Below are 461,373 nucleotides of genomic sequence, written 5' to 3'. Positions count from 1 at the left end.
CGCCCGCCATGCACAGATACTCGGCACCAGTAAGCCTTTTTGCTTCCCTAGCCATGCGGATTACAGCTTCTTCAGTAATATTCTGAATTGCCAGCCCAAGGTTACAATGCATGGATTCAAGTGCATCGTCCGGCTTTCTGGCTATGAATCCAAAAAGTGCTTCCCATTTATGCTCATTAACCATTTTTAAGCCTGTTGCATAATCAAAATATTCCTGATTAAGCCAAACGGAACCGTCTTCTTTCAACTCGATCAGCTCGTTGAGTATTATCTGTTCATATTTTTGGATATCCGGCGAAGAAGGATTCCCATAAGGCGCCAGACCCATTAATTTGTATTCGCCCGAATTCACCCGAAAACCTAGAAAATAGGTAAAAGCCGAATAGAGAAGACCCAGAGAATGCGGAAATCGCAATTCTTTCAAGATGCTGATATCTTTTCCATTACCCATGCAGATAGAAGCAGTGGCCCATTCACCAACGCCGTCAACGGTTAAAATAGCCGATTTCTCAAATTGAGATGGATAATATGCACTTGCTGCATGCGAAAGATGATGTTCAGGAAAAAGAAGCTTTACTTTCCTGTTTTTATCGTAGCCAAGTTTTACGAGCTCCTCATTAATGAGGCGTTTCAAAAACATTTTTTCCTTGATCCACACCGGCATGGCAGTCAGGAAAGATCTAATTCCTTTTGGTGCAAACGCATAATAAGTTTCAAGCAGCCTTTCAAATTTAAGCAGCGGCTTGTCATAAAATACAATGGCATCCAGCTCATTGATTGATAATCCGCCATATTCAAGACAAAATGCAACTGCATTCGAAGGAAAACCCGGATCATGTTTTTTGCGGGTAAAGCGCTCTTCCTGTGCCGCGGCAATAATTTCTCCATGATCAACAAGTGCAGCTGCCGAATCATGATAGAACGCTGAAATACCTAAAATCTTCATAGTAAACAATTATAAATCCTGACTTTAATGGGATGCATAGCGAACTGGATCTGTATAAATCTTTTTTCCCGTCGTTAACAAATATTTATTGCCCTCATCAATGACGCCAAGAATTACTTCATATTCTTCATTCGTAGCAAGGTATTGATTCAATAAAGGATAAGAAGTGGCATGACCCTGATAAAACTGGCCAGTCATGAAGAATCCAGGTAATGAACTTTGCTGGTTTTGAGCTGGAAGTACATGCGTATTCTTTCTTGATTTAAGAATGACATACGCACCATCATCAAATCCGGATTTTCTTTTGAATTCAGGAATCGTCACCGAAATAAATGGCCCGTTGTCTATTTCAACATTTGCAAATCCTTTCACTGGAATTTTACTCAGGTTCGTAAAAGGCATTTCAGGAAACTTGTACGTGCCCTGATTCAAACTATTTTCATACATCGGATCCACAACAGATTTCACCGAAACATATATCGGAGCAGAGGGAACCACGCGGTTTTTAGACCATCCGTAGGCATCCGCTAATATGATTTTACGAAAAAAGTCCAGCTCACCCCATACCTGAAAATAACCGTTCACAAAAAACAGAATGGATAAGCCCAGGCATATAAAACCAGCTTTTTTGTAACTGCCCCTGATCCAGGATGTTTTAAGAAATAATAAATAATTCAGAACGCCCCAGAACAAAAACATATGCTTGTAGCGGTTCAATAAAATGGATTTTGTTCCCTCAGCGGCACGTCCGAATGCAAAAGCGGTAAATGTGAGCAGAAGAAAAACAATGCAGCCCCAGATCCAGATTTCATTGGATGAAATTTCATACTTTCCATACAGAACCTTCTTTACCAAAAGAATAAACTCGTATGAGATAAAACCCAGGATAATCAGTCCTGACATTAACGCAAGCCATATACGTTTATCGTCAGGAAGTTTTGGAAATACATCTGCCATCATGCCAGGCATTGCAATGACGATAGCAATCATGCTATCCACATGGGACAGATTATCAGACATAGACGGCCTGAAATCTGGAACGACCAGGTTATGAAAATAAAGGATTACCGTAGGTGCAATTAAAATAACCCAGATCAGAAATTTGAGCTTTTCCCGTTGTACAACCAAAGTGAGTGCTCCGACAACCAGTATAAGTACTCCGGTTACATCCGAAAAGACAGATAGCAATCCAAATAATATTCCGAAAGAAAAATGAGAAGTAGTGCGTCTGCTAAGGCACCATATCGAAGCGAAAGCCCAGACGTAAACAGCAATGTGCTGCAATGGAACCATGGACTGGTATAAAGCTCCAAAATTAACTTGTGTAAAAATGATAAAGGGAACTGGCAAAAAAAGATAAAATGGCACCTTATTTTCTTCTTTGAACCACTTGAAAATAAGTAATAAAAAGACCAGGTATGTTGCAATTCCTAAAAATGCGACAACCCGAAAATCAAGAAAGCCAAGAATACTGTAAGAAATGATCGCCATTAATCTTACCATGATAATGCGGCGTTCATCATCCTGTGTAGTAAGAATTTCCCATAACTGCACAGGGCCCTTCACTCCTGCTGCCCACTGGCCGACAGGGCCTAAAATGGCATCGACATCATCCTGAAAAGGGACATTGACAGACATCCGAAACCATACTGCGAAAAAAAACAAAATGGGAAAGGCAATACAGAGCACATAAAAGACTTGACGAAAAACCTCTTTTTGTCGACAATAAGGCCAATTCTTATGCAGCATGGATCCGGAGAAAATTAACATTTCGCCAAATCTATTTTGTCTGCAGAAAAGAAAATTTTGAAATTACCCTCCGGTCAAGTTCAGAGGATGAAATACAGAATTTTTAACGAACGGTCAGTTACAGGCTAAAAAAGGATTGTCAAAACAGCCTGCATTTTGAAGTTTGCTAATGCCATTTCCAGTTCAACTTTCTGACCAATTATTAAAATGAGCTTTCCTGACCATGGAGCGTAATCAGGAAAGCTCATCCGCTTTGCATTGAGAAAGTCAGGCTATTGCAAGACGATTTTTACCGGCTTGTGATCCTCGTCCAGCGCTACAAAGGTAAAAATCCCGGTAACAGCTTTTTCCCGGCCTTCTTCGTACATTTTTTCCACAAAAATATCCACGCGGACTTTCATACTTGTATTTCCTACTGTCTCCACCCGCCCGACCAATTCTATGATGGTTCCAGCCGGAATCGGGTGTGTAAAATCGATTCTGTCGGAGGATACCGTTACGCAGCGGAGACGCGAGAAGCGTGTGGCTGCAATAAATGCAACTTCATCCATCATGGACAATGCCGTTCCGCCAAACAACGTATCGTAATGATTGGTATTATTGGGAAAAACAGTTTTGAAAACGCGTGTTTCCGAGGCAAGTATTTTTTCTTCGAGTGTCAAAACGTTGGACCTTTATAGTAAAAACATATTTATCAACAGCAGCTTTGCCGTAGCCTAAGCATCAAACAAATGTCAGGAATCGGGACGTATAAAAGATTTATATGCCTTGATTCCTGACAAATTTAGTACTATTCAATCAATACGCAGCCGCGACGGATTTCCGCAGCGAATTTGCCGCTGCAATCATATTCCGCAAAGCAGCTTCTGTCTCCGGCCATTTTCTGGTTTTCAAACCGCAGTCGGGATTGACCCACAGGTTTCTTGCCGGAATGACTTTCAACGCTTTTTCCATCAGCTGCACCATTTCTTCAACCGTCGGCACGCGCGGAGAATGAATGTCGTAAACACCGGGTCCGATTTCGTTCGGGTATTCAAATTCGGCAAATACATCCAGCAATTCCATCTGCGAACGCGAGGTCTCAATCGTGATTACGTCCGCATCCAGTGCAGCGATGGATGCAATGATGTCGTTGAATTCGGAATAGCACATATGCGTATGGATCTGTGTCTGATCGGCGACTGCCGCAGCGCTCAGCCTGAAAGCATCAACGGCCCATTGCAGGTAATTGTTCCAGTCCTTGTTCCGCAATGGCAACCCTTCCCGGATGGCCGGCTCGTCAATCTGTATGACTTTAATGCCTGCTTGTTCAAGGTCTGAAACTTCATCCCGGATGGCCAGCGCAATCTGGAAAGCGGTTTCTTTTCTCGGCTGATCGTCCCGGACAAAAGACCATTGCAAAATCGTCACCGGCCCGGTCAGCATTCCTTTTACGAGTTTATCAGAATTGGCCTGCGCAAAGGAAGACCATTTTACCGTCATGGCTTGCGGCCTTTCCACATCGCCGTAAATGACCGGCGGCTTCACGCACCGGCTGCCGTAACTCTGCACCCAGCCATTTTGTGTAAATGCAAAGCCGGAAAGGTTTTCACCAAAATATTCCACCATATCGTTCCGCTCGAATTCGCCGTGCACAAGTACGTCAATTCCCAGTTCTTCCTGCCAGCGCAGTGAACTGACAATTTCTTCCTTGATCCGGTTTTCGTATTCCTGAACGGTCAGAATGCCTTTTTTCAGATTGGCCCTCAGTTGACGGACTTCATTCGTTTGCGGGAAAGAGCCGATTGTCGTGGAAGGGAAAAGCGGCAGTTTCAGTTTTTCCTGCTGCACCGTCTGCCGGATCAAAAACGGGCTTTGCCGTTCAAAATCATTTGCATTTACGTTTCTTACCCGGTTTTTCACTTCCGGCTTATGGATCAATGCCGAATTTTTTCTGTTTTCAATAGACTTCTGGTTTGTTTTGAATGCTTCATCCTTCTGAAAATCTGAGCCGGACAAACGCGCGAGTGCCGAAACTTCATGCAGTTTTTGCTTTGCAAATGCCATCCAGTCCTTGATTTCCGGCGTCAGGATTTCCTCATTTTTTTCGAGTTCCAGATCATACGGGCTATGCAGCAGCGAAGAAGAAGGTGCGATCATCAGCCGGTTTTCACCCAAAACTTCTTTGGCTACATTGATGTATGCAAGCGATTTCCGGTAATCATTTTTCCAGATATTGCGTCCGTCCACAACGCCAAGCGAAAGCATTCTGGAAGAATTCACAAAGTCTTCATTTTCCAGAATTCCGGACAGGCTTTCCGAACCGCGCGTTACATCGATATGCAATGCATCCGCCGGCAATGCAGCGGCAACAGACAAATTATCTTCCAGTGCGCCGAAATAAGTGGCAATCAGGATCTTCAGTTCCGGAACCGCTTTTCTGATCTCGGTATAAGCATACTGAAAGGCCTGCTTTTCTTTTTCGTTCAGGTCCAGCACCAGGCCCGGCTCGTCAAGCTGTACCCATGCGGCACCGCGTGCGGAAAGTTCTTTCAAAATGGAGATGTAAACGGGCAGCAGGTTTTGCAGCAGATCAATTCTGTGAAAACCTTTTTCTTTTTCCTTGCCCAGAAGCAGGTAAGTAACCGGCCCGACCAATACCGGTTTTGTAAGTATACCTTTTTGACGCGCATCTTCAAACTCGATGATTACTTTGTCGGAATAGCGGCTGAATTCCTGATTGACAACAAATTCCGGAACCAGAAAATGATAGTTTGTATCAAACCATTTAGTCATTTCCATGGCTTTTATATCAATTCCTTCGCGCTGAACGCCTCTGGCCATGGCAAAATACAGATCCAGCTCGCGGTTGGACTTTCCATCGATCAGCTGATGATAACGCTCCGGAATGGCGCCGACCATTAATGTCGTATCCAGAACCTGATCGTAAAGGGAAAAATCATTGGAAGGAATGAGGTCAATGCCTGCATTCTTTTGTGTTTCCCAGTTCTGATGACGCACCGAACGCGCCGCTTTGAGCAATGCATCCCTGTCGATTTTTCCTGCCCAGAACTGTTCGTTGGCTTTTTTGAGTTCCCGCTGGCTTCCTACGCGCGGGTAACCGAGATTGTGTGATAACATAAAACTGCTTTTAAAGAGTTAATAAAAACCCTTTGAAAACACCCCCGTCCCGATCCGTCGGATTGCATTTGTTCCGTGATGATCTGTACGTGTTACAAGGCAGGAATCCGGTTTTATACGGTAAAACATAAAAGTCCGCTTCCGTAAGAATCAATCCTGCTGAAGATCGGAATCCTGAAAATGTAACTGTAAAATCAATGCTTAACTGCCTTCTTTTCGTGAGTTGACAGCTATTGAGCGTAGCGGCAAGTCTCCTGGCTTGTATTATTTTTCACCATCCTTCTCGCTGCGCCGGCTTGTAAAACCTTCAACAACAATGGAATGCAAGGGTAAAAAACTGATCTGCACTTTACAGAACGAATACTTACAGTAGCACGACTGCCCGTGAATTGCACACGGTTCCTTTTTAATTTCTGCTATTCCGGATGAGGGCTCCGGAAGCGAAAACCACTACCCCGATTGACGGGCGTTCACAAAGAACAGGGCAAATTTAGGCTGAAATCAGCTCGCTCAAAAACAAGCCCTTGTTTTAAGTGAACAGCGCCGGAATTTCTAAATGGAACGCGATAAATTATCTTTTTTTCAAAAAAACAAACAGCCTGAAAAGTGAAATCTGTTTATACTTCCCGCAAGCATGGACATGAAAAATGCTTTGTTCAAAGCTTTAATCAGATATTTTCAGAAGTCCAGTCGATCAGACTTCCTGCCTCCCTGTCCAGCAGGAATTCCGCGTTCAGATGATTCTGCAGTACGGTTGCCGGAAAAGCCGGGGTAACGGGAAATGAAAGCGCACGCTGTATAACCTTTGCTTTTTGATTTCCGTTGGCAAGCAGAATGGCCGTTTTTGCTTCCAGTATATGCCGGATTCCCATTGTAATGCCTTTTTCAAGAACAGCCGTTTTGCTGAAATATTTCTGCCCGGTAACTTTTGTAACTTCATCCAGCTCCACAACATGCGCATAAGTATTCCACGCAGTTCCGGGTTCGTTCAGGGCAAGATGGCCGTTCAGCCCGACGCCAAGCACGATCAGGTCCAGACCGCCAAGTTCAGAAACGATTTTATTGATCCTTTCACATTCCAGATACGGATCCCTTGCTTTTCCGTCAAAGAAAATAACCTGATTGTCTTTCAGCCCGACGGATTTCAGAAAATCCCTGTTAATCATATAACGGCCGCTTCCTTCGTCATCACCGCCCAGCCCGACCCACTCATCGAGCCCTACAAAAATGCAGCGTGAAAAATCCGCGTTCCCTTTCTGACTGGCGGAAACAAGTTCCCGGAACATACCGACCGGCGTACTGCCTGAAGGCAGACAAATGACAGCATCCGGCTTATGGTTCAACAAGGCAATGACACGATCAGCAGCTGCCAGGCTCATTGCTTCGTAATCAGGATAAATGCTGATTTTCGGAATCATACTTTTACAGAAATCATAATTTGTACCGGACAATCTAAACATTCTTTTTTAGCCGCTAAACATTTATCTGTAAAAAACACCAAAAACTGCAAGCTCAATCCTAACTTTACCCCGTTGACGCATTATTCATTTACAATATTCATCCTACATATAAAATGGAATACCGCATAGAAAAAGATACCATGGGCGAAGTTCAGGTGCCTGCTCATGTATACTGGGGCGCTCAGACACAGCGTTCCATTCAAAATTTTCCAATTGCTCAGGACATCAATAAAATGCCGAAGGAAATCATCAAAGCCTTTGCATATCTGAAAAAAGCAGCCGCCATTACCAACTTTGAAGCGGGTGTTCTGCCAAAGGAAAAAAGTGATCTGATCGGTAAGGTCTGTGATGAAATCCTTGCCGAAAAACTGGACGACCAGTTTCCGCTTGTTGTATGGCAAACCGGTTCCGGAACGCAGTCCAACATGAACTGTAACGAAGTCATCGCATACCGCGGGCATGTTCTGCAAGGCGGAGACCTGGCCGATAAAACCAAATTCCTTCACCCGAACGATGATGTAAACAAGTCGCAGTCATCCAACGATACGTATCCGACGGCCATGCACATTGCCGCTTACAAAATCCTTGTGGACGTTACGATTCCAGGCATTACAAAACTCCGCGATACACTCAAAGCAAAAGCCGAAGCTTTCAAGAATGTGGTTAAAATCGGCCGTACGCACTTTATGGATGCCACGCCGCTTACGCTCGGACAGGAATTTTCGGGCTATGCATCGCAGCTGGATCATGCTTTGCGTGCTATTTCCAACACGCTTGCGCATCTTTCGGAACTTGCACTGGGCGGAACTGCCGTAGGGACCGGAATCAATACGCCGGAAGGCTACTCGGAGAATGTCGCCAGACATATTGCAGAACTTACCGGGCTTCCTTTCATTACTGCCGAAAACAAGTTTGAAGCACTGGCCGCACACGACGCCATTGTGGAAGCGCACGGCGCACTGAAAACAACTGCAGTAAGTCTGATGAAAATCGGAAATGACATCCGCATGCTTTCTTCCGGCCCGCGCTCCGGCATCGGCGAAATCCATATTCCGGACAACGAGCCCGGAAGTTCCATTATGCCCGGAAAAGTGAATCCGACGCAGTGTGAAGCCATAACCATGGTGGCGGCACAAGTGATGGGGAACGACGTTGCAATCGGTATCGGCGGATCAAACGGCCATTTCGAGCTGAATGTTTTCAAACCTTTGATGGCGTACAATTTCCTTCATTCCGCAAGGCTGATCGGCGATGCCTGTGTTTCGTTCAATGACAACTGCGCAATCGGCATTGAGCCTTTGCATGAGAATATCAAAAAACATGTGAATAATTCACTGATGCTTGTAACGGCACTCAATACCAAAATCGGTTATTACAAAGCAGCGGAAATCGCGCAGACGGCGCACAAGAACGGCTCCACGCTGAAAGAAACGGCTGTTGCGCTCGGATATGTAACGCCCGATGAATTTGACGCCTGGGTAAAACCCGAAGATATGGTCGGTAAAATCCAGTAAAAATGTGATTGTAACGGATCATCATGCCAAGTGCTCCGCCTGAAAAACGGAGCACTTGTTTTTCATTTCAAAAAGTGGTTCGCATTTTGGCTTTAACGTGTAAAAAATTCTTTATCCCGCATGTATGGACATTGAAAAAACACTTCTGGCCGATCCGGCACAATCCCGGCAACTGGCCATGCGCGTGGCGGATTACGCCTGTACGGATGAAGAAACTTTCAGTGAACTGATGCATTGCTTTTTCAGCGAACATTACCGGCTTGCGCAGCGGGCCGCATACAGTGCCGGCATTGCCGCCGAGAAAAGACCGGATCTGGTCCGGCCGTACATCGGAGAACTTGCCGCCTGTCTGACACGCAAAGATGTGCACGATGCTGTGATCCGAAACAGTGTCAGGATTCTGGGAAATGTTGCCATTCCCGAAGCATTTCACGCCGGAGTAATGAACGCATGCTTTGAACGGGCCGCCGACCGGATGGTTCCGGTTGCCATACGCGCTTTTTCCCTCACCGTTCTGTACAGACTTTCACTGATTTACCCGGAGATTAAAAAAGAATTGCAGATTATCATTGAGGAAGGCATGGAATTTGAAAAAGCTGCATTCCGTTCGAGAGGAAAGAAAATACTGGCGCTGATCCGGTGATCTGAACAGTCATAAACGGACATAAAAACACAAGACCGTGTAAAAACAGGTAAAAGGTTTTAATTTGCTTCTTTTAAACTAAACTATTAAATGGTTATTTACTGTCATTCCATGCTTGATGAATCGCTGAGGAACAAACTCGGCGAAGCCTTGTCTCCGCAGCATACCATTCATTTCCGTACAGAGTCAACGGCTGACGAAGAAGCGAAATCTGAATTTCAGCATGCTGAATACATCCTCGGCAATCCGCCCGCAGATTGGTTTGATGCTTGTTCGGAGCGTCTTAAATTCTGGCAGCTGGACTCGGCAGGATTTGATCAGTATGCTTCCATTCCGATACGCAGTGAAGTGAAAGTAGCCAATATGGGCGACTGGTTTGCACATCCCTGCGCCGAATCCATTATAGGCGGCGTGCTGGCGCTTTACCGCGGAATCGACAAACTGACGCTTCTTAAACAAAAACCGGAATGGGTCGGGGCAAAGTTGCGCTCGGAACTGAAAATCCTTCATCAGCAGAATGTGATCATTTTGGGTGCCGGTACAATCGGCATGGCCGTGAACACAATTCTGAAAGGCTTCGGCTGCTTCACGCATCTGATGGCCAGAACCTCGCCGGAAGCGGACCTTCACAGCCGTGAGGATCTGTTCAACGAACTTCCCCATGCGGATCTGGTTATCAATACGCTGCCGGGAACTGCGACTCATTTTGCCGATGCCGATTTTTTTGCAGCCATGAAGGATCAAAGCGTGTACGCAAGCGTGGGAAGAGGAAGTACGACGGACGAAAATGCGTTGATTGAAGCACTGAATTCGGGCAAACTGGAAGGCGCCGTGCTCGATGTTACCGAAATGGAGCCGTTACCTCAGGAAAGCCCGCTCTGGAAAATGAATAACGTGATCCTTACGCAGCATACCGGAGGCGGCCACCGCAATGAACACATGGGGAAAGTGGATTTGTTTCTGAACAACATTTTCGCGCTTGAAAACGGCAGCAATATTGTGAATGAAGTAAGCCTTGTAAAAGGATATTAAGTAAAATTTCAGTGTATGTTATTTGCAGAAGAAACAGAAATTCTAGACAGAATAAAGGAAAGATACATCCTTGAATTTGGCAATGCGGACAATGCCCGGGTATTCCGTTCGCCGGGCAGGATCAACCTGATCGGCGAGCATACCGATTACAACAACGGCTTTGTACTGCCTGCCAGCGTGGATAAAGCCGTATATTTTGTGATTGAGCCGAGAAACGACGATCATGTTCTGCTGATTGCGGCCGATCTGGATGAATCGTACTCGTTTGCACTGAACGATCTTTCCAAACCGGAACAGTCGTGGCCGCATTACCAGCTGGGCATTGTGGAGCAGATTTATAAAAAAGGTTTGAAAATCGGAGGTTTCCAGGCCGTGTTCGGCGGAAACGTTCCGGTCGGAGCCGGCCTGTCGTCTTCGGCTGCGCTGGAATGCTGTCTTTTGTTTGGACTGAACGAGATCTTTCAGCTTGGGCTTGACCGATTCACGATTGTAAAAATGTCGCAGAAAGCAGAAAACGAGTACGTCGGCGTGCAATGCGGCATTATGGATCAGTTTGCGTCTGCTTTCGGGAAAGAAGAATCTGTCATCCGTCTGGATTGCCGTTCGCTCGAATACGAGTATTTCCCGTTCCCGATGCATGATTATCTGATTGTACTTTGCGATACAAACGTCAAGCATTCACTGGCCAGTTCGGAATACAATACCCGCAGGCTGGAATGTGAAAAAGGCATTGCGATCCTGAAACAGCATTATCCCGAAGTAGAAAGCCTGCGTGATGCAACGCCCGAAATGGTGAACAGGCATAAAGATGAGCTGGGCGATGTCGTTTACCGCCGCTGCAAATACATTACGGAAGAGATTCAGCGCGTGCAGGATGCATGCGATTTTCTGGTGCAAAGAAATCTGGAAGATTTTGGAAAGAAAATGTATGAAACGCATTACGGCCTGCAGCACGAATACGAAGTAAGCTGTCCGGAACTGGATTTTCTGGTGGAACAGACCGTAAACAATCCCGCGGTACTCGGCGCCCGGATGATGGGCGGAGGATTTGGCGGCTGCACGATCAATCTTGTACAAAAAGAGGCTGTTCCCGAATTTGAAAATAAAATGAAGGAATCCTATAAAGAAAAGTATGAAATAGATCTTCCTTGTTATAAAGTAAAAATTACAGCGGGAACCGACGAAGTAACCCAGTTGTAATAAACACCCGAACGACCAACAACAAACCGTACATGAAAAAGATCCCTTTTTTACTCACTGCGCTGATTGGCTTTTGTATTTTCAGCTGCTCCAAAACCAACCAAGAAGAAAAAATGATCAGTACCATTTCCAAAGAAACATTCGGTGAACTTCCAGACGGCCAGAAAGCGGAACTTTACACGCTTACAAACGGCAATGGCATGACCGTCAACATAACCAATTATGGCGGGATAATTACCAAACTTACAGCACCGGATAAAAGTGGCGCCTGGACGGATGTTGTGCTCGGATTTGATTCGCTTGCACCTTATCTGAAAGAAAACCCGTTTTTTGGCGCTTTGGTCGGACGTTACGGAAACCGGATTGCAAAGGGAAAGTTCAAGCTGAACGGTCAGGAATATTCACTGGCTATAAACAACGGCCCGAATTCACTGCACGGCGGTAAAAAGGGTTTTGACAAAGTTTTATGGAAAGCAACCGAGATCAAACAGGATTCTGTTGTTGGCCTTCAGCTCGAATATCTGAGCAAGGATATGGAAGAAGGCTATCCGGGCAACCTGACCGTAAAAGTTACTTACACGCTGGATAATGACAACGCTTTGTCCATAAACTACCATGCGACAACGGATAAGCCAACGGTTATAAACCTTACAAACCATTCCTATTTCAATCTTACGGGTTTGAAGCGCGACATTCTGAACCATGAAGTGACGCTCGTTTCGGACAGCATCGTGCCTGTTGACAAAAACCTGATCCCGACCGGAAAGCTGCGCGCTGTGGAAGGAACGCCGTTTGATTTCAGGAAATCGGTCAAAATAAGCGACGGCATCAGCAAAACGGACGAACAGCTTGAAAATGCAGGCGGATTTGACCATTGCTGGGTCATTAAAAGAACAGAACCCGGACTGATGCTTTTTGCGACGGTGAAAGAGCCGGAAAGCGGAAGGAAAATGGAAGTGTTCACAACGGAACCTGCCGTTCAGTTTTACACGGGAAACTTTCTGGACGGAAGCCTGAAAGGAAAAAATGTTACTTACGTAAAACGTTTCGGTTTTTGCCTGGAAACAGAACATTATCCCGATTCTCCGAACCAGCCGCAGTTTCCGTCAACGGTACTGAACCCCGGAGACACTTACAATACAACCACAAAATACAGGTTTTCAGCAAACTGATTATTTTAAAATACTTGTTTCCAAAAGGCAGGACTTAACGGTTCCTGCCTTTTTTGCGTTAGCATCATAACAAACTTTCCAGATCAGGGAATGCTGGAACACTGCTTTTCAAACGGCCTGAAATCTTGCTATGGTTTGCTTTTTCCGGCGTATAAACCGAAAATAAAATTGGAAACGATTACCTTTATTGAACAATCAATAATCGCGTATGTTAAGCAGAACAGTAAAAGTAAGCAACGTTACAAACTTGTCCGATGCCCGTTATTGCGCAGGAATGGGCGTAGAAATGCTTGGTTTTTCAATAGATGAAGATTCTCCCAATTACATCTCCCCAAAGAAATTTGAAGACATCTGTTCATGGCTGGCCGGCGTAAATCTGGTGGCGGAAACCGCGCAGACCGACCCGCAGGCAATTATAAATGCATTGAGCAGTTATCCGGTACATTCCGTTCAGGTAGAAACGCCGGGAATGCTTCACTATTTACGCAGCGAGCTGAACCTGCCGCTGATTTTAAGGATCAGTGCCGATTTGTACGATGCCGATGAAATCGATTCCATATGCAGCCGTTACGATGGAGAAGTTTCCTATTTTTTGCTGGAAAGCGATAATGAAACAACCCTTACCGAAGCATGGATGCAGGTGCTGGAAAATCTGACAGCGGAATATCCTGTTCTCGTCGGCTTCGGACTGGACAATGAAACCATGGTGAGCGAACTGACCGAACGCTTTCCGAATGTCGGGATTGCCTTGCGCGGCAGCGAAGAAATACGTCCGGGCTACAAGGATTTCGGCAGCATGATGGATATTCTGGAAGCATTGGAAGAACAGTAAGGTTTTTTGATGGGTTATAGTTAAATAAAATCACTTTTAAACAACAGAAATAGTGCTCTTTGCAGCTCCTGACCGGTTTTGCAAAATAGGCTCTCCTCAAATAAATCCGCTTAACACGGCATTCAGCCGATAATAATGATTCGGTTTACAGTATCTTGCATTACCTACTACCTTTGATTACAAATAAACGTTTAACTAATCATGGAAAAGAAATTGCACCGCATACCTGATCAGGCTGTTTTTGGAGGAGTTGCGTCCGGAATTGCCCAATACTTGCAAATAGATGTTGTTATTGTCCGGATTTTATTTGTTGTCATGCTGCTTCTGCCCATTCCGCCGAGCTTCGGCTGGACCGGCATTATCTATATCATCCTCTGGGCGGTGCTGCCGACCGGCCCGGCGGCAGATGTTTACACTACAAATTTTGAAAGCAATGCTTCCAGAACTTCCGATCCCGTCTGGGATAAAAAGCGGTCGGACCAGACGGTGATGATACTGGGCGGCGTGCTGATATTTTTCGGCGCTGTGATGCTTGTCGATGATTTTCCGATCTGGTACCAGTTCAAGCAGTATTTCTGGCCGTTAATTCTGATTGCCATCGGCGCATTCCTGATCCTTCGCCAGCGGGACAAAGATCAGGAAAGCAATACGACCGTTTATCCTACGACGCCTCCGCCGGTTGATCCTGTAACGCCCGATCCTGAGCCGCAGCCTTATACGCCGTTTTCGCCGGCTTCCACAACTTCTGCTTCGCACTTTCCGGAGGATCCGCAAAACAAGAAGCGGGACGATGATGAAGACGATCAGATTATAAAAGTCAACTGAGGAAAAAGCATTTCCAGTTACAGTAACATTCCCAATCTCACATTTAACTTTTCAGCCATGAACTTTAGAAACATTTTCTGGGGCGTAATCCTGATCATTACAGGTTCCCTTTTTCTGATAGAAGAACTTACATCATTTGATTTCGGCCGTTTTTTCTGGCCGATTATCATGATCACAACGGGTGGGCTGCTGCTTTTACGCAACTTCCTGAATTCTGATATTTCCAACAGATCAAACATATAAAATCATGAAAAACTCGCGCGGACTGGTCTGGGGCGGACTGCTGATCATTTTTGGAATGCTCTGGCTGCTACGAAATCTGAACCTGCTGGATATCCATTGGGATGAAATACTTCCTTACTGGCCGGTTTTACTTATTATTGCCGGAGCCGTCCTGCTTGCAACGGGACGGGAACATAACACTTCCGGCGCATCGGGCGGACTGGTCGGGCTGCTGGTTACACTTGCTGTTTTCGGAGGGATCATCAATCGGACAGACAGGGCTTTTGACCGCCACAAGGATAAATGGAACTTCAACTGGAATGACGATGATGATGACAACCATGATGACGAAGACAGTTATCACGATGACCGCAACGACGATGAAGACAAGGACAGAGACTATGAGCATGATCGCCGCAGAAAAAATGATAGCAGGCCGGTAAACGGTTTTTACAAGTATGAAATGGAAGATTTTATACAGAAAGCCAATTTTCATCTTGAAGGCGGCGCAGGATCCTTTTCAATGGACGGAAATACAGCAAAGCTTTTTGAAGCCAATACAAAAAGCTCCATAGTAAAATTCCTGGCCAACACTTCCATCAATAAACTGGACAAATCGGCAACGGTGAACCTGAAAATGGAAGACGGAAATATCAAAATAAAAAAAGGCGAACTTTCCAATCACGCCAGAATACAGCTTAATGAAAAACCGATCTGGAACATTGATCTCGGCATCGGGGCCGGGAACGGCAATTTTGATTTCAGTAACTACAAAGTGGAAAAGCTGAAAGTAAGTACCGGCGTTGCGGACATGAAAATCCGGATGGGAAGCAAACTTGCAGAATCCAATGTTGAAATTGAAGCCGGCGTTGCATCCGTTACGCTCGAAATACCAAAAACAGTCGGCTGCGAAATGCATATGGACGGCGCGCTGAATGCAAAAAACATGGACGACATGGATAAGGTAAGTAACGGATTGTACCGTTCACCGGATTTTGAACAGTCTGCAAATAAAATTATCGTTCACTTCGAAGGCGGGCTTACGAGCATCAATATCAAAAGATACTGATTCCGGCGGTTCTGAACCGGGAAAGTATACCATCGGGAAATGAATATCTTTGCAGCAGTTCGCAACAGATATTCATTTTTTTATGCCTCAGAAAGTTTTCTTTTTCAGTTTAATCCATTGCCTTTTTTATTTCAGCAGTTATAGTCAAAAAGATGTAAACAAGCGTGCAATTCCGGCTATTGAGCAGAAAATGATAGAACAGGGACTGGTCAATATTCAGACCATTGACCCGGACATCAAGGTTGAGCTGAAATATTCCACGACGGATAATTTCATTGGAAAAGACGTTTACGGGAATCTTGAAAATGCGTATTTACAGCCGGAAATGGCCAGAAGACTGAAACAGGCAAACACACTTCTGAAACAATCGCACCCCGGCTACAGACTGCTTGTATACGATGCAGCCCGGCCCAATTCGGTACAATACGACCTCTGGAATGCCCTGGACCATTTAAAAATCCCTCAAAAAAGCAAAACGCAGTATGTAGCTGATCCGAAAATAGGCTCGAATCATAATTTTGGCTGTGCGGTGGATCTGACGGTTGCAGATGAAAAAGGCATTCCGCTGGATATGGGCACCAAATTCGACTTTTTCGGTCCGCTTGCTTACCCGCGCTCCGAGCCGGAAATGCTGAAAAAAGGCAAGTTGTCCCAAAAGCAGATTGATAACCGAAAAATCCTGCGACTCGTGATGACACAAGCCGGCTTCAAAACCAATACAACCGAATGGTGGCATTTCGACGGCATGTCCAAAAGTGCTGCCCGTGCAAAATATGGAATGATCAAATGACAAAATAATGGCCGGCATTCCTGAAAATACCGGCCATCAAGAAGCTTGTTTATCTATTAAAATCCGATCCTTTTTCTTCCGTTCTGCATGGAACTGCCTTCTGCATAGGCACGCAATTCTGCCAGTTCGGTTTCAAATCCTCCTGAAAGAATCGGGAAACGGCACCACGTTCTCGGATCAAGGTTCAGATCGTCCAGATGGAAAGACGGCGCATAGCGTTCCCTTTTCCACTGATTCCGGCTCCATAACTTGAAGAAACGTTCTGTCCAGGCAAGAATCTGCTCGCTGGCATAAATTCCTTTATAACCGACCTGAAGATTGCGGTAACATTCCAGCGGCGATTTTTTATCCCGGATGGCGTGTTTTTCCAGTACATTCAGGAATTCGTATGGCATCAGATCCGCTTCGTCCGTCTGCGTATTGGCAAGCGGGCGCAGTTCCGCGGTTGGCTGCAGGCTGTTTACTTTTTTCAGACCTTCAATTTTAATGTGTTTGCCTTTCACCTCGCATCCGGCCGTTTCCAGCCAGCGGAGCCATTGCCGCAGATAATGCTTGTCAATGCCGGCCAGCGGACTGATGCTTCCCGCCGTATCGCCGTCCATCGTGGCATATCCGACGGCTACTTCCGAGCGGTTGGAAGTGGAAAGCAGCAAATGATTGGACAAGTTCGTCAGCAGCCACACGCCCGGGGCACGAACACGCGCCTGAATATTCTGCAGTGCAATATCGTCCTGTTCCCACGTCAGTTTCCGGCCGATCTGTTCTTCGATCAGGCCTTTGTACGTTTCGACAAGCCCGTTGATATTGACATTGTAAAAAGTGGAACCGATGGATTCCGCCAGGGACTGCGCGGATTCGAGCGTGTCCGTGGAGCTGTTTTCTGTTCCCTGATAAATATTGTGGATCAATGCCAGCGCAAGATCTTCTTCGGTTTCCGCATGCTGGATTTCCTGTATATAGGAAAGCTTCTGTTTGAATTTTTCCATTCCGATGCTTTCATCGGCAAGCCGGATCATCAGCCCGCACAAGGCGGTACATGCACAGGAGTCCGCTCCGCCGGAAAGCGAAATGGTAAAACCTCTGGATTTGCTTTTTCTTAAATAATCAAACATGGCCAGACAGACTGCGCGGGCAAATTCCTCTTCTTTCAGCGCGCCTCCTTTTTCAAACGGCTCAATATCCGGAACCTGCTGCGGAACCGGATCAATCACCGGAAAATCAAACCGGCCCTGTACCCGCCACGTCCTGTCTTTTGTCGGAACGGTGATTTTGCTCTGAACCTGGCTTAATCTGGTAATTTCCGTATCGATAACCGCTGTCGTAATCAGATAATCCTCGTAACTGAAACGCGGGCTTGAAGCCAGCAGATCGCCGTTGGATGCGATCATGGAATCGCCGTCATAAACCGCGCGTCCCGCTTCATTACCCAGTAAATTGGTATAAATATAACTGCACGAAAATGCCCTGGAAGCATCCACAACCAGCTTTTCACGCGTCATGAACTTGTTGAATGCAAAATGGCTTGCGCTCGGATTCAGGATAATATCCACGCCGCGCTCGTAATGACGTCTGGCCGGACGATTGGCAACCCAGCCGTCTTCACAGATTTCAAAGGCAATTTTCACGCCATTTGATCCGCCCTGAATAGGCCCGTTAACGATATCAAACACGACATCGCCGATCGGGTACAGCATTTGGTTTATTTCAATGCTTTCCACAATGCCCGGCTGCCACGGGCGAAACCAGCGCGCTTCATAATGAATGCCGTTGTTAGCCAGAAACTGTTTACAGTAAAAACCCACGATCTGTTTGTTGGAAATCAGGCAGGCAGCATTGTAAATGCTCGTGTTATGCCTTACCGGCAACCCGACTGCCACCACCATTCCGGCCGTTTCCTGCACAATCTCGAGCAGGCAGCGCTGCGCCTGTTCAACAAGATCGGGAGCAAAAAAGTAATCGTCGCAACCATAACCCGAAATGCACAGTTCCGGCAGGCACAACAAAGTCACCTGTTGTTTTCTGGCTTCTTCTATGGCATTTATAATATTCCTTGTGTTGGATTCCCACGCCATCGGCGTTTGATTGACTACTCCGGAAGCCGCTTTGATCAAAGGCATAGAATTAGTATCTGATTAATGAATAAAGATTCTGTTATGCATAAAAACTGTATGCCGGCAACTTAATAAAATTTGCTTTTTCATACGGGCAAACTTTTTCCCTATTTTTGCTGAACATAAAATTAACTGATTCCTCTTGCAATTTCCCTCTTTCATTGCCAAACGCATTCGTCATAACGAAGCAGGCTCATTTTCGGCCACAGTTTCAAGAATAGGCGTTGCCAGCATTGCTGTTGGAGTTGCCGTCGGAATCATTGCATTTGCCGTCCTGCTCGGCTTCAAGCAAACAATCCAGCAAAAAATATTCCTTTTCGGGGCGCATATCAACATCAGTTCCTTTTCAATCGGCAACACGTATGAAGAAGGCCCGATCCCGCTCAAAAACGCTGTTTCGGATGCATTGCCCAAAATCCCTGAAATAAAACGCTGGCAAACCGTCGCGCATAAATCGGGAATCCTGAAAACACCGGAGGAAATAAAAGGGATTATTCTGAAAGGCGTCGGCGAGGATTATGACTGGGATGCTTTCAAAAGCAGCCTTAAGGATGGAAATCTGATCAGCAGAAAAGACTCTTCGTCCATCAAATACGGCTATTCGTCTGAGATACTGATCAGCAGGAAAGTTGCCGCGCAACTCCGGCTGAAAACGGGCGACGATGTAATTCTGTATACCCTGCAGAATCCGCCACGTCCCAGAAAACTGAACATTTCGGGCATTTACGACACGCAGATGGAGGAATTTGACAACAATCTCGTCATCGGCGACCTCGCGCTTGTTCAGCGGCTGAATGGCTGGGGACCGGATTCCATCGGGACTTATGAAGTTTACTTAAAAGATTTTGAGAAACTCGATGAAGTTTCCGATCGTTTGAAAATGATCCTTCCGCCTTCGGTTTATCTGCAGAAAGTAACCAGCAGCTTTCCGCAAATTTTTGACTGGCTTATTTTACTGGACCGCAATACGGCTGTTTTCCTCACGCTCATTCTTTTTGTTGCCTGTTTCAACATGATCTCCATTTTGCTGGTCATGATCATGGAACGCACGCCTTTGATCGGGTTACTGAAAACGCTTGGAAGCCCGAACAAACAGATCAGACGGGTTTTTCTGAGAGTCGGGCTTTACATGGTCCGGCGCGGACTGATCATCGGCAATGCGGTCGGCCTGCTTTTCTGCTGGATTCAGTACCATTTCAAACTCATTTCCCTCGACCCTGTCAATTATTACATGGACACGGTCCCCATCGTGTTTGACTGGCCGATATTTCTGATGGTGAATATTATTACCATTGTTATTTCGGGACTTATCCTGCTGATTCCTACGCTGATCATTACCAAAATCCAGCCGATAAGGGCTTTGCTTTTCAAGAAATAACGGCGGCTGATTTTTTCGACTTTATTCCGGGACAAGTAACATCATAAGCTGAAAACGGACGGGCTGTTCAGAAAAATCAATTCCAGACAAACCGGTAAAGCTGCTCGGCGGCACGGAGCAAGGTATCGTCATTTTTTGCAAAACAAAACCGGAGTACCTTGTAATCCACATCTTTGGAATAGAAAGAAGAAACCGGAATGGAAGCCACACCCGCCTCTGCCGTCAGCCTCTCGGCCACGGCAACATCTTTATCATCAGACAAATTCTGATACGATACATTCTGAAAAAAACTTCCCTGCGAAGGCCTGAAAATAAATCCGGTACCCGCAATGGCCTCGTTGAAAAGGTCGCGCTTGTTCTGGTAAAATGCGGACAAAGCGGTATAATGCTCCGGTTTTTGCAAATACTCGGCAATGGCGTATTGAAAAGGCGTTGCAACACTGAAAACGAGGTATTGGTGTATTTTCCGGAATTCTGCGGTCATTGCTGCCGGCGCCATGCAGTAACCTGTTTTCCAGCCGGTAATGTGAAAAGTTTTACCAAATGAGCCGCACAGGAACGTGCGTTCTGCAAGCGCAGGAATGGAAGCGGTAGAAATATGAATACGCCCGTCAAAAATGATATGCTCGTAAACTTCATCGCTGATAACAGTCAGGTCATGTTTTTCCGCAAGCAGCGCCAGTTGCTGCATATCCGCCTGCATCCATACGTTTCCCGTAGGATTATGCGGCGTATTGATGATAATTGCTTTGGTTTTGGAAGTGATTTTCGACCTGACTTCATTCCAGTCAACAGATTGATACTGCGGATCAAGTGTAATGAAAACCGGGATTCCGCCATTCAGTTCAATAGCGGGAACATAGCTGTCGTAAGCTGGTTCAAATACAATTACTTCATCGCCCGGGCGCACTGAAGCCGTTATGGCGGTGTAAAGTGCTTCCGTTGCACCGCTTGTAATGGTTATTTCGGTTTCCGGATGATATTGCCTGTAATAACTTTTCAGTACCTTTTCTGAAATTGCTTCCCGCAGCGGCATGATGCCGGCCATGGGTGCATACTGGTTTTTACCCGAACTCATGGAATTTTCCACCATACGTTTCAGTTCCGGCGTACAGTCAAATTCCGGAAAGCCCTGTGCAAGATTAATGGCCTGATGCTCTTCCGCCAGCCTGGACATTCTTGTAAAAATGGTCGTTCCTACATTGGGAAGCTTGGAATCGCTTCGTTTCTCAGCAGACATAGGTTAAAGATGATTTCTTCAGCATGATATTAAAAACCTGCATAACGCAGCAAATCCAAATATAACGGTTGTAACCAATTTGATACCGTTGCCGGTCTGTAAACAACATTATTCCTTTTCTTTCGGTCGGATCATGCTGACGAATAGTATAAAATCCTGATAAAGGCTTCTATTCTTTGATCGCTTATCTCGCTTTTTCATATGAGCAACTTTCCACGCAGCATCTTTTGTCTTTTACTCTGCATTCCTTCGCTCCTCTTTGCGCAAAGTATGGAATGGAACGAAATACATCCCGGAATCTGGAAAGGCATAGCCGGAAAACCGGACTCCTACGATCTTCTGAAAGCCGCCGGTGCCATCCCTTCGCCGGCTTTGGAAAAACTGGAAAATGCCCCCTTTCCATTAAACAAGGCAGACATTGATGCCAGGGTAATAAACGGCAAAACATACCTCCGGTTTCCGCTTGAGAAAAAAGAACAGCTGTTCGGGTTTGGCCTGAATTTCCAGCACATTCACCAGCGCGGACAGATTCTTCAGCTGCATGCCGATCATTACGGAAAATCCGACAACGGCCGTACGCATGCGCCGGTTCCGTTTTATGTTTCTTCACTGGGTTACGGAATTTTTGTAAATGCTGCCAGATACATAGATGTTTACGCAGGTTCCGGCGTACGGAAAGACAGTAAGAACCCGCCCGAAGTACAGGATCGCAACACGGATGAAAACTGGAGTGCAAGGCCGTATTCCGATGCGGTTGAGATGCTTGTTCCGGCCGAAGGTGTGGAAATTTATGTTTTTGCAGGACCAAAACCGGTGAACGTCATCGAACGCTTCAACCTTTTGAGCGGAGGCGGCTGCCTTCCTCCGCGCTGGGGGCTCGGGTTTACGCAGCGTGTAAACCGCCTTTACACGTCGGAACAGGTCAGGCAGGAAGCAAAAGCATTTGAACAAAAAGGATTTCCACTGGATTTCATCGGCCTGGAACCCGGCTGGCAGAGCAAATCCTATCCATGCACGTTCGAATGGGACAAAACGCGCTTTCCCGATCCTTCCGGATTTATCCGCGAAATGGACTCATTAAAAATCAAGATCAATCTCTGGACAAACCCCTATGTTTCTCCGGACGCATCCATTTACAAAAAAATAGAACCTTACACCGGTACACATACGGTCTGGAACGGAACCGTGCCGGATTTGTCCATGCCCGAAGCCTCGAAAATACTGTTTGATCTTTTCGAAAAAGAACATGTCAAAATCGGCGTAAGCGGATATAAAATCGATGAAGTGGACGGTTATGACTCCTATTTATGGCCCGATGTCGCCACTTTTCCTTCCGGACATACTTCGGAACAGCTCCGCCAGACTTACGGCCTGCTCGTTCAGAAATACAGTTATGACATGTTCAGAAGAAACGGTTCGCGTACTTACGGGCTTGTGCGTGCTTCCAATGCCGGCGGTGCTTCCTTTCCGTATGTCATTTACAACGATAATTACAGTCACGAGGATTTCATTACGGCGCTCATCAACAGCGGCTATGCAGGCGTACTCTGGACGCCGGAAGTGCGGGCTTCCAAAACGGCGGAAGAATGGCTGAGGCGGTTTCAGACGGTTTGTTTTTCCCCGATGGCCATGATCAATGCGTGGTCGAGTAGCATGCAGCCCTGGACTTTCCCGGAAGTGGAGCCGCAGATTAGAGCCGTTGCGGAATTGCGCATGCAGATGATGCCTTACTGGTATTCAGAATTTGCAAAATATCATTACAACGGCACGCCGCCTTTCCGTGGAATGAGTCTGGAGGAAGGTTTCGGCTCTGGTCTGAAAAAAGAAAAAACGGTGCGCAACCTGGAAGAAAACCCGTATGAAGAAGCCGTGGCGAACGAAGTAAAAGACCAGTACATGGCAGGCGAATTTTTACTGGTGGCACCGCTTTTTACCGGCCAGACTTTCCGGAAAGTGATTCTTCCAAAAGGGAAATGGTACGATTTCTATACGGGCAAGCTGGCGGGCGAAGCCGAAGTGATCACCATTTCACCCGGACTGGACCGGATACCGGTTTTTGTAAAAGACGGCGGAATAATCCCGATGATGCCGGCTATGCTGCATGCGCCCGGATCCGGCCAGAAAGTAGATCTGGAAATCCGGCATTACGGAGTAAAAAATGGCAGTTATAAATTATACGACGACGACAGTGAATCGTTTGATTATGAAAAAGGGCTTTTCTCGTGGCGGGAAATCAAAGTGGAACGGCAGAAAAACGGGTTGCTGAAAGGCCGTATTTCAAAGGCTGAAATCGGCAAACCCAATACGGTCGGAACGGTGACGTGGCGTTACATGACCAAATAGATTACAACCCGTCCAGATCGGTGAAACCGGATGTAAAATGACCCGTTTCAAGCGGATTCTGAGCCAGTGCAGCGGCAAGAAACTCCGGATAAATCTTAATGGAGTGCAGACTTTCCGCATCCAGCCATTTGAAAAGCAGTTCTTCCTGGCCTTCACTTCCTGAAAAATCCGTCTGGTCCTTTAAGTCAGGAATTTCCATTTCAAAATAAAAGCCGATTTCATGATGTCTGATGCCGTTATAGCGAAAGAAGTTTTCCGAAATCCAGAGCATTTTACCGACTTGCACCAGCATTCCCGTTTCCTCCTGCATTTCCCTTCGCAGCGTATCCTGTGAAAACTCGAACAGTTCCGCACGGCCGCCCGGCAGGCTCCAGAAATGATCCGACGGCGTTTTATGCATAAGCACTTTTCCGTTCAGAATGGCAACGCCAGCCACGCGGTAATTGAAAAGAGAATCCTGAACGGGAAGACTGATCATTTCAACAGAAATTAACTTTAATTACAATTTATTCAGCGAAGCTGCGAATTTAGGCAGGAAATCGAAAATACCTGCGTCGCATTCCGATCAGTAGGAGAAATCCTGAACCGGCTTTTAACAGCAAAGGCATGGCAGATTTTATATTTGCAACCATTGCTTAAACTTGTATTCTGTTCAAATTCCATAATTATTGTAAAAATGAAAATAAAAAAAACGTTGTTACTCGCTGTTTTCCTGCTACTTGGAAATATAATTGCATTTGCACAAGGCAAAGATGAAAAAGCAGTTGCAGATGCCGTGGAAAAACTGCGGGTTGCCATTGTAGATGCCAATGAAGAAGCCCTGAACAAACTTACTTCGCCCATGCTTACATACGGCCATTCCAACGGATTGCTGGAAGATAAAAAAGAATTCATCCGGGCTTTGACCAGTGAAGAATCTAATTTTACTAAAATCGAGCTTTCCGACCAGACCATTTCCATTTCCGGCGACGTGGCGCTTGTACGGCACAAACTGGCGGGCGAAACGCATAACAAAGGCAAAGATCCGGCTTCAGTCAAACTGGGCATTTTAATGGTTATGCAAAAAACCAAAGGCGAATGGGTGCTGCTGGCACGTCAGGCTTTCAAGCTATGAACGTACTTCTTGCCTTAACGTTTGCCTTGCTGTCATTTACACACACTTTTGCCCAATCCCGCAAGACGGAGAATCTGGTTGTCATTGTACTGGACGGCATGCGCTGGCAGGAAGTTTTTGAAGGCGCAGATTCCGTACTGATCAACAAACCGCAGTTTACCAGGAACAAAGACCGGATAAAAAGCCGGTACTGGAATGATGCTATTAACAAGCGCCGTGAAAAACTGATGCCCTTTTTCTGGAATACAGTTGTTTCCAAAGGCGTAGCGTACGGCAACAGGAATTTCGGAAATACGGCGGATGTTACCAATCCTTTCCGGCTTACTTATCCCGGCTTCAGTGAAATGCTGACCGGCTTTGCTGATCCTGCGATAAGTTCCAACCGGCTTGTTACAAGCAAATCGCAGAATGTGCTGGAATTCATTAACAGGCAAAATGCATATCAAGGAAAAGTGGCCGTCTTTGCTACTTCAGATCTTTTTCCTTTTCTGCTCGACCGCGCAAACAGCAACCTGTACATCAATGCCGACAGCGATTCGCTTGCATTTCTATCAAAAGAATTTCAGCTTCTCAATGAAATGCAGCGCCTGAGCAACAAGCCTACAACCGAACGCCCCGACTTGCTCACTTACTTTGCTGCCAGGGAATATGTAAAGGCCTACAAGCCCAAAGTATTGTATCTCGCACTGGGCGAAACGGACGCATTTGCGCATCAGGGCAATTATGAACAATACCTTGAAACGGCAAAGGCGGAAGATCAGATGATTTCGGAGCTGTGGACATTGCTGCAGTCCATGCCGCAGTACAAGGACAAAACGACTCTGATTGTAACCTGCGATCACGGACGCGGCAACCAGATCAAAGAACAGTGGATCGGGCACGGCGCACTGATCAAAGATTCCGGAGAGATCTGGATTGCGGCAATGGGCCCGGACATCAAAGCATCCGGTGAAGCAAAAAACAAGGGCCAATTGTATCAGGCTCAGCTTGCAGCCACCATGGCCGCCATACTGGGTTTTGATTTCAAACCGGAAACGCACAAGGCCATGGAACCGATCCGTTCCTTGATTTTAAAGTAGATGGCTGTTGGCTGTTAGCTATTGGCTGTTAGCTGTTGGCTATTGGCTTTTAGCTTTTAAAAAGATAAATATTTAATCATAAGTAAATGGTAATTGTTAAAAAACCTTAGCCGGCTTATAACAATTGATTTATCAAGATTAACAGCCTTAATTCGTTGGCCTTACCGGAACCGGAGCCGATGCGTGATAATCTTTCTGAATGATCTCTGCATAACGATCCATTAATTCGATGACCTTTTCCCGCGACTTGGAACGGACAACCAAACCGACATGATGCGGTTCGTTCATGCGCCAGACAATTTCAGGATCGTTGAAAACAGAAACATCAGGCCATTCCTGGCGGGTAAGAGAAATAATAATTCCTGCGTAATCCTTTCTGACCGGCGGCAGTTTGTAGCTTTCGCCTTTTGCCTCGGCCGTTTCCATCCTTGCCCATTCTTTCCAGAGATTTATTCCCGAAGAGGCTTCCACCATTTCGGATAAATTGGCGCCGCCTACACGGGAAGAAGTTTCCAGAAAATAATACTTTCCGTCGTCATGGCAACGGATTACTTCAGTATGCGACGCGCTGTGTTTCAAGCCGAAAGCTTTGAGCAGATCCACGGCAAGTGTTTCCAGTGCATGGTCTTCCGCCGAATCGAACGGAACGGTAACCGACCTGAAAATGCCGCCTCCGTGCGCCACATCAAAAGGCGGCGCGAGGTATTTGCTGTTCCATGAAAAAATCACGATGCCGTTATAGGAAATGGAATCCACATGATAAACATCGCCCGGCTTGTATTGTTCCACCAGGTATGCATGCCTTTTGTCGCCGAGGTCGTGAATCGTCTGCCATAATTCTTCGGCGCTGTGCATTTTTTTGATACCCGTTGCGGATGCCTCCGACCGGGGTTTGATCATCCACGGACCCGGATATTTTTCTATAAACCGGTTGATATCGTCGTCATTGAACAAAGAAGAAAATCCCGGAACCAGAATGCCGGATTCCGCCGCTTTGGTACGCATGGCCAGTTTGTCACGAAAGTATCTTCCGGTCGTTTGTCCCATGCCCGGGATCCGGAAATATTCGCGGATATGCGCTGCTTTTTCAACATCAAAATCGTCCAGCGCCACTACGCGGTCAATGGGCCGGCTGCGCATGACATAAGCCAGGCCATTGATGATGTCGTTCATATTATATGCCCCGTTCTCGTTTTCTTCTACATAAAAGAATTCATCAACGGCTTCCCTGGCCCACGGTTTGTTTTCCAGCTTTTTTGCCGTCAGCAAATAGACTTTATTACCGGCTTCTTTACAAGCTTTCATAAAATCATTTCCCTTGAAGAATGTTGATATACAAAGAAAAGTTAAGGTCCGGGTCATATAAAAATGCTTTGGTGAATAATAGCAATGATCAATCCTGAAAGGATCACAACCATACTTACATGCTCAAATCTAGCAAATAGAACCAGTTCTGCAAGAAAATGCAGCTAATTTATATTATAATTATTCCGGCCCGGATCCTGAATTATTCCGGCATTAAACCCCTGATTTGGAAAGGTATGCACATAGCAAACGGATTCCGTAAGCCGTTCCGCAGCGGCCTGAGGCAAATTCAATATCCCCGAAAGCCGTTCCTGCAATGTCCAGATGCGCCCATTGCGGATGCTGATCCGTAAAAACTTCCAGGAATTTGGCAGCCACGATTGCCCCGGCCAACGGCTTTCCATGATAATTTTTGACGTCGGCAATATCGGATGAAATCTCTTCTTTGTATTCGTCCCAGACCGGCAGGCGCCACAAGCGTTCACCCGTGTAATCGCCCGCCTCAATCAGTTCTTCTGCAAGCGAATCGCTGGGTGTAAAAAGTCCGGCGGCTTCGTAGCCAAGGGTTTGAATAACGCTTCCCGTCAGCGTGGCCAGATCAATGATCACGTCCGGGTTAAACTGTTTTGCTGCGTAACTCAGCCCATCGGCAAGGATCAGCCTGCCTTCGGCATCCGTATCAATGACTTCAATCGTTTTTCCGGAATAGGAACCGATCACATCGCCGGGCTTTGTAGCGGAGCCGTCCACGCAGTTTTCCGTTGAAGGAATGATGCCGATAACCCGGACGGGCAGTTTCAGCTGCGCCACAAGTTCCAAAGTTCCAAGTACCGCTGCCGCGCCGCCCATGTCGCTTTTCATCAGGTGCATATTGGCCGAAGGTTTGATGGAAATACCGCCGGTATCGAATGTCACGCCTTTTCCGACGAGTGCAATCGTCTTCTGATAATTTTCAGGTTCATATTCGCTGATGATCATGACCGGGGGAGCATCGCTGCCTTTGCTCACCGACAACAAAGCATGCATTCTCAGTTCCTGCAATTTTTCTTTTTCAAAAACAGTGACCTTATACCCGTTTTGCTCACCCGAATTCTTTGCCCATTCTGCAAGCGTTTGCGGCGTTTTGTAATTTCCCGGCGCATTCATCAGATCCATGATCCGCATTTGTACCATGGCAGTCTGCTGTGCAGCATGAATGCTGTTCTGTACTTCTTCTGAATCCGAATAGGTTAAAATCTGCAAGGTACCTTTTTCAAAAAAGCGGCTGAAAGGCTTCGGCTCTGTTTTATAAAGCTGAATATTGTAGCCGCCCAGAATAATTCCGTTTACGGCATTTCCGATCCATTCCGGCGAATAACCTTTTGCATCCAGCACGATCTGTTCCGGCCAGCGGTCTTTCCGCTTGAAGAAAAACGATCTAAAAATCCGGATAACGGCCGAGAGCTTTGGAGATTTCCCAAGGCCCAGCCAGACTTCATGGGATGAATACCACCATATTTCACCTTTTTCAGCCCTGAACATGGATTGGTTTTCCGGTTCGGAGCCTTCTTCAAACGGACGGATCAGAAGTATGTTCTCGTCAGTTTGTACGGTCTGGTTTATTTGCATGGTTTTGTGGTTAAGGTTATTGGTGTTTGGCTGTTAGCGGTTTAGCTTTTGGCTTTTACAATTTGCTTACTCTGGACATAAGTTTCCTGACTGTTTATTCTAATTGCCAAAAACCGCCAGCATTGAAATTCAACTTTGCATACATACATCAATTAACAATCCATGATAAAAATGCCCCTCGATAAAAATTACCAATCCATAACAAAAAATGACAATCCATAACAAAAAATGTCTCTTTACAAAAATCACCAATCCATGACAAAAAATGCCCTTTGGACAAAAAATGACTGCTTGAAAGAATTGTCAATCCAGCCCGCCTCTCCGAATCGGCTTTCTTTGTTCCGGCCATGCGCCCGGCTTGCCTTCTGCATTCAATGGCAGTACACTTTTTTCACGCGAGGTTTTTACAGGATCTTCGCTGGCCTGATAAGCCATGATGGCGGCGAGTATGGCATTGCTGCGCACATCGTCGAACACGATTTTATCATACGTATCGCGGTTTGTATGCCACGTGTAAGTTCCGTAAGACCAGTTTAGCGAACTCAGCGAAAAAGCGGGCGCACCCGCAGCTACAAAAGAAGCAAAGTCGGAACCGCCTGCGCCGGGCGCGCCGGGAAAACGGGTTTCAACCGGAGATTTAATGGATTCCGGCACTTTCGATAACCAGCGTCCGATGTAGTCGTATGCATTCAAAAATCCCTGTCCGGATATGTTTATGACTCTCCCCGTTCCGTTATCCTGATTAAAAACAGCCTGAATATTTTTAACGATTTCCGGATGATCTTCCACAAAAGCCCGAGAGCCGTTCAGCCCCTGTTCTTCACTTCCCCAATGTCCGACCAGTATCGTTCTTTTTGGATTCGGATAAACTTTTTTCAGGATACGCATGGCTTCCATCATCACAATGGTGCCCGTTCCGTTGTCAGTTGCGCCCGTTCCTCCGTCCCAGGAATCAAAATGAGCGGACAGCATGACGTATTCATCCGGTTTTTCCGTTCCTCTGATTTCACCGATGGTATTGAAAGTGGTGCTGACACCTGTTTCCCTGGCATCCGCACGCACGCTGATTTTCGGCGTATGGCCCGATTCCGAAAGACGGTAAAGCAGGCCGTAGTCTTCCAGCGAAATATCTACAGTCGGGATTGTTTTGGTATATGCACCGAAAATCTTGTTTGCTCCGAAGCCTTTTGACCAGTAAGACATTACGATACCGGCAGCGCCGGCCTTTTCCAGTGCAACGGGCAAGGTGCGCGTGCTGTAACCCGTTTTTTTCAGCCGGGTTGCCCATGCTTCTGTTTGTGCATCACGGTCTTTTTTCATTTTTTCAAACGATTCCTTGGTAGCAAATTCCTGCCAGTTGTAATCCGGGCGGCCTGTCGGCTGATTCATGCTGATCATGATAAACTTGCCTTTTGCGGACGGCAACCATTTCTGGAAAGCCACAGAATCCGCCACATCCGGAAGGATCATGACTTCGGCCGTAACCGTTTTTCCGCCGGTTCCCGGGCTCCACGCAAGCTGCATTCCTTCCAGTGATTTTACGCGCGGCGCAATCATGTCGATATGCGAAGCGCCCCGCTCCCATCCGCGCCATTCGCCCCATTTTTCATTTTTGGCCGTAATATTCCAGCCTTTGTACTTGGCAACGGCCCATTCATGCGCCTGCATCATTTGCGGAGAACCCACGAGCCTCGGGCCAATGACATCCATCAGCTCATGCGCCAGCTTTTCCAGCTGTGAATTTTCAGTAGCTTCCTTAACGATGTTTTCGACAACGGGATCTTTTGCCTGGCCGAATCCCGGCTGCACAAGAAGTAAAAAAAGAAGAAGAAACAGCGGAGTTATTTTTTTCATGAAAGGTTAAAGTTTAAGAAGTTTCTGTTTCCGAATGTATGAAATACGGATGAAGCTTTCCATGCCAACTTGAAACATTCCAAATTCATATGCTTATTGCCACATAATTTCAGAATCAGGAATTGTAAAATAAATAACTGCATTTGTTTACGGTTTACAAGGCACTGGTTTTGCATATTGCAGGCACGCGTTCATTGTATGGGAAACAAAATTGTGTCATTTGTCTTTTTTGCCAATTATTTCGTCGGACTGCTTGCAGTAGCATTGTCCGTGGAAACTGCTTTCCAGCTGAACCTTCCGCTCAATTCTGCGGCATACTATATCCTTTTATTCAGCGCAACAGTTGTTTATTATACCTGGGCCTATTCCGGTCCGGTCAGTACAAAAGCTTCCGTAAACCCGCGAACGGAATGGTACCGGCTTCATCACCGTTTTGTAATCGTCAGCCAGTATGTGCTGGCTATACTTTGCATCGGCCTTGGATTGTGGCTGTTGATCAAAGATTTCAGCAAAATTTCCGCTTTGCCTTTTTATTACTGGCTGCTGCTTTCCGTTGTTCCGGTGGCCGCCATTTTATATTACGGCCTTTTGCCTGAAACATTCATTTCCCTGAATTTAAGAAGGACCGGCTGGCTCAAAGCATTTGTCATCGGTTTTGTATGGGCGGGCTGCGTCAATCTTTTTCCCGTGACAATGCTCCGCATCGAACATGGCATTTCCATTCACGAACCGTTTCTGATGCTCTGGCTTTTTATGAAAAACTGGATGTTCTGTACGGTAAATGCCATTATGTTCGACATGAAAGATTACGAAGACGACGCCAATATCGAGCTGAAAACCTTTGCCGTAAGAATGGGGCTGACAAATACGATTTACTATATTCTTGTTCCGTTGCTGCTCATCGGACTGGTGTCGTTCCTTACTTTTGCAGTTTACAGGCATTTCAGCCTTATAACTATTTTGCTGAACCTTGTTCCGTTTGTCTGTCTTCTGGCCGTTGCTTTTTCATTACAGAAACCGCGGAAGATTCTTTTTTACCTGATCGTTATTGACGGACTTTTGCTCGTAAAAGCCATTTGCGGCATTGCAGGCACTTTCTTTTCACAAAACTATCCATTTCATGGTTAAGAACGGATGATAACTAATAACTACGACGATATTGCCGGAAATTACGATGCGATCAGCCGGCTGGTTTTCCGGAAATCCATTGTGCGTTCGCAGCAGGTTCTTTTGCCGCATGTAAAAACGCCTTCTCGGATTCTGATCGTCGGCGGCGGTACCGGATGGATTCTGGAAGAACTCTCCAGAATCCATCCGCGCGGGCTTTCCATTACGTATGTTGAAATTTCCCGGAACATGATCGCACTGGCCGAAAAGAGAAACTGGCAGCAAAACCGGGTTTCGTTCGTGCATACTGCTATTGAAGATTATGATACCGAAATAAAATTTGATGTAATCATGACGCCGTTTCTCTTCGATAATTTCAGAACGGAAAGAGCAGAAACTGTTTTCAGGTTGCTCGACAAGCTTGTTTTACCGGGCGGATTGTGGCTTTTCACAGACTTTCATGTAGAAAAAAATGCCAGAGGAATCTGGCAGTTGGTTTTACTGAAAATCATGTACTGGTTTTTCCGGAAAATAGCTCATGTGGAAGCCGGTGAATTACCCAACCTTGACGCACAATTTCTGGCTGCGCGTTACGCATGCATTTACAAAAGTTTCCATTTCAGCAGATTTATACAATCGCTGGTTTTCAGAAAGCTGATTTAGAGTTCGGTATCCGGCAGAAAATAAATCATACAAGTACAGCCCTTTTCCTGCCGAAAATGAATCTTTCATTGAAGACAACAATGGAAATCAGGATAATGGAGTAAGCAACAATCTGGATAAAATTAATGGGCTCGTGAAAGTAAAACAGCGCAGTTACGAAATTCATAAGCGGATTGATATACAGCAAAATTCCCATGGTAGAAGAAGTTACGCCCTGCAAAGCATACAGGTTCATGTAAAGCGGTATGATCGTAAATACGACGGCGATAACGGCAATCAATGCATAAAATGAGAACTCCGTCGGGATGCCGGCGCTGTAAACGGGATAAAACGGCAGCAATATCAATGCGGAAAAAAGGATTTGAACGGTCAGTACCAGAAACTTGTCCATACCCGTATTCTTTCTCTGGCTAACTAAATAAAATGCATAGGAAGCCGCTACAATAAGGCTGTAAGCAATATCGGCAATGTTATTGAACGACAGCAGAATACAACTTGCAACACTCATCGAAACCGCCGTCCACTGCCATTTGCTGAGCTTTTCGTTCAGTACAAAAAACGCAATAACGGTCGTCATGATCGGACAAACGAGATAGGCAAACGATGCGGCTTTTACACTGATATGATTCATCACGTAAATGAAGAAAAACCAGTTGGCCGTCAGCAGAACTCCTCCGCTCAAAGTCAGCGCAGTTACGGTTTTTCTTTGCATGGCCGGCATTTGTTTAAAGATGCGGATGTTGTCAGCGAGCACTTTTCTTCTTATAAACAAACTGGTGACGGACATGATCACAGCGCAGAAAAACACCCTGTAAAATAAAATATCAAGCGAAGGATAATCTTTAAGCGGCTTTAAGGCAAGACTGAAGAATCCCCATATCACAAAGGATACAAAGGCGGACAAGTAGTATTTGGAAAATTTCATTACAAACAGAAAATGCGTTTATTTGAAGCTGCGGGCTTGTTTTTACCCAACAGAAAAAGATGCACGCCGGTTCGGAACAACACGGAAACTGTCTGAACGGCATGAAAAGAATGTTGCGTGAAACCTTGGCACGGTAATGGAATCAATAAGGCAAACTTAAACAAATCGTATGAATTTTTCGGATATAAGGATGGTGGCGACGGATATGGACGGAACGCTTTTAAACTCAAAACATGAACTGCATGAATCTTTTTACCCTGTTTTCCAAAAGCTGAAAGCGCATGGAATCCTGTTCGTGGCTGCAAGCGGCCGGCAGTATTTCAATCTGCTGAAAACGCTTCATACCATTAAAGATGAAGTCATTTTTGCCGCAGAAAACGGAAGTTATGTTGTTTTTCAGGATGAAGAAATCCATATTCAGGATATGGACGGGCAAATTGTCAAAGAGCTGGTGCTGCTTTCCAGATCAATTCCGGATACGTATGCAGTCATCTGCGGCAAGAAAAAAGCGTATGTTGAAAGCGACGAACCTGAATTCATCAATCATCTGAAACTGTATTTTGAACGCTACGAAGTCGTTGAGGACCTGACGAAAGTGGACGACGACCAGTTTCTGAAATTTACATTATGTGATCTTGCCGGTTCTGAAACAAACAGTTACCCGCATTTCAAACATTATGCAGATCATCTTCAGGTAAAAATCTCGGGGCAAATCTGGCTGGATATTTCCGATAAAAACGCGAATAAAGGCAAAGCCATGGAAGTGCTTCAAAAGATGTACGGAATTTCACCGGAACAAACAATGGCATTCGGAGATTATCTGAACGACCTTGAAATGCTGCAAAAAGCACATTTTTCGTATGCAATGGCCAATGCACATCCGGATATAAAAAAAGCAGCCCGTTCTCTCGCTAAAAGTAACGATGAAAACGGGGTTGTAGAAGTGCTTTCGGAACTGACCGATTAATCAAAAGCGGCTATTCGGTGTATTTCTTGAAAATGGAAGTCGCCGTATGGCCGCCAAATCCGAAGGTGTTGTTAAGCGCATAATTCACAGTCTTTCTGATCGACTCGCCGAGTATGATGTTCATGCCTTCCGGAACATGTTCGTCCAGATTTACCGTATTGATGGTGCCAGGAATGATGTCTTCTTTAACGGCCATTACACTCACAATGCTTTCAATAGCGCCGGCTGCGCCCAAAAGGTGGCCGGTCATGGATTTTGTAGCACTGATCGCAACGGGATGATCGCCAAATACCTGCTTCATTCCGTTCAGCTCACTCATATCGCCCAATCCGGTCGAAGTGGCATGTGCATTGACGTAATCGATCTTATCGGCTGAAATGCCCGCTTCTTTCAATGCTTTGTTCATGCCCAGCGCAGCGCCCATTCCGTCCGGCGGTGTGCCGGTCAGGTGATAAGCATCGGCTGCCATGCCGCCGCCAACGATTTCTGCATAGATTTTTGCGCCGCGAGCCACGGCATATTCCAGGTCTTCCAGAATCAGGGCAGCTGCGCCTTCGCCCATTACAAAACCGTCCCGGTCTTTGTCAAAAGGACGCGAAGCTGTTTCGGGTGAGTCGTTCCTTTTGGAAAGTGCCTGTGCTGCGCCGAATCCGCCAAGAGCCGAATAAATAATGGCTGCTTCCGAACCGCCGGCAACCATCAGTTTCGCTTTTCCCAGTCTGATTGTATCAAATGCGCTGATCACCGCCGTATTGGAAGATGCACAGGCAGAAACCGTACAGTAATTGGGGCCATGCAGTTTATGCCGGATCGAAATAACGCCTGCGGCAATGTCAACGATCATTTTAGGAATAAAGAAAGGACTGAAACGCGGAACACCGCCCGACGCATGGAATTCAAGAAGCTGATCTTCAAATGTGCCCATACCGCCGTTTCCCGTAGCCCAGATCACGCCCATATCATGGCGCTCCGAAACATCTATCGTGCTGAAATCCAGACCTGCATCTTTTATAGCATCGTCCGAAGCTGCAATGGCGTACTGCGTATGCAGATCAAACTTTTTCAATTCCTTTTTTTCAATGTAAGCTTCCGGATTAAAGTCTTTCACTTCGCATCCAAACTGGGTTTTAAATTTGGAAACGTCCATTTTGGTAATCGTGGCGGCGCCGCTTTTACCATTGACTATATTTTTCCAGAACTCGCCAACCGTATTGCCCAATGGAGATATTACTCCCAAACCTGTAACTACTACTCTTTTCATAAAATGTTGAATTGTTTCTAAGACACCGGGCATTACGAATCATACTGCCGGGTCACTGCCTCTTTGAACATGGAATTTACCAGTTTTTGTACAATCGGTCCTACCAGTAAAATCACCGGAATGACTGCTATATAGGCCATGCTCCAAGATTTCAGCCAAATCACTAAAAAATTGCTAACAAATCCAATATTAATGGAAATCAAAGTAAAGGAAATTATGCCCGTAGTAATAATTCCCATAATCATGGCAAATGCAATTCTGTGTTTCATTGTGTTGTATGTACTGAAAAGAATATTTCAACCAATTTTTGTAACAAACGGTTACGAATTCATGGCCAGCAGCGCACCGGCAGGATCGTGCTGAAAAAGCTGATAAAGTTGCGCAGTCCGGCCGACATGAATTTCATAAGTATCATCTTCAAAAGCATTCATCAGATCTTCGGCAACCTGCCTGGGCGGAATGCCGTTTGTACCGCCTATTTCCTGTGAAAAATCCGTGTTGACCAGCGGCGGCATCAGTTCAAAAACTTTGATGTTCGTAGCATTTCCAAGCGTGAAGCGCAGCGACTGCGAATAAGAATGCAGCGCGGCTTTACTGGCGGCATACGTAGGCAGCACATGGTTCGGAACAAAAGCAACAATACTGGAAACATGGACAATAGCGGCTTGTGCCACGTTTTTCAGCAGCGGAAGCAACTTCTGATTGAGCCGGATAACAGACAAATAATTCGTAAGCATTTCCTCTTCCGCATTTGCAAACGCGTTGTCATCGCCGTCCAGTTTATAGTAAGATGCTTTTCCGGCGTTGTTGATGATTACATTGAGATCCGGAAAATTCTTTTTCAGATAATCAGCCAGCTTGTCTACATCGTCCGGAACGGTTACGTCACAAACAAAGGGCGTTACGTTCTTCAGCTTTGCAGCGGCCATGCGCAGCCGTATTTCATTTCTGCCAGTTATAATCACTTGATTGTTCTGCTCCGAAAAAATACGCGCAATTTCAAAACCGATCCCGGCACTTCCGCCGGTTATCAGAATCACGTTTCCAGTTGTTTTCATTTTTGTTTTTGTTTAATCCGAAATTATATACCGATCGGTATATTCTACTGTAAAATTTTTTAACCTAAATCATCGATCATTTTTTTAATGGACTTCATAACTGCATTTCTGTAGTTCAATTTGCCTGTGACCTTCGCCATCATGATTCCGCCTTCAATCATGGCAATAATGGTCAGGGCCATTTGCTCCGGATCCGTATCTGCATGAAATTCCCGGTTATCCATGCCTTTTTTAATCAATGCCTGTAGATTGTTTTTCCATTGCATGATGGCATCGGCCGCTTTTTGCCGGAGTTCGGGGTGCGTATCGTCGGCTTCCGTGGAGGTATTCAGGATCGGACATCCGCCGTCCGGAAAAGGAAATTCGAGAAAGTTGTTGTACACATGCACATACACCAGAAGTCTCTCTTTAACAGAATCCTTGCTGTCCATTTCATGCCTGATTACTTTATGAACCATTTTGAGGTTGTGGTCAAAAGCAGCCAGCGCAACGTCATCCTTGTTTCTGAAATTTCCGTAAATACTTCCTTTTGTAAGGCCCGTCGCCTGAATCATATCATTGATGGACGTTCCTGCAAATCCCTTTACATTAAAGATCGGAGCCGTCTTTTCAATGATAAATTGCCTGGTTTTTTCTGCCTTGTTCATCCTACTGAAATAATCACCTCACAAAAATATACCAATCGGTATATTTATACAAACATTCCGTGATTTATATTTTCAATTCCACAAAAAAAGGTACATCGCCTAAGCAAAATACCTTTTATAATATAGTCACGCAGAGCAATTCAAATTACCAAAAGCCATTTTAAACTATAAATGACTTTATTGACAATACATAAATACAAATGACTTATAACAATACATGACAACAAATGACAATTCTGCTTTCTCCATCCTACTTCCCAGCTGTGACCCGCCAGATCGTATCTCCCGAATCATCATTTACAAGCAATGATCCGTCTTCCATGACCGTAACACCAACCGGACGACCAAATACTTTGTCTTCGGTGTCTATAAACCCTGTCAGGAAATCTTCCTGTTTTCCGGTAGGCTTTCCATTTTCAAAAGGAATAAAAATGACTTTATAACCGGAAAGTCTGGAACGGTTCCATGAGCCGTGCTGACCAACAAAAGCACCTTTATAATACTTGGCCGGAAACTGGTTTTTATCATAGAAAGCAAATCCAAGCGAGGCGGTATGCGCTCCGACAGCCACATCCGGAACGATGGCCTTGGCTACAAGTTCAGGATTTTCACCTTTGCGGCGCGGGTCCACGTTCGGGCCAAAGTAAGAATAAGGCCAGCCGTAAAAACCGCCTTCCTTCACGCTGGTGACATAATCCGGGACCAGTTCATCACCCAGTTCGTCCCTCTCGTTTACTGCAGTCCACAATACGTTGGTACCCGGTTCCCAATCCATTCCGACCGGATTTCTCAATCCACTTGCATAAATTTTCTCACCTGTTCCGTCCGGATTGATCTGCAGAATATTGGCACGGCGCTTTTCCTTGTCCATGCCGTTATCGCCGACATTACTTCCGGAACCCACAGAAACGTAAATTTTGGAGCCGTCCGCATTGGCCAGCAGATTTCTGGTCCAGTGATTATTGTATCCGCCGGCAGGCAGTTCCAGTATTTTTTCACCTTTGCCCGTCATTTTGGTTTCGCCTGCTTTATAAGGATACCGGTAAAGTCCGTCGGTATTGGCTACATAAAAGAAATTTTTAAGCACCAGCATACCGAATGGCTTGTTCAGCTTTTCAAGGAAAATTTCCCGCAGTTCCGGCTTGCCGTCTTTGTTCACATCCCTCAAAAGCGTTATTCGGTCAGCACTTTTTTTCGTGTTCGATTCGGCCACGAAAATATCGCCGTTCGGTGCGATGTACGTCCATCTTGGGCTGTCCAGTTTATCTGCAAACTTGGTTACCGTAAATCCAACGGGCGCTTTCGGCATTTTTCCTTCCGGCCAGCCAGCTTCATCCGGACGTTTTTCTGCGGATTCGGTCGCAAAAGGCGGCGGCAAAGTCAGTTTTTCAGCTTCGGTTTTTACCGTGTCCGGGCCGCTTTTGGCAGCTTCCTCCTTTTCTTTTTCTTTACTGTTGCATCCGATCATTGTAGTAACGGCAAGGATGTATGCCACGGTAAGGCGGGTAATTCTGATCATAATCATATCGGGTTTGTTAAAAAACAAAAAAGCAGATTGCAGGTTTTTACAACCTTCATCTGCTTTTTAACAATAATGATGCCAGTTTGCTTTTGACAGGAAACCTGAGAAAACAGGACCATGCAGTTATGTGCAATCCTGATGAACAAAAACGTACGCGGTTATACGGCTATGATGCCTTTTTCAGGGTCAGAACCCAAGCTGGAATGTTTCAGGTTCTAGAAAGTGACCGGAACTTCAACAACGGTTGTTTCCCAGCCCAGGAACATTTTTGCTGCATTATCTGATGATTTTTCAAAAACAATGGAAAAGTTTTCAATCGGAGCATCTGCTTTTTTTACCGGAGCCGTTACGCGCAATACGTCATTGCCTTCCTTGTATTTGTAAGCGCCCCAGTAATCCAGGTCGGAGCTCAGGATAATGGTCCATTCTTTTTCACCGGGAATTGTAAACAGCGAGTACGTTCCGGCTTTTACAGGTTTGCCCGCAATTTTGGCATCCTGATAAAACTTGATCTCGGTGGATTCATCCGCACCCGTTCTCCATACTTTTCCATAAGGTTCCAGCTTCCCGAAAGCTTCTCTTCCTTTCAGATACGGACGGCTGTAGGAAACTTTGATCAAAGGTTTTTCACCATCTTTCCGGTCGTGTGCAAAATGGTCGGGGAAGTAGGCAATGTCGCGCGGGCTTTTATCCAACGGCCTGAATTTCTGCGCTTTTGCTGCAAATGAAAAAAGGCTAAGCAACAGAAAAATGGAAATGTTCTTTTTCATAAATGAATGCTGTAATGGTTAGAAGTTATTACCTGAAATAAGTTGAACTAATCATTTTCAATCGACCGCGTATCAGAAATTATATCCCAACAGCTAAAAGCCAATAGCTAACAGCTAATAAAAACCTGCTATGCAATCTGTTTTCCGGTCAGAACAGGCCGTGGATCTTTTGAATTGTTGAGCACCGCAAGGCTCTTCTTAAACTCAACCTGAACATTATTTTCCTCAAACACACATCTGACCTTTTCATAATGCGCGGTTTCTACAAATCTCCACGTCATTTCAAACGTATTCTCGTCGATCCATGCGCCGTTGGCTGCTATTTTGGTCATTTTTTCGCCCGGCACCGGTGTGGGAACAAGCTTTAACGGGATTGTGGAAAGGCTTGTTTCACCGCTTTTCCATTTGCCGATGCCGCAACTGATCCGGTGCTCGCCCTGATTGTCTTTCATTTTAAACGTACACGAATCTTTTGCAAACAAAAGCGCAACATTGCTTACGTTCAGGGAATTTTCACTGATGCTGTAAGCTCTGTTATTGATCTTTGAAACGATCGGTGACTGCGGCTTGCCCGTTTCAAGCGGCAGTGCAAGCGAAGTCAGTTTCCGTTGCAGCTGCTCCTGGATATTTTTACCGACAGAAGCATCTTCCGATTTGACAGCCGGCAGAATGTTGTTCCATACCTCATCCAGAATGGCCTGCATGTTGCTCGTTTCGCTTGTAATCGCAATCACCATTTCTTCCTTCGGCATCACAATGCAATATTGTCCGTAAGCGCCGTCACCGCGGTAAGCATCGTTACGGCACCGCCAGAACTGATAACCGTAACCTTGCAGCCAGTCATTTTCCTCTTTCTTCCGCGATCCGCCTTTGGACTGGATGTGCGAACGGGTCGCTTCATTTACCCATGATTCCGGAAGAAGCTGTTTTCCGTTCCACATGCCTTTCTGCAGGTACAATTGCCCGAATTTTGCAATGTCTTCTGTTTTCACACGTAATCCCCAGCCGCCGGTGTTGATTCCGTTCGGGTCCGTTTCCCAGTCCGCACCTTCAATGCCGAGCGGCTGAAACAGTCTGGGCCCAAGAAATTCAAGCAATGTTTTTCCGCTGCGTTTCTGTACAATCGCCGAAAGCATGTAAGTAGCCGCACTATTGTAAACAAAGAACGTTCCGGGCGTATGTTCCACGGGCTGGGCAAGAAATGACTTGATCCAGTTTTTGTCCGAAGATTCGCGAACGGCCGGCGTTGCATCTTTGTCATGGCCTGTGGACATCGTCAGCAAGTCCTGAACGCGCATGGCAGCCAGGTTGGGACTTACATCGGCAGGTTTTTCGTCCGGGAAAATGGAAATTACTTTATCCTCGACAGACAGCTTTCCGTCAGCGACGAGCATGCCGATGGCTGTGGAAGTAAAACTTTTGCTGAGCGAGTAAAGCGTATGCTTCAGTTCCGGCGCGTACGGCGCCCACCAGCCTTCCGCTACTACTTTCCCTTTTCGCAGAATCATCAGGCTGTGCAGATGAAGCGTTTCGGATTCAACGGCATTTACAAAATCCAGAATTCCTTTTGAAGATACCCCCTGCGACTCGGGGCTGCTCCTTGGCAACTGCACAGACCGGAACGATGATGCTGATGATGCCCATAAAGAAGTCGGAACGGCGCTGATCAAACCCAGCTGAAGTGCGCCCGAGCCAAGTTGCTGTAAAAATTCTCTGCGGTTATAGGACATATTTATGCTGTAAAGTATTGATTGTTATCCGTAGGTTTCGGGTTCCGGCTGTGCAAATTGAAAGGTTATTTTCCCGGGTAATGGTATCTTTGTACACATCAGCAAGTTTTATCCGACCAACTGCAAGCAGAACCGTATGTCTTTCAAATCCCTTGGCTTATCAGAATCCTTATTAAAAACCATTGAAGAACAGAATTATACTCAACCTTTCCCGATTCAGCAGGAAGCGATCCCGGCTATCCTGAAAGGGCATGATGTGCTGGGTATTGCCAAAACGGGTTCCGGAAAAACAGCCAGTTTTGTTCTGCCGATTCTTGAACTGTTTCAAAACAAACCGGCAGCAAAAAACAGGCATATTACTGCGCTGGTACTGGTACCGACAAGGGAACTGGCCGTACAGATTGCAGTTGTTTTCCAGACTTTCGGTGAAAGGCTTCCGAGAAAAGTAAAAACGCTGGCTGTATACGGAGGTGTTTCCATTAATCCGCAGATGATTTCCTTGCAAGGCGTAGAAATCCTCGTTGCCACGCCGGGAAGGTTACTGGATCTGCTTTCGTACAAGGCGCTCAGTCTTTCGGAAACGCAGATGCTTGTGCTGGATGAAGCGGACAAAATCCTGAATCTTGGCTTTGCCGAGGAAATGAAAGATATTTTTTTCCTGCTGCCAAAAAAACGCCAGAGCATTCTTTTTTCAGCAACGCTCGGCGAAGAAGTGGACAACATCAATAAAGAACAGCTCAGAAACCCCGTCCGCATCGAAATTGCTGAAGAAGAACAAAACCTGGATCTGATCAAACAAACGGGTTATTTCGTTGATCCGGATCGAAAAGGACCTTTGCTTCGGTATCTGATCAAAACAGGAAACATGAAACAGGTTCTGGTATTTGTTTCGGCTACGCGCACGGCGGATAATCTGGTTGAAAAGCTGAACAAAAACGGCATTCAGGCGATGGCGATGCACAGCAAAAAAAGCCAGGGTGCCAGAACAGAGGCATTAAACAAGTTTAAATCCGGAAAACTGACAGTACTGGTCGCTACGGATCTGGCTTCCCGCGGAATCGACATCCAGTTTCTGCCGCATGTGATCAATTTCGAACTGCCGCGCTCACCCAAGGATTATGTTCACCGGATAGGCCGGACCGGCCGCGCAGAAGCTTCCGGCGAGGCTATATCGCTGATTGTCCCGGAAGATGTGCATCATTTTCAGATCATTCAGAAAAAAATGGGCAAGCGCGTCGAAATGAAAGAATCGTACGATCTGGAACTGAAAGGCTACTGAAAGCCGGTCAGTTCTTTTTCTTTTCCTTTGCGGCCAGTTCCACAATATCCTTTTTGCTTCCTGTCCAGAACGCGACATTGCGCCGGTTGTAAGTATAAGTTACGGCTACGGAATCGCCCCAGCTGATGATGGCAGGATAGGAATATTCATCGTCTTTTTTACCGGTTGCAATGTCAATCCGGTCCGTCCAGTTCTGTCCGTTGTCGTACGATAACCCAAGTGAAAGCGGCGAACGCGATCCCCAGTCCTTGTCGTTTGGATTGTAGGCAAGTACGAGCGTGCCGTCGGGTATTTTTGCAAGATCAATTCCGCTGTTCGGGTTTGGCAAACTGGTTTTTTTGATTTCAGACCATGTTTTTCCATTGTCATTTGAGTCGCTCCGGCCGATTACGCCGCCGGTTGTACGTACGAGCATATGCACGTTTCCGGGTTTGGATTCCCATAATGTCGGCTGAATGGCTCCTTTTCCTTTGATTTCGGTTGTATCAATTTTAAAATACGGGCTTGCTGTCCAGGTTTTTCCCTTATCGGTGCTTCTGTCCACAAAAACTTCCCAGCGGTTTTCTTCATTGGACGAGCCGGCCAGCCAGTCGCCGTTTGAGAGTTCGATCAGTTTGTTTTTTACAGGCCCTCTTCCGCCTTTGTCGCCTTTTACCAGTTCATAAGCGTCGGACCAGGTTTCGCCGTTGTCGTCCGAAGATTTTACCCATGTTTCCCACTGCGGTATTTCCTTGCCTACTTTGAAATACAAATGGATTTTACCATCCGAAGTTCTTTGTAAAACAGGATTCCAGTGCGCATCTTCCCTTATTTTGGCAATTTCCTTTGGTGCGCTCCATTTTCCGGGACGTCCTTTCGAAAGCCAGATGCCTACATCCGGGTTCTTTTCTTCCGTGCCTCCAAACCATGCGATCAGAAACTGACCGTCGTTCAGGCGGACGAGCGTTGAAGCATGGCACTGTGCAAACGGGCGGTCATCTCCGAATACAAATTCCTTTTTGTTAGCTAGTGAATCCGTTTTTACATCTTCAGCAGTTTCTGTTTTTTTTGAATTGCATGATGCGGCGGCAATCAGCATAAAGCAAATTCCTGTTAAGAAGCAGTTGTTCGGAAGTTTGATACTCATGTTGGGATCCGGGGTTAAGGTGACTATTTTCAGAAGAAATGAATTCGATTATTTCATTAATTTTTTCAGATCGTCCATAACTTGCGCCGGCGCATGCTCTTCGTAGAGAATCCTGAAAACGGCATTTGTTATCGGCAGATTTACATTGTGAATTTTATTCAGTTCATGAATGCTTTTCGTTGCGTAATAGCCTTCTGCGATCATTTTCATTTCCAGCTGCGCCGCTTTTACGCTGTAACCGCGGCCGATCATGTTTCCGAATAGCCGGTTACGGCTGAACTGGGAATAAGCCGTCACAAGCAAATCACCCAGATACGCCGATGAACTGATGTTGCGCTCGCGTGCATCCAGTGCGGTCACAAAACTGCCGATCTCCTGCATGGCGTTGGAAACCAGCACGGCCTGAAAATTATCGCCATAGCCAAGCCCGTGCGTAATGCCGCAAGCCAGCGCAATGATGTTTTTCATCACAGCTGAATATTCCACGCCGTACAAGTCATCGAGCGGATTGGCGGTTACGTAGCGGCATGTCATCAGTTTTGCAAAATCTTCCGGAGCCGGGCATTCCGTGGAAGCAATGGAAAGGTAAGACTGTTTTTCAAGTGCGACTTCTTCGGCATGGCACGGACCGGCAATCACGCAGGTTTCGCTGAGTTCGATCTCGTATTCGTTTGCGATCCAGTCGGTAATCAGCATGTTTCTGTCGGGCAGCATGCCTTTTATTGCCGAAACAATGCGCCTGCCTTTCAGATGCTTTGCTGATAATGGCTGCAACGATTCCTGAATAAAAGCGGCTGGAACGGCCAGAATCACATAATCGGCGCCTTTTACCGCATCCTGGATTTTCTCAAAAACCTTTATTTTTTTAGGAGAAAGTACAACATCGCTGAGGTAACTCGGATTATGGTGAAATTTCCGGATATGCGCAATGTCATTCTGATTACGCAGCCACCAGCGTATCTGAACATGATTCTGTTCACACAATATCTTGATCAGTGCAGTGGCCCAGCTTCCGCCTCCGATGACAGCTATTTTTGTATTATTGTTCAAACTCATTCCTGAAATACCATTAACATCTTCAAAGGCGGTCTGCCGATCTTTCCGTTTGTGACGGGTTTCAAAAATGAGAAGATTTTAACAGAAATGTATGACTAGCGGGGTAATAAATAAAAAATCCTTGCAGCAAAGCCGCAAGGATTTTCCTTTTTAACCTAAACTAAATCGAACTTATTACTTTTTTAAAACGTATCAGTTCCCGTTTTCATTTGATTTTTTATCGTCTTTTTTCACATCTTCTTTCTTTTTTTCAATCAGGTCGCCGTTATTGAGGTTTTTGGAAACGGCAATGTACGGTCCTGAAATGATCGTGTCGCCCGGTTTGAGCCCGGATAATACTTCGATATTTTCAAAATCGCTGATGCCCGTCTTTACTTCTTTCATCACAGCCTTTCCATTCACGTCCATGAAAACCACTTCCTTGACGGCTTCTTCCTTTTTCGGCTTTTTATCAGTTCCCTCCGTATTTTCATCTGTGTTTGGCTGATTGTTCCCTGGATTGGCGGCATTGTTGCTTCTGGTCGTTACGGCTGCAATCGGCACGGACACAACGCCGTTCTTTCTTTCCGTGATAATTTCGACCGAAGCCGTCATGCCCGGCTTGAACGGATATGATTTTTTGGTTTTGGAAACCAGCAGATCTTCAAAGGATTCATTCAGAATTTTCACCTTTACTTCAAACTCGGTCACTGCATCGGCTGAAATGCTGGAAGAAGCCGCGCTTCCGGTTGCGGAAGATGCAAGTCCGGCGGCCGTATTTGCAATTTCCTTTACAATACCTCTGAATTTCCTTCCCGAAGCACTGTATGCATCCACGTCTATTTCCGCAGTGTCTCCGAGCGCTACGCGCACAATATCGTTTTCATTGACATTCACGCGTACTTCCATGTTGCTGAGGTTTGCAATGCGCATCATTTCCGTTCCGGCCATCTGTGAAGTTCCGACCACACGTTCGCCGGCTTCCACGTTCAGCAAGGAAACAATTCCGCTTACCGGCGCAAATATGCTCGTTTTACGAAGGTTTTCGGCTGCATCCTTTAATCCCGCCTCGGCACTTTTAATATTATAAAGAGCCGCTGAAACATTGGCCTTCGACGATTCCAGATCCTGCTGCGCAACGCCGTAAGAAGACAAAAACTGCTCGTAATCGGCAGCGGAAATGACTTTGTCGTTGTACAACTTTTTATTTCTTTCAAAATTGGCCTTTGCCTGTAAAAGCCGTGCTTCCGCCTGCGCCACCATCGCCTTGGTCTGCTCGTAATTGGCCTTGCTGGAATTCACCGTAGCCTGCGCACGCGCCAGTAAAGACTCATAATTATCGGGACGGATTTTCAGCAGTAGTTGCCCTTTCACTACCGAATCGCCTTCTGCTACGTTCAGGCTGATTATTTCTCCCGAAACGTCCGGGCTCAGCTTCACTTCCACTTCCGGCTGCACTTTTCCCGACGCACTCACACGTTCTATAATGTCGGCGCGTTTGACCGTTGTATATTCCACTTCGGTCGTTTTCGGCTTGCCGATGTATCCGGCTTGTTTGGCCCCGAATAAACCGGCAACAAGAAGTATCAGAATGCCTGCTGTAATCCACCAGATTCGTGTCGAAGATTTACGTGCCATATAATTACGGTTACATTTTTTGATTTTAATTGATAAGAAACTTTTCCGGCCGGATTTTAGAAATCGGACAGCGGACGGCCCATGTAGAAATCAAGGATTTTTGTACGGAATACATAATCGTATTTCGCCTGCACCAGATTTCCGTTGGCCCTGTCGAGATTGGCTTTTGCAATGTTGTATTCAACAGAATTCACGGCGCCCACGTCAAATTTTGCCTGAGAAACACGGAATGCTTCTGTCAGTGCACGAACCTGATTGGCTGTTGCCGAATATCTTTTTGCCGCATTGTTCATATCAATATAGGCCTGTTCCACATTTTTACGGATCGTCAGCTGCACTTGCTGCGCCTGATATTCATACGTTTTCTGCTGGATCTTGGCATTGGCGACGTTATATTTTACTCTGAAGTTGGTAAAAATAGGAATTGTCAGATTCAGGTTAATGGCCGAGTTCCGGTTGAAATTCAACTGATCAAAATAGCCGAAATAACGCAGGGAACCATTGGGCGTGGACACTTTCTGGACTATCGGAAGCTGCTCGTTGTTGTAAACAATGTAATCTGTCGCGGACGTTACTTCCACCATCGTCGCCCCGGAACCGTCCGAAACAAAACGTTCTTTTGGCGCGGCGCTCGAAAAAGCCGTGTAAACGCCGCCGTTGAGCGTGAGCGAAGGCATTCCTGCTCCTTTTGCCAGATCCACATTGGTTTTTGCTGCCTCTATGCGGAGATTTGCTGCTTTCATCTGCGGAAGATTGTTGACTGCTGCTTCGTAAATCTGCTGAATCGTCGCGTCATATGCCTGAAGTGTCGGATCGGCAACCGGTATTTCAACGACATTGATCGGATCGCTTCCCGGCATGTTCATGTATTGTTTAAGGTTCAGTTTGGCGGTTTCCAGATTGTTTTCTGCGTTAACCAAAGTCAGCTCGTCATTGGCAAGCTGCGCCTTCAGATCCAGCAGATTGCTTTCTGCAAGCGTTCCGGCCTCCACAAGCCGCGCGGTTCTTTCCACCTGAAGGGAAGAAGCATCCACTTGCCGCTGCGCCACTTCAATCAGTTCCTGATTGGTAATGACCTGAAGATAAGACAACGCCACGTTCAGCATGATGTCGTTCCGGGTCGCATCCAGGTCTTTTGCGCTTGCCTGCAGATTGATATCACTTCTCCGGATTGTATTTTTGATCTGAAATCCATTGAAAAGCGTAACCTGGCCGCCAAGCTGATAATTGTTGGAACTGATGTTCTGCTGTACAAACTGGTTGGTAAACGGATCGATATTCCGGCCGAAACTGAAACCCTGGCCGGCACTGAAACTCACACTCGGAAACCGCTGCCATTTGGACTGCTGGTAAATGTTGTTGTCCGACTGAACCTGAAGTTCCGCCTGTTTTACCTGCGGATTGGTTTCAAGCGCAATCCGGATGCAATCTTCAAGCGAGTACGTATTGGCCGGCTGGTTTATATTGGTTTGCGCAAAGGCTGCCGGCAGAAACATCATTCTGAAAATCAGAAAGGGAACAAGCAGGAATCTGGAGAAATGTTTCAGCATAAACTGTCCGTAGTTAGATAATCAATATTACGCCTTACATTAAAAAACAGCCATCCATTTTGTACGGACGGTTACTTCCAAGGGTAAAACGGTAACTGGAACGGAGCAGGAAATGTCAGTGGAAAAACAGGTAACCCAGCCATATTCCGGCCAGAACGCCAATCAGATCGGCAATTAACCCCGCTACAATGGCATATCGTGTGTTTTTGATTCCGACAGAACCAAAATAAAGCGCTACAATGTAAAGTGTCGTATCTGCCGAGCCGTTGAAAATACAAACCAGGCGCCCGATGAAGGAATCCGGCCCGAATTCTTTCATGGCATCGATCATCAGCGCTCTTGCCCCGCTCCCGCTCAGCGGCTTCATGAGCGCAACCGGCAGGGCATCCGCAAAGTCCGTATTCAGTCCTGAAAGTGAAAAAAGCCATTTCAATCCTTCAATCAGATAATCCATAGCACCGCAGTTCCGGAACGCGCTGATGGCAACGAGCAATCCGACGAGGTAAGGAATAATGGTCACGGAAGTTGTGAAACCGCCTTTTGCGCCTTCAATAAAGGTTTCAAATACATTTACTTTTTTATACATGCCCCAAAACAGAAATCCGGCCACGATAAACAGCAGTATGGAATTTCCTGTCAACACGGAGATCAGTTCGATCTGCTCTTTGGGCAGGCCGGAAAGATACCAAAGTGCAAGTCCGATGAATGCCGTGACGCTTCCGAGCCCGAGCATGACGGTCCGGTTGAATAAATTGATTTTTTGCCATGTTGCCGTAATGATCATGCTCACAACCGTTGTGACATAAGTCCCGACTACGCAAGGAATAAATACGTCGGACGGACTTGCAGCGCCCAGGATTGCCCTTTGCGCAATAATGGATAACGGAATAATCTGCAGACCGGAAGTATGCAGCACCAGAAACATGATCTGCGCATTGGAAGCGGTGTCTTTACTCGGATTGAGTTCCTGAAGACTTTGCATGGCTTTGAGCCCGAACGGCGTCGCGGCATTGTCCAGACCAAGCATATTGGCCGAAAAATTCATGATCATTTGTCCGTTTGCAGGATGATCTTTCGGGACTTCGGGAAAAAGTTTGTTAAAGAAAGGGCCTATAAATCTGGCAAGCACATTAATAATTCCGGCTTTTTCACCTACGTTCAGTATACCCAGAAAAAACGTCATCACGCCGGTCAGCGGCAAGGCAATATCCATGACGGCAACTTTGGCCATTTCCAGCATTCCTTCCGTAATTGCTTTGAAAGTCTGAACATCGCCGGTCAGGATAAATTTTAAAGTGGCTAACAGAAAGGCAATTACAAAGAATGCAACAAAAATATAGTTCAATGCCATGGTTTAAGTAAAAGATAAGAGGCGGGAATATCGGCGCTTGGTTTGAAATGTAACTCGTAAAATATTTTATTTAATGCAAATAACAAAGGTATATTGCAAAACAGTGACGACCTTGAACCAAATGATCCTTGCCATGAAATATTACAGCTTCTTCATTTTACTGGCCGTGCTTGCCTGTAACCAACAGAATAATCAGGATAACCAGGAAGAACCGTCCATGAAGGTTGTCAATGACACAATCAATCTGGAAAGGACGTCTGTAAATTCCGCGCCTGTGGCGAGTTACTCCGAAAAGGTAAAAGATCCGCTGAATGACTGGAAATTTGCCGTTGATGTGTATGAAACAAAAGCAACTTTCGATTTTCTGGTAAAAATGAAATACAAGGAACTGGAAGCTGAAGATTCGATAACGATTCCGAATTTCGGCATTGAACCTAAAGTGGAAATCCGGAAAGGCGACAAGGAACAATCGTGCATTATCGGTTTTCTGGATAAAAACAAGGAATTCAAATCCTACAAACTGGTACAGATCACTAACAAGCAACTGAAAATTTCAACTTTGCGGCATTATGCAAGAACGCGTTACAAGGTAAAATGAACGTTTCTCCAAAGCGCTATAAAGCAAAAGAGCCTGAAATTTCAGGCTCTTTTGCTTTGGTAAAATAATATGATCACGCTTTAAAAACTTCGTCCATTTTCTCACGGATCGTCAGCAGCCGTTTCCGGTCTCCGCCTGCCACTTCCGCAGAAGCCCAGCCGGAATACCCGATTTTCTGAAGCGCCTTGTTTACATCGGACCAGTTGCAGTCGCCTTCCATAAACTCAACGTCAAAGCCTTTCCAGAGGCCAAGCTCGTTTTGTTTCTTAAAGCTGAATTCTTTCAGATCCAGTTTCAGGATGCGCTTGTCCAGTGCTTCAATCCAGGAAGCAGGCCAGCTGTAACGCAGAACATTTCCTACATCGAAATACCAGCCGACCATTGGATGATTGAACTCGTCGACATAACGCGCGGCTTCCAGTGGGCTCAGCAAAAATTGGTTCCAGACATTTTCAAAAGCGATTTTAACGCCTGTTTCTTCTGCAACCGGCAACAGCTTGCGGATTTCCGCCTGCGAACGCTCGTATGCCTCCTTGTAACTCACGCTTGCATTAACGACACCCGGCACAACCAGAACCGTTGTTCCGCCATATTGCTTGGTATCGCGCAATGCCTTTTCAATGGATTTCACGCATTCTTCCCTTTTCTTCGGATCAGGATCGGATAGCGGCAGTTTCCAGTGCATCGAATTGACAGTTCCCGGCAGTTCCAGACCTGTTTTATCCCTTGCTGCCAACACTTCTTTCATGTCCAGATTATCCGGTGAATCCAGTTCGACGCCGTCATAACCCAGATCTTTCAGGAGCTTGAACTTGTCCATAATGGAAAGTTCTTCTTTGACCATTCCCCATTTCAGACTTTTTTTGATCATCGGTCTGGCCAGCGGGGCGGCCATGGCGTCGGAAACAAGCGTAGTTCCCACTGCTGCGGCCGTAGCCGCCAATGCAGTGTTTTTCAGAAATTCCCTTCTTTGCATATATTACGAGAAAGCAGTGATACCAGGTTTGGCAACTTCAACAACCGGCGGCTTCATATCGAAGCTGTATGTGTCCGGTCCGAGTTTTTCCGTCGAGTTCATTGCTTCATTCCAGGTAATGCGCTTTCCGGTGTAAGCAGCCATTCTTCCCATAATGGCAAGAAGTGTGCTTTGCGCCATGAATTCGCCGTCATTCACATGCTTTCCGCTTCGGATGGAAGCAAACAGTTCGTTATGTTCTGTCTGGTACATATCGTTTTGTGCACCTTCGTATTTCCATGGATTCTGTCCGTAGATTTCGTGTACGTTACGCGCACAGTTCACCATTGCACGGCCTTTTGTTCCGATCGTTTCCACCAGATAGCTGTTTTCGCAGTTGGCCTGCTGTCTGGAATGATGGAATCCTTTTACGCCGTTTTCGTATTCATACGTTACGGCAAAATGGTCAAAGATATTTCCGAACAATGCATCCGTACGAACTTGTCTTCCGCCGGTCCCAACGCATGACAAAGGCAGCTTTCCACCCATTGCCCACGACATCATGTCGATACTGTGAACGGCCTGTTCCACGATATGATCTCCTGCCAGCCAGGTATAGTAAGTCCAGTTACGCAATACATATTCGGCATCTGTCCAGCCGGCTACGCGCGGGAACGACCAGAGTGTTCCGGTATCATACGTGTTGTAAACAGCAGAAATATCGCCTACTGCGCCGTCCAGGATTTTTCCGAAGCTGGCACGTTTCGGCTCATGGTATCTCCAGCAAAAGCCGGACATCAAGGATACATTTTTTTGTTTGGCAAGCTTTGCCGCGTCAAGGACTTTACGAACGCCGGGAGCGTCAACCGCAACTGGTTTTTCACAGAATACGTGTTTTCCAGCATTGATTGCAGCAGTAAGGTGCTCGGGGCGGAAATGCGGCGGAGTAGCCAGAATCACCACATCAACGCCGGAATCCAGCACTTTTTTGAATGCATCAAACCCGATGAACTTGTGGCCTTCGTCTACCTTTACTTTTGCGCCATGCACTTTGGTCAGGTTTTCAAGCGACGAATCCATTTTGTCCTTGAAAATATCGCCCATTGCATGCAGTACAACGTTTGGATCAGCTTTCAGGGCCTGGTTTGCAGCACCGGAACCGCGTCCGCCGCAACCGATCAAACCAACTTTCAGCGTTTCGCTGTTCACACCGGCGAATGCGCGGTTCGGATTAAGAATGGTGACAGCAGGCATTGCGCTGCCGGCAAGTGCGAGTCCTGCCATTTTCAGAACGTCTCTTCTGGATGTACTCATTATTATCAGGGATTAGGTAAATAGTTTTGAACAATTGCGCCTGAATTTTTAATTACCAACTCAAATTCAGGGGTTTTACGAGATATAAAGATAACGAATATGTTATTTTTTTCTGCTAATATAAGTCTAAATTCCTTTTGCGTGTTCGATCACACACAAAAGTTTATAATGCCGGTTTGTATTTTTGCAGTTTATATATTCGGCAACTGTTAGTCCGGCGGATTTAACCATTTCAGCACCTGCTTCGAAAAAGCTGTTTGATAAAGCGTTAAGGATATAAAAAGCTGCAATTCCAAAAGCATGCATTAACAAACCGGGAACTTCGTCAATTCCACTGCACTTCCACAACCGAATCTTTCAGATCAATGGTTGTAAATCGTTCGCCGTTCTGGCGTTTGAGTGAAATCCTGCCGTTCTGTATTTTTCCAACCTGCTGCGATAAAACGTCCTTATCATTCTTTTTCCGGTAAATCGCAACCAGCGAATCCGGACTGACGACTTCTATTTCACACGTACGGCCGCTTGCCGTAACAAGCCTTGAATTGTTGGGCAGATAAGGTGCTTTTGCCAGTGCAAGCGCACGGGAAGCCAGCGGTACGCCGTAGCCGACGTAATTATTTCCGTACGGATACAAATGCGCCGACTTTTCGATCAGCGAAAGCAGTTCCTTGTTGGTCAGGTTTGGATTGGCCTGTAAAAGGCAGGCTGCGAAACCCGTAATGACCGGCGCGGAAAGCGAGGTTCCGTATAGTGAAAAACAGGAAACATTAGGCTTTACATAAGGTAAAAATTCTGGTCCGGTGCTGCTGTAACCAATGCGGTTCCACAACTTCCCGTTTGTTGCACCCACAGCCAGAACGCCCTGCGCATCGGCCGGCGCGGATATGATTTCCCAGCTTTTATCCTCGCCTTCATTGCCTGCGGAAACGATCAGCATAATCCCTTTCTTGTCTGAAGCAATCTGTGCGGCACGCGTTATAGCACTTGTTTTTCCGTCCATTTGCGAAGGAACATAATTTTCTTTCGGGTCTGAAAAGCCTTTTGCATAGCCAAGCGAAGTATTGATCAGGCGCACGCCCAGACTGTCCATCCATTCCATGGCGGCAATCCAGTTATCCTCTTCGCCTCTGTATTCGCGGAGCGAGTAATCGGTCCGGGCCAGATAAAATTTTGCGTTGATCGCCATTCCGTACTGCATCTGATCCTTGTAATCCATTCCGGAAATCGCAGCCAGCACTTCCGTTCCGTGCATGTCTGAAAATGATTCCGCCGTACTGAACAGCAGATTTCCCGGGCGGCCGGGTTTTACATAATCGCGTATGCCCAGAATTCTGTTATTTGAAAAAATTTTAGTCAGCGACATGGAAGAATCCGCCCCGTAAAAGCCCGCATCAATCACACCAATCGTTACGTCTTTTGCCGTAATGCCTTCTTTCAGGAATACATTGGCCTGAACCTGCGACATAACGGGCGCCATCTGCGCTTTTTCAACCGGCTGCATACGGGCAATATAAAATCCCGGATCAATCGGAACGACTTCCTGTACAAAATCCAGCTGGCGCACTTTCATGGCCTGCTCGCTTGTAAGTGTCGCGGAGACGGCATTCAGCCATCTGGAACGGTTTATGATTTTTACGGATTCATTCTGAAGAGCAACTTCATACTCCCGTTTTACCGGCAGATCGGTTTCATCAGCACTGACAAGCCCGAGTTTTTGTCTGTTTTCCATAGTAAGCATGGAAACGGCCGGCGCAGCATTCTGATCTTTATTTTTGAGATAAATCCAGTATTTGGGACTTGCAGATAATATACAAGGAAGGAAAGTGAAAGCAAGTAAAAGAAATTTTTTCATGGAGCTGGATGTATAGTTGGTTTTTCCCGGCTAAATAAAAATAAAAAATCGGGCAGCGGCAAAATTTGTCAATGAAGAATATTAAGTCTGTCCATTCTGATAATTCCGAACAAGATAAACGTAATTTTACAAAATAAATTACCAGTTACAAAAAATACACAACATGCGTTACTTCCCTGTTGACAAATCCCTGTTTATCGAAAACCGCCGGCGTCTTTCCGAATTGCTGAAACCCAAGTCTTTGGTTGTACTGAATTCCAATGACATCATGCCGACGAGTGCGGACGGTTCCATGGGCTTCAAGCAAAACCCGGATTTATTTTACTTGACAGGCGTTGATCAGGAAGAAACGGTTCTGGTTATTTCTCCGGATCATCCCGATGAAAAGTTCAGGGAAGTGCTTTTTGTGAGAGAAACCAATGAACTGATCGCGGTTTGGGAAGGCGAAAAACTGACGAAGGAACAAGCGCGTGAAGTATCGGGAATCCAATCGGTTTACTGGACGCATCAATATGAAACCATTTTTCAGGGAATCGTTTTCGAGGCCGAAAACGTGTATCTGAACACCAACGAGCATACGCGCAACGACTCTCCCGTACAAACGCGGGAAGCGCGTTTTGTCCGTGAATTCAGGGAAAAATACCCGGTTCATAATCTTGTGCGCCTTGCTCCGATCATGCATCACCTGCGTGCCATCAAACAGCCTGCTGAAATCGGGTTACTGCAGAAAGCGTGTGAAATTACAGGAAAGGGTTTTGAACGATTACTGGGATTTGTAAAGCCGGGCGTTCAGGAATTTGAAGTGGAAGCCGAGCTGCTGCATGAATTTGTGCGTAGCCGTTCCAAAGGATTTTCGTATCAGCCGATCATCGCTTCCGGCGCAAATGCATGCATTTTGCATTACATTCAAAATAACCAGCCCTGCAAGGACGGCGATATATTATTACTGGATGTGGCTGCCGAATATGCCAATTACGGTGCCGATCTGACCAGAAGCATTCCGGTAAACGGACGTTTCAGCAAACGCCAGCGCGAGGTTTATGACGCTGTTCTGCGTGTGTTCAAGGCATCAAAAAGTATGCTTGTAACGGGTAATATCTGGGACGAATATCACAAAGAAGTAGGAAAAATCATGGAAAGTGAGCTGTTCGGACTGGGTTTGCTGACCAAGGAAGCCATTGAAAAACAGGACCCCGACTGGCCGGCCTATAAAAAATATTTCCCGCACGGCACTTCGCATTTTCTCGGTCTGGATATCCATGATGTCGGAAACAAATACCGCCGTTTTGAACCCGGAATGGTTTTCACCTGCGAGCCGGGCATTTACATCAGGGAAGAAGGACTAGGAATCCGTCTGGAAAACGATATTCTGATCACGGAAGACGGCAATCTGGATCTGATGAGCTTTATTCCGATTGAAGCGGATGAAATTGAAGATATGATGAACCGCTAAGGATTTCTTGTGGACAGAAACAATGGAAACTGTTGTACAAATGCAGAAATATCTTTTCGGAACGGAAATCCTGAAACCAGGTTCTTAAAGCAGCAATGACATTAGATTTTCATTAAAACTGGCAACAATCATGCTTTTAAATGAGTCTTCCGAAAGACAAAAGCGTTATAATAGCAGTAACGTAAACTTATAGAAGCAATAAGTTTTTAATTTTTAAACAACACACAACAGCAGACGGATTACATGATCAATTTCGGTAATCCGGTATCCGTTTCATACGTTATGTCTGATTTTATAAAACAAAAACTCTGGGAAATAATTATCCTGAACACCTCGGCTCAGGAAGCCGAATGGCTGCGGCAAAAAAGCACTTCCAGCCCGATGGAACTGATGACGGGATTTGTAGCCGTCCCGCGCTCCGTCTCCAAAAAAATCATCAGCATCCCCGCACAGGTTCAGGCGGAACTGAATGCAGAGCTTAAAGGCTTTTCCGTTGAAAACTGGTCACTTGCGAGGCTGAGCCGCGTATGGCTGCTGACACAAATAGACGCTTCGGACAAGGAAGCATATGTCAAAAATATCGAGACGCTTTTTGATACGGCTGAAATGAATGAACTCGTGGCACTTTACTCCGCATTGCCGTTGCTTTCGTTTCCGGAACAATGGCTTTTCCGGGCAACGGATGCCGTTCGTTCCAATATGGGCTTTGTTTTTGATGCCATTGCCTTGCGTAACCCGTATCCGGAAAAATACTTCTCCGAACTTGCCTGGAACCAGCTCGTACTGAAAACGATCTTTAACGACAAGCCTGTGCACCTGATCGAAGGACTTGAAAACCGGGCCAATGAAAAACTGGCTGCAACACTTTCCGACTTCGCGCATGAACGCTGGGCGGCCGGACGTAGCGTTGGTCCGCAGGTATGGCGGCTGGTCGGAAAATACATCAATGAAACCTTGCTGTCGGATATGGAACATCTGTTTCAGTCGAATGATCCTGCTGACCGGAAAGCTGCGGCACTGGCCTGTGCAGAATCGGATTTTCCTGCTGCAAAAGATTTACTAGCCCGTAACCATGAGCTTGAAAATGCTGTGAAATCCGGATCGCTGAACTGGGCGGAACTTGAATACTGATCATTAATATACTATGTGCCTGAATCATAACGAAAATACACAAAACCCTTCTCACTTTGAAGAAAGTGAGGAAGCCAATGTCTCGCCCGCACACCGCGAAATTGCCTGGAACGAATACAAGGACCTGATCAAAGGAATGCAGTTTTTCGATCCGCATATTCACATGGTTTCGCGTACGACAGACGATTACGAAGCCATGCGTCAGGCGGGAATCATTGCACTCATCGAGCCCGCATTCTGGGTAGGGCAACCGCGTACAGGACTTTCCAGTTTCAAGGATTATTACAGCAGTCTGGTCGGTTGGGAACGGTTCCGTTCTTCGCAGTTCGGGATCAAGCATTACTGTACGATGGGCCTGAATTCCCGGGAAGCAAACAATGAACCGCTTGCTGAACAGGTCATGGAAATCCTGCCGCTTTACATTTACAAGGAAGGCGTCGTCGGAGTCGGCGAAATCGGTTTTGATGACCAGACGCCTGCCGAGGAAAAATATTACCGTCTCCAGCTTGAACTGGCCAAAGAGGCAAAACTTCCTGTTCAGATCCATACGCCGCATCGTGACAAAAAGAAGGGAACGATACGCAGCATGGAAATTGCTTTGGAACACGGAATCGATCCGTCGTGGGTAATTATTGATCATAACAATGAAGAAACGGTAAAAAGTGTGCTGGATAACGGATTCTGGGCGGCTTTCACGATTTATCCGTTTACCAAAATGGGAAATGAGCGAATGGTGAAAGTGGTGGAACAATACGGACCTGAACGCATTATGGTCAACTCGGCGGCCGACTGGGGTATTTCCGATCCGCTCGCCATTCCTAAAACGGCTGCTTTAATGAAAATGAGAGGAATTCCGGACGAAACAATCAGACTTGTAACGTATCAGAATGCCATCGATGCCTTTGGTAAAAGCGGACAAATAGACGTTACTGATTTTGAGGCCGGGCATGCAGTGGATCAGTCAGCCAAATTTCACGGAAACAGTATTTTGAGAGGCGGTCAGCAGCCGGCTTCTGCCAAAGATTCTTTAGTTATTCGATAAAGTGAGCAGTTTAAAACCTTATATTCAATTAACAAGGCCGGCTAATCTGGTCACTGCAGTTGCGGACATACTGGCCGGAATGGCCATTGCACAGTTTACTTTCGCTGATCTTCCGGCAGGATTGCTGGTCATTTCCACTTTGGGATTGTACAGCGGCGGCGTTGTGATGAATGATGTTTTTGATGCCAAGCTGGACAGCATCGAACGTCCGGAGCGACCGATTCCCAGCGGGAAAGTTCCGCTGAGATCTGCAACGCTGATGGGCATCAGCCTTTTGTTCCTTGGCATACTGGCGGCAGCCATGTTCAGCTTCACAAGCGGAATGATTGCGCTCGTTGTGGCGGTGCTGACGATTATATACAACCGGTTTGCCAAGCATTCCGTTTTTCTCGGGCCCTTGTTTATGGGTTTGTGCCGCGGCGGAAACCTGCTTCTGGGCATGAGCGTGGTACCGGAATCTTTTGATAAATGGGGCTGGATTGCATTGCTGCCCATTGCCTACATCGGCGCCATTACGCTGATCAGCCAGGATGAAGTACACGGCGGAAAACGCCGGACGCTTTACATAGCCGCATTTCTTTATCTGATCGTACTGGTTTCCCAGCTGGCAATTGCACGCAGTCAGGGCAATATTCTTTTAACACTCCCTTTTGTACTGCTGCATGCATGGCTCATCGGGCGTCCGTTATGGAATGCAGTTCAAAACCCGGTTGGGCCGATGATCGGGAAAGCAGTGAAAGCGGGTGTGATTTACCTTATTGTCATGAATGCATCATGGTGCGTGGCATTCGGGTTATGGCCGGTTGCGCTTGCGGTTATGGCTTTGCTGCCGTTGTCCATCTGGCTGGCGAAAGCGTTTGCCGTAACCTGATTTTTCACCCCTGAATAATGGTTTTTTATCCCAAATGAGTCATTATTAAACAAGTTGAGAATTAAATTTGATCAGGCATCGTTTAGGTAAAAATGCCTTTATTCAACGTTTAGTTAGTACAGCCCTTTTAATTTCAATTAGTACCGAGAGCGGAATGCAAACCATACAACAAAGTTTTAAAGTCGAATACAGTTACGCTGTATTTTTCACACATTATCTGTTTGACCAGAAAAACCCGTTACTGAAAAATTTCTTCAATGATTATTCCGAACAGGGTTTTCAGCGCAAGGCACTGGTTATAGCGGATGAAGGATTTCTGCATCATCATCCTGAAATTCCGGGTCAGATCAGTTCCTATTTCAGTGAATCCGTTCCGCAGGTACAGCTGGCTTCGGAAATCATATCGGTTCCGGGCGGAGAAACGGCAAAAAATGATATCAATACTTTTAACCGGCTTGTAGAAGCGGTGGATATGTACGGCATTGACAGGCATTCTTTTATTATTGCCATTGGCGGAGGCGCCGTTCTTGACCTTGTGGGCTATGCAGCAGCCGTTTCGCACCGCGGTATCAAGCTGATCCGCATACCGACAACCGTACTTTCACAGAATGACTCGGGCGTTGGCGTAAAAAACAGCATCAACTTTCACGGCAAGAAGAATTTTCTCGGAACATTCGCACCGCCCGTCGCCGTATTCAATGACCTTACTTTCCTGAAAAGCCTCGACGACCGTGACTGGCGCTCAGGCATTGCGGAAGCCATTAAAGTTGCACTTATTAAAGATGCTGCTTTTTTCGAATGGATGGAAGAACATGTCGTTGCACTTGCGCACCGCGATACGGAATCCATGGCTTATCTGATTCACCGCTGCGCCGAAATGCACACGGACCATATTGCAGGCGGCGATCCTTTTGAATTCGGTTCTTCGCGGCCGCTGGATTTCGGGCACTGGGCTGCACACAAGCTGGAATACCTGACCAACTTTGAAATCCGTCATGGCGAAGCTGTTGCCATCGGTATTGCACTGGACTGCGTATATGCGGCCAAAGCCGGCAGATTGGCGGAAGCAGACCTTAACCGTATTCTGGAGGTAATGCACAAGCTGGGTTTTGAATTATATCATCCGAAACTTTCGGAAAACGACAAAATCAATCTGCGAAACGGCCTGCAGGAATTCCGCGAACATCTTGGCGGACAGTTGACGATCATGCTGCTGGATAAAATCGGAAAAGGAACAGAAGTGCATGAACTGGATACCGGAATTATTTCGGATGCCGTGGATTTCCTGTCTGCGTTTCAGTCTCAATTAACCGAATCAAAGGTACTGGAATAATTATTAGTGCGCCAGAAGCTGAAACCCATTGAACTATGAACACTCCGTACGGACATTTAACCTATTGCAGCAACATTCATCCGGGCGAAAAATGGGCCGACCATTTCCGATCCCTGCGTGAAAATATTCCTTACATTCGTGAGCAGCTTGCCGGAAATGAGCCGTTCGGACTTGGTTTGCGCATTGCAAACGATGCTTCCGTTGAGCTCAGCAAACCGGAAGTACTGGCTGAATTCAAAAGCTGGCTGCAGGAAAACAACGTTTATGTTTTTGTGATCAACGGTTTTCCTTATGGCGGTTTTCATAACACGGTTGTAAAAGACGATGTGCATACGCCGGACTGGACTACAACCGACCGGCTTGTGTATACAATCCGGCTTTTCAATATTCTTGCGGCATTGCTTCCGGAAGGAATGCACGGCGGTGTTTCCACGCCGCCTTTGTCGTACCGGCTCTGGTGGCAAACGGAGGAAGAAAAACACGGAGCTGTAGAAACGGCAACGAGTCATATTCTTCATTTGCTTGACAAGCTGATCATTCTGGAAAATGAAACCGGAAAGTCTCTTCATCTGGACATTGAACCCGAACCGGACGGCATGCTGGACAACACAACCGATTTTATAAACTGGTACCGCAATGTTCTTTTGCCAAAAGGCATTGCGCATCTGGAAAAGACAAACGGACTTTCCGCTTCAGAAGCCAGAGAAACGATCTTAAAACATATTCAGCTCTGCTACGATATCTGTCATGCAGCCGTAGGTTACGAACAACCGGAAGAAATCCTGCAATCGCTTGCTGAAACGGGCATTCAGGTCGGACGGATTCAGGTGAGCTCGGCATTGAAGGTGAATTTTTCAAATGAAAAGGAAATCAAACTGAAAGCAATCGAAAACTTCAACGAGCCTGTTTATCTGCATCAGGTTGTTGCAAGAAATTCTGATAACAGTAAAAAACATTACCCCGATCTTGACAAAGCGCTTTCCGACTGGAATGAAAGTCAGGAAGAATGGCGTGTACATTTTCATGTTCCGCTGTTTATAAATACGTACGGCGTTCTGGAATCCACGCAGGACGACATTATAAAAACACTCGCGCTTCATCGTGAAAAGCCTTTTTCTTCCTTCCTTGAGGTTGAAACTTATACTTGGGGCGTGTTGCCCGAAGACATGCAGAAACCGATCGGCGAATCCATCGTCAGGGAAATTGAATGGGTGAAGAAAATACTCCGTTATGAATAAAACAGTCGTAATTGACATTGTAGGACTCAGTTCCAGCGTAATCGGCGAACATACGCCTTTCTTGAAAAGCTATCTTGAAAAACATCACCTCACGCGGATCAAGCCGCTGCTTCCGGCACTAACGACCACTTCGCAAAGTACTTATGTAACAGGCAAATGGCCTTCCGAAAACGGGATCGTGGCAAATGGCTGGTATGATCGCGAAGATTCCGAAGTGAAGTTCTGGAAACAATCCAACAAACTGGTAAAAGGGGAAAAAATATGGGAAGCGGCCAAAAAGCTGGACACGGATTTCACCTGCGCAAAAATGTTCTGGTGGTATAATATGTATTCGAGCGCCGATTTTTCGGTAACACCGCGTCCTCAGTATCATGCCGACGGCGTAAAAGCGCCCGACTGCTACTCCAACCCGCCCGAACTGCGCGATGAACTGCAGAAAGATCTTGGCCAGTTTCCATTGTTCAATTTTTGGGGGCCGAATGCCAATATCAAAGCAACAAAATGGATTGCGGATTCTTCCATGTGGGTCGAAAAAAAGCACAATCCGACATTGACATTAATATATCTTCCTCATCTTGATTATTGTCTGCAGAAGTTCGGGCCTGATTTTTCAAAGATCACCAAAGAACTGAACGAAATTGACAATACAGTGGAAGAACTGGTCAAATTCTACGAAGCTAGAAATGCAAAAGTAATTCTGCTTTCCGAGTACGGTATCAATCCAGTAAACAACCCGATCCATATCAACCGGCTTTTAAGAGAGGCAGGGCTTGTTTCCGTTCGAACAGAGCGTTGGTACGAACTGCTGGATGCAGGCGTTTCCAAAGCATTTTCTGTTTCCGATCATCAGATTGCACACATTTATCTGAACGACGAAACGGTGAAAGAACAGGTTTTGAATATTCTCAGAAAAACACCGGGCATTGATCTTGTTCTGAACAAAGAAGCTCAGAAACAATATCATATTGACCACGAACGCTCCGGAGACATTGTGGTGCTGGCCAAGCCCGACAGCTGGTTTACTTATTATTACTGGCTCGACGATGCAAAAGCACCGGATTACGCGCATCTTGTAGACATTCACCGCAAGCCCGGTTACGATCCTGTTGAAATGTTTATGGACCCGAAAAACCCGCTGATCAAATTGCGCGCGGGGTACAAGCTGGGCCGTAAGCTGCTCGGTTTCCGTTATCTGATGGATGTCATTCCGCTGGATGCGACGCTGATCAAAGGTTCTCACGGCGGCATCAATGTTTCCAAAGAATATTATCCCGTTTGCATTACGGAAAATGCGCTTGAAAAAGAGGAAATTGAAGCTATTGACGTTTACGATGTAATCTGGAAACATCTGGTTTAGAAAGCGTTCCCGGCTTTTTATCATTCTATCGTATTGCTGCATTAACCGGCTTCTTTGATCTTCTGAAAAGAAGGGTTTAAATTCTTTGTCCGCGAAAATTGAAAAGTTAGCCGGCCATTCTATATTTGCCGGTAGTTTAAAACAGACTTGCCGTTGTAAAACCAGGCAGTCCGTCAGGTAATTAAAATATATATTATGTCCAAGGTTCTAATTATTGGTGCAGGAGGCGTTGGCAGTGTGGTTGCACATAAATGTGCGCTTAACAGTCAGGTTTTCACAGAAATTATGCTGGCAAGCCGTACCAAAGCCAAATGCGATAAAATAGCAGCCGAGATTCTCGAAATGCACGGCGTAAGTATCGAAACTGCTCAGGTGGATGCTGATATTGTTTCTGAAACCGTGTTGCTGATCAAACGCTTTCAGCCAAAAGTACTCATTAACGTGGCATTGCCTTATCAGGATCTGACCATTATGGAAGCTTGCCTGGCGACCGGCGTTCATTATCTGGATACGGCCAATTACGAGCCGAAAGATGTGGCCAAGTTTGAATACAGCTGGCAATGGGCTTATCAGGAACGATTCAGGGAAGCCGGGTTAATGGCTGTACTCGGCTGTGGTTTTGATCCCGGCGTGACGCAGGTTTATACCGCATATGCCAACAAACATCATTTTGACGAGATGCATTATCTGGACATCATCGACTGCAATGCCGGTGATCACGGAAAAGCATTTGCAACGAACTTTAACCCGGAAATTAATATCCGGGAAATTACGCAGCCCGGCCGTTACTGGGAAAACGGCGAATGGGTTGAAATTCCGGCCATGTCCATCCACAAACCGATTGACTATCCGGGAATCGGGCCGAAAGAAAGTTATGTGCTGTATCATGAAGAGCTGGAATCGCTTGTGAAAAATTTTCCTACGCTGAAAAGGGCACGTTTCTGGATGACGTTCGGCCAGGCTTACATTACGCATTTGAATGTGCTCGAAAATGTCGGCATGACCAGCATACATCCGATCAAGTTCAAAGGCATTGACATTGTTCCGCTGGAATTTTTGAAAGCAGTACTTCCGGCTCCGGATTCGCTGGGTGAAAATTATTCCGGCCAGACTTCAATCGGCTGCCAGATCAAAGGCATTCAGAACGGCGAAGAAAAAACGTATTATGTGTGGAACAACTGCGACCATGCAAAGTGCTATGAAGAAGTAAGAGCGCAGGCCGTAAGTTATACAACCGGAGTTCCCGCCATGATCGGCGCCATGCTGATGCTTACGAATGAAGAATGGATGAAACCGGGTGTTTATAATGTAGAGGAACTGAATCCCGATCCGTTTATGGATTTACTGAATCAGCACGGCCTTCCCTGGAATGAACTCATCAATGTTGCACTCCCGCATGAGTACTGATTTGTTATGCTGAGCGAAGTCGAGGCGTAGTCATGGATTGTTATTTTTAGTCATGGATTGTCAGTTGTAGTCATGGGGTTGTCATTTTTAGTCATGGGGTTGTCATTTTTAGTCATGAATGGTCATTTATTGTTAGTGTTTACAATTCATGACCATTCATAACGATATGTGACAATCCATGACAACACTTGACAATCCATGACAACAAATGACCATTAATAACAACATCTGACCATCCATGACAACCCTTTACAAAAATGACAAAACTTCTCTGCACGTAACAAAATCCTGCCCTAGCCTTCCATCGTAATGACTGCGCGCGTACATACGCCTCCAACCGGCGGGTTAAATTTGGAAACTCTTACGGTAATATTGGAAATCAGCGGGTAATGCTCACGGATTCTTTCTATTACGGTAAACCCAATGTGTTCCAGTAATTTGGCAGGTTCCTGCATGACTTTGGACGCAATCTGGTAAATGGTTTCGTAATTTACCGTTTCGCTAAGTTTGTCATACTGTGCCGCTCTTATGAAATCGGTTGTAATGATAATATCCAGCGCGTATTTGTTGCCGATTCTCTGCTCTTCAGGATAATAACCGTGATATGCAAAAAATTCCAGTCCTTCCAGGCTTATTGTTCCCAATGTAAATCAGATTTGATCAAAAAATGAACCGCCTGTTTTCTTCGGCTGATTGCTTTCCGGCGTTCTGGGCCTGTTAATACCCGGTGAGGTGTCTCTTGCCCTTTCCGCCGCACGATGCATTTCAGCCAGTGCTTCGCTGGCTTCATCTGCTGCGCTCCTTTTAGGTTCTTCCTGCACGCGGTATTGTATTTCGGCTAATTCCGGTTCGGCTATGGCAACCGGTTCCGGCTCTGGCTCCGGCTGTGAAGCGGTAATTTCCGGTTCTGCTTCTTCCTGCGGCGCCGTTTCCATTTCGGCAGTCACATTTTCCAGATCGCTGACATCAAAAATAATATCCGGTCTTTCGTCCTGCAAAATGATGTTTACATCCTCAGCTTCCTCCACTTCCTCTCCGGTTTCTTCCGCTTCCGGCAATGCAACCGGTTTTTTCGGAATTTCTATTTCATTGATATGAAGCCTGATTTCTTCCATTTTATTTAAAATAGATTCCTTATCAAATTTCTGCTCAAATCGTTCAACCGTTTCAACTGTTGAATTGGCCAGAGATGAAAGCTGCACGATCAGATTGTCCCGGAAATTTTCAATGGCTTTGAAATCCCGTTCCTGCAGTCTGATTTCAGTAGCGAATTCTTCTTTAAGCTGTCTGAGGCGGTCTTCGGTTTCGGAAATAATCCGGCTTGTACGGTTTTCCGCTTCGGCAACAAGGTCATCCGCAACCGAACGGGATTCTTCAATCCGTTTTTCGGCCATTTCATTTGCTTCCTTTTCGATCAGCCTGCTCGTGTCCTCAGCAGCTTTTAAAGTGCGGAAAAGCGTGGATTCAATGTCCTTTAATTTACTAAGTTCCTTTTCGGCATAATCAAGCTGCATTTTCAGCAAATTGTTTTCGCTTGCAAAACGCTCCCATTCCTGAGACAGCGAGTTAAGAAAAGCGTCTACTTCATCCGGATCGTAACCTCTGAAAATCTTTTCAAAAGTGTGCTTGCGTATGTCTATAGCGGAAATTTTCATAATGCACTTTATGCTTTGGTACTTGGTTAAAAACGGCCTTGTAAGTTAAAGATATATGAAGCATTTATCAAAGTATTTGCCAATAATACCATATTATAAGTATTGCATCAGGCGATCTTCCATACTGAAATCATGCGGTCGTCGCTGCACGAAACAAGCTGATTTTCAAAGGTTGTCCAGAGCAGTTTGTTAACCGACGTTCCGTGCCCGGCGTGTCTTGCACGGTCAATGATCTTCTTAAGTTTAAAAGTAGCTGTTTCCCAAACTTTTACCGATTTGTCCATACTGCATGTTGCAAAATACTGGCCGTCAGGGCTGAATACAATATCATTGATCGCGTACAGATGCGCCGGAATGTCGGCGATCATTTCATAACCGGCGGCAACATTCCAGATTTTGAGATGCGCGTCGCGGCCCGTGGTAAAAAGATATTGGCCGTCCGGTGAATAGGTAACGGAAAAAACGGAATTCGAATGTGACCGGATCGTTTTCTTTAATTTAAAACCGTCCAGATCGAAAATATGAACATTGCATTCGCTGTCGCCGGAAGCAAACTCGTTCGTAGCCGGATTAACTGAAATGGAACGGATGCTTTTGCCGGAAATCTTTATATGCTTCTGAACGGCAAAGCTGGAAACATCCATGACAATCATAACACCGTCGCCCATGGCGAGCAACGCTTTGTTGTCAGAAATATGAATATCGAAAATGGCTGCGGACGTGATTTTGGAAGTTTTTTCAATCTTGTTATTAACCGTATCCAGTACCTGTATGCCTTCGTAATTTTGTCCGATCCAGAGTGAATGGCTTTTTTTGTCGAGTGCCAGCGCGTAAACAGAACTTCCTGCACGTGCAACCAGATTTCCGAGATCCGGCTTGTTCAGATCCCAGTGAATCACAAAACCGTCACCGCCAGCCGAATAAAAACCATGATCCGTATAATCAGAAATAATTGTGTAAACACTGTCTCTGTGACCGGAAAAAGTATCTACTTTGTGAATATTCATTCTATTTATTTTGCGATAGAAATTCAGTTTTTCAAATCCGCGCAAATGTATGCCGGCCGGTTAAGGAACTGAAATAAAAATTGTAAACAGAATTATCATGCCGCTCGTTCATTCCGAAAAGATAGATAAAACCAGTACATTACTACTTTGGGAACTTACCGAAACCGAAGCCGAACTCAGGAAAATGCTTGGAAATGCATACAATTCAGAAGATCTGCTGAAAATAACGCATCTCCAAAAACAGCGGGAATGGCTCGCAAGCCGTTTGCTGATCCAGCAACTAGCAGAACAGTTTGGCATTACTTACAACGGAACACACAAAGACGAGCATGGAAAAGCATATCTGGTCAACAACAATTCACATATATCCATTACGCATACATTTGAATACGTGGCCGTTGTCATAAACCCGGAATCCGCTGTCGGAATTGATATGGAAAAAACGGATGCGAAGCTGCAGAGAACTTCCAGAAAGTATCTTTCCGGACCGGAATTTGAACATGCAGGAAACGAACTTGCTATACTTTGTACTTACTGGTGCGCAAAGGAAGCACTTTACAAGCTTTACGGAAAAAAGAAAATCAGCTTTAAAAATTCCATTTACATCCAGCCTTTCGACGCGGAAATGCCGGTGCTTACAGGAATCCTTACCGATGAAGACCGCGTCATAACTTCCAGCATTTACCTGCGCTGGTTCAACGGTCATTGTCTGGCCATTGCACTGTCGCGCTAGTTTTCGCCCATATCGTCCAGCGTAGACTTCAGTATTTTTTCAATCTCCCTGATTTTATCCTGTTCGCTGGTTTTTTCGTAGGATAAAATAAGGTTACGCAGCACGCGCTGTACAATTTCCAGATTGGTGCATGGCTGGTAAAAAATATCCTTCGGCTTGATGTTCAGCTGTGCGATATAATGGTCAATATCGGTTTTCGAAAAGATGATCCCGCGGTTGAACACATTGATGTAAAACTGCGTTTTTTCACTTTTATACGTAAGCACAAAAAGATTCGGCAGATTGACGCCATAAACCGGCATGCCGAGCTTTCTGGCAATAAGCAGATAAATAACGCAAAGTGTAATGGGGTTGCCTCTTTTACTTTCCAGCACCACATTGATCATGGAATTGGACGGGGAATGAAAATTCTTGGTATTGGCAGCAAAATTCATTACGCCGAAAAAAATGCTGTTGATCCGCTTGATCTGATCCACAGGGTTCATTACTTCCTGGAACTGGATCCAAATATCGTAATATAGCTGTTCAACGGTCGTCTTCAGCTTTTCCATCGAAAGGTCCGGATAATGATACGTTGCAATGATCCACAAACCTTCCAGCAGATCCAGGCCGCCGCCATTTTTCCATGCCTGCAGCCGGTCAATCATGATGCTCAGCTGAAGCTCGTGAATCAGTTCCTCGATTTTACGCTGAACGATCGGATTAAAGCTCTCGCCCCATTCTGTCTCCAGAAACGGAATAACATTACCGCCCAAAGACAGGATTTTTCCTTCAACATGCTGGCTTACTTCATGATCTTCATCATCAAGCAAGGATATCAATGCTTTAATTTCGTTCTGGTTCATTTTCCTCAAATCTTCGTTTAACAACCAATGGATAAATAAAAACAATTTTTTTATATAGACATTTAATTTTCTACTTTCGGCCGAAAAAAAATGCATTTCTAAAATAAGGGCATTGTTTGTAAATGTGCCAAAAATTCCGTTTCATTGTACGTTTTGTCCAGTTTTCAGTTAAAATCTATTCTACAACAAATTTTAAATCAAGATCAGACCGTATGAAAATTCTCGTTACCGGAGGAGCTGGATTTATAGGTTCACACACCGTTGTTGCCTTACATGAAGCAGGATTCGAGCCAGTCATTATCGACAATCTTTACAACAGCAATCTGAATGTTCTTGACGGAATCAGGCAGATTACGGGTAAGGATTTTCCGTTTTATGAAATTGACTGCAATGATCCGGAAAAAGTAAGAGCATTGTTTGAAAAGGAAAAGTTCGACGGCGTTATTCATTTTGCCGCGTACAAGGCAGTGGGCGAATCGGTACAGAAACCGCTGAACTATTACGAAAACAATCTGATTTCCCTGATGGTGCTTTTGCGTGCCATGAAAGAATTCGACGTACATAATTTTGTATTTTCTTCTTCCTGCACCGTTTACGGCCAGCCCGAGAAATTGCCGGTAACAGAAAGTACACCCCGCCAGCCGGCTACATCGCCATACGGAAATACCAAAGCCATTGCGGAGGATATTATCAGAGACCACGTTTATTCGGCTCCGGGCCTGAAAGCGCTTTCATTGCGCTACTTCAATCCGATCGGGGCGCATGAGTCGGCACTCATCGGCGAGCTTCCGAATGGCGTTCCGAGCAATCTGGTTCCTTTTATTACGCAAACTGCCGCCGGACTTCGTCCGTCCCTGACCGTATTCGGCAGCGATTACGACACACCGGACGGTACTTGCATCCGCGATTTTATCCATGTTGTGGATCTGGCCAATGCACACGTAAAAGCACTTGACCTGCTGAAAGAGAAGACGGAAGCCGATCATTATGATGTTTTCAATGTAGGAACAGGCGAAGGTTACACCGTTCTGCAGCTCATCAATACATTTGAAGAAGTAAACGGCGTAAAACTGAACTATACCGTCGGGCCGCGGCGTGAAGGCGATGTGGAGAAAATATACGCACAGGCTGATAAAGTAAATCATGTAATGAAATGGCATGCTGAAAAAACAATGGCGGACGCCCTTCGTGATGCATGGAACTGGCAACTAAAAATAACTCCTCAAAAATGAAGAAAATTTTGATAACAGGCGGTGCCGGTTTTATCGGTTCACACGTCGTTCGCCGTTTTGTCAACTTCCATCCTGAATATCATATTTACAATCTGGATGCACTTACCTACGCCGGCAATCTTGAAAATTTGCGGGATATAGAAAATGCTTCCAACTATACGTTCGTAAAAGGCGATATTGTTGATGCGGAATTTATAGACAAACTCATCGGCGAGAATGATTTTTACGGCATTGTTCACCTGGCGGCAGAAAGCCATGTGGACCGATCCATTTCCGATCCGATGTCTTTTGTGATGACCAACGTAGTCGGAACGGTCAATTTGCTGAACGCTGCCCGAAAAGCCTGGAAAGACGATCTGCAGGAGCACCGTTTTTATCATGTTTCCACCGATGAAGTTTACGGCGAACTGCACGATCCCGGAACATTTTTTACCGAAACGACAAAATACGATCCGCGCTCGCCTTATTCGGCTTCCAAAGCATCATCCGACCATTTTGTAAGAGCTTATCAAAATACCTACAAATTACCCGTTGTCATTTCCAACTGCTCCAATAATTACGGCCCGAACCATTTCCCTGAAAAACTCATCCCGCTGATGATTCACAACATCATTCAGCAAAAACCGCTTCCGGTTTACGGAAAAGGGGAAAATATCCGGGACTGGCTTTTTGTGGAAGACCATGCCATTGCCATTGATGTTATTTTTCACAATGGCGCAAACGGGGAAACATACAACATCGGCGGCCATAACGAATGGAAAAACCTGGATCTTGTATTGTTGCTTTGCAGCATTATGGACCGCAAGCTGGGCCGAGAACAGGGTGAAAATGCAAAACTGATCACTTACGTTACAGACCGTGCAGGGCATGACCTTCGCTATGCAATCGATGCAACGAAATTGTCCGAAGAACTGGGCTGGAAGCCGTCCTTGCAATTTGAAGAAGGACTGGAAAGAACGGTCGACTGGTATCTGAATAATCAGGAATGGCTGAATAACGTCACTTCCGGAAATTATCAGAAATATTATCACGAGATGTATCAGGACCGATAATTCCATTTTAAAACTCCAACTCAATTTATGAAAGGAATTATTCTTGCCGGTGGTTCCGGAACAAGGCTGCATCCACTGACACTGGCAGTAAGCAAACAGCTTATGCCCGTTTATGACAAGCCAATGATCTATTACCCGCTTTCCATTCTTATGCTGGCGGGAATACGTGAAATCCTAATTATTTCCACGCCGCACGATTTGCCGCATTTTGAAAAACTGCTTGGAGACGGAAGTCGTCTGGGCTGTACTTTCAGCTATGCCGTTCAGCCAAGTCCGGACGGGCTTGCCCAGGCATTTATTATCGGCGAGGAATTTATTGGTAAGGACAAAGTTGCGCTGATTCTGGGTGATAATATTTTCTATGGCTCAGGATTGTCAGGACTGCTGCAATCCAACAATGATCCGGACGGCGGCGTCATTTTTGCCTATCAGGTTCATGATCCTGAAAGATACGGCGTTGTGGAATTTGACAAGCAGAACAATGTTATTTCAATTGAAGAAAAACCGGAAAAGCCAAAATCCAATTATGCTGTTCCGGGCTTGTATTTTTATGACAATGACGTAGTTGAAATTGCCAAAACCATCCCGCCTTCTCACCGCGGTGAGCTTGAAATTACGGATGTAAACCGGGTGTACCTGGAACGCGGCAAACTGAAAGTCGGCGTGCTGAACCGCGGAACGGCATGGCTGGATACGGGCACATTTCAGTCGCTGATGCAGGCCGGCCAGTTTGTACAAGTTATCGAAGAAAGACAAGGTTTGAAAGTAGGCTGTATAGAGGAAATTGCGTACAGAATGAACTTTATCACAGCAGCACAATTGCGGGAAATTGCAAAACCGCTAGTAAAAAGCGGATATGGTACCTATCTTGAGCGCATCGTAGCCAATGTCTGACATTTTCCGGCTGCGCTGCATTTAGTTTAGATTACAATTACAATGATGTTTCTGGCCGAGGAAATTGAAGCATATTCCGTCTTGCATACGGAAGAAGAAAGTGAGTTGCTGAAGTCTTTGAATCGTGAGACTCATGCCAACGTTCTTAGTCCCAGAATGTTGTCCGGACATCTTCAGGGAAGATTATTATCCATGATTTCAAGAATGATCCGTCCGGAACGGATTCTTGAAATCGGTACCTACACCGGTTACTCGGCCTTGTGTCTGTGTGAAGGGCTTGCCCCGCAGGGAAAACTGATCACGCTGGACATCAATGAAGAGCTGGAAAATTTCACCCGCCGTTTCTTTGATAAATCTTCTTTTGTCAATCATATTGATTACCGGATTGGCAATGCTATTGATATCATTCCTACCTTAGACGACTCTTTTGATCTCGTTTTTATTGATGCAGACAAAATTAATTACAAGGCTTATTACGACCTTTGTCTTGAAAAGGTACGGAGAGGTGGTTTTTTGATTGCTGACAACGTATTGTGGAGCGGAAAAATTATTATACAGGAAAATACGAAAATAGATAAAGACACGCAGGCGTTATTAGATTTCAACCGGGCAGTTCACGAGGACAAGCGTGTTTCCAACATTTTGTTGCCGGTCCGCGACGGTCTGATGATTCTTCAGAAATTATAATTAACCTATTCCCCAGCCAAGCTTAACATTATATGGCCAGAACGATTATTGAAAACTTCAAAAAAATCACATTTGCATGTCTTTTGCTGCTTGCTGTCTTCAGCAATGCCAATGCTCAGAATTATCCTGACATTCCGTCAAGCGTTTCATTCGGAGGAATTACAGTAAAATTTGACAGAAGTGCACAGGGAATTATTGAAGAGGATATCAGAAACCTGATGTCCAACAAAAAGTTCTGGGAAGAAAAAATGGACCGGGCCATTCTTCACTTTCCTATTGTCGAAGGCATATTGATGGATGAAGAAGTCCCGATTGATTTCAAATATCTGGCTGTACAGGAAAGTTCGTTCCGGCCTGATGTCATTTCCACATCCAATGCGGTTGGTTACTGGCAGTTCAAGCCGGAAACGGCGCGCGAGCTGAATCTGCGTGTTGACAATGATGTGGATGAAAGAAAAAATATCAGTTCTTCGACACATGCAGCGGCTTGGTATCTGAAAAGAAACAATCAGCAATTCAATAACTGGGTTACAACACTTTATTCCTATTATCAGGGCGCAGGCGGTGTAAAAAAAGTGATTCCTGCAAGCTGGGCCTATGCGCGGGAAGTTACCCTGTCCGGCAAGACAGACCGGTATGTGCTTCGTTTTTTTGCGCATAAAATAGCGTTGGAAGCAGGCATTGAAAGATACAAATCCAGCAATCCGCTTATTCTGATAGAAGCAGTTTACGGAAAGGGGCAATCGCTGGACCAGATTGCGTCTACGCTGGGAATTTCTGCCGTGGAACTTAAAAATTACAATCGCTGGCTGAATGAAGATAAAATTCCCGGCGACAAGGAATACATGGTTACGATTCCTGTACCCGCTACTCAGATGGCAGCAGTGCGTGAGAAACTTTCTTTGCCGCCGCAGCAGACTGCCGTAGCTTCTGTTTATGAAGATTCCGGCTATCCGGTTCTGAAAAAATCCGCTTCCCGCTCGTCGGATCCGAATGCGCCCGAAAGGTATGAAATCAACGGACTACCGGGTATAAAAGCACGTCCCGGCGACAAGCCGAAAACCCTTGCACAGGCAGGCGACATCCGAATGCCCAAGTTCATGCGCTATAACGATATGGTTGCTGAAATGCCCCTGATCCCTGGCAAAGTATATTATCTGGCAAGAAAGAATAAAAAAGCATCCACACCGTTCCATACGGCACGTCCGGGTGATACATGGCACAGCGTTTCGCAGCAATATGGCGTAAGGTTGGTAAATCTTTTGAAATACAACCGTACAACCAGCCGCAATTATCCGATTGAAACCGGACAGGTTTTGTATCTGACCAAAAAGAGACCGAAGAAGCAGCCGGTTGAAATCATAGCTCCGCCACAACCATCAGCTGTTACAAAAGATTCCGCTATTGCAGCGAGCGTTAAACCGACGACGTCTACATCCATTGCATCTTCCGGGACTATTCCCGACAATCCTTCCGGCAGAAAGAAATATACACCGGTACTGGTTGAAAAAAATGAAAGCGGCGTACCGGTCAAAAGCAGTGAACCTGCTGCTGCATCTACTGCCAAACCGGCAACAGCATCCACGGCTGCCAAACCGATAGTAAGTAATCCGGGTGAAAATGACAGGGTTGTAATCATTACACAGGATAATGCTGATGCTTCCTTTAAATCGGCAGACGAGGAAAAGCCGGAAGCCAAGTCAACAACTCCGACCAAGGTAATTACGCCGAATGATACACGAACAACCACTACTTCTGTTTACCTGAGACAAAGGGCAGCAGCCGAAGCCCGCGAAAAAGCGGCGAGAGAGGCTCAGACAAAGGATATTGCAGGAACCAAAGAAGTTACTGAAACAAAAGTTGCCTCAGAAGAGAAACCAGCCTATCATACAGTTCAGGCCGGCGAAACCTATTTTAGTATTGCCAAAAAGTACGATCTTTCCATGAAAGAGCTTATGGAAATGAATGGCGGTTCAGGTCAGAGAAGTCTGGCCAGAGGTCAGAAACTGCTTGTCGGTAAAAACGGAAATGTAACTACGGCTTCTGCACGCAATGAAATTGCCGATAAAGAAAATACATCTGAAAAAGTGGTTGTCAACCGTCCGGAAACTTCTGCTGCGTTCAAGACACCGGAAGAAGTAAAAGAAGACAACAGGTCGGCTGCAGGCAGCGGAAGTGAATTCCATACAGTACAGGTTGGCCAGACCTATTACAGTATTTCCAAAACATATGGCCTTACAATCAAGGAATTGCTTGCATTGAATGATCTGGAAGATTATGACCGTCTGAAAACCGGACAACGTCTGCGTGTCAGAAAAGACGGCAGCAGTGAAGTCAGAAAAACACAATCGTCTTATCAGAACACAACGTCTGCAGGAACCCAGATCCATACCGTTGCAGCAGGTGAATCGCTGTTCCGCATTGCCCAGACTTACCGGACCAGTGTGGAAGACATAAAAAAATTAAACAATATGTCCGGAAACAGTGTTATGGTAGGACAAAAACTAAAGATACCTCAGCAATAGGTATAACTATTTATGATACTGATTGAAAATACCTGCATAAGTGATGATGTAGAAGACCAGTTTTTTGTCTGTAACCTGGACAAATGCAAAGGTGCGTGCTGTGTGGAAGGAGATTCGGGTGCACCGCTGGATGAAGTGGAACTTGCTATTCTGGATCAGATTTATCCGCATGTTGAACCTTACCTTTCCGAAGCCGGCAAAGAAGTAATTGCAAAAGAAGGCACTTACACCACGGATTGGGAAGGAGATTATGTAACGCCCGTAATCAACGGAAGAGAATGTGCGTATGCCATTTATGACAAAAGAGGCATTCTTAAATGCGGCATTGAAGAAGCATACAATGACGGAAAAATAGATTATAAAAAGCCGATTTCCTGTCACCTTTATCCGATCCGGGTAACCAAATACGAGCAATATCATGCGCTGAATTATGACCGGTGGGAAATCTGCAGTCCGGCATGCGGGCTTGGAAAAGAGTTAGGCGTTCCGGTATACAAGTTTTTGAAAGAGCCGCTGATCAGGGCGTACGGAACGGATTGGTACGATCAATTAACCCAGGAAATTCATGAACGCCAGGAAGCAAGAGGCAAAGAGCAGCAAAGTTGAAAATCCTTTTTTCAGTGACGTTTATGACGTAGTACGTCAGGTTCCGAAAGGACGCGCAACGTCGTACGTCGCCATTGCAGCTTATCTTGGTAATAAAAGAGGCGCACGAATGGTGGGTTGGGCAATGAGCAGAACTTATGGAAGACCGGACGTTCCTGCACACCGCGTCGTTAACAAGGAAGGCGAATTAACAGCAAGAGACCTTTTTGAAACGCCAACTACAATGCAGGAAAGGCTTGAAAGTGAAGGTCTGGAAATCATGAATAACAAGATCCAGAACTGGGAAGAGCGATTCTGGGACCCGGAAAAGGAATTACATTAACGAAAAAGATCTTTATCAGCTGATAAAGATCTTTTTCGTTTTACAAACCTTAATTCAGTGAAATGTACTTGTCGTTTTTACTCTGGATCTCGATCGTTTTAACTACTTTTTGCTTGTTGTAAAACAACTCGAAAGTATACTTCCCGTCATTCATGTCATTGAGGTCAAAAACACGGCGGTATCTGGAATCATCCTCATTGTACACTTCGGTGTAATACAAACGGCCCGTTTTGTCTTTCAGCGTAATTTTAAGTTTGTCACCTGTACTTTTATCAACGGAAAGCTTCACTTTATTAGAATCGGAAAGTTTATACAGGGAAGCCTGAATGGTTGCCCGGCTGGCCGTTTCTTTTTCTTCACTGTTTTTCTTTTTGTCCGTTGTAAATGAAGCAAGAGACAAAGTAAGCGCGGCTGCGCAAAAAAGGTTTGAAATAATGGAAGTTTTCATGGCTAATTTGATTGGAATGTTCATACCGTACAACTGCACGGCTGAACTATAAATAAAAAGAGATGTGCCAGAATCCAGTTCCATACAAACCAGCCTGGCACATTCAAATTACAATCATTTGATATACAATAACTTAATTATTAATTTCTGCTATTTCGGAATTCGCAACCGGTATCCGATGCTGTTCAGAAGCGAACGTTTGTATTTAAAACCGAACGGTTTGATACATGACATACAACTCAGATTTTACCTCTGCTTTCATTGGCGATCTTTTTGATCATGGGCAGCTTGCTGGCGGGAATCAGGTGCTTGTAGTCCCAAAATGCAGATACGCATACAATTTTCCATTCACCGTTTATTTTTTCCATTACCCGGACCTCTTTGCTGTGATGAAAATTCTTTTCCATTTTATCACTATTAAACTGGTCCCAGGTCAAATAGGCTACATTATCATCAAAAAACTTGAACTTCATGTTCTTTCTTTCGACGATCGGGTGGCTGGATACGGGTTCGGGATTGTCTGAAATGTACTTTCCGATTTGCTTGTTGATATCTTCCCAGCCTACGTTGGAATCGAAGGTACCGTCATTGTTGCTCCATGCCTGAAACGCATAATCGGTTTGTGCGTAATTGGATTTCCACGCATTGTAATCTCTGGCGAAGAATGATTTTGTTTCGTTTTCAATTACTGCAGTAATGGCTTTCTTTTCTTTTTCCAGATCGGCTTCGCGGACAGCTCCCTCTTCCTTGGCCTTGTCTTTACAGGACGTGCAAAGAAGTATTCCCAATAAAATGACTGACAATGTTTTCATTTTGTAAAAGTTTAGTTTGTTAAATAATTAACTCAACTTAATCTTTTAATGAACATCCATCATTGGGCGTGAAATCACGTCTTATTTATCAGAAAGTTAAGATTTTTCTGTATAAATACAAGAAATATTACTTGGACGGAGTAACCGTTTCGGGCAAAAATATAATTTAAAATACAGGCATAAACCTATTTTACGGGCGAGTGCGGAACATATCTCTTGGAGCTTGGATCGTGCAGGATCCACAAACCGATAAAAGTAATCAATCCGTTGATGATCAGACGTTCGAAACCGAATTTGTAACCGTTAAACCATTCGGCGGAATGATCGTTGATAACGTAAGTAAGAATTGGTGCAATCACGCAAACCAATGGGACCCAGCGATCTTTTACGGGTCTTTTCAGAAATGCGCCGAAAGAAAACAAGCCAAGCAACGGGCCGTAAGTATAGCCCGCCAGATCGAACACAGCCGTGATTACTTCCTTGCTGTTCAATCGGTTAAAAATCAGTATAACAAGGTAGAAAACAACGGAGAATCCTACATGAACCCAGAATTTGATCGTTGAACGCTTTTCTTCCGGCCTTTTTTCAATCTGCATAAAATCAATGCAGAAAGCAGTTGTCAGTGCCGTAAGTGCCGAATCGGAACTGGCGTAAGTTGCTGCCGTGATTCCAAGCAGAAAGGTAATGCCCACGACAAGCCCCAAATGATTCAGCGCCAGCATCGGATAGAAATCATCCGTTTTAGCAGTAACCGGAATACCTTGCGCTTCGGCATATACGTAAAGCAATGCGCCCAACGATAAGAACAGAAAATTCACAATCACCAGAACGACTGTAAACCAGAACATATTCTTCTGCGCTTCACCGATGTTTTTACATGTCAGGTTTTTCTGCATCAGGTCCTGATCAAGACCGGTCATCACGATTGCAATAAAAACACCTGCGAAAAACTGCTTGAAAAAGTTCTTCGGATCGTTGAGATCCCAGTAAAATATCTTTGAATAGCCGCTGGTCTGGACTGCGTCCCATATTCCGCCGAAACCATCCAGATGAAGTTCATTGGAAACAAGAACAATCGTCAGAATGACAGCGGTGATCAGAAAAAATGTCTGAAGCGTGTCTGTCACAATAATGGTCTTTACACCGCCTTTAAAAGTATAAATCCAAATCAGGAATATCGTAATGGCCACGGCAACTTCAAAAGGAATGCCCAGCGGCCTGAACAAAGCCAGCTGAAGAACCTGCGCAGCCACATAAAGCCGCACCGCCGAGCCAATTGTACGTGACAGAAGGAAAAAGGCAGAGCCGGTTTTGTATGACCAGAACCCAAAACGCTGTTCGAGATACGAATAAATGGAAATCAGATTAAGCCGGTAATAAAGCGGCATCAGCACCGTCCCAATCACCAGATAACCCAGAATATACCCGATCACAACCTGAAAATAGGAAAACTGGATATTGGCAACTGCTCCGGGAACGGACACAAACGTGACGCCCGACAAAGAAGTACCAATCATCCCGAATGCCACCAGGTACCATGGAGACTGCCTGTTCGCTGTAAAAAAAGTATTGGTATCAGCACCTTTTGATGTGTATATAGAAACAGTAATCAGCATCCCGAAGTAAACAACAAGGATGATCAGCGATACGTATGGATTCATTAAAGCGGGTATTTATGTACAGTACAGGCGGATTAAAAGACACTTAAAACTAGCGAAAATCGCCGTTTTTAATTAGATTTGCTAATCAAACAGAAATTTGGTTGTTATGCAAGCGCTTACAGAAACAGAAGTAGAAATTCTGGATAAAACAGTTGATACTGAAATAAAAAGGCTCGTAATATACAATGACGACGTAAATACTTTTGACTGGGTTATAGATACTTTGATAGAAGTTTGCGGTCATACCAATGAACAGGCCGAGCAGTGCACCCTCATTATCCATCACAAAGGCAAATGTTCCGTAAAAGAAGGCGCATTTGAAGAACTGACAGGAATGCGTAACGAAATCTGCCGGAGAGGCATTTCGGCAGAAATCCATTAGCTTTTCATACCCGGCAATCACTGGTTTTATCAGATATAAAAGGCAGTGATTCAGAACTTACACTTATATCAACACTCTGAACTTTTCACATGAATTATCCCTCACGTCTTATTGAGGATGCCGTAAGTGAAATTTCCCGTCTTCCGGGAATAGGAAAAAAAACAGCTCTGCGCCTGGCGCTGCATTTGCTGAAAAGAGAAGAAGAACAAACCATAGCTCTTTCGGAAGCGTTGCTGAATATGCGTATAAAAACGACGTATTGCGCCAAGTGTCACAACATTGCGGACGACGCACTTTGCAATATCTGCAGTAATCCAAAGCGCGATCATTCGATTATCTGCGTTGTTGTTGACACCAGAGACGTCCTGGCCATTGAATCCACCAATCAGTATAAAGGGCTTTACCATGTTCTGGGCGGGATCATTTCTCCGCTGGAAGGCATCGGGCCCAGTGATCTGCATATTGATTCCCTGATCAGCCGTATTGAACATCCGGAGGAAAATGAGCCTGTGAAGGAAGTTATTCTGGCATTAAGTCCTACCATGGAAGGCGATACGACGGCATTCTATCTACAGAAAAAACTAAAACCGGCCGGGATCAAAATGAGTACCATTGCCCGGGGCATTCCTATCGGGGGCGATCTCGAATATGCGGACGAAATCACGCTCGGACGTAGCATCGTAAGCCGGGTGGCTTACGATTGATTACCAACAATTAACTAATTGCATGATTATGAACAGAACAGATTTTTTGCGTACACTGGCTGGCAGTACTTTTGCAGCCGGAGCACTGGCAAATCAGGTTTTCGCAGATTCAACTGCATCCATACAGGCAGAAACGGCTCCGTTCAAACAAGCTCCGCTACCTTATGATTTTGGAGCACTGGAACCAAGTATTGATAAAATGACCATGGAAATCCACTACGGAAAACATCATGCAACTTATGTCAAGAACTTGAACGATGCCGTAAAAGGAACCGAATTCGAGAAAAAATCACTGGACGAAATTCTAAAGACAGTCAGCAAGGCGCCGGCTGCCATCCGCAATAACGGCGGCGGTCACTGGAACCATACTTTTTTCTGGGAAGTAATGGGGCCTAAGAAAAGCGCTGCACCTTCCGGTGCGGTTGCGGATGCCATCAACGGACAATTTGGCTCAATGGACAAGTTCAAGGAAGAGTTTGCAAAAGCGGCAACAACGCGTTTCGGCTCGGGTTGGGCATGGCTTGTTGCCAAAGACGGAAAACTGGCAATCGGTTCAACGCCTAATCAGGATAACCCGTTAATGGACGTTTCGGATATCAAAGGAACACCTTTACTGGGCCTTGACGTTTGGGAACATGCCTATTACCTGCATTATCAGAACAAAAGACCGGATTATATCAAAGCGTTCTGGGAAGTAGTAAACTGGGACAAAGTGGCTGAGAATATGAAGAAGGCTTAAGAGAAGGGAAAAAGGAGGAAAGGGAGAAGGGATAAAAGGACAAAGGGAAATGGATGAAGGATTATTGACGATCCCTTTGTCCATTTCCCTTTTCTCCTTCAATCCTTCCTCCCTACTCCCATCTTCCCTCCTCCTTTCTCCCTTTCAGTTACAATAACTCCCGATTACTTTGTAAGCTTGCTGATAACCGAGTTCGCCGGCTTTGCTGAGATCCAGGCAGCCATCGTTGATTTCTCCAAGACTGTTTTTCAGTATTCCGCGCAGGTAATAAGCTTCCGGAAAATCAGAACGTAATTTAATAGAACTTGTAAAGTCCAGTACGGCACCCATTTGGTCTCCGCTTGCGGAACGGATCATAGCGCGTGAAAAGTAAGCGGAAGAATACGTCGGGTTGAGTTCCACTGCCTTGGTCAGATCCTCGATTGCACCTTTTGCATCTCCTACTTTGGATTTATTAACACCCCGTACAAAGTACGCTTCCGAGCGTTCATTCGTCAGGTTTTCCATTTTAATATTTTCCTGAACCTGCTCACGCAATGCATCCAGTGCTTCAGGGGTCAGTTTACCGGTGTAAGTGTTTTTTTTCGGATCGCCTGCAAATGCATTTTTCAGTTCAATCGCTTTGGTCAGATCCATAATGGCGCCACGATGGTCATTTAACTTGCCTTTGGAAAAACCTCTTCCGTAGTAAGCCTGATAATTGTCCGGGTTCAACTGAATTGTTTTATCAAAATCAATAATGGCGCCCTGAAAATCAGCAATCCTGTTTTTGGCAAGTCCGCGGTTGTTATAATATTCACTATCGTTCGGACTCAGTTCAATGGCGCGGGTAAAGTCGGCAATGGCACCCTGATTATCCCCGAGTTCAAGTTTCGCAAGTCCGCGTCCGGCATAAGCGCCGATACGCTTTGGACTTAATTCAATTACTCTGGTAAAATCGGCCAGACTGCCTGCATATTCCTGCAGATCCTGCTTGCAGTTTCCTCTTGCATACAATGCGGCAAGTTCGTCCGGATTCAGTGAAAGCGCATGATCCAGATCGATGAGGGCATTTCTGTGTTTCTTAAGCTTGGCATAACTGACGCCGCGATTGTAGTATGCTTTCGGATCTTCCGGATTCAGGTCAATGGCTTTGGAATAATCATCGACAGCGGAGCGATAATCATCCTGCAGACTTTTGCTCACGCCGCGGCTCTGGTAATAAAGCGCCATTTTAGGATTCAGTTCAATGGCTCGGTCGTAATCCTGAACGGCTCCGCGATGGTCTTTCAGATTTGCCTTGGCAAGCCCCCGGTTAAAATAACTCGGCGCATGGTCCGGATTCATGGAAATAACCGTTGAATATGCCTGCATGGCGCCGTTAAAATCGCCGGTTCCGGCTTTTGTATTTCCTTCTTCAAAATACTCGGCTGCCGAACGCTGGGCAAACAATGAAAAGGGCAAGAGAAATGCACTGAGAGAAATAATGCCGAAAAATAGAACTTTCATGTATGTAAACCTTTTCCTCAAATCACGGATGTTCATATTAATTCTATAAAAGTATTCAAATTCCTATTCAGCATCAAAAAAACAAAAGAGCTATTTTTTGAAAGGATTTTATAAATCTGTTTAGCCGGAATATGGTTACTTTTACCGGATAATAGAATGATTTACCGATTTTCAACATTCGTTACACTGCATGATGACTTCTGCCTCGAAAAAAATGGTTATTGCCTTATCCGTAATCCTTGCCTTCGGGGCAATTTATTATGTCTTTTTAAAACCGGTCGACAAAGCAGCTGATCCCGCCGCTTCTGATGCACAGCAAGCCGAAGAACTTTCATCAGTCTATCTTTCCGGATTGAAAACGCTGGAAGGCGAAACAGTGGAAATGGATGAGAACAAGCTGATTTTTCTGAATGTATGGGCAACGTGGTGCGGGCCGTGCAACATGGAAATGCCGGGCATACAGAAGTTGTATGACAAATACAAAACGCATGAAAAAGTGGCCTTTTATATTATTTCAGATGAAAATGCAGAAACGGTTAATCCGTTTATCGAAAGGAAAGGTTACAAACTTCCGTTTTACCAGTATGCCGGCGCTTATCCGCCTTCACTGAACGGCAATGCAATTCCGCGAACGTACATTATTCACAAGGGAAAAATTCTTGCGCAGGAAATAGGCGCTTCGCAGTGGGACCGGCCGGAAATCACAGACCTTATCGACAGGCACCTTGCTGATATTTAATCTATTCTGCATAAAAAAATGCGCTGATCGTTCACCAGCGCATTTTTTTATGTAGTATTTTCAGACTATTCCACAATGAAGCTGCCTTTCATCAAAGCATAATGTCCGGGAAAGCTGCAGATGAAAGTGTAAGTTCCTTTTTTAGGAGCAGTAAACTCAACCGTATCGCTTTCGCCGCCGCCAACAAGTTTGGTATGTGCAACGATGCTTGCTTCTTCAGACTTCGGAATGTATTCCGTTTCTCTTGCAGCCGCAGCTTTTGAACCAAATGCAGCTACATCAACGCCGGGCTTAAGAAGCACCCAGTTATGTCCCATGGCTGTTTTGGCGAGTTTACCGGCATGCACCAAAGTAAGTTTTACTTTTTGTCCTGCTTTCACTTTGATCTCTTTCAGGTCGAACTGCATTGCATCCGTTCCTTTTATAACGATGGCTTTTGTTTGCTTCACATCGCTCACTTCTGTTTTAGCTGAAGGAATTTTAGCATCCACAGGGTTAATTGCAGCTGCTCCGAAAGCCAATACCGAGGCAAGAAGCATTACGCCATACTTGGTCCTTTTCATATTCTGAGTATTAATAAACTTGTTTGTTTTAAATTAACTGGTGCAAGTTAATACACGGCATTTTAAAAAAACAATCCATTAACAAATGTTTGAAAACTTATATTTCAGAATAGAATTTTATATTGGTCTCTTACCGCTCTTCCAACACAGATTACGGATAAAACCATCATATAATGATTGATATCCACCGGGTCCATCGGAATCGGCAATTTTCCGGATTTGGTGGAAAGTGCAAGCAGCATCATTGAAAAAACCACCCACAAAGCACTTTTCTGGCGGCTCGCCAGCCCGACGCACGAAATCAGCAAAGTCACCAGAATACAGAAAGATTTGATGATCAGACCGACATATTCCACCCGGAACCAGGTAATGCAGTAAAAAAGCAGCAAGCCAAGACCGATTGTGGAGCCAAACAGAAAATTTCCAGCTTTATATCTCATGATCAGGCACCAGGACGCCGATACAAGACAAAATGCACCCAAAGTCATTTCGCCGGCAATAATAAAGTCGTGTGCCGTTTCAAAACGCTCGAAGCCTGCATAAACCAGAAGATCCGTCATTGCGCCAAGCGCAATGCAAAGCAGGAATATGCCCCATAGCCACTTGCTGGTTGCCGGCTGGCTCTTGAAATACCTAGAGAAAATAAATAAACTGGTAAAACTTAAAACTAGGTTGGAAAATATATGGGGATTGCTGAGTATCTGCATAAATAGGCGTAATAATATCAAAAAAGCAATTTACAAATTCTGGCTACATTTTGCTACTTCGTCCTTTTCGTTCTACTTTTACCAAAAAAACTGATTTACCAACATGAGCGTTTTAGTTAATAAAAATTCTAAGATTATAGTTCAGGGATTTACCGGTTCTGAGGGTTCTTTTCACGCCCAGCAAATGATCGAATACGGTACCAATGTCGTAGGCGGCGTCACTCCGGGCAAAGGCGGGCTTTCTCATTTGGAAAGACCTGTGTTTAACACTGTTGACCTTGCTGTACGTGCAACCGGTGCAGATGTATCCATCATATTTGTTCCGCCGGCATTTGCTGCTGATGCTATTATGGAATCCGCTGATGCTGGAATAGGCGTTATTGTTTGTATCACTGAAGGTATTCCGACCAAGGACATGATGCAGGCAAAAGAATATATCAAGAACAAGAACTGCCGCCTGATCGGCCCGAACTGTCCGGGTGTAATTACTGCTGAAGAATGTAAAGTAGGTATCATGCCTGGTTTTATTTTCAAAAAAGGAACGGTTGGGCTTGTTTCAAAATCGGGAACATTGACTTACGAAGCGGTGGATCAGTTAACGCGTGCCGGACTGGGACAAACTACGGCAATCGGAATCGGTGGTGACCCGATTATTGGTACAACGACCAAGGAAGCCGTTGAATTGCTGATGAACGATCCTGAAACCGAAGCGATTGTTATGATTGGCGAAATCGGTGGAAGCATGGAAGCAGAAGCAGCCAGTTACATCAAATCAACAGGAAATAAAAAACCGGTTGTAGGCTTTATTGCCGGCCAGACTGCACCAAAAGGGCGCAGAATGGGCCATGCCGGAGCAATTATCGGCGGAGCGGATGATACTGCAGAAGCGAAAATCAGGATTATGAAAGAGTCCGGAATATTTGTGGCGGAATCGCCTGCACTGATCGGCGAAACCATGCTGGTCGCTCTTGGAAAGAAATAATATCCTGCTTACATATAACTTTATTAGAGGGCTGGGGAAACCCGGTCTTTTTTTATACCGATGAAGTCCATTTTCTCCTTATCTTTTTGGGCTTTCCTGGCGATATTTTCCCTTTGCGGAACAAATGTCCGAAGTGCAGCGAAAGAAATGCCGCCTTCACAGTACTTTCCTATCTATAATTTCCAGAATGACTGGCTGGTTTATAACAGCCACTATAAAAACTATGTCCCTTTCTCACAGGAAATAGACGAAGGCACCCGCTTTGTAAGCTTGTATATCGATCTTGTCAAAAACAGGAAATATGCACTGCTGCTTAAAACAGAAAGTGAAAGTTACCTTTTTCTGGAAGGTGCACTGCAGAACAAAATAACGGCAAATCAATGGCAAAAAATCAGCATTGACAGCCTTTACAAAATATACAAAAAAGACGAACTATTACTTACTGTTTACGGATCGCCCGGCATTACGGACAAAAGCCTGCTGCTTTGTAACGAAAAAAGAACCAGTGAAGCCGGTGTTATCGAAAATACACGTTCCAGTTTTATCAATATCAAACCGATCTCATTTACGCCGTTTGGTAATTTTGCTGCCATTTCGCTGCTGATCATCCTGATTCTGAATGCGTGGATCTTTAATCTCAATCCACTGTCTTTTTTGCGCCTGATCAATCCGTTTGAATTTTTCAATAACGATCCGAGAGACCAGCTTTCCAAGGTAAACAAGGCTTACAGCAATACGATCATCTTTTTTGTAGTCATCATAGCAATGCTGATGAGTTTCGTTATGATTTACTTTTCGGCAAGCAGCCTCAATATATTTTCGCTCAGCATGATTCTGTCAGAAAAATCAAATACGGTTCAGATCATGCGTGATTTTTTCATCCTGTCTGTCCTGTTTTTTGTGCTGATCTATTTCAAATATATTTGCATGGTTTTAGCCGGAAATATGCTAAACCTTGACAAACAGGTAGATATAATTTTTGTCAAGCTAATACAATCGTCCTATTTGTTTTATGTACTCATTTTTTTGCTCGTTCTGATGATGAGCACCAACCACATTAATCTGACTGCCGAAACAAGACCGTACGCATTGCTTCCGTTTGTTTTTTTCTATTTGGCCCGGTTTATCGCCCTGTATGTTGTTACCAAGCCGCCGGGCTCGTTGATTAATCTGTATTTATTTTCGTACCTTTGCGTGATAGAAATAATCCCGCTTATTGTCAGTGCCAAGTTTGCTTTATAAGCCGGTGACCATAGAGCGGGAATTAAACTAATGAGGATTATACATGAGTGATACCATCAATTTTGATCAGGAAAGACTAAAAAAAGTAACAAGCCTTTTGGTAAGTCAATCCAGGCCAGCCGACGAGAATTCACCTTATTATGAATTAGCCAAGAAGTATAATATCAAAGTAGATTTTCGGCCATTCATACAAATCGACGGCATTTCCTACAAAGACTTTCGTAAGCAAAAGATTAACATACTGGATCATACGGCTGTCATTTTCACAAGCCGGAATGCCATTGATCATTTCTTCCGCATTTGCAACGAAGGCAGGATTGAAGTTCCGGCTACAATGAAGTATTTCTGTATTTCGGAACAAACGGCTAATTACCTGCAGAAATATATAGTAATCCGGAAAAGAAAAATTTTTACCGGCACCAAAACTGCTACTGAACTGATTGAGCTGATGCGCAAGCATAAAAAGGAAAAATTCCTGTATCCATGTTCAGATGTACGGAAAAACGACATTCCGGAGTTTGCCGATACTGAAGAATTTCACTTTGTGGAAGCAACCATGTACCAGACAATTTCTTCTGACTTGTCTGATCTGGAAGATGTTTATTATGACATTATCGCCTTTTTCAGTCCCTCCGGTATCAAATCCCTTTTTGATAATTTTCCTGATTTCAAACAGAACTCTACCCGAATTGCTGCTTTCGGCCCTACAACGGCAAAAGCAGTGGAAGATGCAGGATTATTCCTTGATATACAGGCACCGTTGCCCAATGCGCCTTCCATGACCGGAGCGCTGGATCTTTACATTCGAAAAGCGAATAATATCTGACCGTAAAATCACAAAAAAGCCCCGGAAATTTTCCGGGGCTTTTTTGTGATTTTATCAATTTTTTTAAGCAATATGCGTTATAAATGAAATCCGAAAACTACCGGCGTGTTCTTAAACCAATCTCACAGGCATGACTTTGACGTCTATTATTCGAAGTACCAAATATAACCTGCTGCTTGCAATATTACTTTTTACAATGCCATGTGCAATGGCACAGAAAGATGCCCAGTTCAGTTTGTTTTCCTTAAACCAGCTTTATCTGAACCCCGCTGCTGCCGGAGCCGGTAATCTGACCCAGTTTCAGCTGACGCACAGAACACAATACGCAGGATATCAGGGAACCAATACGAATGATGACGGCGGTGCACTTTCCACGCAATTGTTTTCGTTCAGTATGCCGATTAAAAATTTCAGTATCGGATTTTATGCATTAAACGATAAAAGCGGACCTCGGACTGATCAGGATTTCAAGATTTCGGCAGCATACCATTTTCCTCTGGCCGGCGGCAACTTTCAGGTTGGAGCCAGTGCTGGTTTGTTCCGACAGTCTATTGATTATGGCAAGCTGAGAGCCCGGGACGAGGATGATCCGCTGATCCAGACCGGCGTTATTTCCGAAATCAACCCTGATTTTGCAGTCGGAGCACGTTATGAAAGTGATGCTTTTTATGCCGGTGTTTCTTTAAACCATCTTTTGAAACCAAAATATCAGATCGGTTCTGAAACAGCAACAAACCCGCTTCCAAGAACGCTATACTTTAATGCAGGTGTAAATATTGGATTGGGTTATCTGCTCGATATTCAACCGATTGTGCTTGTAAAATCCGATATCAGCACTGTTTCGGCAGAAGGCGGTGCAACGGTCACTTACAACAAACGTTACTGGGTTGGCGCAACATACAGGCAACAAGATACTTATGCCATTCTGATGGGCGGTTTGTATTTGCTTCCGGACCAGTCACTCCGATTATCCGGCGCATATGACTTTGTAATCGGAGGAAACAAGGTAAAATCCCCGTCGTCTTTTGAAGTAATGCTGTCTTACGCATTGCAACCGCCAAAAATGGGTAAAAAGACCATCATCAGAACGCCGCGTTTCAGGTTTTAGGCATAGAAAATTGTATCCATAATATATTGAGTTTATATACGGGCGGGAGCAAAAAAATAAGTTTTAATTGATTAAACATTATTTTTTATAACCCACTTGGTAATTATGGAGAATCAGTTTGACAAACTTAATTTATATTTGTAAAGTAAACCAGTGTATACCAATTGCAATTTTCTTACGTTAACTCGTTTAATGTCTGATTAAGCAGGATTAAGGAAAGCTTCTTCCACTTGTTCCGGCTTGCGAATTCTTGATTAGGATTGTTACTTTTTGTTTTATTTCCAGTATACTATATATCATTGGTCGACGTTTTTAGGCTAACATTTTATTATTTAAATTTTACAAAACCACTATGAATGTGAAAGTGTTCTATCGGAATGGAGTCAAAAGTCTGCTTTTGATAGCCGCTCTTATGCTCATGCAAAGTTGCGGATTTATCAAGAGTAAATTTGGCAAGGGAGGAAAGGAAGAAAGCGGGATTTCAAATGGAGAAATTACAGCAACTGCACGTAAAGGTTACAAACAAACGACGCCTGCAGGAATGGTTGTGGTTCCATCCGGTTCTTTCGTAATGGGCCAAGCAGACGAAGACATTGCTTCTTCAATGAACAACATGAACCGTCGTGTAACAATCAGTTCATTCTTTATGGATGACACTGAAATCACCAATAACGAATATCGTCAGTTCGTCAATGCATTGCTTGTTGATTCGGTTTCGGTGCTTGGCGAAGAAGAAATCATGGCGAAATACTATCCTGATACAACAGTCTGGAAAAAAGATTTTGCCTACTCCAACGGTGATCCGTTTGTGGAATATTACTATCAGCATCCGGGCTTTGATACTTACCCTGTTGTGGGCGTAAGCTGGACCGGTGCAGAATATTTTTCCAAATGGCGTACCAATCTTTTGCATGATTTTCAGAATAAAGAAGGCCAGTTCAACTCCACAGGATTTCGCCTTCCTACAGAAGCGGAATGGGAATGGGCTGCCCGCGGAGGACGTGCCGTTGCCAAGTATCCTTGGGGAAATCCGTATACAATGAATGCAAAAGGATGCTTTCTGGCCAATTTCAAACCGCAAAGAGGGAATTACGATGCAGACGGCTATCCTTATACTGCACCGGCCAATGCCTATAACCCGAATGACTTCGGATTGTATAACATGGCGGGAAACGTAGCGGAATGGACTTCCGACGCATATACTGACAATGCAACTGCAATTGTATGGGATATGAACCCGCAGTACAACAATCCGGACGAACCGCGTAAGGTTGTTAAAGGCGGATCATGGAAAGACATTGCTTATTATCTTCAGACCGGTACGCGTACATTCGAATATGAAACGGAACGTCGTGCTTTTATAGGCTTTCGCTGTGTAATGGATAATGTAAACGATCGTGGTGGTGCGGGAGCACGTCGTCGCTAAACTTACTTTTCTTAAAAAAGAAGCAGTGTTCTTGTACTCTGCTTCTTTTTTACGGGCTTTTCAAATCAATTCTTTTCTTTATCAATTTCTATTTATTCACAATAACTGATTTTATTTCGTATGGCTAAGAATAGCGGACCTAGTTTTTTTTGGGATAAACTGGTACCAACCATATATAGCGCGGGTGCTGCCGTTGTTATTTTAGGAGCTTTATTTAAAATACAGCACTGGGACGGAGGAGGCCCGATGTTGACCCTTGGTTTGGGAACTGAGGTTTTAATCTTTTTACTTTATGCAATTCAGACATTAACCCAGTCTGCTGACAGAGATCCGGATTGGACTCGTGTGTATCCTGAACTTGCTGATGATTACAGTGGGCCGGCAGTTAGCCGTCTTTCAACAACCGGCGGAAGTGGCGTTACTACCAAGCTTGACAACATGCTGGACAATGCAAAGATTTCACCTGAGATTTTTGACAGCCTGGGCAAAGGTTTTAAAAATTTGTCGGATACAGTAGGCAAAATTACTGACCTGACGGATGCTACGGTTGCAACCAACGATTATGCCAAGAATGTAAAGAATGCATCTACTGCAATCAACGATATGAACAAGTCATACGGAGTTGCTATCAATGCCATGACTTCTATGGCTGACGCAACCAAAGATGCACAATCCTACCGGGAACAGTTTCAGCAGATCACCAAGAATATGGGTGCTTTGAATGCAGTTTATGAACTTGAACTGCAGGATACAACCAAACACCTTAAAGCAATGAACGCATTTTACGGTAACCTGACAGCAGCAATGGCGAATATGGCTGACGCTACCAAGGAATCTCAAGTGTTCAAAAACGAAATGTCTAAACTGACAACCAATATTTCGTCGCTGAACAGCATTTATGGCAATATGCTGACTGCCATGCGCGGAAATGCGTAAAAAAAGGGTAACAGACTACTTGTAAGTTACCATTGGGAATTACAGCGGCTTGTTATAAAATAAATTATTTAATCACTGATAACTGATTACTGAACAATATGGCAGGTGGAAAAGAAACACCCCGTCAAAAGATGATTGGCATGATGTATCTGGTACTCACCGCAATGCTTGCATTACAGGTAAGTTCAGCCATTATAGAAAAATTCATTCTTCTGAACAATTCTTTGGAACTATCCTCCGGAGCAGCTAATAGAATAAACCAGGAAACTGTATTAAAAATAAAAGCAGCAGTTGAAAAATCGGGAAACCGTGCTGCTGACGTAGCAGTCATAAAGCAGGCTGATCAGGTTCGCAAGTATTCTTCTGATATTATTAACGATATCAATGCTTTAAAGGAAGAAATAACTGCAAAGGCAGGTGGCGGGCTTAATGAAGAAGGAGCTATCAAAAATCCTGAAGAAGCAAGTAAAGTTGCGGAATTGATGGTAGGAGGCAGAAAAAACGGCAAAGCATACCAATTGAAAAAAACGTTGAATGACTATACCGCAGAATTAAACTCCATGATTCCGACCAAATTTCAGCCGCTTGCTTTGGACGGAAAAGAAGATCCTGTTGCAAAGGGCAACAAAGATCAGAGAAACAAGGACTTTGCTGAATTGAATTTTGAAGAAACACCCGTAGCAGCTGCTCTGGCCGTTTTAAGTCAGAAACAAACGGATATCCGCCGTATGGAGGGTGAAGTTCTGAACTATCTTGCAAGTAAAGTTGGTGCTGCAGATATCAAATTTGATCGTGTACTTGCTATGGTAAGTGCAGATGCCAAAACGGTTGTTGCTGGTACCAAATTCAAAGGACAAATGTTTATTGCCGCTTCCGCATCCGGAATTACGCCTCGCATGAGCCTTAACGGTAATGCTGTAAGAGTAGAAAATGGCGTGGGTCTGATCGAATTTACAGCTCAGGGCGGCGGCTATAACGCAGAAGGAATTGCCCGCAAAGAACTTCAGGGAAGGATTACAATTCCTACCGCATCCGGAAGAGATACTACATATGTGATGAGACAGGAATACTTTGTAGTTAAACCTTCTTATCAGATTGAAACCGGAACGTTGCCTCCTTTGTATTTGGGATGTGCTAATAAACTGAGCATTCAAAGTCCGGCTTTGGGTGCACTTTGGGCACCAAACTTTTCAACGGATGGCGGAGAAATCATTCCAAGTGGCCAAAAAGGTAAATTTACAATTGTACCGAACAGAGCTCAGCTGAATATTACGGTAAGCAATGCAGGGAATGTTCTTGGATCAGAGCCTTTCCGAGTGAACCGTGTGCCAAAGCCATCTCTTGAAATCCGGGTAAACGGAGCTGCATTTGATGAACGCAAAGGTGCACCGGCATCCGGCGCAAGAAGTATTCAGGTTGTTGCCGTGGCTGATGAAAGTTTCAGAAACTTCTCTCCTGAGGATGCTAAATTCAGAGTTTCACAAGTGGAAATTTCTCTTGCCCGTGGTGCCCGCCGTATCAATGGCGTAACCCTGAATGGCGGAGGAGGTTCAATTTCATCTCTGGCACAACAGGCACAACCCGGCGACCGTTATGTAGTTTCTATCTTAAAAGTAGAACGTCAGAACTTCAAAGGCGCTGTCAGCGAAGTTGAAATGGGAAATCAAACTCGTACTGTTCCCTTATACTAATTTTTCTAGTTGTGCGTTGCTTAGACAATACAACCTTATGTATGATATGAGAAGAATGAACGGAAAAACGATTGCATGGTCATTGCTGTCTTTATCTCTGGGAACCAGTGCTGCTTTTGCTCAGGAGAAAGTAGATTCTACTGCAAACCAGTTTTCTGCCCGCCCGATCGAAAACGGGGATGTAATGATGAAGAAAACGTTGTGGAGAAGAGTTGATCTTAAAGAAAAACAGAACATTTCCATGTTCTCAAAAAATAACGAGATTACACGCTATCTTCTGGATGCTGCCAAAGCGGGATTGATTGATGCTTATACCAATGACTCCTGTACAACCAAAATTACTCCGGAGGAACTGCACAAGCGCATTCTGATTCCTAATCAGACCGCAGGATTATCTGCTGAAGAACTCGCAGCAGGGTTTGGCGAACCAGCCAAAACAGATGACAGCTGGGGTGCTGCTCCCAAAGCAGATGCTACCAAGCAGGCTCCCGCCGCAACGGATGATGGCTGGGGAAACACTGCTAAAAAAGATGCTCAGAAGGAAGAAGCTGTAGACGATGGCTGGGGACCTCCAAAGAAAAAATCTACCAAGAAAAATGCTAAAAAGACCGAAGTTGCCAAAGAGGAACTGCCGGCTCCGGAAGCACCGAAAGTAGATACTTTCCAAACGCAGGTTGCTGCAACCGAAGAAGAATACTTTCCTGATCAATTGACGATTCTGGAGATTAAGGAAGACTGGACTTTTGATAAAAAAAGATCACGTTTGTACAATGATATTCAGTCATTGTCCATCGTTCTTCCGTCAGAACAAACTTCCACAGGTTTGGAGCTTCCCGTAGCTTCTTTCCGTTACAAAGATGTTGAAAGACTGTTCAGAAGTGATCCTAAAAAGTATATCTGGTATAACACGCACAATACTGCACAGAACAAAAACCTTGCAGATGCTTTTGACCTTCGCCTTTTCTACGGACGTATTACCAAGTTTTCAAATGCCAATGACAAAGCATTTCTTGACATTTACAATGGTGAAAAAGAAGCGCTTATCAAATCCCTTAACTACGAACAGGAGTTAATGGAATTGGAACACGGTCTTTGGGAATACTAAGATGGCATTCAGTAACGTAAGTTCATAAAAAGCAAAAGGCTCCAAATGGAGCCTTTTGCTTTTTAGCAGTATATGAAAGTATTTAATCCTGTAATTTCATTACTTCTTTACTAGCTTAATCTTCTTGCCAAATTTGGTATCCTTGTCGGTTAACCCAAGTGCAGCAATGGTTTCTTCGTAACTTTTCAGATTAATCTGCCCGTTCATCCTGCCCAGTATGGTTCCAGGAATAATAACAACACGAACATCTTCAAAATCACGTTCCGGAGCATTTTCCAATTCTTGCTCTGACCAGTTCGTCTGAATAAGCTGAACGAAAAAGGTGCTCTCTTCAATACCGTGAATAAAAGTGAAATTACTTACAGTATTGTTGCCAAAGCTGACAACGCCCGGAAGCGGCCAATATACGCCTTGTGCCTTGATATAAACAAGCACTGCAGACGATTGTAACAAACTGTCGTCAGCTGCAGTCAGCTCAGATATTCCGGTGATGTAACCACCCGTAGAATCCGTTGCATCCGCGCCAGAAGAAATAATCAATGCGCCGCCGCCGGAAGTTCCGTCTTCTCCGGCAGGGCCTGCAGGTCCGGCTGCTCCGGTATCTCCCTTTTCCCCTTGCGGGCCAACTTCTCCTTGCGGACCTTTACAGCTGACCATGAATACCATCAAACCAACCCAGGCAATCAGTAATAATCTTTTGAACATAATGTTAAGGTTTATAAGTGAATTAAATTAAAGGTGAAATTGTAAAAATTGTTACGCAGGAAAATTGGATCGTGACGAGAAAAAGCCAGTTTCAGCCATAAATTATGTAAAAAAAACTACTTATCCTTCTCGGTTTTTAAAAAATCAATTTCGGCTTCTGTTATCCGGTAACTTGCATACTCTTCCAGCATGATTCTGTTACTTTCCGAAAGCTGAAGTTCTATTTTCCAGTTCATGCTTGCTGCAAGCTGAAAAATCATTAGCTGCACCTGATTTCCTGCAATCCTGGGCAGATCGCTTTGCATGGCCTTGTCATTCATGGTCTGCTTGGCTTCATTCAGAATAGCCGTATAGTCATCACTCTGAAACCGGTTCAGCCAGCCTTGTTCAATGTCGTAAAACTTGTAATCCGTATCGATTGAAAGAATTTCCGGCTTTGGAAAGAAATCAATTATAATCCGGCGTTCACCTTCTACAGGATGAAATTTCAGTTTTGAGAAATCATAACCGACAAGCACTTTTGCTTTGGCTATAATCAGCGCTTTTTTCCTGTCATTGATCAGGTTCCAGATATTTTTATCATTTTCATAATTGTAAATTTCAGTAAAGTACCCTTCGGCCATTACGACCTTGAACACTTTTTCAATCCGCTCAATCAGAACAGTTGCTTCGTGGCTGGAAATGGATTTACCAGCTTTACGATTCAGGAAAAAGGAATAAACCGCCGCCCCTCCTACTCCGCCCACAAGGAGTGTAATAATTAAAAAAAGTAATGTATTGGAATCCATGATATTTAATTTTACAGCAATAAATTCAGATAAAAACAGCACAATGCCAAATACCTCCAAGAAATACCTGATTACAATTGCCGGGCCAACGGCTGCTGGAAAAACTGCATTAGCTGTAAAACTTGCAAAAGCACTCGAAACACAAATTATCTCGGCAGATTCACGGCAGTTTTTTCGTGAACTGAACATCGGAACGGCCAAACCTTCATCGGAAGAACTGGAAGAGGTAAAGCACTATTTCATCAACACACATTCAATTTCAGAATCTTACAGCGCCGGCGATTTTGAACGGGACGTACTGAAACTCCTGGAAACTTTGTTTGAAAAATATGATTACGTAATTATGACGGGCGGTTCCGGATTGTATATAAAGGCCGTTCTGGAAGGTCTTGACAATTTGCCCGCACCTTTGCCCGGCCTGCGCGAGGCACTTGCAAAAAGGCTTTCCGACGAAGGATTGGAAACTTTACAGAACGAAATCAGGCAAATTGATTCCGTGTTTTCGCAAACAAAGGAAATTGCCAATCCGCAAAGAGTCCTGAGGGCATTGGAAGTTTTTCACACTTCCGGAATCCCGATCAGCCAGTATTATATCAAAGATTACAGCAAACGCCCGTTTGAGCAAATCCTGATTGCCGTAGACCGTGAGCGTACGGAACTTTACAACCGCATCGACACACGGATGGATGTGATGCTGAAAGAAGGATTGATTGAAGAAGCAAAGGAACTGATTGCTTACAGATCACATCATGCGCTACAAACAGTGGGTTACAAAGAAGTTTACGGCTTTCTGGACGGCCAGTATGACAAAGAAGAAATGATCAGATTACTGAAACAGAATTCCAGAAGATATGCAAAACGCCAGTTAACCTGGTTTCGTCACCAGGGTAATTTCAAATGGTTTCATGCTGATGAATATCAACTGATTCTGAAATACATTCAGCACTGCATGCCATGAAGAATGATTAAAAATGGGGAGTTCGGAAAAACATGCCTGAACTCCCGACAATGATTATTCCTGTTCGCGGTATGCAAGTATTCCGCCTACGACATTCCTGACATTTGAAAAGCCTTGTGATTCCAGAAATCTGGCCGCCTTTCCGCTCCTTGCCCCGGAACGGCAGTGAATAATAATTTCCTCGTCTTTCAAAGGTTCCAGCTCATTCAGATGGTCGGGCAAATCACCGAGTGGTATCAACACCGCGCCCAGGTTATCTTCCTCGTATTCATGCTCTTCACGAACATCATAGAAATTCAGACTTTCTCCTTTTTCAAGACGTTCTTTTAATTCTTCCACTGTAATGTCCATACCTGATATCTTTTTGTTAGAATAAGCTATTTTACTATTAACACCTTTTGAACCGATGATCGTTTCCCGTCCGATGCTTTTATAAGGTAAATTCCTTCTGTCAAAGTACCGACATTTGCCGACTGCATGCTATTTTCCGGGATAATGGTCTGAAGCAGTTTTCCCTGGACAGAAAGTATTTCTATCCTTTTCAGCGATTTATGATTCCAGTTCAGCGTGCCTTTGTTCGGATTTGGGAAGAAAGAAAAGCTGTTATCCAGCGCCGGTTCGTTTCCGGTAACTACGCCGGTTGCTTTTTTCCCGAGGTAAGGCCGGATCATAATGCTGCCGTTCAGCCCGGTTTCTTTCACCCATTCTGTTCCAAGGTTATAATAAACGTGATCTTTACCCAATAAGGAATTCCGGTCAAATCCTACAGTAACGGGCTGCTCATTGATCTGCAGCCAGCCTACGTAAAATGTGTCGGGCACTGCAACCGGACTGGCGAATGCGTAATCGATAAAACCATTGCGTGCACCAGCATAACGGACTCCAACGGATCGCTGCGCAATCATCTGATCGGGACGGCCGTTTCTGTTGCTGAAAATCTGAATGGTAAAACCTTGTCCTGCAATATCCTTGTTGAAAGCGACCATCGCCATTCTGACGCCGCCGATTGTATCCGGCCTGGAAAGCATATACCGTACGGCCACGCGGCTCAGTTTCTGATTGATCTGAACGCCGTATTCCGCACTGCCGTCGTCAAATGCGTAGTAATCACTTAAATCAACTCTGGAAGTGATCGTGTCGTTACTTTTCAGATTGACATTCGGGATCGTATCCGTTGTCGTTACAAAATATTTCAAAAGCAGTTTCACACTGTCAACATTTGCAGCGGGCGTCACTGGCGTCAGTTTTGTCTGCAGGATTTTCGGTTTCAGTGATTCCACATAAATGGACCTTTGCACATTCCGGAAATACTCAGTGCCTTTGGACTGATCCGTAATGGTGAAAGTGCCGGTCAGGATATTGAAGTTGTTGAAATGATTGACAATGTCCGTCCCGACCGAATCGGAAACTGCAGACTTCGGATCCACCCGGTATTGCCGGAGCGGCATGGACGTATATTTTTTCAGATAGGACGTAAGCGGCTTTCTTAAAGCAACATCAAAGATATACGGTTGTTTTGAGGATCTTTTTGCATTAAGATGAACATAATCCAGATGCCAGGTATCGTAAGGCCCGGAATTTCTTCCATACGACCGGAAACGGAACTGAAAAGCATCATATAAATAAGCCGGATCGGTAATTTTGACAAACTGTTCAATAAAGGAATTCGTCAGATTATAACCGACCTGTTTCCAGACTGTTACCCATTCATTGGATTTATTCAGAAATTCAAGCTGAAAATAATCACTGGAATCCGGCAACTCGCCAAGTCCTTTTGCCAGCCAGTAAAAACTGATGTAAACGGAATCGGCAGCCGTCTTGCCCGCCAGATTAAGCGGCTGGGAAGTAAGCGTATCGGAAAAGCCCTGATTCAGCGGATTGAGCAGGTTGTAAGGAGTTCCGGCTGCATTCAGACCGTCAAAGGTGGCAATGTTAAGCGACGGGTGCGACGTAGTCAGCGAATTGTTGATGTAAACACCGCTTCCCGGCAGCCAGTTTTTACTGCCCGGCGTTGCATTTTTTACCGATGAAAAATCATCGAAAAACGGAAGGTTTAAAGATGCCTGCGTACGAAGAGGGTTTTCTGATTCGAATGCATCCGCATGGCTTTCATCGTCACCGCCAAGCGGAACAAGCTGCAACTGACCATATGAATACGAACATTGCAGCAATATCCAGGCCCAGACAATCAGAATGCGCTTGCTGCTGGCAATCAAAGAACTTTTATTTTGGTAGGTCATCCTCATTCTCATTCTCAGCTGGTTCAACGGCCTGTGGCGTTACCCAAAGATCAATTACGTCTCCAATTCTAACACTGTTGCCGGCATCCGGATTCTGCCTTACGACCGTACCGGCGGCTTGCCCTTCTTCGGCAGGAATGGTCATTTGCTGTCCTACTTTCAGCCCTGCACCGATGATGGCGATTTTGGCTTCATCCAGCGGCATATCCAGCACGGAAGGCGCTTCAAACTGCGCCGTTCCAAGTCCTTCGCCAAGTTCCAGATCAATTTTAGAACCTTTGGCAATCGGCTGGCCGGGAAAAATCTCCTTGCCGTTAAACATTTGTCTCAAAACCGCATTCTGCGCCATATCCGGCACATAGGAAATGTTTCCTTCTTCCAGACCGACGCTTTTCAGCAACATTTGCGCACTTCGGTGCGTCATATCCGTAAGTTTAGGCATTTTAATCAGCGGAGCTGTTCGGGAAACTACGGTAACATATATTTTCCGGCCTTCTTTAACCTTTTCTCCGGGCTGCGGGTATTGTGAAATAATGGTAAGCGCCGGAACATTGGCGACGAAAGTACAATCACTCACTTCATAGCGCAGGTCTCTGCTGTCCAGGAAATCTTCAAGCCCTTCTACGCTTTTCTTTTTCAGGTCCGGAACGGTTATAGCTTCTCCGTGATTGGTGGTAAAAGGAAGATATACGAAAAAGAATCCCAGAAAAAGAACCAAAAGCAGTGAAACGACGATTCCGATATGTATTAAAAGATCCGTTCTGGATTGTGTGCTTATTTTGGCCATGAATTTACTGAATGCGCGATTTTTATAAACGGTAAAAATAAACGTAATATTCCGAGTTGCAAATATCCTAGGCCGTATATGAGCCAAGAATTCTTTTTATATACTTGCCCAGAATATCAAATTCGAGATTGACGGTATCGCCTTTTTTAAGCAAATGAAAATTGGTAAATGAATACGTATAAGGTATAATCGCAACCCGGAACGAATTCTGTTCCGAATTGAAAACGGTAAGACTGACGCCATTGATACAGATTGAACCTTTTTCGACCGTAATATTTCCTGTGGAAGGATCGTATTCAAAATCAAAAAGCCAGCTTCCGTCCCTTTCTTCAACGGCAATGCATGTGGCGGTCTGGTCTACATGTCCCTGAACGATGTGTCCGTCAAACCTTCCGTTCGCAGGCATGCAGCGTTCCAGATTTACCTTGCTGTCTTCAGTTAGTGAACCGAGATTGGTTTTCAGCAATGTTTCTTCAATGGCTGTAACCTGATAAGTATCGCCTTCAACGGCGGTTACCGTAAGACAAACGCCATTATGGCTCACACTCTGATCAATTTTAAGTTCCTTTGCAATCGGGGATCGAAAGGTGAAAGTACGGTTTGTACCCTGTGTTTCTATTTTTATAACTTCCGCTGCGGATTCTACAATTCCTGTAAACATGATCGTATGGATGTTTTTAAACAGCAAAGCTACAATTTCCCGGCAACTCTTTCAGCAGTAAAGAACGTGCCGGCTTATACTATTACTTCTCTATGCCTTTTCAATTCCACTTAGTTTGCGAACTTTGCACAAGAAAGAAATGTCCGCGCATTTTCTGTAACATCCATTCAATATAAAACCATTGATGAAAAAAGTCTTGTTTATTGATCGTGACGGAACGATCATTGTCGAACCTCCTACCGATTTTCAGGTCGATTCTCTGGAAAAGCTTGAATTTTTACCAAAAGCCATTTCCAGCCTCCGCCGCATTGCAGAAGAAACAGATTATGAACTTGTCATGGTGACCAATCAGGACGGGCTTGGAACGGATTCCTTTCCGGAACCTGATTTCTGGCCGGCCCATAACAAAATGCTTCAAACGCTGGCGGGTGAAAATATTCACTTTGCCGCAGTACATATAGACAGAAGTTTTCCTGAAGACAACCTTCCGACCCGCAAGCCGGGAACAGGACTGCTTACAGCCTACTTTTCCGAGGAATATGACCTTGCAAACAGTTATGTCATCGGCGACCGCCTTACAGACGTACAGCTTGCCGTTAATCTGGGTTCAAAAGCGATTTTGTTCGGCTCTGACGTTCAGGACAAACAGATCTCCGATGAAATGAATGCTGCAATCCGTTCTATTTCAAATGACTGGGATGCCATTTATGAACACCTGAAACTGCCTTCAAGAAAAGCTTCTGTTGAAAGGAATACGAAGGAAACGCAGATAAAAGTAGAACTGAATCTGGACGGCAGCGGCAGATCGAACATCCATACCGGCCTTGGATTTTTTGATCATATGCTGGATCAGCTTGCAAGGCATTCCGGCGCGGACCTTGCGATTCATGTGGAGGGCGATTTGCATATCGACGAACATCATACAATTGAAGATACCGCCCTTGCTCTGGGCGAAGCATACCGTCAGGCAATCGGCGATAAAAGAGGCATCAGCCGTTACGGTTTCCTGCTTCCTATGGATGAAGCACTCGCGCAGGTTGCCATTGACTTTTCCGGACGCCCGTGGATCGTTTGGGATGCGGAATTCAAAAGGGAGAAAATCGGGGAAATGCCGACGGAAATGTTTTTTCATTTTTTCAAGTCCTTTTCGGATACTTCCCTTTCCAATCTGAATATTAAAGTGGAAGGCCAGAACGAGCATCACAAAATCGAATCCATATTCAAGGCATTTGCAAAAGCGATAAAAATGGCCGTCCGCCGTGATTTGAAAGCGCTGGATTTTATGCCTTCAACAAAAGGAGTACTTTAATTTTTTTGGACAGCAAGTCTGATGTTTGGCTTTTTTACCTATTTTTGTCCGTATCAAGTCAGATTATAACGAGTGTATTATGGGAATGACAATCATCATGATCATTTTTTATGTAGTCCTGCTGGGTTCGGCTTTTGTTGTCGGACGATGGCTGGAAAATCATGAAAAAGGATGGAGAATTAAATAAGGGTTGTTTTTACGACCCTTTTTTGTGCCTTTGGTGAAACCTGCTTTTCAAACTGTTGCAATACGAAAGTACTTTATACCATTTATAAAGGCCCGGACGTTTTTAGTCGTGCTGCTGTTCTGGAACCGTTTTAAAATTTCATACTTTGCTAAGAACGCTTTGTCTCATATTGCTCACGGCCTTTCTGATCTGTAAAGCTACGGATGTAGTCAGCTTTTTGCTGGTGGAGGAAAAAGTGCTTGTGGCCTGTGTCTCCACAGGCACGTGCAATGACAAAAATTCTGGCAGTAACGATGACAAAGGTACCTGTGACGACACAGGCACCTGCGATAATGAAAAAACAGAAATCGAAAAAACGCTTGACGATCAGCTTCTGATTTCACATTCCGTGCATTTTGATAAATGCAGCTTGTCCATTCCGTTAAAATCTTCTTTTTCCTATACGATTAATCCAGGGAGTGAAATTTATCGTAACATCCTTTCTCCTCCTCCTGAATCAGTCTGATTTCTTTCCGGTATTTAAACGATATACTGCCTGACAGATGAAACCTCGTTTCACCTGAATCCGCTGTATGTTAATATCTTCCATTCTTGTAATTCGGGAAATCATGATTCATTCGTATAAATCACTTTTTGACAATAATAAAAACTGGGTTGCCAACACTACAAACGCAAACCCTGAATTCTTCCATAATCTGGCAAAAGGACAAAGTCCTGAATATCTCTGGATTGGTTGCTCCGACAGCCGCGTTCCGGCCAATGAGATCACCGGTACCATGCCGGGCGATATTTTCGTTCACCGCAACATTGCCAACATGGTCATTCATACAGATATGAGCATGTTGAGCGTACTCGATTATTCCGTAAATGTATTGGGGGTAAAACACATCATCGTATGCGGTCATTATGGATGTGGCGGTGTGATTGCAGCCATGGGTAACAAGCAGGTTGGACTGATCGATAACTGGCTTCGTCATATCAAGGATGTGTACAGGCTTCACAAGCAGGAGCTTAATGCCATCGAGGATATTGAAAAAAGAAGTGAGCGGTTTGTGGAACTGAACGTCATTGAGCAAGTACGTGATCTTGCCAAAACTTCCATTGTTCAGAATGCATGGGCAAACGGAAAACCGCTGCAGGTGCACGGACTTGTTTACGACATTAGAAACGGCATTTTGAAAGATCTTGATGTGTCGGCAGTTGACTGCAACGACATGGAAGATGTTTACCGATTTGAAATGCCGGATTATGTCTGAGAAAGGCTGCCTACAATTATTCAGTTAAATCCTTTTTAGAATCAACCGTATGTCAGTGGATAAAAATAACCTTTTTTCCAACCTTAAATATGATTTTCCCTCAGGGCTAGTCGTATATCTGGTTGCATTGCCCCTATGCCTGGGTGTAGCGCTCGCTTCCACCGGAAGGCCGGATCTGCTTTTTTCCGGGATCATTGCAGGAATGATCGGCGGCATTGTAGTCGGCTTCTTAAGTGGTTCTGCGCTTGGCGTGTCCGGGCCGGCGGCCGGACTGGTTGTCATTGTGCTTAATGCGCTGGATACGCTGGGAAGCTTCGAAGCATTTCTGCTGGCTGTGGTAATTGCAGGAATTTTACAGGTAATTGCAGGTTTGATGAAAGCCGGGATTATCGGTTACTATTTCCCTTCCTCTATTATCAAAGGCATGCTGGCAGCAATCGGAATTACGCTTATCTTAAAAGAAATTCCGCACGCCTTCGGGTATGATGCCGACTTTATGGGCGATGAAGCATTTGACCAGAAAGACGGCCAGAATACATTTACCGAGTTATTCAACGCAGTCAGATACAGCAGTACGGGCGCCATCATCATCTCGGCAGTTTCACTGGGTTTACTGATCCTTTTTGATAAACCCTTTATGAAAAGAATACAATTGTTCCGGTTTGTTCCCGGCGCATTGTTTGTTGTCATAACCGGAATTTTCCTGAATATACTTTTTGCAACACTGATGCCGGGCTGGGCGCTGTCAGGTGACCATATGGTGCAGTTGCCGGTTGCTTCCAGTGCAGGCGAGTTTTTCAGCTTCTTTAAATCGCCCGATTTCTCTGCCATAAATAATGTGGATGTTTACACCATTGGTTTGACACTGGCCATTGTAGCCAGCCTGGAAACGCTCTTGTGTGTGGAAGCAACGGACAAGCTGGACCCTTACAAGCGGAATACGCCAACGAACCGGGAACTGATTGCACAGGGAATCGGAAATATTACTTCCGGCCTGATTGGCGGGTTGCCCGTTACGCAGGTGATTGTCCGGAGCTCGGCCAACATTGATTCCGGCGGAAGGACCAAAATGAGTACAATCATTCACGGTTCCATTCTGCTTTTGTCGGCATTGTTTATTCCTGCCTATCTGAACTACATTCCGCTTGCCTCTCTGGCTGCTATTTTATTAATGGTTGGTTACAAACTCTCGAAGTTCTCTCTCTATCAGGGTATGTATAAGCTTGGCAAAGAACAATTTATTCCGTTCATTGTCACCATCATTGCCATACTGAGCACAGATTTGCTGAAAGGAATTGCCATAGGCATGGTCGTGGCGATTTACTTTATTCTTAGAAAGAACTACAAGCATTCTTATCATTACTTCAAGGAAAATCACCGTGACGGAGATGTAATTACACTTATTTTGTCGGAAGAAGTTACATTCCTCAACAAAGGAAGCATCAGTGCTACACTCGACAATCTGCCCGATGGTTCTACGGTCGTTATTGACGGAAGCAAATCGCTGAACATCGATTATGACGTACTTGAAATTATTCAGGATTTCAAAAAACATTCCGCGCCATTACGGAATATTTCAGTAAAAACCGTTGGTATCCATGAAGTCGCGGTTATCGGCGGACATTGATAGTTAGGTTATTTGATTTAAAACAAAACAGGTCAGGATTTTTCCTGACCTGTTTTGTTTTAAAAAATCGGTATTCAGTTACAAAGAATCAGAAATCAACAAAATAAGTTCGGCAACTGACGGCTACATCTATCTTTGTTTCAGCCGCTGGATCAGCATATCGTTGAAAGTACGCTCGGCTTTGTATAATTCGATTACCTGACTGGCAGAAATCACTTTCAGAAAACGGCTCTGATATTCTTTTTCAAGGTCGAGTTCTTTTTGCCGCAGATCCTGTACTTCCTTCAGATTGTTCATAACCTGATTGTCCGTTTTTACCAGTGCCTTTTTGTTGTTGATGATCATGCGTTGCTCACGGTGAATCTCTCTTCTCTTCTGTGAATACTCGTTATAAATCGGCCAGAACCCGGTCGATTGCTCTGGCGTCAGGTTCAGGCGATTCGTAATAATGGCAACTTTTGCATCCTGAATTCTTTTTATTTCATCCTCGGAACGGCCCTGCGCCTGCACCGAAGTCACTGAACATAATGCAATGAACAGGCATGCAAAGATTTTATAGTAGTTTGGAAATAACTTTAAGTTCATCGTCTTTTATTGTTAGGGTCAGATCGTCTCAGCACCTGAAACCGGTTCATCTATTTGCTGGCGCAACACATCCTCATCCAGGCCGTCCAGATAAAAAAGAACGGTTGAATCCGTATCGAATGCCTTTTGAACAACTTTATGCTCGCTTAAATCGTAGTAACTGATATTCTGGTCTTCCAGATAAGAAATGATCGAAGCATTGCTAACGCCGCTGAGCGGTTCCTGCCCGAGCGAGCCCTGGCGTTCCGGAACAGTAACCCATACCAAAGCCAGAATAAATGTCATTGCCGAAGCCAAGCCGAGTGACCTTTGCCATGACCAGCCTATCACCGGCCTGCTTACCGGCTCCGCAGGAATTCTCGACTGAATCATCTGTGGCAGCTTATCAAAATAGCCATCGGGGACGTTAAAGGGCGTTTCCCTTTTCATATCATCCAGCCGTATTCGCTTTTTGTCCATGATTATCTGTGTTTCTCTACTTGTAAATGTTTGACCAAAGTAATTGTTAATGGTTTAATCCGTTTCGTTCAAAAAGTCTTCTATTTTTTTCGTCGCCCAATGATATGAAGCTTTCAAAGCGCCTACGGAAGTTCCGGTAATTTCAGAAATTTCTTCATACGGCAGTTCTTCAAAGTATTTCAGGTTGAAAACAAGCCTTTGCTTCTCCGGTAATTTCAGCAATGCCTTCTGAAGTTTCAGCTGTACGGCATCTCCGCTCACCAAAGGATCGGCTTCCAGTTTTTCACTCAGTTCATTTTCAATATCGTAAATCGGAATAAAAAACCTTTTTCTCTTTTTGTTCAGAAAGTTGATTGCTTCATTGCTTGCAATACGGTACAGCCAGGTATATAGTTTCGAATCACCGCGAAAATTCTCAAGTGCCGTCCAGGCTTTTATAAATACATCCTGCGTAATGTCATTGGCATCGTCGTGATCAACGACCATTTTACGGACCAACCAATACACTTTTTGCTGATACTTGCGCACCAGCTGGTTGAAAGCGTTTCTGCGCGTTTCGGGATTTTCAAAAAGAGCTAATAATTCTTCGTCAGACATTTAATCAGTACTAACCTGTTGACTAATTTCAGGCAAACCTTTCGGGGTCATGATGTGACAAATCCCGAATCAACGCAAGTCAATAATAGTTTATTTTTTAATACACGGCAAATAAAATCCGAGTCTTGCAAAAGCAAACGATGTGTTACTTTTACAAGACCCGGCTATTTTTATTTACTGTCAAAGCAACAGCAACTTTTTTTTTATTTTCTTTCAATAGCGCGTTTAGCGGCTGCTACGATGTCTTTTGCCGTCAAACCGTATTTCTCCATCAGCTGCGTCGGCGTTCCGCTTTCTCCGAAGCTGTCGTTAACGGCCACATATTCCTGCGGAACAAGCTTGTTTTTAACCAGAACCTGCGCAATGCTGTCGCCAAGCCCGCCAATCCGGTTATGTTCTTCTGCCGTCACCACGCATCCCGTTTTCTCCACCGATTTCAGAACAGCTTCTTCGTCCAGCGGTTTGATCGTATGAATATTAATGATTTCAGCATTGATTCCTTCCGCTTCCAGCTGCTCACCGGCCTGAATCGCTTCCCAAACCATGTGGCCGGTTGCAAAAATACTAACGTCCGTTCCTTCATTGACCATCCACGCTTTACCGATTTCAAATTTCTGGTCCGCAGCCGTAAAAACCGGAATAACCGGACGTCCGAAACGCAGATAAACCGGGCCTTCATGGTCAGCAATGGCAATCGTAGCCGCTTTGGTCTGATTGTAATCGCAAGGATTGATCACCGTCATGCCCGGCAGCATTTTCATCATGCCAAGATCTTCCAGAATCTGGTGCGTTGCGCCGTCTTCACCCAGCGTAAGCCCGGCATGCGACGCACAGATTTTCACATTTTTATTGGAATAGGCAACACTCTGCCGGATCTGGTCGTAAACGCGGCCCGTTGCAAAGTTGGCAAAAGTAGTGGCAAAAGGAATCTTGCCGCCAATGGTCAGACCGGCAGAAACACCGATCATATTGGCTTCTGAAATCCCGCACTGAATAAAACGGTCCGGATTTTCCTTGATAAAAGGTTCCAGTTTCAAAGAGCCGACAAGGTCAGCACAAAGCGCAACAACGTTCGGATTCTGCTGTCCGAGCTCATGCATTCCGGCACCAAAGCCGGAACGGGTATCTTTCTTCTCAGTGAAGGTGTATTTTTTCATTCTGTCTGATATTTTTATAAAACCGGATCAAGTAGTTAAACTGATGGTTTTGTATTTTCAATAATCACCCAATGTTTCTTCCAGCTGGCCCAATGCTGCGGCAAGTTGCTCGTCGTTTGGTGCAACGCCGTGCCATTTGTGGCTGCCCATCATGAAATCAACGCCGAATCCCATGCCGGTATGAAGCAAAACAAGAATCGGCCTTCCGTGTCCCAGACGGCTTTTCGCTTCGTAAAGACCTTTCAGTATGGCAGCCATGTCGTTGCCTTCTTCAATAGAAATGACTTCCCATCCGAAAGCTTCGTATTTCTTGCCAAGATCACGGTTATTCATTACTTTAACCGTCGGACCGTCAATTTGCTGACCGTTCAGGTCAATAAATGCAATCAGATTGTCCACTTCATGATGCGGGGCAAATGACGCTGCTTCCCAAACCTGACCCTCCTGCTGCTCGCCGTCACCCATTAGCACATAGATGATGCCTTTATCCTTATTCAGTTTTTTGGACATGGCAGCACCTAACGCAACCGACAAACCTTGTCCGAGCGAACCGGAAGCAATACGGATTCCTTCCAGGTGTTCATGCGTGGTCGGGTGGCCCTGAAGACGTGAATCCAGCTTGCGGAAAGTTGCCAGTTCTTCAACCGGAAAATATCCTCTGCGCGCCAGCGTACTGTACCAGACCGGAGAAATATGTCCGTTCGACAGAAAGAAAAGGTCTTCACCCGTTCCGTTCATATCAAATACAGGTTTGCCGTCCTGCTCATTGAGCATCATGCGCTCGAAGTACAATGCTACCAATAAATCGGTGCAGCCCAATGAACCTCCGGGATGTCCCGACTGGCAGCTGTGTACCATACGAACAATATCCCTGCGGACTTGCGAAGCTACTTTTTCTAGTTGTTCAATTTCCATTTTTATCTATTTCTGTTGGAATGTCTTTGATTATATTCAGGGTACAAAGGTCCTTAAATTAAGTATCTAAAATTGACCGTTTATTATTAAGTATTGCCAAGAATTTGATCCGTATGGTTTTTGGTATCCACTTTCTGGATTATTTCTTCGATCATACCGTTTTCGTCAATTACAAATGTAGTGCGCGCCGTTCCCATGTAGGTCCGGCCGTACATGCTTTTTTCAACCCACACGCCGTATGATTCCACGATTGCATGATCCGTATCGGCAAGCAAAGAAAACGGAAGACTGAATTTATTGATGAATTTGACATGTGATTTTTCGTTATCAACGCTTACACCCAGTACTTTATAGCCTTGACTCAACAATTTGTCGTAATTGTCGCGCAGGTTACAGGCCTGTGCCGTACAGCCGGGCGTGTCGTCTTTGGGATAAAAGTACAGAATCACTTTTTCTCCTTTGAAATTCGAAAGTTTTACTTCCTTTCCATCCTGGTCCCTGGCTGAAAACCCGGGCGCCGGATCTCCGACGTGAAGTTCCATCATAATTATCTTTTACGTTTTCTGACCTTTTTATGAACAACAACCGGCTCAGTCAGTTCTGTTCGCAAGATAGTACTATTTCCTGCCCCATCGGTAACTTCCAGCATTAGTTCTCCTTCAAACGCCTGGCTTTCGTCCAGCTTTTCCGACCATATATAACCTCTTTTGGCATCGTAATTCATCAGTACCCATTCGCCGTTGACCAATGCCTTGTAAAAATCAATCCCCGACAACGGGTCCCATATGTAACCTCGGATTCTTTTTTTGCTGTTTTCGACAAGACGGACTTTTGGCGGAACGGTATCTGCCTGAATAACAAATGTTCCGAGTTCGCGCGTATCGAATCTGATTTCGTTTTCGGTCCATACGCCGCCTGCAAAACGATACTCTCCGTTTACATACCTGTAAACATGCGTATGCGCTTTGTCATCGGGAACATTTTCCGGTGTGAACGAAACAGTGACAAAATCTTTGAGTGCAATGCCGCGATTGTTAATCGTAAGCGCATTGAAATTGCGTTGTCCGACCAGAAACAAGGTGTCAAAAAGGCTTGTGTTCTGAAAATCAACAGACCATTTTTCACCCTGATAGATAAATGCAGTTTCGGGATAAATCTGGCTTCTCAGATAAGTTTTTACAGTTGTATTGCCGACTTTTACGGAATCTGGCCGGTATAGCCGCAGGTCACTTAGAAAAACCGCGGATTCGCCGGCATAAAAATCCGGCTCCTTTTTGATTTCTTTTCCTCCGGCAAAAAAAGTGGCAACCGGGATTGAACTTCTGTAATATTTCGCCTTTACAGTCAGCGTATTTTCCTGAACGTCTGTTTGTACCCATTCCGGGTTCACCTCCATGTCGTACGCTGGCAGCGGCGGGTTCTGCGGTTCTCCTTTAATGTCAAAAATTAGTTCGGAAGAATTTTCATATGAATCCGTTACTTTGATTCGCACTTCATGGCTCAAAGTATCCGTGATGTTGAGTTTCCCTTTGAATGATCCCGTTTTGTAGAGATTGAAATTATTGCCGTCCGGAACGTAGCATTTCAGAAAACGCTGACCGGTTTTCTGTTCTGTTTCATAATCGATTAGATTGTTGTAATCGCGCGTCGAGGCATTGGGAAAAATTTCCATGTTGTATGAAAACACCTCGTTCCCGTCCATTTTGATTTCAATGCACTGCAGGCCGTAACGAAATCCGGTTCCGGTCATCTGGTCATGCGCAACAAGGTCCATGCCGATTATTCCCGTGGCCGTAACCGGATAAGGCAGCCGGTAAGTGCCGTCTTTCAGCTTCACCGGCGCAAACACTCTCCTCTCAAACTGTCCGTTCACACGCCCGTTGATATCCAGTGGCCGGATCGCCAGATTGACAAACTTCGGCGGCGTAATGTCCTTTATCTCATTAAATCCGAAGTATAACGGATTCAGGTAATTATCTTTCGAATCGCGGATTTCAAAATGCAGATGCGGCCCCGCAGAGCCGCCGGTATTGCCTGAAAGCGCAATGATTTCTCCTTTTTTAAACTGGAATTTTCCAGGCTCGGGAAAAAGGTCTATTTCAAACGTCTGCTTTTTATACTGTTCCTCGCGCACATAACGTGCAAGCGGATCGCTGAATCTGAGCAAATGCCCGTATACCGTTGTCTGTCCGTTCGGGTGACGCAGAAAAATGACATTGCCGTAACCGCTTCTCTGAATGGCTACTTTGTAAACATAGCCTTCGGCAGCGGCATGTACCGGCAATCCTTCCCGCTGCTCCGTTCTGATATCCAGACCGGCATGAAAGTGATTGCTTCTCAAATCGCCCAGACCGCCGGCAAGTGTATTTGCCAGGCCGGGACGTATCGGAAACTGATAATAACCTTTTGGATAAGACTGCTTTTGTGCAAAGGAATGATGGTAAAAAGAAATCAGGACCGCAACGAAAAAACCGGTTCGGACCAGCGCACGAAAATAATATTGCATGAAAAAAACGGTAATAATGAACAGCCCGGCAGCTGTCGGATGATTAAGAACGATTTATCGGACAAATAATTCCAGCATTTTTTTACCTTCAATGGAAGCAGTAAGCTTATCCCCTATTTGCACGGACGACACGCCTTTCGGAGTTCCGGTGAAAATCAGATCTCCTTTTTTCAGCATGAAAAATTTTGATACAAAAGAAATAAGGTAATTGATCCGGTAAAGCATCATGGACGAATTCCCGTTCTGCCGTGTTTCGCCGTTTACATCCAGACTGAAATTGATGTTCTGAATATCCTCATAGTCGGAAACCGGGACAAAATCCGATACCGGCGCCGATCCGTTAAACGCTTTTGCCAGTTCCCACGGCAAGCCCTTGCTTTTCAGCTCCGATTGCAGGTCGCGTGCTGTAAAATCGATGCCGACCCCGATTTCATCGTAATATTTATGCGCAAATCTTTCTTCTATGTTCTTTCCCACGCGGTTGATTTTTACAACCAGCTCCACTTCATGATGAATGTCTTTGGAAAAATCAGGGTAAAAAAACGGTTCTCCCAAACGGATCTGGGCTGTTTCCGGTTTCAGGAATATAACAGGCGCGTCCGGTTTTTCATTATTCAATTCAGCGATATGCTCTGTATAATTACGGCCAACACAAATGATTTTCATGGATTGCAGATAAAATTTTCAGTGGGACAAACTCGAACGGATTAATCCTGTAAAGCAGTTTTCATCCAGGACAAAACTACTTACAAAGCAGTCAGTCACACAATATTTGCCGTATTTTTTCGCCCTTTGCTGCCTGCGGTTTAGGTATCGTGAAGTTGGTTTATCTTTCCGTGCCGGTTCTTTTCCGGAAACATTTCTTACTAATTTTAGGTAAAGTGTCGTTATTGTGCAGAGATAAGGCCATAGCCGCACCATGATCTTTACCGAATAAATATCAAGCTTACGCATGAAGAAGCAATTTCTTTTTTACCTGTTTAAAACTTTTTGTACGCTTGCCCTGGTCATTCTTGTTTTTTCCTGTGACACGCTCCGCAAAACGCCGGCAAGACCTGCTGCTTCCAGGTACGGAAAACCGCGTTCGACCGTTGCCCGGAGACCGCCCGCAAGAACGCCCGTCAGAAAACCTTCTGCTACGGCAAGGCAAACTTACAAGCCGAGAACCAGTTTGTCCTCCGGCGATATTCCGCAGGTTGTGAAAGTTGCCCGGACTTACTCCGGAACGCCTTACCGCTCCGGCGGAAATGACAAAAACGGAATCGACTGCTCCGGGCTTATCTGTTCTGTATACTCCGAAATCGGCGTAAAAGTCCCCAGAATTTCATGGCAGCAATCGGAATTCGGAAAGGAAATAAGCCGACTGGAAGACCTGCGTGCCGGCGACTGGGTATTTTTCGTTCCCGAATCAGGCAAGGAAGGCTATGTTTCCCATGCCGGGATCGTGACGGATGTACGCAACAGGCAGGAGATTATCTTCATTCACGCTTCTACTTCAAAAGGTGTGCGCGAAGACAACCTTTTTTCCAACTATTTCAAAGGACGGTTTGTCAAGGCCATGCGCCCGTTCTGAAAACCGACCATTAAATAAATTGGTGGATTTAACCGGGAATTTATTAGATTGTAAATCATGATTTTAAACGGGATAAAATTAAATTTCCTGTCTCAACTTCTCCCACGTTCCTATGAGTGAATTCACGATCAGTCCTCCGCCCGTTGAAGGAAAACGCGTTGTTTCTCTGCAGGGCAGCCCTTCTATTCCTGTTTACATTTATGCTACGGTATTTGCTTCGTTCTGTGTCATCACAGGACTTATATGGGATATCTGCTGGCATATCAGCATTGGCCGTGACGGGTTGCTGTCTCCTCCGCACCTGGTTATTTACCTCGGAGCCGTTGTTGCCGGTCTTTTTTCCGGCTTTGAAATCCTGCGTAGGACATTCCGGGGAAGTGTTCCGGAAAAAGCCGCCAGCGTAAAAATCTGGGGATTCTTTTACAGCTCGCTTGGCTCACTGTTCTGTGTATGGGGCGCCTTGTCCATGCTGGTATCCGCTCCTTTCGACGACTGGTGGCACAACACGTACGGACTGGACGTAACCATTCTTTCGCCGCCGCATACCGTCCTGGTTCTCGGGATTATCGGAATCCAGTTTGGTGCGATGATCTGCGTAATTGCTACCAAAAACCAGCTCAAAGCCTTCAAGCCCGCCAGTTTTGAACTCAGAAAAGTACTCGACAAAAAGCTGTTCCGGCTTTTTGCCCTTTCCGCCGGATTTCTGCTCACAATCTGGTTTACGCTGCTTTCCGAAGAGCTGGGCCGGATGCAGACGCATTCATCCGGTTATTACATTTTTGCTTCCGCTGCTTTTCCAATCCTGTTAATGGCAGCAGGCAGAGCCGTCAGTCACAAATGGACGGTCACTGCCGTTGCAGGCGTTTATACATTTCTGATGCTTGCCACTTTCTGGATTATACCGCTTTTTCCCGCCGAGCCCAAGCTCGGACCCATCCTGAATCATTTTGATCATTATCAGGGTTATCAGTTTCCGCTGCTTCTGATCATTCCGGCCTTTGTGCTTGATAGGCTCCGCAACCACTACGCATACCAGAACGACTGGAAACTTGCACTCATTCTTGCTACTGCTTTTCTGCTTGTTTTTTTGGTGGTACAATGGTTTTTCGGTGCATTTCTGATGGAATCGCCTTATGCAAGAAACTGGGTGTTTGGCAGCCATTACTGGTACTTCGGCAACAATCCGGATTGGGAATATCGGTACAAGTACGCTCCGTGGAATCTGGAAAGCACACCTGATTTTCTGAAAGGTATCGGCATTGCATTTCTGGCTGCACTGATTTCAACGCGTATCGGTTTGGCCTGGGGCAACTGGATGCATAAAATTCAACGATGAAAAATATTCTCTTTTTTATTCTGCTGCTCATTGGCGCCGGTGCCAATGCGCATATCGGAAGTTCCGGCGTTCAGATGCAGGGACAAGCCGGACCGTACACAATTCTTGCAAGCGTTCAGCCGCCCGATGTAATTCCCGGAACAGCCCGTATAACCGTTTTTGTAAGCAACGGAAGTGCAGATAAAATTCTGGCAAGGCCCATTTACTTTTATTCAGGTGACAAAGGCGCTCCTTCTCCGGATGAACTTACGCAGGTTCCCGGGCAGTCCGGTCAGTTTCAGGGTTCCATATGGTTAATGGAATCGGGGTCTTCAAGCGCACAGATCCAGATTGAAGGTGATAAAGGAAAAGGAGAAATCATTATCCCGATTATAGCGGTTTCCACTGCCCAGCGGGAAATGCCCAAACAACTTGGCATCGGGCTCAGCATTTTAGGCGTTCTGCTGTTTTTGCTGATGATCACAACAATTGGCGCCAGTGTAAGCGACGGAATATTAAAGCCCGGCGAAGTGCTTACTGCTGCGCAAAAACGCAGGAAATGGATGAATATGGGCATTGCAACGGTTGTATGCGCCCTGATTCTGTACGGCGGAAGCAGCTGGTGGGATAACTGGGCAGCCGATTACAAGCAATGGCTTTACAAACCGCTGAAAGGCAACACCAAAATCCTTAGTTCAGAAAACAATCCGGTTTTTCAGCTTGAAATTGATACTACCGGCTGGACGACGCAAGCAAAAGGAAGTATGCTGAGTACATTGATTCCGGATCACGGCAAGCTGATGCATACGTTTCTGGTCCGCATTCCGGGCATGGACGCCTTTGCGCACATCCATCCGGAACGAAAAGATACGCTTCACTTTGAAGCTGCGCTTCCGGATTTGCCGGCCGGAAAATACCTGGTTTATTCCGATATTGTTCAGTATTCCGGATTTGCCGAGACGATTGTGGATACGTTGGTCATTCCCGCTCCAATCCAGAATAAAACGCAGCCGGCATCCGTTGCGCAGGAAGATACCTACACGTTAACCGATCCGCTGGATTCACCCGGAAGGATTCCGTTTGATGCCAATGTGGTCATTTGCGGCAAGCCCGGAACCAAAACTGTTTTCAAAGACAGTTCCTACGCCGTTTGGGAAGGCAAGCCCGACAAACCGCTGGAAGCCGGAATGCCCTACGAGCTTAATTTTGAAATTTTCAATCCCGACGGAAGTCCGTGCCTGCCCGAACCTTATCTCGGAATGACCGGTCACGTTGCCGTTTTCCGTTCCGATGGCTCGGTTTACATTCATCTGCATCCCGGCGGTTCCTTTTCGATGGCAGCCGGCCAGACATTCAAAAACCGCATTTCGGACACCGCCAACATTGCAAAAAGACCGTCACCGGCTATGTTCCGCGACAGCGTTGACCGGCATCTTGCGCGGCTGAAATCCATGTCGGTGCCGGAAAGAGAAGAGTTTTTGATGACCGAAATGGGCATGTACGATACCGCAGGCACCGGAATGACGAGAATGGAACACAGCAACCGGATTACTTTTCCTTATTCATTTCCAAAAGGCGGCCGTTACCGCATTTTCCTGCAGGTAAAACGCAACGATAAAGTCCTTACAGGCGCATTTGACGTCAGAGTAAACGATGCTGCTGCTTTATAAAGAGTGATTTATAACAATCCGGCTACTTTTCTGAAGGTCATTTCATTGTAATTTTCGATATACATGTTGCACGGAGGCAATTCTTCCTGCGTATGCGAGCTCAGTACGCCCACTACGCGCATACCGGCATTCAGCGCGGCCGAAACACCGGAGTAGGAATCTTCAAATACGATGCAGTTTTCCGGATCAACGTCCAGGTTTTTCGCGGACTTCAGATAAATTTCAGGATCAGGCTTGTGCTTTTCCACATCTTCACTCGTAAGAACGGAACCAAGGTCTTTGCCGATCAGTACTTTGCTTAATATCAACTCAAAATTGGCGTATGGCGCAGACGTTGCCACGCCGATTTTCGCTCCGTTTTCCTTTAAGTCGCGAATAAATTTTGTAATGCCTGCAATAGGCGAGATATTTGGGCCATACAGCTCCCGAAACAGGCTTTCTTTTTCGTTTTCCAGTTCAAGAAGTTCTTTTCCTTCCACTTTGCGTTTAAGAAAGTGGCTCAGAATGTAACTGTTGCTTTTGCCGAACATATGATCGGCAAATTCTGCATCCGTCGGAGCAAGGTTTCGCTTTGAGAAAAATTCCCGGAAGGCCATGGAATGATACGGATTTGTATGGCAGATTACGCCATCCATATCAAAAATAACTGCTGTTTCTTTTTTCATCTGGTAAAATTAATCATTGAATACCTTTAATCCTGCACCCTTTATTTTGTTGCAACAAATTCATAATCCGGCTTTTTGAACGTAATACCGGTGTCCGATCTTCCGGAAAACAGAACATGAAAACCAACCCCGCAATAAACATAAAGAATTTCATTGATCTTGTCGAAATACTTTGTTCTTTTATCCTTATAATCCGGATTGATCAGCAAGTACTTGGTATGTACTAAGTAACTTGAATATTAATCACAGTATACTTGCCCACCATTTTATCCAGACAACTTTAATATTATTAAATTGCGGCGTATGAATGAACTGGAACAAATAAATCGGAATACAGACCAATCTTTCCTGAATAGTCCGGCCGGCAAACTGACTTCCTTGGAAATGTATGATAAATACGGCGCAATGGCTTACGGCATCATTCTGCAGATCCTACCGCAGCCTCATCTCGCGCAGGAAGTACTGGTCAGTGTATTTTCTTCACCTTTGCTGCAAAGCTGCAACAGTTATCCGTTTACCTTTGCCGTATGCATTATCAAACTGGCGCGTGCCAAAGCTGTGGAAGCCAAAAGAAAACTTGCGGCCGTTTCATCTCCGCCTTTGGACATCCGCAGTGACGCAGCTGAAAATTCTCCGCAGCAGATTTTTGATCTTGCTTTCCGTCAGGGATTTTCACCGGAAGAAGTGGCAGAAAAACTGAACATTTCCAAACCCGAGGTACTTCGCTCGTTACATGCATTCTTTAAATCAAACCGCGATGCTTAAACTGAACATACATTGAATACACAGGATCTTATAACAAGCGGGATTCCGGAATCTTATCTGCTCGGCCTTGCAAGCCCGGAAGAACAGGAACTTGTACAGCAAAAAATGCTGGACAACCCCGAACTTGCTGCTTATATGGCCAATCTTGAAAATCATGTGCTGAGCTACTTTGATGCAAATGCGGTGTCTCCACCGCAGGACGTGCGGGAAATTGTGCATCTGAGAAGCAGAAAAGGCAACTCTCAAAAAAGAAAGCACGTTTTTAACCGCATTCCAAAACAAGAAAATTACAGCAAAGGTCCTTATCTGGAAGTTGAAGTAAGCGATACGTATATCAAAGTGCATAAATACTGGCGCCCGGCCTTTATAACCGTATTTATCCTTTCAAAAATATTCCTCATTGCAGGACTTTATTTCTACTTCAAATCTTCCAGCCAGGAACAGGAACTCTTCAGACTAAAATCTCAGATCCAGCAGATAAAGTAATTCTGACTGTTGCAGTTTGACATTTCACCATTCCCTTTTCACTTTTCACAAAACCCTTTTACTTAAACTTTGTGCCGTAAGCCGCATTTTCATCTGCTGCGTTGCGGAATTATTATATTTGTCCGGAAGTATACTTTATCATAAAGAACTTTTATACTTGTTTTCGTACTCCTAACTGTTAAAAATGTTTCCCTTTCGTGTTGGACAAGGTTATGACGTGCATCAAATGGAAGAAGGCCGGCCTTTCTGGCTTGGCGGCATTCTGATCCCGCACTCACATGGCGCAAAAGGCCATTCAGACGCAGATGTCGTTTGTCATGTAATATGCGATGCGCTGCTGGGCGCTGCAAATCTCCGTAATATCGGCTATCATTTTTCGGATAAAGACCCGCAATGGAAAGGGGTTGACAGCAAGATTCTTCTGGCAAAAGTGCTGGAAATGATCCGGGAAAAAGGCTACGAAGTCGGGAACATCGATGTGACCGTCATTCTTCAGAATCCCAGATTAAATCCGCATATTCCGGATATGAAGGCATGTCTGGCCAAGGTGACGAATATTTCCGAGAACGAGATTTCCATCAAAGCAACTACGTCCGAACAACTCGGATTTGTAGGAAGAGAAGAAGGCATCGCCGCGCAATGCGTAGCGCTGATTTACATTCCCGGTGCATTTCAAACAAGCTGAATCCTTGCAGACATGAAATTTTACACAAAAAATATTTTATGAAAAAAATTTTACTCTTTCTGGTTTTTTCTTCCGGCATTGGTTTCACTGCAAACGCACAAAATGCTTCCGAGGTTACGCAGCCGCTCGGCTTTGAAGAATACGATCCGATCTCCACGCTGAAAGTAGAGGAACATATTTTGAAACGTGCCAAATTCCCGTTTATCGACGTTCATAACCATCAGATGCAAATGCCGACACAGGACCTAAAAGCATTGACGGCACAAATGGACAGCATGAATATGGGCATCATGATCAACCTCAGCGGAAGAGGCTGGTCGCAGGAATGGAGCGAAGGAACGGCCACGCTGAAAGGATCGCTTGATAACATCGCCAGAAACGAACCCAGACGCATTGCGGTTTTTACCAATCTTCAGTTCAAAGGATTCGGTGAAAAAGACTGGACTTCCAAAGCAGTAAAGCAGCTGGAAGAAGATGTAAAAATGGGCGCAAAAGGACTTAAAATATACAAAAGCCTGGGTTTTAGCGGGATCAGGGACGATAAAGGAAACCGTGTTGCTGTAAGTGATGCCAGATTGCAGCCCGTTTGGCAGAAATGCGGCGAACTCGGCATTCCGGTACTCATTCACACAGCCGATGTGCCGTCGTTCTGGGACCCGATGGACCGCTATAACGAACGCTGGCTGGAACTGAAAACACATCCCGGAAGGCGCAGGGACAAAAATGATCCCGTTCCTTTCGATTCGCTCATTGCCGAACAGCATCATATTTTCCGCAGTAATCCGAAAACGACTTTCATTAATGCGCACATGGGCTGGTATCCAAACAACCTGAAAAAGCTGGACAGCCTGATGATTGCATTTCCGAATATGTACGTGGAAATCGGCGCGGTGATTGCTGAGCTCGGAAGGCAGCCCAGAAGCGCTAAAAAGTTCTTTGAGAAATATCAGGACCGCGTTCTATTTGGCAAAGACAGCTGGGTTCCGTCCGAATACACAACGTATTTCCGCGTGCTGGAAACTGAAGACGAATACTTTCCCTATCACAAGAAATACCACGCTTTCTGGCGCATGTACGGAATGGGACTTTCCGATGAAGTGCTGAAAAAACTGTATTATAAGAATGCGTTGAAAATCATTCCCGGTCTGGACAAAAGCTTGTTTCCGAAATAATCATTTAAAAGACTTGGCTTCCTTGATCACCGCCCTGTATTCTGCTTTTTCAAGGCACTTTTTATAGTAATCCCTGGCTTTCTGCTTGTTTCCGGCCCGTGCTGAAATGCGCGCAAGTCCGGCGTATGCCAGCGCGTGATATTCTTTGGTATATTGGTCGTCATGCGGCGTTTTCAGCGCGAGCAGATATTCATGCTGAGCGGCAGTATCGTTGTTTTCACCTTTTTCTTCCACAATTCCCTGAAACGTACGCCAGGCTACCGGATAAAAACCCGTATTTATTTTCCTGAGAATGGCTATATCCTTTGCAGCACTTTCATACTTTCCGGCAAGCAGCAGCGATTCGGTATTTTTCATCCGGAAAACCGGATTGTGCGGGTACAGATTTACAAGCTTTTCGGTATAAACAACTGCCTTTTCCGGCCTCGATTCATATTTCAGGTACAAATGCGCCAGATAAAAACAGGATTCGGCACGCGTTATGGTTCCTACTTTCGTCGCATTGTCAATTTGTTTAAGCCCTAGTTCCTTGTTGCCGCTTTTGAAAAATATCAGTAACGGTTTTACAATCGGATGTTCTTCGGGATACACTTCAATGTAATAATTATACATGCCCGAAGTAAAGTAGAATTCCGGATTTTTGCTGATCAGTTTCATGCCTTCCGTGAAGGCGTTATAGGCTTTTTTGCCTTCTCCCGCCGCATTCACCATTTCTCCGCGGTAATTGTAAAGCATGGCCATGTACCCGCGTGCAACCATGGTATAAAAAACCGCTTCCGGGTCCGTGCTGTTTTTCCCGAATTTTTTATTGATGGATTCCAGGCATAGTTCCAGTTTTTTGAAATATTCCTTCGATTTCACCGGATTATCCTTGATCGGCAGGTATTTCCAGAAAAGGATAAAGGAGTCCAGAATATGAGAAACCGGATGATTCGGGTACTTTTTTTCTATATGACTCATAAAAACCTCTGCTTCGTCAAACTCGTAATTATAGATTTTATCCAGACTGTTCTGAACGTTCTTCATAGAAGCCGGATCGTGCAGCAGCTGGGCATGTGAAGGCAATGAAAAAGAAACAATGAACGTAAACAAAAAAAGAAATCGAAGCATATTTTGCATGGCCTTTACTATAAACTCAAAATGGTTTGGTGGTATCCCGACTGAACACTAGCTTTGTTTATAACCCTGATTTGTTTCTGCGGGTTTCTGCGGCCGGTTTTATTTTAACCGTTTTCGGGCCGAATAATTATTACAAATCTGAAATATATGATACGTTACAAGCAGTTTACACTGGATAATGGCCTGAAAGTTTTTGTTCATGAAGATTTTTCTACGCCGATGGCTGCCGTTAATATACTATATAACGTAGGTTCAAGGGATGAAGATCAGGAACGAACCGGATTTGCGCATCTTTTTGAGCATCTGATGTTCGGCGGTTCCAGACATATTCCAAGCTATGACATTCCCGTTCAGAATGTCGGAGGTGAAAACAACGCATTTACTTCGCCGGATATTACCAACTACTACATTACGTTGCCCGCAGACAATGTAGAAACGGCATTCTGGCTGGAATCCGACCGAATGCTCAGCCTTTCCTTTGACCCGAATGTACTGGAAGTACAGCGCAAAGTCGTCATTGAAGAATTCAAGCAAAGGTATCTGAATCAGCCTTACGGCGACATGTGGCTCAAACTGAGGCCGCTTGCCTATAAAGAACATCCGTATCGCTGGGCAACAATCGGGAAAGACATCGAGCACATTGAGCGTGCAACGATGGACGACGTGCAGGATTTTTTCTTTCGTTTTTACCGCCCGAACAATGCCATTATGGTCGTGGCCGGCGCCGTGACGTTTGATCAGATTGAAGAACTGGCGCAAAAATGGTTTGGCGATATTCCGGCCGGACCGGCATATGTAAGAAATTTGCCGAAAGAACCAAAACAAACCGAAGAAAGGCATCTGGAAACATCGGCCAATGTTCCTTTGGATTCACTGGTCAAGGTTTTTCACATGCCGGGCCGATATGAAGACGGTTTTTATGCCGGCGATTTGCTCAGCGATATTCTCGGACGAGGCAAATCTTCGCGTTTGTATCAGCAGTTGTTAAAAGAAAAAGCCATTTTCAACAGCATCAGCGCAAGTGTGACTTCTTCGCTGGATCCCGGTTTGCTGCTTATTAAAGGCAATCTTAATCCGGGTGTAAAACTGGAAGATGCGGACGCTGCGGTAAAGGAAATTCTTCAGGAACTCATTGAAAACGGAGCGACGGACGAAGAAGTTACAAAAGTTAAAAACCAGTCTGAAGCTTCCCTTGCTTTCTCCGAAGTGGAACTGCTGAACAGAGCCATGAACCTCGCGTTTGCGGCCAATGCAGGAAACGTGGAATGGGCCAACAACGATGCAGAAATCATCCGGAACCTGACTTCCGCCGACATTCATGAAGCTGCCAGAAATATCCTGAAACCGGAAAATGCCTCGACTTTGTACTATCGCTCGGAACAGAAAGTATTGGCTTAGCTGTTGGCTGCTGGCTTTTTGGTTGTTAGGATCGTTTCGACTGAAGATTATTAAATACTTAAAAGACATGGAGCGAAACGGCTGCCGCTTCGCTCCATGTGATAATACTGTTAAACTATGCTCTTTTAATACACCTCTCTTTAAAAGCTAATTGCTAACCGCTAATAGCCAGAAGCCAACATCAACTCTCAGGCAAAAAAGTCAGATAACTGAAATTTTCCTCCTTAAACGTTTCCTGCGCAATTTCCTGTAACTGCGGCGCTGTGATCTGTTCGATTTCAGCAAATATTTCGGGCAATGAATCCACTCTGCCGGTATCCAGCAGACTTTTTGCCATCATCAGCATAAAACTCATATTGCTTTCTTCCGACATCGCAAGCTGGCCCATCAACTGAACTTTGGTCTGATGAAGCTGCAAAACAGATAAAGGAACTTCCCGGATGCGTTTCAGTTCTTTATGGATCAGTGAAATGCTTTTGTTCAGCTGCTTCTGTTCGGTACCAAAGAAAATCCCCATAAATCCGGTGTCCAGATACGGCGTGTAATTTCCTTCAATAGAGTAAACCAAGCCGTACTTTTCACGCAGGGAAAGATTAAACCTGGAATTCATTCCCGGGCCTCCGAGCAGATTCACAAGCATAAAAAACGGAAGCCTGCGGTCGTCAAGAAGTGCAAATGCCGGCTGGCCCATGGCGCATTGCGCCTGTGAAATGGAGCGCTCTTTCTGTTCATGAACGGGCGTATACAAAACCGGCGGTTTACGTTCGCGAGCTGTTCTGCGATGCGGAACTGCTCCGAGATACTTTTCGGCAACGCGCACCACTTTTGAAAAAGGCAGCCGGCTGACCGAAGAAACCACAATTTTTTCTGTATCGATATTGTCGTTGATAAACTTGAAAAGCTGCTCTTTGCCAAAGGAATTAACGGTTTCAGCTGTGCCCAGAATATTATAGCCCAGAGCATGATCGGGAAAAACCAGCTGGTCAAAATCGTCCTGAATGGCATCTTCCGGTGAATCCACATACATGGACATTTCTTCCAGAATCACATTTCTTTCCCGCTCGATCTGTTTTTCCGGAAATACGGAATGGAACGTAATATCCGCCAGCAAGTCCATGGCTTTTTCATAATGATCGTCCAGAACGGAAGCGTGAAAGCAGATTTTTTCCTTAGTCGTGTAAGCGTTCAGCTCGCCACCGACATTTTCCAGCCGGTTGATGATGTGATAGGAACTGCGTTTTTCCGTTCCTTTAAACGCCATATGTTCCCAGAAATGCGCAAGTCCCTGCTGATGCGGCAATTCGTCGCGGCTTCCGATATCCAGCATGATGCCGCAATGCGCTATCTGCGTGTATGGAACCTGTTTATGTGCAATGCGGATCCCGTTCGACAGCGTATGTATCTGATATTCTTCTGTTGGTAAAATAGAGGATATTTTAGGGTCAGTCCGTTTTTGAACGTTATTTCTTTTCATTCCAGGTAAACACAAAATACGCTCCAATAATTTTCGGAGGTATCCACAAAATTACAGACTTTTGCCCTGAAACCCTTATCAAGTATCAGTTATGCGAATCGGATTTGATGCCAAAAGAGCTTTTGCAAATAAAACGGGCCTTGGAAATTACAGCCGATTTGCCCTGAACGCTCTTTCTGAATATGATCCGGCCAACAAATATTTTGTTTATGCACCAAAAAACAACCAGAATCTTTTTCCGGAATTTCCGGAAAGAGCCATTCATTACCCGGAAACTTTTCTGGATAAAAAGCTGCCTTCCTTATGGCGCTATTCCACAATAACAAAACAGTTGCGCAATGACAAGATTGCTATTTTTCATGGTCTCAGCAACGAGTTGCCGCAAGGCCTGCATAATGCTGGAATAAAGTCGGTCGTAACCATTCATGATCTGATTTTTGAAAGACTGCCGCATGTTTTCAATCCCATCGACCGTATGATTTACAGGCACAAATTTCAGTCTGCGTGTGAACGGGCGGATGTTGTGATTGCGGTAAGCGAACAAACCAAACACGATCTTAACGAACTTTACAAGGTTGATAACAGCAAAATCAGGGTCGTTTATCAGGATTGTAATCCGTTATTTAAAAAATTGGTTAACGAACCGGAAAAAGATAAAATTGCTGAATTATACAATATCAAAGGACCCTATATTTTAAGCGTCGGCACGCTGGAAGAACGAAAAAACCAGCACCGGCTGGTGGAAGCATTTGCCCGTATTAACAGAAAAGATTTCAAACTTGTCCTAATCGGCAAACCGACTGCTTATATTAAAAAAATACAGCAGATTATTTTTGAAAACAAGCTGGAAAAAGAAGTTGTTATTTTACAACACGTTCCGACAGCGCATTTGCCGGCATTGTATCAGAAAGCCGAAGTTTTTGCGTATATATCCGTTTATGAAGGTTTTGGAATTCCTATTCTGGAAGCATTGCACAGCGGAACGCCTGTACTTTCCGCAAAAGGTTCCTGTCTGGAAGAAGCCGGAGGCCCCGGCGGATTGTACGCCGATCCTTACAAAACAGAAGACATCAGCAAGCAGCTTGAAAAACTGATTACTGATGCCTCCTTAAGAACTTCCCTAACCGAAGCAGGAAAAATACATGTTACTCAATTTTCCGGTGAAAAAATCGCAGCCCAGCTGATTGATATTTACAATCAGCTAGGCTGATCCGGCAAATTTTTATTTTTCACGATACTGTTCAATAATCCTGAACAATGCCTTTTGTTTTTCAAGATCAGGAAAAAACTCGAACAGCTGCACATGCGCCTCGTAATTCAGCGTCAGTGCAATTTCAAGATTCAGCAATGCTTCGCGGTACTCGCCGCCGTGAATCTGATAAACCGTCATGCGGTAATACAGATCGGCCTCTTCCGGCATTTCATCAATGGCAGCCTGCAGAAGATCGCAAGCCCTTGCATAATTTCCCTGCTCAAAAAGCACATGCGACCATTTCAGCCAGATATCCGGATTGGAAGGTTCGATTTCAGCTGCTTTTTCAAAAGCTTCAAAAGCCGACACCACATTTCCGACCTTGAATTCAGTTTCGGCAAGCGCAAGCCAGTAATCGGGATTCAGTTCTGTTATCTGAATTGCCTTGCGCAGGAAACCAACGGCTTCATACCAGCGTCCCAGTTCGCTAAAACAGATTCCGAGTCCATACCAGCCGTCGTCCCACTGGCTATCCAGTTTCACAGTCTGACGGTAATATTTGATCGCCGTTTCGAACTCGCCGAGTTTTTCATAGCAGGTTCCGAGGCAGCAGCAGGTTTCCGGCTGTTCGCCTTCCAGTTCAATGGCGCGTAAGTACTGATCTTTGGCATCTTCATACTTTTCAAGATTCATGTATGAATTCCCGAGCTGAAAGAATGCCGATGCAAAATCGTCTTTGATCAAAGTGGCATATTCGTAGGCATTTACCGCATCTTCATATCTTTCGAGCTTGCTGAATGCAATGCCGAGATTATACCAGGCATGCTGTGAAAAAGGGTTCCGGTCTACAAGTTCATTGTAATAATCCAGATGACTTTCCAGCTGCCCGATCAGATCCAGGCAATGCGCCAGTTCGTACAAGGCACTTTCATTGTTCAGGTTATTCCGTAGCGACTTTTTGTAGAATTTGATTGCCTCTTCGTATTTTCCCCAGTTCTGATAAGTCTGCCCGATCTGAAAATAGATTTCGTCCTGATCTTCCACGCGCTGCAAAAGGTTTTCCAGTACTTCAATGGCTTCTTCATATTCGCCCATCATATTGGAAATAGCCACCTGCATAAACGATATTTCAATGTCTCCGGGATGAAAAAGGGAAGCCCTTTCCAGAATTTCCTGCGCCAGGTCAAATTCACCGCGGTTTGCATGAAGCTGGACCATGCTCAGCAGCAGGTCAAGCGAATACGGATAATCTGTAAGCCCGAGTTCACATGCTTTATAGGCTTTATCCCACTCTCCTTTTTCTATATAATGAACCGTAACCTTTTCGTACGTATCCAAATCAAAAAATACCGGCTCACTGGTTTTCAGCATTTTTTCAAACCTGAGCAATGTTTCTTTCAAATAATCCTTTCTTTCCCCGAAATTTTTCTCCATCATACGAACCGCTAGATTAGATTTGAGGGGCTTACGCACCACTAAATAATAAAAGAAAGTTATAAAATAATTCCCCGTAATTCAAATCCTGCCCAGCAAACTTTCGCTGACACGGGCAACCGTTTGTTCAATCGGATGAAATCTGAAATCTAACGCCTTTGTGACCTTTTCATTGTTGTAGCGGATCCTGCGGGCAGCCGATTGTGCAGTTTCTTTGGTTATCAGAGGTTTTGTACCCAGCAGCCAGGTCCTTACGGCTTCTACCCGCCAGATAATTCCGGCCAGCGCCGATCCCACCCGGAATGAAGGCCGCTTTTTGCCCATGGCATCGGCAATACTGTTAAACAAATTCTGATAGGAAATACTTCCCGCATTGAGCAAAAATCTTTCTCCTGAAATATCGGACAAAACGAGCCGGAAGACAATTTCCGCCACATCCAGCACGTCCACGTAGTTAGCGATCCCTTCTGTATAAAACGGCTTTTCACGGAACACATACCGGAAAATCTGCGTGCTGCTCTTCGTCCAGTCGCCTTCTCCCAGGATCAAAGTCGGATTCACAATCACGGCATTCAGTCCTTCGGCGATGCCGCGCCATACTTCCAGCTCGGCCAGATGTTTGGTTTTTGCATATTCGGAATTCTCCGGCGATTCTTCCCAGCGCTGGCTTTCATCCAGCACCGTGTCCTGGCCCGGAATTATTTTTCTGGAGTCGGGCCGGCCCAAAGCGGCAATGCTGCTGACATGACACAGTTTTTTGATTCCTGATTTCAGGCAAACATTGACAACATTGGCGGTTCCTTCCACATTGACCTTGTACATGTTCTTTTTGTCTTTTGGAACAAAAGACACAACCGCCGCCGTATGCACTACAAAATCAACGTCCTGCATGGCGGCCTGAAGGGAAGGAATATCCAGAACATCGCCCTCGGTCCACTCGATTCGGGATTCCATGTTTGCTAAAAGGCTTCTGTCAGAATCTTTTCGGTAAAGGCCCAGCACGGTATGACCTTCGGCAAGAAACCTTTTTGCAACGGCACTTCCGACCAGTCCCGTTACGCCGGTGATTAGAACTTTCATAAACTGCAAACAAATTGTAGGTTCCAAAGTTCGTAGTTTGAAACCGGTTTTGTTATAAAAACTACATACTGCAAGCCTTTTTGCTAATTTTACATTTCAGAAATCAGCGTGATGCCATTTTCATCCGCAACATACATTTTATAAACATCAGCTAAAAAATGCCCATTTCCAATCCAAAAAGATACACAGTTACGGCAGCCCTCATTTACGCCAACGGCCCGATACACATCGGACATCTGGCCGGCTGTTACATTCCCGCAGACATCTATGTGCGATACCTGCGCTCAAACGGAAAAGAAGTAGCATTTATAAGCGGAACGGATGAACATGGCGTTCCGATCACGATCCGCGCGAAAAAGGAAGGACTTACGCCGCAGCAGGTTGTAGACAAGTATTATACGCAGATTGACGCTGCATTCAAGGAACTCGGTATTTCCTTTGATATTTATTCACGTACGAGCAAGCCTGTGCATCATGAAACTTCCCGCGAGATTTTTAAGGATCTTTATGATAAAAAGGTTTTTGCAGAAGAAACAACGGAGCAGTATTTTGACGAAACTGCGCAGCAATTCCTCGCCGACCGGTACATTGTAGGAACCTGCCCAGTTTGCGCCAATCCCAATGCCTACGGTGACCAGTGCGAACGCTGCGGCTCTACATTAAGCCCGCTGGAACTGAAAGACCCGCGCTCCATGCTCTCGGGTGCAAAACCGGTTCTGAAAGCAACCAAAAACTGGTACCTTCCGCTGGACAAGATGCAGCCGCAGATTGAAGAATATATCAATGGCCATTCGGAATGGAAAACGAACGTGTTCGGCCAGTGCCAGTCTTGGCTGAAAGACGGCCTGAAACCCCGCGCTATGACGCGCGATCTGGACTGGGGAATCAGCGTGCCGCTTCCGGATACCGAAGGAAAAGTTTTGTATGTGTGGTTTGAAGCGCCGATCGGCTATATTTCGGCAACTAAAGACTGGCTTATCCAGAAAAACGGTTCGGACGAAGGCTGGAAAAAATGGTGGCAGCATTCTGAAGACAATCCGGATGAAGAAACCAAACTTGTGCATTTCATCGGAAAAGACAACATCGTTTTTCATTGCATTATTTTTCCTGCGATGCTGATGGCCGAAGGCAATTATATTCTGGCCGACAATGTTCCTGCCAATGAATTCATGAATCTGGAAGGCGATAAAATTTCCACTTCACGGAACTGGGCGGTATGGCTGCACGAATACCTTCAGGAACTTCCCGACAAACAGGATGTACTGCGCTACGTACTGACCGCCAATGCGCCGGAAACCAAAGACAGTGAATTCACATGGAAAGATTTCCAGACACGCAATAACAGTGAACTCGTCGGCATTTACGGCAACTTCATTAACCGGGCCGTTGTTCTCACACAAAAATTCTGCGACAGCAAAGTGCCGGCAGCCGGCGAACTGCAGGAAATTGACCTGAACGTACTGAAAGAACTTGCCGCTTTTCCGGCCCGCATTGCCGAATCCATGGAAAATTTCCGTTTCCGTGAAGCATTGACGCTCATTATGGATCTGGCCAGAACGGGCAACAAATACCTTGCGGATACGCAGCCTTGGCATGCCATCAAAACCGATCCTGAAAGAGTAAATACCATCCTGAACATTGCCCTGCAGATTTCAGCCACTTTATCCATCGTTTCGGAACCGGTACTTCCGTTTACAGCCGGAAAAATCAGTGAGCAGCTCGGACTGACCAGGAAAACCTGGCAGGATGCAGGAAAAGCAGATTTGCTTCCGGCCGGACAGCCTGTTTCCGAAGCTAAACTGCTGTTTGAAAAAATAGAAGATCACATAATCGAGAAGCAAATTCAGAAACTGCATGATGCCAAACGCCTGAACGAACTGGAAGGCAAAACGGTTACAGCGATTAAACCTGAAATTCAGTTTGATGATTTTGCAAAAATGGACATTCGCATTGCCACGATTCTGGAAGCAGAGAATGTTCCCAAAAGCAAAAAGCTGCTAAAACTGCTGGTTGATATCGGAACAGAAAAAAGAACGGTACTGAGCGGTATTTCGGAACATTTCAAAGCAGAGGAAATCATCGGCAAAAAGGTTTTATATCTGGCTAATCTTGCCCCGCGGAAAATGATGGGAATGGAAAGCCACGGCATGATCCTCATGGCCGAAGACCGCGACGGCAGCCTGGCATTTGTACAGCCCGGCAAGGAAGTCTGGAACGGAGGAACCGTTAACTGATTTCCGGAATCAATTGATCAGGACTGTAATTCCGGTTCTGGTCAATTGATTTTTGATTTATAAATACTCTTCTTTCACCTTATCGTAAATCGCGTACACTTTATCCACCAGAACCTGGCATTCCCTGTCTGTCAGATGGTCAATCGTGTTGCGCACTTCATTTGCCACCACTTTGCCTTCTTCATCCAGCTTTGCTCCTTTGTATTTGATGAGGCTGAGAATATTTTCCCATTCATCCAGCAACGTTTCGGAAAAATAACGCGGCTCAATAATGTTGAAGTAAGCATACTGCGACTTCAGTCTTTCTTTCAGCTTTCCCGTAGCGCTTGAATCCTTTAATTCATTGACAAGTTTTGTCAGTTCGGTATAAGCATAAATGTTTGATTTTTGCATAACGTTGCGCATGGAAAGTAGCCAAGCATGATTTGGAACTACATATTTAGCAACTTTTTCAACAACATTTTAGCGGTTTGTACCATTCCTGTATAATCCATCAAGAACGTTCAATTTATCCATTTAATACTACAATATTTTAGCTTTTTACCGAATAAATTGTAAATAACAAGTCAAAAGAAAACCCCGGCTGCATGTGCGGCCGGGGTTTTTGAAATCATTATTTATTGTTAATAACGTTCAATGTCCACTTTTCTGTGATAATCACCCTGTTCATTTCCGTAAGGAAGGAAAAGGACAAGCTGGCGTGAAATATCGTTATATTTAGCTGAAATATTTTCTACATCAACTCCTTCGGGAATTACAAATGTATTAATGAAACGGACTGTTTTCCATTGTTCTTCTTCGGAAAGATTTTCCTGCGAGAAGATGGGCAACAAATGAAAAAGTTTAAGGTTATTCGTGTTCTTTTTTCCCTTTACAACTTCCAATTGAAGATCCTCAACCTCGATGCCTGGAATTTTTACAACTACCTCAAAACCGTCCGATCCCTTTTCAAGCTTTATAGCGGGCTCACTCATTCCACCATTTATTGTGTTAATAAAATCGATATTCATCAACATTTCCTGTGGTATTTTCAGTTTGCTTTCCATAGCTATCGCGTTTAAGGTTCACAAGTTTTACTTAGTAAGTAGAAAACTACGTGCCAGACTTCCCTACTTTCATAAAAAACAGAAATTTAATCATAATAATGAAAGTATTAAATGCCTGGCAAGTACTTTTCGAGCCTTATAACTTCCTATACGGCACAATTGGTATGTAATCAGGATAAAATTTCCAGCCTGCCAAACTTGCAGGACAAAATCCCCAGCAGCGCCATTTTGTCCTGTTTACCCCCTACTTACCATTTTTACCTGTCGCTATGGCCGAGGCTGCGTTCCGGATCTATAACGTCTCTTACCCTTTGTTTCAGTTCTTTGGGTTCGGGAAAATGGCCTTCCCGCTTTCTGTCCCACAGCAGGGTTTCGTTCAGGTGCACCGTATATCTGCCAGCTACTTCCGAAGGTACAAGCTGAACGGCATGCAAGTCATTCGTAAAAGTAGTGAGCAGTTCCTGCGCCATCCATGCAGCACGCAGAAGCCAGCCGCATTTGGGACAATATTCTATGATTAGGGTCGGTTTCATTGAAGCGAGATGATCAAGGCTTTTATCAAAATTGGTTCATTTCATTCTAAACTCAAAAAAGCCGTGAAAAATCTTTCTCACGGCTTTATAATATAACCTAACCCTGTATTTACAATGGATTTCCTGCTTGCGGATATCTAAATTTACTATAATCCTCTACTGAATTTTAGCGTGAATTTCCCCAATTCATTGACTGCGTAACATCCCTTCCACAACTGGTAATAACCCGTAAAGCGTCAGGTAAAATTACGTGATTTACAAACCATCATAATGATAATAACATTGTAAATCAAGATATTACAAAAATACCGATTAATCAATAGCCCGATTCTTGCTTGGTGTTGAGAATCGCGCTGGTTACATTTACACATATTGTTTTACTTAATCTTTTTACTAACAAATCCATGGATATTAAAAGATTTACGGGTAAAGAAGGTGAACTGGTATCGGCCGAAGCAGCATTGAGATTAACTCGGCTGTATCAGGCCAGGCAAAATGAAATTCTGGAACGCGGCGATAATTATGTCAAGGCGGAATTTTTCGGGATTCACACTTTCAATGAGTTGATCAGCATGCATGGAGATAAATGTGCCGGTTTCAGAATATACTACGGAATCCGTGAAGAAGAGGAAAATGCTTCGGAACACAAACGCATAACCGGCAGAGAAATAATGAAAAAGCCTACATCCAGGTTGATTCTTGTTCCTGTGGACGAAGACGGAAACGATCTGACAGCCAGTGCCCAACTGGGCGGACTGAAAGATATGCCTGCTATGAAAGAGGTGATGCTTGGCGGGCCTCTTTGCCCGAGCCAATGCTAGGCCGACCATTAAACATATACATGTATGTTTCCTGTATATCTGGCATATTGTATTAAAAACCCCGTTGGTTGTATTGCTGTATTTATCACACTGTTGCCCTTGATACTAATTATTTACAGAAAGGCATATATTGATCCTTCCTTTAAGTTACTTTTACTATATCTGGTTTTCAAGCTGATTATTGATGTAATTATGTTTCATACGGCAGCAATGCATCAGAATAATTTACTGTATTTTAACATTGCCATTCCTTTTTACTATTCTTTCCTGAGCGGAATGTTTTATTTCAAGTTCAGTTCGGTAGCTTTTAAAAGAATTCTGATCGCATCCATGATCGGGTTTCTGGTTTTTACGGTTTGGGACATACTGAAATCGAACGCTCAGTTGCACGATCTGCATAACCACAGAGCAGTTCTGTTTGCAAAAACAGTAGAAGGAGTTTTAATTATTGCGCTTGTTTTGTTGTTTTTTTACGAAATCATAAAGTCCCTGCAGATTCCAAACTTGCTTACTTTTCCATTTTTCTGGGTTTGTTCGGGATTGCTGCTTTATTATTCCAGCTTTATATTCATTGCGCCGGTTTTCCATTATACGGCTACCTGGAACAATTCAGTAGATCTTGGAATTGCCAATACAATTCCTACCGTATTTGAAATTCTGTGCGCCTTGCTTTTTAGTATTGGTATTTATCACTTTTCTCCCGCCAATTATGCAAAACAGTGAAGAATTGAAATGGGCATTACTTGTTGCTTCACTGGCAATGCTGACGATGGCATTCTGCATGATCTCCTTTGTAATGTACTATCAGAAAAGGAGGTTTGAAGAAGAGAAAAAAATAAACGATATTGAAAAAAATTACAATCGTTTGCTGCTCGACACCGCACTGAACTCAGAAGAAACGGAAAGGCGCCGCATTGCACAGGATTTACACGATGATATTGGCACGATGCTGTCACTGACCAAGTTAAGCCTGAATCAGCTAAGTAAAATGACAGGCAGCGAACGAAGTGAAAAAGAAGATCAGATCATGCGGAAATCCCAGTCGCTGGTCGAGGAAACAATCCTGCACGTAAGACGTATAACGCGCGACCTTGTTCCTACAACGCTGGAACGTTTCGGATTACTGGAAGCCATTGAAGAATTTATCCATAAACTGGCAGAAGATAATAACCTGACCATTTCTTTTCATGCAGATATGGAAGAATTCCCGAGGCAGGCACAAAAACTGGAGCTGACACTTTACAGGATCATGCAGGAGCTGGTGAATAATGCCATCAAACACGCAAATTGTACGCGTATTGAAATTCGGCTGGAAATTAAAGAGGAATTGATCGGACTGAGGGTTACGGATAACGGAATCGGGTTTGATCCCGAGAAAATGAAAGAAAGCAGTATGGCAGGACTCGGGCTGCTTGGCATAGAAAGCCGTCTTGCCATTTTAAATGGTACGGTGCTGTATGAAAAGCCGGAAAAAGGCGGAGCAAGCGCTTTCGCTCAAATTCCCGTTATGCCGGTTGCAGAAGTTAAACTGGAACCTTTGCATCCTTTCCGCAGAGAACGTGTGAACGTATAAAGTTATGAAAACGCTTAAACTTGGAATTGCAGACGATCATGAACTGTTCAGAAAAGGATTTATTTCCATGCTGAGCAGCGTTCCTGATTTTGAATTCATCCTGGAAGCTGCAAACGGGCAGGAACTTCTGGACCGCCTGCCGGGACATACGCCGGATATTGTTTTTATGGATCTTCAGATGCCTGTTATGGACGGTATTCAGGCGACAGAGGCAGCATTTGAACGGTTTCCGAATATCAAAGTCATTGTTGTTTCTATGTATAACGAAGACCGGTTTGTCATTCATATGCTGGAAAAAGGCGTGCAGGGTTACCTTCTGAAGGACACAAGTCCGGATGAAGTGGAAAAAGCAATCCGCCGGGTTGACGAAGAAGGATTTTATTATAATGATTTCGTTTCAAAGGCTATGCACCGGAAAATGGTTACCCGCCAGATTAACAAGCATCCTTTTTTCCCGAATGCCTGCAACGTAGCGTTGTCATCCAGAGAAAAAGAAGTTCTGCAGCTGATCTGCGACGGACTTTCCACAACTGAAATCAGTGACAAGCTGTTTATAAGTATCCGGACCGTAGAAGGGCACCGGCTGCGAGTTCTTGAAAAAACGGGCACCAAAAGCACAGCCGCTGCCGTTGCTTTTGCCTATAAAAACCAGCTTCTGTAATTACCTCGTAACCCTCTTTATCATTGCCGTATATTACAACTGGAAACTACTGCAAAATAGTGGTATCTTTCCAGCAGTAATATTCGGCATTTTTTATGAAAGTCCTTATCGCCTGCACCAATCACCAAGTATATCCTACCAAAACCGGCAAGACAGGATTGTGGCTGAGTGAGCTTACGCATTTTTACGAAAAAATGGCCGCAAGGCGTATTTTAATGGATTTTGTAAGTCCGCTCGGAGGAGAAATTCCAGTTGATGAAAGAAGTCTCGACCTCAAAGACGAATGCAATGCAAAATACTGGGAAGATACCGTTTTCAGGAACAAGCTTTCCAATTCGCTTACTCCCTCGCAGGTACAGCCTGAAGATTACCGGCTGATTTACTTTACGGGCGGCCACGGCGCACTCTGGGACCTGACCGAAAATAAGGAACTGCAGGAAATTACGGCAAAAATATACGAGCGCAACGGGATGGTTTCTGCCGTTTGCCACGGCGTATGCGGATTGCTGAACGTCCGGTTGTCCGACGGCTCATGGCTGATCAGTGACAAATACCTGACCGGCTTCTCCAATATTGAGGAAGCATTGATGCGATTTGTCAGCGAAGTACCTTTTTACCTGGAAGACAAACTGAAAGAACGCGGCGCACATTATACCAAAGCCATGATCCCGTTTGTGGAATACATCGAAATGGATGAAAGGCTTATTACAGGCCAGAATCCGAATTCGGCCCGTAAGGTTGCCTCGAAAGCGCTGGAAGAACTCTTCGAAAAATAAAACGGTATTCTACTTATAGCTCGCTTTTATTTCAGCAATAATCGTTTTAAAATCCGGCAGGATCACGTCTTTTTCAGAGACAATCGGATTTTCAACGCCCCAGTTTATTCCCAGATCAGGATCGTTCCAAAGGATTCCGGATTCGGATTCCTTGTTGTAAACATTCGTGCATTTATAGCTGAAAATAGTGTCTTCCAATGCAGCGAATCCGTGTGCGAAACCTTCGGGAATGTAGGCAATGTTATGCGTGTCGCTTCGAAGCTCAAATATTTCATGCTGGCCGAAAGTCGGCGAATCCGGGCGGATATCAACGGCAACGTCAAGAACTCTTCCGGAAATAACCCGTACAAGTTTGCCCTGCGAAAAAGGCGATTTCTGAAAATGAAGCCCTCTTACAACGCCTTTTCTGGAAAATGACTGATTATCCTGAACGAAATTCGTGGGTAAATTCAGTTTCTTAAACAACTGCTCATTATAAGATTCAAAGAAAAATCCGCGTTCATCTTCAAAAACGCGCGGGAAAATTTCTACTAAACCGGATATGGATGTTTCTCGAATCTGCATAGGTGTAATTTTCTCCTGTTTGGTTATGGCTATCTTTATCTTGCGACAAATTTATGAATCTATTGATAGAGGTTGTAATTTCGGCGCAATATTTCCAAAAACATGACTTACGAAGCGCTTTTTGAATCCATTTGCCGAAAAAAATCTTACTTGTGTGTCGGGCTGGATACCGATATCCGGAAAATACCCGCTCATCTTTTAAAGGAAAAGGATCCGGTCTTTGAATTTAACAGACAGATTATTGACGCTACGGCCGATTTTTGTGTATCCTACAAACCCAATACGGCCTTTTACGAAGCCCTCGGCCCGAAAGGCTGGGAAAGTCTTCAGAAGACCGTCGAGTACATCCCGAAAACGCATTTTACCATTGCCGATGCCAAGCGCGGCGATATCGGCAATACGTCCGGACTTTATGCCCGAACTTTTTTTGATCCGGCTTCCTCCGGAATGGACTTCGACGCTGTTACGGTAGCACCGTATATGGGAAGCGATTCGGTGAAGCCTTTTCTGGAATTTGAAAATAAATGGGTTATACTGCTTGCATTGACGTCCAATTCCGGCAGCAACGATTTTCAAAGGCTTGATTCCGAAGGTGCTTCGCTTTACGAACACGTTCTGCGTACTTCGCAAACCTGGGCCGGGCCGGACCGCATGATGTATGTACTGGGCGCAACGCAGGCTTCGGAATTTCAAAAAATAAGAACCGTTATTCCGGAGCATTTCATGCTTGTGCCGGGCGTAGGCGCACAGGGCGGAAGTCTGGAAGAAGTTTCCAAATACGGCATGAATGCACATTGCGGACTGCTTGTCAATGCCTCCAGAAGTATTATTTACGCAGGAAATGACAAGGATTTTGCGTTGAAAGCCAAAGAAGAAGCGTCCGGAATGCAGCAGGAAATGGAAATTTATCTGGATCGTTACTGCAAATAGTTTTTCCCCGGAAGCATTCACCCGCATTCCGACTTTACAAATACATATTTTCCAAATGCAACTCACCGACCAAAATACATTTACACTGCAAGGCATTAATCCAGTACAGCTTCTGGAACAATACGGAAGTCCGCTTTATGTTTACGACGGAGCCACGATCCGCCGGAAAGTGAACGAACTTCAGCATGCTTTTTCCGGCATCAACATGAAAATCAAATACGCGTGCAAGGCCAATACGAACTTGTCCGTTTTGAAACTGATGCGCAGCATCGGCGTGGAACTGGATGCAGTTTCTCCCGGCGAACTGGAAATGGGAAAACTGGCCGGTTACAGCGGAAACCAGATTACTTTTACGCCAAGCGGTGTTCCTTTTGAGGAAGTGAAAGCTGCCGTTGAAGCAGGCTCAATCGTGAATATCGACAGCATTCCGCTGCTGGAATGGTTTGGAAAAACGTACGGAAACACAAAGCCCTGCATGATCCGTATCAAACCAAATGTAGCAGCCGGCGGAAATATAAAAATCATGACGGCACATGCAGATTCCAAATTCGGCATTTCTGTTCTGCTGCTGGACAGAATTAAGGAAGTAGTTGCGAAATATGATATTAAAATCATTGGTTTGCACCAGCATACCGGTTCTGATATCAAAGATGCGGAGCCGTTTCTACAGGTAGCCGACATTCTTTTTGAAGCCGCAAAGCAATTTCCGGATCTGGAAATCCTTGATCTGGGCGGCGGGTTCAAAGTTTCTTATTTGCCCGGAGATGCGGTGACGGATATGGAGTTGCTGGGAAACAAGATTTCGGAGCGATTTAAAACATTCTGCAACGAATACGGAAGGGAATTACAGCTCTGGTTTGAGCCGGGCAAGTTTCTGGTTAGCGAAGCCGGTTATCTGCTTGTGAAAACAACGGTTGTGAAAGAAGATCCGGCGCGCAATTTCGTGCATGTGGATTCGGGTCTCAATCATTTGATACGGCCGATGATGTACGGTTCTTATCATCATATTCTGAATTTGTCCAATCCTGCTGGCGAATCAAAGCCCTATAACGTTGTAGGCTACATTTGTGAAACGGACACTTTTGCCACAGACCGCAACCTGCCGGAAGTTCGTCCGGGCGATGTGCTGGCTTTCCTGAATGCGGGCGCATACGGGCTCACCATGAGCTCCAATTACAACACCCGCCTTCGTCCTGCTGAAATCCTGATTGACAATGGTGCAGCCAAACTTGTGAGAAGACGTGAAACTTTGGAAGATTTGCTGAGAACCCAGATTGAAATATAGATCATTCTTAAAAGCAAAGATTGCCGTCCGTAACTTTCACGGTCTGGCTCAGAGATTTTAACAAACCAAGCTTCCATTGCTGATTTCCATTCAGTGATGGAAGTTTTGTTTTATGGCAATCCTGACTTCAACACATAAGAACAACCCCGAAAAACGGCCATTTTGTCTTACAATTTCAAAAAAATCCTGAAATAACGTCAAAATTTCCGATTCTTGGCTGCGGCACACCATTTTTGATTAATCATACAGAATCAAAATGAAATGAACGCCATGAATTTTAACCAATATACGATCAAGGCGCAGGAAATTATACAGCATGCTGCGCAGATGGCTCAGGGCAATCAGCAGCAAGCCATTGAAACCGGCCATGTACTGAAAGCCATTCTGGAAGAAGATCCGAACACCTCGCTTTTTCTTCTTAACCGATTAAATATCAGCCCGGAAATATTAAACAGCAGACTTCAGAAAATTCTGGACGGTTATCCGCGTGTGAGTGGCGGCCAGCCTTATCTTGGAAATGACATGGCTGCTGCAAGTGGAAAGGCACAGCATTACCTGAAAGAATTCGGAGACGAATTCGTAAGCATTGAACTTCTTTTGCTGGGCATTCTCAGCGGAAAAGATTCCACAGCCAGCCTGATGAAAGAAGTCGGCTTTAAAGAAAAAGAACTGATTAATGCAATCAAGGAACTTAGAGGAAAAAACAACCCCGTGAAAGATCAGAACGCAGAAGCTAAATACCGCTCTCTGGAGCGTTACAGCAAAAACTTAAACGAACTGGCAAAAGCCGGCAAAATTGATCCGGTAATTGGCAGGGACGAAGAAATCCGGCGTGTGCTTCAGATCCTGAGCCGCCGTACCAAGAACAACCCTATTCTGCTGGGCGAGCCCGGCGTGGGTAAAACAGCAATCGTGGAAGGACTTGCCCAGCGCATTGTACAGGGCGACGTTCCTGAAAACCTCAAATCAAAAATCATTGTATCGCTGGATATGGGCCTTCTTATTGCCGGGGCCAAGTACAAAGGGGAATTTGAGGAACGACTGAAAGCCGTTATCAAGGAAGTGACGGATTCTGAAGGCGAAATCGTCCTTTTCATTGACGAGATCCATACGCTGATCGGTGCCGGCGGAGGCGGAGAAAGTGCCATGGATGCCGCCAACTTGCTGAAACCTGCGCTTGCACGCGGCGAACTGCATGCGATCGGCGCCACTACGCTGAAAGAATATCAGAAGTACATGGAAAAAGACAAAGCGCTTGAACGTCGTTTTCAGGCGGTTATGGTCGATGAACCGAATATTCCGGATGCGATCAGCATTCTGCGCGGTATCAAGGAAAAATACGAACTTCATCATGGTGTAAGGATTCAGGACGATGCGGTGATTGCGGCCGTTGAACTTTCCAACCGGTACATCAGTGACCGCTTTTTACCCGATAAAGCCATTGATTTAATGGACGAAGCCGCTTCCAAGCTCCGCCTTGAAATGGACAGCGTGCCCGAGGAACTGGACGAACTGAACCGCCGGATCATGCAGCTGGAAATTGAAAGAGAAGCCATCCGCCGTGAAAATAACAAGGATAAGGAAACAGTCCTGAACAAGGAAATAGCTGACCTGAGCGAAGAACGCAATACGCTGAAAGCGCAATGGGAAAATGAAAAAGGAAAAGTCAACGAAGTGCGTACGCTGAAAGAACAAAGCGAACAACTGCGTCTGGAAGCGGAACAGGCCGAGCGTGCCGGAGATTTTGGAAAAGTAGCTGAAATCAGATATGGCCGGATTCCGGAGGTACAAAGCAAACTGGCTGAACTTCAGAAATCCGAAAACGCGGAAAGTCTGATGCAGGAAGAAATTACGCCCGAAGACATTGCGGAGGTGGTTGCAAAATGGACCGGAATTCCGGTAAGCAAAATGCTTCAGAGCGACAGGGAAAAATTACTGCAGCTGGAAAGTCATTTGCACCAGCGCGTTGCCGGACAGGATGAAGCTATTGAAGTAGTATCTGACGCCGTTCGCAGAAGTCGTGCCGGCTTGCAGGATGCAAAACGACCGATCGGCAGTTTCCTTTTTCTTGGCCCAACAGGTGTCGGTAAAACCGAACTTGCAAAAACGCTTGCGGAATACCTCTTTAATGACGAAAACGCAATGGTCCGGATTGATATGAGCGAATATCAGGAACGTCATGCAGTAAGTCGTCTGGTGGGAGCGCCTCCGGGATATGTTGGTTACGACGAAGGCGGCCAGCTAACCGAAGCCGTCAGAAGAAAACCTTACAGTGTGATTTTGCTGGACGAGATTGAAAAAGCGCATCCGGACGTCTGGAATATTCTTCTGCAGGTGCTGGATGAAGGCCGTCTGACGGACAACAAAGGCCGTGTTGCCAATTTCAAAAACACGATCATTATCATGACGTCCAACATCGGCAGCCATATTATTCAGGAAAAATTTGCAGAAGATGAAGGCTGGAACCGTACGCTGATCATTGAAGAAGCCAAAAAGGCCGTTCTTGACTTGCTGAAAGCGTCGGTAAGACCGGAATTCCTGAACCGGATCGATGAGATTGTATTGTTCGAACCGCTGACTATCAAGAATATTCGCAAAATTGTGGATATCCAGTTCAAGGGAATTCAGAAAGTATTGCAGGAGCAGGGAATTACGCTGGACGCTACGGATGAAGCACTTGCCAAGCTGGGTGAAGACGGTTTTGATCCGGCATTCGGCGCACGTCCGCTGAAACGTGTTCTGCAGAGAAGAATCCTGAACGAGTTATCCAAAGGCATTCTGAGCGGTCAGGTTGCCAAAGATGCAGTGATTATGATGGAACTGAATGCAGCCGGCGATCTGGTATTTGACAATGTCGGCAATGTAGAAATCTGATTCACGGAATAATTATAAACAAAAAGAGCGGCCATATGGCCGCTCTTTTTGTTTATGTAAAAATAAACCAATTCTACACGTGTCTACACGTGTGTTCGCAACGCTACACTTCGTACCAAAGCATTTTTGAATAAAGACATTATTCAAATTGGCATAATTTTTGTACAACTATTTGTTCAAATAATCTAACCGGTGCATCTGCATAAAACCCGTGGAACAGTCACTAAATTTATTCAAAGTTGCAATTCTGGTTGCGGATGGATTTGAGCAGGTCGAAATGACTTGTCCCAGAAAAATCCTAAATCAGTGCGGGGCCACAACCCACCTCATCTCACCCAGTAAAAACAGAGTAAGGGGATGGAGTCATCTGGACTGGGGCGAAAGGTACAAGGTAGACGTTCCACTGGAACTGGCCCGTGCGGAATATTACGATGCCCTTTTGCTACCCGGCGGCATCATGGGAGCAGATGCTTTACGGATCAACAAGAAGGCAATTGCTTTTGTCAGATCTTTTTTTGCTTCAGGAAAACCCGTAGCTGCAATTTGTCATGGCCCGCAGGTCCTGATCGATGCAGATGTTGTAATTGGCCGTACTTTAACTTCCTGTACTTCTATAAAACATGATCTGGAAAATGCAGGCGCCATTTGGCTGGATCAGGAAGTAGTTACGAATAACGGACTGATTACGAGCCGAACTACGGACGATCTTTCGGCCTTTACGAATACCATGATCAAGGAATTCAACCTTGAACTACATCATTAGAAAACCGGTTTTTATCGTTGTAAGTTACAGAAGCATCTTTAATCAGGATGCTTTTTTGTTTTTGATCCCGGCTAAAATTCCAATCTTTACCGCAAATTCAACCATACGATTTCTCCATGCCTCTTGTCTCGCTTCAGAATGTCTCAGCGCGTAAATACGATTCCAATGTACTTTCCGGTATCAACTGGGAAATCGCACCCGGACAGAACTGGGCGATCATCGGTCCAAACGGTTCGGGCAAAACAACGCTCCTGGAAATAATAGCCGGAAAGTGGCCGGTAGCAAAAGGGCAGATCAGTTATGGCTGGAATACTCCGCTTCGTGAGGCCATTGAGCTGGCTTCCAACGATTACTCGCTGAACCGTATTGTAAGTGCCGGCGCTGAATACTACCAGCAGCGGTTTCACGCTTATGAAGCGGAACGTGCACCGACAGTAAGGGCCATTCTAACGGATCAGCTCAAACCGGTCGGTACTGTTAATGAAAATTCGGTAAAACTGGAACCTTCTAAAGTAAGCAATGAGGAACTGGATGAAATAAGCGCGCTTTTATCGATCACCCATTTGCTGGATCATCCGTTTGTAACGCTTTCCAATGGCGAGACGCGCAGAATGCTTCTGGCCAAATCGCTATTGAAAAAGCCCAGAATACTTATGCTCGACAATGCGTTCAGCGGGCTGGATGTTCATTCCAGAGAAGTACTGCGCAATGCATTAAGCGAACTTGCCAAATCCGGCGTAACGATCATCATGGCCACAACGGCTTCCGAAATCCCGTCCTGCATTACCCATGTGCTGGAACTGCATAAAGGCCGGATCAAAACTCTGTCTGATATCAAGGATTTCGAATCCAAGTCAGAGCAGAATACAACGCATCCAAAACCCGATCCGCAGCAGCTTGCCCGATTCGGCAATCCTGAATTTACGGATTTCAAATTTGCGATTGATCTGCGGAACATCACAGTACGTTATCATGATCAGCTTATTCTGGACCATGTAAGCTGGAAAATCGCAAAAGGGGAAAAATGGGCTTTGTCCGGAGCAAACGGTTCCGGAAAATCTACTTTGCTCAGCATCATTACTGCCGATAACCCGCAGCGCTTTGCCAATGATTTCGACCTTTTTGACCATAAAAGAGGCGGCATCGGCGCATCGATCTGGGATATCAAACAAAAAATCGGACATGTTTCTCCGGAACTGCACCTTTACTTTCCAAGAAATACAACCGTTTTCAAAACCATTGCATCCGGCTTCTTTGACGCAACCGGCGTATTTTTCAAGAAACTGACGGAGGCGCAGCTTGTAAGAGTCCGGGAAGTTGCGGAGCTTTTACACGTTCATCATTTTATAGAAAAAGACTTTTCGCAGCTTTCAAAAGGTCATCAGCGCATGGTTTTGCTGGCGAGGGCTCTGGTAAAAAATCCGCCTTTGCTCATTCTCGACGAACCTTGCCAAGGCCTGGATTCGGAAGCTGTTGACTATTTCAAATCCGTTGTAAATGCGGTTTGCGATACGCCTGAGCGGACATTGATTTACGTTTCACATTATCAGGCAGAAATTCCGGAATGCGTAAAGCATTTTCTAAGGCTGGACAAGGGAAAGGTTATGAATCAAATGTAAATGCCGGCTACTTTTTCTTTTCTGCGGCAAACCCGTTTTTAAGGTTCATGACGATCGACAAGGAACTGCTTCCGAAACCCGGAACGTATTGCGCACGGCCGTAACCGACCTCAAACATTTTAATCCTCAGCCACATGCCAAAAGAAAAACCGGCAAGTGCGGCTTTGTTCGTCAGCCGCAGTTCCTGTCTTCTTAAATGATCATAGCCGAGCAGAATTCTGAAATTGGGATGCAATAATGCCTCGGCACCCAGTGAAAGATGCCGCCCGAGCTTTTCAGCAATGCCGACCTTTCTGGGAAGTTTATTGCCGTTGATATCATAAGTATAAAACAGAGCGGGATCATTATAAACCATATCAAATTTATTAAGATGATGCGCAGTAAGCGAAACGCGGACCGGCATGTATTGCGGCTTGAAAGTCAGTCCGGCCCGGATGTCGAGCGGCAGTACAGGGTCATTCGCGCTGATGTAATTCTGTTTCAGAAATCCCATGTTTTTTACCACAAACCCGAAAGTCAGTTCCTGACGCGGATGCCGGAAAACCCCGCCCCAGTCCAGCGCCATTCCCCAGATCTGATACGCTTCAACGGAAGCACCTGCAAATTTGGCAGTTCCGCCCAAAGTAAACGCACCGATTGTATGCCCGTAACCAGCCGAAATTCCGTAATCGGCCGCGCGGAACTCTCCGATCACATTGCCGATGTCGTCGGTCTCCTGCATGGTTCCATAATTCAGATACTGAATCCCGACTGCCCACGTTCCGGCCGTTTTTCCGGCTTGCCTGGCATAAGCCGTATTTACAAACTTGGTATCCGCAAGATACGGCATCAGGTTAACGGAAGCATGATCGGATTTGGAAGAATCGAGCAAGGCAGGGTTTTGCATGAAAAGCGCGGGATCATTGCCGGGAACCGTAAGATGTGTTGCGCCCAAAGCGACATTCCGGGCTTGTGCCGGCAGTTGCAAAAAATCCAGTTTGTTTCTTCCGCCGGTGGATTGCGCCCGCACCATTCCGCTGAAAGCGTATAAATATCCTGTCAGCAAGTAAACGCACAATCCGATCTTCCTCATAAGAATACAATAATTTCCCGAATCAGTAAAAATGACGCTATATTTATAACCTGTTCAATAACAAATGTAACTATATCGGCCGTATTACATGGAACCCGTATCTGCAGCAGCTTCAAAAAAGGAATTACTGGATCATAAAAACGCAGAAGCCCAATTGGGCGGTGGTGAAAAAAGGATTAAAGCGCAGCATGAAAAAGGAAAACTAACGGCACGTGAAAGGATTCTGGTTCTGGTAGATGAAGGCACTTTTGAAGAAATAGGCAAGTTCGTAATGCACCGCAGCCACGATTTCGGTCTGGAAAAAGAACATTATCTCGGCGATGGCGTAGTTACTGGTTACGGCAAAATAAACGGACGTGTTGTCTATATTTTTGCGCAGGATTTTACCGTTTTCGGCGGTTCGCTTTCTGAAACGCACGCCGAGAAAATATGCCGGATTATGGACCTGGCCATGAAAAACGGCGCACCCGTGATCGGGCTCAATGATTCCGGCGGCGCAAGAATTCAGGAAGGCGTGCTTTCGCTGGCAGGCTATGCCGATATTTTTTACAAAAACACGCTGGCATCCGGTGTTATACCGCAGATTTCGGCTGTAATGGGCCCGTGCGCGGGCGGTGCCGTATATTCTCCTGCCATTACGGATTTTATTCTGATGGTTGAAAATACAAGTTACATGTTTGTAACCGGACCGAATGTTGTAAAAACCGTTACACATGAAGAAGTAACTTCCGAGGAGCTGGGCGGCGCCATGACGCACGCTACGAAATCCGGCATAACGCATTTTGTTTCGCCCAATGAAGTGGAATGCCTGCTTGCGATTAAAAAACTGCTGAGCTACATGCCTCAAAACTGCGAAGATGACGCGCCGCGGCTGCCTTATACGCCCGGAAATGAGTCCAGACCGGCTTTAAATTCCATTATCCCCGACAATGCCAATCAGCCTTATGATATGCGGGAAGTAATCGTGGAGTTATCGGATGCAAACAGCTTTTTTGAAGTACATCAGCATTTTGCGGAAAACATTGTCGTCGGTTTTTCAAGGATTGCCGGCAGAAGCATCGGGATCATTGCCAACCAGCCTGCTGTGCTCGCCGGGGTGCTGGATATTCATGCAAGCCAGAAAGCGGCGCGGTTTGTACGTTTCTGCGATAGTTTCAACATTCCGTTGCTCGTACTGGAAGACGTTCCCGGCTTCTTGCCCGGAACCGATCAGGAATGGAACGGCATTATTACCAACGGTGCCAAATTGCTCTATGCTTTTTGCGAAGCTACAGTCCCGCGCATTACGGTCATTACCCGGAAAGCGTATGGCGGCGCTTACGACGTGATGAACTCCAAGCACATTGGAGCGGACATGAATTTTGCATGGCCAAGTGCCGAAATTGCCGTTATGGGCGCAAGCGGTGCGGCTGAAATCATTTTTAAAAGAGAAATCGCGAAAGCCGAAAACCCGGAAGAAAAATTGCAGGAAAAAATTCAGGAATATACCGACAAGTTTGCCAATCCTTACCGCGCAGCCTACCGCGGCTACATTGATGAAATCATTTATCCGGAACAAACGCGTGAAAAACTGATTCGGGCATACGAAATGCTGGAAAACAAAGTGGATGTATTACCCAGAAAAAAACACGGCAATATTCCGCTGTAAATCACAATGACAATCCAAACAAAGGCCGCAGAACATTGTTTTGCAGGAATAGGAATGTTAAAGGAAAACTTGTTTCATTATAAAGTAATCGCGGATTAATGTTCTGCAGTATTACCCTTGCATTGCTACATTATAAATATTGTCCTAATTTCACGATCAGATTATCACAGTTTTACATTCCTAAATATCCTTAACTAATGAAAGAAAAGAAAGGCACCGATGCGTCCAGGAGAAACTTTATCAAAGGTTCGCTTGCCACGCTGGCCACTTTTTCCATCGTTCCGCGGCATGTGCTGGGCAAAGGCTTCATTGCCCCAAGCGATCAGCTTACAAAAGCCATTGTCGGTACCGGCTCCATGGGCCGCGGACACATTCCGTATGCAGGCACCAAAGTAGTTGCGCTCTGCGATGTGGATAAAAAGCATCTTGAGATTGCGGTCGGCATGGTGGACAAAGGCGTAAAAACTTTTTCCGACTACCGAGAAATCATTCAGCTTCCCGAAGTGGATATTGTGCACGTGGCAACACCGCCGCACTGGCACGGCATCATTGCAGCCGACGCAGCACGCGCCGGAAAAGATGTATGGTGCGAAAAACCGATGACCAGAACAATCGGTGAAGGAAAAAGACTCGTAGAAGCCGTTCAGCAGCATGGACGTATTTTCAGGCTGAATACGTGGTTTCGTTTTGAAGACAACTTTTACGGAATGAGAACGCCTGTAAAGCCTATTAAAAAGCTTGTTCAGAGCGGATTGCTTGGATGGCCGCTAAAAGTTACCGTTAGCAAGCATACGGGTTTTGACTGGAAATTTTACTGGGTTGGAAAAACCAACAATGTTCCGCAGCCGGTTCCTGCCGAGCTGGATTATGAAATGTGGCTCGGGCCTGCGCCTTACAAGCCGTACAGCGAACACCGTGTGCATCAGACTTTCCGAGGGTACTGGGATTATGACGGCGGCGGACTTGGCGATATGGGCCAGCATTACATTGACCCGATCCAGTATTTCCTGGGAAAAGACGATACCAGTCCGGTGAGCGTTGAAATTGATGCACCGCAGCAGCATACCGAAGCCGTAGGTACTTGGCGGAGAATTACTTACACATATGCAGACGGCTGTCAGATCGTGCTCGACGGCGAGGCAAAAGACGAAAACGTAGCCTACATTGAAGGCCCAAAAGGAAAGCTTTACCCGAATTTCAAATCGGACATTCCGGACCTTGAAAAAAAGCTGGCTGCATTTCCTGATCCCGAACCGCAGGTTACCGACTTTGTGGATGCCGTTAAAAACCGTAAAAAGTTTGCGCTCAATGAAGAAAACGGGCACCGTTCCTGTACAATCGTGAATATGGGACTGGCTGCCTTAAGGCTGGGCCGCTCGCTTAAATTTGATCCTGAAAAACAGGAGTTTATTGATGATGAAGGTGCAAATCGTCTGATTAATCAGCCTATGCGCGGGCCGTGGACTATTTAACAGAACAATGCCGATTCATCAGCATGCCTGTCACTCAGTTAAAAAATTAAATTTAAAAAAGCTAAATGCTAATAGCTAACAGCTAATAGCCAGTGCCAACCAGTAATAAAAATGAAAAAAACGATTTATACTTTCCTGGCCTTATGCCTGATGATGTCACAGGCATGGGCACAAACCGACAATGCACTGCAGACGAAAGTGAATGCGCTGCTTTCCAGATTTCCTTCCGAAGATCAAACGGCATTAAATAAAAACATGGAAGAGCTGGCCGGCCTCGGAAAGCCCGGATTGGTGCAGATTGCCTCCATGCTTACACCTCTTGGCAAAGGCGACAATACCAAAATCCAGTATGCGCTGGGCGGATTTACCTATTATGCCTCGCAGGCCGGAAAGGAAGCCTTACGCAAAAATGCCGCCGAAGCTTACGGCGAAGCATTGTCCAAAGTCAATGATCCGGACAGCAAAAATTTCCTGATTTACCAAATTCAGACCGTCGGAAAAGATGAATCCGTTGAGGTACTGAAAACCTATTTATCGGATGAGAGACTTTCCGGCCCGGCTTCCAGAGCATTGGCGCGCATCGGTTCGCCAGCTGCGGGTGCAGCTTTGATGCAGGCATTGAGCAATGCGTCCGGTTCAGCACAAATTTCCATTATCGAGGCACTTGGCGGCAGTCGTTACAAAGAAGCGGCAACAGCCATAGAAAAAACGGCAGCAAGCACGGATGTAAACCTTCGCAAAGTAAGCTTGTACGCGCTTTCAGAAATCGGCGCTCCTTCGTCGGAAGCGATTCTGGCCGGCGCTGCACAGAAAGCGGCTTACGGTTATGATGAAGCGGATGCCACCGCGGTTTACCTGAAATATCTGGCCAGACTTGCGGAAAACGGCAATGCACCTGCTGCCGAAAAAGCAGCTTTGGCACTGATTAAAAATACGCCCGATGCAAAGCAAAACGCAACCCGTTCCTCGGCGCTTAAAATCTATTCGGATATCAAAAAACGCGAATCCGTTCCGGTTTTGGTAACTGCATTGCAAAGTACCGATCCGGAGTACCGCGCAGCCGCATTGAAACTGGGCCAGAAATATACGATGGCCGACGGCACAACGCCTTGGCTGAACGCCATGAAAAAAGCAAAACCAGAAGTTCAGGCGGAAATCATTACAATGCTCGGACGTGCGGAATCCAAAGATGCTTTGCCGGTTATTCTGAAATCGTTAAGTTCAAAAGACAGCAAAGTAAAACTGGCGGCTATTTGGGCAGCAGGAAAAATCGGGCAGGAAAGCAGTCTGGCAAGCCTGATCCCGGTCTTGAAAAATGGCAATGCAGAAGAAATCAAAGCGGTAAAAAGCAGTTTGCTTACCATAAAAGGCAATGGCGTTGTGGATCAGCTTGCAGCGGCTTTGCCCGGCTTGCCGGCTACTGCGCAGCCCGCGGCCATCGAGGTACTTGCGGCAAGAGGCGCAGGCTCCAAACTGAATGTCGTTTCGGCACTGCTCAAAAGTCAGAATGCGGAGGTTAAAACAGCTGCTTACAATGCACTAAGTTCATTGGTAACAAGCAGTGATCTTCCGCAAATGTTTACATTGCTGAATGCAGGCAGCAGTCCTGAAGAAATTACGGCTGTTCAGAAAGCAGTAAGCGCAGGCATTAAAGGTTCGGGCGATGCGAATGCACAAAGCGACATGATCCTGAAACAAATGCAGGCTTCTCCGGCTGACAAACAATCCAATTATCTGGCGGTACTTGCCGGAATCGGCGGAAACAAAGCTTTGAATTCCGTGGTGTCAGCTTACAACAGCGGAGACGCCGTTTCTAAAAAAGCAGCTATCAATGCCTTGTCGGCATGGACGGACGCGAGCGCGGCAAATGAACTTTTGAAAATAGCGAAGCAAACCTCCAATTCGGATGACTTCAATGCCGCTTTGTCGGGCTATGTGGCTGCTGCTACCAAATCGACCAAAACGCCGGCCAATAAAGTGATTATGCTGCGTGAAGCAATGGACCTTACCAAAACGGATGCACAAAAGGAAATGATCCTGAAAGAACTTTCGAGATACAGAACGTTCAATGCATTGCTGTTTGCAGGAAAATACCTTGACAATCCGGCTACACAGCAGGCAGCGGCACAAGCCGTTATGAACATCGGACTTTCCAACAAGGATTTCTACAATGCGGAAATACGTAATCTGCTTACCAAAGCAGCTTCTTTGTTGAAAGGACAGGACAGTGAATACCAGCGGGAATCCATCCGCAAGCATCTGGCCGAGCTGCCGACCGACGAAGGATTTGTTTCATTGTTCAGCGGCAAAGACCTTTCGGGCTGGAAAGGATTGGTTGAAAACCCGATTGCCCGCAGCAAAATGAGCCCGGATACTTTGGCCGCCAAACAAAAGAAAGCCGATGAAGCTGCTCATAAAGACTGGTTTGCAAAAGACGGCGAACTCGTGTTTTCAGGCCACGGCGATAATCTTTGTACCGTAAAACAATACGGAGATTTTGAAATGTATGTGGACTGGAAAATCCAGAAAGACGGCGATGCGGGCATTTACCTGCGCGGAACGCCTCAGGTGCAGATCTGGGATACCTCGCGGGTAAGCGTAGGCGCGCAGGTGGGTTCCGGCGGGTTATACAACAATCAGACAAACCCGAGCAAGCCTTCCAAAGTAGCAGACAATGCCATTGGCGAATGGAACACTTTCCATATTACCATGATCGGTGACCGTGTTTCTGTGGATCTGAATGGTGAAAATGTAGTGGACAATGTGGTGCTGGAAAATTACTGGGACCGCAAGCTGCCAATTTTCGCAAAAGAACAGATCGAGTTACAGGCACATGGCAACCAGATCAATTACCGCGATATTTATGTTCGCGAAATCCCTCGTCCGGAACCGTTTGAACTGTCGGAGACAGAGAAAAAAGAAGGTTTTAAAGTACTTTTTGACGGAACGAATTTATTCAACTGGGTTGGTAACAAAACCGACTATTTTATCCAGAACGGCGAACTCGTCGTGGATCCGAAAAAAGGCGGAAAAGGAAATCTGTACACCAAAGACGAATACAGCGATTTTGATTTCCGGTTTGAATTCCAGCTTACACCCGGAGCCAATAACGGCTTGGGAATCAGAACACCGATGGAAGGGGACGCGGCTTACGTAGGAACTGAAATCCAGATTCTGGACAACGATGCGGATATTTACAAGGATCTGCATGAATATCAGTACCATGGCTCGGCATACGGCATTATTCCTGCAAAAAGAGGATTTCTGAAACCGCTCGGCGAATGGAACTATGAAGAAGTTCGCGTGCAGGGATCAAAAATCAGAGTTACCCTGAACGGCACGGTTATACTGGACGGCGATCTGGCGGAAGCCAGTAAAAACGGAACTGTGGATCACAAAGAACATCCGGGACTGAGCCGTACAAGCGGTTATCTCGGTTTTCTTGGACACGGCTCGCCGCTGAAATTCAGGAATATCCGGATCAATGACCTTTCAAAAAACATCGGAGCGCCGGTTGCTTCTTCCAAAAAGAAGAAGAAGAAATAACCTGTGGCTACAAACAGAAAAAAGCCTTGTCGATATCCGGCAAGGCTTTTTTGTTGGAATTTAGCAAAAATTTAAAATATACGGGCCGGTCACTATGGCCATTTTTATTTAGCTTTGATTTATTCATCAGAAATTTCTAATATAGAAAGTAAATTGGCCCGATTTAACCTTTGGTATGAATAACAGCAAACCAAAAGGAACTAACAGATCATTTATGAAAACAAATTACATTGCACTAACTGCATTATTGATTTCAGCGTTCTGCGGCAGCAATTTGCAGGCACAACATACACTTGCTAAAATATGGTCAACAGAAGCCACACTGCCCATTCCTGAATCGGTATTTTACAATGCGCAGGACAAACTGTTGTTTGTAGCGCAAATTGACGGTAAACCCGGCGAAAAAGATGGAAAAGGCGGTATTGCCAAAGTAGGCCTGGATGGTAAAATCATTGCTCAGGACTGGGTAACCGGCCTTAATGCGCCGAAAGGCATGGCCCGGCTGGGAAATAAGCTTTTTGTTGCGGATGTTTCAGAATTGGTTGAAATAGATATCAAAGCGGGTAAGATTTCAAAAAAGCATGAAGTGGAAGGCGCCAAATTCCTGAATGATGTAACGATTGACTCCAAAGGAAATATCTATGTCTCCGATACGGAAACCAAAAAAGTGCATCTGATCAAAGACGGAAAGATTTCCACTTATTTTGAAGACCTGACACGCCCGAACGGGTTGCTGGCAGTTGGGTCCGATTTATTAATTGCAGACAGCGGAACTTTGAAAAAGCTGAGTGCGTCTAAGCAGGTGACGGTCGTTGCGGAAGGAATGGATAAAAGTACAGACGGAATCGAGCAGGTTAAGCCGGGTGAATATATTGTTTCCTGCTGGGCAGGTGTGGTTTATTACGTAAAATCGGACGGAACAACCGAAAAGCTGCTGGATACCAGCGCAGACAGCATTAACTCTGCGGACATCGGCTACGACAGCGTGAAAAAAATTGTTTATGTTCCCACATTCATGAAAAACAGTGTTGTAGCATATCAACTAAAATAAATATATTTATAACCTAAAAATTAAACAAAAAACAGGCGTTTCCATGGACATTTTTGTTGGGAGTCTTTCTTTTAAGTTAAAGGAAAGCGAACTGCGTGAAGCTTTCGAGAAATTTGGTAAAGTGAGCTCCGCGAAAATTATCATTGACAAGATTACACGTCAAAGCAAAGGTTTCGGGTTTGTAGAAATGCCTGACGAAAGTGAGGCAAAGTTGGCTATTAGTGAATTGAACGGAGCAGAAATGTATGGAAGGCCGTTGGTAGTAAACGAATCACAGAAAAAAGAAGCAAGAGGTGATGCGGGCGCTCCCAGAGGAGAATTCAAAAGAGAAGGTTTTAACAGGCCACGGCCGGCTGGCGGAGAAGGCAGCAGTGCAGGAAACGACAGAAGCAGCAATGCCGGAAGTGACAGAAGCAGCAACGCAGAAACCGATAGAAGCAGCAACACTTACCGATCTGACAGAAGCAGCAGTACCGATGGCGGAAGCAGCTCCGGCGCAGGATTTGGCGGTGGATATGGAAGTGATAAAAGCTCAAACTCCGGCAGCAGCGACCGATACAGAGGAAACAACGACCGCGGATACAGCAGCGATAAAGGCGGATACGGAGGCGACAGAGGCGGATTTGGCGGAAGATCAAGGTCAGAAGACCGTTTCGGAAAAGGAGGAGAATCTAAAAAAGGAGGCGGCGGTTCCAAAAACTATATCAGAAGCCGTGATGAGGACGATGATGATGGCTGGTGAGATTATAAATCCATGGTATAATAAAAAAACCTGTAAACGTCAGTTATACAGGTTTTTTTATTGATTTGTTATATTCTTTCAAAAGCAGGAAACTGTAATCAACAGTCTGACAAACAAACCCGTTTACTGCGCCGCTTTAATCTTGTTGTCTTTAAAGAACAGCACAAAAAGCACAAGAACCACTGCTGCAATGCCGGCAGGAACCATCCATACGCTCGTCCAGTCTTTAACGCCGTTAACCGTGTACATATCGGCAACGACGCCGGAAACCCACGAACCGATTCCCATTCCGATCCCGTAAGTAGCAATGGCGATCAGCCCCTGCGCAGAAGAACGGTATTTTTCCCCCGCTTTGCTGTCTGTATAAATCTGACCGGTTACAAAAAAGAAATCGTAGCAAACTCCATGCAGGACAATAGCAAGATACAACAGCCATTCGCTGGAAGCGTCGCCGTAGCCAAAGCCGATGAAACGGATAATCCATGCGATAAGTCCTACAATCAGCATCCATTTAACACCCAGACGTGCAAACGCCAATGGAATAAGCAGCATGAAAACCACTTCCGAAGCCTGGCCCAGAGACATTTTATTTTCCACATTTGTCATGCCTGAATCGGTGAGTGACGGATTGGCCATGGCATAATAAAACGAAAGCGGAATACAGATCAGCAAGGACGAAATGAAGAAAATGGCAAAAGAACGGTCCTTGAAAAGCTTAAAGGCATCCAACCCTAAAATGGCTGAAAATGATGTGCTCGTACTCGGCTTCGGAGGCGTATTGGGCAGAAAAAAGGAGTATACACCCAGAATCGCGGCAGAAACCATTGAAATCTTGAAAATCATGACGCTGTCGCCAAAGCCATAATAACCAATGATGTTGGAAACGACAATCCAGGCTACCGTTCCCATTACGCGTATGCCGGGAAAATCTTTTTCAGAATTGGTCACCTGCTGCATGGCAATGGAAGTGGTGAGCGCCATGGTCGGGGCAAATGTGATGCAATAAAGCAGAATAACCCAGAAAAAAGTATCCGGATCTTTAACGCCGGTCAGGAAGTAAAGGATTGCTGCACCGGCAAGACTTAAAATTCCGAGCACCTTTTGTGCGGCAAAGTAGCGGTCGGCAATCATACCAACGAAAAACGGGGCGATAATCATAGCAATAGAAAAGGCAGCATAGGCATTTCCCACCTGCACACCTGTAGCCCCAAGCTGCGTAAACATGTATTTACTCATTTGCCCATACCACGACCCCCAGATAAAATAGAGGAGAAACATCATGGCCATCAGCTGAAAACGCGTCGAATTTTTCATAAAAAAGGAATAGGAGATTGAATAGTAAATTTTAACAGGTTAGACATCATTTCTTTACGATTTTCTGAAATTCATTCAGTTTCAGCAATGCTTCAATAGGTGAAAGCGTGTTCACATCCACAAGCGCCAGTTTTTCTTTCAGCTCTTCCAGGCGCGGATCGGCAGGCTCAAAAATGCTGAGCTGAAAATTGTTTTTCGGGATTTCCTTTACCCGCTTTTTGTGTTCATGCGCTACATGGTCTTTTTCAAGATGCTGCATGATTTCACTGGCCCTTACTACAATGCGCTGCGGCATACCCGCAATCTGGGCGACATGAATCCCGAAACTGTGCGCGCTACCGCCGGGTTTCAGCTTGCGCAGAAAAATTACTTTATTGTCCACTTCCTTTACGGCCACATTGAAGTTTTTGATGCGCGGGAAGTCTTCGGTAAGCTGGTTAAGTTCATGATAATGCGTTGCAAAGAGCGTTTTAGGCCGGCAATCCGTCTGATTGTGCAGGTATTCGGCAATGGCCCATGCAATGGAAACGCCGTCGTAAGTACTTGTTCCTCTGCCGATTTCATCCATCAGCACAAGACTTCGGTCGCTCAGGTTGTTCAGAATACTGGCCGTTTCCGTCATTTCCACCATAAAGGTACTTTCGCCTCGGCTGAGGTTATCGCTGGCTCCTACCCTCGTGAAAACCTTGTCCACAAGTCCGATGCAAGCTGCTTTTGCCGGAACATAGCAACCCATCTGAGCCATGAGAACAATCAACGCAGTCTGACGTAAAAGGGCGGACTTTCCGGCCATGTTCGGACCGGTAATGATGATGATCTGCTGCGTGGCATCATCCAGATACAGATCGTTCGGAACGTAACTTTCACCCAACGGCAGTTGCTGCTCAATGACCGGATGGCGGCCGTCTTTGATATCCAGTTCTTTTCCTTCGCTGATGACTGGCCTTACATAATTGTTCTTCCTGGCAATTGTCGCAAATGAACTCAGTACATCCAAAGTGGAGACGATAAATGCATTCTGCTGGATCGTGCTGACGTATTCTGCGGCAATAAGAATGATTTCATTGTAAATCCGGAATTCGATAGCTGCGATTTTATCTTCCGCATTCAGGATTTTTTCCTCGTACTCTTTTAATTCCGGCGTTATGTAACGTTCCGCGTTCACCAGCGTCTGCTTTCTGATCCAGTCGGCAGGAACTTTGTTCTGATGTGCGTGCGTCACTTCCAGATAGTAACCGAAAACCTTGTTGTAAGCGATTTTCAGCGATCCGATTCCGGTCCGTTCAATTTCACGGTTCTGAAGTTTGAGCAGAAAATCCTTTCCTTCGTACGAAATGGCATGCAGTTCGTCCAGTTCGGCATCCACCCCGCTTTTGATCATCCTTCCCTGATTGGAAAGAACCGGCGCGTCTTCCCGCAATTCGTTTTCAATTTTATCCATCAGAAAACTGCACGGATTCAGCTGATCCGCATATTTCCTGAGTATTTCAATAGCCGGGTCTGTAACTTTCCTCTTATCGTCCTGCGCTGCGGACCTGTCTTCTTCTTTCTGTATCAAACCGGAAAGCAACTCTTTCACCGGCCCGATCTGTTTCAGTGATTTTTTAAGCTGCACCAGTTCGCGCGGGTTGATCCTCCTGACGGCAACTTTTGAAATAAGCCTTTCCAGATCGCCAATCTGCTTCAGATACTGCATGACGGACTCATGCAGCTCCTCATTTTCCAGAAAATGCGAAACTGTATTCAGGCGCTCTTCGATCGGCAGTTTTTCCTTTAACGGCAGCACAACCCACTTGCGCAGCAACCTTGCCCCCATCGGCGTTACCGTCTGATCCAGCACCTGAATCAAAGGAACGCCGCCTTCCTGTTGCGGATGGACCAGTTCAAGATTACGAACGGTAAAACGGTCAAGCCATACGTACTTTTCTTCTTCCAGCCTCGTGATCCGGCCGATATGGGCAACATCCTTATGCTCCGTTTCCCGCAAGTAATGCAGCAATACGCCGGCGGCAATAACGCCCATCGGAAGCGTTTCAATGCCAAAACCCTTTAAAGTTGTAGTCTGAAAATGAGTAATCAGCTGTTCGTAGCCGTAATCATAACCAAAGCACCAGTCTTCCAGCTGAAAAGTATGGTATTTGCCTCCGAAAAGCTGATGAAATTCCTGTTTGTGTTTTTTACAAAATAAAACTTCGGCAGGAGAAAATCCCTGAAGCACTTTGTCAATGTAAGCGGCATTGCCTTGCGAAGTCATGAACTCGCCCGTAGAAATATCCAGAAAAGCCACTCCGTACAAGTCGTCCGTGCCAACGTGAACGGCAGCCAGATAATTGTTTTTACGGATATCCAGCACATTGTCGTTGAAAGAAACGCCCGGCGTCACCAATTCAGTCACACCGCGTTTTACGATTCCCTTGGCAGCCGCAGGATCTTCCAGCTGATCACAAATGGCAACGCGCTCGCCTGCACGGACCAGTTTGGGCAAGTAATTATCAAGCGAATGGTGCGGAAAGCCGGCAAGTTCCTCATGCGAACCGCCGTTATTACGCCGTGTCAGTACAATTCCGAGGATTTTGGAAGTACGGATGGCATCTTCACCAAATGTTTCGTAAAAATCGCCTACTCTGAACAGCAGAAGTGCACCCGGGTACTTGGCCTTGATCTGATTATATTGTTTGTTAAGCGGGGTTTCTTTTTGTGCCTTTGCCAATTATCAGCCTTATTTAAAAAAAAGGATATGTACAAAATTAACCCTTCTCTCCGGTTTGGCAAGTGCATCAGGCGGTTTTATCCATTCCTGTCCGCGGTCATTTGAGAAAGTCCCGCGCTTCTTTTGCCGTAACTTCCCATACGTCCCCGGGTTTAGGAAAATTTTCTTTTTTATCAGCCAGTGAAATTTTCCCGATTGACCACCGCACCAACCGGAGCGTAGGAAAGCCAACAGCTGCTGTCATACGCCTTACCTGACGGTTTTTGCCTTCATGCAAAGTAATCGCAAGCCAGGAAACAGGAATATTTTTACGGAACCGAATCGGCGGATTCCGGTCAGGAAGCGCAGGCTCGCCCATCGGAACTGCACGTGCGGGAAGCGTACGATACTGCTTTCCGTTTATCGAAACAAAAACCCCTTCTGCAAGAGAAGTGCAGGCTTCTTGGGTTATTATTCCTTCGACCTGTACGTAATATGTTCTTTCGTGTCGGTATTTTGGTTCCAGAAGTCTGGTCTTCAAATAGTTGTCATTAGTGAGCAACAGCAGGCCCTCACTATCGGCATCGAGCCGTCCGACCGGATAAATATCTTTCGGAAACTTAAAATCCAGATCTGCCAGCGTTGGCTGTTCGCCTTCACGACTGAACTGGGAAAGCATTCCAAATGGTTTGTAAATTAGAAAATACCGGAACAAGTCTTTAATGAGTATTAGTGAACAGAAGTTTTTGTACTTCCGTTATTTGATGAGTGAAGCAAGGTCCAGCGTAAATCCGGGAAGCACAGTTTCGCCCGAAAGCACGATGTGAAGTGAATTGTGAACTTCTACGCTTTTGTCCGAACGGTAAATGTAAACTTTATTGTCAAAGCGGTCGATCAGCCAGCCCAGTGAAGTTCCGTTAGCAAGGTATTCTTTCATTTTATCCTGAAGATACTTCGGATCGTCGGATTTCGAACGGATTTCAATCACGAAATCGGGACATAGCGGCGCAAAAACTTCCTGCTGTTCTTTGGAAATTGCATTCCAGCGCTCGTTCCGTATCCACGAAACATCCGGCGAACGTACTGCTCCGTTTGGCAAAGTAAAACCGGTGGAAGAATCAAAAACTTTCCCAAGCTTGTGGGATTCATTCCACATGAACAAAAAACCCGAAATGCGTAAATTAAAGTTGCCCGTAAAAGCTCCTGTGGGTGACATAAGTATAATATTTCCATGTGAGTCCCTTTCGAACTCTAGTGTGTCGTTCATCTGGCAAAACTGAAAGAATTCCTCTTCACTCATCAGATCGCCCATTTTCAGTGTCACCGGCATTGAAATTTCCATAATTTGGTTATTTGATTTTTGTCTGATCAAATTTGTAAAACAATGCTTATGCTAATTTAGATGTGAAGCAAGATCAAGCGTAAATCCGGGAAGCACAGTTTCGCCCGAAAGCACGATGTGAAGTGAATTGTGAACTTCTACGCTTTTGTCCAAACGGTAAATGTAAACTTTGTTGTCAAAGCGGTCGATCAGCCAGCCCAGTGAAGTTCCATTTGCAATGTATTCTTTCATTTTATCTTTAAGATACTTTAATCCATCGGATTTCGAACGTATTTCAATCACGAAATCGGGACATAGCGGCGCAAAAACTTCCTGCTGTTCTTTGGAAATTGCATTCCAGCGCTCGTTCCGGATCCATGAAACATCCGGCGAACGCACGGCTCCGTTTGGCAATGTGAAACCAGTGGAAGAATCAAAAACTTTCCCTGATCTATTTTTTTTGTTCCAAAATACCAATTCAGCTGCAATTTCTAAGTTAAATCCGCCTGTAAAAGCTCCTGTGGGTGACATAAGTATAATATTTCCATGCGAGTCCCTTTCGAACTCTAGTGTGTCGTTCATCTGGCAAAACTGAAAGAATTCCTCTTCACTCATCAGATCGCCCATTTTCAGTGTCACCGGCATTTGAATGTCCATAACTCGGTTGTTTAGTCTGTTTCTGATCCAATTTACAAAACTATACCAATGAATAAAAGCCGTTTAATCCAGTTCCAGCCAAACCGGACAATGATCCGAATGTACGGCGTCATTATAAAGCCTGCTGGCTACTATACGGTCTTTGATCGTATCGGCAACCGAAATGTAATCAATTCGCCAGCCTTTGTTATTGGCCCTTGCGCCGGCACGGTAAGTCCACCAGGAATATTCCCTCCGATCCGGATTTTTGAACCGGAATGCATCGGTATATCCGTTGTCAAACCATTTTGTCAGCCATTCTCTTTCCTCAGGCAAAAAACCTGACATTTTCTTATTTCTTACCGGATCATGAATGTCAATTTCCGTATGCGCAATGTTATAATCACCGCAAATAACAAGATTGGGCCGTTCCTTGCGCAATTCATAAACCCATTCGTAAAAATCACGCAAAAACTCCATCTTTACGCCCTGACGGATCTCACCGCTCGTTCCGGAAGGAAAATAGCAGTTCAGAATGGTAATGTCTCCAAAATCGGCCCTTAAAATCCTTCCTTCCTGATCGTAAACAGGAATGGAACATCCGTGAAAAACGTAATCCGGCACCATTTTGGAAAATATGGCCACGCCGCTATATCCCTTTTTTTCAGCTGCATGCCATCCGATCAGCTCGTAGCCAAGTTCCGTAAATCCGGCAAGGTCTACAACGTCCGGAGTCGCTTTCACTTCCTGAAAACATAAAATATCAGCCGGCATGGTTCTTAACCAATCGATCAGTCCGTTTTTTAGTGCCGCCCGGATTCCGTTGAGGTTATAGGTAAGTATCTGCATTTTTTGATATAAGGGGGCTTGTTTTTCCTGCTAATCAATCCTGTTTTAAAATCCGCAGGTTTGTAAAGAAAAATGAAGGCATCCGGCAATTTACAGGAAAATTACCGTTGCAAAGGATTGAAACAGACAGGAATCATCCGCAAGAAATTTCAAAATAGTGCATGTCTGTGCATCAGGTATCAACGTGTGCCGGTCAGCATCTGGCTGGTCACTTCTTTTTCGAAGGTAATATAACCCGGATAGTTGATCTGCTTTCCGGCAAGATCCAGCGTCGGTTTTACTTTTACAGTAAACTTCGTCGGCTTTGCATCTGATTTTCCAGTCAGCGCCAGAACCATATTAATGAATTTATCCCGCGTCTGATCATCGGAAATCAGTTGATATGCGTTTGCGTTCAGTCTTATCGGCACTCTTGTTTTGCCGGTTCCGGGCATTACTTCGATAAGCTGGCTCAAAAAGCCGTTAAACAACTCGCTGTCGGATAACAGCACTTTGTATTCAAGCTGGTTAATGGCGGCGCGGCGGTTTGTCGGATTGGTAATATCCAGATTTACCCTCAGATCGAGCGGCAAATTTTTCCTGAGCAATCCCATGGCCAGTCCGGGATACCTGGCAAGGTCAAAGTCGTTGAAGCTTTTCAGATTACGGAATTCCCGGATGTCAATTCCGGCGAGATAAACGCTATCCACAGACGCAATGTCGTATTTGCATTCACCAAACGTTTTTGCTTCCGAAACCTGACGGCCTACTCCGCAGCCTGTCATTGTTCCCGTTACAAGCAGTATTACGAAAATCCAGATGTTCTTTTTCATTTACCTAATTTTTTTGGCAAGTTAAACAGTAGGTATCAGAACGCATATACGGTTGACGGATTATTACTTTGTCGCTATATTTTTTGCAGGCTTTGACGCAAGCATCTACATTTGCAGACTTTTCAGTTGTAAATAAAATATAAATATGGCGAGCTGGTATTTAGGGAAAATTCGGTATCAAAAGGAGAATGAGTCGGGAAGTCTGAAAACAATCAATGAAGTTTATCTTGTGGATGCCGTTTCCTACACGGAGTCCGAGGCGAGGCTTTACAAACAGATTGTTACCGATGCCAGCGATTTCAGTGTGTCCAGTATTTCGCGGATGCGCCTTGCAGATCTTTTTGCTTACGAAGAAGGTGAACAATGGTTTAAAGCAAAAGTCATTTACTTTTCAGTGGATGAAAAAAGCGGAAAAGAAAAGAAAATCGTCAATTACATGCTTGTGAATTCGGACGGCATCCAGCAGGCACTGGACCGGATCAATGAAAGCATGCGCAATTTTCTGATCCCGTATGAAGTTACAGACATTACGCTTACGCCGATTCTGGATGTATTCCCGTATACTTCCGAAGAAGATCAGGAAGAAGAAATTCCGGCCAATCTGCGCCCGCTTTCCGAAGTGATGGCAGAACGCGCAGAATCCGAAAGCGTGTAAGATAATCCAGTCCGTTTTCAGGATTTTCATTCTGAAAACGGATTTTCAATCTTTTAACTCCTGATAACTTTTTGTAATTGCAGTATACGGATCACGTCCAAAGCGGATCAGTTTGAAAGAAGTATCTTTTGAACTAAACTCCGTTATCAGCCGGTCAGCGTCCAGCAAATGCATGTAATCAAACGAAACGGGCATACTTACAGCGTTTTCTACAAATTCCAGTCCGTAAAGCGCATAGATGCTGAACGGCGTTTTGGCAAGCCATATCTTGTCCTTCGTGTCGGAAGTTGTGTAACCCAGATCATACTCAATGCTTTCCAGACCAAATTCGGTTCGTTTGTTAGCCGTTGGCAGGCAGTACGTTGCAAAATCTTCTTTTCGCTGCAGAACTGTTTCAGCATCCGGTTTCATTTCATTTACGGTTTCAGAAGTTCTTGTTTTTTTCCCGGCCTCATCCGTTTTATAAAACATGTATTTTCCATTCGGGAAACCAATGATCAGATCGAACGATTTTCCTTTCTGTGTAAAACTGCTGTCTTTCAGAAAACACATGGCCCCGCTGACCGGATCGAGATAAATCCTGATTTTTCCCTTTGTCCTTGCAGTCTTGTTATCAAAGTCAAATACAAGTGAATGGCTGAAATAATATTGTCCTTTTTCCGGTTTCCACTGCACTGAACGCTGCTTGTCGGCAGGAATCTTCTTGGCAGGCTGCGCAAACACCTGCTTTTGATGTAATAACGGAATAAGGAACAACAAAAAGTATAATAAATTTGCTTTCATAGTTAAACTAGTTTGAAGGCGCAATCTAGAAAAAGCAGGTTTAATTAGCATGATTCCGACGATCAATCTTTCAGCCTGTAACGGCTATTTACCGGAAGGTTGTAAATTGCATGGCATTTGCAACTAACGCATGAATTTTAAATCAGAAAAAAGAACCGTTTCATTACACGAAGGCCGCTGCGTGTATTTCTCATCCGATTTCCATCTTGGCGTTCCGTCTTTGCCCAAAAGCCGTGAAAGAGAAAGGCTGATCATTACATGGCTGGAATCCATCGAGCACAATGCACAAATGATTTTTCTGGTCGGGGATATTTTTGATTTCTGGTTTGAATACAATAAAGCCGTTCCGAAAGGATTTGTGCGGTTGCTTGGAAAACTGGCTGAATTGAACGACAAAGGCATTGAACTTGTCATTTTCACCGGCAATCACGATATGTGGATGTCCGGTTATCTGACGGATGAAATTGGCGCAACCATTTTCCGTAATCCTGTGACTTACACGTTTGTTTCAGGAAAAAGCACCAAGACAATTCTGGTTGGCCACGGCGACGGGCTCGGGCCTGGCGATAATACTTACAAGGTTCTGAAAAGAATATTCGAAAATTCCTTTTTCCAGCTCATGTTCCGGCTTATGCATCCGGATGTCGGAATCTGGATTGCGATGGAATGGTCGAAAAGAAGCCGGCGCGCCAACGACCATAAAGGAGAAGAGTATTTTCTGGGTGAAGATCATGAATGGCTTTTTCAGTATTGCCTTGCTGTGGAAAAGAAACAGCATCATGATTATTACATTTTCGGACACCGGCATCTTCCGCTGGACATGAAAGTAAATGCCGTTTCAAGGTATGTTAATCTCGGAGAATGGCTCAATCAGCAGCATTTTGCCGTTTTTGACGGAGAAAACCTGAGTCTGGAAAAATTCGATCCAGGTTCTGCTGCAGCAACTAAAAATTAATTGCTGCCGTTTCGTTTGATATCGTTTTCGGGAGTCGGCGGAATAAAATCCTGTTTGGTAATATTTTCACGTGGTGCGGCATTCAGCTCTTTGCGCCATTCTTTTTGCTTAAGGTCACCGTTTTTAACCGATTTGATAAAGCTGGCCCATGCAAAAGGGTTTAGAAACGGGAATGTGGTTGCAAATCCTTTGTTCGCCGCCGATTCACGCCCGAACATCAGCTGATCCATAGAGTAACGATAGTTGGTCTGCGCATTGTTGGGAACCTGCGCCGCCATTCTGTTGATATAATCCGGATCGGTGCTTCTTGCAAGCGCATCCCGATCCGCCTGATCGGGAAGTTTCAGCGCAAGGAATGCTTTCTTGAATTCTTCTTCTGTAGAATAAGGATAAATGGTCACGCCTGAAAGTGTTACAACATCTTCACGCAAAGCAACAATGGCCGAATAAATATCCGAGTTGTAACTGCGCGGAACAACGTGGTACTGCTTTTTGAAACCGACATAACTGAAAATGATGCTGTCGCCGGGAAATACGGGAATTGTAAACGATCCGTCACTTTTGGCCAGCGTACCTCTTCCGGCATTTACTATAAATATGGTGGCACCCGGCAGCCGCTCGGTTGTTTTCCCGCCTACGACGACGCCGGAGAATATGATTGCTTTCTGTTCACCCTGCGCATACAAATCATGAAAAGACATGATTCCTGCCAGCACCAAAAATATTAAAAGACTGCGTTTCATTCGTTTCGGGTTATGAATTGAGAACCGGATAAAGGCCCCGGCTTTCGAACGTTGTTGTCATTATACTTTCTCTCAGCTGCTATGTTGAAAAAAGTATGTAAAAATTGTTCCTTGGTTAATCAACGACCCGGCAGCATATGCATTGCCTGTATGGATTAAAAAGCAATTTCTGTCAGGAAAATAACTTTAAAAAGGTAACAATAAACGGGGCGGAAAGCAGCAGGCCGTCAAACCTGTCCAGAAAACCGCCGTGCCCGGGTATGCTTGTCCCGGAATCCTTAATGGCAATACTCCGCTTGAAAAGTGACTCGACAAGGTCGCCGTACGTCCCGACCACCACAATAATAGCACCGATGCAGTACCATTTCCAGGGTTCGAAGGTACGGAAATAAAACCCCAGTACAAATGCAATGACTGCTGCAAAAGCAGCGCTTCCCATGGCGCCTTCCCACGATTTTTTGGGAGAAATACGCTCAAACAACTTTCTTTTTCCAAACTTGGTACCGGCAAAATAACCGCCTATGTCCGACGCCCAGAGTAAAAGCAGGCTTCCCAGAACGATTTCATAATTGTATTTTCCGCCCCGCAGCGCCATCACAATGATCAGAGCAAAAGGCAATGCTACATAAATAATGCCCAGAAATGTAAACCCGATGTTTGTAAAAGGTTTAAGGTCATTCTTTTTATACAGCTTGATAAAAAATATCATGGACAGCAGCGGACTGATAATGAAATAATTTGAGAATGGTACAATGTCCTGTTCTATCAAGTACGCAAGAAACATCATTACTGTGCCACAGAAAGTACCATAATAAGTTAGCGGCTGATTTCCGTCCAGCCCGAGCAATCTGTAAAATTCCAGCTGGGTCAATGAACTGATGGTACAAAAAAGCAGTAAAAAGGTTAATTCACTGTAAAGTATACAACTGATAATTACAAATACTCCTGCCAGCGCGGTAATTGCCCGTTGCTGTAAATTACTCAGTTTCTCTAAGCGCGTCTTCATTCGTCAGTATTGTTTGGGCCTTCAAAAGGTCACTTGCCGGCACATGAACCTCACATGTTCCGAAAATCGGGTAACTGCTGTCTTTTCGGTTCACGATCACAGCAGGTATCTCATTTTGTTCCAGTATTTCACGGGCAATTTCCGCGCGGATCATTCGTCCGCTCTGAAATGCCTTTACCCAGTTTTCAGCCATAAAGTTTTTTGCTTGATTTTAATTAAAGGCTTGCACGGCGGATATCTCCGGCAACACCCGATTTTTTTATTAACAGAAGTATACCAGCAGAAAGAATCAATGAAACCAGCACCAGCATGGCAGGCATTGATTTGGTTTCTTCAATGTTCGTTTTGACAATGCCGATATTGTGCAGATACACCATGACCAGTACAAACCCGTTGTTCACAAAATGCGCCAGTACGGCGATCCTTAAATTTCCGGTCCAGAAATACAAATACCCGAACAATGCGCCGAGCATCATGCGCGGAAGGAATCCGTAAAACTGAAAATGGATGGCGCTGAAAATGGCAGCTGCCGTCCAAATGGCAAGATGTATATTTCCCCAGTGCTGAAAAAGCTTGGTCTGAATGATTCCGCGAAAAAGCACTTCCTCGCCTACTGCCGGCAGCAGCACGACCACGAACAAGGCAATCAGCAACTGACCGAACTGTTTGAAATTGGTCAGAAAACCCGTCATCACTGCCAGCTGATCTTCTTTCTCACGCATCCACAGTTCCAGTCCGGAGAACGTATCGGGCAGTTTCATGGCGGCATTCCATTCAATAAACTTGCTGTTGACCGGAATAAAAACCAGCACAAGCAGAAATGCCAGAAGCCAGACTCCGGCAGCCGGCTTTTCCCTGAAATCAAACTGACGAAGCGTTCTGCGTTCGATATAAAACCAGTAAACCAGCGAAGGCAAAAGATAGGAGAAAAAGTGAACGGTTCCCTGCAGGATCATCAATGCATTCCATCCGTTGGAAACATTCGCAGGGTCAGAAATCAGTTTGTTCAGCAGCACGGCAATGCTTTCCACACCGGCCGACTTGTAAACGGCCAGCAACATCACCGCCAGCATGTTTCCCACAGCCATTCCGATCAGCACAAAACCGATTAAAACCAATAAACTGCCCATGGTGCCGGGCACACGGGAAACTGCCGGGACTGGATTACTATTTTGCATAATTGGTGTAAATTTACGGTTTATTATCAATTTAAAAATACGGAGTGAACAAGTAGAACGTATTATAAAGGGTTTAAACCCACGTTTGGAAGTTTAACCGACATTAGTCTTGCCGAAATGGTTAAAATAGGAAATATAGAACTGAGCGACTTTCCGCTGCTTCTGGCACCGATGGAAGACGTAAGCGATCCGCCTTTCCGCGCTGTATGCAAGGAAAACGGGGCCGATCTGATGTATACCGAATTCGTGTCATCCGAAGGGCTTATCCGGGATGCGGCAAAGAGTGTGCAGAAACTGGATATTTTTGAATACGAAAGACCCGTCGGCATTCAGCTGTTCGGCAGTGATGTTGAAACAATGGGCTCGTGTGCAGAAATTGCATCCCGCGTAAACCCGGATCTTATCGATATCAATTATGGCTGCCCGGTCAAGAATGTGGCCTGCCGCGGAGCCGGCGCTGCGTTGCTGCAGGATGTCCCGAAAATGGTGAAAATGACCGAAGCCGTTATAAAATCCACGCATTTGCCCGTAACGGTAAAAACCCGGCTTGGCTGGGATGAAAATACAAAGAATGTGCAGGAAGTTGCCGAACGTTTGCAGGATATCGGCATCAAGGCACTTTCCATTCATGGCAGAACCCGCGTGCAAATGTACAAAGGCTCGGCAGACTGGACTCTGATTGCAAAAATCAAGGACAACCCGCGCATAACGATCCCGATTTTCGGGAATGGCGATGTGGATACGCCGGAAAAGGCACTGGAATATAAAAACCGCTTTGGCGTGGACGGCATCATGATCGGCCGTGCTACGATCGGAAACCCGTGGATTTTTAACGAAATCAAGCATTTTATGAAAACCGGTGAAAAACTTGCGCCGCCAACCATGCAGCAGCGTGTGGAAGTGTGCAGGAAACATCTGGAATTTTCAATTCGCTGGAAAGGGCCCGTTGCCGGCGTTTTTGAAATGCGCAGGCATTATACCAATTATTTTAAAGGGCTGGAACACTTCAAGCCGTTCCGCATGCGTCTGGTGGAAGGAATGACATTTGAAGAACTGGACGGCATACTGAACGAAATTATTCATGAATACAGTGAAGCCGTATGCTGAAAATCAATGTCTCCGAAAGTCCGTTCCAGGAAAACAGCGAACTTTCCTCCGAAAATTCCTTTGAAATAAGCAACCGGAAAGACAAATGGTTTGTCGGAAGCGAGCAGTTCGACGGGGACATTGCTGAGCTGGGCCGGAACAAATTTCACGTTATCCGAAATAACAAATCGTATAGCGTGGAAGTACTTGAAGTCAACGCGCAGGAGAAATCGGTCCATTTGCTGATCAACGGCCAGCATTATTATACCAAAACGAAAAATCAGCTGGATTTGCTTCTGGAAGGAATGGGACTTCAGAACAGTACAGCCCAGAAACTGAACAACATCAAGGCGCCCATGCCCGGATTGATCCAGTCCGTTGCGGTTTCTGAAGGCGATATAATCAGCAAAGGCGATACGCTGCTGGTGCTGGTGGCGATGAAAATGGAAAACGCAATCCGCTCCTCCGGAAGCGGAACGGTAAAAACATTGAAAGTAGCGGCAGGCGAAACGGTTGAAAAAAATCAGGTATTGCTCGAGTTTCAATAAATAACTTGTTTATCTTGACTTCCTACGCTTATTTTTACGGACGAAAACACCTATATCTATAATCATGCCCGAACCAGTATACAAACGTTTATTACTCAAACTCAGCGGAGAAGCTCTTAATGGCGGCGATAAAGCCCAGGTTATTGATTTCAACATTCTCGATAACTATGCCCGGGAAATCAAAAGAATTACAGAAGTCGGCGTTCAGGTTGCCATTGTAATCGGTGGGGGAAATATTTTTCGCGGCGCATCTGTAGAAAAATCCGGGATTGACAGAGTTCAGGGCGATCATATGGGCATGCTGGCCACGGTCATCAACGGAATGGCAATCCAGAGTTCGCTTGAAAAGCACGGCATGAACACAAGGCTGATGTCGGCCATCAAAATGGAGCAGGTTTGCGAGCCGCTGATTCGCCGCCGTGCAATCCGCCACCTTGAAAAAGGACGTGTTGTTATTTTCGGCGCAGGAACGGGAAATCCTTATTTTACAACGGATACAACCGCCGGCCTTCGCGCCATTGAATCCGAGTCGGAAGTGGTTCTAAAAGGAACGCGCGTGGACGGAGTTTATACGGCAGATCCGGAAAAAGATCCGCTCGCAACCAAATACAGCCAACTGACTTTCGATGAGGCGCTGTCCAGAAATCTCAAGATTATGGACCTGACTGCTTTCACGCTTTGCAAGGAAAATAATGTCCCGATCATTGTTTTCGATATGAACAAACCCGGCAATCTGTATGATCTGGTGATGGGAGAAGAAGTCGGAACGCTGATATCGAATTAACGGAAATATACTATCTTTTATAAACAATGGAAGAAATAGAATTATATCTTGAAGATGCCAAAGATACTATGGAAGGTGCCATCAAACACCTTATTATAGAACTGGGAAAAATTCGGGCAGGAAAAGCTTCGCCCCAGATGCTGGAAGGTCTTCAGATTGAATATTACGGCTCCATGACGCCTTTGCAGAACGTGGCCACCATCAATACGCCGGACGCAAGGACGATTGCCATCAAGCCTTTCGAAAGAAAAATCATTAATGATATAGAAAAAGCCATTCGCAATGGCAACCTGGGTTTTGCACCTTCCAATGATGGTGAAATGATCCGGATTTCTGTTCCGCCGCTGAACGAAGAACGGCGCAGAGAGCTTGTAAAACGTGCAAAAAACGAAATTGAAACGGCCAAGATCAACATCCGTAACATTCGTCAGGATGCCAATAATTCGCTGCGCAAGCTGACCAAAGAAGGCGTTGCGGAAGATCTGGTAAAAGTAAGTGAAGACCGTGTTCAGAAACTGACCGACGGTTTTATTTCCAAAGTAGAACAGATTTTTTCTGCAAAGGAAAAAGAGATTATGGAAGTTTAACTTTCAGATTTTCTTTCAATAAAAAAACCCGCATCTGCGGGTTTTTTTATTGATAATGCTATGATTTATTTCACATGGCTGAATCCTTCGAAGCCCCGGTGATTGGTTTCTTCATACAACCTGTCTTTCGGCAAGTTGCGGAAATAATCGTAAGTTATCTGTAAACCTTCCTGACGGGAAACTTTCGGTTCCCAGCCCAGAATTTCCTTTGCTTTGGTGATATCCGGTTGTCTTTGCTTGGGATCATCCTGCGGAAGCGGCTTGTAAACCACTTTCTGGTCTGTTCCGGTCAGTTTGATAATTTCTTCGGCAAATTCCCCGATTGTGATTTCGGAAGGATTTCCGATGTTCACAGGCAATGCATAATCGCTTAAAAGCAGGCGGTAAATTCCTTCAACAAGATCGTCAACATAGCAGAATGAACGTGTTTGCGAACCGTCGCCGAATACCGTAATATCTTCACCGCGCAAAGCTTGTCCGATGAATGCCGGCAATACACGTCCGTCATTGAGGCGCATTCTGGGACCATATGTATTAAAAATCCGTACAATGCGTGTTTCCAGATCGTGATACCGGTGATAAGCCATGGTAATGGCTTCCTGATAACGTTTTGCCTCGTCATAGCAGCCGCGCGGCCCGATCGGATTCACGTGTCCCCAGTAATCTTCGGTTTGCGGATGCACAAGCGGATCGCCATACACTTCGGATGTGGAAGCAATGATAAAACGTGCTTTTTTGACGCGCGCAAGTCCAAGCAGGTTATGCGTTCCCATCGCTCCTACTTTCAGCGTCTGAATCGGGATTTTAAGGTAATCGATCGGGCTGGCCGGAGATGCAAAGTGCATGATGTAATCCAGTTCGCCCGGAACATGCACGTATTTGGTTACATCATGATGGTTAAATTCAAAATTGGGATTAGGCATCAGATGTTCAATGTTCCGCATATCACCTGTAATCAGGTTATCCATTGCGATCACATACATGCCTTCCTTTAAAAACCGTTCGCAAAGGTGCGAACCCAAAAATCCTGCTGCCCCGGTTATAAGTACACGTTTCATGAATAAGATAGATTAGATTGAATGTTGATTTTCACCAGCCGGAACCACCTTTTCCCGTCCGATGCTGTAATAGGTATAGCCTATTTCACGCATCTGATCCAGTTCATACAGGTTTCTTCCGTCAAAAATTACTTTGTTCTTCAACAGTTTACCCATCTTTTCAAATTCAGGTGTGCGGAATTGAGGCCATTCGGTAAATATCATCAGTGCGTCTGCGTCGTCCAGCGCGGCATACGGCGTATGACAGAATGTTACTTTATCACCAAGAATGCCTTTTACATTATTCATGGCTTCTGGATCATAAACGGTTACTTTGGCACCGGCTTCCAGCAATGCTTCAATATTTTCAAGCGCCGGAGCTTCGCGGATATCATCGGTATACGGCTTGAACGCCAGTCCCCAGACCGCTATGGTTTTATCTTTCAGACTTCCTTCAAAGTAGTTTTCGACCATCGGCAGAAGTTTTTTCTTCTGATCATAGTTTACATCCATAACGGATTTCAGGATGCGGAAATCATAGTTGAAATCGTTGGATGTTTTTGCTAGGGCCTGAACATCTTTCGGAAAACAGCTTCCGCCATAACCGATTCCTGCAAAAAGAAAACGCTTGCCGATCCGGCTGTCCGTACCAATACCGCGGCGGATATCATCTACATTGGCACCTACTTTTTCACAAAGATTCGCAATTTCATTCATGAACGTAATTTTCATTGCCAGGAATGAATTGGCTGCGTATTTGGTCATCTCGGCAGAACGCTCGTCCATGAAAATCACCGGATTTCCTTGTCTGACCAGCGGAGCATAAAGCTTTTCCATCACCTTTTTTGCCTTTTCAGAAGTAGTTCCGACTACAACCCGGTCCGGCTTCATGAAATCCTCAACCGCGACGCCTTCTCTCAAAAATTCAGGATTGGAAACTACGTCAAATTCAACTTTGGCGTTTTTTGCAATGGCAGCACGTACTTTTTCAGCTGTGCCAACCGGAACGGTGCTTTTATCAATTACAACCGCGTATTTGTCCAGGATATGGCCAAGATCATCCGCTACTTTCAGAATGTACTTCAGATCCGCTGAACCGTCCTCGCCCGGAGGCGTCGGCAACGCAAGGAAAATGACTTCCGCATCTTTAATGCCCTCAGCCAGATTCGTCGTAAACAGCAAACGGCCTTCTTCCACGTTCCGGTGAAAAAGCACATCAAGGCCCGGCTCATAAATAGGGATTTCGCCCTTTTGCAAACGTTCGATTTTTCTGACATCAATGTCAACGCAGGTTACCTGATTGCCCGTTTCGGCAAAACAGGTGCCTGTAACCAAACCAACATAACCTGTTCCTACAACTGCAATTTTCATAAATGTGATAATTATAATATAGTTGTTACGGAACTTCATCGTTCAGGTTAAAGAATTGTATTTAACCAAGTCCCGTGTGTTAAGACATCAGCAAATGTAATTTTTTTATACGAATCTTCACCGCTCCGCCTCGTATTTGTTCGTTACTGATAAGAGAAATATCTTGATTTTTTGCTAACATTAAGTAAATTAAATGTAAACACCGGGAATTATGGAAACAGTAAATCCGGATTCAGCACAAAGTGAGCGGGAAGAAACCTGTACGCTGATCAAAGAGACCATACGCCAGTTTGCTGCCCTTAACCTAAAACCCAATATCCGGAAGTGGGATGAAGAACAGCAGTTTCCAAAAGAACTGTTTCATCAGCTGGGCGAACTTGGCCTGATGGGCATGCTCGTTCCCGAAGAATTTGGCGGAGCGGGCCTAGGATACAAGGAATATGTAACGGCAATTATTGAACTGGCAAAAACAGATCCCTCCGCAGGCTTGTCGATGGCTGCACATAATTCCTTGTGTACAAATCACATCTACATGTTCGGCAACGCGGAACAGAAACGCATGTATCTTCCGCAACTTGCCAGCGGCCGCTCGCTCGGTGCATGGGGACTTACCGAACCCAATACCGGATCGGATGCCGGAAACATGCGTACCGTTGCCGTTAAAGAGGGCGACAACTGGGTTATTAACGGCTCCAAAAACTTTATTACCAATGGAAAAAGTGCCGGGATTACTGTGGTCATAGCCAGAACCGGCGAGCCCGGCGACAAACATGGCGCCACTGCTTTTATCATTCCGCAGGGTACACCGGGATTTACATGCGGCAGGAAGGAAGACAAACTGGGCATGCGGGCTTCCGAAACGGTGGAACTTATTTTTCAGGATTGCATTGTTCCGGATACGCACCGGATCGGGCAAGTGGGCGACGGTTTTATCGAGTCTTTAAAAGTTCTTGACGGCGGCCGGATCTCCATTGCTGCACTGAGCGTCGGAACGGCACTGGGCGCTTATGAGGCGGCACTTGCATACTCCAGGGAAAGAAAGCAGTTTGGTAAATCCATTTGTGATTTTCAGGCCATTGCATTCAAGCTGGCGGACATGTATACGGATATTCAGGCTTCCACTTTGCTGACTTTTCATGCTGCTGAACTGAAAGATGCAGGCAAAAAAGTAACGCTTTCCAGTTCCGTGGCCAAGTATCATGCATCCGAAACAGCCGTAAGAGTTGCCAATGAAGCCGTTCAGATTTTTGGCGGATATGGTTTTGTAAAAGATTATCCGGTTGAAAAATTTTATCGTGACAGCAAGCTCTGCACCATCGGAGAAGGCACCAGCGAGATTCAAAAAATGGTTATTTCAAAAGAAATATTAAAAGATTGATATCTTTTTCCATTCATCCCCTTCATAAACCGGCAGGCAAGTTTAACCTCACGCTGATAAAAGAGTTATTGGAAGCAAGTTCTTGTATGGTTACTTTCGTCCTGTACATCAAACTTACTTGCTATGACACCACTTATAATACTGCTTGTTCTTGTCGTTCTCACCATTTTAATGACCGTTAAAGTCGTTCCGCAACAAAATGCATATATACTGGAACGTCTTGGAAAATTTTACGCCGTATTGCAGCCCGGTATCAATTTCATTATTCCTTTTTTTGACAGAATCGCTTACAAATACACACTCAAAGAAATTGCGATTGACATTCCCGAACAGATTTGCATTACACGCGACAATGTTCAAGTGCGTATGGACGGCGTTATTTTTATTCAGGTTATTGATCCGAAAAAAGCTGCCTACGGCATTGCCGATTATACTTTTGCCGTTATCCAGCTTGCCCAGACAACCATGCGGAGTGAAATCGGAAAACTGGATCTTGACAAAACTTTTGAGGAACGGATGACGATTAACCGAGCCGTTGTGGAATCCATTGATGAAGCGGCCATCGGCTGGGGCGTGAAAGTTTTACGTTACGAAATCAAAAACATCACACCGCCGCAAAGCGTACTGAACGCCATGGAAAAACAGATGCAGGCCGAACGGGAACGGCGTGCGGTAATTCTGCAATCCGACGGAGAAAAACAGGCTGCAATTAACGTTGCCGAAGGACAAAAACAGAAGGTCGTGCTGGAATCGGAAGGTTTGCGGTTAAGGCAGATCAATGAAGCGGAAGGTGAAGCCGCCGCTCTGCGTTCGGTTGCCGAAGCAACAGCAGACAGCATCCGGCTCGTGGCGGAAGCGATACAGAAAGACGGCGGTCTGGAAGCAGTGCAGCTGAAAGTAGCGGAAAATTATGTGGAACAATTTGGTAAATTGGCAAAAACCGGAAATACATTGATTTTACCGGCCAATCTAACCGATATCGGCTCACTTATTGCTACGGCATTAACAGTGGTCAAATCGGACCGGCCAGTTATTAACCCCGAAAGAAAGAAATAGTATGGACTTGTCTTTGCCGCAAATATGGCTCATTGTGGGACTGATTATGCTCGTAGCAGAATTGGTAAGCGTAATGCTGGTGTTTGTATTTTTTGCATCCGGCGCATTGCTCACATCATTATTGACGGCAATCGGCCTGTTTCCCGACATTGAAAGCCAGATCATTGCATTTTCACTGATTTCGCTGAGTTCCCTGCTGCTTTTGCGAAAACATGCCCGCAGGCTGCTCGATAGAAGATCAAGTCCTGAATACAGCGAATTTGTAGGCGAAACGGCACTGGTCATCAAGGACATTCCTGTGAACGGCGAAGGAAAAATTTATTACCGCGGCGCCGAATGGAAAGCAACTGCTTTTAACCACAGCTCCATTTCTGCCGGAAGCAAAGTCGTTATCATGCGGACAAACGGCATTATCCTCATCGTGGAAGAATCCTGAAACAAGCTATAACAAAATACGCTGCATTGCCGGAACCATTCCGGCAATGCAGCGTATTTCTTTTTCGAAAGTTATCCGAATACTACTTTTTCAATGCTTCTTCCACAGCATTTCCGATGTTGCCGCTTCCGGGAAGAATATGCAGCAGTGAAGAAATTGTAGGCGCAATGTCGGAAACCGAAGTACGGCGCAGCGTCTCACCTTTGTTTATTCCCCAGCCATAAAGTACAAACGGCACCTGCGTATCGTAATTGTACGGCGTTCCGTGCGAAGTTCCTGTAGAGGTGCCATAAAACCATCCCGGCTGCGTAATAATCTGAATGTCACCGCTGCGTTTTGCATTCACGTTATTCTTGTACAATTCGAGCTGATACGTATTCAGCGGTGCTTTTCCCATATCGGTCAGATCAATAATATCAGCCATTCCGGGAATTTGCAGCACAGCCTCTCGAATAACTTCTACTGCCGCACTAATTGTAATCTTCTTCTTTTTCATCAGTTCATGATCAAAGTAAAGCTGATTGTTATCCGTTGCTAAAATGTAGGATTCTTTGCCAAAAGCTTTGCTCAACGCTTCGTTTACAGCAGCATTGACAACCTTTCTGTTTACGATGCCGGACGGAAGCTTGTGCTCGGCTGCAAAGCCCGGCACATCCACAACGCCATGATCGGCCGTAAGAAAAACGGTGTATTCGCCTTTTCCAACCCAGCCGTCCAGAAAACTGAACAGGTCGGCAAATTCGCGGTCAAGCCGGATGAAATCGTCCTGCTGTTCTATGGAGTTCGGTCCGGAACGGTGCCCGATTTTATCCGTGGAAGAAAAACTGATAGCCAGAAAATCCGTTTCTTTTCCTTTACCCAGATTCTCCCCTTTTACCGCTTCAATGGCCATTTCCTTTGTAATCGTATTTCCCCACGGCGTTTCCGTAACCACACCGAAAGCATCTCCCGACAAACCGGCCAGTTCATAAGGGAAAACAGGTTTGGAAGAACCCGGCAGCTTTCCTTCCCAGGCAACATCATCCTGCGAACTTTGTGTATAGGCATCGGCACTTAATAGCAGCTGCCAGCCTTTCTGTAAATAGGCCGAAGGCATCTTTTTGGCATTATAGTCTTTTGCCCATTTGGGAAGCTCGTTCATATAATAAGTACTGCTTACCCAGTTTCCGGTTTTGGAATCAAACCAGTAAGCGGCATTCGCGGAATGCCCGGCAGGCAGAATAGAACCTCTGTCCTTGATCGCAACACCGATTGTTTTGGAACGGAAGTTGGTAGCAATCCTGAGCTGGTCCGTTACAGTGCTTGTCAGCATATTTTTCGGCGACATTTTCCCTACGCTGGAATTATTGCTGCCAACTGTTGTCACCGTACTATCTTCCACGCAGTAAACTTCTTTTTTGGTTATCGGATCAAACCATTCGTTTCCGATAATTCCGTTAACGGCCGGAATGGATCCGGTATAGACGCTGGCATGCCCGGCAGCTGTAACCGTAAGTGCATAGCTGTAATGATTGTTCCGGCAATTGAATCCTTCGTTCATCAGCCGCTTGAAACCGCCTTCTCCGTACTGGTCATAATAACGGTACAGATAATCATAGCGCATCTGATCGACCACGATGCCGACAACCAGTTTGGGACGGGCAAGTACGGTACTTTTCGGTGTGCCTTTTTTGGCTGTCTGCGCATGGCCGAAAGCAGTCAGTAACAGACAAAGTACGCTTAAAGAGATTTTTCTCACTGTTCAGGAATTTTAATAAAACAAAACCTTGCATTGGCTGAAAACCGGTTCGCAAGGGGAAATTCAGTTATTTACTTAAAGCTTCTTCCACGGCATTGCCTACGTTTCCGCTGGGTGGCAGTATATGCAGCAAGGACGAAACCGTTGGCGCAATGTCCGCAATTGTAGTTCTGCGGAGTGTTTCACCTTTTTTCACGCCCCAGCCATAGAGCAGAAAAGGAACGTGCGTATCGTAGTTGTAAGGCGTGCCATGATCTGTTCCGGTTCCGTAAGAACCTGCAAACCAGCCCGGCTGAACGATCATCTGCAGGTCGCCGCTTCGTTTGGCATTGATGTTGTTTTTGTACATTTCAAGCTGATACGTATTCAGCGGTGCGTTTCCGATGTTATTGAGATTGATAATATCCGCAACACCGTTCATCGGAAGCAGTGCTTTCCGCAAAACCTGCCAGGCCTCGTCCACACTGACTTTCTTTTCGGCAAGCAGTTTTTTATTCAGGTAAATCTGATAATTTTCAAAAGCTGAAACATATTCGCCTTCGCCGAATGCGTCGTTCAGCGATTTTACAACGGCTCTCGTCAGCGTAGTCGAATTCATTAATCCTGCCGGCAGCTTATGTTCCTGCCAGAATGCCGGAACGTCCATCGCACCATGGTCGGCAGTGAGGAAAACGGTATAGTTTCCTTTTCCGGTCCAGCTGTCAAGAAAAGTGAACAAATCGGCAAACTCCATATCCAGTTTCAGATAATTATCCTCCTGTTCAATGGAATTAGGGCCGAATGCATGTCCGATCCGGTCCGGTGTTGAAAAACTGATGGCCAGAAAATCCGTATCCGCTCCTTTGCCCAGATTTTCACCCTTGATCGCAGCAATGGCCATTTCTTTCGTCAGCGTGTTTCCCCATGGCGAAGTAGTAATCACACCATAAGCATCACCGGCCGTCCCGATCAGTTCATGCGGGAACACAGGCTTTGCAGCGCCCGATAGCGTTCCTTCCCAGGCCACATCGTCCGGCGTACTTTGTGTGTATTGATCAATGGGCAAAAGCAGATTCCAGCCGCGTCTGAGGTATTCGGCAGGCATTTTTTTATTGTTGTATTCTGTTGCCCACGCAGGCAGTGACTCCATGTAATACGTACTTGTCACAAAGTTTCCGGTACGGGAATCAAACCAGTATGCGCCGTTCGCCGCATGTCCTGCCGGCAGAATGGAAGCACGGTCCTTAATTGCAACGCCTACTGTTTTGGAGCGGAAATTGGTCGCAATCCGAAGCTGATCCGTAACGGTGCTCGTCAACAGATTGCGCGGCGACATTTTCCCAACCGTTACGTTATTGCTTCCGACCGTGGCTACGGTGCTGTCTTCCGTGCAGTACACATTTTTTCCTGCTTTTCTGTCGTACCAGTCGTTTCCGATAATGCCGTTAATGGCCGGAAGGGAACCGGTATACACGGCCGAATGTCCGGCAGCCGTTACGGTCAGTGCATAATGATAATGATTGTTCCGGCAGTTAAAACCTTCATTCATGAGCCTTTTCAGACCGCCTTCCCTGTACTTGTCGTAATAGCGGTAAAGGTAATCGTAGCGCATTTGGTCCACTACAATGCCTACCACCAGTTTCGGGCGGGCCAGTCTGGAGGTTTCGGCGGTTTTTAATCTGGACTGACTGTACGCGGAATAGCTTAGAAGCATCCCGGCAGCCAGTAATTTTAAAAACAGGTTCGGTATGAATTTCATTTTTGATAATTTACAGGAAAAGGATTCATCAGGAATAATGGGCAAATATAAAGATGTGCTACCTTATAACAGCAGAAAACCGGACTGCAATTTGCATCCGGTTTTCCTGATTGATTTTATGCTACTATTATTTTTTCTCGCTTCCACCCAAAGGTGCCGGTGCAGTAGCAGCCGGAGCACCTTTTTTGGTTTTTGCGAAATCTCCCGCCTTGATGATGACGAATTTACTGTAATCAATGTATTTGTTAACCGCAGATTTGATTTGCTCAGGCGTTAAAGCTTCTATTTTCTTTTCAAAATCTGCATCCCATTGCATTGTCCGGTTCAGGTACAGGTTATTGGTCAGCGTATTGGTCAGCGAAGCATCCTGCGACCTTGCAACCTGGCGGGACTGCAGATAACCCGATCGTGCCGCTTTCAGCTCTTCTGCGGTAAAACCTTCTTTCAGCGTTTTTTCTATTTCTTCTTTAAAAGCCGCTTCCAGTTTCTCGGCATTTTCCGGCGCATAGATTGCATACGACATAAACGAGCCGTTCTTATCCAGTGAACTTGCCGAAAACTGCGAGCCTACGCCATAACTAAGCCCTTCTTTCTGCCTGATCCGTGTTGCGAGACGTGAGTTAAGGAATCCGCCTCCGAGCATATAATTGGCCATAACCAAAGCCGGATATTCCGGGTCCGTATCTTGCAGCGGCATATTGAAACCGGCTACGAACATGGCATTGGCCTTGTCCGGCGTTTCCACTGCCTTGTTTTCTGCTTTTACAGGCTGATACGGCGACGCAATGCGGGTAAACGGCTTGGCACTTTTCCAGCTGCCGAATTCATCTGTAATGATTTTCTGGATTGCAGCTTTGTCAAAATCACCGACTACGGTTGCCGAGGCATTGTTGGCTCCGTAAAAATCCTTGTGAAACTGACGGATCTGATCAATGGTCGCTAATTTGATATTTTCCACATCTTCATCAAACGTACCGACATAACGGACATCGCTTTTCGGGTAAGGCGAAACAATGCGGCGGTATTGATTGATCGCAATCGCTTGCGGCTCGCTTCTTTGCGATTCGATGCCGGCCAGTTCTTCCTGTTTCAGTTTTTCAAATTCACTTTCATCGAACGCAGGCGTTTTCAGTACTTCGGCCACCAGTTTCATAACGGCCGGAAGGTTCTCTTTGGTCGTTTCAATATTGGCTCCGGCCTGATTGCCGGCTCCGAAAAAGCTGACCCGCGCTTTCAGTTTGTCAAACTCGTCTTTCAGTTGCTGGCGGGTTTTGGTTTTTGTTCCTTTGTCCAGCATGGAACCCGTAAGGTCCGATATGGCCGCTTTGTTCATCAGGCTTTTTTCATCGCCATAACGGAGCGTAATCCTCGCCGCGACCACATTGCCGCGCGTTTTCTTAGGCAGCAATGCCGTCTCAATGGCATTCGGTTTTTCGGTGCGCGTAGTCCGGCTTTCCACGTTCATGGGCGAAGGATCAAACGCTTCGCCTTCGGCTACAACGGCTTCCCCTTTGTAATTTTTCACAAGCTCTTCAATTTTCGGCGCGTCCGGGATTTCGGCTCTTACCGGCGTAGCTTCCGGAACAAATGTTCCGAGCGTACGGTTGGACGGTTTGAAATAATATTGTGCCACCCTGTAAACGTCATCGGCAGTTACTTTGCGGATGTTGTCGCGGAAAAGAAAAGCCAGACGCCAGTCGCCGGTCGCAATGGCTTCGCTGATGCTGAGTCCCACACGTTCCGAGTTCCGGAATTCCAGATCCCAGTTTTTAAGGATTGTGGTTTTGGCCCTTTCCACATCTTCTGCAGAGGGCTTTACCAAAGCCGCAGAATCGAGTGTTGCCACGAATGCCTGCCTTGCCTCGTCAATTGATTTTTCTTTCAGCACTTCTGCACCAAACAGCACAAACCCCGGATCATACAACTGAAAGCTGTACCCGAATTCGGAAGATGCCTTTTTGGTATTGACCAGATTTTTGTAAAGTTTCCCGTTCGGCTCCGTACTGAGCAATTCTGTGAGCACTTCCATCGCAGGATAATCCGCGTGAGAACCCGGCATAATATGATACAAAGCCATGAGCATCTGTACGTCGCCGGTTCTTTTCAGTTCCACAAAACGTTCGCCGTCCTGGGTTGGCTCCTTCGTGTACGATGTGGGCAGCACGCGCGCAGGTCTGGCGATTTTGCCAAAATATTCATTGATCATGGCCAGCGTTTTCGGCTCGTCGATCTTTCCTGCAACGGTCAGTACCGCGTTGTCGGGCTGGTAAAATTTCCTGTAAAAAGCCTGTAAATTTTCGATAGGCACTTTTTCAATGTCGGAACGGTTCCCGATGGTTGATTTCCCGTAGTTATGCCACAAGTAAGCGCCGGAAATTACGCGTTCCATCAATACGCGGAAAGGACTGTTTTCGCCGGATTCAAATTCATTGCGTACCACGCTGAATTCGCTCTCCAGATCTTTCTTGGCAATAAAGGAATTCACCATCCGGTCGGATTCCAGGTCAAGCGCCCATTTGAGGTTCTCTTCCGTTGCCGAAAAAGTTTCAAAATAGTTGGTACGGTCATACCATGTCGTGCCGTTCGGGCGGGCACCGTGCTCGGTGAGTTCCTGCGGAATGTTCGGGTGCTTGGGCGAGCCTTTGAAAACCATGTGTTCCAGCAAATGCGCCATTCCGGTTTCCCCGTATCCTTCGTGCCGCGAACCAACCAGATAGGTTACATTTACGGTAATGGTCGGTTTGGAAGGATCAGGAAACATCAGCACTTTCAAACCGTTTTCAAGGCTGTACTCGGTAATTCCTTCTACGGAAGTGTTTTTTTTCACACCTTTCGGCAAATCCTGCGAAAACAAAGGCGTTACCAAAAGAGACGTGAACAGCATACCAACCGTTGCCGATCGCTGAACCGCTTTGATACTTTTAAAACTTATGACCATATCACAATGAATTTGTTTACATATTAAGCTCATGAAAATAGCGTTGTTTAGCTCATTTAACAATAACTTCATGATAAATGGCAAAATAAATGGAAGCGCAACATTCCCGAGGCTCCGCTTCGTACGGGTTACGGGCAGCAGAAATTTTCAGATCAGCAGGAATTCTTAAATCAGTATCACAGTTCAATCTATTATGACTTCAGTAAAGATGATTTTTTCAGGTAAAATTTCAGGCCTGTTTTTTGCACTACTTGCCGGATGTATGCTTTTCGGCTGCGCAGGCGGCGGTATTCCTATTTCCACCAACACCAAATATCCCATAGAACTGCTGTATGACAACCAGCCGTTGGAAAGGCCGTATTCAGAAATCGGGATCGTGGAAATAAGCAGTGAGGACTCGCTGACGAATCGTCAGACACAGGATAAAAGAATGATGTACAGAGGAAATGACGCAAAAACCAAAGAACTGCTGACGGCCCGGCTGGTTATCAAAGCACAAAAAATCGGAGCGGACGCCATCATTAATGTCAAATACAAGTATTATACAAGTGTGAAAAATGAAGGCTACGTCCTGAGCGGCCTTGCCGTCAGATATCGGGGCGAATAAATTACTTTTTACATGCTGCTTTTTACTTCTAACGCATTGCCCCTTTAGTAGTCAGCAGCTTCTTCCCGGACGTATCCTGACGAACAGAATCCGGCGTAACCGTGTATGGTATTTTCACCTCTGGCTTCGGCATCGGTGTAAAGCGGTTGAAACTGTGCGTAAACTGCATGCTTACACCGCCTGTAGTCACTGTGTTATTAAGTGAAAACGGATTCTGAATATTGCGGTTGTATGCTTTTACACGCACAGACCCGTTGCGGTTCAGCCAGTATTCCAGCGTCCATTCGCCGAGCAGACTGGCCGCGTCGTACTGCGTGGTTCCGGCCTGCGTTCCCGATGCAAAACGCCCGTCCCTTGTTACCCTGAAACGGTCATTCAGAAAACGATAGGAAAAACGCAGCTGAAGATTCGTCAATGCATTCTGATCCAGCGAAAGCCCGGAAACGCCGACTTCCAGATTTTCATTGATTCCCGAAGCCCAGCGGCTGATCTGATTGGAAACAAGCTCGCTGATGCTGCTTCCCAGAAAACTTTGCCCGCCGATCGTAGCCAGACTGCTTTCCGGAAGCAGCTGATTAACCACCAGCAAGCTGCTGACCTGACGGCTTAATTCCTGCTCATCCGATTTCAGTTTGTTCTGAAATGCCTCGAGTTGTCCGCGGTAATTGCTAAGTGATGGATTATCAAGAATTCTGAGATCATAATGTATGGACGGCGACATCAGGCCTTCTGACAAGCCGATGGTTACTTCCACAGGATAACGCCTCGATAGTACATCATTTCCAGTTGTATTTACGGAACCGGTATTCGGAAGAACGCCGACCAGAGAAACGAGTTGCGTGTAACCTGCCTTTACATCCAGCTGGGCACCGTAAGGATCGCCGGACCACACGATCCTGCTTCCCGGCTTGATGCTGAACTTCTTGCTGATCACATTCTGAAGCGTAAAGTTGTACTCTCCTTTTTCAATTTCATACGTTCCGGCCATGGTGAAATCGCCTTCGGTATCAATGTTCAGGTTGAGCCTTCCGCTTCCGTTGCCGCGGATGATATCGCCCGTCTGCCGGTCAAATATGATTTCGCAGGTTGCATCCGGCGTAAGATTGAAGTTGAAATCCATTTTGATCCCGCCGGAAACCTGCTCGCGAAACACAGAATCGCCCGCACTCATGCCTGTGCTGTCCCGAACCGGCATTTTGCTTACGAATTGTATATAATCCTGCGTAGCTACTTCAGTGGCTCCGTCGAGCGGAATGTAAATTCTCGTATTCTTGTTGCTTGTAACGTTTGCTTCAATGTTCAGGTTGTCAATCGGCCCGAAAACACTAACTGGCCCTGTTACATAGGCCGTTCCGTAAAAAGTATCGTTATCCTGCGCTGTTGTATTCAGGATTTTAAAGTTCTGAAGATCCGCACTGAAACCAAGCGAAAAATATTTGAAACCGTCATGATAAACACCGCCCCGGACCGTTGCCGTATTTCCGTCCGCATCGGTCAGTAAAATGTTACTGGCCGTAATTTCACTTTCCGTAAAATTGATTTTGTCACTGAATGTAAAAACAGACTGAAGATAATCGAACTTCATCCGGCCGTTTTCCACCATCAAAGATCCTTCCAGAACCGGCGCATTCACAATGCCTTTGATCAGAACCGTTCCCTGCGCGCTTCCGCTGATATCGGACACCAGACCTTCGGTAAAAGGTTCGAGCGACTTGAAATCAATATGGTTAAAAATAGCTTTGAGGTTCAGCGTATTGGCAGCCAGCTTGGGGCGGTAAGCGCCGGTCAGGTTAAAAACCCTCCTTGCATTTTTGCTCAACTGAGCGTCAATCTGCAGCTCGCTGGTTACAGGGTCCCAGTCGCTCGTTCCCGACAAATTCCCGAATTCGTACTGGCCGTAGCCAAGACTTTCTATGTTGAAACCCGCATCCAGCATGGCGCTGTTGTAAATATCTCTGATCCTGGCCGTTCCGTCCATGATTCCCGCAAGCTGCGTATTGAAAACCGGATTGAGGCTCCCGAGTCTGAAGTTTTTCACGTCCAGCGTCAGGCTTTTTTCAGGATCGTCGGAAGCTGTTCCGCTCAGGAAAATCCTTTGTTTGCCGCTGACAAAACCGACATTTGAAAACGTAACGCTTTTTCCGACAATGGAAATAAGACTTTCAGCAGGCACATTCCATACTTCATCCAGCAGATTAAGCTTTGAATTCGTAAATCCGATATCAAGCCCGGCCGGCAAAAACCGGATTTCTCCTGCCAGATTCGCCAGATTCGTACTTTTAGCCTGATGAATGGCGCCGTTAAAATCAATATGGTCAACGTCCCAGGTTCCTTCCAGTTCCAGCTTTTCCGTAGGCACCAGCACGCTGATCTGCTGCTGCTCCGAAGTGACAAGAACAGACGCCAGAACTTCGGCACTGTTTACAAATTTGGAAGTCGTCACATCCACTTCCGATTTTACAAACTGGTTTGTCCCATACTGCAAAGTATCGGATACGGCATTGAATGTCAGGAAAGCCGTATTATCCATCTTGAAAGTCCCTTCCGCTTTCGCACCTCTGGAAACATAAATATCCGGACTGAGAAACGCCAGGAACCTGGAAAGATTTCTGGATTCCACTTCATAATCTATCTGATAGCGCTTGACAGATTCAACGGGTTTGCGTGCGTAATATTCATTCCTGTTTGCCTCATTTTCAAAGAAGTAAAGTTTATATTCTTCCAGCACGCGGCTTATATCTTTCCAGGCTTCTGTCGGCAGAAAATTTCCTTCGGCCTTTGCAGTAAGGAACTCGCTTTCAAGCTGAAGCGTACGCTTGTCAAGCTGCTGAATGGAGGAAAAAACCAGCGTGTCCATAACCAGGTTTCTTTCCTGATTGGTCATTAAAAGGTAAGTATTCAGCAATTTGGCGTCTCCGGTAAGTTCATCCACTGTATTGCCGGAAAGATTTATGTTCAGCTGGGTTCTTAACGTAACCTGCTCTTTCACAAAACCCAGTTCTTTCAGATTTGCTCTTTCAATTACACCCTGAACATCAAATGAATTCCGGGGTTTGGACAAGTCAAATTCTCCTTCCAGATTTACGACAAAGTTACTGTCCTTCACATTGACCTGTCCGTTAAAATACTGATTCTGAAGATTGCCGTCCAGCCGGATGCTGGTATAATCGTAATTTCTGAAGCCGACACGCCGTACAAGCGCATTCATATCAGCGGAAGCAAACTGCAGTTCAAGGCCCTTGCCTGAAACCTTTCCTTCAAAGTCCAGTTCCTGCCATGTTTCTTTCTGATCCAGCAATGTTCCGAGCTCAAAACCGGCCGTTTTCACTTCGCCTGAGTAAGTCGTGGTCCGGGCATCTGCGATATGAAAATCCAGGTTTCCGGAAAGCTTGCCGAGGCTAGAAGAAGAATTGGCATTGATCACGAAATCGTCCAGTGTTCCCTTGAAAGTGCCGTCCAGCAAAGTAAGACCAAATTTCTGCAAGGTCTGATGTTCTTTCCATTCCGGATAATACTGAACCAGATCCAGCGGATTGATTTTGGAAAGTGACAAACGGATATCCATTTTCACACCTTCGATTTCAGGAAGCCCTTTAAAGCCAAGGTCGCCGACAATACGGCTTCCTTTTCCAAAATACAGATCCGTATTGGAAAGCATGAAATCATCCACTTTCCCGTTAAAATTTCCGGATATGTGCCACGTTTCGTGAAGCCGGTCCACATAACCCGAAAATAAACCCAGATCTCTGGAACTGATGCGGCTTCCTGTCAGATGACCTTTCATCCGCACTTTATGATTGAAATCGCCCAGTTCGCCGGAGCGGTTGTAATAAAAGATAATCTCGTCTTTCAGCAAGGAATTCCCGATGTTCGCTTCCAGTTCTTTAAGCTCCATTTTTTTCTGGCAAAAGAGGAAACGCGTATCCAGATTGTGAATTTCCAGTTTGGTTTGCCTGTCAATTGCTTTCAGGTTTCTTGCAGAAAACACAATGGTGTCACCCTGAAGCAGGAAATTTTTCAGCTCGCCGTTCAGCTTGTTCAGCTCAAAATGGGAATAATCAAAACTTCTGGCATTCCGGTCACGCTTCTTGCGCGGATCGTTGTAGTGAAAAGTACCGTCAATGATTTTTGATTTTCCGATAATAAAGGGAATGTTGTTTTCCGGAGCGTTGGCCGGTTTGGGGACGGCAGGTGCGGTAAGCCGGTTGATGCTGGCAATAAATCCGTCCATATTCAGCGAACCCGTTTCCGGAACGACCGCAAGATGAACATTCGGCTGAAACAAATTAACTTCATCCAGATAAATCTGTCTGGAAGCATTGTCGATGATAGTATTAATATCCAGGTTAACGTCAATCCTGCCGACATCGATCATTTGCGCCTGACTGGAGTCTTTGACCGAAATCCCTTCCAGCGAAACCACATCAAACCACTTGATATTGACCTTCTGGATTGTTATCGGATAACCGAGTTTCCGGGAAATGTTGCTGGCGGCAGTCTGAACTGCCCAGGTCTGAACAGAAGGCAGCTGAAGGGCAATGGTAGCAATTCCCAGCGCGAGCAGCGCGAAGATGATTACGACGATCAAACCATTGCCAAAAGCCTTCAGGAATTTCAACATATACGGCTTCGCAGCAGGAAACTGCTTATCTTATTGTTAATTGCTTAAATTTGGGAATATTTTCATTCGTATGAACATCCTCGCCATTGAATCGTCTTGCGACGAAACGTCCGCAGCCGTAATAACTAACGGGAAAATCTGCTCCAATGTTGTTGCCACGCAACTCATTCACACACAATATGGCGGTGTTGTCCCTGAACTGGCTTCGCGGGCTCATCAACAACATATTTTACCGGTTGTGGATAAAGCATTGAATGATGCAAAAGTAACAAAAAAAGACCTGGATGCCATTGCTTTTACAAAGGGACCGGGTTTATTGGGTGCTTTACTGGTCGGAACTTCCTTTGCAAAATCCATGGCGCTCGGGCTCAACATTCCGCTGATTGCCGTAAATCACATGCAGGCGCACGTTATGGCGCATTTTATTGATGAGCCGAAACCTTCCTTTCCTTTTTTGTGCCTTACCGTAAGCGGCGGACATACTCAAATTGTAAAAATTACTGCGCCTTTGCAAATGGAGATTATCGGAGAAACCAAAGATGATGCCGTTGGCGAGGCTTTTGACAAAACGGCCAAATTGCTGGACCTTCCTTATCCCGGCGGGCCGTTGATCGATAAGTATGCTGCTACCGGAAACCCGCATGCATTTCCCTTTCCGCTTCCGGAAATGCCGGGGCTGGATTTTTCATTCAGCGGCATCAAGACTTCATTTATGTATTTCCTTCAGAAGCGCGTACGGGAAAATCCTGATTTTATCCAGCAGAACTTGCCGGATATTTGTGCAAGCATTCAGTTTACATTGATTGATATTCTTTTAAAGAAACTTAAAAAAGCTGCAAAGGAAACAGGCATTGCCGAGATTGCCGTTGCCGGCGGCGTTTCCGCGAATTCCGGCCTGCGGAAATCCTTACAGGAACTGGGTGAAAAAATGAACTGGAAAGTTTTCGTTCCGGCATTTGAATATTGTACGGACAATGCCGCCATGATTGCCGTGGCGGCACATTATAAATTTTTGGAAAACGATTTCAGCGATCAGACCGTCAGTCCGATGGCCCGAATGGATTTTTAAAGCAAAGCAGCATCTTACAATTTATTAAAATGATCTTATCCGAAATCTGGATTTATCCTGTCAAATCACTGGGCGGCATACGGCTCACCGAAGCATTAACAGAAGAAAAAGGCTTGCGATACGACCGCCGCTGGATGATTGTGGATGAAAACGGCCTGTTTCAGACGCAGCGTTTTTCACCTGAAATGGCTTTGATCGATGTGGCGCTGCAAGCAGGCGGATTGAAAATTTTCAGCCGCAATAATCCGGAAAACTACACGCTTGTTCCTTTTGAACCGGTTTCAAAAGAAACAATTTCCGTAAAAGTATGGAATGATGTTGTGGATGCTGTGACCGTCAGTGATGCCGTGGATCAATGGCTGAGTGCTGAACTTGGCAAAACAGTAAGACTGGTTATGATGCCCGAAAATACGCAGCGTAAAGCCGATCCACGTTATGCAATGCATGATGAAAATGTAAGTTTCGCCGACGGTTTTCCATTTCTGGTCATTTCACAGGCTTCTCTGGACGATTTAAATTCCAGACTTCCGGAACCTGTCAGCATGGCGAGATTCCGGCCTAATTTTGTCATTACCGGAACAAAACCTTTTGCCGAAGATGAATGGAAAAGCATTACAATCGGTAACGCCACTTTTGAAATTGTAAAACCCTGCGCCAGATGTATTATGACGACGATCAATCCGGCAACAGCCGAAAAAGGCGTGGAACCGCTTAAAACACTCGCAACTTACCGCAAGATCAATAACAAGATATTGTTCGGACAGAATGTCGTTGCAGCCGCTTTCGGGATTGTAAAGGCAGGAGACGAAGTTACAGTAACGCAGTAAATCAAAAAGAGCTTCCGTTTCCGAAAGCTCTTTTTGACATTTAACATATTTTCAGGACTGTGCTTCTGCTTCGCTTGTACCGTTTGTCTGAAACGGGCTTTTCATAATCCCCCTTTCCGAATTGCGGATAAAATTGATAACTACATCGCGTTCGTTGGATGGCGGCAGTTCCAGTTCTATTTTCTGCAGAGCTTCCGCATTGTTCAGCCCGCGCATGTATATATAACGGTAAATGTTCTGGATTTCAACAATTTTTTCATTGCTGTAACCCCTTCTGCGCAAACCCACCGAGTTGATACCGGCATAGGAAATAGGCTCGCGGGCAGCTTTCGTAAAAGGCGGAACATCTTTGCGGACCAGCGTAGCACCGGATACAAACGCATGCGAACCGATTTTGACAAACTGATGCACCGCACTCAATGCGCTTACAATCGCCCAGTCGCCGACATGTACGTGGCCGGCCATTTGCACATTGTTTCCTATAATGCAATTATTTCCTACCCGGCAGTCGTGCGCCACATGTGCGTAGGCCATGATCAGACAGTCGGAGCCAACTACTGTTTTCCAGTGTTCTTCCGTTCCTCTGCTGATGGTTGCGTATTCGCGGATTGTTGTATTATCGCCGATGATGGTTAAAGTATATTCATTGTTATACTTAAGATCCTGCGGCGTTGCAGAAATTACAGCGCCGGGAAAAATCCGGCAGTTCTTTCCAATTCTTGCGCCTGAATTGATTACGGCGTGTGAACCGATCCAAGTACCTTCACCGATTTCAACATCGGGATGGATCATCGCGAACGGTTCTATTTCTACATTCTGACCGATCTTCGCGCCAGGATGAATATATGCTAATGATTGAGTCATTTTTTCTTTACCAGGCTTGCTATCATATCTGCTTCACACACCAGTTGTCCGGCTACGTATCCCCGGCCACTCATTTTTACGATCCCGCGCTTCATCGGAGAAGTAAATTCACACTTAAAAATTACCGTGTCGCCCGGAAACACATTACGGCGGAAGCGGCATGCATCAATTCCGATCAGATAAGGCCAGTAATTATCCGGATCGGGTACGCTCGTTAACACAAGTATCCCGCCGGTCTGCGCCATGGCTTCCAGCTGCAGTACGCCCGGCATGACAGGATTTCCCGGAAAATGTCCAAGAAAAAATTGCTCATTAATTGTGACATTCTTGACGCCGACTACACTGTTTTCATCCAGTGCAATGATCTTGTCGATCATCTGGAACGGGTAACGGTGCGCAAGCAATTGCCCAATCTGGTTAATATCGAATATGGGTGCTTTGTTCGGATCGTACTGCGGAATATCTCCTTTACCGGATTTGATCAGCTTCTTGATTTTTTTGGCCAGCGCCACATTGGCCGCATGTCCGGGACGCGCAGCCAGAATCTGTGCTTTGATCGGCCGGCCGACAAGGGCAAGATCTCCGATCAGGTCCAGCAGCTTATGCCTCGCCATCTCATTGGGATAATGCAGCTCAACGTTATTCAGAATACCTTTTGATTTGTTGACACTGACTTTCGGCTTGCTCAGAAGCTGCGACAAATGATCCAGTTCACCGTCCTGTACTTCGCGGTCCACAATGACAATGGCATTGGTAAGGTCGCCGCCTTTGATCAGGTTCTGACGGTATAATGCTTCCAGTTCATGAAGAAAAACAAACGTCCGGCATTCTGCAATATCATCTTTAAACAAGGTAATATCGTTCAACGAAGCATGCTGGCTGCTGATGACGGTTGAATTGTAATCCACCATAACCGTAAGCCTGTAATCCGACAACGGCAATGCTACAAGCTCGGTATCATTTTCCTTATTGATATAATGTACGTATTCAGGAACTTCAAAGTAATTGCGGTAAGCATTCTGTTCTTCAATGCCAGCATCTTCCAGCGCATCCACAAACTTGATGGAACTGCCGTCCATAATCGGTGGCTCGGGGCCGTCAAGCTGGATCAGCACGTTATCAATCTGCAAGCCTACAAGTGCAGCAAGCGTATGCTCCACGGTATGTATCCGGGCGCCGTTCTGTTCAATGGTTGTGCCGCGGGACAAGTCTACTACATTATCAACATCTGCATCTACAATGGGCTGGCCGGGTAAGTCAACACGCTGAAACTTGTATCCGTGATTGGCCGGTGCAGGAACAAAAGTCATGGTTGCGACGACACCTGTATGTAAACCTACTCCTGTAACGGATACAGACTTAGAAATGGTTTGTTGTTTTTCGTTCATTATATAATATCCTTTTCTACTTAAAGGCGCGTTGGAATTTAGTCTCTTTCCTGGAAATCAGATGTTTCACGGTTACTTTCCAGATCTTTCAGTCTTTCTTCCATTTCAGGAAGTCTTCTTACCAGAGCCATTGATCTCAAATGTTCATTCAAATCTCTGGCCGGCGATCCGGATAAGGAAAGCCCTTCTTTTTTAATGGATTTACCCAGCCCGCTCTGCGCTCCGACTTTGGTATTGTTGGCAACCGTAATATGTCCCACAATTCCGACCTGACCCGCAATTACGCATTGTTCACCAATGGTCGTAGAACCTGAAATACCGGCCTGAGCTGCAATTACGGTATTTTTTCCAATTTCGACATTATGTGCAATCTGAACCAGATTATCAATTTTGACTCCTTTTCTGATAATCGTGGAACCCATTGTCGCACAATCGATCGTGGTATTGGAACCGATACTTACGTCATCTTCGATAATTACATTGCCAAGCTGCGGAATTGCCTTGTAAGTTCCGTCTGCCTGCGGAGCAAATCCGAAACCGTCACCGCCGATTACACAATTTGCAAAAATGGTGCAGTTTTTACCGATTACGGTATTGTCATAAATTTTTACGCCAGGATGAACGACCGAGTTGTCCCCTATTTCGATATTATCTCCGATATAAGTGTTCGGATAGATTTTGACACTGTTTCCGATGACGCAGTTTTTTCCTATGTAAGAGAAGGCACCGCGGTAACAGCCTTCACCAGTTGTGCTGTTTTCACCGATAAAACTGGGCTGTTCCACACCATACTTTTGCTTGCCGATGCGCTTCTGGTATTCTTCCAGAAGGATCGTAAATGCCGTATAAGCATTATCAACATAAATGAGCGTTGCTGCAATGTCTTTCTTTGGCGTAAAGTCCCTGTTTACAATGACTGCCGAAGACTGAGTGGAATATATATAAGACTCGTATTTACTATTGGCCAAAAATGAAATACATCCCGGACGCCCTTCTTCAATTTTAGCAGCCGAATCAATTGTAATTTTATCATCTCCAACAATGGTTCCATCAAGCATCTGAGCAATCTCGCTGACAGTAAATTTCATATTTTTCGGCTAATTTCGGGTAACGTATTTCGAGTATGTAATAAAATCTGTTATAAAGTCTCCTCCTTGTAATGATCCTGACTAACCACGCAAAGATACATTTTTACCCCAACATACATAGTACTTGCGCACAATCTTAGTAAGCGCCTCAATGGTTGGAATGTCGGATGCATCTGCGATATCGAGCAAGTCGCCGTTCTTCATTTTAACACGGATCGGATCCTGTTCCTTGGCGTAAGCCCAGTTGGTCGTTTCTCCGGTGATAAGAAAATAAGGCACTTCGCTTTCAGAAATTCCGGAATGTAAAAGTTGCTCCCGCAGCTGATCAAGCAATTCCGGCTCCGGCGGACTGTCGTAAAAATTGATTTTAAACAGGTTTCTGTTCAGCAACATTTCGGACAGCTTTGACAAAACCGGATCGCTGTGTGTTCTCCATCCTTTTACGGAAGCCCATACGTCGTTATCGTCCAGACCGTTGAATGATTCCAGCAAATCGGTACTGGCATCAAAATCCGTAAGGGAAAACCTGTTTTTCAGGAATCGGGCAAAGTCCGGTGTAGCAAAGAGCTTTTCCCCGTTCTCGGTCAGTTCTCTGGCGCGGTAAAGAATCTGCGTAAGCATGGCCTGTGCACTCAGCAATGTTTTGTGTAAATAAACCTGCCAGTACATCAGCCGTCTAGCATGCAGGAAATTTTCAATGCTGAGTAGCCCCTTTTCTTCCACAACCAGCTGATCCTTGCTGATGTCGAGCATTTTAATAAGCCGGTCGGCACCGATAGAGCCTTCAATAACCCCGGTGTAAAAGCTGTCCCGGTTCAGGTAATCCATTCGGTCCATATCCAGCTGGCTTGAAATCATCTGATGAAAAAACCTCCTGGGATAAGTTCCTTCAAACATCTGGATGGCCATATCCAGCCGGCCGTTCATTTGTCGGTTCAGTTCTTTCATCATCACCAGCGTAATGGATTCGTGCGGTACGCCGGGCAGCATAACACTTTCCAGCACATGCGAAAACGGGCCGTGGCCAAGGTCGTGCAGAAGAATAGCAATTTGCGCGGCTTCCAGTTCGGGTTCCCAGATGAGATGCCCTTTTTCCTGCAGTACTTTCAGAGCCTGTCCCATCAGATGCATGGCACCGAGTGCGTGGTGAAAGCGCGTGTGAAGTGCTCCCGGGTACACCATATCGGCCAATCCCAATTGCTTGATTCTTCTTAACCGTTGAAAATAAGGATGTTCAACAAGGTCATAAAGCAAATCAGAATAGATGGATATAAATCCGTAAACCGGATCGTTTATAATTTTCCTTTTATTCAAAATTAATTTTAGGCAGATTAGTTATGTAGCAACGGACAAAAGTACTTATTCTTATCATAATCGTTTGGAGATTTGATTCGTTTCGCTAATTTTGCACTCCGATCCAGCTAAAAGTGGACAACCGGATAAAATTTCGGGCCTATAGCTCATTCGGTTAGAGCAACTGACTCATAATCAGTAGGTGCCTGGTTCGATCCCAGGTGGGCCCACTTAAAAATCAAGGACTTGGCTTTTTTAGCCAAGTCCTTTTTTGTTGGGTTGCAATAAAAGTAGCAATCGTTTTTTTGGATCAGTCCGAAAAGCATTCCATATATCTATATCCCGTTGCAAATCTTTGTCCCGCTAGCAGAAAGTTTGACGCGAAATAGTGGGATTTGTCCCTAACTACACTATTTTTTCTTCCAATTTTCACAAAGATCGTTTCAAATGGTTCAGAGCCAGAAAGAAACGTCCATTGTCAAAAACAAACTGGCGGCAAAGAGCCGGGCTTGCTTCAAAATCGGGAAGTAGCCAAATAGTATTTCCTATAAAGCCCTCCGGCCTTTCATGTTTATGACAGGCAAAATAAGTAAGTCAGTTATTGAATGTTCAGATAGGGACATGCTTGATTATGCTTATTTACTTCGCCAGATTAAGCAAAGCAATACTGACCATGTAATCAATGCCTTTATCATTATGAGGAACATTTTCTTGATCCTGCTGCCAACTGCTGCCTATAGCAAACTGTGTTTCGATTGCCTTGCAGCAATGCGGCGCATCAGGGCGCATATTTTTATCTTGAGATCAGTAAAAAGGCGTTATCAGCAGTTTTAGGTTATAAACAAACAGATCAAGCAAGCAATGGTAAGTAAGAAAATCTTTCGACTAATAATAGGTTCTTTTTTGTTGATCCAACCATTGATGGCGCAGGAAATTGCTTCGCGTATAGTGGAAGACGGCGGCACAGGAAAGTACAGCGCAATAATGACAACACAGGCCTCGTTACCAATGCACACGGTGTTCAGGCCAAAAGATCTAAGTCAATTTGACAACAAGAACAAGTTGCCAGTCATTGCATGGGGCAATGGAGCCTGCTATAACTCACCCTGGGAGCACGTTAACTTTTTAAGCGAGGTCGCTTCTCATGGTTTTTTGGTGGTTGCCATCGGCGTAATGCCTAATGAAACGGGTGAACAGACAAAAGATCGTTCAAAGTCGTTGCAGTTGCTGGATGCCGTTGAATGGGCTATTAAACAGAATGACAATAAGAACAGTCCGTTCTACCAGAAAATAGATGTTGAAAAAATTGCTGTCAGTGGTATGTCGTGCGGCGGTTTGCAGACGCTGGAAGTTTCCTCGGATCCGCGCATCAGTACGGTGGTTGTTTGCAACAGCGGTATTTTCAAAACGCCTGGGAACGGCATCAGCAATATGCCAAACCTGACCAAGGAAAATCTCAAAAAAATTCATACTCCAACTCTCTATCTGCTGGGCGGCGAAAAGGATATTGCCTATGGAAACGGGATGGACGATTACCGGCAGATCAATCATGTACCAGTATTCGTAGCCAACATGAATGTCGGACACGGCGGCACGTACAGCCAGCCGCACGGCGGCGAGTTTGCCCAGGTTGCCACGGCATGGTACAAATGGCAGTTGAAAGGTGATAAAGAGGCAGGCAAACTATTCACCGGTAATCCGCCGGGACTGTCATCCAACGAAAACTGGACATTTGAAAAGAAAAATATGCCCTGACTTTTCTTTAATCCGACATCGAATAGTTGATTCGACGCGCCGGTGCGGTTTATAGTACGGCACCGGCCGGCCGGCAACAGGATCATAGTTAGCAAACGACTGAACATGCACGCATGATAGTCATCATCCGGGCTGGCCCGCCTGGCGGGCTGGTTCGAATTGCCGGAATTTACGTAGTTCCGGCACACCTAAACCAGCATACTTCTTGCGGTCCGTCGCCGCGGTTTTCAATTATAACAGGCCGCCTCACTGATCCTATTTTACGGCATAACTCTAAAACAGGCACTCCGGTGTCCGCCTGCCGAAGCGTAAAAATGACGGCATCTGCCACCCGGCTGTGCTTCTGTAAATTTCGTTGTTTTCATAAGCGGTTTTTTCTGATGGTTAAGTCATCAAAATTGCCCGATTTTCTCTAGTTATCAATCGCCCAGTTTTGCAGGGGGAGGTCAGAGGTCAATAGTCCTGATTTCAATCTAAGCTCTGAAGTTTCGCGACAATCTCCTTGATCATAATAAGGAGAACTCAGGCAAATGCCAAACTAAGCTTTACACCTTTCTGTTGCCATTGAAAGTTTTTTGGTTTTGTATGATCTTCTCCTTGTCACTCTTACAACATGTTATTAAATCTTTATTAACTGCAAAGAAGTTGATGAAGGTCTAGTAACTATTCCGATAGATGCAAAACACTTTGTAGTAATTACAACATCCTGAAAGGATGGAGGATATCAATACAAGTAAATAGCTGTAAATTACTGGCTTTTACATATATATTAAATCATGCCGCCTTCCGGACTGTACAACAAAATATACCGGATAAAACCAGACAAGTGGCCAGCAGGATCTTTTACCGGTTAACACCTTTATCAAACATGAAAATTGAACAATTAACTTACCTGACAATCAACAAACCATGAAAAGAATTGTACTGTATTTAGCCTTGTTTCTGATGAGCATGCAACTTTTGCTGGCGCAGGAAGGCTCACTATTAAAAGACATTAATGTCACAGGCTCTGCGGTCAACGGACTGCGTATTTATGAATCGATTGCGGTAGATAATATAATCTATATGATTGCTGACAACGGTTTAGAAAAGAAAGGAATCTGGAAAAGTGATGGAACTGCCGGCGGAACTGTCCTGATAAAAGAAATTACTGAAGTACCCCTTTATAGGAATTATGTAAGACACCTCACCTATTCAGGCGGAAAAATCTACTTTGTAGTGGAATTGGAAAGTGGTCTGAAATATTTGTATAAACTGGATGTTGGCCAGACAAGCACAACTTCCTCGCTGCAACTGTTCCAATTGGACTATGCCGACGAAGTATTTGTCAATGTAAACGGAACATTGTATTTTGGAACAAGTAAGGGATTGATGAAAACGGACGGAACCGTAGCCGGAACCGTCCTGGTGAAACCGTTTTATGAATCGTATGGTTCGCCTGTCAACTATGGAGTCAGCCTGAATGGCATGTTGTACTTTTTAGTACTGAATAACTTTGAAAAAATAATACTTTATAAAAGCGATGGCACCACGGAAGGTACGGTTGCAGTTACCAATACAACAGGCTCAAATCCTTCTGCTCCACTGGTAGCTCTTGGAGATAACGTATACTTCAAGCAGGTTCTGCCTTCAGGTACTGCCTTGTTCAAAGCGAACAATACTACTCCGGTCACGCTTGTCAGGCAATTTACATCCGGTTTGAGTAACCTCGTCAGTGCGGGAAATGAACTATACTTTTCGGCCAATGATGGTGTAAACGGCAATGAGCTTTGGAAAACGGATGGCAGTACGGCCGGCACGGTGCTGGTCAAAAACATTAATCCGGGTGCAGCTTCATCGGACCCTTCCATGTTCCGGACTGCTGACGGACAGCTTTTCTTTGTGGCAAACGACGGCACGCATGGCCGGGAACTATGGAAAACGGGCGGAACAGCTTCTTCCACAAAATTGGTCAGAGACATTCGGACTGGTGATTCGGGCTCTGATATTAAAGAGCTGGTGACTGTCGGCAGCAAGGCTGCTTTTGTTGCCAATGACGGCTCCGGTGAAAAGTTATGGCAGAGTAACGGGGATGTATACAGCACTAAAATTCTGGCCGATGTAATGGCTTCAAAGCTGCTGAATGTCAGTGGAACCTTGTACTTCAATGGCAATGCAGGCAAAGGCATGGAGCTTTTTAAAAGTACAATGGTCACGGGTGGCACCAGCGCGGTGACCAATATTGCCAAACCCAGCTCTATACCTCTTGATTTTACAGAAATAAACGGTGTGTCCTACTTTACTGCCGACGACGGCATCTATGGCCGCAAGCTCTGGAAAACAGACGGCAGTACGGCCGGAACCATGCTGGTCACGAACATACAAAGCGGTGCAAGCAGCTCCAACCCCGAGCAGATCACCAACGTGAACGGAACTGTCTTCTTTGTTACCGGTAACGATTCACAGGTGCATAGCTTATGGAAAACGAGTGGAACAACTGCGACAACGTTCAAGGTCAAAGATTTTACCAAAGCAGACACGCTGCAGGGACTCATCAATGTAAACGGAACCCTGTTTTTCGGGATTATCAACAGCAGCGGCAGTATGCAGCTCTGGAAAAGTGACGGCAGCACGGCCGGAACACAGCTGGTTAAAACCTTCCCCCAAACAGATACTTTTTCACCTGTCACCCTGAACGGACAGGTGTACTTTGGTGCTTATGACGGCATCAACAGCGTGGATCTTTGGAAAAGCAACGGCACCGCCGAAGGGACTGTACTCGTCAAGGATGTAGCTCCTACCTGGGGTGAAAGCATGTACACTTCCATCACCGTAGCCGGTAACTTTATTTACTACATTGTCGTGTCTGGTAACTACAAAAACGCGCTGGTGAAGAGCGATGGCACTACTGAAGGAACAACAGTCGTCTCAAATATTCGGCTGGAATACCTTTCCAAACTCGTTGCAGTGAACGATCTGGTATTTTTTGTAGGCGTTGACGGTGCAGCCTTTGATGATTACTCCGGTGAGATTCTATACAGAACCGATGGTACTGAACAGGGCACTTATACCATAGCAAAGCTGGAAACTATCCAGGGCGATCCATACATTTATGTACATGACATGGTGGCTGTAAACGGTCTTTTATACTTTGTACATGGTTTTGAAGAAGAGATATGGAGAAGTGACGGTACTGCAGAAGGTACGCAGCGGGTCACCAACTTCGGTTCAAGAGCAGACAGGACAACGATCGATCATGTAACTGTCATCGGAAAAACCCTGTACTTTATTGCCACAGACAGAAACAGCGGCCGTGAAATCTGGAAAACCGATAGCGCTACCGAAACAACCAGTCTGGCCTATGACATGAACCCGAATGGCTCCACACGGTTCTATGATATGGGAGCCTTGAACAACCAGCTTCTGATTTCTGCCGATAACGGCATGTACGGCGCCGAGCTGTTCAGGTACCAGGAAATAAATACGGTCAACACCGTCCGGATCAATGCAGGCGGACAGGCTTTTGCCGCTTCCGGTTCCAGACAGTTTGATGCAGACCGCTACTATGCCGGCATTGACCGCACGAGTTCCATTGCAACAGGTGATATTCTCAACACGACCGACGATGTACTTTACCGCTCAGGCCGCTGCTCGCCTTCATTCAGCTACAATATCCCGATTGCCAATGGCAAGGTAAATGTGATCCTGCACTTTGCTGAAACGTACTTCGGCACTGCGGGCAAAAAGGGCGGCGCAGGCAGCCGGCAGTTCAACGTCACCATCGAAAACAGCCGCAAACTGACCAACTTTGACATCTTTGCCGCTGCGGGCGGAGCGATGCGTGCGGTTCAGAAATCCATTCCGGTCACCGTTACAGACGGCATGCTCAACATTGACTTTACAAGCGGCGCAGCCGATCTGCCAAGAATTTCAGCCATTGAAGTCGTAGTAGCCAGCCAAACCTACAAAGTCGTTGCGGATTCCTACATACGTGATGGCGGTTACAGCGCGGCCAACTACGGGTATTTCCCGGATCTGGAGGTTAAGAATGTAGCCGAAAGTGATGCTTCCACAAAACGTTCTTCTTACGTTCGTTTTCAGTTGCCACAAACGTTTGATGTAGGTTCTGCCAAATTGCGCATCTATGGCCACAACCATGAAAACAGCAAGGATATTTACCTGCATGCCTATGGCGTGGATGACGATAGCTGGACTGAAAACGGCATCAGCAAAAACAATGCGCCCGCTGCTTCTACGGCTTCGCTGGGCTACGTAGCTGTCAATGACCAATACAAGTACTATGAAATTGATGTAACCAGTTATGTGAAAGCACAACAGGAATCCGGCAACGATTTGCTGACTTTGCTTTTGGCAGATCCGAATAACCGGAATACAAGGCTTGTCTTCAACAGCAAGGAAAATAGCGCTAACCCTCCTCAGTTAGTCATTCAGCCTGCATCTGTAAGCAATAGTTCGGCACGGTTAAATCAGGAAAACATTGCTGAAAACGTACAAGCTGAACAGGAATCCGTCATTTACCCGAATCCGGTAAAAGAACAGTTTACCGTTTCCCTTTCCATGCAGCATGTAGGTCCGGTTTCTTTTGAGCTAATCAGCCAGGCAGGAAAAAGTTATGCAGTGCGCACAGCTGAAAGCGCCAGGCCGGGAGAAAAGGCGGAGGTGAATATTTCTAGTTTAACACTCAGCACAGGCATTTACATGCTGAAAATACAATCGAATGCATTTACAGAAGTAATCAAAATGCTGGTCACTGAGTAGGATTAAGCTTACAAGTTAGCAAGCATAAACAAATGAAAGCCGTCCGAAAGATTTCAAGGACGGCTTTCATTCTTCAAATTACAACAAACTTTAATCCTTAACTCAACTTTCAATTTCCGGTTTATGAAAAAATTATTACCGTTTTTAGCCTTGCTGCTGATCAGTATACAGCCGTTGCTGGCCCAGGAAGGCTCCCTTGTCAAAGACATCAACGTGTCCAGAACAGAAAAGGGATTCAAGATTCAGGCGTCTGTTAAACTAGGCGATTTGATTTACATGATTGCAGACGACGGCTTTCAGAAAAACGGATTATGGAAAAGTGACGGCACAGCCGAAGGAACCGAGTTCGTCATGAAAATGCCGGAAGGTTCTTATGTAAACGGTCTGTCCACATTAAATGGCCGTCTCTTGTTTGTAGTTCATTCTTATGAACTGGGGAATGCATTGTACAGCAGCGACGCCACGCCGGAAGGCACCAAATACATCACCGAACTTGATCCTGATTTTCTTGGAACGGGCATTCCATTTTACACGACTGAAGACGGATCAATTTATTTCTACAGTTATTTCGAGGGCCTGTTAAAAATAAATGGAAATAGCAGAACAGTCATAAAGAAAGGATCTTACATGGATCCGATTCGGATCCCGGAAATAGTCGATGTTAACGGAACCTTGTTTTTCATTGTCGTTGACAACAGTGGCGTTAATTACCTTTACCAATCCGATGGCACTCCTGCCGGAACAATGGCTGTTGCAAATACTATAGGCACCGGTTCATTTTCTTCTCTGGAGGCAGTTGGCAATGAAGTATTCTTCAAAGGGTCTGCCGGGCAAGACATTGGACTGTATAAAGCCAGCAATACTGCTGCAATTACCTTGGTAAAAACCTTTGCCTCCGGCGTTGAAAACCTGACCGCTGCAGGCAGCACGTTGTATTTCTCGGCCAATGATGGCATAAGCGGCAACGAGCTCTGGAAATCAAACGGCAGTGCAGCAGGAACTGTTCTGGTTGAAAATATCAATCCGGGTGCGGCCTCTTCCGACCCTTCACTGTTTACTGTGATAAACGGGCAGCTTTATTTTACCGCAAATAATGGCGCCAGCGGACAGGAACTATGGATCAGCAGCGGCTCGGCTTCCAGCACGGAGCTCGTTAAAGACATTCGCCCAGGCAGTGCAGGTTCCGGTATATCACAATTGAAAGCCGTTGGCAGCAAGGCTGCTTTTATGGCCAATGACGGCTCGGGAGATAAGTTATGGCAAAGCAATGGCACTGTTTATGGCACCAAAGTTCTGGCTGATGCGCGGGCTACGCAGCTCCTGGATGCGAACGGCACGTTGTACTTCAATGGCAATCCGGGGTCCGGACTTGAGCTTTATAAAAGCACGATGGTAACAGGCGGCACTGTTGCACTCACCGACATCGCCAGACCCGAATCCACACCCCGCAATTTTACACAGGCAAATGATGTCTCTTACTTCTCAGCGGATGACGGCATCCATGGCCGCGAGCTCTGGAAAACAGACGGCAGTAACGTCGGCACGGTGCTTGTCAGTGACGTATTAACCGGAGCAAACAGCTCCAATCCCGAGCAGATCACCCATGTAAACGGAGCGGTTTATTTTGTTACCGGAAACGGTTCACAGGTACATAGTCTTTGGAAAAGCAGCGGAACTTCGGCCACAACGATCAAATTAAAAGACTTCACCAAAGCCGATACCCTGCAGGGACTGATCAATGTAAATGGCACCCTGTTTTTTGGCATCGTCAACGGATCAGGCAGCATGCAGCTCTGGAAAAGCAATGGAACGGCAGCCGGAACGGAGCTGATCCGGACTTTTGTACGTACCCCTACCTTTTCACCGGTTACTTTAAACGGAGAAGTATTTTTCGGCGCATGGGACGGCGTAAACAGTGTAGAACTCTGGAAAAGCAACGGCACGGCAGCGGGCACAGTAATCGTCAGGCAGCTGGTGCAACGGCGGGGACAATACCTTTATAAGTCCATTACCGTAGCCAATAATCAGGTTTATTTTGTGATCAATGACGTGAACAATCATCATCTGCTGGTTAAAACGGACGGAACTTCGGCAGGAACAACGGTCATCAAGGATATTTATACCGATGATCCGGATGCTACTTTCTCGGAACTGACGACGGTCAATAACCTGGTTTATTTTTCGGCAGTCACCTTTTATATCATCAATCAGAATGGGTATGATCGTAAATTAAATCGTGAATTTCTCTGGAGAACAGACGGGACCGAGCAGGGCACAATCACGCTTACGTACTGCAATGGTTACGTTCCTGAGGTTGGAACGCGCAATTTCACAGCAGCCGGTGACCTGTTGTACTTTATCCCTCCTTGTAGCGGAGAAAAACTCTGGCGAAGCGATGGCAGCGAAGAAGGTACCTTTCAATTGAAAGACATCCAAGATCGTAATGAAGGCACCTATTTAGGCAACACGACAGCCGTAGGCAGTACGCTTTACTTTACCGTATCGGACGGAACACACGGTGTCGAACTCTGGAAATCACGCGGCACAGCCGAGTCCACCGTTCTCGCTTACGATATGACGCCCGGTGGTTCTACGAAGTTTTACGAACTTGCAGCCTTAAACAACCAGCTTTTGATTTCGGCTGATAACGGCATGTATGGCGCCGAGCTGTTTAAGTACCAGGAAGTGCTGCCTTCGGCTACGCTGCGCATCAATGCGGGCGGTGAAGCATTTGCAGCTTCCGGCGAAAGACAGTTCAGCAAAGACCAGTATTATGCCGGAACCGACCGCACCACTTTAATTGCGACAGGCGATATCCTGAATACCACCGATGATGTGCTTTACCGTTCGGGCCGCTGCTCGCCTTCTTTCAGCTACAACATTCCGGTTCCAAATGGCAAAGTCACGGTGATTCTGCACTTTGCTGAAATCTGGTACGGTGTGCCCGGAAAAGGTGCAGGCGGCGCTGGCAAGAGACAGTTTCATGTGGATATGGAAGGCAGACGCAAGCTGACCAATTTTGATATTTTCGTTGCAGCCGGCGGTGCCATGCGCGCTGTCCAGAAATCCTTTCCCGTGGCCGTGACCGACGGCATGCTCAACATTGATTTCCTGAGCGGTGCAGCCGACCTGCCCAGAATATCCGCCATTGAAGTCGTTGTAGGCAGTTTGGCGCTCAGTCCGGTTGCGGATGCATTTGTACGGGACAGCACGTTTAAAAACATGAATTTCGGCTTTTCACCGGATCTGGAAATCAAGCGGGTGCCCGGCAGTGACCTTTCCCCAAACCGTTCATCGTACCTCAGGTTCCAGCTTCCGCAAGAGAAAATTGCTACGGCCAAACTTAGGATTTACGGCCATAACCATGAAAACAGCAACACGATTTACCTTCATGCCTATGGAGTCGATGAGGGTAGCTGGAAAGAAGACGGCATCACCAGCAACAACGCACCGGCAGCATCTACGCCGTCACTGGGCTTGGCGGGCGTCAACGATGTTTATCAGTACTACGAAGTGGATGTTACCGGCTATGTAAAAGCCCAGCATGAAATGAACGAAGGATTTGTAAGCCTGTTTTTGAATGATCCGAATAACCGCAATACCCGATTGGTTTTTAACAGCAAGGAGAATGCATTTAACAGGCCTGAGCTCATTATCCAACTTGCGCCGGAGTCCAATAAGAATACACGGTTAAGTCAGGAAGGCAGCAAGGAAACAGCACAAACTGATCTGGAATCCTACGTTTATCCCAACCCGGTCAAAGATCATTTTACGGTTTCCGTATCCAGACAGCATGCCGGTCCGGTTTCGTTTGAGCTGATCAGCGAATCGGGAAAAGGGTATGCGATTACGGGAACTGAAAATGTCCGGCCGGGCGAAAAAGCAGCGGTCAGTATTTCCGGTCTTTCGCTAAGTTCGGGAATCCATCTTCTTAAAATCAAGTCGGACGAATTTACAGAAGTGATTAAAATGCTGGTGACCGAGTAAAAAGCTGAAAAGTACCATAAACAGGAAAGCCGTACTTCCAAGAGAAGTACGGCTTTCCTGTTTATGAATAATATGATTTTTTATTACCAGTTTATTTTCGGAACAATACTAAACAGCTGATAGTAACAGTACAATAAATAGTGGTGCAAAAATTACGTTTGACCCCGCCCTACACGTTTGTTTAATGAACTAAAACATACATAAGTCATTTACATTGATTTAAAAATAATAATTCTTAAACATCTGAAATCAAGAGAAAACACCATGGTATTATTCAAGGTACTATTTTATAATTTTCATTTATAGCTCTACTCTTGTTTACAACTTTAAAGTCCTTTTTACAAGAGTTAACTTTTTTTGTCTAACATAACAAGTAAGTACACAAAATCTCAACAGCACCGGGATTTCACCAGGTGCTGTTGAGATTTTGTGTACCAAGCTATTTTATTTAATTACCACTATTTTCAGCACTTCCGACTTGGAAATGGACTGTACTTTCAGAAAATAAATTCCTTCACTCAATGCAAGATCCGCAATGCTGATTTCGGCTTTGGTTCCTGCGTGCAGCAACTCAGGCGTTTTGATGTTGTAAGCTTTTCCGGCTTCATTGAAAAGCTGCAAAGCAACCGCTTCCTGATGCTGGTTTCCGATCTGAAGCGTGAATTGCGTACGCACCGGATTGGGGTAAATGACAGAACTTTCCGCGCCGGATTCAGCAGTATTGTTGTCCACTTCTTCCGCGGCAAGCCTGGTAACAGAATTCACGGGCTCACTCGTATTGATGATCAGCTCCGGCCTGAATGCGGCGTTTTCCCTGCTGTTGAATATAATCCTTTTGCCGCCGAAGGTCTGATCGATCCGCAAGGTCAGCATTTTGTCACTGGCGAACTGGGCTTTGGCAAATTCTGTAATATCCACTTCAAAGTACTCTGGTTCCCGGGTCACGCTCAAATAAGCCAACGCAGTCATTACGCCGGTTGGGGCATTATTGGCAGTGATGCCGGTTTCGGTCCAGTCGTCATTGTCTAGTCCGATCAAGTCCAGATTAACCCTGGTGTCGGCCTGATGGTTATAGCCGTAGATGCGGAACTTCGCGCTGGTTACATCGCTGACAGTGGCCAGCGAGAATTTGAGATAAGATACCCGCTGCAGTTCCGGAACGCTCGTCGCTTTAACATCTAACGTGGGCTCCTTTCCGTAATTGGTATTGGCATTGGCGCCATAACTTACGTAAGAATCTGCAACCGGCGTGATGATTATTGGTAAAGAATTGACAAATTCCACTTCAATGGCCGATACCCGCGGCTGGTCGCGCTTTTCTTGTGTTGAGCTGAAAGCCAGATTAAGAACACTGTCGGTAACGGCCACTTCGAAGGTTTCCTGTACGGCATTTAACGGCTGGCCTGCATGGCCGATGATGCTATAATTGTCCAGCTTCACCACACCTTCCGCACTCACATTGAACCGACGCTTGTCCTTGTCGCCCGGACGCCCGGGATAGACACCCCAATAGGTTTCTGCAAAATGGAGTGTCACTTTTAAAATGCCGTTCTTGACCGGAATGTTGTAATTAAAGTAATCCGAGCTACGGCCTGAACGGTACAGCTCATCGTCCGTCGTGCTCAGAATATCCACGTCAGCACCAATCGTGCTGGTGCGGTCGATGCCACTGTAATAGTTGTCCGCGTCAAAAATGCGCCCGTCGGAGGTTTTGTAAGCACCGCCGCCTGCATTGATGCGGACGGAAGTTTCATTGGCCGGCTTCAGTACTTTTACAGTTATCGTTTCCTCATCATATAGTTCCGGCATAGCAGCAACGCTGATCCTGACTACAAACCGGTAAGTGCCCGCAACCAGAGGAGCCCAGCTGAAAACCCCGTCGGATTCGCCGATTGTTGTACCCTCAGGTGCGCCAATCAGTGAAAACTGTTTTGTTTGACCGGCTCCTGTTGTAGCCGTTGCTGTAAATACAAGTGTATCTCCGGCAGTTAATTCCTTGTCTCCGATGGGATCCAGTACAGGCGGCGTCGTTACATCATTAACATGCAGATTGACTTTCAGCAAAGCCCGTGCATAACCGGGAGCCGTTGCTACAACGAGTGAGGTATATTTCTCCGGAGAAAGGCCTGCGGGATTTACCGTAAAAGGCAAGGAGCCCAGTGCAGGTGCAGGAAGCGTCAGCCAGCTGACTTTGGAATTCTTAAGGGTTACAGCAGGCGTTCCGGTATTTGCCGAAAGCTTAACGGATTGCGCTGGAATTGTGCTGTTTCCCTCTTTGGTGAACTTGAGTGAGCCGGAAGAAAAGGTCAGTGCCTTGGTATTGGTTTCTGAAACCAGCTTCACGACCCATAATTCGGGTGAATTGGACATAGCCACCGTTCTGTCATTGCCGGTAGCTTTCCCTGCCGAAGTTCCGCATAACAGGTATCCGCCGTCCTGTGCAACAAAAGCACCAATCAGCTGATTGTTTGTATCCCTTGCTCCGCCAATTGTTTTGTCCCAGGCTATGCTGCCATCTGCGTTTAGTTTTACAATCCAGTAATCCGTAGATCCTTTACGTGCTTCCGTCTTGTTGCCACTTTTATCCGAGCTGGAACTGCCCCCGATAATATAACCGCCGTCAGGGGTCTGCTTTACAGAAGTTAGAAGGTCTCCCCTTGTTCCTCCAAGTGTTCTGTCCCACTGTTTGACTCCGTCTGCATTGATCTTTATCAGCCAGTAATCAAGATAACCGAATCCATTTTCCGATTTATCCTCGCCGACCGGGGAACCGGTCTGGCCGCCCATGATGTAGCCTCCGTCGGAAGTACGCTCCATGAATTTCAAATTATCACTAATATAGCCACCAAACGTCTTGTCCCATATCTTCGAACCGTCTGGTGCCAATTGTACAACCCAGAAGTCATAAAGGCCTTTGTTAGGAGCGGTTTTATCCCCGCCTACGTATGAAAGTGAGGTACCGCCCAGAATGTAATTTCCGCTGGCAGTCTGATCCACATAGACCAGGCTGTCCGGCCAGCTTCCTCCGATGGTTTTATCCCATTCCTTGGTGCCGTCCGAAGTTGTTTTGATAACCCATATATCATGGGCACCTCTGCTGGATTCAGACTTGACGCCATCCCTGGATGAAAGAGAATTACCGCCAACCAGATAACCGCCATCCTTTGTCTGCTTCAGAGATCTTACATTATCAGCACGGCTTCCGCCATAGGTTTTATCCCACTCTTTGCTGCCATTGGCCGAGATCTTGACAATCCAGTAATCCACAGAAGATGCATACGCATTATCGGTTTTATCCTGGCCAGGATCCGAGTTGGAGGAGCCGCCAAGTAAATAGCCTCCATCGGAGGTCTGAATAATCGCGTTCAGATTATCCTGTTTGTTTCCGGAAAATGTTTTGTCCCATTCTTTATTTCCGTTTACATCGTATTTCACAACAATGTAATCTGCATTGTCGGAAGGATACAGTGCCCGCCCTACAATGATACCGCCGTCAGCCGTAGGACATACAATTTTGGGCGCCAGGCCCGGAACAGGTTCATAGGCTTTGTCCCATTCAATGGCTGGCTGTGCCAGCAAACCGGATGCTGCAAGTAAGCACAACACAATTGAAAGAAGCAGTTTCTGCTTCTTTATGATCTGAAAGCAGCATATCCGACCAGGATTTGGAAAAGATATTTCATTAAAGTAATGTGAATTCATAAACGGGCTGAGTTTAATAAAGAGCATACTGAACGTAAAACAATAAAGCTACAAGCATTTACTTGCAATTGCATCCTTCAGTTTACAAGAACAAAGCAAATACTACAAACCAGTTTTCAGGGCTAGAATGAGTTGGTAAAATAATCTAAAGGAAGTTTAATTTTGAGTACAATTTTTAACGCCAATGCGCTTGCCTGTAACCTGCCATGTGAAGACGAGATTGCCTGATTTATCTTTTCCACCAGGCTGTCGGTATCCTGATTTGGATAAATCCTCTCAGCCAGGTCAAATAACTTGCTTCCTTGCATGAGCGCGTAGTCATACCATCTGTTGATGGCTGCATTGACTTTAAACGACAGGGAATACTCCGGCTCCCGTACAGGAAATACATACCATTGGTTCCCACGCTTTATAGCTGGGTTCAATTCCGGTTTTGCCTAAGAAATCAATGATTGATAACTCATTTGATTGCTGGATGTTCATGGCTTTATTTTCTTAGTTAGCAGCCTCTGTTTTAAGCAGGCTGGCAGAATTCGTTTTTATGATGAGGCATACCCCATTTTTCCATTCATGAAGCTAAAAATATTCTATTTGCAACTGATAATTCTGTCTGCAATATGGCTTATTTGTTGGAACCGGAATATCCGCAATGCTTCAATGATCTTTTTCGGTAAAATCAGAGAAAATGCCCTTTAATCTCAAACATTCGAAAATTTGCAGCCTGATTAAATAATGCCTGCAAGCAAAAACAGCGTGTAATGCCGTCTTAAACAGCCCTATCAATACGGATAGACTGTTTACCAGAAGTGCTATTTTCGCAATATTCTCACCCTGCCGGTATGAAAAGGATGGCTGCTACTTCCTGACAGCCATTTTAGGAACGTATATAGAAATAAGGTATTCATGGATCTTACAAAAACTTCTTTTCAGGCACTTACCAATTTATGCTATAAGCAGGTAATTAACTTACTCCTAACAAGGAATTGACCTTCTTGGATAACAAAACTAAAATTTATTCTACATGAAAATTTTTATATTTTTTATTACTTTTTTATGACAAGATTTAAATTTTTAATTTTACATTTGGTGAAAGATGACCTTAAAATCAGCATCATCCATTAACACGTAAAGCTATCCTTTTATATAGAAACTGATCCGGACTTACTTATCATCAGCGGGTATTTAGTCTTTGTGCTGTAGCAGTAATTTTTCCCAGTACTTTCAAACAACCTGATCTTCAGGCAAATCTTCTTTTTATTAATCCATTGCATATTTCCTGCTTGCCAGTTGCCGGCTGATCAGGAATACGGACTTATTACGCGTTCTTTTTCCAATAGTAATTCTATCAATTAACTGTTCAATGTTCCACTTATCAATTAATTAATATGTCAGGATCAATACGTCTCGCTATTAGTTTATTATTGATCAGCATGCTGCGATTTACTGAGGTAGTCGCCCAGAGCAATGCTATTGTTATTGAAAATGCCAAAACGGGCAGTCCCGCCAGTCAATGGGATATTACCGGAGCAGGCGATCTCAGTATACAGGGATTCGCAACGGATATCAGTTATAACAAAGGGGAAACCGCCCGGTTCAAAATCAAGACGAGCGCTGCCGGTTACAGAATAGATATCTACAGGCTGGGCTATTACCAGGGAAACGGTGCACGGTTTATTGCCGGCTTCGACAAAAGTACCGCTTCGCCGCAGCCACCCTGCATGACGGATGCTACGGGCCTTGTGGATTGCGGCAACTGGGACGAATCCGCCCAATGGGTAATTCCGTCCGATGCAGTTTCGGGCATTTATATTGCCAAACTGACACGATCCAATCCAGCCGGATCCAGTCATATTGCTTTTGTTGTAAGGGATGACAACAGCAATTCCAATTTGCTTTTCCAAACATCCGATGCCACCTGGCAGGCGTACAATGTATACGGCGACGAGAACAATGGCAGAAGCTTGTATGCAGGTGTCAATAACATTGGCAAAGCATCCAAAGTAAGCTATAACCGCCCGTTCCTGACACGCTCAGGCGGAGGCGGAGGCGGCGCGGAAGAGGACTGGCTGTTCAATTCGGAATACCCGATGATTCGCTTTCTGGAAAAAAACGGCTATGACATGACTTACACAACCAATGTTGACAGTGACCGTCGCGGCGGACTTATTAAGAACCATAAGGTTTTTATGTCTGTTGGCCACGATGAATACTGGTCCAAAGGCATGCGTGACAACGTAACGGCGGCACGGAATTCGGGTACGCACCTCGCTTTTTTCAGCGGCAATGAAGTTTACTGGAAAACCCGCTGGGAAAACAGTATTGCCAATACCTCCACTACTTACCGCACACTGGTATGCTATAAGGAAGGACGTCTGGGAGAAAACCAGTGCAACGGCAAGTGCGACCCAAGTACAACATGGACCGGATTATGGCGCAGCGGATGCGATATTGCCGGCCATGACGGATGCAACCCCGAAAATGAACTTAGCGGACAGGCAAGCTGGGACGGGAATACCGGTACCATTCAGGTTCCGGCCGATTATAAAAACCTGCGGTTCTGGCGCAATACAGCAGTGGCTTCGCTTCAGAGCGGTTCGCATACATTGACTCAGAATACACTGGGCTACGAATGGGACCCAGAACAGGAAGACTATCGCTCGACTTATCCTGCCGGAAGAATCCTCTTGTCAAGAACGGTACTGAACGGCAAAACGCATTATCTTACCTTGTACAAGCACAGCAGCGGCGCCCTGGTGTTTGGAGCCGGAACAGTTCAATGGGCATGGGGCCTGGATGATAACCACGACAGAGGCAATGCCCCGGTCAGTAAAGCCATGCAGCAGGCAACTGTAAACCTGTTTGCGGATATGGGTGTGCAGCCGGCTACCCGCCAGTCGGACCTTGTTGCAGCCACTGCTTCCACAGATTTCGTCGCTCCTGCCCTGACGGTTACTTCTCCGTCGAATGGTGCAAACATTCCGAGCGGCACTTCGGTGAACATTTCAGGAACTGCTTCGGACGCCAATACAGTTGCCGGAATCGAAGTTTCTACGGATGAAGGCAAAACGTGGCGGCTTGCAACGGGTACCACCAGCTGGAATTTTTCATGGATACCCGTTACACAAGGAAGTGCCACCATCCGGAGCCGGGCATTCGATGATTCAGGAAACCTGAGCGCAGTAAATACCGTCAATGTAAACATTACGGCCCCGGCTGCACAGCCTTGTCCGTGTACGGTGTTTCAGCCAACGGATGTGCCGTCAAACAATCTCTTCAATGACAACAGCGGAGGAATCCAGCTAGGTATGAAATTCCGTTCTACAATAGCCGGAAATGTTACAGGCGTGCGTTTTTATAAACAGGAAGGAAACACCGGAACCCATACCGGACAACTTTACAGCAATGCCGGAGTAAAACTGGCAGAAATTGTTTTTCAGAATGAAACGGCTTCCGGATGGCAGCAGGCAAATTTTACTACGCCCGTAGCCATTACTCCCAATACGACTTACGTCATTTCCTATCATAGCGGCGCGGGAAATTATTCCGCAGTCAATCCCTATTTTGGCTTGGCAAAAGTAAAAGGTCCGCTGAGAGGGCTGGCCGATAACGAAGACGGCAACAACGGTATTTACAGATATTCCGCAACGCCAACTTTCCCTACGGATAATTATCAATCCAGCAACTACTTTGTGGATGTCGTATTTGACGATGGTGCCGAAGACGAAACACCGCCTGTTGTTTCGTCCGTTTCGCCGGCTCCGAACGCCACCGGCATAAACATTCAGTCCAATATTTTAGTAACCTTCAATGAAGAAATAGACGCCAGTTCCATCTCATCTTCTACGATCAGGTTGCTGCGTGCAGGTACAGTGATACCAGCTGCCGTAACCTATAATGCAGCTACTTTTACGGCTACGCTCAATCCGAATACTGCCCTGATTTACTCGTCAAGCTATACAATTGAGGTAAAAGGCGGAAGTACCGATCCGCGTGTCAAAGATGCCGCAGGAAACATCATGGCAAGCAACTTTACTTCCACGTTTACAACACAAAGTACGCCGCCGCCTTCACCTGTTGACGGCCCCGGTGGACCTATTCTGGTCATCAGCTCCACAGAAAATCCGTTCAGCCAGTATCCGGCAGAGATTCTAAGAGCCGAAGGTTTTAATGCATTTGCTGCCAGAGATATTTCGGATATAACACAAACTCCAACGCTGATCAACAGCTACGATGTGATTATTCTGGGAGAAATTGCGCTTTCGGCTGCCAATGTTACGGCGCTTACAAACTGGACCAATGCAGGCGGCACGCTGATTGCATTCAAGCCCGATGCCCAGTTAGCTTCCCTGTTCGGCATTACACCTGCAAGCGGATCATTGTCGGACAAGTATTTGAAAATAAACCCAACCGGCCCCGGCGCAGGAATTGTGAATGAAACGATCCAGTATCACGGAACGGCGAATCTGTATACGCTGAACGGCGCAACAAGTCTTGCCAACCTGTATTCAAATGCCAGTACTGCAACAGACAATCCGGCAGTGACCACGCGGAATGCGGGCACCAACGGCGGAAAAGCCATTGCATTTACTTATGACCTTGCAAAATCAATCGTTTATACCCGCCAGGGAAATCCGGCGTGGGCAGGGCAAAAACGGGATGGGCAAATCGATCCGATCCGGTCTGATGATCTGTTTTATCCAAACTGGGTTGATTTTAACAAAATTGAAATTCCGCAGGCCGATGAGCAGCAGCGATTGCTGGCCAACATCATTTTGCTGAACAACATGCATAGAAAACCGCTGCCCCGGTTCTGGTATTTGCCGCGCGGCCTGAAAGCGGCCGTGATCATGACAGGCGATGACCATGGAAGCGGCGGTACGGTCGGCAGGTTCAATGATTACATCAGCAAAAGTGCTTCCAACAATCAGTCGGCAGTTGATAACTGGACAGCGGTAAGAGCAACTTCCTACATTTATCCGAATACACCGATTACAGACGCACAGGCGGCTGCATTTCAGGCACAGGGTTTTGAAATCAGCCTTCACCTGAGTACGGACTGCGGCAATTTCACACCGGCCACTTTGAGGGGTAATTTCAATTCGCAGTTGCCGGCACTTGCACAAAATTTCCCCAGCCTGGCCAAGCCTGCGACAAACCGAAATCACTGCATCACATGGAGCGACTGGGCTTCCAATCCGATTGTAGAACTGGAAAACGGCATCCGGCTGGATGCAAATTATTATTACTGGCCGGACGTCTGGGTAAATAATCGTCCGGGCATGTTCACCGGTTCGGGTATGCCGATGCGCTTCGCCAACCTGGACGGCACGCTGATTGACGTATATCAGGCAACCACGCAACTGACGGACGAATCGGGCATTACTTATTCCACGCATATCAACAAGCTGCTGGATAATGCAACGGGCAGTAAAGGTTACTATGGTGTATTTACAGCCAATATGCATACCGATGTAAACGGAGGAAACAGCAGCAACGGTTCCGACGTGATTGTGGCCGCGGCACAGCAACGGCAGGTGCCTGTTATTTCTGCAAAGCAAATGCTGACATGGCTGGACGGTCGCAACAACTCTTCATTCGGAGCTATGACATGGGCCAACAACAAACTGAATTTCAGCATAACAGCTGCGAACGGATCGACTAATTTACGTGCAATGCTTCCTGTTGACGCGGATGATAAAAAACTGGCAGGACTTACCGTAAACGGAAATGCAGTAACGTATACGACCGAAACCATCAAAGGCATTCAGTATGCATTCTTTCCGGCTAACAACGGTAATTACATTGCAACATATGATACGGATGAGGCCGGACCGCAGATTTCCGGAATCACAATTACTCAGCCAAGCCCGGGTACTGCTACGATAAAGTGGACAACCAATGAAGCCTCGGATTCAAGAGTAAATTACGGTACTGCTTCCGGACAGCTCAACCAAAATGCATCTGACGCAGAACTGGTTACAAGCCATACCGTTACATTCAGCGGCCTTTCCGCCGGAACAACTTACTATTACAGGGTAGTTTCAGCGGACGCAGCCGGTAACAGCACCGTTATGCCTGCCACATCTGCAGCCGCATCAAGCTTTACCACACCAGCTGCTAACTGCTTTGAAGATGTGTCAGCAAGTAATTTCAACGCCGAAACAACGGGTAACAATACTTACGTTACCAACGAAGGAGTTATTTTAAAACCGGCTATTGTGGAAGAGTTCAGCAGCCTGCCGCCGGCCAGCGAATGGCAGAGTTACCCTTGGCCATCAGGTGGTTCCAGTACGAATTCAAATGGTCAGATTGTTGTAGATGGTGCCCGCTTCAATACGGAACCGGTAACAACTACTTTTTCACCGGGCACATCTGTAGAATTCGTTGCAACTTTCGAAGCAGAGGCTTTCCAGAACATCGGCTTTGGCGCAGGGAACAACTCAGAAATGTTTAATACGGTTTCGACCTGGGCTATGTTCGGAACAAATAACAGCAGCAGTTCACTACTGGCAAGGGTAGCCTTCAACGGCACGATCGAAAACATTCCTGTTCCAGGTAATCTGTTTGGTTCGGCACATCGGTACAAGGTCGTCTGGAAATCCAACGGAGTTGATTTTTATGTTGATAATGATCTTGTTTACAGCAGTTCAACTGCTATTACAACGCCTATGCGTTTTGCAGCAAGCGATTATCAGTCCAGTTCATCGTCTGTCAAACTGGATTGGGCACGCATAAGCCCTTATGCTTCGGAAGGAAGTTTTACCTCCCGCGTATATGACGGCGGTACGGACAAAACATGGCAGATCGCCAACTGGGCGGCAAGCATTCCTTCAGGTACGGACATAAAGCTTTTCCAGAGACAAGGCAATTCGTCCAATACAGCCGATGATTCATGGACCGCATTTACCCCGATTGCTTCCAACGGCAGTAATGTAGGCGGAACATCGCGTTACATCCAGTACCGCGCTGACTTGTCAACAACCAATGCTGCAAGTACACCGGTTCTGATCAGTGTGACCATCAGTTGTTCAGCCCCTACTTGTCCGGCAGTGGTATTTACTCCCGCCAGCGGAACTGCTTTGCCAGCTGCCAAGGTTGGTGATCCATACAGCCAGGATATCAACACGAACCTTTCAGGATATACTTTTACGGCAACAGGCCTGCCGGCAGGACTTTCTATTCAATCCTCAACAGGAGTGATCAGCGGAACGCCAACTGCGGCAGGTACCAATAGCAACATAACCGTAACAGCCACCAAAGGCAATTGCTCGGAAAACGCCAGTTATACAATCACGGTCAATCCGGCCAACTCCAGACCGATTCTCGCAGAAATTGGTAACAAAACAATCAAACTCGGCGAAACGCTGACTTTCACCGCAACCGCGACCGACCCCGATGCCGGACAAACCAAATCATTCTCACTGACAAATGCGCCAAACGGTGCCACTATCAATTCGGCAACCGGCGCTTTCAGCTGGAAACCGGCCGCTACGGGAACTGCCACCTTTACCGTTATAGTAACGGATAACGGATCACCGGCCCAGTCGGATAGTGAAACGATAACAGTTACTGTTAATCAGGCGGACAACTCGGCACCTGTGCTGGCAACAATCGGCAACAAGACCATTACGCTTGGCGAAACGCTGACTTTCACTGCCTCTGCAACCGATCCGGATGCCGGACAAACCAAGACGTTCTCTTTGACCGGAAACGGCTCTGGCGCTACGATTGATATAAATTCCGGTGCTTTCAGCTGGAAGCCGGCTTCTGCAGGTACTTTTAACTTTACCATTACGGTTACGGATAACGGTTCGCCCAATTTATCGGATAGTGAAACGATTACTGTTACTGTTAATGCTCCGGCCAACTCGGCACCGGTTCTGGCATCGATCGGCAACAAGACCGTCACACTTGGCCAGACACTGACTTTCACTACCACTGCAACCGACCCGGATGCCGGACAAACCAAGACGTTCTCTTTGACCGGAACCACAAACGGCGCCACGATCAATCCGACTTCCGGAGCATTCAGCTGGAAACCGGCTGCCACGGGCACTTTCAGCATTACGGTTAAAGTCGCTGACAACGGATCACCAAGCTTGTCCGACAGTGAAACATTTACTGTCACTGTCAACAATTCCACGGCAACTGCCACCCGCATCAATGTCGGCGGATCGGCTTATACGGCATCCGGAAACAGGGCGTTTATTGCGGATAAATACTTTACAGGAACCAGCACAATCCCGACTGCGGCAAGTTCAGTAGATATCCTCAATACAACCGACGATGTCATTTACCGCTCGGCACGCTCCGGAGCTACGATCAGTTACAGCATCCCGGTCACCAATGGTTCGTACAGTGTCATCCTGCATTTTGCCGAGCTTTACTTCGGCGCGCCGGGCAAAGTAGCGGGCGGATCAGGCAAACGCAGGTTCAATGTAGCAATCGAAGGAGCCAGCAAGCTGACCAATTATGATATCTATGCAAAAGCAGGCGGCGCGGTCAGGGCAGTGAAGGAAACTTTCCCGGTAACCGTAACCGACGGAACCATGAATATCAATTTCACGACCGGGTCTGTAAACCAGCCTCTGATCAATGCCATCGAAGTCGTGCCGCAAACCGCTGCACAAAATCAGGCACCGGTTCTGGCATCGATCGGCAACAAGACCGTCACACTTGGCCAGACACTGACTTTCACTACCACTGCAACCGACCCGGATGCCGGACAAACCAAGACGTTCTCTTTGACCGGAACCACAAACGGCGCCACGATCAATCCGACTTCCGGAGCATTCAGCTGGAAACCGGCTGCCACGGGCACTTTCAGCATTACGGTTAAAGTCGCTGACAACGGATCACCAAGCTTGTCCGACAGTGAAACATTTACTGTCACTGTCAACAATTCCACGGCAACTGCCACCCGCATCAATGTCGGCGGATCGGCTTATACGGCATCTGGAAACAGAGCGTTTATTGCGGATAAATACTTTACAGGAACCAGCACAATCCCGACTGCGGCAAGTTCAGTAGATATCCTCAATACAACCGACGATGTCATTTACCGCTCGGCACGCTCCGGAGCTACGATCAGTTACAGCATCCCGGTCACCAATGGTTCGTACAGTGTCATCCTGCATTTTGCCGAGCTTTACTTCGGCGCGCCGGGCAAAGTAGCGGGCGGATCAGGCAAACGCAGGTTCAATGTAGCGATCGAAGGAGCCAGCAAGCTGACCAATTATGATATCTATGCAAAAGCAGGTGGCGCGGTCAGGGCAGTGAAGGAAACTTTCCCGGTAACCGTAACCGACGGAATCATGAATATCAATTTCACAACCGGGTCTGTGAACCAGCCCCTGATCAATGCCATCGAAGTCGTGCCGCAAACCGCTGTGAGAACCGGTTTGGAGGAAATCATTGCCGGGACGAATGCTGATTTTATACAATCCGAAGTTTATCCTAATCCCGCTCCGAAACGGTTTACGCTTAAACTTTCAGAACAGCATTCCGGAAAAATCAATCTTAAAATGATCAGTATTTCAGGTCATGCCTACGAGATCAACAAACCGGACCTTCAGCCTGCTTCCAAAGTGGATGTAGATGTTTCCGGCCAGTCCGTAGAATCCGGCATTTACATTCTTGAAATACAATCCGATGCAGCAATGGAAACGATCAAATTACTGATTACCGACTGATTTGCTTGCAGATTGCAAAACGCAGCCAAAGCCTTCCTGCCGATATGACGGGAAGGCTTTATTTTTAACTTAACCTTTATATAATTCACTTCATTTGAACCTTATATTTGGCAGATAATCATTTACTTCAACCGATGCAAATTTCTTACCGTATTGAAAAGGTTTGCAAAAAAATGCTGAAATCCGCTTTTGCCCTGCTGTTTGCATTGGCTGCACACCAGGCCAATGCCCAGAAACAACTTGTACTGATTGCGCATCGCGGAGGCATTGTGGACAGTTCCTATACCGAAAATGGCATGGCAGCTCTAAGAAAGGCAGCAACCGCCGGATATAAGATGATAGAAACCGATGTGCGCGTTACCAAAGACGGCGTTCTGATCGTCAATCATGACGCTGACCTGAAAAGATATTACGGTCTGGATAAAAAAGTGGCGGATCTGAAATGGCAGGAAATCCGGAAGCTGAAAAGCAAACTGGACGGAAGTACGCCTTTGCGCCTGGAAGATGTGCTGCATTTTTGCCATGAAAATCATATGAGCGTTATGCTGGACAACAAGATTCCGGGCCTTGACACAACGTTATTTAATCAGATTCCCGCTTTACTGGCCCGGTACCATTTGCTTGACACTGCTTTCATGATCGGGACGGATGAATCCACCGAATTTTTTACCGGAAAAATAAAGCTGAGCTGCTCCCGGCGGCAACTGGAAGAAAATATGCACAATCCTGACTACAACGCAGCTCATTATTATCTTTTTGAAAGACCGTCCAAATTATCCCAAGAAGATATTGAATGGGCCGGCAATCACCAGATTGCCGTTGTTGCGGCAATCAACAAATATCATTACAGACAATCCGCCGACATGCTGAAAGATGCCGCAAGCGATTGCAGGCGTATGCTGGATTGGGGCGTACAAAATTTCCAGATTGATTCTGAATTCCGGAAGTTTCTGGAGTAGCAATTGACCGATGCAGCCGGCATCTTTTGTAAAGGTTGTCTCATGTCCAACGGACGTACTAACGATCCGTTAAAGTTTTTTACCAGGGCAGGACTCTGAAAAATCCGGAACGGCTGCTTTAACAATCCATATCCGATCTGACTGAAAATGGAATATCCACATCTTTAAAAATCAGAATACCAGCCACAAAATAGTATACTTGCAAAAGCGATGCAAAGCATGCACTTGCAGTTCCGTAACAGCAATTAACAACCTTTAAGAAATCATATGAGCCAGATCAGAAAGGAAGACATCAAGCAGGAAGTATTTGATCTTTATGACGACTATGCGCACAACCGGATTGACAGACGGCTATTTATGCAAAACTTGTCCGCATACGCTGTAGGAGGTGTTACCGTGGCATCACTGATGGGCTTTCTGATGCCCGATTATCAGGGTGCCGTCCAGGTTCAGGCCGATGACCCAAGGCTGAAAACAGAATACATCCATTATCAATCGGCAAAAGGCGGCGGTGATATCAAGGCATTGTTATCGAAGCCCGAAGGTGCGGCGCAGAAGCTGGGCGGAATCATCGTTGTGCATGAAAACCGGGGGCTTAACCCGCATATCGAAGATGTTGCAAGAAGGGCTGCTCTGGCCGGATTTATCTCCGTTGCTCCGGATGCACTTACTCCGCTGGGCGGCTATCCGGGCAATGATGACCAAGGGCGTGAACTTCAGAGCAAGCGCGACAGAAATGAAATGCTGGAAGATTTTATTGCGGCTTACGATTATCTGAAAAGCCACAAAGACTGCAACGGCAAAATCGGTGTGGTCGGATTCTGCTTCGGCGGATGGATTGCCAATATGATGGCTGTCCGTATTCCTGAATTGTCGGCTTCGGTTCCGTTTTACGGCGGACAGCCTGCGGCTGAAGACGTTCCAAAGATAAAGGCGCCGCTGCTGATCCATTATGCAGAACTGGATACGCGTGTGAATGAAGGCTGGCCGGCGTATGAAACCGCTTTGAAGGAAAATAACAAGGAATACAAAGCTTATGTTTATCCCGGGGCAAACCATGGCTTTCATAACGATACAACGCCGCGCTACGACAAAGCGGCTGCCGAACTTGCCTGGAAACGCACCGTCGACTTTTTTACTGAAAAACTGAAATCCTGAATTACCGTCATTCAAATGCCGATCAAAAGCTTAACATTAGTTTGTTAAGCTTGCTTTTTTTACCAGGATTAGTTTTACAAAAATCCAGGCCGCCGGTTAAAACTATTTTTAAAAATCCGGATTTATCCATTTATCCCGTTTAGAGCCAGCTGGATGAATGTTCCTCCATTCTGTTAACCGTGAATTGAATCCGGCGGCGTAAAAGGAGCAGCTCACACTTGTACTTTTCTCAGATTCTTCTCATATTTGCGTACCTCTTCTCATTTATTTTTTTAAAATTTCAAATTCAGTGAAAGCATGGATGCGTTTGGACTGATTTTTTAATTTTGTTTATAAATTTCAACTGCTAAAATCCGGTACTACAATTTATACCTTAAACAGAAATGAGACAAGAAATTCAGGGCAGACTAAAAAAAACGGGCATACTTCAACAGAAGCTGCTTTGAATATCAGATCCGGTTCCTATCGAATGCTAATAATGTCAAGTTCCCAAACAGCTGTATAGCATTATGCCAGTATCGAATATGGATATCATTGAAAGTACAAAACGCCTGAACAAACGATCTTCCGACACTGTCATTTTAATCAGGCTATTCTATTTTGCTGCTGTACAAAAGCCAGAAAATCTTCCGGAGAACTGGTAAGATTATACAGAACTCAACACCCCCACAAAAAATCAAGTTACCTAAAATGCGTTATGGAAAGTAAGAATGTTAAATTAAATTTCAGATACGATATTAATGCGCTCAGGGCAATTGCTATCCTGGGTGTAATCCTTTTCCACTACAAGATTGTTTTTCTTTCCGGCGGCTTTGCCGGTGTCGATGTTTTCTTTGTGATTTCGGGTTATCTGATGAGTAAAATCATTATTAACTCCATTGATAAAAACCAGTTTTCCTTTACAGACTATTTTGAGAAGAGGCTGAAAAGAATTGTCCCGGCGCTGATTTTTCTGATCCTGACCCTGACGGTAATCGGCTTCTTTTTTTACTTTCCCGAAGATTTCAAGCTGAACCAGAAAAACGCCGCCGCAAGTATTCTTTTTCTATCCAACGTATTGTACTGGAAAAGTTCAGACTATTTTGCGCCTGCATCGGATACCAACATCCTTTTGCATACATGGTCGTTATCCGTTGAATGGCAGTTTTATCTTCTGTACCCGGCCATTTTGCTGCTGCTGAGCAGACTGGTCAAAAACAGGCGTTTTCTCATTGCGTTTTTTGTTGCTTCCACCCTTTTCATACTCGCCGCATCCATCCTGTTCACCAACATCAGCCCGACGGCTTCATTTTATCTGCTTCCAAGCCGGTCGTGGGAAATGATGTTTGGAGGGATTGCATTCTTTTCCGAAAACCTGATCAAAGATGTAAAATGGAAAAAGATTCTGGCCATTACCGGTTATCTTTCTATTCTGGCGTGTTTTCTGCTGCTGGATACCATGATGCCCTGGCCGAGCGTTTACACCATTTTTCCCGTAGTAGCCACATTCCTGATCATTATTGCCAATTACAATGAATTCGGCGCGATCAGAAATACCGTAGTCCAGTTTATCGGCAAAATATCGTACTCGTTGTACCTGTGGCACTGGCCGGTATACGTGGTGGCGCAGTATTACGGTATCGGCACGAACCTGCAGTCCGTCCTTTTACTCAGTGCAATCTCGATTGTTTTGGGATACCTTTCATTCACATACGTCGAATCCATCAAGTTTGCCACCAACAGAATGATCCTTGCCACCATGGTATTCATTTTTGCGGGAACTGCGTCTTTGAGCTATTTCAATTCAAACGATATCTTGTATAAAGACAAAACGCTGCAGATTGAAGGTTACGCAAGAACGCACAAGAAAGAGCTGGAACTGCAGTTCAATAAAGACATATGCCATGTCAGCAAAATGGAAGATTATGACAAAGAAAAATGCCTGTGTATTGTAGAAGGCAAAAAGAATATTCTGCTGATCGGCGACAGTCATTTAGGACAATTGTCACAGTCTTTCAGAGAACATTTTGCAAATACCAATGTCCATTTTCTGCAGGCAACTGCTTCCGGAACTTTGCCTACAATCCGGAATTATGAAGGCGACGATGCCATGGTAAGAAAGCTGATGCATTACATCTACTTCGATTTCATCCCTAAAAACGCCGGTAAAATCGACGGAGTGGTTCTAAGCGGAAGCTGGGCCGGTAAAAACAACGTAGATGAAGAAAGCATTCTGTTCGGTATAAAGGAAGCAACACAGCATCTTAAAAAATACAATATCAATACCATTATCATTGGCCAGACGGAACGTTACAATGTTCCTTATGCTACAATTGCTGCCAGAGATTACGAAAATAATTCAATGACCATGCGCAGGTACCTGAACAGCTATGCATATGAGCTGGACAATTTCCTGAGCAGGGATTTGAAATCTTCCTATATCCGGGTCATCAATGTAAAATCCATCCCGAAATTGTCTTCCAAAGATGAACCTTACATGGCCGACAGTCACCATCTTACCAAATACGGCGCTGATCTGATTGTTGATAAAATACTCTCGGACCCGATTGCCAAGGAATTTTTCGGCATCAAGAAGAAAAGCAAGAAACGGAAAGCCTGATTTCAACCAAATCCATTTCCCGAAAAGCCGTTCATGCCCAGCCATGAACGGCTTTTTACATTTGTGCATTATCCCCGTGCAGCTTCCACAACCTACTTTCCACTACATTTCACTGCTTACATTCCCATTTTTACAATCATATCCATCTTGCAGGCATCATGTAACCTACCATAAAAGACCAGTTTCAGACAACGATAAACCGTCTGATACAGCATCACAGCCGATTGGTAACTCTGTTCATGGACTTTTAAGAATTGACTGATATTTGCCATCGGTAAATACAACGGTGTATTTATCTAAACATCATCCTTTTAATCACACAACCATGAAAATTGAATTAAAAACTTTACGGTTACCACTCAAAGCACTAAGTGTTTCGATGTTGCTGATGGTCAGCAGCTGCTCGCAGGAAGAGTTGCTTGTTCCCAAAGAGGAAAACAGCACTACAGATGCGCGGCTCAATTTATTGCCAAGCAATGCAGGAAACATGAAATGGAACATCATTACAAATGGCATTGAAGCAAATAACAACTACGAACCGGAGTTTACCGGAGAAATTGCACAGTATAGCGGCACTCCGATTGTGGAAGCGGGCTTTGTAACAAGCCACAATGTACTTCCTAACGGAGCAATTACGGTTGTACCGGTATATGCAAGTACGCCTTTCAACAGTATTTATAAAGTATTGTCAAACAACAGCAATATCGGTCCGGGAAAGTTCAAGCTTAAAATTCCCTTTAAATACAACGAAGTTTATTACAGATCGTACATCAAGCTAAAAAACGGCAGCATCCAGTATGGCGATGTAAAGTATCAGAAAGCCTGGAAAATAGGCCCTGCAGGTTATTCTACCGACCAGAATAAAAACTATTTTTTTCAAGGGTCGGTTGATCAGGAAGGAAGCGTAAAAGCGGTTGAAATCGGATTTGTGGAAAGTTTCAGAAATACTCCAAACGGCGCAATCATTAACAATCCGGTATACGCCAATAATCTGTTCAACGGAACTTATCCGGCAAGAGCTTACAAGGATAACATCGCTTATGGTTACTATAAACTGATTATCCCGTTTTTATTTACGGAAATCTATATCAGAGGGTATGTAAAACTGGAAGATGGAACCGTAGTATATGGCGAAATTTCCCATTTTAAAAAGTAAATACTTTTCAGCTTCTTTCAAAATACAGCGTTGACGCTTTATGCCAGCACAAACTGCCTTCTGTTCGGAGGCAGTTTTTTTGTTTTATATACCAATTCCTGTTTGCCTGTAAATGAAGTATGCCGAAACAGCATTCAGGAATATTATTGAAACGAATTTTGCATTGATATAGAATTTGTTCATTTAGATTGTATATTGACTTTTATAGATGTTATCGCTGTATTATTACAAAGGCTTTTTAAACGGATGATGCAAATACTCTTTAAAGACTTGATTCTGCTTGTAATATATTTCGTCATTTTCCCGATTCTGCTGAACGCGCAGGATTTGGACACATTTGACGGCCGCAGGCAATGGCTTCTGAAAGGAATGAAGGATGCAGAATTAAAAGGATCGGGAAAATACGGCCTGCCCAAAGCGTGTGCACGGCTCTGGAACAATCCCGATGATACAACTGCAACGGCTTACATCACCAGTATCCTGCATCGCAAGGGCCAAACCATGTTTGACTTTCCGGGCGTAGCCCTTGCACTTGGCAAATACCGGAGCAGCTTCACTCCCGGACAGATTGCAGTAATCAAAGCAGATCTTGAAAGACTGGCCAAAAACAATAACAAGAACGGTGAAGGATTTTTAAGTCACGGAACGGAAAATCAGGCCACCATGATGTGGGCAAGCGGCTATCTTTTCGGGCAGTACTTTCCGGATGCAAAATGGGCCAATGGCATGAGCAGTACTGAACTGATGGCTGAAATGAAAGAAAGACTCCGCAAAACCTTCCGGAATGTCTATGAAAAAGGCTATGCAGAGTATCTTTCAACGACTTATGAAGTTGTTGTTAATTTTCCGGTTGCCATATTATACGAGTTTGCAGAAGATCGGGAGGTAAAAGAAATGGCTGAGGCTTTCCTGCTCTATAAATGGTCGATACAATCCCTTAACAACTTTGAAGGGCGCATCATTGCTCCATATGCACGCATGACCCGGCAGGAAGATTATCAGCCTGGCGACCAGAATGTAACCGGAACGTTATATCAGCACTGGCTGTACTGGGGCTGGGGTGATCATACCGAATCAGTCCGTATAAGAGATTTCAAAAACTATCCCGAGACTAGTTACACCATTTATTCGGCACTTTCAGAAATAGCCCCCGAACCATTATTCAATGAGCTGACTAACCAAAGAACAACTCCGGTTTCATTCCGGTCTTCTGCTTCTGCATTCGGCAAATTTGGCAGCGGCATTCCGCATATGATGATGCGGAATGCTTACCGGAGCAAACAATATGCAATAGGTACCGGCAATTTCCGCTGGGTTCCGGGCGGCGACTATGCTGACCACGACACAAATGCATTCAATATTATCTGGGAAAGTGACGATCGCTTTAATTACATCAATTGCTTTCATCCGTACTGGTACAGTGACGATAACAAAAACCGTACGCCGGATACCTGGTACCGTGGCTGCATTTCACCATTTATGCAGACCGCACATCATGAAAGTACGGTTGTCATTCTGTTTGATATTCCTCAGCAGGATCCGTGGCCGGATAAACCAAGTCCGGCCAAATGGGCATGGCGCAACGAACATGCCGGTGAGTTGATCAAAAGAGGAATGCTTCGTTACCCGGCTTCAATGGATGAAACCGTTGAGAAAAATGGCTGGCTGTTCCTGCGGGAAGGAACAACCTACATCGGGATCAAACCGCTTAAAGACTATTACATTCAAAATAAAAACAATGGTTCGGAAGGATTCATAGTAGTCAAAAGCGACTATGCAAAAACAGGGTTTATCTTTGAAGTGGGCACCAAAGAGGAATACGGCGGTTTCAGTCAGTTTCAGTCCAGATTGCAGAAAAGCAGCATTTCGGTAGACTGGAAATCCATGACTTTGACATACCTTAATCCCAAAAGAGACAAGATCAGAATGCAGTACAAAACAGGATTGCCAATGGACGCAGACGGGCTGGCCAATTCTGTTCCTTCTGTGTGGATAAATGGCAAAGAAGAAATATCCTACAAAGACTGGCCAATGATTGACAGTCCGAAAGTACACATGAACAATCGTGTACTGACCATACAAAATGACACATCAAAAATCAGGGTTGACTGGAACAATCAGTATCCTTCCATTACCGGAACCAATTTTGGTCTGCAGATCCGGTAAAACAAAATACTTTACTTTAATTTTTATAGTTGAACAGAATTCGATATTTCTACTTTAATAACAAACACATTACATATTTGATCACGAACCTTCCTGACAAAAATCAGTCGTCATCAAAACCGGATTTATCTGCCTGCTGAAAATAGTAATGCAGGTTTACGAACATTCCAAATTAGTAAATTCCTTATATATAGGTTTTGGTATTTTGTATAGAATTTCTTGGTATATGCAAATTAATTCTTAATCATAGACGATATAAGTAGCGTTAAATCAAGAAAGTATAGTTAATATTTCTATTAACATGTTGATTATTTTGCATTAGAAATTTAATTTTATTTTACTTGATTTATAGAAGTATTTCTCTAAATTTGTATTGAATGACTGTAACTACCTTATAATATTAACTTTTATATCGTCCCTTTACCATGACGTTCCATGAAAAAAGTATCTACTGCACTGCGGTTGTTGCATTTAGAGATCCTGCTATATATAAAAAACTGCCCAGCTACATCCTGCTTGACAGCATAGGGCAGTCTAGCTTTGGCAAGAGCGTATCTTCTACAAAACTTTCAAGATACGGTATTTTAGTGCCCGGAACATTTTAAAGCCTGCCTGATTCAGATAAACAACTATTCGAAGCAGCTACTTGATCTTACTACAACAGCCTGTTTTGCATTCGTAAACGATGTTCCAAAACCGGCCGAGGGCGTTGCAATTTTCACAGAAGACACTTACTTGTTTATAACACTTGCCTTGCTAACACACTCAAACTGAACAAGCTATATTTTGTCATACTTATATGAACGAAAACAAATCCAACCAGCGGTATTCCGAGGAAAAAGAAGAAGAGTTTAGCCTTATTCAATACATACGCAAGTATTTGCCTTACTGGTACTTGTTTCCATTTTTCCTGATAGCAACACTCACAGCTGCTTTTTATTATCTTCAGGTTACACAACCGGTTTACCTCAGCAGAACGACCATTCTTATAAAAGATGAGCAGAAAGGGATGGGACAAAGCCAGACAGAAATTCTGGAAGAGCTCACGCAGTTCGGAGGCAACAAGCTGGTCGAGAATGAAACGGAGATTATCAAATCGCTGCCGTTGATGGAACAGGTCATCAAAGATCTGAAGCTGGATGTTTCCTACACTGCCGAAGATGGCCTGAAAACCATTAACCTGTACAAGCAAAGCCCGGTTATCATCAAGCCGGATGTCATTACCGAAGAAGGATATAGTGAGCCGCTTGTCATCCACATGAAGGACAGCAACCATTTTACTTTCAATGACGAAGTACAGACATTCACTTTCAATCAGCGTGTTCGCAACAAGTGGGGCGAGTTTGTCATTACAAAAGGCGAAAAATCAAATTATGATGAAATCCTGGTGAATTTTCATGATCCGGCCCATCTGGTGGAAGACATGATTTCACATCTGACTGTTTTACAGCAAAATGAAAAAAGCACGGTTCTGGAACTTACTTATGAGGATGTTTCGAAGCAGCGCGGCAAAGATGTCCTCAATTCCTTACTGGATGCCTATGTGCAGGCTTCGCTGACGGATAAGAATACGGAAGCCAGCAACACGCTTAAATTCATAGAAACACGTCTTGGATTGATTACCGGCGAGCTTGTGGATGTGGAAAAAGATGTCGAATCCTACAAAACCTCCAAAGGGCTGACGGATATCAGTGCGGAATCACAGATTTTTCTTGAAAACATCAAGGAGAATGACGCCAAGCTGAACGAGGTAAATACGCAGATCAATATTCTTGAAACAGTTGAAAATTACATTGAAACTGCTGGCAAAGGCGAATTTGCTCCGGCTCCTGCAACCTACATGATCAACGATCCCGTACTTGTTTCTCTGTTGACGAAATTCAATGAGCTGGATCTGCAAAGAGAGCGGTTTGCACGAACTACCCAATCCAACAACCCGCTGCTTGAAACATTCAATACACAGCTGGCGCAAACCAGGCAGGCGATCAAGGAAAATGTGCAGAACCTCCGCCGCGGAATGGATGTTACCCGCCGGAACCTGGAAGGCATTAATACTCGCTTTTCTGCGGGCTTACGCAGTATTCCGCAGAAAGAAAGAGAATTTGTGGGCATCAAAAGACAGCAAACCATCAAGGAAAACCTGTATCTTTATTTACTTCAGAAACGGGAGGAAACTGCACTGGGCTACGCGTCTACAGTAACAGACAGCCGCCTCATCAATCCGCCGGTTTCATCATTCAAACCTATTGCTCCCAAAAACACTACAATCTGGCTTGGCGCAGGTCTGGCCGGCCTGATCATACCGATTTTACTGATCAATCTTATCTTCATGCTTAACGATACGGTTCAAAGCCGTGAAGAAATCGAGCAGCAAACCGGATTATCTGTCATTGGTGAAATCGGCCAGATGAAAACAAGTGCAGGAATGCCTGTAACGGATGCCATTATCAAAGTCACCAGCCGCAATGCCGTTGCGGAACAGTTCCGGGCATTGCGTACCAACCTGAAATACCTTGGCGATGGCAACTGCCGTACGATCATGTTCACCTCATCGGTTGGCGGTGAAGGTAAAAGCTTTATCAGTATCAACCTGGCTGCCAGTCTTGCCTATTACGGAAAAAAGGTAATTCTGATCGGAATGGATTTGCGGAAACCAACATTGCATGAGCGACTTCAGGTCAGCAATAAAAAAGGCGTTTCCAATTATATGATCGGCCAGGTGGATCTGCATGATCTGATACAATCCACAGCCATTCACCCGAATTACGATGTGATCACAAGCGGCCCTCTGCCTCCGAACCCTTCCGAGCTTCTTGGAAACGGGCGCCTTGCACAACTTCTTGCCGAGCTTCGTCTGGAATATGATTATGTCCTGATCGACTCCCCGCCTTACGGCCTTGTTACGGATGCAGCCATAATCGGCGAATACGTGGATGCGACCATATATCTTGTACGGTACAATTATACTTTGCTGAGCCACATTACCAAGATAAGGGAACTGCGGAAATCGAAGCGCTTCTCTAATCTGACAATCATTTACAATGGTGTAAATTACGGATCAGGATATGGCTACGGATACGGGTACGGCGGATACGGCTATGGATATTATACAGAAGACACAAAAGCAAAAAGTGAAAATTTAAGCTCGAGGCTTAAAAAAATGGTAAGCAAGAGCTAGTCAGTCCGGATTTGAGAAACAGACCAGTAATTTTAAATATTCAATATAAATGACCAGTAAAGTAGCTTTGATCACAGGTGTTACCGGACAGGATGGCGCCTACCTGAGTGAATTATTATTGAGTAAAGGCTACATCGTTCATGGTATCAAACGCAGAAGTTCTTTGTTCAACACCGAGCGGATTGATCACCTGTATGAAGACCCGCATGTAAATGATCCGAGATTTATTCTGCATTACGGTGACCTTACCGATTCCATGAACCTGACCTGTATTATACAGCAGGTACAACCGGATGAAATTTACAATCTGGCCGCCATGAGCCACGTTCAGGTGAGCTTCGAAATGCCGGAATACACGGCCAATGCGGACGGAATAGGCACCTTACGTATATTGGAGGCGGTTAGACTTTTGGGTCTGACTGAAAAGACGAAAGTTTATCAGGCTTCCACTTCCGAGCTGTATGGTTTGGTACAAGCTGTACCGCAGTCGGAAACCACGCCCTTTTATCCGCGCTCACCTTATGCAGTTGCAAAATTGTATGCCTATTGGATTACAGTAAATTACCGGGAAGCCTACGGCATGTTTGCCGTTAACGGGATCCTGTTTAACCATGAATCCCCGCTGCGCGGAGAAACTTTTGTAACGCGCAAAATCACGCGGGCAGCAGCCAAAATCGTGCTTGGATTACAGGATTGTCTGTACATGGGCAACATTGATGCGCAGCGCGACTGGGGCCATGCCAAGGATTATGTCGAAGCGATGTACCTGATTCTTCAGCAGGAAAAGCCGGAAGATTTTGTCATTGCCACCGGGATAACGGTACGCGTCCGTGAGTTTATAAGAAAAACGTTTGCCTTTCTGGGTGTCAAACTGGAATTCAATGGAGAAAAGGAAAACGAGGAAGGCGTAATAGCCGAACTGGATCAATCCCGCCTTGCGGAACTTGGAATCAAAGCCGGGGAATACCTGAAAGTCGGGAAATCCGTTTTGAAAATTGATCCGAAATATTACCGTCCAACGGAAGTGGAACTGCTGATTGGCGATCCGACAAAATCCAAGGAAAAGCTGGGCTGGAAACCAAAATACACGCTGGAAACGCTTATAGAAGATATGGCAACGTCCGACCTGCGTCTGTTCCAGAAAGACAAATTGTTACTGAAAGAAGGATTCGGGGTCTTGAATTATTTTGAATAAAACAAAACCGGGTTCAGGCATTGAATGAGGAATTAAAACAATGAAGTCAGCGCAAAAAGTGGTACTGAATACTGGAATTTTATATTCCAGAATGTTAATTACCATTGGTATAACCTTTTATACAACTCGTGAGGTACTAAATGCCTTGGGAGCTACTGATTATGGTATATATAACTTAATTGCCGGAGTTATTGCCATGTTGTCCTTCCTGAATGCAGCCATGTCCACTTCAACGCAAAGGTATTTATCATTTCACCAAAGCAATGCGGATAAAAATGTATTGAAATCCATCTTTTCAACAAGTCTTTTACTGCATATCTGCATAGGCTTTATCCTTGTTTCAGGGATTGAATTATCCGGATTGTATCTGTTTAACGGATTTCTGAATATCCCATCTGAAAGATTACAGACTGCCAGAACGGTATATCACTTTATGTCCATGTCTGTATTCTTTACAATTGTTTCGGTACCGTTCACAGCATCACTCAACTCAAATGAAAACATGCTGGGACTATCCGTAGTGAATATTATCGAAGTTGTTTTAAAGCTGATCATTGCAATTAGCATAAACGGATATCATGGAGACCGTTTAATACTGTATGGATTATCCATGGCATGCATCAGTTTTATCAGCCTGATTATGTATGTAATTTACTGCAACAGCCATTATGAAGAATGCACCTTGCGGCTAAAAAAACATACCAATTTAGGTATAATTAAAAATCTGACATCCTTTGCAGGCTGGAACTTGTTCGGAGCACTAACCGGAATAGGAAAGACACAAGGTGTAGCGATTCTGTTAAATGTATTTTTCGGAACATCGATAAATGCAGCATACGGAATAGCCAATCAGGTATCCAGCCAGATGAATTTCTTTTCGGCAACCATGCTAAAAGCAATCAATCCGCGAATCATGAAAACCGAAGGACAGGGCAACCGGTTACAAATGCTCCGGCTGGCTATGATGGCCAGTAAATTCGGATATTTTTTATTGGCATTTGTAGCCATTCCATGTATATTCGAAATGGATAACATTCTGAATTTCTGGCTTAAATCTGTCCCCCCCTATACTTCTTCCTTTTGCTCGTTGATACTGGTGGCAATCATGGTAAATCAGCTTACCGTCGGGCTGGATTCCGCTATCCAGGCCATTGGTAAAATAAAAAACTATATGATTGTAGCCGGAACCATTAAGCTGCTGATTGTTCCGGTCGGCTATCTGTTATTAAAGTCCGGCTTACCTCCGATTTATGTCATTGTAGGCTACACCGTGTTTGAAGGGATTGCCGGAATTGCACGTTTGAAATTGCTGGAAATAACCGGAGGCTTGAACATAAAAGAATATATAAAGAATGTTTATGCAGGAATATTACCTCCGACCCTGACCATCATATCATCACTTTATTTTGTAGTAAGCGTATCCAACAGTCCTTATCGTTTGTTTTATAACATACCATTTTCCATTACGATATTCTTTATCAGCATTTATTACTGGGGATTATGCAAAGATGAAAAGCAAATTGTAGATAACTTAATAGCAAACGCCTCCAAGCGGCTACATCTTAGATGGATTTAATAAAAAAATTAACTGGATATATAAACATTATCATTTTTCAGCTGCAATATAAATATCTGTTTTCAGGATCCATTGTAATCATAAAACCGGGATCGACTTGCCGGATTGCGAAGAATGTAAAAATTCTAAATTCCAAAATAACCGTATGTCCGGGAAGTACACTGGAAATCCAAGACCATACAAAAATTAATAAAGCAATTATATACGTAGAAGGAAGTCTGTCTATCGAACCTGATTGTATTATTGAAAACGGAGATTCGCCCGGCAAAGCCAGTATTTTAATACATGACGGCGGAGCGCTGGAAATATATCACCATACTCGTTTAAGATGTAAAATCTGGATCAGATATGGCGGCAAAGTGAAAATCGGAAAATACACCAATATAAATGAAGGAACTGAAATCAGATGCGATGAACAGGTTCAGATTGGTGATTACTGCATGATTTCTTACAACTGTGTTATATGGGATACCAATACACACAACATCTATCCGGATGAAGAACGGCGCAGGTTAACAACGAATTATTATCCCAAGTTCGGACATGAAATAGAAAAACCCAGAACTGCCAAAATTTATATAGGGAATGATTGCTGGATCGGGCGTGAAGCTGTTATACTGAAAGGTGTAACCATAAAAAACTCCGTTGTTGTAGGATACAGAACCATGCTGTCAAAAGGAATAATTGAAGATAACAAAACGGTTATACAAGAAATAAGTTACAGAATTTTGGACAAGTAAAAACAGCCTATTTACATAAAGCAAGATTCTTTAAACGGAAGTAATCGGTCAAGCTAAAAAGAATCGTTAACTGTTACTAAATTACCTAAAATTATAATCAAACAAGAAAATTCATTGTGAAACCTAAAATATTGTGTTTGTATGGAAATGCGCTCTATTATGGTCATGAAAGATCAAATATTCAGGTATTCAAAACATTAAAAGAATTAAATTTTACTATTCTGGTTTTAACAAATAAAAGCGGAATAGCGCCGGAAGCATTGGATATTCTGGATAAATGTTCCATTGAACACGAAACAATTGTTTATCCAGGTTGGAGTGACATTCGAAAGCCCCATACTTTACCAAAAGTAATAAACTACATTTTCAAAGTTATTTTACACAATATTCAGTTCATCCTTAAATATTTCAAATTCAGACCTGATTACATTTATATCGCGAGTGATTTCATGTATTTGAATCTAATTCCGTCTTTTATACTTATACCGACCAGAATAGTATACAGAATTGGTGATGCCCCGCTTGTAGGCTGGAAGCCATTTAAATATTTATGGAAAAAATACATTACGCTTAGAACATACCGGTTTGTTTGTATTTCCAGATTTATAAAGGACAAAGTTTCAGAAGCCGGCAGATCAAACAATAATCAGGACATGATCATTTATAACTATCCTCCGGTAAGAAACAGCAGAGAAGCAGCATCAAAGATCAACTATATAAAAAACGCAGTTACCTTTTCCTATCTGGGCCAGTTAATTCATGGAAAAGGTGTTCACCTGATAATCGATGCAGCACTGGAAATATGCCATAAATACCGGGGTATCAATTTCATTATCGCCGGAAGCCTGGAGTACGATAAATTATACAGTAAGGAATTGGTACAAAAAGTGAATAGCACACATTTCCAGGACAGAATACTTTTTCTTGGACCAGTCAGTAATATGGAAGACTTCTTTGCAAAAACAGATGTAATCATTACGCCGTCATTAAAAGAAGAACCATTGGGTAATGTAATTGTGGAAGCCAAATCCTGCACTACACCTTCCATCATATTCAACTCCGGTGGTATGCCGGAGCTGATCAAGCACAAACAGGATGGATTTATATGCCGGGAATCAACAAAAGAAGGCCTAATGGAAGCCATCGAATATTATATTCAAAACCCGGAAAACATAATGGATCACAGCCAAAATGCACTGGATTCAATAAATACATTAAAAATAAATTATCAGGATTTCAGAAATAATTGGGAAAAAGCATTTGCCTGACACTTTGTTAAAAAACACTTTGACAAAATAATAGATTCGGAATGTGTAATATATACAGCCTTATTTAAAAACAAATAGAGACTACAATTTGGCACCATGATGAAAGCTAATTTTGATACGGATATAAACGAGATAGAATATCAGAGCGATGCTGACGAAAATTACTATGATAAAAATCAGGAAAGCTTCTTATTCATCTTTAAAAAGTGGGCATTAAAAATTCTTTTAGGACTGTGTATTCTGGAAATCGTTTTCTTTCCGGAATTAACGGTTGCTTTCGGGATCGTATATTCCTTATTCAGCTGGATGTTAATTGATAAGTTCGTATTAAAGAAAAACATAATTTTAAAACATCCGTTAACATCCATCATCATTATCGGTTACGGACTTTGCAGCTTTTACTTTCCAATACCTGCAACGTTATCCGAAGGAAAGTCAATCATATTTAATCTGGACATTCCCAATACGGTCTTTTTACAAGGCATGTTATCGCTTACCGTAGTCGTTATTTCCTTTCTGGTATATATTCGTATTCAAAATACCATTACAAGCAAATCATTAATCAGGAAAATCCTAAATAAATCAGGATTTTATGCAGCACCAACCGATTTCCAGATCTGGGCAATGGGCATAATAGGCCTTGTATCTTTATTCTATATCTATTATACCGGTACCAATACATCGGAAAATGCGACGAGTTTCTCCAAATTATTACAAGGTTTTTTCCCTTTCGCATATTGTCCGTATTTCTTGTTCTTTAAAAATCTGTATTCCAGATCAAGTCCTAAAAAGTCGAGCATAACCATATTTCTGGCTTATTCCGCTATTATTCTTTTACTGGCATTTATGACCAATCACAGAGCCACTTTCATGAAAGTTATTATGGGACTTGGCTTTACTTACCTGCTTGGACTATTTCTGCAACGATTTAGTTTTCAACTCTTTACTCCAAAAAAAATATTTATAGGACTTGTTTTGTTTTACCTTTTGACTGGTCCGCTCGTTGACTTAGGACTGGCTATGGTTGCTGCAAGAGCATATAAAAACAGTACATCATCCTTAGGCTTGGTAACCAAAACAATTGATATATATCTGGATGATAAAGCACTTGAAAAAACCAGGAAAAGATGGGAAGGAATTGTCATTACCAACAAACGCTGGGACGAACATTATGTTGACAATATTTTCTTAGGCCGCTTGTCCAATCTTAAAGCAGCTGATTTAAGCCTGTATCACTCCGAGAGAATTCAGAACACATCTAAAATGCGGAATTTTCTTTATAATCAGATTACAAGTCTTTTACCTTCACCCGTGCTGAATTTACTCGATATTGAAGTTGACAAAGTATCTATAAATAAAGCATCTTACGGCGATTACCTGTATTATTTGTCAACCGGTGATTCATATGGATTACAAAGCAAGCGTCAAGCGCAGATCAACGGAGCCGGAATGGCTGCATTTGATTACTGGTATTTACTGATTCTGTTTATCGTTATGATCCCGTTATTCTGGCTTATAGACCTGCTTACTTTTTCCATTGACAGCATGACTTATATTACCGTTCCGGCTCTTACAATTATGCCAATGATTATGACACTTTTCAACTTTGAAGGGCTGTCTACATTCATATCTTTTATTTTGAGAGGCTGGATTCAATTGGTGCTGATTTACATGGTGCTAATAAAAATAACAAACGTTATGAAAAGATTTGTTTAATTATGAATGCATTGGAAGAAAGCAAAGGCAGGATCGTATGGATCGATTTCTTCAAGGGATTCGGTGCTTTGCTGGTCGTATTCGGACATTCGAATTTACCTGAAAACCTGTCGTGGTGGATATGGTCTTTCCACATGCCCATGTTTTTCTTTATATCCGGTTATCTGTTTAATGGCGATAAAACAATTGATTTGAATCGGGTTGTGAAGCGCAGAATTGAAACACTACTGATTCCCTATTTATTCTTTTCAGTCCTGTTTATCATCATACTTCCGGTTTTGAATGACAAATCCAGAATACCGCTTGAAATCGGATCTTATAGCGAAGTGTCCAAAATTATACTTCACGGTTGGAAAGGGCTGGCACTCTGGTTTATTCCCGTTTTATTTTTTACAGAAATACTGTTTGCCGTATTGATCAAATATACAGGCAACAAGTTCTGGCCTGCTTTATTGACCGTTTTGTTTCTTTGCTTTTTAGGATACTATTTCAGTATGGAAAGAATACATTTTCCGTATAAAATAGAAGTTGTTCCCACTGCTCTTGTATTTTATGCGTTGGGATTTTACAGCAAAGATCAGGTAAGGAGCTCTTTAAAAAAGACAATACAAGCAAACCGACAATTTATTTTCCTGATTTTATTCTTATCAATTAATATTCTCTTTTGTTATCTCAATCAGGACAAGCTGGATATGTGTTTTAACAGGATGAACAACATTGTTTTCACCTATTTGTCTGCGGTTTCCGGAATATTTTTTTCCATTTTACTTTCTTGTTATTCAACTTCTTATTTCAAGGATTCCAGTTACATTAAAATCATTGTTACTTATCTTGGCCGTAATACAATGATTATACTAGGCATTCATCAATTGATAAAAATCTGTTTGTCGTCATTAAGCCTGCTTTTTGATCAGACTTTGTATATTCTTTTAATGAAACACATCATTTTTTGGCTTTTACTTCATCTGATCATTCTTACCATCAACAAACATTTTTACTATATTCTTGGAAAAAAGAGATCGGTATAAAGCATATCCGTTACGATGTATTACGATTTGATCCGGAGTAGTTTAAAGATTGAACGGATTAAATCAGAACAACAGCAATTACCAACATAAATCAATTAAAATTAAAAATGTCTGAACCCTTGCCATGAAGCTAGTTTATTTTTACAGACCAAAAATGAAAGGCGTTCATAGCATTGAAACGGTCTTTGGCCAAATCAAGGATGGTATGCCCTGTGATGTAGATTATGAAGATTACGTTTGTACATCAAAATGGATGCGATATCATTCCTTTATAAAAGCTTCGAAATTTCAGGGTGATATCAACCATATTACCGGTGATATACATACAATTTCCTTGTTTCTCGACAAGAAAAAAACGATCGTAACAGTTCACGATGTCGGAAGATATGAAAGAGATCTGAAAGGAATCAAAAAGTGGCTATTCAAATTGGTCTGGCTGACCTTTCCGCTGAAAAGGGCATCTTACATTACGACCATTTCAGAATTTACGAAAAACAAACTGATTGAAATATGTAAAATACCTGAAACAAAAATCAGGGTGATACCCAATCCGGCACCCGAAGATTTTAAATTCAGTTATAAAGAATTCAATCAGAAATCACCTGTTGTCATGCAGATTGGAAGTGGCAACAACAAGAATATTTACAGACTGATTGAGGCAGTAAAAGACACGGATTTCAGACTGTTGCTGATCCGAAAACCGGATGAAGCAATTAAAAATCTGCTTACCAGTTACAAGATTAAATATGAATGGTATACCGATTTAAGCAGATCTGATGTTTACGAATGTTACAAAAAATGTGATATATTATTTTTTGCATCTGAATACGAAGGATTTGGCGTTCCGATTCTGGAAGCCAACATCATTGGCAGGCCTGTCATTACAAGTAACCTTTCTGCTATGCCGGATGTAGCTCATGACGCTGCCCTGTTAATCAATCCGTTCAGTACTGAGGAAATAAAAGAGGGATTACTGAAAATCAAACACGATGCTGATTTACGTGACAGACTTGTTCAGAATGGATTGGCAAATGTCAGCAGGTTTTCAAAACATCACATATCCAATCAGTATTACAGTCTTTATAATGAAATACTGAAGAATATAAATGCATAATATGAAATATTTCTTTTGGCAAAACACGAACAGTATTCATCAATCCGCTTTTTTCAAGGCACTTGCTGCCATGAATATTGGGGAAGTTACCTTGATTGTTACGATGAACTTACCGGGTTTTCGCAAGGAAATGGGATGGAGTGAACCCGAGCTTTCAGGAGTACATGTTATTTATCTTGATCAAATCCATTACAATTGGCAGCAAATTATTGACCAGAACAAGGGCCATGATTGTATTCACATTTTTTCTGGCATTGCGGCATTCGAGAATGTTCAGAAAGCTTTTGTTCATGCAAAAAAAAACAAATGCAGAACAGGCATTTTTACCGAACCGCTGGATTTAAGAGGATTTAAAGGAAAGCTGAGACTATTAAGAGGTTATTATCATAAATTGCTATACGGTTCTTTTATTGAATTTATTTTACCAACCGGAAAAAACGGAATAGCGCAGTTTGAAACCTGGGGATATTCTAAAAGCAGCATATTTGAATGGGCCTACACCGTTGAAAATTCTGCAATCAATTTAGATACATCTAATTTTGGCAATCAGGAAACAAAGTTCAGGCTGATGTTTGCAGGATCGTTAATTCACAGGAAAGGATATGACATCCTGATTAAAGCACTTTGTAAAATAGATCATGACTTTCTTGCGGATTTTTACTGCCTTAAAGAAAATGAAATGGAAACGGGCAAATTAATAGAATCGGAAAGCGGTCTGAATGGCAAATTAAGATTGCTTGCTTTTTTGTCAAACAAAGATTTAAGGTCTAAAATGAACGAGTACGATTTGTTTGTACTTCCAAGCAGACATGATGGATGGGGCGCAGTGGTGTGTGAAAGTTTAATGGAAGGCACGCCTGTTCTGGTCAGCAGGTTTTGCGGATCAAGCAGTATCATGCAACATCCTGATACGGGCAAAGTACTTCAAAGTCTGGACGAAAATGATTTGGCTATCCAGATTGATCATTATTTAAAAGCGGGAAAATTATCCGTTCAGCAAAGAGCAAACAACCGGGAATGGGCACAGAAAAATATTTCAGGCACGGCTATGGCTGCTTACTTTCACGAGATTGTAACTCATTTAAATATGCGTCTGACAACGGCTAAGCCGCAAGCGCCGTGGATGAAAAAGGATGAATTTGCAACAAGTCCGCTATAAATTATTTGTTAATTAAAGAATACATTATTTGAGCTGAATCGCTTGTTGGTTACTAAATCCTGATTTATGATTTCTGCATTTTTGACCAAGATATTCAGTTAACGATTATGAAAATATTACGCGTTATTTGGAGCATGGATCCCAAGGAAGGTGGCCCTTGCCAGGGTATTCGCAATTCTGTTCCGGAATTAGCCAAACTTGGTGTTTATAACGAGGTAGTATCTCTGGATCTGCCCGATTCCAAATTTATTGCCGGTGAATCTTTTACTATCCATGCAGTCGGGCCACGAAGCGGACCCTGGTCCTATAACGCAAAATTAAAACCATGGTTGCTGGAAAACTTGCAGCGATTTGATGCAGTCATTGTACATGGACTTTGGCAATATCACAGTTATGCCACAATGAAAGCATTAAGCCAGTTAAAAAAGCAAAATCCTGCCATTTCCATTCCTAAGTTGTATGTAATGCCTCATGGAATGCTCGATCCGTGGTTTCAGAAAGCAAAAGGAAGAAAGTTAAAGGCAATCCGAAACTGGGTATTTTGGAAACTTGTAGAAGGAAAAGTAGTGAATCATGCTGATGGCGTTCTTTTCACCTGCAATGCCGAATTGAAACTGGCCCGTGAAACGTTCCGGCCTTATCATCCTTTACGTGAAATCAATGTAAGTTACGGAATCAAGTCTCCGCCTTCGTTTTCGGATTCAATGCGTCATTCATTTTTGTCAGCTTGCCCTGATGTGAAAGAATTCCCTTATTTTTTATTCCTCAGCCGTATCAATTATAAAAAAGGCGTAGATATTTTAATTCAGGCATACTCGATTGTTTTACAGGAATGCATGGCAAGAAATAAAACTTTGCCAAAGCTGGTCATTGCCGGCCCGGGAATTGATTCCGGTTACGGCTTGCCTTTACATAAGCTGGTATCGGAAAATACGTTGTTAAGTCAGCACATTTTCTTTCCCGGCATGCTGTCCGGCGCGGTTAAATGGGGTGCCTTTTACGGATGCGAAGCATTCATTCTTCCTTCGCATCAGGAGAATTTCGGAATTGCGGTTGTGGAAGCGCTCGCATGCTCAAAACCGGTTTTGATTTCAAATCAGGTAAATATCTGGACGGAGATTGAAGAAGCAAATGCAGGAATTATAGAAGAGGATACTTTAAACGGTATTGTCAACATGTTAAAAAAATGGATGGAACTTAGTGAAGCTGGAAAGGAGAAAATGGGCCGGAGCGCGAAAAATGTATTCAATACGCAATTTGCAATCGAGCCGGCCGCACTGCAGTTCCTGAAAGGCATACAGCAGTAAAACCGGCTTTTGCAAAGTGCATTTTAATTATCCAGTTACCTGTCGAGTTTGAAAGCAATGCAATCTTTAAATGAATTTTCAATGCCTCCCGGCTTTCGCGGACGTCCGGGATGGTACGTTCAGCTTTGGTGGATCATACAAGCTTTGTTTTTTAAAACATCGCCTCAGTTTATGTACGGATGGAGAAGGTTTCTCATGCGTTTATTTGGCGCCAAGATCGGAAAAGGTGTCATACTCCGTCCTTCCGTGCACACTCAGTTTCCATGGAAAGTGACCATTGGTGATTACAGCTGGATTGGAGATCATGCCGTATTATACAGTCTGGGGCCTATTACAATAGGAAGTAATGTAGTCATTTCCCAAAAAAGCTATTTGTGCACGGGCTCTCATGATTATCTGAAAAATGATTTTCCGATTTATTCTGAACCTATCCATATTGAAAACGAATGTTGGCTGGCCACGGATGTCTTTGTAGGACCTGGTGTTACAATCGGCAGAGGAACGGTAGTCGGAGCACGTTCTTCGGTCTTTAAATCTCTACCCGGAAACAAGATATGCACGGGTTCTCCGGCCAAACCTGTAAAAGATCGCCTGAGCAGGCAGGAGACGGAAAAACCTGTTCACAAAGTGTAATTTCCAACCTTTGCCGTTTATGCTTTCATGCAGCACAAACCTCAGGACTGAAAACATCCTACATTAGAAAAAAATTAATTATCATTCCGGCTTCATATTTTTCAATAAAATAGTTTGCACTAAAAAGAATTATTTGGTAACATTGTTGTAGAAACTATTTTATGCTTTGATAGATAATCATTTTACAATTTATACTTAAATACTTAATAAATAATCCATTGCATGCTCATTGGCTACTCTGAATGTCCGTAATCATAAACAGGCTTCCAGGTCAGTAAAATTCGCATCTCAATGAAATACACTATTTATAACAGCTTTACAACATGCGAATATTAATTTTCGGTATCAACTATGCTCCGGAACTGACAGGTATTGGCAAATACACAGGAGAAATGGCCGCTTGGCTGGCCAGTCAGGGACATGATATGACAGCTGTTACCGGATTGCCCTATTATCCGGAATGGGAAATTCACGACGGCTACAAAAAAAAGTGGTGGGTGAAAGAACGCATCGATCATGTTAACATATACAGATGTCCGTTATATGTCCCGAGGAAAGTTACTGCGGTAAAACGGATTATCCACGAGTTCACTTTTCTGCTGGGTATGCTGCCCGTGTGGCTGATGCTGCTGTTTGGCAGAAAGTACGATCTGGTACTATGCGTGTCGCCGCCTTTTCACATGAGCATTCTGCCGCTGATCTATGCCAAAATACGTGGTGTAAAGCTGGTTACGCATATTCAGGATCTGCAGGTGGATGCAGCGCGCGACCTCGGTATGATCAAAAACAAGCGCGGACTGGATCTGATGTTCAAAGTGGAAAAAATGATCTTTGACGCAAGCTCTGCCATTTCCACAATCAGTCCGGGAATGCAGCGGAAAATCATGGCAAAGAACATATCGCCTTCCAAAATAATACAGTTTCCCAACTGGGTGGACGAATCGGTTATTAACCCGATGCAGAAAATACATTCGCTCCGAAACGAATTCGGTATTGATCAGGACGCAAAAGTGATTCTGTATTCCGGAAACCTTGGTGAAAAGCAAGGCCTGGAAGTCATCGTGGATGTTGCAAAAAGCTTTGAAAATCAGAAAGATGTTGTCTTTGTCATTGTAGGATGCGGCGGCGGAAAGGAAAAACTGGAAAATCTGGTAAAAGAATCCGGGCTGTCCAATATCCTGTTTTTCCCGTTGCAGCCTTACGACAAGCTTGCACCGCTGCTGGCCATGGCGGATTTGCACCTGGTTTTACAAAAGCAGTCTGCATCGGATCTGGTTATGCCGAGCAAGTTGTCTGCCATTCTGGCGATTGGCGGATGCCCGATCGTTACGGCAATTCCCGGCACTTCGCTTTATGACATCGTCTTCAAACACCGCATGGGCATTCTGATCAAGCCTGAATGTGCCGATTCGTTAAAAGAAGGCATTGAGCTGGCTTTGAAAACGGATCTTACCGAATACAGTACCAACGCACGCAGATATGCCGAACAGTTCCTCAGTAAAGAAAAAGTGTTGCGGCATGTGGAAGCATCTTTGGAAGAACTGATCGGAAAATCCTCGACACCCGCACAGGCTGTTCACGAAAAGCAGCCGGAACGGATTGAGAAAGTGCAGGCTTTATCCCAGCCCGCTTTCAAAATAGCCGAGAAAATCTGAACAAACTAAAATCCTGACCGTCGAAACAAAGCATGATTTGATAGAACTGCTACCTTTTTCAAGTACTGCCTACTGGATCATAATGTCCTTGTAAAATCACAAATCCCGTTGCCGCAAGATTGTTTTCGCTTGTTGCCAAGCATACCAAAAGATGCAGAAATTAAATTCACTCAACGTTGCTGATCTATGAAAATTCATTATTTCGGAATTTTATTCAAGGCACTTCCGTGGACTGATATAGCTCTTCTGAATGTTTCCTTCATCGTTGCCTGTCTGCTCCGTTTCGACAACCTGACTGTAGCACAAGACAATCATTATATCAATCTGCTGCTTGTAACCAACCTTGTCTGGATATTTACAACTTACGTATTACGGACTTATGCTTCCATAAGTGTTTCCTTTCATTTCAGAGAGCAGATCCTCATGCTTTTCAAGGTGCTGATGCTGCATGGCGGCTTGATGATGGCCTTTCTTTATCTCGGAAAAAACGGCGAGGATTACTCGCGTTCCCAGTTTCTGCTTACTTATGTGCTGTTTGTAATATGCTCTGCCTGCTCGCGTTACTGCGGCCTGTTTTTTTTGCAGCTTGGCCGGAAGGCCGGTTATAATTACAACCGGTATGCCATTATAGGCAAAGGATCGCTGGCAACGCTGATCAACAAATATTACGATGAACGGAAAGAACTCGGATACCAGTTTTACGGAATGCTTGAACTGAATCCCGGAGACAAGGCTCAAATGCTGGAATCCGTGGTAAAAGACAATAAACTGGATTATCTGTACTGCTGCCTTTCCGAAATGAACGATGAGCAGGTTCGTGACATCATCCGGATCGGTGAATGCCAGAAAACGCAGATCAGACTGATTCCCGATTTCCGCGGCTTTATGACCAACATGGCCAAGATTGAATACCACGACATTTACCCGGTTATCCAGGTTAATACCAAACCGTTTTCCAGCGTCAACGAGCAAAATATCAAGCGCATTTTTGACCTTGCATTTTCAACCATTGTGATCATTGCAGGCGCGCCCGTTTTCCTGATCATTGCAGCCGCTGTAAAGTTGAGTTCCAAAGGACCGGTCATTTTCAGACAGGAACGGTCGGGGCAATGGGGCGAGATATTCCAGATTTACAAGTTCAGAAGCATGTATACCGATGCGCATAAAACGGGATTAAAGCATTCTCAGGGCGATACGGATGCGCGGATTACACCTGTAGGGCGATTTCTACGAAAAACGCGTCTGGACGAACTGCCGCAGTTTTTCAACGTACTGAAAGGTGATATGTCTGTTGTTGGCCCGCGGCCGCTGTTTAAATATGATGTGGATATGCTGATGGAAGCCGAGCCGCATGACTTTCAGAGGCTGCTTACCGTAAGGCCGGGCATTACATCCACAGGCCAGATCAATGTAGGGTATGCAGACAATGTTGCCAAAAACCTGGAGAGGCTTAAATATGACCTTAAATACCTGCAGTCGTACAGCTTGCTGGATGACGTTCACCTTATTTTCCGTACCGTCCGGGTAATGTTGTCGGGCCGGGGCGTATGATGCCGTTTTTAAACCATTATAAAAGATTTTCAATTAACTGTTTTTTCATTATCACTACTAATTTATTTCCACTTGCTAACCAATTTAAACTATTAACTACTTAAACTGAAAACATGAAAAAGAACACTATTACGCTTCTGGCATACGGGCTTGCCCTGATGTTCATGACGACCAACTGTAAAGATGACAAAAAGCCGGATCCGCTTGCACCGAGCACCGATCTTGTTGATGCCATTAACAAGATTGAACTTGCTGATGTTTCGCTGGTTGCTCCACAGCCGGTGGTTGTCGTTGAGTCTAAAATTGAAACATCTCCGCAGGCAGCTGCTGTAAATAACGGAATACGCGAAATGGTTACTTCCGGTGTTGTTCCGGAAAGTGTCAGAACAGCAGGCAGCGTAATATCAACAGCGCTTTCAGCCGAAGAAAGGAATGCCGTAAGATCCGTAACACCTGAAATGCTGGCAGCGCTGGAAAAAGGCGGTGACCTTCCCGACAATCTGAAAGCGATTCAGACCAAAGCAGCTGCAAATGCTTCCCTGTCGGCCTACTTCACAAAAGTTACGTATCCTACGGTTCAGGGTGTTGTCATCAAAGGACAGCGTACAAATGGCGGAAGCCCGGAAGTTGCTGATTCGTATGAAGGCGTCTTGGTAAGTGACGTTTGCCTTGCTGCTGCTGAAGCCGAATACCAGAAAGTAAAAGCCAAGCTGGATGCATCCAGAACTACGCAGCTTTCCGGCGTGGCAACTCAGTTTGCAAGTGACATTGCACTGCTTCCTCCGGCTGAAGCATCCTGCCTCTCGGCATTGCCAACCAAGTATGATGCATTGCGCACATCGGAAAGAGAAACTTTCAATAATACAAATTCCTTGCTGGATCAAAACCAGGGGTCCATGGATCCGGAACTGTATGCACAATTGAAAACACAGGTTTACATTGCCTATATTCAGAACATCACTTCACTGAATTCACTTCAGGAAGCCGATACGCTGGCTTGTACCGCAAAAACAACTGCCGGAACAGCCAGTGCGGAAGCTGCCCGTGATGCCAATACACTTGCTGTTGAGAATGCTTATACCACAGCGATTACAGCTGCCGGCGCTGCCAGAGCTGCGCTTGCTCAAAGCTGCCATAATCAGGGCGGTGGACAGTAATATCCGAAATATGAAAAGCAGTGTCAGGGATGGTTTTTTATCATTCCTGACACTGCTTTTTACAATGCCTTCTTTTGCACAAACCAACATTTCCGGTAAAGCCGGACTCATTTACACACCTGCCGCACGCTACACCGAAGACGGCAATATGGCATTCGGCATCCATTTTTTTCCGGGCAATTACGGATTCGGCACAGACAACAGCAATCCGGGAAGAGTCCTTTACATGAACCTGACCGTACTGCCCCGGTTCGATGTCAACATCAGCATGCTGCAGCTTTTCAGTACATCCGACAATCCGGTAAAGCTGGGGCTCGGCGACCGGCAGCTTGATTTCAGGTATCTTGTCTTAAAAGAAAAACCTCGTCGGCCTTCGCTTGCGGTGATTGTTTCCAATCCTGCCAGCATCAGCCCCACACTACTTACACACGCCGTTGTTGCAACCAAAAATTTTACCATCAGCAAGAATATAACTGCGGAAGTCAGTGCCGGATACGGAAGTCCGTACCACGTTTACCGCAAGGGAAGTACGCTGCAGAATTACGGTTTGTTCGACAATCTGGTTTTTGAAAAGAAAAGCAAATACAGCCGCCACAAACATTATCTTGAAGGCCCGTTTGGCGGCATATCGGTACAGTTCCGAAAAAAGTACGGGTTGATGCTTGAATATGATTCCAGGAACGTCAACGTCGGTGCATATGCCATGGTCATGAAAAACTGGATCGTGCAGGCGGCTGTCCTGAATGCAGAGCAGATTACTTTTGGTACTTCTTACAATTTCTCTTTATTAAAACTTCCAAACCGCATCCGGAAGCTTCATGAATAACCGAACCTGCCTGATTTTTTCCCTGCTTGTTTTAAACTGCACGATCCGTTTGGCAGCACAGGATTCAGAAAAGAACTACAAGCTCAGAAATAACTTTGAAAACGTACAGGTTGATACGGCTGCCAGCAGTATTTATTATGAGCACAGACTTTACCGCAATCCGTTTATCGGCATATACGAAGCAAAAAAAGCCTTTTCCGACGCGGAGGTGAATACATTTATTCCTTTGTTTCAAGGCATACCTGTTGGAAAATATTCCTTTGGCCGACAACTTGAATTCAGTCCGCTTACGGCAGCGGAAAGAAACAACCAGAAACGTTTAAACAAGTTTCCGTTACAGAAGAACAACTACAAGCTTGATTTCTGGATACAACCCTATTTTGCAGCCATTTTCGGAAATTTTGAAAAACCGGTCCAAAGCAATACGAGCGTTGCCATACAAAGTCAGTTCTACATTTTGCCCGGCCTGTCGCTTCAAGCCGGCATTTTATTCCCGGTCACCAATGATCTGGACGGCCGGCCGAAAAATATCCGTCCTGCGCCCGTTTTCCTCAATCAGTTTTATGCTTCAGGATATCACTTTCTTAGTGCTTCCGCAGGTTTTTTCCAGAATGATCAATACGGTTTTAATGTTCAATACCGGCATGCCAACCTGAGCAGTCCCTGGTCTTTCGGGCTGGAAACCGGGCTTACCGGTTTTTACTATTACCCGCGCGGTGGCATTTACAATGAAAGGCTTGATAAATTACTGCTGATCGCAGACGCAGCGTACCGGTTTGCCGGCCCTGACCTGACCCTAAAAGTCTCGGGAGGCCATTATCTGGCGGGCGATACCGGCGCACGTCTGGAGGTTTTACGCCAGTTCACCAATGTAGAAATCGGCTTTTATGCCATGACGACGACAAACGGCTCCACAATCGGCTTCAACTTTGCCATTCCGGTTCCGCCCGGCAAGCTGCTGCAGGGAAAACAGGCACGCCTGCGTACAACAGATGAATTCCGCTGGGAATACACTTATACAAGAGGTTACAGAATCGGGGAACGATACAGAACCGGTTATCAACTGGACCAGAAGCTGCGTCAGTATCACCGAGATTACCTGAACCGGCAGTACCGGCAACTGAACTGAAATAACAGGACAAAATCATTGCCTATGCTTCCATTCCAGCTCCGCAAATGCGACGACTTCCCCACTTCTGCCTTTAAACTGCCGGCATCAAAAGCGGCTGTTAAAAAAATCTATTGTGCTTTATTTTGCGATGCTGATTTCCTCGGATTTTTGTCGTAAATTTTAGCTCCGATTTTTTTTACACCAATTTATGTCCGTGAACACCTCTTTTTCAGATCATTTTTATTCATCTTCTATATGGCAGGAATTCATATCTTATCAAAAGGACGAAGTCCTGAAACCGATTTACAGAGATACCGGCCAGAAGCCTGACCGCATGCGCCGTCAGATTTTTCATTCTTCATTAACGCAGACCTATTATATTCACCAGAAAGACAACCGGCAGGACGCAAAGTATTACGAAACTTTGATGCAGGCCAAAAAGGAATATTATTGCTATCTGCATGCAGCAACGCTTGGACTTAACCTTCCGAACAAGGTAGCGCTGGGATTTCACCATGATCCGCAATCGGATATCATCCATATGATCCTGTCCAACCAGGAAGTGGGAGGTACCCGGCTCAAAGAAGTGCTGGAAGACGTTACGATTGACGATCAGCTGAGAAATAATCTGGGTACGCTTGCAGCATATGACGCGACCAAAATTACGATCTGTTATGCAGACAATGACCGCAAGCCTAAAAACATGATTGTTTCAGATCCGTTTACCGAAAACTGCAGGTTTTATCATGTGGATTTTGAGTACACAATGCAGGAAAATTACGCGCCCTTGATCGATACCTGGTTTAGTGATGACGTAACGCGCGAATTTGGTCAGGACATTATTCTGGACCGGGAAACTGTTTTCAATATGGCCATAGAACTACTGGACAAGGCACAGAACTTGCCAGACGATGAATTCAAGCAACAGGTGATCAGCAACCTGCATCAGTCTTTGCCGGTGATCAGATCGCATGCTGCGCTTTACGGGCAGTCCATGTAAGGTTAGGCAGCTTTGCTTTCGTGTTTACAGCATTCGGCAATGGCTGTAAATACTTCCGCTATGTCAATAATCTGTTCCAGTTCGATTACTTCGGAAGCGCATTCAAAATTCAGGTTCAGTTTCCCGACTTTGAGAACCAACCCGGCTTCTTGCAGAAAAACATCCATAGGCGTGTCACCCGCGCCTATGAAATGTTGCATTTCAAGGCCAAGATGTGACATGAATTTTTTAGCACCGAAAAGCTTGTTCACATGCTCATGTGAATAAAAATCCTTATGGTCCGTATGCTGAAACGGCGTGTCGCTCTGGACTTCTACGGGAAGAAGAAAAACCATACAGATATCTTCCGCCAGCAAATGTTCCTTCAATGTATCCAGATTGCTGCTGTACACGGTAGAAGCACTTCTGTATCTATCCCTCGTTTCGTCAACCTTTTCCTGAACGGGCGTCCATATGATTTCACCTTTTTTCCAGTTTCTCGGGTAATAAAAAACCAGTGCGCTCCTGCCGTTGTTCAGGATTGCGTCAACATCCGAAATGAAACTTTCTATTTCATTTTCTTTCAAAGGAAATGCATCGACCTCTTCAAAGGTAAAGCTTGATCCTTCCTTGTGAATATATCCGAACTGACTTCCATTAAGGCTTACAAGCGGAATGGAAGCATGGGACATTCCGTACCAGTCATTCGCAAAAGTATTGATGACAGACAACGGAAAACGCATGGAATTGATAATGACCGTGCAATTGCCGTGATACAATTCCGTAAGGCCCGCCCCCACTTCTTCGGGCATAAAGTAACGGCCTTCATGCTGCTGGATCACCGTTCCGTCCAGATCGGTAATCAGCCCGCCCTTTTCAATGAACTCCGGGCGGCTTGTAAAATCAGAAATTATTTGGTTTTGCTGGCTAGTTAACGGCATAATATATTTTTAGCACACATCCTGAAAAATCATGCCTGAACATAAACATATCGACAGTTTTGTTTTTGCTGACTATAATAAATTATTGTTAACAATTCGCCTAAGCTCTTTACAGACAGCCATTTTTGCGTGCATTTGTTATTTCAGTTGTAAAAAACATTTCAAAGCAAACATATGGCCGGTCTCTTCTGACGGTCATGTAACCGGACCTTCACATCTGAAGGCATCAAAAATTACATTGTACAACTAAACACTATTGACACATGAAACCTAAAATTGTCGGATTGTCGCTTGTTTGCTTTATTCTATTTTTTATTGCCTGCAAGGAAAAAGAACTCGATTCACCGGATATTACGATATTATCTCCTACCCGAAATCAAATGATGCATGATAATGACAGCATTCGAATAAAAGCACGGATTGAGCCCAAAAATACATTTGTAGTTAGTTCTACAGTCACACTCAATGACAAAAAGGGACATACGCTGACAGCAGCAAATATTGGATGCGCATGCGATAACAAGCCGGTTGTCAATATAGAGAAGGCATTCCTGTATAAGGTCAAAAAGAAGCAGGATATAATCCTTAAAGTATGTGCGGAGCTTAAAAATGGCGAAACGATCTGCGAAACGGTTCCTTTTGAGCTGAATCACTAGATTAATGCTCTGATTGAATAACTTTTAGAACAAGGCTTAACACTATAACTATGTTAAGCCTTCAAAATTTATTGTTCATGGAATTACTACAATTATGCGCTATACACACACTATATTACTTTTATTTTTCTCTTATTGTGTTTTTGCACAAGAACGTATTACAATCAGCGGTTTTGTAAAGGAAAAGGGAAGTCAGGAGCAGCTGCCCGGTGCCAATGTGTATATTCCCGGGACTTCCATTAATGCCGTGACCAATAATTACGGTTTCTATTCTTTAACCGTTCCCGTTTCGGATTCCGTAACCATCTCCTATTCGCTTGTAGGTTATGAAAAAGTGGTTCGTACGGTTCATGCGCAGCAGAATATGGAACTGAATGTTTTTCTCCCGTCCGTTCATCAGCTGGAAGAAGTCGTTGTTTCTGCACGTAAGCAGGAAGATTATGTGAGCCGGTCGGCGCAAATGAGCGTTCTGGAAATTCCGATTCAGCAGATCAAGAAAATGCCTGCGCTCTTTGGAGAAAAGGATGTTTTAAAAGGTCTGCAGTTGATGCCAGGTGTTCAGAAAGGTACCGAAGGCCAGACGGGGCTTTATGTTCGCGGCGGCGGACCGGATCAGAATCTGATTATTCTGGACGATGCCGTTGTTTACAATGCAAACCATCTTTTCGGCTTTTTCTCCGTATTCAACAGCGATGCAATCAAAAATGTGGAACTGACAAAAGGCGGTTTTCCGGCACGTTATGGCGGCCGGCTATCGTCCGTTGTTGAAATGAACATGAAAGAAGGAAGCAAAGACAAGCTGCACGGCGAAGGCGGAATCGGGCTGATTGCTTCGCGGCTGACGCTGGAAGGACCATTATCAAAAGGAAAATCATCTTTTTTAATATCCGGACGAAGAACTTATCTGGATATTCTGGCTGCTCCGGTAATTCAATTTTCTCAAAAAAACAGTCAGGAAAAGTTCCGGCCCGGCTACTATTTTTATGACCTGAATGCCAAAATCAATTATGATTTCGGGGCAAAAGACAAGCTTTACCTTAGCGGCTATCTCGGTCAGGACAAATTTTATATTAAAGAGAAAAGATCAAATTTTGAAGCGAACACTGGCATTGATTGGGGAAATGCAACGGCAACCATGCGCTGGAACCACATTCTGAACCGAAAACTGTTTGTCAATACGTCTTTTATATTCACCAATTTCAATTTTGCCACAACCAGTTATTTCAAGGAAGTTACCGGCGAAAATCGTAGCGAAAGTGAATCCAGCCTGCGTTACAATTCGAACATCAGGGATTTAAGCCTGAAAACGGATTTTGACTTTTATCCGTCAGCGGCTCATGCCATCAGGTTCGGGGCACAGGCCACGCTTCACAAGTCAACTCCTTCTGCCGTTGCGATGTCGGGTTCGTACAGTGACAAGCCCATTGACCCGAATGAAAAGCCGGTTCAGTCTATGGAAGCCGGTATTTATGCCGAAGATACCTGGCAACCCTTTGATGCGTTGAAAATGAATGCAGGATTCCGGCTGAGCTACTTCAAGGCCAGAAATAAAAGTTACGTACAGCCCGAACCACGCTTTTCGGCAGCATTGCGGCTGGATCCCGATTTTTCTGCAAAGGTTTCCTATGCGCGCATGAATCAGTATGTCCATCTTTTGTCCAATACCGGCCTTGGATTGCCGACCGACTTGTGGGTAACCAGCACGGACCGCATTGCTCCGCAACAATCCAGCCAGTATGCATTCGGTTTTGCAAAAGACCTTGAACAGCCTGCGCTTACATTTACACTGGAAGGATTTTACAAAAACATGGATCATATTCTGAGCTACAAGGAAGGCGCTACGTTTCTGGGTATTGCCGGAGAAGGTGAAAATGCGAACGATGTGAACTGGGAAGACAATGTTACGTCCGGCAAAGGCTGGTCGTACGGCTCCGAGTTTCTGGTTCAGAAAAAAACCGGCAGGCTTTCCGGCTGGATCGGCTATACGCTGTCATGGATTTACTGGAAATTCCCGGAACTGAATAACGGCAATACTTTTCACCCGCGTTACGACCGCCGCCACGACCTTTCGATTGTGGGTATTTACGAGCTTAGCAAGCGGATTACAATGTCTGCAACGTGGGTTTACGGAACAGGCAACGCACTTACTTTGCCTACGTCCATTTACAGCGCTATAGATTCAAGAATTGATCACAGGTTTTTTGGTCATTACAATCCCGATGAAAATTCCATTAACAGCCATACGTCTGGTTCGGAGGCTACGGAATACGCAAGCAAAAACAACTTTCGTGCACAACCTTTTCACCGGCTGGATCTGGCTATTCAGTTTCACAAAAAGAAGAAACGGCATGAACGAACTTGGGAATTCAGCGTGTACAATGCCTATAACCGCAAGAATCCTTTCTATTATGATATCTCGCACAAATTGATTGCAGACGGGAAAATCCAGAGTAACCTGAAAAAGTATTCTCTGTTTCCGGTAATCCCTTCTTTCAGCTACAACTTCAAATTTTAAGCCATGAAAAAGTTAAAATCAATTTTCAGCATTGCGGTTATCGCCCTGTCGCTGATGCTGGCCGCCTGCGAATCAATGGTGACGGATATTCCTGAGGCAAAGCTGCCGAAGACTGAATCCAAACTTGTGGTAAATTCCGTCATTTCTCCGCAGCTGCCCTACATCAATGTCATTGTAACGGAATCCATTCCTTTATTTACAAAAACAGATGCGACAGGAGACAGAATAGAAAATGCAACGGTAAAGATTTCGGACGGTGTCCATGAAGCTACAATTCCTTTTGATCCCAAAAACAAACTGTACAGCTTACCACAGTCAAAATTCCCGATTTCAGCTTCTAAAACGTATTCCCTGTTTGTTTCGGATGGCAAAAGAACCGTAACGGCAGAATGTACCGTTCCGAAGCAAACTCCGGTTATAAAATCGTACGAGATCGATTCGCTGGTCACAAGCTATGCTTTATACCAGGATACTGCAGTCACACTAAAAATGACATGGCAGGATATTCCGAAGGATACCAATTATTACAGGACCAGTGCATTTATGGACATTGATTACACAGTTCCGGTTTCGTCAGACAAGCAGGATTTCATTGAAAAGAGGATTTCTGACAAATTCGAGTTCAACTGGAACTGGGAGCTGGGAAGAAATGAATTTATCAGTGACAACCAACTGGACGGATCACTTTTTACATCCTCAACCGGAAGATCAAGTCTGCCGCACGCGCAGGAAAAAACTCGCAGCAATGGTAAAAGCGTCACTATTTATCCCAATACCAAAATCACGGCGATCAACATGGAAGTATATAGTATAGACAAGCATTATTACAAATATCATCGTTCGCAGGCAATCCGTGATAATTCGGACAGTCCTTTTACCGAGCCGACCTTAATTTATACCAATATAAAAGGCGGGCTTGGCTGCTTTGGTGCTTACAATGCGGCACAATTAAAACATTCCTACACAAAGTAACCCGGAACTTTACTGATCCTGAAAGCCGGGAATCCGGAGCTTTCCGGATCAGTAATTTTTTTTGCTATGCGGGCATATATCGGCACCCGTAAAATTGTCTCTAGCTAAAAACACACACTAACAATGGCATTTTATGAAAAAATTCTTCTGTTTGATGCTGACTTCCCTGTGCCTTTCATTGCCGGTAATTGCGCAGGACAAAATGCTGTGGGACGGTGAAACTCCCAATTCGGCAACTTGCACGAAAGCCTATGGCTCCATCCTTTCCGGGCCGGATGCTTATGCGGGCAATTCTTGTTTCAGGGCGGAACCCGATAATGCGCATTCGCCGCGGATCAGCTTTAATTGTACCGGCTTGTGGCGCTCGGATATTTCATCTTTCGACGAGCTTCGGTTTTTCATCAAATCCAACAAGGCAAATCAGATGACTTCGGTACGGTTTACAACTTATTTTGCCAAAAGCAACTGGGTAAATCTGGAACCTTACATACAAGGCGGAGGGTTGATTACGACCAGTTACAAGGAAGTCCGGATTCCGCTGGAACTTCTGAAAACGCAGAGCTATAATCTCAGCTCAATCGAATTTCTGGAATTTGGTACTTCTGCGGTCAGCCAGCTTCAGTTTTTTATTGACAACATAAAAGTTGCCGACGGAAAATCGCCGAAAGTTTATTTCAAGCCCGTCGCGGGTAACATTGCCAAACTTCGTGTCAGCGATAGATTTGATACAACCGACTGCTATAACGTTAAAAATTACAGTATTGAAAGTCAGGCTGATGCAAATTACAAGAACCTTGTTCATCCGGTAAAAATCGGGCGGCATGCTTATGTCTCCGGCCTTATGCCCGGTTCCGGAAGTACGGTTACCACATTCGAGCTTTTTCTGCTTTTTGACAAACCGTTGAAAAATAATGTTTCCTATACCATTCATGCGAATAAATTGAAGGATCTGTCGGGCAACAGCACAGTGCTGGATTCCACTTTCATTTTCAGCGACAAGGATATTTATGGAAATGTAAAAGCCAATCACGTCGGCTATCTGCCAGACAGCCCGAAGCTGGGAAAGCTCGGAAACTTTCTGGGCGATGCCTGGTTTATGCCGATCGATACATTGAACCCTCCTCCTTTTCAGCTTGTCAATGACGAACAGCAGGTTGTTTTCAGCGGCAACAGCAAATTCCTGAAAACCGATTCATCTTTCAGCGGCGAACGGGTATTTGAGCTGGATTTCTCCACATTTGCAACAGCTGGCAAGTATCATCTTTTTGTTCCCGGCTACGGCCGTTCCGAAAATTTCACCATTTCAGACAATGTTTACGATGAGCCCTACTTTCACACTGCACGCGCACTATATTTTCAAAGAACAGAAAAGCTGGAAGGATCAAGCGCCGGAAACTGGGCACGTGACGGATTGCCGAATAAAACGGCTGAAATTCATTCGTCACATACCCTTTCGGATCTGAACAATGGTACGGACTATGCACCGGGAACCAAGATACCCATGCCGAAAGGCTGGCTTGATGCCGGCGATTATGGCCGTTACGTTCCCACTGCCGCCAGCGCCATGTTCATCCTGTTTACTGCTTTCGAGTTATATCCAAAAAAGTTTCCTGACGGCTTCTCCAATATTCCTGAAAGTGATAACAACATTCCTGACCTGCTGGACGAACTACGGTATGAAACGGACTGGCTCAAACACATGCAGGCACCCGATGGCGGCGTTTATTTCAGGGTAACGCCTGCACTCTGGTCAAGCGGCTTGCCCGGTGAAGAAACCAACCCGTTTTATGTTTCTGAAAAAACAACGCAATCCACAGCCATGTTTGCTGCTGCCATGGCCATGGCTTACCGGAATTTCAAAACGTATGATGTGACTTACGCCGATGCATGCCTGGATCAGGCCAAAAAAGCCTGGACCTTTCTTCAGGCACATCCTGCGGCTTCAAAACCTGTGGATGTCAAGGGAATTTCTGCCGGTCCGTACCCGGATGAAGAAGACCGTGACAACCGCGCATGGGCAGCAGCGGAGCTATATAAATCAACAGGGGATGAAATATATCATGCGGATTTTCTGAAATGGTACAAGCTGATACCGCACGAGTTTCATGCAACCATGAGCTGGCAGCAGCATACCGTCAAGGCGATCTGGGCTTATTCCACTACTGCATTCCCTGTGGAAGCTGTGCATGTGGATGAATTCAAAAACAAGCTGAACTCCGAAATACTCGTGAATTATTTTAACCGGACCATGAAAAAGCATGCTTATCACGGTGCCTATCATCATTACAAAGGTTATGTCGGCTTTGGAAGTTTTGCGATGGCGCAGAGTTATGCATTCGATTACATCATGTTCAGCCATTTGCTCAAAAAGCCTGAGTTGCTTGATCTGGCCAAAATACAGCTTGACATTCCTTTGGGAAATAATCCGCTGTCCAGAAGTTTTATTACTGGCATTGGAAAAAATGCGCCAAGATTACCGCTGCACTGGTCATCTTTGCCCGGCAAGTTTCCCGAACCGGTTCCCGGCGTGCCTGTTTTCGGCCCGGCCGCTACGCTGACCATGAACCGGCCTTCCAGTTTTGCCATTCAGGATTCAGCAAACCGTTACCCTTACGGCTATAAAAAAGATGATCCTTATCCCGTTCTCCGCCGGTATACAGACGTGCGGGAAGCCGTAGAAATGGCTGAGTTTACGGTTCAGGAAATGGCCGTAACCATCGCGTCCTTTGCCTTTTTCAGTTCCGTTTCAAACGGACCGCTTCCTGTTCGTTTCAAAAACTTCGGAGCAAAATCAGGCAAATGCAATGTAGAACTGTACTGGGCAACAAGCGAAGAAATCAATGCGGATTATTTCTCTGTACAGCGAAGCCGTGACGCAAAAACATTCAGCGAAATAGGCCGGGTAAATGCCGCAGGCACTACAAAACTGAACCACTCCTATTCATTTACAGATACGCAGCCGGAACTGACTAATTATTACAGGCTGAAAGAAGTGGATCATGACGGGAAATATGAAGTGACCAGAATTGTTCATGCTGCTGATCCGTGCAATGGAACAAAGGTTGTTGTAAGTGAACTGAAGCATTCTACTTTTGAAATAAAAACAGAAACCCGGCAGGATGGTAAAATTGAACAGTTATCCGCCGAACTGATCAGTAAAGAAGGCCGAATCCTAACACATCAGGAACTGAAACAGAATGCGGCAACACTGCTCGATGCCTCCGGCATTCCTTCGGGCATTTATATGCTGCACATCAGAAACAAATCAGATTACCCGATACATACTCAAAAAATAGTAATTTATTAAACCACATCTTGCATAAAACTGCTTAACTCCTGTTTCGGCCGGCAAGGACCTGAACTGCCGGCCGAAATTTTCACAAACCCGCACTTTCCGGAACCATAACAGAATCCCGAATTTTCTGGCACGGATATAATCAGTAAACAGGAATGACTTTCTCAGGTACTTTTCATGAAATTCCGTTTTGTTCGACCTTATCTAATCTGTTGCTTTCTTTTGTTCTTCCATTATTCCAAAGCTCAGAGCATTGAACATAACGGCTGGGTTTTCTGGTCGCATGAGCAAAAACTTGCTGAAAAGTGGCAATTCAGTTATGATATGCAGCTCCGTTCTGCTGACCGGTTTGATTATGCCAATACACTTTTGATCCGGCCGGGAATCGGGTACAAAATCAGAGAAAATCAGACGGTTACTTTGGGTTATACCTATTTCGGAACCTGGGAAAAAGAAGACGACAAACTTGAATATGAACCGGAAAACAGGATTTTTGAACAATTTGAAATCAGGAACAAATTTAAAAACATACCCGTAACAAACCGGTTCCGTTTTGAGCAGCGGTTCATGCATATGCAGCAAGAGAAGATATTTGCGCAGCGGATCCGGTATTACATACAGGCATTAATCCCGGTTGCTGCAAATCCTGACTTTACGAAGGGAATATATGTTTGTCTTCAGAACGAACTCTTTCTGAACGTTCAGGGAAACGAACAGTCCGGCAGGCGTTTTTTTGATCAGAACCGGCCCTATGCGGGAACCGGATACCGTTTTAACAAAAAACTTGATCTGGAAGCCGGATACATGCTGCGGTACATTATCCAGGAGGATAAAAATGTACGAAACAATATATTCCAGCTTTCGATCAAGTCGTCGTTCTGAAAAAAATCTAGATCTGATTGTTCAGGATTGCGGCAATGTCGCTTTGGCTCGGAACAGGACCGGATGTTTTATCCGATTCGCTTTCAAAACCTTTTTGGGTACGATGTCCTTCCGTTCCAGAATCCGGCAGAAATTTATTGGCCAACGTAAAAATACCGGACATCAACCCGGGTTTGATGCCTTGTACCGCTACTGCAAGTTTGGCCGTAAACGTCAGCGTTACTTCATTCAGGCCGTATTCTGTGGCCTGAATAATTTTCCTGGCAGATACTTCCGGATCCTGAGCAAGCAAAGGCGAAGAACCGGCGTACTTAAACCATGCAAATTCCGATTCATGCTTGCCTTTGACGAGAATATTTCTCGGGCTTCCGGTATTCATCAGATTGGGTATAACCGTAGTGACGTGGATATTATCTTTTTTCAGCTCAGCATGCAATCCTTCCGACAGGGCCACCATCGCAAACTTGCTTACACTGTAAGGCAGCAAATGCGGTACCGATATTTTCCCTCCTATTGAGCAGATATTCACGATCCTGCCTTTTCCCTGCTCGGCAAAATACGGCAAAGCAGCCTTGATCATATAAAGCGAAGCCCAGAAATTGGTATCCATTGTTTTTTTATAATCCTGAATATCCATGACATTCTGTGGCCCTACGAGCATGATGCCCGCATTGTTGATGAGCACATCTATTTTGCCAAAGTGAGAAACTGCCGTTTGTACTACTTTAAGGGCGTCATTGGGATCGCTGATGTCTGCCGTTACTGCCAGCACATTCGCGCCCCTTTCGGTCAATTCATTTTCGGCACTTTCAAGCTGTTCGGAATTTCTGGAACAAATTACCAGCAATGCCCCTTTGGAAGCCAGTTCCCGCGCCATGATCAGGCCCAGGCCACGTGCGCCGCCGGTAATCACAACAACTTTATCAGCGAAATCAAACCGGTTCATTTCCCTGTAAATCCTTTTGGCGGCAGCATACAAACCGATGCCGGCAGCGGCATACAAGGCCAGTGTTCCCGAACCTGAACTATTGCTTTTATTTTCTTTCATAATAAGTCTTTTTCGTTGAAAAACCGGCATTTAAATTTTTGTGCCCGCTTGCGGACACTGCCGGCTCCTGTTTATAATAAGGTATCTTTATTTTTCCTCACTTGTACCCGAGGCCAGCAGTCCGGCAGGAACCTTGAGTTCGCCTGTTTCAAAATCAATAATTCCGTTTTGTTCTTCCTCAATGTTCGTTGCCTGCGTATAAACGTCTCCGGCTATCGGCCTCTTTCTCAGTTCCTCCTTGAAAAGCCTGATCTGTTGTGTACGTGCTCCATCATCCTTGGGGCCGCCGTAATCTGCAAATCCGAACCCGCCCCATTCGCTTACGATCAGCGGAACCTGTTTTCTGTAAAAGAACGGATCTCCGACTACAAGCGGGAAAGCAGCGACACTTTCCATTTTTCCGGCCGTAAGGTCATCCAGCAATCGGCGCCAGTGCTCCGCATCGGGCGTGTAAAGGTGTGCTGTCAGTAAATCGGATTTCAATTTCCCCTCAAATGAAATATGCTGCCAGCCATCATTGTCAACAACCAGAAACTGCGGATACGCAATTTGCATGTAATGATACATGTCCATAATGTATTGTCTGGTTTGCGGATTGGTAGCGATATCCTGTGCGCCCCAGTCTTCATTGTACAAGCTCCATATCACAACTGAAGGATGTGTGCCGATCAGCGCGAGCATTCTGAACAGTTCGTCTTTATGATTGGCGCGGCTTTTGGAACTGGAACGGTGCGGACTCGGAACTTCCACCCAAAGCAAAATACCGATCTTGTCCGCCAGCTTGTAAATGCGCGGGTCCACACCGGCGATGTGTATACGCACCAGGTTACAGCCCAGTTCTTTCATGGCGTATAAATGCTGCTGTATTTGCCTGTAAGATGCATTTCCCGGCTGGTACAAAATACCGTCCAGATAAACCTGTTTATGGTTCAGGAAAATGCGGTTTCCTCTGGCTTCAAATTTTCTTAGTCCGAATTTGGTTTCTATTTCCGAGGTATAATCATTTTCGTCAATAAGCTGGGCAACGAGCCGGTATAAATACGGATTTTCTGGCGACCAGAGTTGGGCGTCCTTGATTTCCAGAACCAGCCGCTGCGATTTCTGCCCTGCTTCCAGCATGATCGGATATTCGTCTTCGGCAACCAGTTTTACATTTTCCGGATTTTTATCAACATTAAAAACTTTCAGGCGTATTTTGTACGCGCCGGGATCATGAATACGGGTGGTCAAATTAAAACGGACAAGATTATCTTCCACAATACTGACGACACCTACACGTGAGCGCAACCGGTTTCTTTCCACTGTTTCCAGCCAAATGCTCCGAACGGCGCCGGTGAATGTCTGATACCAGATTCCACCACGTTTGTAAACATGTGATTCCTGCTTGCCGCGCGTAATATCCGCATCCATGGAATTAGCTATGCGTACGGTGAGACGGTTTACCGGCCTCAGAATCCTTTCTTCCAGTTCGTAGGAAAAAGATGTGTATTCGCCGATATGCTTGTCTTCTCCTTCAATTGTCGACAGCAAAAACCCGTTCAGCCAAACCTGTGTTTCGTACCCGCATGCACCGAATGTAAGCTGAAGCAAGGCTTCATTCTGACCGTCGATTTCGGCATGTCTGGGTTTTTCAAATTCTCTTTCATACCAAACCACAATCTTGTCCTGCCAGGAAGGGCTGTTCTGCTGAAGGCTTGCCAGGTGTGTTTCCACACTTCCCGGCCAATGCGCGGTTTTTTCGTAGTTATGACTGATATACCAGTTTTCCTGAATGCCTTTGTCCTCGGGATCAATTGCGAACTTCCATTCTCCGTCCAGTAGAACAAATTCATTGGGGCGAAGTACTGCCCGCGGCAACGGGCTTACAAAGTTCTCTTCAGCAAACTCTTCTTCTTTACTTTGTGAAAATCCGTAATTGGGATGAACAGGAGTCTTACTCATCAGTATAGCATTAAATCAGACAATAATATTTACTTCATTGCTTCACCTGTAATCGCCTTGCTTTTTGGCTGTAAAGCAATTATTTCCGGAAAAGGATTCAGCTGCAATACAGAAGTGAATTGCTGCATGACTTCAGGTTTTCCTTCCGTGTTACATCAAGTACCTGTCATTAAAATAATGCCTGACATGATATTGAGGTAATTACTCAACGCATTTTTGATGTTTGCCGCAATGCATTAAATCTTTATCCCGAAAGAAATCCCGAAGCTTCTTCCATCCGAGCTCCATATGCCTGCTCCCGGATACATCGTTGGTCTTTTGGTAAAATACTGCCTGCCGGTGAGATTATTGATGCCCATCCGCAATGTGTAACTTTTGCCGAGATGAAGAGTGGCATTTACATCCAGCAAACCATAGGCGGGAACTTTCCCGATGGTTCCGTTTGCGGACGGCGCAACCGTATTAAGCGGATTGGCAAAACTTGAACTGACGTAGCTGTACTGACAGGTGAGTGAAAGTTTTTTGTACAAAAGCTGCATGCCGTTCCGGGATATCCAGGCGGGAACGCCCTCTACTTTGTTGCCGGTTATACTGGTGTTTTCATTATTTGCAACGGCGCTGCCTTTTATGTAAGTGGCATTGAAAAAAGAAGTGGAGGTAAAGAAGGAAAGTTCGGTCGGAACGGAATTCGTTGTGATGTGAACGGGCACGAACTCTACATATGCTTCCACACCCCGGTTGCGGGTATTGCCCGTTGTGGTCCTTAAAAGATAAGCATTGCCGTTTTCACGCATCGAAACGGTTCCCATCCTGTTGTTGATCAATACCTGAAAAAGTCCGATATCATATTTCAGTCTGTTCCGGACGTTTCCACTGATTCCTGCTTCCAGATTATATCCATAGGCATCTTTCAGGTTTTTGTCCACGCGTTCCAACACAGAACCGGGAATAATGTCCTTGAAAACGACCGGTCTGTAAGCCTGTGAAAAGCCGGCATAAATCCGGTTTTCGGCATTGATACGATACTGCGAACTGATCCCGAACAATGGAAATTTGTGTTTTATTTTATCAGGGAAATTGTCCTGATCGTAATAACTGATCGTTCCCGTCATGGCTGTACCGCCGTTTTCAATCCGGAGGCCGGGCGATAAACTAAACCTGGGCGTCAGATAAATCAGGTTTTCCAGAAAAAAAGCAACGTTGCGTGTTTTCATGAAAAGATTACGTCCAAAAACCGGGTCTGTGAGCGTCAGGTCAAAATCGCTGCCCGTTGTTCCTTTACCCAATTGTCTTCTGTGCAGGTTATTATGCATGTACTGAACACCCGCAGAAAGTATATTCCGGAATCCTGCCAGCTCATAAGTATGCATAACCCGCAACTCGGACGTAAAGCTTTCGAAGTTGTCAATATCGACCTGCCGTGCTTTGTAAGAACCTGTTGCCGTGTTGACCGTATCCGGAATATTGGCAAAAGCGTCGAACATTACGCTGTTCCGTGCGCCGTATACGCCGGAATTCGTAAATTTTAGGATCGTGGCAGGACTTATTTTCCAGTCCAGCACAACAGACGGAATGTAAATATCCGGATTGAAGTAATTCCGTGAACGCGTGGACTGACGCGGGTCTGCCGCAAACATAGCATCCGTTAAAGGGCCGGGAATCTGATAAATATAAGAAGAGCGGCCGAGTTCTGCATGCAACCTCAATGATTTGCTGAATGCATAATTCAGGCTGACCAACTGGGATTGTGCGTCAGATTTTGAATTCTTCCGGTACCCGTCAGCATGTCTTTTCTGGTAATAAGCCGAGTAAGTTAATTTTCCGATTTTACCGCCAATGGCATTGTAAGAACTGAAAAGCCCGAAAGAACCGGCTGAATTGATGGTTTCAAATGAAAAAGCCTTTGTTGTATCCGGCGTTTTGGTAACGTAATTGATCATGCCTCCAAACTGGGCGCCATACTGCAGCGAAGATGTGCCTCTGACCAGCTCGATGCGCTCAATGGATTCCATAGCCGGGCTGTAATGGCTGGCCGGATAACCGTACATGTCGGAATTTGTGATGATGCCGTTTTGGCGAATGTTGTATTCCCATGACCGGTGCGGGTCCAGTCCGCGTGTCGAGATATTGATCTGGTTTCCGCTTCCGTCCATATCGTATACAAAAACGCCGGGGATTTTGGCAAAAATCTGTCTGCCCGTTTTTTCGGTTATGTTTCCGTTGACACCTTCGAGATTGATGACTTCATTTTTCTTACCCGCAGTTAAATAGGTATTATGAATATCCGGAAGCCGTTCGGTATGGATTGTATTTTTTCGTTCTTCAACGGTTACTTCATTAAGTTCCAGCGTCTTGTTGTAATCTTTTCCGTTATTTTCGCGCGTTTGTGCAAAACTTGTATGTTGAATGAATGGAAACAGTAAAATGATAAAATGCAGTAAATGTGTTCTCATTACAGGATATTAATGACTATCTGAAATCAGTATTGTTTTGTACCGGGGTGGAACGTTCGCCAGCTATGCCAGAATTCCTGATAGGCATTAATCCGTTTCAAGTCTTTGCCGGAGCCCGAAATGCGTTTTCCCAGAAGGTTGTACGATGCATGGTCTGTAAAAAGCGTATCATTCCTGATTTGTAAAGCATTGTCAGTACGCTCACGGTCAAATGCAAAAAAGCTCCGGTTATCGGCAGCGATCACAAGCGCTACTGCCACCGCACCCACCTGATCATTGACAATTCTTTCTTTTTTGAGCCGGTTCCAGTCAAATGCCTTGGATTTTTCTCCTGCTTTTATGCCCACAACCCACGATTTTTCTTTCCAGGAAACTGTATCCGTCCGTGTGAGTTCCGATTTGCCTTTTCCGCTTTCATACCGGCTCATGGAATCATATTTGGCCTGATAAACGGGATCGGGCTGCATTATTTTGCTGTCGGGATGCATTTTTACCCATTGTGCGAGCGTGGTTTGCGTACTGGCCAGTTCAGGAAGAAAATGTCCTTTCAGCGGTCCGGCTATGGCTTCGCCGTTTGCCTGCCGCCACCAGCTTCCGGTAGTCGCATCTTCAAACATGGCATTAAAATGATCCATTCCTACGAGCCGGAACGTTTCTTTTTTGCCATTGACAACCGGTTCAAAAACCCTTCCTGTACGGCAAACGGTACAATAAGTTACAATCACGGGTTTTCCTCCGATTACATCCTGAACCTGATGATGATAACCAATGTACTGAATCGGGTAAGCTTTCGGGTCGCCGTTTGCTTCTGTTCCAATAACAAGCCGGTCATTACCGACTTTGTTCAGAGAGGCGTTGTAGAGAATGACTTCATTGGGCTGATAAAACATGGTATCGGCAGCCATTTGATAATTCGCAGCATATGTAACCGCAGTTGCAAGAAGTATTGAAACCAATGGAGCCCATTTTGTTTTTCCTGAAAATACCGAAAAGGCACCTGCTACAATCATTATCCAGAACAAGCCCCTAAAAGTCCAGCGCCAGCTGTGCAGAAAGTAAGCAAGATCAATGCTGTTCATTTGCTGGCTTCCCGGCATGGGCATAATGAAGTAGACTTTTGCAATTTCGTACAGGATAATGCCTGTAATTCCCAAGTAAAAAACTGCTTTCATATGATTATAAATAACTGAGCATTAAAGGTATATTGAGATTTCCGGAGAAAAAAAAGAGTCTTTAAAACCGGAAGAACTGTAAAAGAAACGGACCCGCCATCCGGCAGATCCGTTTGCCAGATTATTAACCTATGATACTATATGCTGAATTGACGGCTTCCCGTTCGAATATGCTGAAACCGGAATAAAGGTTACAGTAACATCCTGTTTGTTACAAAACAGCGCCTTGCACGAACGGAAATAATACGCCGGATAAAAGATAAATTCCCGATGCATGTATGCACATGGCATCTGCAAAGAAATTGCATCAGGAATTACAGTAAAGAGAATTGACTAAGCCTGATCCGGAGGCGGAGATGGAATAACGGAATGCCTTTCAGGAAGAAAGGAATGAGAATAAGTATAGCTGTAATCATTGGATTCGGCCCATTCCAGCACGTAAAAGATGTGCTTGTGACCGGAAATCATGTATTCTTTCAGAAAGTTTTTCAAGACATGCGCATGCTGATCACTCCGGGAATCGGCAGCCGTACCCGTAACCTGATCGTTGATTTTTGAAACAAGGTCTGTAAAACGGTCTCTTGCATTCTGATCAAACTCGCATTGCACATACAGCGTGTCATTGATAAGCTGCTGACTTTTCATCTGATAAAAACGGCCTTCATGTTCAATCTGGCCTTCTGCCGGTTCGGGCGCATCCCAGTTGTTCTGATAAGGAACGGAAACCGGAACTTTGATGATGATATTTTCGGAAGCAACGGACTGCTGAATCAGATATTTTCCCGCATTGCTGATGACATGACGCTCTTCAGACAAGTAGACTATAGAATAGCCCACCATGTTATAAAGCAGCAGCCCCAATAGCAATATGGAAATAATCCTGCGCAATGTTAAAATAATAAAATTTTATGAGATAATGCAAAATTATAAAAAGCTTGATGAAAACCCAGTCCTATCAACTATTTTATTTTACACCCGATTGTTATGAAATTTAAAACGAGTTGTACCTTTTCACCGGATTTCCATTCAGTTTACTAATCAGCTACGCAATAAAGTTTGATATATGCCTTTTATCAATTTCAATACAAACAAGGTTATAAAGATCTGGGACGGCATTTACGGTACGCTTTCACATTCGGAAAAGCAGACTTTCGGCCACCTGACCATTGATGCGGGCACGATCCTGCCTGCACACAGCCATTTTCATGAACAATGGTGCCATGTACTGGAAGGGGAACTGGAGTTCGATATTGAAGGTGAAAAGATGAACCTTACGAAAGGGATGACGGCTTACATTCCGTCCCATGCGGTGCATTCCGCAGTAGCACATACGCAGTGCAAGGTTATTGATTGCTTTACGCCGGCACGTGAAGATTTTATTGAGCTGGAAAAGCAGACAGTATAATATTTGTCCTGTTCTTGTTTCAGAAAGGCGTTATAAAGTAAACCGGATAACTAACACGTTTTGCTGTGTCTTTTATCCGGTTTATTTGTGACCCCGAAGGATTGCAACATTTTTTAAAGATAGAATCATGTGGCAGCTTTAAGTTCTAGACCAGTTCCTTTTCGAATTGCATCCCAATCTGTGCCGGCGGAAAGCTGACAATCCGGTTGAATTCAGCCACAGCCTGATTGATATGCTTCTGGGAAATTCCGCTGTATTCCAGCAGAATGGATTTGGCCTGCTGCGTTCCGGACCTTTTCATTTTCCAGTACTGCGGGTGATTGATCCCGATTGGTGCGCGGAAATACTTTTCTCTGGGTTCCCGGATCAGTATTTCATAATCGGTACTTAATTCCGGACTGTCATTCAGGAAATATCCTTTCACAATGACTTTTACTTCCCTGCCACTTTTTAACTGGAAAATCTTTTCGTGTATCATAACGGTTTTGTTTAAGAACTGACTCATTTTGCAAAATCTGTTGAACGCTGCCTGCTTTTATCTGCCGCAAACGATTAAATGACTCTGCAAACTTTGTCACACTAAACCGTTTTTTCTTAAAATGATTAGTAAACGGTTGCCCTACTTAGCATACGGTCGTTTTTGCTATTTTATTGGTCAGTAAATAATTCATTCCACTACATGACCTACAAACTGAGCCGTATTATCCAGAATCCTGCCGCCTCTACGGAATCCTAATCCGCAGGCTTCCCCGGCATAAAAAACCCCTGCCTGATAAGAAAAACCTGCCGCATCCGTTGGAAACCTGACGTATTCCTGAAAAATCTTATTCTGACTATCATATTCACCTTCAACACTTTCCAGGACTTCTCCGCCTTTTTCAAGAATGGACACGTTTGCGCCTTCTCTTCCAAACAGCACTTTGCTTACCGATTGTTTATGCGGCAAAGCGTATCTTTCTGTCTGCAGCAAAAGCGGGTGGTACGGATAAAGGTCCCAGAGAATTTTCAGAATGTATTTGGATTGAAAAAGCAAAGTATACGCAGGATTCAGGATAAGCGCCTTTCGTGTCTTGACAATATCCGTTAGCATGGCTGCAAGCTCCGGTTCATCATTTCCGATGTACTCCCATGGAACCAGTTTGAACCAGAAATCGAAGCGAACGAAATTGCCTCCTTCAGACTCAAACTTGAAAATGCCTTGTCCGTTTGAAAATTCCACTTCATCCACATAAGCAAAATCCGTATCAAACCCGGCTTCCTTTGCTGCTTCCGATAACAAATTCACATTGGTATCATCCTCCGCATAACCTCTCATGGTCGAGAACAGAATGGACGGATTAAGATCATTGTTTATATCCTTCAAAAACCGAAACTGACTGACCAGCGTTTCATAAACCGTATTGAACTGCATGGAATCGTCCAGACCGTTCATACGCAGATGTGCCCATTGCACCACGGCCGTTTCAGGGATGCAAGTAGCGGTATCTGCATTAAACTCAATTAATTTGATGGGCTCATGATCCATTCCTCCTGCCAGATCGAAACGTCCGTACAAATGCACGTGCCGGTCATCAATCCAGGAAGTTTTGATCAGTTCCACCAGATTTTCGGGTATGCCCATCTCTTTGAAAAGATTATTGTCAATGGCATATTGTCCCGCTTCGATCAGCATGTCATACAAAGTCTCGGCGGCTTCATAATACTGATTGGCCAGCTCCTCTGAAATTACAACCATGTCACTGATCACATAAGGAGACGTGTCCGTTCCGAGCATCCAGTTCCAGCCTACATTCTGAAGCGCCTTTTCCGGATGATTGGAAAGGGTTTTTAATTTTATCATGATTTTGGGGTTATTGCTTTTATTGGTTATCCTCCGCTTCTGCCAGCCGAACGGCCGAAGAATCCGCTTCTGCCGCCAGCCGGACGGGAATTTACTGTTCTTGTCGTTCTGGAAGCATTTACCTGCTGCACAACACTTTGCGACTTATTATAAGTAGCAGGATTGCTGTACACAGATCGAGCGACATTTCCGTTGTCCTGGCTACGGTAATTGTTGATATACCCGTTATTCATAGACCGGCCGAGAAAATAGCCCATACCGCCATACAAAAGCATGCTGGACAATCCGCTGTGATGCCCGACATAAGCATTGTTGTTCTGGATATCTTTGTCAATCAAGGCTTTGGCTGATTCTGTACTTAATGAATCCGTATGGCCGTCCAGGTAAGTTACAATAGCCAGGGATTTATCGGCATCCACGCTTTCTTCATCAGTAATCTTGAATTCGCCCGGCTTGACTTCCTTGATATGGGAACGCACTCCTTTTGTATAAGCCGTTTCTTCATAGCTGTAAGCAGACTCGTCTTCTTCACTGGAAGAGCAGCCCGTCATCATTCCAGAGGACAACATAGCCAGTGCAAGTGCGCCGCCGATACTGATATCTTTGGCCCTTTTTATAAAAGAACCTTTTCGTAATTGCGTCATAATATCTGATTTAGGATGAAGAACAGTTCAAAAATAATTCCAGACCTGTGTTAAATGAACACAATTTGTTCAAATGGTCTGTTTTTCAAGGTTAAAAATCCTGACTTCATTTAAACGGTTTTCATTCACGGCAAAATAAAAGCATAACCCGCCTGAAAATGAGGTTATGCTTTTCTGATCAAAAAAAAGGATAGCTAAAATCCGGTCAGGCTTTCTTGGAAATTTTTTCAAGCGCGCCAACCAGTTTGTCCAGATCGCTCCGTTTCGTATACACATGGGGCGTAACGCGGACACAATGAATGTTTTCCCAGTTGATGCCAACGGTATGGATCTGATAATCGCGCATCAGTTTGCTGTCAAGTTCTTCCGGCTTCATGCCTTCAATGCTTACGCCGGCAATGGCGCATGAAAATTCAGGTTTCAGCGAAGTATGGATTTTGACGCCGGGAATCTGCTGCGCTTTTTCTGCCCAGTATTTTTTCAGATAATGCACGCGCTCCTGTTTTCTTTTGGAACCGATCCCTTCCTGAAAGTTAATGGCTTCGCCAATGGCCTGCTCAATGCAGAAACTCCGCGTTCCCAGCGTTTCAAATTTCCGTATATCGGCACTCTTTGGCTGGCTGTTGCACAGCAGCGGCCATATCTTTTCAATTTTGTCTTTTTTAACCCACATCATTCCGCTTCCGACCGGCGCGCTGAGAAATTTGTGCAGGCTGGTCCCGAAGTAATCGCATTCCAGATCCGGGATTTTGAAATCGAGCAGCCCGAAACTGTGCGCGCCGTCCACAACGACTTCAATTCCTTTGCTGTGCGCCATCCGGCATATTTTCTTCACCGGCATGATTTGCCCGACCCAGTTGATGATATGCGTCACATGGATTATTTTGGTATTTGGCTTAACGGCATCCGCGTAGGCTTTCACAATCTGCTCGTCGTTTTCAATGGGAAAATCGAAAGACAGTTGTTTGTAAACCAGCCCGTCACGCATCTCACGCTGTTTCCACGCCTGAATCATATTGGGATAATCCTGAACGGTACCGATGATTTCATCGCCTTTCTGCAGCGGCAATCCGAAAATAATGGTATTCAGTGCTTCTGTTGCATTGCGGTTTATGGCAATTTCCTCTGCGTCGCATCCGGCCAGTTTTGCCAGATGCTGCCTCAAAGGTTCGCGGCCTTTATCCATGATGCGCCACATATAATACGAAGGACCTTGTGCGGCCGACTTGTTGTATTTTTCCAGCGCTTCCTGCACCACAACCGGCGAAGGCGATACACCCCCGTTGTTGAGGATAATGATGTTGCTTTTGCTCGCCGTGTACGCGTCCTGGATCACGGACCAGTAATCCTCGTTATCCTCGCTGTTTTCATTCCAAAGTTTTTCAGCTTCATGGAAGTCGTCGGCATGCAGTTTATTGAAAAGACTGTTGATACCAAAGGCGCCAACGCCAAGGGCTGCGCTCTTTTTGAAAAAGGACCGTCGGTTGCTCATAGATGTATTTTTCAGGAATAGGAATGGAGTGAGTTACAATTTATCAATTATCTCCGTGATTCCCAATCATTCCACATCCATACCGTCCTTTGTCACAGCGTTGATCATCCAGTCGTACGTATTGTAAGGTTCCGGAAGGCCATCGCTGTTGAGCTGCAGGTACATCAGATGCAAATGCGTCGGCGAACGCTTCTTGTAGGCATTATACCCGGAACGCCCGACTTCGGCGATTTTGTCACCGGCTTTTACCCATTGGCCGGGCTGCACCTGAACGATGTTGTTATGCGCATAGTAAAAAAGTCCGTCGAGGCAGGGATCGTAAATCCATATCCAGTTGCCGCCGCGCAGCTCGCTGTCGTACTTCCAGCCCGTTTCTGTTGCCAGCACAATGCCCGGACTGAATGACAGGATGTCCACCGGTTTCCACGTCCGGTCGTCAAGATTATCCTGATCTTTGTCCTTAATGAAAAGGTCGTGTGCCGGATGGCTTCCGCTTACTTCCCTGTCAAAAAGATCGAACCCTTTTGGCCGGTAACCTCTTCCACGGCCGCCAATGGATTCACGCGGCAAATAATCACGCACGGGATAAACAAAATACGCAGAATCCACGGAAGGACACGAATCGCTCTGAAATGAAGCGCGCAGATTGCCCATAATAACCCGGAATGCGTTTCTTGCAGAATCGGGCGAAATATTTCCGTCCCGGATATCGAGCTGAAGCTGGTTAAAAGCGGCACAGTATTCTGCTGTTTCTCCGGTCGGTACTTTTTCACTCGTCCAGGCAGATACAGCGATGATCAACAGGATTCCGGCAATTCTTTTTACTGTCATTAACAATCCCTTTGACACCAATCCTTTTTTTTTCACTTATTTGAATCTGAAGAACGTTACCTTGTACTTTTAAAATAAAACAACGCAAATGTATTTGTTATACATTAAAAAAATGCAGTCAAATTCTTTAAGTCACAAACTCTAAATTATTTTAAAATGCAAAACCGTCGTTTTGGACGTACCGGCTGGCAGATCAGCGAAATAGGATACGGAATGTGGGGACTTGCCGGCTGGACCGGCTCGGACCGTAAAGAAACAGATGACTCTTTGAATCTGGCAGTGGAATCCGGCGTAAACTTTTTCGATACCGCCTGGGGATATGGAGAAGGTTTGAGTGAAAGAATTCTTGGCGATCTGATCAGGCGTTACCCGGACCGCAAATTGTATGCAGCCACCAAAATTCCGCCTAAAAACCGGCAGTGGCCATCCAGACCGGAATTTACGCTGAAAGAAGTTTTTCCTGCCGACTACATTGTGGAGTATACCGAAAAGAGCCTTAAAAATCTGGGTACCGAGCAAATTGACCTTCTCCAGTTCCATGTCTGGGAAGATGGCTGGGCGCAGGAAGATGAATGGAAAGAAGCGATCCAGAAACTGACGAAAGAAGGAAAAGTGGAACGTTGGGGAATCAGTATCAACCGCTGGGAACCGGACAATGCACTGGAAACATTGAAAACCGGATTGATCGATGCCGTTCAGGTTATTTACAATATTTTTGACCAGGCTCCGGAAGACAATCTTTTCCCGCTCTGCAGAAAAATGGACATCGGCGTTATCGCACGCGTGCCTTTTGATGAAGGAACGCTTACCGGAACGCTGACGAAGCAAACGACTTTTCCTGCGGATGACTGGCGTTCCACTTATTTTGTTCCTGAAAACCTGAATTCAAGCGTGGATCATGCCGAGGCATTGCGCGCGGACCTGCCGGAAGGAATGACGATGCCCGAACTCGCACTGCGCTTTATCCTGAACAATCCGGACGTTCACACGACAATTCCGGGCATGCGGAAACTGCCGCACGTAAAGTCAAATGTTGCCGTAAGCGACGGACAATTATTGTCAGCCGAAACAGCAGAAAAGCTGAGACAGCATCGCTGGGACCGACAACCCACCGAATGGTCACAATAGCAAACAAAAAACCTCGTCAGTTACGACGAGGTTTTTTGTTATCGGAATAAATTTCTGTCAAACGAAAAACGTCCCGGCCCTGTCAGAAAAATGGTTATATAAGAAATCAGGAACGAAAGTCCATGCTCTTTTTTATCAAAGGTATCCTGTGCATGAATGATAAAGATGGCCACGAGCATGGTTATGATCAGCGGAACAAGCGCCGCACGGGTAACAAGCCCGAGAATCACCAGAATGGAACATACAAACTCTGCGAATATGGCAAGGATCAATGAAAATTCCTGGCCCAAACCAATCGGATCTGCAAAAGAAGAATCACCGCCCATGTAGCCTTTGAGCTTGGCATAGCCGTGTGTCAGCATCAGCAACGAAATACCGACTCTTAAAATCAGAATGCCCCAATCGGCCGAAGCCGGAAGCTTGACGGGTCTCAGAAAGTTTCTTAGCATAATTCATTCTATTAGTGTTAATAAAAGCATTTACTGCAAGCATGGATAAAACTTCTGAGGTTTTATGGTTATGGCAGGCAGTGTGACGGACATTATATGAGGTTCCAAAAATAAAGAAATTGCAACTTCCTTGTATATATTTTAATTTATGTCAAATATTTTTAGATTTACCTAAATTTATATCTAGATAGGGTAAAATTATAAATTAAAGTCATATGAAGCTTTATATACAACTGATATTCTGCCTGTTGTCATTCGATGCAATAGCTCAATTTACTTTATCCGGGAAAATTTCGATTGAAGGCCAGACAGAGCCTGCATTCGGTGCTTCGGTCTATATAAATGAACTGAAAACCGGAACAACGGCAGACACGCTAGGAAATTACAGGTTAACAGGCATTCCGCTCGGCAGCTATACTGTAAAGATCAGTTATGTGGCCATGCCTGCACTTACCGAAAAGAACGTGCGCATTGAACAGAATACTGTTCGTGATTTCACGATCAAATCCGGTGAAAATGCCCTGAATGAAGTGGTGGTAACGGGAACGATGCGGGAAGTTTCAAAACTGGACAGTCCGGTTCCGGTGGATATCATCACGGCAAAATTCATTTACAAAAACCCGGTTCCGAGCATTTTCGACGGATTAAGCTATGTAAACGGCGTAAGGCCGCAGCTCAACTGCAACGTTTGCAATACCGGCGACATCCATATGAACGGATTGGAAGGGCCTTACACGATGGTTCTTATTGACGGCATGCCTATGGTAAGCGGACTTTCCACGGTTTACGGCTTGTCGGGAATCCCGAACAGTCTGCTGGAAAGGGTAGAAATTGTAAAGGGCCCCGCTTCAACGCTTTATGGTTCAGAAGCCGTTGGCGGACTGATCAATATCATAACGAAAAACCCGTCGAAGGCACCTTTGTTTTCAGCTGATGTATTCAGCACTTCGTGGCGGGATTACAATGTAGATCTGAGTGTGAAATTCGCTGCCGGACCAAAAGCCAGTTCATTGCTGGGCATCAATTATTTCAATTATCAGAATCCGGTTGACAACAATCAGGACGGCTTTACGGACCTCACTTTACAGAATCGGATTTCGGTTTTTAACAAATGGTCGTTCAGCCTGAAAGATAACCGGCAAGCCAGCATTGCCGCCCGGTATTATTACGAAGACCGCTGGGGCGGACAAATGAACTGGAACAAATCGTACCGCGGCGGCAGCGAAGTGTACGGTGAGAGCATATACACCAAACGCTATGAAATACTGGGCAATTATCAGCTTCCGGTTTCCCAGAAAATCACGCTGCAGTATTCGTTCAGCTCGCATAACCAGAATTCGGTTTATGGAAATGTTCTTTTTAATGCCGATCAGAAAATCGCGTTTGCACAGTTTCTCTGGGACAAGGAAATAGGGAAACACAGCCTTTTGTTCGGAACGCCTTTCCGCTATACTTTTTATAATGACAACACGACGGCTACACGTTATACCGACGGACAGGATCATCCGGACAAGATTTTGCTGCCGGGCTTTTTTGTACAGGATGAAATCAAATCCGGCATCCATTCGCTGCTGCTTGGCGCAAGGTACGATTACAACAGCCGGCACGGAAGCATTTTTACGCCCCGAGTTGCTTATAAAATCAAACTGAACCAGACGGACGTTGTCCGGTTTAATGTCGGGCGCGGGTTCCGGATTGTCAATCTGTTTACTGAAGACCATGCCGCACTGACCGGATCGAGACAAGTCATCGTGAAAGAAGCGCTTAATCCGGAGCAAAGCTGGAATGCAAATATCAACTTTGTAAAGAAGATTGTAACGGGCAATTCATTTATCGGCCTGGACGCTTCTGCTTTTTACACGTATTTCACCAACCGGATTCTGCCTGATTACGACACCAATCCGAATCAGATCATTTATGATAATCTGGACGGATATGCCGTTTCAAAAGGAATCAGCCTTAACCTTGATTTTAATTTTCCTTTTCCGCTGAAAATCATGACGGGCGGCACTTTCATGGATAATTTCCAGAGCGAGAACGGCATCCGGTTCCGCCCCGTCCTGACCGAAAAATTTACGGGTGTCTGGACTTTAACCTATGACATCCAGAAAGCAGGAATTTCCTTTGATTATACGGGCAATATTTACGGTCCTATGCGCCTGCCCATACTGAGCGAGGACGATCCGCGTGCACGCATTTCGCCGGTATGGTCCCTACAGAATATCCAGGTAACAAAGAAATTCAGCAACGGACTTGAAATTTACGGAGGCATCAAAAACCTGCTGAACTTCACGCCGCCGGCAAATTCCATCGCACGCGCATCCGATCCTTTTGACAAAAATGTAAAATTTGACGATCACGGCCAGGTCATTGCCACGCCGGAAAATCCCTACCGCCTGACCTTCGATCCGTCGTATGTTTATGCACCAAATCAGGGACTTAGAGGCTTTCTCGGATTAAGATATATGTTAAGATAAAATCTGCTAAATTGCACAAAAAACGTCCGATAAAACGTTCTGGTATAATTATTCAAGGATGAAAAAGCCATACAGTATTGATATTCATTGATTTGAATAATTATTAATTGTATATTTGTCTCATCAACTATTTAACACTACTTAATCATGGCATTAACAAAGCAGTTTGTAAAGAGCAAATCAGTTTACAAAGTAACGTTTACAGTACCTGCAGAAGCAGCAGTTGAAGCTAAAAAAGTTGCCCTTGTAGGAGAATTTAACGGCTGGAACCCGGAAGAAGCAATTGCGTTAAAAAAACAGAAAGACGGTTCTTTCAAAGGGATTGTTGAGCTTGGAGCAGGCGAATACCAGTTCCGTTATATACTGGACGACGAAAAATGGCAAAACGATAACGAAGCTGACAAATACGTTCCGACCGGTGTTGATTACACAGAAAATTCGGTCGTTGTATTGTAGTTAGCTGTTAGCTGTTAGCTGTTAGCTGTTAGCTGTTAGCTGTTAGAAGAAAAACCCGGGATGTAAATATATTTACTTCCGGGTTTTTTATTTTTTGAACTTACTGGATGTCTTCCGTCTTAGATTGCGAAGTTGTCGCTTTCTACATAAGCTTTGATAAGGGCGTCTTCTCCTTCTTTTCCTTTTTGCGAATTACCGTGTTCCATGCCCATGATAAAGGACCGGTTCTCTTTCTTGCTTCTGTCGTAAATGTATTTGAAGACGTTTTTGTAATTGATTTCTCCGGTAGTAGGTTCGTTCCGGCCGGGCTCGTCTCCGATCTGGAAGTAATCAATTTCACTCCATGTTTTGTCAATGTTGTAAATAATGCGGCCTTCGTTTTTCTGCATGTGATAAATATCATAAAGGATCTTGCAGGACTTGCTGTTCACGCCGCGGCATATTTCATACGTCTGATCCGAAGTGCGCAGGAACAGATTCGGCGAATCGCTCAGCGGTTCCAGCACCATGACCAGTCCATGCGGTTCCAGAATTTCCGCTCCGCGGCGCAATGCGTCGATTACGTTTCCGGTTTGTACGCCAATCGGGATATTTCTTTCAAAATCGCCCGGAACCACGGTCATCCATTTGGCATTGACACGCTTGGCCGTTTCCACCGCCTTTTTGCAGCCATTCAGGAAAATATCAATGAATTCTTTTTTGCCGGCAGCCAGTGTATTCGCTCCGTTTCCGCCCTTATCCACTACAAAAACACCCATTTCCATTCCCAGACGGGCCATTTCCTTGGCAATCGCCTCTTGCTGCTCCACAGGCCGGCCCATCATGCCGTTATCTTCCAAAGCCATAAAGCCCTGATCGGCCATGAATTTAAGCTGATCAATGACATCTTTTCCTGCACTGTTCTGGAACATGCCGAAGTGAGACGCATATTTCAGTTTGAATTTATTTTTTGCCAATGGGGATGTTGCGAAAGCTTCTCCTGTTGCGATTGCTGCACCAGCGATTCCAAGTGAAGATTTTACAAAATTTCTGCGGAGCATATATTTTTAAGGTTTTGTTTACTTAAACATTTAAAGAAGCGGCTTTATAAAATATACCCCAATTCTTTTCAGGAAACTTGGAAACCGCTAGTTTCCCTTTCTTTTTTTCCTTCTTTCCTTTCTGCTTTTCGGCTCGGCAGGCGCAGTAACCGTAACTTCCGGCTCGGGCGCGGGAAAATACGGCGCAAGCTGATTTCTGATGTCCTCCCGAAAAGCATTTTTGACACCATTTAGTGCAGCTTCCTTGATTTCACCTTCCAGACGGCCGTCTTTCAGCAACTTCACAACCACTTCTTCTCCCGGCCAGCTTGCACCCAAATATTCCGCTGCATTTTTGCGTACCGTCAGCGATTCGCTGTTATCCGTAACTGCCCCACGCAGCAGATTTAGGGATTCGGAACTTCCAGCAGACTGGATGGAAGCAAGTAAAGCCGACTTCTGCCTGTCATTGAGCCTGGAAAACTTTTGCGTTACATACGAAATCCCGGCCTGTTTCAGCAAAAGACGACCCGCATCACGGCCAATTACCTCGTCGGATTTATCCAGCGCAAGCCTGAACAGCCTTTCCCTTTCCGATTCCAGTTCATACTGTGTCATCAGGTCAATGTAATCGGCAGTTCCGTACGTTTCGTCCAGCAGCTTGTTCAGTGCGGTCAGTCCTTGCTGTGAATTGGTTACAAAAGATTTGTCCAGATGCAGCAATGCCAGCTTACTGACTTCAATCCGATCCGAAGAATTCACATTCATTACGTTCAGCAACGCCTGCGTTTTTTCATATCCCGCATGGAAAAAGTCGAATGCCCGGAAATACCGCAGCCTGTCTTTAAAACCGACCGTAGTATCCGCCGCAAGGTTGGTCAGGTATGGAATGGCCCTTCTCGTTCTTGCAAGCCAGATAATGTCTTTTCCTGCATCCGTTGCTTCCGGGTTCGCTCCTGCCCTTTCCAGCCATGCCGGAAAAATGCGTTCCCATTGCTCGAATGCGCCTATGCTCAGTGCTTCCACCGACCAGCGGTCATTGCCTTTGTATTGTTTTGCAAGTTGCAGCCAAACGTCCAGCGCCTCATAAGTATGGTTGTGGTTGATCGCCAGCGCACATTCCCGTCTTACCTGCGGATCCGGATCGGAAGTAAGCCGCTTAATGTATTCGGTAGGATCGCTGTTCCGCTGCCGAACGGCCCTCAAAGCAGTTATTCTCAGATTCGGATTCAGTTCGCGGAAAGCAATGTCGAGGTTACGGTAATTAAATCCTTCAATATTGTTGAGAACCCACAATGCTCTTGCACGCAGTTTAGGGTTTGCATTGTATTCCCGGAAAAGATTTTCGAGATAAGGTTCTGCTGCCCAGCCGTGTTTTACACAGGCATTCCACGCCATGTAACGCATGGATAAATTAGGACTGCGCAATGCTTTTACGGCTTCTTCGGGTACGGAAAGATCATAAACCGGAATGTTGTAAGGTGTGCCTGCAGGCGCAATGCGAAACAGTCTTCCCCGGCTTTTATCCTTCATTTTATGAGAGCCAATCACGGGATCATACCAGTCGGAGACAATCAGCGATCCGTCCGGTGCCACGCATACGTCCGTCGGCCTGAACCATTTATCACGTTTTCCTTCCGCAACCGGAATGATACCCTCCGATTTATAACCCGCCCCACTGGTCTGAACCTGAACAGCGCCGACACGGTTTTGGCCAGCATCAGCCAGCAAAATCTGATCCCAGTAACGGCGCGGAAGCAATTCTCCTTCATAAACGGTTAGTCCCATCGGAAAACCGGAACCTGTTTCCAGCAAATCGGGCACAACGCCGGGATCATTCTGATGCCAGTGACGACGCGCAACTTCATCTTCCACATTGGTTCGGTTGAGCCGCCAGCTTGCGCCTGTCATTTCATCAATATAACCGAAATTGCCGTTTTCCATAACATACGAAACGCGGTCGGCGCCATTTCCCGGCTCTTCCTGATCCGGCTGCCACATGGTTCCGTAGCTGTCCACGGCAACTTCAAAGCCATTGCGGAAATTCTGCGCAAGGATTTCCACTTTTGTAAAATCCTGGCTGCACCTGAAAACCACACCTTGCCTGAACTGTCTGAAATCGATCGGCCTTTCGTACTTATCCAGCAAAGGGCGGTCTTTGCCGTCCACAAGCTGTCTGCCTGCATTTCCGAAGTTGAAGTAAAATTTTCCGTCCGGACCGAATACAAAAGCATGTATGCCCGCATCGTTCTGAACGCCACCGATTTCTTTGAAAAGCACTTCTTTTACATCCGCCTTGTCGTCTCCGTCCGTATCCGTAAAAAGCCATACGTACGGACTTTGCGAAACAATGGCCTTGTTTCCCATGACCCAGATTCCCAGCGGCGCATTGATTTCAGCTCCCTGGTAAAAAACTTTGGTAACATCCGATTTACCGTCGCCATCTTTATCTTCAAGGATCAGAATGCGGTCGCCGACGCCAAGTTCGGACTTTCCGTTAACGGCAGGACGATAATTATAGGATTCGCAAACCCATACCCTTCCGCGATGATCTACATCGATATTAATGGGATTGATTACATCAGGCTCGGATGCAAAGAGCGTGGCTTCAAGGCCTTCGGCCACTTTGAGGCCGGAAAGTGCATTTCTGGAAAACCGTCTTTCAGGCTCGGAAAGTGCCGCATAGATGCTGTCGGGATCCGTAACGACGCTTTCGGGTACAACGGTTACAGAATCAGCTGTTTGACCAAAACCGCAGAAATTCAGCAGAAGGAAATTTACGGCAATGAATAGTGTGGATTTCTTAAAATGAATTGATTTCAAAACAGGCTTTTATAATGCGGGATATTCAAACTCGCATAAAATTACCGGATGTTTCGGGAATAATGAAATGAACTTTGAAGGAATGAAGCCGGATCAAAAATTAATCCTGTGAAATACAACTTTACGGCTGTATTTCACAGGATCGGCGTTCTTATTTCTTTTTCAGATTGCTTAGATAAGTCACCAGACTAACCAGTTCTTCGGTGCTCATGGCGTCCTGCAATCCGGCCGGCATCATGGAATCATTTAATTGTTTGATGGATTTTACTTGTGACATTTTGTATTCCTGCGTCGAGCCGCCGGGAAATTTCATGATCAGATCGGTTTCCGTTTTGCTGGCAATAATGCCGGAAACTTCAGATCCGTCCTTGAACTTCACTTCAAATCCTTCATACCCGAAGCCGATTCCCGCACTTGGTTCGAAAATAGCCGCATACTGCGCTTCTTTGGGCAGCTTGCTTCCGATTTCAGAAAGTTTTGGCCCGAAATCCATGCCTGCGCCGTTCACCTGATGGCATACCGAGCAGTAGGAAGAAAACACTTCCTTGCCTTTGCTGACGTTGCCGTTCATTCCCACCAGTTCTTTGAGTTCAGGATGTTTTTTAACGGCTACGCTTCCTCCTTCCAGGTATTTTGCCGCTTCCATCTTTACCGATTTCCGCCATGCACCGCTCAGTCCCTGCACGGCTGCGGTTTTCATTTCACCTTCCAGCTTGTTTTCTTTAAGCAGTTCAAGCACCTCATCTTCACCGCTCATTGTACCGCCGAGGGATTTTACTGCAATCAGCCGCATACCGGCGGGATATTTCTTGTCCAGCGATACCGTTTCCAGCATTTCCAGCGATTCCTTGCTCCCGACACCTTTTAGAGCGGTTAGGATATTTTCACTTTTTTCGGCATCTTTTCCTTTGATCACATTCCAGACCAGTTCCGATCCGTTCTGTTTCATAAGCTGCGTTGCTGCTGCACCGCCCGTTCTGGTGGAAGCCTGCGCAATGGCAAGATCAAGCAAGCGGTTGTTTTCGGATGCAAGTTCGTAGCGGGCAACCAGTTCGAGATAAAGCGCGGTTCCGTACGAAGCATCCAGCAATTTTTTAACTGCCGCCATGGCTTCCGGGCTTTGTTTTACAAAATCGGGATCCAGGTGCCGCAATGCAAGTTCACTTATTCCGGGTTTGTTAGCCGCACTTCCTTTCATGATTTGCAAAAGAGCCGTTGACTTTTCTTTTCCTCCCGGATTAAAGTCAAATGCGCGGAAATACCGCAGCCTGCTTTTCAGATCCAGGTTCGGATCACCGGCCAGTGAAGCCAGCAACGGAATCGACTCCTTGCTTCTGGAGCGCCAGACAATATCTTTTCCTGCTTGTGTCGCTACCGGATCGGCACCGGCTTCTGCAACCCACGCTTTGAAAAACGAATCCCATTGCCCGTCCGCTCCGATTCCCAATGCTTCCAGATACCAGCGGTCTTTGCCGTCGTATTGCCTGGCCAGCGCAGTCCACAACGCCGGAGCTTCCGCAGATTTGTTATGATGCAGCATTAAGGCGCATTCTCTGCGTACCTGTGGTTCTTTGTCGTTCACAAGTATTTTGATGTAGCTTGTAACGTCTGCATAACTGGTTTCGCTTGCAGCACGCAATGCAGCAATGCGCATGTCGGGATTGCTGTCTTTTATAGCGGCATTAATGGCTTTTTTCCCTGCTTCCGGCGATTTGCTCAGCATCCACATAGCTCTTGCACGCATACGCGAACTGGCTTTCGGATCATTGAACAGCTTTTCCAAAGCAGGAACAGCCGCTGCGTTCATTTTTTCCAGTGCCTGCCATGCAAGATAACGAACCGATAAATTGGGGCTTTGCAAAGCAGTAACAGCACCTTCGGGCGTAGTGAAATCATTTTTAGGAATGCGGTACGGCGTATTGGACGGCGCTATCCGGAACAAACGGCCTCTGTTCTGGTCTCCGGCCTGATGCCCGCCCACGCCCGGATCATACCAGTCGGAAACAATCAGAGAACCGTCTGGTGCCACGCATACATCCGACGGACGAAACCATTGATCCCGCTTGCCATCCACAAGATTTACGATTTTGGCAGAGTACCCTGCTCCGGCTTTCTGTACCGGATACGAGCGTACTACGTTATGGCCAGGCTCACAGTGAATCATTTGGTCCCAGAATGCTTTTGGCAAAAGACGGCCTTCGTAAATGACCATTCCGGTCGGCGATCCGGAGCCGGTCTGCAGCAAATTTGGAACAACGCCGGGATCGTTCAGGTGCCAGTGACGAAACGGAATGGAATCTTCCATGTTGGTACGGTTTGCACGCCAGCCTGCGCCTGTGAGTTCATCGGTATAGCCGTAATTTCCGTGTTGCATCACGTAATTGATCCTTACGCTTTTATTGCCGTCATCGTCATTGTCGGACTGCCACATGGTTCCGTAGCTGTCGATGGCGACTTCATAATTATTCCTGAAATTATTGGCCAGTACTTCGATATTTTTAAAATCAGGATCGCAGCGGAACACCATTCCCTGTTTCAGTTTTTTGAAATCAATCGGTTCGCCGTTTTTTCCGACAATCGGTTTTCCTTTTCCGTCGAGTAACTGGCCGCCTTCATTCCCGAAATTGAAATACAGCTTTCCGTCCGGGGCAAATACAAAAGCGTGCATGCCGTGATCGTGCTGCTCACCGCCGACTCCTTCAAAGATCACTTCTTTCTTATCTGCTTTGCCGTCATTGTTTTCATCCGTAAAAAGCCATACGTAAGGACTTTGGGACACGATTACTTTATTTCCCATAACCCAGATTCCAAGCGGCGAATTGATTTCCTTTCCCTGATAAAAAACAGTCGTTTTGTCCGATTTCCCGTCTCCATTGCTGTCTTCCAGAATCAGGATGCGGTCGCCTTCATCTTTGGTAGGATTGCCGTTAATGGCCGGACGATAATTATAAGCTTCGCAAACCCATACCCGGCCCAGATGATCCACATCGATATTGGTAGGATTGGTAATGACAGGTTCAGAGGCAAAAAGCGTGGCTTCCAGTCCGTCGGTTACAGACAATCCGGCAACCGCATATTTCGGCGATCTTTTCTGCTCATCGGTCAGGTCTTTGTACAGGCTGTCCACTACGGAACTCTGGAATGTACTCGGATTGGATCGCTGGTAAGTACTTACCATCAAACCCAGCAACATACAGCCGGCGGGAAACAGCAAAAAGGATTTTTTAAAGTTCATGTGGTAAAATAATTATGGCATGTATTGCAGCCGGTCTGCGTCGTTCTTGAATAAAGATTACTAATTTTAGATCTATAAGAGTTTATCTACATGTCATTTACTATTATGAGCAAGACTTTTTTTTACGCCGCTGCCATTTGCATCTCTTTGCAGGCCAACGCGCAGACAACCATTCCCGCAGCCGAAATCCAGATCAGAACAGCCGTGCTGGCAGCGCCGTCTGAAAAGCAGGAAGGAGCCAAGGTTTACGGCTATGCGCCAGACGGAACTTTCAAAATGCTCCGCAACGGAACCAATGATCTGGTATGCCTTGCCGATGACCCCAAAAAGGAAGACATCAGCGTTTCGTGTTATCATGCGGACTTGGAACCGTTTATGGAGCGCGGCAGAATACTCAGCAAAGAAGGTAAAAATGCAAAAGAGATTTTTGATATACGGGAAAATGAAGCCAAAAGCAAAAAGCTGAGCATGCCCAAACAGCCTTCTACTTTATACGTGCTTTCGGGCACAAAAGACAATTACAATGCAGCCGACGGCACGTTGAAGAACAGTTACCTCCGTTATGTGATTTACATTCCGTATGCTACTGCGGAAAGTACCGGATTGCCGCTGAAACCGGATGTTGCCGGCATGCCATGGATTATGGACCCCGGCACGCACCGCGCCCACATTATGATCAATCCGGCAAAACCCTGACTTTTATCGGAATTTCCAAAATTACAAACCGGAAACAGAGAACGGGAATTCCTATTATTAAGGTAGGATAAAACCGGACGATGCTTTTGAAATAAAATCTTATCCGATGAAAAAAGTTATTTCACTGCCGGTATTCTGCTGGCTAATGACCATAAGTATGGCTGTAACGGCACAAACCGAAACAATGAACCTTTGGCCGGAAGGCAAAATCCCTAATTTCAAAACAAGCAGCGTTGCTGAAAAATCCGAAACGGACGCAAGCAATATTTTGCGGATCAGCGGCGTAACGGTTCCGACCCTGACCGCTTACATTGCGCCTAAAGAGAATGCAACCGGAGCAGCCGTTATGATTTGTCCCGGCGGCGGCTACGGAATTCTGGCTGCATCGCACGAAGGCAGCGATTTTGCCAAATGGTTCAATGAACGCGGTATTTCTGCTTTTGTATTGAAATACAGGCTTCCGAACGAAAAAGCCATGACGCATCAGCATGAAGTTCCGTTGATGGATGCCATGCAGGGAATGAAAATGATCCGTGAGAATGCGGCGAAATGGAATATTGATCCGAACAAAATCGGTGTAATGGGTTTTTCTGCCGGCGGACATCTTGCTGCAACGATTTCCACGCACTACAATATGGGTCCGAAAGCTTCGCAGGAATCCAAGCCTGATTTTTCCATTCTGCTTTATCCGGTGATTTCATTTCTGCCTTCCATTTCGCACGGCGGCTCGCGGGACAATCTGCTGGGTGCTGAAAAGTCGGACGAACTGATCAGATATTACTCCAATGAATTACAGGTCAGCGAGCAGACGCCGCCGGCATTTCTCGTGCATGCCATGGACGACGGCGCCGTTCCGGTCGAGAACAGCATTGAATATTACCTGGCCTTGAAAAAACATAAAATAGCCGCTGAAATGCATTTATACCCGATCGGCGGGCACGGTTACGGCATGCGCACGGAAGGAAAAGGTTCGCTTGCAAACTGGCCTGCGGCGATGGAAGGCTGGCTGAAATCCATGGGTTATATGAAGAAATAATGATAAGCACTGATTTATCAATAGATTTGAACGAAAATTCAGTCTGTTGAACAAAGTCTTTGCCATGAATGCCGTAAACCGCTTTTTGATTAACCCGAAATCCATTCTGTTCGTATTTCTGGGTATTGCAGTATTTGCCAGTCTGCAGTCCTATTTCGGAGGTTTGAAAAGCTTTGTGGAAGGCGGTCATCTTTATACGACTTATAACAATTATATCATTTTCAAACAGTCTTTCTTTCACCTGCTTGAGAACAAAGATCTGTATGCGCCATTCATTGAGGAACAAGGCGATTTATACAAGTACAGCCCGAGCTTTGCACTGATCTTCGGCATACTTTCGATTCTTCCGGATGTTCTGGGACTTTCCTTATGGAACATTCTGAATGCAGCCGTCTTGCTTTATTCGGTGTATTATCTGCCGCGTATCGACATCCGGACCAAAGGGCTGATCCTCGTTTTCATGCTCGTCGAACTGCTTACTTCGGTGCAGAATGAACAAAGCAACGCGCTGATTGCCGGCTTGCTGATTTTCAGCTTTGGCTTTCTGGAAAGAGGAAAATACTGGATGGCCACCTTATGCGTGGTTTCAACGATTTTCATCAAAGTGTTCGGCATTGTTGCGCTGGCGCTTTTTTTACTTTATCCGAACAAGTTCAAACTCGCTTATACGACGGCTTTCTGGGTTGTACTTTTCACGATTTTGCCTCTCGTTGTCATTGATTGGGAACAATTTGTATTTCTTTATAAAAGCTGGGCGAATCTGTTGCAGAATGATCATTCCATCTCGGACGGGCTTTCGGTAATCGGCTGGCTGAAATCGTGGTTTGGCTGGCAGGTTAACAAAACGTATGTAAGTCTGGCGGGCGTGGCGCTTTTCTGCATTCCGCTGCTGAAAATCAGATCATATCAGCATTTTGTATTCCGGGTTCTGATGCTTTCTTCCATCCTGATCTGGGTTGTGATTTTCAACCACCGTGCGGAGTCGCCGACTTTTATCATTGCGATCAGCGGCGTGGCGCTCTGGTATTACGCCCAGTTTCCCAAAAAAGAAAACTACATTTTACTTGTTCTGGCGTTTGTCTTTACAGCTTTGTCACCGACGGATCTTTTTCCGAAATTCATCCGGGATGAATGGATGAAACCTTACGTTGTAAAAGCGGTCCCGTGTATTCTGATCTGGGGAAAAATAATTTATGATATGCTGTTCAGCCAGTTGCTGCCAAGAGAAAAAACCGAAAAGGCATTATGAAAAAGCGTTGCAGGAACCAGTTATTCCTGCAACGCTGCTTTTTATGCAATTAATTCATGGCGACCAAGGTACGGTTCACTTCACTGACATCTTTCGTGGCAAGACGTATGTACTTCACAATTCTTTCCTGATTGTCGGAAATTTCCAGTGTGTAATTGCCATCCTGTATTTCTGAAAAATTCAGTTTCCGGCCAAACTTTCTTGTTGCTTTTCCAATGTGTTCTTCATGAAGAATCTGGCCTTTGTCGTTCAGCAGGCGTAATGCCATGCGTTCGCCCAATGCTTTTTCAATCAGGACTTTCATGGTTACCGTATTTTTAATCTGATACATTCCCATACGGAAATTCCTGCAATTGTTGTTTTTACATTCCGCTTTGGTTTCAACAGGAAGCGCGGAAACAGTGGCGCTTAGCAGCAAAATTCCGAAAGCTGCTGCGGCAAGTGATGTGAGCATTTTTTTCATGGCCGAATAAAGGTTATCAGTGAAAGTTTGGGACAATTTTCACCAATGATGCCTGCGTTTCAGGCCATGTTGCACGCTTTATTTAAACGGCGAATTAAAGATGCTGAACGGTTTATCCTCCGATTGCAATCATGGTGCGGTTCTGCTCGTAGTCCGATTTGGCATGTTTTTCAGTGAAGCCTGCATGCCCGCCGTGAGCAAAATGTTTTTTATGGAAGTGCAAATAGATTAAGGTACGAACGTCTTTTCCGGCGCGCAGTGGCGTCAGTAAATCTATTTCAGTTGTATCAAAAAGGCAGTTTTTCAGTTTTCCGTCAGCCGTCAGCCGAATCCGGTTGCATCCCGAGCAGAACGGGTGCGTAACGGTTCCGATAATCCCGAAAGTGCCTGCGCCGCCATTTACCTGAAAACGGTGTGCGGTATCCTGCAATTCTCCGGGCAATTTCTGAAAGTCAAAATCAGTGCTGATGCCGGAAAGCAGATCGGCATAGGAAACAATCTTGGACATATCCCACTGATTGCCGTTGAACGGCATGAATTCTATAAACCGGACATGCAGATTGGGTTCGTCAACCGTAAGCCTTACAAAATCACTAACTTCGTCATCATTAATCCCGCGCATGACAACCATGTTGATTTTCACGACAAAACCTTCTGCCAGAAGCAACCTGATGTTGTCCAGCGTTTTGGTAAAATGACTGCGTTTTGTGATGCCTGCAAACCGTTCTTCCTTCAAAGTATCCAGACTTACATTAAGTGAACTTACGCCTGCATCTTTCAGATTATTTATAAACTGGTCAATCAGAACCGCATTGGTTGTAAGCGTAAGCGAAGCCGGCAGTTTGCCAAGGTCGGAGATAATATGGCCTGCATCTTTCCGGATCAGCGGTTCTCCACCGGTCAGACGGATTTTGTCCACGCCCATTTCTACAAATATACCTGCAAGCATTTTAATTTCATCCGCCTGCATGAGCCATCTGGACGGCATAAACTGCATATCTTCTTGCGGCATGCAATAAGTACAGCGCAGGTTGCACTTATCCGTCAGCGAAATCCGCAGATAAGTATGTTTACGGCCAAATGTATCTACAATGGGCAATGACATGGATGGACTGAAATTCAAATGAGCAAAAGTTATGTGTGCTTTGTGCCTTCTAAAACGCTGAAAACGTGCAGTACATGCGGAAAAAGCGCATCCATATATTCTGTGACGCCGCCTGTACTCCCCGGCATTGTAATCACCAGCGTTTCCTTGATAAAACCGGCCGCAGACCGTGAAAGCATGGCCGTAGGAATCCGTTCCTGGCCATATTGCCGCGCCGTTTCTGCAATTCCGGGAATTTCGCGGTCCAGTAATTCACTGACAGCTTCCGGTGTAACATCGCGGTGCGACAAACCGGTTCCGCCTGTGATCAAAATCATTTGATACTGCGCATTGCAAAGGCTTTGTATCTTGTCCTGAATGCTGGATTTATCATCCGGAATAATGCTGTAATCGCTTACGCTGATTTTAATGGCGTCGAGTTTTTCAATTATTTTTCTACCCGACTTATCTTCACCGATCCCGTTTGAAATACTGTCTGAGCAAACTACAACGGCCGTTTTCAGATTTTCCGGAACTGCTTTTCTGTCGCTTTTTCCGCCTTTCTTTTCCAGCAGCTTTATGTTGTTGATCTCAACGCCTTTGTCAATCGGTTTGAGCATGTCGTACATCGTCAGGGCCACGACCGATACGCCGTGCATGGCTTCCACCTCTACGCCGGTTTTGTAAATTGTCTTGACCGTCAGTTCGATTACAATGGAAAGGTTTTCAATGCTGTAATTCACAGCCGTATACTCCACAGGAATCGGATGACAGTCCGGCAAAAGGTCCGGTGTTTTCTTTACTGCCAGAAACCCTGCTGCTTTAGCCATTTCAAAAACATCGCCTTTTGGGACGGTCCGGTCCTGAATCGCCTGTATGGTTTCGGGTTTACTGACCTGCACCGTTGCCTGTGCGGTGGCAATCCGTAAAGTATTGGTTTTATGCGTTATATCGACCATCAAAAATCAGTAAAATTCATTAGCGGAAAGCCGGAGCTCAACTATTTTCTTTCCAGACGTATGCTCCGTTTTCTCCGATCAGTTCTTTTCCAAAAACGGGAACATTCGCCTTGATTTCCTCAACGACAAATTCGGAAGCCTCAAAAGCGGCACGCCGGTGCGGAGAAGAAACGAAAACAAACAGGCTGATTTCGCCGACCGGTACGGTTCCAAGGCTATGATAAATATGCATGCAAGTCAGTTCGAATCTGGCAAAGGCTTTTTCCCTGATTTCATGAAATGCATGTTCGGCCATTTCTTCGTAAGCAGAATACTCAATTGCGGTGACGACACCGCTTTCTTTCTGATCCGCACGGATTTGCCCCAGAAAAATAGCATGCGCGCCGATAGCAGTTTTGGACTGGTGGCTTGCAATGGATTTTGAAACGAATTCCGGGCTGATCGGTCCCTGAACAAATACTTTTTTCGGCTTGTGTATCTTTTCCATTCACTCGGATTTATGCTTCTGATATAAGGAAACCGGCACTTATCCGCCGGCAAAAGGCGGTAAAAGCGCAATTTCGGCTGACGGGTCAATCGGTGCAAAGTCCTCTGCTATTTTCTGATTGACCGCAACTTTAAACTTTTTTTCACGCAGTGCCGGATATTTTTCCAGAATCTGGCTTCGGAATTTGCCTACGGTAAGATTTTCATCCGAATTCCAGAGTTCGTTGGCGTGGCCGGTTATTTCCGCCAGCATTCCGTAATACATCACATGAACGCTCATTTATTTCGTATTTTAAGCTTGATTACTTCCTGTTAAAAAACTGACTACAACTGGATTGGATCAAAGATTTCCACAAACCTCTTTTCACCAGCTATTTATTTTCCTGACAGCCTGAAGCTGATTTCCAACAGCTCCTTAAACCATAAACACGTATTCCGGAAATGAAATTCAGAATGGCAGCAAATGTACTTCCACAAGGTCGCCTTCCGCAACGACATGCTGCGTAACCGGAAGATAAATAATTGCATTCGCAATGGCAAAAGAACGCAATGCAAACGACTCCTGCCCGTCCAGCGGAACTACGTGATCTTCTTCTACAAATGCTTTCAGGAATTCGTCCCGCTCGCCATCGAATGAATAAGCATGCTTAACCGGCATTTTCAGTTTTCTCAGAAACAGATCCGTTCTGCCCGTCATTTTGCGGATGGCCGGCAGCACATATTCATAGTAACAAACGAGCGACGAAGCAGGATTTCCCGGTAACGCGAAAAACAGTTTTTCCTGCCTTTTTGCAAAAAGAAGCGGTTTTCCGGGTTTTTGCCTTACTTTATAAAAAATGGTCTCCGCACCGATTTCCTGTAAAGCTTTTTCCACAAAATCGTAATCCCCGACGGACACGCCTCCGGTTGTCAGCACAAGGTCATTGGTTTGTGAAAGTGCTTCAAGCGCATCCACCGTAGACTGAAAATCATCTTTTGCGTATTTTATTTCAATATCGGAAATGCCTTCCTGCTGCAATGCGGCAATAAGCATGGCAGAATTGGATTCGTATACTTTGCCGTGCACAAGCGGTTCGCCGGGTTTGAGCAGTTCATCGCCTGTCACCAGCAAACCTGTTTTCGGCTTGCTGTACACTTCTACGACCTGCACATTCATACCCAGTAAGAACCCGATGCTCCCGGGTGTAAGATAAGTGCCTTTCGTGAGTGCGACTGCGCCTTGTGAGATCTGTTTTCCGATTTCCCTGACATTTTTCCCGGGCGGAACCGGAAATTCATGAATGATAACCTGTCCGCTTAGCAGCGAAGTATGTTCCTGCATAATCACGGCCGTTGCGCCGTCGGGAACGGGCGCCCCGGTAAAAATCCGGATTGCATTTCCCGAGATCAAAGGCTGCAGTTCGGACTGTCCGGCTCTGGATTCAGCGGCGATTTTCAGAAAAACGTCTTTCTGAACAATATCCGAATGCAGGATTGCATAGCCGTCCATGGACGACTGCCGGAAAGAAGGCATGGAAAGCGGCGCGACAACATCAGCGGCCAGCACAAATCCTGCTGCTTCTGACGTTGGCCTTGTTGCTGTTGAATTCAGGAAAGTTTCTGAAAAAATCCTTTGTTTGGCCTCGTTTACGGTTACCATAAATGCTTTGCTGAAGATCATTTCTGCAAGTTAATACATCGCGGAACTTCATTTACATTTCCGGAAAATGATTAAAGATTTTGCAGTTTTTTAAAATATTAAAAGATTTTAAAAGAAAAATACATTGTATTCAAAAATGCATTTTGTACAATTATTTCATAATCAGCTAAGTAGCTAAAAAAAATATTTTTTTGCTTTACCAATTGTTCCAAAATGCACCGGAAAAGCCGTTTTGCAAATTTCTCCAACAGCCATGATAAATTTTACAGACTTGTAAAAAGCCAATTGTATTCATCGCTGAACAGCAAATTCTGCCAAATTGGACGACCTTGTTTTAATTCTATACTACAAATGTACAAATAGTTCTAAATCAGATATTTACCTAAATATTGAATATTTTTAATTCTATACCGTTATCTTTACACCCCGGCTTTATGCCATAAACCGATGTTTCACGAAATAAAAAATGCATGATAAGACTAATCTTTATGGCCTTCTCAATTGCAATAATGGGCAAATCGCCCCTGAGCGAGGTGAAGGTGGAAAAGAAGGAGCTGAAAGAAAACACCATTATTGATTCAGATCTTCTTGCTATTGACTTCTGTGGCGAAGCGATACCATTATCAGAGCTTCGAATTGCCGAGCGATACCAGAAAACGATCAGAAATTACGACAATCCCGCCTTTCGTAAGCTGATGACAAAGACCCAGAAAAGAATGAAAATCATTGAACCCATTCTTAAAAAGTACGGAGTACCAGCCGATTTCAAATATATTCCCCTTATCGAGAGCGCGATGAGCGATGATGTCAAATCGCACCGTGGTGCTGCCGGATACTGGCAGCTGATGCCATCCACGGCAAAATCACTCGGCCTGGTTGTCAACTCGACTAGAGACGACCGCAAACATCTTGTTAAATCAACGCATGCCGCTGGCAAATACCTCCGCAGCCTGCACAGGCAACTTGGATCATGGACGCTCGTAGCGGCCGCATACAATGCCGGCCCGAGCCGCATTCAGAACAGAATGGACTCCCAGAACAAGGACGACTACTTCAAACTCAAATTAAATTCAGAAACTACAAAATACATTTATAAGCTGCTTGCAGTAAAGGAATGGTTTTCCAATCCGGAAAGAAGCAGGGAATGGGTAAGCGGAAGTGTGGTAGAAAAGCTTTCGGAATACCGGGCGGAACAAAGCAAGATCCGTATGGCGCTGGAAGAAGAACTGATCAAAATTTCCGCAGATTCCTGATCAATCAATTATTTGGCATTAAATGAACAGAAAAGGTTACAATATCCTTTTCTTTGTGTTGTTATTGCAATCAGCAAAAACATTGCTGAGTAACAATGTAAACTTATTTAAATGCTCTTATAATATGACAAAAGCAGAAATGATCACTGACAAGGGGACTATGCTGATCGAATTCTACGATGAGGATGCTCCTGCCACAGTGAAAAACTTTGTTGACTTATCAAAAAAGGGATTCTATGACGGGACTATTTTCCACCGCGTAATCCCTGACTTTGTGATACAAGGAGGCGATCCGACCGGAACCGGCCGCGGAGGCCCGGGTTACCATATCAAGTGTGAACTGAACGGCGGCAATCAATACCATGACCGCGGTGTATTGTCCATGGCACATGCCGGACGCGATACCGGAGGTTCACAGTTCTTTATCTGTCACAGCCGCAGAAACACAGCACATCTGGACGGAAACCATACTTGTTTCGGAAAAGTAGTGGAAGGCGTCGATACCGTGGACCAGATCCGTCAGGGTGACAAAATCCAGAAAATCACGATTATTGAAGAAACAGAAGCCTGAAAATCTCTGGTTCTTACCAACGAAAAATGCCCGGCTTGTTCCGGGCATTTTTCGTTGGTATGCAAGTTGTTACCAGAAATGTGCATACAGAAAACTTATGATGGCAATGACACTGACTGCCCCGATGATGAATGTACGGTGCGGAATGAACATGGAGGCATCAATCGCAAGTCCTTTTCGCTCATCCGGCAATACAAGCCCAAGAACAAACATTACCGAAACGCATATCAGGAACACAATGCCCATACGATCGAGAAACGGAACCTGCGTCCAGTCGGCAAATGGAAAGTAGTTATTATGCATGGCAAGTGCGATCAGGAAACCGCCGACAATGGCGAACAAAGCGCCTGCCGAATTGGTACGTTTCCAGAAAAAGCCCATAATGAAAGCAGCAAAAATCCCTGGAGAAAGCAAACCTGTCATTTCCTGAATAAACTGAAACCCGCCTTTTTTGTCGATTCCCATGTACGGAGAAACAAGAATTGCCAGAATCATGGAAATCACGACAACAAGCCTGCCGATTCTTACTAGCGTTTTTTCATCTGCATTTTTTCCTATGTAATTTTTGAAAATATCCAGTGTAAAGATGGTAGAAATACTGTTGGCTTTTCCGGCCAGTGAAGCCACAACGGCGGCTGTAAGCGCAGCGAATGAAAGTCCTTTCAGACCTGAGGGCAGCAGGTTCAGCAGCACAGGATATGCTTTATCTGCGTTGATCACGCCGTCTGAACCTATCATTTCGGCCTGAAACATTCCTTTATTATACAATGCATAAGCAGCAATTCCGGGCAAAACCACAATTACCGGCATCAGCAGTTTAAGAAATGCCGCAAACAGAATACCGTTTCTTGCCGTTTTCAGATCCGCACCCAGAGCACGCTGCGTAATGTATTGGTTACAGCCCCAATAGTTCAGGTTTACGATCCACATCCCGCCGAGCAAAACTGCCAGTCCGGGCAACTGCATGTAAAACGGGCTGGTTTTTGGGAAGATCATATGAAAATGATCGTCATGATTTTCACGCATCATTTTGATACCGCTCATCACACCGTCAAGTCCGGTATCACCGGAAACCAGATTGATCGCCAGATATGTTGTTGCCAAACCGCCGATTACAAGAAAGAAAACCTGAATTACGTCCGTAAAACCGATTACTTTCATCCCGCCGATTGTGATAATGATTGCAAAAACAGCAAGCGCAATCATGCAAAACTGAAAATTTAGCCCGGAAATACCCGACACGGCAAGTGCACCCAGATAAAGGATGGAGGTAAGATTGACCAGAATATACAGTGCAAGCCAGAACACGGCCATGATAAGACTTACCGTCGGATTATAACGCTGACTCAGAAACTGAGGCATGGTGTAAATCTTGTTTTTCAGGTAAATTGGCATGAAAAATACAGCAACGATCACCAGTGTGGCTGCTGCCATCCATTCGTAAGTTGAAATACCCAATCCCATTGAAAACCCGTTTCCCGACATTCCGATAAACTGTTCTGCTGAAATATTGGAAGCAATCAGTGAGGCTCCGATTGCCCACCACGTTAGCGAGCCTTCTGCCAGAAAAAAATCTTTTGTCGATTCAGCAGTTGATTTCTTTCGCTGATAAATCCAATAACCGTAACCGGAAACTACAATGAAGTAAAAGAAGAAAACGATGTAATCAAGGGTCTGTAATTGTTGCATTTCAGATATTAAAAATGAATGAATAGATATCGTTTGTTAGTTTAAATCGAAAGGTACATTATTTTCGGAAAATAGTACAAAATCCGAACAGCCATAATGCTGATTACTTTTTGTTTTTTGTTAGCTGCTCATAAATATAGCTACAAGGACATATTCCCGATGCTTTACTCTGTTATTTTCTTTACTTCCCGAATCCGCAGCGGATTGGCAGGCAATTGTTTCTTCATCAAAGCATCTTCTTTCTTTTGCATTTCAGCATAAGCCTCCGCGAAAGTCTGTCCGTTATTTATACGGGTAATCAAATTCTGCAAAGCGTTTTTTCTAGTAACTGCAAGCCAGTAGGAAACTTCCATTCCCGAGGACATATAGGCAAGCATAACCTGCCGCTGCCCTCCGCTGAAAAATCCTTTGATGGATGTTATATTCTCAAGTTCAAGTATTTCCTGCCCTCCGCCAGTGTAATAAAGCCACTCTTCCATGTAATCCAGATAGCGTCCGGCTGCATCGGGGTTATTTACAAACCTTCTGTCCAGCATCAGTGCTGTTCCTTCATTGAACCACTGCGGTACTTCCTTGGCGATTGTCCACCAGCCAAGCCGTTCCAGCAATTCGGTATGGCTCATCTCATGACTGATCACGTCCGCATTCATTCCCTGCGCATTCAGGATGACATATGAACTGCCCCAGGGTGTTCCCAAACTGCATCCGGCTCCTTCTGTGCTGTTGCAGTATTTCTGATACTGCCGGGAATCACTGCATACAATCAGTACCGGATCTGATCTTTTCCCCTTGTAAAATGAATCCACCCGCGTTTCTGACTGCCGGATGGTCTTTTGCAGCGCTTTATAGGATTGCAGTTGGATATCAGGGCTGAAGTAGGTTTTTCTGTCAATAGAAACAAACCCGGAAAAGCGAATGAACTCGCAGTAAAATACTTGTGGGTAAAGAAAAAAAAGACTTCCCGGAATAATCAGTAATCCGGCCAAAAGAAATTTTCCCCATTGGAAAAAAGGTTTTTGATCTGGATTACCTGCTTTCAAAAGAAATGCTTTGGGATAGGTTTTTATCAGCCACGAATACACCAATTAACACGAATGCAATACTGAAATATTCGTGTAAATCCGTGTATTCGTGGCTTGAAAATTAATGTTTAAAGTGGCGGATTCCGGTTGTGACCATTGAAACGCCATGTTCATTGCAGTAGGCGATTGAATCCTTGTCACGAATAGAACCACCCGGCTGCACGACTGCAGTTATACCGGCCTGCTGTGCAATTTCAACACAGTCTGCAAACGGGAAAAAAGCGTCGGAAGCCATAACTGCACCGTTCAGGTCGAACCCAAATGCCTTTGCCTTGTCAATAGCCTGGCGCAAAGCATCCACACGCGAAGTCTGACCTGTTCCGCTGGCAAGAAGCTGATTTTCCTTTGCCAGCACAATCGTATTGGATTTGGTATGTTTACAAACCTTCAATGCAAATTCCAGGGCCGTAACTTCATTTTCCGAAGGCGACTTTTCCGTTACGGTTGTAAACTGGGAAGCAGTTTCAGTAGACAAATCCTTATCCTGCACCAGCACTCCGTTCAGAATGGTTTTAAACATCATCTGCGGCAGGTTTACAGCATTACGTTTCAGAAGAATCCTGTTTTTCTTGGATTTCAGCAAATCAAGCGCTTCTTCATCGTATTGCGGCGCTATGAGGATTTCCATAAACAGCTTGTTCAGTTCTTCGGCTGTGGCAAGATCAACTTTTGAGTTGGTGATCACAACACCGCCGAATGCAGACACCGGATCGCAGGCCAGCGCGTGGTCATAAGCTTCTTTTGCAGTTGCAGCCGTGGCGATTCCGCAAGCGTTTGTATGTTTGATAATTGCAAAAGTCGGTTGGGCACCTTCAAACTCATCGATCAGATTAACGCATGCGTCCACGTCAACAAGGTTGTTATAAGACAATTCCTTACCATGCAGTTTGTCAAAAATTCCTTCCAGATCGCCGTAGTAAGTAGCATTCTGGTGCGGGTTTTCACCATAACGTAAAGTTTGCGAAGAAAGACTGGTGAAATTGAAAAGATCGCTGTCCGATTTCTCCTTGTCCGCCGTAAAAAAACGATTGATGGCACCGTCATAATGCGAAGAAACGGCAAAGGCAAGTCCGGCGTAATAACGGCGGTCTTCCAGATCGGTGGCACCGGCCTTGGCAGAAAGCAGTTCCACAACTTCTTCATACTGACTACGCGAAGAAACAATCAGCGTATCTTTAAAATTCTTTGCAGTTGCCCGGATCAGGGAAATGCCGCCAATGTCTATTTTCTCAATGATATCGGCCTCGTTTGCACCGGAAGCAACGGTTTCTTCAAACGGATAAAGATCTACAATAACCAGGTCAATAGCAGGAATATTATATTGCTGCGCCTGTTCAAGATCACCTGAATCGTCACGGCGGTATAAAATCCCGCCCATTACTGCCGGGTGCAGCGTTTTTACCCTGCCGCCGAAAATAGACGGGTAACCCGTAAGTTCTTCCACAGCAGTAACTGGAATTTGCAGGCTTTCAATGAAGGTCTGAGTACCGCCGGTTGAGTAAAGTTTTACTCCGTTATCATGCAGAAGGCGAACCAAAGGTTCAAGTCCGTCCTTATAGTATACAGATATAAGCGCGGATTGGATTTTTTTAGACATTTCGGAATGTTTGCTGTAAAATTACAAATTCGGAAATTTTGATAACCAAGTTAACTGATTCTCTTGCTGCTCAATATTTCCGGACTGAAAATAAGCCGCAAAGATAGATGAAAAAAGTACGAAGTCTGAAGAGGAAAGTACTAAATATCCGAAGCGCCATACCTTGAAATTAAAAGACAAAATCAAAAACAATGGATCTTAACCTGACAGGAAAAACAGCTCTCGTCTGCGGAAGCACACAGGGTATCGGACTTGCAACGGCAGTGGAACTGGCTTTAATGGGTGCAAATGTTACACTCGTTGCCAGAAATGAAGAAAAGCTGCGGAAAGCCGTAGAAACGCTGGATACATCGGCCAGCCAGTTGCACCGCTACGTAGTTGCCGATTTTTCCGATAATGAAAATGTAAAGGATGCCATTGAAAATTATCTCCGCCTTTGTCCGGAAGTTCATATTCTGATCAACAATACCGGCGGACCGGCGGGCGGGCCAGTTATAGAAGCAGAAACGGACCAGTTTTTAAAAACCTTTCAGATGCATCTGATCAACAATCAGTTTCTGGCTCAATCGGTAGTTCCGTTTATGAAAAAGGCAGGTTTCGGAAGAATCGTCAATATCATCAGCACTTCCGTTAAACAGCCGATTGTCGGCCTCGGCGTTTCCAATACAATCAGAGGAGCCGTTGCAAGCTGGTCAAAAACCTTATCGCTGGAACTTGGACAATTCGGAATTACTTGCAACAATGTTCTGCCAGGCTACACCGAAACAGCACGTCTGGACGCCGTTCTTGAAATGAGAAGCAAGGCACAAGGCAAATCCCGCGAAGAAATCGCAAACGAAATGCAGGCATCCATTCCGATACGCCGTTTCAGCGAAGCCAGAGAAGTCGCAGCAGCAGTTGCATTCCTTTGCAGCCCGGCAGCAGCAAGCATCAACGGCGTCAATCTGCCTGTGGACGGCGGCAAAACGGAAAGCATGTAAACTGCTCGCTGCTAACGAGTATAAAAATCAGAATAGTTATAGCTTAAAAGTAATGCTTCCAGCTTACAGAAGGAATTAGCGTCCCAAATACGGAAAGACGGTAACTGACAAGCCTTGAACCCGATTGCCGGAAATAAATGGAATACGGGTTTTTTCTGGCGTATAAATTATAAATTGAAAACGACCACAAAGTGTAACTCGGCTGATCTGTTTTGATGCGGGTGTCTTTGGTAAAAGAAATATCCATGCGGTGGTAATCCGGAACGCGGTCCAGGTTTCTGGATGAATAATCCTGTACTACAACGTCGTTCAGCCGGTAAGTACCATCCGGAAAAGTCAGTGGCCGGCCTGATGTATAAACAAAATTGGTACCGAATGTCCAGCCTTTTCTCCATTTCCATTGCGTGGAAATGTTCATGTTATGCGGCCTGTCCACAGTAGCAGGAAACCAGTTTCCACGATTGATCTGCTCCGTTGGATAAATGGAACTGACTTTTGCAAAAGTCCGGCTGTAAGTGTAGGCGATCAGGCCGGTTAGGATTCCTTTGGTTTTCTGAATGCTGACTTCAACGCCGTAAGCTTTTCCTTTGGCAGGAAGCAAATCCGTTTCAAGTGCAGCATTAAGCAGTAGCGTTGCACCGTTTTTATACTCTACCAGATTAGTCAGATTTTTGCGGTATATCTCTACCGAAGTTTCAAAAGCATTGTCACTGAAATTCTTGAAATAACCCGCAGCCCACTGTACGGAAGACTGCGGCGGCACAAATCCGTCGGCAAGTTTCCAGAAATCAACTGGTGAAATGGCAGTTGTATTGGAAATAAGGTGCAGATACTGACGGGTTTTGGTATAGCTCATCTTGACAGAACTGGATTTACCCGTATTGATCCTGACAGAAAAACGAGGCTCCAATCCACCGAAATCTGCGATTGTTTTCCCTTTTCCATATACAAGCGTATCCAATATAGATTCCGTACTGCGCGGAACAGTACTTTCGTACTGAAAAACACTTCCCGCGCCGACATTTGCAAAATGCACATATCGGATTCCTGCATTAATTGCCAGCCAGGGAAATAGATTCCATTCGTCCGAGACATAAAGCGCCTGTTCCAGAGCCTGTTCCTTTTCCATATCCATGCGCGCGATATTGGATTGTTTTACCGGAGCAAGTTTGCCCGGAGAAAGACTGTAACGGGTTATGCTGGTACCGGCTTCTATTTTATGCGATAAAAGCGGTTGCCATAGAAACCGTAAATGGCCGTCGTACTGGTTTATTCCCGAACTGAATTCATACTCGTTCGTCGGTGAAATACCTTCCAGTATAAATGCATAGCGGCTCAAATTGGCACCAGCTTCCAAGGACAAGGTTTTACTGATTTGTTTGTTCCAGTTTATGGTAGCTGCCGCCGATTTCCAGCCGTAAAGCGTATCTTCAGGAAATTTGAAATGGTCAAAACTGTAATAACCTGTGACGGACACAATGCTGGTTGCTGAAATTTCGTAGGATAAACGTCCGTTCAGGTCAAAAAAGAAAGCCTTGTTCTTGTTGACAGGCGCAGGAAACCGTTTGATAAGAACATCGGGATAAGCAATCCTGCCGCCTGCAAGAAAGGTCAGCCGTCTGTTTCGGGTAAGCGGGCCGTCAGCCATAACGCTTGCAGTCATGAGGCCGATTCCTGTTGTCAGATTAACCCTTTCCTTGTTTCCTGTACGCGTATTGATGGCCAGCAAAGAAGAAAGTCGGCCGCCGTATGATGCAGGAATGTCGCCTTTGAACAAAGTAACATCCCGGACCGCATCCACGTTGACGTTACTCAGAAAACCCAGCAAATGAGATGTGTTGAAAAGCGGTGCTCCATCCAGCAGGACAAGGTTCTGATCTGTTCTGCCCCCACGCACGTTAAAACCGGCTGTACCCTCGCCTACCGTACTGACACCCGGCTGTAAAGTAAGTGCTTTAAGAATGTCCACTTCTCCGAAAACAACCGGAATGTTTTTCAGGTTTTTGATATCCAGCCTGGAAACGCTCATCTGGCTGGAACGAACGTTTTCGTCCGGGGCTTTTTCTTTTACAATCAGTTCCTGCAACTGGCGGATTTCGGGCAAAAGTTTTATTTCAAGCTCTGAAAAAGTCTCTTTATAAGTAATATTCCTTGCCTGACTGAAATAACCGACGGATGAAAAATTTACAAGCTGTTCACCTGCTTTCAGTGATAACTCGAAATACCCTGTACTGTCTGTTGTAACTGCCGTTTTGGATAGGCGCGAAACGACGGATGCATTCGGCAGGCCTTTTCCGGAAGAAGCGTCACTTACCCTGCCTTTCAATATCCAGTTTGCCTGCCCGAAACCTGTTTGGGGCAAGTAAATAATCATTGCCATGAAAAGCAGGATTTTTAACACTAAACAAAAAAATATGTTGCGCTGATTTTCCATCACCAGTTTGCCGGAGGCGTAAGCTGACCCTGACTGTATACCAACTGACAATTCCCGTTTTCAATAAAAACGTTGCTGTATTTGATGGCGATCCGCTGTGCATTCAAGGTATCACCCGGAATAACCGTTCTTTTTATACTGACGGCCGATGCGCCGAAATAGCCAAGCGCCAGAACGCTTGCATCATCTTCACGGTGAACATTTCCTTCAATGGAAGCCGGCAAAGGATCAAACAACGATCCGTTTCGTTTACGCTGTTCTTCAAAGTTCAGCCAGAACTGATATGCCGACTTGGTAAGTGAATATTGCCTTACTTCAATGTAATGCCGGCCGGCATAATAAATCGGAGATGACATTACGGGCCTGCGGCTGATGCTGTTGCCGTTTACAAGCACATCGGAAAGTACATCGGAACGTGAGCTGTAAACCGGAACCCAGCACCAGTTGCAGCAAACGCCCATTCCGATCGGCTCGCCGGTGGAAAGCCTTGGTACATACCCGTATCCTGACCAGCGATAATAATTTCCGGTTGTTGAAGGATCTTTGGTATCCAGCAAAATTACATAATGGTCCGGTTCAAAAAATTCGTCGTTGGGCCGTTCCTGAAACTCAGCGTAAATTCGGTCTATTTCAGCAACGGGATGTAACATTTCCGGTTCAGACACATAAGTAACGCCATTTTCAAGTTGAATTTTAAGCTGATAACTTTTCCCCGGTTTTCCGGTAAAAGCCGTGTCCCGCATCCAGTAATTAGCAGGCGTAAGCGGGTCCTGATCCAGAAAAACAGTGTTCCCGCCTATTTCAGTTATACTGACAAGCGCTCCGTTTACAGGAATTTCATTTTGTCCGTAAATCAAGGAATTGTAAGCTCCTGTAAAAGTCAGCTTGATCGTATAGGGTGGTTTTTCGTTTGTGATAAGCCCTTCCACAACAAGCCGCGACTCCACCGATCTGGACGGAAGCTGGACCTCATCCACACAAGCCGCCAACCAAGAAGCCAGAAACAGGAAAACAGAATATCGTACGAGAGTTTGTAAAACGGTATATTTCATTGTGGATCGAATTCCCAAAAATCTGTACATCCTGTTTGCTGTCTGGCAGCGGAACCCTCTATTTGCCGACTTTCATAACCCCATCCCAGATATGCCTTGTTTTTGTCCGAAAAGGAAACTAGCAAACGGTTGCCCTGACCCGGATATTCCGAATGATAGCTCCATGCATTTTTGACCGGATCATACTGCCAGATATCCCTCAATCCATTTCCCGGTGCATCAATTCCCAGTCCGAAATATCCTTTTCCTGCTGCCGAAAATGCCGTTCCCAATTCTCGGAGAACGCCCGGAAAATCAGCCATTCTTGTCCATTTGTCCTGCCCGGGAGAATAGGCATAAAGATGAGGAGCTTTTCCTGCCGTCTGGTTAATGACATAGCCTGTTCCGTTTATTGTAAAAGTGGCCAGCTTGCCGGTTTTTTCAGGAAGCGGCTGACATTCTTTCTGATCCCATTTTACATCCATTGACCGCATTGCACCTGTGAAGTCTTCTTTAAGCATAAACGCATGATCATAAGTCAGAAAAAATTTTACATCTCTGTCAATATCCGTATAAAGCGGAAAAACGACACCGGCATGCTCGCCAATGTAATAGTAGTTGACTGTCCACCAAAAGTCGTTCAGATATGCTTTTTTACTGGGAAGCTTGTCATCATTTATAAAACCGAATCCCATGAAAATCAGCTCTCTCCCGCCAGCTTGCCCCAACGGAAAAGCAATTGCATTATGCCTCGGAACCGGCTTCTTGCTGTCTACACTTCTCCACGTTCCGTCGAATTTCAAAATGTCCCAGTTCACAGCGTCAGCATATCTGTAAACGGCCAGTTCCGAATTGTAAAGCGGTGAAAGCAGAGCGGCACCGGTAAAATCACCGTCGGCTATGGGGGCATGTGGCAGTTTTTTCCAGCTTTTAGTTGATTCAGCCGTAAAATTTCTGCTGATTGTAATACTTTTATCCAGCTCGTTCCTGTAGTTCAGCTGCAAAGTATATGTTTTCCCGTCCTGCAACTTTCCACTTGTATACGTAGTCAGCTTGAAAACACTTACCACTTCGTTGCTGCCGGCCTGAAGCGGGATTTCTGCACCTGAATCCGTCAGCAGCTTAAGTTCAAAGTTGTTTTCGGCAACATTGGACGTTTTGACCGTAATTTCAGCGGTAGCGGCTGCATTCTGTTCAACGGAAACAATGGAAACAGGAACAATGATATCCTCGGTAATCCCGGTTGGCGGAAATATCTTTTTCTCACAGGAAAACACAATGAAGAACACAGCCGCTATAAATATACGGCAAAGAAAAGATCCTGTAACTGTAAAGCCTGTTGTCATATGTGCCTGCTGATCTGTGAATTGCAGTATTGCACCCGTTACTTTTACTTCTCCCGGCGTAAAGGCTTTATGATGGTTAATGGCAGATTATTACGCGCTATCATCCACAAAGATTCATTACCTGCCTTTATACGCTTGATATCCCTTATTTCACCTTCCAGCAAAAACCCGGTGTCAACCGGTGAAAGTGCTTCGAAATTTCCTTTTCCCTTATTCAAAAGCACTAACCCGAAACTGGAATCATAACGACCCTGATAAGTGCTTACACCCTGATAATTTCCTCCGCCCAGCACATCCGGCCGGCCGTCTCCGTTTAGATCCGTAATGGTCATGGCAAACAACTTTGAAGCCTGTGCTTCTGCCGGCAAGTCATGCATAACAAATCGTCCCTCTTTGTTTTCCAGATAAACGGAGCCAAACTTTTCAACTTCCAGTAACCTGGAACCCTTTAATTCACCGGCTTCAAAAATATCATCGATCGTTTTTCCTGCAAAAGACTTGTAATCCGTAAATCTCTTGTTGATAATCGAAGGAATACGTTTTCCAAGTTCGTCCTTGAAAGCCACCGGATACCATTTTTCTTCAACGCTGTAAGCCAGAACCTGTTCCAGTCCCTGATTATTATCAAAATCTTTGACCCACATTTTCAAATGGGTATCAGGTCTTTTTCTGAACTTGTTGTTGTTTCCCAGATTTCCCGCAATCAGATCCATATCGCCGTCCTGATCAAAATCAGCCGCTGCTATACACTGCCAGAACCCGGCAGGAGTACTATATTTACCCGATTGATCACGGCCCAGCTTTCCTTTTTTGTTAAAGAAAACAGTGACCGGCATCCAGTCTCCGGCAACCACCAGATCGTTCTGCTTGTCGCCGTCAATATCCGCCCATAATGCATCCGTAACCATGCCGATATTCCGGAGCTGAGGAGCGAGTTCATTGGTTTTATCTGTAAAGTTTCCTTTGCCGTCATTGATCAGAATGTAAGAATTCGGAGCCATTCCGTATTGAAAACCAACGACCCGACCTCCTACAAACAAGTCCAGATCACCGTCCTGATCCAGATCAAATGGCCGGACGCAGGATTTGTTATCAAACATCGGCGGAAGAGCATTGGCGTTTCTTTTAAAATTCCCTTTGCCGTCGTTCATATATAAACGGTCAAACTGCTGCGGCATTTTATCATAAAATTCATTTCCGCCTGTAACTACATAAAGATCCTGAAAACCGTCTTTATCGGCATCAAAGAACACGGCATCCACATCTTCATAAGTCGAGTCGGTCCTGAAATCCGGTTGCAGACTTCTCACGAATTTGCCGGCAGGCGTTTGCAGGTACAAGGCTCCGATCTGCCATTTGGCGCCACCCACGTACATATCTTCCAGCCCGTCACCGTTTACATCAGCCACAGCAACTTTCGGCCCTTCCGTGGAAACCAGAAACGGCATCAGACTTTCTCTGTAAAAATCAAAGTATTGGTTTTCCTCGTGCTTGTCAGGAATTTTGAATTGATCCGTTACATCTTCAAACAATTGCTGATCCGGTGTTTTTACAATCCGGATGTTTTTCTCAGTTGCGGAAATTTTATCGTACTTGATTTTAAGCAACTGTCCCGTTTTCACCTGCGTAAGCACCTGTTCATGCTGATCGGGCCATACTACGATGAGGCTGTCAATGATTTTTTGCGCGCCAACACCAAAATGCACAACCGGCTCGCTGGACGACTCAAATCCTCTTGTCATGGCCAATTGCTGCATCTGAAGTCCGCTCTGGCTTTTAATCACTACTTTTGCACCAATGGCAAACCGGTTACCGGGATAATCTTCCAGCCTGATCCTCAGGAATCCTGAACCAGGCATTTGATTGGCATGATTCTGATAAAAAACAGAACGCTCGTTCAGGTTGTTGGTCACGAGATCCAGATCGCCGTCATTGTCAAAATCCGCATAAGCCGCTCCGTTTGAGATATTTTTTGCTTCGAAACCCCATTCCAGCGATTTATTCTGAAAGTTCAGTTCCTTGGTTCCTTTAAACAAATAATTATGAACTTTTCCTTCGGGCATCAGGTCAAGCGCTTTTTTGTCCAGTTCCAGTGACGTTTCAGCGGCATACCTCAGCGAATCATCCGCAGCATACTTTGCATAATCCAGATTATTCGGACGATGCGCAATTCCGTTGCTTACAAACAAATCCTTTATTCCGTCATTGTCATAATCTGCCAGCAAAGGCGACCAGCTCCAGTCCGTTGCAGCCACGCCGGACATGGCAGCCACTTCCATGAATTTCTTTCCGGAAAGATTAATCTGAAGGCAATTCCGGCTGAGCTGCGGCATATAACCGAAAGAAAGTTTGTACAAATAAATATCGAGCGCATCCTCGCCAATGGATGACTTTTCCACGTATTCGTCTTCCGGGTACATATCCAGCGTCATTACATCCGGGTAACCGTCGTTATTTACGTCCGCAATATCATTTCCCATGGAATACCGGCTTGTATAGCGAAACATTTCATGGCTTTTATTAGTAAAAGTCCCGTTGCCATTGTTGATGTAGCAATAATCATCTTCATGAAAATCATTGGAAACATAAATGTCGTCCCATCCGTCATTGTTCAGATCGGCAACGCCAACGCCTAGCCCGTAGCCCATGGCAGCACCGTAAATTCCGGCTTTTGCACTCACATCCTTGAACTTTACAGCTTTATCCGGACCCGCTTTCTGGTCACTCAACTGACTTTCATACAAATAATCCCCGGCTTCATTGTTGCGCAGATGACGGGTGCTTACACGATCATAACTGCGCGAGGTATGCACGGCATGATTCAAGAGGTAGCAATCCATATCGCCGTCCCGGTCATAATCAAAGAATACTGCCTGCGTTGAAAAACCTGTAAAATCAAGTCCGTAATCCGCTGCTTTTTCAGAAAATGTAAGATCCCCGTTGTTGATGTACAGTTCATTGGAACCTTCCATTCCCCGGAAATTTCCTACGGCCGAAACATAGATATCCAGTAACCCGTCGCCATTGACATCGGCCATGGTAACGCCGGTCTGCCAGTCGGAAAAGCCTTCCACACCTGCTTTTTCAGAAATATCTTCAAACCTGAAATTGCCTTTATTCAGATACAGCTTGTTTTTGCCCTGATTGGAAACAAAGTAAACATCAGCCAGTCCGTCATTGTTGATATCGCCCGTAGCTACACCGCCGCCATTGTAAAAGTAAAGGTAATCCATCAGGTTAACCTTTTCATTGCCAACAACCTGATTTACAAACCCGACTCCGGTACTTGCTGAATCCTTCACTTCAAATAACGGCTTTTCACTGCTTTTTTCCTTTGAACTGCATGCCTGAAAAATAAGCGCAAAGACAAGGATTACTGCCAGATTTATTTTCTTCATTTTGATTTAATCCTGATTTTATCAATGACATTCCCGGATACAAACCGGAAATTACCGTTGATAAATAAACCTTCAACTATCACTTTTTGATAACCGGCCTGAAAACTTGTACCTTGCTGTTGTTCTTGCCCAGAATCAACTGGCCCTGTCTAAGCTGCCGCATATTCCGGACCTGATCTTCCGCCCAGAAACCAGTTTCAGATGGAAGCAAAGCTTCAAAACTGCCTTTATTGTTACGTAAAACCAACCCTTTGGACGCATCGTACCTCCCGATTTCAGGCAACACATCATAATAATTTCCTGCAACGATCAGATCCATATTCCCGTCGTGGTCATAATCTGAAGGAATGATGCTGTAAATGGGTGATAACTGCGCTTGCACAGGCAAAGGAATCATTGTAAATGCCGATCCTTTTGATTCATTTCTCAATATAACGGATTCCGAAGTATAAACTTCCTTTTTCACTGCGCTGGCCAGATCTTCCTTACTGATTACGTCCTCTACGGTTTTACCCGCGTACTGCTCATATTTAACGAATTTTTTCTTGAGAGACGGCATGGCCCGCAACAAATCCGGCTTCATAACCATCGGATAAGAAACGCCGGTTTCATCAGGACAGGTTATAATCTGCTTGGTTATACCATTGTTATCGAAATCTTTTACATACATGTCAACGGGCTTTTGCTGCGTTGCTTTCAGTCGTGTATTCGTTCCCAGATTTCCGGCAATGATATCCGGATCGCCATCATTATCAATATCTGCAACTGCCAAGGTATTCCACCAGCCGTTGGTTCTGACAACTTCTCCTTTTGCATTCTTTACATTTTCAGTGGACTGCAGTTCCAGTTTGTTTCTTTTGTTTTTAAAAACCATCACCGGCATCCAGTCACCCGCAACAATCAGTTCTGGATAAGTGTCTCCGTCCATATCAGCCCATATGGCATCCGTTACCATTCCCAAACGCCCGATTTCCGGAATGTATCGTTTTGTGTAATTCTTGAAATTGCCGCTACCGTCGTTGGTCAGCAGATAACTTGGCGGATCAATTCCGTACTGACCGGATTTCAATCTTGACCCGATAAAAATATCCGTGTCACCATCTTTGTCGAAATCACTTACAGCAACGCAGGAAGCGTTTATATTTAAACCCGGAAGCCCGTTGCTTTTACTAAAATTCCCTTTTCCGTCATTCAGGTAAAGTTGCGGCAACAAAGCTTGGTCGTTATCCTTGAACTCATTACTTCCGGATACAACGATCAGATCCTGGTCACCGTCGTTGTCTGCATCAAAAAATGTAGCGTCAACTGCTTCGGTTTCGAGTTCTTTTGTAAAAACTTCAGGTGTTTTTTCGGCGAAGTTTCCGTCCTTTTTCTGAATGAACAACTTTCCGCTCTGGCCTGATGCTCCTCCCGTAAATACGTCATCCAGCTGATCACCGTTTACATCTCCGACTGCAATGGCCGGACCCAGTCTGGAATACATTTGCTTGATGAGCGGATTCTGGTTGTAATCCACGTAATCCAGTTCCTTATGTGTAAAATCAATTCCACTTTCCGTTGCTTCGGTAAACTGGCCTTTACCGTTATCACTTTCAGGTTTCCATGGAACGGATGCATTTTTCTGATCCAGAACATACGTCGAGTCCGCAGCTGGCTTTTTAATGACCTGTTGCTTATCGTTTGGCCACAGCACCGTTACAGAATCAATTTCCGGATTGGCACCCAGGCCAAAAACCAGCCGCAGGTCAACGGATGACTCAAATCCCCGGTTTGGCATTTGCTGCAGCATTTGCGTCCTTTTCTGTTGATGCACGTATATTTTGGTCCCGATTGCGTCTTTGTTATTTTGTTCGCCGTTTAACCTGAACTTGATATAATGAAAATCCTTGCGCTCACTGGATTTGTTTTTATAAACAAAAAGCGGGCTGTTTACATTATTCACAACAAGATCCAGATCACCGTCATTGTCAAGGTCGCCGTAAGCCGCCCCGTTTGAAAATGAAGGCTTGTTCAACCCCCATTCTGTTGCCTGGTTGACAAAAGACAAATTGCCGTTGTTTTTAAAAGCATAGTTGGAAAGCGGCTCGGAAGGCATTTTGTCAAGAAACATCTTATAATCAAACTGCCTTGTACGGCTGACTTCCGCAATATTCGAAGGATCGGCAAGAAATGCGACAAAGTCCTGATTCGTAAGATCTTTATAGATTCCATTGGCTACAAAGATATCCTTTTCACCGTCCGAATCCATGTCAAAGATGAGAGCGCCCCAGCTCCAGTCCGTGGCATGTGTACCGCTGAAACGTGCAATTTCGCTAAACCACGTTTTTCCGTCCGGTGCACCCGATTGATTCAACTGAAGCGTATTCTGCATGTATTGGTAATGAAAATCCCGGGATACTTTCAAGGCCAGCAAGTCATACCCTTCGTAAGTGGATGTGAGTTTTAACCTCCTGTCAAAAGCCGGAAGCATATCTGTAACATAAATATCCAGTTTCCCGTCGTTGTTGATATCCGCTATGTCTGCACCCATGGAAGACAAGCTCGTATGCTGCATGGCCGATTGAATAGACTCCTTGAAAGTACCGTCATGATTGTTGATATACAAGTAATCATGTTCGTAGAAGTCATTGGAAATATAAAGATCCAGCCAGTTGTCATTATTGACATCGCCGATTGTAATTCCAAGCCCGAATCCGATCAGACTTCCGTAAATTCCGGCTTGTTCACTGATATCCGTAAACTTTGAACCATCGTTTCTGAACAATTTATGCCCGCCTTCCTTATCCCGCTGATTACGGATATTTGCATACGCAAGGCGGCCCACAGGCGTGAAACTGTTGTTAAGCAAAAACATGTCCAGATCTCCGTCCCGGTCAAAATCAAAGAAAGCGGCATGCGTGGAGAATCCGTGATCGTCAAAGCCGTACTCTTTTGCTTTTTCAACAAAAGTCCCGTTTCCATTATTGATAAACAATTCATTATTACGTTCTTCCGAACGACCGGCATTGCAAACGTATAAATCCAGGAAACCATCTCCGTTTACGTCGGCAAACGTTGCGCCTGTGCTCCACGATTTGGTTCCGGCCACGCCGGCTTTATCCGTAACATCTTCAAAGCGGAAATTGCCCTTATTCAGAAACAGTTTATTGGAGCCCTGATTCGCAATCAGGTAAATATCCGGAAGGTTATCATTATTGATATCCCCGATTGCTACGCCGCCGCCATTATAAAAATTTCTGTAATTGAAGATGTTGAATTCTTCACTGTTTGTAATTGTATTTTCAAAGCTTATTCCGGTTTCGGAAGAAGCCATTTCTTCAAACAAGCTATTCTTTTCACTGTCTTTTGAACAGGACAGAAACATGAAAATACCAAGCCCACAAACCAACAATATAGTACTGCAACGAGTCATTAATGAATTTCTTTACTGGTAAAATGCAGATCTGACACAAATGTAAAATAAAACAGGAGCAAGCCATGAAGGAGGCTGCCCCTGTTCGGAATAAACTGGAATTACATGATTCTTATCAGTGCATCAGTAACCTGGGTTTTGTTTCAGGTTCGGATTCAGAGAAAGCTGCGTAGCCGGAATCGGGAAAATATTTCTGAATGCAGGTGATGCATCTTTGAACTGCCAAGGCTTGTTGAATTGTCCGAAACGGATAAGGTCCTGACGTCTTGTATATTCCCAGGCCATTTCCCAGCCTCTTTCCGCAAGCATACCGTCCAGTGTCAGCGTAGTAATCGGAGTTGCTCCTGCACGATCACGAACGATGTTAACATCTTTGATGGCATCTGCAACTTTCCCCAGACGAAGATTTGCTTCCGCTCTCATCAGATATGTATCCCCGAGACGGAAAAGGACAAAGTCATTATCCTGGTCATTGCTTGCTCCGTTTCGCTGAATTTCATACTTCTGGCTTCTCGCACCGGCCAACCTCGCAACCGGGCCCGCAGGCATTTCAAATGCAGGGATCTCCGGAGTGAAGATAAATGGTTTACCGTCGTCCGTTAGCGGCTTGCCATCAGCTGAATACTGCTGTCCGACAATCCACATATTCTTTCTGTTATCACCTTCTTTGAAAGAATTGTAGAATTCAGTGGCTGTACAGTACCCGTTCCATGGTGCCTGAGGCGTATTGTAAGTAAGCTGGCTCAAATAATGCAGCGTACGCATGTTCATGTTAAAGCCGCCCCTTTTGGAAGCATCAAACGGAATGGCAAGAATATTTTCTTTGGATGCCTGATTCTGCGTAGAGAAATTACTGAAGAAATCTGCTGTCAGCGTATACTTGCCGGATGCAATAACCACATCACATTCTGCTTTTGCTTCTGCCCATTTCGGTGTTCCTGTGTAAACCTCGGCGTTAAGGTAAAGCTTGGCCAGGATCATGTTGGCAACGTACTTGTTGAAACGTCCGTAATAAGCTCCGCCTGTGGTTTCGCTAAGATTTGGATAGACCTCTTTAAGTTCTTTTTCAATCCACGCAAAAACTTCAGGTCCCGTTTTCTGTACCGGTCCTTCACCGCCCAGCTTTTCGGCAATGATCACATTTCTGAACTGATCCAGCAGCAGATAATGATAGAACGCCCGGAGTGCACGCAATTCTGCGAGGGTTCCTGCATCCGTGATTTCCGGATTGCTCAGCTGCTGGTTAATGGAAGTGATACTGTTATAGCACCACGTCCACATACCGTTAAATTTATCGTCGTCTCCGGTTGGAGTCCAGGTATGCTGTTTTAAGCGTTTCCATGCGTCACCGTCTTTCCAGTCACCGCCGCGTGTGGGTATCACCTGTTCGTCCGTAACTGTATTCAACTCCGCAAATCTTCCGAAATAATCACCTAATGAGCTGTACAATGGACCCAGCAAAGCCGCTTGCTGCGCAGGAGTCGATCCAAACTGATCAGTTGGAATAACGTCATAAGGCGTTTCTGTCAGATCAGTACAAGCCTGACCGGTCAGCAATAATGCGGAGCCTAGTAATATATGTTTTTACTTTTATCTTCATCGTAATAATTAATTTAAGGTATTGAATCAGCCTGAAACCGGAGGCTGCAATGCTTCACTTCTTTTTAGAATGTTAAATTAACTCCTAACTGGAATGTACGGGTTTTCGGGTAGATACCGGTAGCATCCAGACCAAGGCTGTTTGGCGCAGAGTTGTCATTGTTGAAATCTCCTTTAACTTCAAGCTCAGGGTCTACACCACGGTACTTTGTAATGATAAACAGGTTGTTACCGCCCAGATAAATCCTTGCATTGGTAAGGAATTTACTTTCCAGCGAAACATTATATCCGATCTGCCAGTTGTCAAGACGGATGTAAGTTCCTTTTTCCAGCCAGTAATCAGACAATGCATTGGTACTGAAATTTGCAGGAACTTCTCTTACACTTTCCAGCATGTTTGTTTCCAGAATAGATCCCGGAATGGAAAGGTTTGAACGAAGGTTGTTCAGGATGCTGTTTCCAAATACACCTCTCAACTGAAAGTTCAAGTCAAATTTCCTGTAAGTAAAGCTGTTCACCCATGCACCTGTCATATAAGGCTGTGGATTGTCTTTGAAATTCAGCTGTGCATCTGCCGGGTTTGTAACCGGAGCTGCGCCGTCTTTGCCTTGCAGCAACATCTGACCTTTGTCATCAAATCCTACAAAATGACCTACGTTGTTGAAGCTTCCCAAAGGCAGTCCAGGTGTCAGGATGGAAGCATAAACGTTAGACAAACCTCTTCCGCCGAATGCATTGAAACGGATAATTCCGGAATCAAAATCATCGCTTTTCAGATTAAGGATGGAGTTTTTGATATACGATCCAACCAAACGGCTCGTCCATGTAAAATTTTCTTTTTCAATGATTGCTCCACCAAAGGAAACCTCAATTCCCTTATTGCTCATGGAACCTACGTTAGCCCAGATAAAGTTTGTAAAATATTTTACACCATCCGCAGGTACCGAGTATTTGTAAAGCATGTCGTTTGTCTTCTTGTTGAAGAAATCAAGCGATCCGGAAAAACGTCCGTTTACAAACTGGAAATCAAGACCAAGGTTTGTCTGCGTTACAACTTCCCATTTCAGGTTAGGATTGGTATTCTGGGTAATTGCGTATCCCGGAAGGAAGTTATTGATACTGCCGTCATAGTAAGAAGTCGTTGGGCCGTAAAGCTGAAGCGACTGATAAGGAACCAGACCTTCCGAGTTTCCTGTACGTCCCCAGCTTGCACGCAGTTTCAGATAATTGAATGCATTGGATTTTGGAAAGAATGATTCATCAGAAAGTGTCCATCCACCGGCTACGGATGGGAAAAGGCCCCATTTGTTGTTTGCACCGAATTTGGAACTTCCGTCATACCTTAAAGTGGCAGTAAGGTTATACTTTTCGTTGAAGTTCAAAGTACCTCTTCCAAAAAACGAAGCAAGGCTTGTCTGGTTTCTGTATGAACTTGTATAAGATGTTTTTGGCAGAATCAGCGATCCGGATCCAAGACCCAGATTGTTATAGCCAAGACCTGTTGCAACAAACTGCGTATTGTTGGCCCCAAATCCGTCATTTACAATATCCTGATAAGAATAACCTCCCAGCAATGAGAAATTACTTCCTTTTTCACCAAATCCTCTTACGTAAGTCGCTGTAAGTTCAAGCAGTTTGTCATTGATCTGGCCAAGGTTTCTGGAAGCTTCACCGTTGGTAATCTGAAAAGCTTTTACAGACCTGTCACGGGCACGGCTTGTTACTTCCTGATCATTTTTGATTGCTCCGTTCACACCAACAGTAAATCCGTTGAACAATTCGTATTTAAGGTTTACACCTCCAACCAACGTGTTTTTCTGACGTTGAAAAACTTCATTTTCCAACATGGCAACCGGGTTGTTCAGGTCAAAAGCACCTGGAATCTCATAATTGGAACCATTTGCATTTTTTACCGGCAAAGTTGGCAGGAACAAAGTAGCGTTTGCAAGAATACCGCCGTCCGTAAGATCCGAATTGGTGTTGGTATAAGAAAGGCTGTACTGGATATTAAGACGGTTGTCAAGTGCTTTCTGATCCAGGTTGATTCTTCCTGTCAGACGGTCAAATCCTGTGTTTTTGATAATACCATTGCGTTTTGTGTAGTTTACAGATCCGCGGTAAGAAAAAGTCGGAGATCCGCCGGCTACTGCAAGGTCATGGCTGTTTGTAACGCCTTTTCTGGAAATTTCGTCCCACCAGTCTGTGTTATAGAAGTTTCCGTTTACATCTTTCGGGAAACGCTGTGAATCTGCAAGAGAAGATTCGCCTTTGATTCGCTGTACTTCGGAGATATAGCCCGGACCATCGAGCAGTTTCAGGTTGTTTGAAATAACATCAACGCCTACATAATTGTTGAACGAAACCGATGCACGTCCTGATTTTCCACGCTTTGTGGTAATGATAATTACACCGTTTGCAGCACGGGAGCCATAAATTGCAGATGCCGAAGCATCTTTCAGAACATCCATTGTTTCAATGTCTGTCGGAGAAATCGTACTGATCGGAACACCGATGATTCCATCAACAACATACAAGGGATCGCTGCCGCCTGCAAGTGAAGTATAACCACGGAGCCTTACAGTAGGGCTTGTATTCGGATCACCGTTTGGCTGCGTGATCGTCAGACCTGCCACTCTTCCCTGAATAGCCTGAAGCGGATTCGGGTTTACACCGGCATTGAAGTCTTTGGAAGTCACAGACTGAACCGATCCGGTTACGTCCTTTCTTTTGGCCGTTCCGTACCCTACTACCACCACTTCTTCCAGTGCTTTTACGTCATCACTCAGCGTAATGTCAATTTTGGATTGATTTCCGACGGCAATTTCCTGGGTCGCAAATCCGATGAAGCTGAAAACAAGCGTTGCATTGGCCGGAGCTTCAATGGTGTAATTGCCATCCATGTCCGAATTCGCACCTCTTGTTGTTCCTTTAACTGTAATGGAAACGCCCGGAAGGCCTGAACCTTTTGCATCCGAAACTTTACCGGATACGCTTACATCTTGTGCATACACGCTGCCTGCAAGCGTCATCAAAGTAAGTAACAAGGCGTAGAAACTCACTGAATTTCTGCTGCGGCTTGTTTTAGTCCTTGAATCAAAAGCATAACGGGCACTTCGATCATTGAATAAATGAAAGGATAAATTCATCATAGGTTATATAATTAATTAGGTCTGAATGCATCGCTGTTGTATCATATCAACTCGTTCTCCTGCTATTTTCAAAAAACTGCCTTTCAAGTTAATCAAGCCTGCTTTTTTATAAATTAAAAGGCGAAAAAATTGAAATTTTACATTAGCGATCGTACAAAATAATACAAATGGCTTGAATAATACAACTCGATTACCCCAAATTTGTTCACTTTAATCACAATATTTTACAACCACTCTTCATATCTGATTATAGCACAAAAGTGCTATTTGAAAAATACAAAACAGGACTGTTCGGTTACATAATCAAGCCTTCACTTGGCTTGATGGACGGTGAATTATAACGTATGAAAATATTGCTGGAAAACCATCTTGCTTGTGCGTAACTTTGCAGTCATTATTTTCCAGTATAATACTTTTATGACATTGCCGTCTGTAACCAATTCTGATTTAAGCTTACTTGCCAGACAACTTGAAGGTGATCTGTATTTTGACAATACCATGCGGACCCTTTACGCTACCGATGCTTCTGCTTACCGCGAAATGCCGCTGGCCGTAGCAATGCCCAAAAGCATAAAAGACATCAAAACGCTGATTTCCTACGCAACGGCAAACAGCATTTCGCTGATTCCGCGTACAGCCGGAACTTCACTTGCAGGACAGGTTGTAGGAAGCGGAATTGTCGTGGATGTTTCCAGAACTTTCACCAAAATACTGGAAGTTAACGCAGAGGAGAAATGGGTGCGTGTGCAGCCCGGCGTTGTGCGTGATGAACTGAACATGGCCCTCAAACCTTACGGCCTGTATTTCGGACCGGAAACCTCGACAGCCAACCGCGCCATGATCGGTGGAATGGTCGGCAATAATTCCTGCGGTTCCAATTCGATCGTTTACGGAAGTGCCAGGGAACATACGCTGGAAGTAAAAGCAATTCTGGCGGACGGCTCGGAAGTGGAGTTTAAAAGTATTGCAGGAAAGGATTTTCAAAATCTGATTGGCCATGCGCAGCAGAAAAACGGCAGCCCAACGCTTCTTGATAAGATATACCTGAAAACAGATGAGATCCTGAACTTGCCTGAAAATCAGGCTGAGATCAGGAAAAATTTTCCGAAGCCAAGTATTGAAAGAAGGAATACCGGCTACGCGCTGGATATGCTGCTCAACACGGAACCCTATCTGGAAGCAAAGGAAGCTGCAAAACCTTTTAATATGTGCAGTCTGATTGCCGGCTCGGAAGGAACACTTTGCTTTTTAACAGAAATAAAATTAAACCTTGTTCCGCTTCCGCCCAGAACGCCGGGACTCGTTTGCGTGCATTGCGACACCATCGATGAAGCTTTGCGGGCAACAATCCTGACACTGAAATATCAGCCGCATGCCGTGGAACTGATCGACGATTATGTGCTGGAATGCGCTACAACCAATGCAGAGCAAAAGAAAAATGCCTTTTTTGTAAAAAATAAGCCGGATGGAAAATTTCCCGCTATTCTGGTTGTGGATCTTTCGCGCGAAACAAAGGACGAAGTGGAGTCACTTGCTGCGGAAATGACAAAAGAACTGCAGGAAGCCGGAATCGGTTTTCATTATCCGCTGCTCTTTGGTGAAGACACCAAGAAAATCTGGTCCCTGCGAAAAGCCGGTCTTGGCTTGCTGGCCAACATTCCGGGCGATGATAAAGCCGTGGCCGTTATTGAAGATACCGCTGTGGACGTATACGATCAGCCTGATTATATCCGTGATTTCAATGTGATTCTGAAGAAGCACGGCATGTCGGCTGTTCACTATGCACATGCCGGAACCGGTGAAATCCACTTGCGTCCGATTATCAATCTGAAAACCAGTGAAGGTCACCGCCAGTTCCGGATGATTGCAGAAGAAATTGCCGATCTGGTTAAAAAATACGACGGTTCATTATCCGGCGAGCACGGCGACGGACGGCTTCGTGGAGAATTTATCCCGAAAATGGTTGGTGAACATAATTACGGGCTGTTCAAGGAAATCAAGAAAACGTGGGACCCGAATAATATTTTTAATCCCGGCAAAATTGTGGATACTGCGCCAATGGATACTTTCCTGCGGTACGAAGCCGATCAGAAAACGCCTGAGTTCAAAACTTATTTCCGCTTTCACGATCAGGATGTTCTTCAGCATGCCGAGCAATGCAACGGTTCGGGCGACTGTCGCAAGACGGAGATGAGCGGCGGAACCATGTGCCCGAGCTTTATGGCAACGCGGAATGAAAAAGACACAACCCGAGGCCGCGCCAATATCCTGCGTGAAATGCTGACGCGTTCTCCAAAAGAAAATCGGTTTGACCATGAAGAAATCAAGGAGGTTTACGATTTATGCCTTGCCTGTAAAGGCTGCAAAGGAGAATGCCCTTCCAATGTAGACGTGGCTAAACTGAAAATGGAATTTCTGCAGCAATATCATGACGTCCACGGCGTTCCGATGCGATCATGGCTGGTCGGGAATTTTTCAAAAATGACCGGCATTGCCAGTTATGTTCCGTGGGCATATAATATGGTGTTCAAAAATGCACCGCTGCGTAAAATGGCAAACCGCATGGTTGGTTTTCACCCGGAACGCACAATGCCATTACTGCATAGTACAACGCTGAAAAAGTGGTACGAACAGAGAAAAAACAACCATGTAAAGTCAGGTGCACGCCTCGTTTATCTGTTCTGTGATGAATTCACCAATTATAATGATGTTGAAATAGGCAAAAAATCCATTTTCACATTGGAAAAACTCGGCTATGAAGTGGTTATTCCAAATCACGGCCCGTCCGGACGGCCTCAGCTTTCCAAAGGTTTATTAAAAGATGCCAAGAAAATTGCAGAAGAAAACATCCGTTTGCTAAAAGATATTATTTCCTACGATACGCCTTTGGTCGGCATCGAACCGTCTGCTATTCTGACTTTCCGCGACGAATATCCCGATCTTGTCAGCGACGAACTCGTGGAAGAAGCCAAGAAACTGGCGCAGAACGCACTTCAGTTTGACGAGTTCATTGCAAGAGAAATGGAACTGAAACATATTTCAAAAGCCAGCTTTACAAAGGAAAAACGCCTCATCAAACTGCACGGACATTGCCAGCAAAAAGCCATTTCAAGCATGGTTCCGACCAAGAAAATGCTTTCACTTCCGGAAAATTATACGGTCCAACTGATTCCTTCAGGTTGCTGCGGAATGGCGGGATCTTTCGGGTATGAAAAAGAGCATTACGATATTTCCATGCAAATTGGAGAACTGGTACTTTTCCCGGCCGTCCGCCAGCAACCTGAGGAAGTAATCATTGCCGCGCCCGGAACAAGCTGCCGCCATCAAATCCATGACGGAACCGGAAGAAAAGCCATGCATCCGGCAGAAATTTTATGGGAAGCAATGATTTAAAACTTATAGATCAAGGCTGCGCAGGAGCCTGTTTGTAGAAAATATGCATTTAAAGCAACAATCAGGAGGCTCCTCCGGAGCCTTGCAATATAATGCACCGAATAATCCTTTGCTATAAACAGGGTGCCACTCCGTGGCAGCATCCGCTCCGCTCCGGAGGAGCGCCCTGTTTGTAGCACGTCCAAAGTTCGCATTATGCACCGAATAATCCTTTGCTATAAACAGGGTACCACTCCGTGGTGGCATCCGCTCCGTTCTGGAGGAGCGCCCTGTTTGTAGCACGTTCAAAGTTCGCATTATGCACCGAATAATCCTTTGCTATAAACAGGGTACCACTCCGTGGCGGCATCCGCTCCGATCCCGAGGAGCGCCCTGTTTGTAGCACGTCCAAAGTTCGCATAGTCCACCGAATAATCCTTTGCTATAAACAGCGTACCATTCCGTGGCGGCATCCGCTCCGCTCCGGAGGAGCGTCCTGTTTGTAGCACGTCCAAAGTTCGCATTATGCACCGAATAATCCTTTGCTATAAACAGGGTACCACTCCGTGGCGGCATCCGCTCCGCTCCGGAGGAGCGCCCTGTTTGTAGCACGTTCAAAGTTCGCATTATGCACCGAATAATCCTTTGCTATAAACAGGGTACCACTCCATGGCGGCATCCGCTCCGCTCCGGAGGAGCGCCCTGTTTGTAGCACGTCCAAAGTTCGCATTATGCAAGGCTCCTGCGGAGCCTCCTTGCATAATCAAATGCCCCCAACAACCCGTTGCTATAAACAGGATGTGGCGCTAGGCAACAAATTAATCTACGAACTCCCAGGCACTCTGATATGCATTAAACTGCTCCGCATATTCAATAAAATCCCTGTAAAAAGCCGATTGTGAAAGTGTAGCGCTGTCACCGATGACAACCAGTTTTTTCCTTGCCCGCGTCATGGCTACATTCATCCGGCGGATATCTGCTAAAAACCCGATTTCGCCTTCTGCATTGCTCCTCGTCATGCTTATATAAACAATATCACGTTCCTGTCCCTGAAAACTGTCAATGGTATTTACTGAAATGCTGGACAAGTAAGGTTGTAAAGAATCCGCATGCAGCAATTGTTCTTTAAGAATATTAATCTGTTCCTTGTACGGGGAAATTATTGCTACTGTAGGAAAATCTTTTAAAATATCAGGTGTTATATCCGGCTTGGACTGAACAAATTCGGAAACAAGCTGTGAAAGATGTTTAAACAGAAATGCCGCTTCCTCAGGATTTGTCGTACTGGTCCCTTCCTTTTTTTCCTCAAATCCGCACCCCGCCGTATCAATAAATGCCAATGGCGAATCTTCCGGAAACAGCAGTCTGTGCGCGACCGAAGCGTGTGCTGCAAGCCTGTTTTCATAAAATATTTTGGAAGAAAAGCCCATGATGACTTCATGCATGCGGTATTGTTCTTCCAGCAGCACGACGGATTCAGGATGTGCCGCAACGTTTTTTTCCAGTAAAGTTGTACTCAGGCCGTTTCTGGCTGCTTCGGCAGATTTGATCGTAGGCGGCAACTGTAAATGATCACCGGCCATAATCACTTTTCCAGCTTTCAGTATGGGTATCCAGCAGGCAGGTTCGAGTGCCTGTCCGGCTTCATCAATTATCACTGTCCCGAATTTCAGATTCCTGACTGTATAATGATTGGACCCGACCAGCGTTGCGGTAATTACCTGTGCTTTTGAAATAAGGTCGTCAATAACATATTGTTCAATTGTACCGACTTCCTTCATGATTTTGTGCGCCTCGTCAAAGAGTGCTTTCCGCTGTTCACGCTCGGCTTTGCCAAAATTCCGTTTGTATTTATGCGCCATATTCTTGAATTCGTTAGCCTGCTTTTTAAGTGCTTTAACGTCCTTCATACGGCTATGCGCATTCATTTTACTGTCCAGCGTCAGGGATATCAATCGTTCTGAAACCCGAACCGGATTTCCGACACGGAGTACATGAAGCCCTTCCTCACTAAGCTTTTCACTCAACAGGTCCACGGCTGTATTACTGGGTGCCACCACCAGAATCTGCTTGTGTTCACGGCTGATCAATGCTTTTATGGCCTGCACCAATGTTGTTGTTTTTCCGGTTCCGGGCGGGCCGTGGACAATGGCCAGTTCATTGGCCGATACAATTTTCTTTACTGCTTCCAGCTGGGACGGGTTCAGCTTTGGAATACGTAGTTCAGGAACATCGGTTTGAAAAGCAGGTGCTTTTTCACCCGTCAGTATTTGCACAAGGCGCCCTTCTTTATCGTTTTCTGCAAGAATGCCGGCAGCTTTGAGTGCATTCTGCATTTCATCATAGCTGTTGTCATCAAACAGTACGTCAATTCCAAGCTTTCCGTCACGCGACCATTCCGGAAGTTCGTCGGTACGCAAGGTAATTTTCAGCCGGTTTCCGCTTTGGTGTGAAATAATTCCTTCCAGCCTGTCCTTCTTGGCATCATGATTGGAAAAAAGAACAGCCGGCATTCCAAAACGTAGCTGATGCGAAATGTCCTGATGCGTTGTACGCTCCACTTCCACTGTCAGATAATCGCCCCGGCTCATTTCCGATCCTCTGATCGCAACCGGGTACCATGCCAGTCCGTTGGCGCGCCTTTCGGAAACAGAAGTCGTTTCAGTCAGTCTGAGGTAAGATTGCCGGTCTTCTTCCCTTTCGGTTTTAAGCAGATCGGAAAGTTTTTTAAAATAATCCATGTACAAAGAAAATCAACAATACAATATCAATGCATCATGCCTGCGTCCGTGCCTTCCCGGACTTCCACTTTCCGGGTAATAAAACGTCTTCCGAACAGCAGTACGACAAGCGCAAGGAACGCGGAACCGGCCATAGCCGAAACCATAGGAATAATGGAAGGCTCTTCAAAAAGACTGATCAGAACCGAAATCAACGTTCCCATTCCCATCTGGAAAGCACCCATTAACGCCGAAGCGCTGCCGGCATTTTTGGTAAAAGGAGCCAGAGAAAGTGCGGCGGCGTTCGGGTAAGTGTAACCAATGCAGCAAAGAAATAAGAACAAAAACACCAGTGTGATTTTAAGATCAAGCAAGCCGTTCAGCGCAGCAGCCAGAAAAGTAAAACCGATTATTACCTGACAAATCAATGCGATGTTGACAATCTGTTCACTGCTGTATTTACGTAAAAACAAGGTATTCAACTGGCTGGAACCGATGAAGCCAATGGACAGAAATGCAAAAATCCAGCCGTAAACTTTCTCGTCCGTATGAAAAACTTCCATGAATACGAGCGGGGAACCCGAAACGTAAGCGAACAATCCTGCAAATGCAATGGCACCCGTAAGTGAGTACGTATAAAATTGCGGTTCGCGGATCACATTGAAAAAATTCATCAGGATCGGCCTGGGTTTCAGCGAAAGCGATGTGTCCGGTTTGTAGCTGTCGGGAAGCCAGAGTACCGTTGCAGCCAATATGGCGATGCCCATTACCGTCAGGATGATGAACACGGCATGCCAGCCGAATGCAGCCGTTACATAGCCGCCTACCGTCGGAGCAATCATCGGTGAAACGCCTACAACCAGTAAAAGCAATGAAAAAACCTTGGCGTTGTCACTGACCGGAAACAGATCGCGGACCATGGCTACAGATGCAACTGTAGCCGCACAGCTCCCAATCGCCTGAACAATCCGGAGTAAAATCAGCTGATCAATGCTGGTTGCAACGGCACAGCCGGCGGATGCAAGGATATAGACGCAAAGACCAACGAATAGTGGTTTTTTTCTTCCAAACCGGTCCAGCAAAGGACCGTAAAGCAGTTGACCCAGTGAAATACCGATAAAAAATCCGGAAAGGGAAAGGGAAACTTTGGCAGCTGTGGTATGAAGATCTTTTGCAATCGCAGGAAAACCGGGCAGATACATGTCAATTGAAAAAGGCCCGAGTGCAGTTAAACTTCCTAAGATGAGGATGAGAAAAAAATACGTTCTGTTAGACATCTGAAATATTGTGGCGTAGTCGGTATGTTAAGTGCTGATAACAGGGATATGTACCGTCCGGTTCGGTAAAGCAGCATAATAAAACAAAAAAGAGACACCATGTTTATGGAGTCTCTGGTATGTTGTATAGTAAAGAAAACCTTTTAAGCGGTAACCCAATCCAGTTTTTTATAAACTTCCCGCTCGCTTTCGCTCACTGCATATGGAACCTTGTTCTTGAGATAAATGATACATCCGCGTCCTTTTTTGATCGGTGCTATTTTAACTACGTCTTCTCTGTGAATAATAATGTTGATGAGCTTTTGTCCCAGCAACTGAAATGTACCTGATTGTACCATGTTACTATAATGTGAAATGTGAATGCCTTATGCAATTCCACCTGCCAGATTTCCTGGTTTTAAATACAACAAGAAATAATTTTTCGAAATATGAAAATAACCAAGATCCGTTCTGTTGCTTGATTGCAGCAAATCCGCCACTTCTCTTTGGGCATCTGTTATGTTATCTGCACCTGTAACGGAAAGAACTGCGCCAGGCTTTAATGTACTTATTGCGTTGTTTTCAAGTGTCGCTATCATGTTATACTTAAATTAAGAGTTAGTCTTACAGTGTAATCGTTCGGAATCTGTTTTATAAATAAATATGCCAGCCGGCATAAACTTCGGAAGCACAAAGATCATTTTACCGTTTCACAAAGGAAGAATATAATGAATTTATCAAATTAAATATCTGATAGCAAGGAATTTGAAAATATTTGCAAAAAATCAGAAAAACACAGAAAAATATTCTGATTACCTCTTGCAAAGTGTAGACCTGTTCCGGAAATACATCTCTGAAGGTTGCCTGTATTTCACTCCGGCCAGCCAACTGTGAACTTCATCCACTCCATTCTGCACTTCGGCGGGCTTCATTTTCCACAGTTTTTCATTCTGCTGAATTTTGGATTAAACAAAGAGCAAAATGAAACTGTATTTTACAATTCTGATCTTCTTCACCGCATTTGCCGCCAGCGCCGGCACCAAAATCTCGGGCATTGTAACCGATCAGAAAGGCGAGGCAGTCCCCGGCTCCAATGTGTACATCAAGGGAAGTTACGACGGCACATCGTCGGATGTAAACGGGGGTTTTTCATTCGAAACGGACTTGTCAGGAAAACAGGTTCTGATGGTGCAGGCACTAGGTTTCAAGCCTCAGGAAACCGTTATTGAATGCAACGGGCAAACTCTTGAACTTAAAATAAAGCTTTCCGGGAGCATCAATCTGCTTACCGCCGTAACCATTACCGCCGGTGCCATGGAAGCCGGTGACGAAAAGAAATCAGTTGTACTGAAACCGCTGGACATTGTCACCACTTCAGGCGCGATGGGCGATATTACCGGTGCGCTGCTTACACTACCCGGAACTTCCACAGTCGGTAATGACGGGCGTCTGTTTGTCCGTGGCGGCGACGCTTCCGAAACTTCCATTTTTATCGACGGCCTGCAGGTCGGAAATGCATACGGAAGCACCGCTTCCAACGTTCCCACGCGGAACCGGTTCAGTGCCAATCTTTTCAGAGGTTCGTTTTTCAGTACCGGCGGTTATTCTGCGGAATATGGTCAGGCGCTTTCCTCGGCACTGGCGCTCAGCACCGTTAACCTTCCGCTGAGAAGTCAGGGTGATGTCAGCATCATGTCCGTTGGCGGTGGCTATACACAAACGCTGACCGGGAAACAAAATGCATTGACGGCTTCTGCGAACTATTACAACCTTGCACCCTATCAGTCGCTCGTAAAACAGGATTTCGACTGGGAAAAAAGTCCTGAAAGCTGGGATTCGGAAATCTCGTTACGTCATAAATGGGGAAATGCTGCAAACGGAAAAGCAGGTTTCATCAAAGCCTATTTTCACACAGAAGGGAACCGGATGACGATCTGGCAAAAAATCCCGGGTGACAACGGGCGCGGCGACCGCATTCAGCTTCGTAACCGTTACAGTTATTCCAATGTATCTTTTCGTCATTCGGGTAAAAAAGACTGGTTTTTTTATGGTGGTCTTGCTTTTTCGCACAACAGTGATGCACTGAAACGGAATGCCGACCCGCTTCGCCGGACTAATCAGCTTGCACATGCCAAAATAGTCGCGGTAAAGGATTTTTCACCTCGGTTTTCACTCAAAAACGGACTGGAATGGTTTGTAAAAGCCTATTCGGAAACCATGACGGACGTAAACCGGACAAGAAATTATACCGATCACCAGCTTAATCATTTTGCAGAAGCCACGTATTATTTCAGCAATCGCCTGATTATGGTTGCCGGTGTCAGAAGCGGGCACAGTTCGCTGGCAGAACAAGTCTGGATGACGCCGAGATTTTCCGTAGCCTGGAAACTGGATCATCAGGGACAATTTTCCTTTGCAGCCGGGAAATTCAAACAGCTTCCGGAAGAGAAAATCAGGGTAGCGCAAAACAATCTGCAGAATACCGCCGCAACGCATTACATTCTTAACTATTTCATTGTAAATAATAACCGCACATTCCGCGCAGAATCATTTTACAAGATTTACGATCATCTTGTCACGTATGACGACGCTGCGGGAAATTACAGTAACTTCTCTCAAAACGGCTCAGGCTATGCAAGAGGCATGGATTTCTTTTACCGCGACCGGAAAAGTATCAAAGGAACCGATTTCTGGATTACTTACAGCTTTGTAGACAGCAAGCGAAAATATGCCGCATACGAAACCCTCGTACAGCCCTCATTTGCTCCGAAACACAATGGCTCTATCGTTGTCAAGCATTTTGCATCCGCACTGAAATCACAGCTCGGAACTTCGTGGTCGTGGAACAGCGGCTACCCGTTCAGCAACCCGAACAGAACGGGCGAAATGCAGCAAAAAACAAAAATGTACAGTGATTTGAGCATCAGCTGGAGTTATTTGCCACGACCGGATATCATTTTACATGTGGCCTGTTCCAATGTGCTGGGCAGAAACAATGTCTTCGGATACCGCTATGCTTTACAGCCGGACGAAAGCGGCGCTTATATCGGCCTGCCGGTCGGACAAGGTGCGAAAAGGTTTGCTTTTGCAGCTTTGTTCATTACCATTTCCAGGGATAAAAATGCCAATCAGCTCAACAATCTCTGAACCATTGCCTGAAATGTCCGGATTACATGCAGACTTCAAGCTTCCACAAATTTTTAACTATTACAATCAAATTTACCAATGAACAAACTGACTTTCATCATCGCCGTTTTACTGCTTGCCGTTCTGTCCGTTAAAGCACAGGATTCTCCTTTTCAGAAAATCATGAAGAAGGAAATCGGGAAAATAAACAAGGCGGATTCTCTTTCGCAGTTTCAGCAATCGGCCAATGCCTTTTCACGCATTGCCGAACTCAACCCGACCGAATGGCAGCCTTTGTATTATCAGGCACTGGCCTGTACTTTTCAGGGTATGAACCATAAACTCACGCCGGACAAAAAAGACGAGGCACTGGCAAAAGCAGAAGAGCTTGTAAAAAAAGCAGAAGCCATATCCGCAGACAACTCGGAAATCATTGCTTTAAAGGGATTTATCACCATGGCAAAAGTAAGCGCCGATCCTGCCGGCAGAGGACAGAGCTTGTCGGGACAGGCGCTTGCGGAATTTGGCAGATCATTGGCCATAGACAGCAAAAATCCGCGTGCACTTGCATTGATGGCACAAATGGAAGCCGGTATAGCCCGGTTTTTCGGATCGGGAACGGAAAAAGCATGCAGTCTTGCAAAACAAAGTATGGCTATATTTGCCGCTCAGGACGAAGAAGCGCTAACAGCAGCAATGAAGCCGACATGGGGAAAAAGAATCGCGGAAAGCATGTCGAAAAGTTGCGAATAATTCAGGAATGTTCCGGAGCAAAACGACAAACGAACCCCGTAATCATGACCTTTAACATTTCCATCAAAGGCACCAGAAAGTTCTGGAACTTTTCTCCCGGTTTCATTGGAATCAATTTGGTGATTGCACTTGCCATAATATTGCTTTCCGATCCGTCCTGCATGGCCGACCTCAACCGCATGCGGGACGCTGCGGATGATTTGTTACTTGCCTTCCTGCTTTCAACCACACTGAGTTACGGCGGATTTCTGATCGAAAGTTACTACGATGATAAACTGTCATGGATTCAGTATCCGGTAAAGAGGCTTGTTCTGGAATCTGCGAGTTACTTCATCTATGTTTTCTGCGCAAGTCTGGTTCTGATATTTCTATTTACATGGCTGGTCACAAAAAATTTTACCCTGAACGCTATTCCGTGGAAGCAACTGATACTCTGGACCAAATTTCCGATGCAGATTGCATTCTTCATTTCATTTGTATTTATCAGCAGGTCTTTTCTGATGGAATGGCGGAAAGCGGCCATTGAAGCGGAACAACTGAAAACAGAAAGGTTTGCGCGTCAGTACCAATCGCTGAAAGATCAGCTGAATCCGCATTTTCTGTTCAATTCGCTGAATGTGCTGAGCAATCTGGTTTATGAAAATCCGGATACGGCTGCCAAGTTCGTGCATAAACTGTCCCGCATTTACCGCTATGTGCTCGACGTGCAGCATGAAGAACTGGTTTCGCTGGAAAAGGAACTTGAATTTGCCGCGGATTATTTGTCTTTGCAGAAAATCCGGTTTGAAGACAATCTTCAGTATGAAATCCGCATGGATCAAAACATGTCCGGAAATCTGCCGCCGCTTTCCCTTCAGTTGCTGCTGGAAAATGCAATCAAGCACAATATTGCTTCCACCGAAAATCCTTTGCGGATTACGATTTTTATGGAAAATCAGGAATTGATTGTAGAAAACAATCTTCAGCCGAAAAGCAGCATGCCTGAAAACTCGGCCGGGATCGGGCTGATGAATATTGTTAAAAGGTATGAACTGCTCAGCAATCAAGCGATTTCCATTCAGGATACCGGCGGAAGCTTTGTTGTAAAACTTCCCTTGCTCAAAATTCCCGATCAGAAGAAGCAATCCTTTCCTGAATACAGACAAACTGCAAAACCGGATTACCGGCTTTAAAAGCTTTCAAGCATTACAATGAAAATCCTGATTATTGAAGATGAAAAACCCGCAGCCAGAAGGCTCGTTCAGCTGATTACCGAAAAGATCCCGGAAGCTGAAATATACAGCAACATCGATACGGTTACTTCTGCCGTGGAATGGCTGAACAAAAATCCGCATCCAGACCTTGTTTTTCTGGACATACAGCTAGCAGACGGCATCAGTTTTGAAATATTTGAAAAGGTGAAAGTAACGGCTCCGATCATTTTCTGCACGGCATATGACCAGTATGCTATCAAAGCATTCAAGCTTAATAGCATTGACTACCTTCTGAAACCCGTTGATCCGGATGAGCTGGAACAGGCTTTAAACAAGTTTCAGTCCGGCCGGAAAGTGCCTGCCGTTTCGTTGGACGAAATCCGGAACCTGCTTCAGAATACGCAGAAAACGTTTAAAAACAGGTTTCTTGTAAAAACCGGCGAACGCATACAAACTGTTGATGTGCAGGAAATTGCCTTTTTCTTCAGTGAAGACAAAGCAACGCTCCTTCAAACCCGGCAAGGCAAAAAATTCATCATTGACTACACGCTGGACGAAGTCGAAAGTATGATTTCACCGGACGATTTTTTCAGAATGAACAGAAAATACATCAGTTCCGTAGCCGCTATCAAAGACGTTTTCACGTACTCCAGCAGCCGCCTGAAAATACATCTTGAAAATTGCACGGACAACGACATTCTGATCAGCCGGGAAAAAACGGGCGCTTTTAAAAGTTGGCTCGGGCAATGAATACTTTGATAAATACGGCTGTAAAAAGCTGTCGCATTATGCCTTTGGTTGTGGCGGCAGGCATGAAATTTAGCAAAGGCATGGATTTTTAAAGCAATATTTTTCTGTAATAATCTGGTCATTTTTTTAAAGAAAAATATGAGAGCAATATGGTCCGGGGCCATCGGATTTGGCCTTGTTAATATTCCCGTCAAACTTTTCAGCGCAGTTCAGGCAAGCGAACTGGACTTGGATATGCTGGACAAAAAAGATCACGCCAATATCAAGTTCCAGCGCATCAATGCCAATACTGGCAAAGAAGTGGAGTGGGAAAATATTGTGAGAGGCTTTAAAGTCGATGACACTTACATCGTGCTCGATGAAAGCGATTTTGAAAAAGCAAGTCCTGAAAAAACGAAGACCATTGAAATTGCCGAATTCGTTGATGAAAAGGACATTGACAGCATTTATTATGAAACGCCGTATTATCTTCAGCCCGACAAAGCAGGTGCAAAACCTTATGCATTACTGCGCGAAGCACTTAAAAAAACCGGAAAAGCCGGGCTCGGAACGTATGTGCTGCGGAACAGGGAAAGTCTGGTACTGATCAAAGCAGCCGGCGATTTACTTGTACTGAACAAGATCCGGTTTCAGCAGGAAATACGCAATCCCGAAGACCTTGAAGTTCCGGAAGTTGATTTAAAGCCCGCAGAAATGGAAATGGCTGTTCAGTTAATTGATCAGCTGAGCACCGACTTTGACATTTCGAGATATGCGGATACGTATAATGAAAAGCTCATGAAACTGATCATGGCCAAGGCTAAAGGCCAGAAAACCACTGCTCCGCGCATGAAAGTAGTGCATTCAAAAAGCCAGGATTTGCTTGCGCAGCTCAAAGAAAGCCTCAGCGCACCAAAACGGAAAGCATCCTGACGCAATTTTGTCATTTTGGGTAATTGCATTAGGAGTTGTCTGGAAGTAATGTTTATTTTTAGCTTCCTTCTAAACCACTCTTGTATGTACCTTTTTAAAAAAATCAAAACATTCCCGTTTTCCTCTGCACTCTTATCTGTTGCTTTTTCATCTTTTCTTTTAACATCATGCGGCTCCGCCGATAAAAACGAACAGCAATCCGAAACAAAGTCATGGCCTGTTGTAATCGGTTATGTGGGCGGATTCAAAGGTCTGATCAATACGGACGACATCAAAGCGGAAAAACTGACGCATATCAATTATGCGTTTGTGGACGTAAAAGGCGGCAAGGCGTTTCTGACCAACGAAAAAACGGATTCTACGAATTTCCGGAAACTAAAATTGCTGAAAGATAAAAACCCGGAGCTTAAACTCCTGATTTCCATTGGCGGCTGGGCATGGAGCGAAAACTTCTCCGACGCCGTACTGACGGATTCTTCCAGAAAAATTTTTGCCAGAAGTTCTGTTGATATTATTAAAAAATACGATCTGGACGGCGTTGACATTGACTGGGAATATCCCGGAATGCCCGGCGAAGAAGGAAATGTTTTCCGCCCGGAAGACAAGCAGAATTTTACACTGATGTTTCAGGAAATCCGCCATGAACTCGACAGGCTGGAAAAAGAAACCAATCAAAAAAAGCTGCTGACTACCGCCGTTGCCGGATTCGCCAGTTTCCTGAATGTCACCGAAATGGGCAAAGCGCAGGAATATCTGGATTACGTAAATCTGATGACTTACGACCTTTTTCAGGGTGATACCGTCGTGCATCATGCAAGCCTTTATCCCAGTAAAATGTATAAATCTGAAAGATCGGCGGATGATGCTTTCAAGGCGTTTACGGCTGCCGGCGTTCCTGCCGGAAAGCTCGTGATGGGACTTCCGTTTTATGGCCGCATGTTCAAGGTAAGCAAGCTGGAAAAAGGTTTGGGACAAAAGCAGATTTCGCAGGAATATATAGACGGTTATACTTACATCAAAGACAGTCTGGTTAATAAAAAAGGATTCAGGGAATACCGCGATACCGTCGCAAAAGCACCTTATTTAATGAATGCAGCAACTGGCGCCATACTCAGCTACGACGATGAGGAATCGGTACGGGAAAAATGCAGATATGTATTGGATCACAAAATGGCCGGCGTCATGTTCTGGGAATCCACTTCGGACTCGAAAAATTATTTGCTGGACGAAATTGACAAATCTTTGAAATAAGCGGTTGAAGGTTTATCCAAATCTTTGTACAACAAAAAAGGTCACATTGAGCGAAACATCAGGTTATATGTCACCAGTAAAAACCATGAATGACATTCAAAACAATACATGACAATAAATGACCATTCATGACATTCCGGTACAAAAAGTGACCTTCCGTGCTCAATGTGACAACAAATAACTTTGCTTCAATCTTATTTTCAGAAGAGCTGCAATGAACCGATTTCATGGTACCCTTCTTTCAGCTCGCCCGTTCTGAAAAGATTTACAAACTCATGCGCTTTGCGTGTAGGCTCCGGAAGGCGGTATTTGTGAATGCATTTCATAGCAATGTTCAGGCTGTCATCAAGGCTCATATTGTGTCCCGGCGAAATAAAAACCGGTTTTACATTATTCTTGCTTCTCAGCACGTACCCGATCGTTTCGCCTTTATCGGTAAGCAATGAATATTCGCCCCTGTTTTCGCCGGGATCTTCATATTGGCCCGTCAGTTTTTTCTTGGCGCAGCCCATGGTAACCGAGTCCGTCAGTACCCCGAAATGGGAAGCAATCCCCATTCTTCTTTTATGTATAATGCCGTTTCCATCAAACATAATCACGTCGGGCTTTACCGGAATCTGTTCATAAACTTTCAGTAACGACGGTATTTCGCGGAAAGCCAGAAAGCCGGGCACATACGGAAATGTGGTGCTGCTTTTCACAAGTGAATACGCTACGGGTTGCAGATCGGGAAAACTCAGTATGACCATTCCTGCATAAACAGTTTCACTGTAAAGCGATAACGATATGTCTGCTCCGGCAATGGTGCGGATCGGTGACTGAAGCGGCTTCAGATTCAGCTGTTCTCTCAGGTTTTTCTGAATAAGGGTTGCTTCAGTAATGGTAAGCATATCATAATTTGATTCCGGAGTGTCAGTAATTGAATTCATAAGCGGCTGGCATGATATTTCGTGTTTACACAATTTATTGTTCTGTCTATATCAAAAACCAAGCCATTCATGAATAACGTTACACTGAAACGCAAGTGGGCAAACTGGAAGTTTATTGCATTTATCCTGATTTTGATTGCCGTTTTTATCAAATTCTTTGTCATGGGCGACGGTGATGAAAATGCGCCTGTAACCGTGGAAATGGATTTGCCGAGAATTGCGCTGCGCAGTGAAAAAGAAGTGGAAGCCGTACTGGGGCCGGGAAAACTGGACAGCTATTACAAGGATGAAAATGCAGGCTGCGACAAATGCCCCAAAATGATTTATAAAGAAGGAAAAGTCGAAATCATATTTATCAATGACATTGCGGACCGAATTACCCTGAATAACCTTTCAGATTTTGATTTTGAAAACCGCGTCATTCTTGGCCTGCTTAATTTGAAAGACAACGTGGAGCCAAAAATCGACGATGATAAATTAAAGCAATGGGATAATTACGAAAAATACACGCAGATTTCAGCCTTTGCGGATGGAAACGACATTGATTATATTCTGATCAAGAGCAAGACGGAGTAGGGTTTACAATTCAGGATTATTTTTCAAATTCTTGCGACTGATCATTGTAAGCGTTACATAACCCAGCAAACCGGACAAAATGGAGCCGATGAGAATAGAAAATTTGGCTTCAGACAGAATCAGGTGTTTGCCGGAAAAGGAAAGCAAGGCGATGAAGACGGACATGGTGAAGCCAATTCCGCCCAGCATACCGACGCCGACAATATGCGCCCATTCCGCTCCTTTCGGTCTATCGCTGATTCCCAATTTTACTGAAATCCAGGAAAGTAAAGCAATTCCCAAAGGCTTGCCGATAACAAGGCCAAGGATGATTCCAAGTCCGAGCGTTGTTGTAAGCCCGTCCACCATTTCCGGCTCAAATTTGATGTTTGTATTAACCAGCGCAAACAACGGCATAATGAAAAAATTTACCGGATTAACGAGCATATGTTCCAGTTTTTCCAGCGGTGATTCTTCTGAAACGGGATTGGTCGGAATGGCGAAAGCGGTGAGGACACCGGCAATGGTGGCATGCACGCCCGAATGATGAATAAAATACCAGATAAAGACACCCGGAACAAGATACGCAGCCAGATTTTTGACACCCAGTTTGTTAATGACCAGCAGCATGGCAAAAATCCCCGCCGCATACAGCAGAAAAGTATAATGCAGATCGGATGAATAAAAAATGGCTATTACCAGAATGGCCATGAGGTCGTCTACAATAGCGAGCGCGGCCAGAAATATTTTGAGAGAAGGCGGCACTTTATTGCCAAGCATGGTGATTATGGCAATCGCAAATGCAATGTCCGTTGCCATCGGAATTCCCCATCCCGCAGCTGTTTCCGTATTTTTATTCAGCAGAAAATAAATGGTTGCCGGAGCAATGACGCCGCCCAATGCCGCAAAAACCGGCAGAGCTGCCATTTTCAGTGAAGAAAGTTCGCCTTCGATCAGTTCCCTTTTAATTTCCAGTCCGACCATCAGGAAAAAAATAGCCATCAATCCATCATTGATCCAGAGCAGAATGGAATAGTTCAGATGAATTTGGGCTGTTTCAAAACCGAGTTCGGTCGTCAGCAACTGTTCAAAACCCGGCCCGAGTGAAGAATTGGCAATGATCAGTGAGATAATTACACAAACGATCAGGAGCACACCCCCGAACGAACCCGATTTTACAAATTCTTTAAACGGTCTGAGATTAATTAGCTGTTCCATCCGAGCAATTTAAGAAAAAAATAATTGTCACATCAGCAAGCAATTTGTACTATTCCTCCACAAAACAATACATATCCAAAGACTTTGAACTGACAAAGGAAAAGTAAAGCACAGGCCGCAAACATCCGTTAAATAACTCATCATCAACTTAAACCATCTATCTTGAATATATATCGCTCATTCAACACATGAATTTTCCATCCTTTGAAATGCATTAAGTTTGTGACGTCGAATAAGACAAAGAGAAGAATTAAAATAATTCAGCTATGAAAAATGTACTAACAACTTTCGTTTCCGCTATGGCGCTGAGCACTTCTATCGTATTTGCTGGCCATATGGAAGATAAAAACAAGTCCGGAGTAAAAAACCTGCCGCCAGCCGAACCTGTTCTGGAAACACCGGCACCGAAGCGTACCAAAACCAGCAATGATTACGGAAAATATACGCCTGCGCAAAAAGCATCTATTGTAGCACTTAAAGTAGCAAAATAGTAAAGTAAACAAGTTATTAAGGTGAATTGAGATTTAAAAAGAGAGAACGGCTTGTTCTCTCTTTTTTTGTTGAAGATTTATACTGCTTGCAGCGGCCCGCTTTCCGATTCTTTTTGCTGCCTGTAACGCTCAAAGAAAATGTTGCTCGCCAGAAGCAGCAGGAACCCGGTGAAAAACTGCACGTATGTAAACTGCATCAGAACGGCGGACCAGTTCATTTCCTTCATAAAAAATTCCTTGTACAGCAGCAAGCCGGCGCTGCCCATATAACCGATGCTTTCGCAGATATAAATAAAGAAACCGGCATTGGCCTTGATCCTGAAAAGAGCGATCATGCGATCAAAAATAACGGTCTGAAGAACGGTGTAAGCCAGAAACGTTCCCAAACCCACAAGCAGCATCCATAAAAAACCGCTCACGAGCGCCTTCTGAAACAGCAAAGTGCCCGAGCCGATCAGACAAATGGAAAGGAAGAGAATAAAATTGGTTAACCTGAAACCTTTTACGTTATCCCGGACAAAGGCCAGGCTGCCGATAATAACGAGCACGATGATGCCGCTGATCATTTCGGTTGTGGTTAAAACACTGCTCGCCCAATGCATATCGATTTCATTCCAGATCTCAATAGTGAAATTGTCCCGAAAATCACGCAGCACGACCATGGAAGCATAGAATAGAACCAGACAAACGATCGGAAATCCGAATTGCCGCATGACGGCGCACTTGTCTTCCTGCGTCATGGGCAGCCTTTTTGTCCTTAAACGGATATCTTCCGCATTGGGCTCCGGGATCACCGAAAGCATCCAGACAAAGATCAGGAACAGCGGTAAAAATAATAATCCCATAAAGAAAGGCATACTGAATTCCGAAATGACCGGAAATAATCCATGCAGTTCGATGTAAATGGTTTTAAGGATTCCCGACGCAACCACTACGCTGATATTCAATCCCAAAGCCAGCATTTCCGTAAATCGCCGTCCTTCCAGAAAACTGAACACAATGCCGTAAACAATGCCAAGAGGCAATCCGTTGATAAACAGAAAAATGAAGTTGTACGGAAACGGCACCAGTCCGAACAGCAGCAGTGCAGCTTCAGCAACAAGGATCAGTAAGATAATAAGCCGGATTCTGGAACGGTGCCGCAGCTCGGAAATGACCTTGATGCCGGCAAATTTGGACAACGTATAACCGGCAACCTGAGAAATGATCAGGATGGCTTTGTAACCGATATTTCCTATTTCCAGACCCTCGTAAAGTCCTGCGCTGAACGGCTTCCGGAATGCATACATGCAGAAATAGGTACCAAACGAAGCAATAACAGCCCACGAAATAAAAAACGCGTTGGAACGCAACAACATCTCTTTCAGACGCATAATCCGGAATTTAGGTTTTAAAGAACGCCTGACGCGGTACTTAGGGCATTTTCAAGAATCCGCAATGCTTCTTTCAGTTCCACCCTGTTGATGATCAGCGGAGGCGATAACTGCAGTACATTTCCCTGTGAAACTTTAAAGCTCAATCCGTTTTTAAGACATTCATACATAACCGTTTCAGCTGCTTCAATGGCTTTTTCCCTGGTTTGCCTGTCTTTCACAAGCTCCACGCCCCACAACAACCCGATTCCCCGCACATCCCCGATCAGCGGGAATTTATCCATCAGTTTTTCCATTTCGGATGCCATAAACCGTTCGTCCTGCTGCACTTTCTCCAGAATATGATTTTGTTCCATAAACTCGAACATGGCCAGCGCGGCTACGCTTCCCAGCGGGCTTTTCTCATGCGTAAAATGACCAAGCGAAATGCTTCGGGCAACGTTGTACTCATTTCTTGCCACAATGGCGGCCATCGGCATCACACCGCCGCCCAGCCCTTTTCCGAGACAAATGATATCCGGTTCAATGCCGTAATGTTCAAATGCAAACATTTTCCCGGTGCGTCCGAAAGCAATCGGAATCTCATCCAGAATCAGTAAAACCTTGTGCTTTGTACATATTTCCCGGACTCTGTTCCAGTAAGCCTGCGAAGGAATCTGCACGTCCGTGTTCCGGATCGTTTCAATCATGAACGCACCGATATCGCCTTCTTTTTGAATGACGTATTCAAGATATTCCGCATACGGAAGATCACCGCTGCCCGCTGCCAGAAACGGCCCGCGGTATGTCATGGGCGGCGGAATGCGCTCTACGCCCGGCATCAGCGGACCCATATCCTTGCGGAAATCCAGCTCGCCGCCTGCGGAAATGGCATCCAGCGATGCGCCGTGAAAAGAATCCCATAGCGAAATTACTTTATGCTTTCCCGTGACGACACGGGCCAGCTTAAGCGCCATACTGATGGAAGAAGTGCCGCCGGGCGCAAAAAGCACGCGGTTCAGATCAGCCGGCAAAAGACTGCCCAGTTTTTTTGCTAGCTCGATGGCCGGCACATTGGTAAACCGGCGCGGTGAGAACGGCAGCACATCCAGCTGCTGCTTTATTTTATCTACAATATAAGGATTGCGGTACCCGAGCTGATGTACGTTGTTCCCGTGAAAATCCATGTAGCGTTTCCCCTGAATATCCGTCAGGTAAATACCTTCGCAGGAAGCGAGTACATCCAGACATGGCGTGGATAAGGCTTGATGGAGAAAATACTCGGCGTCTTCCTGAAGGTAATGCTGCGTATCCGGATCATTCATGACGGAATACCAGTTTCGCCGTGCCGCAGAAAGGTTGATATCGCCTTCGGTTCTGTTATGGGTTTCTGTCATTTTTTAAAAATGCCCCGGACTTTCATCCGGGGACTTGATGGATCGAAAGGTATAGGAATAGTGGGTTATTCTGTAAAAAGTTTATCCGCGGGAATCAGTTGTTTGGCAATTCCCGGACCTTTGTAAAAAGCATCCAGCCAGAACCCGCCGCCATTATTACAATATTCAACTTTTACCGGATGTTTTCCGGCGGTCAGTTCCATGCTTCCGGTTGCTTCTGTTACGCCGTGATTTCCGTCATTATCCACAACTTCCTTGCCGTCGATATAGAGTTTACTGCCATCGTCCGACTGTGTTGCAAAAAGGTATTTTCCCGGCTTGTCTATCTGTATAAAACCTTCAAACCGCAATGCAAAGCTGGCATTGTCTTTCTCGAGGATCGCATTAAGCTGGTCCCGGTTAATAGTAAATTCGGCACTTGTCCAGGTTTTGCCTTTTTTCATTCCGGAAAAATCAGGCATTTTGTTCAGATCCTTGCCCTGGTAAAAAGAAGTTTTCAGCCCGTTGCCGGACCCTGATTTCACCAGCCTGAAATAAGCAGTTTCCGACAAACTTTCCTTGCCTTCCTTATTAAATGATTTTGCTTTTACGACCGTCGTTTTAGCTACCGTAAAAGGATTTTTATAAACTACCGATGTGCTGTCCGGCTCGCTTCCGTCCGTCGTGTATCTTGTTACGCTGTTTTCAGCTTTCGTATCAATTTTGACAGAAGCCGTTTGATCTGTATACAATCCGCCAGCCTGCTGATACAATTTCCGTTCGGGGTAAATAACCGGAGAAGCAATCCTTTTTTCGCCAAGCCACAGATTTTCAGGTTCTTTTAATCCTTCAAAAACCGGTTTTACAGGACGGCCGATCCACGCATAAGGCTGCTGAACATCAAGCGCAAAGGCGATTGTAGACGCCAGATCGTACGTATAAACCTGCTGCTCAATTTTATACCCTTTTTTAACATCTTTTCCGTAAAAAATCCCGGCAATTTCGGCTTCCTGCGGCGTGGCGCCTCCATGTCCGTACCCGATCCCGCCATGATCCGCCCAAACAATCACCAGCGTTTTATCCTCGATTCCCGCTGCCCTAATTCCCGCCAGTATGTTCCCGATCAGCGAATCCGCTTTGGCAACCGCTTTGTAATATTCCGGCGAACCGTGCCCGCCGTGATGCCCCGCATGATCCACGTGATCAAAATGAACAAAACCGAGAACGGGCTTTTTTGTTTTGATATAATTGATAAAATCGGCGGCAGTGGAATCTTCTGTTGAAAAACGCTTGTCATAATTAACGGCATTCTTTTGAAATAACCGGCCAAATCCGTCCCAGTGATAAACAGTTCCGATCTCTGCTTCCGGTTTACTCTTGTGAAGAATACTGAAAATGGTCGGAAAACGTCCGTCTGCTTCCTCCACAACCGGCGGCAACGTGTGATCGTCCATTTCCCAGTCGTTGTTGATGATGCCGTGCTGCTCCGGTCCGGCGCCCATAATCATGGAAGCCCAGTTCTGGCTGCTGCTGGAAGTGAGCACGGAACGCACATTCCATTTGACGCTGCCGTTGGCAACCATATTGTCGAGATGCGGCGTTTCGGCTTTTTGAATGCCGTCCGGGCTTAGTCCGTCCACGCCAATCACAATTACATGCTCAATGCCGGAAGGTTTTTCTTCGGAACTTTTGGTACATGCCGTCATCAGCAAACTTACCGATGACAGCATGCACAATACTTTTGATAACATAGTTTTTAAGTTAACGTATTACTGTTTATCCCACCAGACGCGCGTTTTCAGATCATCTGCGCCAAGCCAGCTTACGGCTTCATTGTAATTTGCCTGATTAATCCTGATTTCATCCGCAGGGTACAAAATCCTTCTTGGCACATAACCGGGACCAATCGGGCCAACGGGAATAGCAGGAAATCCGGTGCGCCGCCATTCCGACCAGGCTTCATAACCGACCATATAAAGTGAGATCCATTTCTGCAGGGCGATTTTTTCCAGTTTCTGCGGCTGCGTTCCGGCATAGGCAACGGCGGGTTGTGTAAAATAGCTGTCACTCACCGAAATGCTCGCGGGCGTAAGTTTCAGATAAGAAGTTGCCAAGTTGGACGAAATGCGGCTGCTGTAATACTTGAACTGATCTTTGATGCCGTTTTTGTAATACGTTTCCGCCGCTGCCGATCCGCCTGCAATAAATCCCTTTTCAGCTGCTTCCGCCAGAATAAACTGTACTTCCGAGTAACTGATGATGATTCCCTGTCCGGCCGTTGCAGACGCCAGATCGGGTGAATACTGAATAGACATCCACAACATGCCCGTCGGCGAAGTAAGGTTGTTGTCCGGGAAATTTCCGATGCCGTTCAGGTCGCCCGCATACTGAAAGTTTTTAGGATCGGGGCGGTTGCCGTTTGCATCCACGGCGCTGCTTGCAGGTGTTGGCAATGCATAAGCATACAATCGAGTATCGTTCAATGCTTTCAGATAATCAACCAATTGCTTGGTGACTTTTGTATTGGTTCCGCCGTTGCCGGAACGGTAAAAAGGAGATTCGTTCGACGGACGATCTACGAGATACTGCAATGCTGCCTGATCTTCGTAGGAAGTGAACAACGGATATTTGGCAGGATTTTCAACAATGGCTTTCATGGCCGCAGCCGGATCTACTCTTTCTGACTGGCGCAGCAGCAAACGCAATCGCAGGCTGTTTGCAAACTTTTTCCAGTTCGCCATATTTCCATTGTACAGAATATCGCCGGTTACAGGCTCGTTTGTGCTTCCAAGCAGATTATTGGCTTCTTCCAGATCGGCCAGCAAGCCGGCATACACCGCTTCCTGCTGCTCGAATTTCGGCGCACTGATGCCCGTCAGCTTTGCATTGGCAGCTTCCCGAAAAGGAATCGGGCCGTACAGATCAGTCAGGCACTGAAACATCCAGGAACGGAGCACCAATGCAATTCCTTTGTAACTTTTCTGATCCTGCGTTTCGGCAATGCTGATGACCTCGTTCAGATCTCGGATGTAATCATAATAATTCCAGAAAAAATAACTGCTTGCATCCGAACGCGCCCAGTTGCTGAAATTACTGGCATAATCGGAAGCCAGCATGTTGGCAGCGACACTTCCGCGGTTGTAGGAATTGTCGTAATGGCTGTTTACCGCACTGCGGATCACGTTTGGCAAAAGCAGACCGACATTGGTCACTTTATCCGGCGAATTGGGATTGGTATTGATTTCTTCAAAATCCTTTGTACAGCTTACTCCCGTAAGCAGGACAAAAAAGAGTATATAGCAAGACTTTTTCATGATCACAAGGTTTTAAACTGTTCAGAAATTCAGATTGATACTCACACCCATTTCCCTTGTGGAAGGCGTACTCATATTTTCAAAACCGGGGATCAGACCGCCGCCCGATGTAGCTGTGGCCACTTCCGGATCAAAATGCCTGTTGCTTTTCGGCGTAAATAACAGCAGGTTCCTTCCCGTTACGGAAATCCTTGCATTTTTAATGTACTTGCCCGAAATCCATTTGGTCGGTAAGCTGTACCCGAGCGACAATTCTCTCAGCTTGAAATACGTGGAACTGAAAATCTGTGCTTCTGAAATATGGTCTAACGGTTTTTTGATAAAATAGCGGGCATTGGTTCCGTAAACGCCTGCGCTGTATGTTCCGTCCGTGCTTGTATTATTCGGCTGAAAGCTTCCGTCTTCCATTTGTGCAGCGCCCGGAATGTAATACGGTGCGTCATATTCCGTTCCGGCAGCACGCGCAGAACGGCCCATTGCACTTTCTTCCAATTGTCCGGCTCCCGCCGCCTTGTTGAAAAAACGGGAAATAAATTCGCCGCCGAACTGACCGCCGAAAGCAAAGTTCAGACTGATGTTTTTATACGTAAGCTGATTATAAATCCCTGCGATCCAGTCCGGGTTATAGTTTCCAAGATGAATGTCTTCGGAAGTCGGCCGCGGATAAGCATCGTTAAAAATAATGATCTCGCCTTTCATAGGTCCGTCCGCAACGCGCTGATAACCCGGGCCCCAGATCGCACCCATTTTCTCGCCTACTCTCGCCTGAATGGACGCATCTTCACCCGGCGCAGCCTGAACGATCTTGTCCACCTCGCTTGTCAGCGAAACGATTTTTCCGGTATTATGCGACCAGTTGATATTGAAATTCCATTTGAAACTGGCCGTACTGACCGGTGTCGAATTGATCATGATCTCCACACCGGTATTTTTGATTTGTCCGGCATTGATCTGCTTGGAAGTTGCACCCGAACTCTGAACAAGCGGCAGGCTGATGATCTGGTTTTTGGAACGGATATCGTAATAAGTCACATCCAGCCCCAGACGATTGTTAAAAAAGCCGACTGCCGCTCCAAACTCATACGTAGAAGTGATTTCCGGCTTAAGATTCGGGTTCAGCAACGATCCCGGCCCAACGAGCGCATAGTTGTTTGCCCACGGACTTGCATTGCCGTACGTATTGTAAATGGAATAAGGACCCGTATCGTTTCCGACCTGCGCCCAGCTTCCGCGCAACTGCGCCTGACTGATTCCTTTCGGCAGATTCAGAATGCTTTTAAGGTTTGTATTCAGGCCAACGGACGGATAAAAGTAGGAATTGTTATTCTTTGGAAGCGTACTCGACCAGTCATTCCGCGCATTGATGTCCAGATAAACCAGATCTTTGTAATTGAAATTAGCCACGCCGTAAACGCTGTTGATCCGCTTTTTATAGCTGCTGGAATAACCCGTTAAAGGGCTCGCCGCATTCTGGATCGTGTAAATGCCGGGAATCAGCAGCTGCGGCGCAGTGGTGCTTTCGCTGTGTCCGGAATTGTCGAAACGGTTGCCGCCGGCTGAAAAGGTGTAGCCAAAATCACCGTTACCAAATGCATTGGTATACGTTAGAAGAAAATCTGTGTTCCGTTCTTCGTTCTTGATTTCGGTAAATGAGTAACTTCCGCTTTCCACATCCACGGTGCTCACCGCCCATTGCATCGGCCGGAAATCGTTGTAAAGATCCGCCGCAGAACGCAGTTTCAGTTTCAGGTGATCGGTAAAGGCATATTCCAGCGCAATGTTTCCGTAAACGCGGTCCTTGTTCTGGCCTTTGGTATTTTCATACTGCAGGAAAAAAGGATTGTTGTGGTTTTCGCCATAGTTGTACTGAAACTGCCTGACGCCTTCCAGCCCCGGCTGCCAGTAATTCCGCAGACTGTTGATGTTGACATTTCTTCCCATCCACGTAAAAAAATACATGAACGTATTGCGGCCGTAGCCGTTGTCGGGACGGTTGGTACTGCTTTGTTTTACGTAATTGATATTAATGGAAGAAGTCAGTTTCTTCGTAAGATGATAACTGCTGTTCAGATTGACCTGATAACGGTTCAGGTTGTTGTTCGGGATAACGCCTTTTTCATTCAGAGAAGTCAGTGAAAGCCGGTAATCGCCGTTTTCATTGCCGCCGGAAAATGCAAGGTTGTTATAATATTTGGATCCGCTTTTGAAAAAATCCTTGATGTTATCCGGCTGTGAAACCCATGGTGTCCGAATGATATCACCCCGGTTGTTGATGGCAACGTCGCCGCCGCGGAAACCGTTTGTAGTCGGTGAGTCAAACTGCGCTTCCGTAGTCCCGATGTTCATGCGCGGGCCCCAGCTTTCATCGTAATCGTCGTTATCGCCGCTCGGGTACGCAGACCAGCTTGCACCGAAGTTGGAACCCTCGTATTTGCCGTTGTTTCCCTGCCCGAAGTCGTTCTGAAATTTCGGAAGTCTTCCGACACTTTCGCCAAAGAAATAGGAATTGAAGCTTACGCCCAGCCCTTTGCGGTTGCTGCCTTTTTTGGTCGTAATCACAATGGCACCCCGCGCGGCACGCGAGCCGTACAAGGCAGCAGCGGCCGGGCCTTTCAGCACATTAATGGATTCGATGTCGGCGGGATTGATTTCCGAAGAACTGTTTCCGTAATCGGCACTTCCGGTGTTGCTCGTGCCGTCATTGCCGATGGGCACGCCGTCAATGACGAAAAGCGGCTGATTGCTCATAATGGACAAGGAAGATTCTCCGCGGATCGTAATCCGGGAAGAAGAACCCACACCGCCTGCGCTACTGATGTTCACGCCGGCGACTTTCCCCGAAAGGTTATTGACAAAGTTCGTGGCTGGCGATTCGTTCAGTATTTCTCCGGTAACCTGCTGCGTGGCATAGCCAAGCGATTTTTTCTCTCTTGTTATACCCAAAGCCGTTACGACAACTTCGTCCAGTACGTTGGTATCTTCCTGCAACGTAATTGCCAGTTCTTTCTGGTTTCCGACGACAAACTGCTGCGTTTTATATCCGATAAAAGAAAAAACCAGCACGTCGTTTTCCGAATCAACGGAAATGGAAAATTCGCCGTTTGCATTCGTTGTAGTTCCTTTCTGGGAATTTTTTACAATGATGTTTACACCGGGAAGCGCCTGACCGTTTTTATCTCTGACAACACCGTTTACATCCAGGACTGAAGTCGCCTTTTTCCCTAACGTTATACCGACATACGCAGCACGTGAATTCCCTGAATTTCCTGTTATTTTGTTTTCTGAGGCAAGCCGGTTTGTCGTACCTCCGGCCAGCAGCGCTGCATGGGTCGTGACGATCATGCCCAAGGCAAGCCATCCGTACCGCATCAGAGGAATGGATTCAGTAAATGTAGCTTTCATAAATATGATTGGTTTATTGTGTTCAGCTGAGGCCGCAAGTCTGTTGAAAAACTCCGGCTGTTAAATCAAAACAAAATCCGCTGGCTTCCGACCTTATAAGCCCGTCCTGCATTCCTGATCCATATTTTTATGCTTTCAGCACTGTGCTACATCTGACTTTTCCCTTCTATAAAGCCCGGTAAGTACCACCAATCACTTCATCGCACAAGCCAAATGACAAGGTCATTCCGTTGCCGCCCAAACCGTTGATAATCGTTACCCCGCTTTCCGGCTTTATTACGATTTCCGACTGTCCGTTGGTCATTTTCGGGTATATTCCGTGCCATGTCTGAAAAACCTTCGGCGATCTGAACTGTGCGAATGTTCCGAGATAATCCAGAATCATCGTATTGATAAATTCTCTGTCAAACGGCTCGAACGTCAGTGCGTATTCGTGCGAATCACCGACTGTGATTTCGCCCAGCCCGTTTTGTGAAGCCATGACGTGAATTCCCCATTTCAAATATTCGCTGTATTCTTTTTCGTAGCGTTCTTTCAGCCCGGCCAGGGACGCTGCCGCTCTGAACCCGTGGTAATGAATAAGTGAAAGTCCGCCGCACAATGATGGCCCTATTTTCCAGTTATCCGGCTGTGCTTCAAGCCTGAGCATCTGAAGCTTGCATTTGGTAAGCGGCGCCTCGGAAAATTTTTCAGGATAAAGCGTTTCAAAATCCTGTCCGCTGCAAACGAATAGTTCGTCCGCCGACCAGCTTTTTCTACCGGAATAAACATTCGGATAATCTATTTCCGAAATGGCCGTATCCCAGATAAAATCAACATTCAAAGCCGACTGCAGGAATCCGGGAATTTCGGCAATTGCTTCCCGCGGATCGACAATCATTTCATCTGCCGAAAACAGGGAACCAAGCAAATCCTTGCCGTTAACTGCCGGTGATTTTGCCAAAGTTTCCTCCGCACTCAGCACGCTGACCGGCCTGTACTGGCTTACTGCCGCAAATTGTTCCAGCACCTCCATTTCATCCTGCCGGTAAGCCATATGCAGACTTCCGCCTTCATACGACCAGCATCCGGCTCCCGCCAGCATTTCTTTCCAGATGCTTTTGGCATGCAAAGCCCTTTCGTACAGCTTTCCTTCCGGCTGACCAATCGGCCACACCATTCCGAAGTTACGGATGGAAGCGCCTATTGCCTTGGACGACCTTTCAATAACGGTTACTTTATAATTTCTGACAGCCAGCGCCCTTGCGGTTGCAAGCCCGACAATTCCTGCTCCGATGACAATAGCAGATTTATTCATTCTGATTCAAATTAATCGCCTACAAACTTTTCTGAGCCGCATACGCATTGCTCTCTGAAATAATCCCGATTATGTCCGCAATGTTGTCGATGATGTGCGTCGGGCCGTAAGGCAGTAATTCTTCACGCGTAAAAGCGCCCGTTGTAATCCCGATCACATACTTGCAGCCGGCATTGATGCCTTCATTCACATCTACTTCGGTATCACCTACTTTCGCCACTTTTTCGGGAGAATCAATTTTCAGCGCATGCATGATTTTCCGGATCATGTCCGGGTATGGCCGGCCGTTTGGCACTTCGTCACTCGCAACCAGCATGTCTATTTTATCCTTCCAGCCAAGCCGGTCCACAATTACATCCGCGATATCTCTGGAAAAGCCGGTGTTCAGCGCTATCTTAATGCCTTTTTTACGCAATGCACCAAAAGTTTCCTCCACACCCGGAAGCGGCGCAATGTCCTGTGTCGTACTGTAAAAATGAAGCATGTGCTGCACAAACTCCGCATGGATTTCCGAAATCAGTGCATCCGTGATTTTGCTTTTATCCTCTTCCCGCATCTCGAGAATCATTTTTATCGCCAGCGGTTTCTGATAACCCATCAACGGATTTACATCTTCCGGCGTAATGTCGTAGCCGCGCGATTTCATGGCTTGCTGAAATGCAATTCCCACGTAATTTTTGTCCCTGACCGTGGTTCCCGCCATGTCAAAAACAACAAGTTCTGTAAACATCTTACCTGAATATTAGTGAACTGATTTAAACTTATATGCTACCTAAACCAAAATGATAAATCCTGAATATTGTAAAGTAATATTAAACGATTCAAGTTGCTAAAAATTCGGCTGTAAATCTTATGAGGCTTAAAAATATAAGTTTATTATTCAGAATGCAAATAAAATAGCACCAAATGTTAAGTAAACATTCATTTACATTATTCAGCATACAAAGATGCAGCACAAAAACCGAAATCAGATTAAGAGAATGTTAATTAATATTTAACTTTTGAGAGAATTTAAAACAAAGTACGTTTACTGCGCCTCATTGAAGAAATAAATGACAAGCAGCAAAACCTCGCCGCAATCGATGCACCTTGGATTGTGCAGCTCGTTGGCATCAAAAAACATGGAATCGCCCTGATTCAGAACATACTTGTTTTTCCCGACCGTATATTCCACCGAACCTTGAAGCACATATTTGAACTCGTACGCATTGGTACGGACCATGGGCCGGCGCGCATCTTTTTCCAGCCGCAGCAGCACTACGTCGATATGATTGTCCTTGAATTGCTTGCTGAAAATGCGCTGGTAAAAAAAACCCTTGGCATTTTCCTTTGTAAAAGGCTGATATTCTTCCTTTCTCCGGATAAGCACATTTTCGCCGGGCGCAGTGGAAATAATGTCCTTGAAAAAAACATTCAGGTCTATGTCAAGCGCCTTGATCAGTCCGAGCATAACGGGCAGTGACGGAATAGTCCGGCTGTTTTCAATCTGCGAGACAAGGCTTTTGGTAACGCCCGCTTCGTCCGCGATTTCCTGAAGCGTCACGCCTTTATTTTTTCTTACTTCTTTTAATTTGTTACTGATCTGGAAAAGGATGTCTTCCTGCATATTCCTAATTTAAAGTGATGTTTTGCCTGTCGTTCATTTTCGCACAAGATAATTATTTCCTTAATTCATAAAATCCTTTATGCTGACAAACAAGCTTTTAAGTAAATCCAGAGGAACTTTTTCTGCTTTGGCGAACTTTGGAAAACAGGCCATAATTCCGGCAATGTTACAAAATGCCTGCAAATAGATCAGCAAACCTTTAAAAACACCCACACGGATGCAAAGTTACCGCCACCCCGCGTATGCATGCCCAGAAGCGAATGTAAGTACCAAATGGATAAACTTGATTACCACAAAATAAAATATTGATATTTTTATTATTAATAGAAAATTATCTTACATATAACTTCAAGCGCCATTTTTAATATTGCAATTGTATGATATTCCCGTTTGCTGTCGGTTAATTTATTTTATATTTGGTAAACAAATAAGCGCGCTCCTAAACGACCTGTAAATAAAATGAATGATTTCCGAAACTTCTCCGATGAAGAGCTTGCCGCTTTGATGAAGGACGGAGAAGAAGGTGCATTTGATGAAATTTACAACCGCTACTGGGACAAGCTTTTTTATGCAGCGCACCGGCTGGTAAAATCCGCAGAAATAGCCGAAGAAATCACACAGGACACTTTTATGCTGTTCTGGATCAAGCGGCAGACACTGGAAATCCAGTCCGTGAAGCCGTACCTGGCGGCTATGCTCCGCTACGAGGTTTACCGTTATCTTGCCAAATCCAGACAGGCGCTGGAACTGGAACTTACCATGAAAGAGCAGGCCGTACGCTCGGTTTCCATGGATCAGGAAATTGAAAACAGGCTTTTGCTGGAAATTATCCGGAATCTTACCAACAAGCTGCCTGAAAAATGCCGCCTTGTGTTTCAGTACAACAAATTGCAGGACCGCTCTTTGTCCGACATTTGCAAAGAACTCAACATATCGCATAAAACCGCCGAGGCACATCTCACCAAAGCATTAAAAATGGTCAGGGAAAACCTTAGCAGCGTTGCTCACTTTCTACTCTGAACCTCCTTTTATCCCAAATTTTAATTGGCTTTAACAAAAATCCCTGTTTTTATATTTTCAACTAAGGGGTTTTACAAGAATTCCTACTCTAAGTAATGCAAAGGCTAAATCCGCTTTGCAATGACACAGGAATACATCAGGCAGCTTGCTGGAAAATTCGTGAGCGGAACGGCCTCGGAGGAAGAAAAAAAGATTTTACATGATTGGTACGACCAAATGGCTTCCGATGAACAGCCACCGGAAACGGTTTTTACCAACAATCCCGAAACTGCTGATGAAATAAAAAAACGCATGCTGTCCGGGCTGAAAGCCATGCAGCAGCCCGGAAACCGAAATCCGGACTGGATATTGCTGAAAAGACTGGTAAACTGGACAACGGCAGCAGCCGCATTGATCATCGCAGGATTTTTGTTCTGGACAAACAGCCATAAACCGGCCAGTCCGGAAATGCATCTGGTGCAGGCGCCTTTGGGCAAAACGCTGAAAGTACACTTGCCCGACGGATCGTCGGTATGGCTGAATGCCGGTTCCAGCATGCGTTATCCCGATCATTTTGCAGGAAAAACCAGAGAAGTTGTATTAAAGGAAGGGCAGGCGTTTTTTGATATTGTGCATTTGTCCGGAAAGCCGTTTGTCGTGCATGCCAAAAAGCTGGATATTACCGTACTCGGAACTTCATTTGACGTAAAGGCTTACAAAAACGACCGCCACATCAAAGTCTCCGTCAAGACGGGGAAAGTCGGCGTGACGCTTCGTGACAAACCGGAATCGCCGGCATTGCTGCTGCTGCCTGCCGAACAGGCGGTACTTCCCGAAAAAACAGCAAAAATCCAGGTGGCTGAAATCAGCAAGCCGGCCATTGCATCATGGAAAGACAACCGCCTGGTTTTCGAGGACGAGCTGTTATCCGAGGTTTTTAACGTGCTTGAAAGAAAATACAGAAAGCATATCATCATAGAAAAAGAAAATCTCTCAACAGAGAAAATTTCATTTACACTGGATAACCAGCCGATAACCGACGTACTGAAAGTAATGAGCTTTTCAAAGAAATTCAATTACTCACAATTAAACGACAGCACCATAGTAATCAGATAAGAGCGCGCAAAAAGACGGGTTGTTTTCAAGGAAGGCAAGCTCGTAAAATACCGGAGACACGGCAAATGTCCCCGGCAATGATCATCCCGTCCGCTATGCAATGCTTGGAACCATGAGTAGCAGGAAAGGAAAGAGTTTAACAGTTTACACCTTAAACATCAGACAAATATGGTGAATTATTACCATAAGGGAATTCCCTTATTCAAAAAATGTATGCGCATTTCTACGCTTATTCTGGGCATAAACATGCTGAGTACGGCCTTGCTGATGGCCGGCACCACAGAGGCTCAGCGTGTCAACATGGATGTAAAGCAGACGAAGGTCAAAACGGTATTCAGGCAGATCGAACAGCAGACCGGCGTTACGTTTGCTTTTGACGAAAAAATGCTGCGGAATGCACCGCAGGTAACGCTTTATGCCATGGGCTTGCCTGTTCCGGCTATTCTGAAACTCATTGAAAAACAAACGTCGCTGGAATTCAGTCAGGTCGGCAACATGATCGGGGTTACGGAAAAAACGGCAGCAGAGAAAGTGCAGGAATCCGCAGCAGAAACAGCACAGGCAGCCTTGCGGCCCGTAAAAGGCAAGGTTACCGATGACAAAGGCGAAGCTTTGCCGTCCGTTGCGATCCGGGTAAAAGGAACCAATGACGGAACCATGACGGACCTCGAAGGCAATTACAGCATTGACGTTGCCGGCGATGAATCCATTCTTATTTTCAGTTTTATCGGTTTTACCGCGCAGGAAGTAATGGTTGGCACGCGGACTGCACTGGACATTAAGCTGCTGCCCGACGTTTCCACGCTTTCGGAACTGGTGGTGACGGGTTACGGCGCACAGCGTAAAAAGGACCTGATCGGTGCCGTTTCTGTTGTGGACGTGGAGCAGCTGAAACAAACGCCGGACGCACAGGTTGCCAATCAGTTGCAGGGACGCGCATCCGGCGTCACGATCATCGGTTCCGGACAGCCGGGCGAAACGCCGCAGGTTCGTATCCGCGGTCTGAACACATTCGGAAATAACTCGCCGCTTTATGTAATCGACGGCGTTCCGACCACTTCTATTGCTGACCTGAACTCCAATGACATTGCAAGCATGCAGGTCCTGAAAGACGCCGGCTCTGCTTCGATTTACGGTTCGCGTGCAGCCAACGGTGTAATCATTATTACAACCAAAAAAGGCAAAGACAAGGTAAAAGTGAATTACAGCGCATGGTATGGCGTACAAACGCCGCCGAAAGGGAATGTCTGGAATACACTGAACCCGATGGAACAGGCGCAGCTGAAATTTCAGGTTCAGAAAAATTCCGGCCTGCCCGTTGGCGATGATCAGTATGGCCACGGCGCAACGCCGGTTCTTCCGGATTACATTTTGCCGACCGGTGCCAAAGAAGGCGATCCGGCCACAAACCCGGACTTGTATTACGTCAACCCGAACTATACTTCCGTGGACGATTTCAACACGTTCAACCAGATTGTAAAGGCGAACAAAGCGGGTACCGACTGGTTTCATGAAATATTCAAACCGGCACCTTCCACAAGTCACAACATATCACTGAGCGGCGGAAGCGACCAGGGCAACTATCTGTTTTCATTAAATTATTTCAATCAGGAAGGTGCGCTGACGAACACATATCTGAAAAGGTACACCATCCGCTCCAACAGCCAGTATAACATCGGCAAGCACATCCGCATCGGCGAAAACCTGGCTTACTCCATTACAGACAATCCGAAAACAGCCCTTTCGGATGGCGGCTCGGCTATAGCATTTTCTTTCCGTATGCAGCCGATTATACCGGTTTACGATATTATGGGCAATTATGCAGGCAGCCGTGCTTCCGGCATGGGCGATGCGTTTAACCCGGTGGCCATGCGTGACCGTACCCGATACAACAAAGGACTTGACAACCGCCTTTTCGGCAATGTATTTGCAGAAGTAGATCTGTTCAAAAACTTTACGCTGAGAACCAGCCTGGGCGGAGAGAACTACTCCGGCAGATCGCGTTCCTTTGCTTTTCCGACTTACGAAAACAAGGAAAACAGCAACACCAATACGTATTCGGAAAGCGCTTACTCAGGCTTCAACTGGACGTGGACAAACCTTGTCACATTCCACAAGACCATGCAGAAGCACGACCTTACAGTCATTGCCGGAACAGAAGCGTATAGTGGCAAGAGTTACGAACTTGGCGGCGATACACAGGGTTATTTTTCTTTTGATCCAAACTACATGAATCTCGGGACCGGCTCGGGAACAAGAAGCAATTACAGCAGCCGCAATGCCGATGCCCTTTTTTCCCTGATCGGAAGACTGGATTACATTTACAATGACAAATACCTGTTCGGCGCGGTTTTAAGAAGAGACGGTTCTTCCAAATTCATCAATGAACGATATGGTTTGTTCCCGGCTGTGAGTGCCGGATGGAGAATTTCACAGGAAAACTTCATGAAAGGCATCAGTTGGCTCGACGACCTGAAACTGCGTGCTAATTATGGCGTTATGGGGAATCAGATCAACGTAAATACAGGAAACGCATTCACGACTTACAGCTCCAACCGCCGCAGTTCTTATTATGACCTCGGCGGAACCAGCGGCAACGGCGCATTGGAAGGATTTGAAAAAAGCCAGATCGGAAATCCGGATGCAGTCTGGGAAAAAAACATCAGTACGAACATTGGGATTGATGCCACTTTCTTCAAAGGCAGGCTGGACCTGATTGCAGATTATTACGTCAAGGAAATCAAGGACCTTCTTTTTAACCCGTCCCTGATCGGCACAGCTGGTGGCGGAACGGTCCCTTTCGTGAATATCGGTCAAATGAAAAACAAAGGGATTGATCTGCAGCTTAACTCGCGTTTTGATCTTGGACAAGACCTTAAAATGAACGCAACGCTTACTTTTACGACTTACAACAACAAGATCCTGAAAGTAACGAACAGCAGCAATTATTTTGACCTGGAAGCCCGCGGGTTCAATGGTTCTTCCATCGTCCGCAATCAGGTCGGAAACTCGATCGGTCAGTTTTTTGGCTATAAAGTAATCGGCTTCTGGAATTCGGATGAAGAAATTGCCGCTGCCAACGCGCAGGCTGTGCAGCAGACCGGCGATGCAAATGCCGTATATCAGGACGGCGCTGCGCCAGGACGATTCCGTTATGAAAACAGCAACGGTGATGGCCAGATTACCTCTGCCGACCGCACCATGCTCGGCAATCCGAACCCGGATTTTAGCTACGGACTGAACCTTGGATTTAATTACAAACAATTTGACTTCAGTATGTTCCTGTACGGCGTTCAGGGAAATGAGATCTGGAACCAGACACGCTGGTGGAGCGATTTCAACTCGTCGCGTTCCGGAGCAAAAAGCAAAACTGCACTTTACGATTCCTGGACACCCGAAAACCACAATGCCAAAGCGCCGATCCAGGAAAATTCAAGCTCTTTCAGTACGATCAATGTTCCCAATTCCTATTTCGTAGAAGACGGATCTTATCTGCGGGCAAGGAATATTCAGCTTGGCTACACGTTTTCTCCGGCATTTCTGAAAAAGATCAAAACGCAGCAGTTCCGCATTTATCTTCAGGCAACCAACCTATTTACAATCACCGGCTATTCCGGCCTCGATCCGGAAGTCAGCAGAAATTCAGGAAACAGTCCGACGGTATTCGGACTGGATGAAGGCTCCTACCCTTCTTCCAGACAATATACGGTGGGCATTAATCTTACTTTTTAACATTTATCCGAGACACGATATGAAAAAGAGAATCCAGCATTGGATCGTTCTTTGTTTGATGGCAGGATTTCCGGTTCTGCAGGCATGTAAAGACGATTTTTTAGATCAGCCCGCTTTGGGTGCGCTGAGCGATGAAGTGCTTGCAAACGAAAAAGGGATTAACGGACTGCTGACCGGCGCCTATGCCGCACTGGACGGGCAAGGTGATTTCAACGGCGGAAACGGCTGGGAAGCGCCGCCCGACAACTGGGTTTACGGTTCCATTCCCGGCGGCGAGGCGCACAAGGGAAGCGACGGCGGCGACCAGACTCCGATCAACACCATTGCCACGTTCAGTACCGGAGCGGAAAACGGTTTTTTCAACACAAAATGGAGAGCGTTATACGAAGGCGTTTCCCGGACCAATGCCGTACTTAAATTACTGGCTTCACTGGAAGGCGTTTCTGATGCGGAAAAAGCCAATATGGAAGGTCAGGCGCGTTTTCTAAGAGGCCATTATTATTTTGAACTTAAGAAAATGTGGAACATGGTTCCATGGATCGACGAAACTACAACGGTTTTCAACCAGCCAAATGACAAGGATATCTGGCCGATGATCGAAGCGGATTTCAGGGCGGCTTATGAAAAACTTCCGGCAACGCAAACACTGGTCGGAAGGGCTAACAAGTGGGCTGCGGGCGCATATCTGGGCAAAACGTATTTGTATGAAAAGAAATTTGCAGAAGCGATTCCGGTATTTACGGAAGTGATCAGCAGCGGCGTTACAAGCAACGGCCTGAAATACGATCTGGTTTCTTTCAAGGACAATTTTGATGCGGCTACCAAAAACAATGCAGAATCCGTTTTTGCCATCCAGATGGTGGCCAATGACGGAACACTGGACATTACGAACGCGAACATGGGCGGCATGCTGAACTTTCCTTACGGAACGGGTGCACCTTTTGCCTGCTGCGGCTTTTTTCAGCCGACTCAGATGCTTGTCAATTCGTACCGGACGGATGCTAATGGCTTGCCTTACATCAACGATTTCAACAGTCATGCCGTGAAAAGCGATCTGAAACTTACTTCCGCAGCACCGTTCACAGCTGATCCCGGCCCGCTTGATCCCCGCCTTGACTGGACCGTTGGCCGCCGCGATGTTCCTTACCATGACTGGGGTTTGTTTCCCGGAATGAACTGGGTCCGCGATCAGGCTTACGGAGGCCCATATGCGCCGAAAAAGAATATTCACCGGCAAAAAACGCAGGATCTCTATGCCGACCTCAGCTCATGGGCACCGGGAAATGCAATTAATGTGCTCGTTATCCGGTTTGCCGATGTGCTGTTGATGGCTGCCGAGGCCGAAGCCAATGCAGGAAGCCTTGCAAAAGCAGAAGAATATGTCAACCGCATCCGGATAAGGGCAGCGGACAAATCGGGCTGGCTTTACAAGTACATCGACAACAGCAACCCGCTTGCCGGATTTTCCACAACGCCGGCGGCGAATTATGTGATCAAACCTTACCCGGCCGGCACTTTGGCGGCAAAAGGAAAAAGCGAGGTTTTGAAAGCCATTTACTTTGAGCGGGGCATCGAACTGGCGATGGAAGGACACCGTTTCTTTGATTATGTGCGCTGGGGAATTGCAGAACAAAGCCTGAACAATTTCTTCACTTACGAATCCAAAGTGACGACGGATCTGGCTGGCGCCAAGTTTATCAACGGCAAAAACAACTATTTCCCGATTCCGCAATATCAGATTGATATGAGTGTGGTGAACGGAACGCCGTTGCTGAAACAAAATCCGGGATACAACTGATTTTCATTTGGAAGCATAAAAAAATGCTGTCGGGAAATAGATCCTGACAGCATTTTTTTATTTATATGTAGTTGACTGTTGGCTGTTAGCTTTTAGCTATTAGCTGTTGGCTGTTAGCTTTGAGCCTTTAGCTGTTGCTTTGAATTTCCGGGAAATTGGCGGTTTGGCTGTGAAAATTATCAGATTCTTTTTAATGCAGGATCATAGAAACTTTTCCATACGTCAATAGCTTGCTCCAGTGTATCCGGCGGCGTTTCAAGATATGCCTTGATTTTGACCAGATTTTCGGACTGGGAATCATTGGCGGCGTATCTTACGAGATTAACCAGCAAGTTGTCAATTTCCATCGAACTCACATGCCAGTTTTTGCTGTATTTGGTAAACCATTCTTCATTGAGAAACACATATCCTGCATACCGGTAAACATCCGAGAAGCCATAAGCATCAATAACGACAGGCTCCGTTGGCCATTCCTGATCAAGTTCTTTGTCGCTGAAACGCTCCCTGCCGTCACCCAACAGCGCTATAAATCTGTAAGTTTTTACCATTTTCTTTGACAAAATATGTTGTAATCTGAGGTGCTCCTATTTTCAAAGTTAAACTGAAAGCACAAAAGTTATCAATCTTTATGTAAAAGTGAAGTTTTTTAAACTTTTTGAAGTGTGACCGACAGTTATTTTGAAAATAAACGCACATTCCGGTATTCCGGGAATTTCGTAAGCAGCACGCCCAGCAGAATCACGACCAGTCCGGTGATCTGCATACAGGAAAAATTTTCGCCTGCAAGCAGCCAGCCTGTAAAAACAGCTACAACCGGATTAACATACGTATGCGTGCTCACCAGGGCAGGCGGCCGGATGGTCATCAGCCATGTAAAAGCCAGAAAAGCAACCATGGAACCCATGGTGATCATATAAACAAGCCCGCTCCATGAAGCAGTTGAAATGCCGCTGAAACTGAAACGTTCCCATTCGCCGGTGATCAAAGCCAGAAAAGCACTGAAAATTCCGGCTGCCATCAGCTGGATGCTGGTGATCATGGTGTTGGAATAAGCTTCCGTATTTGTCTTTTTACCGTATAAAGAACCCAAAACCCATAAGAGGGCGCTCAGAATGAGCACCAGGTTTCCGGCCAGCTGCATTTCCTGTGCGCCGGCTTTCGGAACCGAGGCCGAAGAAAACAGCAGAAGTCCGGCAAAGCCAAGCAGCAATCCGGCAATAACCGTTTTTTGTGAAAAATAATAACGCCACATGCTGCGCTCAAACAAGATGAACATAAACGGCTCAGCGGCAATTATCGTGGCGGCATGGCCCGGTCCCACATACTGCTCCGCCCAGGTTACCAATCCGGAGCCGCCCACCAGCGCAATGGTGCCGCTTACAGAAGACGAAAACATGATTTTCCGGGGTGGAACCCTGCTATTTTTAGAACGTGCATAAAGAAAGAGCAGCAATCCGGCTGTAAAAAAACGAAAGGTACAGAAAATGAACGGCGGAAATCCGTCCAGACCGAATGCAATTCCGATGTAAGTTGTACCCCAGATTACGTAAATGGCCACAAAAGCAAGTATAACTTTCCATTGCGATTCGCTGTTACTTTGCATAACTTTAAATTCTTACGTTCCAAAACCATTTACATCGTAAAAATATAGTATTTTTATTACGTTCAAAATTTATTTAGCTGGTAAGTTATGTCCATTAAAAGAACGCTGGAAACCATTACGCTCGATGGCGGCACTTTGCCTTTCCACTTTATCAATACCGTCCGTGACCGGAAAGTGGAGAATGTCCATGATTACCTTACTGCTTACGACGACATCATCACATGGAGCCGGCGCATGGAATTGCTGGATGAAGCCGGACTCGGAGCGTTGCAGGAATTTGCACAAACAAACATTTCAGAGGCTACAAAAGCATTTGAAAAAGCCATTGACCTGCGGGAAACCATGTATGCACTGTTTTCAGCCATTGCCGCCGGAACCGGACCGGAAACTTTCGTTCTTGAAAAATTCAATCTGTTTCTTTCCGAAGCTTTGTCGAAAACCGGCGTTTCATTTCATCAGGATCAATACGTAACGGACATCGTGCATACCGGAATTTCACTGGACAAACCCATCTGGCTTGTATTGAAAGACACATACAGACTGCTTCTGGAAGACGACAGAAAAAGAATAAAAGAATGCCGGAAATGCGGCTGGATATTTCTTGACCACACCAAAAACAACACCAAATTATGGTGCAATCCGCTGATATGCGGCAGTACTTCCAAGTCCTCGCGGTATTACCACAGCAAAAAAAAGCCGGGCCCGACTCCTGGAAGCTAGCCGGAAAAATGAACATATAATTTTAAAATACGTTCAGTATTTTACAGCTCGGTATCCAGGGAACAGGGCTGGAATTTGTAGTTGCTGTACAGGAAATAATTTTAAATCGATGATCAGAATTTCAACACTCCCGCTTATCGAAAGCATTGATCAGTTTTATCATGCCAGGCAGATTTTGCTAGTGGACGTGCTTTTTGTCGGCGACACACCGAGAAACATGCGTGAGTATATCAAAAACAATCACGGCGGTTTTATATATGACAAGAAAACATACATTCCGATCACGCTTACGGGAGATCCGGAAAGTCTGATCGCCAACATTGGCAAGCCCATTATTTTCAAGTTTGACAAGGGTTTTGAAAATAATTATCATTTCAACGGCAACCTGAAAGAAGCGATCTGGTATAAGAAACTGTACGATATGTCGGCATATGCGCATGATACGTCCATTGCATTTGAGCGCGAAGAAGCTTTTATCATTGAACGTTATCTGTCCGGCGCAAAAGAATTTACGGAACCGGAAATAGAAACCAGTTTGCTTGCCTTACCCGCAAAACCTGCATCCATCGGATTAAAAGCCATGAAAGGTTTGAAACCCGTCCGCAAATAGCCGTACCCTGTTTTCATGTCAAAGCTTTATAACATTCTGAGCCTGAAATGCCCGCGTTGCCGAAAGGGAAAACTGTTTGCCAAACACAATCCGTACAGCTTCAAAGGCAGCCTGGACATGCCGAAACATTGTCCGGTTTGTGATCAGGATTTTATGATCGAACCCGGTTTTTACATCGGTGCATTATGGACCAGCTTCCCGATTGTCATTCTCATCATGGCTATTTTGTCGGTCATTCTGCTGATCGGTTTTAAAATGGACCTCAATTGGTTTTTTGTTACGATTGCGGTTGTTCTGTTTTTGTTGCAACCCGTTATTATCCGTCTCGGTAGGGCCATATGGATTCATATTTTTGTGGATTACGAAAAGACATTGACTGAAAAGTAATTTGCTTGCGGAGATTAATCAGCCTATTCTCCGCATATATGCGGAGAATAATGAATATATTCACAGCAAAAAGAAAATGGCTCAGTATATTCATCAAAAAGCGGAATGGCCTGCATTCGCTTGGCAGGATGCGGAACTTTCAGAAATACTGGGTAAAGTAAAGTATGCGCAGGGCAAGTTAGCCGGCAGAATGGATGCACTGGGATTTTCGGTACGCAGTGAGGCCATGCTGAACACGCTGATGGAAGATGTCCTGAAATCAACGGAAATCGAAGGAGAAATCCTGAATCCCGAACAGGTACGATCTTCCATTGCCCGGCGCCTTGGACTGGAAGTTGCGGGTCTGGTACCTTCCGACAGGAATGTGGATGGCATGGTGGAAATGACACTGGATGCTACTCAGCATTATAACAGCTTACTGACAAAAGACCGTTTGTGTGGCTGGCAATCGTCGTTGTTTCCGTCCGGCAGAAGCGGCATGTATACAATCACAACAGGAAACTGGAGAAATAATGAAAAAGGCCCGATGCAGGTTGTTTCCGGTCAATTGGGTAATGAAACCGTTCATTTTGAAGCCCCCGATGCAGACCGGATCGAAAAGGAAATGGACACTTTCCTGCACTGGTTTAATCACCACAATGATACCGATCCGATTATCAAGTCAGGCATTGCGCATTTGTGGTTTGTAACCATTCACCCGTTCGATGACGGCAATGGCCGCATAGCCAGAACCATTGCAGATATGCAGCTTGCGCGCTCAGATAACAGCACACAGCGGTTTTACAGCATGTCGCTGCAGATCAGGCTAAAAAGAAATGCATATTACAATGTGCTGGAAAAAACCCAGAAAGGCTCGCTGGACATTACAGACTGGCTGCAATGGTTTTTAGCATGTCTTTACGATTCACTTACTTTTACCGGCGAGACCCTGAATAACGTTCTGAAACGTACCGAATTCTGGGACAAACACAGCGGAACACCTCTTAATGACAGGCAGCGGCTGATGATCAATAAAATACAGGAAACCTTTTTCGGTAAACTGACTTCTTCCAAGTGGGCCAAAATAACCAAATCGTCGCAGGATACGGCCGGAAGAGACATTCAGGATTTGATTGCAAAAGGTATTTTAAGGAAAGAAGCCTCCGGCGGAAGAAGCACTTCCTATGAACTTGTCTGGTGAAATCAGCCAAAAAACTTTCTCACCAGCCAGATGATCAGGTTCAGCAATCCGCTCAGAAGCAGCATGGTGACAACCGGAAAGTAAAATCTGAAATTCTCCTTTTCTACACGGATGTCACCCGGCAACCGGCCAAGCCAGTGCAGCTTGTCACTGAACAGATAAATAATTGCGCCGATCACAACAACTGCAATCCCGATGAGAATGAGGTATTTGCCCGTAATTTGCGACATACTGAATGCAGTTTTTAATTCTTATGCAAGCATGTTCAGGGCCAGCTTGATATGCGCCAGATGATGCTGCGCATGCCATACGGACATGGCCAAAGCCTGTTTCTGGCTAATATCAATTTTACGCAAAGGATGAAAATACGTAACTGCCAACTGCTCTTCATGCAGCGACTGCGCAAAAAGTGCATATCGGTAATGTACGCCGTGCAGCATGTTCAGAGAAACGGAAACAGGTGCCTGAAATGAATCCGGCGTTTCGGCCCATGCATTCATATCGATCAGCGTCACTTCCTTGTAATCCGGTTCGGTAACGGCTTTTTTCATGCGCATATAATGAAGAAACTGAATATCAGCCACATGATGAACCAATTGCCGGATATTCCAGCTGCCTTCACGGTATGTTTTTACAAGATCTTCTTCAGCAAGGTTTTCGACAAGCCTGCTGTAATCAGCGGCAATATTTGCAATAACTGAAATAAAATCTTTTAATTCTTCTTTTGTATAATCTTCCTGCAACACAAGCGGTCCGATCGGAAATTTACGGTCTGTCATAAAAGTTGCTGATAGTATTAAACTGTTTTCTTACTTTTTACTTCCACAAAAACAGCTCCGGCAACCAATGCCAAAAGCAATAGTGAACTGACAAGATCGATCTTGCTTCCCACACTGACAGAAACGGGTTCAAAGCTGAAACGGATCGTATGCTTGCCGGCAGGAACACGAAGCGCACGAAGCACGTAATTGGCACGCATCATATCCGCAGGCTTATCGTCAATGGTTACTTTCCATTCATTCCGGACGTTGTAATAAATCTCGGAAAATACGGCAAGACCTTCATTTCTGCTGTTGCTTTCGTAAATCAGTTCGTTAGGTTTGTAACTGATCAGACTGATTTTTGCCGCTGAATCCGGCTGTATGACCAATCCTTTCAGCTTGTCTGCAAAGCGTTGATCTATAATGGCTTCAATACGCGGGTTCAATGAATCCAGCGCACTCATTTCGGCATCTGCATTCGGTACAACGCGGTATTTATCAACAAACCAGCCGTGTCCGTAAGCACCCGGATTAGGCTGAGCCGTTTTGTTTCCCTGCTGGTCTGCCTGAATGATGTATTTCGTATTCAGCATGTTCAGAATGCCCGGATTCGGATTTTGCTTGGCAATCTGTCTTTCAAAAAGCTCCTGGTAACGACGCAGTTTGGCGCCGTGATATCCGCCAATAGACTTGTGAAAATAAGACGCTTCCGCACTCTGGAACGGAGAAGTGGACGCATCCAGCACCTTGTAATCCGGATCGGTATCTTTCAGGATCAGTTCGTCGGCAGGAGAAGGCGTCATGGGTGCCTGCGAAGCATAGTTGCTTACAAAGTCGTCATTGTTCAGGTACCGCTTGTCTACGCCGAACAGATCAAAGATCATAATCAGGATAAACGATGCATAAAAAATGACCGGTTTTATTTTGTCTTTCATCCACAGCCAGACAAGACCCGCTGTTAAAAGCACAAAAACAAGACTACGGATCGCGTCGCCTTTCATCAGGTCCCGGCGGTCATTCAACATGGCTTCCAGAATCTGGACCGCAAAGTTTTTATCCCCGGACATTTGCGTAAATGCATCCGTAATCTGCTGATCGTTGGCCGAACGGAAGTCAAAGAAAACGCCTGGCATCAAAGCCATCAGCAACGTAATTCCGCCAACAATTCCCAGTGTAATCAGGAACGGTCTCTGAAAATCTTTCCATGCCATTTCCCGCCGGACAATCATTTTCAGTGCCAGCATTCCAAGAAAAACCATGATCAGCTGAACAAGCGCCAGCACCATGGTCATGGCCCTGAACTTGTTGAACATCGGAAAGTAATCGAAAAACAGGTAATTGACTCCTGCCAGGTTTTTACCCCAGGCCCATATCACAAACAGGACAGTTACTCCCGCAGACCAGTATTTCAGCGGACCTTTTACAATAAATAGACCCAGCACAAACAGGAAAATCACAATGGCACCGGCATACGCAGGACCGCTCAGAATAGGCTGATCGCCCCAGTAAGTAGGAACCATACGCATGATGTTCTGGACTGCGGCTGCATCCGCAAGCCGGCTTGCGAGCAATTTGTACGTTTCGGAAGTACCTGAGAAATTGCCGTTTGAAGCACCGCCGTATGCATTCGGAACGAGCAGGGTCAATGTTTCGCCAATTCCGTAACTGTACTGAAAAGCATAATCCTTATCCAGTCCGTCGGTTACGATTTCTTTGCCGGGTGTTTTCAGCGCAGTAAGTTCGGGCTTGCCGCGGATGGTTTCTTTGGTATAATCATAAGCATTCCAGAGGCGCGTTGTATGCGTGCCCAGCGAAACCACAGCAGCCAGCGCCAGCCCTGCCATAATAAACGAAAGCTGTTTTACACGATTTTCCTTTATATAAACCCAGCTTTCAATGGCCACCAGCACGATAATGCCTATTCCCAGATAATAAGTAATCTGAATATGGTTTGCATACAGTTCCAGCGACAAAAACAGTGCAGTTAGCGCGGCGCCGGCAAGCCAGTTTCTGCGGAAAGCAAGCAAAACGCCCGCCAGTACGCCCGGAGCATACATAATGGCAATGACTTTGGAAACATGCCCGGCTTCGAGACTGACGAGGTTAAAAGTGGCAAATGAAAATGCAATGGCGCCCAGCGCTGCGAGCCAGCCGCCTGTTCCGAGCACAAGGAACAGAACATATGCACTCACCAGGCCGATCAGGATATAGTTGGCCGGCGCAGGCAAAAGCTTGTTAATGCCCTGCCCGAGCTTGGTGGAAATACTGGTGGGATAATCGCCGGCGACAAGGTAAGCGGGCATTCCGGCAAACATCCCGTTTGTCCAGCTGGACCATTCGCCGGTTTTTTCATGATAATCAATTACTTCTCTGGCAGCGCCTTTGGCCTGAATGTCATCATGCATGTTCAGCTTCTTGCCCTGCAGAACAGGGGAAACGTACATGACAGACAAAGCCATAAAACCAATTACAGCTACAAGATGCGGCCATATGCGTTGCCAGGAAATCAGATTTTTCATTTTGTTAGTATTAAGCTGACGGGTATTTTCTACTTGGTTACTGTAAATTTTACGGCCTGAAAAAACAGGACTTCAGGATCATTAATCGTTTAAACGAACGCCTGTTAACGTATGGTGTTTTTTAAATGACCGGCGCAAATATATAAGTTATGATATATGTTTGAGGTGTTAAATCTCAATCTTCTTGCCGTAATTTTTTCACAGAATTAAGAATTAGGACATATATAATAAGAAAATACCGGATAAATTTGCAGAAATTGTGCCTTTAAGGTTTAAAGGACCTGTACAGAGATCGATAGAAGTAACCCGTAATTAAATGAAAAGAATTGGTGTATTTACCTCAGGAGGAGATGCCCCTGGCATGAACGCCTGTATCAGGGCAGTAGTGCGCGGAGCGGTCTACCATGGTGTCGAAGTTTATGGAATAAGAAGAGGATATAGCGGAATGATTGCCGGCGATGTTTATAAAATGGAATCGTATTCGGTAAGTAATATAGTACAAAGAGGCGGAACGATCCTGAAATCCGCCAGGAGCAAGGAATTCATGACGCCTGAAGGAAGAAGACAGGCTTATGACAACCTGCTGGAACATGGCATTGAAGGACTGATCGCGATCGGAGGAAACGGAACGTTCACCGGGGCCATGATTTTTGGAAATGAATACGGCATTCCGACTGTTGGCGCGCCGGGGACAATCGACAACGATTTGTATGGAACCGATTACACGATCGGTTTTGACACCGCTGTTAATACGGCACTGGATGCCATTGACAGGATCAGAGATACGGCCAGTTCGCATGACCGTATATTCTTTATAGAAGTGATGGGCCGCGACTCGGGATACATTGCGGTTCAGTCCGGTATTGCCGGAGGCGCCGAGCTTGTAATGGTTCCCGAAGTACTGACGCCGATTTCCGAAGTGGTGGAAACGCTGAAGCAGGGATGGAGCCGTTCAAAATCTTCTTCCATCATTATTGTGGCCGAAGGTGACGAAGAAGGAAGCGCGCAGGAAGTTGCGGACAAGATCAAAGTTCAGGTGGATGAAAATGCAGATATCCGCGTAACAACGCTCGGACATACGCAGCGCGGAGGCCAGCCTTCGGCATACGACCGCATTCTGGCAAGTCGCCTCGGACTGGGTGCGGTGGAAGGATTGATCGGCGGTCAGAAGAACGTGATGGCCGGAATCGTTAACAATGATCTGGTTTATACGCCTTTCGAGGACACGATCCGCCTTCCGAAACCCATCAGCGAAGATCTGCTGAGAATGGTTAAAATACTGAGCGTATAAGGGTCAGCAGTAACCTGCAAGACTGTACACGATATAACCAACCCACTCGTGCCACAGCAGGCTGAAATACGCCAGGGCATCGGGATCCGGAATAACAGCACCTTTGAGCGTTACTCCGTAGTAATTTCCATAGAAGTCGGCCGGGAACAAATCTGCTTTTACACCCGCTTTTGCAAAGCACCCGGCCGACCGGCGCATGTGGAATGCGGAGGTTACTAATACATATTTTCCGGAAGCAAATTTTTCTTTGAGAATGCGGGCCGAGAACAATGCATTTTCACGCGTATTTCTTGCTTTCTCCTCGTAAAGTATGGCATGTGCCGGAACGCCCCATTTCACCAGCATTGCCGCCGCCTGCCGGGTTTCACCTTTGCCCGCTGCCATCACTGCTTCCGAACTTGTACCCGTAATGAGAATATTCCGGATTTTTCCCGCTTTGTAAAGCAGGAATGTCTGCAGAACCCGGTCCCCGTGCCTGCCCATCCATGCGTGGTCCTCGGCCGGATCATTGGAAGCAATCAGTCCGCCGGACAACAATATACCCGCGTCGTAAACCTGCTGAATGCTGCCGATGTTTAACGGCTTCGGTTCCCACCAGTTGAATGCCTTGTTCACAATGTACGAGTTGGAAATCAGCATCAAAAGGATAACCGTCAGCAAAACTGCCCGTTTTCTGCCCGTGTCTTTTTTTGTAAAAAGCGCATACAACAGCAGAAAAAAAGCAATGCTCAGCGGCATCACCAGAAAATCAACAGCTTTGGACAGAAAATAAAACATTTGGATAAGAAGCGGTCAGAAGTTATCGTTTTGAAGTTAATTTTATGATTTTTGTAAAACCTGAAACAAATAACAAAACAGTTTGTCAGCAAACAGCATGAACCTGATGAAATATTATACGCGCACAATCTTTTTTACACTGCTTTTAAGCGCCGCACTTTTCACTCCGGCATTCGCTCAGGGATATCATATCGAGGCAACCATCAGAGGCATAAAGGATTCTTCGCTGATCATTGGCCATTATAACCGCAGCAATACGCTGTTTGTACCCAAAGACACGGCCAGGGCCGATGCGAACGGCAAAATGGTATTTGAAGGAAAAACGGATCTTCCCGGCGGACTTTATGTCGTACTTTTTCCCGGAAATGCCCGCTGGATCGAACTCGTATATTCCGGAAAGGAAACCAGTTTCTCCTTTGAAACGGATACAACGGACATCATCGGACAAATGAAAATCACGGGTTCGGCCGAAAATGAACTGTTTTATGCTTATCAGAAAGAGCTAAAAAAAAGAACAAAGGAAATTGAATCGCTGAAAAATATCAAGACGGCCGATGCGCAGGCCGGCATTCGAACGGCACAGGAAAATTTCAGGAATTACCGCAGCAAGCTGATGAACGAGCATGGCAAAACATTTACGGCACAACTGCTACAAATGTCATCTGACCCGGAAGTTCCGGCTGCACCCAAATTACCGAACGGCAAAACCGACTCCGTCTGGGTTTTCAATTATTACAAAGCGCATTACTGGGATGCATTTGATTTTTCTGATCCGCGCATCCTGAACACGCCGTTTCTGGAACCGAAACTGGACCGTTATATCAAAAACCTTGTCGCCCAGACGCCGGATTCCCTGATTAAAGATGCCGATATGCTCGTCAAAAAAGCTTCTGCAAACAAGGACGTCAAATCTGTAGTTGTATTTTACATCACCAATCAGTACGAAAACCCGAAAACGGTCGGGACCGAAGCGGTATGGGTTCATATGGCCAATAAATATTATCTTTCCGGCGAAATGGGCGTTTCCGAAGAGGTACGAAAGCGCATTGCGGAAAAAGTAAATACGCTGAAAGACGTGCTCGTCAACAAACCGTTTCCGGCCTTGTCGCTGGTTGATCCTTCCGGCAAAAAGGTTAGTGTACAGGCCGTTCAGGCTAATTATACCGTGTTGTTTTTTTATTCTCCAACCTGCGGCCACTGCAAGGAAGCTTCTCCGTTGCTCAAAGCATTCTATGATAAAAACAAAGCCAATGGCGTCAAGGTCATGGCAATTTCAACAGAGCACAACATGGAAGAATGGAAATCTTTTGTGACTACATACCATCTGGAAGAACTGATCAACGGGTTTGATGCGCTGAACCAGATCGACTTTTACAGGAAATTCGATGTTGTTACAACGCCTACGATTTACATTCTGGATAAAAGCAAAAAGATCATTGCACGCAAAATGCCTGTGGAGCAGCTTGAAGATTTCCTGAATTATTATCAGAACAAAGTAGCACAAAAGCTGTAAGCCGTCACAGAAACGCCACGCATATAGGAAGTTTAACCGCAATACTTTCCTGACGGAACGTAAATTTCCCGGTGGAAGCATCCACATCGTACACAACCAGATTATCCGTTGACTGATTGGCAATAATCATAAATTTTCCGCTCGGGTCAATGTTGAAATCGCGCGGTGTGGCGATGGATTTTGTCTGCTGATCCACCATTTCCAGTTCTCCGTTTGAATTGATTTTAAATCCGGTAACGGAATTATGGCCCCGGTTGGAAACATATACAAACTTGCCGTTCGGATGCAGATGAATGGCGGAGCTCGTGTTCGTTCCTGAGAAATCGGCCGGGATGGTCGGGTAAGTTTTAACTGCTGCAATAACGCCGTCTTTGCCGATTGTGCACGACGTAAGCGTTGCATCCAGTTCATTAAGCAGGAACAGCGACTTGCCGGACGGATGTATAATCAGGTGTCTTGGCCCGGAACCCGGATTGGCGGTAAAAAATGGCTGCGCCGGATTAGGCTTCAGTTTTCCTGTTTTGGCATCGGCAACATAATTCATCACTTTGTCACTTCCCAGGTCTGTAACAAATACATATTTTCCGTCCGGACTTGCGGTTGCAAAATGCGCATGCGATTTTTCCTGTCTTTTGGTATTCGGCCCGGTTCCGGAATATTGTTCGGTGTAAACGGGCGGATTCACTTTCCCGTCGGGCTGTAAGGTGTAAGCAGTAAAACTTCCGCCCGTATAATTGGCAGCAAAAGCCATTTTGCCCGAAGGATGCACCGAAACATGGCAAGGGTTCATGCCTTCGGAAGACTGGCTGTTGAGGTAACTGAGCTTATGGTCCGCATCTATCGCAAATGCGGTGATTTTATTGTCGGCAGTAACTGCATAAAGGTTTTTCTTATTCGGAGAAACAGCCACGTAACCCGGGCCGGAGCTGTTGTTGAATGTATCAATCAATGTAACTTGTCCAGACGAAAGATTAAGCTCGCAAAGCGTAATGGACGAATTGGCACCTTTATCCTGCGTCCCGATGTAAAACGGAACAGTTTTATCCTGAAAAGAAAAACCTGCAAGTCCAAACAGCAGCAACGAAACAAATACAACCAGCTTTTTCATAAACATCGTTTTTGTTTAAATACATTCAACGTATGTAAAAGCAGGCGGGAACCGGAATTTAATGTTCATTTGGCTTTTGGCTGTTAGCGATTGGCTTTTGGCGATTAGCTTTTGGCGATTAAAATAAATGTTTGATCGAACAAAACTGCAAAACTGATAATCGGAGTTACTTAAAAAGCTTTTAACGATTAGATTTTTAACAATCAGGAAAGTAATTTTTTTTATAAATCGTAAATAACAAAAGCCTGTACCTTTAAAAACTAAAAGCTAAAAGCCAACAGCTAAAAGCTAAAAGCTAACAGCCAACAGCTACACATTAACCAACAATATAAATGATGAATACCATATCGTGGCAGGAATTTGAAAATGTGGATTTAAGAGCCGGAACAATCATCGCCGTGGAAGATTTCCCGAAAGCCAGAAAACCCGCGTTTAAACTTCACATTGACCTTGGGCCGGAAATCGGCATCAAAGCCAGTTCCGCACAAATTACGAAACGTTATACCAAAGAACAGTTGCTGGGAAAACAGGTATTGTGCGTGACCAATTTTCCGCCGAAACAGATCGCTGATTTCAGATCGGAAGTATTAACGACCGGTTTTATCCTGCCGGATGGAGAAGTAATTTTATCCAGCCCGGATTTTGAAGTTCCGAACGGCACAAAACTGGCCTGAACGCTGATTTCAGAATCCTGTAAATCACAGCCATAATTGTGTAAGCTCTTCCGGGTTTGCAATCCGTATCTTTGTATTATATAAAATGCAAGCGTTATGGATACGATTTCAGAATCTCAGAAAATAACACTTCCGGTAACCGGCATGTCGTGCGCTGCATGCGCTGTAAGCGTGGAATCCATGCTGAAAAGTACAAACGGCGTCGCTGATGCGGGTGTCAATTACGCCAATCAGTCGGTACAGATTGATTACGATCCCGGGATTGTGAACCTGCAGTCGCTCGACAACGTGCTTCAGGGAATCGGCTACGGGCTTATTGTTCAGGACGACGAGGAAGAAGCGGCTGCGGAGCAAGAGCAAATACAACACGCATATTATGAAAAGCTGAAAAAAAGCACAATCTGGACGGCCCTGTTAACGGTTCCGATTGTCGTCATCGGCATGTTTTTCATGGACGAATCCGGCAGTACATTTCCTTTTGGAAATTACATTATGATGGCCTTGACGATTCCGGTACTGGCTGTTTTTGGAAGAAATTTCTTTACCAATGCATGGAAACAGGCCCGTCATAAAAAAGCCAACATGGACACGCTCGTGGCACTAAGCACCGGAACTGCGTTTCTTTTCAGCTCGTTCAATACGCTTTATCCGGAATTCTGGCATGCACGCGGCCTGCACCCGCATGTTTATTTTGAAGCGGCGGCTGTCATTGTTTTCTTTATCCTTCTGGGCAAACTAATGGAAGAACGCGCCAAATCGAATACTTCGGATGCGCTGAAAAAACTGATCGGTCTGCAGCCGAAAACGGTCCGCGTTTACCGGAATAAAACAGAACTGGAAATTGCGGTAAAAGATGTTCTGCTGCATGATGAAATCATCATCCGCTCAGGAGAAAAAATTCCTGTGGATGGAAAAGTAATCAGCGGCAGTTCCTTAGTGGATGAAAGCCTGATGACCGGCGAACCGCTTCTGGCCGGGAAGAAAGCAGGCGATGCCGTTTTTGCAGGAACCGTTAATCAGAACGGAAGCTTTACGTTCATTGCAGAGAAAATCGGGAAGCAAACTGTTCTGGCTCAAATTATAAAAACGGTTCAGGAAGCGCAGGGAAGCAAGGCGCCGGTTCAGCGGCTGGTGGATAAAATAGCCGGCATTTTTGTTCCGGTAGTGATCGCAATTGCCGTACTGACTTTCGCTGCGTGGCTGTTCTTTGGCGGAGAAAATGCTGTTACACATGCATTGCTGGCGGCAGTTTCTGTTTTGGTTATCGCTTGTCCGTGTGCGCTGGGACTTGCTACGCCAACGGCCATAATGGTCGGCGTGGGAAAAGGTGCTGAAAACAACATGCTGATTAAAGATGCGGAAAGTCTGGAAAAAGCGTACAAAGTAGATGCCGTGGTTCTGGACAAAACCGGAACGCTTACGGAAGGCCGGCCAAAAGTAACGGACTGGAACTGGGCTATTGGAACAGAACAGCAATCCATGCATTTGGCAGCCGTACGTGCACTTGAAGCAAGATCCGAACATCCGCTTGCACAAGCCGTAACGCAGTATATTGAAGAAAAAACACAGGTCAAGGTACAGGACTTTCGGTCTGCAACGGGGAATGGCATCCAGGGAATTGTCAAGGATGTAAGGTATGTGATCGGAACTGCTTCTTACCTTGAAAATGAAGGAATTACGCTTGATCCTGAACTTGAAAAACAGGCTGCAAAACTTGCTTCGGAAGCCAAGACGGTCATTGCTGTCGCAGCCGGTAACCGCCAGATCGCGCTTGTCGCCATCGCTGACAAGCTGAAAGCTACTTCGCAGGAAGCAGTTGCAAAACTTCGGAAGCAAGGCATTGCCGTATACATGCTGACAGGCGACAACGCGCAAACCGCAGCCGCCGTAGCCAAAGAAGCAGGAATTCAGGCATACGAAGCCGAAGTGAAGCCGAATGACAAAATGGAATTTGTCGCCAAGCTGCAATCGCAAGGGAAAACGGTTGCGATGGTCGGTGACGGCATCAATGATTCGCAGGCACTTGCACAAGCTGACGTAAGCATTGCAATGGGAAAAGGATCGGACATTGCGATGGATGTTGCCAAAATGACGCTGATTACTTCGGATTTACTGGCTTTGCCAAAAGCGTTGAATTTGTCCAGAAAAACAGTCATTACAATCCGCCAGAATCTGTTCTGGGCGTTCATTTACAATTTGATAGGAATTCCCATAGCAGCAGGCATTCTATATCCGTTCAACGGCTTCCTGCTCGATCCGATGATCGCCGGCGCAGCCATGGCGTTAAGTTCGGTTTCGGTTGTGATGAACAGTTTGCGGCTTAAAAGTTTGAAGTTGTAGAGTTACCAAATGATATGAACTATATCCTTGTAGTAATTAAATTTATCATCTGCAGTAATTATATGCAGCTTTTCATTTAAAGCTGTCGCAATTAACAAACGGTCAAACGGATCACGATGATTTTCTACTAATGGAATTTTACTATAATCCGTTAAATGACATGTTGATATTTCTAAAATGCCAATATCATTTTTTCTTGTTGCTTCAATAAATTCCAATAATGGTTTGTCAGAAGGAAACTTACCAATTTGCATTTTTATAGCTATTTCAAAGAAATTGATATGACTAGCAAAAATTTCCTGATTGGTATTATCTATAATTTCTTTTGCACGTTCTGAAAGACGAACATCTCCTTCTAAATACCATACTAAGGAATGAGTATCTAGTAAAATACGCATTATAAATATTCATTCAGATCATCCAGAGGATCGTTGAAATCGTCCGGCAGCTTGACGCTTCCTTTCATGATTCCGAACTTACGCTTTGGCAAGGCAACGGATTTGTGTTCACTCGTTTCATCTTCCAGAACCGTGACGATTACATTTGCAAAAGATACTGGCAATGGCTCTTCAAGTGTAACTTTTCCGTTCCTGTACGTTCCTTTTACCGTTGTTAACATAATTCACCAATTTTGGCCTGATCAAAGTTAAGAAACATATAACAATAATATTGTGCTGTTTTATTGATATTGAGACGTGATTTAAGTAAAAAGTAACACTCTGTTTTAATCTTAAAACCAAAAACTCTGTAACACCGTTATATAATTCTGTAATAACCGGCACGGCATTTACGGCGATATTTGCAGGAAATAAATGTTCGCAGAAAATACAAGATTTTTAAAACCATGGAAACTTTAAAATTCAAGACCAATATCAAATGCGGCGGCTGCATTGCAACCGTAACACCATTTCTGAATGCGGACGAAGCGGTTCAGAACTGGGAAGTAGACCTGCAAAGCCCGGAACGCATCCTGAAAGTAGAAACTTCGCATTCCTCTCAGGAAATTCAGCAGCTTATAAAGAAGGCGGGCTATACGGCGGAAGAAATAGCCTGAAAATGGATGTGCGGCTTTTAGCTGATGACAATTGGCTTTTAGCTTTAAAAAACCGATATTTGATAAATAACTGATTTCAAAATTTGATTGTCATAACCGGTTCATAGGCAATTTCAAGAGTAACAACAGTTATTTCCTGAGTAAAGTAAAATGCTGAAAGCAAATCCCTAACAGCTGAAAATGAAAAACAATCTGCTCCGTTCTGTCACCATTGTAATGGCCTTTCTTGTTCTGCTGGGCAGCACGGGATTTGCCTTTATAGAGCATCATTGCATGATGCGTGGCAAATCAGTGCAGTTTGTCTCAGATAAAAAACCGGAATCCTGTAAACCGAAAGTAGTTTCTTCCTGCTGTGCAAAAAGCAAGCTTCTGAAAGAAGCCAAAGGCACTTTTTTCAAGAAAACCGGCTGTTGCAAGGAAAACCAGAAGTTTGAAAAACTGGACGTGTTTTCAGGTCAAACGCAGCTTTTTGCAAAATGGCTTAAGACTTTCCAGGATGGCATTTTCTGGAAATCGTATTCCTGTGCGTTTCTTCTGTCGGAATGGATTTTGCCGGACCTTGCAGAAGCAACGCCTCACCATTCCTTTTCTTCCCGGCTTCATGGGAAAAGTATGCGCTGTTTTATCCAGTCATTTCTGATTTGATACAACTGAAAATGAGTGTTTTCAAGCAGTTTATTGCCTTTTGGGCATGAATTGCATCTGATTTCGATTTTTCAGCAATTCAATTCAGTGATGATAAAATATATAACCGCAGGATTTCTGATCCTGACTTCCTCCTTTTCCCACGCACAGCGTATCCGCGGCACCGTTAATGAACAGGCCGGCAGCAAAGAACTCAGACCGGTAACCGGTGCAAATGTATATTGGTCCGGAACAACGCAGGCTACTGAAACAGACAGCAGCGGCAAGTTTGTAATCCCAAGATCCGCGTACTCGAATTTGCTTGTTGTCAGCTTTGTAGGCTTTCGCAATGATACCATTAAAATTGGCTCGGAAAGTGAACTGCAGATTGTCATGAAAAGTGACCAGACGCTGGATGAAGTTACTGTACGCGGCAATGCCACTTCCATAGACAGGCTTTCTCCGCATCAGACCGAAATCATTACAACCCGTGCGCTGGCAAAAGCGGCCTGCTGCAACTTATCCGAAAGCTTTGAAACCAACGCATCCGTTTCCGTTTCTTACAGCGATGCGGTAACGGGTTCAAAACAGATTCAGATGCTTGGTCTGAACGGTACTTACATTCAGACCAATATTGAAAATATTCCGGCCATACGCGGGCTGGCTTCCACTTTTGGCCTCAACTTTGTTCCCGGAACGTGGATTCAATCCATTGATGTGGGAAAAGGCGCAGGTTCCGTTGTGAACGGCTATGAATCCATGACGGGCCAGATCAATGTGGAACTCCAGAAGCCGGATTCGCGTGAAAAGCTTTACCTGAATACATATGTCAACAATTTCGGTCGTGCGGAAGTTAATTTAAACCTGGCTACGCAGTTGAACGATAAATGGAGCACTGCGCTGCTCACGCACGGCAGCACATTGAAAAACCGGTTTGATAAAAACAAGGACGGGTTTCTGGACCTGCCATTGTACACGCAGTATAATGCCCTAAACCGATGGAAATATCAGAGTGAGAAATTCATGGCGCAGTTCGGGATAAAAGCTTTGTATGAAGACCGGCTCGGCGGCCAGAACGACTTTCGCAAAGCAATGAAAGGAACCACTGAAGCATACGGATTCGGCGCAAAAGTGAACCGTTACGAGTTCTTTTCAAAACTTGCCCGGCTGTTTCCCGACAAACCATATAAAGGGCTTGGTTTCATTGTCAATGCTTCCATGCACGATTCAAAATCGTATTTCGGACTGAACAGTTATGACGGCAAACAGAAAACGCTGTACGGAAACCTGATTTATCAATCCATCATCGGGAATACAAACCATACGTACAAAGCCGGGTTGAGTTATCTGCTTGACAATTACAATGAACAGTACAACGACATTTTACGGATCAGAAACGAATCCGTTCCCGGCGCTTTCTTTGAGTATACTTACAACAGCCTGGACAAATTTGTGCTCGTAGCCGGCGCACGTGCTGATTTCCATAATCTGTACGGAACACAATGGACGCCCCGGCTGCATCTGAAATACAGCCTCACCGATCAGACTACGCTGCGTGCCTCGGCTGGAAAAGGTTTCCGCGTTTCCAATCCGCTTGCCGAATATTACGGAAATCTGGTGAGCTCGCGTACGGTTGTTTTCAGGGAGAGCATCCGGCCGGAAGTTTCCTGGAACTACGGCGCAAGCGTTACGCAGGATTTTGAACTGGGCAGCATGAAAGGAAATTTTATCATGGATTTCTACAGAACCGATTTCAGGAACCAGTTGGTCGCAGATATGGAAAATCCGGAATATATCCGCTTTTACAATCTGGAAGGAAAGGCTTATGCAAACAGTTTTCAGGCCGAGGCCAATCTTACGCCGGTCAAAAGGTTTGAGCTGAAACTGGCTTACCGCCTGTTTGACGTAAAGCAAACGATCCGAAATGTTTACGATGAAAACGTGATTTTGCCCAGAATGATGGTCAGCCGCGACAGAGTACTTTTCAATGCGGGTTATGCATTGCCTTACGACAAATGGAAATTTGATGCGACGCTGCAATGGAACGGCAAAAGACGGATTCCGTATATGGGCGAACTGGCGGATCATCATATGCCGGCAAATCCGGTTTCTACCATGTCGCCTTCTTTTTATAATCTGAATGCGCAGATAACGCGTACTTTCCCGAAATGGGATATTTATCTGGGCGGAGAAAACCTGACCAATTTCAGGCAAAAAAACCCGATCATGAATGCAAGTGAGCCGTTTTCACAACATTTTGATGCCGGAATGGCGTGGGGTCCGGTTGTTGGACGAATGATTTATGCAGGAATTCGTTATAAGATTGTCCGGTAAGAAAAAGAAAATTCAGGCGGAAAAATGAACATAAACCGAATGGAACGATGAAGCTGCATATAAAAAATATGGTTTGTGACCGCTGCAAACGGGTAGTGCGCGATGAACTGGAAAAACAGGGCATTGTTCTGGAATCGGTGGAATTAGGAGAAGTTGAAACAAAAACTGAAATTGATCCAGAAAAACTGAAACAGATCAAAGATATGCTGGAAACCAATGGCTTTGAACTTCTCGACGACCGCAAAACCGCTTTGGCCGAACATATCAAAACACTGATTATAGAGGAAGTACAGAACCTGAAAGGAAACAAACCGGCTGCCATGAATTTTTCAGATTATCTGTCGGAAAAAATCGGTTACGACTATTCCTATCTCAGCAATCTGTTTTCATCCGAAACCGGCCAGACGATCGAACAATATATCATTGCGCAGAAAGTGGAGAAAATAAAAGAATGGCTTTCCTATAATGAACTTACGCTCAGTGAAATGGCATGGCGGCTTTCATACAGTAGCACGGCGCATCTGAGCAACCAGTTCAAGAAAGTGACAGGCCTTACGCCGGGGGAATTCAAAAAAAGCGCCTTGCCCCGAAAAGCACTGGACAAAGTAGGCGGCCATTAAAATCAGAATTGCTATTTAAAACATCATCAAAACCTTAGTCATTATGAACAAAGCCATCTTTGCATCCTTTATCTTCCTTTTTGCAGCCTGTAATTCCGGTAACGACAAAGCAGAAAAGGATGCCTATACGGAAACCAAAGTGTCCGCTGCCGGATCGTACGCCTGTCCGATGCATTGCGAAGGGGAAAAAACCTATACAGAAGCCGGCAAATGTCCTGTCTGTAAAATGGATCTTCAGGAAATTGCCATGGCAGGAACCGACAGTACAGATCATAATCATTAAGTTTTATGGAGCTGTTAGCTGTTAGCTGTTAGCCATTAGCTTTTAGCTTTTAGCTTTTGGAAATGTGTTTTTAGTAAAAATAAATCAGTTATAACCATTCAGAATCATGAAAAAGGCCATTTTGAATATACTCGCCGCTTTACTCGTCACCATGAACCTTGCTTTTGCGGATGGTGACAAGGAAATTAAAATAAAAACTTCTGCCATATGCGAAATGTGCAAGGCTCGTCTGGAACGCAATCTCGGTCTTTCCAAAGGTGTGAAGGAAGCGAACCTGAATTTAACAGACAAAGTAATTACCGTAAAATACAATCCTGACAAGACGACGCCGGAAGCAATTAAAGCGACGATCAACAATACAGGCTACGATGCGGACCTACAGCCTGCCAATCAGAAAGCGCACGACAAACTGCCAAGCTGCTGCCGTAAAACTGCTGCTCCGCACTGATAAAATCAATACTTCATCATGAAACGAAACCATTCCATATCCCTCCTACTGGCAGCCACGCTGATGGTTGCTCTGCCTGTTCTTGCGCAGCATGAACACCATCAGGAACCCGCCAAAGACACGACCAATCACGCCATGCATGACATGAGAAAAATGGATCATCATGAAGGCATGGAACACGGCGGCGCACAGATGACGCACAATTTTTCGCTGAGCCTGCCGATGAACCGTAACGGATCGGGAACGGGCTGGCAACCGGATGCAACGCCGATGTATGCTTATATGAAACATGCAAATAAATGGAATTACATGCTGCACGCCAGCATTTTTCTGCGGTATACGGGTCAGAATATAAATAATAAAAACCGGAACGGTTCGCAATCAAAGTTCAGCGCTCCGAACTGGTTTATGGGAATGGCGCAGCGGCAGGTTGGTAAAAATGGTTTGCTCAGTCTGCGCGGAATGGTTTCACTGGACCGGATCACAGACGGAGGCGCGGGCTATCCGTTGCTTTTTCAGTCCGGCGAAAGCTGGAAAGGGTCGCCGCTGGTGAACAGCCAGCATCCGCACGACCTCATTTCCGAACTTTCCGTAGCTTACACGCAGCGCATCAATGACAAAGTGGACTTAACGATTTATGCCGGCTATCCCGGCGAACCGGCTTTGGGCCCGACTGCATTTATGCACCGGATGTCTGCTTTCAATAATCCGGATGCTGTTCTGGGCCATCATTGGCAGGACGCGACGCATATTACATTCGGCGTGGTGACGGCTGGCGTACGTTACGGAAAGTTCAAGCTCGAAGGTTCTTCTTTCACCGGACGCGAACCGGATGAAAACCGGTTTGATTTTGACAAACCAAAATTCGATTCATACAGTTACAGATTACTTTTCAACCCGTCGGCAAACTGGGCATTGCAGGCAAGCCAGGCTTACATTAATAGTCCCGAAATGCTGAGCCCTGACGAAAATGTAAAACGGACAACGGCTTCCGTACAACATTCGGCCGGTTTGAACGGGAACAACAAATGGATTTCCTCTACATTGGTTTGGGGACTGAACAATGCCGGCGATCATCACAAGGAACATTCCGTATTGCTGGAATCCAACTTGCAACTGGATAAATGGGCTGTTTACGGACGTTATGAATGGGTTCAGAAAAGCAGTCACGAGCTTGATCTTGTATGGTATGATGAAATTCCGAAAGAAGCTTTCCCGGTTTCCTTGTTTTCCGTTGGTATAAACCGGCAGCTGGCTTCATTCCGGAATACGCTTGTGCAGGCCGGCGGGCAGGTCGGGGTTTACGCTATTGACAAATATCTGCAGCCTGCGTATGGCAAAAATCCTGTGTCTGCACAGGTCTATCTCCGCCTTACGCCCGGACTTATGCAAATGAAATAATGATTAAACTGAAAGCTTTTTGCTAGTTTTGCCCCTTAAACGACTCCATTTTGGCCTGGTACCATACTTATTTTAAAGGACTTCCGCAGCGCGCCTGGAAACTGCATCAGGATGAGGAATATACAGAATACGAAGTGGATTTTCTTCGTGACGTACTGGAAATCAAGCCGGACAGCCAAGTGCTGGACGTCCTTTCGGGATACGGGCGCCATGCATTGCCGCTTTCGGAAGACGGCTGTGAACTGACCTGCATCGATATTTCCCCTGAATACTGCAACGAACTTCAGGCAGTTGTAAAAAAAAGGAATCTGCCCATTCAGGTCGTTTGTACGGACATTCTGGAATATGAATTTCCAAACGGTTTTTACGACTCTGCTTATTGTTTCGGTAACAGTTTCAGCTTTTTTCCACGGGCTGAAATGCAGTTGTTCATTTCAAAAACAGCACATGCAATAAAAACCGGCGGCCACTTTGCAGTGCATACGGAAAACCTGGCTGAAAGTATCCTGCCCAATTTCCAGACACGGAACTGGATGCCTGTAAAAGACGATATCATTTATCTCGCGGAAAATGAATACCGCCCGGAACTCGGCTGCATTGAAGCAGAACAGACTTTCATTTCAGGAAAAGAAAAAATAACACATACGGTACGTCAGCATATTTACACACTTTCAGAACTTACATTTATGTTTGAAAATGCCGGTCTGCAAGTGGTCGGAACATTCGGGAACCTGGAAGCAGATCCTTTTGTACTCGGCGACGAACAACTTTATATGGTTGCACGCAAACTATAGAGCTTTTACACGCCGATTTCCGGACCTTTAACCACTGCAACGTTGGTTTTGGTCAATGCGCCGTAGCCGCCTTCGATATTGACAATATGATCAAAGCCTCTGGATTTCAGAATGGAAGCTGCGATCATGGAACGGTAGCCGCCGGCGCAGTGCACGTAAAGCGTTTTGTCTTTTGGAAAACCGGACATCAGATCGTTTAAATTATCCAACGGCACATTCTGCGCATCTTTTACATGCCCGGAATTAAATTCATCCGGTTTCCTGACGTCAATAATTTCCAGCTGACCTGCCAGCAGATGATCGGCAAATTCACCGGCTACCATATTTTGTACCGAATCGATTTCTTTACCTGATTTTATCCAGCTTTGAAATCCGCCGTCCAGATATCCGATGGTATGGTCATAACCTACTCTTGCAAGCCGTGTAACAACTTCTTCCTCTTTTCCAGGCTCGGTTACAATCAGCAGGTTTTGCTTCAGATCCGGAACCAGCGCACCGACCCAGGGCGCAAAGCCGCCATCAAGTCCGATGTTGATTGAATTGGGAATAAACCCTATTGCAAACTCCGCCGCATTCCGTGTATCCAGAATCAACGCACCCGTAAGATTGGCCAGTTTCTCAAAATCCACTGCCGACAAGGCACGGCTTCCCCGTTCAAGCACGTCGTCAATGCTTTCGTAGCCTTCACGGTTCAGCTTTACGTTTTCAGGAAAATATTGCGGCGGTTCAGGCAAATTGGCAGTCACTTCATGAATAAATTCTTCTTTTGTCATATTCGCCCGCAAAGCATAATTAAACCTTTTCTGGTTTCCGAGACGATCCGAAGTTTCCTTGCTCATGTTTTTACCGCAGGCTGAACCTGCGCCATGTGCCGGATAAACAATGACCTCATCGGGCAAAGTCATGATTTTGGAACGCAGACTGTCATAAAGCATTCCGGCAAGATCATTCATGGTCAGATCGCCTTTTTGCGCCAGATCCGGCCGGCCTACATCTCCGATAAACAGCGTGTCTCCGCTGAAAAGCGCCGTTGGCGTACCGTCTTTATCAAACAACAGGTAACAGCTGGATTCCAGCGTATGCCCGGGTGTATGCAGCACTTTGATCGTCACTTCACCAAGCTGAAACAGTTCTTCATCTTTTGCAATCTGCGATTTGAAACCTGTTTTTGCATTCGGGCCGTAAATAATGGCTGCGCCGGTTTTTTCGGCAAGATCGATATGGCCGGAAACAAAGTCGGCATGAAAGTGCGTTTCAAAAACATACTTTATTTTTGCACCCAGTTTTTCAGCTTTCTGGATATATGGTTCCACTTCCCGCAAAGGGTCAATGACGGCTGCTTCGCCGTTGGAAACTATAAAATAGGCACCCTGCGCAAGGCATCCGGTATAAATCTGTTCTATTTTCATGAAGGGCAATCGACAAAGTAATAAAGGTTAAACCCGCGAAAACCCGTTTTTGTTTCTTAAATGAAATTCTGCTGTTTGTTGAAATTCTGCAAGGCGACCGTTATGGACGGGAACGATTATGATAGTCCGCGTTGGCATAAATCGGTATGGATCAGTTAAATCATACAAAAGTGGCTGCAAACAATTATTTGATTGCACATTAAAAAAAACCTTCGAATTTGCAGTTAAACGGCATTTTCAAAGGATGAATATTAATTATAAAAATGGATTTATTAACTTATAATTATTGTTTTACTAATTGAGGCCATTGAACTTTTGCAAACGGTACGCCGTTGCATCGCTACGTCTTCCGCTCTGTATTTGTACTATTTAACTGAAAAAGCGGTAGTTTTAAAAATAAAATAATTTTGCATGATCGATAAGAAGAAATCGTACTCAACAGCTGTCAAGCAGGAAACTGCTGTGCTTGTGGCTGTCAGTACACAAAAACAACCTGTTGAAAAAACAAAAGAATACCTGGAAGAACTTGCTTTTCTGGCATCTACATTAGGCGTTGAAACCGTTAAGACATTTACTCAGAACCTGGAAAGAGCAGATATCCGCACTTATACCGGCAAGGGGAAACTGGAAGAAATACTAACGTTCGTAACGGCCAACCCGGTGGATATGATCATTTATGACGATGATCTGACGCCATCCCAGGTGCGTAATCTGGAAGCTGTTTTTAAAGATATCAAAGTCATTGACCGGAGCTTGCTCATTCTGGATATTTTTGCCATGCGTGCACAAACTGCGCAGGCGAAATTGCAGGTCGAACTTGCTCAATACCAATATATGTATCCGCGTCTGACCCGTATGTGGACGCACTTAAGCCGCCAGTCGGGTGTCGGTGTCGGAATGCGTGGTCCGGGTGAAACGGAATTGGAAACGGATAGAAGGATTGTAAAAGACCGGATTGCTTTTCTGAAAGAAAAACTTGAAAAAGTAGACCGCCAGAGCACAACCCGGCGCAAGGAAAGAGACCGGCTTGTACGTGTTGCGATTGTAGGTTATACCAACGTGGGAAAATCAACATTAATGCGCGGACTTTCCAAAGCGGATGTCTTTGCGGAAAACAAGTTGTTTGCAACCGTTGATTCCACTGTCCGGAAAGTGAATATGGAAAATATTCCTTTTCTGCTGACGGATACAGTCGGTTTTATACGCAAGTTGCCGACAACACTTATTGAATCTTTTAAATCCACGCTGGACGAGGTTCGGGAAGCTGATATTCTGATGCATGTTGTGGACATTTCACATGTTTCTTTTGAGGAGCATCTGGATGTTGTCAATAAAACGCTGGAAGAAATTGGCGCTTCAAACAAGCCAACTATTCTGGTTTTTAATAAAATCGACCTTTATAAACCTTCCTACAATGATGAAGAGGCGGAAGATGAAGTTGTGACGTCGAATGAAAGCGTTCTGGATCAGCTAAAAAGAAGTTACGTTGCCGACAAAGCAGAACATGTTGTGTTTATTTCAGCTGAGAAAAAGGAAAATATCGATGAACTTAAGAATGTGCTGTTCAGTATGGTGAAAGAAAAACACTTCTCCATTTACCCGAACTGGCTTGATCTGGGCTACACGGCCGTTGAAACACAGGAATAATCATTTGTTATTTAAAGTCTTTTTCCGCAATTTTGCGCCCTGATTACAAGACAATGCCTCTTGATCTGAACTTCTGTTATGATCAAGAGGCGGATTCTTTTAAATACGTAAGAGAAGTTAACTTTAAGAAACAACAGGACTGCGTAGTTCAACGGATAGAATAGGAGTTTCCTAAACTCTAGATATGGGTTCGATTCCCGTCGCGGTCACAAAGCCAGGCATTTTTGTCTGGCTTTTTTATTGCTGTACTTTTGGTAGAAGGAGCAACTACCTTTTAAATGCTACTTACTTTATTACTAATTCAGATATCAGTACTTGTTACGAAATTTCCCCAAAATACAACAGCATGCGCATGGAGGCCAATTATCTAAATGGCCTTTATAACAGCAGTAAAGTACTTTAATGCAATTTTTATAAACCTGGAAAACCTTAGCACAACAATTGTATAAGTAACGATCAGAACAAACCTGACTTTTACAATGCGAATTCTGTCTGGCTTAGGCCGTAGTAAATATTTCCCGCTGGTTATCGTATTTACATTGGTTGTTTTTCAATCCTGTAAAAAAGGCCCTGCGGAAATGTCCAGAGAGGAACTGGAAAAAGAATTAAGCAATTCGGAAACCTATGAAGCAATCCTGACCTTCGCGAACAATGCCGGGATTAAAACAGACAAATTTTCCTCCAATGGTGAAAAAGCGCCTGTTTTCAAACTGCTTGAAGAAGTTGCGTATGGCCATAAGCCACCGCTCAAATACACGGAAAAAGTGGTAAAAGCGGATACGACTGAACTCCGCAAGGTAGCTGAGGAAATTGCAGACGGCCAGTCAATGGACAAAATGCTGACCAAACTGGAACCGGTTTTTCCTGTTTACCATAATTTGAAAGTGCATTATACGCGTCTGATCAAGGAAAACAAATCAGACAGTGCGGCAATAGTCGCCAAGTCGCTGAATGCTTACCGCTGGATAAAACGCCAGTCCAAGGGCGCTCCGAGATTTGTAATGGTGAATATTCGTGGCGCATACCTCACTGCAATGGATTCGGCCGGACAAAATGTGCTGAGCATGCGGACGGTAGTTGGCAAAAATGATACGCAGACACCAACAATCGATACGTATGCAACCAGCATTGTAACACACCCTTACTGGAACGTTCCCAAAAGTATCGCAATAAAGGAAATGTTTCCGAAGGCCATGAACGACCCAGAGTATCTTTCCAGAAACCGGATTGAGATTATTGACAACAAAGGTCAGGTTGTTGACCCCGAAGATATAAAATGGGACGAGTTGACGGCTGAAAAATTCCCGTACCGCTTTCGCCAGGAAACCGGCGGAGATAATTCACTGGGATTATTAAAAGTTGAAATCAAAAATCCGCTGGCTATTTACCTACACGATACCAATGCAAGATATTTGTTCAATTCCAATCAGCGGTGGAGAAGTCATGGCTGTGTACGCGTCCAGCGCCCGACTGATCTTGCCAATTATATGGCCGGCGACAAAATTCTGGACAATGATTTCATGACTGAACCGGACACGACTTCTGTACCGCCGAAATGGCATAAACTGAAAGCCCGGGTTCCTGTATTCCTATTATATCTGGGTGCAGACTGCAATGAAAAAGGCCAGCTTCTTTATTTTCCCGATGTATATAAATTGGAAGCTTCTTCCAGAACGGAATTATCTTTTTCTGATGACAAACCGGCAAGGAGCGGTGAAGTTTTGAAATAATTCTGATCTGCTGAATAAATAAAAAGGCCCGCCCCGTTGTACATCATGTTGATCAGTGTTTTGGAATCGGCAATGGAAACAGCGGGGCAGCCCAGACTCCGGCCCAGCCTTCCGGTATTCTTGATGAAATCTTCGCTTACGTAGTCCGCGCCGTGCATGACAATCGCTCTTTCCAGTGCGCGGTCATTAATTCCTTTTTCCACACCTTCCAGCCGAAGCGAAAGACCGTGTTTTCCTTGATAGGTCCCTAAGGTTTTGTAAAAACCAAGGCTGGACTGAAAAGATGAGTTATTATTAGAAAATCTTTCGGCAAACTCCTGACCTGAATTCCGGCCATGCGCAACATACGTATTAAGAAGTACTTTCTTCTTGATCAGATCAATAACGTAAAGTCTTTTGTTGCGCGAAGACTGACTGAAATCGGCAATGGCGAGTACCGGATTATGCAGGTTCATTTTTTGAAAACCCATCCATGCATAGTAGAATGCCGCTTTGCAAAGACCTTGTTCTTTTAATCCCAGCGAATCGTAAAGCGTTGCCCATTGCGGTTGCAGAATGGAATCCTGTTTTACGGATGATGAAGATTCGTTAGGAGAAATTTCAGAAAACGGATTGATCTGACGGATTCCCAATGTAACGCTTAGCGCCACCATTACTGCTGCAAATACTGCGTGAGCTTTTGTCATTTTAAATATTTTAATGCGGAAATTATTAAGATCTATTTAAAAGGAAAAGTCTGACAAATTCGATCGGATATGATTGCTATTTTGACTAAAAATCGGCTTGGGGTTAAATACTTCGCAAGTCCAAAGTAAACAGCGGCTACAACAAATTTGGTTCCTGTCAAGAAAAGGCTACGTCTGAAAACACATATTTTACAAAGACAACTTGCTTTCAGACAGAGTCTTACAACTCACCGGAACAGTATTACTTTTTCTCAATACCCGCCAGAATACGACCGATATCATTTGCACGGTTCATGAAATTAAGGCTTGTTTCCAGGTCTTTGTTATCAATGGCATCCTTGAATTTTTTCAATAGCTCAATGTAATCGCCGAGTGCCTTGGAAACGTTGATTTTATTCTGGTCAAAAATCGGCGCCCACATTTGCGGCGAACTTTTAGCCAGACGAACCGTGGAAGAAAAACCGGTGCTCGCCATATCGAAAATGGCCTTTTCGTCCTGTTCTTTATCCAGAACGGTCAATCCGAGTGCAAAGGAACTGATATGGCTCAGATGCGAAACATAAGCCAGGTGCAGATCATGTTCAACAGGCGTCATATAATGGATCTTCATACCGGTATCACGTAAAAAAGTTTCAACCAGAACCAATGAATCCGGGCTGCTTTTTTCCTTGTCGCAAATGATGACGTTTTTGTTCGGCAGCAATTCCTTGAACGCAGCTCCCGGACCCGAATTTTCGGTTCCTGCCATCGGATGTACGGCTACAAACTGGCGGCGTTTGGGATGTAAATCGGCCAGCCTGCAGATCAATTCCTTCGTTGAACCCAGATCCATGATCGTACGGTCATCCGGAATACGGTCCAGCATGTAAGGAAGCAGCTTGTTAATGGCATCCACAGGCGTAGCCAGCACATTAAGTTCTGATATCTGAAGAGCTTCGTCCAGGCTTACTATTTCATCCACAATGCCTTTTGCCAGCGCAATTTTCTGGTTGACAACGGACGTATCGACGCCGACAAATTTTATATTGGGATATTTTTCCCGCAGGCTCAAAGCAAACGACCCGCCAAGCAATCCGATCCCGACAATACTGATTATCATTTTTCGAAAGGTAAAAACCTGAATAATAAACCTTGATTCCTGCTGTTATGCTCCTTTGATTCTTTTTACCGCTTCCCAGATTCTTTCTTTTGGCAGGCAAAGCGACAGCCGGATATAACGCTGGCCTTTGGGCCCGAAAATAAATCCCGGAGCTATAAACACATGTTTTTCAACTAAAAGGCTGTTCACCAGCGCTTCTGCAGACTCGACAGATTCCGGCAGTTTGCCCCACAAAAACATTCCTTCCTGCTTTGCGTCCCAGGTGCAGCCCAGCGTGCTCAAAAGTGTTTCAGCTGCTTCCAGCCTGCCCTGATAAACGGCGTTGCGTTCCTGGTGCCAGGCATCGGAATTGCCTAATGCGGAAACGCCCGCTTCCTGCATCGCCCAGAACATGCCCGAATCCACGTTGCTTTTAATCGTAAGTACAGCCGTAATGTACGGTTTTGCCGCTGCCATCCAGCCCATACGCCAGCCTGCCATATTATGCGACTTGCTCATCGAATTCAGTTCAATGGCTACATCTTTCGCACCTTCTACTGAAAGCAGGCTTAAAGGCGGTTTTTTGTTCAATATCAGGCTATACGGATTATCGTGGCAGAGCAGAATTTTATGCTTTGTGGCAAATGAAACTGCTTCTTCAAACAGCTCACGCGTTGCGGGCGCGCCGGTTGGCATATGCGGATAATTCAGCCACATCATCTTGGTTTGCGGCGTCACAAGTGATTCCATGGCAACCCAGTCCGGCTGCCAGCCATGCTCTTCGCGGAGCGGGTATTCTTTCACAACAGCGCCGACCATCTGGCTTACTGCCCGGTAAGCCGGGTAACCCAGCTCCGGAACCAGCACTTCATCACCGGGGTCCAGAAAAGTCAGTGAAATATGCGTAATCCCTTCTTTTGAGCCAATTAAAGGCAGTATTTCAGTAGAAGCATCCAGTTTTACACCATACGTATGATCATAAAATGCTGCAATGGCACTGCGGAAAGCCGGCGTTCCGGTATACGGTTGATAGCCGTGAGCCTGCGGTTTTTGCGAAGCTTCGGAAAGGGCTTTCAGCGTTTCTTCTGACGGCATCATGTCAGGATTTCCGATTCCAAGATTGATGACGTCATTTCCTTCGGCGATCAGTTTACGTACTTCGGCAAGCTTCACAGAAAAGTAGTATTCCGAAGTTTGCTTGGTGCGCCGGGCAGTATCTATTATCATTCTTTTATGTAAAATTAAGCCGCTAGCTTTCAGCTATTGGCTGCTGGCTGGAACTTTTTCCGGGCCACAAGTTTGAAACGGGGCGCAATTTACAATTTTTAATGCAATGGGATGCAATGACTTTAATTGTCCGCGTATACATTTAAATACTTCACTTCAATTGCAGTTTATCCCTTAAATTGCAGCATGAACTTTCAACGCATTTCTCTGTTATTTCTTACGCTGCTTGCCGGCTGCTCCAAACCGTCCGAAAAAATCGTGGTCGCCACGGCTGCCAACGTGCAGTACGTGATGAAGGAAATCCAGAAAGAATTTGAAAAGGAATCCGGAAAACAGCTGCAGATCGTAACCGGCTCTTCGGGGAAACTAACGACGCAGATCCGGGAAGGCGCGCCGTTTGACGTTTTTGTTTCGGCTGATGCAAAATACCCGAATGAAGTGTTTAAAAACGGCGGTTCGGACGAAGAACCAAAGATTTATGCATTGGGAACACTCGTCCTATGGTCAAAAGACATTCCTGAAAACAACCTGAACACGGCGCTGCTCGGAACTGAAAAGATCCGGAAAATCGCCATTCCCAATCCCAGAACCGCACCTTACGGAGAAGCGGCCGTTCAGGTTTTAAAATCGGAAAATCTTTTTGCAGATGTGGAAAAAAAGCTGGTTTACGGCGAAAGCATTGCACAAACTGCTCAATATATTACTTCGGGTTCGGCCGATGCCGGCTTCAATGCATTGTCCATCGTTTTGTCACCGGAAATGAAAGGCAAAGGCCATTATATCCTTATTGATTCCACTGCTTACAAACCTATTCAGCAGGCTGCCCTATTACTGAAACACAGTGAAGATTCGCCCAAGAAGGTATCCAGCAAGCAATTTTATGATTTTCTGTTTTCCCGAAAAGCCCAGGCTATTTTCAAAAAATATGGTTACAAACAGTTTGTTCCTTAATTCTTTTATTTCCAAATAAATGGACTGGCAACCGCTCTGGCTTACTTTCCGGCTGGCCACCATCACTTCGCTGATCCTGCTTGTATTTGCACTGCCGCTTGCGTATTGGCTTGCATTCGGGAAGTTCCGGGGCAGAGGAATCGTTGAAGCCATTATCGGCATGCCGCTGGTTTTGCCGCCTTCGGTCATTGGCTTTTATCTGCTGCTTGCATTCAGTCCCTCCTACTGGTTTGGCGATTTTATCGAGAGAGTTCTTGGATTAAGGCTTGTATTCTCATTCCCGGGACTCGTCATCGCATCCGTTCTGTACAGCCTGCCTTTTATGGTGTATCCGATCCGCGCCGGTCTGCAGTCGCTTCCGGCGTCGTTGCGTGAAGCTTCGTACACGCTGGGGAAAAGTGAACGGGAAACTTTCTTCAGAATCCTTTTGCCAAACTGCAAGCCTGCTGTTCTTACGGCATTTGTACTTACATTCGCGCATACTGTCGGCGAATTCGGCGTGGTGCTGATGATCGGTGGCAACATTCCGGGCGTTACAAAAGTAGCTTCCGTAGCCATTTACAATGAAGTCGAAGCGCTCAATTATCCGGCTGCAAATCAATATGCACTGGTACTTTTTGCCATTACATTCGTTATTTTGCTGATTGTCTATTCCATTAACAATAATCTGCTTCGTGTCCGACAATCTTCTTGACATCAACATCCGGCATTCGCTTCACACTGCCCATGGAACCTTACCGATGGAGATTGCTTTTACGCTGAAACAAGGAAACATTCTGGCCGTAACCGGGCCGTCGGGAGCCGGAAAAACAACATTACTGAAACAAATTGCCGGTTTAATCAATCCGCAGTTCGGAAAAATCACCTTTGACGGGCAAGTCTGGTTTGATGATGCAACAAAAAAATCCTTTTCTCCGCAGCTGCGCAATACAGGATTTGTTTTCCAGGACTACGCGCTTTTTCCGCATTTTACGGTTGAAGAAAATCTTTCCTTTGCGCTTGCAAAAGAAGATGACAAAAGCATTGTAACCGAGTTGCTTGAAGCCACCGGGTTAACGCAATTGTCGGGCCGCAAGCCGTTTCAGCTTTCCGGCGGGCAGCAACAGCGTGTGGCTCTGGCAAGGGCTTTGGTCCGGAAACCTCGATTGCTGCTTCTGGACGAACCTTTTGCTGCGCTGGATTATGCCATGCGTTACAGCCTGCAGGCATTGCTACTGAAATTCCGGCAGCAGTTTGGTTTTTCCATCGTTATTGTGACGCACGATGTCGGCGAGCTGTTCCGGCTTGCCGATCAGGTTGTTGTAATGGATCACGGTAAAATCGAAAAAGCAGGAACGCCGGTGGAAGTATTTGTCAAAGAAGATGTTTCATCTCAGGATTTCATTATTCACGGCGAAGTGCTGACTTGTACGCAACAGAATAATCAGCTGCACGTAAGTGCATTGATTGAAAATAAAATCAGAACGCTGACTTTGCCCCTGCATTTTGAAACCGAATTGATACCGGGCAAAAACTTTACCTTACATTATCCGCTTGACTCCGCTCAGATCCGGCTTATCAATCCTTCCTGATTCGGTATGTTGCCAACGGGTAACTTCATGCCAGTTTTGCCTTTTTTACAAAAACCATTTATTTCATTGATATGCGGATCTTATTTAAATTTTTAAAAGTTGCATTTGTTGCTTTGCCGTTACTAGCCATGCGTCAGGACAAACCACTGCGCGTCATTTTTTTCGGTGATTCCATTACGCAGGCGGGCGTAAGTCCGACCGGGTACATCACAAAAATGACCGAAATGCTGAAAGCACAGGGCAAAGAAAGTCAGTATGAACTGATGGGAGCCGGAATCGGCGGCAATAAAGTTTATGATCTTTACTTGAGGCTTGAAGATGACGTACTTTCCAAAAAACCGGATGTCGTGTTTATTTATGTCGGAATCAACGATGTATGGCACAAAACTACGTACGGAACGGGAACCGATCCTGACAAATACGTTAAATTCTATGAGGCGCTGATCAAGAAAATGAAAGCGCAGAATATCCGTGTGATTGTATGTACGCCAACAGTGATCGGTGAAAGGAACGATGCTTCCAACCCGCAGGACGGCGACCTGAACTATTATTCCAGACTGATCCGTGAAATTGCCACGCGCAACAATCTTCAGTTATGTGATTTAAGGAAATACTTTCAGGATTACCTTGCCCAGAACAATCCTAAAAACGAAGAAAAAGGCATTCTCACAACCGACCGCGTGCATTTGACAGATAACGGAAACAAATTCCTTGCCGAAAAAATGATGGAAGCACTTGTGCAGAAATAGAAATACAGGTACAGAAATCATTAAAATCAGTCAAAGCGGGAAATTGTAGTGTTACACACTACAATTTCCCGCTTCTGTTTTCCGCCAGGCATCTCAGGATAAAATCCGTTTGGTAATCAAAGCAGTAACATTGCACATTGTTTAGATAAGTAAATATAGGAAACGGCAAGATTTGAAAATGCTTGTTCAAGGCATTCTGTCTTCTATTTTCTCACACTTATTTAAATGATCCATGAAGCATCATTACAGGTTTATTATTTTCAGCCTGCTTGCCTGCGGGGCAATCCTCGAAGCCGGTCTGCTAAGCGACTTTACAGACCGGAACACTTCCATGAAGCCGGTTTCTGCTGTTAAAAGTGCAAACAGTCAAACGCCTGAAAAGTCCGCTGTTTCCGAAAACACCCTGTCGGACATTCGTCAGAGCCTTGCCAGACGGGAGTACAACATTTCCAAAGAAAATGAAAAAGGCGTACTGCAAAGCCCGAACCGCAAGCAGGGACTCAGGGCTTTTTACAAGCCCGGAACCCTGACAGTACAAAACCGCATTGATTCTGCCGGTCACAATTTCAGGCTTAAACTCATCAACAAAGGCATCTTTGCAGATGGCAAGCTTTTGCATTCGCCTGAAACGGATGCCCGGACAGAAAGCAGGGATAACCAACTTGAAATTATTCACCGGGGCTTTACCGAACAGTATATCAACACAGAAGAGGGTCTTCGCCAGAACTTTATCGTACGTTCAGCGCCGGAGAACACCCGGCAGCTGCAGATAAAACTTTCCGCCGAAGGCTTGAAGGTCAATGATCTGCATGCAAACGAGCTTCATTTCTACACGGAAAAAGCAGGCGGAGATCTGGAAAAACAGCTGGTTTACAACGACCTGAAATGCTGGGACGCAAATGGCAAAACATTGGCGGCCACGCTGGCCTATAAGCAAAACGAAGTCATTATAACCGTAAGTACGGATCATGCCGCATATCCTGTCACCATTGATCCGCTTGTGACCAACGGCCATCCCGGCAATGCCAATAAATCCTTTGAAGGAAACCAAAACTTTGCATGGATGGGATTTTCCGTGTCCAGTGCAGGCGATGTGAATGGCGACGGATACAGTGACGTACTGGCAGGTGCTCCTTACTACGACAAAGGCCAGAACAATGAAGGAGCAGTCTTTATTTATCATGGTTCCGCCACAGGACTTGCTGTAAATCCCGCCTTGATCCTGGAAAGTAATCAGGCAGAAGCACTTTTTGGTTACTCGGTCAGCAGCGCAGGTGACATCAATAAAGACGGTTTCAGCGATGTGCTTGCAGGAGCAGTTAATTATGACAAGGGAGAAAGCAACGAAGGAGCTGTATTTGTATACTATGGTTCGGCAGCCGGTGTGAATACAAACGGGTTTGCTGTTCTGGAAAGCAATCAGGCGGACGCAGGCTTTGGCAATTCGGCTGCCCTTGCAGGAGATGTGAATGGAGACAGTTTCAGTGACATTGTTATTGGCGCGCACCAGTATGACAAAGGTGAAAGCAATGAAGGTGCAGCTTTTATCTATCACGGCTCGGCTTCGGGAATAGTCACTGCTGCGGCAGCTACGCTGGAAAGAAATCAGGCCGGTGCAACGATGGGCTTTTCGGTAGCCAGTGCCGGTGATGTGAATGCAGACGGGTACAGTGACGTGCTGGTGGGTGCCCGGCTTTATGACAACGGCCAAACGGACGAAGGTGCTGTATTTGTATACCACGGTTCTGCTGCTGGGATTGCAGCAGGCAATCCGGCCGTACTGGAAAGCAACCAGATTGATGCCAGAATGGGCCATGCCGTGTCGTCAGCAGGCGATGTGAACGGAGACGGGTACAGCGATATCGTTGCCGGAGCATACCAGTATGACAAGGGAGAAACCAATGAAGGCGCCGCGCTGGTTTATAAAGGATCAGCAAATGGCATCATTAAAGATGCTGTTATCCTGGAAAGCAACCAGGCCGAGGCTCAGTTTGGCATGGCAGTAGCTTCGGCAGGCGATGTAAACGGAGACGGTTACAGCGACCTGATCATCGGGGCACGCAACTATGATAATGGACAGGCTAATGAAGGGGCTGCATTTGTATACCTGGGATCAGCAGAAGGGATCAATATGGAGGCCTCTTCAAAGCTGGAAAGCAATCAGGCAGATGCAGGACTAGGCATCGCTGTCGCCAGCGCAGGCGATGTGAACGGAGACGGTTACAGCGACGTTATTGTCGGAGCAAACACTTATGACAATGGAAACAAGGATGAAGGTGCAGTTTTTGTTTTTCATGGGGGCGGAAGCGGAGTTGAAGAAATGCTGGCAGATAAATTGGGAGGAAACCAAGACGGCATGAAATTTGGCCAATCAGTTGCCAGTGCAGGAGATGTGAATGCGGATGGATTTGGTGATATAATTGTTGGAGCTCCTGATTATAATGACAAGGGAGCTGCATTTATATTTTATGGCACTGCAAAAGGTATTAATCTAAATCTAAATTCAATAACAATAATTGAAGATGTACCGGAAAGTAGCTTTTTGGGTTACTCTGTTGCAGGTGCAGGTGATGTAAATGGAGATGGTTATAGCGATATAATTATTGGTGATATGGGTTATTTCATAAGTTATGATTCAAAGAAAAATATTCTTCTGGAAGGAGCTGCTTTAATTTACTACGGCTCTGCACAAGGTATAAACAAGAGTAATAGCTCTGTTCTTAAAAACATCAATCAACCTAATTCATCAATGGGCTGGTCAGTGGCAAGTGCAGGAGACGTTAATGGAGATGGATTTGGGGATGTAATTGTAGGAGATCCTAATTATGATAAACAGTTTGATGAAGGTGCAGCTTTTATTTACCATGGTACTGCACAGGGCATAAATACAGTACCAGCCATTAAACTAGAAGGTACACAGGCAGCAGCCCAGTTTGGAAATTCAATTGCAGGTGCCGGAGATATTAATGGAGACGGATATGGTGACATTATTATAGGAAGTCCTTATTATACAAATGGTGAAGCTTCTGAAGGAAACTTTAAGGTGTATCATGGATCATTATCTGGCATCTCAAATAATCCAGCGAAAACTATTGAAGGAAACATAATAGGAGCTAATATGAGCTTTTCTTTATCATCTGCTGGCGATGTAAATGGCGATGGATTAAGCGATGTAGTTGTTGGAGTATACGGTTATAAAAACGGCCAAAATAATGAAGGTGCTGCAATGATTTATTATGGTACTACAACCGGTCTCAATCCGACCCCATCTATTCTAGAATCGAACAAAGTAGATGCAGGCATGGGCTACTCCGTTTCAAGTGCAGGAGATGTAAATGGTGATGGATATAGTGATATTATTGTAGAGGTTCCTTATTTTAACCGTCCTTTAAATCAGGATTCTGAAGTAGCTGCATTTTTGTACTTTGGGTCTCCGTCCGGTATTCCTAGCGGCTCACCAGCTAATGAGGTTATTAATAATTATCAGGAGCAGATATTTTATTCAAATTCAATAGGAAATGTTGCTGGCGCAGGTGATATCGATGGAGATGGATTTAGTGATATCATTATTGGAATGCCGTTATTTAATAATAACAAAGGAGCTATTATTACTTATAATGGCAACAAATCAGGCTGGATTTGGTTGCCTGGCCTTCAAAACAACACACGCCTTTACAATTCCAATTTAACCACACCAATCAATCAAAGCCAGTTCAGCAAGACTGATTTTGGAGTTGGACTGTTTGCAAAGTCATTCCTAGGCAAGAACAAAGGCAAGCTCGTTTGGGAAACAAAGGCGAAAGGTCAGGGTTTTTCCAAAGGTTCCAATAACATAATCACTAACAGCACACAATCTTCGGGTTCGCAAAGTGCTTATGTGAGCCTTGGACTTACCGGAACAGAACTGAAAAATGTGATTGTCAAACAAGGGCCTTTCACCAAAGTCCGCGTGCGTGTAAAGTACGATCCTGCACTGGCCATTACCGGACAAATTTATGGCCCCTGGCGCTACTTGCCTGCTTACCTGACGGGCAGCAGCATGGCTTCGGCACGAACAGAAGCAACGCATTCAGCAGAAAAGGATAAACCAGAATATTCCGAAGCAGAAGAACAAATAACGCTATATCCTAATCCGGTTACAAATTATCTCAAGGTAAAATCCGAAGGAATCATAACCAGATTAGAAGTTTTTGATCATGCCGGCAACAAGGTACATGCTGTCGAAAACAAAGAGGGGATTCAGGAGACAGATCTGAGCGACTTGTCTGCAGGTGTATATTTAATCCGGTTGAACGAGAAAACTTTTAAAGTAATCAAACAGTAGAAAAGAATTTCGGCCGTAAAAGACAAAGGTACCTGAAGCATAGCTACGGGTACCTTTGATTATATTCTTATTTAAATCTGTTTTTACCTGACTTCTTTTTTACCAAAGCTTTTCAGGATAAGAACCTTCCTCATGCAGCGCCGATAAAGCAGCCTGAACCGCAGGCTTGTCCTCCGGATAAGTTACGCCAAACCAGTCCGAAGAACTGCGGAATACACGGCAATCGCCCAAACCGCCTTTGATGATGTGCGTCATGACCGTAGGAATATAGAATTCTGCTTTCGGCGTGTTGATATTTTCTCTCGCGTACGTTTCAAACAAGTCTTTGGTAATCGGGAACATGGATGGCTTGAATCCCCAGAAATTCATGGAAACCGGCGTTTCAGGAGCCAGTTCGGTACGGGTACCGTCTTCTTCAAAGTAAATTTTACCGCCGTCTTCAAAGATCTTTGTCCGTTCCACAACCGATTCCAGATTATGATCCGCTCTTTCCACGCATATGCCTCTTGAAACGGTTCCGTTCTCGGAAAGTGTTCGTTTCAGCTCATAGCCGATCATGGCATGCTGGTTTTCATTGGTATCCGTTTGTAGAAAATCCGACATCGTTGCAAATGCTTCACGTCCGTAAAAATCATCCGCATTGATTACGGCAAACGGCGTTTTTGTCTGTTCCCAGGCGCATAAAGTGGCATGACCGGTTCCCCACGGCTTCACTCTTTCCACTTTCCCAAGATCGGCTGGCACATACGACTGTATACCCTGAATAGCAAAATCATACTCGATTTTCCCTTGAAGTTTTGGCGCAAAAATGGCTTCTGCACTATCCTTGATTTCCTGTCTTACAATAAAGACCACTTTTCCGAAACCGCTGCGGATTGCGTCGTATAATGAATAATCTATAATAGTTTCCCCGTTTGGGCCAAATTGGTCAAGTTGCTTGATACCGCCGTAACGGCTGCCTATGCCGGCTGCCAGAATCAAAAGAGTTGGTTTCATTGATCAAGTTTTGAACGGCGTTGCCGCTGTGTGTAAATTAATTTTGTTTATAGTAATCTGAAAGGATTATCCCGGGAAAATCCATCGGTGCGGCAAATTAAAACCTTTGAAGATTATAAAAAAAACGCACCCCGCTTTTAGGAGTGCGTTTCTGAAAATAAAATATTTTACAACCGTTTACACCGCGAAGCTTTCGCCGCATCCGCAGGTACGTGTGGCATTCGGATTTATAAACTGAAATCCTTTACCGTTCAGGCCGTCTGAGAAATCCAGCGTTGTTCCTGCGAGGTAAAGAATGCTTTTTTTATCAACAATGATTTTTACGCCTTTATCTTCAAAAACCATGTCGTTCGGATTGGTTGTTGAGTTGAATTCGAGATTATAGGTCAGACCGGAACAGCCGCCTCCTAAAACGCCTACGCGGATCTGATAATCATCCGAATGACCGTCTGCATTACGGAGTTCAACAATTTTGTTTTTGGCGGTATCGCTTACAGTAACCATGCTATTTTTGTTTTTATAACTGATGTAAATAACGCGCTGAGGAAACAAGAAAGTTCATTTCCACAAAAAAATGAACAAATAACGATCAAACGGTTTTATTGTCTTCATTATTTTTCCAGCACAACTGCACCGCCTTTGTTAATAGCGCTTACATGTACGCTGGATTCTATTCCGGCTGCCGCAAACTGCTGCTGCATGGCATTTCCTGCTTTTATCGCCGATTCCATTCCTCTGCTCAATGCAAACAGAGACGGCCCCGACCCTGAAATGCTGCATCCAAGCGCACCGTTGGAAATAGCGGCCTGCTTTACTGCATTGAATTCGGGAATCAGGATGGACCGCACCGGCTCGATAATCACATCCACCATGGAACGGCCGATCAGCTCATAATCCGCTTTCATAAGCCCGGCGACGAGGCCGGCGACATTGCCCATTTGCGCAATCGTGTTTTTCAGCGAGACTTCATTCCGCAAAATAAACCGTGCGTCTTTTGTATTGATTTCTATATCGGGATGTACAAGCGTACAATACAAATCTTCCGGAACCGGAATCGTAAAAATATCAAGCGGCGTATAACTTCTGATGACCACGAACCCGCCTAACAAGGAAGGCCCTACATTATCCGCATGCGCGGAACCGGATGCCATCCGTTCGCCTTCCATCGCAAAAGGCAGCAATTCCTGGCGGGTAAGCGGATTGCCGAGCAGTTCGTTCATGGCGACAACGCCGGCCACCGAGCTGGCCGCACTGGAACCCATTCCGCTACCCAGAGGCATATTTTTGTGCAGTACGACTTCACATCCGAAATCCTGAATTCCGAGATGTTCAAGCAGCCGGAGCATCACAACAGTCACTGCATTTTTCTCTGCATTCCGGGGCAGCCGTCCTTCATCTCCGAAAATATCCGTAATGACAATCCCGGGTTCGTCGCGGCGGCGGAGTTCCACAACGTCGCCGGGTTCTTCAATGGCAAAACCGAATATATCAAATCCGCAGGCAACATTGGCAACCGTTGCAGGAGCAAAAGCTTTAACTGAATTCACTGTAAATGATTGTTTTCCTTTAAATATTGTATTACTGCTTCTGCAAAATCGCGGGCATCGTCCAGCGATTCCTTTGCATCTTCCTGTGAAACTTCATCGTAGTCATAATCGCTGAACTGGCGTTTTTCAAAGCTTCGTTTTAAAGCCAGGCCATGTTCTTTTGCTATCAACTGCGTTAGTATAAATTCCTGATGAAAAACAATATATGCTTCCGTAAAAGGCATTGTTGCAGTGTTTCTGGTAAAAAGCAAAGCCTGAACACCGTGGTACATTGCAAGGTATGAACGGTCAATTATAAAGTCATGGCTCATTACGAACATACATTCTTTCGCGTCATCGAGGCATCTGGCAGCTTTTCTAATAATATCTTCAAGTGTGTGAATTTTCATTTATAAAATTTAAAACCTTCTAGCCCAAATAGCTACTGATACTCATGATATCTGCGAATACGCCCGAAGCCGTTACTTCCGCACCGGCACCCGGCCCTTTTATTACGAGTGGACGGTCTTTGTAGCGTTCCGTTGTAAAGGAAACAATGTTATCGCTTCCCGACAAGGTGTAAAAAGGATGGCTGGCATCCACGGTTTTCAGCTCAATCGTTGCCTTGCCGTTTTCCAGCGTTGCAATGTAGCGCAGTTTTTCACCTTTTAACTCCGCTTTGGACTGCATTTCTGCAAAGTAGGAATCCGAAATTTCAAGTTCCCTAAAAAATGCATCCACAGTCGGGGCATTCAGGCAGTTGCCGGGCAGAATCTGTGAGATTTTCACTTCTTCAGATTCCAGCGGAACGCCAACTTCGCGCGCAAGAATCAGTATTTTTCGGCCTACGTCCGCACCGCTCAGATCGTCTCGCGGGTCCGGCTCTGTAAATCCTTTTGCCTTGGCTTCCTTTACAACATCCGCAAAGCGAACACCCGGGCCAAAATTGTTGAATATATAAGATAACGTTCCCGAAAGGATCGCTTCGATTTTCAGGAACTTGTCACCGCTGGCCATTAAGCCCTGAATCGTATTGATAATCGGCAATCCGGCGCCTACGTTGGTTTCATACAAAAACTTTACACCTCTCTGAAGCGCAGTCCGCTGCAAAGAAAGATACTCCGAGTACGTTCCGGAATTGGCCACTTTATTGGGCGTCACCACTGAAATACTCGCGTCCAGCAACATATGGTAATACTGAACAATGTCTTTATCCGAAGTACAATCTACAAAAACGCTGTTTGGCAGGTTAAGCTCGATCATGCGCTGCACGAACGCGGGCAGACTGGTTTTCACGCCTTCGTCCATCACGCGGTTACGCCAGTTTTCCGGCTTGATGCCATCCGGAGCGAGCAGCATTTTTTTGGTATTGGAAAGTCCGGCAATATTCAGGTTAAGCAGCTTTTCTTCCCGCAGGAATTCGGTCTGGTTTCTGATCTGTTCGAGCAGAGTACTTCCAATGAGACCGACGCCGACGATAAACAGATTCAGCGAACGCGTTTCTGACTGGAAAAATACGCCGTGAATGGCATTCAGTGCTTTGGATAAGTCGCTTTTCGCAATCACAACGGAAATATTCAGCTCGGAAGAACCCTGCGCGGTTGCCACCACATTGATCCCGTTTTTACCTAAAACAGAAAACAGTTTTCCCGAAACACCGGAGCTTTTCCGCATTCCTTCGCCGACAATGGCAATAATGGAAAGATTTTTTTCAATCGAAATGCTGTCGATGTAGCCCAGATTTATTTCCGTTGCAAATTCCCTTTCCAGGATTTCACTGGCGCGCTGTGCATTTTTGGGATCAATGGAAAAACAGATGGAATGTTCCGAAGAAGCCTGCGAAATCAGGATGACGCTGATCGCATTGCTGGAAAGTGCGGTAAACAGCCTTCCTGAAATCCCCGCAACACCGATCATGCCGCTGCCCTGAATATTGACGAGCGCGATTTCATCAATAGAAGAAATTCCGGTGATCGCATATTCCTTGCCATTCGCCGATTTCTGCACGTAAGTTCCTTTAAAATCAACGTTGAACGTATTCAGCACTTTCAGCGTGATATTTTTGGCAAACGCCGGCTGCAGACTTGGCGGATAAATTACTTTGGCACCAAAATGCGACAATTCCATGGCTTCCGCATACGAAATGGAAGGAATCGTGAAAGCATTGGCTACTTTGCGCGGATCTGCAGTCATCATTCCGTCCACATCCGTCCAGATTTCAATGGAACTTGCGTCCAGCGCTGCCGCCAGAATGGAAGCCGTGTAATCGGAACCGCCTCGGCCCAGCGTTGTGGTTATGCCTTCTGCAGTAGATGCAATAAATCCGGTAACGCACTGTAAAGCGGAGTTTTTGGCAAAGTATTCAAGAATCTGACGATTGGTTATTTCAAAATTTACATCGCCCATACCGTACGTTGCGTTGGTATGGATGATCTGGCGGGCATCGCAGAATTCAGCGGCAATGCCTTTGCTTTTCAGGATTTCGGTAATGACAAGCGTTGACAAACGTTCACCAAAACTCATGATCAGGTCCAGCGTCCTTTCCGACAGTTCGCGTATCCAGGAAACGCCGCGCAAAATATCTTCCAGCTCGTTGAACAAGCCTCTTACGCCGGCGAAAGTACTGCTCTGACTTTTTACGGGAATCAGTCCGCGCACAACGGCAAAGTGCCTTTCTTCCACTACTTTCAGGAATTCCGTATACTCTGTATTTCCGGAAGCGGCCATTTTGCCTATTTCGATCAGCCGGTTTGTAACGCCACCCATGGCAGAAAATACAACGGCAATCCGCTCTCCCTTTTCCAGATTTTTTTCGAGTATACGGATGACTGTTTTGATGCTGTCAACCGAACCGACAGAAGTGCCGCCAAATTTAAGAACCTTCATTTAAGCTATATGGAATACTCAGAATAATAAACGGCTCACAGCCATTTGTTTTAGAACCGGATGCAAATATAGCAATTCAAACGCCCCGTACTTCAATGATCCGTTTAAAAGCGTATTTGACAACTTTTTTTCTGTCTGACGTGGAATAGTACCAGTCAGGAGCGAACCTGAATTGGTTTTGTACAAACATCACCTTCAAATATAAACATACCCTTTATAAATATTATATTTTGTATAATGTAATATTTAACAACTAATATTTTACCATAATACTTTTATCTAACATAATATTGTTTGAATTTAGATAATTGTAAAATATGATTCGCCCGACGAATCAATTACCTAACTATTTTCACTCTTAAATACTGAACTATGAAAAAAGTCTTTACGCTGGGTTTCCTGTCCGTTCTGATGCTGCTTGCCGGAGCAGGATACGGACAGGAGCTTGACATCAAAGGAAAAGTGCTGTCCACAGACGGCGCATTGCCGGGAGCCAGCATTCTGATCAAAGGCAGCAGCCGCGGAAGCACGACGGATGCCAACGGAGAATTCACCCTGAACGCTCCGGCCAATGCAACGCTCGTCGTTTCCTTTATCGGATACAAGTCGCTGGAAGTTCCGGTCGGCTCAAAAACGTTCCTTGAAATCACGCTGGAAGAGGATGCGACGCAGTTCAGTGAAATCGTTGTGACCGCGCTGGGCATTGCCCGCGAAAAAAAGGCGCTGGGTTATGCCGTACAGGAAGTGAGCGGAAAGACGCTGACGCAGGCCAGAGAAACCAATCTGGTCAATTCGCTTTCCGGAAGGCTGGCCGGCGTTCAGGTGACGAATTCCAATGGCGCGCCGGGCTCGTCTTCCCGGATGATCATTCGCGGGGCAAGTTCCATCGGAAGCAATAACCAGCCTTTGTTCGTTGTGGATGGCATTCCGGTGGACAACAGCAACTTCGGCTCCGGAACCGGCGTGGATTACGGAAATGCCGCCGCTTCCATCAACCCGGACGATGTGGAATCCATCAGCGTACTGAAAGGACCGAGTGCCGCAGCGCTTTACGGTTCACGCGGCGCAAACGGCGTGGTGCTGATCACGACAAAAAGCGGAAAAGGATCAAAAGGAATCGGTATTTCCTTTAATACCAATACGGCATTTGAAAGTCCGTTCCGCTTGCCGGAATGGCAGAATGAATACGGCCAGGGCGCAAAAGGGCTTTTCTCATATACAGACGGGGCCGGCGGCGGCGTGAATGACGGCGTGGACGAAAGCTGGGGCCCGAGACTGGACGGCAGGCTGCTTCCGCAATTTGATTCTCCGATCGGAGCCGACGGCAAAAGAACGCCTACGCCGTGGACTGCACATCCGGACAACGTCAATAACTTTTTTGAAACGGGAAAAACGTTTACCAACAACATTGCCATTACGGGAGGAAGCGACAAAGCGGATTTCAGGCTTTCATTTACAGACCTTAACCAGACGGGAATTCTGCCCAATACGGATTACAAACGCAGAACGGTTTCCCTGAACGCCGGCTGGAACCTTACCAAAAAACTAAGCGTGCGCGCAACCGGAAATTACGTGAAAGACGGCAGCGATAACCGCAACAATTTCGGCTTGTACTTTATCTGGTTTGGCCGTCAGGTGGATATGGATCAGCTTAAAAATTATCAGAAACCGGGAAGCATTTACCAATACAACTGGAACGACAATTACTGGACTAACCCGTATTATCTGCTGAACGAAAGCACACGCGGCAACGAACGCGACCGGCTGTACGGGAACTTCTCCGCCACTTACAAATTCACCGACTGGCTTTCGCTGACTGCACGTTCCGGAACCGATTTTTATGAAGACCGCCGCAAGACCAAAACGGCTGCCCGTCAGGCCAGAATCGGCGCTTCGGCTTTGTTTGACGCTTATAACGAAGAACAGATTTTTGTCCGCGAATCCAATTCGGATTTCCTGCTGAACGCCACGCACAAGTTCGGAGAATTTGACATAACGGCCAACATCGGCGGAAACCATCGCTCCAACTACGCGCAGCGTAATTATATGGGTGCGACGGAACTGGCAATTCCAAGAGTTTATAACCTGGGAAATTCACGTCAGCGGCCGGTTACGGAAAACAGCTCCATTCAGAAAACGGTTAACAGTTTGTATGCTTCGGCCAACCTTGGTTTTCGCAATTACCTTTTCGTAGACCTTACTGCGCGCAACGACTGGTCGAGTTCACTTCCGAGCAGCAACCGGTCTTACTTCTATCCTTCTGCGGCTGTCAGTGCGGTTTTTACCGATATGTTTGACATTCAGTCGTCTGTTTTATCCTTTGCAAAATTAAGGGCAGGCTGGGCGCGTGTGGGTAACGATACCGATCCATACCGGCTTGCAAGTACTTACAAATATGAAAATCCGTGGGGAAGCACGCCAAGCTTGTCTGAAAACAATGCCTTGCTGAACGCCGAACTGAAACCTGAAATCACATCTTCTTATGAAATCGGAACAGATATTCGTCTGTGGCAGAACCGAATCGGCCTTGACATTACTTATTACAAAAAAGTATCTTCCAACCAGATTTTGGACGTCAACATTTCCAATGCGACCGGCTACCTTTCCAAACTGCTGAATGCAGGAAAAATCGAAAATCAGGGTTTTGAAATCCAGCTTACCGCAACGCCTGTGAAAGTCGGTTCATTCCAGTGGGATATCGGCCTGAACTGGGCGCGTAATAAAAACAAGGTCATTTCTCTTGCCAATAACCTGACTACGTATCAGCTGAATACCAGCTACAATTCGCTTACGCAAGCCACTACGACAAACAGCTTCCGCGGATTGTCCGTTGAAGCGCGCGTAGGCCAGCCTTACGGAACATTCTTCGGAAAAGGTTTTCTGCGCGATCCGGAGGGAAACATTGTTTACGACGCACAAGGTTATCCGCAGATCGATCCCGTCAGCCGCGTGCTGGGAAATTTCACACCCGACTGGATCGGCGGATTTTCCAATACGTTCCGGTACAAGAATTTCTCGCTGAGCACGTTGATCGACGTAAAACACGGCGGCGACATTTTCTCGCAATCCATCAACATCGGACGGTATACGGGCGTTTTGAAAGAAACCACACTGGGACGTGAAGAGGGAATCGTAGGCAATGGCGTTGTCAACATCGGCACGGCTGCAAATCCGGAATACGTACGCAATGAAAAACGCATTTCTTCCGAAGAATATCATCACAAATATTACTTGCTGACCAACAATGAAAATACCATTTTCGACGCCAGCTATGTAAAACTCCGTGAAGTGAAATTCACGTACATGCTTTCCGGGCAGGTATTCAAAAAACTGCCGTTCCGCGACATTGCCATTTCGGTAGTCGGAAGAAACCTTGCGCTGCTGAAAAGCAATCTGCCGCACATCGATCCGGAAACCAGCTATTATAACGACGGCAATCTGCAGGGAATTGAAAACGGACAGATCCCGACGACCAAAACGGTTGGTTTCAACATCAGCTTCAACTTATAAGCCTTTATTTAACCGACTTTTACAATGAAAAAAATCATATATTCATTACGCTCAAAAACCTTGCTAGCTGCTTCCATTCTGTGTTTGTCTGCATGTACGGGTGATTTTGATGAAGTAAATACCAACAACAACAGCGCAGCTTCCGGAACCGCTGACCTTTTTTTGCCGCACGGAATCCAGAGTGCCGTGGATCTTTACTGGGGCGGCGCGATTGGTCAGGATGTCGGCGACGGTTTTTCGCAGCACTGGGCGCGTATTCAGTATACGGATATTGATCAGTACACGGTTTCCAGTGATGTTTACACAACCGGCTGGCAAACGCTCTACATCGAGTCACTGGCCGATTATCAGCGCATTTACAAAATCAGCCAGGAATCGGGTAACCAGAATTATCAGGCGGTTGCAATGATCCTTCGTTCGTGGGTTTTCTCTTTACTGGCGGATATTTACGGCGATATTCCTTATACGGACGCGCTGCAAGGATTGGAAGGAAATCTTCTGCCCAAGTATGATGCGCAGAAAAATGTATATGCCGGCGTCATTGCGGAGTTGAAAGCGGCAGGAGAAATGATCGATGCAGCCAACAAGGATAAAGCCATTACAGGCGACATTCTGTTCAACGGCGATCTTACCAAATGGAAAAAATTCGCCAATTCGCTGAGCCTTCGCCTGCTTAGCCGCATGATTGACAAGGCGGATGCACCCATTGATGTAAAATCAGAAATCACCCGCATCCTGAGCGATCCTGCAAAGTATCCCGTTCTAGAATCCGTTGCCGACAATGTGCAGCTTAATTATCTGGACGCGACCAATAATAACAATCCGATCAATCAGAACCGTAAAACGCGTGACGATCACCGCGTAAGCGCGACTCTGGTAAATAAACTGCTTGCGCTGAGCGATCCTCGTCTGGCTGTGTATGCCAATAAACCTGCTGACGGAGGCGAATTCAAAGGCGTTCCGAACGGCTTGTCTTCATCGGATGCCAATGCACTCGGACTTTCCAAAACTTCCAAAGTAGGCGATTATTTCGTTGCGGCCACGGCACCGGGCGTCATCATGACTTATGCAGAACTGCTGTTCCTGAAAGCGGAATTTGCCTACAAAGGACTAACGGTTGCCGGAACCGCCGCCAAAAATTACTCGGATGCCATTACGGCTTCATTTGCTCAGTACAAACTGACCGTTCCGCCTGCTTATTTGACAACCAATGCATTGAAAACCGGTGCAGAAAGCTACACGCAAATTATGGAACAAAAGTGGATCGCATTGTACGGACAAGGTCTGGAAGCATGGACCGAATACCGCAGAACAGGTCTTCCGGCACTTTCACCGCCGGTGCTGAATACCAATCAGAACATCATTCCGACACGCCTGCCCTATCCAAGCTCGGAAGAATCGCTGAACTATGAAAATTTTTCATCGGCATTAACGAACCAAGGCGGAAAGAATGATATGAAAATGAAGCTTTGGTTTGCAAAGTGAGAAGGTAAAAGGGATAAGGGACAAAGGAGGAGGGTAAAAAGGTAAAAGGGAGAAGGGAGAAGGGAAATATTGACTCGTGCCAAGTATTTCCCTTATCCCTTTATTTCCCCTTCCTCTTTTTCTTTCTTTCTCCCTTCCTCCTTTATTCCTTCCTCCCTCCTTCTTCCCATCAGCAAAAATTAAAATGCAATCCCAAACCCTGCTCCTGCATTTACGACGCCGATAAAGCGTTTTTCACTTATTTTGTCCGAGAGATCAAAATTCCCTCTTACGGCTCGGATGGACAAGTTGCGAATTTCTGCCTGTGCCCCGATTACATCCCCGCTTATCTGGAAAAACAGTTTTCCGGCCAGCGGAAAGCGCAGGCTTCCGCCGCCGGCAAGTCCATAGGCGCTCGTTGAAGCGGAGCGCAGACTTACATCAATAGGCTCACCACCGGATTCTGAAAGTCCGGTCATTTTAACCGACGGCGATTTGGCCCACACCTTTCCGACCTGTGCATGCACTTCAATCTGTACCCGGTTCATGTTGAGGTACAATGCCGGTCCGATCATGGCCGCATTCAGTTTCCATGTTGAAACGTTGTTCTGCCATGTAAAACTTTCGCCAAGCACCTGTGCATACGAATTGGCTTTTTCAATAATCGGTGCTGAATTGGTTTTATTGATATTCATGCTTCCTGAAGCACGCAGTCCAAGCCATCTCGCAATCCTGAAATCATAATTTACCTGGCCGAAATAACCGGAACCTGCAAGGCCCGCAAGCGGATCGTTCAGTTTTTCCCGTGCAAGTTCGCCAACCGGCAAGCTGTAACCGCCTGTCACCGAAAAGAAGCTGCGCGTATCCTGAGCCAGGCCACTTAGCCGGGTTAACAGAAACAAAGCAGACAGAAAAAGGAAAAACCTGTTGAAATTATTCATGTATATGGCTATATAATTTTACTTTTTATCCGAAAAATCACGAAGGTAAGCTGGATATTTTACTAGGTAACACGAAATACAAGCGTTTTATTATAAAATTCCCTTTGTACTTGGCTAGGGGAAATTTTATCAACACAATGTTATAAAAACAGCCTTAAAATCGCTGATTAAAGCTTGGTACAAATTTGGTATATGTTGAAGATAAACTAAATCATTGAACCTATGGACAGGCGAGAAACAGACAAAGAAACCAGAGCAACCAAGAATACCAAAAATGTTTGGAAATGGATTTTAGGTGTCGGAGTTGTATTGATGGGGATAGCATTCTGGGGCGGATTCTTTAATCATAACGAAAGCTTCCGCGAATCGGAGCCACCTTCCGTTACCAATGCTTCTGCTGATTCCAACTCTGTTGCTTCGGATACAACGCAGGAACTGCATTCGGATACGATTATGGAGCATGTCCGCGGAACTGAATAAGGCTATTTGACCAGTGCATCCCATAAAATCTCGGCAGGATGTTTTGAGTAACGTCCTGTCCCGTCTTTTATCTGATGACGGCAGCTGGTTCCGGCAGACGCAATGATCACGTCCTCAGGCTGTTTACGTACTGCGGGAAAAAGAACAAGTTCACCTATTTGCATGGAAACTTCATAATGTTCTTCTTCATACCCGAACGAACCGGCCATTCCGCAGCAGCCTGACGGGATCAGCTGAACCTGATAATTTTCCGGCAGAGACAGTGCCTTTTTGGATGCAGACAAAGTAGACAACGCTTTCTGGTGACAATGCCCGTGCAACTTGATCAGTTGCTTTTTTTGTGTAAAAACACTCTTGTCAATACGCTTTGCATCTATTTCGCGGGCTATGAATTCTTCAAAAAGCATTGCATTTGCAGAGATCTTTTCTGCATTTTCTTTCAGATTTTCAGGAACAAGCGCAAGGTATTCATCCCGGAACGACAACAGAGCCGACGGCTCTATTCCGATCAGAGGCGTGTCATAAGTAACAAGATCTTCAAGCAGCTCCACATTTTTGATGGCAAATTTCTGCGCTTCCTTTACAAACCCCTTGGAAAGATAAGACCTTCCGGAATCGACATGCTGAGGAATTTCGACTTCATAACCCAGTTTTTCAAGCAGACTTATGGTTGCTTTTCCGATTTCGACATCGTTATAATTTGTAAATTCATCGCAGAACAGATATACTTTCCGACTAAAGGCAGCCTTTGTATTAGCGACTGATTTCCCGGCTTTTCTCTTTTTCCACCATTGCATCAACGTTTCCCTGTGCAGCAGCGGCATGCTTCGGTCCGGATGAAACCCGACCATTTTATTCGCCATTTTCCGCAACGCAGGCGTTCCGAATACACTGTTGAAAGCCCAGGGTGCGATGGAAGCCAGTTTCATTTGCTGTGAAAATCCTGCAATCAGTTTGCTTCTCAGCGGAACGCCATTTGTTTCATAGTACTGCTGCGTAAATTCCGCTTTCATTTTCCCGATGTCCACGCTCGACGGGCATTCCGATTTGCATCCTTTGCACGACAGGCACAGATCCAGAATTTCCTTTACCATTTCCTGCGTAGGCGCGATTTCGGTCTTCTCATTGTCGGGCGTAAGGTATTGCCGCAGGATGTTTGCCCTTGCCCTTGTCGTGTCCCTTTCGCGGCGTGTGGCCATGTAGCTCGGGCACATGGTTCCGCCGGTCAGTTCTGTTTTACGGCAGTCGCCTGAACCGCTGCATTTTTCGGACAGGCGCAGCATGCCTTCTTCTTTGGTGAAATCAAATGTCGTTTCGATCTTCGGCTGAGGCTTGTCCTGTTCGTAACGCAGGAATTCGTTCATCGGAGGCGTATCCACGATTTTATTGGCGTTGAAAATGCCTTTCGGGTCCCAGATCCTTTTTACCTGACGAAACATTTCATATACTTCCTCGCCCATCATAAAAGGAATGAATTCGCCCCGGAGCCGTCCGTCGCCATGCTCGCCCGAAAGTGCACCGTTGTATTTCTTCACGAGTTTCGCCGTATCCGCCAGTACTTTGCGGAACAGCTCCTTGCCGGCACTGGTTTTCAGATTGATCATGGGTTCCACATGCAGCTCGCCTGCGCCGGCATGTGCATAGTACGAAGCGTGCAATCCGTGTTCTTTCAGCAAAATCTCGACTTCAGCAATGTATGCAGGCAAGTCCTCAACGGCAACGGCGCAGTCTTCAATCAGGTTTACCGGCTGTGTATCGCCGGGAAGGTTCCGGATCAGTCCTAATCCTGCCTTTCTGATTTCCCAGGCTTTGTCGGCATCTTTACCAAAAAGCAGCGGATAAGCGTATCCCAGTTTATTTTCCCGGAGTTCCGCAACCAGCGCATCGGCCTGCATTCTGACTTGATCTTCATGATTTCCCCAGAATTCGACCATCAGCAAAGCCGCCGGATCGCCTTCCATGAAAAAACGGTTTTGGGAGTAAATGGTATGTTCTTTCGTAAAATCCATGATGTACCGGTCCACAAGTTCGGAAGCTTTCGGGCGGTGCTTCATGGCAATGTGGTTGGCAAAAAGCGATTCGTCCAGCGAACGGGTATGAACACAGACAACGCCTACCGAAGCCGGCGGCACATCCACCAATGCCAGTTTGGCCTCGGTCACAAAACATAAAGTCCCTTCCGAGCCGGCAATAAGGTTACAAAGATTGATTTCATTTTTAGTAAAATTACTGACCAGCGCATCCAGTGCATACCCCGAATTGCGACGCGTTACGGTTGCTTTGGGAAACTGTTTCCGGATCAGTTCCTGATCTAAAGGATTGGAAACGAGCCCGTACATGCCCGCACGAATGGCTTGCTCGCGCTGACTTTTGATCTGCTTTGCTGCCATTGCGCCGGTATAATCGGCCACATGCTCATTTTTAAAAACAGTTTCACTTCCGTCTGAAAGCAAGGCTTTTACTTCCAGCAGATGATCTCTTGTGGAACCCCATGTAATGGAATGCAGCCCACAGGAATTGTTGCCGATCATCCCGCCGATCATGGCCCGGCTTGCTGTGGACGTTTCCGGTCCGAAAAGCAATCCGTATTGTGCAAGATGCTTGTTCAGGTCGTCGCGGATAACGCCGGGCTGTACTTTTACCCATTTTTCCTGAACATTCACTTCCAGAACCCGATTGAAATGTTTTGAAATATCCACAACAATCCCGCTTCCGACCACTTGTCCGGCCAGTGAAGTGCCGGCTGCACGCGGGATCAGCGTAATTTTATTTGCATCTGCGAATGCTATCAATCTCTGAATATCTTCGGTTGTACGCGGCAGCGCAACGGCCAGTGGCAGTTCCTGATAAACGGAAGCATCCGTTGCGTAAACGGAACGCTGCGCAGCATGTACGGTAGAATTGTCAAAATAAAGTTCTCCCTCAAAGCGGGAACGAAGGGCATTGAATTGAAAAACAGATACGCGGCTCATCTGAAAATAGACAGAAATGGAAAGGCTAAGTTAAAATAAGTTGAGGGCTTTGGCACATTTATGTTACGTATATTGGCACAGTTTTTAAAAATCACATTCACATTCTATACTTCTCACGGATACACAAAATGAAAAAAGCACTATTTATTATACTGTTGTTTACCGGATTTATTGCAAATGCCCAGAACACAGCCATACTGACTTTAACAGCCTCAAAACCAGGTCCGGCCACTGCCACGCTCATTCTGGAAGATGTACACTTTCATCCCAACCTGGGCACCGGGCTTGCCGATACCCGTCTGGAAACCGCAGCATCCGTAAACTTTAACAAAAAAACGAGTGAAAAAGCCGTCGTCAAACTGAATGAACCTAAAATAATGCGGCTTCAGTATAGCGGAAACGGCGTCAATAAAACCTGGATGCTGTTTGTGCAGCCGGGCGACGAACTGAATATTAATTTCTCTGACAACGCGGATGTTTCCTTTTCCGGAAAAAATGCCGCATATCAGGATTTTCTGAAAAGTTACTTTCTTGAAAACCAGTTTCAGTATTTACCCGTATTCGGCTACAAACCTTCGCAGATCAATAATGAAAGCGTCGTGCAGCAAAGCGACAGTCTGAAACAAGTGCGTCTGAACGCGTTTCAGAAATTCAAAAGTTCCAACACGGTCGTTCCTGCATTCGAGGCTTACGTCATGGCTACGACTCATACGGAACCTTCCCTCATGAGAAGACTCATTCAGGAAAAAATCATGCGCCGCAACCGGGTCGTGAAACTGGATGCCGCGCAACGGAAAGAACTGGAAGATTTCACACTGACCGATTTCAAAATACAGCCGGACGACGCATTGCTGAGCCAGGCTTATCGTGACGAACTGCGCAACTGGGTACTGATTCCGTCCACACGCAGGTTTCCGCTTGAATCCGGTTCGCGGTATGAAATCAGTCCGGAAGCGTTGAAGGATGTCTATGCTTTCAGTAAGGAAAAATTGGCCGCTTTCCCGAAACAGAAGGAATATCTGCTCACCTACTGGCTTAATTATGCCGCAACGGCAATCCCCTCCATCGAAACCGGTAAAATGCTTCTTGCAGATTACAAAACGACCTTTCCGCAATCGCCTTATTCCGAATATATTTCCAGACTGATCCGGACAAAAGAATCCTTGCAGCCCGGCGCTTCTGTTCCGGATGTTACGTTGCTGGCTCCCGACAGTTCTTCCATTGCGGTTTCTTCGCTTTCCGGCAAACCTGTTTGTATGGTTTTTTCATTCAGCATCGGTCAGCACGAACCCGCGCTGAAAGTATTTGAAGATAAATATGCCGATAAAGCAATGTTTGTCTATGTTTTGGTCGCGCCCGGAATTCCATTAAGAACCTGGAAAAAATACGTCAAGGAAAGAGCCGGCGTAAAACACCTCTGGGCTTCCGACGCAGCGATGGAAGTGCTGAAAGAAAAATACGCCATCGATATCCGCTATCCGTTTCTGGTTATAAATGCATCCGGCAAGATCGTGAACCGCTGGATACCGCAGGAATTTCCGAATAATCAAACATTGGATGCGGAGCTGCAAAAAGTAGCGAAGTAATAGTCAATGGCTATCAATAATGGCTATTGTCTGCAAAAATATCCCTGTTGATAACTCAGCTTAACCTTCGGATAAACAGCTCTGCCGGCTAATTTGATCTTGTGCTACATTTATTGGCTGATGCTTCCTGACAACCTTGAAAGTTGCCGGGAGGCTGTCATTGATCAAATTTATATATACACACAAATCCAATGGATTTTAGTAAACAGCAATTCAGCGCTTTCGGCTTCACGCAGAAGAAGGCAGCAATCGGTTCAGCCAATCAAAACGGACAAGGCTTTTTCAAAAAAGGAAGCCTTTTAGAACCTCATTTCCGCTGTTTACTATATTAAAACAGTTCTGTAAATGGATTCAGGAAAGGAACTTGATTTGCGCAGGCAAAAAGAGTTTACTAAAAATCCGGGCTGGCTTTTGACGATCTGTTTTATAGGGATGACTTTTATTCCGAGATCGTTTGACCATGTATTGTTTATCGACGGGCTGGCCTATGCTGCAATTTCGAGGAATATGGCTTTGGGACAAGGCACATTCTGGGAACCGCATTTTGCGGATTCATTCTGGCTGCCCTACAATCAATGCTTGTTTTTCTGCGAACATCCGCCATTGATGTTCGGACTTCAATCGGTTTTATTCAGAATTCTGGGAGATACAATGGCCGTCGAAAATAGCTATAATACAATCATTCTGCTGGCAAGCATCTGGCTGATCGTCAGGGTCTGGCAAAAATTGTTTGAGCATAACAGTCCGGTCGGGGAACACGCATGGCTGCCCGTTTTACTTTGGTACGGCCTCCGAATTGTATGGTGGAGTGTACCCAACAATCTACTCGACACAACCATGGCTGTCTTTTGCCTGTGTTCCTGCTACTTTCAACTGACAGCCATTACGGCAAGCCAGTTCAAACCCGGTTGCTGGCTGCTTGCGGGAGTCATGATCTTTTTTGCATGTATGACGAAAGGTCCTGCCGGGATTTTTCCGCTTGCGTTCCCGGCAATTTATTCGCTGGTTTATGGAAAGGTCTTTTTTAAACCTGCCTTATCAGGCACCTTAACGATGCTGGGCGGATTTCTATCGTTGATGCTCCTCCTTCTTCAGTATCCGCCAGCTCATTATTTTCTCAGCCATTATTTTGAAGGACAGGTTATGGCGGCGCTGTTAAAGAAAAGAGAGAAAGTCAGTAATGACTGGACTGCCCATTTTTATCTTGTCAGGCTTTTGTTCACGAATATTATCCCGCACCTCGTCCTGCTTTCAGGGCTTCTGGCTGCCAACTTTTATTATGAATTAAAACTAAAAATCTCCGGTCAGACGAAAAATGTATGTTACCTGATATTCTTGCTGACAATCGCAGTCGTCTTTCCGATGCTGGTCAGTGTAAAGCAAGGCGATTATTATCTAATGCCGGCTCTGCCTTTCGTCGGATTATTTTTTGCTGCATGCACGATTGAACTGCTTTTACCAATCACAATAAAATTCCCGTTTACAACCCGCTTGTCTGTTTATGCCATGTCTTCAATAACCGTGATCCTGATGACCTGCAAACTTATTTATCCCGAACCGGATCGGATGTTTGATATAGCAAAGAAGCTTTCCGGATACGTACCGCCCAATTCAAAAATTTATCTTCCGAATAAAATCTCGAATGATGCGGCAATTCATACTTCCTTTCAAAGGTATGGCCGGTTGTCCATCGCTTATAATCCAAAGGGCACGAAGTACCTGTATTTTGACAATTCCGGAGAAACCATGCTGGATTCTATCAAACAAACTGGCGCGTATCAGATTATTGATCTTGGAGTTAATGCTGCGCTTGCCATTTACAACAAGTAACACGCGTGTCTTTTTGACAGGTAAAAAAGAAATTTATTTGATTAATCAAGCTGTGCGTACACGGATAATATGCATGGAGTCAATATTTTCATAGGAAATATGCAGATCATAATTATCACAAATCTGCTTTACAATGGCAAGGCCGAGACCCAGCGATTCGGCTCCGGAAGATTCTTTTTTAAACCTTTCAAAAAGCCTTTCAGGATTTGTTTTGAGCACATTTCCCGAATTACTGATCTGAAGAAACTCAGGGGCGGTTTCAATTTGAAGCAATCCGTTTACATGATTATGTTTGATGGCATTGTTCAGCAGATTGGCAATCATAATATCCGCAAGCGCCGGCGACATCATTTTATAAAAGCTGCCCGAAGACTGAATTTGTACAGTAATCTGCTTGTGTGAAAGAATATCTTCAAAATCGCCGAGCTTTTTTTCAACAAATTTGGAAAGATCAATTTCTTCTGATTCAGTAAACTGCTGATTTTCAATTTTTGCAAGTAACAAAAGTCCCTGATTTAGCCGGGACATTCTTCGCGACGCATGATAAATCTCTTCAATCCAGTACGTATGGTCTTTCCCGAGGTCGCCCGACTGGATAAATTGCTCCACGCGCGCATTGATGAGTGCAAGCGGCGTCTGGATTTCGTGCGATGCGTTTTCAGTAAATTCGCGCAGACTTTTATAATCATGCTGCATTTTGAAAGCCATTTTTTCCATGACATCGCCCAGCTCGTTGAACTCCGTAATATTGCTGTCGGCGAGTTTCAGCTTCTCATCTTTTGTCCAGTCAAAATCCTTGATGCGGGCTAGTGAATCATAAAACGGCTGCCATAATTTTCCGGAAAGTCTCCGGTGAAAAAAGAACATACAGATCATCAGAAGACCCAGAAACGCAATGATTGCCGCAGAAACCGCTTCGATCAGTTTGTAAGACTGGATCATGGATTTACGGATCGCCACCCGGTACGGTTTTCCATTGATGACCGTATAAAACGTAAGCTGCCGGAAAGGGTCCAGACTTTCTTCGTAGCGGTTGTGAATGAGCGTGTCTGTAAAAACAGCTTTTTTGGAAAAAGAGCCGTTTGCAGGCTTCACCTCAATCTTGTTTTCCACAAAATAGGAGTTGCTTTCCCACGTATTATGGATGCGGATGTAGGTTTCAAAATCCCGTTTTTCCACTTTAAGCCTGCTTTCCACTTCATCATAAATCATCGACCGGATCATGCGGTAAAAGGCAATTCCCACAACAAAATAAATAGCGAGCGACGCCAGCAGGTAAATGCGGCTGGTTTTTTGCAGCAGTTTCAAGAAGCAGTAAATTTATAACCGATGCCGTAAATGGACTGAATATAATCTTTTCCGTCCTTTTCCAGAATTTTCCGGCGCAGGTTTTTAATGTGCGAATAAACCATATCAAGCGAGTCCGACGAATCCATGTGATCGCCCCAGAGATGTTCCGCAATGGATTCCTTTGTAAGCGCAACGTCGATATTGGAAAGAAAATAAAGCAGCAGATCGTATTCTGTTCTGGATAACAGCGTCTCTTTTTCACTCACGAAAACCTTGCGGGCTTTTAACTGCACCCGGATTTCCCTCCAGATCATGTCATTGCTTCCGCCAAAATAACGGCGCCGGATGAGTGATTTTACGCGTGCGTTCAGTTCGGAAAGATGGAACGGCTTCGTCATATAATCGTCCGACCCGATTTCCAGTCCCTTGATCTTATCTTCCAGCGTGTTTCTGGCAGAAATGATGATGATTCCGGTTGTGGCAACTATCTTTTTCAGGGTTTCAATAATGCTGAAACCATCGCCGTCGGGCAAGGTAAGATCCACAATCGTGCAATCGTACTGATAAAGACTGATTTTTTCGTCGGCCTGCCAGAATGTATTTGCCACTTCACAGATAAAACCTTCTCTGGACAAGTAATCCACGATACTTTCCGCCAATCCCTTTTCATCCTCTACAACTAATATTTTCATGCAAGATTTCTGAAGATAACGGCCAAAGTTAAAGCCGGAAACTGGAAACATTTGGGAAGTCAATAAATGATCAATGAGGCTTTTGCTCAAAGCCTTTTTCCCAAATGTTTCCAGAATCGGACCCTAATTTCGGCAGAAAGTTCTTTTGTCGGATCTATTTTCTCACTCCATGAATCAATCAAGTTTCAAGAACACGATTTCCGGAAAGCGCCACAGCAAGGCATTTTCCCTGCTGAATTCGCTAGCCTTTTTTCTGCTGTTTCTGTCGCCCGTTTACAAAGCGGCTGCGCAAAAAGTAAAATTGCAGGAGATACTGGAAAAAGGGAAGCAAAATTATCCGTTCCTGAAAGCCAAACAAGCCGAAATTCACAACACTGAAAGCCGCATCCGGTCTGTCAAAACCGATTATCTGCCTTCGCTGGTTGTACAGGATCAGTATACTTTTGCTACAAGCAACAGCGTCACCGGCGCTTTCTGGCCCAACGAAGGCAGCGCCATTTCGCCATCCGGCGGCATTCGCCCGGAGAATATTTATACCGGTACTTTCGGCAGTTTCACAACGGCACTTGTAGACTGGCGCTTTTTTAATTTCGGCAAAGTAAAAGCCAATGTAAAGTCTGCAAAAGCAGAACTAAGCCGTAATCAGGCCGATTATGAGAATGAGCTTTTTCAGCATCAGGTCCGGATTGCCGATGCGTATCTCGTCTTGCTGATCAATCAGAAACTGGTGGAAGCACAGCGTCAGAATCTGGAAAGGGCGCTGGTTTTCAAAAGGGTTACGGATGCTGCGGTAAGCTCGGGAATGCGGCCCGGCGTGGACAGTTCGCTTTCCGCGGCGGAATATGCCAAAGCACAATTGCTTTTACTCGAAAGCCAGCGTTCCGAAAAAGCACAGCGGCTGAGACTTTCCGAACTGACCGGCGCATTACAGGACAGCATTGAAGTGGACAGCATGGGTTTTTATTCGCAATTGCCCGTAACCCATGATCAGACAGATTCATTTTTAAGAAATCCGGCACTGCGTTTTTCACAGGCGCAGATTGATGTTTCGCTCGCCCGTAGCCTGGCAGTACGCAAATCGTATTTGCCTTCCGTTTCACTGCTGGCTGCCGGCTGGGGACGCGGCTCGGGTATTTCAAATAAAGATGATTCATACCGCACCGATTTTGCAAGCGGCGTTCATTATCAGGTTTTTAATTATCTGTTTGGAATCTCAACGCGCTGGAACCTGACGAACATTGCCAAAGTTCGCAATGACTACAAAAGCGAGCAGTTTCAGGTTGAGCGTTTCAAGGAACTCTATGAAACGCAGAAACTGCAACTGGATCGTCAGTTGCGCGAAGCCAACATGCAGCTTCAGTTATCGCTTGAACAGGCGCGGCTTACGCCCGTTCAGCTTGGCGCCGCACAAAGAGCCTATAATCAGGCGGAAGCAAGATACCAAAGCGGACTTACGGATTTGTTCACACTTGCGCAAAGCGTAAATGCACTGAACCGGGCCGAAATTGACAAGTTTGTCACCAATGGCAATGTATGGCGGGCACTGCTCATGAAAGCAGCAGCAGCAGGTGATATGTCGTTGTTTCTGAACCAGATCGGAAACTAGTTTTTGCTTTCTTAACCTGTCCGAAATTCCGAAGTATTTAATCTGTAAACGAATTCATTATGTATCAACTCATTCGAACTGCCCTCCGACAGCCCATTTCCATTGTGGTTGTGGTCATCGGGATCCTGTTTTTTTCAGTACTTTCTATCCGCAGCATTCCGGTTGACATTTTCCCGAACCTCGACCTTCCGACCATTTATGTTGTTCAGCCTTACGGCGGTATGGCTCCGGATCAGATGGACGGATTCATTGCAACGCGTTATCAGGACCATTTTCTGTACGTTTCAGGAATCCGCGATGTGGACGTAAAAACGATTCAGGGACTTTCATTGATAAAGTTATCTTTTTATCCCGGAACGGATATGGCACAGGCGGCCGCCGAAGTGGCCAACAACGTATCGCGGGCCAAGGCGTATATGCCGGAGGGAACCGTGCCGCCGCAAGTTGTACGCTTTGACGCAAGTTCCGTTCCGATCGGGCAAATGGTTTTTGAAAGCTCATCCAGATCGCTGAACGAAATTCAGGATTTTGCTTCTTCCCGCGTACGACCCATGTTTAGCCAGATCGAAGGCGTTTCCAGCCCGCCGCCCTTCGGAGGAAATCAACGCACGATCGTGATCCGCGTGGATCCCGAACGCATCCGGAGTTATCATCTTACGCCGGAAGAAATCATCAAATCCATTATAACCAACAATCAGCCGTCTCCTGCCGGAAACATCCGCATGGGCGACCGTACGCTGATGACACCAGTCAATTCCCTGATCCATAAACCGGAAGATTTTTTGAACATCCCTATCCGAACCGGCGCAGGCCCGACCGTATTCATCCGGGATGTAGGAACGGTTGAGGACGGAGCCGATGTAACGGTGAGTTATGCTTTGATCAATGGCCGCCGGGCTGTTTACATTCCGGTTGTGAAAAAATCGGATGCTTCCACGCTGGACGTTGTGAACAACATCCGCGCCGCTTTGCCGCAGCTACGGAATGCGGTACCCGAAGATGTCAAGATTTCGTATGAATTCGACCAGTCCGTTTATGTAACAAATTCACTGAAAAGCCTGATTACAGAGGGAATTCTGGGTGCATTGCTGACGGGTTTGATGGTTTTGCTTTTCCTTAGAGACTGGCGGAGCGTCATTATCGTGATCGTAACAATTCCGATTTCCATTTTATCAGCTGTGATTCTGATGAACCTGTTTGGCCAGACGATCAACATTATGACATTGAGCGGACTTGCGCTTGCAATCGGGGTTTTGGTAGATCAGGCGACGGTAACAATTGAAAATATTCACCAGCATCAGGAAATGGGCAAACCCAAGCAAGAGGCGATCTGGGATGCCTGCAAGGAAATTGCATTTCCGGAATTTCTCATTTTGCTGGCGATTCTGGCCGTTTTTGCACCGTCTTTCGTCATGAGCGGCATTCCGCGATCGATGTTCCTGCCGCTTTCACTGGCTGTCGGCTTTGCCATGATTGCTTCTTTTCTGCTTTCACAAACGCTGGTTCCTGTACTGGCAAACTGGCTGCTGAAAGATCATCCGCATCATGAAGCACCGACACTTGCGCTGGACAGTCAGGAAGTAAAAGATGTTATTCAGGAAGGAAATCATGCATCGCTTCCGCCAACGGGATTTGAAAAATTCAAAAGAAAATACATCAACGTGCTGGGCGGTATTATGGATAAAGGTTCGTTTGTGGTGCCAATTTACCTTGTTGCAGCCATTGCTTTGATCGTAGGCGGTTTCTTCCTGATCGGGACGGATATTTTGCCCAAAGCAAACAGTCATCAGTTTCAGATGCGGCTGCGTGTTGCCGACGGAATCCGTGTGGAGCGCACCGAAGAAGCCACTTTGAAAGTGCTCGATCTGATCAAGTCGGAAGTAGGGAAAGAGCATGTTGAAATCTCATCGGCGTATGTCGGCACGGTTCCTTCGAGTTACGGAACTTCCAACATATTTGTTTTCAACAGCGGTCCGCATGAAGCTGTGTTACAGGTGTCTTTGCATGAAGATTTCCCCGTCAGAATGGATGCGTTGAAAGAAAAATTGCGCGAACGGATCGGTAAAGAAATCCCGGCACTGAAAATTTCCTTTGAACCGATTGAACTGGTTGATAAAATCATGAGCCAGGGAGCAGCAACGCCAATTGAAGTGAGCATTGCGGCAAAAGACGTGGAAGAAGCCGGAAGATTTGCCAAAATAATCCAGAAGGAAATGCAGCAGATTGCTTTTTTGCGGGATGTACAGATTGCGCAGCCGCTTTCCTATCCGGTACTGAATGTGGAAATCAACCGGGAAAGAGCCGGGCAGCTTGGCGTTACGTCCACGCAGGTTGCAAGATCGATGGTGGCGGCTACTTCTTCCAGTCGTTTTACGGATAAAAATCTCTGGCTGGACGATTCCAAAGGGCTCGCCTATCAGGTACAGGTACAGATTCCCGAGCATCAGATGAGTTCGATAGAAGACATCGGCACTATACCGCTCAAAGCCGGTGCGAGCAATCCGTTGCTGGCCGACGTTGCCACTTTTTCCGAAAAAACGGCGCCGGGAGAATACGACCGCGCCGGCCCGAACCGACTGGTGACCATAACCGCAAACATTCATAAAAAAGATTTGGGCGCAGCTACAACCGCTGTAAAAAAAGCCATTCAGAATGCCGGCGAACCTCCGAGGGGCGTATTGGTGGAATTGAAAGGACAATCGGATTTGCTTACCGAAACGCTGAGCAGTCTACAAACTGGTTTGCTGATCGCGGTTGTCATCATGTTTCTTTTACTTTCCGCTACGTATCAGTCGTTTAAACTTTCACTGGTTGTACTTTCCACGATTCCGGCCGTTGTTGTCGGCTCGCTTGGTCTGTTGCTGCTTACCGGCTCCACGCTGAACCTGCAGTCTTATATGGGACTGATTATGTCTGTCGGCGTTTCCGTGGCAAATGCGATTCTGATGGTGACAAATGCAGAAAACCTGCGGCTTCAGCTCGGTGATTCCAAACAAGCTGTATTGCTCGCAGCCGGAAGCCGGATCCGTCCGATCCTGATGACGAGCATTGCCATGATCGCCGGAATGATCCCGATGGCCAGCGGACTCGGCGAAGGCGGAGACCAGATTGCCCCGCTGGGGCAGGCCGTAATCGGCGGCCTGATTGCATCCACGCTGACTTCGTTGCTGATTTTGCCCGCCGTATTTTCAATGGTTCAGAAAAAAGCGTCGGTCCATTCGGTTTCCCTGGATCCCGAAGATCCTGAAAGTAATTTCTTTCGTAAAAAACTCCAAACATCCATCTCCATGAACACCCTGAAATCATTATTGGTCCTGATCACATTATCCGCTGGCATCATTTCCTGCAATTCCGAAGCAGGAAGTACAGAAAAGCAGGAGCAAAAAGCGGAACATACACCGGCAAGCGCGGAGCTTACACAGGTAAAAAGCATGCGACCGGCCAAGCAGATCGGTTTGCCCGGCGAGCTGAAACCCTGGAACAAGGTCAGTATTCATCCCAAAATCAGGGGTTTTGTGAAAACCGTGCAGGCGGACCGGGGAACGATAGTCAAAAAGGGACAGGTTCTGGCCGTACTGGAAGCGCCGGAAGTCATTTCGGAACTAAGCCAGGCCAAGGCGCAGCTTATTGCCGCAGAAGCAGCTTTGAACGAGATTAACACAAAATATCAAACCAGTGCACTTACATACAGCCGGCTTGTACGCACCAATCGAACGGAAGGAGCCGTTTCCCTGAATGAACTGGACATTGCCAAAGCCCGCGTAATGACGGACAGTTCTGCTATGGCCGTAGCGAAAGGAAATGTGCAGGCAGCGCGCTCGTTTCTGGAAACCAAATCGGAAATTGTAAGGTACCTTACCGTAACAGCGCCATTCAACGGGATTATAACAGAACGCAACATCAGTCCGGGCGCGTTGGTCGGGCCGGGCGAAGGCGGTGCAAAGCCTTTGTTTATCCTGGAAGACAATACCAAACTGCGTCTTACGCTGGCCATTCCTGAAAACTTGTCAAGTGCCGTTCCGTCCAGAGGAGAAATCAGCTTTACCGTTTCTGCCAGTCCGGAGAAAAAGTATAAAGCCGTTTACGCAAGAAGTTCGAGAACATTGTCTGAAGAAAACCGTTCGATGATGACCGAATTTGATGTTGAAAACCGCTCCAACGAACTGAAAGCGGGCATGTACGCACAGGTTTTGCTCAATACCGAACGCACTGCGCCGACTTTGTTCGTGCCCGTTACGTCAGTCGTAAATTCGAGTGAAATGGTGTTTATAATCCGGGAGAAAAACCGGAAAGCGGAATGGGTTCCGGTCAAAAAAGGAACGGTTGTGGATACGCTTGTGGAAGTATTCGGCGACCTGAACGAGGGCGACGCCATTGTTAAAAAGGCATCGGAAGAATACAGAAACGGACAAAACCTTTGAGTAGCCATATAAAAAAAGACTTGCCGGAATAAACCGGCAAGTCTTTTGATTGGCTTTCAGCTGATTATTTTCTGCTATAAGTATCCAGTGTAGCCTGAGGGAAAGTTCTCAGGATATCAGCCATTGTATTTTTTACCATGGTTTCGCGGTCATCCTTTTTAGTAGGCGCTTTCACTTTTCCGGACGCCCATCCCTGCCAGATCATCCGGTCGCTGTTTTTCTGATAAATATTCAGGATAAAACGGCTTTCCTGATAATTGTAAGTAGAATAGTTGTTTCCGCCGCCATACCACCACATATAAGGCGAGTACATATTGTTGGAACGAACCTGCTGACGTTCTTTTACGTCAGTCATAAACCGTACAATAATCTCAGGATTCTGCTGATCCAGCTTGTACCCTTTTGATTCCATTACTTCTACAACGGCATCGCCGAGCCTTCTTCTGTTCAGTTCACTTCCCAGAAGCGGGTCCTGTTCAATGTTATGCTCCGCCTCTACTTTAAATGTTTTAAACTGTTTCAGATTCACCGAAGAATCGTAATCATAACTAACCTGAAGTGCCTGACTACAACTCATGACCAGTATTCCCGCAAAAGCCACCCATGCAGTGGATTTCATCAACTTCACTATGTTTTTCATTTTTATTTGTTTTTGATTTAGTAAATATCTGACTGTTTAAAGGGTCAAAAGTTTAATTGCTTTTTCAGATATTTCATTAACTAATAAACAAATACGCTTGGTATATCAGTTCAAAAATTTAATACAATTTAACCACTTTCCACCGTCAAAAATTACGTCAGAAATGCGTAATATGACTTTACAGCAAAGATTTCTGCAATAACCCAATTCCTGAAATTACAGAGAAAAGGTAATCGGGAAAGTCATTGCAAACCAGGTTAAAACAAACAACGCGCCCGGGTTCTAAACCGGACGCGCCTGACTGGAATTACGGACCACAAATTCTTGAAATACTAAACGTTTTTGTAATCAGGATGCTTGTAAGGATCACGGTACGGGCGCGCCAATAGGTTATTTGCTTCACGGTCACCCACGATTTCACGTTTGACCGGATCGTATACAATCGGCCTTCCTGTTTTCATGGAAACATTGGCGAGTATGCAGCTTGCTGTGGAAATATGGCCTTCTTCAATGTCGGCAATGGGCTTGCTGCTGTTGTCAATGGCGCTCAGGAAATCCAGCATGTGCAGCCTGGTGGCGGGCGCTGCATTCAGTTCTATTTTATCTTCTTTGAGGTCTTCCGGATATTTCTCTTTTTCATAAACAACATCTTTATGGATCTTTTCCCCTTTGCCTTCAGGGATAAAGTCGTAAGACATCGTACTTGCCCACAAAGTCCCTTTTTCGCCGTACAAAGTAAATGACCATGGATAATCCGGATTGTTCGGCGTTCCCCACGTGCGGTGCTGCCATACGCAATTCAGCCCGTCGTATTCGAATACCGCCGACTGCGTGTCCGAAATATTGGATTTCCCTTCTTTCTGCACATAAATGCCACCCGTGGAACTGATTTTTTTGGGCCAGCCCAGTTTGAGCATCCAGCGCACCGTATCGAACATATGAATGCACATATCGCCGGTTATTCCGTTGCCGTACTCCATAAAAGTCCGCCACCAGCGTACGTGCGGCAGTCCGTCATAAGGTCGCAACGGAGCCGGGCCGGTCCATTTTTCATAATCCAGAAAAGCGGGAACGGCTTCTACGGGCGGGTTGCCGTTGTTGCGCATGTGAAAGTAACAGCACATTTCCACGTGCGAGATTTTGCCCAGCAAACCGGCATCCACAATATTCTTTTTGGCATCGATCAAATGCGGCGTGCTCTTGCGCTGCGTTCCCACCTGAACAACCTTTTTGTACTTTCTGGCGGCTGCAACCATTGCTTCGCCTTCCATGACATCCACGCTGATCGGTTTTTGCACGTATACGTGTGCACCGGCTTTTACCGCATCGATCATCTGAAGTGCATGCCAGTGATCCGGCGTGCCGATGAGCACAATGTCCATTTCGTTTTCAACAAGCATTTTCTGGTAATCGCCGTACAGTTTGGGCGTTTTGCCGGATTTCTGCCGTTGGCTGACGAGCTTGCCGGCTTCGTTCAACTGGTTTTTATCCACATCGCAAAGTGCAATCACTTCCACCGGAGCAACCTGTATTAATCTGAACAAATCACTTTTTCCATACCAGCCCGTGCCGATCAGTCCGACACGCCAGGCTTTTGGCGGATTAATAAGATCCATTCCCTGCGCGCCGAAAGTGGAAAGTGCAAGTGCAGCCGTGGCACCGTGAAGAAAATTCCGGCGGTTTATATTGAAACTGTTCATCAGGAATTTAGGATTGATTTAAAAAACAAAAAAGCGTCCGTAATGAGTGGACGCTTATAGAAAGATCGTTTTTGACAATGTTTACTATCTTTAGTAATACTTTACAGCATGAATTCCTTTCTTGCTCTTGATAACCGCTTCCAATTTCTGTTTTGCCTCCATCCAAGGAATAAGCATTTCAGGATTTTCCTCTGCTTCACGCAGCCGGGCAAGTACCGATTCTTTCTGCCATTCCGGAATTTCAATTACTTCTTTCATAATAAATAGCTAAGTATAGCATGAATATTTTACGGTAAGTTATCAAATAATAATGCTGGAAAAATTATACTTGACTGCGAATTGGTAATTAAAAATTTTTGTAATCTCCTTGAAAAAACAGTAAAACCTAAATTTGCAACCTATGAAAACGCCGGTAAATAATTCATCCAAAACGAAGAATAACATAAAAAGCATATTTCCATAAATGCCTTTTCACAAGCCAAGTTAAAGATAGCTATGGAAAGTCTGAAAAATGATGATCTGACTTTGATCAAAAAGAAGAAAGCATAATTTACTGCTTTAAAAATTCTCCGACATTCTCTTTCGTTACCAGCTGAAACGGGATCAGCACTTCTTTTTTGAATGCTTCTTTTTTGGCAGCTTTTATGGCAGTTTCGATGGCGGTACCGCCTTGCTGCGCCGCATTCTGATAAATTGTAGCGTCGAGCGTTCCTTTTTTTACAGCCTGCAAGGCATCCGGAATGGCGTCCACGCTGATTACAATCACTTTGTTTTTCAAGCCTGCGGCCTCTAATGCTTTGACGGCGCCCATGCCCATTTCATCGTTATGCGCAAAAATGGCATTGATCTGATTGCCATACGATTGTATCCAATTTTCAGTCAGTGACATGGCTTTGGCACGATCCCATTCGCCGGATTGTTCCGCCAGTAATTTCAGGCCGGGATTGGCTTTAAGCACTTCTTTCGCACCCGCATCCCGTTTAAGTTGTGCCGCCTGACCCATAAATCCATGCATGATCAGCACATTTCCTTTACCGCCCAGTTTTTCTGCAATGTATTTCATCGCTATACGTGCCGATTCGGTATCATCCGAACCCACAAAAGCAGTAGGCTTTGCCGAAGTTTCCGAATTGACGTTGATAATCGGGATTTTGGCGTTCATGGCCAGTTTTACAGCGGGCGAACTTGCTTCCACTTCACACGGATTCATGATAATGGCGTCCACACCCTGCGCGATAAAGCTTTCCACTTGCTCCACCTGCTTCAACGCCGAACGTTCCGCATCAACCGTAATCAGTTCTACATCAAGCGCCTTGGCGCGGGATTCCATTTCATCGCTTACATTGACGATAAACTCGTTCTGCATGCTTAGCATCGTTGCGCCTATAACCAGCTTTTTACCCGCATTTTCACCGCCGGATTCGCTGCCGCCGGACTGGTTGCAACCCAATAAAATAACACCAGCAATAAAAACAGCATAAACCGCATTAAACTTCATACCCATTGATTTAACTATTTTGAAACAAAAAATAACTCAGCCACAAGCCATTAACTACACATGACATTAATTTCCCCTTTCTCCTTCTTTCATTCCTCCTTCTTCCCTTCACCCCCTCTCCTTCTTCCCCGCACTATCCAGCACTACTGCTCCGATAATGATAACACCCATCACAACCTGCTGGTAATAAGACGTCACATTTAACAAATCAAGGCTGTTGCTGATGACACCGATCAGCAGCGCACCGATTAACGTGCCGGTCATCGTGCCGGTTCCGCCGGATGTACTCGTGCCGCCGATGATGGCCGCAGCAATGGCGTCCAGTTCAAATCCTGCGCCGGCATTGGGCTGACCGGTTGTAATCCGGGAAGTAAGCAAAATTCCACCCAAGGCAGAAAGGATGCCGCAAATGGTATATACCCACATTTTCACACGGTTTACTCCGATTCCCGAAGCCCTTGCAGCAGGCTCGTTCCCACCGACCGCATACATATATCTTCCCAGAATGGTTTTGTTTAAAATCACCGAGCAAACCAGAAAAGCAATGATCAGAATAATAATCGGAAACGGAATTCCGAAAACATTCCCGCCGCCTATGAAGTTGAACGGATCGGACAAGTTGGAAACCGGACGTCCTTTGCTGAGAATCAGCGCCAGTCCACGGCCGATTGTCATGGTTCCGAGTGTAACAATAAACGGAGGCACTTTGCTTTTTGTAACTACAAAGCCGTTGAAAGCACCAAAAAGCAAGCCGGCGCCCAGCCCTGCCAGCAAAGGAACAGCCAGCGGATACGTATCCGGATGCGCAAAAGTAGCCGCCACAACGCCGGTTACTGCTACCATGGAGCCGAGCGAAAGATCGATGCCGCCCGTTATGATCACAAACGTTACGCCGAATGCCAGCAATGCATTAATGGAAACCTGCGTACCGATAATCATGAGATTAGGTACGGTAAAAAACCGGGGCGTACTCAGCGCAAGTACAATGCAGATGATCGCAAATGCCAGAAAGATTCCGTACCGGCCTGATTTCAGAAATCGGGAATTAAATTTTTCGTTCAATGATTGAGTCGGTTAATGCTTACTTGTTCCGAAAGCCGGATTTCAGGCCACTGCATATTTCATGATCATTTCCTGCGTGGCTTCTTTTCCGGAAAGTACGGCCGTTTGTCTGCCTTTGGATAAAACCAGAATCCGGTCGCTCATACCCAGAATTTCGGGCAGTTCGGATGAAATCATAATGATAGCGATTCCTTTTTCAGACAGATTTCGTATGAGTTTATAAATTTCAACTTTTGCGCCTACGTCCACACCTCTTGTCGGCTCATCCAGAATAACGATTTCAGGCGATGCAAGGAGCACTTTTCCAATGACGACTTTCTGCTGGTTTCCGCCGCTCAGCTGAACTGCTTTCTGATCTGTTCCGGAAGTTTTTATTCTTAATTCGTTGATGATCCGGTTTACTGTCAGCTCCTTGCCTTTTTCGTCAATAAATATCCCTTTCCGGTGCTGACGTAAACTCGACAGGATGATATTGTCTGAAACGGACATGTCCGGGATAAATCCCAGTCCTTTCCGGTCTTCGCTTACATATCCGATTCCCTTGCTGATTGCGTCCTGCGGAGATTGGATGCGCACGTTTTGATCTCTGATTTTTATTTCACCTTTTTCCAGCGGATCAAGTCCGAAAATAGCTCTTGCTATTTCCGTTCTTCCTGCGCCCATCAGTCCGGCCAGACCAAGGATTTCACCGGAGCGGACCTGAAAATGAATGTCAGAAAATTTTCCCTTACTGCTCAGGTTCTGAACAGACAAAACAACTTCACCATGATTCCCGGCATTTTCCGGAAACATCTGACTTATTTCACGCCCGACCATCATGGCGATCAGCGAATTGTTGTCCAGCTCCGAAGCAGCTTTGGTTGCAATGTATTTGCCGTCCCTTAAAACCGTAATGGTATCCGAAATTTCAAAAATCTCGTCCATTTTATGCGAGATGTAAATAATGCTTACTTCCCTCGCTTTCAATTCCCGGATGATCCCAAAAAGCGTAGCGACTTCCCGGTCGGAAATCGCGGAAGTCGGCTCGTCCATGATGATTACTTTGGCATTGTTGGAAATGGCTTTGGCAATTTCGACCATTTGCATTTGCGCCACGCTGAGGAACTTCATTCTGGCTTCGGGATCAATGCTGACGCCCATTTGTTTCAGGAGTTCTGCGGCCTTTCTATTGATTTCGGAATCATCAAGCCAAAGTGACGGCCAGCCTGATTTGCGGGTAACTTCTTTTTCCCTGCCCAGAAATATATTTTGTGCAACGGTAAGTTCGGGTATAACCAGCATTTCCTGATGAATCATGGAAATGCCTTTTTTCAATGTGTCGCTTACATTGCTGTTTTCCAGATGACTTCCTTCAAAGATTATTTCACCGGAATCCGCCGCAAGCAGTCCGATCAGGATCTTCATGAAAGTGGATTTCCCAGCGCCGTTTTCGCCCATCAGCGCATGCACTTCTCCTTTTTTGAGGTCAAGCTGAACATTGTCCAAAGCTTTTATGCCTGAAAATGATCTGGAAAGCTGTTTTACACGCAGAATGGTTTCGGCCATGGTTTGAAGAAAGGCTTTAACCGCAACCTGATCGAGAAGCAGTCAAAGCCTTTTATTTTTAGTTTAAACAGAATACCGGAGCGGGCCGGAAATCAAAATTAATTTCCTTCCCAGGTTACGCCTGTATCTTTCCAGCTTTTTGAGGCTGCGGAATCCAGAACGGCTTCGCACACTTTCTGGGTTTCGTAAGCATCCTTGAAAGTTGGCTGACAAGGTTTTCCGGTTTGCAGGCTTTCAAAAAAATCAGCTGCCTGATGAATAAAAGAATGTTCATACCCGATGCTCGTGCCGGGAATCCACCACCTTTTCATATACGGCTGATCACTGTCTGTCACCAGAATGGATCTCCATCCGCGGACAATCGATTCGTCGTTATGGTCAAAAAATTCGAGGCGGTTCAGGTCGTGCAGATCCCAGCGGATGGACGCATGCTCGCCGTTGATCTCAAAAGTATAAAGCGCCTTGTGCCCGCGTGCATAACGAGTAGACTCAAAAAGTCCGAGCGAGCCGTTATCGAAATGACAATGGAAAATACAAGCGTCGTCAATCCCTACTTTCTGAACTTGTCCGCTGCCCTGATGCACACGCTCCTTGATGAACGTTTCGGTTACAGCCGATACATCCTTGATGCCGCCGTTGATCCACATGGCCGTATCAATGCAATGCGCCAGCAAATCGCCGGTTACGCCGGAACCCGCCGCATCCACATCCAGACGCCATGTCGCGGCGCCGCCCTGCGGAACATCCGGATTGATCGTCCAGTCCTGAAGAAAATTGGCACGGTAATGAAAAATCCTGCCGAGCTTGCCTGAATCAACGATCTGCTTGGCCAGCGTAACGGCCGGAACGCGGCGGTAATTGTACCAGACTGTATTTTTAACGCCTGCATTTTCAATGGCATCCACCATGGTTTTGGCTTCTTCCAAAGTCCGTGCAAGCGGTTTTTCGCACAATATCATTTTGCCTGCGGCTGCGGCAGCAATGGCGATTTCGGCATGCGTATCGTTGGGTGTACAAATATCTACCGCATCAATATCATCCCGTTCAATGATTTTTTTCCAATCTGTTTCTATAGATTCATAGCCCCATTGTTCGGCAAATGCGCGCACCTTTTCTTCATTACGCGAACAAACTGCCTTCAAAACCGGACGATATTCCAGTTCAGGGAAAAAGTCGCCGATTCTTTTATATCCGTTGGAATGCGTACGGCCCATTAATCCGGTACCGATCAGTCCAATCCGTATTTCTTTTTTGTTTGACATAGTTGTTGGGTTTTGGGAGTGGCTTTTGGCTGTTAGCTATTAGCAGTTGACGGTTACTATTCGGCTAATTACCTTTAGCTTTTATCGTTGTTTGGATGGTTAAGAAATGAATGCTACCAGCTATTAACTTAGTACCATTAGCCAAGAGCTAACAGCTAATGGCTAACAGCTAAGAACCATTCAATTTGGCTCATACCAGCCATGCGCTTTACGGACTTGGATCAATGCCGCAAGTATGTCATTCCAGGTTTTCTGGCTGTTCATTACATCGTTCGGGAACATGCAGCCGTCCCAGCAGATATGACCGAATTTCTTGGTAATGTTTCCGTTTTCGTCCCTTAGCCAGTAACCGGCATCATGCGTAATATCCAGCTTTCCGTTTGGATCCGTTGCAAGGCAGTGGCGGCCGGTTTTGTCATGTGATCCTGTTCCGTGAACGGTTCCGTCATTTTGCGCAACGTGGAAATCGATAGTCCATGGGCGCAATGCAGCAGTCATTTTTTTAAGGCCTTCTTCCAGGGAAGCACGATCATCCCAGTCGAAATTTTCAGGAAGCACACGGTGTTCCGGTGCATTGTACCCAAGCAGATAAAGGAAAGTATGGGACATATCTGCCTGGAAACCGATATTCGGACGGTCTACTGCTTCCAGTGTATCGATCATCGTTCGCCAGCTGTGCATTCCTCCCCAGCAGATTTCTCCTTCGGCTGCCAGTTTTTCACCGTAATCCGCAGCTACGTCACAAGCTTTTCTGAAAGTTTCCGCTATGAGTTTGGTATTGTTTACAGGATCAAGCGCCCAGGCTTCCGGCTTGCTAGCCGAATCAATGCGGATAATGCCATGCGGGCGAATGCCGTATTCTCTTAATTTCTGTCCGAAAATGCAGGATTTACGCACCATCTCGACAAATGTATCACGCTCTTCCTTGCTGCCCATTGCAGGCCCGCCCCAGATCGGCGCAACAAGGCTTCCGATTTCAAGGCCAAGTCCTCCTATTTTATCCACCAGTTTTTTGATACCGTCATCGCTCATATCGAGATCAATATGCGGATCAAAAAGGCCAAGATCGACGCCATCAAATTTTATGCCGTCCACTTCTGCAGCGGCGGTTTTTTCAAGCATGGTATCAAATGAAATAACGGGTTCCGAGTCAGAACCTTTGCCTACAATGCCGGGCCATGTAGCATTGTGGAGTTTGGGATAATTATTTTCAGGCATGGTTTAAGGATTAATGGTTTAATATCAAAAAACGATAGCTATAAACAGGAGGCCCCTCCGGGGCCGCACTGGAATGTTTTAGCTGCGGAGGAGCTTTCTGTTTGTAGAAATCATTATTCCGGATTCATTTCCGGGCTCTGGCGGAGCCTCCTTGCGGACATAAGGAGGCTCTGCCAGAGCCCAGTTATCATTCAAACACATCTTTTCTACAAACAGGAGGCCCCTCCGGGGCCGCATTGAAATTCCAGCTCCGGAGGAGCTTCCTGTTTGTATAAATCATTATTTCGAATTCGTTTCCGGGCTCCTGAGGAGCCTCCTGATTACCGTAAGGAGGCTCCACCGGAGCCCAATCACGAATCAAACATGGCTTTTCTACAAACAGGAGGCCCCTCCGGGGACGCACGTTATAATATCAGATCAGGATTTCCCGGACCGAAGTGCTTCAAAATCACAATCGGGTCTGTTTTGGACGGATTGCTGATGACAACACCTTCAATCGCCGCTTTTTCACTTACAAAAAATTCATCGTTCGTCAATTGTCCGTAACGGATCAGTGCAGGCGTTTCAATATCCCAGTCACCGAATTTGCCATGGCCTTGCATAACAATTATTCCGTAAGCTGCCGCATCCCTGATGGTTACGGTTTTTCCCGGAAGTACGGTAAGTTCTTTTGCACTGAATGCTTCGTTGAGATAACAAACCCAGTTTTCAACATAACCTTCAGCTTCCATTTCCTCCATTGCTTTTACCGGCTTGGGACGCATAAAACGGGTTTCCAGCAAATTCGGGTTTACGTTCAGTTCCCAGTCGATTACTTCCATAAGCTGGTCGTAATCCCCTTTTCTGTCTTCGGGTGTTCCGTTCCAGAGCAGTTCTTCCGGAATAATAGCTTCATTTACCAGAGACTGGTACATAGCAAAAACGTCCGAAGCTTTTTGCGGCTCATACGTGCACAGACTTCCCGGTGCATGCAGCATGCCCGGAGGAACATCCCAGCCGGTTCCCGGCTCCAGACGGAATGCCTGCGAGTAATTTGTGATCTTGTTATCGCCTTTTGAAAAATTCATCAGACACTCCTTGATCTGTTCCTTTGTAGTTCCCGGAGCAATCCCGAAGAAGGTATATGGAAAATCCCCGCCGTGATTATTCAGCTGGGGCGGGAAATAATAGGCTTCCGGCTTGCCTTTTTGTCCGATCAGCGCAGCGTGTTCGTCGTTGTGGTGAATGTGATGCGGAAGCGGACCCATGTTATCAAAAAACTTCGAATACATCGGCCAGCTCTGATACTCGTTCCAGAGACGTTCGCCAATCAGTTCACCTTTCAGTTCATCAACGGCATCTTTCAGTAATATTTGCTGCTCACCAGTTCCGTCATCAAAAACAATGGCACTCAAACCTTCATTTTCACCGGTTAAAGGACCATTTTTAGCAGGAGTTGTGGAAGATAACCAACGCTCGTCGATTCCGCCACGCTCTCCGCCCAGAACATAATAATCATCCGGATGCAATTTAATCCTGCGGCCCGGAACACAGAATGAACGCGGCACCCACGTCGGCGCCAGACGCAATATTCCTTTTCCCTGTTCTAATGCCTTTTCAGCTATACTTGAAAGTCCCATTGTTTTATTTTAAAATTTGGTTTTGATTATTAAGCGATTCAACTTTTGATTTATACTTTGCAGCTGTTAGCTGTTAGCTGTTAGCTGTTGGCTTCTGACTATTGGCGAGATAAATGTTAATTAATTCAAAATCCCTTTGTACCCTTTCCTTTATCCCTCCTCCTTTCTCCCTTTCCCGTTACTCCTCTTCAAGACACATTCACACTCAGCACAAACTCGTCAATGGCTTCCTTTTCTGTCATGATTTCCAGTTCCAGCTCATAAAGCTTGCTTTCTTCCGGTTCAATAAATAACAGCGTCTTGTCTTTTCTGGCCTGAGCCTGTCCGGACAGCGGATGCGTGCTGGGTTCAATGCCTGTGACGTACTCGCCTTTTCCCCAATGCTGCCAGTTGGCCAGCCATGGAAGCTGTTCTTTTTTGAATTTCATTGCAACCGCAAGCCCGAGTCTGGAATTATGCAATCCACAGATGCTCTGGCCGAAAATATCGGCTTCCACATCGATTAAAGCAACTTCTTCGCCCGTTCCCAGATGCGATTCCAGCGGAGCAGGACATTTCTTAAAATCGTTTCCTTCTTTAAAGATCTTTGCGCTTTCCTCGCCATGGCGCGGATGCCATTTGCCATTCCATAAAATATCGGCACCTTCATCGGCAAGCGGCCAGCCGAAATTGAAATGATAAAGCAGCATGTGCGGAGCGGGCGTGTTTGCTTTGTTTGTTACTTCGTCATGGATACGGATTACGGATTGCCCGATTGTTGCCGAAATGGTTCTTTTCAGTTCCAGGTTGGGTCCAAAGGGTTTAGTCTCGCGGATAATGCCCGTTATGCTCATTTCCAGTTTTCCGGCCCTGAGATCGGGCTGAATAATGGAGATAATTTCGGCAGGAGAATTACTGATATGTCCGTGCAAACCGCGTTCGCCGTAATTGTCGGATTCCGGGCCGCCTACGTGCGTCAGTCCGCAGGTCGTCAGCAAGCCTCCGCCAAAAGTTCTCAGCCAGTCAATCCCCTTATCGGAAAACGGCTGCGGATACGTAATGCCGCCATGGCTCAGCCATGCCAGGCTATGCTGATTGTAAAATGCATCTGCAATGTCCATGGCTCTGTCAATGACCACCTTGAACCGCAAACCTGTTCCGGTATTGAACCAGGCGATCCGCGTGCCTCTTCCGGCGCCATTATCAATCACGGAAGTTTCAATGCCTCCTACCTGCTGATGATTTGATACTTTGTCTCTCCAGTCTTGATTTATCGAATCGGCACTCTCCATTATATATTATTTAAACTAATAATTATCTAAAAGGAAAAAAGGCGCAATCGGGTCGGTTTTAATGTATATCAATCAGAAAATACCTTTATTAATGTACAGAAGGTACTTTCTGCAGCCAGTTTCTGATTCTATCGTTAAAATCTTCGGTATGCTCGAAGTGAAATGCATGTCCAAGCTTGTCGTACAAGTAAAGCTCGGCGCCGGGAATTCCGTTAGCCACTTCTTCGGCCATCCAGACGGGCGTGAAAATATCCTCTTTCCCGCCGATGACCAGCGTTGGTTTGTTTATTTTGCCAAGATCATTCAATGCGTTATGCGATATGCATGCAGCGGCTTGTCCTTCGAGGCCGTGCAGCGGCTGCGGATAAGGATTACAGGCGTCCTGTCTGCGGCCTGTTTCGAGTTCTTCATGTTTCTGTGCATTGTCCCACGAAGATTTGGAGAAGATAAGCAGCTGAATATACAAGCTGAATTCTTCGGGCCGGAACCTTGCCTTGCTGTTCATGATATGACTGAACAGTCCTTTGGCGTAATTGTCGCAACGTGCCCACGGACACATCAAAACCAGCGATTTTACCTTGTCCGGATGCCGAATTGCCAATTGCTGCGCAATGGTACTGCCCATCGAGCAGCCAACGACATGCACGTTTTCCAGTCCAAGCGAATCGAGCAGGCCGGCATAATCATCGGCCATTTGTTCTGTGGTATAAGGCCCGGCGGGCTTGTCCGTCTGGCCTACGCCGCGGTTGTCGCCTATAATGCAACGGAAATGATGCTTCCAGTCTGCAACATGAACATTCCATACAGAACCCGGTGCCGTGATTCCCATTATGAGCAGTAACGGTTCGCCCGAACCTCGTTCTTCATAATAAAAATGGATTCCGTTGGTTTTTATGGTCGGCATTGTTACAGAATATTGGTTAAAAAAAAATTTTGCTAGAAACAGGGGGTGCCGCTGGCACCTTTGCAATGTTATTGAATTTCTTTTTGCTACAAACAGGAGGTTCCTCCGGCACCGGTTTGCTTCAATTGATTCATTAATGCATTATTTCAATGCGGGGATCAAATCCTGCTGAATCCACTTTCCGTCGTGCACCGTAACAAAATCCGGATCTTCCAATGCTTCTTCGCCTTCATCTTCACAAATGATCCAGCCGTTGTAATTGATGTCTTTCAGCCATTGTGTTACAGCCAAAAGATCGACTTTACCTTTACCCATCAGCGTAAATTCCGGTTCGCCGTTCCAGTCCTTGAAATGCACATGATTGATCAATGACTGGTATTCTTTCATTTTGGAAAGCGGGTCCATGCCGCCGTTGATAATATGGCCTACATCAGGCGTCCAGCCGGTTACTGTAGAATCCAGCGATTCGAGCACGATTCTATAATCTTCTTCGGTCCGGATAATGGAGGTATGCGGGGAATTAGGATGATAACTGCACGGTACGCCTGCGTCCGCAGCCCTTCTGGAAACGGTATTGACAATATTGACAAGCCGCTTTTGTCTTTCTACAAGATCATGGCGGCCTGTCGGTATCTGGACTGTATTCAGAACGGCTCCGGGAAAGCGCCGCAGCACACGGATTGCATGATCGGCCACTTCACGCTCCCGATCTGTTTCTTTTTCTTCATTCCAGTCCAGCGCCAGTGCCAGTGCGGCCAGCGTAATGCCTTGTTCGGTTAATTTTGCTTCCAGTTTGTCAGGATCAATCAAGTCGCCCATCCAGGTAAATATCGGCTGTATGCCTGTGAAACCTGCTTTGGCTATTACTTCGATCATATGTCCGAGACGCCCCTGATGCGTCTGCCCGCTGTTACTCATAAACCAGGTATAAACCTCTGACCCGAAGCGGAAAGGAAGTTGTTGGGACATTTTTTATTTCTTTTTAAAATTGAAAAATCATTTGAAACCTATTTCTCCTTTTTCTTCACGATTTCGCCCGGCATAATCAGCGAATCCCATCCTGCCAGATCCGACGGCTTTACATTGGCCTTGTAACCACTGAAATTGAATGTAGTCGGCTTGTAGGGCCCTACAAATGCAATGTTGTTATCCGGCCTGATCTCGTTTTCCATACCAGCTGCCCACAGACTGGCGTTCAAGACCATGCGGCGGAACCCTTCGTTCAGTAAATCTTCGGATGCGCCGTGCGTTGTGGCAAAAGCACGTCCGGGCTTGCCGGATTCAATCCGATACTCACGAACCCAGGCGACAGGAAGCAGCTGCTTGGTTTTGTCCGGCTCGGAATCGGGCGTCATGCCGTTTAAAACCTGTCCGCGCACCAGCACAGTACCTTTCGGCTCGGCTGTGTAACCGCCGGATTGTACCCACATATCTTTCACGCCGCGCAGAATCGGGTGCTGCGACTGCGCTTCTTCAATAATCAGTTTTGACGATTGTTTGTGATTGGTACCATAATGCGAAACCCAGGTTTCACCGAGTACGTATTCTCCGAAGCCGTCTTTCCATTCTGTTTTCGGACCTTTGTAATCCCAGCTGTAATGCGCCCATTTCGGATTGTTTTTGATACTGAAAGCATGCGTGGAAGTCCGGAAACCAACGACAGGGCCGCCGCGCCGGATGTATTTGTCAATGTGCTGCATTTCCGCATCGGGAAAATCGGCAAAGCGCATGAACATGACCAGCAGATCGGCATTATCCAGCACGTCGAGGCCCTTTATATCAGAGCCGCCCGGGAGGATATTTCCCTGTTCGTCAAGCGCATATACCACAGTACAAGTGAAACCATAATTTCTGGCAAGAATACGTGCCAGTGCGGGAAGCGATTCTTCGCCTCGGTATTCATGATCCGTGGCAATGAAAACGATATTTTTACCTGTGCCCGGTCCTTTTTCACCTTTGTAAACAACGCGATACTTTTCTGCATCGTTCTGACCGGAAGTCGTCTGGCTTTCTGAATTAAAACAGAATAAAATCAGGACAATGCCGGTCAGCAGCATTGATCTTAAAAAAGTTTTCATAAGCGTTCAGGAAAGTAGTAAGCTTTAAAGTCCGTGTTTCAGACTCATTTCGCGGATAAACCGGTAACCGTTTTCCGCAATGTCCCACGGTTCCGAAAATTCACGCCACACGCCGATCGCATTGGCAAAATCAGGATCATTTCTTGAAAAAGCCTCAATTGTAAGCCAGCCTTTGTAGTTGATGGCGGCCAGTGAAGAAAAAGCGTCATCCCAGAGCACTTGTCCGTCTCCGGGCGTTCCGCGGTCATTTTCGCTGATGTGCACATGCGCAAGCACGGGCGCGATGGTCTGTAATGCAGTTGAATATTTCTTTTCCTCAATGTTAGAGTGATGCGTATCAAACATCGCCTTTACATTCGGATGGTCTGCTGCCTTTACAAGCTTGTACAATTGTTCCATTGTATTGCACAGATAACATTCAAAGCGGTTCAGCGCTTCCAGCGCAAAAACGATGTTGGCCTGCGCAGCATAATCGGCGGCGGCATTCAGTACTTCTCCGGCCAGCGCATATTCCTGATCCAGCGCCGGGCGGTTCACAAAAACAGTATGCGCAGAATGGAAAGGGCCACAGATGATCCGGGCATTCAGGTCGTGCGCACGGTCAACGGCCCATTTGATTTTATCAAGGGCTTTCCGGCGTACTTCTACCGATTCGCTTACCGGATTTTCATCTACGCCCAAAGTCACAACGGCGGTAGTTTCCAGACCGACGTTTCTGGTATAATCTCCCATGCGCCTGTATACGGCTGCATCCTGAGGCCCGAGATAAAACTCCGCTCCGTCGTAGCCGATGCTTTTCAATCTGTCAATAACCGGAAATAAATCGTCCGAAACTGCTGCTGTCCAGGCAAGCACATTGAATCCTATTTTATTCATTTTACTGGAGATTGGCTTTGGGAAGCCGTATTTTACTGAAAAACTATTGCTTGATGCGGATATTCTTATATTCTACTTTCATAGGCGGGCCCACATGCACCTGTACGCCCAGCAATCCTTTTTTAGAACCATTTACGGTATCGTTATCGGTTACATCGCTCATGAGCACACCGTTGATATAATGCTGCAGACGGTTGCCTTTTGCAACCAGATGAAATTCATTCCAGTCTTCGCTCTTGATCAGTGTTTTCAGGGAATCGGAACTTCCCAGCGAACCGGTTACTTCAAAGCCCGTCCATGCATTGTTCTTGACGGCGGCTCTTACGGCTTCCGGCGTTTTTTCACCGGTGTATTCCTTGATTACCGTTTTCTGGCCGCGGTATGCAAGAGTCGTTCTTTTCCGTTCTTCATAATTCTGGCCTGTGTAATTGTTTTTCCCGTCAATATCCGCCTGATATCCTTTCAATGCAAAAGGCACGTCGGTCAGCTGTTCGCTTCTGTAATTAATGCCCGAATTGCCATCTTTGGCGATTTTAAATGATCCTTTCAGCTCAAAGTCTCCGGGCTCGCCTCCGCGCCAGATGATAAATGAATTGGTTTTCAGAAGCGTTTCAGGTGTAATTTCACCAACCAGATTGCCGTTTTCCACACGCCAGTATTTTGGATCGCCGTCCCAGCCTTTCAGCGACTTGCCGTCAAATATCTGAACAAACCCTTTTTCTTTCTTCTGGGCCATGCATGAAATGTGGCCGAAAATGGTCAGCAAAACTGCCAGCTTAACTCCGGTACTGATCAATCTGAAATGCATATTCAATCCATTTATAGGTTTAGTGACTTTGGAATGGTTGGTTTCCCTTACAAGAAGAGAACTATTTTGATACTTATTACTCTTAAAAAAGAAGAAAATAATATTCAAAAATTCCTAAATTTATTGGACGCACTATCCTGTACTGACCTGCTTAAACGACACTTTCCGGGTTTTTTAAAAAATGAAAACTGCTGAACAAGGCACAAAAAAAGCGGAAAAGCCTGAGCCTTCCCGCTATTTCACAACCAACTTACTCCACTAACTTATCCTCACTCAGTCATTTAGGGCATCAGAACTTTATCGATCACATGAATCACACCATTGGACTGATATACGTCTGCCGTTGTAACTTTCGCTTTATTTCCTTTGGAATCCGTAACCATTACATTCTTTCCGTCCAGAGAAAAAGTAAGATCTGCACCCTGAACCGTTTTGGCCATTGCCTTGCCGTTTCCATCCTTGATCATTTTCATTACCGATTTGGAATCCACTTTTCCGGGAATCACATGGTAAGTCAGAACAGATGTCAGCATGCCTTTGTTTTCCGGTTTCAACAGATTATCCACTGTCCCCGCAGGCAATGCGTCAAATGCTGAATTTACCGGAGCAAAAACGGTAAACGGCCCTGTTCCCGACAATGTTTCAACCAGCCCGGCTGCTTTTACAGCGGCAACAAGCGTTGTGTGATCCTTTGAATTTACCGCATTCTCAATAATGTTTTTGGAAGGGTACATTTCTGCACCGCCCACCATCACTGTTTTTTCCTGCGCAAAAGCACTGAACGCAGTCATGAACGCAACTGCAAAAAAGCTTGTAATTTTCATCGACATTTTCATAGGTAATAGTATATTTTGTTTTATACTCCCATATACGTCTTTGAAAATTGTTCGGATCAAAAGCAGGAAATAATATTTTAATTATAAAAAACAAAAATATATTACGGCAAAGGATCGCCGGGCGTTTTGATTTTTGGGTCAAAAACGGCCATGCCCACACGCGAATCCGCGCAGCCGTAATACAACAGCCATTTTCCTTTGAAATAAACCATTCCTTCAATAAACACGGTTCCGGCTACATACTGGCCGCTTTTTTCAAAAGGCTCCATCGGACGAAAAAAAGGAACATCCATTCTGGCCAGCATCTTTGTCGGGTCGTTTTTATCAAACAAAACCTGACCGGCGCAGTAACTGTTGGGCGTAAACCTTTTGTCGCCATCCTCGCCTTTGTCGTTCTTCCCGTTATACAAAAGCACGATTCCTTTGTCTGTGACAATCGCCGGCGGGCCGCATTCCGTCAGATTGCTGTCAAAAAAACCTTTTCGCGGAGAAATCAGATTAACAAGATTCTCACTTTTGTCCACAACCGGTTCCCAGCTTATCAGATCCGTAGAAGTTGCCACATTGACGTGCGATTCACCGAAATAAAGCCAGTATTTACCGTTTATTTTGGCAATAACCTGCTTGCCGTCAACAAGTTTTGTTACTATCGAGGCAGATTTGGACCAGATTTCATTGAATTTTCCGTTATATGCTTTCTTGAAAACCGGTCCGTGCTTTTCCCATTTCAGCAAATCCCTCGATGTTGCCACGCCGATTCTTGCTTTGTCCTGGTTCCATTGCGTATAAAAAATGACGTACAATCCGTCTTCGGTTACGGCAACGCGTGGATCTTCGCAGCCGCCGGGCCATTCCATGGCCTTCTGGCTGTCTTCTGCGGGATATAAAACGGGTTCCTTTCTTCTCTTAAATGTAATCCCGTCTTCACTTTCTGCATATCCGAGCCGTGAAGTACGCTTGCCAATGGCTTTTCCCGCTTTGTCCTCCGCACGGTAAATAACCACGATTTTACCATTCTTAATGGTTGCAGCCGGATTGAACGTATCGTTTGATTCCCAGTCGATCTGCCTTTTGTTCATAGGACAAAAAAACGTGGAAGTACTGTCGGGAGAAATAACCGGATTGATACCTTCGGGACGTACAAAACCTCCGAAAGCCCAGTCGGGAAGCTTGTTTTCGGTCTGGGCATTCGCGAATCCCGATAACAGGCAAATACATACAAAGCAGCAGCCAATAAAATTTTTCATGGATATAATTTAATTTATCAAACAGGATTTCAAATATATACCTTTTCTGCAAGCGTCATTTCATACGGTTCCATTTTTAGAATGAAATGGTCAAATAAAAAAATCCGGTCTGAACGATTTCAAACCGGATTTTCAGGCACTGTAAATTTATATGTTACTTGTTTGCAACAAGATTTACATCCAGTGTAAAGTCATTATCTATGGCTTTGTCACCCAGATTTTCAAAAAAGTTGGAAGAACGGAATTTGATGTCATATTTGGTGCGGTCCACGGTTACTTTTGCATTGGCAGTAACCTTTTTTGCATCGGACTTCACGGTTGCCGGAAACTTTACTTCTTCGGTAATTCCTTTTATCGTCAGCTTTCCGGTAACATCGTATGCATCTCCGCCTTTTGGTGTAACCGACGTAATAACCAGCTTGGCCTGCGGATGTTTTTCTACCGAAAAGAAATCATCACCTTTTAAATGTCCGGTCAGCTTGCCGTTCATTTCCTTGTCGGTAATGTCCGTTACGACGAGTGACTTTACATCTACGACGAAATTGCCGCCTTTCAGCTTGTCATTGTCAACAATCAGCGAGCCGCTTGTCAGCGGAACGGTGCCGGCATGTGTTCCGGTCACTTTTTTTGCACCCCATGTTACCTTGCTGCTTTTGGTATCCACTGCCAGCGTTTTATCGGCTGCCTTGTGCTTGTCGGGACCGGCAATGGCTGCGGCGTTAAAAAGTAATCCGGCCATTACATAAACAAACATTTTTCTCATAGTCATTGCAAGTGTTTAAGTGTATAAAGAGTTGTAAGATTAAAATTTAAAACAGCACTTTTATAATGCTGTACATATACACAATACGGAAATTACGCAATTCTTGTTGCTTCGGAACTGACAAGTTTATAATTGGCTAGTTTTTCCAGTATTTCTTTTCCCTGCGGCCAGTCTTCCAATCCCGAAACGGCATTGATATGGCCTTTTTTTCCAATATTAATAAATTCACTTCCCCAGTTGTCAGCAAAAGTTCTGGAACGGCCTATGGCAGCGTAAATATCGTTGGTACTCGCCACGACAATGCTTTGGAAGGGAAGCGGCTTTACCGGAATCGGCGTGAAACCCACAACGAAATTCAGCCTTTTCGACAATTCCGCATCCGCGGGTGCAACCAGCAAAGCACCAGTTATTTTATCCGATGCAAATTCCTGCGCCCAATGCGCAACCGTCATGCAGCCCAGACTGTGCGCAACCAGAACTGTCGGCCCGGGCAGTTCACGGATCTGTTTCTGCAGTTGCGGAACCCATTCGTCTTTTACCGGCCAGTCCCAGTTTTCCTGCTGTACCCTGCTGAAAATATCCGGATATTGCTGTTCCCATATCGTCTGCCAGTGCTGCGGCCCGGAACTTGCCAGGCCGGGAACATTCAGGAAACCAATGCTCATAATGCAAGAATTCAGATGAATACAATTTATTTTTTACTCCTTACACAACGAAAACCCAGATTGTTGCTTCCGCTTGTAACTTCTCCTTTTCCGCGGCTTCCGGCTTTATACCGGATGCAGTAATCGTCACTGCAAAGGAATGATCCGCCGCGCTGAACGCGTTTTACAGCGCCGGGCTCATCGGGGTCATAGCTGTCGGCCGGACCCTGCGGATTCTTTCTGTCACTTTTCTGATAATAATCGGGCCGGTAAAGATCCGAGCACCATTCCCAGACATTGCCGTCCATATCGTACAAACCGTACGGATTGGCCGGGAAAGTGCCAACGGGCGCGGCCGATACATAACCGTCTTCTTTGGTATTTTTATCCGGAAAACTTCCCTGATATATATTGGCCACCCATTTGTTTCCGGGTTTCAGCTCATCGCCCCAATAATACGTATGATTTCCTTTTCCACCCTGTGCCGCAAATTCCCATTCTGCTTCGGTCGGCAGCCTTTTTCCGGCCCAGCTTGCGTAAGCGGCGGCATCTTCATAGGATACATGCGTAACCGGATAATTCTCTCTTCCTTTGATGGAACTCGACGGGCCTTCGGGATGCGCCCAGCTCGCTCCGGGAACATAATTCCACCATTGCAGCGGATTGTCCAGCGAGACCTGCGTGGGCGTAGGCGTAAAAACGGCCGAGCCGGGTACAAGCTTGTCTGCAGGAACGCCCGGATAATCGGCAGGGTTCAGCGGCCTTTCGGCTATGGTTTTATAATTAGTTGCTTTTACAAAAGCGGCAAATTCTGCATTGGTTACTTCATGCTTGTCCATGTAAAAGCCGTCCACCGTTACTTCATGCATAGGCCGTGAATCCGGAAATTCATCAGCGCCCATCAGAAATTTTCCGCCTCCGATCCACGTCATATTCGCCGTATCGCCTTTTGCTGCTGCATAACTTACATTCCGGATGGCCGAAGCACGCGAAGGCATGCCGTCGGCAACGCATTGCGCGAGGCTGTCCGCTGTCTTTTGCTCCGCAGTCTGCTTTTCTGAACCGCAGCTGAAACTTGTGATGGCTGCCAGTGCAATAACATATACTTTGCTGATACCGGTCAAAAATAACTTCATACCCTGATTACTGATCTTATAAATTACTGATTTTAAAAACATCTTTCAAAGCTTGTTTTGCCGCATGAAATCCGCACATGCCGTGTACACCTCCGCCCGGTGGCGTAGAAGAAGAGCATATGTAGATGCCTTTTGCAGAAGTCCGGTACGGTGACGTGCTCAAAACGGGCCTGGTATAAAGCTGCCGAATATCCTGAACGCCGCCGTTGATATCGCCGCCGATGTAATTGGCATTATATGCTTCCATCTGAGCGGAATGCATGGTATGCCTTGCTTTGATTAATTCCCTGAACCCCGGCGCAAAGCGTTCCACCTGACTTTCAATTTCCGCCGTCATATCTTTCTGCGATCCGTTCGGAACATGGCAATATGCCCAGGCGGTATGTTTCCCTTCCGGTGCGCGGCTTTTATCAAATATACTTTGCTGTGCCAGCAATACAAAAGGCTTTTCCATGTGTCTGCCTCTGAAAACGCTTCTTTCATAAGCGGCAATTTCTTCCAGTGTGTTGCCGATGTGAACCGTTCCGGCGCTTTTGCATGCTGCCGCTGTAAAAGGAATTGCGTCGTCCAGCGCCCAGTCTATTTTAAAAACACCCGTTCCATAGCGGTACTTTTCCAGTTTTTTCCGGTAAGCCGGACTCAGTTTTTCCCCTGTAATTTTCAAAAGCTGCCGCGGCGTTACATCCAGCAGGACTGTTTTAGAAGACGGCAGCTGATCCAGAGAACTTACCTCAAAATCCGTTTCAATTCTCCCTCCCAAAAACCTGAAATAAGCTGCCATTGCATTGGCTATGGATTGGCTGCCGCCTTTGGGAACCGGCCAGCTGTTCAGATGTGCCGCCGCCATCAGCATGATCCCGAAGGCAGAAGTAGCCAGATTTTCCAGCGGTTGCATGGCATGTGCGGCCATGCCCGACCAGATTGCTTTCGTTTCAGCGGTTTTAAAAAGTCTGCTTGTATTCAAGGAGGAAGGAAGCGCTTTCAAACCGAATTTTGCCATAGACAGAGGTTTTTGCGGCATTGCAAGCGGACCAAGCAAATCCGGAATCAGGCCGGGCAGCATTCTGACCAGTGGTTCCATAAAATCCAGATAGGCTGCTTTGTCTTTTCCCATTCTTTCTGCTGTCTCCCTCACAGAACCGTTCAAAATGGCTGCATGGCCGTTATCAAAAGGATGAGCCGCTGCAAATGCAGGCGTTATCAGTTCCAGTCCATACGCCTGCAGCGGTATGCTTTTAAAAAACGGCGAAAGCAAAACCAGCGGATGAATCGCGGAACATACATCATGCTTATAACCCGGAAGTGTAAGTTCCTGCGTGCGCATGCCGCCTCCGATGGTCTGTTTTGCTTCGGCAATCAGAACAGAAAGTCCTGCTTTCTGCAATGTAATGCCGGCTGCAAGTCCGTTCGGGCCGGAACCCACTACAATGGCGTCAAACTCTGTCCTATGCACTTTTCATTTTTCAGTAAATCCGATCCGGATGTAAAACATTCTAAACGGTCCTTAATCAGGAAATTACTTGTATTGGAATAAAATGACCGAAAATTCTTAGGCTTATTTTGATTTCCAACTTTCTGCAAAAAGGAAAACCCATGCAGGCTTTATTACTCTATCAATTTGGTAGACAAAGTAAGCTTATAGAACGCTATTTCACAAGTGTTTGAATCAATTTACTTGCAAGTGCCGAATTTTCAGTCATTAACCGGCAAGAATCAGTATGCAGTTTGAAGAGCTGGTAAAATAAAAAAACCGAAACCAATATTCCGGTTCCGGCCTTCTAGTCAAACAAACAACTGCTTATTTCTTGGCGTCTTTAAGTGCTTCGGCCATTTCGAGATGGTGTTTCAGTACCGGCACTTTTCCGGCTGCCCATGCTTTTACATCCGGATCTTTGGCATCTTTTGCGGCTTCTTCAAACTCGCTGATGTCTTCCTTGTGATCATCAACCATAAAGGACGCATACGCTTCATCAAATTCAGCACCTTTTTTCTTGCTCAGCTCGTCGAATTTCTTTTGTTTGTCATCACTCAGTGTTACGGGCAATGTTATATTTTTCTGCTGGGCCAGTGCTTTCAATTCGCCGTTTGCCTTGCCATGATCGGTAACCATGCTTTGGGCGAATTTCTTGACACCGGCGCTTGAGCCGTTGGTTTGTGCCAGCTCGCCGAGCTTTACTTCCATTAATCCGCCATCAGCTGCTGCGATCGCGAATTCGGCGTCATCTTCCATTTTTGTGTCATCAAGTGCCACTTCGTTTTGTTCCTCTGCTACTTCCTTGCTGTCTTTATTTTCTTCTGAATTATTCGGATTACTATTGCAGGCAGAAAACGCCAGTACAGATGCTAGTACGAATGAGGTTAATGTTATCTTTTTCATAATGAATTTACTTTTTTTGTGATATTATAATTTCACCTACGAAAAAACTGTGCCAGAAATATTCCGGCATATCCTGAAAGCCTGAGAAGCAAACCGTAAATCTGCCAGAAACAGGAATTTATTCTTTTTAAAAAAGATATACTAATTTTGTGAATTGCTGCCTTGATCTGCTTTCTAAACTATTCACCATATGAAATCTTCAATTCTGCAGTAACGCAACCCATAAGCTGTCCGCCAAAATTTGATAATGAGCAACGTTAAACCTTTACGGATATTTTTAGCTGATGATGACGAAGACGATACGTTTTTATTTCAGGAAGCCCTTGAACAAATTCCGCTGAACACAAAACTGACCATTGCCGGCAACGGCATGGAGTTGATGGAGATACTGAATGACGGAGCAGAGGATCCGGACCTTATATTCTTGGATATGAACATGCCGGTCAAAAATGGTCTGGAATGCCTGGAAGAAGTAAGAACGTCGCAAAGATTCCGTAATGTCCCGATCGTCATATTATCCACGTCCGTAGCCCAGTACCTGTGGGAATCAGCCTACAAAGGCGGAGCAAATCTCTATATCCAAAAGCCGACGAGCTTTACCGATCTTGTCGATATTCTTAAAAAGTGCCTTTTGAAAGATCCGGGATCAAAATGGATTTCCAACATGGAACAGTTTTTGATAAAGAACTAAGTTAAAAAGCTTTGAATTTGCATTCTATGAATGAAGCGCATGTTTTTAATAAAGAACAGGAGATATTTATTAAAGAACTAAGACATCAAACAGCAGAAAGTCATCAGAAGTTAGAAGACAACTATCTTTCCAAATCAATCCTGAATCCTTCTGTAACGCTGGCAGATTATCAGAAATACCTGTCGGGATTATATGGTCTGACTATTGCATGTGAGGACCAGGTTTTTCCTGAAATAAACCATATTGTGCCGCAACTTGAAAAACGGTATAAATCCGGAAAAATCATAGAAGACCTTTCTTTTACCGGTTACTCTGATCTGAAGATAGATGAATTGCCGTATTATCAGTATGAATTTTCTACGGCTGCAGAAGCACTGGGCATCATGTATGTACTGGAAGGTTCAACCTTGGGTGGAAGGATTTTGTACAAACATATAAATCAGTATCTTGGCCTGAATGCAGAAAACGGCGCAGCCTATTTCTGGGGATATGGCCAGGAAACCGGTCCGATGTGGAAATCTTTTATCTCAGAAGTAGCGCGATTTGCTGCTGAATACGGTGAAAGCCAGAATATAATCGATAGTGCAGTAAAAACATTCAATATAACGGATACCTGGCTCAGAAAGCAGTAATCGAATTTATGAATATTAAAAATATTGTAAACCGGGACAACGTCAATCTGACAAATTGCGAAAGCGAACCCATACATATTCCGGGAAGTATTCAGCCTCATGGTTTTCTGCTGGGTATCAGAAAAAACAGCTATGAAATTGATTTCTGCAGTGAAAACATTCATGAGTATGTTGATTTCAAGCCGGAATTAATGTTAGGAAAGGTTTTATCCGATGTTTTCCCGGCTGACCAAAGTGCCGAATTTGTCCTGTATGCAAATGAAGAATTCATTGATACGGCAAAACCTTTTGTTTTTACGCTAAATGACGTTCCCTATAATACAACGGTCCATAAAAGCAACGGGACAATTGTGCTGGAACTGGAACCTTTTCCGGACGGAACGCTTAATTTGCCCAATCTTTATAATCAGACACGAAAATTTGTGTCGATTATGGAGAAAGCCACTTACCTGCCCGAACTCTGCCAGGAAATTGCCAACGAGACACGCACCATTACCGGATACGACCGGGTGATGATCTATAAATTCGATCCCGACTACAATGGAGAAGTGATTGCAGAAAGCAGAAATGAAGCGTTTTCCTCGTTTGCCGGCCAAAAGTATCCGCATTCCGATATTCCGGTTCAGGCGCGGGAATTGTACATCCGCAATCCGTTAAGGATGATTGCAGATATCAATTACAAGCCCGTACCCATTCTTACGCTTGACGATTCTGCCGAGAAAAGCAACAAGTCTCTTGATTTGAGCAATTCCATTTTACGGAGCGTTTCTCCGATCCATATAGAGTATCTGCAGAATATGGGCGTTGGTGCAACGCTTACGATTTCACTTGTGCAAAACCATAAATTGTGGGGCCTTATTGCGTGCCACCATTATTCTCCCAAAATCCTGCCGCATTATACAAGGCTTTCGGCTTTGCTTCAGGGGCATTTTCTTACTTCGCAGATTGCCGTAAGGGAAGTTGCGGAAGAGTTTGAAGTAGGACGGGAAGTAGACAAAGCTTTGGTGGATTCGCTGGAACTGCTGCATGACAACGAAAACTTCATTGATACCCATTTCGAGTCGCCTTCCATTCTGAAACTGGCCAATGCAAGCAGCAGTGTCCTTTATTACCATGGAAAGCTGTATAAAAGCGGCGATGTACCGGAAGATGAAATGCTGATCAAACTCTTTCATTTTCTTTCCGATGCGTATCCGAATCATGGAGTCGACACGTTCAGCTTGTCCACAATATATCCGGATGGAGGCGAACTGTCCAAACTTGCTTCCGGGATTATATATCATCCGCTGAACTCGGGTACTGCAAACGGAATCATATGGATGCGGCCTGAAAAGGTTGAAACCATAAACTGGGCAGGCGATCCGAAAAAAGCCGTTCTGCAAAGTGAAAACGGGTTCAGGCTCTCACCGCGTAAATCTTTTGAATTGTGGATGGAAGTAGTCAAACACAAGAGCAATCCATGGCGCAAATCGGAACTGAATGCGGCATCCAGCTTTTCGTATGCACTGCAGAAGCACATTAATTTTCAGATTATCCGTACACAGGACAAAAAGAACCGGCTGCTGAATGAAGAGCTTAAAATGGCCAACAAGGAACTTGCAAATCTCAACTGGATCAGTACCCACGATCTGAAAGAGCCATTGAGAAAAATCCAGATATTCGCCTCCAAAGTACTGGATCGTGAAGATCCCGACCTTTCCACTCAGGTAAAAGATTCTGTAGAACGGATGCGTTTTGCCGCACATAAAATGCAGATTCTTATTGAAGACATTCTGAATTATTCAAAAGCCGGGAGCATGGAAAAGGTTTTTGAACAAACGGACCTGAATCTGGTCCTCCGGAATGTACTCGGCGAACTGAACGAAAATATAGAAGAGAAAAAAGCGGTCATCCATTCCGATCCGCTGCCTGCGCTTGGCATCATTCCCTTTCAGATTCATCAGCTGTTCATCAATCTGATCAGCAATGCAATCAAGTTCTCCAAAGCCGGTGTAAATCCTGTTGTCCGCATCCGTGTAAATCTTGTTACCGAGGAAAAAAACCAGGTTTCGGAAGAACAGCAGTATTACCGAATTTCGTTTGAAGACAACGGAATCGGGTTTGAAAACGAGTATACAACCCGGATTTTTGATGTATTCCAGCGGTTGCACCCGGCGCATAAATATCCCGGAACCGGAATCGGACTGGCTATATGCAAGAAAATTATGGAAAATCACGGCGGTTTTATCAAAGCAGATTCCGAACTGGACAAAGGCTCCGTTTTCCATATCTATTTTCCTGTAAACAAGGATTAAAGAACCCGGGCTTCCCCATAAAATGAGTACAATGTTCCTCAGCAAAAACCGGAAGCACAAAGTTTCCGGAAGCCTGTATTTCTGTTAACCGTCGCCTGCGGCATATAATCCATTGACTTTCAGTAGGTTTTGCTGTAATATTTTTAACTGTTTCATTTGCTTTCAGACTGGTATCACTTTGTTATAAGTCAGATAAAACAGTTTAAAGTAAATAACATGTCGGTAGCCGTAGCAGTTGGAACGTTGACAGAAGCGCCAGTTATCTCTGCAAAACAATTCAAAAAGCTTAAAAAAGATCCCGCGCTTACAGCCGCAGCAGCAGGGTTAAACTATATACAATCCGGTATAGCGCCGGGTTTTGTCCGGAAAGGCAAGTCACCCCGTTTCTTTTATCTTGACAAAGACGGAAACAGGTGCAAGGACAAAGAGGCGATCAGAAGAATAAAATCGCTTGTGCTTCCGCCGGCGTGGAAGGAAGTATGGATCAGTGAAGACCCAGATGCGCACCTTCAGGCAACGGGTATAGATGAAGCCGGCCGAAAGCAATATCGCTATCATCCGCACTGGAACCTTATCCGTAACCAGACCAAATATTACCGGTTACTTAACTTTTCCGAAGCCTTGCCGCAGCTGCGCGAGCAAGTGGAACACGACTTACGCAAAAGAAATTTTGACCTTAACAAAACCATTGCGCTTGTAGTCAAACTGATGGATAAAACATGTATTCGCGTTGGCAACCAGCGTTACAAACTGAAACATGGCTCATCCGGAATTACAACGCTTGATTCACGCTGTGCCACAGTAAAAGGAAGTACGATCCGGTTTGTGTTCACAGGAAAAAAAGGAGTGAAACAGGACATTACTTTACGCGATACACAGCTGGCCAGACTTGTAAAACAGTATAAGGAAATGCCCGGAAAAAGGCTTTTTCAATATACCAATGAAAACGGAGGCAAATGTTCGCTCAATGCACGGCAGGTGAATGATTACATTCATGAACATACGGGCTCGCATTTTTCCGCGAAGGATTTCAGGACGTGGATGGGAACTGTTACTGCATTCGAATTTCTCAGCCATCAGGAAAAATTCCAGTCTCAGCGACAGTTTACGCGTGTTGTCAATACCTGTCTGGATGTTGTAGCAGCACATCTGGGAAATACCCGGGCTGTCTGCAAAAAATATTATGTGCATCCGGCTGTTTTCAGGGCTTACGAAAACGGCAGAATCCAGCGCTTTCTGAACAGACAAGTAGAGGAAATTAAAAATTTTTCGGATAACGAGCAGTATGTAAAATCATTGCTTGCCCATCAGGTTTAAAGTACAAAACCACCTTTACCTGCATTATAGTTTTTTGCAAATGACCGTTTGCAAAAAACTACTAATAGCTGACTATGTGAAAGATACAGATCAAGTATAATTGACCGAGTGCCCATCTTTTTCTTCTGACGGGTAAAAACAACTACATGCAGACTATTATTTCAGGTTTAATTCTGCATTTTCAGAATGGATGTGAATGGCACAGGATTTTACGTATTCAGGCAGGAAAATAAACTATTATTGCATAACATTAAACCTAGAAAATATGGATACCAATGAAGATCTTGTCGAGGTTTTAAATGACCTTATCAGAATAAACAACGACCGTATTGATGGCTATGAAACGGCATTGAATGATGTCAAAGACATTGATTTGGATTTGAAAGGAATATTTCAGAAAATGGCTAATGAAAGCCGCGAGAATATAAAAGAACTAAGCAGTGAAATAAGAAGTCTGGGCGGCGATGTTGCATCCGGAACAACCAGTTCAGGAAAAATATATCGTGTATGGATGGACATCAAAGCCACATTTACAGGCCATGACAGAACTTCTGCACTGGAAAGCTGTGAATATGGCGAAGATGCGGCACAGGAAGCTTATGACGATGCACTTGCAACAAGCGTTGACCTGCCGGTGCATGTAAGACAATTGATTGCCAACCAGAAAGCTGAATTGCTGGAATCACACAATCTGATCAAGAAATATCGCGATCTGCATCAGTTGATCAGCAAATAAGAGTTAGCTGTTACTATAAATTACATTTGTAACATGCAAACAAATCGGGCTGAAACCAATGGTTTCAGCCCGATTTGTTTTATAGAATGAATCGTTTTTTTCATCTTAAATCCACAACTTCCACGCCGGGATACATCTTGGAATTGAATGCAAAGAAGCTGTCGGCAACATTAACATCAGGCAGGAACTGTTCTACTTTATAAGTAACAACCTGTCCGTTTTTCTGAAAAATTTTCCAGCTGCTGATGGCATTGTCTGCCTTGTTCACTTCAATCTGTACCTTATTGACCTGACTGGTTTTATTGGTTGAAGTCAGTTCCACAACGTCCAGCATTTTATTTCCTTCCTTTTTCTCCTTCAGATAAGCATACTTGAAACCTTTTTTATAAGCTGAATAAATTTTGGTCGGATCCAGGTCGCCTGTTGCAGTAGGATCGAAATCCTGAAGATTGACCTCGTTGGTTTCCTTGATGTAGGTAGCCATCAGTTTGCCGTCATTGAATATTTCCTGACCGGCCATTTTAAGCCTGAACTTGGTTCCTTTTACAGTTGCTTCGCCTTTCAACGGTTTCTGGCCTTCCGGAATGTAGGAAAACACCGCCTTGAAGGATTTGATCTTCTGGTATTTGTTACTCATGGCTTCCAGTATGGCTGTTGATTTTTTATCGCCCTGTGCCTGTACATGCACAGTTCCCAGCAATGAAATCGCCATGACAACAAGCCGGCAGGCACTTATTTTCCAGTTTTTCATATGATTGATTTGGTTTTTAGTTAGTCAGGTAAAATGGGTTATTCAGGCTGTTTACAAATTTTAGACCAACATTCGGAATGAAGGTTTAAACCAGAAATAGAGGATTTGTAACGGCTGCAGTATTCCGGTTTGGTCAGCTTACGCCCATGACCCGGAGATGTTCTTCCAGACCACCCAGATCATGAAACATGACATCTCTGGCCTTGCTTCCGGTAAATGGGCCCACAATGCCGAGTATTTCCAGCTGATCCATAATCCGGCCGGCACGGTTGTAACCCAGCTTCATTTTGCGCTGGATTAGCGAAGTACTTCCCTGCTGATGCGTAATAATCAGCCGGGCGGCGTCAGGCAGCAATGCATCAAAATCGTCCGGGTTCAGCTCGCTTCTTGATTCCGCTGCATCTTCGCCTTCGTACTCCGGAAGCGCATAGGCATCGTCGTAGCCACGCTGTGCACCAATGTACTCGCACACATCCTCAATTTCCCGGGTATCAATAAACGGACACTGCAGGCGGATTACTTCGGAGTTGATCGCAAGGAGCATATCACCCTGCCCTACAAGCTGCTCCGCGCCGCCCATATCGAGAATGGTCCGTGAATCGATGCTGGACGTAACTCGAAACGACAACCGCGCCGGAAAGTTTGCTTTGATAAGACCTGTAATTACTTTTACGGACGGACGCTGCGTAGCCACAACAAGATGTATCCCGACTGCGCGGGCAAGCTGGGCAAGACGCGCGATCGGCGTTTCCACTTCTTTGCCGGCAGTCATCATCAAATCTGCAAGCTCATCAATAACCAGTACGATATAAGGCAGAAAACGGTGTCCCTTTTCAGGGTTCAGCCTGCGCTGGGCAAACTTGGCATTATATTCTTTCAGGTTTCTTACGGCTGCTTCCTTCAAAAGATCATAACGTGAATCCATTTCGATACACAGCGAATTCAGCGTAAAAATCACCTTTTTCGTATCCGTTATGATGGCTTCTTCAGCATTTGGAAGTTTGGCAAGAAAATGCCTTTCCAGCTTGTTAAACAGCGTTAATTCCACCTTTTTCGGGTCAACAAGAACAAATTTCAGTTCCGCCGGATGCTTTTTGTAAATCAGCGATGCAAGAATAACGTTCAGACCGACCGACTTTCCCTGCCCGGTTGCACCTGCCATCAGCAAGTGCGGCATTTTGGCAAGATCGACAATGTGAATGTCGTTGGAAATCGTTTTTCCCAGCACAATCGGCAGATCGTAATTGGCTTTCTGAAAACGCTCGCTCGCCAGAACCGAGCGGATAAAAACGGTTTCCCGGTTTTTATTGGGCACTTCAATCCCGATCGTTCCGCGGCCGGGCATAGGCGCAATAATCCGTATACCCAGGGCGGCAAGGCTCAGCGCAATATCGCCTTCCAGATTTTTGATCTTGGAAATACGCACACCCGCTTCCGGTATGATCTCGTAAAGCGTTACAGTCGGCCCGATCGTTGCCTTTATCTTGGAAATATTGATGCCGTAACTTCCCAGCGTATCAACAATTTTGGTCTTGTTGCTTTCAAGCTCTTCCTGACTTACTTTTTCATGCTGATTATCCACAACATCATTCAGCAAAGTAATATCTGGAAAATGATATGAAGGCAGATCCAGCATAGGGTCATACTGACCGAATTCCCTGACAATCGACGCGCTGACGTCTTCTTCCTCGTACTCTTCCATAGGCTCGCTGACGGCCACAGGCGTTTCCACTTCCAGTTCCAGCACGGCAGGTTCCGCCGGACTTACCGACATGACAGGAACAACAGGCAAAATAACCGGTGCAGGAACATTTATTTCCGGCAAATGCAAATCCTCTTCTTCTTCAACTGGTTCTTCCTGCGGCTCCTCGTCCTCTGCCACATAAATATCATCATAAGTCCCGTTCACAACAGATGTAAAAGTACTTTCAAGTACCACGGGCTTTTCTTCCGGCTCGGCTTCGGGCACCGCAGCGCCGGTTTCCTCCTGCTGCTGTTCAGGCATCATTTCAGGCCGGGCATTTTTAAGCTGCCAGGCTTCAATGGCCGATCTTGCGTCATAAAAGAAGACGGCAAAAACAAACAGTGAAAAAACAATGGGAATAATACTTCCCCATTTCAGCCAGTCGAACAGAAAAACATTTACGAGGTATCCGATTCCTCCTGCAATAAAACTGCCGGAATTTTCGGAATTGCTCATCAGCACAACATAACCCATTAATATGCTGACCCACAAAGTGAAGAAAATCACTTCCTTTGTCGTTCGGCTCAGCGGCAGCAGTTCTTTCCCGAATGCCATTTTCCAACCTGTGACAAAAGGGATCAACGGCACGAGCAATGCGCCGATCCCAAACCAGCGGTACACAAAGAAATGAGAAATGACGGCTCCGAGCACGCCGAAGAAATTGCGGGTCTGCCGGCCGGCATCGCGGATGGATTCATGTCCGAGGCCATCAATCACGCTTTGGTCTGAAAGCCCGGTGGCAATGTAGGACAGAAATGAAATTTCCAGAAAAAGCCCGAGCACAATAAAGAATGTACCCCAGGCCAGTGTGTTTTTAGGACTGGAAAAGATATGCTCCCAATCGAATGAAATACGAAATCGGGAACCTGGCAATTCTTCTGCTTTCGGGCGGTTTATATTTCCTCTTGGCTTATTTACGGACATTTACTTTAATTCTAATACGTCAAGTATAATTTTACTCCCGATTTTCTCATGGGTTAACCAGCGCCTTGCATATTCTTTTTACCAAACCCGGCCCTTCATAAATAAAGCCTGTATATAATTGTATCAGAACCGCACCGGCCTTTCTCTTGTTCTTCGCTTCTTCCGGCGAAGCAATTCCGCCCACGCCAATAACTGGAAATGCGTAACCGGATTTATCACAAAGGTAACGAATTACTTCAGTTGACTGATGTGCCAGCGGCGCTCCGCTCAAACCCCCTGCACCAATTTTTTCGATTTCCTCCTGACTTGTACGCAGGTTTTTGCGGCTGATCGTGGTATTGGTTGCAATGACACCGGCAATTCCGGTTTCTTTTACGATATCAATAATATCATCCAGCTGGTTCCATGTCAGGTCCGGAGCGATTTTCAGAAAAACCGGTTTCGGACTGAATCTTTCCCTGTTCTTTATCTGAAGTTCTTTCAGCAGTGCGGTAAGCGGCGCCTTTTCCTGAAGATCGCGCAGCCCGGGTGTATTCGGAGAGCTTACATTGACTACGAAATAATCAACCACATCAAACAACTCCCGAAAACAGATCAGGTAATCGTTCAGTGCTTCCTCGTTCGGTGTGTTCTTGTTTTTACCAATGTTGCCTCCAACCAGAATCTTCGATTTCCGGTTAGCCAGTTTTGCCGCCGCCACAGCTGCCCCTTTATTGTTGAACCCCATCCGGTTTATCAGCGCCTTGTCACTTTTCAGGCGAAACAGCCTCGGCTTGTCATTTCCCGGCTGCGGTCTGGGGGTTACAGTTCCGATTTCTATAAAACCGAATCCGAGCGCGTCCAGCTGATCTACAAGTTCGGCATTTTTATCAAATCCGGCCGCAAGCCCCACAGGATTACGAAAACGCAGCCCGGCCACTTCCTGAACAAGGTCCGGATGTTCGTAAGTATACAAAGACCTTAAAAGCTGCGGAACAAACGGGATTTTAAAAGCAAGCAGTAATGCCTCACAAACAAAGTAATGAATCCGCTCGGCATCAAAAAGAAAAAGTATCGGGGAAACAAGAATTTTATACATCCTGCAAAAATATGATGTTTAAAAGGAAGCGGCGGAGAAATCAGGTGTTTTTATTTTAACACTATCTATTCTGAAAAAGGTCTCGGGCTTTTCATCCCGGTTCCCGAAACACATTCCGGCAAGGCACGAATGCGCATTCAGCTTTAAACAAATATACTAAAAAGGGCTTTTAGTGTAAAGTACACCTAGACACGTACAGGGCGGATTGCATTTTATTTTAACAATCCGGCTGTCATTAAGAAGTTTGCTTATTTTACACAAATTGTAGTATTCACACTTTAATATACGGCAAATCTTTATTTTTTTATAATTTTATGTAATTATTCAGCAGAAAATACTGTTAAAAAAATGGCAGTGCATGTACATTCCGTTGTTTACCCAAACTGAACATTTTCATTTTTAAAGACTGCTTAATCGAATAACTTAATTCCTGATCCATATTTAAACCTGTACCTGTGAAAATAAACCCTTTTCTTAAACTCATTACCCCTGTTTTATTTACCTGTTCTGCTTTTTCATTTGCGGATGTCTTGGCGTCCGGTTCTGAAAAAAGTGCAATCGTTCGCGCAGACGGCGCCAAGCTTGCGGGCAAAATCGTGGAATCGCCAGGCAATGCCGGCGTAAGCTTTGCAACCGTGGCATTGCTTTCCTCCAAGGATTCTACTCTTTCAACAGGCAGTGTTGCCGATGAAAACGGCGTTTTCACCATCAGCAACGTAACTTCCGGAAATTACATCCTGCGTGTTACCAATATGGGTTACCAAACCCGCTACGTACCGAATGTCAGTGTCGCTACGGAAGCAAATTTTCTGGATCTTGGCAATATTGTCATGCTTCCTGAAGCGCAAAAGCTGAATGAAGTGGTTGTAAAAGGTGAGAAAAGCATGATTGTGGACGACATCGACAAGAAGATCGTCAACATTGGAAAGGATATGCTGGCTACAAGCAATAACCTGAGCGACTTGCTGGAAAAAGTTCCGGCAGTTTCACTGGACGAAAACGGTAATCCGCAGGTTCGGGGTAAAGGAAATGTTGTCGTTCTTATTGACGGCAAGCCTTCCAATCTGTATGGAAGCGACCTTCCGACAATCCTGCAATCATTCCCGGCCAATTTGATCGAACGCATTGATGTGATGACTACACCTTCCGCCAAATACGAAGGGGAAGGCGCATCAGGCGTGATTGACATTATTACCAAAAAGGACAAAATCCGTGGCACAAACGGCACTATGCGCGTAAGTCTTGGCAACAGGAACAACCATAACGCTTCCGGAAACATCAGTTACCGCGCAGGCAAACTGAGCATCAATGCGTCACTGAATGCGCAGAACAGAAACATGACCTGGAAAAGAAATCTGAACCGTGAAAACTTTATTTCTGAAACCAGTTCTCGTCTTGAACAATCCGGAACGGGCGAAAACAAAGGAAAAAATGCATTCGGCCGCGTCGGGATCAATTATGATTTCAATGAAAAAAATGCGGTTGAAGTCGGCTTCAATTACTCAGCAAACCAGAATAATAACGGCAGCAATCTTTTAAATGAAACCACGCTTTCAACCGGAGCTGTTCAGGAACGTTTCAACCGCATTTCGAATAGCAAAGGCAACGGAGGTAATTCCAATTTCAGTCTGGATTACCGCAGGAAATTCAACAAAAAAGACCAGCAGCTTAACTTCACAAGCAGCTATTCAATCGGGCAATCGGACGGTGAATCGTATTATACGCAGGAAAGTGCCGTGGACAGCCTTTTGAGAAATCAGCAGAATTTCAGGGACAACAACCGTAAATCCTTGTTCCTGAATACGGATTATACATGGCCTATAACGCCGAAATCCACTTTTGAAGTCGGCCTGCGCTCCCGGACAAGCTCCAATGACAATACAAACTCTTTTTACAACCTGAACAGAGAAACGGGGAATTATGTATTTGATCCGAATATCAGCAACATTTTTGGTTACAAAGATGCTACTTACACCGGTTTCATGACATTTTCCCAGAAAACGGACCTTTGGGGACTACGCGCCGGGTTGCGTGTAACAGATTACAATCAGGATATCAATCAGATCAGCATCAACCATGAATTCAGCGTTCATTTTCTTACGCTCGTCCCGTCGCTTGCAGTTACGCGTAAACTTGGGGAATCGGCTCAGCTGAAACTTAATTACAGCAGACGTGTACAGCGTCCGGAAGCAGACTGGCTGAACCCGTACACGGATGTTTCGGACCCGAGGAACATACAGTCCGGAAACCCGAACCTGCGTCCTGAATTTACACACAAGGCCGAAATGGGTTACTCCAGTTACGAAGCAGACGGCGGCTGGGGCCCTTCCCTGTTTATGGATTACTCCAACAATGCCATTACAAGAATCAGGACCATTGATGAAAGGGGCATTTCACTCACGCAGTTTGACAACGTAGGACGCGAACTTTCTTACGGCGTGGAAACCGACTTTTCACAAAAAATCGGCGATGTACTTAAGATAAATGCAAGCGGAAGGGTTTACAGAACGGAAGTGGTTTCGCAGGTTGCACAAATTGACAACCGCACATGGAGCTATTCGGGAAACCTGAATGCATTTGTGACTTTGCCGATGGATTTCAGGGCATCGGCTTACGTGAATTATGAAGGCCCGCGTGCCATTGCGCAGGGAACGCGTGAAGGTATTTTCGTTGCAAATATGGGCATACGGAAAGACCTCATGGAAAAAAAAGCTACAATTTCGTTCAACGTACAGGACATATTTCTGTCCAGAGCATACAAGAACCAACTGAACACTTCTACCTATTCGCAAAACTCGCTCTGGCAGCAGACCAACCGGCTTGTCAATATGACTTTCCAGTATCGCTTTGGTAAAATCTCGTCAGGAACCGGTGATGATGCGTAAGAAAAATCAGCAGGCATAAATGAAAAGGGAAGGATAGATTTTATCCTTCCCTTTTCATTTACAAGGCATTAACATTGAATAGTTCAATTTTAGCAAAACTGCAAACCTCTAAACCGGCAACTGCGGCGGATCGGTCCAAAGCATTTTTCTGACAGCAGGAACAATGCCCGGCACATCCGCGGGAATGCGTCTGATCGCCTTGGCAAAAGTCAACAAACGGGTATAATCCGGCGTAACAGCAATGGATGGAATGGTTTTTGCAATCAGCTACGTTGCAGCGAGCCCTGATGATGCTTAATTAAACCTTGGACAACATTACTGATCTAAATTCCGGAGACCGCGAAATCTTCATAAATACAGTAATCAGACTCAAACATTAATAAATAAAAACATGAAAAAGTTATTGAATATTCTAACTGCACTGTTGCTGGTTTCAACCGTTTCACTTGCCCAAAAACTTCCTGTTGATTCCATTTTTGCCAATTACTACAAAGCAACGGGCGGTAAAGCACTTTGGGATAATGTTAAATCCTATAATATTAAAAGAAGTTATTCGGCAGCTGCCGCAACACCATACGATGTCAATATTTCTGCTTCTATTCCCGAGCAGTCGCTTTATAAGTCCAAAACCATTATGAAACGCAGCTTTGTGTATACAATCAAAGGGAATGAAGGCTGGATAAAAGTCCCGATTGCACAAAAAATGGACGTTAAAGATCTGAGTCAGGCCGAACAGCAAAACATGCACCTTGAGCTTTTTGAAAACCTCGTACCTTTTATCGATTATAAAAACAGAGGTTTCATAGCCACCACTGTTGGCACGGAAACACTAAACGGCACACAGGTTAATCAGGTGGAACTTCAGGGAAAAGGCATCAAATACAACCTTTATTTCGATGCAAAAAGTGGCTTGCTTGTAAAGCAGAGAGAAACAAAAGCCGGCGTGGAAACCACAACGGATATGTCCGATTACACAAAATCTGCTTACGGTATTATGTATCCATCCAAACTGGTTGTCGTGAACAGCACCGAGAAAAAACCGCTTACGATCAAATCCACACTGGCGGTAAACGAACAGGTGAATCCTGCGCTGTTTAAAAGATAAACAATACATTTTCAATGCTTTTTCTGGATAATCAATAATGGCGTTTGATTATCCAGATTTTTTATCAGATAACAAGAACTCTACAATCATCCTGTCACTCAACGCAGCACAGAATTAACCGTTAAGAATGAAGAAAGCACTAAAAGTATTGGCGATTATAATACTGACAGTTTTAATTCTGGTCGGAGTATTAATTTGGGGTATTCAAACGCCCTTTGGACAAAACTTTTTAACAACACAAGCCAATTCCTATTTACGCAAAAAACTGAAGACCAAAGTCAATATCGAAAAAGTACGTTTCGATGTTCCCGACTGGATTTTACTGGAAGGCGTATATTTTGAAGATCAGCACGGTGACACGCTGGTTGCCGGAAAAAGGTTGTATGTCGATCTGGACATGTACAGTCTGATCAAAGGAAACGTAGGCATCAACAAAGTGGAGGCGGAAGGAATCAATGCCAATATCATACGGGTTTTGCCGGATACCGTCTTCAATTTCCAGTTTATCGTGGATGCATTTGCAAGTGCCGATACTACTGCCCAAGTGGACACTACTTCAAGCCCGCTGGAAATGCGCCTGGATCAGCTTTCATTGAAAGATATCAGATTATCCTATCGCGATGCCGTGACCGGAATGGATGCGGAAACAAGCATTGACTCCGCGCTTGTAAGATTTGATAAATTCAACCCGACGCTTTCACAATACCATCCTACAAAAGTTGCCTTGCTGAACAGTCAGGCGAAATTGCGGATGTATACGCCGCTCAAAACCGATACGGCACCGGAAACAGTGCCTGATCCTGCGGATTCGCTTGATATCAAAGTAGGCGATATCGATATCCGTCAGTTTAAATGGCTGTTTGAAGATGAAACTTCCGGACTCAAGAACGGCATGACCGTCGGTAAACTGGAAGGAAAGGTAAACAGCATTTACATGGGCAGCCAGCAGGTGAATGTGGACAACATCAATCTGGAAGATATGTCGTTGTACGCTGAATTTGCAAAAAAGGCAAAGACTGCTGCCAAAAAAGATTCCGTTGCAGCAGATACTTCTGCTTCCGGCTGGAATGTAAAAGTCGGCAATATCAGACTGGCGAACAATGACATCCGCTATGACGATTTCAATATACCGAAACAGCCGAAAGGACTTGATTTTGCACACCTTGACATCAAGGATCTGAATATTGATCTACAACAGTTTATTTTCTCTCCTGAAAACATTGCGGGCTCTTTGAAGTCGGGTTCTTTCAGTGAAAAAAGCGGTTTCAGACTGGAAGAATTCAGGACCGATTTCCAATATGGTGAAAAAGAAACTTTCCTGAAAGGATTGTACGTAAAAACGCCTAATACGCTGCTCCGTGATGAACTTGTACTGAAATACAAAAATCTGGACGAGCTTACGAAAGACATTGCAAACGTAAGAATCCGCCTTAACCTTACCGACACACGCGTTGCATTCGCCGACATTCTGCTGCTGGTTCCTGATCTTGCCAACACACCGCCTTTTAACAAAGCACCAAACGGCATGCTGAAAGGAACCGGAACCATCACCGGAACGGTGGATGACATGCTGATTTCAAAAGCAAGATTCAGTATGCTGGGAGGAACGGTTCTGAGCCTGAACGGCCGTGTTCGCGGATTGCCCGATCCGGAAAAAGTAGCGCTGGATATGACGATCAATGAAATGTCGTCCACCAAACAGGATCTGATGAAAATGTTGCCCGACAGCGCAGTTCCGGCTACCATAGAAATTCCTGAAAAGGTTAAGATTACGGGTAAAGTCAAAGGCACGATGGAGAACGTGACTTTAACCACTACAATCAATACGTCATTCGGTACTGGCTCGTTTTCCGGAAATCTGAAAAACATCACAGACAGCATGCGTGCGCAGTATAACGGCACACTTGCTTTTTGGGAATTTGATCTGGGTAAACTGATGAAACAGCCGCCGGAACAAATGGGCAAGCTGACGCTCAGAACGGATCTGGAAGGTGTCGGCTATGCACCTTCCACGATGAGGGCACGTCTGGACGGAAATGTTGAAAGTGCCGATATCCGCGGTTATGTTTATAACAACCTGCGTCTGAAAGGAGATGTCGACAATGGCCTTGCCAATATTACGGCTGACATGAACGATGCCAATATTGACGTAGCGCTTACGGCACAAGCTGATTTGTCCAAAGAATTTCCAAGTGTAAAAGCAGATGTCTCGATCGATAACCTGAATTTGACCGCACTGCATTTATATCAGGATTCATTACAGGTAAAAGGCGATATCAAGGTGGATATGCCTTCCACAAACCCTTCCAATCCGTTGGGAACGGTGAATGTAAACGGGCTTGTCCTGAATTACCGCAACAAACCTATTTCTGTTTCGGATATGACCGTACAGCTTACGGATTCGAGCGGACAGAAACAGGCGAACATTGAAACGCCTTTCCTGAAAGCTAAAATGGAAGGCGATTTTGTTTATACCGAAATTGCCGATGCGATCTTTACCGAAGTAGGAAAACATTTCAAGGTTCCGAACCTTACTTACAATCCGGTGACCAAACCGGTAAGCTTTACGCTGGATGCAAGCGTTACAAACAATACTGTTTTCCAGATGTTTGCGCCTCAGCTCCGGGAAATGAACCCGGTAACCTTCCATGCAAAGTTTGACAACCAGCAGGATTCTTCCATTGTGGCACGACTGACCGTTCCGAAAGTGGAAATGGACAGTCTGCAGACAGAAAGGGTTATTGTTGACCTGAGCAGTACCAAGGAAAATGCTGCCATGAACGCGTATGTCGGACTGGTCAGTACGGGCGGTTTCAAACTACAGAATGCTTCTTTGCAAAGCAAGATTCAGGACAACAACGTAAAATTTGACTTTATTGTAAAAGACTCGGTAGATACCGATCGACATGCCATAAAAGGTGCTGTTGCAGTTGCCGGCAACAGTTACCGCTTTAACCTTCGTGAAGATCTGCTGCTGAATTACAGCCAATGGCAGACCGATACTTCAGGATATATCCAGTATGCACCGGACAGCCTTTTTGTAAAAGATTTTACAGTCCGCAGCGATGACCAGTCATTGGTTGTCAACTCCACTGATCCTGCACCAAACAGTCCGCTGGATATAACCATGTCCAATATTTCTATTGGCCCGCTGATTGAAATCGCGACGCAGGATTCTACAATGGCAACGGGTATCCTGAACGGAAAGGTGCTGCTCAGAGATTACATGGCATCACCGATCTATACCGGCGAACTTACCATTGACAGCCTTGCCGCCATGAAAATCCCGGTCGGAAACCTGTCACTCAAAGCATCCAACGAAACTGAAAACCTGATCCGCGTGGCCATGGGGCTGATCAGCGCAGAAAATGAAGTGAATCTGGACGGAAGCTATAACCTGCAGTCCGAAACACCGATGGATTTCAGAATGGACCTTAAAAAACTGAGTGCAAAGACAATTGAGGCATTCAGCTTTGGCGAACTGCAGCGTGCAGAAGGCGACCTTACCGGCGACATTGCCATTACCGGCGCCACAAACAGCCCTGTTCTGAACGGAGCCGTGAATTTCAACAATGTGGCTTTCAATGCAACACAGCTTGGTTCAAGGTACTCGCTCGCAGGTCAGAAAATCCTTTTTAACGGACAAAATATCAACTTTGATAACTTTACGCTTACGGATTCGCTGAGTCAGAAAATGAGCATTAACGGAAACGTAAACATTGCGAACATTCCGGATGTTGGTTACAACCTGACGATCAACGGCAAAAACTTCAATGTTCTGAACTCCACACAAAAACAGAACGAACTGTTCTACGGAAAAGCAACGATTGATGCATCCATTACGGTAAAAGGACAAGGTACAAAATCGGTTGTGGACGGCAGCCTTACTGTAGATCCGGGAAGCAACATTACAGTGGTACTTCCGAATGATGCCACAGAAGCCGGCGACGCAAGCAAAGGCATCATCGAATTTGTGGACATGAGCGATTCTACAAGGCTTGTAAAAATGGATACCATTGCGACTCCCAACAACATCATGGTCGATTTTGCATCACAGATTTCCATGGATATTGCTGTTGACGACAGGTCGGAGTTCAAAGTCGTGATCGACGAATTGAACGGCGACAACATCCGTCTGAAAGGAAATGCACAGCTCAGCACCGGAATTTCACCAAATGGCCAGCTGTTCCTGCTTGGTTCGTATGACCTGACCGAAGGTTCGTACGACCTGACGCTGCAAATCCTGAAAAGACAGTTTGAAATCCTGAAAGGCAGTAACCTGCTCTGGACCGGCGATCCGATGAAAGCTGATCTGAACATTACGGCCGGCTATGAAGTAATGGTCGATCCGGGTTCGATTTCTTCCAAATTCCAGGGAAACAGCAAAATTCCGATTCAGGTACAGGTTATCATTACCGGAAACCTGACGACACCGAACATTTCTTTCAACATTGTTCCGGGAGAAGGCATTGATGAACAGGTAAAAAGTGATATTCAGAACCAGACTTTCTGGAATGACATGATCAATAATACTTCAGAGATGAACAAACAGGCATTTGCCCTTTTGATCACCAACAAGTTTATTACCGATCAGTCTTCACCCGGTTTTAATCTGGGCTCCAGTGCAGAAGCCGTTGCGCGTCAAAGTGTAAGCCAGCTGCTGACTGATCAGTTGAACAATCTTGCTTCAGACCTGATCAAAGGTGTGGACCTGAACATTGGCCTGAACTCGACTGCGGATCAGATCACCGGCGCACGTACGGATCTGAACGTAGGATTAAGCAAGGCATTCCTGAATGACAGACTAAAGATTTCGGTTGGTAAAAACTTCGAAATAGAAAATAAGAGCAATGCACCAAGTTCATCCGAAGTAGTTGATAACATCGCACTGGATTACTCCATTACTCCTGACGGACGATACTTGTTCCGTGGTTACCGCAAAAACCAGTATCAGTCCATTCTGGAAGGTTTCATCATAGAAACCGGCGTGAGTTTTATTGTAACTGCTGATTATGATCTGTTCCGTGAAATTTTTCAAAAGCAAAAAAATGAGAAATAGTTTATTGGCTTTAATGGCTACATGTATCTTGCTGAGCAGCTGCTCGGTTGATAAATATGTACCTGCAGGCCAGAGCCTGTATGTTGGGAATAAAGTAAATGTAGAACCGGACAGTACTTCCAGGCCCAAAGTTGCTGGTCTGGAAAGTGAACTGGAAGTTATTATCAAGCCCGTTCCGAACAAGACACTTTTCGGGTTCCCGTATAAAGTATGGTTTTATTATTTCATCGGCACACCGAAAGACGAAGGCGGTCTGCGCAGCTGGTTCCGCAATAAGCTGGGCGAACCTCCGCGCTTTGCATCGCAGCGTGTTGTGGATATCAACGCAGCCAACATGGTTTCTTATCTGGACAATGAAGGCTATTACCGTTCGGATGTTACCGGAAAAATTGTTGAAAGCAAAAAGAAAAAGCGCAGAACAGCCATTTCCGAATACGACGCCTACATCATGCCGCGCTATGTGATCAACCAGGTGAATTATGTAGTTAATGACAGTTCACTTTTTAACCGTGACCTTGTACTTGCCAAGCAGAAAACATTGCTGAAAAAAGGCGATCCGATCCGGCTTGACGTCATCTCAACCGAACGCGTCCGTATTGACCAGGAACTGAAAGGCAAAGGTTATTACTTTTTCAATCCGGATTTCCTGATTATCAAAGTAGATTCCACAATTGGGCGGCAGGATTCAACACTTGCTGCGCAACAAGTGAACCTTTATCTGCAGGTAAAACCGCAAACTGCACAGACTTCGCTTAAACAGTACTTTATAAATCAGATTTACGTAAACACCGGAACGGAGGAAAACCTTCTGGCCGACAGTATTCCCCGCAGAGGTCCGATACGACGCGGAATCAACATCAATGACCCCGGAAGACTTTACAAAAGAAGGATTTTCTACGATGCAATCGGGTTCAGACGCGGTAATATGTACACTAACACCATGCATGACGTGTCACTTTCCAGGCTTGTAAACCTTCAGAATTTCAAGTTCGTAAGAAACCGCTTTGACCTTGTACCCCGCTCGGATTCCGCTTTGCTCGACGTGTATTACGATCTGGCACCGTTGAAAAAGAAATCGTTGCAGACCATTCTTAGTGCCAGTACCAAATCCAATAACCTGGGCGGTTCGCAGCTGGATGTAACCTGGCGGAACCGGAACATTTTCCGCGGTGCAGAAATGCTTTCAGTCAATGCGTATTTCGGGTTTGATGTTCAGCTGGGCGGAAACAGGAGCGATACTCCGAACAAAATCGGCAATGAATATGTCCGGTACGGAGCAAATGCCAACTTGTCTTTTCCTCGCTTTCTGATTCCTTTTGTAAAAATAAGGCCTGAAAGAAGCCAGGTTTTGCCTAAGACCGTTCTATCGCTCAATTACGAAAACCGGGTTCAGCGAGGGCTTTATACCACTACTTCCATCCGGGGCGACTGGTCTTACATCTGGAACAAGAATGCCGAAGTTCAGCATACACTGACGCCGATTTCCATCAATTTTGTGCAGCCGACCAATGTCAACACGGAACGTTTGGGAGCGATTGCAGAAAATCCGAACACCAATCCGCTGGATATTGACAGGCTTTACAAACTTGTAGACCAAAAGTATTTTATAGTCGGATCGAATTACACCATCTCCTATCATCCGACGCCGCGCCCTTTTGCAAAAAACCGTTTTGCAGTAATCGGAGGCCTTGACTATGGCGGCAATCTGCTCAGCCTGTTTGCAAAGAAAGATGCAGAAGATGAAACCTTGCCAAAAACATTTCTGGGCGTTCCCGTATTTCAATATGTAAAACTGGATGGCGATTTCAGGTATTACAGAACGGTAAGCTCGAAGTTAACGTGGGCAAACCGGCTTGTACTTGGCGCAATCAAACCTTACGGCAATGCAGCTACGATGCCCACCCCGCAGTTCAAACAGTATTTTGGAGGCGGTAGTACAGGTATCAGGGCTTTCCGGGCACGTTCGCTCGGACCGGGAGCCTATCCGCCGGATACCAACTATATCAATCTCGTTGGATACCAATCTTTCGGCGATATCCGGATGGAATTCAATACGGAAATGCGGGTCAAATTTACAAATATCATCAACGGAGCTGTTTTTGTGGATGCCGGAAATATCTGGTCATTCGGAGACAGCACAAGGGCCGGGTATTTTGACAAACGTGCATTAATCAGCAATAATTTCCTGAAACAGATTGCAGTAGGTGGCGGAATCGGCTTGCGTCTGGATTTCTCTTATCTGGTATTCAGGCTTGACCTTGCAACGCCTTTCAGAAAACCGTGGTATACGCAGGAACCCGATCCGGCCAGTCCGGAAGGAACGGTGACTTACCGAAACCCATGGGTTTTCAAAGAAATAGATCTGGGCAGCAAGGCGTGGCGAAAAGAAAACTTGATTTTAAACATTGCAGTCGGGCTTCCTTTCTAGCATCTATGATTTGATTTCCTGACATAACTCGATCAGCATGCCATTTGTACTTTTCGGATGAAGAAAACAAACCAGCTTGTTGTCGGCACCAATGACCGGGGCTTCACTTAACAAAGTGAAGCCCTCCTTTTTCAACCGTTCCATTTCGAGCTGGATATCGTCCACTTCAAATGCAAGGTGATGAAACCCCTCTCCTTTTTTCTCGATAAACTTTGCAATGACACTGTCCGGACCGGTAGCTTCCAGAAGTTCTATCTTAGTCTGGTTGATTCTGAAAAATGAAGTAATAACGCCTTGTGAAGCAATATTTTCACGTTTGTAGGGCATGATATTGAAAAGGGTCGAAAATAGTTCTTCGGCTTTTTCAAGTTCATTTACGGCAATTCCGATATGCTCGACATTCTTCATCAAATAATGGCTTGTTTTTGCTAAACCGCTAAAAGCAGATGGCTTTCAGTTTTTAGCGGTCAATTGAATCACTTTCGGTTGTCACTTCCTCCAACCATGCTGAGGTAACTTTCATAGCGGCTCATGGCAATGTTTCCGGCCATTACCGATTCTTTCACAGCACAGCCCGGCTCATTGATATGCCGGCAGTTATTATAACGGCACTGATTGAGCAGTTCACGCATTTCAGGGAAATAATGGCTGATTTCCTCCGGTTTGATATCTGCAAGCCCGAGCTCCTTGATTCCCGGCGAATCGATAATAAAAGTACCTTCTTCCAGCTCAAACATTTCTGCAAATGTAGTTGTGTGCACGCCTTTGTTCGCGAATGTGGAAACTTCCTGCGTTTTAATGTCAAGATCAGGTGCAATGGCGTTGACAAGTGTGGATTTTCCTACGCCGGAATGGCCTGACAAAAGGGAAACTTTTCTTTTCAGCACGGCTGAAAATTCTTCCAGACCTTCATCGCTGACCGCCGTTGTGGCCATGCATTTATAACCAAGACTTTCGTAAAGTTCCATCAGTTCCGTCTGAAAATCCTTCATTTCGTCATTCAGCAGATCCTGTTTGTTGAATACAAGCACGCCGGGAATGCGGAAAGATTCAATGGCAACCAGAAAGCGGTCTATGAATCCGAGCGAAGTACGCGGAAAAACCAGCGTGGCAATCAGGATAGCCTGATCTACATTGGCTGCAATAAGGTGGGCAAAAGCACTTTTATGCACCGACTGCCTGACAACATAGTTCTGTCGCGGCTCAATTTCATGAATAATGCCGAAGTTCTGCGTTTCATCTTCTTCCTCAAACCTGACGTAATCACCTACCGCAATCGGGTTGGTGACTTTCAATCCCAAAGCCTTGAATTTCCCTTTCAGTCTGCATTGCCAGATGTGCCCGTCCCTGCTGTCTCTCACATCATACCATGAGCCTGTCGAGCGCAGTACCAATCCTTTTACTAGTCCCATTCTGAAATTTTGTGCTGATAACGAATTTTACGGAAATATAACCAACGCCAATAAAACTTAACAGTCAGGTCTAAAACCGGATAATAAAATTAAGTAGTTTTCTTGTCATCCATGTTTTTTATTCAGAATAAAGAACGGGTACAAACTTCAATGCAATAGACAGCAGCAATTTACCTCACTGTTTATCAATCCAAAACTAGAATCAGCTGTTTTTTATTCATGAGACAGAATTAACCATTTAATAATATTTTTAGTATAATTGCCTGTATTTTTATTTTTTACATAGTTTTAAATCGTAAATTATTAAAGAATATTAAAAACTACCTTTAACAAAAAACTTTTACCCTCAGAATGGACCTAGTTGCAGAAGAACCGAATTCGGTGATTGATATCCGCAAAAACCGTATCAGAAGTAATTTATTGCTTTATTTATATCAATCCGGTGACACTTCGATCAACAAAATGGCCAAGTTGTTTCATGCCAGTATTCCATCCGCAACCGGGATTGTCAATGATCTGATGCGTGAAGGCTGGATTACCGAAACCGGCACCGGACCGGCAAGAGCCGGAAGGCCGCCAGTTCTGTATGGCCTGAATCCGAAAAAGTACCTGACCCTGATTATGGACATCAACAGGCACGATACACAGCTTGTCATTTTTGATCTGCACAACCAGCTTATCGTAAGACGTAAAATAGACATCCGGCTGGATGATTCCGCCACTTTTCTCGAAGAGCTTTTCAACGCTTCGGACGATTTTCTGAAATCCAATCAGATCCGCAAAGAGCAGTTATGGGGAATCGGTGTTTCCATGCCGGGCCTGATCAATTCCTCGCAGGGTATCAACCTTACTTACCCAAACCTTACGCCGTCGGGCATACCGCTGGTTGCGCATCTGAAAAAACACTTCGGACTTCCTGTCTGCCTTTTCAACGATACGAAAGCAACAACGATCGGTGAGCACAGATTCGGTTTTGCCGTTGAAAAATCGCAGGTCCTGACGATCAATATTGATTGGGGAGTTGGCTTGGGAATTGTCGTTAACGGCGAAGTTTTTAACGGAGCATCGGGGTTTGCCGGAGAACTCGGACATATTCAGGTGAAACCGGACGGGCCACTTTGTCATTGCGGTAAAATCGGCTGTCTGGACACGATTACTTCAGCCATGGCCCTGATCCGGCAGGCGAAAGAAGGAATCGCGAGCGGAAAAGCAACGATTTTGTTACAGATTGTCAATAACGACCTGGATATGCTGGATACCTCGCATATCATCGAGGCCGTTCATGCCGGCGATGAGTTTTCTATCGATCTGCTGAGTACTGTAGGAACGGAGCTTGGAAAAGGACTTGCAACGGCTGTCCATCTTTTTAATCCGGAGGTGATTATTGTCGGCGGTTTGCTGGCCGAAGCCGGACCGTTTATTTCCAATCCGATTGAACAGGCGATCAATAAATATTGTTTGTCCGATTTCAAGAATTCCCTTTCGATTCATATTTCAAAACTTGGCGCAAAAGCAAGGCTGCTGGGTACACAGGCTCATTTGTTTGAACATTTAATCAGCAAAGAATTTTCGTAAGAACCTTTACAATCCGAAGCGTATCGGATTTATTGCAAACAGAAGTCCGGTACGCTTAATCCAAAACTTTCCGCACTGCGTTCATGATCGTTTCCGTGGATCCCGTTCCGGCAGAAATGTAGGCTTCATTGACTTTTCCGGCCTTTGTTCTTTCCTCCGAATTTTTGATCCACTTCTCGAACACTTCTATTGTCTGCCGGGAGTCGGAAACAGCAACAGCGCCTCCTTTTTGTATCAGATCGGTTGCTTCCTGAAACTTGTGGTATTTTTTATTGCCGAATGCAACCGGTAATCCGAAGGTTGCTGCTTCCAGAATATTGTGCAGGCCGGAACCAAACGATCCGCCGATGAATGCCATATTCCCGTACTTGTAAAGTGAAGACAGCATTCCGATATTATCAATAAAAAGATAATCACAAACTTCGATGGATTGTCTGGTTTTCAGCTCGGAATAGAGAATTGAAGTGCCATGCAGGCTTTTTCGCCAGTTTTCAATCTGTGCGGCATTGATCTCATGCGGTGCAATAATGGCTTTCAGCGTTCCCCTGAAATGATTCAAAACCGGAACAAGCACCTGCATATCCGCTTCCCAGACGGAACCTGCAACAAGGCATGGCTTCTGACAAACAAAAAAATTCAATCCCTGCAGTTCTGCCGCATTGGAAGCGATCATTTTTACACGGTCGAAGCGCGTATCGCCGGCTATGGAGCTGCGGAGAATTCCAGCCTGATGAAGCAGATTCAGGGATTCTTGATTCTGTACAAAAATATGATCAAAGCAATCCAGCATTTCTCTGAAAAACCCGCCATATGGCTTGAAAAAGATTTGCTGCGGACGAAAAATGGCAGAAAAAGACAAAACATACGCTCCGCTTTTCCTGAGAAGACTCAGGTAGTTGAAC

At 45.3% G+C, this 461,373-nt stretch carries 367 protein-coding genes, 2 tRNA genes and 1 riboswitch (2 of these 370 running past the window's edge); of the genes, 186 read left to right on the top strand and 183 right to left on the bottom strand.

Features of this window, described 5'->3' with window-relative positions; translation table 11 throughout:
- From FEM55_RS09470 to FEM55_RS09450, 5 genes are all read right to left on the bottom strand, one after another.
- Positions 1-946 carry the 5' portion of a carbamoyltransferase family protein gene (locus tag FEM55_RS09470; protein ID WP_138281086.1) on the bottom strand. 917 nt of this gene lie to the left of the window's left edge, so 946 of the gene's 1,863 nt are visible here — the first part of the coding sequence; the start codon lies at positions 944-946; its stop codon lies off the left edge, out of view.
- A gap of 24 nt (positions 947-970) precedes the next feature.
- On the bottom strand, positions 971-2,584 hold the full coding sequence (locus tag FEM55_RS09465; RefSeq protein ID WP_138281085.1) for a hypothetical protein: 1,614 nt from the start codon (positions 2,582-2,584) through the stop codon (positions 971-973).
- Positions 2,585-2,967: 383 nt separating this feature from the next.
- Positions 2,968-3,357, bottom strand: coding sequence for an acyl-CoA thioesterase (locus tag FEM55_RS09460; RefSeq protein ID WP_138281084.1), 390 nt, complete (start codon positions 3,355-3,357; stop codon positions 2,968-2,970).
- A 136-nt stretch (positions 3,358-3,493) separates the two neighbouring features.
- Positions 3,494-5,815: a 5-methyltetrahydropteroyltriglutamate--homocysteine S-methyltransferase gene (metE, locus tag FEM55_RS09455; RefSeq protein WP_138281083.1), complete on the bottom strand. Its 2,322-nt coding sequence runs from the start codon at positions 5,813-5,815 to the stop codon at positions 3,494-3,496.
- A 227-nt stretch (positions 5,816-6,042) separates the two neighbouring features.
- A riboswitch (cobalamin riboswitch) is annotated at positions 6,043-6,282 on the bottom strand.
- Between the two features lie 201 nt (positions 6,283-6,483).
- Positions 6,484-7,233 carry a glucosamine-6-phosphate deaminase gene (locus FEM55_RS09450; RefSeq protein ID WP_138281082.1) on the bottom strand — a complete coding sequence of 250 codons (750 nt, stop codon included), beginning with the start codon at positions 7,231-7,233 and terminating at the stop codon, positions 6,484-6,486.
- A gap of 155 nt (positions 7,234-7,388) precedes the next feature.
- Between FEM55_RS09450 and fumC the strand changes: the two genes are divergently transcribed.
- The 10 genes from fumC (at position 7,389) to FEM55_RS09400 (ending at position 16,574) form a co-directional block, all read left to right on the top strand.
- Complete coding sequence (fumC, locus tag FEM55_RS09445) at positions 7,389-8,789, top strand: class II fumarate hydratase (RefSeq protein WP_138281081.1); 1,401 nt, start codon at positions 7,389-7,391, stop codon at positions 8,787-8,789.
- Between the two features lie 124 nt (positions 8,790-8,913).
- Positions 8,914-9,432 carry a HEAT-like fold family protein gene (locus FEM55_RS09440; protein WP_138281080.1) on the top strand — a complete coding sequence of 173 codons (519 nt, stop codon included), beginning with the start codon at positions 8,914-8,916 and terminating at the stop codon, positions 9,430-9,432.
- A gap of 90 nt (positions 9,433-9,522) precedes the next feature.
- Positions 9,523-10,464 (top strand): D-2-hydroxyacid dehydrogenase, encoded by a 942-nt coding sequence (locus FEM55_RS09435; protein ID WP_138281079.1) that lies wholly within the window; start codon positions 9,523-9,525, stop codon positions 10,462-10,464.
- Positions 10,465-10,479: 15 nt separating this feature from the next.
- Positions 10,480-11,664, top strand: a complete 1,185-nt coding sequence (locus tag FEM55_RS09430) for a galactokinase (protein WP_138281078.1) — start codon at positions 10,480-10,482, stop codon at positions 11,662-11,664.
- A 32-nt stretch (positions 11,665-11,696) separates the two neighbouring features.
- The gene (locus FEM55_RS09425) at positions 11,697-12,836 is read left to right on the top strand and encodes an aldose epimerase family protein (protein WP_138281077.1); all 1,140 of its coding nucleotides are present in this window, start codon (positions 11,697-11,699) and stop codon (positions 12,834-12,836) included.
- 208 nt (positions 12,837-13,044) lie between these two features.
- Complete coding sequence (locus FEM55_RS09420; protein WP_138281076.1) at positions 13,045-13,668, top strand: hypothetical protein; 624 nt, start codon at positions 13,045-13,047, stop codon at positions 13,666-13,668.
- Between the two features lie 201 nt (positions 13,669-13,869).
- On the top strand, positions 13,870-14,493 hold the full coding sequence (locus FEM55_RS09415; RefSeq protein WP_138281075.1) for a PspC domain-containing protein: 624 nt from the start codon (positions 13,870-13,872) through the stop codon (positions 14,491-14,493).
- 57 nt (positions 14,494-14,550) lie between these two features.
- Positions 14,551-14,736 (top strand): LiaI-LiaF-like domain-containing protein, encoded by a 186-nt coding sequence (locus tag FEM55_RS09410; protein ID WP_138281074.1) that lies wholly within the window; start codon positions 14,551-14,553, stop codon positions 14,734-14,736.
- 4 nt (positions 14,737-14,740) lie between these two features.
- The gene (locus FEM55_RS09405) at positions 14,741-15,784 is read left to right on the top strand and encodes a toast rack family protein (RefSeq protein WP_138281073.1); all 1,044 of its coding nucleotides are present in this window, start codon (positions 14,741-14,743) and stop codon (positions 15,782-15,784) included.
- An 82-nt stretch (positions 15,785-15,866) separates the two neighbouring features.
- Positions 15,867-16,574, top strand: a complete 708-nt coding sequence (locus FEM55_RS09400; protein WP_138281072.1) for a M15 family metallopeptidase — start codon at positions 15,867-15,869, stop codon at positions 16,572-16,574.
- A gap of 56 nt (positions 16,575-16,630) precedes the next feature.
- Here the strand turns inward: FEM55_RS09400 and nadE are convergent, their stop codons facing one another.
- The gene (nadE, locus tag FEM55_RS09395) at positions 16,631-18,691 is read right to left on the bottom strand and encodes an NAD(+) synthase (protein WP_138281071.1); all 2,061 of its coding nucleotides are present in this window, start codon (positions 18,689-18,691) and stop codon (positions 16,631-16,633) included.
- A 136-nt stretch (positions 18,692-18,827) separates the two neighbouring features.
- On the opposite strand from nadE, the gene FEM55_RS09390 reads away from it, so the two are divergent.
- On the top strand, positions 18,828-20,063 hold the full coding sequence (locus tag FEM55_RS09390; protein WP_138281070.1) for an ABC transporter permease: 1,236 nt from the start codon (positions 18,828-18,830) through the stop codon (positions 20,061-20,063).
- Between the two features lie 76 nt (positions 20,064-20,139).
- On the opposite strand, the gene FEM55_RS09385 is transcribed toward FEM55_RS09390, so the two are convergent.
- Positions 20,140-21,303 carry a methionine aminotransferase gene (locus tag FEM55_RS09385; protein WP_138281069.1) on the bottom strand — a complete coding sequence of 388 codons (1,164 nt, stop codon included), beginning with the start codon at positions 21,301-21,303 and terminating at the stop codon, positions 20,140-20,142.
- 201 nt (positions 21,304-21,504) lie between these two features.
- On the opposite strand from FEM55_RS09385, the gene FEM55_RS09380 reads away from it, so the two are divergent.
- Positions 21,505-23,646 carry a glycoside hydrolase family 31 protein gene (locus FEM55_RS09380; RefSeq protein WP_138281068.1) on the top strand — a complete coding sequence of 714 codons (2,142 nt, stop codon included), beginning with the start codon at positions 21,505-21,507 and terminating at the stop codon, positions 23,644-23,646.
- Between the two features lies 1 nt (position 23,647).
- Here the strand turns inward: FEM55_RS09380 and FEM55_RS09375 are convergent, their stop codons facing one another.
- On the bottom strand, positions 23,648-24,124 hold the full coding sequence (locus FEM55_RS09375) for an NUDIX hydrolase (protein WP_138281067.1): 477 nt from the start codon (positions 24,122-24,124) through the stop codon (positions 23,648-23,650).
- Positions 24,125-24,322: 198 nt separating this feature from the next.
- Here FEM55_RS09375 and FEM55_RS09370 point away from each other — a divergent pair, with 198 nt between their 5' ends.
- Complete coding sequence (locus FEM55_RS09370; protein WP_229209179.1) at positions 24,323-24,760, top strand: nuclear transport factor 2 family protein; 438 nt, start codon at positions 24,323-24,325, stop codon at positions 24,758-24,760.
- Positions 24,757-25,839 (top strand): alkaline phosphatase family protein, encoded by a 1,083-nt coding sequence (locus FEM55_RS09365; RefSeq protein WP_171036523.1) that lies wholly within the window; start codon positions 24,757-24,759, stop codon positions 25,837-25,839. The genes FEM55_RS09370 and FEM55_RS09365 overlap by 4 nt, the downstream gene beginning before the upstream one ends.
- 147 nt (positions 25,840-25,986) lie before the next feature.
- Here FEM55_RS09365 and FEM55_RS09360 read toward each other — a convergent pair whose 3' ends face one another.
- The 3 genes from FEM55_RS09360 to FEM55_RS25475 form a co-directional block, all read right to left on the bottom strand.
- Positions 25,987-27,201, bottom strand: a complete 1,215-nt coding sequence (locus FEM55_RS09360; RefSeq protein ID WP_138281065.1) for an ATP-grasp domain-containing protein — start codon at positions 27,199-27,201, stop codon at positions 25,987-25,989.
- A gap of 156 nt (positions 27,202-27,357) precedes the next feature.
- Positions 27,358-28,752, bottom strand: a complete 1,395-nt coding sequence (locus FEM55_RS09355) for a leucyl aminopeptidase family protein (RefSeq protein ID WP_138281064.1) — start codon at positions 28,750-28,752, stop codon at positions 27,358-27,360.
- Positions 28,753-29,055: 303 nt separating this feature from the next.
- Positions 29,056-29,955: a M20/M25/M40 family metallo-hydrolase gene (locus tag FEM55_RS25475; protein WP_445447099.1), complete on the bottom strand. Its 900-nt coding sequence runs from the start codon at positions 29,953-29,955 to the stop codon at positions 29,056-29,058.
- A gap of 864 nt (positions 29,956-30,819) precedes the next feature.
- Between FEM55_RS25475 and FEM55_RS09345 the strand changes: the two genes are divergently transcribed.
- Entirely contained in the window at positions 30,820-31,734 is a 915-nt protein-coding gene (locus FEM55_RS09345) for a UbiA family prenyltransferase (RefSeq protein WP_229209177.1), read from the top strand.
- 6 nt (positions 31,735-31,740) lie between these two features.
- Positions 31,741-32,376, top strand: a complete 636-nt coding sequence (locus FEM55_RS09340) for a class I SAM-dependent methyltransferase (RefSeq protein WP_229209176.1) — start codon at positions 31,741-31,743, stop codon at positions 32,374-32,376.
- A gap of 25 nt (positions 32,377-32,401) precedes the next feature.
- Here FEM55_RS09340 and FEM55_RS09335 read toward each other — a convergent pair whose 3' ends face one another.
- Positions 32,402-33,301: an EamA family transporter gene (locus FEM55_RS09335; RefSeq protein ID WP_138281061.1), complete on the bottom strand. Its 900-nt coding sequence runs from the start codon at positions 33,299-33,301 to the stop codon at positions 32,402-32,404.
- 169 nt (positions 33,302-33,470) lie between these two features.
- Here FEM55_RS09335 and FEM55_RS09330 point away from each other — a divergent pair, with 169 nt between their 5' ends.
- Positions 33,471-34,268, top strand: coding sequence for an HAD family hydrolase (locus tag FEM55_RS09330; protein WP_138281060.1), 798 nt, complete (start codon positions 33,471-33,473; stop codon positions 34,266-34,268).
- A gap of 10 nt (positions 34,269-34,278) precedes the next feature.
- Here FEM55_RS09330 and fabF read toward each other — a convergent pair whose 3' ends face one another.
- From fabF to FEM55_RS09295, 7 genes are all read right to left on the bottom strand, one after another.
- Positions 34,279-35,529, bottom strand: coding sequence for a beta-ketoacyl-ACP synthase II (gene fabF, locus FEM55_RS09325; protein WP_138281059.1), 1,251 nt, complete (start codon positions 35,527-35,529; stop codon positions 34,279-34,281).
- Between the two features lie 32 nt (positions 35,530-35,561).
- Positions 35,562-35,798 (bottom strand): DUF2798 domain-containing protein, encoded by a 237-nt coding sequence (locus tag FEM55_RS09320; protein ID WP_171036522.1) that lies wholly within the window; start codon positions 35,796-35,798, stop codon positions 35,562-35,564.
- A 51-nt stretch (positions 35,799-35,849) separates the two neighbouring features.
- Positions 35,850-36,587, bottom strand: coding sequence for an SDR family oxidoreductase (locus FEM55_RS09315; protein ID WP_138281058.1), 738 nt, complete (start codon positions 36,585-36,587; stop codon positions 35,850-35,852).
- A 59-nt stretch (positions 36,588-36,646) separates the two neighbouring features.
- Positions 36,647-37,234 carry a TetR/AcrR family transcriptional regulator gene (locus FEM55_RS09310; RefSeq protein WP_138281057.1) on the bottom strand — a complete coding sequence of 196 codons (588 nt, stop codon included), beginning with the start codon at positions 37,232-37,234 and terminating at the stop codon, positions 36,647-36,649.
- Positions 37,235-37,484: 250 nt separating this feature from the next.
- Positions 37,485-38,753, bottom strand: coding sequence for a PQQ-dependent sugar dehydrogenase (locus FEM55_RS09305; protein ID WP_138281056.1), 1,269 nt, complete (start codon positions 38,751-38,753; stop codon positions 37,485-37,487).
- Between the two features lie 218 nt (positions 38,754-38,971).
- Complete coding sequence (locus FEM55_RS09300) at positions 38,972-39,526, bottom strand: DUF2911 domain-containing protein (protein ID WP_138281055.1); 555 nt, start codon at positions 39,524-39,526, stop codon at positions 38,972-38,974.
- Between the two features lie 128 nt (positions 39,527-39,654).
- A complete protein-coding gene (locus FEM55_RS09295) occupies positions 39,655-41,256 on the bottom strand; it encodes a serine hydrolase domain-containing protein (protein WP_138281054.1) in 1,602 nt (533 codons plus the stop codon).
- A 136-nt stretch (positions 41,257-41,392) separates the two neighbouring features.
- Here FEM55_RS09295 and FEM55_RS09290 point away from each other — a divergent pair, with 136 nt between their 5' ends.
- The gene (locus FEM55_RS09290; protein WP_138281053.1) at positions 41,393-42,535 is read left to right on the top strand and encodes a DEAD/DEAH box helicase; all 1,143 of its coding nucleotides are present in this window, start codon (positions 41,393-41,395) and stop codon (positions 42,533-42,535) included.
- 7 nt (positions 42,536-42,542) lie between these two features.
- Here the strand turns inward: FEM55_RS09290 and FEM55_RS09285 are convergent, their stop codons facing one another.
- From FEM55_RS09285 to FEM55_RS09265, 5 genes are all read right to left on the bottom strand, one after another.
- A complete protein-coding gene (locus FEM55_RS09285) occupies positions 42,543-43,661 on the bottom strand; it encodes a sialidase family protein (protein ID WP_138281052.1) in 1,119 nt (372 codons plus the stop codon).
- Positions 43,662-43,709: 48 nt separating this feature from the next.
- Positions 43,710-44,717, bottom strand: a complete 1,008-nt coding sequence (locus FEM55_RS09280) for an NAD(P)H-dependent glycerol-3-phosphate dehydrogenase (protein ID WP_138281051.1) — start codon at positions 44,715-44,717, stop codon at positions 43,710-43,712.
- 192 nt (positions 44,718-44,909) lie between these two features.
- Complete coding sequence (locus tag FEM55_RS09275) at positions 44,910-46,334, bottom strand: efflux RND transporter periplasmic adaptor subunit (protein WP_138281050.1); 1,425 nt, start codon at positions 46,332-46,334, stop codon at positions 44,910-44,912.
- Positions 46,335-46,390: 56 nt separating this feature from the next.
- Complete coding sequence (locus tag FEM55_RS09270; RefSeq protein WP_229209175.1) at positions 46,391-47,884, bottom strand: TolC family protein; 1,494 nt, start codon at positions 47,882-47,884, stop codon at positions 46,391-46,393.
- Between the two features lie 115 nt (positions 47,885-47,999).
- Entirely contained in the window at positions 48,000-49,235 is a 1,236-nt protein-coding gene (locus FEM55_RS09265; RefSeq protein ID WP_138281049.1) for a spore maturation protein, read from the bottom strand.
- A 121-nt stretch (positions 49,236-49,356) separates the two neighbouring features.
- Here FEM55_RS09265 and FEM55_RS09260 point away from each other — a divergent pair, with 121 nt between their 5' ends.
- Entirely contained in the window at positions 49,357-49,833 is a 477-nt protein-coding gene (locus FEM55_RS09260) for a hypothetical protein (RefSeq protein ID WP_229209220.1), read from the top strand.
- Positions 49,834-49,906: 73 nt separating this feature from the next.
- Here FEM55_RS09260 and FEM55_RS09255 read toward each other — a convergent pair whose 3' ends face one another.
- The 3 genes from FEM55_RS09255 to FEM55_RS09245 all read right to left on the bottom strand — a co-directional run bounded on the left by FEM55_RS09255 (position 49,907) and on the right by FEM55_RS09245 (position 53,954).
- Entirely contained in the window at positions 49,907-50,809 is a 903-nt protein-coding gene (locus tag FEM55_RS09255) for a sugar phosphate isomerase/epimerase family protein (RefSeq protein ID WP_138281048.1), read from the bottom strand.
- 3 nt (positions 50,810-50,812) lie between these two features.
- A complete protein-coding gene (locus FEM55_RS09250; protein ID WP_138281654.1) occupies positions 50,813-52,072 on the bottom strand; it encodes a Gfo/Idh/MocA family protein in 1,260 nt (419 codons plus the stop codon).
- A 355-nt stretch (positions 52,073-52,427) separates the two neighbouring features.
- Complete coding sequence (locus tag FEM55_RS09245; RefSeq protein WP_138281047.1) at positions 52,428-53,954, bottom strand: S8 family serine peptidase; 1,527 nt, start codon at positions 53,952-53,954, stop codon at positions 52,428-52,430.
- Positions 53,955-54,117: 163 nt separating this feature from the next.
- Here FEM55_RS09245 and FEM55_RS09240 point away from each other — a divergent pair, with 163 nt between their 5' ends.
- The 8 genes from FEM55_RS09240 to FEM55_RS09205 all read left to right on the top strand — a co-directional run bounded on the left by FEM55_RS09240 (position 54,118) and on the right by FEM55_RS09205 (position 63,786).
- On the top strand, positions 54,118-55,407 hold the full coding sequence (locus FEM55_RS09240) for an aminopeptidase P family protein (protein ID WP_138281046.1): 1,290 nt from the start codon (positions 54,118-54,120) through the stop codon (positions 55,405-55,407).
- Between the two features lie 282 nt (positions 55,408-55,689).
- On the top strand, positions 55,690-56,538 hold the full coding sequence (locus tag FEM55_RS09235; protein ID WP_138281045.1) for an EboA domain-containing protein: 849 nt from the start codon (positions 55,690-55,692) through the stop codon (positions 56,536-56,538).
- 13 nt (positions 56,539-56,551) lie between these two features.
- Complete coding sequence (locus FEM55_RS09230; protein ID WP_138281044.1) at positions 56,552-57,580, top strand: TatD family hydrolase; 1,029 nt, start codon at positions 56,552-56,554, stop codon at positions 57,578-57,580.
- A gap of 1 nt (position 57,581) precedes the next feature.
- Positions 57,582-58,451, top strand: coding sequence for a UbiA-like protein EboC (gene eboC, locus FEM55_RS09225; protein ID WP_171036521.1), 870 nt, complete (start codon positions 57,582-57,584; stop codon positions 58,449-58,451).
- Positions 58,452-58,605: 154 nt separating this feature from the next.
- Positions 58,606-59,784 carry a 3-dehydroquinate synthase gene (locus FEM55_RS09220; RefSeq protein ID WP_138281043.1) on the top strand — a complete coding sequence of 393 codons (1,179 nt, stop codon included), beginning with the start codon at positions 58,606-58,608 and terminating at the stop codon, positions 59,782-59,784.
- A gap of 35 nt (positions 59,785-59,819) precedes the next feature.
- Positions 59,820-61,022 (top strand): metabolite traffic protein EboE, encoded by a 1,203-nt coding sequence (eboE, locus tag FEM55_RS09215; RefSeq protein ID WP_138281042.1) that lies wholly within the window; start codon positions 59,820-59,822, stop codon positions 61,020-61,022.
- Positions 61,015-62,379: an alkaline phosphatase family protein gene (locus tag FEM55_RS09210; RefSeq protein WP_138281041.1), complete on the top strand. Its 1,365-nt coding sequence runs from the start codon at positions 61,015-61,017 to the stop codon at positions 62,377-62,379. The genes eboE and FEM55_RS09210 overlap by 8 nt, the downstream gene beginning before the upstream one ends.
- Positions 62,380-62,574: 195 nt before the next feature.
- Positions 62,575-63,786 (top strand): saccharopine dehydrogenase family protein, encoded by a 1,212-nt coding sequence (locus FEM55_RS09205; protein ID WP_138281040.1) that lies wholly within the window; start codon positions 62,575-62,577, stop codon positions 63,784-63,786.
- Positions 63,787-64,079: 293 nt separating this feature from the next.
- On the opposite strand, the gene folB is transcribed toward FEM55_RS09205, so the two are convergent.
- The 3 genes from folB to FEM55_RS09190 all read right to left on the bottom strand — a co-directional run bounded on the left by folB (position 64,080) and on the right by FEM55_RS09190 (position 66,448).
- Positions 64,080-64,430, bottom strand: coding sequence for a dihydroneopterin aldolase (gene folB, locus FEM55_RS09200; protein WP_138281039.1), 351 nt, complete (start codon positions 64,428-64,430; stop codon positions 64,080-64,082).
- 6 nt (positions 64,431-64,436) lie between these two features.
- Positions 64,437-65,441 carry a DivIVA domain-containing protein gene (locus tag FEM55_RS09195; protein ID WP_138281038.1) on the bottom strand — a complete coding sequence of 335 codons (1,005 nt, stop codon included), beginning with the start codon at positions 65,439-65,441 and terminating at the stop codon, positions 64,437-64,439.
- 107 nt (positions 65,442-65,548) lie between these two features.
- Entirely contained in the window at positions 65,549-66,448 is a 900-nt protein-coding gene (locus tag FEM55_RS09190) for a WD40 repeat domain-containing protein (protein WP_138281037.1), read from the bottom strand.
- Positions 66,449-66,545: 97 nt separating this feature from the next.
- Between FEM55_RS09190 and FEM55_RS09185 the strand changes: the two genes are divergently transcribed.
- Complete coding sequence (locus tag FEM55_RS09185) at positions 66,546-67,181, top strand: 4'-phosphopantetheinyl transferase family protein (RefSeq protein ID WP_138281036.1); 636 nt, start codon at positions 66,546-66,548, stop codon at positions 67,179-67,181.
- Here FEM55_RS09185 and FEM55_RS09180 read toward each other — a convergent pair.
- Positions 67,178-68,026 (bottom strand): transglutaminase-like domain-containing protein, encoded by an 849-nt coding sequence (locus FEM55_RS09180; protein WP_138281035.1) that lies wholly within the window; start codon positions 68,024-68,026, stop codon positions 67,178-67,180. The two genes, FEM55_RS09185 and FEM55_RS09180, sit on opposite strands and share 4 nt — an antisense overlap.
- Before the next feature lie 212 nt (positions 68,027-68,238).
- Here FEM55_RS09180 and galE point away from each other — a divergent pair, with 212 nt between their 5' ends.
- The 7 genes from galE to FEM55_RS09145 are packed head-to-tail and all read left to right on the top strand — an operon-like array spanning position 68,239 to position 75,344.
- A complete protein-coding gene (gene galE, locus FEM55_RS09175) occupies positions 68,239-69,258 on the top strand; it encodes a UDP-glucose 4-epimerase GalE (RefSeq protein WP_138281034.1) in 1,020 nt (339 codons plus the stop codon).
- On the top strand, positions 69,255-70,310 hold the full coding sequence (gene rfbB / locus FEM55_RS09170) for a dTDP-glucose 4,6-dehydratase (RefSeq protein ID WP_138281033.1): 1,056 nt from the start codon (positions 69,255-69,257) through the stop codon (positions 70,308-70,310). Before galE ends, rfbB begins: the two co-directional genes overlap by 4 nt.
- A 27-nt stretch (positions 70,311-70,337) precedes the next feature.
- The gene (gene rfbA / locus FEM55_RS09165) at positions 70,338-71,204 is read left to right on the top strand and encodes a glucose-1-phosphate thymidylyltransferase RfbA (RefSeq protein WP_138281032.1); all 867 of its coding nucleotides are present in this window, start codon (positions 70,338-70,340) and stop codon (positions 71,202-71,204) included.
- 42 nt (positions 71,205-71,246) lie between these two features.
- Positions 71,247-71,891, top strand: a complete 645-nt coding sequence (locus tag FEM55_RS09160; RefSeq protein WP_138281031.1) for an O-methyltransferase — start codon at positions 71,247-71,249, stop codon at positions 71,889-71,891.
- 32 nt (positions 71,892-71,923) lie between these two features.
- Complete coding sequence (locus FEM55_RS09155; RefSeq protein WP_138281030.1) at positions 71,924-74,416, top strand: LysM peptidoglycan-binding domain-containing protein; 2,493 nt, start codon at positions 71,924-71,926, stop codon at positions 74,414-74,416.
- A 12-nt stretch (positions 74,417-74,428) separates the two neighbouring features.
- A complete protein-coding gene (locus FEM55_RS09150) occupies positions 74,429-75,022 on the top strand; it encodes a DUF3109 family protein (protein ID WP_138281029.1) in 594 nt (197 codons plus the stop codon).
- Positions 74,982-75,344 carry an MGMT family protein gene (locus tag FEM55_RS09145; RefSeq protein ID WP_138281028.1) on the top strand — a complete coding sequence of 121 codons (363 nt, stop codon included), beginning with the start codon at positions 74,982-74,984 and terminating at the stop codon, positions 75,342-75,344. The genes FEM55_RS09150 and FEM55_RS09145 overlap by 41 nt, the downstream gene beginning before the upstream one ends.
- Before the next feature lie 49 nt (positions 75,345-75,393).
- Here the strand turns inward: FEM55_RS09145 and FEM55_RS09140 are convergent, their stop codons facing one another.
- From FEM55_RS09140 to FEM55_RS09130, 3 genes are all read right to left on the bottom strand, one after another.
- A complete protein-coding gene (locus FEM55_RS09140) occupies positions 75,394-75,792 on the bottom strand; it encodes a hypothetical protein (protein ID WP_138281027.1) in 399 nt (132 codons plus the stop codon).
- 239 nt (positions 75,793-76,031) lie between these two features.
- Positions 76,032-76,604, bottom strand: coding sequence for a hypothetical protein (locus FEM55_RS09135; RefSeq protein WP_138281026.1), 573 nt, complete (start codon positions 76,602-76,604; stop codon positions 76,032-76,034).
- Positions 76,605-76,789: 185 nt separating this feature from the next.
- The gene (locus FEM55_RS09130) at positions 76,790-78,265 is read right to left on the bottom strand and encodes a sodium:solute symporter (RefSeq protein WP_138281025.1); all 1,476 of its coding nucleotides are present in this window, start codon (positions 78,263-78,265) and stop codon (positions 76,790-76,792) included.
- Positions 78,266-78,371: 106 nt separating this feature from the next.
- On the opposite strand from FEM55_RS09130, the gene FEM55_RS09125 reads away from it, so the two are divergent.
- From FEM55_RS09125 to FEM55_RS09115, 3 genes are all read left to right on the top strand, one after another.
- On the top strand, positions 78,372-78,647 hold the full coding sequence (locus FEM55_RS09125) for an ATP-dependent Clp protease adaptor ClpS (RefSeq protein WP_138281024.1): 276 nt from the start codon (positions 78,372-78,374) through the stop codon (positions 78,645-78,647).
- Positions 78,648-78,736: 89 nt separating this feature from the next.
- Positions 78,737-79,351 (top strand): recombination mediator RecR, encoded by a 615-nt coding sequence (gene recR, locus FEM55_RS09120; RefSeq protein WP_138281023.1) that lies wholly within the window; start codon positions 78,737-78,739, stop codon positions 79,349-79,351.
- A gap of 28 nt (positions 79,352-79,379) precedes the next feature.
- Complete coding sequence (locus FEM55_RS09115; protein WP_138281022.1) at positions 79,380-80,090, top strand: superoxide dismutase; 711 nt, start codon at positions 79,380-79,382, stop codon at positions 80,088-80,090.
- 144 nt (positions 80,091-80,234) lie between these two features.
- Here FEM55_RS09115 and FEM55_RS09110 read toward each other — a convergent pair whose 3' ends face one another.
- The gene (locus FEM55_RS09110) at positions 80,235-81,578 is read right to left on the bottom strand and encodes a tetratricopeptide repeat protein (protein WP_229209174.1); all 1,344 of its coding nucleotides are present in this window, start codon (positions 81,576-81,578) and stop codon (positions 80,235-80,237) included.
- Between the two features lie 190 nt (positions 81,579-81,768).
- On the opposite strand from FEM55_RS09110, the gene FEM55_RS09105 reads away from it, so the two are divergent.
- The gene (locus tag FEM55_RS09105) at positions 81,769-82,317 is read left to right on the top strand and encodes a TlpA family protein disulfide reductase (RefSeq protein ID WP_229209173.1); all 549 of its coding nucleotides are present in this window, start codon (positions 81,769-81,771) and stop codon (positions 82,315-82,317) included.
- A 65-nt stretch (positions 82,318-82,382) separates the two neighbouring features.
- Here the strand turns inward: FEM55_RS09105 and azu are convergent, their stop codons facing one another.
- On the bottom strand, positions 82,383-82,880 hold the full coding sequence (azu, locus tag FEM55_RS09100) for an azurin (protein WP_138281021.1): 498 nt from the start codon (positions 82,878-82,880) through the stop codon (positions 82,383-82,385).
- A 104-nt stretch (positions 82,881-82,984) separates the two neighbouring features.
- The gene (locus FEM55_RS09095) at positions 82,985-83,587 is read right to left on the bottom strand and encodes a DUF6962 family protein (protein WP_138281020.1); all 603 of its coding nucleotides are present in this window, start codon (positions 83,585-83,587) and stop codon (positions 82,985-82,987) included.
- Between the two features lie 103 nt (positions 83,588-83,690).
- Here FEM55_RS09095 and sucD point away from each other — a divergent pair, with 103 nt between their 5' ends.
- The 8 genes from sucD to FEM55_RS09055 all read left to right on the top strand — a co-directional run bounded on the left by sucD (position 83,691) and on the right by FEM55_RS09055 (position 92,903).
- Entirely contained in the window at positions 83,691-84,569 is an 879-nt protein-coding gene (sucD, locus tag FEM55_RS09090; RefSeq protein ID WP_138281019.1) for a succinate--CoA ligase subunit alpha, read from the top strand.
- 60 nt (positions 84,570-84,629) lie between these two features.
- On the top strand, positions 84,630-85,811 hold the full coding sequence (locus FEM55_RS09085; protein ID WP_138281018.1) for a DUF4271 domain-containing protein: 1,182 nt from the start codon (positions 84,630-84,632) through the stop codon (positions 85,809-85,811).
- 43 nt (positions 85,812-85,854) lie between these two features.
- The gene (locus tag FEM55_RS09080; RefSeq protein WP_138281017.1) at positions 85,855-86,637 is read left to right on the top strand and encodes a uroporphyrinogen-III synthase; all 783 of its coding nucleotides are present in this window, start codon (positions 85,855-85,857) and stop codon (positions 86,635-86,637) included.
- Positions 86,638-86,767: 130 nt separating this feature from the next.
- Positions 86,768-87,745, top strand: coding sequence for a PorP/SprF family type IX secretion system membrane protein (locus FEM55_RS09075; protein ID WP_138281016.1), 978 nt, complete (start codon positions 86,768-86,770; stop codon positions 87,743-87,745).
- A gap of 352 nt (positions 87,746-88,097) precedes the next feature.
- Positions 88,098-89,171, top strand: a complete 1,074-nt coding sequence (gene porK, locus FEM55_RS09070; RefSeq protein ID WP_138281015.1) for a T9SS ring complex lipoprotein PorK/GldK — start codon at positions 88,098-88,100, stop codon at positions 89,169-89,171.
- Positions 89,172-89,291: 120 nt separating this feature from the next.
- Positions 89,292-90,107 (top strand): type IX secretion system motor protein PorL/GldL, encoded by an 816-nt coding sequence (gene porL, locus FEM55_RS09065; RefSeq protein ID WP_138281014.1) that lies wholly within the window; start codon positions 89,292-89,294, stop codon positions 90,105-90,107.
- A 98-nt stretch (positions 90,108-90,205) separates the two neighbouring features.
- The gene (gene porM / locus FEM55_RS09060) at positions 90,206-91,798 is read left to right on the top strand and encodes a type IX secretion system motor protein PorM/GldM (protein ID WP_138281013.1); all 1,593 of its coding nucleotides are present in this window, start codon (positions 90,206-90,208) and stop codon (positions 91,796-91,798) included.
- Between the two features lie 37 nt (positions 91,799-91,835).
- The gene (locus FEM55_RS09055; RefSeq protein ID WP_171036519.1) at positions 91,836-92,903 is read left to right on the top strand and encodes a gliding motility protein GldN; all 1,068 of its coding nucleotides are present in this window, start codon (positions 91,836-91,838) and stop codon (positions 92,901-92,903) included.
- Positions 92,904-93,002: 99 nt separating this feature from the next.
- Here FEM55_RS09055 and FEM55_RS09050 read toward each other — a convergent pair whose 3' ends face one another.
- Together FEM55_RS09050 and FEM55_RS09045 are read right to left on the bottom strand one after the other, a co-directional pair.
- On the bottom strand, positions 93,003-93,608 hold the full coding sequence (locus FEM55_RS09050; protein WP_138281012.1) for a hypothetical protein: 606 nt from the start codon (positions 93,606-93,608) through the stop codon (positions 93,003-93,005).
- A 116-nt stretch (positions 93,609-93,724) separates the two neighbouring features.
- On the bottom strand, positions 93,725-94,396 hold the full coding sequence (locus FEM55_RS09045; protein ID WP_138281011.1) for a DUF4230 domain-containing protein: 672 nt from the start codon (positions 94,394-94,396) through the stop codon (positions 93,725-93,727).
- A 43-nt stretch (positions 94,397-94,439) separates the two neighbouring features.
- Between FEM55_RS09045 and miaA the strand changes: the two genes are divergently transcribed.
- Entirely contained in the window at positions 94,440-95,354 is a 915-nt protein-coding gene (gene miaA / locus FEM55_RS09040) for a tRNA (adenosine(37)-N6)-dimethylallyltransferase MiaA (RefSeq protein ID WP_138281010.1), read from the top strand.
- A 54-nt stretch (positions 95,355-95,408) separates the two neighbouring features.
- Here the strand turns inward: miaA and FEM55_RS09035 are convergent, their stop codons facing one another.
- The 4 genes from FEM55_RS09035 to FEM55_RS09020 form a co-directional block, all read right to left on the bottom strand.
- A complete protein-coding gene (locus tag FEM55_RS09035; RefSeq protein ID WP_138281009.1) occupies positions 95,409-95,705 on the bottom strand; it encodes a rhodanese-like domain-containing protein in 297 nt (98 codons plus the stop codon).
- A gap of 26 nt (positions 95,706-95,731) precedes the next feature.
- The gene (locus FEM55_RS09030; RefSeq protein ID WP_229209172.1) at positions 95,732-97,600 is read right to left on the bottom strand and encodes a T9SS type A sorting domain-containing protein; all 1,869 of its coding nucleotides are present in this window, start codon (positions 97,598-97,600) and stop codon (positions 95,732-95,734) included.
- Positions 97,578-98,381 (bottom strand): PASTA domain-containing protein, encoded by an 804-nt coding sequence (locus tag FEM55_RS09025; protein ID WP_138281008.1) that lies wholly within the window; start codon positions 98,379-98,381, stop codon positions 97,578-97,580. The genes FEM55_RS09030 and FEM55_RS09025 overlap by 23 nt, the downstream gene beginning before the upstream one ends.
- A gap of 67 nt (positions 98,382-98,448) precedes the next feature.
- On the bottom strand, positions 98,449-99,042 hold the full coding sequence (locus FEM55_RS09020) for a riboflavin synthase (protein WP_138281007.1): 594 nt from the start codon (positions 99,040-99,042) through the stop codon (positions 98,449-98,451).
- A 184-nt stretch (positions 99,043-99,226) separates the two neighbouring features.
- On the opposite strand from FEM55_RS09020, the gene hisB reads away from it, so the two are divergent.
- The 4 genes from hisB to FEM55_RS09000 all read left to right on the top strand — a co-directional run bounded on the left by hisB (position 99,227) and on the right by FEM55_RS09000 (position 103,421).
- Positions 99,227-100,351, top strand: coding sequence for a bifunctional histidinol-phosphatase/imidazoleglycerol-phosphate dehydratase HisB (gene hisB, locus FEM55_RS09015; protein ID WP_138281006.1), 1,125 nt, complete (start codon positions 99,227-99,229; stop codon positions 100,349-100,351).
- 332 nt (positions 100,352-100,683) lie between these two features.
- A complete protein-coding gene (locus FEM55_RS09010; protein WP_138281005.1) occupies positions 100,684-101,043 on the top strand; it encodes a hypothetical protein in 360 nt (119 codons plus the stop codon).
- Positions 101,044-101,146: 103 nt separating this feature from the next.
- Positions 101,147-101,794: a carbonate dehydratase gene (gene can / locus FEM55_RS09005; RefSeq protein WP_138281004.1), complete on the top strand. Its 648-nt coding sequence runs from the start codon at positions 101,147-101,149 to the stop codon at positions 101,792-101,794.
- Between the two features lie 49 nt (positions 101,795-101,843).
- A complete protein-coding gene (locus tag FEM55_RS09000; protein WP_138281003.1) occupies positions 101,844-103,421 on the top strand; it encodes a SulP family inorganic anion transporter in 1,578 nt (525 codons plus the stop codon).
- 129 nt (positions 103,422-103,550) lie between these two features.
- On the opposite strand, the gene FEM55_RS08995 is transcribed toward FEM55_RS09000, so the two are convergent.
- The 8 genes from FEM55_RS08995 to FEM55_RS08960 all read right to left on the bottom strand — a co-directional run bounded on the left by FEM55_RS08995 (position 103,551) and on the right by FEM55_RS08960 (position 110,306).
- On the bottom strand, positions 103,551-104,006 hold the full coding sequence (locus FEM55_RS08995) for a hypothetical protein (protein ID WP_138281002.1): 456 nt from the start codon (positions 104,004-104,006) through the stop codon (positions 103,551-103,553).
- Positions 104,007-104,024: 18 nt separating this feature from the next.
- Complete coding sequence (locus FEM55_RS08990; RefSeq protein WP_138281001.1) at positions 104,025-104,465, bottom strand: hypothetical protein; 441 nt, start codon at positions 104,463-104,465, stop codon at positions 104,025-104,027.
- 54 nt (positions 104,466-104,519) lie between these two features.
- The gene (locus FEM55_RS08985; RefSeq protein ID WP_138281000.1) at positions 104,520-105,062 is read right to left on the bottom strand and encodes an RNA polymerase sigma factor; all 543 of its coding nucleotides are present in this window, start codon (positions 105,060-105,062) and stop codon (positions 104,520-104,522) included.
- A 203-nt stretch (positions 105,063-105,265) separates the two neighbouring features.
- The gene (locus FEM55_RS08980; protein WP_138280999.1) at positions 105,266-106,219 is read right to left on the bottom strand and encodes a transketolase family protein; all 954 of its coding nucleotides are present in this window, start codon (positions 106,217-106,219) and stop codon (positions 105,266-105,268) included.
- 57 nt (positions 106,220-106,276) lie between these two features.
- Entirely contained in the window at positions 106,277-107,134 is an 858-nt protein-coding gene (locus FEM55_RS08975) for a transketolase (protein ID WP_171036518.1), read from the bottom strand.
- An 86-nt stretch (positions 107,135-107,220) separates the two neighbouring features.
- Positions 107,221-107,676 (bottom strand): thioredoxin-dependent thiol peroxidase, encoded by a 456-nt coding sequence (gene bcp, locus FEM55_RS08970; RefSeq protein ID WP_138281649.1) that lies wholly within the window; start codon positions 107,674-107,676, stop codon positions 107,221-107,223.
- A gap of 5 nt (positions 107,677-107,681) precedes the next feature.
- On the bottom strand, positions 107,682-109,640 hold the full coding sequence (locus FEM55_RS08965) for a M23 family metallopeptidase (protein WP_138280997.1): 1,959 nt from the start codon (positions 109,638-109,640) through the stop codon (positions 107,682-107,684).
- Positions 109,641-109,694: 54 nt separating this feature from the next.
- Positions 109,695-110,306, bottom strand: a complete 612-nt coding sequence (locus tag FEM55_RS08960) for a fumarylacetoacetate hydrolase family protein (protein WP_138280996.1) — start codon at positions 110,304-110,306, stop codon at positions 109,695-109,697.
- Between the two features lie 286 nt (positions 110,307-110,592).
- On the opposite strand from FEM55_RS08960, the gene FEM55_RS08955 reads away from it, so the two are divergent.
- From FEM55_RS08955 to FEM55_RS08945, 3 genes are all read left to right on the top strand, one after another.
- On the top strand, positions 110,593-111,213 hold the full coding sequence (locus FEM55_RS08955) for a C40 family peptidase (RefSeq protein ID WP_138280995.1): 621 nt from the start codon (positions 110,593-110,595) through the stop codon (positions 111,211-111,213).
- A gap of 112 nt (positions 111,214-111,325) precedes the next feature.
- Positions 111,326-112,549, top strand: coding sequence for a hypothetical protein (locus tag FEM55_RS08950; RefSeq protein ID WP_171036517.1), 1,224 nt, complete (start codon positions 111,326-111,328; stop codon positions 112,547-112,549).
- Positions 112,546-114,198, top strand: coding sequence for a DUF8832 domain-containing protein (locus FEM55_RS08945; RefSeq protein ID WP_138280994.1), 1,653 nt, complete (start codon positions 112,546-112,548; stop codon positions 114,196-114,198). The genes FEM55_RS08950 and FEM55_RS08945 overlap by 4 nt, the downstream gene beginning before the upstream one ends.
- Positions 114,199-114,206: 8 nt before the next feature.
- On the opposite strand, the gene FEM55_RS08940 is transcribed toward FEM55_RS08945, so the two are convergent.
- Positions 114,207-114,863: an HAD family hydrolase gene (locus FEM55_RS08940; protein ID WP_138280993.1), complete on the bottom strand. Its 657-nt coding sequence runs from the start codon at positions 114,861-114,863 to the stop codon at positions 114,207-114,209.
- Positions 114,864-115,166: 303 nt separating this feature from the next.
- Between FEM55_RS08940 and FEM55_RS08935 the strand changes: the two genes are divergently transcribed.
- The 4 genes from FEM55_RS08935 to FEM55_RS08920 all read left to right on the top strand — a co-directional run bounded on the left by FEM55_RS08935 (position 115,167) and on the right by FEM55_RS08920 (position 117,971).
- Positions 115,167-115,628 carry a hypothetical protein gene (locus FEM55_RS08935; RefSeq protein WP_138280992.1) on the top strand — a complete coding sequence of 154 codons (462 nt, stop codon included), beginning with the start codon at positions 115,167-115,169 and terminating at the stop codon, positions 115,626-115,628.
- A gap of 12 nt (positions 115,629-115,640) precedes the next feature.
- Positions 115,641-116,114 (top strand): hypothetical protein, encoded by a 474-nt coding sequence (locus FEM55_RS08930; RefSeq protein WP_138280991.1) that lies wholly within the window; start codon positions 115,641-115,643, stop codon positions 116,112-116,114.
- Between the two features lie 184 nt (positions 116,115-116,298).
- Entirely contained in the window at positions 116,299-116,799 is a 501-nt protein-coding gene (gene ispF, locus FEM55_RS08925) for a 2-C-methyl-D-erythritol 2,4-cyclodiphosphate synthase (RefSeq protein ID WP_138280990.1), read from the top strand.
- A gap of 38 nt (positions 116,800-116,837) precedes the next feature.
- Positions 116,838-117,971: an amidohydrolase family protein gene (locus tag FEM55_RS08920; protein WP_138280989.1), complete on the top strand. Its 1,134-nt coding sequence runs from the start codon at positions 116,838-116,840 to the stop codon at positions 117,969-117,971.
- Here the strand turns inward: FEM55_RS08920 and FEM55_RS08915 are convergent, their stop codons facing one another.
- The gene (locus FEM55_RS08915) at positions 117,972-119,081 is read right to left on the bottom strand and encodes a tetratricopeptide repeat protein (RefSeq protein ID WP_229209171.1); all 1,110 of its coding nucleotides are present in this window, start codon (positions 119,079-119,081) and stop codon (positions 117,972-117,974) included.
- 156 nt (positions 119,082-119,237) lie between these two features.
- On the opposite strand from FEM55_RS08915, the gene FEM55_RS08910 reads away from it, so the two are divergent.
- A complete protein-coding gene (locus tag FEM55_RS08910; protein ID WP_138280987.1) occupies positions 119,238-120,488 on the top strand; it encodes a M16 family metallopeptidase in 1,251 nt (416 codons plus the stop codon).
- A gap of 181 nt (positions 120,489-120,669) precedes the next feature.
- On the opposite strand, the gene FEM55_RS08905 is transcribed toward FEM55_RS08910, so the two are convergent.
- Positions 120,670-121,962 carry a M16 family metallopeptidase gene (locus FEM55_RS08905; RefSeq protein WP_138280986.1) on the bottom strand — a complete coding sequence of 431 codons (1,293 nt, stop codon included), beginning with the start codon at positions 121,960-121,962 and terminating at the stop codon, positions 120,670-120,672.
- 91 nt (positions 121,963-122,053) lie between these two features.
- On the opposite strand from FEM55_RS08905, the gene FEM55_RS08900 reads away from it, so the two are divergent.
- Positions 122,054-123,172 carry a glycosyltransferase family 4 protein gene (locus FEM55_RS08900; protein ID WP_138280985.1) on the top strand — a complete coding sequence of 373 codons (1,119 nt, stop codon included), beginning with the start codon at positions 122,054-122,056 and terminating at the stop codon, positions 123,170-123,172.
- A gap of 12 nt (positions 123,173-123,184) precedes the next feature.
- Here the strand turns inward: FEM55_RS08900 and FEM55_RS08895 are convergent, their stop codons facing one another.
- Both FEM55_RS08895 and FEM55_RS08890 read right to left on the bottom strand, forming a co-directional pair.
- The gene (locus FEM55_RS08895; RefSeq protein ID WP_138280984.1) at positions 123,185-124,591 is read right to left on the bottom strand and encodes a tetratricopeptide repeat protein; all 1,407 of its coding nucleotides are present in this window, start codon (positions 124,589-124,591) and stop codon (positions 123,185-123,187) included.
- Positions 124,592-124,669: 78 nt separating this feature from the next.
- The gene (locus FEM55_RS08890) at positions 124,670-125,668 is read right to left on the bottom strand and encodes an NAD-dependent epimerase/dehydratase family protein (RefSeq protein ID WP_138280983.1); all 999 of its coding nucleotides are present in this window, start codon (positions 125,666-125,668) and stop codon (positions 124,670-124,672) included.
- 158 nt (positions 125,669-125,826) lie between these two features.
- Between FEM55_RS08890 and metG the strand changes: the two genes are divergently transcribed.
- On the top strand, positions 125,827-127,902 hold the full coding sequence (gene metG / locus FEM55_RS08885; RefSeq protein ID WP_138280982.1) for a methionine--tRNA ligase: 2,076 nt from the start codon (positions 125,827-125,829) through the stop codon (positions 127,900-127,902).
- Positions 127,903-127,959: 57 nt separating this feature from the next.
- On the opposite strand, the gene FEM55_RS08880 is transcribed toward metG, so the two are convergent.
- From FEM55_RS08880 to FEM55_RS08870, 3 genes are all read right to left on the bottom strand, one after another.
- Positions 127,960-128,295 carry a hypothetical protein gene (locus FEM55_RS08880; RefSeq protein WP_229209170.1) on the bottom strand — a complete coding sequence of 112 codons (336 nt, stop codon included), beginning with the start codon at positions 128,293-128,295 and terminating at the stop codon, positions 127,960-127,962.
- Between the two features lie 230 nt (positions 128,296-128,525).
- Positions 128,526-128,948, bottom strand: coding sequence for an Hsp20/alpha crystallin family protein (locus FEM55_RS08875; protein ID WP_138280980.1), 423 nt, complete (start codon positions 128,946-128,948; stop codon positions 128,526-128,528).
- Positions 128,949-129,205: 257 nt separating this feature from the next.
- Complete coding sequence (locus tag FEM55_RS08870) at positions 129,206-129,481, bottom strand: Rdx family protein (RefSeq protein WP_138280979.1); 276 nt, start codon at positions 129,479-129,481, stop codon at positions 129,206-129,208.
- Between the two features lie 404 nt (positions 129,482-129,885).
- Between FEM55_RS08870 and FEM55_RS08865 the strand changes: the two genes are divergently transcribed.
- From FEM55_RS08865 to FEM55_RS08845, 5 genes are all read left to right on the top strand, one after another.
- Entirely contained in the window at positions 129,886-130,302 is a 417-nt protein-coding gene (locus tag FEM55_RS08865; protein WP_138280978.1) for a hypothetical protein, read from the top strand.
- Positions 130,303-130,512: 210 nt separating this feature from the next.
- The gene (locus FEM55_RS08860) at positions 130,513-131,025 is read left to right on the top strand and encodes a hypothetical protein (RefSeq protein WP_229209169.1); all 513 of its coding nucleotides are present in this window, start codon (positions 130,513-130,515) and stop codon (positions 131,023-131,025) included.
- Positions 131,012-131,875, top strand: coding sequence for a sensor histidine kinase (locus FEM55_RS08855; protein ID WP_138280976.1), 864 nt, complete (start codon positions 131,012-131,014; stop codon positions 131,873-131,875). The genes FEM55_RS08860 and FEM55_RS08855 overlap by 14 nt, the downstream gene beginning before the upstream one ends.
- A 4-nt stretch (positions 131,876-131,879) precedes the next feature.
- On the top strand, positions 131,880-132,536 hold the full coding sequence (locus tag FEM55_RS08850) for a response regulator transcription factor (protein WP_138280975.1): 657 nt from the start codon (positions 131,880-131,882) through the stop codon (positions 132,534-132,536).
- A 95-nt stretch (positions 132,537-132,631) separates the two neighbouring features.
- The gene (locus FEM55_RS08845; protein ID WP_138280974.1) at positions 132,632-133,312 is read left to right on the top strand and encodes a type 1 glutamine amidotransferase domain-containing protein; all 681 of its coding nucleotides are present in this window, start codon (positions 132,632-132,634) and stop codon (positions 133,310-133,312) included.
- A 9-nt stretch (positions 133,313-133,321) separates the two neighbouring features.
- Here the strand turns inward: FEM55_RS08845 and rfbC are convergent, their stop codons facing one another.
- Complete coding sequence (gene rfbC / locus FEM55_RS08840) at positions 133,322-133,876, bottom strand: dTDP-4-dehydrorhamnose 3,5-epimerase (protein WP_138280973.1); 555 nt, start codon at positions 133,874-133,876, stop codon at positions 133,322-133,324.
- Between the two features lie 102 nt (positions 133,877-133,978).
- On the opposite strand from rfbC, the gene pyrF reads away from it, so the two are divergent.
- The 5 genes from pyrF (at position 133,979) to FEM55_RS08815 (ending at position 141,347) form a co-directional block, all read left to right on the top strand.
- Complete coding sequence (gene pyrF, locus FEM55_RS08835; protein ID WP_138280972.1) at positions 133,979-134,806, top strand: orotidine-5'-phosphate decarboxylase; 828 nt, start codon at positions 133,979-133,981, stop codon at positions 134,804-134,806.
- A gap of 55 nt (positions 134,807-134,861) precedes the next feature.
- Positions 134,862-136,091: a diaminopimelate decarboxylase gene (gene lysA, locus FEM55_RS08830; protein ID WP_138280971.1), complete on the top strand. Its 1,230-nt coding sequence runs from the start codon at positions 134,862-134,864 to the stop codon at positions 136,089-136,091.
- 270 nt (positions 136,092-136,361) lie between these two features.
- A complete protein-coding gene (gene clpB / locus FEM55_RS08825; RefSeq protein ID WP_138280970.1) occupies positions 136,362-138,965 on the top strand; it encodes an ATP-dependent chaperone ClpB in 2,604 nt (867 codons plus the stop codon).
- A gap of 211 nt (positions 138,966-139,176) precedes the next feature.
- Positions 139,177-139,728, top strand: coding sequence for a type 1 glutamine amidotransferase domain-containing protein (locus FEM55_RS08820; RefSeq protein WP_138280969.1), 552 nt, complete (start codon positions 139,177-139,179; stop codon positions 139,726-139,728).
- 116 nt (positions 139,729-139,844) lie between these two features.
- Entirely contained in the window at positions 139,845-141,347 is a 1,503-nt protein-coding gene (locus tag FEM55_RS08815; RefSeq protein ID WP_138280968.1) for an ATP-binding cassette domain-containing protein, read from the top strand.
- A gap of 7 nt (positions 141,348-141,354) precedes the next feature.
- On the opposite strand, the gene porQ is transcribed toward FEM55_RS08815, so the two are convergent.
- A complete protein-coding gene (porQ, locus tag FEM55_RS08810) occupies positions 141,355-142,419 on the bottom strand; it encodes a type IX secretion system protein PorQ (protein WP_138280967.1) in 1,065 nt (354 codons plus the stop codon).
- An 88-nt stretch (positions 142,420-142,507) separates the two neighbouring features.
- Between porQ and FEM55_RS08805 the strand changes: the two genes are divergently transcribed.
- The 5 genes from FEM55_RS08805 (at position 142,508) to rbp (ending at position 150,878) form a co-directional block, all read left to right on the top strand.
- Positions 142,508-144,067 (top strand): acyl-CoA carboxylase subunit beta, encoded by a 1,560-nt coding sequence (locus FEM55_RS08805; protein WP_138280966.1) that lies wholly within the window; start codon positions 142,508-142,510, stop codon positions 144,065-144,067.
- A 197-nt stretch (positions 144,068-144,264) separates the two neighbouring features.
- Positions 144,265-145,539 (top strand): Gfo/Idh/MocA family oxidoreductase, encoded by a 1,275-nt coding sequence (locus FEM55_RS08800; RefSeq protein ID WP_138280965.1) that lies wholly within the window; start codon positions 144,265-144,267, stop codon positions 145,537-145,539.
- Between the two features lie 111 nt (positions 145,540-145,650).
- Complete coding sequence (locus tag FEM55_RS08795; RefSeq protein WP_138280964.1) at positions 145,651-149,085, top strand: 3-keto-alpha-glucoside-1,2-lyase-like domain-containing protein; 3,435 nt, start codon at positions 145,651-145,653, stop codon at positions 149,083-149,085.
- A gap of 214 nt (positions 149,086-149,299) precedes the next feature.
- The gene (locus FEM55_RS08790) at positions 149,300-150,136 is read left to right on the top strand and encodes a strictosidine synthase family protein (protein ID WP_138280963.1); all 837 of its coding nucleotides are present in this window, start codon (positions 149,300-149,302) and stop codon (positions 150,134-150,136) included.
- A gap of 43 nt (positions 150,137-150,179) precedes the next feature.
- The gene (gene rbp, locus FEM55_RS08785; protein WP_138280962.1) at positions 150,180-150,878 is read left to right on the top strand and encodes an RNA-binding regulator; all 699 of its coding nucleotides are present in this window, start codon (positions 150,180-150,182) and stop codon (positions 150,876-150,878) included.
- Positions 150,879-151,001: 123 nt separating this feature from the next.
- Here the strand turns inward: rbp and FEM55_RS08780 are convergent, their stop codons facing one another.
- From FEM55_RS08780 to FEM55_RS08750, 7 genes are all read right to left on the bottom strand, one after another.
- Positions 151,002-152,192 (bottom strand): nucleoside permease, encoded by a 1,191-nt coding sequence (locus tag FEM55_RS08780; RefSeq protein WP_138280961.1) that lies wholly within the window; start codon positions 152,190-152,192, stop codon positions 151,002-151,004.
- Between the two features lie 46 nt (positions 152,193-152,238).
- On the bottom strand, positions 152,239-154,902 hold the full coding sequence (gene mutS / locus FEM55_RS08775) for a DNA mismatch repair protein MutS (protein WP_138280960.1): 2,664 nt from the start codon (positions 154,900-154,902) through the stop codon (positions 152,239-152,241).
- Positions 154,903-154,999: 97 nt separating this feature from the next.
- Entirely contained in the window at positions 155,000-155,560 is a 561-nt protein-coding gene (locus FEM55_RS08770) for a pseudouridine synthase (protein ID WP_229209168.1), read from the bottom strand.
- 78 nt (positions 155,561-155,638) lie between these two features.
- Entirely contained in the window at positions 155,639-156,223 is a 585-nt protein-coding gene (locus tag FEM55_RS08765) for a Uma2 family endonuclease (protein WP_229209167.1), read from the bottom strand.
- 51 nt (positions 156,224-156,274) lie between these two features.
- Positions 156,275-156,859 (bottom strand): Uma2 family endonuclease, encoded by a 585-nt coding sequence (locus FEM55_RS08760; RefSeq protein WP_138280958.1) that lies wholly within the window; start codon positions 156,857-156,859, stop codon positions 156,275-156,277.
- A gap of 63 nt (positions 156,860-156,922) precedes the next feature.
- Positions 156,923-157,687, bottom strand: coding sequence for an exodeoxyribonuclease III (locus tag FEM55_RS08755; protein WP_138280957.1), 765 nt, complete (start codon positions 157,685-157,687; stop codon positions 156,923-156,925).
- A 179-nt stretch (positions 157,688-157,866) separates the two neighbouring features.
- Positions 157,867-158,499 carry a hypothetical protein gene (locus FEM55_RS08750; RefSeq protein ID WP_138280956.1) on the bottom strand — a complete coding sequence of 211 codons (633 nt, stop codon included), beginning with the start codon at positions 158,497-158,499 and terminating at the stop codon, positions 157,867-157,869.
- Positions 158,500-158,644: 145 nt separating this feature from the next.
- Here FEM55_RS08750 and FEM55_RS08745 point away from each other — a divergent pair, with 145 nt between their 5' ends.
- Positions 158,645-159,154 (top strand): DUF4494 domain-containing protein, encoded by a 510-nt coding sequence (locus tag FEM55_RS08745; RefSeq protein ID WP_138280955.1) that lies wholly within the window; start codon positions 158,645-158,647, stop codon positions 159,152-159,154.
- A gap of 45 nt (positions 159,155-159,199) precedes the next feature.
- Here FEM55_RS08745 and FEM55_RS08740 read toward each other — a convergent pair whose 3' ends face one another.
- The gene (locus tag FEM55_RS08740) at positions 159,200-159,937 is read right to left on the bottom strand and encodes a hypothetical protein (RefSeq protein WP_229209166.1); all 738 of its coding nucleotides are present in this window, start codon (positions 159,935-159,937) and stop codon (positions 159,200-159,202) included.
- A gap of 130 nt (positions 159,938-160,067) precedes the next feature.
- On the opposite strand from FEM55_RS08740, the gene FEM55_RS08735 reads away from it, so the two are divergent.
- Positions 160,068-160,892, top strand: a complete 825-nt coding sequence (locus tag FEM55_RS08735; RefSeq protein WP_138280954.1) for a UDP-2,3-diacylglucosamine diphosphatase — start codon at positions 160,068-160,070, stop codon at positions 160,890-160,892.
- On the opposite strand, the gene FEM55_RS08730 is transcribed toward FEM55_RS08735, so the two are convergent.
- The 4 genes from FEM55_RS08730 to FEM55_RS08715 form a co-directional block, all read right to left on the bottom strand.
- Positions 160,889-161,635, bottom strand: a complete 747-nt coding sequence (locus FEM55_RS08730) for a carboxypeptidase-like regulatory domain-containing protein (RefSeq protein WP_138280953.1) — start codon at positions 161,633-161,635, stop codon at positions 160,889-160,891. The genes FEM55_RS08735 and FEM55_RS08730 overlap by 4 nt on opposite strands.
- 172 nt (positions 161,636-161,807) lie before the next feature.
- Positions 161,808-162,641, bottom strand: coding sequence for a phosphatidate cytidylyltransferase (locus tag FEM55_RS08725; RefSeq protein WP_138280952.1), 834 nt, complete (start codon positions 162,639-162,641; stop codon positions 161,808-161,810).
- Positions 162,613-162,834 carry a putative signal transducing protein gene (locus tag FEM55_RS08720; RefSeq protein ID WP_138280951.1) on the bottom strand — a complete coding sequence of 74 codons (222 nt, stop codon included), beginning with the start codon at positions 162,832-162,834 and terminating at the stop codon, positions 162,613-162,615. Before FEM55_RS08720 ends, FEM55_RS08725 begins: the two co-directional genes overlap by 29 nt.
- Positions 162,835-162,856: 22 nt before the next feature.
- The gene (locus FEM55_RS08715) at positions 162,857-163,819 is read right to left on the bottom strand and encodes a CPBP family intramembrane glutamic endopeptidase (protein WP_138280950.1); all 963 of its coding nucleotides are present in this window, start codon (positions 163,817-163,819) and stop codon (positions 162,857-162,859) included.
- A 117-nt stretch (positions 163,820-163,936) separates the two neighbouring features.
- Between FEM55_RS08715 and dusB the strand changes: the two genes are divergently transcribed.
- The 4 genes from dusB (at position 163,937) to frr (ending at position 166,824) form a co-directional block, all read left to right on the top strand.
- The gene (gene dusB / locus FEM55_RS08710) at positions 163,937-164,926 is read left to right on the top strand and encodes a tRNA dihydrouridine synthase DusB (RefSeq protein WP_138280949.1); all 990 of its coding nucleotides are present in this window, start codon (positions 163,937-163,939) and stop codon (positions 164,924-164,926) included.
- On the top strand, positions 164,920-165,453 hold the full coding sequence (locus FEM55_RS08705) for an acyl-CoA carboxylase biotin carboxyl carrier protein subunit (RefSeq protein WP_138280948.1): 534 nt from the start codon (positions 164,920-164,922) through the stop codon (positions 165,451-165,453). The genes dusB and FEM55_RS08705 overlap by 7 nt, the downstream gene beginning before the upstream one ends.
- Positions 165,454-165,517: 64 nt before the next feature.
- Positions 165,518-166,237 (top strand): UMP kinase, encoded by a 720-nt coding sequence (gene pyrH / locus FEM55_RS08700; RefSeq protein WP_138280947.1) that lies wholly within the window; start codon positions 165,518-165,520, stop codon positions 166,235-166,237.
- Positions 166,238-166,263: 26 nt separating this feature from the next.
- Complete coding sequence (gene frr, locus FEM55_RS08695) at positions 166,264-166,824, top strand: ribosome recycling factor (RefSeq protein WP_138280946.1); 561 nt, start codon at positions 166,264-166,266, stop codon at positions 166,822-166,824.
- Positions 166,825-166,889: 65 nt separating this feature from the next.
- On the opposite strand, the gene FEM55_RS08690 is transcribed toward frr, so the two are convergent.
- A complete protein-coding gene (locus FEM55_RS08690; RefSeq protein ID WP_138280945.1) occupies positions 166,890-167,882 on the bottom strand; it encodes a UDP-glucuronic acid decarboxylase family protein in 993 nt (330 codons plus the stop codon).
- A gap of 12 nt (positions 167,883-167,894) precedes the next feature.
- Positions 167,895-169,232, bottom strand: a complete 1,338-nt coding sequence (locus FEM55_RS08685) for a UDP-glucose dehydrogenase family protein (protein WP_138280944.1) — start codon at positions 169,230-169,232, stop codon at positions 167,895-167,897.
- A gap of 211 nt (positions 169,233-169,443) precedes the next feature.
- On the opposite strand from FEM55_RS08685, the gene FEM55_RS08680 reads away from it, so the two are divergent.
- The 3 genes from FEM55_RS08680 to FEM55_RS08670 all read left to right on the top strand — a co-directional run bounded on the left by FEM55_RS08680 (position 169,444) and on the right by FEM55_RS08670 (position 172,102).
- Positions 169,444-170,610, top strand: a complete 1,167-nt coding sequence (locus FEM55_RS08680) for an acyl-CoA dehydrogenase family protein (protein ID WP_138280943.1) — start codon at positions 169,444-169,446, stop codon at positions 170,608-170,610.
- 123 nt (positions 170,611-170,733) lie between these two features.
- Entirely contained in the window at positions 170,734-171,666 is a 933-nt protein-coding gene (locus tag FEM55_RS08675; protein ID WP_138280942.1) for an SPFH domain-containing protein, read from the top strand.
- A gap of 1 nt (position 171,667) precedes the next feature.
- Complete coding sequence (locus tag FEM55_RS08670) at positions 171,668-172,102, top strand: NfeD family protein (RefSeq protein WP_138280941.1); 435 nt, start codon at positions 171,668-171,670, stop codon at positions 172,100-172,102.
- An 82-nt stretch (positions 172,103-172,184) separates the two neighbouring features.
- On the opposite strand, the gene pafA (FEM55_RS08665) is transcribed toward FEM55_RS08670, so the two are convergent.
- The 3 genes from pafA (FEM55_RS08665) to FEM55_RS08655 all read right to left on the bottom strand — a co-directional run bounded on the left by pafA (FEM55_RS08665) (position 172,185) and on the right by FEM55_RS08655 (position 178,462).
- Positions 172,185-173,840 carry an alkaline phosphatase PafA gene (gene pafA, locus FEM55_RS08665; RefSeq protein ID WP_138280940.1) on the bottom strand — a complete coding sequence of 552 codons (1,656 nt, stop codon included), beginning with the start codon at positions 173,838-173,840 and terminating at the stop codon, positions 172,185-172,187.
- A gap of 67 nt (positions 173,841-173,907) precedes the next feature.
- Complete coding sequence (pafA, locus tag FEM55_RS08660; RefSeq protein WP_138280939.1) at positions 173,908-175,578, bottom strand: alkaline phosphatase PafA; 1,671 nt, start codon at positions 175,576-175,578, stop codon at positions 173,908-173,910.
- Between the two features lie 127 nt (positions 175,579-175,705).
- Positions 175,706-178,462 (bottom strand): M16 family metallopeptidase, encoded by a 2,757-nt coding sequence (locus FEM55_RS08655; RefSeq protein WP_138281645.1) that lies wholly within the window; start codon positions 178,460-178,462, stop codon positions 175,706-175,708.
- A gap of 247 nt (positions 178,463-178,709) precedes the next feature.
- Between FEM55_RS08655 and FEM55_RS08650 the strand changes: the two genes are divergently transcribed.
- On the top strand, positions 178,710-179,123 hold the full coding sequence (locus FEM55_RS08650) for a hypothetical protein (protein WP_229209165.1): 414 nt from the start codon (positions 178,710-178,712) through the stop codon (positions 179,121-179,123).
- Between the two features lie 28 nt (positions 179,124-179,151).
- On the opposite strand, the gene FEM55_RS08645 is transcribed toward FEM55_RS08650, so the two are convergent.
- Positions 179,152-183,744 (bottom strand): translocation/assembly module TamB domain-containing protein, encoded by a 4,593-nt coding sequence (locus FEM55_RS08645; protein ID WP_138280938.1) that lies wholly within the window; start codon positions 183,742-183,744, stop codon positions 179,152-179,154.
- A 70-nt stretch (positions 183,745-183,814) separates the two neighbouring features.
- On the opposite strand from FEM55_RS08645, the gene tsaD reads away from it, so the two are divergent.
- Entirely contained in the window at positions 183,815-184,813 is a 999-nt protein-coding gene (gene tsaD, locus FEM55_RS08640; protein WP_138280937.1) for a tRNA (adenosine(37)-N6)-threonylcarbamoyltransferase complex transferase subunit TsaD, read from the top strand.
- Positions 184,814-184,842: 29 nt separating this feature from the next.
- On the top strand, positions 184,843-185,640 hold the full coding sequence (locus FEM55_RS08635; protein WP_138280936.1) for an MOSC domain-containing protein: 798 nt from the start codon (positions 184,843-184,845) through the stop codon (positions 185,638-185,640).
- Positions 185,641-185,691: 51 nt separating this feature from the next.
- Here FEM55_RS08635 and lpxA read toward each other — a convergent pair whose 3' ends face one another.
- The 4 genes from lpxA to FEM55_RS08615 form a co-directional block, all read right to left on the bottom strand.
- A complete protein-coding gene (gene lpxA, locus FEM55_RS08630; protein ID WP_138280935.1) occupies positions 185,692-186,504 on the bottom strand; it encodes an acyl-ACP--UDP-N-acetylglucosamine O-acyltransferase in 813 nt (270 codons plus the stop codon).
- Positions 186,501-187,892 (bottom strand): bifunctional UDP-3-O-[3-hydroxymyristoyl] N-acetylglucosamine deacetylase/3-hydroxyacyl-ACP dehydratase, encoded by a 1,392-nt coding sequence (locus FEM55_RS08625; protein ID WP_138280934.1) that lies wholly within the window; start codon positions 187,890-187,892, stop codon positions 186,501-186,503. Before FEM55_RS08625 ends, lpxA begins: the two co-directional genes overlap by 4 nt.
- 38 nt (positions 187,893-187,930) lie before the next feature.
- Positions 187,931-188,980 carry a UDP-3-O-(3-hydroxymyristoyl)glucosamine N-acyltransferase gene (gene lpxD, locus FEM55_RS08620; RefSeq protein WP_138280933.1) on the bottom strand — a complete coding sequence of 350 codons (1,050 nt, stop codon included), beginning with the start codon at positions 188,978-188,980 and terminating at the stop codon, positions 187,931-187,933.
- A gap of 81 nt (positions 188,981-189,061) precedes the next feature.
- A complete protein-coding gene (locus tag FEM55_RS08615; RefSeq protein WP_138280932.1) occupies positions 189,062-190,297 on the bottom strand; it encodes an HD domain-containing protein in 1,236 nt (411 codons plus the stop codon).
- A gap of 132 nt (positions 190,298-190,429) precedes the next feature.
- On the opposite strand from FEM55_RS08615, the gene FEM55_RS08610 reads away from it, so the two are divergent.
- A tRNA-Ile gene (locus tag FEM55_RS08610) sits at positions 190,430-190,503 on the top strand.
- A gap of 409 nt (positions 190,504-190,912) precedes the next feature.
- Here the strand turns inward: FEM55_RS08610 and FEM55_RS24930 are convergent.
- A complete protein-coding gene (locus FEM55_RS24930; RefSeq protein WP_171036516.1) occupies positions 190,913-191,062 on the bottom strand; it encodes a hypothetical protein in 150 nt (49 codons plus the stop codon).
- A gap of 114 nt (positions 191,063-191,176) precedes the next feature.
- On the opposite strand from FEM55_RS24930, the gene FEM55_RS08605 reads away from it, so the two are divergent.
- The 3 genes from FEM55_RS08605 (at position 191,177) to FEM55_RS08595 (ending at position 200,773) form a co-directional block, all read left to right on the top strand.
- On the top strand, positions 191,177-192,028 hold the full coding sequence (locus FEM55_RS08605) for a poly(ethylene terephthalate) hydrolase family protein (protein WP_229209164.1): 852 nt from the start codon (positions 191,177-191,179) through the stop codon (positions 192,026-192,028).
- A gap of 909 nt (positions 192,029-192,937) precedes the next feature.
- The gene (locus FEM55_RS08600) at positions 192,938-196,786 is read left to right on the top strand and encodes an ELWxxDGT repeat protein (RefSeq protein ID WP_138280930.1); all 3,849 of its coding nucleotides are present in this window, start codon (positions 192,938-192,940) and stop codon (positions 196,784-196,786) included.
- Between the two features lie 123 nt (positions 196,787-196,909).
- On the top strand, positions 196,910-200,773 hold the full coding sequence (locus FEM55_RS08595) for an ELWxxDGT repeat protein (RefSeq protein ID WP_138280929.1): 3,864 nt from the start codon (positions 196,910-196,912) through the stop codon (positions 200,771-200,773).
- Between the two features lie 444 nt (positions 200,774-201,217).
- On the opposite strand, the gene FEM55_RS08590 is transcribed toward FEM55_RS08595, so the two are convergent.
- Positions 201,218-204,379 (bottom strand): CBM96 family carbohydrate-binding protein, encoded by a 3,162-nt coding sequence (locus FEM55_RS08590; RefSeq protein WP_171036515.1) that lies wholly within the window; start codon positions 204,377-204,379, stop codon positions 201,218-201,220.
- Between the two features lie 218 nt (positions 204,380-204,597).
- Positions 204,598-204,900: a hypothetical protein gene (locus FEM55_RS08585; RefSeq protein ID WP_138280927.1), complete on the bottom strand. Its 303-nt coding sequence runs from the start codon at positions 204,898-204,900 to the stop codon at positions 204,598-204,600.
- 1,005 nt (positions 204,901-205,905) lie between these two features.
- Between FEM55_RS08585 and FEM55_RS08580 the strand changes: the two genes are divergently transcribed.
- The 23 genes from FEM55_RS08580 (at position 205,906) to FEM55_RS08470 (ending at position 244,419) form a co-directional block, all read left to right on the top strand.
- Positions 205,906-214,167, top strand: a complete 8,262-nt coding sequence (locus tag FEM55_RS08580; protein WP_229209163.1) for a N,N-dimethylformamidase beta subunit family domain-containing protein — start codon at positions 205,906-205,908, stop codon at positions 214,165-214,167.
- 173 nt (positions 214,168-214,340) lie between these two features.
- The gene (locus FEM55_RS08575) at positions 214,341-215,126 is read left to right on the top strand and encodes a glycerophosphodiester phosphodiesterase family protein (RefSeq protein WP_171036514.1); all 786 of its coding nucleotides are present in this window, start codon (positions 214,341-214,343) and stop codon (positions 215,124-215,126) included.
- Positions 215,127-215,393: 267 nt separating this feature from the next.
- Positions 215,394-216,284: a dienelactone hydrolase family protein gene (locus FEM55_RS08570; protein ID WP_138280924.1), complete on the top strand. Its 891-nt coding sequence runs from the start codon at positions 215,394-215,396 to the stop codon at positions 216,282-216,284.
- A 697-nt stretch (positions 216,285-216,981) separates the two neighbouring features.
- Positions 216,982-218,883, top strand: coding sequence for an acyltransferase family protein (locus FEM55_RS08565; protein ID WP_138280923.1), 1,902 nt, complete (start codon positions 216,982-216,984; stop codon positions 218,881-218,883).
- Positions 218,884-219,208: 325 nt separating this feature from the next.
- Entirely contained in the window at positions 219,209-220,039 is an 831-nt protein-coding gene (locus FEM55_RS08560) for a hypothetical protein (protein WP_138280922.1), read from the top strand.
- A gap of 246 nt (positions 220,040-220,285) precedes the next feature.
- Positions 220,286-222,205, top strand: a complete 1,920-nt coding sequence (locus FEM55_RS08555) for a hypothetical protein (protein WP_138280921.1) — start codon at positions 220,286-220,288, stop codon at positions 222,203-222,205.
- Between the two features lie 799 nt (positions 222,206-223,004).
- Positions 223,005-225,383, top strand: coding sequence for a GumC family protein (locus FEM55_RS08550; RefSeq protein ID WP_138280920.1), 2,379 nt, complete (start codon positions 223,005-223,007; stop codon positions 225,381-225,383).
- A 49-nt stretch (positions 225,384-225,432) separates the two neighbouring features.
- On the top strand, positions 225,433-226,578 hold the full coding sequence (gene gmd, locus FEM55_RS08545) for a GDP-mannose 4,6-dehydratase (RefSeq protein WP_138280919.1): 1,146 nt from the start codon (positions 225,433-225,435) through the stop codon (positions 226,576-226,578).
- 196 nt (positions 226,579-226,774) lie between these two features.
- Positions 226,775-228,154, top strand: coding sequence for a hypothetical protein (locus tag FEM55_RS08540; RefSeq protein ID WP_229209162.1), 1,380 nt, complete (start codon positions 226,775-226,777; stop codon positions 228,152-228,154).
- A complete protein-coding gene (locus FEM55_RS08535) occupies positions 228,145-228,894 on the top strand; it encodes an acyltransferase (protein WP_138280917.1) in 750 nt (249 codons plus the stop codon). Before FEM55_RS08540 ends, FEM55_RS08535 begins: the two co-directional genes overlap by 10 nt.
- 449 nt (positions 228,895-229,343) lie before the next feature.
- The gene (locus FEM55_RS08530) at positions 229,344-230,162 is read left to right on the top strand and encodes a glycosyltransferase family 4 protein (protein WP_138280916.1); all 819 of its coding nucleotides are present in this window, start codon (positions 229,344-229,346) and stop codon (positions 230,160-230,162) included.
- A gap of 96 nt (positions 230,163-230,258) precedes the next feature.
- Complete coding sequence (locus FEM55_RS08525) at positions 230,259-231,878, top strand: hypothetical protein (RefSeq protein ID WP_138280915.1); 1,620 nt, start codon at positions 230,259-230,261, stop codon at positions 231,876-231,878.
- 2 nt (positions 231,879-231,880) lie between these two features.
- Entirely contained in the window at positions 231,881-232,906 is a 1,026-nt protein-coding gene (locus FEM55_RS08520; protein ID WP_138280914.1) for an acyltransferase family protein, read from the top strand.
- Positions 232,907-233,030: 124 nt separating this feature from the next.
- The gene (locus FEM55_RS08515) at positions 233,031-234,020 is read left to right on the top strand and encodes a glycosyltransferase family 4 protein (protein WP_138280913.1); all 990 of its coding nucleotides are present in this window, start codon (positions 233,031-233,033) and stop codon (positions 234,018-234,020) included.
- A 1-nt stretch (position 234,021) separates the two neighbouring features.
- Complete coding sequence (locus tag FEM55_RS08510) at positions 234,022-235,179, top strand: glycosyltransferase family 4 protein (RefSeq protein ID WP_171036513.1); 1,158 nt, start codon at positions 234,022-234,024, stop codon at positions 235,177-235,179.
- A gap of 107 nt (positions 235,180-235,286) precedes the next feature.
- Entirely contained in the window at positions 235,287-236,486 is a 1,200-nt protein-coding gene (locus FEM55_RS08505) for a glycosyltransferase (RefSeq protein WP_138280911.1), read from the top strand.
- 57 nt (positions 236,487-236,543) lie between these two features.
- Positions 236,544-237,119, top strand: a complete 576-nt coding sequence (locus tag FEM55_RS08500; RefSeq protein ID WP_171036512.1) for a putative colanic acid biosynthesis acetyltransferase — start codon at positions 236,544-236,546, stop codon at positions 237,117-237,119.
- Positions 237,120-237,442: 323 nt separating this feature from the next.
- The gene (locus FEM55_RS08495; RefSeq protein ID WP_138280909.1) at positions 237,443-238,774 is read left to right on the top strand and encodes a WcaI family glycosyltransferase; all 1,332 of its coding nucleotides are present in this window, start codon (positions 237,443-237,445) and stop codon (positions 238,772-238,774) included.
- A gap of 186 nt (positions 238,775-238,960) precedes the next feature.
- On the top strand, positions 238,961-240,325 hold the full coding sequence (locus FEM55_RS08490; protein WP_138280908.1) for a sugar transferase: 1,365 nt from the start codon (positions 238,961-238,963) through the stop codon (positions 240,323-240,325).
- 113 nt (positions 240,326-240,438) lie between these two features.
- A complete protein-coding gene (locus tag FEM55_RS08485; RefSeq protein ID WP_138280907.1) occupies positions 240,439-241,482 on the top strand; it encodes a hypothetical protein in 1,044 nt (347 codons plus the stop codon).
- Between the two features lie 10 nt (positions 241,483-241,492).
- Complete coding sequence (locus FEM55_RS08480) at positions 241,493-242,308, top strand: YjbH domain-containing protein (RefSeq protein WP_171036511.1); 816 nt, start codon at positions 241,493-241,495, stop codon at positions 242,306-242,308.
- On the top strand, positions 242,301-243,437 hold the full coding sequence (locus tag FEM55_RS08475; RefSeq protein WP_138280905.1) for a YjbH domain-containing protein: 1,137 nt from the start codon (positions 242,301-242,303) through the stop codon (positions 243,435-243,437). Before FEM55_RS08480 ends, FEM55_RS08475 begins: the two co-directional genes overlap by 8 nt.
- Positions 243,438-243,627: 190 nt before the next feature.
- Entirely contained in the window at positions 243,628-244,419 is a 792-nt protein-coding gene (locus tag FEM55_RS08470) for a hypothetical protein (RefSeq protein ID WP_138280904.1), read from the top strand.
- Between the two features lie 2 nt (positions 244,420-244,421).
- Here the strand turns inward: FEM55_RS08470 and FEM55_RS08465 are convergent, their stop codons facing one another.
- Positions 244,422-245,339 carry an HAD hydrolase family protein gene (locus FEM55_RS08465; protein WP_138280903.1) on the bottom strand — a complete coding sequence of 306 codons (918 nt, stop codon included), beginning with the start codon at positions 245,337-245,339 and terminating at the stop codon, positions 244,422-244,424.
- A 263-nt stretch (positions 245,340-245,602) separates the two neighbouring features.
- On the opposite strand from FEM55_RS08465, the gene FEM55_RS08460 reads away from it, so the two are divergent.
- The 5 genes from FEM55_RS08460 (at position 245,603) to FEM55_RS08440 (ending at position 253,659) form a co-directional block, all read left to right on the top strand.
- On the top strand, positions 245,603-245,995 hold the full coding sequence (locus FEM55_RS08460; protein WP_138280902.1) for a hypothetical protein: 393 nt from the start codon (positions 245,603-245,605) through the stop codon (positions 245,993-245,995).
- A 94-nt stretch (positions 245,996-246,089) separates the two neighbouring features.
- The gene (locus tag FEM55_RS08455) at positions 246,090-248,510 is read left to right on the top strand and encodes a TonB-dependent receptor (protein WP_138280901.1); all 2,421 of its coding nucleotides are present in this window, start codon (positions 246,090-246,092) and stop codon (positions 248,508-248,510) included.
- Positions 248,511-248,513: 3 nt separating this feature from the next.
- Positions 248,514-249,482 (top strand): DUF4249 domain-containing protein, encoded by a 969-nt coding sequence (locus FEM55_RS08450; RefSeq protein WP_138280900.1) that lies wholly within the window; start codon positions 248,514-248,516, stop codon positions 249,480-249,482.
- Between the two features lie 133 nt (positions 249,483-249,615).
- Positions 249,616-252,789 carry a glycoside hydrolase family 9 protein gene (locus tag FEM55_RS08445; protein ID WP_229209161.1) on the top strand — a complete coding sequence of 1,058 codons (3,174 nt, stop codon included), beginning with the start codon at positions 249,616-249,618 and terminating at the stop codon, positions 252,787-252,789.
- A 210-nt stretch (positions 252,790-252,999) separates the two neighbouring features.
- Positions 253,000-253,659 (top strand): DUF2490 domain-containing protein, encoded by a 660-nt coding sequence (locus tag FEM55_RS08440; protein ID WP_171036510.1) that lies wholly within the window; start codon positions 253,000-253,002, stop codon positions 253,657-253,659.
- A gap of 7 nt (positions 253,660-253,666) precedes the next feature.
- Here the strand turns inward: FEM55_RS08440 and FEM55_RS08435 are convergent, their stop codons facing one another.
- The 5 genes from FEM55_RS08435 to FEM55_RS08415 form a co-directional block, all read right to left on the bottom strand.
- A complete protein-coding gene (locus tag FEM55_RS08435; protein WP_171036509.1) occupies positions 253,667-254,707 on the bottom strand; it encodes an SDR family NAD(P)-dependent oxidoreductase in 1,041 nt (346 codons plus the stop codon).
- Between the two features lie 87 nt (positions 254,708-254,794).
- A complete protein-coding gene (locus FEM55_RS08430; RefSeq protein ID WP_138280897.1) occupies positions 254,795-256,648 on the bottom strand; it encodes a glycoside hydrolase family 2 protein in 1,854 nt (617 codons plus the stop codon).
- A 236-nt stretch (positions 256,649-256,884) separates the two neighbouring features.
- Positions 256,885-259,101, bottom strand: a complete 2,217-nt coding sequence (locus FEM55_RS08425; protein ID WP_138280896.1) for a TonB-dependent receptor family protein — start codon at positions 259,099-259,101, stop codon at positions 256,885-256,887.
- 26 nt (positions 259,102-259,127) lie between these two features.
- Positions 259,128-260,273: a DUF3179 domain-containing (seleno)protein gene (locus FEM55_RS08420; RefSeq protein ID WP_138280895.1), complete on the bottom strand. Its 1,146-nt coding sequence runs from the start codon at positions 260,271-260,273 to the stop codon at positions 259,128-259,130.
- Between the two features lie 333 nt (positions 260,274-260,606).
- Positions 260,607-261,161: a hypothetical protein gene (locus tag FEM55_RS08415; protein WP_138280894.1), complete on the bottom strand. Its 555-nt coding sequence runs from the start codon at positions 261,159-261,161 to the stop codon at positions 260,607-260,609.
- A 175-nt stretch (positions 261,162-261,336) separates the two neighbouring features.
- Between FEM55_RS08415 and FEM55_RS08410 the strand changes: the two genes are divergently transcribed.
- A complete protein-coding gene (locus FEM55_RS08410; RefSeq protein WP_138280893.1) occupies positions 261,337-261,678 on the top strand; it encodes a cupin domain-containing protein in 342 nt (113 codons plus the stop codon).
- A 145-nt stretch (positions 261,679-261,823) separates the two neighbouring features.
- Here FEM55_RS08410 and FEM55_RS08405 read toward each other — a convergent pair whose 3' ends face one another.
- The 5 genes from FEM55_RS08405 to FEM55_RS08385 form a co-directional block, all read right to left on the bottom strand.
- Entirely contained in the window at positions 261,824-262,156 is a 333-nt protein-coding gene (locus FEM55_RS08405; RefSeq protein WP_138280892.1) for a hypothetical protein, read from the bottom strand.
- A gap of 189 nt (positions 262,157-262,345) precedes the next feature.
- Positions 262,346-263,518 carry a glutathionylspermidine synthase family protein gene (locus FEM55_RS08400; RefSeq protein WP_138280891.1) on the bottom strand — a complete coding sequence of 391 codons (1,173 nt, stop codon included), beginning with the start codon at positions 263,516-263,518 and terminating at the stop codon, positions 262,346-262,348.
- Positions 263,519-263,544: 26 nt separating this feature from the next.
- Entirely contained in the window at positions 263,545-264,162 is a 618-nt protein-coding gene (locus tag FEM55_RS08395) for a Cj0371 family chemotaxis-regulating polar lipoprotein (RefSeq protein WP_138280890.1), read from the bottom strand.
- A 205-nt stretch (positions 264,163-264,367) separates the two neighbouring features.
- Entirely contained in the window at positions 264,368-265,654 is a 1,287-nt protein-coding gene (locus FEM55_RS08390) for an aminotransferase class V-fold PLP-dependent enzyme (RefSeq protein WP_138280889.1), read from the bottom strand.
- Between the two features lie 66 nt (positions 265,655-265,720).
- Positions 265,721-266,485 carry a M23 family metallopeptidase gene (locus tag FEM55_RS08385; protein WP_138280888.1) on the bottom strand — a complete coding sequence of 255 codons (765 nt, stop codon included), beginning with the start codon at positions 266,483-266,485 and terminating at the stop codon, positions 265,721-265,723.
- Positions 266,486-266,641: 156 nt separating this feature from the next.
- Here FEM55_RS08385 and FEM55_RS08380 point away from each other — a divergent pair, with 156 nt between their 5' ends.
- Positions 266,642-267,613, top strand: coding sequence for an aldo/keto reductase (locus FEM55_RS08380; protein WP_138280887.1), 972 nt, complete (start codon positions 266,642-266,644; stop codon positions 267,611-267,613).
- A gap of 38 nt (positions 267,614-267,651) precedes the next feature.
- Here FEM55_RS08380 and FEM55_RS08375 read toward each other — a convergent pair whose 3' ends face one another.
- Positions 267,652-268,062: a DoxX family protein gene (locus FEM55_RS08375; protein WP_138280886.1), complete on the bottom strand. Its 411-nt coding sequence runs from the start codon at positions 268,060-268,062 to the stop codon at positions 267,652-267,654.
- Positions 268,063-268,277: 215 nt separating this feature from the next.
- On the opposite strand from FEM55_RS08375, the gene FEM55_RS08370 reads away from it, so the two are divergent.
- Positions 268,278-270,539, top strand: a complete 2,262-nt coding sequence (locus FEM55_RS08370) for a TonB-dependent receptor (RefSeq protein ID WP_138280885.1) — start codon at positions 268,278-268,280, stop codon at positions 270,537-270,539.
- 147 nt (positions 270,540-270,686) lie between these two features.
- A complete protein-coding gene (locus tag FEM55_RS08365; RefSeq protein ID WP_138280884.1) occupies positions 270,687-270,995 on the top strand; it encodes an isoamylase early set domain-containing protein in 309 nt (102 codons plus the stop codon).
- A 119-nt stretch (positions 270,996-271,114) separates the two neighbouring features.
- Here FEM55_RS08365 and FEM55_RS08360 read toward each other — a convergent pair whose 3' ends face one another.
- The 3 genes from FEM55_RS08360 to FEM55_RS08350 all read right to left on the bottom strand — a co-directional run bounded on the left by FEM55_RS08360 (position 271,115) and on the right by FEM55_RS08350 (position 278,072).
- A complete protein-coding gene (locus FEM55_RS08360; protein ID WP_138280883.1) occupies positions 271,115-272,035 on the bottom strand; it encodes a hydroxypyruvate isomerase family protein in 921 nt (306 codons plus the stop codon).
- Positions 272,036-272,122: 87 nt separating this feature from the next.
- Complete coding sequence (locus FEM55_RS08355; RefSeq protein WP_229209160.1) at positions 272,123-274,837, bottom strand: PVC-type heme-binding CxxCH protein; 2,715 nt, start codon at positions 274,835-274,837, stop codon at positions 272,123-272,125.
- A 151-nt stretch (positions 274,838-274,988) separates the two neighbouring features.
- Positions 274,989-278,072, bottom strand: coding sequence for a PVC-type heme-binding CxxCH protein (locus tag FEM55_RS08350; RefSeq protein ID WP_138280882.1), 3,084 nt, complete (start codon positions 278,070-278,072; stop codon positions 274,989-274,991).
- Between the two features lie 105 nt (positions 278,073-278,177).
- On the opposite strand from FEM55_RS08350, the gene FEM55_RS08345 reads away from it, so the two are divergent.
- The 3 genes from FEM55_RS08345 (at position 278,178) to FEM55_RS08335 (ending at position 281,053) form a co-directional block, all read left to right on the top strand.
- On the top strand, positions 278,178-278,768 hold the full coding sequence (locus FEM55_RS08345; RefSeq protein WP_138280881.1) for a hypothetical protein: 591 nt from the start codon (positions 278,178-278,180) through the stop codon (positions 278,766-278,768).
- A gap of 106 nt (positions 278,769-278,874) precedes the next feature.
- Complete coding sequence (locus FEM55_RS08340; protein ID WP_229209159.1) at positions 278,875-279,804, top strand: alpha/beta hydrolase; 930 nt, start codon at positions 278,875-278,877, stop codon at positions 279,802-279,804.
- Between the two features lie 46 nt (positions 279,805-279,850).
- Positions 279,851-281,053 carry a glycosyltransferase family 87 protein gene (locus FEM55_RS08335; protein WP_229209158.1) on the top strand — a complete coding sequence of 401 codons (1,203 nt, stop codon included), beginning with the start codon at positions 279,851-279,853 and terminating at the stop codon, positions 281,051-281,053.
- Between the two features lie 49 nt (positions 281,054-281,102).
- On the opposite strand, the gene FEM55_RS08330 is transcribed toward FEM55_RS08335, so the two are convergent.
- From FEM55_RS08330 to FEM55_RS08305, 6 genes are all read right to left on the bottom strand, one after another.
- Positions 281,103-281,516 carry a T9SS type A sorting domain-containing protein gene (locus FEM55_RS08330; RefSeq protein WP_138280880.1) on the bottom strand — a complete coding sequence of 138 codons (414 nt, stop codon included), beginning with the start codon at positions 281,514-281,516 and terminating at the stop codon, positions 281,103-281,105.
- 112 nt (positions 281,517-281,628) lie between these two features.
- Positions 281,629-282,621 (bottom strand): GTP 3',8-cyclase MoaA, encoded by a 993-nt coding sequence (moaA, locus tag FEM55_RS08325; protein WP_138280879.1) that lies wholly within the window; start codon positions 282,619-282,621, stop codon positions 281,629-281,631.
- Between the two features lie 29 nt (positions 282,622-282,650).
- A complete protein-coding gene (gene moaCB / locus FEM55_RS08320) occupies positions 282,651-283,559 on the bottom strand; it encodes a bifunctional molybdenum cofactor biosynthesis protein MoaC/MoaB (protein ID WP_138280878.1) in 909 nt (302 codons plus the stop codon).
- Positions 283,560-283,596: 37 nt separating this feature from the next.
- Positions 283,597-284,046, bottom strand: a complete 450-nt coding sequence (locus FEM55_RS08315) for a molybdenum cofactor biosynthesis protein MoaE (RefSeq protein ID WP_138280877.1) — start codon at positions 284,044-284,046, stop codon at positions 283,597-283,599.
- Between the two features lie 39 nt (positions 284,047-284,085).
- Positions 284,086-284,325, bottom strand: coding sequence for a MoaD/ThiS family protein (locus FEM55_RS08310; RefSeq protein WP_138280876.1), 240 nt, complete (start codon positions 284,323-284,325; stop codon positions 284,086-284,088).
- Positions 284,326-284,493: 168 nt separating this feature from the next.
- Positions 284,494-285,705 (bottom strand): molybdopterin molybdotransferase MoeA, encoded by a 1,212-nt coding sequence (locus tag FEM55_RS08305; RefSeq protein WP_229209157.1) that lies wholly within the window; start codon positions 285,703-285,705, stop codon positions 284,494-284,496.
- 467 nt (positions 285,706-286,172) lie between these two features.
- Here FEM55_RS08305 and FEM55_RS08300 point away from each other — a divergent pair, with 467 nt between their 5' ends.
- Together FEM55_RS08300 and FEM55_RS08295 are read left to right on the top strand one after the other, a co-directional pair.
- On the top strand, positions 286,173-286,937 hold the full coding sequence (locus tag FEM55_RS08300) for a lytic transglycosylase domain-containing protein (protein WP_229209156.1): 765 nt from the start codon (positions 286,173-286,175) through the stop codon (positions 286,935-286,937).
- A 124-nt stretch (positions 286,938-287,061) separates the two neighbouring features.
- On the top strand, positions 287,062-287,508 hold the full coding sequence (locus FEM55_RS08295; protein ID WP_138280874.1) for a peptidylprolyl isomerase: 447 nt from the start codon (positions 287,062-287,064) through the stop codon (positions 287,506-287,508).
- Between the two features lie 69 nt (positions 287,509-287,577).
- Here FEM55_RS08295 and FEM55_RS08290 read toward each other — a convergent pair whose 3' ends face one another.
- The 3 genes from FEM55_RS08290 to purH form a co-directional block, all read right to left on the bottom strand.
- Positions 287,578-289,197 carry a sodium:solute symporter family transporter gene (locus FEM55_RS08290; protein ID WP_138280873.1) on the bottom strand — a complete coding sequence of 540 codons (1,620 nt, stop codon included), beginning with the start codon at positions 289,195-289,197 and terminating at the stop codon, positions 287,578-287,580.
- A 164-nt stretch (positions 289,198-289,361) separates the two neighbouring features.
- Positions 289,362-290,183 carry a hypothetical protein gene (locus FEM55_RS08285; RefSeq protein ID WP_229209155.1) on the bottom strand — a complete coding sequence of 274 codons (822 nt, stop codon included), beginning with the start codon at positions 290,181-290,183 and terminating at the stop codon, positions 289,362-289,364.
- A gap of 157 nt (positions 290,184-290,340) precedes the next feature.
- Positions 290,341-291,876, bottom strand: a complete 1,536-nt coding sequence (gene purH / locus FEM55_RS08280) for a bifunctional phosphoribosylaminoimidazolecarboxamide formyltransferase/IMP cyclohydrolase (RefSeq protein ID WP_138280871.1) — start codon at positions 291,874-291,876, stop codon at positions 290,341-290,343.
- A gap of 191 nt (positions 291,877-292,067) precedes the next feature.
- Between purH and FEM55_RS08275 the strand changes: the two genes are divergently transcribed.
- Positions 292,068-292,856, top strand: coding sequence for an SDR family oxidoreductase (locus FEM55_RS08275; RefSeq protein WP_138280870.1), 789 nt, complete (start codon positions 292,068-292,070; stop codon positions 292,854-292,856).
- A 43-nt stretch (positions 292,857-292,899) separates the two neighbouring features.
- On the opposite strand, the gene FEM55_RS08270 is transcribed toward FEM55_RS08275, so the two are convergent.
- The 7 genes from FEM55_RS08270 to FEM55_RS08240 form a co-directional block, all read right to left on the bottom strand.
- The gene (locus tag FEM55_RS08270; RefSeq protein ID WP_171036508.1) at positions 292,900-295,236 is read right to left on the bottom strand and encodes a TonB-dependent receptor; all 2,337 of its coding nucleotides are present in this window, start codon (positions 295,234-295,236) and stop codon (positions 292,900-292,902) included.
- Between the two features lie 53 nt (positions 295,237-295,289).
- The gene (locus FEM55_RS08265; protein WP_138280868.1) at positions 295,290-296,342 is read right to left on the bottom strand and encodes a DUF4249 domain-containing protein; all 1,053 of its coding nucleotides are present in this window, start codon (positions 296,340-296,342) and stop codon (positions 295,290-295,292) included.
- Positions 296,339-297,667, bottom strand: a complete 1,329-nt coding sequence (locus FEM55_RS08260; RefSeq protein ID WP_138280867.1) for a Kelch repeat-containing protein — start codon at positions 297,665-297,667, stop codon at positions 296,339-296,341. The genes FEM55_RS08265 and FEM55_RS08260 overlap by 4 nt, the downstream gene beginning before the upstream one ends.
- Positions 297,668-297,711: 44 nt before the next feature.
- Positions 297,712-301,065 (bottom strand): VCBS repeat-containing protein, encoded by a 3,354-nt coding sequence (locus FEM55_RS08255; RefSeq protein WP_138280866.1) that lies wholly within the window; start codon positions 301,063-301,065, stop codon positions 297,712-297,714.
- 79 nt (positions 301,066-301,144) lie between these two features.
- Complete coding sequence (locus tag FEM55_RS08250; RefSeq protein ID WP_229209154.1) at positions 301,145-304,378, bottom strand: VCBS repeat-containing protein; 3,234 nt, start codon at positions 304,376-304,378, stop codon at positions 301,145-301,147.
- 222 nt (positions 304,379-304,600) lie between these two features.
- Entirely contained in the window at positions 304,601-306,034 is a 1,434-nt protein-coding gene (locus tag FEM55_RS08245) for a RagB/SusD family nutrient uptake outer membrane protein (protein WP_229209153.1), read from the bottom strand.
- A 107-nt stretch (positions 306,035-306,141) separates the two neighbouring features.
- Entirely contained in the window at positions 306,142-309,225 is a 3,084-nt protein-coding gene (locus tag FEM55_RS08240; protein WP_138280863.1) for a SusC/RagA family TonB-linked outer membrane protein, read from the bottom strand.
- 417 nt (positions 309,226-309,642) lie between these two features.
- Here FEM55_RS08240 and FEM55_RS08235 point away from each other — a divergent pair, with 417 nt between their 5' ends.
- Entirely contained in the window at positions 309,643-312,618 is a 2,976-nt protein-coding gene (locus FEM55_RS08235) for an FAD-binding and (Fe-S)-binding domain-containing protein (protein WP_138281638.1), read from the top strand.
- A 296-nt stretch (positions 312,619-312,914) separates the two neighbouring features.
- Here FEM55_RS08235 and FEM55_RS08230 read toward each other — a convergent pair whose 3' ends face one another.
- The 6 genes from FEM55_RS08230 to FEM55_RS08205 all read right to left on the bottom strand — a co-directional run bounded on the left by FEM55_RS08230 (position 312,915) and on the right by FEM55_RS08205 (position 317,172).
- On the bottom strand, positions 312,915-313,121 hold the full coding sequence (locus tag FEM55_RS08230) for a hypothetical protein (RefSeq protein WP_138280862.1): 207 nt from the start codon (positions 313,119-313,121) through the stop codon (positions 312,915-312,917).
- Positions 313,121-313,327, bottom strand: a complete 207-nt coding sequence (locus tag FEM55_RS08225) for a hypothetical protein (RefSeq protein WP_138280861.1) — start codon at positions 313,325-313,327, stop codon at positions 313,121-313,123. The genes FEM55_RS08230 and FEM55_RS08225 overlap by 1 nt, the downstream gene beginning before the upstream one ends.
- Before the next feature lie 88 nt (positions 313,328-313,415).
- A complete protein-coding gene (locus tag FEM55_RS08220; RefSeq protein ID WP_138280860.1) occupies positions 313,416-315,338 on the bottom strand; it encodes an IGHMBP2 family helicase in 1,923 nt (640 codons plus the stop codon).
- Positions 315,339-315,364: 26 nt separating this feature from the next.
- On the bottom strand, positions 315,365-316,594 hold the full coding sequence (locus tag FEM55_RS08215) for a multidrug effflux MFS transporter (protein WP_138280859.1): 1,230 nt from the start codon (positions 316,592-316,594) through the stop codon (positions 315,365-315,367).
- Between the two features lie 143 nt (positions 316,595-316,737).
- The gene (locus FEM55_RS08210; RefSeq protein WP_138280858.1) at positions 316,738-316,932 is read right to left on the bottom strand and encodes a hypothetical protein; all 195 of its coding nucleotides are present in this window, start codon (positions 316,930-316,932) and stop codon (positions 316,738-316,740) included.
- Between the two features lie 27 nt (positions 316,933-316,959).
- The gene (locus FEM55_RS08205) at positions 316,960-317,172 is read right to left on the bottom strand and encodes a hypothetical protein (RefSeq protein ID WP_138280857.1); all 213 of its coding nucleotides are present in this window, start codon (positions 317,170-317,172) and stop codon (positions 316,960-316,962) included.
- Positions 317,173-317,554: 382 nt separating this feature from the next.
- Here FEM55_RS08205 and FEM55_RS08200 point away from each other — a divergent pair, with 382 nt between their 5' ends.
- From FEM55_RS08200 to FEM55_RS08175, 6 genes are all read left to right on the top strand, one after another.
- Positions 317,555-319,720 carry a TonB-dependent receptor gene (locus FEM55_RS08200; RefSeq protein WP_138280856.1) on the top strand — a complete coding sequence of 722 codons (2,166 nt, stop codon included), beginning with the start codon at positions 317,555-317,557 and terminating at the stop codon, positions 319,718-319,720.
- A 78-nt stretch (positions 319,721-319,798) separates the two neighbouring features.
- On the top strand, positions 319,799-320,452 hold the full coding sequence (locus FEM55_RS08195; protein WP_138280855.1) for a hypothetical protein: 654 nt from the start codon (positions 319,799-319,801) through the stop codon (positions 320,450-320,452).
- 44 nt (positions 320,453-320,496) lie between these two features.
- Positions 320,497-321,624 (top strand): sensor histidine kinase, encoded by a 1,128-nt coding sequence (locus FEM55_RS08190; protein ID WP_229209152.1) that lies wholly within the window; start codon positions 320,497-320,499, stop codon positions 321,622-321,624.
- An 18-nt stretch (positions 321,625-321,642) separates the two neighbouring features.
- Entirely contained in the window at positions 321,643-322,395 is a 753-nt protein-coding gene (locus FEM55_RS08185) for a LytR/AlgR family response regulator transcription factor (protein WP_138280854.1), read from the top strand.
- A 138-nt stretch (positions 322,396-322,533) separates the two neighbouring features.
- Complete coding sequence (gene ku / locus FEM55_RS08180) at positions 322,534-323,307, top strand: non-homologous end joining protein Ku (RefSeq protein ID WP_138280853.1); 774 nt, start codon at positions 322,534-322,536, stop codon at positions 323,305-323,307.
- Between the two features lie 84 nt (positions 323,308-323,391).
- On the top strand, positions 323,392-324,558 hold the full coding sequence (locus FEM55_RS08175; protein ID WP_138280852.1) for a glycoside hydrolase family 18 protein: 1,167 nt from the start codon (positions 323,392-323,394) through the stop codon (positions 324,556-324,558).
- Positions 324,559-324,758: 200 nt separating this feature from the next.
- On the opposite strand, the gene nfi is transcribed toward FEM55_RS08175, so the two are convergent.
- Entirely contained in the window at positions 324,759-325,448 is a 690-nt protein-coding gene (nfi, locus tag FEM55_RS08170) for a deoxyribonuclease V (RefSeq protein WP_229209151.1), read from the bottom strand.
- 108 nt (positions 325,449-325,556) lie between these two features.
- Here nfi and FEM55_RS08165 point away from each other — a divergent pair, with 108 nt between their 5' ends.
- Entirely contained in the window at positions 325,557-326,063 is a 507-nt protein-coding gene (locus FEM55_RS08165) for a hypothetical protein (RefSeq protein ID WP_138280850.1), read from the top strand.
- 3 nt (positions 326,064-326,066) lie between these two features.
- Here FEM55_RS08165 and nhaA read toward each other — a convergent pair whose 3' ends face one another.
- Positions 326,067-327,260 carry a Na+/H+ antiporter NhaA gene (nhaA, locus tag FEM55_RS08160; protein ID WP_138280849.1) on the bottom strand — a complete coding sequence of 398 codons (1,194 nt, stop codon included), beginning with the start codon at positions 327,258-327,260 and terminating at the stop codon, positions 326,067-326,069.
- Positions 327,261-327,526: 266 nt separating this feature from the next.
- On the opposite strand from nhaA, the gene FEM55_RS08155 reads away from it, so the two are divergent.
- Complete coding sequence (locus FEM55_RS08155; RefSeq protein ID WP_138280848.1) at positions 327,527-327,751, top strand: hypothetical protein; 225 nt, start codon at positions 327,527-327,529, stop codon at positions 327,749-327,751.
- 77 nt (positions 327,752-327,828) lie between these two features.
- Here the strand turns inward: FEM55_RS08155 and FEM55_RS08150 are convergent, their stop codons facing one another.
- The 8 genes from FEM55_RS08150 to FEM55_RS08115 all read right to left on the bottom strand — a co-directional run bounded on the left by FEM55_RS08150 (position 327,829) and on the right by FEM55_RS08115 (position 340,098).
- On the bottom strand, positions 327,829-329,124 hold the full coding sequence (locus FEM55_RS08150) for a DUF5690 family protein (RefSeq protein ID WP_138280847.1): 1,296 nt from the start codon (positions 329,122-329,124) through the stop codon (positions 327,829-327,831).
- A gap of 17 nt (positions 329,125-329,141) precedes the next feature.
- Complete coding sequence (locus tag FEM55_RS08145) at positions 329,142-330,500, bottom strand: aspartate aminotransferase family protein (protein ID WP_138280846.1); 1,359 nt, start codon at positions 330,498-330,500, stop codon at positions 329,142-329,144.
- 65 nt (positions 330,501-330,565) lie between these two features.
- Positions 330,566-332,209, bottom strand: a complete 1,644-nt coding sequence (locus FEM55_RS08140; protein ID WP_229209150.1) for an alkaline phosphatase family protein — start codon at positions 332,207-332,209, stop codon at positions 330,566-330,568.
- Positions 332,210-332,248: 39 nt separating this feature from the next.
- Positions 332,249-333,793 carry a SusD/RagB family nutrient-binding outer membrane lipoprotein gene (locus tag FEM55_RS08135; protein ID WP_138280844.1) on the bottom strand — a complete coding sequence of 515 codons (1,545 nt, stop codon included), beginning with the start codon at positions 333,791-333,793 and terminating at the stop codon, positions 332,249-332,251.
- A gap of 21 nt (positions 333,794-333,814) precedes the next feature.
- Positions 333,815-337,195 (bottom strand): SusC/RagA family TonB-linked outer membrane protein, encoded by a 3,381-nt coding sequence (locus FEM55_RS08130; protein ID WP_138280843.1) that lies wholly within the window; start codon positions 337,193-337,195, stop codon positions 333,815-333,817.
- A 166-nt stretch (positions 337,196-337,361) separates the two neighbouring features.
- Positions 337,362-338,492 carry a TIGR03364 family FAD-dependent oxidoreductase gene (locus FEM55_RS08125; RefSeq protein ID WP_138280842.1) on the bottom strand — a complete coding sequence of 377 codons (1,131 nt, stop codon included), beginning with the start codon at positions 338,490-338,492 and terminating at the stop codon, positions 337,362-337,364.
- 19 nt (positions 338,493-338,511) lie between these two features.
- A complete protein-coding gene (locus FEM55_RS08120) occupies positions 338,512-339,222 on the bottom strand; it encodes an HAD-IA family hydrolase (RefSeq protein ID WP_138280841.1) in 711 nt (236 codons plus the stop codon).
- Positions 339,223-339,519: 297 nt separating this feature from the next.
- Positions 339,520-340,098 carry a helix-turn-helix domain-containing protein gene (locus FEM55_RS08115; protein ID WP_138280840.1) on the bottom strand — a complete coding sequence of 193 codons (579 nt, stop codon included), beginning with the start codon at positions 340,096-340,098 and terminating at the stop codon, positions 339,520-339,522.
- Between the two features lie 459 nt (positions 340,099-340,557).
- Between FEM55_RS08115 and FEM55_RS08110 the strand changes: the two genes are divergently transcribed.
- The 4 genes from FEM55_RS08110 (at position 340,558) to FEM55_RS08095 (ending at position 347,743) form a co-directional block, all read left to right on the top strand.
- A complete protein-coding gene (locus FEM55_RS08110; protein WP_138280839.1) occupies positions 340,558-341,118 on the top strand; it encodes an RNA polymerase sigma factor in 561 nt (186 codons plus the stop codon).
- A 120-nt stretch (positions 341,119-341,238) separates the two neighbouring features.
- Positions 341,239-342,213: a FecR family protein gene (locus FEM55_RS08105; RefSeq protein WP_138280838.1), complete on the top strand. Its 975-nt coding sequence runs from the start codon at positions 341,239-341,241 to the stop codon at positions 342,211-342,213.
- Positions 342,214-342,426: 213 nt separating this feature from the next.
- The gene (locus tag FEM55_RS08100; RefSeq protein WP_171036507.1) at positions 342,427-345,945 is read left to right on the top strand and encodes a SusC/RagA family TonB-linked outer membrane protein; all 3,519 of its coding nucleotides are present in this window, start codon (positions 342,427-342,429) and stop codon (positions 345,943-345,945) included.
- 19 nt (positions 345,946-345,964) lie between these two features.
- Positions 345,965-347,743 (top strand): RagB/SusD family nutrient uptake outer membrane protein, encoded by a 1,779-nt coding sequence (locus FEM55_RS08095; RefSeq protein ID WP_138280836.1) that lies wholly within the window; start codon positions 345,965-345,967, stop codon positions 347,741-347,743.
- Positions 347,744-347,922: 179 nt separating this feature from the next.
- On the opposite strand, the gene FEM55_RS08090 is transcribed toward FEM55_RS08095, so the two are convergent.
- Both FEM55_RS08090 and FEM55_RS08085 read right to left on the bottom strand, forming a co-directional pair.
- A complete protein-coding gene (locus FEM55_RS08090) occupies positions 347,923-348,291 on the bottom strand; it encodes a hypothetical protein (protein ID WP_138280835.1) in 369 nt (122 codons plus the stop codon).
- A 125-nt stretch (positions 348,292-348,416) separates the two neighbouring features.
- On the bottom strand, positions 348,417-349,346 hold the full coding sequence (locus FEM55_RS08085) for an EamA family transporter (RefSeq protein WP_138280834.1): 930 nt from the start codon (positions 349,344-349,346) through the stop codon (positions 348,417-348,419).
- Between the two features lie 87 nt (positions 349,347-349,433).
- Between FEM55_RS08085 and FEM55_RS08080 the strand changes: the two genes are divergently transcribed.
- The 4 genes from FEM55_RS08080 (at position 349,434) to FEM55_RS08065 (ending at position 352,243) form a co-directional block, all read left to right on the top strand.
- Positions 349,434-350,066 (top strand): CGNR zinc finger domain-containing protein, encoded by a 633-nt coding sequence (locus tag FEM55_RS08080; RefSeq protein WP_138280833.1) that lies wholly within the window; start codon positions 349,434-349,436, stop codon positions 350,064-350,066.
- A 109-nt stretch (positions 350,067-350,175) separates the two neighbouring features.
- Positions 350,176-350,676 (top strand): hypothetical protein, encoded by a 501-nt coding sequence (locus tag FEM55_RS08075; RefSeq protein ID WP_138280832.1) that lies wholly within the window; start codon positions 350,176-350,178, stop codon positions 350,674-350,676.
- A 15-nt stretch (positions 350,677-350,691) separates the two neighbouring features.
- A complete protein-coding gene (locus FEM55_RS08070; RefSeq protein WP_138280831.1) occupies positions 350,692-351,063 on the top strand; it encodes a DUF983 domain-containing protein in 372 nt (123 codons plus the stop codon).
- A gap of 76 nt (positions 351,064-351,139) precedes the next feature.
- Positions 351,140-352,243, top strand: coding sequence for a Fic family protein (locus FEM55_RS08065; RefSeq protein WP_138280830.1), 1,104 nt, complete (start codon positions 351,140-351,142; stop codon positions 352,241-352,243).
- A gap of 2 nt (positions 352,244-352,245) precedes the next feature.
- On the opposite strand, the gene FEM55_RS08060 is transcribed toward FEM55_RS08065, so the two are convergent.
- From FEM55_RS08060 to FEM55_RS08050, 3 genes are read right to left on the bottom strand one after another with little or no spacing between them, the layout of a single operon-like run.
- Positions 352,246-352,473, bottom strand: a complete 228-nt coding sequence (locus FEM55_RS08060) for a DUF2905 domain-containing protein (protein WP_138280829.1) — start codon at positions 352,471-352,473, stop codon at positions 352,246-352,248.
- Positions 352,474-352,494: 21 nt separating this feature from the next.
- A complete protein-coding gene (locus FEM55_RS08055; RefSeq protein ID WP_138280828.1) occupies positions 352,495-353,022 on the bottom strand; it encodes a DinB family protein in 528 nt (175 codons plus the stop codon).
- Positions 353,023-353,039: 17 nt separating this feature from the next.
- Positions 353,040-355,523 (bottom strand): YfhO family protein, encoded by a 2,484-nt coding sequence (locus tag FEM55_RS08050; RefSeq protein ID WP_138280827.1) that lies wholly within the window; start codon positions 355,521-355,523, stop codon positions 353,040-353,042.
- 316 nt (positions 355,524-355,839) lie between these two features.
- Between FEM55_RS08050 and pfkA the strand changes: the two genes are divergently transcribed.
- Positions 355,840-356,814, top strand: a complete 975-nt coding sequence (pfkA, locus tag FEM55_RS08045) for a 6-phosphofructokinase (protein ID WP_138280826.1) — start codon at positions 355,840-355,842, stop codon at positions 356,812-356,814.
- Between the two features lie 3 nt (positions 356,815-356,817).
- Here pfkA and FEM55_RS08040 read toward each other — a convergent pair whose 3' ends face one another.
- A complete protein-coding gene (locus FEM55_RS08040; RefSeq protein WP_138280825.1) occupies positions 356,818-357,591 on the bottom strand; it encodes a YdcF family protein in 774 nt (257 codons plus the stop codon).
- 97 nt (positions 357,592-357,688) lie between these two features.
- Here FEM55_RS08040 and FEM55_RS08035 point away from each other — a divergent pair, with 97 nt between their 5' ends.
- The gene (locus FEM55_RS08035) at positions 357,689-359,104 is read left to right on the top strand and encodes a TlpA family protein disulfide reductase (RefSeq protein WP_229209149.1); all 1,416 of its coding nucleotides are present in this window, start codon (positions 357,689-357,691) and stop codon (positions 359,102-359,104) included.
- A 4-nt stretch (positions 359,105-359,108) separates the two neighbouring features.
- Here the strand turns inward: FEM55_RS08035 and FEM55_RS08030 are convergent, their stop codons facing one another.
- Positions 359,109-360,212: a lactonase family protein gene (locus FEM55_RS08030; RefSeq protein WP_138280824.1), complete on the bottom strand. Its 1,104-nt coding sequence runs from the start codon at positions 360,210-360,212 to the stop codon at positions 359,109-359,111.
- Positions 360,213-360,547: 335 nt separating this feature from the next.
- Between FEM55_RS08030 and FEM55_RS08025 the strand changes: the two genes are divergently transcribed.
- Genes FEM55_RS08025 through FEM55_RS08020 form a run of 3 tightly spaced genes read left to right on the top strand, consistent with a single transcriptional unit; the run spans position 360,548 to position 363,226 of the window.
- Positions 360,548-360,886, top strand: a complete 339-nt coding sequence (locus FEM55_RS08025) for a tRNA-binding protein (RefSeq protein ID WP_138281635.1) — start codon at positions 360,548-360,550, stop codon at positions 360,884-360,886.
- Positions 360,887-360,942: 56 nt separating this feature from the next.
- On the top strand, positions 360,943-361,095 hold the full coding sequence (locus tag FEM55_RS25510) for an MJ0042-type zinc finger domain-containing protein (protein ID WP_510185824.1): 153 nt from the start codon (positions 360,943-360,945) through the stop codon (positions 361,093-361,095).
- Positions 361,031-363,226: a heavy metal translocating P-type ATPase gene (locus tag FEM55_RS08020; RefSeq protein ID WP_510185823.1), complete on the top strand. Its 2,196-nt coding sequence runs from the start codon at positions 361,031-361,033 to the stop codon at positions 363,224-363,226. Before FEM55_RS25510 ends, FEM55_RS08020 begins: the two co-directional genes overlap by 65 nt.
- 2 nt (positions 363,227-363,228) lie before the next feature.
- Here FEM55_RS08020 and FEM55_RS08015 read toward each other — a convergent pair whose 3' ends face one another.
- Both FEM55_RS08015 and FEM55_RS08010 read right to left on the bottom strand, forming a co-directional pair.
- Entirely contained in the window at positions 363,229-363,624 is a 396-nt protein-coding gene (locus tag FEM55_RS08015; RefSeq protein WP_138280822.1) for a type II toxin-antitoxin system VapC family toxin, read from the bottom strand.
- The gene (locus tag FEM55_RS08010; RefSeq protein ID WP_138280821.1) at positions 363,624-363,845 is read right to left on the bottom strand and encodes a DUF2281 domain-containing protein; all 222 of its coding nucleotides are present in this window, start codon (positions 363,843-363,845) and stop codon (positions 363,624-363,626) included. Before FEM55_RS08010 ends, FEM55_RS08015 begins: the two co-directional genes overlap by 1 nt.
- Positions 363,846-364,070: 225 nt before the next feature.
- On the opposite strand from FEM55_RS08010, the gene FEM55_RS08005 reads away from it, so the two are divergent.
- From FEM55_RS08005 to FEM55_RS07970, 8 genes are all read left to right on the top strand, one after another.
- Entirely contained in the window at positions 364,071-364,280 is a 210-nt protein-coding gene (locus tag FEM55_RS08005) for a heavy-metal-associated domain-containing protein (RefSeq protein WP_138280820.1), read from the top strand.
- 180 nt (positions 364,281-364,460) lie between these two features.
- On the top strand, positions 364,461-364,925 hold the full coding sequence (locus FEM55_RS08000; protein ID WP_138280819.1) for a hypothetical protein: 465 nt from the start codon (positions 364,461-364,463) through the stop codon (positions 364,923-364,925).
- 90 nt (positions 364,926-365,015) lie between these two features.
- Positions 365,016-367,238: a TonB-dependent receptor gene (locus tag FEM55_RS07995; protein WP_138280818.1), complete on the top strand. Its 2,223-nt coding sequence runs from the start codon at positions 365,016-365,018 to the stop codon at positions 367,236-367,238.
- Between the two features lie 47 nt (positions 367,239-367,285).
- Entirely contained in the window at positions 367,286-367,858 is a 573-nt protein-coding gene (locus tag FEM55_RS07990) for a helix-turn-helix transcriptional regulator (protein ID WP_138280817.1), read from the top strand.
- 43 nt (positions 367,859-367,901) lie between these two features.
- Positions 367,902-368,141, top strand: a complete 240-nt coding sequence (locus FEM55_RS07985) for a heavy metal-binding domain-containing protein (protein WP_138280816.1) — start codon at positions 367,902-367,904, stop codon at positions 368,139-368,141.
- A gap of 106 nt (positions 368,142-368,247) precedes the next feature.
- Positions 368,248-368,589: a heavy-metal-associated domain-containing protein gene (locus tag FEM55_RS07980; RefSeq protein WP_138280815.1), complete on the top strand. Its 342-nt coding sequence runs from the start codon at positions 368,248-368,250 to the stop codon at positions 368,587-368,589.
- An 18-nt stretch (positions 368,590-368,607) separates the two neighbouring features.
- Entirely contained in the window at positions 368,608-369,990 is a 1,383-nt protein-coding gene (locus tag FEM55_RS07975) for a TonB-dependent receptor (RefSeq protein WP_138280814.1), read from the top strand.
- 50 nt (positions 369,991-370,040) lie between these two features.
- Positions 370,041-370,784, top strand: a complete 744-nt coding sequence (locus FEM55_RS07970; RefSeq protein WP_138280813.1) for a class I SAM-dependent methyltransferase — start codon at positions 370,041-370,043, stop codon at positions 370,782-370,784.
- A 5-nt stretch (positions 370,785-370,789) separates the two neighbouring features.
- On the opposite strand, the gene FEM55_RS07965 is transcribed toward FEM55_RS07970, so the two are convergent.
- The gene (locus FEM55_RS07965) at positions 370,790-372,193 is read right to left on the bottom strand and encodes an MBL fold metallo-hydrolase (protein ID WP_138280812.1); all 1,404 of its coding nucleotides are present in this window, start codon (positions 372,191-372,193) and stop codon (positions 370,790-370,792) included.
- Between the two features lie 411 nt (positions 372,194-372,604).
- On the opposite strand from FEM55_RS07965, the gene hflX reads away from it, so the two are divergent.
- The 3 genes from hflX to FEM55_RS07950 all read left to right on the top strand — a co-directional run bounded on the left by hflX (position 372,605) and on the right by FEM55_RS07950 (position 375,570).
- Positions 372,605-373,840 (top strand): GTPase HflX, encoded by a 1,236-nt coding sequence (gene hflX, locus FEM55_RS07960; RefSeq protein WP_138280811.1) that lies wholly within the window; start codon positions 372,605-372,607, stop codon positions 373,838-373,840.
- A gap of 137 nt (positions 373,841-373,977) precedes the next feature.
- Positions 373,978-374,049: transfer RNA gene (locus FEM55_RS07955), tRNA-Arg, on the top strand.
- 270 nt (positions 374,050-374,319) lie between these two features.
- Positions 374,320-375,570: a L,D-transpeptidase family protein gene (locus FEM55_RS07950; RefSeq protein WP_138280810.1), complete on the top strand. Its 1,251-nt coding sequence runs from the start codon at positions 374,320-374,322 to the stop codon at positions 375,568-375,570.
- Here the strand turns inward: FEM55_RS07950 and FEM55_RS07945 are convergent.
- The 3 genes from FEM55_RS07945 to FEM55_RS07935 form a co-directional block, all read right to left on the bottom strand.
- Positions 375,474-376,256, bottom strand: a complete 783-nt coding sequence (locus FEM55_RS07945) for a murein L,D-transpeptidase catalytic domain family protein (protein ID WP_138280809.1) — start codon at positions 376,254-376,256, stop codon at positions 375,474-375,476. The two genes, FEM55_RS07950 and FEM55_RS07945, sit on opposite strands and share 97 nt — an antisense overlap.
- Before the next feature lie 241 nt (positions 376,257-376,497).
- Positions 376,498-377,355 (bottom strand): prephenate dehydrogenase, encoded by an 858-nt coding sequence (locus FEM55_RS07940; protein WP_138280808.1) that lies wholly within the window; start codon positions 377,353-377,355, stop codon positions 376,498-376,500.
- Positions 377,356-377,400: 45 nt separating this feature from the next.
- Positions 377,401-378,561, bottom strand: coding sequence for a pyridoxal phosphate-dependent aminotransferase (locus FEM55_RS07935; protein ID WP_138280807.1), 1,161 nt, complete (start codon positions 378,559-378,561; stop codon positions 377,401-377,403).
- 186 nt (positions 378,562-378,747) lie between these two features.
- Between FEM55_RS07935 and modA the strand changes: the two genes are divergently transcribed.
- The 5 genes from modA (at position 378,748) to FEM55_RS07910 (ending at position 386,156) form a co-directional block, all read left to right on the top strand.
- Entirely contained in the window at positions 378,748-379,512 is a 765-nt protein-coding gene (gene modA / locus FEM55_RS07930; RefSeq protein WP_138280806.1) for a molybdate ABC transporter substrate-binding protein, read from the top strand.
- Positions 379,513-379,531: 19 nt separating this feature from the next.
- Positions 379,532-380,206 carry a molybdate ABC transporter permease subunit gene (modB, locus tag FEM55_RS07925; RefSeq protein ID WP_138280805.1) on the top strand — a complete coding sequence of 225 codons (675 nt, stop codon included), beginning with the start codon at positions 379,532-379,534 and terminating at the stop codon, positions 380,204-380,206.
- Complete coding sequence (locus FEM55_RS07920; RefSeq protein ID WP_229209148.1) at positions 380,187-381,083, top strand: sulfate/molybdate ABC transporter ATP-binding protein; 897 nt, start codon at positions 380,187-380,189, stop codon at positions 381,081-381,083. The genes modB and FEM55_RS07920 overlap by 20 nt, the downstream gene beginning before the upstream one ends.
- A gap of 71 nt (positions 381,084-381,154) precedes the next feature.
- A complete protein-coding gene (locus FEM55_RS07915; protein ID WP_138280804.1) occupies positions 381,155-381,832 on the top strand; it encodes an SGNH/GDSL hydrolase family protein in 678 nt (225 codons plus the stop codon).
- Between the two features lie 232 nt (positions 381,833-382,064).
- Positions 382,065-386,156 carry an FG-GAP-like repeat-containing protein gene (locus tag FEM55_RS07910; RefSeq protein WP_138280803.1) on the top strand — a complete coding sequence of 1,364 codons (4,092 nt, stop codon included), beginning with the start codon at positions 382,065-382,067 and terminating at the stop codon, positions 386,154-386,156.
- 99 nt (positions 386,157-386,255) lie between these two features.
- On the opposite strand, the gene FEM55_RS07905 is transcribed toward FEM55_RS07910, so the two are convergent.
- The 5 genes from FEM55_RS07905 to thrA all read right to left on the bottom strand — a co-directional run bounded on the left by FEM55_RS07905 (position 386,256) and on the right by thrA (position 391,564).
- Entirely contained in the window at positions 386,256-387,152 is an 897-nt protein-coding gene (locus FEM55_RS07905) for a nucleotidyltransferase family protein (protein WP_138280802.1), read from the bottom strand.
- A 177-nt stretch (positions 387,153-387,329) separates the two neighbouring features.
- Positions 387,330-387,656, bottom strand: coding sequence for a HesB/IscA family protein (locus FEM55_RS07900; protein ID WP_138280801.1), 327 nt, complete (start codon positions 387,654-387,656; stop codon positions 387,330-387,332).
- Between the two features lie 107 nt (positions 387,657-387,763).
- Positions 387,764-388,699 carry a homoserine kinase gene (locus FEM55_RS07895; protein WP_138280800.1) on the bottom strand — a complete coding sequence of 312 codons (936 nt, stop codon included), beginning with the start codon at positions 388,697-388,699 and terminating at the stop codon, positions 387,764-387,766.
- The gene (locus FEM55_RS07890) at positions 388,696-389,088 is read right to left on the bottom strand and encodes a HEPN domain-containing protein (RefSeq protein WP_138280799.1); all 393 of its coding nucleotides are present in this window, start codon (positions 389,086-389,088) and stop codon (positions 388,696-388,698) included. Before FEM55_RS07890 ends, FEM55_RS07895 begins: the two co-directional genes overlap by 4 nt.
- A gap of 19 nt (positions 389,089-389,107) precedes the next feature.
- Complete coding sequence (gene thrA, locus FEM55_RS07885) at positions 389,108-391,564, bottom strand: bifunctional aspartate kinase/homoserine dehydrogenase I (protein WP_138280798.1); 2,457 nt, start codon at positions 391,562-391,564, stop codon at positions 389,108-389,110.
- Between the two features lie 372 nt (positions 391,565-391,936).
- Between thrA and FEM55_RS07880 the strand changes: the two genes are divergently transcribed.
- Positions 391,937-395,074 carry a SusC/RagA family TonB-linked outer membrane protein gene (locus tag FEM55_RS07880; RefSeq protein WP_138280797.1) on the top strand — a complete coding sequence of 1,046 codons (3,138 nt, stop codon included), beginning with the start codon at positions 391,937-391,939 and terminating at the stop codon, positions 395,072-395,074.
- 24 nt (positions 395,075-395,098) lie between these two features.
- Positions 395,099-396,559, top strand: a complete 1,461-nt coding sequence (locus FEM55_RS07875) for a SusD/RagB family nutrient-binding outer membrane lipoprotein (protein WP_138280796.1) — start codon at positions 395,099-395,101, stop codon at positions 396,557-396,559.
- Between the two features lie 179 nt (positions 396,560-396,738).
- Here the strand turns inward: FEM55_RS07875 and FEM55_RS07870 are convergent, their stop codons facing one another.
- The gene (locus tag FEM55_RS07870) at positions 396,739-397,479 is read right to left on the bottom strand and encodes a hypothetical protein (protein WP_138280795.1); all 741 of its coding nucleotides are present in this window, start codon (positions 397,477-397,479) and stop codon (positions 396,739-396,741) included.
- 222 nt (positions 397,480-397,701) lie between these two features.
- Here FEM55_RS07870 and FEM55_RS07865 point away from each other — a divergent pair, with 222 nt between their 5' ends.
- Positions 397,702-397,959, top strand: a complete 258-nt coding sequence (locus tag FEM55_RS07865) for a hypothetical protein (RefSeq protein ID WP_138280794.1) — start codon at positions 397,702-397,704, stop codon at positions 397,957-397,959.
- 2 nt (positions 397,960-397,961) lie between these two features.
- Here the strand turns inward: FEM55_RS07865 and FEM55_RS07860 are convergent, their stop codons facing one another.
- Positions 397,962-400,931 carry an FAD-binding and (Fe-S)-binding domain-containing protein gene (locus FEM55_RS07860; RefSeq protein ID WP_138280793.1) on the bottom strand — a complete coding sequence of 990 codons (2,970 nt, stop codon included), beginning with the start codon at positions 400,929-400,931 and terminating at the stop codon, positions 397,962-397,964.
- Between the two features lie 128 nt (positions 400,932-401,059).
- Here FEM55_RS07860 and FEM55_RS07855 point away from each other — a divergent pair, with 128 nt between their 5' ends.
- Positions 401,060-402,517, top strand: coding sequence for a TlpA family protein disulfide reductase (locus FEM55_RS07855; protein WP_138280792.1), 1,458 nt, complete (start codon positions 401,060-401,062; stop codon positions 402,515-402,517).
- Between the two features lie 345 nt (positions 402,518-402,862).
- Positions 402,863-404,347, top strand: a complete 1,485-nt coding sequence (locus FEM55_RS07850; RefSeq protein WP_138280791.1) for an ArnT family glycosyltransferase — start codon at positions 402,863-402,865, stop codon at positions 404,345-404,347.
- Between the two features lie 45 nt (positions 404,348-404,392).
- Here the strand turns inward: FEM55_RS07850 and FEM55_RS07845 are convergent, their stop codons facing one another.
- Both FEM55_RS07845 and FEM55_RS07840 read right to left on the bottom strand, forming a co-directional pair.
- Positions 404,393-405,655 carry a sensor histidine kinase gene (locus tag FEM55_RS07845; RefSeq protein WP_138280790.1) on the bottom strand — a complete coding sequence of 421 codons (1,263 nt, stop codon included), beginning with the start codon at positions 405,653-405,655 and terminating at the stop codon, positions 404,393-404,395.
- Entirely contained in the window at positions 405,652-406,329 is a 678-nt protein-coding gene (locus FEM55_RS07840; RefSeq protein WP_138280789.1) for a response regulator transcription factor, read from the bottom strand. The genes FEM55_RS07845 and FEM55_RS07840 overlap by 4 nt, the downstream gene beginning before the upstream one ends.
- 169 nt (positions 406,330-406,498) lie before the next feature.
- On the opposite strand from FEM55_RS07840, the gene FEM55_RS07835 reads away from it, so the two are divergent.
- Positions 406,499-407,935 (top strand): TolC family protein, encoded by a 1,437-nt coding sequence (locus FEM55_RS07835; protein WP_138280788.1) that lies wholly within the window; start codon positions 406,499-406,501, stop codon positions 407,933-407,935.
- Positions 407,936-407,994: 59 nt separating this feature from the next.
- Positions 407,995-412,356 carry an efflux RND transporter permease subunit gene (locus FEM55_RS07830; RefSeq protein ID WP_138280787.1) on the top strand — a complete coding sequence of 1,454 codons (4,362 nt, stop codon included), beginning with the start codon at positions 407,995-407,997 and terminating at the stop codon, positions 412,354-412,356.
- Positions 412,357-412,420: 64 nt separating this feature from the next.
- Here the strand turns inward: FEM55_RS07830 and FEM55_RS07825 are convergent, their stop codons facing one another.
- The 22 genes from FEM55_RS07825 to FEM55_RS07725 all read right to left on the bottom strand — a co-directional run bounded on the left by FEM55_RS07825 (position 412,421) and on the right by FEM55_RS07725 (position 435,840).
- Entirely contained in the window at positions 412,421-412,996 is a 576-nt protein-coding gene (locus FEM55_RS07825) for a DUF4136 domain-containing protein (RefSeq protein WP_138280786.1), read from the bottom strand.
- A 332-nt stretch (positions 412,997-413,328) separates the two neighbouring features.
- Positions 413,329-414,696 carry a Gfo/Idh/MocA family protein gene (locus FEM55_RS07820; protein ID WP_138280785.1) on the bottom strand — a complete coding sequence of 456 codons (1,368 nt, stop codon included), beginning with the start codon at positions 414,694-414,696 and terminating at the stop codon, positions 413,329-413,331.
- Between the two features lie 90 nt (positions 414,697-414,786).
- Positions 414,787-414,954 (bottom strand): hypothetical protein, encoded by a 168-nt coding sequence (locus FEM55_RS24925; protein WP_171036506.1) that lies wholly within the window; start codon positions 414,952-414,954, stop codon positions 414,787-414,789.
- 292 nt (positions 414,955-415,246) lie between these two features.
- On the bottom strand, positions 415,247-416,194 hold the full coding sequence (locus tag FEM55_RS07815) for a sugar ABC transporter substrate-binding protein (protein WP_138280784.1): 948 nt from the start codon (positions 416,192-416,194) through the stop codon (positions 415,247-415,249).
- Between the two features lie 108 nt (positions 416,195-416,302).
- Positions 416,303-417,256, bottom strand: coding sequence for an ABC transporter permease (locus FEM55_RS07810; RefSeq protein ID WP_138280783.1), 954 nt, complete (start codon positions 417,254-417,256; stop codon positions 416,303-416,305).
- Positions 417,257-417,298: 42 nt separating this feature from the next.
- Positions 417,299-418,801 (bottom strand): sugar ABC transporter ATP-binding protein, encoded by a 1,503-nt coding sequence (locus FEM55_RS07805; RefSeq protein ID WP_138280782.1) that lies wholly within the window; start codon positions 418,799-418,801, stop codon positions 417,299-417,301.
- Between the two features lie 98 nt (positions 418,802-418,899).
- On the bottom strand, positions 418,900-420,063 hold the full coding sequence (locus FEM55_RS07800) for a Gfo/Idh/MocA family protein (RefSeq protein WP_138280781.1): 1,164 nt from the start codon (positions 420,061-420,063) through the stop codon (positions 418,900-418,902).
- Positions 420,064-420,243: 180 nt separating this feature from the next.
- Complete coding sequence (locus FEM55_RS07795; RefSeq protein ID WP_138280780.1) at positions 420,244-421,281, bottom strand: sugar phosphate isomerase/epimerase family protein; 1,038 nt, start codon at positions 421,279-421,281, stop codon at positions 420,244-420,246.
- Positions 421,282-421,685: 404 nt separating this feature from the next.
- Positions 421,686-422,900, bottom strand: a complete 1,215-nt coding sequence (locus tag FEM55_RS07790) for a class I mannose-6-phosphate isomerase (RefSeq protein ID WP_138280779.1) — start codon at positions 422,898-422,900, stop codon at positions 421,686-421,688.
- A 188-nt stretch (positions 422,901-423,088) separates the two neighbouring features.
- The gene (locus FEM55_RS07785) at positions 423,089-424,171 is read right to left on the bottom strand and encodes an aldose 1-epimerase family protein (RefSeq protein ID WP_138280778.1); all 1,083 of its coding nucleotides are present in this window, start codon (positions 424,169-424,171) and stop codon (positions 423,089-423,091) included.
- A gap of 88 nt (positions 424,172-424,259) precedes the next feature.
- A complete protein-coding gene (locus FEM55_RS07780; protein ID WP_138280777.1) occupies positions 424,260-425,075 on the bottom strand; it encodes an alpha/beta fold hydrolase in 816 nt (271 codons plus the stop codon).
- Between the two features lie 141 nt (positions 425,076-425,216).
- Positions 425,217-426,044 carry a sugar phosphate isomerase/epimerase family protein gene (locus FEM55_RS07775; RefSeq protein WP_138280776.1) on the bottom strand — a complete coding sequence of 276 codons (828 nt, stop codon included), beginning with the start codon at positions 426,042-426,044 and terminating at the stop codon, positions 425,217-425,219.
- Positions 426,045-426,082: 38 nt separating this feature from the next.
- Complete coding sequence (locus FEM55_RS07770; protein WP_138280775.1) at positions 426,083-427,153, bottom strand: ThuA domain-containing protein; 1,071 nt, start codon at positions 427,151-427,153, stop codon at positions 426,083-426,085.
- Positions 427,154-427,177: 24 nt separating this feature from the next.
- The gene (locus FEM55_RS07765) at positions 427,178-428,029 is read right to left on the bottom strand and encodes a sugar phosphate isomerase/epimerase family protein (protein WP_138280774.1); all 852 of its coding nucleotides are present in this window, start codon (positions 428,027-428,029) and stop codon (positions 427,178-427,180) included.
- 43 nt (positions 428,030-428,072) lie between these two features.
- The gene (locus FEM55_RS07760) at positions 428,073-428,837 is read right to left on the bottom strand and encodes a 3-keto-disaccharide hydrolase (RefSeq protein WP_138280773.1); all 765 of its coding nucleotides are present in this window, start codon (positions 428,835-428,837) and stop codon (positions 428,073-428,075) included.
- A 281-nt stretch (positions 428,838-429,118) separates the two neighbouring features.
- Positions 429,119-429,661 carry a fasciclin domain-containing protein gene (locus FEM55_RS07755; RefSeq protein ID WP_229209147.1) on the bottom strand — a complete coding sequence of 181 codons (543 nt, stop codon included), beginning with the start codon at positions 429,659-429,661 and terminating at the stop codon, positions 429,119-429,121.
- 113 nt (positions 429,662-429,774) lie between these two features.
- Positions 429,775-430,920 carry a beta-1,2-mannosidase gene (locus FEM55_RS07750; protein WP_138280771.1) on the bottom strand — a complete coding sequence of 382 codons (1,146 nt, stop codon included), beginning with the start codon at positions 430,918-430,920 and terminating at the stop codon, positions 429,775-429,777.
- 154 nt (positions 430,921-431,074) lie between these two features.
- Positions 431,075-431,683 (bottom strand): YceI family protein, encoded by a 609-nt coding sequence (locus FEM55_RS07745; RefSeq protein WP_229209146.1) that lies wholly within the window; start codon positions 431,681-431,683, stop codon positions 431,075-431,077.
- A 92-nt stretch (positions 431,684-431,775) separates the two neighbouring features.
- Positions 431,776-432,348 carry an RBBP9/YdeN family alpha/beta hydrolase gene (locus tag FEM55_RS07740; protein ID WP_138280770.1) on the bottom strand — a complete coding sequence of 191 codons (573 nt, stop codon included), beginning with the start codon at positions 432,346-432,348 and terminating at the stop codon, positions 431,776-431,778.
- Positions 432,349-432,374: 26 nt separating this feature from the next.
- Complete coding sequence (locus tag FEM55_RS07735; RefSeq protein WP_138280769.1) at positions 432,375-433,463, bottom strand: formylglycine-generating enzyme family protein; 1,089 nt, start codon at positions 433,461-433,463, stop codon at positions 432,375-432,377.
- 16 nt (positions 433,464-433,479) lie between these two features.
- Positions 433,480-434,916 (bottom strand): phytoene desaturase family protein, encoded by a 1,437-nt coding sequence (locus FEM55_RS07730; RefSeq protein ID WP_138280768.1) that lies wholly within the window; start codon positions 434,914-434,916, stop codon positions 433,480-433,482.
- A gap of 345 nt (positions 434,917-435,261) precedes the next feature.
- Positions 435,262-435,840, bottom strand: coding sequence for a DUF4142 domain-containing protein (locus tag FEM55_RS07725; RefSeq protein WP_138280767.1), 579 nt, complete (start codon positions 435,838-435,840; stop codon positions 435,262-435,264).
- A 247-nt stretch (positions 435,841-436,087) separates the two neighbouring features.
- Between FEM55_RS07725 and FEM55_RS07720 the strand changes: the two genes are divergently transcribed.
- The 5 genes from FEM55_RS07720 (at position 436,088) to FEM55_RS07700 (ending at position 441,510) form a co-directional block, all read left to right on the top strand.
- Positions 436,088-436,531, top strand: coding sequence for a response regulator (locus FEM55_RS07720; protein WP_138280766.1), 444 nt, complete (start codon positions 436,088-436,090; stop codon positions 436,529-436,531).
- 26 nt (positions 436,532-436,557) lie between these two features.
- Positions 436,558-437,163, top strand: a complete 606-nt coding sequence (locus FEM55_RS07715) for a biliverdin-producing heme oxygenase (RefSeq protein ID WP_138280765.1) — start codon at positions 436,558-436,560, stop codon at positions 437,161-437,163.
- An 8-nt stretch (positions 437,164-437,171) separates the two neighbouring features.
- A complete protein-coding gene (locus FEM55_RS07710) occupies positions 437,172-439,457 on the top strand; it encodes an ATP-binding protein (RefSeq protein WP_138280764.1) in 2,286 nt (761 codons plus the stop codon).
- A gap of 216 nt (positions 439,458-439,673) precedes the next feature.
- Positions 439,674-440,774: a DNA topoisomerase IB gene (locus FEM55_RS07705; RefSeq protein ID WP_138280763.1), complete on the top strand. Its 1,101-nt coding sequence runs from the start codon at positions 439,674-439,676 to the stop codon at positions 440,772-440,774.
- Positions 440,775-441,039: 265 nt separating this feature from the next.
- Complete coding sequence (locus FEM55_RS07700) at positions 441,040-441,510, top strand: ferritin-like domain-containing protein (protein WP_138280762.1); 471 nt, start codon at positions 441,040-441,042, stop codon at positions 441,508-441,510.
- A 100-nt stretch (positions 441,511-441,610) separates the two neighbouring features.
- Here FEM55_RS07700 and lolA1 read toward each other — a convergent pair whose 3' ends face one another.
- The 3 genes from lolA1 to FEM55_RS07685 all read right to left on the bottom strand — a co-directional run bounded on the left by lolA1 (position 441,611) and on the right by FEM55_RS07685 (position 446,007).
- Positions 441,611-442,261, bottom strand: a complete 651-nt coding sequence (gene lolA1, locus FEM55_RS07695) for an outer membrane lipoprotein periplasmic chaperone LolA1 (RefSeq protein ID WP_171036505.1) — start codon at positions 442,259-442,261, stop codon at positions 441,611-441,613.
- 133 nt (positions 442,262-442,394) lie between these two features.
- Positions 442,395-444,929, bottom strand: coding sequence for an FtsK/SpoIIIE family DNA translocase (locus FEM55_RS07690; RefSeq protein WP_138280761.1), 2,535 nt, complete (start codon positions 444,927-444,929; stop codon positions 442,395-442,397).
- Between the two features lie 46 nt (positions 444,930-444,975).
- On the bottom strand, positions 444,976-446,007 hold the full coding sequence (locus FEM55_RS07685) for a quinone-dependent dihydroorotate dehydrogenase (protein ID WP_138280760.1): 1,032 nt from the start codon (positions 446,005-446,007) through the stop codon (positions 444,976-444,978).
- Between the two features lie 455 nt (positions 446,008-446,462).
- On the opposite strand from FEM55_RS07685, the gene FEM55_RS07680 reads away from it, so the two are divergent.
- The 4 genes from FEM55_RS07680 (at position 446,463) to tamL (ending at position 457,484) form a co-directional block, all read left to right on the top strand.
- On the top strand, positions 446,463-448,892 hold the full coding sequence (locus tag FEM55_RS07680) for a TonB-dependent receptor (RefSeq protein ID WP_229209145.1): 2,430 nt from the start codon (positions 446,463-446,465) through the stop codon (positions 448,890-448,892).
- 391 nt (positions 448,893-449,283) lie between these two features.
- The gene (locus tag FEM55_RS07675) at positions 449,284-449,997 is read left to right on the top strand and encodes a hypothetical protein (protein WP_138280759.1); all 714 of its coding nucleotides are present in this window, start codon (positions 449,284-449,286) and stop codon (positions 449,995-449,997) included.
- Positions 449,998-450,124: 127 nt separating this feature from the next.
- Complete coding sequence (locus tag FEM55_RS07670) at positions 450,125-455,056, top strand: translocation/assembly module TamB domain-containing protein (protein ID WP_138280758.1); 4,932 nt, start codon at positions 450,125-450,127, stop codon at positions 455,054-455,056.
- Between the two features lie 13 nt (positions 455,057-455,069).
- Positions 455,070-457,484 (top strand): translocation and assembly module lipoprotein TamL, encoded by a 2,415-nt coding sequence (gene tamL / locus FEM55_RS07665; protein ID WP_229209144.1) that lies wholly within the window; start codon positions 455,070-455,072, stop codon positions 457,482-457,484.
- A gap of 3 nt (positions 457,485-457,487) precedes the next feature.
- Here tamL and mce read toward each other — a convergent pair whose 3' ends face one another.
- Both mce and rsgA read right to left on the bottom strand, forming a co-directional pair.
- The gene (mce, locus tag FEM55_RS07660) at positions 457,488-457,895 is read right to left on the bottom strand and encodes a methylmalonyl-CoA epimerase (protein WP_138280756.1); all 408 of its coding nucleotides are present in this window, start codon (positions 457,893-457,895) and stop codon (positions 457,488-457,490) included.
- A 65-nt stretch (positions 457,896-457,960) separates the two neighbouring features.
- Positions 457,961-458,896, bottom strand: a complete 936-nt coding sequence (rsgA, locus tag FEM55_RS07655) for a ribosome small subunit-dependent GTPase A (protein WP_138280755.1) — start codon at positions 458,894-458,896, stop codon at positions 457,961-457,963.
- A gap of 351 nt (positions 458,897-459,247) precedes the next feature.
- On the opposite strand from rsgA, the gene FEM55_RS07650 reads away from it, so the two are divergent.
- Positions 459,248-460,471, top strand: coding sequence for an ROK family transcriptional regulator (locus FEM55_RS07650; RefSeq protein ID WP_138280754.1), 1,224 nt, complete (start codon positions 459,248-459,250; stop codon positions 460,469-460,471).
- A 55-nt stretch (positions 460,472-460,526) separates the two neighbouring features.
- Here the strand turns inward: FEM55_RS07650 and FEM55_RS07645 are convergent, their stop codons facing one another.
- Positions 460,527-461,373, bottom strand: the 3' portion of a protein-coding gene (locus FEM55_RS07645) for a 3-deoxy-D-manno-octulosonic acid transferase (RefSeq protein ID WP_138280753.1). It continues 410 nt past the right edge of the window; the window shows 847 of its 1,257 coding nt (coding positions 411-1,257); its start codon lies beyond the right edge, outside the window; its stop codon occupies positions 460,527-460,529.

The sequence above is a fragment of the Dyadobacter sediminis genome (assembly GCF_005860765.1).
GTDB lineage: Bacteria > Bacteroidota > Bacteroidia > Cytophagales > Spirosomataceae > Dyadobacter > Dyadobacter sediminis.
The sequence above is the reverse complement of the archived record's forward strand: the minus strand, read 5'-3'. Positions and strand labels throughout refer to the sequence as shown.

Coding starts and splice junctions, on each gene's coding strand:
- FEM55_RS09465 (WP_138281085.1), bottom strand. CDS start 2,584: ATGTCTGTCAATGTCCCTTTTCAGGATGATGTCGATGCCATTTTAGGC.
- metE (WP_138281083.1), bottom strand. CDS start 5,815: ATGTTATCACACAATCTCGGTTACCCGCGCGTAGGAAGCCAGCGGGAA.
- FEM55_RS09450 (WP_138281082.1), bottom strand. CDS start 7,233: ATGATTCCGAAAATCAGCATTTATCCTGATTACGAAGCAATGAGCCTG.
- fumC (WP_138281081.1), top strand. CDS start 7,389: ATGGAATACCGCATAGAAAAAGATACCATGGGCGAAGTTCAGGTGCCT.
- FEM55_RS09440 (WP_138281080.1), top strand. CDS start 8,914: ATGGACATTGAAAAAACACTTCTGGCCGATCCGGCACAATCCCGGCAA.
- FEM55_RS09435 (WP_138281079.1), top strand. CDS start 9,523: ATGGTTATTTACTGTCATTCCATGCTTGATGAATCGCTGAGGAACAAA.
- FEM55_RS09430 (WP_138281078.1), top strand. CDS start 10,480: ATGTTATTTGCAGAAGAAACAGAAATTCTAGACAGAATAAAGGAAAGA.
- FEM55_RS09425 (WP_138281077.1), top strand. CDS start 11,697: ATGAAAAAGATCCCTTTTTTACTCACTGCGCTGATTGGCTTTTGTATT.
- FEM55_RS09420 (WP_138281076.1), top strand. CDS start 13,045: ATGTTAAGCAGAACAGTAAAAGTAAGCAACGTTACAAACTTGTCCGAT.
- FEM55_RS09415 (WP_138281075.1), top strand. CDS start 13,870: ATGGAAAAGAAATTGCACCGCATACCTGATCAGGCTGTTTTTGGAGGA.
- FEM55_RS09410 (WP_138281074.1), top strand. CDS start 14,551: ATGAACTTTAGAAACATTTTCTGGGGCGTAATCCTGATCATTACAGGT.
- FEM55_RS09405 (WP_138281073.1), top strand. CDS start 14,741: ATGAAAAACTCGCGCGGACTGGTCTGGGGCGGACTGCTGATCATTTTT.
- FEM55_RS09400 (WP_138281072.1), top strand. CDS start 15,867: ATGCCTCAGAAAGTTTTCTTTTTCAGTTTAATCCATTGCCTTTTTTAT.
- nadE (WP_138281071.1), bottom strand. CDS start 18,691: ATGCCTTTGATCAAAGCGGCTTCCGGAGTAGTCAATCAAACGCCGATG.
- FEM55_RS09385 (WP_138281069.1), bottom strand. CDS start 21,303: ATGTCTGCTGAGAAACGAAGCGATTCCAAGCTTCCCAATGTAGGAACG.
- FEM55_RS09380 (WP_138281068.1), top strand. CDS start 21,505: ATGAGCAACTTTCCACGCAGCATCTTTTGTCTTTTACTCTGCATTCCT.
- FEM55_RS09375 (WP_138281067.1), bottom strand. CDS start 24,124: ATGATCAGTCTTCCCGTTCAGGATTCTCTTTTCAATTACCGCGTGGCT.
- FEM55_RS09370 (WP_229209179.1), top strand. CDS start 24,323: ATGAAAATAAAAAAAACGTTGTTACTCGCTGTTTTCCTGCTACTTGGA.
- FEM55_RS09365 (WP_171036523.1), top strand. CDS start 24,757: ATGAACGTACTTCTTGCCTTAACGTTTGCCTTGCTGTCATTTACACAC.
- FEM55_RS09360 (WP_138281065.1), bottom strand. CDS start 27,201: ATGACCCGGACCTTAACTTTTCTTTGTATATCAACATTCTTCAAGGGA.
- FEM55_RS09355 (WP_138281064.1), bottom strand. CDS start 28,752: ATGCAAATAAACCAGACCGTACAAACTGACGAGAACATACTTCTGATC.
- FEM55_RS25475 (WP_445447099.1), bottom strand. CDS start 29,955: ATGTCTTACTGGTCAAAAGGCTTCGGAGCAAACAAGATTTTCGGTGCA.
- FEM55_RS09340 (WP_229209176.1), top strand. CDS start 31,741: ATGATAACTAATAACTACGACGATATTGCCGGAAATTACGATGCGATC.
- FEM55_RS09335 (WP_138281061.1), bottom strand. CDS start 33,301: ATGAAATTTTCCAAATACTACTTGTCCGCCTTTGTATCCTTTGTGATA.
- FEM55_RS09330 (WP_138281060.1), top strand. CDS start 33,471: ATGAATTTTTCGGATATAAGGATGGTGGCGACGGATATGGACGGAACG.
- fabF (WP_138281059.1), bottom strand. CDS start 35,529: ATGAAAAGAGTAGTAGTTACAGGTTTGGGAGTAATATCTCCATTGGGC.
- FEM55_RS09320 (WP_171036522.1), bottom strand. CDS start 35,798: ATGAAACACAGAATTGCATTTGCCATGATTATGGGAATTATTACTACG.
- FEM55_RS09315 (WP_138281058.1), bottom strand. CDS start 36,587: ATGAAAACAACTGGAAACGTGATTCTGATAACCGGCGGAAGTGCCGGG.
- FEM55_RS09310 (WP_138281057.1), bottom strand. CDS start 37,234: ATGAACAAGGCAGAAAAAACCAGGCAATTTATCATTGAAAAGACGGCT.
- FEM55_RS09305 (WP_138281056.1), bottom strand. CDS start 38,753: ATGATCAGAATTACCCGCCTTACCGTGGCATACATCCTTGCCGTTACT.
- FEM55_RS09300 (WP_138281055.1), bottom strand. CDS start 39,526: ATGAAAAAGAACATTTCCATTTTTCTGTTGCTTAGCCTTTTTTCATTT.
- FEM55_RS09295 (WP_138281054.1), bottom strand. CDS start 41,256: ATGTCCTATAACCGCAGAGAATTTTTACAGCAACTTGGCTCGGGCGCA.
- FEM55_RS09290 (WP_138281053.1), top strand. CDS start 41,393: ATGTCTTTCAAATCCCTTGGCTTATCAGAATCCTTATTAAAAACCATT.
- FEM55_RS09285 (WP_138281052.1), bottom strand. CDS start 43,661: ATGAGTATCAAACTTCCGAACAACTGCTTCTTAACAGGAATTTGCTTT.
- FEM55_RS09280 (WP_138281051.1), bottom strand. CDS start 44,717: ATGAGTTTGAACAATAATACAAAAATAGCTGTCATCGGAGGCGGAAGC.
- FEM55_RS09275 (WP_138281050.1), bottom strand. CDS start 46,334: ATGGCACGTAAATCTTCGACACGAATCTGGTGGATTACAGCAGGCATT.
- FEM55_RS09270 (WP_229209175.1), bottom strand. CDS start 47,884: ATGCTGAAACATTTCTCCAGATTCCTGCTTGTTCCCTTTCTGATTTTC.
- FEM55_RS09265 (WP_138281049.1), bottom strand. CDS start 49,235: ATGGCATTGAACTATATTTTTGTTGCATTCTTTGTAATTGCCTTTCTG.
- FEM55_RS09260 (WP_229209220.1), top strand. CDS start 49,357: ATGATCCTTGCCATGAAATATTACAGCTTCTTCATTTTACTGGCCGTG.
- FEM55_RS09255 (WP_138281048.1), bottom strand. CDS start 50,809: ATGCAAAGAAGGGAATTTCTGAAAAACACTGCATTGGCGGCTACGGCC.
- FEM55_RS09250 (WP_138281654.1), bottom strand. CDS start 52,072: ATGGCAGGACTCGCACTTGCCGGCAGCGCAATGCCTGCTGTCACCATT.
- FEM55_RS09245 (WP_138281047.1), bottom strand. CDS start 53,954: ATGAAAAAATTTCTTTTACTTGCTTTCACTTTCCTTCCTTGTATATTA.
- FEM55_RS09240 (WP_138281046.1), top strand. CDS start 54,118: ATGCGTTACTTCCCTGTTGACAAATCCCTGTTTATCGAAAACCGCCGG.
- FEM55_RS09235 (WP_138281045.1), top strand. CDS start 55,690: ATGTCTGATTTTATAAAACAAAAACTCTGGGAAATAATTATCCTGAAC.
- FEM55_RS09230 (WP_138281044.1), top strand. CDS start 56,552: ATGTGCCTGAATCATAACGAAAATACACAAAACCCTTCTCACTTTGAA.
- FEM55_RS09220 (WP_138281043.1), top strand. CDS start 58,606: ATGCAAACCATACAACAAAGTTTTAAAGTCGAATACAGTTACGCTGTA.
- eboE (WP_138281042.1), top strand. CDS start 59,820: ATGAACACTCCGTACGGACATTTAACCTATTGCAGCAACATTCATCCG.
- FEM55_RS09210 (WP_138281041.1), top strand. CDS start 61,015: ATGAATAAAACAGTCGTAATTGACATTGTAGGACTCAGTTCCAGCGTA.
- FEM55_RS09205 (WP_138281040.1), top strand. CDS start 62,575: ATGTCCAAGGTTCTAATTATTGGTGCAGGAGGCGTTGGCAGTGTGGTT.
- FEM55_RS09195 (WP_138281038.1), bottom strand. CDS start 65,441: ATGAAAATTTCCGCTATAGACATACGCAAGCACACTTTTGAAAAGATT.
- FEM55_RS09190 (WP_138281037.1), bottom strand. CDS start 66,448: ATGAATATTCACAAAGTAGATACTTTTTCCGGTCACAGAGACAGTGTT.
- FEM55_RS09185 (WP_138281036.1), top strand. CDS start 66,546: ATGCCGCTCGTTCATTCCGAAAAGATAGATAAAACCAGTACATTACTA.
- FEM55_RS09180 (WP_138281035.1), bottom strand. CDS start 68,026: ATGAACCAGAACGAAATTAAAGCATTGATATCCTTGCTTGATGATGAA.
- galE (WP_138281034.1), top strand. CDS start 68,239: ATGAAAATTCTCGTTACCGGAGGAGCTGGATTTATAGGTTCACACACC.
- rfbB (WP_138281033.1), top strand. CDS start 69,255: ATGAAGAAAATTTTGATAACAGGCGGTGCCGGTTTTATCGGTTCACAC.
- rfbA (WP_138281032.1), top strand. CDS start 70,338: ATGAAAGGAATTATTCTTGCCGGTGGTTCCGGAACAAGGCTGCATCCA.
- FEM55_RS09160 (WP_138281031.1), top strand. CDS start 71,247: ATGATGTTTCTGGCCGAGGAAATTGAAGCATATTCCGTCTTGCATACG.
- FEM55_RS09155 (WP_138281030.1), top strand. CDS start 71,924: ATGGCCAGAACGATTATTGAAAACTTCAAAAAAATCACATTTGCATGT.
- FEM55_RS09150 (WP_138281029.1), top strand. CDS start 74,429: ATGATACTGATTGAAAATACCTGCATAAGTGATGATGTAGAAGACCAG.
- FEM55_RS09145 (WP_138281028.1), top strand. CDS start 74,982: ATGAACGCCAGGAAGCAAGAGGCAAAGAGCAGCAAAGTTGAAAATCCT.
- FEM55_RS09140 (WP_138281027.1), bottom strand. CDS start 75,792: ATGAAAACTTCCATTATTTCAAACCTTTTTTGCGCAGCCGCGCTTACT.
- FEM55_RS09135 (WP_138281026.1), bottom strand. CDS start 76,604: ATGAAAACATTGTCAGTCATTTTATTGGGAATACTTCTTTGCACGTCC.
- FEM55_RS09130 (WP_138281025.1), bottom strand. CDS start 78,265: ATGAATCCATACGTATCGCTGATCATCCTTGTTGTTTACTTCGGGATG.
- FEM55_RS09125 (WP_138281024.1), top strand. CDS start 78,372: ATGCAAGCGCTTACAGAAACAGAAGTAGAAATTCTGGATAAAACAGTT.
- recR (WP_138281023.1), top strand. CDS start 78,737: ATGAATTATCCCTCACGTCTTATTGAGGATGCCGTAAGTGAAATTTCC.
- FEM55_RS09115 (WP_138281022.1), top strand. CDS start 79,380: ATGAACAGAACAGATTTTTTGCGTACACTGGCTGGCAGTACTTTTGCA.
- FEM55_RS09110 (WP_229209174.1), bottom strand. CDS start 81,578: ATGAAAGTTCTATTTTTCGGCATTATTTCTCTCAGTGCATTTCTCTTG.
- FEM55_RS09105 (WP_229209173.1), top strand. CDS start 81,769: ATGATGACTTCTGCCTCGAAAAAAATGGTTATTGCCTTATCCGTAATC.
- azu (WP_138281021.1), bottom strand. CDS start 82,880: ATGAAAAGGACCAAGTATGGCGTAATGCTTCTTGCCTCGGTATTGGCT.
- FEM55_RS09095 (WP_138281020.1), bottom strand. CDS start 83,587: ATGCAGATACTCAGCAATCCCCATATATTTTCCAACCTAGTTTTAAGT.
- sucD (WP_138281019.1), top strand. CDS start 83,691: ATGAGCGTTTTAGTTAATAAAAATTCTAAGATTATAGTTCAGGGATTT.
- FEM55_RS09085 (WP_138281018.1), top strand. CDS start 84,630: ATGAAGTCCATTTTCTCCTTATCTTTTTGGGCTTTCCTGGCGATATTT.
- FEM55_RS09080 (WP_138281017.1), top strand. CDS start 85,855: ATGAGTGATACCATCAATTTTGATCAGGAAAGACTAAAAAAAGTAACA.
- FEM55_RS09075 (WP_138281016.1), top strand. CDS start 86,768: ATGACTTTGACGTCTATTATTCGAAGTACCAAATATAACCTGCTGCTT.
- porK (WP_138281015.1), top strand. CDS start 88,098: ATGAATGTGAAAGTGTTCTATCGGAATGGAGTCAAAAGTCTGCTTTTG.
- porL (WP_138281014.1), top strand. CDS start 89,292: ATGGCTAAGAATAGCGGACCTAGTTTTTTTTGGGATAAACTGGTACCA.
- porM (WP_138281013.1), top strand. CDS start 90,206: ATGGCAGGTGGAAAAGAAACACCCCGTCAAAAGATGATTGGCATGATG.
- FEM55_RS09055 (WP_171036519.1), top strand. CDS start 91,836: ATGTATGATATGAGAAGAATGAACGGAAAAACGATTGCATGGTCATTG.
- FEM55_RS09050 (WP_138281012.1), bottom strand. CDS start 93,608: ATGTTCAAAAGATTATTACTGATTGCCTGGGTTGGTTTGATGGTATTC.
- FEM55_RS09045 (WP_138281011.1), bottom strand. CDS start 94,396: ATGGATTCCAATACATTACTTTTTTTAATTATTACACTCCTTGTGGGC.
- miaA (WP_138281010.1), top strand. CDS start 94,440: ATGCCAAATACCTCCAAGAAATACCTGATTACAATTGCCGGGCCAACG.
- FEM55_RS09035 (WP_138281009.1), bottom strand. CDS start 95,705: ATGGACATTACAGTGGAAGAATTAAAAGAACGTCTTGAAAAAGGAGAA.
- FEM55_RS09030 (WP_229209172.1), bottom strand. CDS start 97,600: ATGAGGATGACCTACCAAAATAAAAGTTCTTTGATTGCCAGCAGCAAG.
- FEM55_RS09025 (WP_138281008.1), bottom strand. CDS start 98,381: ATGGCCAAAATAAGCACACAATCCAGAACGGATCTTTTAATACATATC.
- FEM55_RS09020 (WP_138281007.1), bottom strand. CDS start 99,042: ATGTTTACAGGAATTGTAGAATCCGCAGCGGAAGTTATAAAAATAGAA.
- hisB (WP_138281006.1), top strand. CDS start 99,227: ATGAAAAAAGTCTTGTTTATTGATCGTGACGGAACGATCATTGTCGAA.
- can (WP_138281004.1), top strand. CDS start 101,147: ATGATTCATTCGTATAAATCACTTTTTGACAATAATAAAAACTGGGTT.
- FEM55_RS09000 (WP_138281003.1), top strand. CDS start 101,844: ATGTCAGTGGATAAAAATAACCTTTTTTCCAACCTTAAATATGATTTT.
- FEM55_RS08995 (WP_138281002.1), bottom strand. CDS start 104,006: ATGAACTTAAAGTTATTTCCAAACTACTATAAAATCTTTGCATGCCTG.
- FEM55_RS08990 (WP_138281001.1), bottom strand. CDS start 104,465: ATGGACAAAAAGCGAATACGGCTGGATGATATGAAAAGGGAAACGCCC.
- FEM55_RS08985 (WP_138281000.1), bottom strand. CDS start 105,062: ATGTCTGACGAAGAATTATTAGCTCTTTTTGAAAATCCCGAAACGCGC.
- FEM55_RS08980 (WP_138280999.1), bottom strand. CDS start 106,219: ATGAAAAAATACACCTTCACTGAGAAGAAAGATACCCGTTCCGGCTTT.
- FEM55_RS08975 (WP_171036518.1), bottom strand. CDS start 107,134: ATGGAAATTGAACAACTAGAAAAAGTAGCTTCGCAAGTCCGCAGGGAT.
- bcp (WP_138281649.1), bottom strand. CDS start 107,676: ATGGAACTTCACGTCGGAGATCCGGCGCCCGGGTTTTCAGCCAGGGAC.
- FEM55_RS08965 (WP_138280997.1), bottom strand. CDS start 109,640: ATGCAATATTATTTTCGTGCGCTGGTCCGAACCGGTTTTTTCGTTGCG.
- FEM55_RS08960 (WP_138280996.1), bottom strand. CDS start 110,306: ATGAAAATCATTTGTGTTGGCCGTAATTATACAGAGCATATCGCTGAA.
- FEM55_RS08955 (WP_138280995.1), top strand. CDS start 110,593: ATGAAGAAGCAATTTCTTTTTTACCTGTTTAAAACTTTTTGTACGCTT.
- FEM55_RS08950 (WP_171036517.1), top strand. CDS start 111,326: ATGAGTGAATTCACGATCAGTCCTCCGCCCGTTGAAGGAAAACGCGTT.
- FEM55_RS08945 (WP_138280994.1), top strand. CDS start 112,546: ATGAAAAATATTCTCTTTTTTATTCTGCTGCTCATTGGCGCCGGTGCC.
- FEM55_RS08940 (WP_138280993.1), bottom strand. CDS start 114,863: ATGAAAAAAGAAACAGCAGTTATTTTTGATATGGATGGCGTAATCTGC.
- FEM55_RS08935 (WP_138280992.1), top strand. CDS start 115,167: ATGAATGAACTGGAACAAATAAATCGGAATACAGACCAATCTTTCCTG.
- ispF (WP_138280990.1), top strand. CDS start 116,299: ATGTTTCCCTTTCGTGTTGGACAAGGTTATGACGTGCATCAAATGGAA.
- FEM55_RS08920 (WP_138280989.1), top strand. CDS start 116,838: ATGAAAAAAATTTTACTCTTTCTGGTTTTTTCTTCCGGCATTGGTTTC.
- FEM55_RS08915 (WP_229209171.1), bottom strand. CDS start 119,081: ATGCTTCGATTTCTTTTTTTGTTTACGTTCATTGTTTCTTTTTCATTG.
- FEM55_RS08910 (WP_138280987.1), top strand. CDS start 119,238: ATGATACGTTACAAGCAGTTTACACTGGATAATGGCCTGAAAGTTTTT.
- FEM55_RS08905 (WP_138280986.1), bottom strand. CDS start 121,962: ATGAAAAGAAATAACGTTCAAAAACGGACTGACCCTAAAATATCCTCT.
- FEM55_RS08900 (WP_138280985.1), top strand. CDS start 122,054: ATGCGAATCGGATTTGATGCCAAAAGAGCTTTTGCAAATAAAACGGGC.
- FEM55_RS08895 (WP_138280984.1), bottom strand. CDS start 124,591: ATGATGGAGAAAAATTTCGGGGAAAGAAAGGATTATTTGAAAGAAACA.
- FEM55_RS08890 (WP_138280983.1), bottom strand. CDS start 125,668: ATGAAAGTTCTAATCACCGGCGTAACGGGACTGGTCGGAAGTGCCGTT.
- metG (WP_138280982.1), top strand. CDS start 125,827: ATGCCCATTTCCAATCCAAAAAGATACACAGTTACGGCAGCCCTCATT.
- FEM55_RS08880 (WP_229209170.1), bottom strand. CDS start 128,295: ATGCAAAAATCAAACATTTATGCTTATACCGAACTGACAAAACTTGTC.
- FEM55_RS08875 (WP_138280980.1), bottom strand. CDS start 128,948: ATGGAAAGCAAACTGAAAATACCACAGGAAATGTTGATGAATATCGAT.
- FEM55_RS08870 (WP_138280979.1), bottom strand. CDS start 129,481: ATGAAACCGACCCTAATCATAGAATATTGTCCCAAATGCGGCTGGCTT.
- FEM55_RS08865 (WP_138280978.1), top strand. CDS start 129,886: ATGGATATTAAAAGATTTACGGGTAAAGAAGGTGAACTGGTATCGGCC.
- FEM55_RS08860 (WP_229209169.1), top strand. CDS start 130,513: ATGCATCAGAATAATTTACTGTATTTTAACATTGCCATTCCTTTTTAC.
- FEM55_RS08855 (WP_138280976.1), top strand. CDS start 131,012: ATGCAAAACAGTGAAGAATTGAAATGGGCATTACTTGTTGCTTCACTG.
- FEM55_RS08850 (WP_138280975.1), top strand. CDS start 131,880: ATGAAAACGCTTAAACTTGGAATTGCAGACGATCATGAACTGTTCAGA.
- FEM55_RS08845 (WP_138280974.1), top strand. CDS start 132,632: ATGAAAGTCCTTATCGCCTGCACCAATCACCAAGTATATCCTACCAAA.
- rfbC (WP_138280973.1), bottom strand. CDS start 133,876: ATGCAGATTCGAGAAACATCCATATCCGGTTTAGTAGAAATTTTCCCG.
- pyrF (WP_138280972.1), top strand. CDS start 133,979: ATGACTTACGAAGCGCTTTTTGAATCCATTTGCCGAAAAAAATCTTAC.
- lysA (WP_138280971.1), top strand. CDS start 134,862: ATGCAACTCACCGACCAAAATACATTTACACTGCAAGGCATTAATCCA.
- clpB (WP_138280970.1), top strand. CDS start 136,362: ATGAATTTTAACCAATATACGATCAAGGCGCAGGAAATTATACAGCAT.
- FEM55_RS08815 (WP_138280968.1), top strand. CDS start 139,845: ATGCCTCTTGTCTCGCTTCAGAATGTCTCAGCGCGTAAATACGATTCC.
- porQ (WP_138280967.1), bottom strand. CDS start 142,419: ATGAGGAAGATCGGATTGTGCGTTTACTTGCTGACAGGATATTTATAC.
- FEM55_RS08805 (WP_138280966.1), top strand. CDS start 142,508: ATGGAACCCGTATCTGCAGCAGCTTCAAAAAAGGAATTACTGGATCAT.
- FEM55_RS08800 (WP_138280965.1), top strand. CDS start 144,265: ATGAAAGAAAAGAAAGGCACCGATGCGTCCAGGAGAAACTTTATCAAA.
- FEM55_RS08795 (WP_138280964.1), top strand. CDS start 145,651: ATGAAAAAAACGATTTATACTTTCCTGGCCTTATGCCTGATGATGTCA.
- FEM55_RS08790 (WP_138280963.1), top strand. CDS start 149,300: ATGAAAACAAATTACATTGCACTAACTGCATTATTGATTTCAGCGTTC.
- rbp (WP_138280962.1), top strand. CDS start 150,180: ATGGACATTTTTGTTGGGAGTCTTTCTTTTAAGTTAAAGGAAAGCGAA.
- FEM55_RS08780 (WP_138280961.1), bottom strand. CDS start 152,192: ATGAAAAATTCGACGCGTTTTCAGCTGATGGCCATGATGTTTCTCCTC.
- FEM55_RS08770 (WP_229209168.1), bottom strand. CDS start 155,560: ATGCTTTCCCAGTTCAGTCGTGAAGGCGAACAGCCAACGCTGGCAGAT.
- FEM55_RS08765 (WP_229209167.1), bottom strand. CDS start 156,223: ATGGAAATTTCAATGCCGGTGACACTGAAAATGGGCGATCTGATGAGT.
- FEM55_RS08760 (WP_138280958.1), bottom strand. CDS start 156,859: ATGGACATTCAAATGCCGGTGACACTGAAAATGGGCGATCTGATGAGT.
- FEM55_RS08755 (WP_138280957.1), bottom strand. CDS start 157,687: ATGCAGATACTTACCTATAACCTCAACGGAATCCGGGCGGCACTAAAA.
- FEM55_RS08750 (WP_138280956.1), bottom strand. CDS start 158,499: ATGAAAAAGAACATCTGGATTTTCGTAATACTGCTTGTAACGGGAACA.
- FEM55_RS08745 (WP_138280955.1), top strand. CDS start 158,645: ATGGCGAGCTGGTATTTAGGGAAAATTCGGTATCAAAAGGAGAATGAG.
- FEM55_RS08740 (WP_229209166.1), bottom strand. CDS start 159,937: ATGAAAGCAAATTTATTATACTTTTTGTTGTTCCTTATTCCGTTATTA.
- FEM55_RS08735 (WP_138280954.1), top strand. CDS start 160,068: ATGAATTTTAAATCAGAAAAAAGAACCGTTTCATTACACGAAGGCCGC.
- FEM55_RS08730 (WP_138280953.1), bottom strand. CDS start 161,635: ATGAAACGCAGTCTTTTAATATTTTTGGTGCTGGCAGGAATCATGTCT.
- FEM55_RS08725 (WP_138280952.1), bottom strand. CDS start 162,641: ATGAAGACGCGCTTAGAGAAACTGAGTAATTTACAGCAACGGGCAATT.
- FEM55_RS08720 (WP_138280951.1), bottom strand. CDS start 162,834: ATGGCTGAAAACTGGGTAAAGGCATTTCAGAGCGGACGAATGATCCGC.
- FEM55_RS08715 (WP_138280950.1), bottom strand. CDS start 163,819: ATGCAAAATAGTAATCCAGTCCCGGCAGTTTCCCGTGTGCCCGGCACC.
- dusB (WP_138280949.1), top strand. CDS start 163,937: ATGGTTAAAATAGGAAATATAGAACTGAGCGACTTTCCGCTGCTTCTG.
- FEM55_RS08705 (WP_138280948.1), top strand. CDS start 164,920: ATGCTGAAAATCAATGTCTCCGAAAGTCCGTTCCAGGAAAACAGCGAA.
- pyrH (WP_138280947.1), top strand. CDS start 165,518: ATGCCCGAACCAGTATACAAACGTTTATTACTCAAACTCAGCGGAGAA.
- frr (WP_138280946.1), top strand. CDS start 166,264: ATGGAAGAAATAGAATTATATCTTGAAGATGCCAAAGATACTATGGAA.
- FEM55_RS08690 (WP_138280945.1), bottom strand. CDS start 167,882: ATGAAACGTGTACTTATAACCGGGGCAGCAGGATTTTTGGGTTCGCAC.
- FEM55_RS08685 (WP_138280944.1), bottom strand. CDS start 169,232: ATGAAAATTGCAGTTGTAGGAACAGGTTATGTTGGTTTGGTTACAGGC.
- FEM55_RS08680 (WP_138280943.1), top strand. CDS start 169,444: ATGGAAACAGTAAATCCGGATTCAGCACAAAGTGAGCGGGAAGAAACC.
- FEM55_RS08675 (WP_138280942.1), top strand. CDS start 170,734: ATGACACCACTTATAATACTGCTTGTTCTTGTCGTTCTCACCATTTTA.
- FEM55_RS08670 (WP_138280941.1), top strand. CDS start 171,668: ATGGACTTGTCTTTGCCGCAAATATGGCTCATTGTGGGACTGATTATG.
- pafA (WP_138280939.1), bottom strand. CDS start 175,578: ATGAAATTCATACCGAACCTGTTTTTAAAATTACTGGCTGCCGGGATG.
- FEM55_RS08655 (WP_138281645.1), bottom strand. CDS start 178,462: ATGCTGTTCACGTCTCTTTTGGTAACGCCTTTGTTTTCGCAGGATTTG.
- FEM55_RS08650 (WP_229209165.1), top strand. CDS start 178,710: ATGACTTCAGTAAAGATGATTTTTTCAGGTAAAATTTCAGGCCTGTTT.
- FEM55_RS08645 (WP_138280938.1), bottom strand. CDS start 183,744: ATGTTGAAATTCCTGAAGGCTTTTGGCAATGGTTTGATCGTCGTAATC.
- tsaD (WP_138280937.1), top strand. CDS start 183,815: ATGAACATCCTCGCCATTGAATCGTCTTGCGACGAAACGTCCGCAGCC.
- FEM55_RS08635 (WP_138280936.1), top strand. CDS start 184,843: ATGATCTTATCCGAAATCTGGATTTATCCTGTCAAATCACTGGGCGGC.
- lpxA (WP_138280935.1), bottom strand. CDS start 186,504: ATGACTCAATCATTAGCATATATTCATCCTGGCGCGAAGATCGGTCAG.
- FEM55_RS08625 (WP_138280934.1), bottom strand. CDS start 187,892: ATGAACGAAAAACAACAAACCATTTCTAAGTCTGTATCCGTTACAGGA.
- lpxD (WP_138280933.1), bottom strand. CDS start 188,980: ATGAAATTTACTGTCAGCGAGATTGCTCAGATGCTTGATGGAACCATT.
- FEM55_RS24930 (WP_171036516.1), bottom strand. CDS start 191,062: ATGCGCCCTGATGCGCCGCATTGCTGCAAGGCAATCGAAACACAGTTT.
- FEM55_RS08600 (WP_138280930.1), top strand. CDS start 192,938: ATGAAAAGAATTGTACTGTATTTAGCCTTGTTTCTGATGAGCATGCAA.
- FEM55_RS08595 (WP_138280929.1), top strand. CDS start 196,910: ATGAAAAAATTATTACCGTTTTTAGCCTTGCTGCTGATCAGTATACAG.
- FEM55_RS08580 (WP_229209163.1), top strand. CDS start 205,906: ATGCTGCGATTTACTGAGGTAGTCGCCCAGAGCAATGCTATTGTTATT.
- FEM55_RS08575 (WP_171036514.1), top strand. CDS start 214,341: ATGCTGAAATCCGCTTTTGCCCTGCTGTTTGCATTGGCTGCACACCAG.
- FEM55_RS08570 (WP_138280924.1), top strand. CDS start 215,394: ATGAGCCAGATCAGAAAGGAAGACATCAAGCAGGAAGTATTTGATCTT.
- FEM55_RS08565 (WP_138280923.1), top strand. CDS start 216,982: ATGGAAAGTAAGAATGTTAAATTAAATTTCAGATACGATATTAATGCG.
- FEM55_RS08560 (WP_138280922.1), top strand. CDS start 219,209: ATGAAAATTGAATTAAAAACTTTACGGTTACCACTCAAAGCACTAAGT.
- FEM55_RS08555 (WP_138280921.1), top strand. CDS start 220,286: ATGATGCAAATACTCTTTAAAGACTTGATTCTGCTTGTAATATATTTC.
- FEM55_RS08550 (WP_138280920.1), top strand. CDS start 223,005: ATGAACGAAAACAAATCCAACCAGCGGTATTCCGAGGAAAAAGAAGAA.
- gmd (WP_138280919.1), top strand. CDS start 225,433: ATGACCAGTAAAGTAGCTTTGATCACAGGTGTTACCGGACAGGATGGC.
- FEM55_RS08540 (WP_229209162.1), top strand. CDS start 226,775: ATGTTGTCCTTCCTGAATGCAGCCATGTCCACTTCAACGCAAAGGTAT.
- FEM55_RS08535 (WP_138280917.1), top strand. CDS start 228,145: ATGGATTTAATAAAAAAATTAACTGGATATATAAACATTATCATTTTT.
- FEM55_RS08530 (WP_138280916.1), top strand. CDS start 229,344: ATGTATTTGAATCTAATTCCGTCTTTTATACTTATACCGACCAGAATA.
- FEM55_RS08525 (WP_138280915.1), top strand. CDS start 230,259: ATGATGAAAGCTAATTTTGATACGGATATAAACGAGATAGAATATCAG.
- FEM55_RS08520 (WP_138280914.1), top strand. CDS start 231,881: ATGAATGCATTGGAAGAAAGCAAAGGCAGGATCGTATGGATCGATTTC.
- FEM55_RS08515 (WP_138280913.1), top strand. CDS start 233,031: ATGAAGCTAGTTTATTTTTACAGACCAAAAATGAAAGGCGTTCATAGC.
- FEM55_RS08510 (WP_171036513.1), top strand. CDS start 234,022: ATGAAATATTTCTTTTGGCAAAACACGAACAGTATTCATCAATCCGCT.
- FEM55_RS08505 (WP_138280911.1), top strand. CDS start 235,287: ATGAAAATATTACGCGTTATTTGGAGCATGGATCCCAAGGAAGGTGGC.
- FEM55_RS08500 (WP_171036512.1), top strand. CDS start 236,544: ATGCAATCTTTAAATGAATTTTCAATGCCTCCCGGCTTTCGCGGACGT.
- FEM55_RS08495 (WP_138280909.1), top strand. CDS start 237,443: ATGCGAATATTAATTTTCGGTATCAACTATGCTCCGGAACTGACAGGT.
- FEM55_RS08490 (WP_138280908.1), top strand. CDS start 238,961: ATGAAAATTCATTATTTCGGAATTTTATTCAAGGCACTTCCGTGGACT.
- FEM55_RS08485 (WP_138280907.1), top strand. CDS start 240,439: ATGAAAAAGAACACTATTACGCTTCTGGCATACGGGCTTGCCCTGATG.
- FEM55_RS08480 (WP_171036511.1), top strand. CDS start 241,493: ATGAAAAGCAGTGTCAGGGATGGTTTTTTATCATTCCTGACACTGCTT.
- FEM55_RS08475 (WP_138280905.1), top strand. CDS start 242,301: ATGAATAACCGAACCTGCCTGATTTTTTCCCTGCTTGTTTTAAACTGC.
- FEM55_RS08470 (WP_138280904.1), top strand. CDS start 243,628: ATGTCCGTGAACACCTCTTTTTCAGATCATTTTTATTCATCTTCTATA.
- FEM55_RS08465 (WP_138280903.1), bottom strand. CDS start 245,339: ATGCCGTTAACTAGCCAGCAAAACCAAATAATTTCTGATTTTACAAGC.
- FEM55_RS08460 (WP_138280902.1), top strand. CDS start 245,603: ATGAAACCTAAAATTGTCGGATTGTCGCTTGTTTGCTTTATTCTATTT.
- FEM55_RS08455 (WP_138280901.1), top strand. CDS start 246,090: ATGCGCTATACACACACTATATTACTTTTATTTTTCTCTTATTGTGTT.
- FEM55_RS08450 (WP_138280900.1), top strand. CDS start 248,514: ATGAAAAAGTTAAAATCAATTTTCAGCATTGCGGTTATCGCCCTGTCG.
- FEM55_RS08445 (WP_229209161.1), top strand. CDS start 249,616: ATGAAAAAATTCTTCTGTTTGATGCTGACTTCCCTGTGCCTTTCATTG.
- FEM55_RS08435 (WP_171036509.1), bottom strand. CDS start 254,707: ATGAAAGAAAATAAAAGCAATAGTTCAGGTTCGGGAACACTGGCCTTG.
- FEM55_RS08430 (WP_138280897.1), bottom strand. CDS start 256,648: ATGAGTAAGACTCCTGTTCATCCCAATTACGGATTTTCACAAAGTAAA.
- FEM55_RS08425 (WP_138280896.1), bottom strand. CDS start 259,101: ATGAGAACACATTTACTGCATTTTATCATTTTACTGTTTCCATTCATT.
- FEM55_RS08420 (WP_138280895.1), bottom strand. CDS start 260,273: ATGAAAGCAGTTTTTTACTTGGGAATTACAGGCATTATCCTGTACGAA.
- FEM55_RS08410 (WP_138280893.1), top strand. CDS start 261,337: ATGCCTTTTATCAATTTCAATACAAACAAGGTTATAAAGATCTGGGAC.
- FEM55_RS08405 (WP_138280892.1), bottom strand. CDS start 262,156: ATGATACACGAAAAGATTTTCCAGTTAAAAAGTGGCAGGGAAGTAAAA.
- FEM55_RS08400 (WP_138280891.1), bottom strand. CDS start 263,518: ATGATAAAATTAAAAACCCTTTCCAATCATCCGGAAAAGGCGCTTCAG.
- FEM55_RS08395 (WP_138280890.1), bottom strand. CDS start 264,162: ATGACGCAATTACGAAAAGGTTCTTTTATAAAAAGGGCCAAAGATATC.
- FEM55_RS08390 (WP_138280889.1), bottom strand. CDS start 265,654: ATGAGCAACCGACGGTCCTTTTTCAAAAAGAGCGCAGCCCTTGGCGTT.
- FEM55_RS08385 (WP_138280888.1), bottom strand. CDS start 266,485: ATGACAGTAAAAAGAATTGCCGGAATCCTGTTGATCATCGCTGTATCT.
- FEM55_RS08380 (WP_138280887.1), top strand. CDS start 266,642: ATGCAAAACCGTCGTTTTGGACGTACCGGCTGGCAGATCAGCGAAATA.
- FEM55_RS08375 (WP_138280886.1), bottom strand. CDS start 268,062: ATGCTAAGAAACTTTCTGAGACCCGTCAAGCTTCCGGCTTCGGCCGAT.
- FEM55_RS08370 (WP_138280885.1), top strand. CDS start 268,278: ATGAAGCTTTATATACAACTGATATTCTGCCTGTTGTCATTCGATGCA.
- FEM55_RS08365 (WP_138280884.1), top strand. CDS start 270,687: ATGGCATTAACAAAGCAGTTTGTAAAGAGCAAATCAGTTTACAAAGTA.
- FEM55_RS08360 (WP_138280883.1), bottom strand. CDS start 272,035: ATGCTCCGCAGAAATTTTGTAAAATCTTCACTTGGAATCGCTGGTGCA.
- FEM55_RS08350 (WP_138280882.1), bottom strand. CDS start 278,072: ATGAACTTTAAAAAATCCTTTTTGCTGTTTCCCGCCGGCTGTATGTTG.
- FEM55_RS08345 (WP_138280881.1), top strand. CDS start 278,178: ATGAGCAAGACTTTTTTTTACGCCGCTGCCATTTGCATCTCTTTGCAG.
- FEM55_RS08340 (WP_229209159.1), top strand. CDS start 278,875: ATGAAAAAAGTTATTTCACTGCCGGTATTCTGCTGGCTAATGACCATA.
- FEM55_RS08330 (WP_138280880.1), bottom strand. CDS start 281,516: ATGAAAAAAATGCTCACATCACTTGCCGCAGCAGCTTTCGGAATTTTG.
- moaA (WP_138280879.1), bottom strand. CDS start 282,621: ATGTCATTGCCCATTGTAGATACATTTGGCCGTAAACATACTTATCTG.
- moaCB (WP_138280878.1), bottom strand. CDS start 283,559: ATGGTCGATATAACGCATAAAACCAATACTTTACGGATTGCCACCGCA.
- FEM55_RS08315 (WP_138280877.1), bottom strand. CDS start 284,046: ATGGAAAAGATACACAAGCCGAAAAAAGTATTTGTTCAGGGACCGATC.
- FEM55_RS08310 (WP_138280876.1), bottom strand. CDS start 284,325: ATGAGCGTTCATGTGATGTATTACGGAATGCTGGCGGAAATAACCGGC.
- FEM55_RS08305 (WP_229209157.1), bottom strand. CDS start 285,705: ATGATCTTCAGCAAAGCATTTATGGTAACCGTAAACGAGGCCAAACAA.
- FEM55_RS08300 (WP_229209156.1), top strand. CDS start 286,173: ATGGCCTTCTCAATTGCAATAATGGGCAAATCGCCCCTGAGCGAGGTG.
- FEM55_RS08295 (WP_138280874.1), top strand. CDS start 287,062: ATGACAAAAGCAGAAATGATCACTGACAAGGGGACTATGCTGATCGAA.
- FEM55_RS08290 (WP_138280873.1), bottom strand. CDS start 289,197: ATGCAACAATTACAGACCCTTGATTACATCGTTTTCTTCTTTTACTTC.
- purH (WP_138280871.1), bottom strand. CDS start 291,876: ATGTCTAAAAAAATCCAATCCGCGCTTATATCTGTATACTATAAGGAC.
- FEM55_RS08275 (WP_138280870.1), top strand. CDS start 292,068: ATGGATCTTAACCTGACAGGAAAAACAGCTCTCGTCTGCGGAAGCACA.
- FEM55_RS08270 (WP_171036508.1), bottom strand. CDS start 295,236: ATGGCAATGATTATTTACTTGCCCCAAACAGGTTTCGGGCAGGCAAAC.
- FEM55_RS08265 (WP_138280868.1), bottom strand. CDS start 296,342: ATGAAATATACCGTTTTACAAACTCTCGTACGATATTCTGTTTTCCTG.
- FEM55_RS08260 (WP_138280867.1), bottom strand. CDS start 297,667: ATGACAACAGGCTTTACAGTTACAGGATCTTTTCTTTGCCGTATATTT.
- FEM55_RS08255 (WP_138280866.1), bottom strand. CDS start 301,065: ATGAAGAAAATAAATCTGGCAGTAATCCTTGTCTTTGCGCTTATTTTT.
- FEM55_RS08250 (WP_229209154.1), bottom strand. CDS start 304,378: ATGGCTTCTTCCGAAACCGGAATAAGCTTTGAAAATACAATTACAAAC.
- FEM55_RS08240 (WP_138280863.1), bottom strand. CDS start 309,225: ATGATGAATTTATCCTTTCATTTATTCAATGATCGAAGTGCCCGTTAT.
- FEM55_RS08235 (WP_138281638.1), top strand. CDS start 309,643: ATGACATTGCCGTCTGTAACCAATTCTGATTTAAGCTTACTTGCCAGA.
- FEM55_RS08230 (WP_138280862.1), bottom strand. CDS start 313,121: ATGCGAACTTTGGACGTGCTACAAACAGGACGCTCCTCCGGAGCGGAG.
- FEM55_RS08225 (WP_138280861.1), bottom strand. CDS start 313,327: ATGCGAACTTTGGACGTGCTACAAACAGGGCGCTCCTCCGGAGCGGAG.
- FEM55_RS08220 (WP_138280860.1), bottom strand. CDS start 315,338: ATGGATTATTTTAAAAAACTTTCCGATCTGCTTAAAACCGAAAGGGAA.
- FEM55_RS08215 (WP_138280859.1), bottom strand. CDS start 316,594: ATGTCTAACAGAACGTATTTTTTTCTCATCCTCATCTTAGGAAGTTTA.
- FEM55_RS08210 (WP_138280858.1), bottom strand. CDS start 316,932: ATGGTACAATCAGGTACATTTCAGTTGCTGGGACAAAAGCTCATCAAC.
- FEM55_RS08205 (WP_138280857.1), bottom strand. CDS start 317,172: ATGATAGCGACACTTGAAAACAACGCAATAAGTACATTAAAGCCTGGC.
- FEM55_RS08200 (WP_138280856.1), top strand. CDS start 317,555: ATGAAACTGTATTTTACAATTCTGATCTTCTTCACCGCATTTGCCGCC.
- FEM55_RS08195 (WP_138280855.1), top strand. CDS start 319,799: ATGAACAAACTGACTTTCATCATCGCCGTTTTACTGCTTGCCGTTCTG.
- FEM55_RS08190 (WP_229209152.1), top strand. CDS start 320,497: ATGACCTTTAACATTTCCATCAAAGGCACCAGAAAGTTCTGGAACTTT.
- FEM55_RS08185 (WP_138280854.1), top strand. CDS start 321,643: ATGAAAATCCTGATTATTGAAGATGAAAAACCCGCAGCCAGAAGGCTC.
- ku (WP_138280853.1), top strand. CDS start 322,534: ATGAGAGCAATATGGTCCGGGGCCATCGGATTTGGCCTTGTTAATATT.
- FEM55_RS08175 (WP_138280852.1), top strand. CDS start 323,392: ATGTACCTTTTTAAAAAAATCAAAACATTCCCGTTTTCCTCTGCACTC.
- nfi (WP_229209151.1), bottom strand. CDS start 325,448: ATGCTTACCATTACTGAAGCAACCCTTATTCAGAAAAACCTGAGAGAA.
- FEM55_RS08165 (WP_138280850.1), top strand. CDS start 325,557: ATGAATAACGTTACACTGAAACGCAAGTGGGCAAACTGGAAGTTTATT.
- nhaA (WP_138280849.1), bottom strand. CDS start 327,260: ATGGAACAGCTAATTAATCTCAGACCGTTTAAAGAATTTGTAAAATCG.
- FEM55_RS08155 (WP_138280848.1), top strand. CDS start 327,527: ATGAAAAATGTACTAACAACTTTCGTTTCCGCTATGGCGCTGAGCACT.
- FEM55_RS08150 (WP_138280847.1), bottom strand. CDS start 329,124: ATGCGTCTGAAAGAGATGTTGTTGCGTTCCAACGCGTTTTTTATTTCG.
- FEM55_RS08145 (WP_138280846.1), bottom strand. CDS start 330,500: ATGACAGAAACCCATAACAGAACCGAAGGCGATATCAACCTTTCTGCG.
- FEM55_RS08140 (WP_229209150.1), bottom strand. CDS start 332,209: ATGCTGTCATCGGTAAGTTTGCTGATGACGGCATGTACCAAAAGTTCC.
- FEM55_RS08135 (WP_138280844.1), bottom strand. CDS start 333,793: ATGAAAAAGTCTTGCTATATACTCTTTTTTGTCCTGCTTACGGGAGTA.
- FEM55_RS08130 (WP_138280843.1), bottom strand. CDS start 337,195: ATGAAAGCTACATTTACTGAATCCATTCCTCTGATGCGGTACGGATGG.
- FEM55_RS08125 (WP_138280842.1), bottom strand. CDS start 338,492: ATGAATAAATCTGCTATTGTCATCGGAGCAGGAATTGTCGGGCTTGCA.
- FEM55_RS08120 (WP_138280841.1), bottom strand. CDS start 339,222: ATGTTTACAGAACTTGTTGTTTTTGACATGGCGGGAACCACGGTCAGG.
- FEM55_RS08115 (WP_138280840.1), bottom strand. CDS start 340,098: ATGCAGGAAGACATCCTTTTCCAGATCAGTAACAAATTAAAAGAAGTA.
- FEM55_RS08110 (WP_138280839.1), top strand. CDS start 340,558: ATGAATGATTTCCGAAACTTCTCCGATGAAGAGCTTGCCGCTTTGATG.
- FEM55_RS08105 (WP_138280838.1), top strand. CDS start 341,239: ATGACACAGGAATACATCAGGCAGCTTGCTGGAAAATTCGTGAGCGGA.
- FEM55_RS08100 (WP_171036507.1), top strand. CDS start 342,427: ATGCGCATTTCTACGCTTATTCTGGGCATAAACATGCTGAGTACGGCC.
- FEM55_RS08095 (WP_138280836.1), top strand. CDS start 345,965: ATGAAAAAGAGAATCCAGCATTGGATCGTTCTTTGTTTGATGGCAGGA.
- FEM55_RS08090 (WP_138280835.1), bottom strand. CDS start 348,291: ATGGTAAAAACTTACAGATTTATAGCGCTGTTGGGTGACGGCAGGGAG.
- FEM55_RS08085 (WP_138280834.1), bottom strand. CDS start 349,346: ATGCAAAGTAACAGCGAATCGCAATGGAAAGTTATACTTGCTTTTGTG.
- FEM55_RS08080 (WP_138280833.1), top strand. CDS start 349,434: ATGTCCATTAAAAGAACGCTGGAAACCATTACGCTCGATGGCGGCACT.
- FEM55_RS08075 (WP_138280832.1), top strand. CDS start 350,176: ATGATCAGAATTTCAACACTCCCGCTTATCGAAAGCATTGATCAGTTT.
- FEM55_RS08070 (WP_138280831.1), top strand. CDS start 350,692: ATGTCAAAGCTTTATAACATTCTGAGCCTGAAATGCCCGCGTTGCCGA.
- FEM55_RS08065 (WP_138280830.1), top strand. CDS start 351,140: ATGGCTCAGTATATTCATCAAAAAGCGGAATGGCCTGCATTCGCTTGG.
- FEM55_RS08060 (WP_138280829.1), bottom strand. CDS start 352,473: ATGTCGCAAATTACGGGCAAATACCTCATTCTCATCGGGATTGCAGTT.
- FEM55_RS08055 (WP_138280828.1), bottom strand. CDS start 353,022: ATGACAGACCGTAAATTTCCGATCGGACCGCTTGTGTTGCAGGAAGAT.
- FEM55_RS08050 (WP_138280827.1), bottom strand. CDS start 355,523: ATGAAAAATCTGATTTCCTGGCAACGCATATGGCCGCATCTTGTAGCT.
- pfkA (WP_138280826.1), top strand. CDS start 355,840: ATGAAAAGAATTGGTGTATTTACCTCAGGAGGAGATGCCCCTGGCATG.
- FEM55_RS08040 (WP_138280825.1), bottom strand. CDS start 357,591: ATGTTTTATTTTCTGTCCAAAGCTGTTGATTTTCTGGTGATGCCGCTG.
- FEM55_RS08035 (WP_229209149.1), top strand. CDS start 357,689: ATGAACCTGATGAAATATTATACGCGCACAATCTTTTTTACACTGCTT.
- FEM55_RS08030 (WP_138280824.1), bottom strand. CDS start 360,212: ATGAAAAAGCTGGTTGTATTTGTTTCGTTGCTGCTGTTTGGACTTGCA.
- FEM55_RS08025 (WP_138281635.1), top strand. CDS start 360,548: ATGAATACCATATCGTGGCAGGAATTTGAAAATGTGGATTTAAGAGCC.
- FEM55_RS08020 (WP_510185823.1), top strand. CDS start 361,031: ATGTCGTGCGCTGCATGCGCTGTAAGCGTGGAATCCATGCTGAAAAGT.
- FEM55_RS08015 (WP_138280822.1), bottom strand. CDS start 363,624: ATGCGTATTTTACTAGATACTCATTCCTTAGTATGGTATTTAGAAGGA.
- FEM55_RS08010 (WP_138280821.1), bottom strand. CDS start 363,845: ATGTTAACAACGGTAAAAGGAACGTACAGGAACGGAAAAGTTACACTT.
- FEM55_RS08005 (WP_138280820.1), top strand. CDS start 364,071: ATGGAAACTTTAAAATTCAAGACCAATATCAAATGCGGCGGCTGCATT.
- FEM55_RS08000 (WP_138280819.1), top strand. CDS start 364,461: ATGAAAAACAATCTGCTCCGTTCTGTCACCATTGTAATGGCCTTTCTT.
- FEM55_RS07995 (WP_138280818.1), top strand. CDS start 365,016: ATGATAAAATATATAACCGCAGGATTTCTGATCCTGACTTCCTCCTTT.
- FEM55_RS07990 (WP_138280817.1), top strand. CDS start 367,286: ATGAAGCTGCATATAAAAAATATGGTTTGTGACCGCTGCAAACGGGTA.
- FEM55_RS07985 (WP_138280816.1), top strand. CDS start 367,902: ATGAACAAAGCCATCTTTGCATCCTTTATCTTCCTTTTTGCAGCCTGT.
- FEM55_RS07980 (WP_138280815.1), top strand. CDS start 368,248: ATGAAAAAGGCCATTTTGAATATACTCGCCGCTTTACTCGTCACCATG.
- FEM55_RS07975 (WP_138280814.1), top strand. CDS start 368,608: ATGAAACGAAACCATTCCATATCCCTCCTACTGGCAGCCACGCTGATG.
- FEM55_RS07965 (WP_138280812.1), bottom strand. CDS start 372,193: ATGAAAATAGAACAGATTTATACCGGATGCCTTGCGCAGGGTGCCTAT.
- hflX (WP_138280811.1), top strand. CDS start 372,605: ATGATCGATAAGAAGAAATCGTACTCAACAGCTGTCAAGCAGGAAACT.
- FEM55_RS07950 (WP_138280810.1), top strand. CDS start 374,320: ATGCGAATTCTGTCTGGCTTAGGCCGTAGTAAATATTTCCCGCTGGTT.
- FEM55_RS07945 (WP_138280809.1), bottom strand. CDS start 376,256: ATGACAAAAGCTCACGCAGTATTTGCAGCAGTAATGGTGGCGCTAAGC.
- FEM55_RS07940 (WP_138280808.1), bottom strand. CDS start 377,355: ATGATAATCAGTATTGTCGGGATCGGATTGCTTGGCGGGTCGTTTGCT.
- FEM55_RS07935 (WP_138280807.1), bottom strand. CDS start 378,561: ATGATAATAGATACTGCCCGGCGCACCAAGCAAACTTCGGAATACTAC.
- modA (WP_138280806.1), top strand. CDS start 378,748: ATGAACTTTCAACGCATTTCTCTGTTATTTCTTACGCTGCTTGCCGGC.
- modB (WP_138280805.1), top strand. CDS start 379,532: ATGGACTGGCAACCGCTCTGGCTTACTTTCCGGCTGGCCACCATCACT.
- FEM55_RS07915 (WP_138280804.1), top strand. CDS start 381,155: ATGCGGATCTTATTTAAATTTTTAAAAGTTGCATTTGTTGCTTTGCCG.
- FEM55_RS07910 (WP_138280803.1), top strand. CDS start 382,065: ATGAAGCATCATTACAGGTTTATTATTTTCAGCCTGCTTGCCTGCGGG.
- FEM55_RS07905 (WP_138280802.1), bottom strand. CDS start 387,152: ATGAAACCAACTCTTTTGATTCTGGCAGCCGGCATAGGCAGCCGTTAC.
- FEM55_RS07900 (WP_138280801.1), bottom strand. CDS start 387,656: ATGGTTACTGTAAGCGATACCGCCAAAAACAAAATTGTTGAACTCCGT.
- FEM55_RS07890 (WP_138280799.1), bottom strand. CDS start 389,088: ATGAAAATTCACACACTTGAAGATATTATTAGAAAAGCTGCCAGATGC.
- thrA (WP_138280798.1), bottom strand. CDS start 391,564: ATGAAGGTTCTTAAATTTGGCGGCACTTCTGTCGGTTCGGTTGACAGC.
- FEM55_RS07880 (WP_138280797.1), top strand. CDS start 391,937: ATGAAAAAAGTCTTTACGCTGGGTTTCCTGTCCGTTCTGATGCTGCTT.
- FEM55_RS07875 (WP_138280796.1), top strand. CDS start 395,099: ATGAAAAAAATCATATATTCATTACGCTCAAAAACCTTGCTAGCTGCT.
- FEM55_RS07870 (WP_138280795.1), bottom strand. CDS start 397,479: ATGAATAATTTCAACAGGTTTTTCCTTTTTCTGTCTGCTTTGTTTCTG.
- FEM55_RS07865 (WP_138280794.1), top strand. CDS start 397,702: ATGGACAGGCGAGAAACAGACAAAGAAACCAGAGCAACCAAGAATACC.
- FEM55_RS07860 (WP_138280793.1), bottom strand. CDS start 400,931: ATGAGCCGCGTATCTGTTTTTCAATTCAATGCCCTTCGTTCCCGCTTT.
- FEM55_RS07855 (WP_138280792.1), top strand. CDS start 401,060: ATGAAAAAAGCACTATTTATTATACTGTTGTTTACCGGATTTATTGCA.
- FEM55_RS07850 (WP_138280791.1), top strand. CDS start 402,863: ATGGATTCAGGAAAGGAACTTGATTTGCGCAGGCAAAAAGAGTTTACT.
- FEM55_RS07840 (WP_138280789.1), bottom strand. CDS start 406,329: ATGAAAATATTAGTTGTAGAGGATGAAAAGGGATTGGCGGAAAGTATC.
- FEM55_RS07835 (WP_138280788.1), top strand. CDS start 406,499: ATGAATCAATCAAGTTTCAAGAACACGATTTCCGGAAAGCGCCACAGC.
- FEM55_RS07830 (WP_138280787.1), top strand. CDS start 407,995: ATGTATCAACTCATTCGAACTGCCCTCCGACAGCCCATTTCCATTGTG.
- FEM55_RS07825 (WP_138280786.1), bottom strand. CDS start 412,996: ATGAAAAACATAGTGAAGTTGATGAAATCCACTGCATGGGTGGCTTTT.
- FEM55_RS07820 (WP_138280785.1), bottom strand. CDS start 414,696: ATGAACAGTTTCAATATAAACCGCCGGAATTTTCTTCACGGTGCCACG.
- FEM55_RS24925 (WP_171036506.1), bottom strand. CDS start 414,954: ATGAAAGAAGTAATTGAAATTCCGGAATGGCAGAAAGAATCGGTACTT.
- FEM55_RS07815 (WP_138280784.1), bottom strand. CDS start 416,194: ATGAAGTTTAATGCGGTTTATGCTGTTTTTATTGCTGGTGTTATTTTA.
- FEM55_RS07805 (WP_138280782.1), bottom strand. CDS start 418,801: ATGGCCGAAACCATTCTGCGTGTAAAACAGCTTTCCAGATCATTTTCA.
- FEM55_RS07800 (WP_138280781.1), bottom strand. CDS start 420,063: ATGTCAAACAAAAAAGAAATACGGATTGGACTGATCGGTACCGGATTA.
- FEM55_RS07795 (WP_138280780.1), bottom strand. CDS start 421,281: ATGCCTGAAAATAATTATCCCAAACTCCACAATGCTACATGGCCCGGC.
- FEM55_RS07790 (WP_138280779.1), bottom strand. CDS start 422,900: ATGGGACTTTCAAGTATAGCTGAAAAGGCATTAGAACAGGGAAAAGGA.
- FEM55_RS07785 (WP_138280778.1), bottom strand. CDS start 424,171: ATGGAGAGTGCCGATTCGATAAATCAAGACTGGAGAGACAAAGTATCA.
- FEM55_RS07780 (WP_138280777.1), bottom strand. CDS start 425,075: ATGCCGACCATAAAAACCAACGGAATCCATTTTTATTATGAAGAACGA.
- FEM55_RS07775 (WP_138280776.1), bottom strand. CDS start 426,044: ATGTCCCAACAACTTCCTTTCCGCTTCGGGTCAGAGGTTTATACCTGG.
- FEM55_RS07770 (WP_138280775.1), bottom strand. CDS start 427,153: ATGAAAACTTTTTTAAGATCAATGCTGCTGACCGGCATTGTCCTGATT.
- FEM55_RS07765 (WP_138280774.1), bottom strand. CDS start 428,029: ATGAATAAAATAGGATTCAATGTGCTTGCCTGGACAGCAGCAGTTTCG.
- FEM55_RS07760 (WP_138280773.1), bottom strand. CDS start 428,837: ATGCATTTCAGATTGATCAGTACCGGAGTTAAGCTGGCAGTTTTGCTG.
- FEM55_RS07755 (WP_229209147.1), bottom strand. CDS start 429,661: ATGAAAATTACAAGCTTTTTTGCAGTTGCGTTCATGACTGCGTTCAGT.
- FEM55_RS07750 (WP_138280771.1), bottom strand. CDS start 430,920: ATGAAAAATTTTATTGGCTGCTGCTTTGTATGTATTTGCCTGTTATCG.
- FEM55_RS07745 (WP_229209146.1), bottom strand. CDS start 431,683: ATGAGAAAAATGTTTGTTTATGTAATGGCCGGATTACTTTTTAACGCC.
- FEM55_RS07740 (WP_138280770.1), bottom strand. CDS start 432,348: ATGAGCATTGGTTTCCTGAATGTTCCCGGCCTGGCAAGTTCCGGGCCG.
- FEM55_RS07735 (WP_138280769.1), bottom strand. CDS start 433,463: ATGAAGTTATTTTTGACCGGTATCAGCAAAGTATATGTTATTGCACTG.
- FEM55_RS07725 (WP_138280767.1), bottom strand. CDS start 435,840: ATGAAAAAGATAACATTAACCTCATTCGTACTAGCATCTGTACTGGCG.
- FEM55_RS07720 (WP_138280766.1), top strand. CDS start 436,088: ATGAGCAACGTTAAACCTTTACGGATATTTTTAGCTGATGATGACGAA.
- FEM55_RS07715 (WP_138280765.1), top strand. CDS start 436,558: ATGAATGAAGCGCATGTTTTTAATAAAGAACAGGAGATATTTATTAAA.
- FEM55_RS07710 (WP_138280764.1), top strand. CDS start 437,172: ATGAATATTAAAAATATTGTAAACCGGGACAACGTCAATCTGACAAAT.
- FEM55_RS07705 (WP_138280763.1), top strand. CDS start 439,674: ATGTCGGTAGCCGTAGCAGTTGGAACGTTGACAGAAGCGCCAGTTATC.
- FEM55_RS07700 (WP_138280762.1), top strand. CDS start 441,040: ATGGATACCAATGAAGATCTTGTCGAGGTTTTAAATGACCTTATCAGA.
- lolA1 (WP_171036505.1), bottom strand. CDS start 442,261: ATGAAAAACTGGAAAATAAGTGCCTGCCGGCTTGTTGTCATGGCGATT.
- FEM55_RS07690 (WP_138280761.1), bottom strand. CDS start 444,929: ATGTCCGTAAATAAGCCAAGAGGAAATATAAACCGCCCGAAAGCAGAA.
- FEM55_RS07685 (WP_138280760.1), bottom strand. CDS start 446,007: ATGTATAAAATTCTTGTTTCCCCGATACTTTTTCTTTTTGATGCCGAG.
- FEM55_RS07675 (WP_138280759.1), top strand. CDS start 449,284: ATGAAAAAGTTATTGAATATTCTAACTGCACTGTTGCTGGTTTCAACC.
- FEM55_RS07670 (WP_138280758.1), top strand. CDS start 450,125: ATGAAGAAAGCACTAAAAGTATTGGCGATTATAATACTGACAGTTTTA.
- tamL (WP_229209144.1), top strand. CDS start 455,070: ATGGCTACATGTATCTTGCTGAGCAGCTGCTCGGTTGATAAATATGTA.
- rsgA (WP_138280755.1), bottom strand. CDS start 458,896: ATGGGACTAGTAAAAGGATTGGTACTGCGCTCGACAGGCTCATGGTAT.
- FEM55_RS07650 (WP_138280754.1), top strand. CDS start 459,248: ATGGACCTAGTTGCAGAAGAACCGAATTCGGTGATTGATATCCGCAAA.